We start from the raw sequence: 373,546 nt of genomic DNA on the forward strand, positions 1-373,546 counted from the left end.
GTGAGGTACAGCGGGCGGTGGCCGGTGGCCTCGTCGAGTTCGGTCCGGGTGGGGTGGCGGCCCTCGGGCCAGTGGGTGGCGTCCCAGCCGTGGCCACCCGACCCGAGGCGGAGAGGGCGCCACCGCGCGCCCACCAAGGAACGGGCGGTCCCCACGGGGCCGCCCGTTCCGCTGGTTCCGGGCACCCTGTGCGTGGGGTGCGGAGGGGGCCGGGGCGGCCACGGTGTGGGTGGTGTGGGGGGCGTCGTACCGGTCAAGTGGCGTGCTGTGGGCGGCGGTTGGCTGGTGTGGTGCCTGCCTGCCGGGCGCGGTGTCGGGGTGGCCGCGCAGGTGTTGTGGGTGCCCATGCTCCTGTGGTGGCTGGGCTTGGTGGGCAGATGTCGGCCATGTGACCGGGCGCTGGTGTGGCTGTCGTGGCCGTCGTCGGGAACCGGGGCACCGACACCGCACCCGCGTCGGGAACCTGGCCATGGGGGCGGGTCGTACCGGGGTTCCGGGAGGGCGGAATGTCAGTGATGGGGCTTCTGTCGTGTCCGCCCGTGAATGGTGGTGTTCTCGGAGCGGTGTGGGGTGACGGTGACCTTGGCAACTGCCCCTCGCACGTGAGCGCTCACTCGTTGGTGTGAGAGGGATTCCAAGCCGTGTTCGCGGTGTCCCCGGGTCGGTACACAATCGGCGCGGTCGCCCCGTCGTCCGCCGCTCGGGGTGGCCCCGTCCCGGAACCTGCGAGGGGGCCGTCACATCGTGAGGATCGGAACGTCGGAGACGTCGCCAGGAGGGTGGCTCGTCCGACCGCGCACCGTACATCACCTTCTCCTCTCCGCCGCCGCTCCCCTGTGGATCGCCGTGGTGCTGCTGCTGGAGTGCGGTCACGCCGCCGACGGGCGGACGGTGCCGCTGCTCGTGGTCACCCCCGCGCTGGCCTGTGTGCTGACCGCCCGACGGGAGCCGGTGCTGGTGAGCGGGGTGGCCGTGCTGCTGGTGCTGCCTCCGTTGGCCGCTCTCGGTCAGCCCTGGGAGCCCGCGTTGGCGTGGTGCACCGCGCTGGCCGTCTGTGTGGTGGCCCTGACCTGCTGGCGGGCGGCCGGCCACCACCTGTGGCTGGGGCGGGAGTTGGACCAGTTGCGGGAGGTCGCCTCGGCCGCCCAGCAGGCGTTGCTGCGTCCCCTGCCGTCCCGGGTGGACGGGCTGGACGTGGCGGTGCGGCACCTGTCCGCCTCCCGTTCGGCGGCGGTGGGGGGTGACCTGTACGAGGTGGTGTCCACCCGGTACGGGGTACGGGTCGTCATCGGCGACGTACGGGGGCACGGCCTGCCCGCCCTGGGCACCGTCGCGGCGGTGCTGGGCACCTTCCGGGAGGCCGCCCACGACGAGCCCTCCCTCGACGGGGTGCTGTGGCGGCTGGAGCGGGGGCTGGCCCGTCATCTGAGCGGGCGGGCGCGGGAGTTCGAGGACTATCCGCCCCTGGTCGGGGCGGCCGGCGGGGCCCTCGGGGGTGACGTCGCGCTGCGGGCCCAGGAGTCCGACAGTGAGGAGGAGTTCGTCACCGCCCTGCTGCTGGAGGTCCGCCCCGACGGCGGGGTGGAGGCGTTGAACTGCGGCCACCCCTGGCCGTACCGGCTCGGTGGGGAAGCGGCGGAGCCGAAGGCGCCCGGGGAGCACCCGGGGGCGGAGCCGTCGAGCGGGGCCGAGCCGCTGCCTCCGCTGGGGTTGTTCCCGCTGCCCGAGAAGCTGGTCAGCGAGCGGCTCCATCTGGAGCCCGGGGAGGGGCTGTTGCTGTACACCGACGGTGCCCCGGACGCCCGGGACGTACGGGGGGAGTTCTTCCCGATGGGGCGGGAGGTGGAGCGGTCGGCGCGGTGCGCCGCCGACCTGGACCCGTCGACCGTGGTGGGTGAGCTGTGCCGGGCGCTGGACCGGCACAGTGCGGGGCGGCTGTCGGACGACGTGGCGTTGCTGGCCCTGCGGCGTGCCACCCCGAGGGTGCCCCGGCAGCCCGCCCCGACGTCGGGGCGGGCGCGGTCCCGGGATCGGGAACGGTCGGTGGGGCCTCAGCCGTAGGGGTAGAAGCCGGCGCCCGACTTACGGCCCAACCGCCCGGCGTCCACCATCCGTTGCAGCAGCGGGGGAGCGGCGTACAGCGGCTCCTTGTACTCCACGTACATCGACTCGGCGATGGAGGCCACGGTGTCCAGGCCGATCAGGTCGGCCAGCTTGAGCGGCCCCATGGGGTGGGCGCAGCCCAACTCCATGCCGTGGTCGATGTCGTCCCGGTTGGCGACACCGGACTCGAACATGCGGATCGCCGAGAGGAGGTAGGGGATCAGCAGGGCGTTCACCACGAAACCGGAGCGGTCCTGGGCCCGGATGGGGTGCTTGCCCAGCACCTCGCGTACCACCGTCTCGGCCCGGGTGACGGTCTCCTCGCTGGTGGTCAGCGCCGGGATCAGCTCCACCAGTCGCTGTACCGGGGCCGGGTTGAAGAAGTGGACGCCCACCACCCGGTCCGGGCGGGAGGTGGCCACCGCCAGCTTCACCACGGGGATGGAGGAGGTGTTGGAGGCCAGGATGGCGTCCGGGCGGGTCACCACCTGGTCCAGCACCTGGAAGATCTCCGTCTTGACCTGTTCGTTCTCCACGACGGCCTCGATGGTCAGATCGCGGTCGGCGAACTCGCCCAGGTCGGTGGTGAAGGTCAGCCGGTCCAGGGTCGCGTCCCGCTCCCCGGCGTCGAGCTTGCCCCGCTGCACGGCCTTGTCCAGGGAGTTCACCAGCCGGGTACGGCCCAGCTCCAGTGCCTCACCGGTGGTCTCGGCGACCATCACCTCCAGCCCGGAGCGCGCGCACACCTCGGCGATGCCCGAGCCCATCAGGCCGCAGCCCACCACTCCGACGCGTTCGATGTCCGTCACTACGTGCCTTTCGCCGCTGCCGGGTACGGCGGTCCTGGCCGGGGCCCGTTACCGGTCGCCCCTGGTGGCCGGCCCGCCACGCGGCTCCTGTCTTCGCCGCTTCGCCGGTCGACGTTACCTGTGCCCTTCCGGCTCCCCGGCGACGGGGTGGCGGGTCGGGGCGTTCCCCGTGTGTCGACGGTACGGGCACCACCGGCCGGTCCATGCTGTGCCGCCCGGGGACTTGTCGGGAACTCACCGGCACCGTCACCATCGGGCGCGGCGGTTCCCAACGCCGGGGACCGCGTGAAACCACAGCACAGGGGGCTATATGGGGTCCGTCAGTCGTAGAGCGTTCGCGGTGGGTACCCTCACCGCGGTGTCCGGGCTCGGCCTGACGTCCAGCGCGGTGGCGGCGACCGGCCACCGGAGCGACCCGGCGGCGACCGACCAGGGCGGCCGGCGCCACCACCGCCGTGAGCGTCGGGGGATGTGGATCGCCTCGGTGGACAACCGGGACTGGCCGACGACGGCCGGGGCCGAACCGGAGCGGCAGCGGCGGGAGTTGGTGGCCCAGCTCGACACCGCCGTACGTCGACGGCTGGACACCGTCTACTTCCAGGTCCGCCCGACCGCGGACGCACTGTGGCCCTCGCCCCACGAGCCCTGGTCGGCGTGGCTGACCGGTACGCAGGGGCGTGACCCGGGCTGGGACCCGCTGCGGTTCGCGCTGGACCAGGCGCACCGTCGAGGGCTGCGACTGGAGGCCTGGTGCAACCCGTACCGGGTGGCGATCGACCCGGACCCGGCGAAGCTGCACGCCGACCACCCCGCGCGCCGGAATCCCGGATGGGTGGTCCGCTACGGCGAGGGGCTGTACTACAACCCGGGGCTGCCGGAGGTCCGCCGGTTCGTCCAGAAGGCGATGCTGGACGCGGTGACCCGCTACCCGGTGGACGGGGTGCACTGGGACGACTACTTCTACCCCTACCCCCTGGAGGGGGAGGTCTTCGACGACTCCGAGGCCTACCGCCAGCACGGTGCCGGCTTCCCCGACCTCGCCTCCTGGCGGCGCGACAACATCGACCGGCTGGTGTGCGAGTTCGCCCACGAGGTGCGCCGGGTCAAGCCCCGACTGCCGTTCGGCATCAGCCCGTTCGGGGTGTGGCGGAACCGGGAGTCCGACCCGGACGGATCGGACACCAAGGCCGGCGTGCAGACCTACGACGATCTGTACGCGGACACCCGGCGCTGGATCCGCGAGGGGTGGGTGGACTACGTGGTGCCGCAGCTGTACTGGCACATCGGCTTCGCCGACGCCGACTACGCCAAGCTGGCTCCCTGGTGGGCGCGCACCGTACGCGGCACCGGGGTGGACCTGTACCTGGGCGAGGCGCTCTACAAGGCCGGCGACCCCGAGCAGCCCGAGGCCTGGCAGGACCCGGCCGAGCTGTCCCGCCACCTGACCCTGGCCCGGTCCCTCCCCGAGGTGCGCGGGCACGTGTTCTTCTCCGCCAAGGAGGTCGGGGAGGACAGCATCGGCGCCATGGACCGGGTGGTGCGGGACCACTACCGGCGCCCCGCCCGCCGCTGATCCTCAGCCGCTGAGGGATTCCCCGGGCTCGGCCTCGCCCTGTACGACGGAGTCGGGCCCGGGGGACATCACCGTCTCGTGGCCGTCCTCGAACCGCACCCGGTAGGGCGGCTGGCCGTCCGGGCCCAGCACCTCCACGATCTCGCCCACCCTGTCGCGGTGGCCCACTGTCCTGCCGTGGGTCAGCAGTCGGTCGCCGGCGTGTGCTCGCATCGCGGTTCCTCCCGAGTGTGCGGGTGTGCGGGATGTGCCCCAGTTTAGGGCGGTTGTGGGGGTCGTGCGCCTCGGCCCCCACCCGTACCGGCGCGTTCTCCCGGACCACGCGAGGACACGGCCCCCTTCGGGTGGGGTGACCGGGTGGGCGCCGCGCGGAGCCGGTCGGGCCCGGCCACCCGAGGACGTCGACAGCCCCCCGAGGCTGTGCCAGGGTCACGGCATGGCCGAACACCTCCCCGAGGCGGACCTCGACTACGAGATCTCCACCGACCCCGACCGGCTCGACGTCGACCGGGTCCACCACTGGCTGTCCACCGACGCCTACTGGGCCCTCGGCCGGGACCGCGAACGCCAACGCGCCGCCATGGACGCCTCGCTCAACTTCGGCCTGTACGCCACCGACTCCGGCGAACAGCTCGCCTACGCCCGCGTGGTCACCGACCTGGCCACCTTCGCCTACCTCTGCGACGTCTACGTCGACCGCGCCCACCGTGGCCGGGGACTGGGCGGCGCCCTGGTACGGGCGGTCACCGAACGGCTGGAGCCCCACGGCCTCCGCCGGATGCTGCTGGCCACCGAGGACGCCCACCAGCTGTACGCCCGGTACGGCTTCGAGCCCCTGAACGCCCCCGGCACCTGGATGCTGCGCGGCGAACAGTGAGGCGCCGCGCCCCGGGTGAGCCCGGTGAGTCCTCCGCCCGGCCGGTGCCCGACGTGGACCGACCCGTGCCCGACACCCGGCCGCCCTCGAACCGGAGGCCGCCTACGCTTACGCTCCCTCCATGCAGATGCGGCTCACACTCCTCGCCACGGCGCGAAGCTCCGACGTGCACGACACACGTTTCCAGGACGACCGGTCCCTGGACACCACCGGCTGGAAGGACGTCCAGCAGGCCAGCGGACCACTGAACCCGCTGACCGCCGCCGAACTCCGCTACTGCTCGCCCTCCCCGCGCGCCCGCGAGACCGGTGAGGCCCTCGGACTCTTCCCCCTGGCCCAACCCGCCCTGCGCGCCTGCGACATGGGCCGCTGGGCGGGCAAGACCCTCCACGAGGTGGCCGAGAGCGACTCGGCCGGAGTGGACCGCTGGCTGTCGGACCCCACCGCCGCCCCCCACGGAGGCGAGTCGCTGCTGGCCTTCATCTCCCGCATCGGAGGCTGGCTGGACACCCGGCCGGCCGACGAGGGCACCTGGATCGTGGCCGTGGTCGAACCCACCGTGGTACGCGCCGCCCTCTGCTACGCCCTCAAGGCGCACCCCAACAGCTACTGGCACATCGAGCCTCAGCCCCTGTCGGTCACCCACTTCACCGGCCGGCCCGGCGCCTGGAACCTCAGCCTGCCCGCCTGAACCGAGCCGCAACGAGAAGAGGAGGGCGGGCGTGGAACGGTCGCCCTACGCGCCGTACGCACCCCGGTCCGGTGACCGCCCCGAACGGCTTCCGATCGAGGTCGCGCCCGCCACCTCGGACCAGGTCGAGCGGCTCGCCCATCTCCAGGTCGGTGTACGGGGCGGCACCGTCCCGGAGTGGAGCGCCCGCATCAGCCGGGCGCTGGCCCACCCCGAGGGGCTGGTGGTGGCCGCGCTCCAACGGGACGCCCCGGTCGGCTACGCCAACCTGGCCCTGCTGCCGGCCCACCAGGACGGGGCGCCGGCCGGCTACTACCTCACCGGGGTCACCGTCGCCGCCCCCTGGAGACGACACGGTGTCGGCCGGGCGCTCACCCGGTACCGCGTGGAGTGGATCTGGCGCCGCCGGCCGGAGGCCTGGTGCTTCGTCTCGGCCGGCAACCGGGCCTCGGTCGACCTCCACCTGGACCTGGGCTTCACCGTCCACCGCCGGGGCCCCTCCTTCCAGGGCGTGGGGTTCACCGGCGGAGAGGGCCTGCTCCTCCGTGCCGTACCGGCGAGCGGGTTCGCCGAGGACTGAGGGCGCCGTCGACCGGCGGGACACCCCGGGGAGCAACGGGGCTGGTCCCGGGGGCGGTTGGGCGCACGGGCCTCGACGGGGACCCGGGGTTCCCCGGTGGAGAGGGCGCGTACGAGGCACCGTGGTCGGCCGACCGACCGGACAGGGTCGGGGTATGGACGAACGGTCCGGGGGTGTGGGAGGGAGCTGAGGGCCGGCTGAGACGGCGTCCTGGTGGCGACCGTGTGTGTCGTAGGCCGGGCGCTCCCTGGCCGGTCGTCGGGGCCATCCGTGGCTCCGGCCCTGGGTCCCGTGCGTGGTCCCAGTCGGATCACGGCCCTGGAGTGGGTTCACCCGAGCTGGTCGGTCACTCGGGCCACGACATGTTCCATGGGTGCGGAGTGCCAGTCGCTCACCGGGGTCGACAGGTTAAGTCCGTAGCCCCGCAGGAGGTGTTCCTCCACTGTTTCCGAGAGCCAGTCCAGCTGCGCCACCAGCCCCCGGGGGCCGGCATGGAGTGTCAGAGTGCGGCCCACCCGGACCTGGGCGTCGGACATCGTCCCCAGGGCGGTACGGACCACTGCGAATGCCCGTCGTGGGCTGTGCACGGTCACTTGGGTATCGGGTGGGATCAGCAGCGTCCACACGTTGCGGTCCCACTCCTGGGCGTGTTCCATCGCGGGTTCGCCGCGGCCTAGGGCAGCTAGCTGCCAGGACCAGGGGCCGCGTAGCCACACCGTCAACCTCTCGTCCTGCCAGTCCCGTTCGGTGCGGGTGCGGTCCAGGTAGCCGCCTAGACGGGGATCCTTGAAACGCAGTTCCACATAGGAGTCGGTCAGGTCTCGATCCCCCTGACGGACCCGGAAGGTCCCTTCCCAGCGGGGGACCGCCAGCAGGGCCCGCACCGTGCTCTCCACCGAAGTGCTCATCTCACAGTCCCAGTCGTTCGACAGCGGCGTTCGCGGTGTTCCGCGCTGGAGACAGTTCGGGTGTCCCCGCTCGGGCGAGCAGCTCCGCCGCCAGCGCCGACGGGGTGGGGCGGGCGAGAGTGAAAGTGAGATGGGTGGACCCGCCCTCGCCGGTGGTGGCCCGGTGCGGCCAACCGTGCGGCAGGTAGAGCACGTCTCCCGGAGAAAGGGTGAACTCGAAGTGTTCGCCCCGGGGTTCGGGCTCCAGACCGGCGTCCGGGTTGACTCCCGGTTCGGGGCGCACCACCGTCCACTTTTTTGTCCCCTCCAACTGCCAGGCCACCACGTGGGAGGCGTCCCGGTGGAAGCTGAGGCCCGTCGACTCGGCCGGGGTGACGAAGGCGTATGCAGTGGTGACCATGGCTAACTCGTTCTGGAACGCGGCCACACGATGCCGGACGTCGTCATCGAAGTCCTCCAGCCGCTGGAACTTCAGGGTGTGGCCCTCGTCGACCAGTTTCCGTATTCGCGCCGGGTCCAGTCGCCGTTGTCGATGAGCGGGGACCTCGGTGCTGAAGTCCTTCAGGGCCGGCTGCACACTGGCGCGCACCAGAGTCAGGTACGGCCAGTGCATTCCCGGGTGTTCCAGCAGGGACCACAGTCGTTCGGCCGTGACCGGCTGGTCTGCCGCCTGGTCACGGCCCACCCAGTGGGTCCGGTTCCAGTGCGCGTCAAGCTGGGCGAGGGTGTCGGACGACAGACCGGACATCACGGCCTCCAGGAAACGGCCGGGGCACCGGTAACGACCTTCGGGGCGCGGATCCGGCGAATGAAGTAGATCAGCAACAACACGGTGAGCGCACCGGCGGTGGCGGCGCTGGCCCGTAGTCCCCAGAGGGTGGCGACCGCTCCGCCGAGCACGGCTCCCAGCGGCATCCCGGCTACTGCCACGGTGCGGAACAGGGCGTTGGTCCGTCCCAGCACCTCGGGCGGGGCGGACCGCATCATCAGGGTGGAGGAGGGGACGTTCCACATGCCCGCCCCCAGCCCCAGCACGGCCATGCCCACCAGTAGCGCGGCGAACGAGGGCGCCAGGCAGACCAGGGCGAAGCCCGGGATTTTCACCGCGATCGCGGCGGTGGCCAGTGTGTGGTCGGCCACTCCACGTTTCAGCCCCGCGCCCGCCGTGAGATTGCCAGCCACCATGCTGGCGGCGTTGGCCCCAATCAGGAAGCCGTAACTGGCCATGCTGACACCCAGTTCGCGGGTGGCCAGCAGAGGTAACACAGCGCTGTTCAGTCCGTTGCATAGGTTGCTCACCGCGACTCCGCCGAGCAGAAGGGGCAGTGGTGGTCGCGCCCGGACCCTGCGTACCCCCTCCGCTATGTCCGCCCGCAGCCTCCGCCACCCCGCCTGGCGGGGTTCAGCGTCCGAACCGTCGGTGTGGGGACGACGGCCGGTGTCGGTGGGGAGAGAACTGACCCAGGCAGCCGAAGCGCCGAAGGTGAGGGCGTTGAGGAGGAAGGGCCAACCAGCTCCGAGGGCAGCCAGGGCACTCCCGGTCGGAGGCCCGGCCACCTGAGCGGTCGACTGTGAGGCGCTCAACCGGGCGTTGGCGGGGCCTAGCTGGTCATTGTCAACCACCGTGGGCAGCATCCCGGTGAAGCAACTGTCGGCCATCGTCTGTGCGCTGGTCAGCGCGAACGCGCACACGATCAGCCAGGGGATGGTCAGCTGACCGGCGAAGGCCAGCGTGGTGAGCACTACCAGCAACAGACAGCGGGCCCCGTCCGCCCACAGGAACGCGCGGCGTTTGTCCACCCGGTCCACCAGGGCGCCGGCCGGCAGCCCGAACAGCAGCCAGGGCGCGAAGGACATCGCCGACACCCAGGACAATACTGCCGGGCTGCTGGTTAGTTGAGCCGCGAGTACCGCGATCGCCGAGGTACGGGCGGAGTCGCCGAACCGGGACCCCACGGCTGCCAGGTAAAGGCGTTGGTAACTTCTGCCGAAAGCGCGCACCGTTCACCCGTTCCCGAGGAGAAGGTCCACCCGGTCCGGGACCGGGGAGAGCGGACGTGTCGTGGGCTGGGGTGCCTGGCCCAGCGCCAGCCCGGCGAGGGACTCCTCGGCGTCCTGCCGCTTGACGTCCCAACGCCAGCGTTCCGCCGGCCGAGTCAGCCGGTCCAGCACCTGATGGTGATCGGGCAGGTACTGCTCTCCCAGGCGACGCAGCGCGGTGAAGGTACGGTCCCCGAAGTACAGGGAGCTGGCAGCCCGCTGGAAAGCGCCCGCCGGCCCTGGCTGGGCGCCCTCGTCTTCGAGCAGGGTGCACAGCGCGTCAAGGTTGACCGTGGGGACGGTCAGTGGCTGATAGTCCTCGTCATGCAGCAACGCCACGTTCTCGTCCTGCGTACGTATGCTGTCCCGGTACGCGGCGAACACCTTCCCCAGACCCGTCATGCCCCAGGGGGCTGCCTCGACAGCCCGCAAGGCGCCCATGCTGGAGCAGCCGTAGAGGTGTACTCCGGCGCGGAGTGTGTCGCGGATCTCGGTGAGGTTGACCGCCTGCCCCGCACCGAAATACCCGTCGACCACCAGCACTCTTGCTGGAGGGGTGGGGCTGTTGATCAGGGCGGTGAGGTCGCCGTCCCGGATGGGTGGGACCGTCAGTCGCGCGCAGGGTGTGGCCAGCGGGGAACCCACCAGTGAGGGGCCGACGAAGACCGTCAACTCCTCCGGGGTGAGCCGTTCCAGGGCGGCGACCACCGACGGATCAGGCTCCGGGATCATCCTTTCCTCACCTCGCGGGCGGTCCGGTAGAAGCGACTGCCGATCCGGGACGGCTCGTTCACGACGAACTCCAGGCCGGGAACGATTACCTTGACCACCCGGGGACCGGCCGGGTTCATAGTCAGGTCGGTGACCAGCAACCGGGTGAGGCCGGCCGCACGTAGCCGCTCGCCGACGATGGACAGATCACGTTCCAGGTTGCCCGACGAACCGTCGGGCACCTGGTCGAAGGTCACCGCGGGCCAGCCCTCACTCCAGCGCGTCGCGCGCTCGTGGGCTCGTTGATAGGTCTCCGTACGACGGTCGCGGAAACGGGTACTGAAGTCCTCGCGTGACCCGGAGATCACACTCAACCGGGACTGTGCCAGCTCGGTTAGAGCCCGCGCCGCACCCACCGCAGGATTCAGATGGCAGCCAGCACCCGCGTTGACCAGCATCGCGTTCTCGGCCAACCGGTCGTCACCGAGTGCGAAGAAGCTGGTGATTTCCAGCGAGGAGCGGAAGGCGAACAGGGAGACCTCGATTCCCGCCTCGGTCAGTTGACGGGCTACGCCGGCCAGGGACTTCGGTAGCGAGTGCAGGTCCACCCGCTGGCCGAGTCGCAGCACCTCGCCGAACGAGCGACTGTCCCGCTCGACCAGTTCGTACAGGGCGTGCAGGGTGGCTTCGGTGAGGCAGTTGCCTGAGGCCAGCCCGTCTGAGTGACCAGCGAACAGCCGTGAACGGCCGGCCCGGTACGGGGTGTACACCGCGTCGGCAGGTACCCACACCACCTCGTCAGCGAACAGATCGCGGCTGGGCGCCCACTCCAGCGGGGCCGACTCCTCCCAGTCGGTACGAGTGTCCAGTACCAGGTCTCTGGGGTGCAGCACCCGCTCGAAACACTCCCGGGCCTGGTCCACCGTCAACGTCGGGCCCCGCCGGCCCTGTTGCTCCCCGCAGTACCGTTCGTATGCCTCCATCAGGGCGGAGGCCAGGGCGGCCGGCCGGTGCAGTCCCTTTCCACAGGTGACCGTGAGGTTCCCGGTGTCGGCGGTGGTGCGGAAGGTGTTGAAGACTGGCAGTCCCACCCGGTCTAGACCAGTGATGTCGGCGACCCGGGACACCCCCGCCTCAGCCCGCAGGTGCCAGGCGAGGTTGATGGTCTCCTCCAGAGTGCGGTGCCGACCCCAGTCCGCGTACAACCCCTTGTCGCAGTGTGGGTCACGGTCCTCCACCACCGCCTCGGTGGGAGGTACCAGCCAGTCCAGACTCCCGCGATCGACCTGACGCTCGGTCGCCGTCACACGAACTCCCGCAGGTCCGTGGCCTGGTAGGCGGACTCCTGGGGTTCGGGCACGGTGAGTCGTCCGGTGGCTAGTCGACGCAGCGACTCCGGGTTGGAGCGGGCGATCCGGGAGAAGGCATCCAGGGCAAAGCCGATCAAGGTCTTACGCTCCTTGCAGGCGGCCGGAAGCGTTCCGAACTCTCCCGCGCCTGCCGACAGGGAACGGTGGTAGCACTCGCCACCACAGATGTTCTTGGCCCAGCAACTGCCGCACGGTTCCCGCTCGTCGACCCGCTTGAAGTGCTTCTGACGCACCTCCACCAGGGGCAGTCCGCGTGAGATGTGCCCCAGCTCGAAATCGGTCTCCTCGATGGCGTGATGGCAGGAGTAGACGCGCCCGTCGGGTCCGACGGTGATCGCGTTGCGGGCCGCCTGGCACGGGTACCAGGAACTGACGGCCTTGCCCTGCATCAGGATCTTCTGGAAGAAGGCGGAGAACGGCATGATGTCGATCACCACGCCTTCTTCCAGTTGCTCGGTCCACCAGTCCAGGAGCTGGAGCATCTCCTCCTGGCCGACGGCGGTGATCCCCTGGGTGTCGTACATCGGCTGTACGTGGACCTCGTTGAAGCCCAGTGCCACCAGATAGCGGTGGAGTGCCACCAAGGGCGTGCCGACCTGGCTCACCGAGCGGACTCGGCGCATCGTGGCGCTCTGCGTATCCATCATGCGGCGCATATTGCGCAGCACGATCTTGCTGGTCGGTCGACCAGAGAGAAATACTCGTTCACTGTTGAGTAGCGGTGGTCCGTCCAGGCTGATGATGAGGGAAATGCGGTGCTCCTCGCACCACTCCAGGGTGCGCGGAGTGAGGAGGGTGCCGTTGGTGTAGACGTTGAACTGGACGCGAATTCCCGTCTCCCGTGAGCGGGTTGCCGCGTATTCCACACCCTGTTCCAGTATCTTCCGTTCCAGGAGGGGTTCGCCGCCGATGAAGAATATCCGTACAGTCTTCTTCGGGTCCGCCTGGGAAAGCACCTCGTCGATGCTCCTCCTGGCGGTTTCCCACTCCATTCCCTGGGGTACCTCAGACCCCTTCTTCTCCTTGGTGTCCAGTTCGTTGTAGCAGTAGGTGCACCCCATGTTGCAGTGGTAGGTGTTGCCGATGACGAGTTGGTTGATCCGGGTGCTGTCGTTGTCTGCGGGGACAGGCAGGGCGCCCGTCGCCAGTAACTGGTTAAGGTCGTCCCATTCCCGCTGTTCCTGCGGGGTGAGCTCGACCTCCGAGTGGCTGGCCGCGGCGAAGCGCCGGGCACGTTCGGCCACCTGGGGCGGAAGGCTGGCGAAGGTCATGCGGTCAGGGTCGTACAGGGTTGCCCGGGCTCCGTCGCCACCGGGCAGTACGACGTTCTTGCGGGAGGACACAGCGCCCCACCTTTCGAGTCGATCCTCAGGGTCCGCGCTCGTGGAATGTGGACCCTGAGGATCCACCTACGCGCTTCAGGTGGCGATTTCGCAGGCGACACCCGGCCTTTCCACCTGCTCGTCGAACAGGTCGTCTGCCAGGCTGGCGAGGTCGGTCAGCTCGACATCCTGCTCCACGACCTCCACGGGCTCCACAGCGGTGCTCATTCACATCACCTCCCCTCCCTGACGGGGCAACCAGAATTCCCCGATGCTCTCCACCGATAAGACACTTCCGTCCAGAGTGCCGGAATTACCAGAAATTCCGGGAAGTCGGTGGCGACGCCTTGGGGAGGTTGCCACGAAGAGGGTTTGCCAATTTTGGTTACGGGTCAAGGCTGTTCTTTCAGATGGCGAAAAGGGGGTGCTGCGGCTCGCGTACGGGAGGAGGCGTGCGACACGTCGCACGGCCTCCGTATACGGCTGATCGCCCCCTGTCGTCGCCTCAAAGATCAGGATCGGAGCATTCCGCGTACGAGTGCGGAGGAGCCGCCACCACCGTTCCCACCCGTGCTCCGTGACCCCGGTTTGCCGCGTTTCGCCCCTCCAGGTCGGGCACCGTCAAGATCCTCACGCGTCGGATCACGTCTCGTGGACCCCGCCAGGGTGGCTTGTCGCTGACCAGTGCTGCCCCCGACGAGCGGAACGCCCGTGGGATGCTGGGGGCGTGAACCTGGACGACCTGGTACGGCTGCGGCGCGCACGGGACACGATCGACCGTGACTACGCGAGTCCGCTGGACGTTCCCGCGCTGGCGAACGTCGCCCTGATGTCGCCGGGGCACTTCTCCCGCAGCTTCCGCGCCGCCTTCGGGGAGACCCCCTACAGCTACCTGATGACCCGCCGCGTGGAACGGGCCAAGGCACTGCTGCGCCGGGGCGACCTGAGCGTCACCGAGGTCTGCTTCGCGGTCGGGTGCACCTCGCTGGGATCGTTCAGTTCCCGCTTCACCGAGCTGGTCGGCGAGCCGCCCAGCGCCTACCGGGCCCGCCGTCACGAGGCCGGTGCCGCCATCCCGGCCTGCGTCGCCAAGATCTACACCCGACCGGTCAGGATCTGAGAAGCGGAAAGCCCCCTCGCCTCGTAGCGTCGGGGCCATGGACATCACACTCTCCCAGTGCTTCATCGCCGTCGACGACCACGAGAAGGCCCTGGCCTTCTACCGCGACACCCTCGGCCTGGAGGTACGCAACGACGTCTCCTTCGAGGGGATGCGGTGGGTCACCGTCGGCTCACCCGCCCAGCCCGGGGTGGAGATCGTTCTCGAACCTCCGCTCGCCAACCCCAACGCCTCGCCCGACGACAAGCAGGTGATGGCGGAGCTGCTGGCCAAGGGGATGCTGCGCGGCGTGATCTTCTCCACCAAGGACTGCGACGCCACCTTCGAGCACGTCCGGGCCGCCGGCGGCGAGGTGGTGCAGGAGCCCATCGACCAGCCGTACGGGGTACGGGACTGCGCCTTCCGGGACCCCGCCGGCAACATGCTCCGCTTCACCCAGCCTCGCGGGCGGTGACCGGTCCGCCCCGGTCGGGCCGGTGAACCCGCCCGCTCCGTACGGCGGTTGGGACCCCGCCCCTTCCCGGGGCGCCGGGCCGGCGGGAGTACCCCGGGTCTGACAGCCACCGCCCGGGGACGGCGACGGGTGTCAGACCCGGGACGTACCGTGCGAGACGTCTGGCGACGTTGACGAGACCGCCCCGCGCGGCTCCACCGAATCGAGGAGACACGATGAGCAAGGCCACCCGCGCGGACCGCCGACCGCCCGCCGCGCACGTCGCCGACACCCACGACCTGATCCGGGTCCACGGAGCGCGGGAGAACAACCTCAGGGACCTCAGCGTCGAGATCCCCAAACGCCGGCTGACGGTCTTCACCGGTGTCTCGGGCTCCGGCAAGAGCTCCCTGGTGTTCAACACCATCGCCGCCGAGTCCCAGCGGATGATCAACGAGACCTACAGCGCCTTCGTCCAGGGCTTCATGCCGACCCTGGCCCGCCCCGAGGTCGACGTACTGGAGGGGCTGACCACCGCGATCATCGTCGACCAGCAGCGGATGGGCGCGGACACCCGCTCCACGGTCGGCACGGCCACCGACGCCAACGCGCTGCTGCGCATCCTCTTCAGCCGTCTCGGACGCCCGCACATCGGCTCGCCCAACGCCTTCTCCTTCAACGTGCCCACCGTCCGGGCAAGCGGCGCGATCACGGTCGAGAGGGGAGCCAGCAAGACCGTACGTCAGACCTTCACCCGGGCCGGGGGCATGTGCCCGCACTGTGAGGGCCGGGGCACCGTCTCCGACATCGACCTCAGCCAGCTGTACGACGACTCCAAGTCCCTCTCCGAGGGCGCGTTCACCATCCCCGGCTGGAAGTCGGACAGTTGGTGGACGGTACGGGTCTACGCCGAGTCGGGGTTCCTCGACCCCGACAAGCCGATCCGCGAGTTCAGCAAGCGGGAGATGGAGGACTTCCTCCACCACGAGCCGACCAAGGTCAAGGTCGAGGGCGTCAACCTCACCTACGAGGGGCTGATCCCCAAGATCCGCAAGTCGTTCCTGTCCAAGGACAAGGAGGCGATGCAGCCCCACATCCGCGCCTTCGTGGAACGCGCGGTCACCTTCACCGACTGCCCCGAGTGCGAGGGCACCCGACTGAGCGAGGCCGCCCGGTCCTCCCGGATCGCCGGGATCAACATCGCCGACGCCTGCGCCCTGCAGATCAGCGACCTGGCCGAGTGGGTGCGCGGCCTCGACGAACCCTCGGTGGCCCCCCTGTTGGGCACCCTCGGACACACCCTGGACTCCTTCGTGGAGATCGGCCTCGGCTACCTCTCCCTGGACCGCCCCTCGGGCACGCTGTCCGGTGGCGAGGCCCAGCGGGTGAAGATGATCCGTCACCTCGGCTCCTCCCTCACCGACGTGACCTACGTGTTCGACGAGCCCACCATCGGCCTGCACCCGCACGACATCCAGCGGATGAACGACCTGCTGCTGAGGCTGCGGGACAAGGGCAACACGGTGCTGGTGGTGGAGCACAAGCCGGAGGCGATCGCGATCGCCGACCATGTGGTGGACCTCGGCCCCGGTGCCGGCACCGAAGGGGGAACCGTCTGCTTCGAGGGCACCGTCGACGGGCTGCGGTCCGCCGACACCCCCACCGGCCGGCACCTGGACGACCGGGCCTCCCTGAAGGAGACGGTACGCACCTCCTCCGGCGCGCTGGAGATCCGTGGGGCGACCACGCACAACCTGCGCGAGGTGGACGTCGACATCCCGCTCGGGGTGCTGGCGGTCATCACCGGGGTCGCCGGTTCCGGCAAGAGTTCCCTGGTGCACGGTTCGATCCCCCGGGGCGCCGGGGTGGTGTTCGTCGACCAGGGCGCCATCCGTGGTTCGCGTCGCAGCAACCCGGCCACGTACACCGGGCTGCTCGACCCGGTGCGCAAGGCGTTCGCCAAGGCCAACGGGGTCAAGCCGGCCCTGTTCAGCGCCAACTCCGAGGGGGCCTGCCCCAACTGCAAGGGCGCCGGCGTGGTCTACACCGACCTGGGGATGATGGCCGGCGTCGCCACCACCTGCGAGGAGTGCGAGGGGAAGCGGTTCGAGCCCTCGGTGCTGGAGCACCACCTCGGCGGACGCGACATCAGCGAGGTGCTGGCGATGTCGGTGGCCGAGGCGCGGGACTTCTTCGGCACCGGCGAGGCACGCACCCCCGCCGCGCACACCATCCTCAACCGCCTCGACGACGTGGGCCTGGGGTACCTCCGCCTGGGCCAGCCGCTCACCACCCTGTCCGGCGGGGAACGGCAGCGGCTGAAGCTCGCCACCCACATGGGAGAGAAGGGCCAGTCGGTCTACGTGCTCGACGAGCCCACCACCGGCCTCCACCTCGCCGACGTCGAGCAACTCCTCGGTCTGCTCGACCGGTTGGTGGACTCCGGCAAGTCGGTGATCGTCATCGAGCACCACCAGGCGGTCATGGCCCACGCCGACTGGATCATCGACCTCGGCCCCGGCGCCGGCCACGACGGCGGTCGCGTGGTCTACGAGGGCACCCCGGCCGACCTGGTCGCCGCCCGCTCCACCCTCACCGGCCAGCACCTGGCGGACTACGTCGGCGCCTGAGCGGACGCCCCGGGGTGGTCAGTCGCCCCGGGGCGCGTACATCAGGACGGCCATCCCGGCCAGGCAGATCAGCGCGCCGACGATGTCGTAGCGGTCGGGGCGGTAGCCGTCGGCGATCACGCCCCAGGCGAGGGAACCGGCGACGAAGATCCCCCCGTACGCGGCGAGGATGCGGCCGAAGTTCTCGTCGGTCTGGAAGGTGGCCACCACGCCGTAGAGGCCCAGCGCCACGACTCCGGCGCCGACCCACACCCATCCCCGGTGTTCGCGCAGCCCCTGCCAGACCAGCCACGCACCCCCGATCTCGAACAGCGCGGCGACGGCGAACAGGGCCAGGGAGCGGGTCACGAGCACGGCGAGGTCTTTCCGGTGGGAGGGGTCGGGTGGGGCGGGGCGTCAGGCGGGGGTTCCGTACGGTTCGCCGAACAGTTCGGCGAGCGGGGCCGCCCCCTCGGCGGGAGCGCGTACCTCCAGGTGCAGCGCCGGGCCGTCCAGGTGGAGGTGGAAGTCGAAGAAGGGGCAGCAGGCCTGTTCGTCGGCGGCGAGCGCGGCCACCGACGCCGCGCGCTCCACCGGCAGGGTCAGCCGGAGCCCGTCGTCGACCGGGCTGCGTTCGGCGCCGTCCAGGACCTCCCGCCACCGATCGACGCGTTGGCGCAGTCCGTCACCGGACAGGGAGCAGGCCACCGGGGCGGTACGCCACCGCTCGGTGTCCGACGCGGTGCCGGTGGTGGCCGACCGGTGGGGGACCACGGCCACGTCGACCGGCCGCGAGGGGGAGGCGCGGAGGAAACCGCACTCGGGGTCACAGCGGTCCGTACGGTCCGGGAGGGCGTCCAGATGCTCCAGGGCGGCACGCAACGAGTCGGTGAAGGCGGCCAGTTCGGCGCTCCGGGCCCGGGCGTCCTCCAGTCGGGCCGCCAGCCGGGGGCGCAGGTCGGCCCTGACCTCCCGGCAACTCCCCGACTCCCACACGGTCAGCAGCGCGCCGATCTCCTCCAGGGGCAGCCCCAGGTGCTTGGCGGCGCTGATGAAGGCCAGGCGGTCCACCGCCTCCTCGCCGTACATCCGGTAACCGGCGGGGGTCCGCTCGGCGGGCAGCAGCCCGGCGCCCTCGTAGAAGCGCAGCGTGGTGGCCGGTAGGCCGCAGCGTGCGGCCAGTTGGGATATGCGCATCCTGCCCATGCCCCGACGGTAGACCTTCGACCCGGCTGGAAGGTCAAACCCTCCGTCCGGTACGCGCCGGGTGGGGCGTGCCCGGGTGCCTAGGGTGCGTCGTTTGGATCACTGCGAGGCTCGCGTGCGGTGTCACCGAGCGTGCCGCACCTCGCCGCGTTGTCGCTGTGGGTCGCTGCCGCCGATGCGCTGCATCGACTCCCCCTCCGCCTTGCCGCGTCCACGGCCCACGACACCAGAGCACGCTCCCTGATCTCCCAAGATCCAAACGACACACCCTAGCGGGAGGCGCACAGGAGGCAGCCTCCCTGGTGGGGGAGCGCGCTGAGGACGCGGTGGCGTACGCACGAGGTCGCCGCGCGCTCCTCCGGCGACGGGAAGCCGTCACCGGGCCCGTCGGCGGGCGTCGGCGTGAAGGAGGCGACCATCGACCGGAACCGCCGCAGGTGGTCCCGGACGAAGGGCGGGTCGTAGCCCAGCTCGTCCCAGCGGTGACCGGTCAGCGCGAGGTCGACGGAGCGCAGGACGAAGTCCTTCGCCCGCGTGCACTCCGCCGGGGTGGAGCCCCACGCGATGTCCCGCAGGTCGAAGCCGACGGCCCCGCGCCCCCTCACGTTCTGGTCCTGCCAGGTCAGCAGGGCGGCGAAGCGGTGGTCCCACTCGTCCTCGGCGAGGTCGGACACGGCCAGCACCAGCACCTCGACGAACACCTCGGTGCCGCCGTTGGACAGCTCCAGGCTCACCCCGTCGCCCTCGAACACGTTCCCCATCGGGTCACGGTATGCCAGCCCCGTCGCCCCGCACCGTGGCGTGACGAGGGGGGACGCCGTGCTCCGGCCCCCCGGGGGGCGTCAGCGCCGGCCGGCCCGCCGAGGTGGCCGTGACCGAGGGTGGGTGCCGGCGTGGGCACCGGAGGCGCTCCGTGCAGTGGTCCGGCTACACCGTTTCCGGTCCGTGGGTGTTCCGGTGGCGGAGGAGCGCGGGCAGCCTGGGCGTGGTGATGAACCCCTCGGCCCGGGCACTGGCGATGCCGATCCTCGGGATCTCGCCGCTCTTCTCGAACAGCAGGTAGCGGGGTTCCCAGATGGGCCGGTACTTGGCGTTCGCGTGGTAGAGCGACTCGATCTGCCACCAGCGGGAGAAGAAGGTCAGCACTCCACGCCACAGGCGCAGCACCGGCCCGGCGCCCAGCCGGGCGCCTCGTTCGAAGACGGCCCGGAACATCACGAAGTTCAGCGACAGCCGCTCCACACCGATGTCCTGGCCTCGCTGGAGCAACTCGACCACGGCGAACTCGATGAGCCCGTTCTCCGAGTCGCGGTCACGGCGCATCAGGTCCAGTGACAGGCCGTTCGCCCCCCAGGGCACAAAGCTGAGCAGGGCCCGCAGTTGGCCGTCGGCGTCGTGGCACTCGACCATCACGCAGCGGCCGTCGGCCGGGTCGGCGAGCCGACCGAGCGCCATGGAGAAGCCGCGTTCGGTGTCGCTGTCCCGCCAGTGGTCCGCCTTGTCGACGAGGACGGCCATCTCGTCGTCCGTGATGTCCTGGTGGCGGCGGACACGTACGGTGTAGCCGGCGCGACGGGCCCGGTTGCAGGCTTGCCTCACCCCCCGCATGGGCCGCCCCTCCAGGGTGAAGTGGGCGCGTTCGACGATCGCCTCGTCGCCGAGTTCCAGCGCGTTCATGCCGTGGCGGGCGTACACGGTGCCGGCCTCCTCACCGGCGCCGATCACGGCGGGTGTCCAGGCGTGCCGGCGTGCCTCGCTCAGCCACTGCTCGATGGCGCCCGGCCAGGCCTCGGGGTCGCCGATGGGGTCGCCGGAGGCCAGGGTGACGCCTCCCACCACCCGGTAGGTGATCGCCGCCTTGCCGCTCGGTGACCAGATGACGGCCTTGTCGCGGCGGAGAGCGAAGTACCCCAGCGAGTCACGGTCGCCGTGTTCCCCCAACAGTTCGCGCAGCCGCTTCTCGTTCTCCCCCCGGAGCAGTCCGTGGCCCCGGGGCGCGCGGAAGCACGCGTACAGGACGAGGAGGAACGTCAACGCGACCAGGACGTTGATCAGTACGTCCACCCAGGCCGGAGCGTCGACCCTGTCGAACCTCTCGGCGAACGGACCGGTGCTGACCCCGCGCAGGAGGGTGTAGCCGATCCGGTCGATCAGCGGGGCTCCGGCGTGGTGGTTGGTGGCGCTCACCAGCAGGGTGCCGACGGTGCCGCTCACCAACAGGCCGCCGGCCAGTACGGCCACCGCCAGGCGCGGGTTGGAGGGGTCACCGACGGCGCGGAACTCCCTGCGGGCCAGCAGCAGGGCCAGCACGAACAGGCCGGTCAGCAGGGTCGAGAACCAGTTGAACGGGTGGGTGCGGTACTCGGCTTGCGTCAGCGCCAGCACGTAGAGGACGAACAGCGTTCCGGCCAGCAGCATGTTGAAGTTCCACGCGGCCCGCTTGCGGCGCCGCATCACCACCGCGAGGAACAGCGCCAACGCGGCGGAGATCAGCCCCGCCGTGACCAGGTAGGGCGTGAAGTACCCGCCCACGTTGTGCTCGCGCACCCTCTCCCGGAAGGGCACCGAGACGACCGCCACCACGTTCAACAGCGCGATCAGGCGCAGGTACCAGATGGTGGCTTCGGCCGCCCACGTCCGCCGCCGGGAGTGACCGGACGCCGGGGTGCCGTCCTCTGGGCCGCCGCCCGGCTGGAGCGGGTGACGCCGTGTGGACTGTGCAGACTGCTGTGCGAACAAGCGAAGCTTCACCTCGTGTGTGAGGGGCCGGTGTCACCGGCAGGGCGGAGACCGGAACAACCGAGGGCCGCGCTGTGGAGCAACCGCCGGATGGGGGCGGCCAGCACACTAGCTGACGTACTCCACGATCAAGGGGCTCGCGACCAGACAGTCTCCCTCTGTGGCGGTCGCGGGCAGCAGCGCACTCACCCGGGCGTAGCCGATCATGAGTGCGGCGGTGTTGACCTCGGCGTTCTTGGCGTCGAGGACGGTCAGGAGGTCGCGGATGCCGGCCCGGGGCAGGGAGGTGGCCGATCCGTTCGGAGTGTCGCCGTCCTGTCGGTCGGAGCCGAGCGGATCCTGAGTGCGGGCCAGTTCGGCGAGAACACGGCCGGCCTCCGTGACAAAGGACGTGCCAACGCTGTCAATTCTGCCCCCTTCTCCCGTCAGCGCGGGTCCGTCAACCTGGGTCGGGGGACGGCCGCTCAGATGACGGGCTGATCCATGGAGGAGCAGGCGACGACGGGTGGCGCCAGTCTCGGGAGGGCTAGGCGCAGGGTCCACGAACAAGACGAGGTCCTGGTACCTGCCACGGAGCGTGATCCAACTCAGCGGGGCCTCGAACTGCACCCAGCGGCCGGGAGTGAGATCCGTCTCCAGGTGCGAGGGTGCGCGCCGCTCCAGGTCCTTCTCCACCTGTTTGAGGCGTCGCGACAGTTCTCGGCCGGGGTCCGTCGCCGGGGTCTCCACGTTGATCCCGGCCATCGATCCACCGGCGTGCAGTTTGATGGTGGGAAGGGACCGTCTGGGCTCCGGCAGGAACCCACTCAGCTTGCCCTCGGATAAGTAGACGACCTCACGCACTGGCGTTGCCCCCGGCTGTTCCGCTTCTCCGTCTGTCAGTCACGCAACGGCTCATCCTGCCATCCCGCATCGACGGCGGCCTCATCGTGGGGACGACGTGGGGCTCACTCGGCACCGAAGGGCCAACCCAGCCGCCCGGTCACGACCGCTGGGCGGGGTGACCCGGATCGCCATTGAATAAACGTACTGCTCTACGTATAGTCATGCTGTCGAAAGGGAGAGGAGCCCATGGTGGTGACAGCGGCGGTGGCCGGAGCCAGCGGCTACGCGGGAGGCGAGATCCTGCGCCTGCTGAACGGACATCCCCGGGTCGAGGTCGGCGCGCTGACCGGCAACTCCAGCGCCGGACAACGGCTGGGCACGGTACAGCCGCACCTGGTACCACTGGCCGACCGGGTGCTGGAGCCGACCACCACCGAGGTGTTGGCCGGACACGACGTGGTCTTCCTCGCCCTGCCGCACGGGCGGTCGGCCGCCGTGGCGGAGGCCCTGGGCGAGGGCACCGTGGTGATCGACTGCGGTGCGGACTTCCGGCTCACCGACGCCGAGGACTGGGCCCGCTTCTACGGCACCCCCCACGCCGGTACCTGGCCCTACGGGCTGCCCGAACTGCCCGGCGCCCGGGAGGCGTTGCGCGGTGCCCGACGGATCGCGGTACCCGGCTGCTACCCCACAGCGGTCTCCCTCGCCCTGTTCCCCGCGTACGCGGCCGGGCTGGTGGAACCGGACGTGGTGGTGGTCGCCGCCACCGGGACCTCGGGGGCCGGCCGGGCCGCCAAGCCCCACCTGCTGGGCAGCGAGGTGATGGGTTCGATGAGCCCGTACGGGGTGGGCGGGGTGCACCGGCACACCCCGGAGATGGTGCAGAACCTCTCCCGGATCGCGGGCGAGCCGGTCACCGTCTCCTTCACCCCGACCCTCGCCCCGATGTCCCGGGGCATCCTCGCCACCTGCACCGCCCGGGTGCGCCCCGGGGTGGACGGCGACGCGATCCGCGCGGCCTACGACAAGGCGCTGCGCGACGAGCCGTTCGTCCACTGGCTGCCCGAGGGCGCCTGGCCGGCCACCGCCTCGGTGTACGGGGCCAACTGCGCGCAGGTGCAGGCCACGCACGACCCGGCGGCCGGCCGCCTGGTCGCGGTCGCCGCCATCGACAACCTCACCAAGGGCACCGCCGGGGGCGCGGTGCAGAGCATGAACCTGGCCCTGGACCTCCCCGAGACCCTGGGCCTGCCCACCACCGGCGTCGCGCCGTGACCCGAGGCGACGACGCCCGGAGCACCCGCCCGCCGTACGGCGAGAGGATCGGAGACAGACAGTGAGCGTGACCGCCCCCCAGGGGTTCACCGCGTCCGGCGTGGCCGCCGGGCTGAAGAGCGGCAACCAACTCGACGTGGCGCTGGTCCACAACCAGGGCCCGCGCCGAGCCGCAGCCGGGGTGTTCACCTCCAACCGCGTCAAGGCCGCCCCGGTGCTGTGGAGCCAGCAGGTCGTCTCCGGCGGTCAGGTGGCCGCCGTACTGCTCAACTCCGGTGGCGCCAACGCCTGCACCGGACCGGCCGGCTTCCAGGACACCCACAGCAGCGCCGAACGGGCCGCCGAGGCGCTGGGGGAGTCCGCCGCCGAGGTGGTCGTGGCCTCCACCGGACTGATCGGCACCCGGCTGCCGATGGACCGGCTGCTGCCCGGAGTGGACCAGGCCGCCGCCGCGCTCTCCCCGTACGGCGGTGACCGGGCGGCACTGGCCATCAAGACCACCGACAGCGTGCACAAGACGGCCGTCCACCAGGGGAACGGCTACGTGGTCGGCGGCATGGCCAAGGGCGCCGGCATGTTGGCGCCCGGACTGGCCACCATGCTGGTGGTGCTGACCACCGACGCCGTGGTGGAGCCGGCCGACCTGGACACCGCGCTGCGCGGGGCCACCCGTACGACCTTCGACCGGATCGACTCCGACGGCTGCATGTCCACCAACGACATGGTGCTCCTGATGTCCTCCGGCGCCTCCCAGGTGGTGCCCGACCCGGCCGAGTTCGCCGAGGCGGTACGGGTGGTCAGCGAGGACCTGGCCCGGCAGCTGATCGCCGACGCCGAGGGCGCCACCAAGGACATCCGCGTCGAGGTGGTCGGGGCCGCCAGCGAACGGGACGCGGTCACCGTGGGGCGCGTCATCGCCCGCAACAACCTGCTCAAGTGCGCCCTGCACGGAGAGGACCCCAACTGGGGGCGGGTGCTGTCGGCCGTCGGCACCACCGACGCGGTGTTCGAGCCGGACCAGCTGAACGTGGCCATCAACGACGTGTGGGTCTGCCGTGCGGGCGCCATCGGGGAGGACCGCGACAAGGTCGACATGCGGTACCGCGAGGTACGCGTCACCGCCGACCTGTCCGCCGGCAGCCACTCCGCGGTGATCTGGACCAACGACCTGACCGCCGACTACGTCCACGAGAACAGCGCCTACTCCTCATGACACTGACCGGCCCGCAGCCCACATCCCAGACCCCCGACGGCCAGCCCGGCACCCCCCGACAGCACACCGCCCTGCCCAAGGCCCACATCCTGGTGGAGGCGCTGCCCTGGATCACCCGCTTCCACGGGGCGACCGTCGTCATCAAGTTCGGCGGCAACGCCATGGTGGACGAGGACCTCAAGGCCGCCTTCGCCCAGGACGTGGTCTTCCTGCGCCACGTCGGGCTGCGCCCCGTCGTCGTCCACGGGGGCGGACCCCAGATCAACGCCCAACTCGACCGGCTGGGGCTGGAGTCGGAGTTCCGGGGCGGACTGCGGGTGACCTCCCCGGAGGCCATGGAGGTGGTCCGCATGGTGCTGGCCGGACAGGTGCAGCGGGAGCTGGTCGGCCTCCTCAACCGGCACGGGCCCCTGGCCGTCGGGATGACCGGGGAGGACGCCCACACCCTGACCGCCACCCAGCGGTACGCCTACCAGGACGGGCAGCCGGTCGACATCGGCCGGGTCGGGGCGATCACCGGGGTCGAGGTGGGCGCGGTACAGGCCCTGTTGGACGACGGGCGCATCCCGGTGGTCTCCTCCATCGCCCGGGGCGAGAGCGAGGAACCGGGTGCCGACGGCGGCGTCTACAACGTCAACGCCGACACCGCCGCCGCCGCCCTGGCCGCCGCCCTCGGCGCCGAGGCCCTGATGGTCCTCACCGACGTGGAGGGGCTCTACGCGGACTGGCCGCACAGCGAGGACGTGATCAGCGAGCTGACCGCCACCGAACTGGAGCGCCTGCTGCCGGAGTTGTCCAGCGGCATGGTGCCGAAGATGGAGGGCTGTCTGCACGCCGTACGCGGAGGGGTGCGCACCGCCCGGATCCTGGACGGCCGGGTGCCGCACTCGATCCTGCTGGAGATCTTCACCGACGAGGGCATCGGCACCATGGTGCTGCCCGATCCCGTCCCCGTTTCCGACTCCGATGCCGTCACCGACCAGCCCGCCGACCAGCCCGAAGGAGCGTGACCATGAGCGGCGAGTCCGCGGCCCAACGCTGGAACCGGTCCCTGATGGACAACTACGGCACCCCCCAACTGACCCTGGTCCAGGGCGAGGGCGCCCGGCTGTGGGACGCCGACGGCCGGGAGTACCTGGACTTCCTCGGCGGCATCGCCGTCAACTCCCTGGGCAGCGCCCACCCGGCGGTGGTGCGCGCGGTGTCCGACCAGGTCGCCACCCTCGGGCACACCTCCAACCTCTACGCCACCGAACCCCCCGTCCGCCTGGCCGAACGGCTGCTGGAACTGGCCGGACGGCCCGGACGGGTGTTCTTCTCCAACTCCGGGGCCGAGGCCCTGGAATGCGCCTTCAAGATCAGCCGGCTGACCGGCCGCCCCCGGATCGTGGCCGCCGAGGGCGGGTTCCACGGCCGCACCATGGGCGCCCTCGCGCTGACCGGCCAGCCCGCCAAGCAGGCCCCTTTCCGGCCGTTGCCGGGCGGAGTGGACCACGTGCCGTACGGGGACGTGGACGCGCTGCGGGAAGCCGTGACCGAGGACACCGCCGCGGTGGTGCTGGAGCCCGTCCAGGGGGAGGCCGGAGTGGTGGTGCCACCCCCCGGATACCTGGCCGCCGCCCGGGAGATCACCGAGGAGACCGGCACCCTGCTGGTGCTGGACGAGGTGCAGACCGGGATCGGCCGCACCGGCCACTGGTTCGAGTGCCAGGCCCAGGGGGTGCGCCCGGACGTGCTCGCCCTGGCCAAGGGGCTGGGCGGAGGCCTGCCCCTGGGGGCGACGCTGGCCTTCGGCGAGGCGGCCGGACTGCTGCGCCCCGGCCAGCACGGCTCCACCTTCGGAGGGAACCCGGTCTCCTGCGCCGCCGGCCTGGCCGTACTGGACACCCTGGCCGAACAGCACCTGCTGTCCCGGGTCAAGCGGGTGGGCGCCCGACTGGCCGGGGGCATCGAGGAGTTGGGGCACCCGTTGGTGAGCGGAGTACGTGGCGCGGGGCTGCTGCTGGGGGTGGTGCTGACCGCTCCGGTGGCCGCCCAGGTGCAGCGGGCGGCCCAGGAAGCCGGGTTCCTGGTGAACGCCGTCGCCCCCGAAGTGATCCGACTCGCTCCACCGCTGATCCTGGGCGAAACGGAAGCGGACTCGCTAGTTCGGGCTCTGCCGGCCATTCTTGACGCTGCACAGTCCGAGGCGCGGCCGGCGTGAGCCGGACCCGACCGCCACAACGAGGAGCCGGAGTGAGGATGACCGAGGAGCGAGGAAGCCAGGCCGTACCCCAGACGCGTACGGCCCGGCACCGTCGGATCGTGGACATCCTGAACCGGCAACCGGTGCGCTCCCAGAGCCAGTTGGCCAAACTGCTGGCCGACGACGGCCTCCAGGTCACCCAGGCCACCCTCTCCCGCGACCTGGACGAGCTGGGGGCGGTGAAGATCCGCAACACCGGGGGCGAGCTGATCTACGCGGTACCCGGCGAGGGCGGGGACCGCACCCCCCGGGCACCGCTGGGGGAGTCGGCCAGCGAGGCGAGGATGGCCCGGCTGGCAGGCGAACTGCTGATCTCCGCCGAGGCCTCGGCCAACCTGGTGGTGCTGCGCACCCCGCCCGGCGCCGCCCAGTTCCTCGCCTCGGCCATCGACCAGGCCGAGGTCCACGAGATCATCGGCACCATCGCGGGGGACGACACCCTGCTGCTGATCAGCCGGCACCCCACCGGGGGGCAGGCCCTGGCCGACCATCTGCTGCGGCTGGCCCAGAAGACCAGCTGATCCGCCTCCCTCCCGCGAACCGGCCGCTCACGCCAGGGAGTTGACCTCCGCCGGAGCGACGGCGGCCGGGTCCGGGCCCTGGGGAACGGTCATGGCCCGGACCAGTTCTCCGTACAGCGTGTCGGTGGCCAGCAGCTCCCGGTGGGTGCCCTGGGCGCGTATCCGGCCGTCCTCCATCAGCACGATGGTGTCCGCGTCCACCACCGTGGACAGCCGGTGGGCGATGGTGACCACCGCGTGCTCGGCCGCGTGGGCGCGGATGCCGTCCTGGATGGCCGCCTCGGTGAGCCCGTCCAGCTGGGCGGTGGCCTCGTCCAGCAGCAGGATGTCCGCCTCGCTCAGCAGGGCCCGGGCGATCGCCACCCGCTGACGTTCACCACCGGAGAGCGAGGTGGCCGACAGCGGGGTGTCCAGCCCCTGTTCCAGGCCGGCCACCCGGTCGGTCAACCGCACCTGGCGCAGCACCCGTTCGACCTCCTCCGGGGAGGCGTCCGGGCGGGCCAGCCGCAGGTTGTCCCCGAGGGTGCCGGCCACCAGGGGGGTGTCCTGCTCGACGTAGGCCAGCCGGGACCGGATCTGGGCGTGACCCAGGGTCTCGTACGGTGCGCCGTCCAGCAGCAGTTGGCCCCGCTGGGGGTGGAGGAAGCGCAGGACCAGGGAGAACAGGCTGGTCTTGCCCGCGCCCGAGGGGCCGACGATCGCCAGGTGGCCCTTGCGGGGGACGTGCAGGGACACCTCCCGTACGGCGGGCGGCAGTTGGGGCCCGTAGGAGGCGGTCACCCCGGTGAGGGTGAGGACCGGACCCTCGTCACGCGGGCCGGGGGTGCCCAGGCCGGCCGGCGGGTCGGTCTCCACGTCCAGCCACTGCAACTCCTGTACGCGTCCGGCCGCCGCCACCCCGGACTGGAGGGCGGTGACGTTCTGGCTCAGCTGGGCGATCGGCTCCATCAGGCCGAAGGCGTACAGCAGGAAGGCGATCAGGCTGGAGACGGCCAACTGCCCCTCGGCCACCCGCCAGGCGCCCAGCCCCAGGATCACGATGATCGCCACCTGCACCCCGGCCCACGCCAGGCTCCAGGCGTACGCCTGCTTGCGCACCGCCCGTACCGCCTGCTCGGTGGAGGCGGTGGCCTCCCCGCGCAGCCGCTCGACCTGCTGGTCCTCGGCCATGCTGACCTTGATGGTGCGGATGGCCCGCAGCGAGGTCTCCAGGGCGCCGCCGAGTCGTCCGATGTGCTCCTGCGCCCGTTCCTGGGCCTTGGCGATGGCCGGCATCAGCGACATGAACAGCACGGCCACCAGCAGCACCAGTACCACGGTGGTGCCCAGCAGCAGCGGGTCCAGCACCCCCATCAGCACCAGGGTGCCGACCAGCATCACCGCTCCGTTGATGATGCCCAGGACGCTGGAGGTGGCGGCCTCGCGCAGCAGCACGGTGTCGGAGGTCACGCGGGTGACCATCTCGCCGGTGGGCTTGGTGGCCAGTCCGGGCACCGTGGTGCGGAACAGCCTGCGCAGCAGGGACTCGCGGGCCTCCAGCACCACCCGCTCCCCGAGGGTGCCCAGCAGGATCCACTGGGTGGCGAGGGCGGCGAGCCCGAGCAGCATCAGCGCGATCAGGGTGACCACGGGGGCGGTCAGGCTGCCGGAGGCGTCCAGGGAGTCGATGACCCACTTGGTGACCATCGGGGTGGCCAGCCCGGTGCCCGACCCGATCAGTCCGAGCACCAGTCCGAGGGTCAGCTTGCCGGTGTGGGGGCGGGCGTAGGCCCACAGCACCCTCAACCGGGGCGCGGACTCCGGGAGTTGACGGCTGCCGTCGGGGTCGGGCGACTCGGACGGCCCGCCGGGTCTGAGGGGCTCGGAGGAGGGGGGCGCGGACTTTTGAGGATCGGCCATGTTCGACAGTGGAACACTGATGTTCCACAACGGTCAACCGATTCTCCATAAAGAGGCTCGGCGGTATCGTTCTCCTTTATGGAACAGCCCATTCAGGCCTCGGAGGAGAGCGGCAGCAGGGCCCGCACCCGGTACGCGATCCTCGACTCGGCGGTCACCGTGCTCGCCCGCAACCCCCGGGCGTCGCTCGCCGACGTCGCCGCCGAGGCCCGGGTGGGCCGTACCACCGTGCACCGCTACTTCCCCGAACGCGCCGACCTGGTCGCCGCCCTGACCCGGCACGTACTGGAGGGCATCGCGGCGGCCACCCGCCGGGCCCGACTGGACCAGGGCCCGGCCCTGGGGGCGCTGGAGCGGTTGTGCCAGGAGTACTTCGCCCTCGGGGAGAGCCTCAGCCTGCTGTTCAAGGACCCCCAGATGTGGGAGGGCGTCGAGGGGTGGGACGCCGGCTCCGAGGGCGAGGGGGAGCTGGTCCGACTCGTGGAGCGGGGGCACCGGGACGGCAGCATCGACTCCGAGCTGGACGCCCGGTGGGTCCAGCAGATCCTGTGGAGCCTGCTGTACGCGGCCTGGCAGTACGCCGAGGAGCAGGGCGGTCCCCGCTACCAGGTGCTCCGGCAGTGCCTGCGCACCCTCACCAAGGCCGTCGGCGCCTGAACCGGCTCAGGCCGGGGGCTGGTGCAGCCCGAACGTCGACCCCTGGTCGTCGCGGCACAGCCGAAACCGGCCGTACGCCGCCGCCACGTCCGGGTCCTCCTGGGTGGACAGGTCGTACTCGTGGAGCCGGCCGCCCAGTTGACGTACCCGCTCGATCGCGGCGTCCATGTCGTCCACCCGGAAGAACAGGTAGGTCCCGCCCTCGGCGTCCCCGCCGTGGATGCCGCCCTGGGTGCGGCCGGCCCGCAGCAGCGGACCGTTCCCGGTGGGGCCGGGTTCGGTGTCCCAGCCGAACAGTTCCTGGTAGAAGGCCCGCCCCTGTTCGGCGTCCTGGACCCCGATCTCGAAGAAGGAGATCTCTCCAGCCATCGTGACCTCCGCCGGCGTCAGAGGGTGACGGGGCGGCGAGGTCCGCCCCCTCGCCACGGTACCGGCGCCCCCCGGGGCTGTCCTGGCGGCGCCGGGAGCCCGGGGCGGAGGACTCGCGCCGTCGGGGCGCGCGGTCCACGCTGGAGGCATGGTCACGAGAGTGGGAGTACGGCGGGTGTACGAGGAGCCCGGCCCCTCGGACGGTGTGCGGGTGCTGGTGGACCGGCTCTGGCCGCGCGGGATGTCCCACGAGCGCGCGGACTGGGACGGCTGGGTCAAGGGGGTGGCCCCCTCGGCCGAGCTGCGCCGCTGGTACGGGCACGACCCGGAGCGGTACCGGGAGTTCGTCCGCAGGTACGAGGCGGAACTGGACGACGAGGGGCACCGGCGGGCGCTGGAGGAGCTGAGGCGGCTCGCCGACGACGGGCCGGTGACCCTGCTGACCGCGACCCGGGACCTGGAGCACGCGCACACCAAGGTGCTGGCCCGGCTGCTGCGGGAGGGCTGGGAGAGCTGAGCCCCGGGGGTGGCGGCGGCCCGTGAGGGGTCCCGAGGGTGCCGCCCCGTCCACGCGACCGCGCGGCCCGCTTCGGGTGGGTGGCTCGCCCCGTGGCTGGCTGGGGCGGCTTCGCGCGGTCACGTCGGGGCGTTCCCCGGCGAGGGCGTCCGTGCGGGACCGCCTCCGGGGTTCCCGTCGATGCGCGGGTCCGCTCGGGGTGGCTGGCCGGTGTCCAGGGTGGGTTCGGTGGATGCCCCGTTCGGTCCGTCGGGGGTGGCTGGCTGGTGGATGCGCGGCTGTGAACAGGCACGTTGACGAATCATGCGGTGGACTGCATACTTATTCCAGTCAGTGCATGGATCGTAAGGAGCACCCCGTGACCGAGCGCGTCGTACTCGCCTATTCGGGCGGCCTGGACACCTCCGTCTGCATCGGTTGGATCGCCGAGGCGACCGGGGCCGAGGTCGTCGCCGTCGCCGTGGACGTGGGCCAGGGCGGAGAGGACCTCGACGTCATCCGCAAGCGCGCGCTGGCCTGCGGCGCGGTGGAAGCCGAGGTCGCGGACGCCAAGGACGAGTTCGCGCAGGAGTACTGCCTCCCCGCGATCCAGGCCAACGCCCTCTACATGGACCGGTACCCGCTGGTCTCCGCGCTGTCCCGGCCGGCCATCGTCAAGCACCTGGTGGCCGCCGCCCGGAAGCACGGCGCCTCCACGGTCGCCCACGGCTGCACCGGCAAGGGCAACGACCAGGTGCGGTTCGAGGCCGGCATCTCCTCGCTCGCCCCCGACCTGAAGTGCATCGCCCCGGTCCGGGACTACGCCATGACCCGGGACAAGGCCATCGCCTTCTGCGAGGAGAAGGGCCTGCCGATCGCCACCACCAAGAAGTCGCCGTACTCCATCGACGCCAACGTCTTCGGGCGGGCCGTGGAGACCGGCTTCCTGGAGGACATCTGGAACGGTCCCATCGAGGACCTCTACGAGTACACCGAGAACCCGGCCACCCCCCGGGAGGCCGACGAGGTGGTCATCACCTTCGAGGCCGGCACCCCGGTGGCCCTCGACGGCCAGCCGGTCACCCCCCTCCAGGCCATCCAGCAGCTCAACCAGCGGGCCGGCGCCCAGGGCGTCGGGCGGATCGACATGGTCGAGGACCGGCTGGTGGGCATCAAGTCCCGGGAGGTCTACGAGTCCCCCGGCGGCATCGCCCTGATCACCGCCCACCAGGAGCTGGAGAGCGTGACCGTGGAGCGGGAACTCGCCCGCTACAAGCGGCAGGTGGAGCAGCGGTGGGGCGAACTGGTCTACGACGGCCTGTGGTTCTCCCCGCTCAAGCGGGCCCTGGACGGCTTCATCCAGGAGGCCAACCAGACCGTCAGCGGCGACATCCGCATGACCCTGCACGGCGGCCGGGCCACCGTGACCGGCCGGCGGTCCGAGCAGTCGCTGTACGACTTCAACCTGGCCACCTACGACACCGGCGACACCTTCGACCAGTCGCTGTCCAAGGGCTTCATCGAGCTGTTCGGGATGTCGAGCAAGATCGCGGCCAAGCGCGACCTGGCACAGTAGTCGCCAGCCGACCCCGTCGTCCGCGTCCGCCTCCCCACCCGCGCCGGTGGGGAGGCGGACGCGACTTCTGCACACCCTCGCGCAGCCCTAAGGAGCACTCATGACCCAGCCTCCCCCCTCGTCCGGTGAGAGCGACCAGGACGTACGCCTGTGGGGTGGCCGTTTCGCCAGCGGGCCGGCCGAGGCGCTGGCCCAACTGTCCGCCTCGGTCCACTTCGACTGGCGGCTGGCCCCCTACGACATCGCCGGTTCCCGGGCGCACGCCCGGGTGCTGCACCGGGCGGGTCTGCTGAGCGAGGACGAACTGGCCCGGATGATCGAGGGGTTGGACCGGCTGGAGGCCGACGTGGCCGACGGTTCGTTCACCGGCACCGTCGCCGACGAGGACGTCCACACCGCCCTGGAGCGGGGGCTGTTGGAGCGGCTGGGCCCGGAGCTGGGCGGCAAGCTGCGCGCCGGCCGTTCCCGTAACGACCAGGTGGCCACCCTGTTCCGCATGTACCTCAGGGACCACGCCCGGATCCTGGGCGGGCTGCTGGCCGAACTCCAGGAGGCCCTGGTCGGGTTGGCCGAGGCCCACCCGGACGTGGCGATGCCCGGGCGCACCCATCTCCAGCACGCCCAGCCGGTGTTGTTCGCGCACCATGTGCTGGCCCACGTGCACGCGCTGGCCCGGGACGGGGAGCGGCTGCGGCAGTGGGACGAGCGGACCGCCGTCTCCCCGTACGGCTCGGGGGCCCTGGCCGGTTCCTCGCTGGGGTTGGACCCCGAGGCGGTGGCGCGGGAACTGGGCTTCGAGGGCGGGTCCAGCGGCAACTCCCTGGACGGTACGGCGGCCCGGGACTTCGTGGCCGAGTTCGCGTTCGTCACCGCGATGATCGGGGTGGACCTGTCCCGGATCGCGGAGGAGATCATCCTGTGGAACACCAAGGAGTTCTCCTTCGTGACCCTGGACGACGCCTTCTCCACCGGCTCGTCGATCATGCCGCAGAAGAAGAACCCGGACATCGCGGAGCTGGCGCGGGGCAAGTCCGGCCGGCTGATCGGCAACCTCACCGGCCTGCTGGCCACCCTCAAGGCGCTGCCGCTGGCGTACAACCGTGACCTCCAGGAGGACAAGGAGCCGGTCTTCGACTCCTGTGACCAACTGGAGGTGCTGCTACCGGCGTTCACCGGCATGGTGGCCACCCTCACCGTGCACCGGGAGCGGATGGAGGAGCTGGCGCCGGCCGGGTTCTCCCTGGCCACCGATGTCGCCGAGTGGCTGGTCAAGCAGGGGGTGCCGTTCCGGGTCGCCCACGAGGTGGCCGGCGAGTGCGTCAAGGTCTGCGAGGCCGAGGGCATCGAGCTGGACCAGTTGACCGACGAGCAGTTCGCCCGGATCTCCGAGCACCTGACCCCCGGCGTACGGCAGGTGCTCAACGTCCCCGGTGCACTGGCCTCCCGGGACGGCCGAGGGGGCACCGCCCCCAGCGCGGTCGCGGTCCAACTGGTCGAGGTGCGCGAGGAGTTGGAGCGGCAGCGGCGGTGGGCCACGGCACGGAGGCGGTGACGCCCGTGGCCCGAGGGGCCCGACCGGTGTGACCGTCCGCCCCCGGACGCCCATCCCCGGCGCCGTACGGGGATGGGCGCGGACGGCGTGGGTACGGTGGGTGACGGACCGCCTCGTTCCGGGGCGCCGACTCCCGAACCTGCCGCCCGACCCCCTGGAGTTGCCATGTCCCTTCCCCCTCCCGGCACGGCCCGTGGCGTCCACCGGATGGGGCTGGGCCTGGCCGCCGTCGGCCGGCCCGGCTACCTCAACCTCGGCCGGGTCGGCGACCTGCCCGTGGACCGCACCGTGGAGGCCATGCGGCGCCGTACCCACGCGCTGTTGGACCTCGCCTACGCCCGGGGGGTGCGCTACGTGGACACCGCCCGCTCCTACGGCCGGGCGGAGGAGTTCCTCGCCGAGTGGCTGGCCGAGCACCCCGAGGCCGGCGACCTGCGGGTGGGCAGCAAGTGGGGGTACACCTACACCGCCGGCTGGCGGGTGGACGCCGAGGTGCACGAGATCAAGGACCACAGCCTGGCCGCCTTCGAACACCAACACCGCGAGAGCGGTGAGCTGTTGGGCGAGCGGCTGGACCTCTACCAGATCCACTCGGTCACCCCCGAGAGCCCCGCGCTGAGCGACTCCGCCCTGCTGGAACGGCTGGGGCGGCTGTCCGAGGAGGGGGTGACCGTGGGGCTGAGCACCAGTGGTCCGCGTCAGGCCGAGGTGATCCGCCGGGCGCTGCGGATCACCCCCGGCGGCCGGTCGCTGTTCCGGGCGGTGCAGTGCACCTACAACGTGCTGGAGCCCTCGGCCGGGGAGGCGTTGGAGGAGGCGCGGGCGGCCGGGTGGACGGTGATCGTCAAGGAGGCGCTGGCCAACGGCCGGCTGGCCGGCGCCCAGGCCCCGGAAGCGCTGCGCCGTACCGCCCGGGAGTGCGGGGTGGACGCGGACGTGGTGGCCCTGGCGGCCGTACTGCGCAGGCCCTGGGTGGAGGTGGTGCTCTCCGGCGCGGCCACCACCCGTCAGCTGGAGTCCAACCTCGCGGCGGTGGACCAGGCGCTCACCGAGGAGCAGGTGGCGCGGCTGGGCGAACTGGCGGAGGAGCCGGGGGAGTACTGGCGCGAGCGCGGCCAGCTGGCCTGGAGTTGAACGCCCGGTCGCGGTCGGGGAGTTGCCCCGGTCTCCCGGAACTCGCGGAACTCCCGGCCCGGCTGGCCCTCCCGAGAAGGGCGGCTCGGTGAGGCGCCGGGTGGGGACATCCACGCGGCCGGTCACCCGGCCCCGGTGAGGCCGCCCCCGGAGTGTGAGGCGATGGCATCCCATATGAGACATATACGTTTCATCGGGGGTACGGTTGTCTCATGGCGAGGGACGAGGACCAGCTACTGACCACCATCGCGGAACACCTGGCCCGACGGCCGACGGCCTCCATGGACCAGGTCGCCCGGTCGGCCGGCATCAGCCGCGCCACCCTGCACCGCCAGTTCGCCAACCGGGACGTCCTGGTGCGCCGGCTGGAGCAGCTCGCCCTGCGACGGCTGGGCTCGGTGCTGGAGACGGCACGGATCGATGAGGGGCCCGCCGACCAGGCCGTACGACGTGTGGTGGACCAGGTCCAGCCGCACGCCAGCCTGCTGGCCTTCCTGTTCACCGAGAACCAGCTGTTCGAGCCGGAGGCGGTGCACCAGGGGTGGCAGGCCCTCGACGACCGGTTCGTGGAACTGTTCCGACGCGGCCAGCACGAGGGCGTCTTCCGGGTCGACCTCACCGCCGTCTGGCTCACCGAGGCCCTGTACGCCCTGGTCACCGGCTGCGCCTGGGCCGTACTGGAGGGCCGGGTGGCCGGCCGCGACGCCCAGTGGATGGTCACCACGCTGCTGTTGGACGGGGCACGGAGGGAACCGGCCCGGGAGGTACGGCGATGACCGCCCCCACCCTCGACGGCCCGGACCCGCTGACCGCCCGGGGACGCTGGCTCGCCCTGGCGGTACTGGCCCTGGCCGTACTGCTGGTCGGAGTGGACGCCACCGTGCTGGGGCTGGCCACCCCCTTCCTCAGCGAGGACCTGAGGCCCTCCAGCACCCAGCTGCTGTGGATCGGCGACGTCTACTCCTTCGTGATCGCCGGCCTCCTGGTGTCCATGGGCGCCCTCGGCGACCGCATCGGCCGCAAACGGCTGCTGCTGTGGGGGTCCGCCGCCTTCGGCGCGATCTCCCTGCTGACCGCCTACGCCCACAGCTCCGAGGCCATGATCCTCTGGCGGGCCCTGCTGGGGGTGGCCGGCGCCACCCTGATGCCCTCCACCCTCGCCCTGATCCGCAACATCTTCTCCGACCCCCGCGAACGCACCCTGGCCGTGGGCGTCTGGGGCGCGGCGGCCTCCGCCGGCGCGGCGGTCGGCCCGGTGGTGGGCGGCTTCCTGCTGGAGCACTTCTGGTGGGGCAGCGTCTTCCTGATCAACCTTCCGGTGATGCTGGTGCTGGTGGTGGTCGGGGCCAGGCTGCTCCCCGAGTCCCGCAACCCGCGCCCCGGCCCCTGGGACCCACCGAGCGTGCTGCTGTCCATGGTCGGCATGGTCGGTGTGGTCTACGCCCTCAAGGAGACCGCCGCCTACGGCCCCGAACCGGGGGCGCTGGCCGCCGGGGCGGCCGGGGGGGCCGTACTGGTGCTGTTCGCCCGGCGCCAACTGCGCCTGGCCTCACCGCTGTTGGACGTACGCCTCTTCCAGCACCGGGGCTTCCTGGGGGCGGTGATCTCCGACCTGATGACCATCCTCGGGTTGGCCGGGCTGGTGTTCTTCCTGTCCCAGTTCCTCCAGATGGTGCAGATGCGCGGCCCGCTGGAGGCCGGCCTGGCCGAACTGCCGGCCGCCCTGGGAGCGGTGCTCGCCGGGCTCTGCGCCGGGGCGGTCGCCCGCCGGCTGTCGGTACGCGGCGCGGTGAGCGGGGGGCTGCTGGCGGTGGGGGTGGGCTTCGCCCTGTGCACCACCCTCGGACAGAGCACCGACTACTGGGTGCTCGGCTCGGTGCTGTCCCTGGTGGGGCTGGGTGTCGGACTGTCGTTCACGGTGACCGCCGACGTGATCCTCTCCACGGTCCCGCCCCAGGAGGCCGGGGCCGCCTCGGCCGTGTCGGAGACGGCGTACGAACTGGGCTCGGCCCTGGGGATCGCCGTACTGGGCTCGGTGGTCGCCGGGTTCTACCGGGGCTTCCCCGTTCCGGCCGGCGTCTCCGAGGAGCGGGCGAGCGCGGCCCACGACTCCCTGGGCGGAGCCACCGAGGTCGCCGACCAGCTGCCCCCTTCAGTGGGGGAGGCCCTGCGGGCCGAGGCCCAGTCGGCGTTCACCGAGGGGTTGCGGTTCGCCGCCGGAGTGGCGGCGGTGCTGTTGCTGGCCGCCTCCGCCCTGGCCTGGCGGCTGCTGCGGGGGCAGCGCGCGGACGTGCCCGCCAGCGGCTGAGTCGTACCGGGGCCAGGGTGTGTCGGTTGGATCACCGCGAGCTCGCGTGGGGTGTCACCGGGCGTGCCGCGCCTCGCCGTGTTGTTCGCCGTGGCGGTCGGGGTCGCCGATGCGCCGCGTCGACTCCTCCGCCGCCTTGCTCCGTCCCGTAGCGCACGACACCAGAACGCGCTCCCTGATCTCCCCAGATCCAAACGACACACCCTGGCGGGCTCCGCGACCGGGAGCGGTGTCAACGGCCGCCCCCGGGGCGGAAGTCGGGTCAGGCGGCGCGGGCCTTGGTGGCGTAGATGTCCACGTACTCCTGACCGGACAGCTGCATGACCTCGCTCATCACCTCGTCGGTGACGGCCCGGAGCACGTAGCGGTCCCGGTCCATGCCCTCGTAGCGGCTGAAGTCCAGGGGCTCGCCGAAGCGGACCACGATTCGTCGGTCCCGCCCCACCTTGGGGATACCGGCGCCACCGGGCTGCACCCGGTCGGTGCCGATCATGGCGAAGGGCACCACCGGGGCGCCGGTCATCAGCGCCAGCCGGGCGATGCCGGTACGGCCACGGTAGAGCCGCCCGTCCGGGGAGCGGGTGCCCTCGGGGTAGATGCCGAACACCTTCCCCTGCTCCAGGATCCGGCGGCCGGTCATCAGGGCGGCGACCCCGCCCCGGCCACCGTCACGGTCGACCGGGATCATGCCGACGCCGGTGAAGAACCAGGCCATCAGCCGGCCCTTGACGCCCTTGCCGTTGACGTAGGAGTCCTTGCCGATGAAGAACACCTGCCGGTCGCAGCACAGGGGCAGGAACACCGAGTCGATGAAGGTGAGATGGTTGCCCGCCAGGATCACCGGTCCGCTGCCGGGGATCCGGTCGGCGCCCTCCACCCTGGGGCGGTACAGAACGCGCAGGATGGGGCCCAGAACGATCTTCAGTAGTCGGAAACGGGACACGGAGCCCTCCGGTCGACAGTAGAGGCGCGCAAAAGGGCGCAGGTGAGGACGATACTCGTGGGCGCGGGGCGAGCGCACACCGGACCGGTCGGCTGGTACGGCTGTTCACTCATGTGGCGCGTCCTGCTCTACGGGTTCTGAGTGGACCCGGTGGATCCACGGCGCTGTCCGGGCCCGGGGCCCGCACGTTCCTCGGGGACCGCCTCTTCCGCCGCCCAGTGTCCCCGGCCCTCGTGGCGGCGGAGTTTCCATCACGTTCCAGCGTATGTCTGCCGCGCGAAAGCTGCTCCGCCCTAGGATCGGGCGGTCCTCAACTCGGCGCCGTCAGGCGCCGATGGGGGTTTTCCGGCACACAGACGTGAGGAGAGTCCATGGAGCAGGAGCAGCGGCCCGGGAGAAGAGCACTGCTGGGGGCGGCCGTGGTGGGCGCCGGGGCGGTGGCCCTGGGGCCGGCCGCGACGGCACGCGCCGAGGGTGCCGGCCGTGGGGGAGGAGCGGGCCGACTGCCGAACCCGCTGATCGTCGCTCACCGGGGTGCCAGCGGGTACCGCCCGGAGCACACCTTCGGTTCCTACCAACTCGCCCTGGACATGGGGGCGGACGTCATCGAGCAGGACCTGGTCCCCACCAAGGACGGGCACCTGGTCTGCCGTCACGAGAACGACATCACCCAGACCACCGACGTCGCCGACCACGCCGAGTTCGCCGACCGCAAGGCGACCAAGACGGTGGACGGTGTCGAGCTGAACGGCTGGTTCACCGAGGACTTCACCCTGGCCGAACTGCGCACCCTGCGGGCCAAGGAGCGCATCCCCAAGGAGCGTCAGCGCAACACCCTCTACGACGGCCGCTGGGAGGTGCCCCTCTTCGCCGACGTCCTGCGCTGGGCCGACAAGGAAGGGCGCCGCCGGGGCCGCCCGGTGTGGCTGCACATCGAGACCAAGCACCCCACCTACTTCCGCGAGCTGGGGCTGGAACTGGAGAAGCCGCTGGCGAAGCTGCTGCGCAAGCACGGCCGGCACCGCAAGGACGCCCCCAACTTCCTCCAGTCCTTCGAGCCCAGCAGCATCCAGCGGCTGAAGAAGCTGGTGGACGCCCCGGGCGTGGTGCTGCTGGACGCCCTGGACTCCCAGCCCTGGGACTTCGTGGAGGCCGGGGACCCCCGTACGGTCAAGGACCTGGTCACCCCCAAGGGGCTGAAGTGGATCGCCGGCTTCGCCCAGGGCATCGGCCCGGTCGTCGACCTGGTGATCCCCAAGAAGGAGGACGGCAGCCTGGGCGAGCCGACCACCCTGGTCCGGGACGCGCACCGGGAGGGGCTGGTGCTCCACCCGTACACCATGCGCAACGAGAACACCTTCCTGCCGACCGAGTTCCGTCGGGGCGACGACCCCAACGCCTACGGGGACGCCTTCGGCGCCTTCCGGGCGTACTTCAAGACCGGTATCGACGGGATCTTCACCGACAACTGCGACACCGGCCTGCTGGCCGCGGAGGAGTTCCGCAGCTGAGCTGACAGCCGTGCCGAGGGTGGCCGCCGGAGGGAACCGGTGGCCACCCTCGGTGGTGTCCGGGACGGTCCGGGTCGAGGGCGCCAAACCTGCGAATACGCCGGTCAGTTGGGAATCTCACAGCGAAGTCCTTGGTGATGACGTTCCGATCGCCTGGGAAGTTCGCGGAGAATGCGGGCGACGGAGGTTGGGCGCTGTCCACCGTGGGCACAGCTGCCTCAGCGACCACCGTCACAGGGCAGCGAGTCCGGGCGTCCACACCCTCAACCGCGGAACGGCCGGACCCAAGGGACAGGGAGACAACGCCCATGGGCATGAGCGTGGCCATCTCTACGGCGACCGAGGAAGACGTCGAGCAGATCCTGAAGTTGCAGTACCTCTGCTACCAGTCCGAGGCGAAGCTCTACAGCGACTACACCCTGGAGCCCCTCACCCAGACCCTGACGGAGCTGCGCGCCGAACTGGAGGCCCACTGCGTGCTGGTGGCCCGACTGGGCGGCGAGGTCGTCGGCTCGGTGCGCGGCACCGTGGACGAACAGGGCGTGGCCCGTATCGACCGGCTCATCGTGCACCCCCGGATGCAGGGGCACGGGCTGGGCGGCCGACTGCTGGCCGGCATCGAGGCCCGGCTCGCCGCCGAGCGCGCCGCCACCCGGTACCGCCTGCTGAGCGGCCACCGCAGCGAGACCTCGCTGAGCCTGTACCGCAAGTGCGGTTACGCGGCGGTGGGCACCGAGCGGGTCACCCAGGCGATGAGCCTGATCACCCTGGAGAAGGAGGCCGTACCCGAGCGGTACGCCACCAGCGCCTGAGCGCCCGGCCCGACCGGGTCCCCGGCGCGAGGTCCGAACTCCCCACGCCCGGTGGGCGGTTCAGCCCTCGCGCCGGGAACGCGACAGCCACAGCAGCCCCACCACGGGCAGGACCACCGGCAGGAAGAGGTAGCCCATGCCGTAGTCCGACCACACCGTGGCGTCCGGGAAGGCCGAGGGTTCCACCAGGGTCCAGGTGCCGACCGTCAGCACCCCCAGCAACTCGCCCGAGCAGCACACCAGCGCCGCCTTGCGGGCCCCCTCGCCGCCACGGACCAGGGCCACGGTGATGAAGGCGTACACCAGGGCGGCCAGCGCCGACAGCAGGTAGGCGAGCGGCGCCTCGTGGAACCGGGTGCTCAGCTGCACCGCGGACCGGGAGGCGGCGCCCACGGTGAAGATGCCGTACAGGGTGACCAGCAGCCGCCCCGGGCCGCGACCGATCCCGCCCTCCGGGGGAGTGCCCCGCTCCTCAGCCACCGGTCCCGCCTCCCCAGATGTCGTACAGCCGCACCTGGAGCACCGCCAGCACCACGGCGCCCGCCGTGACGGTCAGCGATCCCCAGCGGGTGCGTTCGGTCAGTGAGACCAGCCCCACCACCGGTACGCAGCACACCACCCCGACCAGGTACGACACGAAGATCAGTGAGCCGTCGGCCGGCTGGTCCCCGGCGGCCAACCGCACCACGCCCCAGACCAGTTGGACCAGCGCGAGCAGGGAGACCACGCCCATGCCGATGAAGTGCCAGTCCTTGGTGGGCTGGTCCCGGTAGGCGGCGTGTCCGCACCAGGCGGCCAGCGCCAGCGCGGCCACCGCCAGCGCGACGGTCAGCGGGGTGAGCATGGACGGCAGTCTATGAGCCGGTCCACCGGCTGGACGCGCTGCCCCACCCCAACCCGTAGGCCCTTCCCTGTGTCCAGCAGATGAGCGGACCGTCTCGGCATTCGGAGAATCGAACCCCCGTCTGTTTTACTGGGGCCCATGAACGGCATCAGCGCACTCACCACCTCACACCCGGCGGTCCACACGCCCGGTGCGCGCTGTCGTTGCCGTATGTGTGCCTGCTGAGGGCCCCTGAACAGCCCGGAACGGGCTTCCTCCTCGCGCCCCGAAGCGAGTCGGCGCGACGCCGCCACCCCTGAGTGAGCGGCCTCCGCCTCCCCCTCAGCACCACCGAACCCCCTCCGGTTCCCGGTCCGTTGGGACCGACCCGCCCCGCGCCCCGCGCGGGGACCTCCTCGCGCGCCCCGGCGCGCTCCCCAACCGGCCCACGCCCTCGACGCGGGGGCGACGACCCGCGCCCACGGCGCACGACCATGACGGACAAAGTGTGATTACGACCACTGACCTGACCAAGGTCTACCGAACCAAGGGCCGCGAGGTCACCGCACTGGAAGCGGTGAACCTCCAGGTGCGCGAGGGCGAGGTCCACGGCGTCGTCGGACGCAGCGGCGCCGGCAAGTCCTCCCTGCTGCGCTGCGTCAACCTGCTGGAACGGCCCAGCTCCGGCACCGTCACGGTGGACGGCCAGGACCTCACCGCACTCGCCGGGCCCGGCCCCCGGGCCACCGCCGCGCTGCGGCGGGCCCGTACCCGCATCGGCATGGTGCACCAGCACTTCAACCTGCTCTCCTCCCGCACCGTCACCGGAAACGTCGAGCTGCCGCTGGAGATCCTCCACCTGACCCGACGCGAACGAGCCGCCAAGGCACGGGAGTTGCTGGACCTGGTGGGGCTGGCCGACCTCGGGGACCGGCACCCGGCGCAGCTGTCCGGGGGCCAGAAGCAGCGGGTGGGCATCGCCCGTGCCCTGGCCGGCGACCCCAGGGTGCTGCTGTCGGACGAGGCCACCTCGGCCCTGGACCCGGACACCACCCGCTCGGTGCTGCGGCTGCTGCGGCGGCTGAGCGAACGGCTGGGCCTGACCGTGCTGTTGATCACCCACGAGATGGAGGTGGTGAAGTCCGTCTGCGACTCCGCCTCCCTGATGGAAGGAGGACGGCTGGTGGAGTCCGGCCCCCTGACCGAACTGCTCGCCCGGCCCGGCTCCCGGCTGGCCCGCGAACTGTTCCCCCTGGACGCGCCCACCGGGGAGGCCGGCCGCACCGTGGTGGACGTCACCTTCCACGGCGAGGCCGGTACCGCACCGGTGCTGTCCCAACTGGCCCGCACCTACCAGCTGGACGTCTCCCTGCTGGGCGCCGCCGTGGACACCGTCGACGGACGGCAGGTGGGCCGGATGCGCGTCGAACTGCCCGGAAGCTACGAGGACAACGTCGTCCCCCTCGGCCACCTCCGCGAACGCGGGCTGACCGTGGAGCCGGTCGCCCCCGAACCGGAGACCACCTCCCACCCCGACACCGGGGGACCGGAAGTGGTCACCACGCCCACCGCCGGCACCTCGCTGGACAAGGAGGGGCGATGACCTGGTCCGAGATGGAGCCCCTGCTGACCCAGGCGTGTGTGGACACCCTCTACATGGTCGGCTGGTCCACCCTGGTCGCCGTACTCGGCGGGCTGCCGCTGGGAGTGCTGCTGGTCCTCACCGACCGGGGCGGACTGCTGGGCAACCGCCCGGTCAACAAGGTGCTCGGGGTGGTCGTCAACATCGGCCGGTCGCTCCCGTTCATCATCCTGATGGTGGCCCTGATCCCCTTCACCCGCTGGGTGGTGGGCACCTCCATCGGTCCGACCGCCGCCATCGTTCCCCTGGCCATCGGGGCCGTCCCCTTCTTCGCCCGCCTAGTGGAGACCGCGCTGCGCGAGGTGGACCCCGGCCTGGTGGAGGCCGTACAGGCGATGGGCGGAGGGGTGCCCACGCTGGTGTTCAAGGCCCTGCTGCCCCAGGCGCTGCCGTCCCTGGTGGCCGGCCTCACCACCACCGTCATCACCCTGACCGGCTACTCCGCCATGGCCGGCGCGGTGGGCGGGGGCGGCCTCGGCACGGTGGCCATCACCTACGGCTACCAGCGCTTCGAGACCCCTTTCATGCTGCTCACCGTCCTCGTGCTGATCGTGCTGGTCACCGTGGTCCAACTGCTGGGTGACGGCGCCGTACGCCTCACCCTCCGCCGACAGCACGGCAAGTGATCCCCGCCCTCCCCGTTCGCGGGGGCCGGCCCGAACTCCTCGTCGGGCCCCTTCACCCACACCGGAAGGAAGACCGGAACATGGCACTCCTCGTGCGCTCCGCCAAGAAGTTCACCCTGCTCACCGCCGCCGCTGTCCTCACCGCCGGCCTGACCGCCTGCGGCACCGACTCCGACCCCCAGAAGGCCGGTTCGGGCGACCAGGACGAACCCCTGGTGGTGGCCGCCAGCCCCACCCCGCACGCCAAAATCCTGGAGTTCGTGCGGAAGAACCTGGCCGACGACGCCGGGCTCAAGCTCAAGATCCAGGAGTTCACCGACTACGTACAGCCCAACACCGCCACCGAGGACGGCAGGGTCGGCGCCAACTTCTTCCAGCACAAGCCCTACCTGGACGACTTCAACAAGAAGAAGGGCACCCACATCGTGCCGGTGGTCAACGTCGAACTGGAGCCCCTGGGCCTGTACTCGAACAAGGTCGAGTCCACCAAGGACCTCACCTCCGGGAAGACCATCGCCCTACCCAACGACACCACCAACGAGGGCCGGGCCCTGCTGTTGCTGGAACGCGCGGGCCTGATCAGGCTCAAGCCCGGTACCGGGGCCTCCGGTTCGCTCTCCGACGTCCAGGACCGCAAGGGGCTGAAGTTCAAGGAACTGGAGGCCGCCGCCCTACCGCGTTCCCTGGACGACGTCGACGCCTCGGTGATCAACGGCAACTACGCCCTGGAGGCCAAGCTGAACCCGTCCAAGGACGCCCTGGCCGTGGAGAAGGCCGAGAAGAACCCGTACGCCAACTTCCTGGCGGTCAAGCGTGGCCAGGAGAAGGACCCCCGGGTGGTGAAGCTGGCCAGGCTGCTGAACTCCCCGGAGGTGAGGAAGTACATCAACGACACCTTCAAGGGCGGCATCGTGCCGGTCTTCGGCAAGGTGAGCTGACCGGCGTACTCGGAAGTACGGGGAAGTACCCGGAAGTACGGCGAAACAGCCCGACCCGGCCCGGGGGAAATCCACCCGGGCCGGGGCCCGGCGGTGCCCCCACCACGGCACATGCTGCATCCTGGGGTGGACCCAACTGGCATGGAGCGGCGATGACTTGCACCTTCCCGGACATCTCGATCAGTACGGACCGGCTTGTGCTGCGCCCGCTTGAGGAAGAGGACCTGGCCTCGTTCACCGAGATGATGAACGACGAGCAGGTCGCCGTGTGGACCGCCATCCCCACCCCGTACGACGAGGACCACGCCCGGGAGTGGATCACCAAGATCGCCCCCGCCGAACGGGCCGAGGGGCGCGGAGTGGTGTTCGCCGTCACCGAGTTCCTCACCGGCCGGCTGGTGGGCAGCGTCCACCTCAAGCACACCGACTGGCACCTGCGCAGCACCGAGGCCGACTACGTGGTGGCCCCCTGGGCCAGGGGCGAGGGGTACGCCTCGGAGTCGGTGCTGGCCGTCGCCCAGTGGCTGTTCCAGAGCCAGGGGTTCGAGCGGCTGGAGTTCCGTACCGCCGCCGACAACTTCGCCGCCCAGCAGGTGGCCCAGCGCATCGGCGGCATCAGCGAGGGCGTGCTGAGGAACGCCTGGATCGCCAGGATGCGTACCGAGCAAGGGCGTTGGACCGAGATGCGCACCGACCTCATCGTGTGGAGCCTGCTGCCCGAGGACCTGGAGGGGGTGCCCGAGCGCATGACCGAGGCGGGCGGCCACGCCCCCTACGCCGACTGGAACTGACCGCTCCCGGCCGACTACCGGGCCGGTGCGGGGAGTAGTCTCGAAGCGCCCCCACCGAGACAAGCCTCTGGAGTCCCCCGCGATGGCCGACCGCGTCACCGTGATCGGATGGGACGGCTCGCCACTGACCCAGGCCGCCCGCGCCGCACTGAGCGCCGCCACCCTGGTCGCCGGCGCCGCCCACCACCTCGCGTTGCCCGAGGTGCCCGAGCGGGCCGAACGCATCCGCCTGGGCAGTGTGGCCCTGGCCGCCCGGAGGATCGCCGCCCACCGGGGCACGGCCGTGGTGCTGGGCGACGGCGACCCGGGCTTCTTCGGCGTCGTACGGGCCCTGCGCGACCCGGAGTTCGGCCTGGAGGTCGAGGTGGTGCCCGCCGTGTCCTCGGTGGCCTCCGCCTTCGCCCGGGCCGGTATGCCCTGGGACGACGCCCAGGTGGTGGTGGCCCACGAGCGGGACCTGCGCCGGGCGGTGAACGTCTGCCGCGCCCACTCCAAGGTCGCGGTGCTCACCTCGCCGGGGGCCGGACCGGTCGAGTTGGCCCTGCTGCTGGACGAGGTGCACCGGACCTTCGTGATCTGCGAGGAGTTGGGCACCGAACGGGAACAGGTCTCCGTCCTCACCTCGGACAAGGTCGTCGACCACGTCTGGCGGGACCCCAACGTGGTGATCGTGGTCGGCGGCGCCACCGGCGAGGGCCCCCAGGGCGGGGGCTGGCTGGGCGGACGGGAGGCCGGCCCCTCGGACGCCACCCGGGGCTGGGCGCTGCCCCTGTCCACCTACCGGGGGTCGCTGGAGCCGCCGCGCGCCGAGCTGTCCGGGCAGTTCCGGGCCGCCCAACTGGCCCGGCTCGGGCCCCGGGTGGGCGACCTGCTGTGGGACATCGGCTGTGGCCAGGGGGCGTTCGCGGTGGAGGCCGCCCGGTTCGGGGCGGCGGTGATCGCGGTGGACCAGCGGGCGAACAACTGTGCCCGCACCGAGGAGAGCGCCCGACGGTTCGGGGTGCTGCTCCAGACGGTCACCGGCGAGGCGCCGCAGGTCCTGGAGCGCCTGTCGGAGCCGGACGTGGTGCGGGTGGGGGGCGGAGGCGTCCCGGCGGTCGCGGCGGTGGCGGCTCGCAGGCCCGAACGGATCGTCACCCACGCGGTGACCCGCGACCAGGCGGAGCGGATCGGGCAGACCCTGGTGGACGCGGGGTACGCGGTGGAGTGCGAGCTGCTCCAGTCGGTGGCTCTGGACACCTCGCGGCCGGCCGGGGCGTGGACCGAACGGGAGCGTGCGGTGGCCTTCCTGGTGAGTGGGGAACGTACGCGGACCCGTGCCGATCTTGTGTGATCTGGCGCGTGAGGAAACGCGACGAACTCTGACGTATCACCCCGCTGTGGTCGGGGTGTTCTCCGTGGCCCGGTAGGCTGCGGCATCGTTGCGCACCCCCGCGCGGGTGGGGTTTTGTCCCCCGGTGTCCTGTTGTGGTGGTGCGCAACGTGCCGCTGGGCGGCCACGCTCGTTCTTCCTTTGCGGAGAGTGCGGCGGTCGCCGCGGCGAGGAGAGACACCAGCGATGGGCGAGGGGCACACATGACTGACACCGGCCAGGTCCCGGCCGAGGGGCAGCCGGAGTACGTGGGCGCGGAGCCACTGGAGGGCCAGCGGATGCCGGCCCCGGACACGTACACCTTCATGGACTCCAGCGAGGACGAGGAACTGCTGATGCCCGGCAACCAGGGCGCCTGGCAGGAGCCCGTCGAGTCGGGCCAGGCGCCGCGACCCAACGGCCCCCGCCACGGGGCGGGCACTCCACCGAACGGAACCCCCGCGCCACCGCGCCGTCCCCTGCACATGGGCCCCCCGGTGCCCGAACAGTCCGGCACCGTACGGTCGTTGGCCGATCGGGGGCCGGCCGAACCCCAGCCGGCGGGAGTACCGACCGCCACCGTCCCCACGGCCAGCGACCTGCTGGAGGCCGAGCCCGGCCCGCTGGACCCGACCGGGGTGGGCCACCAGCGGCCCCAGCCGGTCACCGGGGGCGAGACGGTGCCCGAGTACCTGGACCAGCCGGCCGAACTGGCCGGACCCCAGCTGGGGATGCTGCCGGGCGCCGGACAGCAGTGGGGTGCCGCACCGGAGCACCCGGTGGCCTCACCCCAGCCCGGTTCCCCCTGGCCGGTGGCCGATGGTTCCGTGCCCGAGCCGCCGGCCGCGCCCGCAGAACCGGTTCCCCAACCGCCGTACGGGGCAGGGGAGTTCGCCTCCCAGCCCCCGGCCCACGCGAACGGACAGCCCTGGGCGGCCGCCCAGCCGGAGGCCCAGCCCGCTCCGATGACCGTCGACGCCGTCACCCCGGCGCAGGGCGCACCGACCCCCGACCTCACCGTGCCGGGGGCCCCCGGGCACGCCCCGGTGGACCAGGTGCCGGCCCCCGAGCCCCAGCAGGCCACCCCGGCCCAGGGCACGGCCCACACGGCGCCGGCCCAGCAGGGCCCCCAGGTCGGACCGGTCGGCCCGGAGGGGGAACACGCCTACGCCGAGGCGCTGGTCGCCCCACAGGTGGAGCAGCCCCTGCCGGCCGGACCTCCGCAGCAGGTCGCGCCGGCCCCGGCCGACCCCTCTCTCCCGCACCCTTCCCCGGACCCCCAGGCGCAGGCGCCGGTGCGGCCCGAGCCTCAGCCCCTGCCCGTACCCGGCCCGGAGCGGCGACCCGCGCAGGAGGGGCAGGAGCCCCAGGGAGTACAGGGAGTACAGCCCACCCCGGTCGAGGGGGAGACGGCGGCCGTCCCGGTACCCGGACCACGACAGGGCGAGGTCGTGGCCGAGGAGCCGACCGCGCCCCAGGCCGACGAGGGGGGCGCCACCACCGGGGACACCCCGGTCGCACCCGAGGTCGCTGAGGGCCAGACCACCGAGCCCCAGGCCGCTGAGGTCGCCGAACCCCAGACCGCTCAGGCCGTTGACCCCCAGGTCACGGAACCCCAGGTCACCGGACCGCAGCCCTCCGGGCCGAAGCACGCGGGGCCCGCCGAGCCGGCGCCCCCCGTGGAGGCGGAGGCCGTGGCGGTGGCCGAGGAGGCCCCGCAGGTCGCGCCGACTCCCGAGGAGCAGCCGACCCCAGAGGCGCCCCAGGTCCCGGCAGCCGCCGTTGAGGCAGCCCAGGTTGAGGGAGCCCCGGCCGAGGAGCCCCCGGCGAGCCCTGAGGGCGCACAGCCCCCGGTCGAGGAGACCACCGAGGGCAGCGTCGTGCTGCCCGCCGGAGAGAACACCGGGGAGAACCCCGAGCAACCTGCCGAGCGGCACCAGGTCGCCGAGGTCGCTGGGAGTCCCGAGGCCGCACCGACCGCACCTACCGAACCGGTGGCCACCGAAGCGGGCGGGAACGACCAGCCGGAGACCCCGGAGGCCGCGCGGCCCGCCCCCGAGGGGCAGGCCGAGGTGACCGAGGAGACCCCGCAGGTCGAACCGGCCCCGGTCGAGCCAGGGATGGCCCCCGCCGAGGAAACCGCCGCGCAGGCGGAGGCGCCCACCGAGGTCGAGGAGGGCGTCCGGGTCGCCGAGGGCGCTCCGGCCGCCGGGTACGCGGATGCCGAACGGGAGGCCGTACACCGGCTGATGAGGGAGCGCCGGGACATCCGCAACGGCTTCCGGCCCGACCCGATCCCGCACGAGGTACTGCTCCGGGTCCTGGAAGCGGCGCACACCGCGCCCAGCGTCGGGCACTCCCAGCCCTGGGACTTCGTGGTCATCCGTTCCGAGGAGACCCGGCGCACCATGCACGAGATGGCGCAGCGTCAACGGGACGCCTACGCCGCCTCGTTGCCCAAGGGACGGGCCAAGCAGTTCAAGGAACTCAAGATCGAGGCCATCCGGGAGACCCCGGTCAACATCGTGGTGACCGCCGACCCCACCCGGGGTGGCGCCCACACCCTCGGCCGTCACGCCCAGCCCCAGACGGCCCCCTACTCCTCCGCCCTCGCGGTGGAGAACCTCTGGCTGGCCGCCCGCGCCGAGGGCCTCGGAGTCGGCTGGGTCAGCTTCTTCGACGAGCGGGAGATGGTGCGGGCCCTGGAACTGCCCGAGCACCTGGAGGTCGTGGCCTACCTGTGCGTCGGGTACGTGGACGAGTTCCCGCCCGAACCCGAGCTGTCGCAGGCCGGCTGGTCCAAGCGTCGGCCGTTGTCCTGGGTGGTCCACGAGGAGTCGTACGGGCGCCGGGTGCTCCCCGGCAGCGAACCGCACGACCTGCTGACCGAGACCCTCCAGCGCATCCGGCCGCTCGACGCCAAGGCGCTGGGCGAGGCGTGGGAACGGCAGAAGCGGATGACCAAACCGGCCGGGGCACTGGGCATGTTGGAGATCCTCTCCGCCCAGCTGTGCGGGCTGTCCCGCAAGTGCCCGCCCCCGGTGCCCGAACCGGCCACGGTCGCGGTCTTCGCCGGCGACCACGGGGTGCACGCCCAGGGAGTGACCTCCTGGCCGCAGGAGGTCACCGCCCAGATGGTCGCCAACTTCCTCCAGGGCGGAGCGGTCTGCAACGCCTTCGCCCACCAGGTGGGTGCCGAGGTCTGTGTGGTGGACGTCGGGGTGGCCACCGAACTGCCGGCCGCCGAGGGGCTGTTGCCCCGCAAGGTGCGTGCCGGTACCGGGGACATCACCGCCGGCCCGGCGATGACCCGGGAGGAGGCGTCCCGGGCCCTGGAGGTCGGTATCGAGACCGCCCGCGACCTGGTGGCCGCCGGTAACCGGGCGCTGCTCACCGGGGAGATGGGCATCGCCAACACCACCGCCTCGGCCGCCCTGATCGCCGTCTACACCGGGGCCGACCCGGCGGAGGTCACCGGTCGCGGCACCGGGGTCAACGACGAGACCCACGCCCGCAAGGTCGAGGTGGTACGGCGCGCCCTGGAACTCCACCAGCCCGACGTGGCCGACCCCCTCGGGGTGCTGGCCGCCGTCGGGGGACTGGAGCACGCCGCCCTGGTCGGAATGATCCTGGGCGCCGCCTCCCTGCGTACCCCGGTGATCCTGGACGGGGTCACCGCCGGTGCCGCCGCCCTGGTCGCACGGGCCATCGCCCCCGAGGCGATGGCCGCCTGCGTGGCCGGACACCGCAGCGCCGAGCCCGGCCACGTGGCTGCGCTCACCAAGCTGGGCCTGCGTCCGCTGGTCGACCTGGACCTGAGGCTGGGCGAGGGCACCGGCGCCCTGCTGGCCCTGCCCGTGGTGCAGAGCGCGGCCCGCGCGATGCACCAGGTCGCCACCTTCGACTCGGCGGGCGTCACCGAGAAGAGCTGACCCGCGTCTGGTGGCCCGGGCGGATCCGCCCGGGCCACCAGTCCGTGGGGCGTCGGTCGGCGGCTCGGTAGGGTGGCGGCCGGCCCCCTGGGCCCCGCACCCCGGGTCACCGCCGGCCCCACGGTGACCTCCGTACCACGAGGAGCCCCCGCACCATGCCCGATACGCCCGCCTACCCCGTCGGACTGCGGCTGACCGGGCGCCGTGTCGTGGTGCTGGGCGGCGGCACGGTGGCCGCCCGCCGACTGCCGGCCCTGCTGACCGCCGGGGCCCGGATCACCGTAATCTCCCCCGAGGTCACCCCCTCGGTGGAGGCGATGGCCCGGGCCGGCGAGCTGGAGTGGCTGCCCCGGGGGTATCGCGAGGGGGACCTGGCCGAGGCCTGGTACGCCCTGGTGGCCACCGACGACCCGGAGGCCAACGCGGCGGCCTCGGCCGAGGCCGAACGTTCCCGGGTGTGGTGCGTACGCAGCGACGACGCCGACGCCGCCTCCGCCTGGACCCCGGCCACCGGCCACGGCGACGGGGTGACCGTCGCGGTGCTCACCGGCCGTGACCCCCGCCGTTCCGCGGCGGTACGGGACGCGGTGGTCGAGGGGCTGCGGGAGGGAAGCCTGAACGCGCCCCGGTTCCGGGGACGGGGAGAACCAGCCACCCCCCGGATGGGGCGGGTGGCCCTGGTGGGCGGAGGCCCCGGCGACCCGGACCTGATCACGGTGCGCGGACGGCGGCTGCTGTCCCGCGCCGACGTGGTGGTGGCCGATCGCCTCGGTCCCCGGGACCTGCTGGACGAGCTGCCTCCGCACGTGGAGGTCATCGACGCCGCCAAGATCCCCTACGGTCGGGCCATGCCCCAGCGGGCGATCAACGAGGTCCTGGCTTCCCACGCCCGGGCCGGCCGCACCGTGGTACGGCTCAAGGGCGGCGACCCCTACGTCTTCGGCCGGGGCATGGAGGAGGCCGAGGAACTGGCCGCCCTCGGGGTACCGGTCACCGTCGTACCGGGCATCACCAGCGCCCTGAGCGTCCCGGCCGCCGCCGGGGTACCGGTCACCCACCGTGGCGTCACCCACGAGTTCACCGTGGTCAGCGGACACGTGGCCCCGGACGACGAGAGGTCCCTGGTCGACTGGCCGGCCCTGGCCCGACTGCGCGGCACCCTGGTGCTGCTGATGGCCGTGGAGCACCTCGAAGCCATCGCCCGGACCCTGCTGCGCCACGGTCGGGCCGCCGACACCCCGGTGGCCGTGATCCAGGAGGGCACCATGGCCACCGAACGCCGGGTACGCACCACCCTGGACGCGGTCGCCCGCACCGTGGCCGAACAGGGCCTGCGCGCCCCGGCGGTGGTCGTGGTGGGCGAGGTGGCCGCCCGCCTGCGCGAACTGGACCCACCACCGACGGCGACCGGAGACCAGGACCACAGGTGACCACCCCACTCACCCTCACCGACCCCCGGGACCCGCGACTGCGGGACTACACCCAGCTGACCGACGTGGCGCTGCGACGGATACGCGAACCCGCCGAGGGGCTGTTCGTCGCGGAGGGGGAGAAGGTCATCCGGCGTGCCCTCGCGGCCGGTTACCGTATGCGCTCCCTGCTGCTGACCGAGAAGTGGCTGCCGGTCATGGCGGACACCGTCGAGGAGAGCGGCGCCCCGGTCTACCTGGTCAGCCCGGAACTGGCCGAGACCGTCACCGGCTACCACGTACACCGTGGCGCCCTGGCCGCCATGTGCCGCGAACCGCTGCCCGAGGTGTCCCAACTGGTCGAGGGCGCCCACCGGGTGGCCGTCTTCGAGGACATCGTCGACCACACCAACCTCGGCGCCGCCTTCCGCTCGGCGGCGGCCCTCGGGGTGGACGCGGTGCTGGTCACCCCCCGGTGCGCCGACCCGCTGTACCGGCGTGCGGTGAAGGTCTCCATGGGCACCGTCTTCCAGGTGCCGTGGACCCGGATCACGCCCTGGCCCGAGGGGCTGACCGCCCTGCGCCAGCAGGGCTTCCTCACCGCCGCGCTCTGCCTCCGCCCCGAGGCGATCACCCTGGACGAACTGGCCGCCCGCCGGCCTGAGCGGCTCGCCCTGCTGTTCGGTACCGAGGGGGACGGGCTCACCCACCGGGCCCTGGACGCGGCCGACACCTGGGTGCGTATCCCGATGGGCGGGGGAGTGGACTCCCTCAACATCGCGTCCGCCTCCGCCGTGGCCTTCTACGCCACCCGGCGGTGACCGGGCGGGGTCCGGCGACCTCCCCGGTGACTGGCCCGGTACCTGGCCAGGCGGTTGCTCAGCGGCTGTGGAACCCCGGGGCGCCCAGGCCCAGGTCGGGGCCCTGACAGCCCTGTACCAGCGCGATGCCCAGGGCCACCAGCAGGGTCACCGTCACGAAGACCACCAACCGCTGGCGCAGCAGCCGGCGGTTCACCCGCAGCCGGGGCCTGCTCCCCGGGCCCTGGCCGCCCGAGGTGGGGCGCGACGGCCTCGACGTCGAAGGGCGGGTACCGGGCCGGCGCCCGCCGGAGGGGCGGGAGTGCGGCACCGACGGCCGTGGCCGGGATCCCGAGCCACCGGTCCGAGGGCGTACGTGCTCCTGGGTGCGCTCCAGGGAGGCCGGCCGCTCCGAGAGGCCGGGCCGGGCCCGTACCAGTCGTGCGGCGTCCACGTCCCGGGCGCCCCGGGCCTCGCGGGTGGCGATCTCCTTGAGGCGCAGCGCCAACTGCATGGTGCTGGGCCGCTCCTCGGGGTTCTTCGCCAGACAGGCCCGCAGCAGGGGCGCCAGGGCGGCGTGCACCTGGTGCAGCTGGGGCTCCTCGTGCACCACCCGGTAGAGCATCACCTCCGAACTGCCCTGTCCGAAGGGCGAGTCGGCGGTGCAGGCGAAGGCCAGGGTGGCCCCCAGGGCGAACACGTCGGTGGCCTGGGTGACGCCCACCCCCCGTACCTGTTCCGGTGCGAGGAAACCGGGGGAGCCCACGGCCGTGCCCACGTGGGTCAGCGTGCTGGCGCCGGTGGCCCAGGCGATGCCGAAGTCGATGATGCGCGGGCCCTTGGGGGACAGCAGGATGTTGGAGGGCTTGAGGTCACGGTGCACCACCCCCGCCTCGTGCACGGCCACCAGGCCCTCGGCCAGGGCGGCACCGATGGCGGCGGTCTGCGAGGGGGGCAGCGGGCCGTCGGTGACCACCTTGTCCTGGAGCGAGGGGCCGGGGACGTACTGGGTGGCGAACCAGGGGCGTTCGGCCTCCAGGTCGGCGGCCACGAAACGGGCCGTGCAGCCGCCCCGGATGCGTCGCGCGGCCGAGACCTCGCGGGCGAAACGGGAGCGGAACTCCCGGTCCTCCGCCAGGTCGGGTCTGATCACCTTGAGCGCGACCCGCTGTCCGCGCCGGTCGGCGCCCAGGTACACCACGCCCATGCCGCCGGCACCCAGTCGTCGGTGCAGCCGAAAGTTTCCGACGACTCGCGGGTCCTCGCGCCGGAGCCGCATCATCGCCATGTCCGTCCGTCCCCTACGTCCGGTGGGTCCGCCCCCACTCCTCCCGAACGATCCCACGTCATCGCCCGGTCCGCTTACCGGGCCCAGCTTACGGACTGCCCCGGCGGCCCGACGATAGGCCGCGCACAGTCGTCAGACGGATTGTCAGTGGCGGCTGGGACCCTGGATACCGGCACACAACGGGGGAGGCCGCCGCCGGTGGACGCTCGGTGGACGCCTGTCGGTGGACCTCCCAACGGAGCGCTGAGCGAGGGGGTTTGAGCGGATGAAGGGTGACCGCGTGGAGATCGTGGTGGACGCCGGAGACACCACCCGCACCTACGAGATGAGGGCCAGTCGGGCCGGCCGCCGGGTGGAGACCCAGGTGCGGCGGGGAGTGGTCGAGGTCAGTGAGGTCACGCGCAACGGATCGGTGGTGCGCACCGCCCGGTTCATGGCCAACCGGGTGCTGGCCCTGGTCGAACACCCCCTGCCCCGGGTCGAGGAGGGGGAGGAGCGCCCGGCGGCCTGACCGTTACCGGCCCGACCTCGGGGGAACCCTGACCCGGGGTCGGGCCGTGCGTACACCCTCGGACGTAGGAGACCCGTGGTGGAGTCATCCTGCGGTATGCCCGTGGTCGGTACGCGGGCATGACGTACGGGGCGATCACCGCGCACTACGCTGCCTTCAGGCGGCGGACGAAGCACTCGTCCCCCGAGGTCAGACGTTCGCCGCCGTGGACAGAGGACGGGAGCGGACCGTGACGCAGATGGCGGCGAGGCTGGTGGCGCAGGTCGGGCGCGGCAGGACCACCGCCGCGACGACGCGGCCGTCAGACCGCCGCCACCCGCTGGTGGCGCTCGCCATGGTGCTCCCGTTGGCCGCCCTGCTCGCCGTGGTGTTCGGCGGAGTGGAGGCGGTGCTCACCCAGGCGTCGTCCGTGGCCGGAATTCTGGGACGCTGAGGCGTCCCGGCTCGGGAGAGCGGCCCGAGTTGGGGACCCGGCCAGACAGCCCCGTGGGGACGGGGGTGCTTCGGACGGCTTGAGGGCCCGGGCACCTGAGAAGGTGCCCGGGCCCCGCGTACGCCGGTAGGCTCCGCGCCGGAAGGGGGCCGAGGTGACCCAGCGGACGGTACGGGCGTTGCTCGACCTGCTGACCTCGTACTCCCCGCCAGCGGCCCCCGAACCGGACGAGGGTGCCCGGGAGCCCGGGGTGCTGGCCGACCGGCCCGACGGCACGGTGGTACGCCTGGGCGACACCGTGGCCAAGGCCCACCCCCCGGACAGTGACCCCGACCCACTGGCGTTCCGGCTCCGGTTGGCCGCCGACCAACCCCGGCTGCTGCTCGCCCCGTTGAGGCCCGGAGCCGGCCCGGGGCTGACCGTGCCCCTCGCCGACCGCCCGGCCAGCCTCTGGCCCTACGGGGTACCGGTCGACCCCGAGCATCCCGAACACGCCCCGTGGGAGCGGGCCGGCCAACTGCTGGCCCGCCTGCACCGGTTGGACCCCTCCTCGGTGACCGCCCGGCTGGGCCCGGCACCGTACAGCCGGGGTCCGGCCAAGGTGGCGCGGGCGGTACGGCGGATGAGGCGGTGGGCCGCACGGTTCCCCGAGGAGGCCCGGACGGTGGAGCGGGCCTACGACGGGCTGCCGCCCTGGTGCCGCGACGAGGCCGCGCCCCCGGGCGAGTTGGCGCTCTGCCACGGGGACTTCCACCTGGGCCAGCTGGTCAGGCCTCCCCACCGGGGCGGGGACTGGTTGTTGATCGACGTGGACGACCTGGGTCTGGCGCCCGCCTGCTGGGACCTGGCCCGGCCGGCGGCCTTCTTCGCCTGCGGCCTGCTACCGCCCGAGGTGTGGCAGCGCTTCCTGCACGCCTACCAGACCGAACGCGGGCCCGACCTCGGCCCACACCCCTGGCCCTGGGCCGAGTTGGACGCCCCGGCCCGCGCCCTGACCGTACAGAGCGGGGCCTCGGCCCTGGCGCGGGCCGGCGAGGAGGACCGGAGCGTGGACGTGGACGAGCGGGCGCTGCTGGCCGCCTGTGCGCGGATGTCCCAACTCCCCGCGCCCGCCCGGGAATAGGCTGGGGGCAGGCTCACGAGCGTGAGCGAACGAGGATGAAGGGGAACGTCCTGTGCAGTGTCCCAAGTGTCGTGGTCCGATGCAGACCTTCAACCGCAGTGGAGTGCAGATCGAACAGTGCGGATCCTGTCGGGGGATCTTCCTCGACTACGGTGAGTTGGAGGCGCTGACCAGGATGGAGGCCCAGTGGGCCCAGGCCGCGCCGCCTCCGCCCCCGCCCAACCCGCACTCCGCGCCGCCTCCGCCCCCGCCGGCCTGGGGCGCGCCCCAGCCGCCCGGGTACCACCACGGCCACCACGGTCACTACGGCAAGGGACACCGGGGCTTCGGCCGGATGCTGTTCTCCTCGTAGGGCGCCGTGTTCTGCTCCCCTCCCCGGTACCGACGGGGGAGGGGAGCAGACACACACGAGAGGGCCCCACCAATCAGTGCCGGTGGGGCCCTCTGCTGGTGCGCGATACTGGGATTGAACCAGTGACCTCTTCCGTGTCAGGGAAGCGCTCTCCCGCTGAGCTAATCGCGCGGGCGAACCCGGAGGTTCGTGGTGGACGATACTGGGATTGAACCAGTGACCTCTTCCGTGTCAGGGAAGCGCTCTCCCGCTGAGCTAATCGTCCGAGGTGGAGACGGGATTTGAACCCGTGTACACGGCTTTGCAGGCCGTTGCCTCGCCTCTCGGCCACTCCACCAGCCGGAGTTCCGAGGAACTCCGAGAGCGGACGACGAGATTCGAACTCGCGACCCTCACCTTGGCAAGGTGATGCTCTACCAACTGAGCCACGTCCGCTTGCGTCGGGCGCCTGAGCGCCTCGGCGACGTGTCGAACTCTAGCGGATTCCCAGGCCAGCTCAAATTCTGTTCGCGCTGGGTGCCCGGGAGGACGCGACAGGTAGGGGGCGGATTGTCGGTGGCCGACCGCTTGTTCCCCTCTGTCGCGTGTCCCCGAGGGAGCCGCGAGGTGACCGAGTACGTCGGTCGCGCGCCCCTCGGAGACGGCGGCCGGCTCTCCGGGGATGACCGGGTGCCGAGGGTCTCGCGTACCCGCTCGCGATGACGTGACCAGGGGCGAACAGGTAGCGTCGCCGGTGGATCGCCTCCCGGGTGCGGGGCGAGTGACTTCGACGAGGGGAGTGCGTGGTGAGGATCTGGCTGGACGGTGGTCTCCAGGACGCCCGTACCGCACGGGTGTCCGTCTTCGACCACGGACTGACCACCGGCGACGGGGTGTTCGAGACCATGAAGGCGCGGGGCACCACCGCCTTCGCGCTCAGTCGCCACCTGGACCGGCTGGCGACCTCGGCCCGTGGACTGGGCCTGCCCGACCCCGACCTGGCGGAGGCCCGGGAGGCCTGCGCGGCGGTACTGGAAGCCAACCAGGTCACCCACGGCCGGCTGCGGATCACCTACACCGCCGGCTACTCCCCGCTCAGCTCCGACCGGGGCGACCAGCGGCCCACCCTGGTGGTGGCCCTCGCCGAGAGCCCGCCCACCCCCGAGGTGACCTCGGTGATCACGGTGCCCTGGACCCGCAACGAGCGGGGCGCCCTCGCGGGGCTCAAGAGCACCTCGTACGCGGAGAACGTGCTCGCCCTCGCCCGGGCCCGCCAACAGGGCGGCAGCGAGGCGGTGTTGGCCAACACCCAGGGGCAGCTGTGCGAGGGCACCGGCTCCAACGTCTTCGTGGTCGTCGGGGGGCGTCTGCTCACCCCGCCGCTGGAGTCCGGCTGTCTGGCCGGCATCACCCGCGCCCTGGTCCTGGAGTGGACCGAGGCCGAGGAGGCGGAGCTGCCGATGTCCGTACTGGACGAGGCCGAGGAGATGTTCGTGACCTCCTCCCTGCGGGACGTGCAGGCGGTACGGCGGGTGGACGACCGCGAGCTCCCCGAGGCCCCCGGGCCGGTCACCGCCAAGGCCATGCGGATCTTCCAGGAGCGTTCGGCCGCCGACATCGACCCCTGAGGTCCCACCCGGAGGTCGCCGTACGGTCTTCAGGCCCCGCGAAAGCGGGGAGAGTGGGGTTGCCGAGGGGCGCCGCACCGCCCCGGTCAGCCCACGAGCGACGGAGAGCCGAGGATGACCACCACCCTGCGCCCCAGTGGCCCCGAACGCCGGCAGGACGGCGCCCGGACCCGCGCCTTCGACGTCCTGGACAACGGCCGCCCGGTCGGGGGCGTCACCGTGAGCACCGACCCGGACTTCCCCGACCAGGTCGGACGGATCGACGAGCTGTGGGTCGCGCCGGCCGACCGCCGTCGGGGCCGGGCGACCGTGGCGATGCTGGCCGCCGAGGAGGTGCTGCGCGGCTGGGGGTGCGCCCGGGCGCAGCTGAGGGTGCCCGGGGAGGCCGAGGGCGCTGACGCGCTGGCGGGGACGCTCGGCTACCAGGAACGCAACCGGGGCATGGCCAAGACGCTCACCGGTGAGACCGCGCCCCCACCCGGCGGGATCACCGTGCGGGCCATGACCGAGCCGGAGTTCGCCGACTGGTGGGCCCAGGACCAGGCCGAACTGTTCACCAAGCTGCGGGGCGTCGGCTTCACCGAGGAGCAGGCCCGGGCGCGGGCCGCCGCCGCGGGCCGCGACCACCTCTCCCGGGGCCTGGACACCCCCGGCGCGGTGCTCCGGGTGCTCCACGACGCCGAGGGCACCCCGCTGGGCACCTTCTGGCTGTCCCTGGGACCCGACGTCCCCTACGACCTGGACGCCTGGGTGTTCGTGGTGCGCGTGGAGCGGGCCCACCGGGGCCGGGGGTACGGGCGCGCCCTGATGCTGGCCGCCGAACGGGAGTGCCGGGACGCCGGGGCGGAGCGGCTGGGGCTCAACGTCTACAGCGCCAACACCCCGGCCGTACGCCTCTACGACTCGCTGGGGTTCCAACCGTTCCTGAGGGTGTACGTCAAGCCGCTGTGACCCCGCCCCGGCCGACGGTCAGCCGGCCAGTCCCCGTGTGACGGCCTCCTCGATCCGGGAGCGCAGTCCCTCCTGGCTCTTGCCCCCGTCCAGCCGCAGGTCGGCGACCCCGTAGGTCGGGGTGCCGGTGACCCCGAGCGCCTTGCCCTCGGCCTGGTCGGCGTCCACCACCAGCAGGTGCCGTCCGTCGATCAGGGCGGTCTCCAACTCGTCGACGTCCAGGCCCAGTTCGCCCGCGACCTCCAGCAGTACCGGTTCGCCGCGCTCACCCAGTTCGGCGGTACGTGCCAGCAGCGCCTCTACGAACGGCCACCCCTGCCCCTGCGCTTCCGCCTCCTCGGCGGCCTGGGCGGCGGCGTAGGCGTGCCGGTGCCGCTCCAGCGGGAAGTGCCGCAACCGTACGAGGAGTTGGTCGCCGAACCTCTCCCGTAGCGCCCGCACGTCGTCCAGGGCGGAGTGGCAGTCGGGGCACTGAAGGTCGAACCAGGTGTCCAGGACCTGCGGGGTGGCGTTCATGCCGGTCAGTCTTCCAGCCCGACGACGCGGTGGGGAAACCACGGTGGGCGCCGGGCGGACGGCCACGACCCCGAGATGTCCCTGAACCTGTCGCCCTCCATGGCCGCCGGGCCCTCGGGGGGTGCACGATGGAGACATGCTCACCACGACTGTCTGCGCCTCGCTCACCGCCGCCGGGCTGGCCATCGCGCTGTTGACCGCCTACCGGCGCCGCTTCGTGTCGGCGACCCGGATCGCGGCCTTCGCCCTGCTGCCGATCGGCCTGGCCATGACCGGACTGGTGACCCTGGGCGCCTCGCTGGGCCGCGCCATCGGCCGGTGGCTGGGTGACCTGCTGTTCAGCCCCACCGTCTGGTCGGGCTTCGCGGTGCTGGCGCTCTCCGTGGTGCTGTTCGTGGTCTCCCGTATCGCCGCCCGCCGTGGGGCGGGCCGGGCCGGTACGTCCGCCCCGGCCGCGACGGCCTCCGGGGCGAACCGTCCCGCCGTGGCCCCGGCCTCCCAGGCGCCCGCCCGCTCCTCCGGGGGCTCGGCCGGGGGTGGTGGCGAGGACTTCAGCGACATCGAGGCGATCCTGAAGAAGCACGGCATCTGAGGGGCCCCGGCCCGCCGGGCCGGTACGGCCTCCGCACCCGTGCGGAGGGCTTCGGCCCTGGTCGGCGCACCGTGGCGGGGTGGTGGCGTTCGGTGAACTGCCGTGTGGCCGGAGCGTGTTGGGCGTGCGTGACGAGGCGAACTCGGTCATGATCCCCGCGAGATGACGTACCGCACCATGGGCCAGCCCTTCGGCCCCGATACCGAGCACGGCACCACCACCGCACCACCCCGGGCCCCCGTCCCGCCGGGGACGGCACTGCCCGAGACCCTCCCCGAACCCCCACGGGGCTGTCTGTTCGCCCTGTCCCAACCGCCGCTGATGGGGTTCCTCGCCCTGATCGCCCTGCTGGTGGGAGGTGCGGCGGTGCACGACCTGTTCCTCCTGTGAGGCCTCACAGGAGGCGCGCCCTCAGCCGTTGGCGGACTCCCGGCGCCGGGCCCGGTAGGCGGCCACGTGCAGTCGGTTGCCGCAGGTGCGGCTGTCGCAGTAGCGGCGGGACCGGTTGCGGGACAGGTCGATGAAGGCCCGGCGACAGTTGGGCGCCTCACAGCGGCGCAGCCTCAGTCGCTCCTTGGACACCAGCAGGAACCCCAGAGCCATCCCGCCGTCCGCCGCGAGGTGCTCGGCGAGGGTGGCGCCGGGGGCGAAGTAGTGCACGTGCCAGTGGTAGCCGTCGTGGTCGCTCAGCTGCGGGGTGGTCCCGGCCTTGGCCACGATGGCGTTGACCAGTTCCGCGAGCGTACGGTCGTCCTCGGCCGCGAAGGCCTCGGTGAAGCGGTCCCGCACCTGCCGTACGGCCTCCAGGTCCTGTGCGTCCAGGGTCCCGACGCCGCTGACCTCGTTGCGGCGGACGAAGTCCCGCAGGTCCTCCAGGGAACCCAGGGTGTCCTCGCCGGGTGGGACGGTGCTGTCCGGGGCGGTGTTGAGCAGGTCAGTCACGTTGTCGAGCGCGCACTGAACGTCATGACTGATCAACACGGTGGACTCTCCCGGTGTCGGTGCCAGCGGGCCGGGCGTCACGCTCGACCCGTTGCGAGCCTAGCGGCTGACGCCTACGCACAGCGACGCCGTCACCGCGCTGGATGTGCGGTGACGGCGTCGCTGGTGCCGCCGTGGGCAGCCGGCTCCGCAGCCGTCGCCCCGAGTCGGACGACCACGGAGAACCGGCGGACTAGCTCTCCGCGAGGATGTGGGACAGTTCGGTGTCGAGGTCGAAGTGACGGTGTTCGGTGCCCGGGGGCACCGCTGCGTCCGTCCTCTTGAGGAAGGACTCAAGGGCCCGCGCGGGGGCCTCCAACAACGCTTCACCCTCGGGGGAGCTGAGGGCGATGCAGGCTACTCCCTGTCCATGGCTTCGAGACGGCCATACCCGTACATCTCCGGTGCCGGTGGGCCGGTGTAGGCCCTCCGCCAGGAGATCGCGGGCGAAGACCCATTCGACGGTCTCCTCCGCGCCGGTGTGGAAGGTGGCGTGCACGGCATAGGGGTCTGCCGTGTCGTACCGCAGGCCCGCGGGTACAGGCAGTGATGACTCGCTCGAAACAACGAGGCGCAGGTGCAGCTCGCAGCTGACCGTGGTGTTCATAAGCGCCAGGGCCTTTCGCTCAGTGTGCGCTCGGGGGTTCGCACGTCGGCGAAATCGACATGCCACCTACGAGCCGGTTGTAAACCCCTCTGACTGATTTGAGGTGTCTGTATCGCTTTGTCAGGCCTTGGCGAATTTCGCTTCGGCGGCCGATCCAGTGAGCGAACCAGGTCCGGTACTCTCGGCCCCCATGGACACGGAGAGTGGCAAGCGCCGGACGGTCTCCAGGGCGCCGCGCTTCATCAAGGCCTCCCGCCCCCTGCACCTCAGTTGGCGCGTGGGTGTGTTCGTGGTGGGGCTCGCGGTGGTGGTCACCGGAGTGATCCTGCTGCCGCTCCCGGGGCCGGGCTGGGTGGTCATCTTCGGAGGCATGGCGATCTGGGCGACCGAGTTCTCCTGGGCGCAGGCCGTGATGCGCTACACCCGGCGGAAGCTGCGCCAGGGCGCGGAGTGGGCCAAGCGGCGCCGCGCGGAGCGGTCGGGCCGCAGCGAGCGGGAGACCGGTCAACAGTCCACACCCCCCTCCGACGAAGCCGGTACGTCCCCGGAACCGGACCAGCCCCCGAAGTCCTCCCCGGCCGGTGGGCAGGGCCCCTCCGACCGGTCGTCCTCGACCTCCGCTGACATGCGGTAACGTATGCGCCCGGCGGGCGATTAGCTCAGCGGGAGAGCGCTTCGTTCACACCGAAGAGGTCACTGGTTCGATCCCAGTATCGCCCACTTCCCCGCACGAGGGCCCCGACGGTCACAGACCGTCGGGGCCCTCGTCGTTCACGGATCAGTCGAGGCCGCGCAGCCGTTCGCCCAGCCGTCGGGCCTGGGACAGCCGCCGCTCGTAGCGGGCGCCCAGGGCCAGCAGCAGCGCCCCGCCCAGTGCCGGCGCCACCCAGCGCGGCATGGCGTCCACCACCTGCGCCAGATACGGGGCCAGCTCGTGGACGCCGACCACGGCCAGGGTCGCCGCTCCCAGCAGCAGCGGGGCCTGGAGTCGCAGGCTGGCGCCGGCCAGGGTGAGGGCCAGGGCGCACAGGCCCAGCAGCAGGGGCCGCTGCCAGCCGGCGTCGTACCAGGTGAGCGCCGCGCTGGGGAGCAGGGTCGCGGTCAGTCCGGGGGCGAAGGCGACCCAGGAGGACAGCTGGGGGTTCTGCCGCCGGCGCAGCCAGCCCACCGCCAGGCCCAGCACGGTCACCGGCAGGGTGTACGCCTCGGGGGTGCTGATGTCGGAGGCGTACCAGCGCGCCCAGAGGGCCAGCACCATCAGCGCACCGGACAGTGGCCCGGCCAGCGTCCGACGCTCGGGGCGGAGGGCCTGGGCGGCGGCCAGTACGCCGCACAGCGACAGGGCCAGGGACAGGGTGGCGGCGTCGGTGAGGGTGAGCCCCACGGCCACCGTGGCCACCAGGGCCCCGACCCCCTCCACCGCCAGGGAGGTGGGCGCGTCCTCCCGGAGGCGGCCGGCCACCCCCAGGGCGAGGCCGGACAGCGCCAGCAGCGCGAAGGCGTACCGCTCCGGGGCGAACCCGGTGGCGGCGCCCAGGGTGCTCAGGGCGCCGGCCAGGACGGCGACCGAGGCGGTGGCCGCGACGGCCCGGTGAAGGCCGGGTGCGCTGAGGGCGGCGACCGCGACGGTGACCGCGCTGAGGGCGCCCAGCACCAGCAGGTTGGTCGACCGGTCGGCCAACGACCAGCCGACGGTGGTGGCGGTCACCAGTGCGGCGCACCCCAGCAGGGCGGGGCCGGTCCACGGGCCGAGCCGGGGCGAGCGGGACCAGTGGGCCGCCGTCAGCCACAGGCCGGAGGACAGGACGAGCAGCCACAGCGCCCCGGGGCGGTAGCCGAGGTCCAGGGCCGGGGGACCGAGGACCAGGGCGGACACCAGCAGGGTCAGGGCCACCGGGTACGCGGCCCGTACGGTGGGCGCGAACCGGGCGGCCAGCATCGCGCACAGGGCCAGCACCAGCAGGGTCAGCGCCGCCGGGGTGGTCGCGGGGGTGGGGCCGCCCTCGGGGGTCAGCGCCTGCCGGGCGGTGTCCGGGGCGCCCCGCCACACCTGGGCCGCCCAGCCCAGGGGGCCCAGCAGCCCCTGGGTGACGGTGGGGAACACGGCGAGCAGGGTCAGCCCCTGCACCCCGACGCCGGCCAGCAGCAGCCCGTTCGCCGAGTGCCGGTCCAGCGGTGCGGAGGTCCGACCGGTACGGCCGGCGGTACCGGCCAGGGCGGTGGTCAGAGCGAGCCAGCCGGCGGCGCTCAGCGCGTACCCCGCGGGCCACCACTGGGTCGCCGGCAGCAGGGTCCGTACGGTGCCGCCCACGGCCGCGATCCCACACAGCCCGGCGGTCACGGCCAGCGGGGTGGCCAGGTCCGGGTCGCGCCGGGCCTGGTAGAGCAGCGCCAGGGCGGTCACCCCGAGGGCGGTGACGGTCGCCGGCAGCTCGCCGGGGTGCTCCGCCACGAGGGTCAGTGCCAGCTGGGACAGCAGCTGCGCACCCCCGACCACGACCAGGCAGACCACCGCGGTGGACCTCAACCGCCGTCCGGGGCTCAGCCGTTGGACCAGTACGGCGTCTCCGAGGGCGGTGAGCAGCAGCGCCCACAGCAGCCCGTCGGTGCCGCCTCCCAGGGCCAACGCGGCGGAGGGCAGGGGGAGTTGGGCCAGCACCACGGCGGCCGGCAGGGGCCCGCGCAGCCCCCGGGGCCGCAGGGCGTGCCCGTAGGCGGCCCACAGGGCGGCGACCGTGGCGGAGGCGAACGCCAGGTAGGTCTCCGGTGTGGGCTGCGGCAACAGGGTGTGCCGTATCGCGTAGGCGTCGAGGGCGACCAGCAGCAGCCCGACCGTGGACAGCGCCTCGGCGGTGGACCGCAGCCCCCGCCGCAACAGCCAGACCGGGGGCAGCAGCAGGGCGGTGGTGGCCACGGCGAGCACCAGGGCCCGGCCGCCGATGCCCAACTCGCCCCAGTTGAGCAGGGTGAAGGCGAGGGCGGCGACCACCAGCAGCAGGGCGCCCAGGCCCAGCAGCAGGTGCTGCACGCTCAGCGGGGCGGCGTCCCGCCGGCGCCCGGTGGCCGCGCTCCCGCCGGGGCGGTGCCCGCCCGTCGGGGTCTCGGTCGGGGCGGCGAACGGCTGGGCCCAGGAGGGCTGCCGTTGGGCGAGGAGCTGGCCGAGCAGGGTGTCCCGCTGGCCCAGCAGCCGTAGCCGTACCGCGTCGATCCGGGCCAGCCGGGTGGTGACCTGCCGCAGGGCGTCGGCCGTGGGGCCGGTCAGCGGGATGCCGCACCGGCCGCAGGAGGTGGCCGGCCCGGCGTGGGGCTGGCCGCAGTAGGGGCAGTGACCGTTTCCGGTGGGTGGCTGCTGGCTCATGGGGCCAGTGTTGGACGGCGCGTCGGGACGGGCATGGGTGCGGGTACTCAGATCCTGGTGAGTACCGGGGAGTTGAGGGCGAACGCCGAGGAGCGGTTCGATGGCGCAGGGTGACGGTCGTGGTCGCGGTGACTACCGGTTCCGCCACCGGTGGCGGCTGCCGGCCCGGCCGTCGGTGGTGTTCGCCGTACTGGAGCGGGTGGAGGAGTACCCCCGCTGGTGGCCCCAGGTGCGGGGGGTGGAACCGCTCGGCCCGGACCGGGGCACCGCCCGGTTCCGTTCGCTGCTGCCGGTGGAGCTGGTGGTCACCGCCCGGGCCACCCGTCGGGACCCGGAGGCGGGCGTGCTCCAGATCGCGATGGCCGGCGACCTGTGCGGCTGGGCCCGGTGGACCCTCTCCGCCGTTCCGGGCGGCACCGAGGCGCTGTACGAGCAGCGGGTCGAGGTGCGCAAACCCTGGATGCGGCGGCTGTCGTGGGCGGGCCGACCGTTCTTCGTGGCCAACCACGCGCTGATGATGCGGGCCGGGCGCAGGGGGCTGATCCGGCGACTGCGAACGGGTTTGGATGATGACTGAGGGGCACTGTATGGTTCTCACGTGCCGCTCAGCCGGCACAGGGGGCGATTAGCTCAGCGGGAGAGCGCTTCGTTCACACCGAAGAGGTCACTGGTTCGATCCCAGTATCGCCCACCCCGAAGAAGGCCGGTCCGTGTAAGCGGACCGGCCTTCGCGGTGTTTCCGGGCGTCTCCTGGCGTTTCACGGTGTTCCGGCCGGGACTCCGCTTCCCCCGACGGGGTTTGGTGTGGTCGGGGTCGGTGACAAGTGGGAGGAGACCCCCACCCCTCCCGGAGAGTTGATGTGCCCAGACAGCCCGTCCGACAGAGTCCACTGGCGGCCACCCAGCGGTGACCGCATGGCCCCGCTGAGCCGACGGTCCGCCCGCCAACTGGTCGCCGCCGCCACGGAGATGCTGCGGGCGGGCGCGCTGGCCACCCATCGCCGGGTCGGCTACCACGGCGCGCGGCACGGGGAGCGGGCCAACCGGCTGCTGGAGCGGGCCGAGCCGCCACGAGCCGAGGGCGGTGAGGTCACCGCCGGCCTGTCCGAGGAGCCCGGCCGGGGCGTACTGGTGACCTTGCTCGCGGCACTGCGGGCGCTGCGGCGCGGTCTGGACGGGCACCGTGACGCGGGGGAGCTGACCGGTCTGGACCGCGCGGTGGAGGAGGGCGCCTGCCAGGAGCTGACGGAGTCCCTGGTACGGCTGTTGAAGGAGACCGACACCATCCGTATCCGGGTCCGCTGGTCCCCACCGGGGCCCTCGGAGGTGGAGCCGGAGCCGGAGTTGACGTTCACCAGGGACGACCTGGCCCCCCTACAGTTGGCCGGCCAGAGGTACGTACGGGACGAGCCGGCCCAGCCGGTGCGGGTCACCGGCCAGGTGGTGCGGCTGCGCCGGGCGGAGGCGGACGGGCCCGGTTCGGTGCGGCTGCGGGTGCTGGAGGGCGCCGAGGTGGAGCAGGTGCGGATGGGCCTGGACCCCGACGCGTACGGCACCGCCGTGCGCGCACACCTTCGGGGGGTGCCGATCCGGGTGAGTGGCACCCTGGAGAGCCGTAGCGGGTTCCGGCGGATCACCGGTGCCCACGCCGTGGCGCTGGTGGAGTAGCCGGGCCACGGGCCGGTCGCCGGCCGTGGACGCGCGGTATCCCAGAGGCGGGGACCGCCCGGGGATCGGTACGATTCACGCTGCGCGGGGGCGCGCCCACGAGGGCGTTCGCCGAGGCCGCGCGTCGTCACCCAGAGCCGTACGGGGACGCACACGGTGCCGCGTACGGCGCACCACGAACAGTCAGGAGAGAGCGGTGTCAGAGGTCCAGGTGGTCATCCAACGCGATTCCGAGCGGGAAGAGCGAGTGGTGACGACGGGCACGACCGCCGCCGCTCTCTTCGAGGGCGAGCGCTCGGTGGTCGCCGCGCGGGTGGGCGGTGAGCTGAGGGACCTCAGCTACCCGCTGGCCCCGGGCGACGAGGTGGAGCCGGTGGACGTCTCCAGCCCGGACGGGCTGGACATCCTGCGGCACTCCACCGCGCACGTGATGGCCCAGGCGGTCCAGGAGCTGTTCCCGGACGCCAGGTTGGGCATCGGCCCGCCCATCCGGGACGGCTTCTACTACGACTTCGACGTGGACCAGCCCTTCACCCCGGAGGACCTCAAGCGCGTCGAGAAGAAGATGCAGGAGATCCAGAAGCGCGGTCAGCGCTTCGCCCGGCGGGTCACCACCGACGAGGACGCCCGGCGCGAGCTGGCCGACGAGCCGTACAAGCTGGAGCTGATCGGGCTCAAGGGGTCGGCGGCCGAGGCGGCCGAGGGCGCCTCCGCCGAGGTCGGCGCGGGCGAACTGACCATCTACGACAACCTCGACGCCAAGACCGGCGAGCTGTGCTGGAAGGACCTGTGCCGGGGGCCGCACCTGCCCACCACCCGTAACATCCCGGCGTTCAAGCTGATGCGCTCGGCCGCCGCGTACTGGCGGGGCAGCGAGAAGAACAAGCAGCTCCAGCGGATCTACGGCACCGCCTGGCCCAGCAAGGACGAGCTGAAGGCCCACCTGGAGTTCCTCGCCGAGGCGGAGAAGCGGGACCACCGCCGGCTGGGCGCGGAGCTGGACCTGTTCTCCATTCCCGAGGAGATCGGTTCCGGGCTGGCGGTCTTCCACCCCCGGGGCGGCGTGATCCGCAGGGTGATGGAGGACTACGCGCGCCGCCGCCACGAGGAGTCGGGGTACGAGTTCGTCTACACCCCGCACGCCACCAAGGGCACCCTGTTCGAGAAGTCGGGTCACCTGGACTGGTACGCGGACGGGATGTACCCGCCCATGCGGCTGGACGAGGACCACGACTACTACCTCAAGCCCATGAACTGCCCGATGCACCACCTGATCTACGACGCCCGTGGGCGCTCGTACCGTGAACTGCCGCTGCGGCTCTTCGAGTTCGGCACGGTCTACCGGTACGAGAAGTCCGGCGTGGTGCACGGGCTCACCCGGGCCAGGGGCTTCACCCAGGACGACTCCCACATCTACTGCACCCGGGAGCAGGTGGCCGAGGAACTCGACTCGCTGCTGACCTTCGTGCTCAACCTGCTGCGGGACTACGGCCTGGAGGACTTCTACCTGGAGCTGTCCACCAAGGACCCGGAGAAGTACGTCGGTTCGGACGAGGTCTGGGAGGAGTCCACCGAACTGCTGCGGCTGGCGGCCGAGAAGCAGGGCCTGGAACTGGTGATGGACCCGGCCGGCGCGGCCTTCTACGGACCGAAGATCTCCGTACAGGCCAAGGACGCCATCGGCCGCACCTGGCAGATGTCCACCCTCCAGGTGGACCTCAACATGGCCGACCGCTTCGACCTCCAGTACACCGCCGCCGACGGCTCCCGGCAGCGGCCGGTGATCATCCACCGTGCCCTGTTCGGCTCCATCGAGCGGTTCTTCGCCGTGCTCCTGGAGCACTACGCGGGGGCCTTCCCGGCCTGGCTCGCCCCGGTACAGGCGACGGGCATCCCCATCGGGGACGCCCACGTCCCGTACCTGGAGGAGTTCGCCGAGCGGGCCAGGGCCCAGGGGCTGCGGGTGGAGGTGGACTCCTCCGCCGACCGGATGCAGAAGAAGATCCGTAACGCGCAGAAGTCCAAGGTGCCGTTCATGGTCATCGCCGGTGACGAGGACGTGGCCGCCGGCGCGGTGTCCTTCCGCTACCGCGACGGCTCCCAGAAGAACGGCGTCCCCCGGGACGAGGCCATCGAGGAGATCCTCGACGTCGTACGGCGCCGGGCGCAGAACTGATCGCCCGGGTGGGGCGGGGGCCGTTGTCCGCCCCCGCCCCACCCGCACCGCACGGAGGCGGTCACCTTCCGCCAGGGAGCGGGGGAGTTGACCCGCGCCCGGCCCGCGCCCGGGCAGGTCTTATGCTGGCCCGCATGAGCAGCGAGCCGGAGCAGCAGATCGGGGTGGGCACGCCGGACGCGTTCCAGCGTCTGTGGACACCGCACCGCATGGCGTACATCCAGGGCGAGAACAAACCGAGTGGCCCGGGTGCCGACGACGGCTGCCCCTTCTGCTCCATCCCCGCCAAGAGCGACGAGGACGGCCTGGTGCTCGCCCGGGGAGAGCACGTCTACGCGGTGCTCAACCTCTACCCGTACACCGGCGGCCACCTGATGGTGGTCCCCTTCCGGCACGTCGCCGACTACACCGAGCTGAACGGCCCGGAGACGGTGGAACTGGCCGAGTTCACCAAGCACGCCATGGTCGCGCTGCGCTCCGCCTCCGGGGCCCACGGCTTCAACATCGGCATGAACCAGGGCTCCATCGCCGGGGCCGGCATCGCCGCCCACCTGCACCAGCACGTGGTGCCCCGCTGGGGTGGTGACACCAACTTCATGCCGGTCGTCGGCCACACCAAGGTGCTGCCCCAACTGCTGGCCGACACCCGGGCGTTGCTGTCCGAGGCGTGGCCCCGGGGCTGAACCCGGCGGACACCGACACACAGGTGTGGGGGCCACCCGGAGAACGGGTGGCCCCCACACCTGTGTGTCCCTCGCCGGAGCCGGGGCTCAGGCGTCGTACAGGTCGGCCTTGCCGGGGGAGGCGTCCTGCACCTGGCCGCTGAGGGCCATCGAGCGGGCGCCGAAGTTGGTGGTGTCCACGCCGTTCTCCCGCAGCACCCCCAGGGCCGCCGAGTGCACCACCCGCAGCACCGGGGTCGCCGCGCGCAGCGCGTCGTCCGCCATGAAACGGTGCCGCCAGGGCTTGTCCGCCCAGGCGTGCCGCAGTCCGAAGGGCTCGGGCAGGGACAGCTTGCCGCCCAGGAAGTCCAGCACGCTGGGGAACCAGGTGAACGGGGCACGGGCGGCCAGCCGCACTACCTCGGGGGTCTCCACCAGGGGCAGGGACACCTCGCGGGTCTCCCAGAAGCGGACCGACTTGGAGACCTGCTTGGTCTTGGCCTTGGGCTTGCTGGTGAACAGCGGGTTCACCGGCCCCAGGGCGTGACCGGTGACCTCCACCCGCAGGGTGTGGTGCAGCACGGTCACCGTGATCAGCAGGGTGATCACCAACTGGCCGTCCCAGAGCACGAACTGCACGCCCAGGTAGTGCCGGTTGCCCGAGCCGAACTGCTGCTCGTTGCAGATGCGCTGGATCTCGAAGTCCTTGACGCGGTACGCCTCGATCTCGGAACCCTCCGGGCGGCTGACCGCCTTGGCGCCCTCTCCGATGGGCTCCACCACCCAGTGCTGGATGTGCGGGGTGGGGAAGCCGCCGGTGTGCAGCGGGCCGCGCTCCAGCAACCGCAGCTGGTCGTGGATCGCCCGCACCACGTCCCAGCTGCGGAACGGGTGGATCTCGCTGTCGGGGTCGGCCGGCCTTAGCTCCTCGGCCATCTGCCAGCTGCCCCAGCGGGTGCCCATGCCGAGTATCCCCTTGGGGCCGGCGTAGTAGACCAGGTTGCTGTGCTGCTCGGCCGCGATCTTGGCCAGCCCCAGCCGGATGCGTTCCGCACCCCGGTCACCCGGGTCGTGGGGCACCGCCTCCGGGATACGGGCGCCCAGCCCACCGCCGCTGAGCAGGGACTCCCAGCGGACCCGCAGGTCCTTGGCGTAGTGCTCGCTGATCCGCTTGGCCCAGAACCAGCCGATGATGGGCGCCAGCAGCATGGCGCGGAGGTAGAGCGCCCAGAAGCCCTGGACCGGCAGTTTGACCATCAGCAGCAGCGCCAGACCGCCCAGCACCACCAGCACGACCGAGCCCAGCGCGCCCACCCGCTTGTCCTGGGAACCGGCCATGGTGCGCCGCAGTTGGAAGGCGCCCAGCCACAGCAGCACCCCGGGCAGGAACAGCAAGCCGAACAGCACCATCACCACGGTCAGCCGCATGTCCCGGGCGCGGCGGGTGCTGTTGGCGGCCAGACAGTGCTCGACCACGGTGGTCGGTTCCGTACCGAAGGACTGGATCAGCGGCTTGCGGGCGCCTCCCAGCAGCCGGGTCTGTACCGCGCGGGAGAAGGCCTCGCCCAGGTTGGGCTCGAACAGGGAGATCTTCGGTGGCTTGACCGAGGCCTCGCCGTTGGCCTTGATCAGGTCGTCCAGCGACCCGTCCCGGTACGCGGCCGAGGCCAGGGCATGGGTGGCCGCGGTCGCCCCGGCCGGCCCCGAGAGGGGGACCTGGGCTCCGGGGCTGAAGTCGAAGGCCGTCTCGGTGTTGCTGCCGCTGAGGTCGTCGAACCCCGCCACTGTGTCCTCACTCCGCCGAAGGTGCCGCCCACAGCCCGATTCCCAACCGGCCCGCCGCGCACACCTGTTGTGAGACTGCTACGCCGTGATCAGCGTAGGGCCCAAGGCCGACTCATCGCCAGGCGGAAATCCGACGTCCCGTCACACCTGGCGCCCCGTCAACCGTGCCCCCGACAACGGTACGGGTTCGGGGTGGCCGGTGCGGCCGTCTCGACCAACCCCGCACCCGTACCGCTCAGGCCTCCCCGTCGGACAGCCGGGCGGCCACCTGCTGCGGCATCGGCTCGTACCGCAGGTGGGTACGGCTGAACCAGCCGGTGCCGTGGGACAGCGCCCGAAGGTCCAGGGCGTACCGGCTGATCTCCCGCTCCGGCACCTCCGCCCGCACCAAGGTCCCCCCGTCCGGGGCCTGTTCGGTGCCCGAGACCCGACCCCGACGGGCGGATAGGTCGCTCATCACCGCGCCCACGAACTCGTCGGTCACCCGCACCTCCACCTCCGCCACCGGCTCCAGCAGGCTCGACCGCCCGGCCGAGGCGGCCTCCCGCAGCGCCAGCGCCCCGGCCGTCTGGAAGGCCGCGTCCGAGGAGTCCACCGAGTGCGCCTTGCCGTCCAGCAGGGTCACCCGCACGTCCACCAGGGGGTTGCCGGTGAACACCCCGCGCTCGGCCTGGGCGCGGACGCCCTTCTCCACCGAGGGCACGAACTGGCGGGGCACCGCGCCCCCCACCACCCGGTCGACGAACTCGATACCCGAACCCTCCGGCAGCGGCTCCACCCGGATCTCGCAGATCGCGAACTGCCCGTGGCCACCGGACTGTTTGACGTGCCGACCGCGCCCCTGAGAGGGCGCGGCGAAGGTCTCCCGCAAGGCAACCCGGTACTCCACCGGGTCCACCCGGACCCCGTACCGGCCGCTCAGCCGCTCCAGGGCCACGTCCCGGTGCGCCTCGCCCAGGCACCACAGCACCACCTGCCGGGTCATCGGGTTCTGCTCCAGCCGCATCGTCGGGTCCTCGGCCACCAGCCGGGCCAGCCCCTGGGACAGCTTGTCCTCGTCGGCCTTGGAACGCGCGGCCACCGCCACCGGCAGCAGCGGGTCGGGCATCCGCCAGGGCGACATCAGCAGGGGCGCGCCCTTGTCGGAGAGGGTGTCCCCGGTCTCGGCACGCCCCAGCTTCGACACCTGGGCCAGGTCGCCGGCCACCGCCCTCGGCAGGGGCCTGAGCTGTCTGCCGAACGGGGAGCCCAGCCCGCCGATCCGCTCGTCCACGTCGTGGTCCTCATGCCCCCGGTCGGCCATGCCGTGACCGGAGACGTGCACGGTCTGGTCCGGCAGCAGGGTGCCGGAGAAGACCCGTACCAACGACACCCGCCCCACATAGGGGTCCGAGTCGGTCTTCACCACCTCGGCGGCCAACGGGCCGTCGGGGTCGCACTCCAGCGCCGGCCGGGGCCGTCCCTCCGGGGTGGTGACCGGGGGCACCGGCCGCTCCGCCGGGGTGGGGAAGCCCCGGGTGACCAGTTCCAGCAGCTCGACGGTGCCCAGCCCCTCGCGGCCGGAGTCCTCCGGCGGGGCGGCGGCCAGCACGGGGTGGAAGACCCCTCGGGCCACCGCCTTCTCCAGGTCCTTGATGAGGGTGTCCCACTCGCACTCCTCGCCGGCGAGGTAGCGGTCCATCAGGGTCTCGTCCTCGCTCTCGGCGATGATCCCCTCGATCAGTCGGGCCCGGGCGGTGTCGAACTCCTCGCCCAGGCCCGCCCCGTCCGGCACCTCGCGGCGGCTGCCGGTGGAGTAGTCGAACACCCGGCGGGTCAGCAGACCGCGCAGGCCCACCACCGGGGCGCGCCCGTCGGGGTCACGCTCCCCGTACAGCGGGAGGTACAGCGGCAGCACCGCGTCCGGGTCGTCACCCCCGAAGGCCTCCCGGCACTCGCGGGTCACCTCGGCGAAGTCTGCCCGGGCGGCGTCGAGATGGGTGAGCACCAGGGCCCGGGGCATCTCCACCGAGGCGCACTCCCGCCACAGCGCCCGGGTCGAGGCGTCCACCCCGTCGGCCGCCGACACCACGAAGAGGGCCGCGTCCGCGGCCCTCAGTCCCGCCCTCAACTCCCCGACGAAGTCGGCGTACCCGGGGGTGTCCAGCAGGTTGATCTTGTAGCCGCGCCACTCCAGCGGGACCACCGACAGCTGGACCGAACGGTGCTGGCGGTGCTCCATGTCGTCGAAGTCCGACAGCGCGGTGCCCTCCTCTACCCGGCCGGTCCGGCTGATGGCGCCGGTGGCCAGGGCGAGCGCCTCGACCAGGGTGGTCTTGCCGGAACCGGTGTGGCCCACCAGGGCGACGTTCCGCAGCGAGGCGGGGTTCCAGGAGGTGGCCGAACCGGCCCTCGGGTGTGTGCTCGTCTTGTCGCCCATGTGTCCGAAGCCTTTCGGTCGACACCCGCGGTACTTCGAGCTTTGCACCGGTATGGGCACCCGTCCATACGGCGCGGGCGTTCGCCCCGCCTGTCGTGTGTGCGCCCCCACGGGGCGGGGACGCACGCCGGTGGCGGCCTGACTACGATGGGCGAGCCGGCGGCCCCGCCCGTCGACGAGTCGTTCGCCCCGCCTGTCGAGAACCCCTGGGAAGCCATGCTGAACAAGTACGCGCGTGCCTTCTTCACGCGTGTCCTCACCCCCTTCGCCGCGATGCTGTTGCGGTGGGGAGTCACCCCGGACGCCGTCACCCTCATCGGTACGGCGGGGGTGGTCGCCGGGGCGCTGATCTTCTACCCGATCGGCGAGTTCTTCTGGGGCACCGTCGTCATCACCCTGTTCGTCTTCTCGGACATGATCGACGGCAACATGGCCCGGCAGCTGGGGCGCTCCAGCCGCTGGGGCGCCTTCCTCGACTCCACCCTGGACCGGGTGGCCGACGCCGCGATCTTCGGCGGCCTCGCCCTGTGGTACGCCGGCAGGGGCGACGACCTGGTGCTCTGCGCGGTGACCCTGTTCTGTCTGGCCAGCGGCCAGGTGGTGTCGTACACCAAGGCCCGGGGCGAGAGCATCGGCCTGCCGGTGAACGTCAACGGACTGGTGGAGCGGGCCGAGCGCCTGGTGATCGCGCTGGTCGCCTGCGGCCTGTCCGGCTTCGACAAGTTCGGCGTGCCCGGCATCCACGTGCTGCTGCCGGTGGCGCTGTGGGTGGTGGCGGTCGGCAGCATAGTGACCCTGGGGCAGCGGGTGGTGACGGTACGCAGGGAGTCGGCCGAACTGGAGGCCGCCGAGTCGGCCGCCCGGCCCCCGCACGGCGACGGCGACCGCGACGGCGCCGACCGTCAGCCCGGCCCCCAGGGAACCAACGGCGCCGACCGGGGAAGCGAGAGCCCGTGACCGCGTTCACCGAACGGTTCGCCGACGGCCTGTACGGGCTGGGGTGGGCCACGGTGAAGCGGCTCCCCGCGTCGACCGCCTACCGGCTCGGGGACCAGATCGCGTACCGCACCTGGCGCCGACGGGGGCAGGGCGTACGGCAGTTGGAGGCCAACCTCGCCCGGGTGGTGGACGACCCCACACCGGAGCGGCTGGCCGAACTGTCCCGGCAGGGCCTGCGCTCGTACCTGCGGTACTGGATGGAGTCCTTCCGCCTCCCGGTGTGGACCCCGGAGGAGATCGGCGAACACGTCACCATCCTCGACTCCCACCACCTCACCGACGGCATCGCCTCCGACCGGGGGGTGATCCTGGCCCTGCCGCACATGGCCAACTACGACCTGGCCGGCGCCTGGCTCACCCGGCACCTGGGCACCCCCTTCACCACCGTCGTGGAACGGCTGCGCCCGGAGTCCCTCTACGACCGCTTCGTCGCCTACCGCACCGGACTGGGCATGGAGGTGCTGCCCCACAGCGGTGGCCGTGCCCTGGCCACCCTCGCCGCCCGGCTGCGCGCGGGCGGGCTGGTCTGCCTGGTCGCCGACCGTGACCTGTCGGCCGCCGGGGGCACCGTCGACTTCTTCGGGCAGCCCGCCCGGATGCCCTCCGGCCCCGCCCAACTGGCCCTGCGCACCGGGGCGTTGCTGCTGCCGGTGACCCTCTGGTACGAGGCGGCCCCGGCCATGGTGGCGCGGGTGCACCCCCCGGTGGAGCCGCCCACCCCGTCCGCCCCGTCGTCCAAGGGGGGCCGGGCCGAACAGGCCGCCGCCATGACCCAGACCCTGGCCGACACCTTCGCCCGGGGCATCGCCCAGCACCCCACCGACTGGCACATGCTGCAACCGGTGTGGGAGGCCGACCTCGCCTCGCCGCGGGTCGAGCCCGACCACCCCGGGAGAGCCGGCGTATGAGGGTGGGAATCGTCTGCCCCTACTCCTGGGACGTCCCCGGGGGCGTGCAGTTCCACATCCGCGACCTCGCCGAACACCTGCTGGCCCGGGGCCACCAGGTCTCCGTACTCGCCCCCTCCGACGACAGCCCCGACCCCCAGGGGGGCACGCCCGCGCTGCCCTCCTACGTCACCTCCGCCGGCCGGGCGGTGCCCGTCCCGTACAACGGCTCCGTGGCCCGCCTCAACTTCGGCTTCCTGTCGGCCGCCCGAGTCCGGCGCTGGGTCCACGAGGGCAACTTCGACGTACTGCACCTGCACGAGCCGGCCACCCCCTCGCTGGCCCTGCTCGCCTGCTGGGCCGCCGAGGGCCCCCTGGTCGCCACCTTCCACACCTCCAACACCCGCTCCCGCGCCATGATCGCGGCGTACCCGATCCTGCAACCCGCGCTGGAGAAGATCAGCGCCCGGATCGCGGTCAGCGAGTACGCCCGCCGCACCCTGGTCGAGCACCTGGGCGGCGACGCGGTGGTGATCCCCAACGGCGTGGACGTCGACTTCTTCGCCCGGGCCGAACCCCGACCGCCCTGGCTGGGCGCCACCCGCGCCCCGGCCGGCAGCTTCGGCCCGCCCACCCTGGGCTTCGTCGGCCGCATCGACGAACCCCGCAAGGGGCTGCCGGTACTCACCCGGGCACTGCCGGCCATCCTGGAACGGCTGCCCCGGGCCCGGCTGCTGGTCGCCGGCCGGGGGGACCGGGAGGCGGCGGTACGCGGACTGCCCCCGCACGTACGGGGACGGGTGGAGTTCCTCGGCACGGTCAGCGACGAGGACAAGGCGCGGCTGCTGCGCAGCGTCGACCTGTACGTGGCCCCCAACACCGGCGGGGAGTCCTTCGGCATCGTGCTGGTCGAGGCGATGTCCGCCGGCGCCCCGGTACTCGCCAGCGACCTGGACGCCTTCGCCCAGGTCCTGGGCGAAGGCACCGTCGGGGAACTGTTCCCCACCGGCGACGCCGACGCCCTGGCCCGGGCGGCGGTACGGCTGCTGGACGACCCCGAGCACCTCGCCCGACTCCGGCACAGGGCCGCCCACCACGTACGGCGCTTCGACTGGGACACGGTCGGCGCCGACATCCTCGCCGTGTACGAGACGGTCACCGACGGGGCGGCGGCCGTGGCCACCGACGAACGGGCCACCCGCCGCTGGCGCCTGGGCCACCCCCGGGGAGGCGAGGGACCATGAGCACCGCCCTGTGGGTCGCCGGACTGCTGTTGCTCCTGGTCGTCTACCTCGGCTGGACCGCCGGCCGGCTGGACCGGCTGCACACCCGCATCGACACCGCCCGCGCCGCCCTGGACGCCCAACTGCTGCGCCGCGCCTCCATCACCCAGGAGCTGGCCACCGCCGGGGTGCTCGACCCGGCCGCCTCCATGCTGCTGTACGAGGCGGCCCGCTCGGCCCGGCAGGCCGAGGAGGACGCCCGGGAGGTCGCCGAGAGCGAGCTGAGCCAGGCACTGCGGGCGGTGTTCGCGGTCAGCGCCCAGGTCGAGGTGGTGCGCCGGGCCCCCGGCGGGGACGAGACGGTGACCGAACTGGCCGCCGCCCTGCGGCGGGTGGCCATGGCGCGACGGTTCCACAACGACGCGGTACGCGCCGCCCGCGCGGTACGCCGGCACCGCAAGGTCCGCTGGTTCCGGCTGGCCGGGCACGCCCCGTTCCCGCTCGCCTTCGAGATGGACGACGAGCCGCCTCCCGCGCTCACCGACCGGGGGCAGGCGCCCGAGGAGTGACCTGGTCCGGGCCGTCCGGTGCTGTCGGGTCGGGCCAACCGGCGGGCCGGCCAGTCCACCGCCGGACAATTGGCCCTTGTCGCCGTACGCCCCCACGCGGTTGGCTTGTATCCCGGCACTGCGCGGGCGTTCCCGCCCGGCCCCGGTGGCCGGCCACGGTGCCCAGGTCAGCGGGCCGGCGACGGCCCATCGCACCCTTCGTCGAGTGAGGTCACACGTGTCCACCAGCTCTTCTTCGCAGACTCCCGAGACCGGTACCGCGCGCGTCAAGCGCGGGATGGCCGAGCAGCTCAAGGGCGGCGTGATCATGGACGTGGTCACCCCCGAGGAGGCGAAGATCGCCGAGGACGCCGGAGCCGTGGCCGTCATGGCCCTGGAGCGGGTCCCGGCGGACATCCGCAAGGACGGCGGTGTCGCCCGGATGTCCGACCCGGACATGATCGACGGCATCATCAACGCGGTGTCCATCCCGGTGATGGCCAAGTCCCGCATCGGCCACCTCGTGGAGGCGCAGATCCTCCAGGCCCTCGGGGTGGACTACATCGACGAGTCCGAGGTCCTCACCCCCGCCGACGAGGTCAACCACAGCGACAAGTTCGCCTTCACCACCCCCTTCGTCTGTGGCGCCACCAACCTGGGCGAGGCCCTGCGCCGTATCGCCGAGGGCGCGGCCATGATCCGCTCCAAGGGCGAGGCCGGCACCGGCAACGTGGTGGAGGCCGTGCGCCACATGCGGCAGATCCGGGGCGAGATCGGCCGGCTGAAGGGACTCGACAACAACGAGCTGTACGCCGCCGCCAAGGAACTGCGCGCCCCCTACGAGCTGGTGCGCGAGGTCGCCGAGCTGGGCAAGCTGCCGGTGGTGCTGTTCTCCGCCGGCGGTGTCGCCACCCCGGCCGACGCCGCCCTGATGCGGCAACTGGGCGCCGAGGGCGTCTTCGTGGGCTCGGGCATCTTCAAGTCCGGCGACCCGGCCAAGCGAGCCGCGGCCATCGTCAAGGCCACCACCTTCTACGACGACCCCAAGATCATCGCCGACGTCTCCCGGGGGCTGGGCGAGGCCATGGTGGGCATCAACTGCGACACCCTCCCCGAGGCCCAGCGGTACGCCAACCGCGGCTGGTGACACCGGCACACCCCGGCGAGACCGGAAGCCGGCCCGCCCGGTGCCCACGCGGCACCCGCGCGGGCCGGCCCCCGGCAGGAAGCACAGGCAGGCAGAGAGGTTCCCTTGCGTATCCCCACCGTCGGAGTCCTCGCCCTCCAGGGCGACGTACGTGAACACCTGGCCGCGCTGACCGAGGCGGGCGCCCGGCCGGTGACGGTCCGCCGCCCGGAGGAACTCGACGCGCTGGACGGGCTGGTCATCCCCGGCGGCGAGTCCACCACCATCTCCAAACTCGCCCACGCCTTCGGCCTGTTGGAGCCGCTGCGCCAGCGGGTCCGGGAGGGGCTTCCCGCGTACGGCTCCTGCGCCGGCATGATCATGCTGGCCAACAAGATCCTCGACCCCCGCTCGGGCCAGGAGACCATCGGCGGCATCGACATGGTCGTCCGCCGCAACGCCTTCGGCCGGCAGAACGAGTCCTTCGAGGCCGAACTCGCGGTCACCGGGGTCGAGGGCGGCCCGGTGGAGGGCGTGTTCATCCGCGCGCCCTGGGTGGAGTCCACTGCGGCCGAGGTCCTCGCCGAGGTCGACGGCCACCCCGTGGCCGTACGTCAGGGGCGGTTGCTGGCCACCTCCTTCCACCCCGAACTGACCGGTGACCACCGGGTGCACGCCCTGTTCGTCGACATGGTGCGGGAGGCCGTCGAGGAGCGGTCCGAGGTCGGCGACTGAGGCCACCGGACCGTTGTCCCAGGGCACGGGGCGTCGGTCCGTACGGGCTGGCGGTAGGATCTCCCGCGTTGGTTCTGTCGGGGAGATCGAAGGAGCGAGGCTGTGTCCGGCCACTCTAAGTGGGCAACCACCAAGCACAAGAAGGCCGTGATCGATGCCAAGCGCGGCAAGCTCTTCGCCAAGCTGATCAAGAACATCGAGGTGGCGGCACGTACCGGCGGCGCTGACCCGGACGGCAACCCCACCCTGTTCGACGCCATCCAGAAGGCCAAGAAGCAGTCGGTTCCGAACAAGAACATCGACAGCGCGGTCAAGCGGGGCGCTGGTCTGGAAGCCGGTGGCGCCGACTACCAGACGATCATGTACGAGGGGTACGGCCCCAACGGCGTCGCCGTCCTGATCGAGTGCCTCACCGACAACCGCAACCGCGCCGCCTCCGACGTACGCGTGGCGATGACCCGCAACGGCGGCTCGATGGCCGACCCCGGCTCGGTGTCGTACCTGTTCAACCGCAAGGGTGTGGTGATCGTCCCCAAGGAGGGGCTGAGCGAGGACGACGTGCTCGGCGCGGTGCTCGAAGCCGGCGCCGAGGAGGTCAACGACCTGGGCGAGACCTTCGAGGTGGTCAGCGAGGCCACCGACCTGGTCGAGGTCCGCACCGCCCTGGTGGACGCCGGCATCGACTACGACTCCGCCGACAACAGCTTCCTGCCGAGTATGCAGGTCGAGTTGGACGAGGAGGGGGCGCGGAAGATCTTCAAGCTGATCGACGCCCTGGAGGACAGCGACGACGTGCAGAACGTCTACGCCAACTTCGACGTCTCCGACGAGGTCATGGCCAAGGTGGACGCCTGAGCCACGCGGGCTCGGTGGCGACTGCCCGACACGCGGGCTCGGCCACAACCACCCGACACGCGGGCTCGGCCACAACCACCCGACACGCGGGCCGGCGGGTCACCCCGCCGGCCCGTCGTGTTGTCGGTACCGGCGGATAGCCTGCGGGACGAGTGTGCGAAGGCCGTCGGGAAGGGAAGCGTGTGCGAGTACTCGGTGTGGACCCCGGCCTCACCCGCTGCGGACTGGGCGTGGTCGAGGGGAGCGCGGGACGCCCGCTCCACATGATCGCCGTCGGGGTGGTGCGCACCCCCGCGGACGCCGAGACCCCCGACCGGCTGGTCACCGTCGAACAGGGGGTGGAGGAGTGGCTGGACGCCCACCGCCCCGAAGTGGTCGCCGTGGAACGGGTGTTCAGCCAGCACAACATCCGTACCGTCATGGGCACCGCCCAGGCCAGCGCGGTGGCCATGCTCTGCGCCGCCCGCCGGGGACTGCCCGTCGTCCTGCACACCCCCAGCGAGGTCAAGGCCGCCGTGACCGGCACCGGCCGGGCCGAGAAGGCCCAGGTTGGCGCCATGGTGACCCGGCTGCTGAGGCTGGACGCCCCGCCGAAACCCGCCGACGCGGCGGACGCCCTGGCCCTCGCCATCTGTCACATCTGGCGCGCCCCGGCCCAACAACGGCTCCAGCAGGCCCGGTTGGCCGCCGGAGGAGCACGCCGAACCCACAGCTTCCAGCGGAAGGGCACCCTCGGATGATCGCCTTCGTCTCCGGCCCGGTGGCCGCCCTCGCCCCCGACAGCGCGGTGATCGAGGTCGGCGGGGTGGGGCTGGCCGTGCAGTGCACCCCCGGCACCCTGGCCTCCCTCCGCGCGGGCGAGGACGCCCGGTTGGCCACCTCGTTGGTGGTGCGGGAGGACTCCCTGACCCTGTACGGCTTCGCCGACGACGACGAACGCCAGGTCTTCGAACTGCTCCAGACCGCCAGCGGGGTGGGACCCCGGCTCGCCCAGGCCATGTTGGCGGTGCACACCCCCGACGCGTTGCGGCTGGCCTTCTCCAGCGGTGACGAGAAGGCGCTGACCGCCGTTCCCGGCATCGGTAAGAAGGGTGCGCAGAAGCTGCTGCTGGAGCTGAAGGACCGGCTGGGCGCCCCCGGTTCGGTCGGCCAGCCCCGCCCCGCCTCCCCGGCCTCCGCTCCGGCCGGCTGGCGCGAGCAGTTGCTGGCCGCCCTGGTGGGACTGGGGTACGCCCAGCGGGAGGCGGAGGAGGCCGTCACCTCGGTCGCCCCCCGCGCGGAGGAGGCGGGTGGGGAGCCCTCGGTCCCCGAGTTGCTGCGGGCCGCGCTGCGCAGCCTCAACCGTGCGCGCTAGCCGGCCCGTTGAGGGGGTGACCGGTTCGCGGTACGGCGCTTTCCGTGCGCCGCGCGCCCCGGGCCCGTCCCGTGCGCGTCACCTCGGCGCCGGCCACCTCCCGTCCCGCGTACCCACCCCGCCCCGTAGCCTGGGGCCGCACCCCGACCGGTCGGCCCACCACCGCCTTGAGGGAAGAGACCAGTGACGTCACAGACCCCCGCCAGCCCAGGAGATCCGGCCGGCTGGGCCTCGACTCCCGAGGCGCAGCGGCTCGTTGACGCCGGCTCGTACGGTGACGACCAGGCCATCGAGGCGGCCCTGCGGCCCAAGGGCCTCGCCGAGTTCGTTGGACAGCCCAAGGTGCGCGAGCAGTTGGGGCTGGTGCTCCAGGCGGCCCGGCAACGCGGTGGTACGGCCGACCACGTACTGCTGTCCGGCGCCCCCGGTCTGGGCAAGACCACCCTGTCGATGATCATCGCCACCGAGATGGGTGCCCCGATCCGCGTCACCTCCGGCCCGGCCATCCAGCACGCCGGCGACCTCGCCGCCATCCTCTCCTCCCTCCAGGAGGGCGAGGTGCTGTTCCTGGACGAGATCCACCGGATGTCCCGGCCGGCCGAGGAGATGCTCTACATGGCCATGGAGGACTTCCGGGTCGACGTGATCGTCGGCAAGGGCCCCGGGGCCACCGCCATCCCCCTGGAACTCCCGCCCTTCACCCTGGTCGGAGCCACCACCCGGGCCGGACTGCTGCCGCCCCCGCTGCGGGACCGCTTCGGGTTCACCGGACACATGGAGTTCTACGAGACCGGGGAACTGGAGCGGGTGATCCACCGCAGCGCCGGACTGCTGGACGTGGTCACCGAACCCGAGGGCGCCACGGAGATCGCCGGCCGCTCTCGGGGCACCCCCCGGATCGCCAACCGGCTGCTGCGACGGGTCCGGGACTACGCCCAGGTCAAGGCGGACGGGGTGATCACCCAGGAGATCGCCCGCCGTGCCCTGGAGGTGTACGAGGTGGACGCCAGGGGCCTGGACCGCCTGGACCGGGCGGTGCTGGAGGCGCTGCTCAAGCTGTTCGCCGGCGGACCGGTGGGGCTGTCCACCCTGGCCGTCGCGGTGGGGGAGGAGCGGGAGACGGTCGAGGAGGTCGCCGAACCCTTCCTGGTACGGGAGGGCCTGCTGGCCCGCACCCCCAGGGGTCGGGTGGCCACCCCCGCCGCCTGGGCGCACCTGGGACTGGCCGAACCCCGGCGGGGCACCGGCGGACCGGGGCAGCCGGGGCTGTTCGGAAACTGACGGCGTTGTCGGTCGCCCACCCAGGAACCCCAGTGGGATGCTTGACGTTGTTCCATCGGCGAAGCCTCGCTTAGACTCCGCCGACGCCCTCCCTCTACCCGAGGGGCAACCCACCCCGAATAGGCCGTGACACCGCGGTCGTGCGAAGGACTTTCTTCCGTCGTGAGCATCTTTAGCCTCCTCCCGTTCCTGATCATCATCGGGGCCATGTTCCTCATGGCCCGCTCGGCCAAGAACAAGCAAAAGCAGGCCATGGAGATGCGGAACCAGATGCAACCTGGCACTGGCATCCGCACCATCGGCGGCATGTACGCCACGGTGAAGGAGGTCGGGGAGGACACCGTACTGCTGGAGATCGCCCCCGGCGTCCACGCGCACTACGCGAAGAACGCGGTGGGTGCCGTGCTGGAGCGGGAGGAGTACGACCGCATCGTTCACGGCATCGAGCCCGAGGAGAAGGCCGAGGGGGCCGAGGACGCCGAGAACTCGGACGTCGTCGTCCCGGACGACGCCTCCTCGCTGACCGACTCCCAGGACGAGGACCGGATCACCCTCGACAAGTCCGCCGACGAGGGGGACGCGGCCGAGGCACGGGACGCCGAGGAGGACTCCTCCACGAGCGAGCCCGGTGCCAAGGAGGCGAAGAAGGCGGACGACAAGAGGGCTGACCTCAGCAAGGGCAAGGGGGACGAGGACTCCAGCTCCTCGTAGGCTGCGGTGTCAGTCAGACGAGTCAGACGCCTGGGTCGCCCCCACCGACCGGTTGGCCGGAGCCGGCGACACGGCGGTTCCGTAAGACCACTTCACGCGCCGTGTGAGGCCCGTCGACCTTCGGTCGGCGGGGTGCGGCGGTTGGACAGGAAGAGACGAGAAGGTGGCAACACCAAGAAGGTCCCGAAAAGCCTCGGGCTCCTCGGCGGGCAAGCCGTGGCGGGCACTCCTGCTCATCCTTGTCGCCATCGTGGCGCTGACCGGGGGGATGTTCCTCTCCGGCCAGACCACTCCGCGACTGGGCATCGACCTCGCCGGCGGTACGAGCATCACGCTTGAGGCCAAGAACCAGCCCGGCCAGGCTGACGCGATCAACCAGACCAACATGGACACCGCCGTCGGTATCATCGAGCGACGGGTGAACGGTCTGGGCGTCTCCGAGGCCGAGGTGCAGACCCAGGGCGACCGGCACATCATCGTCAACATCCCCCGGGGCACCAACCAGCAGCAGGCTCGGGAACAGGTGGGTACCACCGCCGAGCTGGGCTTCCGGCCCGTGCTGACCGCCGCCGACGGCACCAAGAAGCCGAAGCCCGGGGACTCGAAGGGCGACAAGGGCAGCGGTGACAAGGGCGACAAGGGCGACGGCGACAAAGAGGACAGCGATCAGGGAGACGGCGACAAGGGAGACGGCGACAAAGCCTCACCCTCGTCCAGCCCCTCCACCCAGGGACGTGCGGTCACCGACGGCCTGAAGGCGCTGGCCGACGACCCCACGGACAGCCCCAAGGACGAGAAGTCCAAGGACCCGCAGAAGACCCCGGACCCCTCGGATCTCCAGAACCAGCTGCCGCAGAGCCCCGGTATCCCCGCCGCCCTGCAGAAGAAGCTGGCCGAGCTGGACTGCTCCACGCCCAAGGCGAAGGCCGACGCCAACGCCAAGGCCGCCCAGACCAAGGGCAGCGAGCCGATCGTGGCCTGCGGCAAGGACGACGGCGCCAAGTACGCCCTCGGCCCGGTGGCCGTGAAGGGCAAGAACGTCGACGACGCCAAGGCGGCCCTGGACACCGAGCGCGGCTCCGGCTGGATCGTCCAGATGGAGTTCGACAGCAAGGGCACCAAGGACTTCGGCAAGATCACCAGCGAGCTGTCCAAGAAGCAGCAGCCCCAGAACCAGTTCGGCATCGTCCTGGACGGCGAGGTCGTCTCCGCCCCCACGGTGAACCAGGCGCTCACCGACGGACGCGCGGAGATCTCCGGCACCTTCAAGCAGGAGGAGGCCGAGGACCTGGGCAACATCCTCTCCTACGGCGCCCTGCCGCTGTCCTTCAAGGTCTCCGACGTCACCACCGTCACCGCCGCCCTCGGCAGTGACCAGCTGCACGCCGGCCTGGTGTCCGGTGCCATCGGCCTCGCGCTGGTGGTCATCTACCTGGTGGTGTACTACCGAGGCCTGTCCCTGATCGCGGTGGTCAGCCTCCTGGTCTCGGCGGTCCTGACCTACACCCTCATGTCGCTGCTGGGGCCGGCCATCGGGTTCGCGCTGAACCTGCCGGCGGTCTGTGGCGCCATCGTGGCGATCGGTATCACCGCCGACTCCTTCATCGTCTACTTCGAACGCATCAGAGACGAGATCCGCGAAGGCCGGACCCTGCGCCCGGCCGTGGAACGCGCCTGGCCGCGTGCCCGACGCACCGTTCTGGTCGCCGACTTCGTCTCCTTCCTGGCCGCCGCGGTGCTGTTCATCACCACCGTCGGCAAGGTGCAGGGCTTCGCGTTCACCCTCGGCCTCACCACCGTGCTGGACGTGGTGGTGGTCTGGCTGTTCACCAAGCCCCTGATGACCATCCTGGCGCGGAAGAAGTTCTTCTCCCAGGGCCACAGCTGGTCCGGGCTGGACCCCAAGCGCCTGGGGGCCAAGCCCCCGTTGCGCCGTGGCCGTCCGTCCGCCGTCCACTCCGAACCGAAGGAGGCGTGAGATGTCCCGTCTCGGCAATCTCGGCGCCCGGCTGTACCGCGGGGAGGTCGGCTACGACTTCGTCGGCAAGAGGATGCTGTGGTACGGCGTCTCGATCCTCATCACCATCACCGCGATCGTCGGTTACGGAGTCCGCGGCCTGCACATGGGCATCGAGTTCGAGGGCGGCGCGGTGCTCACCACGCCCAAGACCTCGGCCTCGGTCGAGCACACCACCGACGTGGCCGAGGAGATTTCCGGCCAGATCGCCATCGTCCAGCAGTTGGGCAACGGCGGTATGCGCGTGCAGATCGCCGGCGTCGACACCGACACCTCCACCAAGGTGCAGAACGAGCTGGCCAAGGAACTGAAGGTCGACCCCAAGAAGGTCGACTCCCAGCTGGTCGGGCCGAGTTGGGGTGAGCAGATCGCCAACAAGGCCTGGCTGGGCCTGGGGATCTTCATGATCCTGGTGGTGATCTATCTCGCCGTCGCCTTCGAATGGCGTATGGCGGTCGCCGCCCTGGTCGCGTTGATCCACGACATCACCATCACCGTGGGTGTCTACGCCCTGGTCGGCTTCGAGGTCACACCGGGTACGGTGATCGGTCTGCTGACCATTCTCGGTTACTCCCTGTACGACACGGTCGTGGTGTTCGACTCCCTCAGAGAGTCCACCCGGGGCGTCACCAAGCAGAGCCGCTACACCTACAGCGAGATCGCCAACCGCAGCATCAACGGCACCCTGGTGCGTTCCATCAACACCACCGCGGTGGCCCTGATGCCGGTGGCCGGCCTGCTGTTCATCGGTGGCGGGATGCTCGGCGGCGGAATGCTGAACGACATCGCCCTGTCCCTGTTCGTGGGTCTGGCCGCCGGTGCGTACTCCTCGATCTTCATCGCCACCCCACTGGTGGCCGACCTCAAGGAGCGCGAGCCCCAGATGAAGGCCCTGGCCCGCAGGGTGCGCACCAAGCGCCTCAAGGCCGAGGCCCAGGAGGGGCACCAGGACGAGGACGACGCCCCCGAGGCGGCCGACTCCTCCGACGGGGCCCACGACGACTCCTCCGACGACGGCCCGGAGCCCACCCTCGCCAAGAGCGGCTCCACCTCCGCTCCCGGAGTGGTGGGCCAACGGGGCGGCGGCAACCGCCCCCAGGGCAACCGTGGCCGTGGCTCCGGCCGCTCGGGAGGCCGGGGTGGCAAGGGCGGCAAGGCTTCGGGAAGGCGACGGTGACCCGATGAGCGAGATACTGACCTCCCTCACCGACGGTGCCCGGCAACGTCTGCTGGAGCGCATCACCGACGTGCCGGACTACCCCCAGCAGGGCGTGCTGTTCAAGGACATCACCCCGCTGCTGGCCGACCCGGAGGCCTTCGGCACCGTGGTCGACGCCCTGACCGGGCTGTGCGGTCGGCACGGCGCCACCAAGGTGGTGGGGCTGGAGGCCCGGGGGTTCGTGCTGGCCGCCCCGGTCGCCCTGCGTGCCGGCCTCGGCTTCGTACCGGTCCGCAAGGCGGGCAAGCTGCCCCGTCCGACGCTGGCCCAGGAGTACGCGCTGGAGTACGGCACCGCCACCATGGAGGTGCACGCCGACGACCTGGGCGCCGGTGACCGGGTCCTGGTCGTGGACGACGTACTGGCCACCGGAGGCACCGCCGAGGCCTCGGTGGAGCTGGTCCGCAGGTCCGGCGCCGAGGTCGCCGGAGTCGCCGTACTGCTGGAGCTGGGTTTCCTCGATGGCCGAAGTCGACTGGAACCGGCACTGCGCGGAGCGGCCCTGGAGGCGTTGATCGCCCTCTGATGTCCTGGTGAGAGCGCAGCTCAGGGGCGGTGTCCACTCGGTGGGCACCGCCCCTGAGTCGTGCCGTCGGTACCGCCCGGGAAGCCGACGGCGGTGGCCGATACCATGGCATCCCGACCCGTTGATGGCCGGCCCCCTTCTCCGCCCACCGTAGGAGGTGGGGGTCCCGAGGAGCGCACTTGCCAGACGAGGCCCAGCCACTCAGCACCGCCCACGAGGACGCGCCCGGGGCGGAACCCCCACCGGCGCCGTCCCGCAACGGCGACGGGTCCGGCACGGACCGCCGGGCCGCCGCGACGCCGCAGCGTGGAGAGCGCCCGGACGCCGAGACGTCCCCCTCCCAGCGGCCCGCGACCGAGCGGGAGCCCTCGGGGGAGGGCGAGCCGGGTGACCGCGCCCGCCCGACGTCTCCCAACGGCGCGACCTCCCTCGGCCGGCGCTCCGACGCGGCGGCGGACCGGGTGGCCCCGGCCCGCGCGGTGTCCGGGGTGTCGGGCCGTACCGGCTCCTCCAACCGCGTACGGGCCCGGTTGGCCCGGCTGGGAGTGCAGCGCTCCAGCCCCTTCCTGCCGGTGCTGGAACCCCTGCTGCGGATCGTGCGGGGCAACGACCCCAAGATCGAGTCCTCCACCCTGCGCCAGATCGAGCAGGCCTACCAGGTGGCCGAGCGCTGGCACCGGGGCCAGAAGCGCAAGAGCGGCGACCCGTACATCACGCACCCGCTGGCCGTCACCACCATCCTCGCCGAGCTGGGCATGGACCCGGCGACGCTGATGGCCGGGCTGCTGCACGACACCGTGGAGGACACCGAGTACGGCCTGGACACCCTGCGCCGTGACTTCGGCGACTCGGTGGCGCTGCTGGTGGACGGGGTCACCAAGCTGGACAAGGTCAAGTTCGGTGAGGCCGCCCAGGCCGAGACGGTCCGCAAGATGGTGGTCGCGATGGCCAAGGACCCCCGGGTCCTGGTGATCAAGCTGGCCGACCGGCTGCACAACATGCGCACCATGCGCTACCTCAAGCGGGAGAAGCAGGAGAAGAAGGCCCGCGAGACGCTGGAGATCTACGCCCCGCTGGCGCACCGGCTGGGCATGAACACCATCAAGTGGGAGCTGGAGGACCTGGCGTTCGCCATCCTCTACCCCAAGATGTACGACGAGATCGTACGGCTGGTGGCCGAGCGCGCCCCCAAGCGGGACGAGTACCTGGCGTTGGTCACCGACGAGGTCCAGGCCGACCTGCGGGCCGCCCGTATCAAGGCCACCGTGACCGGCCGCCCCAAGCACTACTACAGCGTCTACCAGAAGATGATCGTGCGCGGACGCGACTTCGCGGAGATCTACGACCTGGTGGGCATCCGGGTCCTGGTGGACACCGTGCGGGACTGCTACGCCGCGCTGGGCACCGTGCACGCCCGGTGGAACCCGGTGCCGGGGCGGTTCAAGGACTACATCGCGATGCCCAAGTTCAACATGTACCAGTCGCTGCACACCACGGTGATCGGCCCCGGCGGCAAGCCGGTGGAACTCCAGATCCGCACCTTCGACATGCACCGTCGCGCGGAGTACGGCATCGCCGCGCACTGGAAGTACAAGCAGCAGGCGGTCGCCGGGGCGTCCAAGGTCCGCAACGACACCCCCAAGGGTTCCGGCAAGGGCGGGACCAAGGGCGAGGACCACCTCAACGACATGTCCTGGCTGCGGCAGTTGCTGGACTGGCAGAAGGAGACCGAGGACCCGGGGGAGTTCCTGGAGTCCCTGCGCTTCGACCTCTCCCGCCACGAGGTCTTCGTCTTCACGCCGAAGGGCGACGTGATAGCGCTGCCGGCCGAGGCCACCCCGGTGGACTTCGCGTACGCGGTCCACACCGAGGTCGGCCACCGCACCATAGGGGCCCGCGTCAACGGACGCCTGGTGCCGCTGGAGTCCACCCTGGAGAACGGCGACCTGGTGGAGGTGTTCACCTCCAAGGCCGCCGGAGCCGGGCCCTCCCGGGACTGGCTGGGCTTCGTCAAGAGCCCCCGGGCCCGCAACAAGATCCGGTCCTGGTTCTCCAAGGAGCGCCGGGAGGAGGCCATCGAGCAGGGCAAGGACTCCATCGCCCGCGCGATGCGCAAGCAGAACCTGCCCATCCAGCGCATCCTGACCGGCGACTCCCTGGTCACCCTGGCCCACGAGATGCGGTACCCGGACATCTCCGCGCTGTACGCCGCGATCGGCGAGGGGCACGTCTCCGCGCAGAACGTGGTGCAGAAGCTGGTGCAGGCCCTCGGGGGAGAGGACGCCGCCAACGAGGACATCGCCGAGACCACCCCGCCGATGCCCACCCGCACCAAGCGGCGGAGCAGCGCCTCCGACCCCGGAGTGGTGGTCAAGGGCGTGGACGAGGTGTGGGTGAAGCTGGCCCGCTGCTGTACCCCGGTACCCGGCGACCCCATCATCGGCTTCGTCACCCGGGGCAGCGGGGTGTCCGTACACCGGGCGGACTGCGTGAACGTCGACGCCCTGTCGAGGGAGCCGGAGCGGATCCTGGACGTGGAGTGGGCGCCCACCCAGTCCTCGGTGTTCCTGGTCGCCATCCAGGTGGAGGCCCTGGACCGGTCGCGGCTGCTGTCGGACGTCACCAGGGTGCTGTCCGACCAGCACGTCAACATCCTCTCGGCGGCCGTACAGACCTCCCGGGACCGGGTCGCCACCTCGCGGTTCACCTTCGAGATGGGCGACCCCAAGCACCTGGGCCACGTGCTGAAGGCGGTACGGGGAGTGGAGGGCGTCTACGACGTCTACCGGGTGACCTCGGCCCGCAAGCCGTAGGCCGCGCCGGGCTCACCGGAGACGCCCCACCGGAAGACGACAGTGGGCCCGCCCCTCCTACGAGGGGCGGGCCCACTGGTCGGTCCACCGGCCCGTTGACGCCGGGCCCGGGGAGGTGTCCTAGCCTCCGAACTCCTCCAGGCCCTTGAGCGCCTGGTCCAACAGGGCCTGGCGGCCCTCCAGTTCACGCTCCAGCTTCTCGGCCTTGGCGGTGTTGCCGGCCGCCCGGGCCTGCTCGACCTGACCGCGCAGCTTGTCCACCGCGTCCTGGAGCTGTCCGGTCAGACCGGCCGCCCGGGCGCGCGCCTCGGGGTTGGTCCGCCGCCACTCGGCCTCCTCGGCCTCCTGGATGGCCCGCTCCACGGTCTGCATCCGGCCCTCGACCTTGGGCCGGGCGTCCCGGGGCACGTGACCGATGGCGTCCCAGCGCTCGTTGAGGGAACGGAAGGCCGACCGGGCCGACTTGAGGTCGGTGATCGGCAGCAGCTTCTCGGCCTCGGCCGCGATCTCCTCCTTGCGGGCCAGGTTCTCCCGCTGCTCGGCGTCCCGCTCGGCGAAGACCTCGCCGCGAGCCTGGAAGAACACGTCCTGCGCGCCCCGGAAACGGTTCCACAGGTCGTCCTCGTGCTCCCGCTGCGCCCGGCCGGCGGCCTTCCACTCCCGCATCAGCTCGCGGTACTTGGCGGCCGTGGGGCCCCAGTCCCGCGAGCCGGACAGCGCCTCGGCCTCGGCGACCAGCTTCTCCTTGCGCTGACGCACCTCCTCGCGCTGGGCGTCCAGCTTGGCGAAGTGGGCCTTGCGCCGCTTGGAGAAGGCCGAACGGGCGTGGGAGAACCGGTGCCACAGTTCGTCGTCGGACTTGCGGTCCAGCCGGGGCAGCCCCTTCCAGGTCTCCACCAGGGCCCGCAGCCGTTCGCCGGCCACCCGCCACTGGTCGCTCTGGGCCAGTTGCTCGGCCTCGGTGACCAGGTCCTCCTTGGCCTTACGGGCCTCCTCGGACTGCCGGGCCTTACGGGCCTTGCGCTCCTCACGGCGTTCGGCGACCGTCTCGGCCAGCTTGTCCAGACGTTGCCGCAGGGCATCCAGGTCACCCACCGCGTGGTGGGCGTCGACCTGCTCCCTCAGGTGCTCCAGCGCGGCGTTGGCGTCCTTCGCGGACAGGTCGGTGGTTCGTACCCGACGTTCCAGGAGGCCGATCTCGACGACCAGTCCGTCGTACTTCCGCTCGAAGTAGGCCAGCGCCTCGTCGGGCGATCCCGCCTGCCACGAGCCGACGACCTTCTCCCCGTCGGCCGTACGGACATAGACGGTCCCGCTCTCGTCGACGCGGCCCCACGGATCGCTGCTCACAGCGCCTCCTCCACATGATGCCGACGAAGGGCGGCAGCCCCCGGCATCGTCCCCAGTGATCGTCTGGCATTCGCCCCGGCCGTACGCCGGGCGCGGTCTCCGCGGCCTCGGCGCCGTTCGGCCCTCAGTGCGGGAACCCTACACAACGCCAACATAGGCGAAGGTCACCCGCGCTGTCCGCATCCCGCGCACCATGAATGCCCCGCCGGGGAGCGTCCACGGGGCCCGGGTGGGCTCAGCTCTTGGAGACGGTGGCCTTGTCGATCACCACGGTGGCGTTGGGCGGGGTGTTCTGGGTGGTCGGGTCCATGGTGGAACCGGCCTTGGCGATCTTCTTGAGCACCTTCATGCCGGCGGCGTCCATGGTGCCGAACGGGGTGTAGTCCGGGGGGAGTTGGCTGTCCTTGTAGACCAGGAAGAACTGGCTGCCCCCGCTGTCCCGCCCCTTCTTGGTCTGCGGGTTGTAGCGGTTGGCCATCGCCACCGTGCCGGCCGGGTAGACCTTCTTCTTGAGCCGGGGGTCCTTGAGGTTCTCGTCCGGGATGGTGTAGCCGGGGCCGCCCTGGCCGGTGCCCTTGGGGTCACCGCACTGCAGGACGTAGATGCCCTGCTCGACCAGGCGGTGGCAGCGGCTGTGGTCGAAGAACTTCTGACCGGCCAGGAAGGCGAAGGAGTTCACCGTGTGCGGGGCCTTGTCGGCCTCCATCCTGATGTTGATGTCACCGCAGGTGGTGGCCATCTTCATGGTGTAGTCGGCCGACTTGTCGATCTTCATCGCCGGCTCCTTCTTCCACTGCTTGCCGTTGGGCTTGCCCTTGGCCGGCTTGTCGCAGGGGTCCGGGGCCTTGCTCGGTGACGGGGGCGTGCTGGGCTTCGCCGAGTCCTTGCCCTCCTCGTCGCCGTTGAGCCCCCCGGAGGCCGCGTACGCCGCGCCCGCGGCCAGGACCAGCACCAGACCGCCCGCGATCAGCGCGTTGCGGACCCTTCCCTTGCGCCGTTGCGCCGCGCGACGTTCCAACTGCCGCTGGTACTTCTCACGGGCGAGCTGCTTACGGCGCTGCTCGTTGCTGACCACGGGTCGTCTCCTTCATGGCCGTACGTCGTGCGATCCCTGGGCTGGCCGTACCGTATACGGCCGTCGCCGCCTGCCGGATGCCAGCCCGCCCTCGTCCTTCCGGCGATGAAACCGGGCAGGGATGATACCGAGGTGATCCGTCGGGAGTGGATAAGCGTTCACCACCCGCTACGTTCCGTTCGGCACCGCTCCCTCCCGGTAACCCGCCAGGGCCTCGCGGGGGCCCCAACCCGCCCTCCCCACAGGGCAGTTGGGCCATCCGACCGGCGGGAACTCGACGGCGGTCACCGGTGCGGGTGACCTAGCATTAGGCTCCAAGCAGCCGTGACACGGGCCGACAGCGGCCCGAGCCCACACCACCAGCGAGGGAGCGACGTGCTCATTGCCGGTTTCCCCGCCGGGGCCTGGGGGACCAACTGCTACCTGGTCGCCCCCGCCGCCGGCGAGGAATGCGTGATCATCGACCCCGGCCACCGCGCGGCCGAGGGAGTCGAGGAAGCCCTGGCCAAGTACCGGCTGAAGCCCGCCGCCGTACTGCTCACGCACGGCCACATCGACCACGTCGCCTCGGTGGTGCCGGTCTGCGGGGCACACGACGTGCCGGCGATGATCCACCCCGAGGACCGGTACATGATGACCGACCCGGAGAAGGCCCTGGGCCGGACCATCGGGCAACAGATCATGGGCGACCTCACCGTCGGCGAACCGGACGACCTGCGCGAGCTGACCGACGGCACCGTGCTGCGGCTGGCCGGACTGGAGCTGACCGTCACCCACGCCCCGGGCCATACCAAGGGGCTGGTGACCTTCGGGATGCCCGAACAGGCCGACGTTCCGCCGGTGTTGTTCACGGGTGACCTGCTGTTCGCCGGCTCCATCGGACGCACCGACCTGCCCGGCGGCGACCACGACGAGATCCTCGACTCCCTGGCACGGGTGATCCTTCCCCAGGAGGACTCGACGGTCGTGCTCGCCGGACACGGCCCCCAGACCACCATCGGCCAGGAGCGCGCCACCAACCCCTTCCTGAAGGCGGTGGCCGAAGGCCGAGGAGACGGCGTCGCCGCTCCCCGACGAGGAATGTGAACTCTCCGTGCGGACTTTCCAGGCCCCCAAGGGCACGTACGACCTGCTCCCCCCCGACTCCGCCCGCTACCTGGCGGTGCGCGAGGCCCTGGCGCTGCCGGCGCGCCGGGCCGGCTACGGATACGTGGAGACCCCCGGTTTCGAGGAGGTGGAACTCTTCGCCCGAGGCGTGGGCGAGTCCACCGACGTGGTGACCAAGGAGATGTACGCCTTCACCACCAAGGGCGGCGACGAACTCGCGCTGCGCCCCGAGGGCACCGCCTCGGTGCTGCGCGCCGCCCTGGAGGCCAACCTGCACAAGGCCGGCAACCTGCCGGTCAAGCTCTGGTACTCCGGCTCCTACTACCGCTACGAGCGCCCCCAGAAGGGCCGCTACCGCCACTTCTCCCAGGTCGGCGCGGAGGCCATCGGTGCCGAGGACCCGCACCTGGACGCCGAGTTGGTCATCCTGGCCGACGACGGCTTCCGTAGCCTCGGCCTGCGCGACTACCGGCTGCTGCTCAACTCCCTGGGCGACCGGAAGTGCCGCCCGGCCTACCGCGAACTGCTCCAGGAGTTCCTGCGCGCCCTCGACCTGGACGAGGCCACCCGGGACCGGATCGAGATCAACCCCCTGCGGGTGCTCGACGACAAGCGCGAGAGCGTACAGAAGCAGCTGACCGGCGCCCCCATGATGCGCGACCACCTGTGCCAGGAGTGCCGGGACTACCACGAGCGGGTGCGCGAACTGCTCACGATCGCCGAGATCCCCTTCGAGGACGACCCCAAGCTAGTGCGCGGCCTGGACTACTACACCCGCACCACCTTCGAGTTCGTCCACGACGGGCTGGGCGCCCAGTCCGCGCTGGGCGGCGGCGGACGGTACGACGGGCTGTCGGAGATGATCGGGGGACCCGAACTCCCGTCCGTGGGCTGGGCCCTGGGAGTGGACCGCACCGTGCTGGCCCTGGACGAGGAGGACGTACGACTGGACCTGGCGCCGCCGGTCCAGGTCTACGCGGTGCCCCTGGGCGAGGAGGCCCGGCGCGCGCTGTTCTCCGTGGTGACCGAACTGCGCCGGGCGGGCGTCACCGCCGACTTCGCCTTCGGCGGCAAGGGGCTGAAGAACGCCATGAAGTCCGCCAACCGTTCCGGCGCGCGCTTCGCGCTGGTCGCCGGAGAGCGTGACCTCGCCGAGAACGTCGCCCAGTTGAAGGACCTCGAAAGCGGCGAACAGGCTCCGGTGGCCTTGGACGAGGTGGTCTCCCGGCTGCGTTCGAGGCTGACGCTGACCACGGTCCGTGAGGCACAATGACCGCCACGACTCCAGGACGGGATTGGGCATCATGACGACCATGGCACCGCAACAGGACGCGCGGGACAGCGTGGACGAGCCGACCGAGGTCGCGGTGGGCGCCTCCCGGCCCTTCGCCTGGCTGCTGATCGTCACGGGGGCCGCCGGGCTGCTCGCCTCCTTCGTGATCACCCTGGACAAGATGAAGATCCTGGAGGCCAAGGCCGAGGGGCGCACCTTCACCCCCGGGTGCAGCCTCAACCCGATCGTCTCCTGCGGCAACGTGATGGAGTCCGACCAGGCCTCGGCCTTCGGCTTCCCGAACCCCCTGCTGGGGATGGTCACCTACTCCATCGTGATCGGTATCGGAGTGGCCGCCCTGGCCGGGGCCCGCCACCCCCGCTGGTACTGGCTGGGCCTCCAGGGCGGCACCCTGTTCGGGGTGGGCTTCTGCACCTGGTTGCAGTACCAGTCGCTGTACGAGATCGGCTCGCTGTGCCTGTGGTGCTGCCTGGCCTGGGCCGCGACCATCCTGATGTTCTGGTACACCACGGTCCACAACCTCCGCCACCGGTTGCTGCCCGCGCCCGAGGGGCTGCGTCGCACCCTGCTGGAGTTCCACTGGACGATCCCGGTGCTGTGGCTGGGCGTGATCGGCATCCTGATCCTGGTCCGCTGGTGGGAGTTCTGGACCAGCTGACCGCCTCCACCGTCCTCGGCGGAGGCGCTCGCCGGTGCGTTGTCACCGGGGTGAACTAAGGTTTCCGGCGTGGAGCCCGACCTGTTCACGGCGGCGGCCGAGGACCGCCAGGACCGTAACCTCTCAGCCAGCCCCCTCGCCGTACGGATGCGCCCCCGCGACCTGGGCGAGGTGGTGGGCCAGCAGCACCTGCTGCGTCCTGGTTCCCCGCTGCGCCGACTGGTCGGTGAGGGGGGCGAGGGACCGGCCGGTCCCGCCTCGGTGCTGCTGTGGGGGCCGCCCGGCACCGGCAAGACGACGCTGGCCTACGTGGTCAGCCAGGCCACCGACAAGCGGTTCGTGGAGCTGTCGGCGATCACCGCCGGCGTCAAGGAGGTCCGCGCGGTCATCGACGGCGCCCGACGCTCCTCGGGGGCCTACGGCAAGGACACCGTCCTGTTCCTGGACGAGATCCACCGGTTCAGCAAGGCACAGCAGGACTCCCTGCTGCCGGCGGTGGAGAACCGCTGGGTGACCCTGATCGCCGCCACCACGGAGAACCCGTACTTCTCGGTGATCTCCCCCCTGTTGTCCCGTTCCCTGCTGCTGACCCTGGAGCCGCTCACCGAGGACGACCTCAGGGGGCTGCTGCACCGGGCGGTCGAGGAGGAACGCGGGCTGGCCGGTTCGGTGAGCCTGTCGACGGAGGCCGAGGAACACCTGCTGCGGATCGCCGGAGGGGACGCCCGACGGGCGCTGACCGCCCTGGAGGCGGGGGCGGGCGCGGCGCTGGCCAAGGGGGAGGCGGAGATATCGCTGGCCACCCTGGAGGAGTCGGTGGACCGGGCGGCGGTGAAGTACGACCGGGACGGCGACCAGCACTACGACGTGGCCAGCGCCCTGATCAAGTCGATCCGGGGCTCCGACGTGGACGCCGCGCTGCACTACCTGGCCCGCATGGTCGAGGCGGGGGAGGACCCGCGCTTCATCGCCCGCCGGCTGATGATCTCCGCCAGTGAGGACGTCGGCCTGGCCGACCCCACCGCGCTCCAGACGGCCGTGGCGGGCGCGCAGGCGGTGGCGATGATCGGGTTCCCGGAGGCGCGGATCACCCTGGCCCAGGTCACGGTGGCGCTCGCCCTCGCCCCCAAGTCCAACGCCGCCTACCTGGGGATCGACGCGGCCCTGGAGGACGTCCGCGCCGGCAGGGCCGGCCCCGTTCCGCCCCATCTGCGGGACACCCACTACAAGGGCTCCAACTCCCTGGGCCACGGCGAGGGTTACCAGTACCCGCACGACCTTCCGGGTGCCGTCGCGGCACAGCAGTACGCCCCGGACGGCATCCACGGCAAGCGGTACTACACCCCCACCCGGTACGGCGCCGAGGCGAGGTACGCCGACGTGTGGGAGCGGGTGCGGGCACGGCTCCGAGGCCAGGAACCCGAGCGCTGACCCCGGCACGTCCGGCCCGCCCCAGCGCGTTCCCCCGTACTCCGGCGGGCGCCCGCCGCTTCGGCGCGCGCCCGCACGTCAACCCCGAGCGCCCCACCTTCGGGTGAAGTCGAGGCGCTGGGGCCGTGAGCCGCTACGCCTCCGCCGCGTCGAACAACCTCCGCATGGCGAGCCGGAGTTCGGCCACGTCCCGCACCGGGTCCGGGAACTCGAAGCGGGCGTCGAAGACCGCCGAGCCCCCGGTGACGAAGCGCACCCGCATCCCGAACCGGTCCAGCGCCAGGGGCACCGCCGACCAGCAGGCATCGTGGGCCAGGGACTCGTCCAGCTCGACGTCGTGCAGGGCGCACAGGCTCTGCCGTTCGTCGCCCAACAGCCGGCTGAGGGTGCGCAGATGGGAGTCGTGGGAGCTGGCGAGGTGCTGGAGCAGCTCCGTCTCGTGCTGGGCCAGGGGGTCCGGTGCGGCGACGGTGAAGTCCTCCGGCTCCACCGTCTCGGTGCCCCACAGGTCGTCCACACAGGTCTCCCCGACCTCCAGTCGCAGCGCGGTCCAGGACGTGACCGAACCCATACCGTCGGGGTGGGTGAGGCCGTCCAACCCGGTCCAACCTGCGGTTTTCCTCTGCTGGGTGGCGGTGAGCCAACCGGCGACCCAGGCCCTTCCCCGGATGCGGTGGGGTACGGAGACGGGGGCGACGTCCGTGATCTCCAGGACAGCGGTAACATCGTCCCCCCGGGCACGGTTCCCCGCCCTCGCGGCAGGGGACCCGGCCGGGACGAGCAAGAGCACATCCCCATCGGCGGTGACCGTGCGGGCCTCGCGTACTTCGGAGGCCAGCGGATCCGTCTCCATGCCTGGGATGGTCAGCGCCGCTGAGGCGTTCGACTCGACCAGTGTGCGTACGCGCTCGGCAGCGGTGGGCTGCCGAGCCTGTGGTGTGGTGTGGGCTGGTTCGCCCCGATCAATGTCCGCGTAATGAGCCGAGCCGGCGCCAGGCACACCGCTGCCAGGTCGAGACATAGCGTTCTCCTCCGGTAAGGTAAGGCTCACCTAACTTACATGGAGGTCCGTTCAACGTGAACCAGTCGCGTCCCAAGGTCAAGAAGTCGCGTGCCCTCGGCATCGCGCTGACCCCGAAGGCCGTCAAGTACTTCGAGCAGCGCCCCTACCCCCCGGGGGAGCACGGCCGTGGCCGCAAGCAGAACAGCGACTACAAGGTGCGGCTGCTGGAGAAGCAGCGGCTGCGCGCGCAGTACGACATCAGCGAGCGCCAGATGGCCCGTGCCTACGAGCGCGCCCGCAAGGTCGAGGGCAAGACCGGTGAGGCCCTGATCGTGGAGCTGGAGCGTCGCCTCGACGCCCTGGTGCTCCGCTCCGGCCTGGCCCGCACCATCTACCAGGCCCGGCAGATGGTCACCCACGGCCACATCGACGTCAACGGCCGCAAGGTCGACAAGCCGTCCTTCCACGTCCGTCCCGACGACGTGGTGCGGGTGCGCGAGCGCAGCCGCAGCAAGCACCCCTTCCAGGTGGCCCGTGAGGGTGGCTACGCCACCGACGGCGAGACCCCGCGCTACCTGGAGGTCAACCTTCAGGCGCTGGCCTTCCGCCTGGACCGGGACCCGCAGCGCAAGGAGATCCCGGTGATCTGCGACGAGCAGCTGGTCGTGGAGTACTACGCCCGTTGATCCGCTCGCTCACGCCCCACGCGTGAGCGGTCACCACGTGGGACCTCCCGCGTAGCGGACCTCGGCGGTGTGGTCCCCGGCCACGTTCGTGCCCCAGCCCGTCTCCCTCCGGTTCCGGCCGGCCGGGAGGCGGGCTGCGGTGTGTGCGGGCGCCCGCCGGCGGTCGGCCGACGGGCCGTTCGGCGGCCGGCGCGTGATCGCCGTGGCGGCCCGAAAGCCGTTACGGGACAGGTGGCTTGGCGCGGTAGGGTCGTGCCCTGCCGCCGAACCGCGGCCCAGGACGTTGCGATCCGGTGGCGAGCGACTCGGGCCACCCCGACCGGGGTGGCAGGGACCCCTCGGCCGCCCGGTCACTCCGGTCGCCGGGGGAGGGGCAGACGAATCCGAGGGAACCCGAGGGGTTCCGCGAAGGCGGTGCGAGCGTGTCCGGTGGAGAGGTTGCCGGCATCCTGGTGGCGGTCTTCTGGGCGATCCTGGTGTCCTTCCTCGCCGTGGTGTTGGTGAGGCTGGCGCAGACGCTCAGGGCGGCCACCAAACTGGTCACCGACGTGACCGAGCGGGCCGTACCGCTGCTGGGCGAGGCCTCGGTGACGGTGCGCTCGGCCCAGTCCCAGCTGGAGCGGGTGGACGCCATCGCCAGCGACGTGCAGGAGGTCACCTCCAACGCCTCGGCCCTGTCCTCCACCGTCTCCACCACCTTCGGGGGCCCCCTGGTCAAGGTCGCCGCCTTCGGTTACGGGGTGCGGCGGGCCATGGGGCGCAAGCAGAAGCCACCCCCGAGCCGGGTGGTCACAGGACGTACGGTGTCGGCCGCCCGATGGGCCGGTGGCCGGCGGAAGAGGGGCTGAGACCGCATGTTCCGTCGAGCCTTCTGGTTCACCACCGGCGCCGCCGCCGGGGTGTGGGCCACCACCAAGGTGCAGCGCAAGCTGCGGGAGTTGAAGCCCGACGCGCTGGCCCACCGGGCCGCCGACCGGGCGGTGGAGACCGGGCACCGGCTCAGGGAGTTCGCCCTGGACGTACGGGCCGGAATGGCCCAGCGTGAGGGGGAGTTGAACGAGGCACTCGGGCTGAACGCCCCGGTGGACGTCGATCCTCCCCGGATCGCCGCACAGGCGCCCAGGCCCCAACTGGGCGGCGCCCAGCACCCCGTTGAACGTCCCCACGACTGGAGAGAGGACCACTGATGGAGTCGGCAGAGATTCGTCGGCGTTGGCTGCGCTTCTTCGAGGAGCGGGGGCACACCGCGGTGCCGTCGGCATCGCTGATCGCCGACGACCCGACGCTGTTGCTGGTCCCGGCGGGCATGGTGCCGTTCAAGCCGTACTTCCTCGGCGAGGTCAAGCCGCCCTACGACCGGGCCGTGAGCGTGCAGAAGTGCGTGCGCACCCCGGACATCGAGGAGGTCGGCAAGACCACCCGGCACGGCACCTTCTTCCAGATGTGCGGCAACTTCTCCTTCGGTGACTACTTCAAGGAGGGCGCCGCCAAGCTGGCCTGGGAGCTGCTGACCACCCCGCAGGACCAGGGCGGGTACGGCCTGGAGGGCGACCGGCTGTGGATCACCGTCTACCAGGACGACGACGAGGCCGAGCGGATCTGGCGTGACGTGGTGGGCGTGCCCGCCGAACGTATCCAGCGGTTGGGCAAGGAGGAGAACTACTGGGACATGGGCGTGCCCGGTCCCTGTGGTCCCTGCTCCGAGGTCAACTACGACCGGGGCCCGGCGTTCGGCCCCGAGGGCGGCCCGGCCGTCAACGACGAGCGTTACGTGGAGATCTGGAACCTGGTCTTCATGCAGTACGAGCGCGGGCCCGGCCGGGGCAAGGACTACGAGCTGCTCGGCGACCTGCCCACCCGCAACATCGACACCGGACTCGGTCTGGAACGCCTGGCGATGATCCTCCAGGACGTGCCGAACATGTACGAGACCGACACCCTGCGTGTGGTCATGGACGAGGCCACCGAGCTGACCGGTGTCCGCTACGGCACCAGCGAGCGCACCGACGTGTCCCTGCGGGTGGTCGCCGACCACCTGCGGACCTCGGTGATGCTGATCGGCGACGGGGTCACCCCCGGCAACGAGGGCCGGGGCTACGTACTGCGCCGGATCATGCGGCGGGCCATCCGCAACATGCGGCTGCTGGGCGCCGAGGGGCCGGTCGTCGGACGGCTGGTGGACGTGGTGCTGAAGACCATGGGCCAGCAGTACCCGGAGCTGTTGGAGGACCGTCGGCGCATCCAGACGGTGGCCCTGGCCGAGGAGTCGGCGTTCCTGAAGACCCTCAAGGCCGGCACCGGCATCCTGGAGGAGGCCGTCGCCCAGACCAGGTCCTCCGGTGGGCGCGTGCTGTCCGGCGACAAGGCGTTCCTGCTCCACGACACCTGGGGCTTCCCGATCGACCTCACCCTGGAGATGGCCGCCGAACAGGGCCTGTCCGTGGACGAGGACGGGTTCCGCCGGCTGATGAGGGAGCAGCGGGAGCGGGCCAAGGCCGACGCCCAGGCCAAGAAGACCGGTCACGCCGACCTGTCGGCCTACCGCGAGGTGGCCGACTCGGCCGGCAACACCGAGTTCATCGGGTACACCGACACCGAGGGCGAGGCCACCGTGGTGGGCCTGCTGGTGGACGGCCTGCCCTCCCCGGCCGCCCACGAGGGCGACGAGGTCGAGGTGGTCCTGGACCGTACCCCCTTCTACGCCGAGGCCGGCGGGCAGCTGGCCGACACCGGGCGGATCCGGGTCGAGGGCGGTGCGGTGATCCAGGTGCGGGACGTGCAGAAGCCCGTCACCGGGGTGAGCGTCCACAAGGGCGTGGTGCAGGTCGGCGAGGTGACCCTGGGCGCCTCGGCGTACAGCCAGATCGACGTCACCCGCCGTCGGGCCATCGCCCGGGCGCACAGCGCCACCCACCTCACCCACCAGGCGTTGCGTGACGCCCTGGGGCCGACGGCCGCCCAGGCCGGGTCGGAGAACTCCGCCGGTCGGTTCCGTTTCGACTTCGGTTCGCCCTCGGCCGTACCGGGCACGGTGCTCACGGACGTGGAGCAGAAGATCAACGAGGTGCTCTCCCGTGAACTGGAGGTCACCTCCGAGGTGATGAGCATCGACCAGGCCAAGAAGCAGGGCGCGCTCGCGGAGTTCGGCGAGAAGTACGGCGAGGAGGTGCGGGTGATCTCCATCGGCGACTTCTCCAAGGAACTGTGCGGAGGCACCCACGTGGGCAACACCGCCCAGCTGGGGCTGGTGAAGCTGCTGGGCGAGTCCTCCATCGGCTCCGGGGTGCGCCGGGTGGAGGCCCTGGTCGGGGTGGACGCCTACCGCTTCCTGGCCAAGGAGCACACGGTGGTCTCCCAGCTGACCGACCTGGTCAAGGGCAGCCGCCCGGAGGAACTGCCCGAGCGGGTCTCGGGAATGCTCAGCCGGCTCCGTGAGGCGGAGAAGGAGATCGAGCGGTTCCGCGCGGAGAAGGTCCTCCAGGCCGCCGCCGGACTGGCCGAGGGCGCCCAAGACGTGCACGGGGTGTCGCTGGTCGCGGCCCGGGTGGAGGAGGGCACCACCCCGGAGAACCTGCGCACCCTGGTGCTGGACGTACGGGGACGGGTACCGGCCTCGCGGCCGGCCGTGGTGGCCCTGTTCACGGTCACCAAGGACCGTCCGCTCACCGTGATCGCCACCAACGAGGCGGCGCGGGAGCGCGGCCTCAAGGCCGGCGACCTGGTCCGTACGGCGGCCAAGACCCTCGGTGGCGGGGGCGGCGGCAAGCCCGACGTGGCCCAGGGCGGCGGCCAGGACCCGGAGGCCGTGGAGCGGGCGATCCTGGCGGTCCGTCAGATGGTGTCGGAGAAGGCGTGACCGAGGAGAGTGGCTCGGCTCCGCCGCGGCGAGGCCGCCGGCTGGCGGTCGACGTCGGGGACGCCCGCGTGGGTGTGGCCAGCTGTGACCCCGACGGGGTACTGGCCACCCCGGTGGAGACGGTGCCCGGGCGGGACGTACCGGCCGCGCTGCGGCGACTGGGGCAACTGGTCGCCGAGTACGAGCCGTTGGAAGTGGTCGTCGGCCTCCCCCGTTCGCTCAGCGGGCGGGAGGGGCCGGCCGCCGACAAGGTGCGGGGCTTCGCCCGGCAGTTGGCCCGGGGCATCGCCCCGGTGCCGGTGCGGCTGGTGGACGAGCGGATGACCACGGTCACCGCCACCCAGTCCATGCGCGCCTCCGGGGTGAACACCAGGAAGGGCCGGTCCCGGGTGGACCAGGCCGCGGCGGTGGTGATCCTGCAGAGCGCCCTGGACGCCGAACGGACCTCGGGGCGGCCCCCGGGGGAGTGCGTCGAGGTGGGGGCCTGATCGCGGTACGGTAACGTTCCGCGCGACACGACAGTCTGTTCCGGGGCATCCACGCGTCGGTGTGCTCGGACCAATCCGCCCAAGGGCGCGTTGTCCGCTGTCGATTGGCGGCACAAGGGGATCGATGACTGACTACGGCCGGGACTCCGGCTCACAACCCTGGTATCCCGACGATCCCCTCTACGGGGATCAGGGATGGGGTACGAGTCCTGGGGAGCCAGCCCAAGCGGGGAGTTGGGACACCACCTACGGCGGGCAGCAGCCGTACTACTACCCGCAGGACACCACCGGTGGCTACCCGCAGTACGACCAGAACGGCTACCCGATCCCGGAGCATCCGCAGAACGGGTACGGGCAGCAGTGGGACACCGGGCAGTTCCCCACCGATTCCCAGGGATACCCCTCCGGCCACTACGGCCAGCCCCATCCGCAGTACCCGGGTCAGTCCGGCCACTACGGTCAGCCCGGTCACCCTGGCCAGCCCGGGCACCCCGGTCATCCGGGTCACCACGGCGCTGACACCGGCGGCCACCAGGTGTACCCCCCTCAGGCCGGCCACCTGGCCGCCCCCGACCGGCAGGGCAGTCACCCGTACGGCCAGCAGCAGTCCGGCCATCCCTCGTACCCGGGGCACCCTGGTCAGCCCGGTCACCCCTCGCACCCGGGTCACCCCGGGCACCCGTACCCCCACCAGGGGCAGCAGCAGGGGCCGGACACCGGGGCGCACGCGGTGCACCAGGTGGCCGAGGACCTGCCCGACAGCGGCTGGGACCCCGGGCCCGACCAGGGTGAGGAAGCGTTCTTCCTGGACCGGGACGAGGATGCCGAGGAGGAACGCCGGGCGTTCCTCGCCGACACCAAGGCACAGCAGCAGTCCGGCCGTCGGGGCCGGGACCGGGACCGGGACCGGAGCGAGGGACGCGGCCGGCGTTTCACCTGCCTGGGCCTCGCCTTCCTGCTGGCCGTACTGGGCACCGTCGGCTACTTCGGCTACCGCTTCTGGGAGAGCCGGTTCGCCAGCGCCCCCGACTACAACGGCCAGGGCACCGGGGAGGTTTCGGTCCGCATCCCCGAGGGCTCCTCCCTGTCGGACATGGGCAACATCCTCAAGCGGGCCGGAGTGGTGAAGTCCCACGACGCCTTCGTGGAGGCCACCGAGTCCGACCAGCGGGCCCAGGGCATCTCGCCCGGCACCTACTCGATGCGCAAGAACATGTCGGCCAAGGCCGCCGTCACCCGCATGTTGGACCCCAAGAGCCAGAACACCCTGATCGTCGCCGAGGGCCTGCGGGCCTCCCGGATCTACGCCCTGATCGACAAACAGCTCAAACTGCGCAAGGGCTCCACCTCCAAGGTCGCCAAGAAGACCGACCTGGGTCTGCCCAAGTGGGCCGAGAACAACCCCGAGGGGCTGCTGTTCCCCTCCCGCTACAGCGTCGCCCCCTCGGACAAGCCCCAGGACGTCCTGCGGCAGATGGTCAAGCGGGGCACCTCGGAGTTCGCGCGGGTCAACCTCGAACGGGAGGCGCGGAAGGTCGGGCGCAGCCCCCGCGAGATCGTGACCATCGCCTCCCTGATCCAGGCCGAGGCCCAGGAGGACAACGAGTTCGGCAAGGTCTCCCGGGTGATCTACAACCGCCTCAAGCCGGGCAACACCGCCACCTGGGGCCGCCTGGACTTCGACTCCACCATCAACTACGCGATGGGCCGCTCCACTCTGGACGTCTCGGTCGGCGACACCCGCTACCCCTCCCCGTACAACACCTACTTGCACAAGGGCCTGCCCCCGGGGCCCATCGACAGCCCCGGGCACCAGGCGTTGAAGGCGGCCCTCAACCCGACCAAGGGCAAGTGGCTGTACTTCGTCACCGTGAAGCCGGGGGACACCCGGTTCGCGGAGACCAAGGAGCAACACGACAAGAACGTGCGGGAGTTCAACGAGGAACGCCGCAAGAAGGGGAACGACTGATGTCCGGCGCGCACCGGGCGGCCGTACTGGGCTCGCCCATCGCCCACTCCCTGTCCCCGGTGCTGCACCGGGCCGCCTACCGCGAACTGGGGCTGGACGACTGGACGTACGAGCGCCACGAGGTGGACGAGGACGGGCTGAAGGGCTTCCTGGACGGGCTGGACCAGGACTGGGCCGGGCTGTCCCTGACCATGCCCCTCAAACGCGCCGTCATCCCGCTGCTGGACCAGGTCAGCGCCCCGGCCGCCACCGTGGAGGCGGTCAACACCGTGCTGTTCCGGGGGAGTTCGCGCATCGGCGACAACACCGACATCCCCGGGATGCGTGCCGCCCTCGCCGAGCGTGGGGTCGACCGGGTGCCGGCGGTGACCCTGCTGGGCGCCGGCGCCACCGCCGCGTCCGCCCTGGCCGCCGTGGCCGAACTGTGCACCGGAGCGGTGACCGCCCGGGTGCGCGGGCACCACCGGGCCGAGCAGATGTCCACCCTGGGGGAGCGGCTCGGGGTGGCCGTCGCCCCCCGGGACTGGGCCGGTGCGGCGGACTCCCTCGCCGCCCCGCTGGTGGTCGCCACCACTCCGGCCGGGGCGACCGACGCCCTGGTGGATGCGGTACCGGCGCGTCCGGGAACCCTGTTCGAGGTGCTCTACGACCCCTGGCCCACCCCCCTGGCCGCCGCCTGGCGGGAGCGGGGCGGCACCGTGGTCAGCGGCCTGGACCTGCTGGTCCACCAGGCGGCGCTCCAGGTGGAGCTGATGACCGGGGTGGAACGGGCCCCCCTGGAGGCGATGCGGGAGGCCGGGCGGCGGGCGCTGGCCGAACGCTGAACCGCCGGCCGCGAACCGGAACCCCGGAAGGGGCCGGGGCGGCGTCCGTACCCTGGACTCGGGGTCTGACCCGCCCGGCGCCATGAAAGGATCAGGGCGGAAACCTCAAGGCCCAGGGAGCTGAGGAGCACCGTTGAGCAGGTTGCGCTGGCTGACCGCGGGGGAGTCACACGGCCCCGCCCTCGTCGCCACTCTGGAGGGGCTGCCCGCCGGGGTGCCGATCACCACGGACATGGTGGCCGACGCGCTGGCGCGCCGTCGCCTCGGTTACGGCCGTGGAGCGCGGATGAAGTTCGAGCGGGACGAGGTGACCTTCCTCGGCGGGGTACGCCACGGGTCCACCCTCGGCTCGCCGGTGGCGATCATGGTCGGCAACACCGAGTGGCCCAAGTGGGAACAGGTGATGGCCGCCGACCCGGTGCCGGCCGAGGAACTGGCCGAACTGGCCCGCAACGCCCCCCTCACCCGACCCCGGCCCGGTCACGCCGACCTGGCGGGGATGCAGAAGTACGGCTTCGACGAGGCCCGCCCGGTGCTGGAGCGGGCCTCCGCCAGGGAGACCGCCGCCCGTGTCGCGCTGGGCACCGTGGCCCGCTCCTACCTGCGGGAGACCGCCGGGGTGGAGATCGTCTCCCACGTGGTGGAACTCGGCGCCGCCAAGGCCCCGTACGGCACCGTTCCGGTGCCGGAGGACGTGACCCGGCTGGACGCCGACCCGGTGCGCTGCCTGGACGAGGACGCCAGCGCCGCGATGGTGGCCGAGATCGACCAGGCCCACAAGGACGGCGACACCCTCGGCGGGGTCGTCGAGGTGGTCGCCCACGGGGTGCCGGTCGGACTGGGCTCCCATGTGCACTGGGACCGGCGGCTGGACTCCCGGCTGGCCGGCGCCCTGATGGGCATCCAGGCGATCAAGGGCGTCGAACTGGGCGACGGCTTCGACCTGGCCCGGGTCCCCGGTTCGCAGGCCCACGACGAGATCCACGCCACCGAGGACGGTATCCGCCGGGCGTCCGGCCGCTCCGGGGGCACCGAGGGCGGACTGTCCACCGGCGAACTGCTGCGGGTACGCGCGGCGATGAAGCCCATCGCCACCGTGCCCCGCGCCCTGGCCACCGTGGACGTCCGCACCGGTGAGGCGACCAGCGCCCACCACCAGCGCTCGGACGTGTGCGCGGTGCCGGCGGCGGGCATCGTGGCGGAGGCCATGGTCGCCCTGGTGCTGGCCGACTGCGTGGCGGAGAAGTTCGGCGGCGACAGCGTGACGGAGACCCGCCGCAACGTCCGGGGCTACCTCGACCACCTGGCGATCCGATGAGCGCCCCCCGCGTCGTCCTGGTCGGCCCGATGGGCGTCGGCAAGACCACGGTGGGCCGGCTGCTCGCCGAACGGCTGGACGTCGGCTTCCGCGACACCGACACCGACATCGAACAGCGCGCCGCCCAGCCCATCTCCGAGATCTTCGTCAACCACGGCGAGGACCACTTCCGCGCCCTGGAACGCGAGGCGGTACGCCTGGCGGTGACCGAACACACCGGCGTACTGGCCCTGGGCGGGGGAGCGGTGATCTCCGAGGAGAACCGCGAGCTGCTGTCCGGGCTGCCGGTGGTGTTCCTCGACATGGAGGTGGGCGAGGCGGTCAAACGGGTCGGTCTGGACGCCCCCCGACCGCTGCTGACCATCAACCCCCGCAAACAGTGGCGCGACCTGATGGGCCAGCGCCGGCCCCTGTACCAGCAGGTCGCCCGGGCCACCGTCACCACCGGGGGCCTGGACCCCGAGCAGGTGGCCCAGGCCGTACTCGACGCATTGGAGCCCAGCACCACATGACGGCATCCCCGACTTCCCCCGAGCCGTCCGAGCCCCTGCGGGTCACCGTGCCCGGTGAGGCCGGGGCACCGCCCTACGACGTGCTGATCGGACGCCAACTGCTGGGCGAACTGCCGGGGTTGGTCGGCGGCGCCCGGCGGGTGGCGGTGCTGCACCCCGAGGCCCTCGCCGAGACCGGACAGCTGCTCCGCGAGGACCTCCAGGGCCAGGGCTTCGAGGCGATCGCCGTGCAGCTGCCCAATGCCGAGGAGGCCAAGACCGCCGAGGTCGCCGCCTACTGCTGGAAGGCCCTGGGCCAGAGCGGCTTCACCCGCACCGACGTGCTGGTCGGGGTCGGCGGCGGGGCCACCACCGACCTGGCCGGCTTCGTGGCCGCGACCTGGCTGCGCGGGGTGCGGTGGGTGGCCGTCCCCACCACGGTGCTGGGCATGGTGGACGCGGCGATCGGCGGTAAGACCGGCATCAACACCGCCGAGGGCAAGAACCTGGTCGGCGCCTTCCACCCACCGGCCGGGGTGCTGTGCGACCTGGCCGCCCTGGAGTCGCTGTCCCCCCACGAGTACGTCAGCGGTCTGGCCGAGGTGATCAAGGCCGGTTTCATCGCCGACCCGGGCATCCTGGAGCTGATCGAGGCGGACCCGGAGGGTGCCCGTACCCCCACCGGCCCGCACACCACCGAGCTGCTGGAGCGCTCGATCCGGGTCAAGGCGGACGTGGTCTCCCGCGACCTGAAGGAGTCCGGGCCCCGGGAGATCCTCAACTACGGCCACACCCTGGCCCACGCCATCGAGAAGAACGAGCGCTACAACTGGCGGCACGGCGCGGCCGTCTCGGTCGGCATGGTGTTCGCCGCCGAACTGGGCCGGATCGCCGGGCGGTTGGACGACGACACCGCCGACCGGCACCGCCGGGTGCTGGAGTCCGTCGGACTGCCGGTGACCTACCGGGGCGACCAGTGGCCCCGGCTGCTGGAGACGATGCGGGTGGACAAGAAGTCCCGGGGGGACCTGTTGCGCTTCATCGTGCTGGACGGCCTGGCCAAGCCGGTGGTGCTGGAGGGGCCGGACCCGGCCATGCTGCTGGCCGCCCACGCCGAGATCGCGGCGGGTGACGCGTGAGCGGGAGGGCGGCCCGGAAGGTGCTGGTCCTCAACGGCCCCAACCTGGGCCGACTGGGGTCGCGGGAACCGGATGTCTACGGAACCACGTCATACGAGGGGCTGGTGGGGCGCTGCGCCGAGGTGGGCGCCGCACTGGGCCTGGAGGTGGAGGTCCGGGAGACCAACGACGAGGGCGAGATGATCCGCTGGCTGCACGAGGCGGCGGACCACACCCTGCCGGTGGTGCTCAACCCCGGTGCCTTCACCCACTACTCGTACGGGATGCGGGACGCCGCCGCGCAGCGCACCGCACCCCTGATCGAGGTGCACCTGTCCAACCCCCACCGCAGGGAGGAGTTCCGGCACAACTCGGTGGTGGCGGCCGTCGCCTCCGGTACGGTCGCCGGCTTCGGCATCGGGTCCTACACCCTCGCGCTGCGGGCCCTCGCCGAGCAGTTGACCGACTGAACCCGTCACCCTCCGTGGAAAAGCCGAAACCCCGGCCCCCACACCGGTGGTGGGCGAGGGCAGGTACGGTTCGTATTCAGTGACAGCAGCACTGCCACAAGGTGCACGGACGAGACGGAGTGGGCACCGGATGCAGCACTACGGGGCACAGCCGCCCGTCCCTCCCTCGGAGCCCGTACCCGGGTATCCGTACGGTCGCCCGCACCGACAACCGGCCCCGCCTCCGCCCCCGCAGCACGGTCACCCCCCGCCGGGCCAGGCGCCGCAGCCCCACTGGGGCGGCCACCCCACCCAGCAGCCGCCGGCACCCCAGGCCCCCGCGCCCCCGGTGCAGAAACCCCCGGTGGAGACCACCGGGCACATCCGGCTCCCTCCCGGCGCCCCCGTGGAGGTGCCGGCTCCGTCCGCCGACCCGGCGCTGGGGGACGCCGCGCACGCGGCGGTCGCGGTGCTGCTGATCGGGCCGGCCGGTGCCGGCAAGACCACCGTGGCCCGCTACTGGGCGGACCAACGGCCGGTGCCCACCGCCCACATCAGCCTGGACGACGTCCGTGAGTGGGTGCGCTCGGGGTTCGCCGACCCCCAGGCCGGCTGGAACGACCACTCCGAGGCCCAGTACCGGCTGGCCCGCCGCACCTGCGGCTTCGCCGCCCGCAACTTCCTCGCCAACAACATCTCCTGCATCATCGACGACGCGGTCTTCCCGGACCGGCCGGCCATCGGGCTGGGCGGCTGGAAGCGGCACGTGGGGCCGGGGCTGCTGCCGGTGGTGCTGCTGCCCGGGCTGGAGATCGTGCTGGAGCGGAACGCCGCGCGCAGCGGCAACCGCCGGCTCAGCGACGAGGAGGTGGCCCGTATCCACGGCCGGATGGCCGGCTGGTACGGCTCGGGGCTGCCGATCATCGACAACTCCCAGCTGGACGTGGTGGCCACCGCCCAGATGCTGAACGACGCGGTGGCCCGCGGACTGGCCAGCCCGCCCAGCTGGTAGCCCAGACGGCCGCCCGTCCGGCCCCTCCCAACCGGCCGAATCGGTCCCGAGTGCCTACAGTCGGGACATGTCCGAGGTGTACCTGAAGCGTCGTGCCCGACTCCGTGAACGAGGCGTCACCAACGGCCCGGAGGCCGCTCTGGTCTGCGGCCCGGCCAACGTCCGCTATCTGACCGGACACGGTGGGGCCGGGGCGGTGTTGCTGCTCGGCCCGGGGGAGCGGGACTCCCTGGTGGTCCCGGCCACCGCGTCCGACCAGCCGTCCACCACCCCCGAGGGGCCGCACCTGGTCCGGGTTCCGGCGGGCCCGGAGCGGCCGGCGGACACCGCGCTGGCCGCCGTCGAACTGGCCGTGCGCCAGGGAGCCGGACGGCTGGCGGTGGAGGAGCACCATCTGACCGTCAGCCGGTACCGGGAGCTGGGCCGGGTGGCCGAGGGGCTCCAACTCGCCGACCTGGGTGCGGTGGTGGAGTCCCAGCGGCTGACCAAGGGTCCCGAGGAGATCGCCGCCCTGCGGATCGCCTCGGAGATCACCGACCAGGCGCTGGGCGAACTGTTGGAGTCCATCCTGGTGGGCCGCACCGAACGGCACCTGGCCCTGGAGCTGGAGCGCCGGTTGGTAGACCACGGTGCCGACGGCCCCGCCTTCCCGACCTCGGTGGCCACCGGCGTCCACTCCGGGGTGCCCGGCCACCGCCCGACCGACCGCCGGGTGGAGGAGGGTGACTTCCTGTCGGTCCGGCTGGGCGCGGAGTACCAGGGGTACCGCTGCCAGATCGGCCGTACCTTCGTGATCGGCAGTGCGCCGGAGGACTGGCAGGTGGAGCTGTACGACCTGGTGTTCGCGGCGCAGCGGGCGGCCCGGGAGGCGTTGGCGCCGGGCGCCCCGTACCAGTCGGTGGACCGCGCGGCACGTCAACTGCTGGAGGGAGCGGGGCTGGGGGACCGCCTGGCGGAGGCCACCGGGCACGGGGTGGGGCTGGAAATCGGGGAGGACCCTCGGCTGGCACCCGGGGGCGTGGGTAAACTGGACGCTTGTGTGCCGGTCACCGTCGAACCGGGAGTCCACCTCCCGGGACGGGGCGGAGTCCGGATCGACGACACGCTCGTCGTCCGCCCCGAGGCGGACGGCGGACCCGAGCTACTCACCATCACGACCAAGGAGCTGCTCGCGCTGTAGCTCGTCCACTCATTCGTGGCAGAGCAGCGGTCCTTGGTTCCGCAGCAGTCTCAGGAGATTCCGCGACCGTGGCCACCACGAACGACCTCAAGAACGGCATGGTGCTCAAGCTCGACGCGGGCCAGCTCTGGTCCGTAGTCGAGTTCCAGCACGTCAAGCCCGGCAAGGGCCCGGCCTTCGTCCGCACCAAGCTCAAGAACGTGCTCTCCGGCAAGATCGTCGACAAGACCTTCAACGCCGGCACCAAGGTCGAGACGGCCAACGTGGACAAGCGCGGTATGCAGTTCTCGTACAAGGACGGCGAGGACTTCGTGTTCATGGACATGGAGACCTACGACCAGATCAACGTCACCCCGGCCACCGTGGGCGACGCCGCCAACTACCTGTTGGAGGGCTTCGAGGCGGTGGTGGCGATGTACGAGGGCCAGGTGCTCTACATCGAACTGCCGGCAGCCGTGGAGCTGACCATCGAGCACACCGAGCCGGGCGTGCAGGGTGACCGCTCCACCGGTGGGTCCAAGCCCGCCCGTCTGGAGACGGGTTACGAGGTCGGGGTGCCGCTGTTCATCACCACCGGCGAGAAGATCAAGGTGGACACCCGCTCCGGCGAGTACCTCGGCCGGGTGAACAGCTAACCGTGGCAGCCCGGAACAAGGCCCGAAAGCGCGCCTTCCAGATCCTCTTCGAGGCCGACCAGCGGGAGGCCCCGGTGGCGACGGTGATGGCCGAGTGGATCCAGCGCGCCCACGCGGGCGACGGCAGGGAGCCCCCCGTCAGCGAATACACCATGCAGTTGGTGGAGGGGTACGCCCAACACGCCCAGCGCATCGACGAGTTGCTGGCCACCTACTCCGTGGACTGGCCGCTGGACCGGATGCCGGACGTGGACCGCAACCTGCTGCGGCTCGGGGCCTACGAGCTGATCTGGGAGGACGACGTCCCGGACGCCGTGGTCATCGACGAGGCCGTGCAGCTGACCCAGGAGTTCTCCACCGACGACTCCCCGCCCTTCGTCAACGGGTTGTTGAGCCGGTTGAAGTCGCTCAAGCCGACCCTGCACCGCGCGTAGTCGGGCCCTTGGGCCCACACGTCGGACGAACACCACGAAGGGGCGGGACACCGCGAAGGTGTCCCGCCCCTTCGCGCGTGTCCTCACGCCGGGGTGGGGTGCGTGCCCGCCCCACGACCGAACCCCGGCCCCGTCAGGGCGGGTTGACGCCCCGACAGGTGCCGGGTTCGGGTGGGTCGGGAGGGGTCAGGCGTCCTCGTGGACCGCCCGCCGGGCGTCCGCGTCCAGCACGCCCCAGCCGATGAGCTGCTCGGTCAGCACCGAGGGGGACTGGTCGTAGATCACCGCGAGGGTGCGCAGGTCGTCCTGGCGGATGGACAGCACCCGGCCGTTGTAGTCGCCGCGCTGGCTCTGGATGGTGGCCGCGTACCGCTGGAGGGGGCCGGCCTTGTCGGCCGGCACGTGGGCCAGTCGCTCCAGGTCGAGGACCAGCTTCGGCGGGGGCTCGGCGGCACCGCCCGGCGTGGTGCCCGGCAGCAGTTCCTGCACCGGTACGCCGTAGAAGTCGGCCAGTTCCGCCAGTCGCTGCACGGTCACGGCGCGGTCACCGCGCTCGTACGAGCCCACCACGACCGCCTTCCAGCGGCCCTGGGACTTCTCCTCGACTCCGTGCAGGGAAAGGCCCTGCTGGGTGCGGATGGCCCGGAGCTTCGCTCCGAGCTGCTTGGCGTATTCGCTGGACATAAGGCTCCCCGGACGAGGTCTTGGTAACTCAGTGTGAGGTTACGCAGCGTAATGTCCGCCGTCAAGCCGAGAGCGGGCACCCCTCGCGTGACCTGGGCGAATGTTGAGGCGAACGGGGATGCTGATACCGTTGGCCGCCGATATGACAGCGGTGCGCCATCAGCTGTGGTATCGACCCCAGACGTCCTTTAAGGCCCGTCCCGTGAGGCGGGGAAGGAGGTCCTCTCCCATGGACAGCACCCACGACACCTTCGACGCGGAAGCACCCCGTCCGGTCCTTGAGGCGCCGGACATCCAACGGGTCCTCACCCGCATCGCCCACGAGATCGTCGAACGCGCCAAGGGCGCCCAGGACGTGGTCCTGCTCGGCATCCCCACCCGTGGCACCCACCTGGCCACCCGCCTCGGCGAGCGGCTCGCCCAGATCACCGGCCGGGACATCCCCACCGGCTCCCTCGACATCACCATGTACCGCGACGACCTGCGGATGCGGCCCGCCCGCACGCTGGCCCGCACGGACATCCCCCCGACCGGGGTGGACGACCGACTGGTGGTGCTCGTGGACGACGTGCTCTTCTCCGGCCGCACCATCCGCGCCGCCCTGGACGCCCTGGGCGACCTGGGCCGCCCCCGAGCCGTACAGCTCGCCGTACTCGTCGACCGGGGCCACCGACAGCTGCCCATCCGGGCGGACTACGTCGGCAAGAACCTCCCCACCTCGTTGCGGGAGACCGTCCGGGTCCAGCTCACCGAGGAGGACGGCCGCGACGGCGTGCTGCTCGGGACCCAGCCGGCCACCGCCTAGCCACCCGCCGCCCGCGAGGGCCACACGACCCTCCCGACCCGGCCCGGCCGCGCCCTCGCCCGGTATGCCCGCAACCGCCCCCTGGAGCCAGCCCGAATGAAGCGTCACCTGACCTCGGCGGCCGACCTCAGCCGCGATGACGCCGTACTGATCCTCGACACCGCCGAGGAGTTGGCGCAGGTCGCCGACCGCCCGGTGAAGAAACTGCCCACCCTGCGCGGGCGGACCATCGTCAACCTGTTCTTCGAGGACTCCACCCGCACCCGGATCTCCTTCGAGGCCGCCGCCAAGAGGCTGTCCGCCGACGTCATCAACTTCTCCGCCAAGGGCTCCTCGGTGACCAAGGGCGAGTCGTTGAAGGACACCGCGCTGACCCTGGAGGCCATGGGCGCCGACGCCGTGGTCATCCGCCACCACGACTCCGGCGCCCCCCACCGGCTGGCCACCTCCGGCTGGATCGGCGGCTCGGTGGTCAACGCCGGGGACGGCACCCACGAGCACCCCACCCAGGCCCTGTTGGACGCCTTCACCCTCCGCCGGCGACTGGTCGGAGAGGTGGGCCGGGACCTGGCCGGCCAGCGGGTCACCCTCGTCGGCGACATCCTGCACAGCCGGGTCGCCCGGTCCAACGTCCACCTGCTGAGCACCCTGGGAGCCGAGGTGACCCTGGTCGCCCCGCCCACCCTGGTGCCGATCGGCGCCGACAGCTGGCCCTGCCGGGTCAGCTACGACCTGGACGAGGTGCTGGGCACGTCGGACGCGGTGATGATGCTGCGGGTCCAGCGGGAGCGGATGAACGCCGCGTACTTCCCCACCGAGCGGGAGTACGCCCGCCGCTACGGCCTGGACGGGGTCCGCATGGCGCGGATGCCCCAGCACGCCGTGGTGATGCACCCCGGCCCGATGAACCGGGGGATGGAGATCACCGCCGAGGTCGCCGACTCCCCCCGCTGCACCGCGGTGGAACAGGTCACCAACGGCGTCAGCATCCGTATGGCCGTGCTGTACCTGCTGCTCAGCGGCAACGAGTCGGCCACCAGCACCCAGGGCACCGCCCGCACCAAGGAGACACAGTGAGCCACAGCGAGAACAGGACCCTGCTGCGCGCGGCCCGGGTGCTGGGCGGCGAACCCCAGGACGTACTGGTCGAGGACGGACGCGTCGCCGCCGTCGGCCAGCGCCTCCCCGACACCGCCACCAGGGGCGCCGAGGTCATCGAGGCCGACGGCCAGGTGCTGCTGCCCGGACTGGTCGACCTGCACACCCACCTGCGCGAACCCGGCCGGGAGGACTCCGAGACGGTACTCACCGGCACCCGTGCCGCCGCCGTCGGCGGCTTCACCGCCGTCCACGCCATGGCCAACACCTTCCCCGTCGCCGACACCGCCGGGGTGGTGGAGCAGGTGTGGCGGCTGGGCCAGGAGTCCGGCTACTGCGACGTCCAGCCGGTCGGCGCGGTCACCGTCGGCCTGGAGGGACGCCAACTCGCCGAGCTGGGCGCCATGTTCGAGTCCGCCGCCGGGGTACGGGTCTTCTCCGACGACGGCAAGTGCGTGGACGACGCGGTGATCATGCGCCGCGCCCTGGAGTACGTGAAGGCCTTCGACGGCGTCATCGCCCAGCACGCCCAGGAACCCCGGCTCACCGAGGGCGCCCAGATGAACGAGGGCGCCGTCTCCGCCGAACTCGGGCTCACCGGCTGGCCGGCCGTGGCCGAGGAGTCGATCATCGCCCGCGACGTCCTGCTGGCCGCCCACGTCGGGTCCCGGGTGCACATCTGCCACCTGTCCACCGCCGGCTCGGTGGAGATCGTCCGCTGGGCCAAGTCCAAGGGCTGGAACGTCACCGCCGAGGTCACCCCGCACCACCTGCTGCTGACCGACGACCTCGTACGCTCCTACGACCCGGTCTACAAGGTGAACCCCCCGCTGCGCACCGAGGCCGACGTGCTCGCGCTGCGCGAGGCGCTGGCCGACGGCACCATCGACTGTGTGGCCACCGACCACGCCCCGCACCCCCACGAGGACAAGGACTGCGAGTGGGGTGCCGCCGCCATGGGGATGGTCGGGCTGGAGACCGCCCTGTCCGTGGTGCAGCACACCATGGTGGACACCGGGCTGCTGGACTGGGCCCAGGTGGCCGACCGGATGTCGCTGCGCCCGGCGCGCATCGGACGGCTGACCGGTCAGGGCCGGCCGGTGGCCGAGGGGGAGCCGGCCAACCTGGTGCTGGTGGACCCCGGTCACCGGGAGGCGGTGGACCCCGCCGGGTTCGCCTCCCGCAGCCGTAACTCCCCGTATCGGGGGCGGGAGTTGCCCGGGCGGGTCACCCACACCCTCCTCCGGGGACGTGCCACCGTGCGGGAGGGGAAGCTGGTATGAGCACCCTTCTCCTCCTCGCGGAGCAGCAGCGGTCCCAGGAGGTCACCGACTGGGCCGCCCGGATCGGCTGGGTGGTCGGGCTGCTGCTGTTCGTGGCCCTGCTGTACTGGCTGATGCGCCAGGGCTGGAAGTGGCGGGCCACCCTCCAGGGCGACCTGCCCCCGCTCGCGCCGGTGCCCGAGGACCCGGGCACCCCCACCCTCCGACTGACCGGCCGGTACCACGGCTCCACCGGCGCCGGACAGTGGCTGGACCGCATCGTCGCCCACGACCTGGGCATCCGCAGCCGGGTCGAACTCGCCCTCACCGAGGAGGGCGTACGCGTGGTCCGCCCCGGTTCGCGGGACTTCCTCATCCCCCGCGACCGTCTGCGCGGCGCCCGGCTGGACACCGGGATCGCCGGCAAGGTGGTCACCGAGGGCGGACTGCTGGTCCTCACCTGGAGCCACGGCGACCGCACCCTCGACTCCGGCTTCCGCTCCGACCGTGCGGCCGAGCACGGGGCGTGGGTCACGGCAGTCGAAGAGATCGCCCGGTCACAGGGCCGGGACGTGAAGGAACCCGCCGGCGACAGCGACGTCGCCACCCCGCACAAGCAGGAAGGCGCGACATGAGCACCGTCACCGGGAGTGCCGCCGCCGGCCGGATCCCCGCCGTACTCGTCCTGGAGGACGGCCGCAGTTTCCACGGCCGGGCCTACGGGGCGGTCGGGGAGACCGTCGGCGAGGCGGTGTTCTCCACCGGGATGACCGGCTACCAGGAGACCCTCACCGACCCCTCGTACCACCGTCAGGTCGTGGTGATGACCGCCCCCCACGTGGGCAACACCGGGGTCAACGACGAGGACCCGGAGTCCGACCGCATCTGGGTCGCCGGCTACGTGGTCCGCGACCCGGCCCGGAGGTCCTCCAACTGGCGCGCGGTACGCGGCCTGGACGAGGAGCTGGCCGCCCAGGGCGTGGTGGGCATCAGCGGGGTCGACACCCGCGCCCTCACCCGCCACCTGCGCGAACGGGGCGCGATGCGGGTGGGCATCTTCTCCGGCGAGGCCCTGGCCGACGAGGCCACCCTGCGGGAGAGGGTGCGGAGCGCCCCCGCGATGAAGGGCGCCGACCTGTGCGGCGAGGTGGCCACCACCGAGCCGTACGTGGTGCCCGCGGTCGGTGAGCGGCGCTTCACGGTGGCCGCCGTGGACCTGGGCATCAAGGGCATGACCCCCCGACGGCTGGCCGAACGGGGCGTCGAGGTGCACGTCCTGCCGGCCGACACCAGCCTGGAGCGGCTGTACCAGGTGGAGCCGGACGGGGTGTTCTTCTCCAACGGGCCCGGGGACCCGGCCACCGCCGACGGTCCGGTGGCCCTGATGCGGGGGGTGCTGGAGAGGCGTACGCCCCTGTTCGGCATCTGTTTCGGCAACCAGATCCTGGGCCGCTCCCTGGGCTTCGGCACCTACAAGCTCAAGTACGGCCACCGGGGCATCAACCAGCCGGTGAAGGACCTGGCCACCGGCCGGGTCGAGGTCACCGCACACAACCACGGGTTCGCCGTGGACGCCCCCGTCGGCCAGATCAGCGACACCCCCTACGGGCGCGCCGAGGTCTCCCATGTGTGCCTCAACGACCAGGTGGTCGAGGGCCTGCGGCTGCTGGACCGGCCGGCGTTCAGCGTCCAGTACCACCCCGAGGCCGCCGCCGGACCCCACGACGCCGCCTACCTGTTCGACCGGTTCGTCGAGCTGATGCGCGACGAGTCCCCGCACCAGCTCTTGGAGGGCCAGCGTGCCTAAGCGCACCGACATCCAGTCCGTCCTGGTCATCGGTTCGGGACCGATCGTCATCGGCCAGGCCGCCGAGTTCGACTACTCCGGCACCCAGGCGTGCCGGGTACTCAAGGCCGAGGGGCTCCGGGTCATCCTGGTCAACTCCAACCCGGCCACCATCATGACCGACCCGGAGATCGCCGACGCCACCTACGTCGAGCCGATCACCCCCGAGTTCGTGGAGCGGATCATCGCCCGGGAGCGGCCGGACGCGCTGCTGCCCACCCTGGGCGGGCAGACCGCGCTGAACGCCGCCATCGCCCTGCACGAGGCCGGCACCCTGGAGCGGTACGGGGTGGAGCTGATCGGCGCCAACGTCGAGGCCATCAACAAGGGCGAGGACCGCGACCAGTTCAAGGAGGTCGTGGAGGCGGTACGGGCCCGGATCGGACACGGCGACTCCGCCCGCTCGGTGATCTGCCACTCCATGGAGGAGGTCCTCGACGGCGTACAGACCCTCGGCGGCACCTACCCGGTGGTGGTTCGCCCCTCCTTCACCATGGGCGGCGCCGGTTCCGGCTTCGCCCACGACGAGGAGGAGCTGCGCCGGATCGCCGGCCAGGGCCTGACCCTGTCGCCCACCACCGAGGTGCTGCTGGAGGAGTCCATCCTCGGGTGGAAGGAGTACGAGCTGGAGCTGATGCGCGACAAGCACGACAACGTCGTGGTCGTCTGCTCCATCGAGAACTTCGACCCCATGGGCGTCCACACCGGGGACTCCATCACCGTCGCCCCCGCGATGACCCTCACCGACCGGGAGTACCAGGTGCTGCGGGACATCGGGATCGCGGTGATCCGCGAGGTCGGGGTGGACACCGGCGGCTGCAACATCCAGTTCGCGGTGAACCCGGCCGACGGCCGGGTGATCGTCATCGAGATGAACCCCCGGGTGTCCCGCTCCTCGGCGCTGGCCTCCAAGGCCACCGGCTTCCCGATCGCCAAGATCGCGGCCAAGCTGGCCGTCGGCTACACCCTGGACGAGATCCCCAACGACATCACCGAGCAGACCCCCGCCTCCTTCGAACCCACCCTCGACTACGTGGTGGTCAAGGCCCCCCGGTTCGCCTTCGAGAAGTTCCCGGCGGCCGACGGCACCCTGACCACCACCATGAAGTCGGTGGGGGAGGCCATGGCGATCGGCCGGAACTTCCCCGAGGCGCTCAACAAGGCGCTGCGCTCCCTGGAGAAGAAGGACAGCCAGTTCGACTTCGCCGGCGACCCCGGCGAACTGGCCCCCCTGCTGGAGGCGGCCGGTCGGCCCACCGACGGCCGGATCAACACCGTGATGGCCGCCATCCGCGCCGGAGCACGCCCCGGGGAGCTGTTCGAGGCCACCCGGATCGACCCCTGGTTCCTGGACCAGCTCTACCTGATCCACGAGGTGGCCCAACAGGTCGCCGAAGCCCCCCAGTTGGGGCCGGAGGTGCTGGCCGAGGCGAAGCGGTACGGCCTGTCCGACGCGCAGATCGCCGACCTGCGCGGGCTGCGGGAGGACGTGGTCCGCGAGGTGCGGCACGCCCTGGGCGTCCGGCCGGTGTTCAAGACGGTGGACACCTGCGCCGCCGAGTTCGCCGCCCGTACCCCGTACTTCTACTCCTCCTACGACGAGGAGACCGAGGTCGCGCCCCGGCAGCGCCCGGCCGTGATCATCCTCGGCTCGGGCCCCAACCGCATCGGCCAGGGCATCGAGTTCGACTACTCCTGCGTGCACGCCTCCTTCGCCCTGCACGACGCCGGCTTCGAGACCGTGATGGTCAACTGCAACCCCGAGACCGTCTCCACCGACTACGACACCTCCGACCGGCTCTACTTCGAACCGCTCACCCTGGAGGACGTCCTGGAGGTGGTGCGCGCCGAGCGGGAGGCCGGACCGGTCGCCGGCGTGGTGGTCCAACTCGGCGGCCAGACCCCACTGGGCCTGGCCCAGGCGCTCAAGGACAACGGGGTACCGATCGTGGGCACCCCGCCCGAGGCCATCCACCTCGCCGAGGAACGCGGCGCCTTCGGACGGGTACTGGCCGAGGCCGGACTGCCCGCCCCCAAGTACGGCACCGCCCACTCCTTCGAGGAGGCCCGGGCCATCGCCGCCGAGATCAACTACCCGGTGATGGTGCGCCCCTCCTACGTCCTGGGCGGACGGGGGATGGAGATCGTCTACGACGAGGCCGCCCTCAGCGCCTACCTGGAACGGCACGCCGGGCTGATCTCCGAACACCCGGTGCTGGTCGACCGCTTCCTGGACGACGCCATAGAGATCGACGTGGACGCCCTCTACGACGGCCACGAGCTGTACCTCGGCGGCGTCATGGAGCACATCGAGGAAGCCGGCATCCACTCCGGCGACTCCGCCTGCGCCCTGCCCCCCATCACCCTGGGCGGGTACGACATCAAGCGGCTGCGCGCCTCCACCGAGGCCATCGCCCGGGGAGTCGGCGTCCGGGGGCTGATCAACATCCAGTTCGCCCTGGGCGGGGACATCCTCTACGTACTGGAGGCCAACCCCCGCGCCTCCCGTACGGTCCCCTTCACCTCCAAGGCCACCGCCGTGCCCCTGGCCAAGGCCGCCGCCCGGATCTCCCTGGGCGCGACCGTGGCCGAACTGCGGGCCGAGGGCATGTTGCCCGCCGAGGGCGACGGGGGCACCCTGCCCCTGGACGCGCCGATCTCCGTCAAGGAGGCGGTGCTGCCCTGGAGCCGGTTCCGCGACGTGCACGGCAGGGGAGTGGACACCGTGCTCGGCCCCGAGATGCGGTCCACCGGCGAGGTGATGGGCATCGACTCGGTGTTCGGCACCGCCTACGCCAAGTCCCAGACCGCCGCCTACGGGGCGCTGCCCACCAAGGGCCGGGCCTTCGTCTCGGTCGCCAACCGGGACAAGCGCTCCCTGGTCTTCCCCGCCCGCGAACTGGTCGCCCTCGGCTTCGAGTTGCTGGCCACCGCAGGTACCGCCGAGGTCCTGCGCCGCAACGGCATCAAGGCCACCGTGGTGCGCAAGCACAGCCAGGGCGAGGGCCCGGCCGGCGAGCGGACCGTGGTCCAGCTCATCCACGACGGCGAGATCGACCTGATCGTGAACACCCCGTACGGCACCGGGGGCCGGCTGGACGGCTACGACATCCGTACCGCCGCCGTCGCCCGCTCCGTGCCCTGCCTGACCACCGTCCAGGCACTGGCCGCCGCCGTGCAGGGCGTCGACGCGGTGACCCGGGGCGAGGTCGGGGTGCGCTCCCTCCAGGAGCACGCCCGTCACCTCACCGCCGCCCGCCAGTCCTGACCCTCGCAAGGGGGCGCCCGCCACGGGCGCCCCCCGAACACCGGGAGCCCGACCTGTACCCCCTGCTGTTCCGTACCGTCTTCGCCCGGATGGACGCCGAACGCGCCCACCACCTGGGCTTCGGCACCCTACGGCTGGCCGCCCGCACCCCGCTGCTGCGCACCGCGGTACGGGCCCGGCTCGCCCCCGAGCTGCCCCAACTCCGCGTACACGCCCTGGGGTTGGACCTGCCCGGCCCCTTCGGTCTGGCCGCCGGCTTCGACAAGAACGCCCGGGGTGTCGACGCCCTCAGCATGGCCGGCTTCGACTTCGTCGAGATCGGCACGGTCACCGGCCAGCCCCAGCCGGGCAACCCCCGGCCCCGGCTGTTCCGGCTCACCGAGGACCGGGCGCTGGTCAACCGGATGGGCTTCAACAACGACGGCTCCACCGCCGTCGCGGCACGACTGGCCCACCGCCGCGCCACCCGCCCCTTCCGACCGGACACCGTGGTGGGCGTCAACATCGGCAAGACCAAGACGGTGCCCGAGGAGGAGGCCGTCGAGGACTACGTCCACTCCACCCGGGCCCTGGCCGGACTGGCCGACTACCTGGTGGTCAACGTCTCCTCCCCCAACACCCCCGGACTGCGGGACCTCCAGGCAGTGGAGCGGCTGCGCCCCCTGCTGTCCGCCGTACGTGCCGCCGCCGACGAGCACACCCGCCGACGGGTGCCCCTGCTGGTGAAGATCGCCCCGGACCTGGCCGAGGAGGACGTCGACCAGGTCGCCGACCTCGCGGTCGCACTCGGGCTGGACGGCATCATCGCCACCAACACCACCACCTCCCGCGAGGGGCTGCGCAGCCACCCCGACCAGGTCACGGCCTGCGGAGCGGGCGGACTGTCCGGCGCCCCCCTGCGGCAGCGCTCCCTGGACGTGCTGCGGCGGCTGCACCGCAGGGTCGGGGACCGGGTCACCCTCGTCGGGGTCGGCGGGGTGGAGACCGCTGACGACGTGTGGGACCGCGTACGGGCCGGGGCCACCCTGGTGCAGGGGTACAGCGCCTTCGCCTACCAGGGCCCCCAGTGGGCCCGCCGTATCCACCGGGGCCTGGCCGCCCGACTGGCCGCCAGCCCCTACGAGACCCTCGCCGAGGCCGTCGGCGCGGACAACCGGAGGACCACCACCTGATGTCACCCGCACCCTTCGGCGCCCGACTGCGCCAGGCCATGGACGCCCGAGGCCCACTGTGCGTGGGCATCGACCCCCACCCCTCGCTGCTCACCTCCTGGGGGCTGACCGACGACGTCAGCGGACTGGAGCGGTTCACCCGCACCACGGTGGAGGCCCTCGCCGACCGGGTGGCGGTGCTCAAACCGCAGTCGGCGTTCTTCGAACGGTTCGGCTCCCGTGGGGTGGCCGTGCTGGAACAGGCGGTGGCCGAGGCACGCGAGGCCGGCGCCCTGGTGCTGATGGACGCCAAGCGTGGGGACATCGGCTCCACCATGGACGCCTACGCCGCCGCCTACCTCGACCCCGACTCCCCCCTGTTCAGCGACGCCCTGACCGTCAGCCCGTACCTGGGGTACGGCTCGCTGGCCCCGGCCGTGCGCCGGGCCCGGGAGTCGGGCGCCGGACTGTTCGTCCTGGCGCTCACCTCCAACCCCGAGGGGGCCGAGGTGCAGCACGCGCGGTGCCCGGACGGCACCTCGCTGGCCGCCACCGTGCTCTCCCACCTCGCCGAGGAGAACGCCGGCGAGGCTCCGTGGGGCTCCTTCGGGGCGGTGGTCGGGGCGACCCTGGGGGACGCCGTCGCCGAGGCCGGCGCCGACCTGCGTATCGGGGGCCCGCTGTTGGCGCCCGGGATCGGTGCCCAGGGGGCGACGCCGGCCGATCTTCCCGGGGTGTTCGGACCCTCCGTGGGGTCGGTGTTGCCGAGCGTCAGCAGGGTGGTGTTGGGCGCGGGCCCGGACGTCGAGGGGCTGCGTCAGGCCGCCGAGCACTTCGTTCAGGAGGTGCGAGAAGCGGTGGCATAGCTTCCGCTCGGGGCCAAATCCAGGATTTTTTGTCAGGGTTTGCCCTAGTCGAGCAAGTCTGACCTGGACTTTTACGTCGTTCTCGCTGACTCAGGCGCGCTTGGCCGCTAGTCTCCGTCGAGAGCACCGCGCAACAGGCGCGTTGTTCGTTGTTCCCGCAGGTGTGGGGCTCACGGGCCGCCGCTCCTGCTCCCAACTGACAGTTCGACATCCGAGGTGACGTAGGCGTGGCTCTTCCGCCCCTTACCCCTGAACAGCGCGCAGCCGCGCTAGAAAAGGCCGCCGCGGCTCGCCGGGAGCGCGCCGAGGTCAAGAACCGGCTGAAGCACTCCGGTGCTTCCCTCCATGACGTGATCAAGCAGGGCCAGGAGAACGATGTCATCGGCAAGATGAAGGTCTCCGCCCTCCTTGAGTCGCTGCCCGGCGTCGGCAAGGTCCGCGCGAAGCAGATCATGGAGCGGCTCGGCATCTCCGAGAGCCGCCGGGTTCGCGGCCTTGGCTCCAACCAGATCGCGGCTCTTGAGCGCGAGTTCGGTGGCGCTTCCGCCTGATCGACAGGCCGGCGCCTGAGGCCCCCCGGGGTCCGCCACCGTGGGCGGTTGGCCAGGTGCCCGCCGGAGTCTGGATAATCACCGCATGAGTGAACGTCCGCGGCTGACCGTGCTCTCCGGCCCCTCAGGGGTCGGTAAGAGCACGGTCGTCGCTCATCTGCGCAAGGTCCACCCCGAGGTCTGGCTCTCCGTCTCGGCCACCACCCGCAAGCCGCGGCCGGGCGAACAGGACGGGGTCCAGTACCACTTCGTGGGCGACGACGAGTTCGACAAGCTGATCGCCAACGGCGAGCTGCTGGAGTGGGCCGAGTTCGCCGGCAACCGCTACGGCACACCCCGTCGGGCGGTGGCCGACCGGCTGGACACCGGCGAACCGGTCCTGCTGGAGATCGACCTCCAGGGCGCCCGGCTGGTCCGGGAGTCCATGCCCGAGGCCCAGCTGGTCTTCCTCGCCCCGCCCAGCTGGGACGAGCTGGTCCGCCGGCTCACCGGCCGGGGTACGGAGTCGCCCGAGGTCATCGAGCAGCGGCTGATGGCCGCCCGTACCGAGCTGGCCGCCGAGCCGGAGTTCGACCACACCCTGGTCAACACCTCGGTCGAGGAGGTCACCGCCGAACTGCTAGCCTTGCTCTGACTCTCCCCCTTCTCCCGCCGCCCTCGGCGTTCGGGAACGCCGGGAGGGCAACCCATCTTCATCCCCTTCGGAAGGCAGAGCGTGTCCTCTTCCATCACCACGCCCGAGGGCATCATCAACCCGCCGATTGATGAGCTGCTTGAGGCCACCGACTCGAAGTACAGCCTGGTGATCTACGCCGCCAAGCGCGCCCGTCAGATCAACGCGTACTACTCGCAGCTCGGAGAGGGCCTGCTGGAGTACGTCGGCCCGCTGGTGGACACCCACGTCCACGAGAAGCCGCTGTCCATCTCGCTGCGCGAGATCAACGCCGGCCTGTTGACCTCCGAGGCCATCGAGGCGCCGCCGCAGTAAGGCACCAGCACATCCAGCGACACCGTCACGGACCCGACAGCGCGACTGCCGGGTCCGTGGTGTGTGAGGCCACTGTGACAGCGGGCGGAGAGGCGGAGCGATGGACCAGCCAAGGGTCGTCCTGGGCGTCAGCGGCGGGATCGCCGCGTACAAGGCGTGCGAACTGCTGCGCCGACTCACCGAGTCCGGCCACCGGGTACGGGTGGTGCCCACCGCCTCCGCGCTGCGCTTCGTCGGCGAACCCACCTGGTCCGCGCTGTCCGGCAACCCCGTAGAGACCGAGGTCTGGAACGACGTCCACCAGGTTCCCCACGTACGGATCGGCCAGGAGGCCGACCTGTTGGTGATCGCCCCCGCCACCGCCGACCTGATGGCCAGGGCGGCGCACGGGCTGGCCGACGACCTGCTCACCAACACCCTGCTCACCGCCCGCTGTCCGGTCGTGATGGCCCCGGCGATGCACACCGAGATGTGGGAGCACCCCGCCACCCGGGAGAACGTCGCCACCCTCCGCCGGCGGGGCACCGTCGTGGTGGAGCCGGCGGTGGGGCGCCTGACCGGAGTGGACACCGGCAAGGGCCGGCTGCCCGACCCCGAGCAGATCTTCCAGCTGTGCCGACGGGTACTGGCCCGGGGGGCCGGCGCGGCCACGGCCGACCTGTCCGGGCGGCACGTGGTGGTCAGCGCCGGCGGCACCAGGGAACCCCTGGACCCGGTGCGCTACCTGGGCAACCGCTCCTCCGGCCTCCAGGGGTACGCCCTGGCCCGGGTCGCGGCGGCCCGGGGAGCACGGGTCACCCTGGTCAGCGCGGCCGTGGGGCTGCCGGACCCGGCGGGTGTGGACGTGGTGCCGGTCGCCACCGCCGAGCAGTTGCGGCAGGCCGTGGTGGAGGCGGCGGCCGAGGCCGACGCGGTGGTGATGGCCGCGGCGGTGGCCGACTTCCGGCCGGCGGTGTACGCGCCGGGGAAGATCAAGAAGACCGACGACCGTGAGCCCGATCCGATCACCCTGGTCCGCAACCCCGACGTGCTGGCCGAGATCGCGGCCAAGCGGGCACGGGCCGGGCAGGTCGTGGTGGGCTTCGCCGCGGAGACCGACGACGTCCTGGCCAACGGCCGCCGCAAGCTGGAGCGCAAGGGCTGCGACCTGCTGGTGGTCAACGAGGTCGGCGAGCACCGTACGTTCGGCTCGACCGACAACGAGGCGGTGGTCCTCGGCGCCGACGGCACCGAACTCCCGGTGCCCCACGGCCCCAAGGAGGACCTCGCCGAGGTGGTGTGGGACCAGGTTCTGGCGCGCTGGTGACCGGTCGGCGGGCTGTCGGGGGGAGGCCGGCGGATGGTGTCAGGCACGGGCGAGCACCCGGAACGACCTGGGCGGTAGGGGTACTCCGCCAGGCCACAACGGTCCCGGCGGTTCCCTGGTAAAAGCCTCACGCTGTGAGACGCCATAGACCGAACACGGGTCGGGATGGATAAACTAAGCCCCGGACCGCCCCAGGGCGCAGCCCCGTAACGGTCCGAACCATGCTCAGACAGCAGCCGCTGCAACCCCAGGGAGCGATGTGTCCCGCCGCCTGTTCACCTCCGAGTCCGTGACCGAGGGTCACCCGGACAAGATCGCTGACCAGATCAGCGACACCATTCTCGACGCTCTCCTCAAGGAGGACCCGCGTTCCCGGGTCGCCGTGGAGACGCTGATCACCACCGGCCTGGTCCATGTGGCCGGCGAGGTCACCACCAAGGCGTACGCCCCGATCGCCTCCCTGGTGCGGAACAAGATCCTCGACATCGGGTACGACTCGTCCAAGAAGGGCTTCGACGGCGCCTCCTGCGGCGTTTCCGAGTCCATCGGCGCGCAGTCCCCGGACATCGCCCAGGGCGTGGACACCGCCTACGAGAGCAGGGTCGAGGGCGCCAGCTCCGAAGAGGACGAGCTGGAGCGGCAGGGCGCCGGCGACCAGGGCCTGATGTTCGGCTACGCCTGCGACGAGACCGCGGAGTACATGCCGCTGCCGATCACCCTGGCGCACCGCCTGGCCCAGCGCCTGTCCGAGGTGCGGAAGAACGGCACCATCCCCTACCTCCGTCCCGACGGCAAGACCCAGGTCACCATCGAGTACGACGGTGACCGCGCGGTCCGTCTGGACACCGTGGTCGTCTCCTCCCAGCATGCCTCCGACATCGACCTGGACTCCCTGCTGGCCCCGGACATCCGCGAGTTCGTGGTGGAGCCGGAGCTGAAGAAGCTGGTCGAGGAGGGCATCGAGCTGGAGATCGACGCCTACCGCCTGCTGGTCAACCCCACCGGGCGCTTCGAGATCGGCGGCCCCATGGGCGACGCCGGCCTCACCGGCCGGAAGATCATCATCGACACCTACGGCGGCATGTCCCGCCACGGTGGCGGTGCCTTCTCCGGCAAGGACCCGTCCAAGGTGGACCGCTCCGCCGCGTACGCCATGCGCTGGGTCGCCAAGAACGTGGTGGCCGCCGGCCTGGCCCGCCGCTGCGAGGTGCAGGTCGCCTACGCCATCGGCAAGGCCGAGCCGGTCGGACTGTTCGTCGAGACCTTCGGCACCGCGAGCATCGAGGTCGACCGGATCGAGAAGGCCATCAGCCAGGTCTTCGACCTCCGCCCGGCCGCCATCATCCGGGACCTGGACCTGCTGCGCCCGATCTACGCCCAGACCGCCGCGTACGGCCACTTCGGCCGGGCGCTGCCGGACTTCACCTGGGAGCGCACCGACCGGGTGGACGCCCTGCGCAAGGCCGCCGGCGTCTGATCCGACCCAAGCCACCCGCACGCCCCTGGTTCCCGGCTGACAGCCGGGAACCAGGGGCGTGGTGTGTTCCGGGGGTGGGCGATGTCGGGGATCTCAGGGGAGAAGGCCGAGGACGCCACGCACCGGTCGGCCGGCAGGGGCTTGGGGCGTGTCGTTCGGATCACTGAGAGGCTCGCGTGCGGTGGCCCCGGGTGTGCCGCACCTCGCCGCGTTGTCACGGTGGGTGGGCCGCCGTGAGCCGCCGTCGCCGAGGCGCTGCGTCGACTCTTCCGGCGCCTCGCTGTGTCGCGGGGCCCACCACACCAGAACGCGGTCACCGATCTCCCAGGATCCCAGCGGCACCCCCGAGCCTCGGGGGCCGCCCTGTGAGTGGGTGGACACGTACCGGGCGGTGACGCTGGAAGCCCACGAACGGTGCGTGGGCTCTGAGCCGTTGCCATCAGCGATGATCAGCACGAACTGGTGACTCTGTGGCGGGACGTGGAGCTCCGGCCGCTACAGGGGAGCGGGGTCACACCTCCTTGTTCTCCTCGCCCCGGTCAGTTGCGAGGGGCTTGCCGCACCGAGAGCGCGTACTGAGCCGGGAGTAGCTGTCTGCGCAGCCGATTCACCCTCCAGGAGCTGCTGGACGAGGGCTGGCGCAGGGACTGGTCGATCAGGCAGCTGGCCGGCTGGTTGCGGGAGTGGGGGACTGACGTGGTGGACATCGGTGCGGCGATCCGCGCCGCCCTGCCCCGGACACCCCGGAAGTGAGACGCCCGGGCGCCCCGTGACGCGCGGCCCGGCATGACGCCCGCCCCGGTGGGCCAGGGGTCACTGACCGTCCGGGGTGTCGTCGGGGTCTGCTATGACTGGCGGAGTGAGCAGCGAGAAGGAGCGGAGCAACCCGCCGGAGGAGCCGGAGGAGGGGGTCGGGGAGCAGCTGGCGCTGATCCGGGAGACGGTGCGGAAGCGCAAGCCCCCTCGCGCCCGCCCGCGTACCTGGCGGGGGGCGGCCCTGGCCGCCGAGCGGCCGGTGGCCCGGGTGCTGGTGGACAAGGGACTGATCCACCTGGACCGCTACTTCGACTACGCGGTGCCCGAGGCCATGGACGCCGAGGCCCAGCCGGGGGTGCGGGTACGTGTCCGGTTCGGTGCCCGGGTGGCGGACGGCCGCCGGGAGGGCGGCGGGCTGCTGAACGGCTTCGTCGTGGAGCGGGTCGCCGAGAGCGACTTCGCCGGCCCCCTGGCACCGCTGGCCCAGGTGCTGTCGCCCGAGCCGGTGCTGTCACCGCAACTGCTGAGGTTGTGCCGTGCGGTGGCCGACCGGTACGCGGGCACCGTGGCCGACGTCGTACAGCTGGCCGTTCCGCCCCGGCGGGCGCGCCCGGAGGGCGAGCCGGTGGCCGAACCGGCGCCGAGCCCGGCCGTACCGGAACCCGGTGGGTGGGCGCGCTACCCCCGGGGGCCGGAGTTCCTCGGCGCGCTGTCCCGGGGGGAGTCGCCCCGGGCGGTGTGGACGGCGTTGCCGGGACCGGGCTGGCCGGACGAGCTGGCCCGGGCGATGGTGGCCGCGCTGTCCTCGGGGCGGGGGGCGCTGACCGTGGTGCCGGACGGTCGGGCCGCGAAACGGATGGACCAGGCGCTGACCTCGCTGCTCGGACCCGGGCGCCACGTGCTGCTGACGGCGGACGCCGGCCCGGAGGAGCGGTACCGCCGCTGGCTGCGGGTACGCCGGGGCACCGTACGCGCGGTGGTGGGCACCCGGGCCGCAATGTTCGCCCCGGTCGCCGAACTGGGGCTGGTGGCCCTGTGGGACGACGGCGACACCAGCCACTCCGAACCGCACGCCCCCCAGCCCCACGCCCGCGAGGTGCTGGCCCAGCGGGCGGTGACCGAGGGGGCCGCCGTGCTGCTGGGCGGGCACTCCCGCACCGTGGAGGCGGCCCGCATGGTGGAGTCGGGGTGGGCCGGGGTACTCGGCGCGGGCCGTGAGGGGGTGCGCCGCCACGCCCCCCTGGTGCGCACCGTGGACGAGACCGAGGAGGCCCGGGACCCGGCGGCGCGGGCGGCACGGTTGCCGAGCCTCGCCTGGCGCACGGTACGGGACGCCCTGGACGTCGGACCGGTGCTGGTGCAGGTCCCCCGCCGGGGGTACGTGCCCCGGCTGGTGTGTGAGCGCTGCCGGCAGCCGGCCCGCTGCTCCACCTGCTCCGGTCCGCTGGAAGTGCTGGGTGAACAGGGGGAGTTGGGCTGCGGTTGGTGCGCGACCACCTGCCCCGGCTGGCACTGTCCGACCTGTGGGGCCGACCGGCTGCGCGGGCAGGTGTTCGGCGCCCGGCGTACCGCCGAGGAACTGGGGCGGGCCTTCCCCTCCGTACCGGTGCGCACCTCGGGGCGGGGCCAGGTGATGGACACGGTGCCCGACCGTCCGGCGCTGGTGATCGCCACACCGGGTGCCGAGCCGGTGCCCGAGGGGCCGGGGTACGCGGCGACGCTGCTGCTGGATGGCTGGTCCCTGCTGGGCCGGCCGGACCTCAGAGCGGGAGAGGAGGCGCTGCGGTGCTGGCTGGCCGCCGCCGCTCTGACCCGCCCCCAGGACGCGGGCGGCTGTGTGGTGGTGATGGCCGAGGGGTCACTGCGACCGGTGCAGGCGCTGGTGCGGTGGGACCCCGAGGGGTTCGCGGACCGCGAGCTGTCGGAGCGTACCCAACTGGGGTTCCCTCCGGTGTCCCGGATGGCGGCGGTCAGCGGCCCCCCGGAGGCGGTCGCCGATCTGCTGGGGCTGGCCGAACTGCCGCCCGAGGCCGAGGTGTTGGGCCCGGTGCCGTTGCCGATGGTGCCGGCGGGCCGGCCACGTCGGCCGGGCGAACCCCCGGTGGGGGAGAGCTGGGAACGGGCGCTGGTACGGGTTCCCCCGGGGTCCGGGGCGGCCCTGGCCGGCGCGCTCAAGCAGGCGCAGGCACTGCGGCTGGCCCGTAGGGAGGGGCCGGCGGTGATGATCCGGGTCGACCCGCTGGACATCGGCTAGGCGCCGCCCGGGCCAGGGCGGGCACCAGCCGGGCGTGGCTCGGGGCGTACCCCGGGTGGGCGGGTCGAGGCGCGGCCCGGGCGCCAACACGACCGAGTCGTACCCGCCGCCGGCGGCGACGGTACGACGCGCTGGAACTCCCCGACGGGCGCTCGCTGTTGACGATGGACGCGCTCACCGGGCACGGGGTGGTGGCACTTCGAGGCGGGCCATGCTGCTGGGCGCTCCGGGGCCCCTGGTGGGCCATCGCGACGATTTGCTGGGCTGCCCGTCGGGGCGCAGGGCGCGAGGTCAGGCCGGGGTCGGGGCCATGGTCGCGTTTTCCGGGGGTGGCCGTGGATGCTTCCGTGGGCGTGGTGGTGGGGGAGAAGTCGTGGGTGGATGCGTGGCCCCGGGTCGCCCTTGGTGGGCCATCGCGAGGAGTTGCTGGACGTGGTCTCCCTGCTGGTGGTGGGCACAGGGGCGCGAGGTCAGGCCGGGGTCGGGGTCACAGTCGCGTTTCTCGGGGGTGGCCGTGGATGCTTCCGTGGGCGTGGTGGTGGGGGAGAGGTCGTGGGTGGACGCGTGGCCCCGGGGCGCCCTCGAACCACGGGAGGTGAGGGCTCGGGGGAGCGCCCTCACCACAGGCGCCCGGCGCCCTTACCGGCGGGAGTGGAACCGGTGGGGGCGCCGGGCGGGGCGTCGCGACTGTGGAGGAGTCAGCCGTGACGGGGGCCCGGAAGGGCCCCGGGGCGAGGGTCGTTGGCCGGCCGTTCGATGCCGTGGGGTACGGCACGGGCGGCCGGTACGGTGGCGGTCGCCTCCCGGGCGGCCCGCTCTCCGGCGGGTGCGGTACGTCGGCTTCCGTACCGTCGGTGCACGGCCTGCTTGGTGACCCCCAGGGCCGAACCGACCGCGTCCCAGGAGAAACCCAGCGAGCGGTCGAACTCCACCGCGGCGGTCACCAGGCTCTCCACACTGTCCCTCAGCTCCTGGGCCAGCCGCACGGTGGGCGCGGGCGCTCTGCCGTAGACCACGAAACCGGTGGTCGTCCCGGTGCGTCGGGGCCGGTAGACGTTGCCCAGCTGCGCGGTGAGGGTACGCAAGGCGTCCACCTGCCGGCGGACCCGCTCGATGTCCCGTACCAGCACATGCAGGCTGGCCCGCGCTTGGGTGTCGTGAGTGACGTGGTCGGCCATGAGGAAGCCTCTCGAACCGGGTGTCTCGGGCCGGGCTGTGGAGCTGCCCGTCTGGTCAATCTCGTTTGACCAACGCGTGAGGGTCCGCCCGAGTCACGGCAGGGGGCGTGCGACGCTGTTTGGCTGGACCCCGTGCGCCCCCGAGGTCCGTGATCGGGAACGTAGACTCCAGGCGACCCCCTCGCGCCGTACCCCACTCCGCGCGGGGCGTCCACCGGCCGGCCGGCGGGGCCCGTCGACCGGCGTCATGTCACCTGTTGTGAGAGGTAGTTGTCCCCCATGCGGCTTGTCTTCGCCGGCACCCCCGAGGTCGCGGTTCCCGCGCTGGACGCCCTGCTGGGCTCGGACCGGCACGAGGTGGTCGCCGTGGTGACCCGCCCGGACGCCCCCGCCGGACGGGGCCGGCGCCTGGTGGCCAGCCCGGTCGCGGAGCGGGCGGAGGAGGCCGGGGTGGAGGTGCTCAAGCCGGCCCACCCCCGGGACGAGGACTTCCAGGCGAGGCTGCGTCAACTCGCCCCCGACTGCTGCCCGGTGGTCGCCTACGGCGCCCTGCTGCCCGCCTCCGCGCTGAGCGTCCCCCGGCACGGCTGGGTCAACCTGCACTTCTCCTTGCTGCCCGCCTGGCGCGGCGCCGCCCCCGTGCAGCACGCGGTACTGGCCGGCGACGAGGTGACCGGGGCGTCCACCTTCCAGATCGAGGAGGGCCTGGACTCCGGCCCGGTCTACGGGGTGGTGACCGAGGAGGTGCGCCCCCGGGACACCAGCGGTGACCTGCTCACCCGTCTCGCCTTCGCCGGCGCCGGACTGCTGGCGGCCACCATGGACGGCATCGACGACGGTTCCCTCAAGGCCGTACCCCAGCCCGACGAGGGCGTGACCCTGGCCCCCAAGCTCACCGTGGAGGACGCCCGGGTCGACTGGGCCACGCCCGCCCTGCGGGTCGACCGGGTGGTGCGGGGCTGCTCGCCCAACCCCGGTGCGTGGACGCTGTTCCGGGGGGAACGGCTGAAGCTGCGGTCGGTCACCCCGGACCCCGAGCACGGCCCCCTGGCCCCGGGGGAACTGTCGGCCGGCAAGAACTCCGTGCACTGCGGCACCGGCTCCCACCCGGTACGGCTGGAGTGGGTGCAGCCCCAGGGCAAGAAGCCGATGCGGGCCGCCGACTGGGCCCGGGGCGTACGCATCGGGAGCGGGGACGTGTTGGGCGGGTAACGGGTCCTCCCGCGCACCTGGCCCGACGGGCGAGGTGGGGGGCGGTCCGCATCGGAGCCCCCCGGGTGGTTCACGTACCCTGGGGTGCCCCCTGACCCGTACTCGCGAAAGCGTCCCCAGTTTGAGCACCCGGCCCCGCCGCAGCCCCAAGCCCTACCGCCGCCCCCAGAAGGACCCCGTACGGCTGCTGGCCTTCGAGGCCCTGCGCGCGGTGGACGAACGCGACGCCTACGCCAACCTCGTCCTCCCACCCCTGCTGGCCAAGGCCCGCCAGCGGGAGGGCTGGGACTCCCGGGACGCGGCCCTGGCCACCGAACTCGTCTACGGCACCCTGCGCTGGCAGGGCACCTACGACGAGATCATCGCCGCCTGCGTGGACCGCCCGCTGAGCGAGGTGGACCCGCCGGTGCTGGACGTACTGTCGCTGGGCGTCCACCAGTTGCTCGGCACCCGGGTCCCCCAGCACGCCGCCGTCAGCACCACCGTGGAACTGGCCCGGGTGGTGCTGGGCGACGGCCGCGCCAAGTTCGTCAACGCCGTACTGCGCAAGGTCACCGCCGACGACCTCGACGGCTGGCTGGACCGGGTCGCCCCGCCCTACGAGGAGGACGCCGAGGAACACCTCGGCATCCGCTACGCCCACCCCCGCTGGGTGGTCTCCGCGCTGTGGGATGCCCTGGGCGGAGGCAGCAAGGGCATGGAGCGGTTGCTGGCCGCCGACAACGAGCGCCCCCGCGTCACCCTGGTCGCCCGCCCCGGCCGGTCCACCGTCGAGGAGCTGCTGAAGGTCGACCAGGCGGTACCCGGCCGCTGGTCCCCGTACGCGGTACGGCTGGCCGAGGGCGGCGAACCCGGAGCGGTGGACGCGGTGCGCGAGAGCCGGGCCGGGGTGCAGGACGAGGGCAGCCAACTGGTCGCCCTGGCCCTGGCGGCGGCACCCGTGGACGGCCCGGACCACCACTGGCTGGACGCCTGCGCGGGCCCCGGAGGCAAGGCGGCGCTGCTCGCCGCGCTGGCCGCCGAACGGGGCGCGCTGCTGGTGGCCGGCGAGAAGCAGCAGCACCGCGCCGAACTGGTCGCCCGCTCCCTGGAGGGCAACCCGGGCCCGTACGCGGTCCTCACCACCGACGGGACCCGGCCCCCCTGGCGGGAGGGCACCTTCGACCGGGTCCTGGTGGACGTACCGTGCAGCGGCCTGGGGGCGCTGCGCCGCCGCCCCGAGTCCCGCTGGCGCCGCCGCCCGGAGGATGTCGCCGGCTTCGCGCCCCTGCAACGCGAACTGCTACGCCAGGCCCTGCGCGCGGTACGGGTCGGCGGGGTCGTCGGCTACGCCACCTGCTCGCCCCACCCGGCCGAGACCCGGGTGGTGGTGGACGACGTGCTGGACGGCGGTCCCGGTGCCGAACTGGTCGACGCCCGGCCCCTGATGCCCGGAGTGGACGACCTGGGGGAGGGGCCCGACGTACAGCTGTGGCCCCACCTGCACGGCACCGACGCGATGTACCTGGCCCTGCTGCGCCGTACCGGATGATCCACCGCCGGGTGGCCCCGCCATACTGGGGCCATGGCTCAGATCTTCCCCAGCATCCTGTCCGCCGACTTCTCCCGCCTCGCCGAGGAGGCCCGGGCGGTCGAGGGCGCCGAGTGGCTCCACGTGGACGTGATGGACAACCACTTCGTGCCCAACCTGACCCTGGGGGTGCCGGTGGTGGAGTCACTGGCCAGGGCCACCACCACGCCCCTGGACTGCCACCTGATGATCGAGGAGCCGGACCGCTGGGCCCCGCAGTACGTGGAGGCCGGCGCCGGCTCGGTCACCTTCCACGCGGAGGCCGTCGCCGCCCCGGTACGGCTGGCCCGTGAGATCCGGGCCAAGGGCGCCCGCGCCTCCATGGCGCTGAAGCCCGCCACCCCGGTCGAGCCGTACGAGGACCTGCTGTCGGAGCTGGACATGCTGCTGGTGATGACGGTGGAGCCGGGGTTCGGCGGGCAGGCGTTCCTGGACATCACGCTGCCCAAGATCCGCCGGGCCCGGCAGCTGATCGACAAGCACGGACTGGAGCTGTGGCTCCAGGTGGACGGCGGGGTGTCCGCCCAGACCATCGAGCGCTGCGCCGAGGCGGGGGCGGACGTGTTCGTCGCCGGTTCGGCGGTGTACGGCACCGACGACCCGGCCGCCGCGGTGAGCGCCCTGCGTCGCCAGGCCGAGGAGGTGGGCGGCGGCTGTGCGCACTGATCCGGCCACACCGGGCACCGAACGGTCTGGAAGGCGACCGTCACGGGAGCACCGGTGACGGCCGGATCTGCAAGGATGAACACGCGGCGCGAACACGTGGGTCGAAGGGCGAGGTGAGTGGCATGTCGACGGGTCGGACAGCGACGAGAATGGGGCCCGCCGAGTTGATGCAGGCGGCGGCCATGGCGCGCCGCTTCTATCTGGAGGGCAAGTCCAAGATCCAGATCGCCGAGGAATTCGGCGTCAGCCGCTTCAAGGTGGCGCGGGTGCTGGAGACCGCCCAGGAACGGGACCTGGTCCGCATCGAGATCCGGGTCCCGGCCGAGCTGGACGCCGAGCGTTCCGACCGGCTGCGGGCCCGCTTCGGACTGCGGCACGCGGTGGTCGTGGAGTCCCCCTCCGGCGTACTGGGCGACTCCGCCGCCCTGGAGGCCGTGGACGAGGCCGCCGACCCCGAGAACCTCGGTGAGGTGGCGGCCGACCTGCTGGGGGAACTCGTCACCGACGGCGACGTGCTGGGCCTCGCCTGGGGCCGCTCCACCATCCACATGGCCGCCGCCCTGCGCCAGCTGCCGCCCTGCACGGTGGTGCAGCTGACCGGGGTCTACGACGCGGGAACCGCCGACCGGGGTTCGGTCGAGGCGGTACGCCGGGCGGCCGAGGTCGCCGGGGGAGAGGCCCACCCCATCTACGCCCCGATGCTGCTGCCGGACTCGGCCACCGCCTCCGCCCTGCGCAGCCAGACCGGCATCGCCCGGGCCTTCGAGTACTTCGACAAGGTGACCGTGGCGGCGGTGTCCATCGGCTCCTGGGAGCCGGGCATCTCCACCGTGCACGACATGCTGGCCCCCGAGGAGCGGGACCACTACTCCTCGCTGGGCGTGGCCGCCGAGATGTCGGCCCACCTGTTCGACGCCGAGGGGCGCCGTATCGGCCGTGACCTGGGGGAGCGCTGCATCACCGTGGAGGCGGACCGGCTGCGGCGGGTCCCGGAGGTGGTCGCGATAGCCGGGGGTCAGCGCAAGGCGGAGGCGATCGGCGCGGTGCTGCGCTCCGGCCTGGTGACCAGTCTGGTCACCGACACCGCCGCCGCCGACCGGTTGCTGGGCGAGGTGCGGCCGGGGCCCCGCCCCGCCCTGGACCGGGCGGACCCGGACGGGGGCTGACCCACACCCCGCTTCCGTGGGGTCCCGATCCGGGAGTGGTCGAGGCCTCCAGGGGCCACGTGTACTGGTCGCCGCCGGGACGTGGGGGAACCGAAGACCAGGCCCCTGCCGCTGGTTGCGGGCGGCCGTCTCCCCGGGGGCAGCCGTACCCACCGAGGGTGAGCGTCGTCCAGGTCGTCGGACATCCCCGCACGGTCGTCGCGCCGACGACGGACGACGACTGGACGTGGCCTGCGGGCCCCGCTCATGGGCGGTGGGCCCGGCTCAGTCCACCCCGGCCAGTTCCCGCAGCAGGGCGTAGGCGGTGCCCACGAAGTCGTCCCCGAGCCGGAACCGTCGGGTGGCCAGGGCCACCAGGGCGGTGCCCGACTCCGGGTGGAAGCCCAGGAACGCCTGCTGGCCGCTGGTGGCGCCGGCGTGGAAGTACAGCGGCCCCCGGTCGGTGGGGTGCAGGAACCAGGTGAAGCTGTGCGACTCCCGACTGCCGGGACCGCGCAGTGCCCGGCGCAGCACCGGGGTGCGCGCGGTGCGCAGAGCCGGGCCCAGCGGGGTGCGGTCCGGTTCCAGGTGGGCCTGGAGGAAGCGCAGCAGGTCGCCGGGGGTGGCGTGTACCGCTCCGGCGGCCTGGAACCCCCCGATCCGCAGGGGCGGCATCGGGGTGGCACCGTCGGCCCCGGCGTGCCCGAGGGCGTCCACCCCCGGGCCCCCGGGGACGGTACGGGTCTGGCGCAGCCCCAGGGGCTCCAGCACCGAGGTGCGGAGCAGGGTGTCCCAGTCGGTGTCGGTGGCCGCCGTCAGGGCGTGACCGAGTACCGCCGCCCCGAAGTTGGAGTACCGCCAGCGGGTGCCGGGCCGGTGCCGGGGGTGTGACCGCAGGAAGGCGCGGACCACCCGGTGGGGCGGGTAACCGGAGTAGGGGTTGGTGGTCCAGCGCGGCAGGGCCTGGAGGTAGAAGTCGGGCGGCAGTGGGGGCAGCCCGGAGGTGTGGGTGATCAGGTGGAACAGGGTGATCGGATGGTCGCCCGGCGCCCGGTGGGGGGCCAGCAGTGTGGCGGCCGGATCGTCCAGGGACAGCCAGCCCTGGTGCGCGAGCTGCGCCAGCAGCAGTCCGGCGTACGGCTTGGAGGCCGAGCCGATCTCGTAGCGCAGCGCCTCGCGCCCCCGCCGGCCGGGGCCGGTACGGGGGCGTTCGGCACGTCCGGTCGTGCACACCGTCTCGTGGCCGTCCACCGCGCAGGCCAGGACCACGTCCGGGGCGTCCACCGACTCCGCCGCCACGCGTACCAGCCGGTCCAGTTCGGCGGGCGCCGGCCGGGTCACCACCCCGGTCACGGCGCGGTGGTGGTCAGTCGGGACAGGGCCCGTGAGGTGGCCTGGGCCGAGGCGAACGCGGCGACCAGGGTGGGGTGGTAGACGACGTCGAAGACCTCGTCCGGGTCGCCGGTCGGCATCTCCGGCAGCGCCGGCATGGCCCCGTCGGGGCGCTGGGCCTGGGCGAAGCCTTCCCAGGCCCGCTCGTCCAGGGTGGGTTCGGGCAGGCAGGCGTCCACCACCAGCAACTCCCCGAGCAGGTCCCAGCGTTGCAGGTCCAGCCAGTCGTCCAGCCACACCGGTACCCAGGTGTGCAGGTAGTCGGCGAGTTCGGCCGGCAGGGCGTCGGGGTCCTCGCCCCAGTCGGTGAGGTGGAAGACGGTGTGGGTGATGTCGTAGCCGATGTGGCCCTCCACGGTCCACGGCTCGGGCTGTTGGGCCAGCCAGGTGCGGCCGGCCGCCTCCTCGGGGTCGACGCTGGGGGTGAGCCCGAAGCGTCGCTCGAAGGCGCTGAGCCCCAGCCGGCGCATGGGCAGCACCTCGAAGGCGCCCCAGCTGGTCAGCCGGTGGTTGAGCCGTACGGCGCGCTCCAGGTCGGGCTGTTGGTACCCCATCTCCTTGAAGGGCAGGTACACCTCGAAGGGGATGGGGGAGATCGGTTCCACCCGCTGGCCGCGTACCAGCATCCGCCCGCCGTCCAGGACCTCCCGCCACACGTGGTCCACCAACCGGTGGGCCAGGTCGGCCTGTTGGGAGCCGGCCACCCCTTCCCGGAACAGCACCCGGCAGATGGAGGCGACCTCTCCGATCGGTTTGAAGCGCTCCAGGAAACCGACCTCGGGGTCGACGTCCGGCTCCAGCCGGAAGCCGGAACGGTGGGCGTACAGCCACTCCATGGCTCGTAGACCGACGCCGTGCAGGCGCTCGATGCTGGTCACGCGAACTCTCCTTGCCAACTGCGGTGGGGGGCGGCCGTGGTGCTGAGCCGGGCCAGGGTGAGGGTGGCGGCGAAGGCGGCCATCAGGGTCGAGTGGTAGCTGCCGGCGAAGTCCTCGCCGCTGGCCCGCCCCTGGCTGCCGGCGCCGACCTCGCTGATCCCTCCGTCGGGCCGTTGGGCGGAGGCGATCACCGAGAGCGCGCCCTCGGTGGGCAGGCGGGGCGGGGGCTGGGGCAGGCAGGCGGCGACGGCCAGCAACTCGCAGGCCAGGTCCCACTGTTCGTCCTCCAGGCACCCGTCCAGCCAGGCGGGCAGCCAGGTGCCCAGGTAGTCGCCCAGTTCGCTGGGAACCCACCGGGGGTTGTTGCCCCAGTCGCTGAGGTGGAAGACCACGTGGGTGAGCCCGTAGCCGGCGTCCCGTTCGAAGGTCCAGGGCTCGGGCAGCCCGCCCAGCCAGGTACGGGCCAGGGCGGCGTGACGGGAGGCGTGGGGGGTGAGCTGTATCCGGCGCTCGGAGTTGAGGACGCCCAGCCGCCGGTTGGGCACCTGTTCCAGGCGGCGCCAGCCCCGGGTGGCGGCCAGGGTGGCGCAGAACCGTTCGAAGCCCGCGTGGAGGTGGCCCGACTGGCGGAAGGCCGCGTAGATCTCCAGGGGGTAGGTGGCGAACGGTTCGGCCCGGGCCAGGTCCTCGAACAGCTGCCCCCGACCGGTCTGGTCCCAGGCGAACTCGACCATCCGCCGGGCCAGTTGGTGCCGGGGGTCGCTGGCCGGCAGCCGTCTGCTGACGGTGACGCACACCTGGGTCAGCTCCCCCAGGGGTTTGAGGGTGCGGTTGACGTCGGTGGCGGGGTCGAGGACGTCCTCGGGGAGCGCGAACTCCTCCCGCCGCTCGCGCACCCAGCGCAGAGCGGTACGGGAGACACGTTCGGCTTCGGGAGCGATCACCTGACCCCCTCGTCGGCCAGCATCCGGGCGGCCTGGAGCTGGAGGGCGACCCGGGAGTCCTCGCCGCCCATCAGTTCCACGAAGTCCAGCCCGGTCTCCAGGCCGAGGCTGTCGGGCACCCGGTCGAGCAGGGCGAGCCAACGTCCGGCACCGGCGGCCTGGAGCCAGTCCCGTCGGCGTACCGCGCGGACGAAGCCCCGCGCCACGTCGACGGTGCGGTCCCGGGCCACCCGGGCCACGGCGCTGTCCGCCCCGGGTACGGCCAGAGGGCTGAGGACGGCCAGTTGATGGGTCAACTGCTGCCAGGGCGCCTGCCGCAGCCACTCGGTGGACAGCTCGGTGTCGACGCCCGTGTCGGCGTCGCTGGGCTGGAGTATGGCCAGGCCGGCGTCGTCCGGGGGTGGCCCGGACGGGTGCGCGGCCAGCCGCCGCAGGGCGTCGGCCATGCCCCAGTGACTCCACAGGGTGGTGTCGGCCGCGTCCGGGGAGGGCGGGAAGGCGTCGACGGCCTGCCGCAGTGCGGCCACGTCGGACGCCGGGGGTGGTTGTCGGTGGAGGGTGCCGGGCAGCAGTACGTCGGCCCCGAGGACCCGTACGGCGGCCAGGCGGATCTGGTCGTCACGGATGCCGTCCGGCCCGCACACCGGAGGGTGGTCTCCGCTCCGTAGAGCGAAGACCACCTCCGAAGCCAGGTCGAGCACCACATCCGCGAGGCGTGTGGGAGCCCCTGACTGTTTCATGCGTGTCCGTCAGCCCTTCTTCGGCCGGGGGGTGGGGGGCGAGAGGAGCACGGCTCCCTGGCCGCCGGCCAGCGCGAGCGCGGCGCACTCACGGGTGTCCCGGTAGAAGCCTTCCACTTCGCCCGGGTTCAGCACCGACTCCAGCTCGGTGTCCAGGTCCTCCCGGATTTCGTGGGCCTTGGGCTCGATGTAGGACATGCCATCATCTCCTTGGTCTTGGTGCGATGTGACCTACCTCAAGTAGTAGAACGTACTGGACAAAACCTCGCAAAACGTAAGGGCAAGACCGCTTTTGACCTGCGGAAACGCCCTCAGCTAACCCCCCGTCACCACCCCCGGCGCCCTCCGCGGCCCCCTCGGACCCGGTCCGCCCGTCTCCCGGTACCCCCGGGGTGTACCACCGCCGCTCCCGGCCCACCCCGCCAACCGCGCCCCAGGCAGGGCCGGTTGGCCCCCGGCGACCCCGACGGATCGCCCCTCGCCGGACCACACGGTGGTCCGTGAACGGTCAACCACCCCGCTACCTTGACCCCATGAGCAACCTGGAACGCCAGGCCGTACCCACCGCCTGCGGTGGCCGGACCGACACCTCCGCCTCCCCCGTCCGCGAACTGCTCCAGCCCCGCCAGGTACGGCTCGGGGAGTCCACCCGGGTACGCAGACTGCTGCCCAACCTGCCCCGACGGATGGTGGGCGCCTGGGCCTTCGTGGACCACTACGGGCCGGACGACATCGCCGAGGAACCCGGTATGCAGGTGCCTCCGCAACCCCCACATCGGCCTCCAGACCGTCAGCTGGCTCCACCAGGGCGAGGTGCTCCACCGGGACTCCACCGGCAGCGTCCGCACCATCCGCCCCCGCGAACTGGGGCTGATGACCTCCGGCCGGGCCATCAGCCACTCCGAGCAGAGCCCGGCCCGACACCCCCGCCACCTGCACGGCGCCCAGCTGTGGGTGGCGCTGCCCGACCAACACCGCCACCAGGAACCGCACTTCGCGTACCACCCGGACCTGCCCGAGGTCACCGCCCCCGGACTGACGGCCCGGGTCATCCTCGGCACCCTGGACACCGCCACCTCACCCGGCGCCACCTACAGCCCCCTGGTCGGCGCCGACCTGACGCTGGATCAGGGCGCCACCGCCCGGCTGCCCCTGGAGCCGGACTTCGAGTACGCGGTGCTGGCGATGTCCGGTGAGGTGGACGTCGACGGGGTGACCGTCCTGCCCGGCTCCATGCTCTACCTCGGCTGCGGGCGGCGGGAGTTGCCCCTGCGGGCCGCCTCCGCCGCCGGGCTGATGCTGCTGGGCGGCGAACCCTTCGAGGAGCGGCTGCTGATGTGGTGGAACTTCGTCGGCCGCACCCAGGAGGAGATCCGGCGGGCCCGCGAACAGTGGATGTCCGGTGACCGCTTCGGCACCGTCGAGGGGTACGAGGGCCCGGCGCTGGCCGCCCCCGAACTGCCCGACCTCCCCCTGAAGCCCAGGGGCCGGCTGCGCTGACCACCCGGTGGACACCGGAGGCCGGACGGGTCCGGGTGCCACCGACCGGCCCCACCTCCGGGCGCGGGGCCGGCGTCGGAGGGGCACGACGGTTGACCGGTCTGGTGCCGGGCGCCCACCGGGCGGCTCCCGCTCGGCGTTGACGTACCGCCACACGGCTCCCCGTGCCCCGCCCCGAGGGGCTGCCCGGAGCCGGGGCCGCTGTCAGTGGGGTGCCGTATGTTGCCGGGCATGGCAGTCATCGACGGTCACCGGGAGAACCTCGCGTACTACGCGCGGGAGGCCGAGCGGCTGGCACGGCGGTACGAGGCGCTCACCTTCGAGGAGGTCCACGCCGAGGCGCTGCCCTGGCTACCCGCCGCGTCGGCTGTGTCCTCGACGGCGTCTTCCACCGTGTCCCCTGCGGCGCCCGCCACCGTGGCCGACATCGGCGCCGGCACCGGACGGGACGCCTCGGCCCTGGCCGCCAGGGGCTTCGAGGTCACGGCCGTGGAACCGGTGGCCGAACTCCGCGAGCTGGCTGCCCGGTTGCACGGTCCCACCGACGTCACCTGGGTCGACGACGCGCTGCCCGAACTGGGCCGGCTCTCCGGCCCCTTCGACCTGGTCCTGCTGTCGGCGGTGTGGATGCACCTGGAGGAGCGGCAACGCCCCCACGCCCTGCGGCGCCTGTCCCAACTCCTCCACCCCACCGGGCGGTTGGTGCTCACCCTGCGCCACGGCCCGCCCCCCGAGGGGCGTCGGATGTTCGACGTCACCGCCGAGGAGACCCTCGCGCTGGCCGACCGCTGCGGGCTCGGCCTTCTCGGGCGGTCCGGCGGCCCCGACCGGCTCGGACGGGACGAGGTGCGCTGGACCACCCTCGTCCTGGAGAGGGGGAGCGCGTGAGCCACCCCGCCGGCTTCGGCTCCTTCTTCGCCGACCCCTCACCCCGAGCCGCGTTGCAGGGCGCCGTACTGATGGGCGCCAACTCCCGGACCTACAAGTTCGCGCTGGCCCACACCCTCCTCACCCACGGCTCCCGCGAGGAGACCGTGGTGCCGATGGGGGAGTTCGCCACCACCTACGCCCAGGTCATGGTCCACCGCTCCCGGACGGCGCCCCAGGTGTCCCAGGCCGTGGAACTGGGCGACCGGGACTTCCTCAGCGTCGTGGAACGGGAGGCGGAGGAGACCCGGCGCACCGGGCAGCCCACCGAACCCCTGGTGGAGGCCGCCGCGCGGTCGATGCGGCAGATGGTGATGCGCAAGTTCCACAACCTCCGGGGCCGCTCGGAGATCCCGCACCGCCTCTACGAGATCGGTGGCCGCCCCGGGGCGCGCACCGTGCACCTGACCCCGCAGATGGTCCAGGTCGCCACTTCCGAGCACCTGCCCGCGTTGTGGGAGGAGTTGGAGGCCCGGTGGAGCATCGTCGAGGCGTCCTACACCACCGGCATCGGCCCGTCCCTGCTGGGCTCCGGGGTGCTGCTGGACCCGGAGACGATGACCGTCACCGACCGGCGCAGGCGGCGCGACGTCGCCCGCCTGAGGGGGACGCTCAGCGGCTTCCAGCACGGCCGCTGCTTCCTGTGCCAGGAGGTCCTCACCCCAGGTGACCCGACGGCCGTGGACCATGTCTTCCCCTTCTCCCTGATGCACCGGTACGCGGCGGTCACCCCGTGGGCGGGTCCCGACCTGGACTCGCTGTGGAACCTCGTCCTCACCCACGCCGCCTGCAACAGCGCCAAGAGCGACCGCCTGCCGACCCCGGACGAACTCGTCCGCCTGGTGGGGAGGAACGAGGCGATCACCGGCTCACAGCAGGTGCTCAGCAACACCCTGCGGATCACCCTGCGCCAGGCCGGTTTCGACCCCCGTGCCGGCTGGCACGGCTACGTAGGCGAGGTCTGGAACCTCGTCGCGTGACTCCCTCACCGGCACCGGAGCCGAGCGAACCCGCCGGGATCGCTGAGGGCGGTGACCTGTGGGGCCGGCGGTCTCCCGGCCTGGTCGGGGTCCGGCACCCGGTCGGGGAGGAGCGAGGCCCGGCGTGGGAGACTGAAGTACGTGCCTTTTCCGGCCAGCGCCCGGATCACCGAGAAGAGTGGATGAGCACGTGCGATTTCTGAACGACCAGCGCCCCAGCCATGACCTGACCTACGACGACGTCTTCATGGTCCCCAGCCGGTCCTCGGTGGGATCCCGGCAGGCGGTGGACCTGTCCACCCCGGACGGAACCGGCACCACGATCCCCCTGGTCGTGGCCAACATGACCGCCGTCGCCGGACGCCGGATGGCCGAGACCGTGGCCCGAAGGGGCGGGCTGGTGGTGATCCCCCAGGACATCCCGCTGGAGGTGGTCACCGAGGTGATCGCCTGGGTCAAGCGCCGGCACCTGGTGCTCGACACCCCCATCACGCTGTCCGAGGGCCAGACCGTGGCCGACGCCCTGTCCCTGTTGCCCAAGCGGGCCCACGGGGCGGGGGTGGTGGTCCGCGAGGGCCGCCCGGTCGGGGTGGTCACCGAGGCCGACCTGACCGGGGTGGACCGGTTCACCCAGCTGTCCCAGGTGATGTCCCGGGAGCCCCTGGTGGTGTCCGCCGACATCGACCCCCGGGAGGCGTTCAACCAGCTGGACGGGGCGCACCGCAAGTACGCGCCGGCCGTGGACGGTGACGGGCGTCTGGTGGGCGTCCTCACCCGTACCGGTGCCCTGCGCGCCACCCTCTACGAACCGGCCGTCGACGACCGGGGCCGGCTGCGGATCGCCGCCGCCGTGGGGGTCAACGGCGATGTGGCCGGCCGGACCAAGGGCCTGCTGGACGCCGGGGTGGACGCGGTGGTGGTGGACACCGCCCACGGCCACCAGGAGTCGATGCTCACCGCCCTGGCCTCGGTGCGGGAGCTGTCCCCCCAGGTGCCGGTGGTGGCCGGGAACGTGGTCTCGGCCGAGGGGGTGCGGGACCTCGTCGAGGCCGGCGCGGACATCGTCAAGGTCGGTGTGGGCCCCGGCGCCATGTGCACCACGCGGATGATGACCGGGGTCGGGCGGCCCCAGTTCTCCGCCGTACTGGAGTGCGCGGCCGAGGCCCGCAGGTTCGGCAAGCACGTGTGGGCCGACGGCGGGGTGCGGCACCCCCGGGACGTGGCGATGGCCCTGGCCGCCGGCGCCTCCAACGTGATGATCGGCTCCTGGTTCGCCGGCACCCACGAGTCCCCGGGCGACCTCCAGCAGAGTGCCGACGGCCGGCTGTACAAGGAGAGCTTCGGCATGGCTTCCGCCCGGGCGGTGCGCAACCGCACCTTCGACGAGTCCGCCTACGACCGGGCCCGCAAGGCGCTGTTCGAGGAGGGCATCTCCACCTCCCGGATGTTCCTGGACCCCGAACGCCCCGGCGTGGAGGACCTGATCGACTCGATCATCGCGGGGGTGCGCAGCTCCTGCACCTACGCCGGCGCCTCCTCCCTGGAGGAGTTCGCCGAGAGGGCCGTGTTCGGTGTGCAGAGCGCCGCCGGTTACGCCGAGGGCAAGCCCCTGCACGTGAGTTGGTGACGGAGGGCGTCGTCCCCGACCCCGGAGGGCCGGCGCACGGCAGCGGTCCCGTACGGCCGAAGCGCGGTCGTACGGGACCGGGACCCGAGGTCACCGGGCCGAGGGGGTGCGGGACCCGGCCGGGGGCCGGCGCGGCCTACGCTGCCGACCGGTCCCGGTACGCCCCGCACCCGACCGCTGACGTGGTCTGACGGCCCCGAGCGCCGGGCGGCAGCGCCTTCCCACGGGCCCGGTCCCCGAGGGGGAGCGCCCCCGGTTACAGTCCGGCCTTCCGCACCGCCCGGTACAACTCCCCGGCCTGCTCCACCAGTTCGTCCGCGTTCCGGGCGTGGGTCTGGGAGTCGAGGATGACCTCGTGCGCGCCGGCCTCGGCCACCTTCGCCAGGTCCTCCACCACCTGGGCGGTGTCGCCGTGGTACGGCTGCCGCTCACCGGACACCGCTCGGGCCTCCAGGCGTACCGCCGCCCGCAGGGTGATCCGTACCCGGTCCGGGTCGCGGCCCTCGGCCTCGGTCAGCTCCCGCAACCGGGCGCCCTGGCGGGCCAGCACCGGGGCCGGGGTGAAGGCCGGCAGCCAGCCGTCGGCCCGCCGCGCCACCCGGCGCAGGGTCCGGTCGCTCATCCCGCCCAGCAGGATCGGCACCCTCGGCTGGGCCGGCTTGGGCCCCACGTCGGTCTCCCGCACCCGGGTACGGGCACCGCTGACCGTCACCGGGTCCGGTCCCCACACCGCCGCGCAGACGTCCAGGGTCTCGTCCAGGGCGGCGCCCCGGGCGGCGAAGTCGGTGCCGGCCGCCGCGTACTCGTCACGGGACCAGCCGCTGCCCATCCCCACGACCAGCCGGCCCGAGCTGGCCCGGTCCAGGGAGCCCAGGGTGCGTGCCAGCTCGAACGGCTGGTGCAGCCCGGCGACCAGCACCGAGGTGCCCAAGCTGATCCGCGAGGTCACCGCCGCCGCCAGGGTGAGGGCCACCAGCGGGTCCAGGCAGTGCTGGTACCCCGGGGACCAGGGCACGCCCTCCATCCCGTACATCCCGTCCTGGGGCTGGCGGGGCACCAGGGTGCGCTCGAACACCCAGGCGCTGTCGTAGCCGAGGCGCTCCAGCGCCCGGGCCACCGCCGTCACGTCCCCGCCCGGTTCGTACTGCCGCATCTGGGGCAGCCCGAAGCCCAGCCGTATCGCCACCGTGAGTCCTTCCCTCGTACCACTCGGTCGAGGCTCTGCCTACGGCAGCCGGGCCCGGGGCGCAAGGGTGTGCCCGGTCGGCTCAGCCCTCCAACAGCCGCTCGCGCAGCATCTGTTGCTTGGTCGGGCCGAAGTCCAGGCCCCGCTCCAGGTAGTGGTCCACCGAGCCCCACCGCTCCTCGATGGTGCCGTAGGCGGCGGCCAGGTACTCCGCGCGGGCGTCGAACAGGGGCGACAGCAGGGACATCACCTCGGCGGAGAGCCCGCCCTCGGCCTCGGCTCCCCGGTGGACGCGGTAGCGGCGGTGCGGGGAGTTGGACCGCAGGTAGTCGGCCTGGATGGCGTCCCGCTCCACCCCCAGCGCCAGCAGGGTCACCACCACGCTCAGCCCCGCCCGGTCCTTCCCGGCCGCGCAGTGCATCAGCGCCGGCACGTTGTCCTCGGCCAGCGCGTGCAGGATCCGGGAGTGCTCGGTGGTACGGCCGAGGACCAGGGTCCGGTACGACTCCACCATCCGCGCGGCGGCCCGGCCCTCGCCCAGGACGGTCCGCAACTGCGCCAGGTCGCCCTCGCGCACCATCGTCCAGAAGCCGGCGCCGTCGGCCGGGTCGCTCAGCGGGATGTTGACGTTCCGCACCCCCGGCAGCTCCACGTCCGGCCCCTCCAACGCCTGGTCCGCCGCGTTGCGGAAGTCGAAGACCGTGTGCAGCCCCAGCCCGCCCAGGTAGACGCTGTCCTCCGGGGTGGCGTGGGCCAGGTGTCCGCTGCGGAACAGCACGCCGGAACGCACCCGGCGCCCGTCGGAGGTCGGCAGCCCTCCCAGGTCGCGGAAGTTGCGCACACCGGACAGGGTCGGCTCGGTGAACTGCTGGGTCACGTGGGCACTCCTCACCTGGGCGGGACCGGGTACCGGGAAGGGCGGCGGCTCGCACATCCGGTCGACGACCACCGACCCTACGACATGGGCCCCACGCCCACGCCGGCCCAAGCACACCCCCCGGGCGGCCCCCCGACGGTCCGCCGACCGCGTACGCGCGGACCCGTCGGGGGGCCGCCCGCACCCGTCCGAGGAGGCACCCTGGAGGGGTGAGCGAGGAACTGTTCCCCACCCCGCCGCGACCGGTCAGCCCCGGAGCGGTGCACCTGCCCGGCTGGCTGGACCACCAGGCGCAACGGGAACTGCTGACCGCCTGCCGTACGTGGGCCCGGCCACCGGCCGGACTACGCACCGTGGCCATGCCCCGGGGCGGCCGGATGTCGGTGCGCCAACTCAGCCTGGGCTGGCACTGGTTCCCCTACGGCTACGCCCGCCACGTGGTGGACGGCGACCAGTCACCGGTCAAACCCTTCCCCGACTGGCTGGGGGCCTGGGCCCGCGAGGCGGTCACCGAGGCGGCCACCCGGGACGACCGACTCGCGCCCCCCGAGCGGGACTTCGACATCGCCCTGGTCAACTTCTACGACGAGCGGGCCCGGATGGGGATGCACCGCGACAGCGACGAGGACTCGCCGGCCCCGGTGGTCTCCTTCTCGCTGGGCGACCCGTGCGTCTTCCGCTTCGGCAACACCCGCTCCCGCAACCGCCCCTGGCAGGACGTCGTACTGCGCAGCGGCGACGCCTTCGTCTTCGGCGGCCCGGCCCGGCTCGCCTACCACGGGGTGCCCCGCACCCTCCCCGGCACCGGCCCCGAGTGGCTGGGGCTGACCGGCCGGCTCAACGTCACCGTGCGGGTGCGCTGAGGCATCGGCCCCCGTCGGGCCGGCCCGCCCGGTGTTGCGGCTCGCAAAGCGGAAGGCTCCCACCGGCGGTCACCGGAGCCCTGGTCGACGACGTTCACCACGGCTCCTGTCGCGACCCGTTCCCGCCCCACGGGCCTGGGCGGCGACGCTCGCTCACCGGTTAGGCGCCCGTCCGGCAGGCCCCTAACCCGCAGGTGGTACGGGGCTCCACGGACCCGCCCCGACCTGTTCAAACGTGCGCACGAGCCGTTCACCCGAAGGGGGCTGGCGTGGGGTGGCGAATACCGCGAGTGGCCCTGTTCGGTCACCCTGGGAGAGCTAGCGTGAACACGGCGCCACCCCAGGCGTCTCATCCCTTTCACCGCCTCATCCCGCGAAGGACGTCCATGCCTCACGCCCCGAGTTCAGCGGTGCACACGCGACGGCGAGCCGCCGCTCCCGACAGTGCCTCGCCGTCCGGCGGGCGGGCTCGGCACAGCCGCGGCGCCCGAGCGGCCCACGGAGGCACCGGGAAGGACACCAGCCTCCGCGGCCAGTTGGTGCGGCTCGCGGTGCTTCCGGCGGCCCTGGTCACGTTGATCGCCGCCGGGGTGGTCGCCTACCTCCGTTACGGCCCCAGCGGCCAGGACGCCATGACCGACTGGGGTGTGCTGGCCGGAGCCCTGCTGCTGATGGGCGCGGTGGTCGTCGGGGGAGGGATGCTGGCCCACACCGTGGCCCGCACCACGACCGCCCGGTACGACTCCGCCCGCCGTGCCGTCGCCCGGGGACAGGCCGAACTGCGCGCCCTGCTGCTGCGCCTGGAGCAGGGAGAACCGGTTCGCCCCCTCCGCCCGGAGACGTCCAACCCACCGCAGGGGGACGCCCTGGTCCTCCTCAACCACGAGATCACCACCGCCCAACGCACCGCCGAACGTGCCGTGTTGGAGGCCGCCGAGCTGATGCGCGGCCAGGTCACCGGCAGCCGGTACCAGTTGGAGATGTTCGCCAACGTGGCCCGACGGCTGCAGTCCCTGGTCCACCGGGAGATCGAGCTGCTGGACGAGTTGGAGAACCAGGTCGAGGACCCCGAGCTACTCAAGGGGCTGTTCCAGGTCGACCACCTGGCCACCCGTATCCGGCGGCACGCGGAGAACCTCGCGGTGCTCGGCGGCGCGGTCTCCCGCCGGCAGTGGACCACCCCGGTGGACCTCACCGACGTGCTGCGCTCGGCCGTCGCCGAGGTCGAGCACTACCAGCGGATCAAGGTGGTCCCCCCGGTGGAGGGCCGGGTCCGGGGCCACGCCGTGGCGGACGTGATCCACCTGCTGGCCGAACTGGCCGAGAACGCCACGGTGTTCTCCAGCCCGCACACCCAGGTGCTGCTGCGCGCCCAGCGGGTCACCTCCGGGGTGGTGATCGAGGTCGAGGACCGGGGCCTGGGGATGAGCACCGCCGAGACCACGCGGATGAACGCCCTGCTGGCCGAGCCGGACCGGGTCGACGTGGGCAAGCTGCTCCAGGACGGCCGGATCGGCCTGTACGTGGTCTCGCTGCTGTCCAGACGGCACCGCATCCTCGTACAGCTCCAGAGCAACATCTACGGCGGCACCCAGGCCGTGCTGGTCCTGCCGCCCACCCTGCTGGGGGAGGAGAACGAGGAGCGGGAGAACGACTGGCACCACAACCCCGAGCGGCCCCGCCTGGAGGTGGTGGGTTCCGCCCCCGCCTCGGTGCCCGCGCCGCGCACCGAGGAGGCCGGGGAACCGGAGGACGACGACAGACCCCCGCTGCCCAGACGGGTGCGCCAGACCCACCTGGCGCCCGAACTGCGGGAGCAGCCCGCGCCCCTGTTCCGGCGCGAGGTGGAGCACGATCCCGGGCTGATGGCCGCGTTCCGGCGGGGCACCGTACTCGCCGAGGACCCCGAGGGGGAGCCGGAACCGACCACCCAGTCCCTCACCGAGGGCGCCTCCGACGGCGCCCGGCACAGCAGCCAGGCCCACTGAGCACACACCCCCGAGGAGCGTCACGCGATCATGGTCAGTGAAGCATCGACCGGCCAACCGACCGACCTGTCCTGGCTGTTGACCGGACTGGTACAGCGGGTGCCGCACAGCCGCAGTGCCCTGCTGCTGTCCGCGGACGGTCTGGTGAAGGCCGTGCACGGCATGGAACCGGACGAGGCCGACCACCTGGCGGCCCTCTCCAGCGGGCTGTACTCGCTGGCCCGCAGCGCCGGCGCCCGGTTCGACGAGGGTGACGAGGTACGGCAGATCGTGGTGGAACTGCACTCGGTGCTGCTGTTCGTCTCCGCCGCCGGCCAGGGTGCCCAGCTGGCGGTGCTGGCCGAACGGGAGGCGGACGCGGCGGTGTTGGGCTACGAGATGGCCATGCTGGTCAAGAGCGTCCGGCCGCACCTGGTGACCCCGGCCCGCCAGGCATCGGAGCGCTGAGGAATGCCCAGTACCGCGCTGACCTCCCCGCTGTACGACGACGCGGCCGGCCGACTGGTCCGTCCGTACACCGTCAGCGGTGGACGGACCCGACCGTCGTCCCACTTCGACCTGCTGACGATGGTGATGGCCACCCCGCACCATCCCCAACCCCTGCTGGGGCCCGACCACTCGCAGGTGCTGCGGCTGTGCGGGGGACCGGTGACCGTGGCCGAGATCTCCGCCCACGTCCGGCTGCCGGCCATCGTCACCAAGGTGCTGCTGTCCGACCTGGTGGACTGCGGTGCCGTCACCACCCGGGACCCGCGCCCCGCCCCGTTGGGCGGGGGCCGGTCCGACCGCGAGCTGCTGGAGGCGGTGTTGGATGGTCTCCGCAAACGACTCTGAGCCCGGCGCCGGGGGCTTCCCGGCCGCGCTGAAGATCCTGGTCGCCGGCGGTTTCGGGGTGGGCAAGACCACCTTCGTCGGGGCGGTGAGCGAGATCGCCCCGCTGAGCACCGAGGAGCTGCTGACCCAGGCCAGCGCCGGCACCGACAGCCTGGAGGGGGTACGCAGGAAGACCAGCACCACCGTGGCGTTGGACTTCGGCCGGATCACCCTCGGCGGTGACCGCGTGCTGTACCTCTTCGGCACCCCGGGGCAGGAGCGGTTCTGGTTCCTGTGGAACGAGTTGGCCCGGGGAGTGCTGGGGGCGGTGGTGCTGGCCGACACCCGACGGCTGGAGGACTGCTTCTCGGCGGTGGACTTCTTCGAGCAGCGCGGCATCGGCTTCCTGGTCGCGGTCAACGAGTTCGACGGCTCCCACCGTTACGACCTGGAGGAGCTGCGCGCCGCCCTCGACCTGGGGCCGGAGGTCCCCATGGTGCGCTGCGACGCCCGACAGCGCAGCTCCAGCACCCAGGTACTGGTGAGCCTGGTGAGCCACCTGATGCGCACCGTCGAGGGACGGGCGGACTCCGTGTCCCTGGACCGCCCGGCTCCCGCCCACCGCTGAGTCCGCCCGACGGAGCCGTTCCACTGGGCGCGCCCCGCCCGGGTGCCCCACACTGGCGGGAAGGGGGCCGGGCCCCCGAGTCGACGGCAGCCCGCCGGGAAGGCCCGGTGTGTGACAGGGAGGCGACGTGGTGGACCAGCACAGGGATCTGACCGAGGCCGTGGACGGCACACGGATCGCGACCTACACCTGGTTCCCCGAGGAGCGGCCTCGGGCACTGGTCCAGATCGTGCACGGGGCGGCCGAACACGCCGCGCGCTACGACCGGTTCGCCCGCTTCCTGACCGACCACGGCTACGCGGTGCTGGGGTCGGACCACCGGGGTCACGGGGCCACCGCCGAACACACCGGCGGCTACGGAGTGGTGGGGGTGAGCGGCTGGCGCGCGGTGGTGGAGGACCTGCACACCCTCTCCGACCGGATGCGGGCCCGGCTGCCGGAGGGGCTGCCCCACGTGATGCTCGGCCACAGCATGGGCTCCCAACTGGCCCGCGACTACGCCCAGGAGTACGGCGCGGAGCTGTCCGGGCTGATCCTGTCCGGTACCTTCCGTAGCCTGCCCGGCTGTGAACTGGACGGCGCCGTGGCCCTGTTGACCGAGGAGATCGAGAAGGGCGGCCGGTCGGCCGACTCGGACTTCGTACCCCGGCTGTTCGCCTCCTTCAACGACGCCTTCCCCCAGCGCACCGGCTTCGAGTGGCTCTCCCGGGACGAGGCCGAGGTCGACACCTACGTCGCCGACGAGGCCTGCGGCTTCCCGTTCAGCGCCGGACTGTCCCTGGACTGGGTCGAGGGCTCCCGCAAGATCAACGACCCGCGACAGCTGGACCGCGTCCCCCGGGACCTGCCCGTCCACATCGCGGTCGGCGACCAGGACCCCTGCAACCAGGGCATGACGCTGGTCTACGAACTGCTGGAGGACTTCCGCTACCTGGGGATGCGCGAGGTGACCTGGCGGGCCTACGCGGGCGCCCGACACGAGATCCTCAACGAGACCCACCGCGAGCAGGTCTCCGCCGACCTGCTGCGCTGGCTGGACGACCACAGCTGACCCGTGCGGTGCCGGGGGCCGGGCCGAACCGGCCCCCGGACCGGTTCACCGGTCGAGGAAACCGGCGATCCGCTTCCGCAACGAGGCCGGATCCAGACCGTGCGCGCGCTCGTGCTCCTCGGCGGTGCCGTAGCGCCGCAGCTCCTCCCGCCGGGTGCCCAGCGCCAGGGTGCGGTGCGGGCGGTCCGACAGCGCCGCCTCGACGGCGGCCACGCTGGTCCCCTCCACATAGGGCTCGACCAGCACCACGGCGGCGTCCGCCCCCACCCCCACGGCCTCGCGCAGGGTCCGGGCGTCCAGGGGCCTGGTGGTGGTCACGTACAGCACGGTCACGTCCAGGTCCTCGGTGGCCGTCAGCACGTGGTCCAGCAGGGGGCCCACCGCCAGGACCACGGCCGCCGACGGGCTCCCGCGCCGTACCGTCACCATCCGGCTGCCGTCCAGGGGCTGGGGGAGGGAGTTGGCCCGGTCCGACAGCCGCAGGTAGGTCCGGTCGGTACGGTCGGCCGCCTGCCGCAGCAGTGCCTCGGCCTCGTCCGGGTGGCCCGGCACCTGAAGGGTCCAGCCGTCGAGGGTGCCCATCAGCGCCATGTCGCCGGGAGACATGTGGGTGAAGCCGCCGGCGGGCCAGTCGTAGGAGCCGTAGGAGCTGACCAGCACCCCGCCGACGTCCTGGTGCCCGAAGTCCAACTTGACCTGCTCGAAGGCCCGTTCCACCAGGAACGCGGCGAAGGTGTGCACGATCGGTCGCATTCCGGTCAGCGCCATCCCGGCACCGGCGCCGACCAGCAGCTGTTCCCGGATTCCCACGTTGACCACCCGGTCCGGGTGGCGTCGGATGGTCGGCTCCAGTCCGGCCTTGCTGATCTCGGCCAGCACCACCGCCAGCCGGGGGTCCTCGTCCAGCAGGGCGGAGGTGGTGGCCAGGAAGCGTTCACGCATGGTGTCCATATCGGGGGAGTCCTCCGGTGGTGGGGTCAGTCCTTGGCTTCCACTCGCGCGATCACCGCGTGCGGGCGACCGGGGTGGGGGTGGCGGGTGGCCCCGAGGAGGGCCTGGTGGTCGTGTCCGTCGACCGTGGCGGTGGACCAGCCGGCCGCCTCGAAACGGGCCGCGATACCCCCGGGGCGGGCGTACGAGGCCGAGGAGTTGTCGACCACCACGGTGTGCAGCCGCTCCAGTCCGTAGGCACCGGCGAAGGCGAGCGCCTCGTGGTTGCTGCCCTCGTCCAGCTCCGCGTCCCCGACCAGCACCCACACCGCCGGATCGGTACGGCCCTGGGCCCGCAGCCCGAGGGCGGTGCCCACCGCCAGCGGCAACCCGTGCCCCAGCGAGCCGCTGCTGATCTCCACCCCGGGGACCAGGACCCGGTCCGGGTGGTGGCCCAGCGGCGAGTGGTAGGAGCCGAACCCGGGGAGCCAGTGGACCGGGAAGTACCCCTTGGCCGCGAGGACCGCGTAGTACGCCATCGGGCCGTGACCCTTGGAGAGCAGGAAGCGGTCCCGGTCCGGGTGCTCGGCGGTCTCGGGGCTGACCCGCAGGACGCGGTCGTACAGCACCCACACCGCGTCCAGGGTGGAGGTGGCGGCCGGGCCGTGCTTCTCGGCACCGGTCATCAGGCTCATCAGTCGGGGGAGGTCCTCGTAACGGGCGGGCTGACCGAGCCGCACCGTGGGTGTCGTGGAAGTCATGCGAGCAGCCTGCAACCTCAAGTTCACTTGAGGTCAAGACGGCTATGCTGGAGGTCATGACGGATCGAGACGGCCGCCTGACCATCGGTGAACTGTCGGCCCGCTCCGGGCTGGCTCCCTCCGCCCTGCGCTACTACGAGGAGCTGGGCCTGATCCACTCCGAACGCACCAGCGGCGGCCAACGACGCTACGCACGGGTCGCCCTCCGCCGGGTCGCCTTCGTACGCGCCGCCCAACGGGTTGGACTGTCCCTGGAGGAGGCCCGTACGGCCATGGCCCGACTGCCCCAGGACCGGGCGCCCAACGCCACCGAGTGGAACGCCGTCGCCCGCACCTGGCAGCGGCGCATCGACGACCAGATCGCCGAACTGGAACAGCTCAAGTCACGACTGACCGGCTGCATCGGCTGCGGCTGCCTCAGCCTGCGGAAGTGCCGCCTGTACAACCCGTACGACATCGCCGGCAGCTCCGGGGCAGGCGCCCGCTACCTGCTCGGCGACGACCAGGTCGAGCCCCCCGCCCGCGACCGCGGCTGAACCGGCGGCCCCACGCGTGCGCGGCCGGCACCCCGGCGCGCGTACCCCTCAGGCCGTGGTCGTCGGACGCGGTCCGACCAGCATCTCCTCGGCCGGCGCCGGACGGGCGTAGTACCAGCCCTGCGCGGTGTCGCAGCCCAACACCCGCAGCTGCTCCGCCTGGGCCTCGGTCTCCACACCCTCCACCGTGACCTGGAGCCCCAACGCGTGGGCCAGCGACACGATCCCCTCCACGAAGGTCACGTCCACCGGGTCCGCCGGATGGTTCTGCAACGCCTGGGTGAAGGAGCGGTCCAGCTTCAACGCGGTCGCCGGCAACCGCCGGAGGTTGGCCAGGTTGGAGTAGCCGGTGCCGAAGTCGTCCAGCGCGATCTCCACGCCCAGCTCGGCGAGTTGGCGCAACGGCTTCAACTCGTCCTCGTCCGCCCCTATCAGCGCGCTCTCGGTCACCTCCAGGCACAGCGCCCCCGGCTCCAACCCCGCCTCCCGCAGTACGTTGACGGTGTCCTGCACCAGGTCGGGGTGGTGCAACTGCCGGGGGGAGAGGTTGACGTTCACCCGCAACGACCGGTCCGGCCCCCCGTCCGAGGCCAACCCCGCCTCGTGCCAGCGCCGCGCCTGGTGCACCGCCTGCTGGAGCACCCAGCGCCCCAACGGCACGATCAGGCCGGTGTTCTCGGCCAGCGGGATGAACCGGTCCGGCCCCAGCCGCCCGTGGATCGGGTGCCGCCAGCGCACCAGGGCCTCCGCCCCGGCCACCGAACCGTCGGACATCCGCACCAGGGGCTGGTACTCCAGGAAGAACTCCGCCCGCTCCAACGCCGCCGGCAGGTGGTTGGTCAGGCTGTGCCGGTCTATCGCCCGGGCGTCGGAGTCCGGGTCGGCCAGCTCGTAACGGTTGCCGCCGGCGTCCTTGGCCCGGTACATGGTGATGTCGGCACTGCGCATCACCTCCGCCGGGTTCGGCTCCCCGGTCGGCCCCTCGACCACCCCGATGCTCGCCCGCACCGACAGGTCCCGCCCGTCCACCGAGATGGGCGTGGCCAGCGAGGCCAGCGCCTGACGGGCCAGGTCGGTGATCTCGTCACGGTGCTCGGGCGACTCGGTGAGGATCACGAACTCGTCGCCGCCGATCCGGGCCACCAGGTGCCGCTGCGCCGGGGCGCAGGACTGGAGCCGCTCCGCCACGGCCACCAGCAACTGGTCGCCCACCGCGTGGCCCAGGCTGTCGTTGACCGCCTTGAAGCCGTCGATGTCCAGGTAGCACAGCCCGAAGCGTTCCGAGGTGCCACTGCCCAGAACCCGGTCCAGCCGCTCGGCGAACAGCGTGCGGTTGGGCAGCCCGGTCAGCTCGTCATGGGTGGCCTCGTACCGCAGCCTCAGGTGCAGCAGCCGGCGTTCGGTGATGTCCTCCAGCAGCATCAGCTGGTAGCGCGGCTCACCGTCCGGCGAACGCAGCAGCGAGACCGTCAGGTTGGTCCACAGCACCGTGCCGTCCGGCCGGTGGTACGGCTTGTCCACCCGGAAGTGGTCCCGCTCGCCACGCACCAACTCCCGGTGCAGCCGCCACACTTCGGGAGCGTCGTCGGGGTGCACCCAGTCGTTGACGTTGCGCCGCCGCATCTCCTCCTCGGAGCGGCCGAACATCCTGGCCAGGGCGCCGTTGACATCGCGTATCCGACCGTCCATGTCCGCGATGCTGATCCCGATCGTGGCGTCCTTGAACACCGCGCGGAACCGGGTCTCACTGGCGTGCAGCGCCTCCTCCACCGCCGTCTGCGCGGCGAGGGCGGCCCGGGACAGCGCCTCCTGCTCCACCCGGGTGCGCTCCCGCAACGCCCGGGAGAAGCCGGCCGAGATGGCGTGCTGGAGCCGCGCGCACCGCGCCCGAGCCTCCTCGGCGGTGAGCGTCGGGCGCCCCTCCCGCTCCGCCGAGTCGCCCGGTCCGCCGCGCTGTCCGCTGTAGAGCACCAGGTAGGCGTCCACCACCCCGAGGATGTGCGGCAGGGCGTCGGGACTGGTGCAGTGCGCGGCCACCAGCGAGTTGCCGACCTCGCGGGCGGGCGCGGGGGTGAAGGGGTGGGCGTGCAGGGCCTCCGCCAGCTGACGTGCCAGGGGGTAGAGGTAGTCCTCGAACTCCTTACGGGTCAGCGAGGTGGCCGTGGAGGGGTAGACGGCCCGGGACCAGATGGTCGCGAATCTGCGCAGCCCGTCCGGCTCCTCCGGGCTCTCACTGAGTGAGCGCGTTGCCGAGCCGGCGCGCTCCTGGGGGCGTTGAGTCACCCGACACTACCCACCTTGCGTCCCACACCGGCGTACGCGAAGAAGGCCGCCGGGTCCTCCTGGTCGGGGTCGGTGGTGGGCCGCCAGTGGGGGAGTGACACCACCCCCGGCTCCACCAGCGCGAAGCCGTCGAAGAACCGTTCCACGGACGCCTTGTCCCGGGAGACCAGCGCCTGCCCGAACCGGTGGTAGACCTCCTCCACCTCGGCCTCACCGCCCCCGTTCCCGAGCGCGGCCGTCCACGAGCCGTGACTCAGGATCAGCAGGCTGCCGGGCGCGAGCGCGTCGCGTATCTCGGTGACGCTCTTCCACGGGTCCTCGCGGTCCTCGATGAAGTGCAGGATGGCCACCAACATCAGGGCGACCGGCCGGTTGAAGTCCAGCAGCCGTTCGGTGGTCTCGTGTCGCAGGATGTCGGTGGGGGCGCGGAAGTCGGCCGGCACCACCCCGGCCCTGGTGTTGCCCTCCAGGACGGCCCGGCTGTGGGCCACGGCCACCGGGTCGCAGTCCACGTACACCACCCGGGCCTCGGGGTTGGCCCGCTGGGCTATCTCGTGGACGTTGCCGAAGGTGGGGATGCCGGAGCCGATGTCGAGGAACTGGTCGACGCCCTGTTCCGCGGCGTGGCCCAGGGCCCGGCGCATGAACGCGCGGTTGGCCTGCATCAGCTTCGGGAGCGTCGGCCAGGCGTCGATGGCCTGACGGGCGGCCTCCCGGTCCACCTCGAAGTTGTGCGATCCGCCCAGGTAGTAGTCGTACATGCGGGACACGCTCGGCACCGTGAGGTCGATGCCCTGGGGTGCCCAGGCGGGTCGTTCCATCGGGTCTCCAGCTGTTGTCAACTCGCGTCGGCTTGCCTGGTCGGGTGACGAGGCTACTGATACGGAAGGGGTGAGGATAAGGGTGTGTGACGCAACGGCCTGATCCCCACCGGCCGTTGAACGCTCCCCGAACCCGCCTCTCCCCAGCCCTCCCGTCGTGTGCCCCTGTCACATGCCCGGGCGCGGAGGTGACAGGGGAAGCACCACGAAAGCCTCATGACCGGAAGTCCTGGTTCCCTCATTCCCGGCGCCCAGGAGGGACTCATGCGGAACGAGCCTGAACGCCGTCGAACTGACGGGAGCGTACCCGGTGTCGCCCTGACTTGCTCCCGGCGTGCGCGGTGCGACAGCGTTTGTCCGCATTTACCGCGCGGCGCGAACCCCGTGGCCCGGGCGTAAGCGGACTCCTGACCCTTGGTCAGAACCGCACCCCGGCCCAACTCCCGTACCAGGTACAGGTGTTGGGCCGGATGTCGTCAGAGGTGAGGCGCCGGGTACGGCGGCCGGAACCGGACCGGACCCACCCGCCGGCACCCCCGGAGGGGGAGGGCGCCACCGTGGGACCGGGGGCCGTCACACCGTCTGCCTCAGATGGACACCCCGTGTCCCCGCAGATACGCCAGGGGGTTGATGTCGGTGCCGTAACCGGGCCCGGTGCGGACCTCGAAGTGGAGGTGCGGGCCGGTGCTGTTGCCCGTCGTACCGGAGCGGCCGATCCGCTGGCCCCCGCCGACCGACTGGCCGGAACGCACCGAGATCGCCGAGAGGTGGGCGTACTGGCTGTACTTGCCGTCCGCGTGCCGCAGCACCACCTGGTACCCGTAGGAACCGCCCCAACCGGCCGAGACCACCGTGGCCGGGCCCACCGCCTTGACGGTGGTGCCGGTGGACACCGGGAAGTCGACCCCGGTGTGGTAGCCGCTGGACCAACTCGCCCCGGAGGCGCGGTAGGCGGTACTGGGGCTCACCCCCGACACCGGCGTGGTGAACCCCTGGGAGGCCGGTTTCGCCGGACGCGCCTGGGAACGCTGGGGCTTCGGCTTGGGCTTGGGTGTGTGGGTCTTCTTCGGCGTCGCCTTGGGCTTCTGCTCCGGCTTGGCGCGCTGCTGGGGAACGGACGCCTTCTGCCGGGGCTTGGGAGACTCCGACTTCTTCGGGGCCTCGACCTTCCTGGTGCTCTCGGTCTTCTTGGGCTCGGCCTTCTTCGACGGCGTGCTCTTCGGGGGCGACCCCGCCTCGTTGCCGGAGGCCCTGGTGTCCCGCTTCGGCTTCGCCGGCGCCGGCCGGCTGGGGGCCTTGCCGCTTAACCGGAGCTTCTGCCCCGGGTAGATCAGGTCCGGGTCCTCGCCCACGGTGGAGCGGTTCCGCTCGTACAGCGACTGCCAGCCGCCCCGTACGTGCTGGTCCTCGGCGATCCCCGACAGGCTGTCGCCGGACCGCACCCGGTAGTCGCCCTTGCCGGGCTTGCCGGTGCGCTGGGAGGGCTTGCCCTGGGGCGAACTGCCGGCCTTGCGCGGCGGCGCCGCGCGCTTGGTGGTGGCGGCCGGACGCTGCTGGGTGCGGGAGGCCCGCTGGGGATCGGCCTGGTCACGGGCCAGCCCGGCCTTGGGGCCGCAGTGCGGCCAGGCCTGCGGACCCTGGCTGTCCAGCACCTTCTCGGCCACCGCCACCTGCTGGTCGCGGCTGGCCAGGTCCGCGCGGGAGGCGTACACCGTGCCGCCGAACGCCTGCCAGGTGCTCTGCTTGAACTGGAGCCCGCCGAAGTAACCGTTACCGGTGTTGACCTCCCAGTTGTTGCCGCTCTCGCAGGCGGCGACCTTGTTCCACACGTCCTGGGGAGCGGAGTGGGCGGCGCTCAACCCGGCCAGGGGGATCGCCAGACCCGCCCCGCTCGCGGTGACCCTGAGTGAAGTGCGGGCGGTGGAACGGGGTTTGACGCGTCGATGGCGGCCACGGGACATGGACGGTTCCTCCGTGGTGGGGGCCTGGTGCGGGGCCGGCGGTTGGCGAGCGGGCCCACGATAGAGGGACCGGAGAGATGGTCACAAGGGGGTGTTCACCAACTACCCACCGTTTACGGGGTCTTCGCCCAGTTCCGTCGGGGTGTACGGGTCTCTTCGATCCGCTCTTTCGGGACCCGTGTCCGGGGCCTTTCGGCCACCTCCCACGTCAAGAACGTCCCAAGATCAACGAACGGCCCCTCAACTCCCGTCGCGCTCCCTATAGTTGACGACGAGGACACGTATCGGGAGCCAAGGGGCGGGGAAGGACGGCAGCGACGTGAGCAGTCTCAACAAGGGTGTGGGCAAGGTCGAGGTGGCCCTGATGTGGGACCCCAGCCCGGCAGGAGAGCCGGACACCGACCTCGACCTGATCGCCGCCACCTACGAGCGGGACGACCTCCACGGCGACCCGTCGTACCTCGTCCACTTCGACGCGCGCAGCCCCGACGGCACCATCACCCTCAACCGGGACAGCACCACCGGCCAGGGCTTCGGCCCCGACGAACTGCTGACCCTGGAGTTCGAGCGGATCCCCGAGTCACTGGGCCGGGTCGTGGTGGGAGTCGCCATCCAGCAGCGCCCCACCCCACGGACCTTCGCCGAGGTCGCCGGCGGCGCCATACGGATAAGGGAGGGCGTGCTCGACCTCTTCGAGGGGGACTTCACCGACGTCGCCCGGTACACCGCCGCCACGGTCGCGGAGTTCGTACGGGACGACTCCGGTGCCTGGCAGTACCAGCCCCTCGTCCAGGGCTTCGACGCCGACCCCGCCACCTTCGTCACCGTGATGGGCCGCCCCCGGGGCTGACCCCTCACGGCACCTCGTACGGGGCGGGCCGGTCGGCCTGACCCACGGTGTTCGGTCCGATGGCCGGGCCGTGGACGGTGTACGCGATCTCCGCCCCGCGCGCACGTGAACTCGGCCTCGGTGAGCCGGAGTTGGGGTTCGTGATGTTCGTCGGCGCCTCCCGGGCGGGGCCGGAGGGGACGTACCGGGGGACGGCACGCCATGGCCTGGGGCACCGTACGGTCCTGTCGAACTCCCCGGTGGGAGCGCCGCGTTCGGGCTTCTGGCCTGTGTGGTGGTCGCTCAGTCGGGGCTTGACGGCACCTGCTCTCCTCGTGGGGAGGGACGCCCCGACGTGGCTCCCCGCCGAGTCCACCGGGCCCCACGGGGGGCGTACCGGGTCACCCGCCCGAAGGGGGCCGCGTGACCGCTTGGTTGGGGCAACCCTCGCGGCCGTTGGTACGTCGCTCCCTGGGCGGGGCCGGCCAGCCCGTCGTGGGCGGTGGGTGCGTGTGGGGCGTGGTCCCCGCGTCCGCCCCACGGGTCAGCCGGCGGCTCCCCGTTCCCGCCCCATGACGGGTGCGGTGCCTCGTTGCCCACGCTCAGCGTTCGCCCGCCCGTCCGCCCAACGGTTCCTCGGCGAACCGGGCCATGCCCCGGGCGAACCCCACGGAGGGTCGCCAGCCCAACTCCTCGCGCAGCAGCCCCGAGTCGGCGGTGATGTGCCGTACGTCGCCCAGCCGGTAGTCCCCGGTCACCACCGGTTCCGGGCCGCCGAAGGCCCGCGCCAGCTCGTGCGCCATCTCGCCGACGGTGTGCGGCTCCCCGCTACCGGTGTTGTACGCCCGCAGGGTGCCGGCCGGTGCCGCCGCCAGGGACTCCAGTGCGGCCACGTTCGCCGTGGCCACGTCGTCCACGTGCACGAAGTCCCGGCGCTGCCGGCCGTCCTCGAACACCCGGGGCCTCTCGCCCCGCTCCAACGCCGACCGGAAGAAGGACGCCACCCCCGCGTACGGGGTGTCCCGGGGCATCCGGTCGCCGTAGACGTTGTGGTACCGCAGGCTCACCGCGCCACCACCCGTGGCCCGAGCCCAGGAAGCGGCCAGATGCTCCTGCGCCACCTTGGTGCTGGCGTACACGTTGCGGGGGTCCAACGGCGCGCCCTCACCCACGAGTTCGGGCTCCAGGGCGGCCCCGCACTCCGGGCACGGCGGTTCGAACCGTCCCGCCTCCAGCGCCGCCACGGTACGCGGACCGGGGCGCACCACGCCGTGCTCGACGCAGTGGTACCGCCCCTCCCCGTACACCACCATCGACCCCGCCAGCACCAGCCCGCCCACACCGGCCCGGGCCATCCCGGCGAGCAGCACCGCCGTACCCAGTTCGTTGACCCCCACATAGGAGGGGGTGTCCGCGAAGTCCGTGGCGAGCCCCACCATGGCCGCCTGGTGACAGACCGCGTCCACCCCCTCCAAGGCCCGCCCGACCAGTTCCGCGTCCCGTACGTCCCCCCGCCACCAGGGCACCCCGTCTCCCGGACGTCCACCGCCCTCGACGGGATCGGCCAGCAGGTCGAGGACCACCGGCCGATGTCCGGCCCTCACCAGGGCGTCGACCACATGGGACCCGATGAACCCGGCCCCTCCGGTTACCAGTACGCGCATCACCCCAAACTAGGACGGAGCCGCCCACCCACCGTGGAGCCGCTCCCGAGCCCCTTTGTCGGCTTGTCGACGGAGGGGCGGGGACGCACCAGGCTTCCGGCCGGGAGTCGCGCGGTCGCCGTGGCCGGCCGGTGATCAGCCGGCCCTGCCCCGGCCCCTCGGAGCGTGTGTACGGGTCTGTGAGGCCGCGCCGGTGAGAGGTGGCTGAGGCTGTGTCCGCCCTTTCCGAGCCCCCGACTCTCCTGGCTGGGGTCCGCCTGGGCGGTGCCCTGTGATCGGCGACGTCGCGGGCCGTCGGTCACGGCCCCGAGAGCGCGGCCGGAGGCGGCCGGGGGCCCGGCCGAGGGTGGCCCCGTCCCGCTGGTGTGTGATCTCGGTGCTCCGTAGACCGGTGCTCAATGCGTTCCGGGCCGGGATGCTTCTGGCGTGATCCCGCCGCCAGCGGTTGGTCGCCGAAGGCGCCACGTCACGCCCACGAGGGCAGCGCCCCGAGGCCGGTTCGCCGAAGCCGACCGCCGGTGCCCGTGGGGCGCCCCCGGAGGTCGTCGTTGGGGGCGGCCCTGCCCGCCAGGGAGAGCGGCCTCGCCCACCCCGGGGCTGAACGGCAACGCGGAGCGCGCCCGCCGGATGGTGCGCGATCTGTGCAGGACGGGACTGTCGGACGGCAACCCGGAGGATGCCCCTGCCCCCGCTGGTCGGCACGTGTCCGCGCGGTACCGAAAGAGGTCGCCGACCCCACCGGTGGGGGTCCCCGCCGGACCTCGCCCGGCCCGGGGAAAGGGGTGCGCGAGCACCACCCCAAGTGCGGTATGGTTCTCGTGCGCGAGCGGCCAGGGGGAAGCCCCAGGTCGCAAGGGCACCGGGACGTGGCGCAGCTTGGTAGCGCACTTGACTGGGGGTCAAGGGGTCGTGGGTTCAAATCCCGCCGTCCCGACAGAGAGTAGTGGAAGTCCGCTGCCAGGAGAACATCTTGGCAGCGGACTTCTTGCATTCCCGCAGTTCAGTTGGCCTGTGGGTGCGTCTTTCGCAGCTCCAGGCTGGACGGGTCCCCTGGGCATCCGCTTACGCTACGCGTTCACTACGGATACGGTATGGCGCCAATACGCGGGTTCCAGACCCAGTTCAGACCAGCATGGTCCTGGCTCCAGAGTGGGGGAAAGGCCCCCGACTTGGCTGGGGGCCGCACGTGCCAGGTAGGACTCACCTGCGAGAACCTTCCAGGCGGAAGTCCCCACCACCCGCGCTACAGGGCTGGGGAGTCATCTGGATGGCAGTGGACCGTTCCAGGAGCCATCGTGTGGGCAGCGTCAAGTATCCCATCAGGCGTAGGTTCGAGAGTCTCGCTGAAGGTGACCGAGCGGTAGAGCAAGGTAGCGGTGGTGCTCCTCCTGGTGTGCTGGGGCGTCGCCTGGGCCTGGGGTGAAGGGGAGTTGGACGTACGCGCAGAGTACGTCGATGCAGGCTTGGCGGAGATTGGTGTGGGGTTCGTCGTGGGCGAGGCCGCGAGGGCGTGGACGCCGCCGAGTCTGACGGCGGGCGAGTCGGGCGCCGCCTTCGTCGACGCGTTGACGGTGTGGAGCGACGGCGAGTCCATCTTCCCGGAGTGCGGAGACCATCCGGGATAGCGGTTGTGCGCATCTACTCGGACGGGAGCGCACACCTCGTTGCCTGGCTTATCTACCCCAGGAGAGGCGCCGCGCCTGTGTCGTGCCCGCTTGTGACTGGCTGCCAACAGCCGGCGGACCGCTGTTCCTGACGACCCGCGTGCTTGGTCGGCTTCAAGGCCGGGCAGGGCGAGTTCGCTGTCCCTGCGAGCTGCCTCGCTCCGTCGATAGGGTCGCCCGATGATCCGTACCTTCGCATTCGACGTCGGCGAGACTCTCGTACGGGATGACCGCTACTGGGCATCGTGGGCCGACTGGCTGAACACCCCACGGCACACCCTTTCCGCCCTTGTCGGTGCCGTTGTCGCCCGTGGCCAGGACAATGCCGAGGCGTTGAGGCTGCTGCAACCCGGTATCGACCTGCGCGCCGCCTACCAAGCCCGGGAAGAGGCCGGTCGGGACGAGTACCTCGATGAATCCGACGTATACGAGGACGTACGCCCAGCCCTGGCGGCGCTTCGTGAGGCAGGGGCGCGCGTCATCATCGCGGGCAATCAGACCGTGAAAGCTGCCGCGCTGCTCCGGGCGCTCAAGCTGCCCGCCGACCTCGTCGCCACGTCCGGCGAGTGGAACGTCGCCAAGCCATCGCACGGGTTCTTCGAGCGCCTCGTCGTTGAGGCCGGTACGCCTGCCGACGAGATCCTCTACGTAGGTGACCACCCACAGAATGACGTGTTCCCCGCGCGGGCGGTCGGTTTGCGTACGGCTCATCTACGACGTGGCCCGTGGGGGTACCTCTGGGCCGACACCCCCACGGTCGTCGACTCCGCAGACCACCGGATCGACTCGCTCATGCAGCTTGTCCCGCTCGCCGCACGGTGAACCGCTCAGCGAAAACGGCCCCACTTACGCGTAACAGCCAAGGTCGTTCTCGCCCTCCGCGATCACCGCGTGGGTACGGTTCGAAGTGGACGCCTCGAACTGGAGCCGGTATGACCGCACTTGACGCCGTCACGCTCGGCAAGCGTATTGCTGCCACCCGCAAGGCGAAGAGACTTCGGCAGGCAGATCTCGCCCGTGAATCGTTCGTTTCGCTGCCCATGGTCAAAGCCATCGAGCAGGGCAAGCGGTACCCGAGTGACACCACCCTCGAAGCGATCGCGGGAGCCCTCCGCGTGGACCCCACTCGTCTGCTCGACGTGCACACCAGCACGGAAACCCGCGTGCACGCAGCACTGCTCGGGACTTCTGCGAGCCTCGCGGCGTATGACGTGCCCCTCGGACCGCCGCGCCGCACCCTGGACGTGCTGCGCCCAATCGTCGACGAGGCCGTGCACTGGCGTCTCGCCGCCCAGTACGGACGCATCGCACAGCAGGCCCCGGTGTTACTCGACGACACTCTCGCCGCGTTCCATGCCGCGCAGGACAAGAGGGAAGCGGCCCGACTCGTCGTGGGCGCGGCCAGGTCCGTGGACGCGGTCGCCTACAAGTTCGGCGCCCGCGATCTCTCCGCTCGGCTGATCGAGTTGATGCGGTGGGCCGTACCCCACGCGGAAGACCCGCTTCTGCACGCGTCGGTGGCTTATGTCCGCACAGAAGTCTTCTTCGCCGCCCGGGCCCATACCGTCGGCATCCGCGCGTTGGAAGCCGCAGTAGACGCGGCCCCGGCGGCCCGCGACGAGAACACCGCTGCGGCGCGTGGCGCCCTCCACATGCGGGCCGCGGTCATCGCCGGACGTGATGGCGACGCCGATACCGCGAGCAGCCATATCTCCCATGCTCGTCGTCTGAGCGAACAGACGCGGGAGGGTACCTACCTGGGTACAGCGTTCGGTCCCGAGTCCGTGCGTATCCACGAACTGTCGGTCGCTGTGAGCCTGGGGCAAGACCACATCGATGACGCGTTCGCCGTGGCCCGGTCCTGGGCGCCGTCGACGTCTCTGCCCGCCGAGCGTCGCTCCGGTTTCTGGATCGAACTTGCGCGGGCGCAGACGTGGGGCGGCAGGTTCAACGACGCGTTCGAGTCGCTGAAGGTGGCCCGGAGCATCGCACCTCAGCACACCCGGGAGCACCCGTGGACGCGCGAGACGACTGGGACCCTAGTACGGCTGCGTCGCGCTGACCAGGAATCGCTGCACCACTTCGCGAGCTGGGCCGGAGCCGTCTGACCGAACCGACCACAGGGATACAGGCTGTATCCCTCACGGCCCCGGCGCCCCCACATGCTCTGTACATCACCTCACAGAGCAGGGGACCAGATGAGCAGCACTACGGCGGAGACGGCTCCCGTCTCCGTGGGCGAGGCGAGCATCGCTGGGCTGCACGGCTTTGCGTGCCGGAGAGGTCTTGGCGTCGCAGCCCCTACCTCGGGCGGAGTCGGACCCCTGCGGCCACAGCGCCGCCTCACCAGCCGCCTGACGCATGGCCGAGCTGGCTCTCGCCGACTGGCGGATGCCAGGGCGTCCGCTGGGTCAAGTACGCCCGTGCTCCCCAAGCGAGCAGTCGGCCGGCCTGCTCAACGCCTGCCTCGTGCTTGACGGGGCGGACACACCATCCCGGTAGCCGGACCTGAACAAGGCACGACTCCCGGCACGACTCGGCCGCCCAAACGCGGCTCCCCTCTCCTGATCCTGGCGCTGTTCGGCGTCGCGATCAGGTGGCACCACCCGTCAGAAGCGCATCGACCAGTAGGAGGAACCATGTTCACGAGCATCGAGAAGACCCAGGTAGCTGTCCCGGCGGCCGATGGCGTCGACCTCGACCTGGACCTGAACGTCAACATCGTCACCGCCGGCCCCGTGGCCGCTGCCCTGCTGTCATCCACCGACGACGGCTGCGACACCGTTCGCGGCGGCGACTGCTGAGTCAGTCACCCCGGCTCTGATGCCCCGGGGCGCCTGCGGCGCACGAATCTCGACGTGGGCCTCCGGGGGCCGTTCGAACCCCACACCGCAGTGCGAAAAGGCGACAGAAGATGACAGTGAGCGACTACACGCCGTACTACCGGCCGCTGACGGCTGCGATGTGGCGTGCGAGTACGGCCAACTCGGACAAGCCCTTGCCACCCTGGCCCGGTGAGGCCCTCGACGGCGCCGCATGGAGGTCCTGGATCGCGAAGGTGTGGGCAACTCGATCGCTCGCCGAAGGCGTGCCGCTGGCCAGCCCGTCGCTGGCCGACCGGATCGAACAGGCCTTGTCTGGAAGGGACTTCGCTGCCCTTGAACTGCGGCACATGGCAACGTCCCTGGCTCGATACCTGATTCGCCTCCGTGGCCGGGCTACGCCCTTCGGTACTTTCGCCGGAGTTGGACCCCTCGACTTCGGCGACCGGACCTGCCTGTACTGGGGTGGCGACCATCGGTCGCGTGTGAGGCCCGACGCCACGTGGCTCGCCGACGTCATCGCCCGGCTCGAAGCGCTCCCGTCGCTGCGCGAGCGGTTACTGGTCGTCGTCAACAACTTGACGGTCGAGCGCGGTGAGAAGCTGGTCGTGCCCTGGCAGCCCCACTTGGCCGCTGTCGTTCGCGGCGCGGACGAGAACGTGGCAGAGGTGACAGTACGACTGGTTCCCGTCGTACACACCATCTGCCAGGCCGCCCGCGTCCCCGTCTCGGGCGGCTCTCTGGCCGACAAGACCGCCGCCGAGTATCCGGGCGTATCCCGTGACGCGGTGTTGGGGGTGATCGGCCAACTGGTGGGCTCCGGTGCGCTGGTCAGCAGCCTGCGTGCCCCGGGCACCTGTACTGACCCGTTGGGATTGTTGCTGAACGCCTTGGACAAGGCGGGCGCCGACTCCCTACCTGACGTGACGACGGTGTACGCCGAACTCCGAGCCCTTCACCACCAGATGAGCGGGCCCGGTCGGGGCGGGACCTGGGATGGACAGCAGGGCTGGCGCCTGGTCACGGACCGGATGCGGGCCCTGTCGAGCGTCACCGACCAGCCCTTGGCCGTCGACCTCTCCCTGGACGCCGATGTCGTGCTGCCCCGCTCCGTGGCCGTGGAGGCTGCTGACGCGGCCGAGGCTCTGATCCGGCTCACGCCGCAGCCGTCGGCAGGCGAGTCGTGGCGCGAGTATCACCGCGACTTCCTTTCCCGGTACGGGCTGGGAACTCTCGTTCCGGTCACCGAGCTGACCGACCCCGCTGGTGGGCTCGGCTACCCTCGCCACTTCGCTGTCTCGACTTCCCGGTGCGGGGTCACGCGACGGGACGAAATCCTCCTCGCCCTTGCTTACCGAGCGGCCCTCGACGGCGTGAGCGAGATCGTCCTTGAGGCGACCGACCTGGATCGGATCAGCCCCGCTGCCGATGCTGCCGCACCGGTATCGGCGGCGGACCTTTCGGTGGACCTCCGAGCCTTCTCCCAGGCCGCCCTCGACAAAGGTGAGTTCGCCCTTGCCGTGAACGGTTTCGGCCGTGCCGGGGCCACCACCAGCCGGTTCCTCGACCTGCTGGCGGACGGAGCCCCGCACGGGACCGCCGCCCGGTATCCCCTGCTTCTGACCGGGGTGGTCGGGGCGACGGCCGCACAGCTCTCGTACCCGCCCCGGCGTCTTGGCAGCGAGAACGTTCTGCGCGTGATGCCCGTGGCCCCGTACGTCATCTCGCTGGCCGAGCACCGCGACGACCAAGGGCCCCTTCCGCTGACGGACCTGGCAATCGTCGCGGACTCCACGCGCCTGTACGTTGTTTCTCGGTCGCAGCTGCGGGTGGTGGAGCCGACGCTGCCGCACGCCGGGGCCCGGCACACCATGCCAAACCTGGCGAGGCTGCTGTTCGAGATTCCACGTTCCACCCACCCAGCAGTCACCACCTTCGACTGGGGCACCGCTGCCTGTCTGTCCCATCTGCCGCGTGTGCGCTACGGCCGGAGCATCCTCGCTGCCGCCCAGTGGCGGATCGAACCCGCCGATCTCCCCGGGCCCAAGTCCACCACCCAGCAGTGGACGGCAGCTTGGCAGGCGCTCCGTGCCTGTCGGCATCTGCCCGTCACCGTCGGGGTCAGGGACGGCGACCGCAGTCTGCGGCTGAACCTGGACGAGACTATGGACCTGGAACTGCTGCGCGCCCACCTGTACGCCGCCGAAGGGCCGGTCACCGTGACCGAGGCGCCCGACAGTTCGGAACACGGCTGGTGTGGCGGCCGGGGACACGAGATCGTCGTTCCGCTGGCCGCGACGGCTCCGCCCGCACCGGCACCGGCCTTTCTCACTCGCGTCCCACCGGCGGCGGCCGAGAGCCGAGCTGATGAGGGCGTGGTGTTCGCGAAGCTGTACAGCCCGAGCGAGACGGTCGACGACATCCTGGCCCGGCACGTGCCCGCGCTCCTGTCCTGCTGGGGAAGGCCGCCGCAGTGGTGGTTCGTCCGCTATCGGCACCCCCGTCCTCACCTGCGCCTGCGGGTGCGCGACGCCGACACTGCACGCGCCGCTGGCCATCTCGTCGCCTGGGCCGGCGAGTTGCGGCAGGCGGGGTTGGCCGGGGAGATCGCCTTCGACACCTACCGACCGGAGACCGGCCGGTACGGCACGGGGGATGCCATGGACGCCGCTGAGCGTCTGTTCGCCGCCGACTCCGCGGCTGTCCTCGCGCAGCTCGTACTCCTGGCTGCCCATCGGGAGATCCCGCCCCAGGCGCTGACCGCCGCGAGTATGGCCGATCTCGCCACCGCCGTCATGGGCGACCGGAAAGCGGGGTTCGGCTGGCTGCTCGACCACCCCCAGTACGCGACTGGGGCCGGCGCCCAGGATCGTCAGTCCCGTAGCCACACGCTCCACCTCGCCCGCAGCGCGGCTCTGGAGACGTTGCCAGGCGGCAGCGACCTCGCTACGGCATGGGCAACCCGGACCCGGGTGGCAGCTGAGTACGCCGCTTGCCTCAGCGCCTCCTGTTCGCCTCTGGCCCCGGCGACGGTGCTCGGCTCGCTGCTGCACCTGCATCATGTCCGCGCGCATCAGGTCGGGAAGGTGTCCGAGGCGGCGACCTACAAGCTGGCCCGGGCCATCGCTCTCGCCAGCGACGCACGCCCGACCCACCCACAGCACCAGGGAGGGGACCGGTGACCGTGCGGAATACCACGGCGGTGGCCTTGCGCGAACGCGCCGCGTCCATCGTCGACGAGCTCGTCGACGCCCTGACGGTGCCGCCGGACGTGGACTACGGCGACGGTGTCCCGCCCGACAGTCCACGCTGGCGCGACCAATCTCTGTCCAAAGGCGCTGCCGGCGTTGCCGTACTGCACGGCCTGCGTGCCCAACACGGACTCGGTGGCATCGACGCGATGCACGCATGGCTAGCCCGCGCCACCCGGGACGACCTGACCGCCGGACCAGGGGCCGGTCTCTGGTTCGGCGCCCCTGCAGTCGGCTACGCCCTCCATATCGCCGCCCCCGGCCGCTACCAAGGCGCCCTTGCCCAGCTGGACGCCGCCGTCGCCCGGCTCGTCCACACGCGGCTGACGAATGCCGCCGATCGGAGGGCCGCCGCCCGGCGGCCCTCGCAGTACGAGTTCGACCTCACCCGCGGACTCACCGGGCTGGGTGCCTATCTCCTCAAGCGAGACCCCGGCGGTGACCTGTTCCGCCGCGTCCTTGACTACCTGGTTCGCCTCACCCAGCCCACTCCGGCCGACGACGCCGCCGGTAGCGGGGCGCCAGGCTGGTGGACCGCCGACCTGCCTGCCGGCTCTCGCGACCCCATCTACGCGCAGGGGCACGCCAACCTCGGCATGGCCCACGGCATCCCCGCTGCCTTGGCCCTGCTCGCTCTCGCGATGCGCGAAGGCATCACCGTCGCTGGACACACCGACGCCATCGAGACCATCAGCCTCCACCTGGACGAGTGGCGACAGCCGTCGGACGCCGGTCCTTGGTGGCCCGAGCGGATCACCCTTGACGAGCTGCACGACGGCCGTCCCCACCGGGACGGCCCCGCCCGCCCCTCTTGGTGCTACGGCACCCCCGGCATCGCCCGCGCCCAGCAACTCGCCGCCCTCGCTCTGGGGGACACCGTCCGCCAGCAGGCGGCCGAGGACGCTCTCGCCCGTTGCCTGGCTGATCCCGTCCAGCTCGCCCGCGTCACCGACCCCGCTCTGTGCCACGGCTGGGCCGGAATCGTCGCCACGGTCTGGCACGCCGCAGCCGACGCCACTACTCCCCGCATCGCCCACGGCCTCGACTGGCTGCTGGGCCGCCTCCTGGACGCCGCCCGCGACACCGACCCCGCCCAAGCACCCGGACTCATCGAGGGGAGTGCGGGCATCGCCCTGATCCTGCACAGCATCGCCACCGGTACGAGCGGTGGCTGGCCCACCTGTCTGTTAATCGACTAGCCCGAGGAAGTGCCTGTGACACGCCACCACCGCGCCCCCACCTGGCGGCAGATCAATCTGTCCAGCAGCACCTGGCAGGACGCCGAACGTCTGGCTGCCCAGTACCTCCTGCCACTGTTGGCCCAAGCCGATGACGACGGGGCGATCACCTCGTGGTGGTTCGTTCGGAAGCGGGAAACCTGGCGCCTGCGCCTTCAGCCCGCCCCCGACCGCGACGAGGAAGTCACCGCTCTCCTAGGGCAGATGACTGAGACCCCCGACTTTCGCGCCCACCCCGGGGTCGTGGTGTACGAGCCGGAGATCTATCGCTTCGGCGGCCAGCCAGCCATGGAGATTGCCCACCGCCTCTTCCACACCGACAGCCGCCACGTCCTCTCGCACCTCGCTCGGGGAGGGCCGGATCACCGGATCGAGATCGGGCTGCGGCTGGCCACCCGCATGATGCAGGCGGCCGGCCAGGACTTCTACGAGCAGGGCGCCATCTGGATGTCCGTCGCTGAACACCGGGCAGCCGAAGACCGGGCGCCCTCCGGGCCGACCTTGGCCGCAGTCCAGATGCTCATCACCGCCGCCGCCGACAGCCCCGGAAGCCCCCTGACCCAGAACCCCGCCTGGTCCGCGACCTATGAGAGTGCTGGAACGGCCCTCACTGACCTCGCTGGTCAGGGTGCACTCACCCGCGGTATACGCGCCGTTCTCACCGACCACCTGCTTTTCGCCTTCAACCGCCTCGGCATCAGCGCGGAGCAGCAGGCCGCAATCGCCCGCGCCGCGAGCAGCATCGTCTTCCACCGAGAGCCCGGCGGTACGAGCCCGCGAAGCTCCGGTGCCATCACCGATCCGCCCACTACAGTCAGGCCAGTGACCATGGACACCACTCCCGTACCCAGCACGGTTCCCCGCGACCTGCGTGACGCCCTCGTTGCCAAGATCGACAGTCTGGGAACCTTCCGCACCGAGGCGGTGAGGAACGCCTTCCGCGCCATCCCGAGGCACGTCTTCCTGCCCGAGGTGGACCTCGCCACGGCCTACGCACCCAAGCAGGTGGTCACCAAGCGCGCGGCCGACGGCACCGCGCTCTCCTCCGCCTCCAGCCCGAACATCGTTGCCACGATGCTCGAACAGCTCGAGGTCGCCCCCGGACAGAAGGTCCTGGAGATCGGTGCGGCCACTGGCATCAACGCCGCGTTGCTCGCCGAACTCGTGGGCCAGAGCGGGCAGGTGGTCACGATCGAACTCGACGACGATCTCGCCGAGGGTGCCCGCGCACACCTGGCCGAAGCCGGGTACGAGCACGTCACCGTGCTGTGCCGGGACGGCGCGCTCGGTGACCCCGACTGTTCGCCGTTCCACCGGATCGTTGTCACCGCGGGGGCCTGGGACATCCCGGCTGCCTGGTGGGATCAGCTTGCCCCCGGCGGGCAGATCGTCGTCCCCATCCGGTTGCACGGCAGCGGCCTGACCCGTTCCATCGCCTTCACCCGTACCGAAGACGACCGCATGGTCAGTACCAACGCAGCGGTGTGCGGGTTTGTCCCCCTGCGTGGCGCGGCCGAGATGGGCGAGATCCACGTCCGCCTCGCCGACGACGCAGTCCTCAAGGTTGACGCCGACGACGAACCGGATCAGGCCGCGCTGACAGGGGGTCTTGCCCGCCCTGTCCACCAGCAGTGGACAGGGATCCGGGTGTGCCACGACGAGCAGGCGACCCACCTCGACCTCTGGCTCGCCACGGTCGATTCCGGCCTCAGCTTCGGCAAGCTGTCCGTGGGCACTGCGGCTTGTGATCTCGGCCTGGCCGCTCCTGCTCTCCGCTGGTCTGGTGCCGCCCTGTACACCGGCGGCACCTTCGCCTACCTGACTGCCCGCTCGGCCGACGACGGCGCTGACGAGCTGGGCCTCGCCGCCCATGGCCCGGACGCCGAGAAGCTCGTTGAACAGGTCACCGAACTCCTGCACCGCTGGAGCCAGGAACGCCCCGCTCAGCCCGTCATCACGGCCTACCCCGCTGCCACCGGTGACGCCCGAATCGGATACGGCGCGCGGATCACACGCCCCGACACCCTCCTGACGATCAGCTGGTAACCGTTCCCCTCGCTCCCGGCAGCCGCCAAGCTGAGCCGAATCCTGGAGATCTGACGCGCCGTTACGTGAATCGGGGGGCTCACCTCTTCCTGTTCCCAGCCGAGCGGAGAGCTACTTTGACCACTGTCACTGAACCCGGTGAGCCGCGTGAAGCACTCCTGACCAGCCCCGTCGACAGCGGTCACCTGCGGACACCCGAGTCATCGCCCCTTTCCGCGCTGTCGGGCGTCACCGGTTCCACCTCGACGCTGAACTTCCGTCCGCGTACAACGTGAACGTCGACCAAGACCTGGTCGACGTGGACCAGGACAACCTTGAACTGGTCGGGGCCTCGAAGGTGACCGCCGCGCTGGCTGACGGTGCGGTCGGATTTCCCCAGCACGACCCGTTCGCCCGCCTGAGCGGAACCGCGTCCCCAGGGGCCACCCCGGCGCGGGCCGCCCTCCCGGCTGGTCGGGCCCTGTCCCCCTCCTCGTGCGTGAGGCGTACCCGTGCGAACCGCTCCGTGACGTGCGGGGGTTCAACGGTCCTGAGGGGCCGGTACGGGTGTACCGGTCACGAGCCGGTGGCGAAGCTGGTCGTGGCGAACGAGGTCGTGTCGGTGGCCGAGGTTCCCTTGGTGATCCACCAGTGCGTCGGTACCTCGCCGTACAGGTGGAAGAGGCCGTCGGCGGCCCAGTGCATGATCAGTTCGTCCTTGCCGTCCTGGTCGAAGTCGGCGGCGCCGGCCGGCCGTGAGTGGCGACGCTTCCCGGGGATCTTCTCGCCGTCCACGCGGGCGGGTACGTCGCGGCGGACCACCACGCGCTGGTCGCCGTCGATGAGGGTGGCTCCCTCGTAGGTGGCGACGAGGATGCCGTCGCGTCCGTCGCCGTCGGGGTCGGCCGCCGTGAAGCCTCCCGGGCCGTACCCGGTCTCCGCTCCCTTGGGTGCCTTCGGCAGCTGGTGGTGGACGGGCTTGGTGCCGTTGCCCGGATAGATCGTGAGCGTGCCGTCGACCTGGGGGGACTCGGTCTCGTAGCCGGGTTCGTCGTTGCGGGCGCCGTCGTCGCCCACGGCGAGGTCGCGCTTCCTGTCGCCGTCGAAGTCGCCGAAGGCGTGGGCGTTGCCACGGCGGAGCTTCTCGCCCCTGGTGGCGAGTCCGTCGCCGGTGGTGGCCCGGTGGAGGGTGTTGGTGGACTGTTCGCCGTCGTTCGTCGCCTGGACGAGGAGGGAGGTGGCGCGGTGTTCGCCCGAGGGGTCGATGTCGTCGGCGATCAGCGTGCCGTCGGTCCAGGGCAGGCTGTCGCTACGGGCCGGGGCGCCGGAACGGGTGAAGGGTCCGTACATCACGACGAGCCCGGACTCGTCCTGGGAGAGGCCGGCGAGGTCGTGGTGACCGTCGCCGTCGAAGTCGCCGCGCTCGACCGACTCCAGCCCCAAGTCGCCCGCCTCGGAGGGGAGTGGGAGCGGCGTGGCGTGGTCGCCGGTACGGGGGCCTTGAGGTCCGCCCCAGGTGATGTGCGGGAGGACGCGGTTCCCGGAGACGTTCCCACCGCTCGCCTGGGCTCCGGCGACGGGGGTGACGACGTCCGAGAAGCCGTCGCCGTCCAGGTCGGCGAGGACGACGTTCTCCGTGCTGAGGCCCCTCGGGGCGGAGGTGTCGTCCGGGGGTTCGGGGAGTCCCAGGTCCTTCGCCCCGTGCACGGTACGGGTGACGGGGTTGAGCCCGTCGGCTGACCCGTACACCACGGCGATCCGTTCCTCGTGGTCCCGGGTGTCGGCGTCCCTGCTGGTGTAGGCGGGGACGAGCAGGTCGCGGTACCCGTCGCCGTTGACGTCGTCGGGGTCCTTGGAGCCCTTGCCCTGGGGTGGCTGTTCCGCCTTGCCGGGGGCGCGGGGGACCGATACCGAAGCCGCGTTGTCACGCTTGGACTTGGACGAGTCCCCGGACCCACCGTCTCCGCAACCGGCGACCAGGGCGACCAGGGCGACCAGGGCGAGCGCGGACAGGGCGCTCAGCAGGGGGCGTGACGTCATGCGCCCAGCTTGGCATCAGGGCCGGCGATCCTGCCGCCGCCCCTGTGGACGGCCGTGGTCCGGTTGTTCGTTGTCCGGCGAGGCGCCGAGGTGGGGTCTCGGGAAGTGCGAAGCCCTCTTCGCGGGAGGGGGCGTAGGTGGTGTCGGCGCCTGGAGTGTGGTGGGGGCTCGGGCCCGGGAGACGGCCGGTACGGCGGGGTGGACGACCGTACGAGTGGGGCTTCGCTTCCGGTACTTGGGCGGGCGGGACCAGGGGCGAGTGCGGTGCTCGGGGCGGGTGTGGCGGGCCAGGGCAGGGTTGACATGAGCACGCCTTGAGCGGAGGGTGGTCCGCCGAAAGTGCCGGGTCCTCACACCTGGCTGACACCGTCATGACCGGGCGATGTCTTCCGTCGGAGGTACGACGGCGGTGCGCGTCACCACGGGTCCGTTGTGCCCGTGGAACGGCGCGCCCGGTGGTCGTCACCTCTCGACCCGTACGGCTATCTGGAGGTTCGATGAGACGCCCCATCCCCTGGCGCGGCCGTGCCCTGTGGGCCGCGTTGGCGGCGCTGCTCGCCGGGATCGTGCTCATTCCCGCGGCGAACGCCGGCACGTCCATCAACGGCGGCGCGGACAGAGCCGGTTCGCCCTCGGCGCGTGACCACCGGGCCGCCGCTCCGACGGCCGACGAGATCCGCGCGAAGATGGAGGACTGCGGTACGCAGCTCTCCGACGGCGAGTACGCCGAGGACGAGGGCGGCACCCCGTCCATCCCGATCTGCGGCAAGGACGACGCGGTGTTCTGGCAGGCCGACCTCGACGTGGACTGCGACGGCCAGCGCGGTGAGGAGTGCAACGAGGACACGGACTCGGCCTACCAGCCGGAGACCGCCTGTGTGCAGTCCGACGGTGAGCCGCTGAACTCCGCGACGCTGCCGCACATCGTCGTACCCCTGCCGAGCGACATCTGGGACCACACCGAGTCCGACGTCAACTGCGGAACCGTGGGTGCCGTGGTGTACGAGGACAAGGTCGTGTACGGCGTGATCGGTGACAAGGGTCCCGACTCGATCACGGGTGAGGCCTCGTACGGCATGGCCAAGGAGTTGGGGATCGACCCCGACCCCTCCACCGGCGGGGTCTCCGGCAAGGTCGTCGGATACGTGACCTTCCCCGGCACCGAGGTGTCGGCGAACGAGGACCACGACGAGGCGACGCACCTCGGTCAGGAGGCCGCCACCAAGTTCGTGGGGAACGGCGCCAGGTAGGGCCTCCCTGAGGGCGCCGTCGGCGGCGCCCTCGGTGGAGTCCCCCGCTGACGGACCTCCCTCTCGTGTCACCGCCCGTGCCGGGCCCAGGCTGAACGCCGGGCCCGGCACGGGCGGTTGTGCGTCCGTACGGCCCCGGCACTCGACCGTACCGAGCCCGAACGGCCGGGGTACGGGTCCCGGGCGGGCGAGTGGACCTCGTACACCGGGTGGCTCCCCGAGAGGGCTCGTGGGCCACGTCCAGATGCAGGTGCAGCGTCCGATGGCGCAAGGTTCCCGATGGCGTCGACGACGCTCGGTCGCAAGGGCCAGCCGTGTCGGAAGCTGCCCACCGGGCGCAACCACAAGAGGGCGCGTGGGCACCCGCAAGAAGTTCGTGGCCGGGCTCGTGTCCTCAGGGGCTGTCCACCTCGGTGCACGGCCCGGCCACCGTTCGTTCGCCCCCGCCGCCCGCGGCCGACCTCGTACCGGTGGGGCGGGCGGCGCCCCAACTCGGGCGCCCTGGTACGGAGTTGCCGCCCGGTCGGGTGACCCGGTCACCCGGAGGTTGGCGCAGCCCCTCGCCATGTCGCGGTCGGCACTGGCGCCCGCCAGGGGACTCCCTCGCCCCTCGACGAGCGCACCGGCCCTCAGCCCAGGAGGCCACCGAGGAGGCCGCCCAGGAAGCCGCCGCCGGAGTCGTCACCGTCCGAGCCGCCGGACTCGGGGGAGTCACTGGGGTCGGGTGAAGAACCGTTTCCCCCAGCAGACGAGTCAGTGGGGGACTCGCTCGGCTTGCCCGTGGGAGAGCTCGGCTTGGACGATCCCTTTCCGTTCGTCGCGCCCTGAGAGGGCTCCTTCGACGAGGGGGAGGAGCCCTGACTGGGGGGACGTGAGCCGGGCGATGCCCCGCCGTCGCCCTCGCCGCCCGCCGGCCGGGTGGCGTCGTCCGAACCGGGGTCGCCGTTGGGCGGAGGCGAGGAGCCGTCCGAGGGGGTCGGCCGGGGGGAGTCGCGGGCCACGGACTCCGGGGCCGAGGGGTCCGAGTCGGTGGACGAGTCGGAGTTGAGGGCGCTCACCGCCAGGACCACGGCTCCCAGGGTGGCCGCCGCCCCCACGACCAGTGCGGCGCGCCTTCCCCGTCGGCGGGGCTCGGGGTGGTCCGGGTCGGCGGCGCCGGGTTCCTCGGCCGGAGTCGTGTCCACGGCCGGGGTCGCCCGGGTGGCCCGGGACGGAAGGGGCGCTACCGGTCTCGCGCCGCCCGGAGGGGGACCGGACTTCTGGCGTGGACGGTAAGCGTCGAAGATCGCTTCCGCCTCGTCCACCGCGTTCCCCGTACACGCGCACTGAGGCTGGCCGTTCGCTGGTATGCGCGCTCCGCACTCAGAGCAGTTCTCTGCCGCCACGGGCGGCCCCCCTTTGCTGGAACGGATGTGTGGTCGTCGCCGTCGGGCGGGGCCCGGGCGGTACATCCGTCGTCGTTCTCGTCGTGAACCTGTACCGATCAGCCGTGGCGCTCTCGGGCTCACGACTGTCCCCCAGAAGGTAACCGCTTATCGGCCGCACGTGCGAATACTCTCGGCCGTGTCGCGGCACCGTACGGCTTTTCCGATGTACGGCCACGACCCGCCCCGTCGGCGGACCGGAGGATTCCGACACCGAACCGGCAGGCCAGGCCCGCCACACCGGGACGCCGGCCCCCAACCGTCGCCTCCCGGAGGGTGACTCGGGGCGGACGAGCCCGAGTCCCGGGCGTACGGGGGTGGTTGACCCGGAGGGCGCCCCGTGTGTCCGAGGGGTACGCCGACGGCTAGGACCGGGTCGGGCTCCGGCGCCCCTTCTTCCCGCCGCCCCGCAGGGCGCGGAGGGCGAGTGGGGGACGCATCAACAGGGAGGGGGGTTCGAGGAGGTTGGAGACCCGGGTGAACGCCTCGGACAGGACGAGGTCGTGGGTGGCGGCGGCCTGCATCCGGGCGATGTAGCGGCTCACCAGGTTGCCGGCCAGGGTGCGCTTGCCCCGGACTCCGGGGAAGGTGAGGTCGGCGCCGGTGGCGATCTGCCAGGGGGTGTCCACCACGGGCTTGAGCGCGGTGAAGTACCGGCGCCAGTCCAGCCCTTCGGCGACCTGCCGCCGTAGCACCGTCGCCTCGATCGCGGCGACACTCATGCCCTGCCCGTACAGGGGGTTGAAGGTGCACACCGCGTCGCCGATCACGGCCAGCCCCTCGGGGAAGCGGCGCAGCCGTTCGTAGCGGCGACGGCTGCTGTGGGGGAAGCGGAAGAGTACGGGTTCGGTGAGGGGTTCGGCGTCGTCGATGGCCTCGTACACGTCGGGCCGGGGCACGGACTTGGCGAAGCCGAGGAACTCCTCGCTGTCGGTGGGGGGATGGTCGCCGAGGATGCCGAACAGGGTCACGATGACCCGGTCGCCCTCGATGGCCTGCACGAACGCTCCCCGGTGGTTGTCCTGGGTGGGGCCGACGATGATGGCGAGGTCGCCGCCGAGCTGGTCCGGCTCGCGGCGGTACTCCCGTGTCACGTACGCCAGGTCGACACCGATCCGTTCCTCCTCGGGCCGCTGGTAGCCCAGTTCGTCGAGCCAGTGGGGGGTGCGGGAGGCTCGGCCGGTGGCGTCCACCACGAGTTCGGCCCGGATCAGTTCGGCCTCGCTCCCCTCCTCGCGGGACTGGACGTGCACCCCGGTCACCCGGGTCCGGTCGGGGGTGGTCTCCAGGCCGACGATGTCGGTGGTGTCGCGCAGCCGCACCTCGGGGAGGGCGGTGACCCGGTGGCGGACGTAACTCTCCAGGTACGGACGGCTGGAGGCGACGCCGAGGAGGCCGATGTCGGTCTGGCCGAGCTGGTGGCCCTGGGTGAAGAAGCGGAGGTCGCCGAGGACGTCCCCGGTCGGTACCCCGGCCGCGACCAGGTCGTCGGTGGCGCCCGGCAGCAGTTCCTCGATGGCCTGCCGGCCGGCCGCGAGCAGGCCGTGCGCGTGGCGCCCCTGGGGCACGCCCCGGCGTGGGGTGGGTCCGACGGCTGGGTCGAGGCTGTCGCGGTCGACCACCACCACCCGCTGGTAACGGTCGGTCAGTGCCCGGGCGGCCAGCATCCCCGCGACGCTTCCGCCTAGTACGACGGCAACGCCCTCGCCGTGGTCCTGGTCGTCCGTCACGCCACCCTCCCGTCATCGCGATGGTCGCCCACGCTATGCGCCCGGACGGGCCGCGCCTACAGGCAATTCCTCAGACCTCGCGGCTCTCCGACCTGCCGGTTCAAGGGTGTTCGTCGCGTTTTGCGAGTTCTTTACGTGCCTTCGTGCACGGTGCGCGACAGGTCCCGTACACGGGGGTGAGGTGGGTCCGGGAGGAAACGTGACGGCCCCCGTACGCCCTGTCGGGGTACGGGGGCCGTCCCTTCCGCTTGTGCCACGGCGGAACGGGCCGGGGCCGGGTGCGGTCAGATCAGTCCCTGGGCCAGCATCGCGTTGGCGACGAGTTCGAAGCCGGCGATGTTGGCGCCGATGACGTAGTTGAAGGGGGCGCCGTAGCGCTCGGCGGTGTCGTGGCAGGAGTCGTGGATGTGGCGCATGATCTCCGCGAGCCGGTCCTCGGTGTGGGCGAAGGTCCACGAGTCGCGGGACGCGTTCTGCTGCATCTCCAGCGCGCTGGTGGCCACCCCGCCCGCGTTCGCCGCCTTGCCCGGTCCGAAGGCCACGTCCGCGTCCTGGAAGAGGCGGACGGCCTCCGGCGTGGTCGGCATGTTGGCGCCCTCGACCACGGCCTGTACCCCGTTGCGTACCAGGACGGCCGCCGCCCCCTCGTCCAGCTCGTTCTGGGTGGCGCAGGGCAGCGCGACCTCGCAGGGCACCTGCCAGGGGCCCGGCCCGCCGTTGCCGTCGTGGGGCACGTAGGTGGCGTCGCGGCCCCGTAGGCGCGCGTAGTCCGCGACCCGGCCCCGGCTGGTCTCCTTGACCTCCTTGAGCAGCGGGAGGTCGATGCCCTTCTCGTCCACCACGTAGCCGCCGGAGTCGGAGCAGGTGAGCACCTTGGCGCCGAGTTGCTGCGCCTTCTCGATGGCGTACAGGGCGACGTTGCCGGAGCCGGAGACGGCCACGCGGCGTCCGTCCAGGTCGGTGCCGCGCGCCCGGAGCATCTCGGCGGTGAACATCACGCAGCCGTAGCCGGTGGCCTCGGTGCGGGCCTGTGCCCCGCCCCAGCCGACGCCCTTGCCGGTGAGGACCCCGGACTCGTACCGGTTGGTGATCCGCTTGTACTGCCCGAAGAGGTAGCCGATCTCCCGGCCGCCGACCCCGATGTCACCGGCCGGTACGTCGGTGTACTCGCCCAGGTGGCGGTGGAGTTCCGTCATGAACGACTGGCAGAAGCGCATGACCTCGGCGTCCGAGCGGCCCTTCGGGTCGAAGTCGCTGCCGCCCTTGCCTCCGCCTATCGGCATCCCGGTCAACGCGTTCTTGAAGACCTGCTCGAAGCCGAGGAACTTCACGATGCCGAGGTTGACGGACGGGTGGAACCGCAGGCCCCCTTTGTACGGGCCCAGGGAGCTGTTGAACTCGACCCTGAAGCCCCTGTTGACGTGCACCCGTCCCCGGTCGTCGGACCAGGGGACCCGGAAAATCAGCTGCCGTTCCGGTTCACAGATCCGCTCCACGATCCGGGCGTCCACCAGCTCCGGCCGTTGGGTGAGAACGGGTCCCAGCGACTCCAGCACCTCCCGTACGGCCTGGAGGAACTCGGTCTCGCCGGGGTTCCGGCGGAGCACCTCGGCGTACAGCGGCTGGATGACGCGGCTGCCAGTGTCGGCCGGCGCGGGCGATGTGGGCATTGGTGAAAGACCCTCCCCAGGGACGCTGGTCGCGGCGGCCCCGGGCGGGACCCTGGAGGAGCTTACGGGGTGCCGGCCGGCGAGCCCCACGCTTTCCACAAGGTGGGACCGCTCGGTCGCGGGTGCCGCCACGCGAACGGGCGCCGTGCCACGCCTGGTCGCGTGGTCGTCCACAGCCGTCGTACGCGGTCGCTGTGGTCCCACTCCCCTTGGGGAGGGAGGGCCGGTACGGGTGAGGGGTGGGGCGCGCACGCCCCACCCCTCACCCGTACGCGCCCTGGTGGGCGGTCAGGCCTGGCCGCCGTTGGCGGAGTCCGCCGGACCCGGCCAGTACGCCGGGAATGCGGCGGCCGGCCGGCGGTCGGCCTCCAGCGACGGTTCGCTGAGGTCGGCCGTCCCCGGGGAGCCGCCGTACGGCGGGTGCGTCAGGGGCTCCACGATCTCCTCGGGCGCCGGGGCGAGGAGCGTCGGCTCGGCCCGTTCGTGGACCGGCTCGGGGAACTCGGTCGGCTCCGCGTACTCGGAGTGCTCGGGGTAGAGGTCGCGGAAGGCGACCGCCCCGCCGTACTCGTTGACCAGCCGCGCGGAGTTCTCCTTGGCGAACCGCACACCCGCGGTACGCATCGAGACGCCCTCGACGTCGGCCCGACTCATGAGGTTGCGCACCAGCGGGCGGATCTGCGCCGACAGCCGGCTGCACGCTCCGGTGGGGCTGACCACCTCGCCGAGGATGACCCACCAGGCCCCGGCCGCCGCTCCGGTGTTGGCGATGAAGTCCGGCACCACGGTCACCCCGCGCTCGCTCAGGAGCCGCTCGGCCTCGGGAGTGGTGGGGACGTTGGCCGCCTCGACCACGAGGGAGCCACGGATCCGGTCGCAGTTCTCGGCGGTGATCGTGTACGACACGGCAGCCGGCACCAGTACGTCCACGTCCTGGCTCAGCCAAGCGTCGCCGGGGAGTTCGACGTCGTCCTCGCGCAGGACGGAGCGGTCGATGACGCCGCCGGTGCTCCGGGCGGACAGCAGGAGTTCGACGTCCAGCCCCCGGTCGGGGTTGAGGATCAGGCCCTGGGCGTCGGTGATTCCCACGATCCGCACTCCGGCCCGGGCGAGGTACAGGGCGGTGGAGCCGCCCATCGCGCCGAACCCCTGGACGACCGCGCGGGCCGTGGGCGCCGGGATCTCCTTGTGCTCCAGGGCGGCGAGCGCGGCCTCCGCGACGCCGTACCCACCGACCAGTTCGGACAGCTTCAGCCCCTCGGTCCGAGCGTGGAAGGCCTGACGGATCCGCTCGCGCACCTCCGCCTCGTCCGAGGCGCGGACCACGGCGGCGTGGAACGAGGTCTCACCGAGGCCGACCCGGGCGAAGGTGCGGTCCAACTGCTCCTGCTGGGTGCCGAGGTCACCGGCGGTGACCCAGAAGCGTTCCAGCAGGGGGCGGACCGCCTGGAGGAAACGCTCGCGCACCTCGTCCGCCCGTGGATCGGTGGAGTCGAAGTCGATGCCGCCCTTGGCGCCGCCGACGTGGATACCGAACGCGCCCATCTTGAGGGTCATTTCCCGTGCGAGTTCGCCCACCTCGTGCAGGGTGCAGCCCGGACGCATCCGCAGACCGCCGGTCGCGATGCCGGTGACCAGCTGGTCGATGACCACGAAGCCCCGGGCGGAGGTGAGGGGGTCACGCCAGGTGACCTGGAGATAGGGCTCATGCTCGGGAACCTGCAATTGCGTCCCGACATCGGTTTGTGTCACGGCACTCACCCTTTCCAGTCACTGATAGGAACTTGCTCGGACGTGTGGGACGCGCATTCGCCCGGCCCGGAGTCGCGGCTGCCTCTTCCCTTCACGGAAAACGCACAGAACTCCACCACGGAAATGGCGGCAGCACGATAGTGAGCAGCCGTGACCGTGTTGACAGGTCAATGACGCCCTCAGGGCACGTTTGTAGGTCACCCTTCGTAAGGGCGTTGAGGAGAACTCGGGATATACGCAGAGCGCGCATCCGGTTTTTAGCGGTGTGCTTAGCGCTTACTGTGAGGTCGCCCTTCCCGCCTTGTCAAGCGTTCCCTGGCTCTGTGTCCTCCGACCGGTTTCCCGGCGACTCCCGTCCTTGGGGATCTTGAGGAAACGGCAGGTCAGCCAGGGCGCTTGGGGAAGGTCGATCAGGCCGTGGCGGTGGCGGTCGCCCCGGCTCCCGAAGGGGTCCGGGGTCGGTGGGGTGGGACGGTGTGGAGGCGGCTGGAGGGGGCTCGGTGGGTCGGGTTCTTCGGCCGGGTTCACCCGGGGCCGTGGCGGCGGGTTCCGGGGGACTCAATCTGTCACCCGGTGCCGCTTCCGACGGTCGGTCAGCATTGTTCGACCCGGGAACGACAACGGTGGTATTCCCGTGGAGCGCACCCCGGGCGGACGGGGGTGGGGGGCTTTGGAAAAGGGCGCGTCGCATCCTCTTCGGGATTTCCGAGAGGGTCCTTCTTTTCTCTTTTCCTTTTCCTCTCCGGCTCCGGGGCGGCTTTTCCGCCTCGGAGGGCCGGGTGGCGGGGCGCGGACGGAGGGGTGCGCCCTCCCGTGGATGCTCCCGGGAGGGTGTTTCCGGGACGTGTCCGGTGGGTGAGGAGTGTGTTCGTCCCGTGGGGGCGCGGCACCTTCGTTCGCCCGGGGTTCCTGGCCGCCTATCCCCTGGTGTCGGGGCACCGGGTGACCGGTTCCGGTGGGGGCGCTGGCCTGGGCGGGGGTGGCGAAGCGCCTTCGCGCTGGGGCTCCTGGGGAGCATGGGTCAGGCGGTGCGTTCCGGGCAGGTTGGCCCGGCCGGGTTGTCCGTCCAGATCGCGGCGTGCGTGAGCGGGTCGGGGCCCGTGTGTACGAGGTCGGGCCGCTCGCTGTTCCGGGACCGTCCCGCGACCACAGAGGGGTGCTGAGGTGGGGTGACGGCGTCAGCCACGGCGGCCGGGTGGGCTCCGCCAAGAGATCGCGGTCCGTTGGCCCGGCCGAGTGCCGCCGGGGGATCGGGCTGGCAGGGGAAGCTCCGGGCGGTGGGGCGCGTCAGCGGCCAGAGGGGGTGGGGTGGCTTCGTAGTCGCCGTGAGGGGGAGGGGGGGTACGTCGAGGTGGACGTCGAGGAGGTGTGATGGGGATGGCTGAGGGGCTCGCCTGTCCTGGCGCCGTACCCCGCCCCGTTGGCTCGTACGCCGATGCCCGTCGTCGCAGCGCGCTCGCTGGGCCCTCGGGTTCCTGAGGCACGCGGCCGGGGTGCCCCACTGAGGCGCGGGAGGTTGTCGCGGTTCCCCTCGGTCCGCGGTTCGCCCTGGGGCTCGGCGCCAGCCTGGGGCGGGGTGCCCGCCCCTGCGGGGGCGGGCGCGGGAGGCCAGGGGCCGGTACGTCAATGCGGTCGCCCTCGCCCGTGCGGGGGTCGGGGGAGTGGGGTCGGGTGCCGGTGACCGTAAGAGGGGCCTGGGCCACCTGGCCCCTGAGGGGTCACGTCCAGATGCGGGTGCGGCGTAGATGGCGCGAGGTTCCCGGTGACGTCGACGACGGCCCCGAGAGCGCTCGCTCGTAAAGGGTCGGCCGCGTCGCAAGCTGCCCACCCAGGCCAGCCACAACAGGCCGCTGGTGCACCCGCGAGAAGTTCGCGGCGGCCTGGGGTAGGCGGCTCCGGCACGGGGGACGCCCCTCGCCCCACCGCTGAAGGTGGGTGTCTCCCGGGTGACCCGCCTCCGGTGGCAGTGACCCGTGGTGCAGGTGGTGCGGCGCTCCCCCGAGGGGAGGGGCGAGGCCCCAAGGGGGGATCCCCTTCGAGGAGTACGGGCCGCCAGGTGGGGCCGCCCTGGAGGAAAGGCCCGATACGAACCGTACGGAGCAGGCGAGGCCGCCCCGTCGGAAGGGGACCGCGCCCGGACGGCGGGGCCACCCCGGTGGTGGACGACCTTCGGCGGATCCGTAGCTGGCAATTGCGGCAGTGAATACTCTCCGTTTTGTTGCCGCCGCGTAGCGGCGTGGTTTCGCCGGTGTGGCCCCGTCGGCGCGCCCGGGAGGGGGCGCGTCTCGGCGGGGCGTCGGCCCGTACGGGGTCGAACCCGGGGCCCACGTCGCCTTCTTCGAGTCTGCGGAGGCCCCTTGTCCGCCCGTTCCGGCGGGCCTAGCGTCCTGACACATCCGACAACCCGGAGAAGTCCTCCGAGTTCTCGGAGCCTCTCCTGCCCGTCAGGCCTCGAAGGTGAGGACCGGATGCCATGTCGCAGAACCCGCCCACAGCAAGTGAACAGCGACGCATAGCCGTCGCCTGCATCATCGGGAACTTTCTCGAGTACTTCGACTTCGCCCTCTACGGATTCTTTGCCGTGGCAATCGGAGCCAACTTCTTTCCCTCCGATGACGCCACCACCGAACTCCTCCAGTCCCTGGCGGTGTTCGGCGTCGCGTTCTTCCTCCGCCCCCTCGGCGGGCTGGTCTTCGGCCTGATCGGGGACCGGGTGGGCCGACGCGCCTCGCTGTCCATCAGCATCACGGTGATGGGCGTCGCCACCACCCTGATCGGGGTGCTGCCCGGCTACGACAGCATCGGCGTGCTGGCCCCCGTACTGCTGGTGCTGATCCGCTGCGTCCAGGGACTGTCCGTGGGCGGTGAGTGGGGTGCCAGCTCCGCCTTCCTGATCGAGACCGCCGCGCCGGGCCGGCGCGGGGTGCGGGGCAGCTACCCGTCCATGGCCGCCGCCATGGGGCTGATCGGCGGCAGCCTGCTGGCGCTGTCCTTCGGACTGGCCCTGAACGACGACCAGTTGAGCGCGTGGGGATGGCGGGTGCCGTTCCTGGTGGCCGCTCCACTGGGCCTCATCGGGCTGTACATCCGTCGCCGACTGGAGGACACCCCGGTCTTCCGCGAGATCGAACGCGCCTCGGACCGGCCGCGCGCCAAGGCGCGGGACGCGGTCCGCGCCGACCAGTGGCGGGCGTTGGCGGTGACCTTCTGCTTCTCGTGGATCTGCGGGGTGGGCCTGTTCTACCTCGGGTCCTACGTGGTCAACTTCCTCGCCTCGGCCGGTGGGTTGAAGTCGACCCAGGCCGCCCTGCTCACGGCCGTCGGCCTGGGGGTCTACGCGGCGCTGTGTCCGGTGGCCGGCCGGTTGTCGGACGTGTACGGGCGTCGCCGTACCGTGCTGTTCGGCTGTGTGGGCCACGCGGTGTGCGCGATACCGATCTTCTGGCTGCTGTCCACCGGCAGCGTGCCGCTGATCCTGCTGGGGCTGGTCGTCTACGCGGTGATCCAGGCCCCGATCAACGCCAACACCTCGTTGATCCTCATCGAACTCTTCCCCGCCTCCAGCCGACTGACCGGTGGATCGCTCGGCTTCAACCTCGGGGTGGGACCGCCCTCCGGCTTCGGGCCCCTGCTGGCGGCCTGGTTGGTGGCCACCACCGGGCTCAACTACTCGCCCGGGTTCTTCCTGGCGGCGGTGGCCGTGGTGTGCGGGCTGTTCCTGTACCGCCTGCTGCCGGAGACGGCCGGGCGTGACCTGCTGCTGGAGCACGACGCCACCCGTGACGGCGCGCTCTCCGGTGGTGGGAAGTCGGTTCCCGGGCCCGTGGGGTCCGCCGAGTCTGGGAGGAAGCATGGATAGGCAACGCCTGGAGCGCATCTTCGACGTGCTGACCCACCTGGCGGGCCACGGACCGTGCACGGCCACGGAGTTGAGCCGTGCGCTGCGCACCCCGCTGAGCAGTACCCACGACCTGTTGCGGGCGATGGCGGAGGCCCGGCTGGTGGACGTGATCGACCGCAGCTACGGGCTGGGGCCGCGTGCGCTGCGTACCGCGCTGGCGGTCATGGACAGCGTCGGGGTGCAGCGGGTGGCCCGCCGGCACCTGGAACGGCTGGCCGAGGACAGCGGGTTCGACGTCTACCTGGCAATGGGCACCGGGAACCGGGTGGTCTACGTGTCCCGCCACCCGGGCCGGCAGCACGTCAACCTCGACATCCCGCTGGGCCGCAGCCTGCTGCTGCACAGCACGGCGGTGGGCAAGCTGTTCGCGGCCTTCGACCGCAACGTCCACCAGACCATGATGGCCAAGCCCCGGCCGGCCGTGACCGGGGAGACCCTCACCTCGGCGCGGGAGCTGGACCGCGACCTGGCGGTGATCCGCAGGCGCCGGGTGAGCGTGAGCAGGGGCGAGAGCCTCAAGGACATCGTGGGCCTGGCCACCCCGGTGTTCGCCCCCGACCAGTCCCTGGCGGCGGCCGTACACGTCTCGGCACTGCGTACCAGCCTCCCCACCTCCCGGGTCGGCTCGGTGGTGGAGCAGATGCTCGCCACCTCGGCGGCCATCGAGGCGGAGTTGGCCGAGCCGACGGCCGTGGCCTCCGCGTGAGTGGCCGCCCCGGCCGCCGCGCCGCGCTTGTCCACCGTGAGAGCGAGGAGTACAGGTGACCCCCTCAACAGCCAAGACCGGCACCGACGTTCGGCCCCGGGTCGCGGTGCTGTCGGTGTACGCCGACACGGTCGACCGGGAGACGGACCGCAGCCTGGAGGAGATGATCTTCGAGGCGACCTCCGCCGCGCTCCGGTCGGCGGGAGTGGACCGTTCCGCCCTGGACGGGGTGGTGCTCAGCGGCAACGACCAGACCGACGGGCGGGTCATCTCCTGTATGACCTCGGCCGGTCCGGCTGGGGGCGTGGACCTGGACGTGACGATGATCGCCTCCTCCGGGGAGCACGCCCTGGTGTACGGGTACCTGCGGCTGCTGGCCGGCCAGGGCGACAACGTACTGGTCGTCGGATGGTCCAAGCCCAGCGAGTCGGTGTACCCCGAGCACGCCGAACTGGTCGGCGCCGAGCCCTACGTACTGCGGGCGGTCGGCGTCAACAACACCCTGGCCGCCGCCCTCGCCGCGTCCCGCCACACCCACGACGCCGGCCCGCCGGCCGAGGAGGTCGTCAGCTGGCCGCTCACCCGGGCCGACCTGCCGGCGACCGGGGACGCGGTGTACGCCGCCGTGCTGGGCGTGGCCGGGACCTTCCCACCCGGGAGCGAACTGTGCTGGGTGCGCGGGGCCGGATGGGCCACCGACCACTACGAGTTGGGCGCCCGCCGGGAGCGCGGCGCCCTGGAACAGGCCCTGGAACACCTGGCCTCCTCCGGGGCCCCGGACCCCGCGCGGTGGGCGTCGGCGGAGATCGCCGCGCCCAGTGTGCCCGCGGTACGGGAGGCGGTGGGTGCCCTCGGACTGGCCGAGGACACCCCGGTCAACCCCTCCGGGCCGCTGTCGGCCGTACCGGCGCCGGCCCATGTGGCCGGGCTGGGGCGGCTGTTGGCCGCCGCGCGGGGTGCCTCCGGGGCCGGCGGTCGGGGTGCCCTCACGGGCGGGGTGGGCCTGCACGGGTTCGCCGGTCAGGGAGCGACGGTGATGGTCTTCGGCGAGGAGGACAAGTGAACGGCTCGACCAACGTGGGTGTCCTGGGGGTGGGCCAGACCGAGTACGTCACCCGGCGCACCGACGTCACCTTCCCCGAACTCGTCCACGAGGGCGCGACGTTGGCCCTGGCCGACGCCGGGCTCGACATGGGGCAGGTGGACGCGGTGGTGTTCCCCCTGGCCCCGGACGCCCTGATCGGGGTGGGCAACGGTGAACGCTGGTGCGTGGAGGCCCTCGGAGCGGCCGGCAAACCCTTCATGCGGGTCAACAACGGCGGGGCCACCGGGATGAGCGCGGTCATCACCGCCTGGACCCACATCGCCTCCGGCATGTTCGACGTGGTCCTGGTGGCCGGCGCCGACCGGGTGTCGGAGTCCGGCTCCGCCCAGTCGGTGCTCAACAAGATGTGGGACGTGGGCTACGAGCGCCCCGTACCGCTGAACACCATCACCATGCTGGCCCTGTCGGCGGTGCGCTACATGCACGCCTACGGCAGCGACGAGGTGGACATGGCCCGGGTCACGGTGAAGAACCGGGCCCACGCCGCCCTCAACCCCAAGGCCCACCTGCGGTCCCCGGTGACCGTGGAGGAGGTGCTGGCCAGCCGTACCCTCGCCTGGCCCATCAAGCTGGGGGACGCCTGCCCGTCCTCGACCGGTGCCGCCGGGGTGGTCCTGGTCTCCGAGCGGTACGCCCGGGCCCACGGACTGTCGCCGGCCTGGATCAGAGGAGTGGGCCAGAACACCGAGACCTACTGGATGGGGGACCGGGTCGGCCCACGCCGGGTCGCCGACCACGGGGACGCCGACGCGCAGGGCACCGCCTTCCAACGGGCCTACGCCCAGGCCGGGTTGACCGACCCGGCACGGCAACTGGACGTGGCCGAGATCTACGCCCCGTTCTCCAGCGTCGAACTGCACGTGATCGAGGCGGCCGGGCTCTGTGCCCGGGGCGAGGCCCCCAAACGGCTGGCGCGCGGCGACTTCGCCCTCGGCTCGGACGGCTGTGTGGTGAACCCCTCCGGCGGGGTGCTGTGCTCCAACCCCATCGCGGTCACCGGAGTGGCCCGGGTGGTGGAGGCGGCCAGCCAGGTCCGGGGCCGGGCCGGGGCGCACCAGGTGCCCGGGGCCCGTACCGCCGTGGCCTCCGCCATCGGCGGGGACCACCAGTTCTACTCGGCGCTCGTACTCAGCGACCACCTGGAGGAGATCTCATGACCACCACCGGCCACCCCGAGCCCCGGTTCTACGAGCAGACCTGGGACCTCAGCTACCGCCACGCCCTGGGCGAGACCACCTCCCGCTTCCTCGCCGGCCTGGCCGAGGGCCGCGTCCAGGGCCGCCGCTGCCCGGTGTGCGCACGAGTACTGGTGCCGGCCCGCTCCTTCTGCGACCGCGACCACGTGGCCACCGAGGAGTGGGTGGACGTGGCCAACGAGGGGGTGGTGGAGATGTTCACGGTGGTCTACGAGCCCTTCCGCAACCTCCCCGAGCCGCCCTACGCGCTGGCCTACGTCACCCTCCGGGGAGCGAGTACCGCCCTGGTCGGCTACGTACGCGGGCTGGACCTGAGCGACCAGGCGGAGGCCGTACGGGCTCTGGCGGTCGGCACCCCGGTGGTGGTGCGGTTCGCCGAGGAACCCACCGGTACGGCCGCCGACTACTGGTTCGAGCCGGCCGGGACGACCGAACCGGCTGCCGGGCGGGACTGACATGACCGGCTCGCCCCTCCCCTCCTCGATGCGGGCCGTGGCGCTCACCGGCGTGGGCGGGCCCGAGGTGCTGGCCGTCGAGCGGCGACCGGTACCGCGCCCGGAGGCCGGACAGTTCCTGGTGCGGGTCGCCGCCTGCGGGGTCTGCGGCCACGACCTGCTCGCCCGCCGGGGAGCGCTCACCGCCGGCGTCGGCACCGTGCTGGGCCACGAGATCGCCGGCACCGTGGTCGCCCTGGGACCGGGTACGCCCCCGAAGTGGCGCGACCAGCCGGTGGCCCTGGTCCAACGGCTGCCCTGCGGGGACTGCCCGGACTGCGCGGCCGGCCGCACCACCCACTGCCGCCGGGGCCCCGGCTTCTACGGCGACGACCAGCCCGGGGGCTACGCCGAGTACGTGCTCGCCAGCCCCCTCAACGCCGTACCCCTGCCCGAGGAGGTGGACCCGGTCGAGGGCGCCCTGCTGTCCTGCGCGGTCGGCACCGGGCTGCGCGCCCTGCGCACCGCCGAGGTACGCCCCGGCGAGGTCGTGGTGGTCACCGGCGCCGGGGGAGGGGTGGGCCTGCACACCGTACGTACCGCCCGACACCTGGGCGCCACCGTGCTCGCGGTGACCGGCAGCCCCTCCAAGGCGGCCGACCTGCGGGCGGAGGGCGCCGACGCCGTGCTGGTCGCCCCCGACCGGGCCGCGCTGCGGGAGGAACTGCGCCGGCTGGGCCGGCCCCGGGGAGCCGAGGTGGCCGTCGAGGTCACCGGCGCCCCCACCTTCCGTACCGTGCTGCGGGCCCTCGCCCCGGGCGGCAGGCTGGTGCTGGTGGGGAACACCGAACCGGCCACCCTGCCGCTGGACCCCGGGCTGGTCATCGTGAAGGAGCTGCGGGTACTGGGCTCCGCCCACGCCGACCGCTCGGACCTGGAACGGGTGGTGGAGCTGGCCCGCTCCGGGGCGGTCACCCCGGTGGCCGCGCGGAGGTGGACCTTGGAGGAGACGGCCGGGGCCCACCGGGCCGTGGAGAACCGCGAGGTGACCGGAAGGGCGGTGGTGGTCCCGTGAACCCCGTACCGACGGCCGTCCACCTGCCCGGACTGCTGGCCGGGCAGGCCGAGGCCACCCCCGACGCCCCGGCCCTGGTGGCCGGGGAGGTCCGCTGGACCTACCGGCAACTGGACGAGCGGGTCGACCAGTCGGCCGCACGGCTGGCCGCGCTCGGGGTGCGGGCCGGGCAGACCGTCGGGCTGCTGGCCGGCAACACCGCGGACTGGCTGGCCGTCGCCCTGGGCGCGCTGCGGCTGGGCGCCCGGCTGGACGCCTTCCACACCTGGGTCAAGGCCTGGGAGTGGGAGCACCTGCTGCGCTCCTCCGCCTGCGTCACCCTGGTCACCGTCGGCTCGGTGCGTTCGGCCGACCTGCTGGCCGAACTGCGCCAGGTGCTCCCGGAGTTGTGGGAGGCGCCCCCGGGGCGGTGGGGCAGCGACCGCTTCCCCGCGCTGCGCGAGGTGGCCCTGCTCTCCGGGGACACCCCGCCGCCGGGCGCCCGCTCCTGGGAGGAGCTGCCCGGGGAGGGCGACCGGGCCGGAGCGGAGCCGGCCGGTCACGATCCGGCGTTCGTGCTCTACACCTCGGGGTCGACCGCCACGCCCAAGGCGGTACCGCTGACCCACCGGGACCTGATCCTCAACGGCTTCCACATCGGCGAACGGATGGGGCTGACCGCCGGGGACCGGGTGTGGCTGGGCTCGCCCCTGTTCTGGAGCTTCGGCAGCGCCAACGCCCTGATGGCCACCCTCACCCACGGGGCCTGCCTGGTGCTCCAGGAACGGTTCCAGCCCGAGGAGACGGCGCGGCTGTGGGAGCGGGAGGAGTGTACGGCGGCCTATCTGCTGCCGCGCATGGTCGACGACCTGGCGCCGGTGGCCCAACGGGTGCGCGCCGTGCGGTCGTTGCGTACCGGGCTGACCATCGGCCGGGCCGAGGAGGTGCTGAGGGTGGCCGAGGAACTGGGCGTGCCGGAGATCTGCAACGTCTACGGCTCCACCGAGACCTACGGCAACTGCTGCGTCACCCCGCACCACCTCCCGCTGGAGACGCGGGCCACCACCCAGGGCCCGCCGCTGCCCGGGGTGCGGCTGCGGGTGGTGACCCCCGAGGGACTGGTGCGGTACGAGGACGCCACCGGGGAGTTGCAGGTACGCGGGCGGATCACCCCCGGCTACCTGGGCGAACCCGAGGCCACGGCCGCGGTGATGACCGAGGACGGCTGGTTTCGTACCGGGGACCGGGTGACCCTGCGGCCGGACGGCGCGGTGGAGTTCCGGGGCCGACTCACCGAGATGATCAAGACCTCCGGCATCAACGTCTCGCCCGCCGAGGTGGAGAGCTACCTGTGCCGGCACCCCCGGGTGCGCACCGCCGCAGTGGTGGGCGCGCCGCACCACAGCCGGGGCGAGGTGGTGGTGGCCTTCGTGACCACCGACGGCGGGGTGGACGCCGAGGAACTGCGCGACTTCTGCCAACGGGGCATCGCCGGCTACAAGGTGCCCCGGCAGATCGTGGTGCTGCCCGAACTCCCCACCACCGTCACCGGCAAGCTCCAGCGCCGGGCGCTGGTGGAGGAGGCGACCCGACGGGTCGGGCCGGCGGAACGGACGCCGGAGCCCACGCAGAGGACGGAGCCCACCAGGAGGGAGGCGGGGTGACCGGGAACTGGGGACGCTGGGGTGAGCGGGACGAGCGGGGGACGCTCAACCTCGTCGACGAGACCGTGGTACGGGCGGCGGTGGGGACCGTACGCCAGGGCAGGGTGCTGTCCCTGGCGCAGCCGCTGGGGCCGGACACCAGCGTGCCGCCGCACCGCCGTCCCCCACAGCGCTTCATGGGACGGGACGCCGGGGACTACGCCGCCGGAGCCCGGTCCCCCGACGGGTTCCGGTTCGCCGAGGACACCGTGCTGCTGGGCACCCACACCGGCACCCACGTCGACGCGCTGGCCCACACCTGGACCGGCGACCACCTCTACAACGGCCACCCCGCCTCCTCCGTACGGTCCACCCGGGGAGCCGGCCACTGCGGGGCCGAGCGCCTCGGACCGGTGGTGACCCGGGGGCTGCTGCTGGACCTGGTCGACCACCGGGGCGCGCCCCTGGAGGCGAGCAGCCCGGTCGGGGCGGAGGAACTGGCCGAGGTCTGCGACCGCGCCGGGGCCCAACCCGGCCCGGGCGACGCGGTGTTGCTGCGCACCGGCTGGTGGGAACGGCACCAGGGCACCGAGGCGTACCACGACCACGAACCCGGGCTGTCCGACGAGGGCGCCCGCTGGCTGGCCGAACGGGACGTGGCCCTGGTCGGGGCGGACAACTACGCGGTGGAGGTACAGCCCTCGCCGGCCGGCAGCACCTTCCCGGTCCACCTGCGGCTGCTGCACCGCCACGGCACCCCCCTGGTGGAGAACCTGGACCTGGCCGAGCTGGCCGCCAGCGGAGCGGTCACCTTCCTGTTCGTCGCCGCCCCCCTGCCGTTGAGGGGCTCGACCGCCAGCCCCCTGAACCCGGTGACCGTCCTGTGACCGCCCCGGGAACCGCCCTGAAGGGGATGCGGGTACTGGACCTGAGCCAGCAACTGCCCGGCCCCTACGCCACCTTGCTGCTGGCCTCCCTCGGCGCCACGGTCACCAAGGTCGAGCCGCCCGGGGGAGACCCGGCCCGCCGACTGGACCCGGAGATGTTCGAGCGGGTCAACGCCGGCAAGGGGGCGGTGACCGTGGACCTGAAGTCGCCCGAGGGACGGGAGCGGCTGTACGGGCTGCTGGCGGAGGCCGACGTGTTCGTGGAGAGCTTCCGCCCCGGGGTCACCGCACGGCTGGGCTGCGACGCCCCGACGCTGCACCGGCTGCGCCCCGGACTGGTCTACTGCTCGCTCAGTGGGGTGGGGCAGCGCGGCCCCCTGGCCAACACCCCGGTGCACGACCTGTCCCTCCAGGCCATGGCCGGAGTGCTGGACGGGGCGCCCCGGGTGGAGCGGGTCGGGGTGCCCTGGGTGGACCTGGCGGCCGGCACCTCCGCCGCCCTGGCGATCACCGCCGCCTGGCGGGCGGGCGAGGGCTGCCACCTGGACATGAGCCTGCTGGACGCGGCACTGGGCTGGGCGGAGGTGAAGCCCTCGGCGGTGTCGGGCGGGGTGGAGCCCACCTACGGCACCTTCCGTACCGCCGACGGCGCCACCGTCGTCCTCGCCCTGCTGGAGGACGCGATGTGGCGGCGGCTGTGTACGGCGCTGGGCTGGGACGACTGGGCGGACGACCCGGGCCTCGCCGGGTACGCCGACCGCCGCCTCCGGGGGCCCGAGGTGCGCGAGCGACTCGAACGGGCGCTGGCCGCCCGGGAGTTGACCGAGCTGGTGGAGCTGGCCCGGCGGTACGACCTGCCCCTGGACACGGCGGACGGCTCGGACCCCGAGGTGGCCGCACAGGTCGCCCTGCGGCGGAGGCCGGAACACGGGGCCTGGCGGGGCTGCGTACCCCTGCCGGAACCACTGGTGGGGCGGCTGTCTCCGGCGCCGCCCCGGGCCCCGGACCGGCCGGGGCCCGGACCTGACGACTGAGGAGGAGCCGATGGATCACACGCTGCGCCCACCCGGGGCGGTCCGCTGGCGCATCGGGGTGCTGGACGGCCCCAACATGCCCAACCTGGGCAACCGCGACCAGCGGATCTACGGTCCGATCCGTTCCCTGGCGGACCTCCAGGCACTGGTACGGGACTTCGCCGGGACGCTGGGGGTGGAGGTGGAACAGACCGCCTCCAACCACGAGGGCGACCTGCTGGACTTCGTACACCGCACCGCCGGGGAGGTCCACGGCTACGTGATCAACCCGGCCGGGCTGACCACGTACGGGGAGGCCACCCGGCACGCCCTGGACGACACCGGGAAACCGGTGGTGGAGGTGCACTTCGCCAACACGGTGCGCCACTTCGCCCAGGTGGCGCCGGCCCCCTCGCTCCAGAACTCCCGCTTCACCGCCACGGCCACCGGACTGGTGATGGGGCTGCGGCAGTACAGCTACCTCGGAGCCCTGCTCGGGCTGACGCTGGCCCTGGACGACGCGGACTTCCTGGCCGGCGGCGCCCACCGCCACTGAGCCGGGGCCGGGCGCTCTCGGACGCCGGCCCCGGAGCGGGGGCCGTCGGAGGTCAGTAGGAGATACGGCTGGTGACGGCGCGGTGGTGGGAGTACTTGCCGCCGACCACCTTGTCGGTGAGGGTGGCGGACTCCGAGAAGCCGCCGTGCCCCTTGGCCAGCAGGAAGTCGATGCGGTAGTGGGTGGTGGTGTTGTGCTCGTCGGGGCAGTCCGCCCCACCGCACAGTTCACCGATCGGGTCGCGGAAGCCCAGGCCGACGCCCTTGTCCCACCAGTCGGCGTCGCTGGTCTTGGCGTTGGTGTCGACACCGATGATCCGCAGGTCGCCGCCGAGGCGGTCGACCGCCTCGGCGGTCTCCTTCATGTTCTCCGCGGCGCAGTCGGGGCCGTGCCAGGTGCCGGTGGGCCAGTGGGCGGAGGCGACCGTGACGTCCTTGTCGGCGGTGGCGTCGTGGAACCGTACGGCGAGGTTGTGCACCCGGTCCTGGCTGGACTCGGTGGGTTCGAGGTTGCGGCAGGGGCCGGTGCCCGGCTTGGGGTTGGCGGGGGCGTCGGACCGCCAGCGGGTCTCCTGCTGCGGGGTCAGCCGGTCGGAGCGGTAGACCACGGCGTTGGTCTGCTGGTTCTTCAGCACTCCACAGGGCTTGTCCTCGTACCCCATGGAGCCGGGTTCGGGGATCGCGATCCGGCCCTCGTAGGTGCCCGGCAGCTCGTCGGTCAGCCGCTGGGTGAAGGTGTCCAACTGCTCGGCGTTGGAGATCTGTTGGACGGTGAACACGTCCGGGCCCGCGGGCTGCTTCTTCAGGTGGGCGATCAGCCGCTCGTACTCGGAGCCCTCGGCGCACTCGGTCGGGAGCCAGTTCTCGATGTTGTTGTCCAGCGTCAACAGGGAGGCCGCGCGGGTGCCCACCTCCGCCCGGGCGTCGGGGGCGCCGCTGATCGCCACGGTGGTGGCGGTGGCGGTCACCAGGGCGGCGGCGCAGTACAGCAGGCCACGTCGGCGTGCGGACATGTCGACTCCTCGGGGCGGGGCACCGGGCGGGGGCCGGAGCGGAAGCGCTGGAAGGATCGCACGACCCGGGCCCGCCGCCACCCCGGAGGGCCTCTGGAAAAGCCGGGGTCCACACCAGCCGGAGCCCCCGGCGTGCCGCTCACCCCCGACCGGGGACCCCGCCACGGCCCCTCGCGGAACGCTCGGTGGAGGTCACCCGCCCGTACGCACGGGAACGGGGCGGGCTCGTTCTCCACGAGCCCGCCCCGTGAGGTTCCCGTACCCCGCGGGTGAGTGGGGGGTCAGTCGTCCTTGTTCCGCAGGGAGTCGCGCATTCCCTCCGCGCGGTCCTTGGCCTCGTCCACGGCGCCCTTGGCGCGCCCCTTCGCCTGGTCGGTCTGGCCCTCGGACTCCTGCTTGCGGTCGCCGGTCATCTTGCCGGCCACCTCCTTGGCCTTGCCCTTCAGCTTGTCCATCGCGCCGTCGTCGGCCATCAGGCTCTCCTCTCGGCTCCACTCGCGCCGCCCGGTTCGCGGCCGGGCCCTTGCCTTCGCAACATAGGGGCGCGGTGGACGGCCCGCATGTCGGGCGCGGCCCACCGGGGGACGCCGGGCTCCCGCCACCGGAGCCCGGCGTCCCCCGGTACGGGATCAGGCGTGCGGGTCGAAGGGGATGTCGTCCGGCATGGCCTTCTCCAGGTGGTCGTCGAAGGTGTCGTCCTTGATGCCCAGGGTGGCGCTGCCGAAGTCAGCCGAGGTCAGCTTGTCGCGCAGCCCCTCCGGGTACCCCTCCCAGCCGACCACCGGCGGGGCCTGCCAGGTGCCCTTGTGGTTCTCCGGGGGCTCGTCGTTGTCGGTGGCGGCCCGGAAGCAGTGGGTGGACAGTCCGTCCTTGTGGTAGACGACCTTGGCGTGGTCACCGTCGAAGTACATGTCGTCGCGGGTGTGAACGTCGAAGTTCCCGTGGGCCGAGGTGGCCACGTGCTGGACCTGGTCGTCCTTGATCCAGACCACGATGTGTTCCCAGTCGTGGCGGTGGCCGCCGATGCCGCCGCCGTTGGCCGTCTGGTCCTTCTCGAAGTACGAGGAGTACAGGATGGCGCACCAGTCGTTGTTGCACTTCTCCCGGGAGTAGATGTTGACGTTGTCCAGGTCGGACTCGTCACGGCAGTTGCCGTTCACGTCCCCGCCGAGGTCCAGTCCGGGGGAGAGGGTGCCGTCGGGGCCGATGGCGGGGGAGGCGTAGCAGCCGTCGGTGTCGTAGTCGTACACGGGCTGGAAGCGGTTCTCGCGTTCGCTGGCGTTGCCGGGGAGGGCGCCGGGAGGCTCGGCGTGCGCCAGCGTGGGGAAGGCGACGACCAGGGCCAGGGCACTGGCGCCGACGAAGGTGCCGTTGCGCAGCCGACGGCGGAGCGGGCGACGGGAGTGGGGGGTGTCGTTCACTTCTTCCTCTTCTTGTTCGCGCCTGGTACGAACCAAGCGGGCCGCAGCGTCGCGGAAAAGTTCGCAGGCTTTTCCCCGCTTGCCTAGAGGGCTGAGGGGATGTCACGAGGCCCCCGCCCGAACGGTCATGGCGCTCGCCCGGTACGGGCTCACCCTCGTGGTGGGTCCTGAGGGGGCAACGGCCGTCCTGTGCTGGGGAGTTGAGGTGTTCCTCGGTCGAACTCCGGCGCCCCCGGGCGCGTTCGGGGCGGCGCCCACGGGGGCAACCGGGCCGTACTCGGGCAGGGGCGTACGTTCCGCGACGGGGGTGGAGGGCGGTGCGGGGCGCGGTCCGTGTCCGGGCCGCCCGGGATCGTTGGAGGATGCACGAGTATTGCCGCCCGCCGGGCTGGAACTTATCGTGATGGCTGATTCACGCCAACACCACATGTGTGCAAGTGAGTTCACCCCCTGGAGGTGTGACATGACGGCCACCCTTTTCGACCTGGACGTGGAACTCGTGGAGTCGACCGACCCGCGCCCCACCGACCCCGCCGCCGCACGCGAGCACGACGAGAACGCGGCGCTGACCCCGGGCACGGTCAACACCTACGCCGTGGGCCTGGCCATGTGCCTGACCTGCTGTTGATCCGTACCTGACAGCACGCCCACCACCCCGGAACCACCCGCGCACGGGCCTCCCAGTCCGTGCGGTGGTCCGGGGTGGTGTCTGTCCGAGAGGCCCAGCAGGCGAGGAGGAGCACGGGTGCCGCACCAGTCCGACACCGGCGAGGACCCGGGGCCGCTGTTCCGGGCCGGTGGCTGGGGGGTCGTGCGGACGGCCGCCCTGCCCGCCTCCCACCCGTGCGCCGCCCGCACCCGCGCCCCCGACCCCGAGGAACCGGACGGGCCGGACGAGCCGGGGGAACCCCGGCGGGAGGCCGAGGAACGGGAGCAACTGACCGCACTGGTACGGGACCTGGTGAAGGACCCCCAGGTGCGGGAGGCCGTCGAGGTGTCCAGCCCCTCCCTGGCCCGCTCCCTCACCCGGATCGAGGACGGCACCGGGGACGGCACCCCCCTCTCCACGCGCCGCACCCGACGACTGGCGCTGTCCGTGATCCGCTACGCCCTGCGGATGACCGGCCGGCCCACCCCCTTCGGCCTGCTGGCCGGCGTGGGCGGGTGCCGCTTCACCGAGGACCTCCCACCCGAGCCGTACGGCGACGAGCCGGTACCCCACAAGCACGCCCGGGCGGACGCCGGTTGGCTGGACGCGGTGGTACGCCGACTGCACCACGACGAGGGCGTACGGGACCGGCTGCTGCTGGTCGCCAACCACCTGTGCCGGGAGAGGGCCGGCCGCCTGGTGCTGCCCTACGTACGCGGCGAACGGGCCCCCGGCGACCCCGTACCGCACGAACTCACCTTCGGCTACGGCCCGGTGGTCCGCGCGGCCGTGGAGGCTGCGGCCACACCCCTGACGTACCAGGCGCTCCGCCGCGCCCTGCTGGAACGCTTCCCCGAAGCCGCCCGGGAGGACGTCGAACGCCTGCTGAACCAGCTGATCGACCGCGAGGTCCTCCTCACCGACCTCGCCTCCGCCCAGAACCACCCCGACCTCCTGCGCTACGTCAACTCCCGCCTGGACGGGGCCGCGTCCCCCACCGCCACCCGCCTGCGCCTGGTGGAACGGGAACTGCGGGACTACTCCGCCACCGCCCCCGGCCAGGGCCGCGAGCACTGGTCCCGCCTGCTCGCCACCATGGGCGAGGCCCACACCGAGCTGACCGGCGAGCGGTGGGACGCCGCCCGTTCCCCGGTACAGGTCGACCTCGCCCTCCGCCCCGAACTGGCCCTGCCGGCCGACCTGGCCGCCGAGGTCGCCGGGGCGGCGGAGGTCCTGTGGCGGCTGGGCCCCGAGGAGGGCGGGCCCCTGGGCGAGTACCACCGGGCCTTCCTCGAACGGTACGGCCTCGAACGGCCGGTCCCGGTACGGGAGTTGCTCGACCCCCACCTGGGGCTGGGCCCACCCGCCGGATACCAGGTCCCGCACGGCGACCGACCCGCCCCGACCCCGGCCACGGTGCCCTACTCCCCGGAGCGCGACGAGGCCCTGGGGGACGCGGTACAGCGCACCCTGGCCCAGGGGCCCGGGGCCGAACTGGTGCTGGACCGGGACCTCGTCCGACGCCTCGCCCCGGAACGCCCCGCCGGCGTGGTCCCCGGCTCACTGGACCTGTGCGTACAGCCCCTGGCCCGCGGCTTCGCCGACCTGGCCGCCGGGGACTACCGGCTGCTGGTGTCCGGCGGCTCGTACGCGGCCGGATCGATGGCCGGCCGCTTCGCCCACCTGCTGGACGCCGAAGAGGAGTTGGCGGGACTCTGGGAGCACCCCGAGGACGGCGCCGACGCCCCACCCACCCCGGTGCAACTGTTCTTCACCCCGCTCGGCCCCCGGTCCCCCAACGTCTCCCGGGTACCCCAGGTGGTGCCGGCCGCCGTACGGGTCGGCTGCTGCCCCTCCGTGGACGACGACCCCGAGCACACCGTTCCCCTGGACGACCTGGTGGTCTCCTCCGACGGCGACCGGCTGCGCCTGGCCCGCGCCTCCACCGGACGGGAGGTGACCGTGGCGCGCCCCCACATGCTGAACATGGCCACCGAGGCCCCCAACCTGGCCCGCTTCCTGGCCGGGGTCGGCATGAGCGGCTCCCGCCCCTGGGCCCCCTGGCAGTGGAGCAGGCTGGAGGCACTGCCCCAACTGCCCCGGGTCCGCCACGGCCGCACCGTACTCAGCCCGGCCCGCTGGCGCCCCCCGCCCGCCCTGAGGGACGGCACCCTCAGCGCCCGGCGCTGGCGCTCCGCCCTGGAGTCCTGGCGTGAACAGGCGGCGCTGCCCCAGGTGTTGCGGGTCAAGGTCCACGACCACCACCTGGACCTCGACCTGTCCTCCGCCGCCCACCGACGGGTGCTGCGGGCCGAACTGACCGGCCCGGCCGCCCCCGTGGTGCAGGAGTCCCCGCTGGCCGAACCCGCCGACCTCGGCTGGTCCCGGGGGCGGGTGACCGAGGTCGTGGTGCCCCTGCTGCCCACCAGCCCCCGGCCGGCCGCCACCCTCCCGACCGCCGTGCGGCCGGCCGCCCCGACGCCCCACCCGCCCGGAGGGGAGTGGCTGTACGCCAAGCTGTACGTGGCCCGGGACCGAATGGACAGCCTGCTGGTACGGGAACTCGCCGCCCTCTGCGGAGGGTTGGAGGAGGACCTCGACCGCTGGTTCTTCCTCCGCTACGCCGACCCCGCCCCCCACCTGCGGCTGCGGATGCGCGGCACCCCCGACAGCCTGCGGAACCGGGTACTGCCGGCCCTCCACGACTGGGCCGCCACCGCCCGCACGGAAGGACTGATCGGCACCCTGACCCTGGGCACCTACGAACCGGAGACCGAACGCTACGGCGGCCCCGAGGCGCTGGCCGACGCGGAACGCCTCTTCCACGCCGACAGCCGACTGGTGACTGCCCACCTCACCGCCCGCGCCCGGGGAGAGCTGCCCGTACCCGCCGAGACCCTGGCCGCCGCCGACCACGCCGCCACCCTGGACGCCCTGGGCACCTGGGACTGGAGGAGCTGGGTACTGGACACCTTCCCCAGGGAACTGGAGAACCGCAGTCCCGTCGCCGCCCGACGCCAGGCCACCCGCTGGATCGACACCACCCGGGCGGTACGGCTGGACCCGGCGCTCGACCCCCCACGGCTGAACGCACCCCGGGCCGAGGCCGCACGGGCCGCCGAGGCCTACGGCCACGCCCTGGGCGTGGCGCCGGACACGCCCCCACGCTGGGGGCCCGCCGTGGCGGGAGTGCTCCACATGCACGCCAACCGCCTGCTGGGCACCGACCGGGAGACCGAACAACGCGCCTACGGACTGCTGCGCGCCGTGGTGCGCGCCCACCGGGACCGGGAGGCCCACCGATGAGCCCGGCCCCCGCCCCCACCCCGACCCGGGTCCGCGCCGCCGAGGTGGCCGAGTGGATCGCCGACCGGCTCGCCGACCCCGAGCGGGTGGTGGCGGCCACCGTGGCCGGCGGCACCCACGCACAGGTCCACGAGTCCCGATCCCCGGTCTGGGAGGACGGCTCGCTGAACCGGGGCTACCCGGCCCTGGCCCTGCTGTACGCCGAACTGGGCCACCCCGAGGGCGGAAGCGGGAACACCGAGGCGCACCGCCGTACCGCCCACCGCTACCTCACGCTCACCGCCGAGGCCACCCGTACGGTGCCCCCGCAGGGCACCTTCGTGGGCATCGGCGCCCTGGCCAGCGCGGTACGGGTGGCGGCGTCCCGGGACGGCGAGTACGCCTCGCTGCTGCGGAGCACCGACGCGCGGATGGCCGACCACGCACGACAGTTGGCCGCCCTGCACCACTCCACCCGGCAGGCCGGCCTGCCCACCTACCCGGCGGTGGTGGACGTACTCAGCGGGCTCAGCGGAGTCGGCCGCTACCTGCTGCACCGCCACACCAGGCAGCCCGAGCCGGAACGCGACGAGGCCCTGCGGGAGTGCCTGGCCGCCCTCACCGCCCTGAACGGCACCCTGCGGGTGAACGGCGTGGAGGTACCCGGCTGGTGGTTCGGCGCCACCCAACGCACCAGGGTGGGGGAGGAGTTCGACGACGGCCAGGCCAACTTCGGCCTGGCGCACGGGGTTCCGGGCCCGCTGGGGCTGCTGTCGCTGGCCTGGGAGCACGGAGTACGGGTACCGGGACAGCCGGAGGCCATCCAGGCCATGGCCACCTGGCTGCTGGACCGACGGGAGCGCGACCAGGCCGGTCCGTACTGGACCCCCTTCATTCCTCTGCGCTACCACGCTGACTGGAACGCCGACCGAAACGCCGACCGGAACGCCCACCCGCCCCCGCTGCCGGCCCGCCCCTCCTGGTGCTACGGCGCCGTGGGCACCGCCCGCGCTCTGGGCATGGCCGGCCGCGCCCTGGACCGCCCGGAGTGGACCCGGGCCGGACTGGAGGCCGTACGCGCCATGCTGGCCCGGCCGATGGAGGGGTGGGCGATCCACGACCACGCCCTGTGCCACGGCTGGTCCGGCCTGCTGCACACCCTGGGCCGACTGGAGTGGGAGCACCCCGAGGCCGAACTCGGCCCGGCGGTCGACCAGATGGCCGAACGACTGCTGGAGGGGTTCGACCCCGACGCCCCCTTCGGCTACCGCTACTACCAACCCGCCGCCGACCTCCACCTCGACCTGCCCGGACTGCTGGACGGAGCGGCGGGCATCGCCCTCGCCCTCCGCGCCTACGCCCACCGCCGCCCACCCGCCAGCGAGTGGGACACCCTGCTCCTGCTGGGCTGACCGGCCGCCCCACCCACCGAACAGCCCCCATCCCCACGGGAGTTACCGGGCCGCGTACGCCGCGAGCCCGCCCCGAGGGCGACAGGTCCCACACCCCGACGGCATCCGTGTCGGTGCGGCTCCCGGTGTTGCCCGGACCTCGCGGCTGGGTGGGTCTCTTGGGGTGGGTGGCCTGGTACGGCCGTGGGCGGCGGGGAGGAGGGAGCGCGTGTGGGGACGTGTCCCGACGGTATCCGTGTCGGTGCGGCTCCTGGTGTTGCCCGGACCTCGCGGCTGGGGCCGTGTGGGGGTGTCCCTCTGGCGGTGGTCGCCCTTCAGGGGGGAGCTGAAGTCGGGTCCCTGACGGCACCCGTGCCGGTACGGTTCCCGGCGCTGTCCCCGACCTCGCGGCCCCATCGGCGGCCGGCCGTACCGGCACCCCGGCGTGGGGGAGGGGCGGGCCGACCCCGGCACCGGTGAAGGTCGCGGGGGTGGTCACGGCCACCACCTGGGCACGCTCTCCGGGGATCCGTATGCTGACGCGTCCGCCGACCGGGAGGGGCACCGATGAGGGAAACCGCCACCGCGCTGTCGCCACGAGGCCGGGTGACCACCCCGCCCGAGCGGGTGTGGTACGCCGCCTACGGCTCCAACATGAGCCTCTCCCGCCTCGGTTACTACCTCTCGGGAGGCCGGCCCCCCGGAGCCGTCCGCACCTACCCCGGCTGCCGTGACCCCCGCCCTCCCCGGGTCACCCGGCCCCTGCGCCTGCCCGGCCAGACCTACTTCGCCCTCGAATCCCCGGTGTGGGGCGGCGGTACGGCTTTCCTCGACCCGTACACCGACGGGCACAGCGTGCTGGCCGCCCACCTGCTGACCCTGGAGCAGTTCCACGACATCGCCGCCCAGGAGATGCTGCGCGAACCCGGTACCGACCTCGACCCCACCACGGCGCTCACCACCGGCCGGGACACGGTGGGCCCCGGCCGTTACGAGACCCTGGTCTGCCCCGGGTGGCTGGAGGGCGCACCGGTACTCACCTTCACCTCCCCGTGGCGTCAGGACGAGGTCGACACCACCGCCCCCGCCCCCGCCTACCTGCGGCAACTACTCGTCGGCCTGGTGGAGTCCCAGGGCTGGACCCCCGACCGGGCGGCCCACCACCTGGCCACCCGCCCCGGAGCCGCCGGCCACTGGACCGCCCCTCGGATACGGGAACTCCTGGAGGTCGAACCCGTCGAAGGCGGCTGACCACCGGGCGCGGACGGCGAGTTCGGGGTACCAGGATTCGGGGCACCGGGAAGTGGTCCACGGCAGCCAGGAGTCCGGCGGGCACCTTGGGGCACGGTCCCGGGAGAAGCGGGGGACGAGGCCGGGGGTGCCAGCCACCCACGCGGGCGGTGGCCCGGCCTCGCGGCCTCTTTCGGGTGGGTGGCTCGGTTCGCCCGTGGGGGCCGGGGCAGGGGCGAAGGTCGGTTCAATCGGTAGCCGCTCGGCGGCTCAACGGGGAGCCGTGCGGGCCTCACGCGGGACCGCGCGAACCCCCGGGCGCCTGCCCGAAGCGTGGGAACCACCCCTCCAACCCTGAGGGCGTGACGGCCGGTCGTAGGAGCACAACGCCCGGGCCCCGCACCGCCTTTGACGTGAGCCGGGCGTGCCCCGTACCACCAGGAGCCCCGTCGGCGGGGCGCGGTTCACCCCGGCCGTAAACCGGGGGACCGCCCCATGGTCTGGGCTCCGATCACGGCCATCAGCGCGAGCCCCACGACCGTGTACGCCACCAGTACCGGGAAACCGATCCGTGGGGCGGAGGTGGACGCGGCCACCAGGTCGCCGGGGTCGCGCACGATCGCGTAGCGGTCCCCGGGACGGGTGTGGGCGTCGCATCGTTCGCTGTCCGGCAGCCACGAGGACCGCCCCTTCCGGTCGAGGACCCGGCAGGTGTGGGTGACCCCACCGGTACGCGGTTCCCTCTGGTGCCTCACTTCCGTCACCGTGGCCCGCACCTGTTCGCCGCGCCAGTCGAGGACCGCCCCACGGAAGCCGTACGGGACCATGACCAGCAGGAAGATCCCGGTCAGCAGCAGTCCCGCGAGCCGACCCGGGGTCGGCACACCGACCAGCAGGGGCAGCCCGAGCAGGACGCCCACACCGAGTACGGCGAACCCGGCCGTGGCGAACCCACGGGAGTGGTGCAGGAGATCGAACAGGACGCCACCGCCGGTGATGACCAGTCCGCCGCCCAGCCCCAGGAGCGCCCCCACCAGCCGGGGGCGGCCTGGGGTCCATGACCCCGGTTCGCTCAGGACCCGCCACAGCCGCCGCCCCCCGGCCGCTGTTCGGCCTCCCCGCCTCGCCCCGGTCATCCCCGCCCCTGTCTCCCGTTCCGCAACCCGCCCACCCCCAGCCGTAGTTCACCACGCCACGGTGGGCTGGGAGGGGGCGGAGGGGCTCCTGCTGGGCGGCCCGGTGCGCCCGTACGACGAGGCTTCCGGGACCGTGGCGCCTCGACACCCGTGGGGGCGTGTGGCTCCGACCCGACGATCAGGCGTTCGCGCCCTGGGCGAGGTCGGGACGGTGCCGCCGGACGAGTTCGATCAACCGGGCCTGTGCCTCCGGCCCGTAGTCGTCGAACCAGATCGGTACGACGACGCCGGCCCCGTCAGGAGCCGCACCGAACTGCCGGGCCGAGAGCACGGCCAACTCCCGGCCGTGCGCGTTGGTTTCCGGTCCGTCCGTCCAGGCCCCGAAACCGACCACGCCCACGGACGTGGGCGCGGAGGCCCGGGAAGCCACGTTGACCGCTCCGATGATGAGGGCGCCGCCGAGGCCCCCGGCCCCCTGGGCCGCCTTCACCGGGTGCGGCAACTCCTCGAAGCGGTTCACCTGGTCCCAGCGCAGTGTGCGGGTCGTACCGCCGTAGCGCGCGACCAGACCCCGCTCGTCGACGTCGAGCGTGCCCGCGACCGCCTGGCGCTTCAGGATGGAGGTGCGCGCGAGCACGAAGACGGTGGTGAGCCCCGCGCCCACGACGACGCCGACGAGCCACCGCACGGCAACCGGCGAGTCCGGGCTCACCATGCCGATCACGGCGGCGACGAGAAACGCGGTGAAAAGCACCAGGACCACGGACTGGGGAATCAGGGGGCGCCAACTCCTGCCCAGAGTCATGCGCTGCGTGAACTGTTCTGCCATGACGGCACCTCAGCACACCAACGATTCGGTGAACAAGGCGCGTGAGGAGACGCCGAGCACCCGGCCTCCCCGGCTGCGCGCCCGTCGAGGAACGGCCGAGGTCGGTACGGCACCGAGCCGGCCAGTCAGCCCCGTACCGGCCTCGGCCCGCACCCAGATCCTTTCGGCAGTACGCGGCAACCCGTCCCGGACCCGGATGCGGCGGCCACCACGGCCACGGTACGGACACGACGCCCACCCAACTCGTCCCGCCAGCCGGCCCCTTGGCACCGGCACCCCTGATCCCCCCGGTCACGCCTGGGCTCAGCCTCCGCCCCCCAGTCCCAGGCGTGGGGGCATCCCCCGCGTGTGGTGGGAGCGGGGCCAAGGGGGCAACGACGCCCACCTACTCCTGGGGCGCTCCCCGCGCGTGCGGGGAGCAGTCCATCGGGAACGCGGCGACGCGCTTCGGCGAGGGACCATCCCCGCGCGTGCGGGGAGCAGAAGCCAAGGGGTACGAGATGACCCGCGAGAACGGGACCATCCCCGCGCGTGCGGGGAGCAGCTCGGGATCGGGGTCGAGGTGGTGGGGCGTCAGGGACCATCCCCGCGCGTGCGGGGAGCGGTCAGCCGAGTGCGTGCGGTGCTGGACGACTTGGGGACCATCCCCGCGCGTGCGGGGAGCAGACGATCGGGTGGTGGAGGTCGCCATCAAGGTCGGGACCATCCCCGCGCGTGCGGGGAGCAGCCCTGCTCCACCATCCCCGGGCACCCCTGGGGGGGACCATCCCCGCGCGTGCGGGGAGCAGCGGCAAAGCCACTGTCCATGTAGCGGCTGAGGGGGACCATCCCCGCGCGTGCGGGGAGCAGTCCTGATCTGGGGCTTCCTCACCCTGCCCCTCGGGACCATCCCCGCGCGTGCGGGGAGCGGGCATGACGTCCATCTCCTCTCGCGGTCGCGGTGGGGACCATCCCCGCGCGTGCGGGGAGCAGTTCACCCCCGAGCAGCTCCGTTTCGTGCTGTGGGGACCATCCCCGCGCGTGCGGGGAGCAGCGTATCTTGCCTGGTCAGAGCCCGATGATCTTGGGACCATCCCCGCGCGTGCGGGGAGCAGTCCCCGGGACGCACCGTCGCCTCGCCCCAGTGGGGACCATCCCCGCGCGTGCGGGGAGCAGGCTTGCTGACCTGGGGGTTCAGGGGGCGGGGCGGCCGGAATGAACAACTATCGGGGATACGGACATTTCCACCACCCGTCGGGCGAGGTGTCAGCGCGTGACGGCATGGGGTCAGCGTACGCGGGGCGGGGGCGCCGTACGGGGGCTGGCGCCCTAACTGGGGTGGAGGCGGCGGCACTTGACCACGCTGCCCCCGGCAGGGTGCCCTGTCACGTCCTTCACGGGTGACCGCACTGCGGCGAACCGTGGGTGGCCCCGGCCGGTGGCCGCCCTGCCGGCCAGGAGGGCAGGCAGGGAGTGGTGCCGCCGTTGACCCGTACGAACCGGGACGTGGTGGACGACCGGTGGCGGTCGGGGTGGCCCGGTCGCCGTTCAGCTGGGGGGCTTGTCCTCGCGCTGGGCCGAACGCGTACCGAGCAGGCTCCGTAGCTGGGTGGTCAGCGCCGCTCCCGCGGCGGTGAGGAACACCATGCTGTACACCAGCTGGAGGATGACGATGAGACGGGTCGCCTGCCCGATCGCGACGACGTCGCCGTAGCCCACGGTCGTCAGCGTGACCATGGTGAAGTACAGCGCGTCGAGCCGCGTGTCCAGGCCCCGCATCTCCCCGGGGTGCCGGGACAGGGCGAAGTAGCCGGCCGAGAACAGGTGGATGGTCACCATCATCAGCAGCGGGATCACGAACCCCGGCTGCGCGGTGGACCGTTCCAGCAGCACCTCGCGGATCTGGAGCAGCAGCAGGACCGCCACCAGCCCGAGCGCCCCCAGGAACACCGACCAGCTGACCAGTGGTCGCTGGTGGCCGAAGTGGTGCAGCGGTAGCAGGAAGTACCCCGCCAGCAGTACCGCGCTCACCAGTGTCGCCACACTCCACGGCCTGACGTGCCACAGCCGTTGCCGCTTCGCCACCCGACTCACCCCGGTCACTTGACGTGCCTTACCCCTGCGATCATGCGCGTGCTCGGGGCCCTGGCCACTCGACCTCCCGCGTACAGCGACGTTCCAACCGTTCGGACCAACCGGTGCCGTGACCCGACGGGCGGTTCGCGCGGAAGCCGGGACGGTCCCCGGCACGGGGTGGGCGCCCTTGGTACGCGGCAGTACGTGGCAGGAGGAACGGCCGGCCGAGGGGACGTGGGCCGGTGGTCGCCGTGGGCCCTCGGGCCCGAACTCCGGTGGGCCGACCGCCTGTTACGCCCGTGTGCCGCGCTGGGACCGCGAGCTGCCGGTGGTGTCCGTGGGGTGCCCCGGCTCACGGCGATCGGCTAGATTCCGTGCCCATGACAGCCATGGGGAAGTGGGTACGGCGGGCCTCGGCGGCGCTGTGCGCGGTGGTACTGGTGACGCCCCTCCAGGGGGCCCAGGCCTCGGCCGAGGAACGGTCGGGCGAGATGCGGGCACGGGTGACCGGGGCCGGCTGGAAGCTGACCGACACCGGGGTGGACGCCAGGTTCCGGGGGCTGGACGCGGTGAGCCGCTCCACCGCCTGGGTGGCCGGCAGCGAGGGCACCGTCCTGCTGACCCGGGACGGGGGCCGGCGCTGGCGGGACGTGTCGCCGCCCGGGGCGGGGAAGTTGGAGTTCCGTGACGTGGAGGCGTTCGGCTCCCGGGGTGCGGTGGTACTGGCCATCGGGCCGGGGGAGGACTCCCGGGTGTTCCGTACCGAGGACGCCGGGGCCACCTGGACCGAGACCTTCCGCAACGACCACCCGGACGCCTTCTACAACTGCCTGACCTTCTTCGACCGCCGTCACGGACTGGCCGTCAGCGACCCGGTGGACGGGAGGTTCCGCATCCTGTCCACCCGTGACGGCGGACGTAGTTGGAAGGTGCTGCCCGACCGGGGGATGCCGCCCGCGTCGAAGGGCGAGGCCAACTTCGCGGCCAGCGGCCAGTGTCTGGTCAGCGCCGGCCGTGACCAGGTGTGGATGGCCGCCGGGGGCGCCGACACCTCCCGGGTGTACCACTCCACCGACCGTGGCCGGAACTGGACCGTCACCGACACCCCGGTACCGGCCGGTGCCCCGGAACGCGGGGTGTTCGCCCTCGCCTTCCAGGGACCCCGCCACGGTCTGGCCGTCGGCGGCGACTTCCGCCCCGAGAAGGACTCGCCCCGGGCGTCGGCGACCACCCGGGACGGGGGTCGCACCTGGGAGCCCAGTGGGCGTCCGGTGCCGGAGTACCGCTCCGGGGTGAGCTGGTTGCCGTACAGCCGGCACGCCGCGTTGGCGGTCGGGCCCACCGGCACCGACCTGACGGTGAACGGCGGCCGGAGCTGGCAGACCGTGGACCGGGGCTCCTTCGACACCGTGGACTGCACGCCGGACCTGGGCTGTTGGGCGGCCGGGGAGAAGGGACGGGTGGCCCGCCTCGGCGGGTGAGCCGGCCCGGAACCGGGTCGGTCAGGCCCCGTCCAGGTACGGGGCGACCAGTCGACGGTGCCGCTCGGCGAGGGTGGCGAGGGTCTCCTCCCCGGGGGTGGCCCACACCCGCTCGTTGAAGATCTCCACCTCCACCGGGCCGTCGTAGCCGGCCCGGGCCACCGCCCGGGTGAGCGCGGTGAAGTCCACACAGCCGTCCCCGACGTGGCCGCGTCCCAGCAACGCCCCCTCGGGCACCGGCAGGGTCCAGTCGCACACCTGGTACGAGGCGATCCGGTCTCCGGCGCGGGCCAGTTGCCGCTCCAACTCCGGGTCCCACCACAGGTGGTAGCTGTCCACCACCACACCCACCCAGTCGACGGGGAAGGGCTCGGCCAGGTCCAGCGCCTGGGACAGGGTGGAGACCACGGCCCGGTCGGCGCAGAACATCGGGTGGAGCGGCTCGATGGCCAGCCGTACGCCCGACTCGGCGGCGTACGGGGCGAGTTCGGCCAGGGCGTCGGCCACCGCCCGGCGAGCCCCTGGCAGGTCACGGCCACCTTCGGGCAGGCCCCCGCACACCAGCACCAGGGTGTCGGTGCCCAGGGTGGCCGCCTCCCGCACGGCTTGCCGGTTGTCCTCCAACGCCCGTTGTCGGGCGTCGGGTTCGGTGGCGGTGAGGAAGCCGCCCCGGCACAGGCTGCTGACCTTCAGCCCGGCCGCCCGTACCAGAGAGGCCGAGCGTTCCAGTCCCGTTTCGGCCACCTTGTCCCGCCACAGGCCGATGGCGGGCACACCCGCCTCGGCGCAGCCGCGTACCGCACGCTCCAGACTCCAGCCGCGCACGGTGATCTGGTTGAGGGACAGCCGTTCCAGACCGTTCACCGCCCCACCCCCGCCAGGGCCAGCAGCCGGCCCATCCGTCCGGCCGCCAGCTCCGGGTCGGGCAGCAGCCCGGTCCGGTCGGCCAGGGTGAACAGCCGGACCAGGTGCGGCAGCGAACGGCCGCTCTGCGCCCCGCCGACCATGGTGAAGTGGCTCTGGTGGCCGGCCAGCCAGGCCAGGAAGACCACCCCGGTCTTGTAGTGCGGGGTGGGGGCGGTGAACAGGTGGCGGGCCAGCGGCACCGTCGGAGTGAGCAGGGCGTCGAACCTCTCCGGGTCGCCCTCGTCCAGCGCGGTCAGGGCGGCGGAGGCGACGGCGGCCAGCGGGTCGAAGACCCCCAACAGGGCGTCGCTGTGACCGAGTTGATCGCCCCGGATCAGCTCGGGGTAGTGGAAGTCGTCCCCGGTGAGGAGCCGTACGCCCTCGGGCAGGGCGCGGCGCAGGGCGACCTCCCGTTCGGCGTCCAGCAGGGACAGCTTGACGCCCTCGACCCTGGCGGGGTGCTCGTGGATGACGGACAGTACGGTCCGGGTCGCGGAATCGAGGTCGGTCGAACCCCAGTAGCCGCGCAGCGCCGGGTCGAACACCTCGCCCAGCCAGTGGAGCACCACCGGCTGGCGCACCTGGTCCAGCAGCCGCCCGTACACCCGCTGGTAGTCCTCCGGCCCCCGAGCCACGGCGGCCAGTTGACGGCTGCACATCACCACCGCCCGGGCGCCGGCCTCCTCCACCACGGCGAGCTGTTCCTCGAAGGCGCGGGTGACCTGGTCCAGGTGCGTGGGCGGACCGTCGAGCTGGTCGGTGCCCACCCCGCAGAGCAGGGCGCCCCCGCAGGCGGCGGCCTCCGCCCCGGTACGGCGTACCAACTCCCGGGTGGCCGGCCAGTCCAGGCCCGTACCGCGCTGCGCGGTGTCCATGGCGTCCGCCACCCCCAGGCCGAGCGACCACAGCCGGTGCCGGAAGGCGAGGGTGGCGTCCCAGTCCAGCCGGGCGGGGGCGCCGGGCGCGTTGTCGGCCAACGGGTCGGCCACCACGTGGGCGGCGGCGTAGGCCCGACGGGCACGGGCGGGTGCCGCCCGGGTGGGCAGGTCCGCGGGCGGGCCCATCCGGTACGGCTCCAGGGTGCCGTCGGGGCGGGGGAGGGCGAGGGTGGTCATCGGTCACCGTCCAGGGCGGGCACCTCCAGGCGGCGCCCCTGCCGGGCGGAGCGCAGGCCCAGTTCGGCCAGTTGCACGCCCTTGGCGCCCTCCATCAGGTCCCAGTGGTACGGCGAACCGGTGGCCACATGGCGGAGGAACAGCTCCCACTGCGCCTTGAAGCCGTTGTCGAAGCCGGCGTCCCCCGCGTTGTCGGGCACCCGCTGCCACTGGGAGCGGAAGGAGGAGTCGCTCGGCAGGTCCGGGTTCCACACGGGTTTCGGGGTGGTGGCCCGGTGCTGCACGTGGCACTCCCGCAGTCCGGCCACCGCGCTGCCCTCGGTGCCGTCGACCTGGAACTCCACGAGTTCGTCGCGGTGTACCCGTACCGCCCAGGAGGAGTTGACCTGGGCGGTGACCCCACCCTCCAGCTCGAAGATCGCGTAGGCCGCGTCGTCGGCGGTGGCGGCGTAGGCGGTGCCGTGCTCGTCCACCCGCTCGGGGATGTGGGTGGCGGCGTGGGCGTAGACGCTGCGCACCGGGGCGATGACGTTGTCCAGTACGTAGCGCCAGTGCGGGAACATGTCGAGCACCACCCCGCCGCCGTCCTCGGCGCGGTAGTTCCAGGAGGGGCGCTGGGCCGGCTGCCAGTCGCCCTCGAAGACCCAGTAGCCGAACTCCCCGCGCACCGACAGCACCCGGCCGAAGAACCCGCCCTCCACCAGCCGGCGCAGCTTGATCAGGCCGGGGAGGAACAGCTTGTCCTGGACGACGCCGTGGCGCACTCCCGCCTCACGGGCCAGACGCGCCAACTCCAGTGCCGCGTCCAGGGTTTCGGCGACGGGCTTCTCGGTGTAGATGTGCTTCCCTGCGGTGATCGCGGTACGGAGGGCCCGCTCCCGCGCGGGGGTGACCTGCGCGTCGAAGTAGACCTCCGCCCGTGGGTCGGCGAGCGCCTGTTCCAGGGAGGTGGTCCAGTGCTCCAGACCGTGTCGCCCCGCCAGCTCGCGGAGCTTCCCCTCGTCGCGGCCGACCAGCAGCGGCTCGGGCCACAGCACGTCCCCGCCCTGGAGGGGGAGCCCGCCCTGTTCGCGGATGGCCAGCAGGGAGCGCACCAGATGCTGGCGATACCCCATCCGGCCGGTCACCCCGTTCATCACGATCCCGATCGACCTGTGTGCCATGTGGTGTCCCCTTGCCCGTGGAGGCGGCCCGAACATGCGGGAAAGCGCTTTCCCGGGCCACCCTAGGGACCGCCACCACAACGGGTCAAGGGCACCGTGCCGTACCGCGATACCCTTCCCGCCACCCCCTGAACAGGACGGACCGAACCGAAAGGCCGACATTGGCGGTCACCCTCGACGACGTGGCGCGCCACGCCGGCGTCTCCCTGGCCACTGCCTCCCGGGTGCTGAACGGCTCCACCCGAGCCGTCGGTGAACGGCTGGCCGCCCGAGTGCGCGCCAGCGCCGAGGAGTTGGGCTACCTCCCCAACGCCCCCGCCCAGGCCCTGGCCCGTTCCTCCACGGCCACCCTCGGGGTACTGCTGCACGACGTGGCCGACCCCTACTTCGGCGCCGTCGCCCGTGGCGTGTCCGACGCGGCCACCGAGGCCGGACTGTTGACAGTGCTGCTGAGCACCGACGGCGACCCCGAGGTGGAACTGCGCGGCATCCGCATGTTGCACGCCCAGCGGGTACGGGGGCTGGTACTGGCCGGCTCCGCCTACACCGACCCCGAGGTCACCGCCCGCATGGACACCGCCCTGGCCTCCTACCGCGCGGGCACCGGATCGGTCGCCGTCGTCACCGACCACGGCCCCGACTATCCGACGGTCAGCCCCGGCAACCGTACGGGGACCGCCCAACTCACCCGCGCCATGCTGGAGTTGGGCCACCGACGGTTCGCCGTGGTCAGCGGCCCGGACCGGATGCGGGTGCCCGCCGAACGGCTCGCCGGAGTACGCCAGGCCCTGGCCGAGGTGGGACTGTCCCTGCCCGAACGCGCCACGGTGGCCACCGAGTTCAGCCGCGAGGGCGGACGCGCGGCCATGGCCCGGCTCTGCGAACGGCTCAGCCCCGAGGAGTGGCCCACCGTGGTCCTCGCCCTGTCCGACGTGTGCGCGGTCGGGGTGCTGGCCGAACTGCGTGACAGGGGGATCGCGGTACCCGGCGAGCTGTCGGTGGCCGGGTTCGACGACATAGCCCTGGCCGGCGACCTCGCCCCCGCGCTCACCACGGTACGGGTCCCCCTGGAGCGGCTCGGCGCGGAGGCGGTACGGATGCTCCTCGACCCGTCCACCAGCACCCCCGGACGTCCACTGGAGCTACCGAACGAGGTCGTCCTGAGAGCCAGCACTGCACCCCCACCGAGCTGATGCGGGACCCCCGAGACGGTGTGCCCGGCAACGGGCGCGCGTATCGCGGTGGGGGCGGCTTGGCGGGGGTGCGTGGGTCGGGGGCTCCTGCTTGCGGGGGCGGGTTGAATGCACCCCCCTCGGCCCCCAGTAGAGGGGTCCCTGTACAGGCGCGGGGCGGGACGCGTTGTCGGTCGGTGGAGGTCGGGGCCAGGGGGTATACCCGCGTGTGCGGGGAGCAGCCGGCCGATTTCGGCGTCGTCATGGTGGAACTGGGACCATCCCCGCGTGCGCGGGGAGCAGGGGCTCCCCCGGGCCGGATTACGGACTCCCGGGGGACCATCCCCGCGCTTGCGGGGAGCAGCTTGCCTACGCCTGGCTTCGAGACCTCGGCCAGGGACCATCCCCGCGCTTGCGGGGAGCAGACTCGTTGAGCTGGGGTTTACTGGCGGAGGTAGCGGTTCTGAGCAGGGTTTGCTGGATCGGACATTCTGCTCACCCCTGTGGCACCTCCCGGTGGTCGGCCGTAGGGGGAAGATACGGGAACGGGTGCTTCCCCGGGGGAAGTTGAGGTGACCGTGGCTGGCGGGGGCGCTGCCCTACGACGGCGAGGACAGGTCTTGGAGGCCGACGATCCGCAGGAGTTCGAGCCGTTCGTAGGTCGGCGTACCGGGGCGTGCCGAGTGCACGACGAGCAGTTGGCTGTGGCCGTCGCTGAGCAGTACCTCGCAGTCGAGGTCGAGGGTGCCGACCACGGGGTGCAGGAACCGTTTCGGCGAGGGGCGGCGTACGACCACGTCGTGGGACTGCCACAGCCTCTCGAACTCCTCGGAGCTGGCGCGGAGTTCGGCCACCAGGGCGGCTGGGCCCGGATCGTGGGGGCGGGCGGCGGTGACCGCCCGCAGACCGGCCACGTGGGCGCGGGCGTGCTGTTCGCGTTTCTCGGGCGGGGCGAGGTCCTGCGCGCCGGGCACGGTGAACCAGCGGCGGATGAGGTTCGTACCGGTGTGGTCGCCGGTCAGGGCCACGGACATGGAGTTCTGGGCCAGCATCTCGCCCCAGTCGCTGTGGACGGCCGCCGGCAGGTCGTGCAGGCGGTCCAGGATCAGCAGGAGCCCTGGTCGTACGTGGTCGGTGGAGCCGCCCGGTCTGGGGGGTTCCTGGCCGGCCAGATGGAACAGGTGGTCACGTTCGGTGTCCGTGAGGCGCAGGGCGCGGGCGAGCGCGGTGAGCATCTGGCGTGACGGGTGGGAGCCCCGGCGCTGTTCCAGACGGGTGTAGTAGTCCGTGGACATGCCGGCGAGCTGTGCCACCTCCTCACGGCGCAGGCCGGGGGTGCGGCGTCGTGGGCCGGCGGTGAGGCCCACGTCGGAGGGGGCGAGGCGGGTACGGGCGCGGCGGAGGAAGTCGGCGAGTTCGGTGCGGTCCACGGTGCCAGGGTCTCTCGGTTCGGTACGCGTATCCAGGGACTGCCGGTCCCTGGATGACCGCGTCTCTCCCGCCGCCGGCGTCTCTCCCGCAGGCTCTAAGACGGCTCGGACAGGGCCACGACGACGAGGAGGCGGCTGTGCTGACACTGGTGACCGGAGCGACAGGGCAGGTAGGGCGGCGGTTCGTGCCGAGGCTGCTGCGGAACGGGGTGCCCGGCGACGAGGTGCGGGTACTGGTGCGGGACGCCGGGCGGGCCGAACCTTTCGCCGAACTGGGCGCCCAGGTGGTGGTGGGCGACCTGCGGGACGTGGAGGCGTTGGGCAAGGCGACGGCGGGTGTGGACGCGGTGGTGAACGTCGCCGCCGCGTTCCGTGGGGTGCCGGACGAGGAGGCGCGGGCGGTCAACCGGGACGCGGCCGTCGAGCTGGGCCGGGCGGCGGTGGCCTCCGGTGTGCGGAGGTTCGTACAGGTCAGCACCGGGCTGGTGTACGGGGCGGGCCGTGGCAGGGCACTGGTGGAGGACGACGAGACGGTGCCGGGCGAGCAGGGGTGGGGCGCCTACCCGGAGTCCAAGTGGGAGGCCGAACGCGCCCTCGGGGCCCTGGACGGGCTGGAGGACCTGCGCGTGGGCCGGCTGCCGTTCGTGTACGGGGACGGGGACCCCCACCTGGCCAACGCGATGGAGTGGGCGGTCAACTGGCCCGCCATGCAGCGCCTGCACATGGGCCACCACGTGGACGTGGCGCAGGGGCTGCGTCGGCTGCTGTACGCGGCGGAGGCGCGGGGCGTCTACAACATCGCCGACGACGCCCCGGTCACCACGGTCGACCTCTTCCAGTTCCACGGGCTGCCGGTACCACCGGAGGCGTACGACCGGGAGGTGCCGGACCCCTGGCACAGCGTGATGTCGACGGGGCGTATCCGCCACGAGTTGGGCTACCGCCCGTTCGTCCCCTCGGTGTGGGTGGCGAGGGACGCCGGCCTGCTCTGACCGGTGTGGTCACGGGGCCCAACTCCCCTCCTCCGGTACGTGGTTGAGGGGTGCGGTCTCCCGGGGTGCCGGGCGCTCGGGGTGGTGGGGCACATGGTGCGCGGCCGGGGAGTGGCTCACGTAGCCGGGGAGTGGCTCACGTAGCGGCGCCGGACCACGTACGGGTGACCCCGGTGCGGCGCCGACCGGTTCGTGGGCGGACAGGGGTGGGCCCTCGACGGTCGTGGGGGTCGGGGCCCGGGCCGTGCCGTACCGGGGCCCCGTGGGCCGTGAGCTGGTCGGGCTGGCGGGGGCCCGGTCCTGGCGTACCGTCGCGCCGGGACGCTCAGGTGGTGAGGTCCTCCACGAGTCGCTGGGCGAGGGCCTCGGAGGAGGCGGGGTTCTGGCCGGTGTAGAGGTTGCGGTCGACCACCACGAAGGGGCGCAGGGGCAGGCGGCCCTTGCGGTAGTCGGCGCCGTTCTCCCGCAACCGGTCCTCCAGCAGCCAACTGGCCTTGCGGCCGAAGCTGTTGAGCTTCTCCTCCAGGTTGGACAGGCCGGTCATCCGGTATCCGTCGAACGGCCATGAGCCGTCCTCGTCCCGGGCCGCGAGGGTGGCGGCCGGTGCGTGGCACAGCAGTGCCAGCGGTTTCCCGGAGTGGAGCGTGCGGGTGAGCAGGGCGCCGGATACCGGGTCGACGGCGAGGTCCTCCATCGGTCCGTGCCCCCCGGGGTAGAACACCAGGTCGTAGTCGTCCGGGTCGACCTCCGCCAGTGACCTGGGGGAGTCCAACTCGGCCTGGAGGGAGTCGAGGTAGCGGGCGACCTCGCGCAGCTTGCCCGGCAGGCCGGCGGTGCGGGACATGCTCAGTTGGTCGAGTGTCGGCTTCCTGCCGCCGGGGGTCGCGAGGGTGATCTCCCACCCCGCCTGACGGAAGGCCCTGTGCGGCATCGCGAGTTCCTCACCCCAGTAGCCCGAGGGGTGCACCTCGCCGTCCTTCAGCGTCCAACGGTCGGCTGCCGACACGACGAAAAGTACCCTGGTCATCCTGTTGTCTTCCTCTCGTGGTGAGGTTCGCGGTCGCTGCGGTTCCACGGGTGCCGACGGCCTTCGACACTCTGAGCGCGGCGGTCAGCGGAGCTGCCCCAGGGCCGGGCTGTCCGGCGGGTGTCCGGGGAGACGACCGTGACGGCGCCTTGGCTCCAGGTGTCGGCTCGCGCTGGGTGCCGAGTGGTGGGCGGTGACCGCCGGTGTCGGCCACCGTGAGGAACGCGTCGCGGCGGGGCTGCCGTTCTGCGCCCGTATGGGGTCCGGTGCCTCGTCCTGACGGGCGGGGCCCGGGCCGGGGAAGCGCGGCGGCACCCCCTTCTGCTCGGTCAACGCCCCGGCGGCCCGGGCGACTTGGGGGGCGCGGGCCCGGGCGGACGCCTCCTCGACCTCGGTGGGAGCGGAGACCGGCGGTGTGGTGAGCGGGGCTCCGGTGTACGGGGCGTGGACGGTCACCCGCGCGGCGTCGGCTCCCGCCGTGGCCCCTGCGACCGGTCGTCGGGTGCGGGCCGGGACCAGGGAAGCCGGGAGGTCGGGACTGTGGTGGGCGCGGGGCGTGGCCGTGCGCTGGGTCATGGGGTGCGGTTCCGTGCCGAGGGTGGGGAGGGGACCGAGGTGGGCACCGGCATGTGCAGGGCGATCTGACCTTCCGTCACCACGTCGAGCCGCACCGTCCTGATCGGGCGGAGCGCCCGCAGGTCGTCGGCCATGCGGCCCCGTCCGACCTGGAGGGTCACGCCGCGTGGGAAGCTCGCGCCGCCGGCCGCCAGCACGTTGGTCTGGCTCAGGGTGGAGTGCCAGGCGTCGTCGATCGACGAGTACGAGGTGAGCGTGGAGACGCGTCGGCCGCTCGGGTACGGGGTCTGGGCGGGGGTGGCCACGGAGAAGGACAGGTCCGTTCCGCCCTGGTCGTTGGCCACGTGTGCGGTGGTCCGGACGGTGTCGATGTCGACGTCGAGTGCGGTGACCCACTTGGGGAAGCCGTAGCCCTCGTGCCCCCGGACCTGGGCGATGTCCGTGCTCACCGGCAGGGAGAGTACGTAGGAGTCGAGGTGGTCGTTCTTCAGCGCGACGGCCAGGTCGAGGAGGCCGAGCCCTCCGTGGCGCGCCGGCTTCACGGCGACTCCGACGGCGGCCTCGGTGTAGAAGTCGATGTCGCACACGTCGTAGCGGAAGAACATCACCGAGACCAGCCCCATTCCCGGCGTGACCTCCAGTGGCGAGAGTTCTTCGGGCAGACGGCGACGGATCGCCCGGGTGCGGGCGAGCATCGTGAGCCGGGCGGTTGAGGCGCGGTAGTAGAAGTTGGGGGTGAGCGTGGTGCCGATCGGGGAGTCGACCCGGGTCTTGGGGAGCCGTCGGAAGAAGTCCACGTCGCTGACGCGGGGGTCGCGGGCGACCTCGTCGAGGTCGGTGTCCATCCGGTAGCGGTCGTACAGACCACCCTCGGGGACGGTGACCGTGTGACCGCCGAGGTCGACCCTGACTGTGCCCTGCGGGGTGGAAGACATCACCCTCATCCTTATGTAAGCGGTGCTTACATGACCCTAGCCGGCAATGTAAGCACCGTCAACACTGCGGTGGGGGGCGACGTGACCCCGTCCGCGTCCCGGCGAACCGGGGGCGGGGTGCCGCTCAGGTGTCGTGCAGGGCCGACCTCAGGGTGTCGATGGCGAGGGTGCGGGCGGCGTGCGCGGCGCGGGTGTCGCGAAGGCTGTCCAGGAGGAGGAAGTCGTGGACCATGCCGGCCACGCGGACGGAGGTGACGTCCACCCCGGCTTCCCGCAGTCGGTCGGCGTACCGCTCGCCCTCGTCGCGCAGCACGTCGGCCTCGTCGGTGACCACCAACGTGGTGGGCAGCCCCCGGAGTTGCTCCAGGGAGGCCTGGAGCGGGGAGGCGTACACCTCGGCACGCTGGGCGGGGTCGGTGGTGTAGGCGTCCCAGAACCACTTCATGCCCTCGCGGGTGAGGTAGTAGCCCTCGGCGAACCGGTGGTAGGAGGGGGTGTCGAAGTCGGCGTTGGTCACCGGGTAGAGCAGCACCTGGGCCCGGAGGTCGACGCCGCCGCGTTCCTTGTTCATCAGCGCGAACACCGTCGACATGCACCCGCCGACCGACTCCCCGGTGACGGCGACCCGGGTGGTGTCCAGGCCGTGTTCCGCGCCGTGTTCCAGGAGCCACTGGCCCACGGCGTAGTTCTGTTCCACCTGGGTCGGGTACCGCGCCTCCGGCGCCCGGTCGTAGACGGGGAAGACCCCCGCCGCGCCCGCGCCGACGGTGAGTTCGCGGAAGAGGCGGTCGTGGGTCCTGTCGTCGCCGAAGACCCAGCCGGCGCCGTGGATGTAGAAGACCACGGGCAGAGGGCCGCTCGCGCCCTTGGGTCGGATGACGCGGGTACGGACCGTGCCCCAGCGGCCCGCGTCCACCTCGACCCACTCCTCATCGACCTCCGGGCGGGGCACGCTGGTGTCGCTCTGGAGGTCGAGCAGGATCTCGCGGCCCCGCTCCGGGGGGACCTCGTAGATCCGGGGGTGGGGGTCGGTCGCCTCGGCCAGGTCCCGCGCGGCGGGTTCGAGGTGGGGCCGGTCAAGTTCCGTCGTGTCCGTCATGTTCGCTCCGAGTGCTGAGGTGTGCCCCCTGCCCGATGTGCGGCCAAAGGGGGCGAAGGGGTTGATACGTCTCCTCCTCATCGTGGTGCCCGAGCCGCAGGGCGCAACCTCTGCCGGGGGCTCCCCTGGCTGGGGCCGGACTTCGCCACGGAAGGCCGTCCGGGGGTGCGCCCCGGACGGCGCCGGCCCCGTACGTACGTGGGGCCACCTCGCGTCGGGCGCACGCCCACCGTCGTACGCGGCCCCTCGGCGGGGTGGCCCCTCGGCGCCGGCCCCCTGTGGGGGGCGGGGTGGGGTTGCCGTGGCCGCCGGTGGGTCGCCGGGGATGCGCGGAGCCACCCGGGGTCGCCCGGCGTGGGGGCGAGCCGCTGGTCACCCGGGCCGGCCGCCCCGCTGGCCGGTTCGAAGTGATCGCCTAGGATGTGTGCGCCGCTCACATCGGCCGGAGGGCGTCGGGGAAGGCGAGCGGTACACACGTGGGAGGGTGGGGCCCGTGGCGCGAACGAGTGCGTACCACCACGGTGATCTACGCGCCGCGTGCCTGCGCGCCGCGCGCGAGCTGCTGGAGGAGGACGGCAGCGCCGCGCTGTCGATGCGGGCTGTCGCCCGGCGCGCCGGTGTGTCTCCGACCGCGCCCTACCGGCACTTCCCGGACCGACGCACACTGGTCTCCGCGGTCGCCGCCGAGGGGTACCGCGAACTCGCGGGACACCTGGCCGCCGCCCATCCCTCGCCGTCGACCCCCGGCGAACTCGCGGCGGTCGCCGTGGCCTACGTCCGCTTCGCTCTGGATCACCCGGCGCTGTTCCGGGCGATGTTCGCCGAGGCCTGCGACCCGGAGAGCGAGGAGCGGGTCAGCGCGACCGAGGTCCTCGCGGACTACGTCCGCGACGTCATCCGCCGCGCCTTCCCCGGTGCCGACCCCGAGGCGCTGTGGACTCCCGTGTGGGCCCTCGTCCACGGCCTGGCCTTCCTCCACCTGGACGGCAAGCTCGACGCCTCCACCCCCGACGTCGTCGCGGCCCAGGTGCGTGCCGCCGTCCTCGCCCTGCTCGCCGAGTCCCCGGCGCTGTCGCGGGGGTCCGACGCGGGAGGCCGATAGTCCGCGCGGGCCTCGTCGGCCCGGTGTGAGGCCGTTTCCCGCGTGGTGGCGGACGGTCTGACGTGTGCGCCAACTCGGCCGCGCCGGCGGTGAGTCGGGGTCCCCGTAGGTCCTGATGGTCGGGGTCGGCGCCGGACTGGGCGATGTTGACACCGTACACATCCCTCCCTAATGTGAGCGGTGCACACATTCACCTCTCGGGCATTTCGCCGCCTCCCGTCCAGACGTCTCCTCCCCGGTGGGAGCACACGGACCTCGCCGGGCCCTCACCCGGCGCGACGGCCCCTCGCGACGCCCGAACCCCACTTCCACCCAGCGAGCGGAGCACCATGAAAGCGGTAACGATCAGGGAAGCCGGTGGACCCGAGGTCCTGGAGTGGACCGAGGTCGAGGACCCCACGCCCGGCGCCGGTGAAGTCGTCGTCGACGTGGTGGCCAGCGCACTCAACCGGGCCGACGTCATGCAACGGATGGGCCTGTATCCCGTACCGGAGGGGGCGTCCCCCTACCCGGGACTGGAGGTGTCGGGCCGCGTCAGCGCCCTCGGCGCGGGGGTCTCCGGCTGGCGGGTGGGCGACGAGGTCTGCGCGCTGCTCACCGGAGGGGGCTACGCGCAGAAGGTCGCCGTACCCGCCGGGCAACTGCTGCCGATCCCGGCCGGGATCGGCCTGGCCGAGGCGGCCGTCCTGCCCGAGGCGGTGGCGACGGTGTGGTCCAACATCGGCATGACCGCGCGACTGCGCGAGGGCGAGACCCTGCTCGTCCACGGCGGGGTCGGAGGTGTGGGCAGTATGGCCGTCCAGATCGCCAAGGCGCTCAACGCCCGGGTCGTCACCACCGTGGGGAGCCCCGAGAAGGCCGCCCGGGCACGGGAGTTGGGCGCTGACCTCACCGTCAACCACCGGACGCGGGACTTCACCGAGTACGGCCCCTACGACGTGATCCTCGACGTGGTGGGCGGCCAGTACCTCGAACGCAACATCCGCTCCCTGGCCACCGACGGCCGCCTGGTCGTCATCGGCCTACAGAACGGACTGGAGGGCAACCTCAACCTCGCCGAACTGGTCTTCAGGCGCCTGTCGGTACACGGCACCACCCTGCGCACCCGGTCCACCACGGAGAAGGCCGCGATCGTGGCCGCGTCGCGGGAACACGTCTGGCCGATGATCGAGAACGGGAGTGTGAGGCTCGTCATCGACCGGACCCTCCCCATGGCCGAGGCCGCCGAGGCGCACCGGCTCCTGGAGGCGGGCCAGCACGTCGGCAAGATCCTGCTGGTCAACGAGGAGTGAACGTCGGGAGCGCGGCAGGGGCCCGTCCGGCGTGCGGCCTGACGGGCGACGCCCCGCCGGACGGTGGGCGGCACCACGGGAGGGCCTTCGCTCGCGAGGACCGGGGCGTCGTACTGCCCTGACCCCGGGCAGGGGACCGGCGTACGCGGGGCGGGGTCGCTGACCCGGCGACTTGCCGCGAGGTGACGGCACGTTCGTTGGAACGGCGGTCGGCCGTGGAGGTCGGCGGTCGACCGCGCGGGAGTGTGGGTGCCGCCGTGGGCCCGTGGGCCGTGGCGGCACCCACACCGCCGGTCAGTACAGCAGGTACTTACGGCGCTTACGGTCGAAGTCGCGCACCTCGCCCTTCCAGGCGCCGGTCACCGCGTCCAGGTCCTTGCCGTCGTCGATCATCTTCCGCAGCCGGGGGGAGCCGGACAGCTTGTCGATCCAGAACGGGCGCTTCTCGTCGAAGTCGTCCTCCCGCCAGGCGAACTTCTCGTACTTGCGGGCCTCGATCAGCATGGCCACGGCGGTGGGTACCGGCTCGAAGCGGCGTACGTCGGTGACCTGGATCTGCACCCCGGTGCAGGTCTCGCCCTCGTACTTGCTGAAACTGGGCGCGAAGTAGCCCTCGCGGAACCGCACGCCGGGCAGGTCGTAGGCGTTCAGCCGGTCGCTGTAGCGGTAGTCGAGGTAGGGCGCCCCGATGAACTCGAAGGGGCGGGTGGTGCCGCGTCCCTCGGAGAGGTTGGTGCCCTCGAAGTAGCCGGTGCCGGCGTAGACCGAGGCGGAGTCGGCGGTGGGCATGTTGGGGGAAGGCGGCACCCAGGGGAGGTCGTTGTCCTGGGCGAAGGAGTTCGGGTCCCAGCCGCGTACCCGCACCACCTCCAGGTCGACCTTGCCGCCCTTGCCCTCCTTGGGGAGCAGCTCGCCGTTGTAGTAGCGGGCCAGCTCACCCACGGTCATCCCGTGCTGCTGGATGATCGGCTTGAGGCCCACCCCGGAGGTGAACTCCTCGGTCATCATCGGGCCGTCCACCCGTCGACCGATGGGGTTGGGGCGGTCCAGGACCACAAAGGAGGCGCCGATGGAGCGGGCGGCGACCATGGCCTCGTACAGCGTCCAGATGTACGTGTAGAAGCGGACGCCGACGTCCTGCACGTCGAAGACGATGGTGTCCGCGCCGGCCTTGGTGAACAGCTCGGCCATCTTCTTCGCGTCCGCGCCGTAGGCGTCGTACACGGTCAGGCCGGTGCGCGGGTCCTCGCTCTCCGGCTCGGACTCGCCCGCCTGGGCGCTGCCTCTGAACCCGTGCTCGGGGCCGAACACCCCGACCACGTTGAGCTTCTTGTCGGCGGCCATGGAGTCGACGGTGTGGCTGAGATCACGCAGCACACCGGTGGGCGCGCTGACCACGCCGACCTTGCGGTCGCGCAGCAGCCGCCAGCCCTGCGCCGCCGCCAGTTCGGCACCAGTGGTGACCTTCCGGCCGGGGCGGTGGGGCCGGGCGGTGGCACTGCTGGCGGTCAGCAGCGGAGCGGCCAGTGCCGCGCTGGTGCCGCCGATCAGAAGTGAGCGGCGAGAGGGTGCGCTGGTCATCGAGGGACGTCCTTCCCCTGTCGTTGGTGCTGGTGGCGCAACCTATACGACAAGGCCATGGCCTGCCCAGAGCCGACGCTGAACGCCAGTGGTGCGCGCAATGGCGGAGTGGCCCCCGCCACCTCGCGCCCGCGGGTCACCGCCGCTTGATCGCCACACCCGCCCACTGGGCCACCGCGGCGTCGTCCGCCGAGGCGTCACCGCCGCCGATGGTGCTCACCGAGGAGGTCTCGGGCCGCCAGCGGTGGGGCACCTCGATACCCGGCTCGATCAGCTCCAGGTCGTGGAAGAGGGCGCGCAGCTCCTCCTTGCTACGGGCCTGGGCCCCGGTGCCGCTGCTCTGGTACACCCGCGCGACCTGCCCCATAGCCTCGGAGTCGAAGTCGCCGGTGCCGTGGGAGAGCACCAGCGCGGAGCCGGGGACCAGGGCGTCCGTCAGCCGGCGCAGGATGCCCCCCGGGTCACGGTCGTCGGGTACGAAGTGCAGCAGCGCGAGCACGCTGAGGGCCACCGGCCGGTCGAGGTCCAGGGTGGCGCGCAGGTCGTCCGAGTCGAGGATGGCCTCGGGCTCGGTGAAGTCGGCGTGCAGGTAGGAGGTGCGCCCCTCGGGGGAACCCACCATCAGGGCGCGGGCGTGCGCCAGCACGATGGGGTCGTTGTCCACGTACATCACCCGGGCCTCGGGTACCAGGTCCTGCACCCCCTGGTGCAGGTTGGGCTCGGTGGGTATCCCGGTGCCGATGTCCAGGAACTGGGTGATCCCGTACTCCGAGGCCAGCACCCGGCAGGCCCGCAGCATGAAGGACCGGTTCACCCGGGCGGCCAGCGGGGCCCCGGGCCACGCGGCCATCACCTGGTCGCCGGCCTCACGGTCGGCCTCGTAGTGGGTCTTGCCGCCGAGGTAGTAGTCGTAGACCCGGGCGGTGTGTGGCCGGTCCACCCTCAGGTCGAGCGAGTTCAGGTCGGGGGTGCCCTCGGTTCCCATGGGTGGTTCCTCTCCAGGTCGTACGCTCACCCGGACCGTCCCGACCACCCCCGCGAGGCCGTGTCTCCCGGTCCGGTCACGGACCCTACCCATCCGCCCAACTCCCCAGTCCTCCGGGGCCGTTGTGGCGGGCATGACGGTGCATCAGCTGTGCTCCCGGTGGGACTCGCAGACGGGCGGTGGGGAGGTCCCGCGCCGTACGGGGCCTCCCCACCGTCGCCATCGCCCGGCTCACCGAGGGTGGCTCAGTTGGTGGCCGGGTCCTGTTGCTCCCGCCCCGGGGCATCCTGCTCGTGGGTGCCGTTCAACGGGCCGTCCTGGTGCTCGGGCGCACCGCCGTGGTCGTACGGGTCGTGCCAGGGGATGCGGTCGCCTCGGGACTTGGCGATGCGGAGGAGGTCACGGAGGGCGTCCCGCAGCGGTTCGACGAGGAACAGCAACTCCTCCTCGTCCGGCTCGGGTTCGGCCAGGATCTCGTTGGCGTACTCCAGGCACTCACGCCCGTTGTCGATCTGCTCGGCCTCGACGTGGTCCGCCTTGCGGGAGACGTGTCCCCGAGTACCGCCCTCCTTGAGATAGCAGGGGCGGCCGGCGGTGTCGGTCCACGGAAGCAGCCGAAGGTTGGCGCTGACAGGCGGGCTCTGCTGGGCATCCACGCCGCTCACACCCTTCCCGCGAGAGTCTGTCGTTCGGCGCTGGATTTCCTCAGGTTCGGCAACCGGGCCAGAAGGCGGTGACGCGTGGGGGCCTCACGGCCTTTGGGTCAACTCCTTGTCCGCAGTGGGTGGGAGGCGGCCCCCTGCTGGGGTTTCCTGCCAGGGACGAGCACCCAGCAGGGGGCGACGCGTTTGCGGGTGCCGGGGAACTCCGGCACCCGCCCTTCTGCGCGGAATGCGAGATGCCCACGAGGCTGTGGCAGCCCTCCGCTCTTGAGCGCCCTGCGTTCGCAATGACTACTTTGAGGCAGCAAGAGAGGTTCGGGCCACCTCAACGACACCGACGTAGGAGTCATAGTGGCGACGCATCGTAAAAGGACGTCAATGTCGTACCGCGTAAGGGGGGTTGGGGGTTCAACCAGGCCCTGAAGGAAGCTATGGAGGGCTGCGGCTTAGGGGGCAATCGTTTGGCCAGCCGTGTGGGGGTAACCCGGCGCACGGTGGAGCGCTGGCTCTACGATGGCGCGCAGCCTCGCAACGGACTGGGTGCGGAAGTGGCGAACGTGTTGGGGGTGGAGCCCGCCATGCTGTGGTCGAGAAGGACTCGGAGAGATTCCGGGTCTGAGATCGTGGCGGAATATCCTCGCCGTAATGCCGCTCCACCTTCTGTGTGGGGGGAATTGATCGACAGGGCGAGTCAGCGCATTGTCCTGGCGGGGTACACCAACTACTTCCTGTGGCAGGAGCAGCCACGACTGGTCGAGCGACTGCAGGCCAAGGCGACTTCCGGCTGTGCCATCCGTTGTCTCCTGGGAGACCCCGAAAGCCCGGTCACCCGGGAGCGCGAGAGGCTGGAAGGCGTACCGCTGACCCTGAGTACCCGTATCTCCATCACTCTTGACGCTCTGGAGAGGTTGAAAGGGCCAAACGTCGAGGCGCGGTTCAGTGACCGGCATATCGCCTTGTCAGTGTTCACGTTCGATGACCAGATGTTGGTGACACCTCACATCGCCTCGCTGCTGGGGCACGACTCTCCCATGCTGCATATCCGACGACGGGGAGATGACGGGTTGTACGACAGGTTCTCCTCCCACGTGGCCGCCCTGTGGGAGGACTCCGAGCGTCCGGTGTGGTGAGGCGAACGTGAGGGCACCTCTCACAGAGGTGACGACGTGCTCGTTCACCGCCGGCGTTGCTTCTCCGTGCGTCGCCGGTAGGTGACCGAGGGGGACACGGTTTCGTGCGACGGATCTCGTGGGGTGGGTTCTGCCTCGTGACAGCCTGGATGGTTCGGCTGGGGCGCTTTGGTGAGACGCCATCTACTCGATGGGCAGCGTCCAGGAGGGGCCGTCCGGCCTTCGGTACCAGACTCGTTGAGTGTCCGGCGTGATGGTGATGCCGAAGTCCTCCCGGACCGGTCGCCCAGCCGGGAAGAGTGATGCCAGTTCCTCCACGGTGTCCCACAGTCGTCGGGGGCCGATCTGCCGGACCTGGCCGTTGGTGTGGGCGGTGGCTGTCGAACCGTCCTCGGTCCACAGGCCCACGCCGATCAAGACGCCGTCGTCGGACCGCCATGAGCATGAGCTGAAGCCCGGCAGGGCGAGGGAGAGCGGGAACCTCCATCGGTCGAGCACGTCCGCCACGGGTAGGGCGGTGGACTCGGGGGCCTGTCCGCGTGCCCCGCCGAAGTCCGGGCCGTTGCCGGAGACTCGTCGGGGCATGAACAGCGCGGGCATGGGGAGAAAGCGGCCCTGCGCGTGGCCCGGGGCGTGAACGGTTGTCCGCGTTACCCCGAAGCCGACGGGGGCGATGATCACGGCGTTGTCCGCTGCCTGTTCCATCAGTGCGTACGGGATGTTGCGGAGGGCGGCAGTGGCGATGACGCGTGAGTAGGGAGCGCGAGGCGGGTAGCCGAGTGCTCCGTCTCCGGTGTGGACGAAAGGGGACACTCCGAACTCGTTGAGCCTCTGGGAGGCGAGGGCCACTAGCTCCGCGTCCACGTCCACACTGGTCACGTTCTTCGCGTCGAGGCGATGCGCCAGGAGCGCGGCGTGGTAGCCGGTTCCTGTTCCCAACTCGAAGACGGTGTCGCCCGGGTTGGCGTTGAGCGCGTCGAGCATCCTCAACATGAGCCCCGGCTCGCTGGACGACGACGTGGGGATGCCGTGGGCGTCCAGTTGGGTCATGAGCGCGGTGTCGGAGTAGACGCTCCGCAGGTAGTCCCGGTCCGAGCGGGTCACGCGGTACCAGCGGCCCCGCTCGTCCTGCTGGTAGAACTCCGGGACGAAGAGGTCGCGGGGTACGGCCGCGAACGCTGGGCGCCAAGGGCTCGGGGCTCTGTCACCGATGGTGGCGGCGAACTCCTGGCGTAGGGATGTCGTCGAGTCCTGCGTCATGTCGTTCCCCGAAGGTAGTCGGCGTGCGCCGCCGCGATCGGCAGTCCTGTCCGATGCTCGACCCAGGCCCACGTGCCGGCGGGATTGCACTCGAAGAAGACCCACTCGCCGGTAGGCGTCACTGCGAAGTCGAACGCGCCGAAGGCCATACCGTATGTCGCCATGAAGCGCCGCACAGCGGCAACGACGCCGTCAGGCGCGCGGGTCGTTGCGAAGCTGAGCCCGTCGGGGTCGGTCCGCCAGTCGGTCTGAGCTTTGGCCGTGGTGGAGGTGATGGTGCATGCGAACGGTTCCCCGTCGACGACGGTCAGACGTACCTCGTACGCCTTCGGGATCGCCTCTTGGAGGTAGTGGGCGGTCAGTCGTAAGGACTCGTCGATCTCGGAAGGGTCGAGGACATGGGTCGCCACCATCAGCGGACGCTGGGTTCCTGTGTCCAACCGTCCGCCGAGAACGGGCTTACAGATGAGCGGGCCGTTGATGTCGGCCGCGAACCCTAGGGCCGCCTGCGGATCGTTGGTGATGATGCTTCGGGGCACGCGCAAGCCAGCTTGTGTGGCGTGGACGAGTTGCTGCGGCTTGTGGGATGCGAGCCGGTCCTGGTGCGGGTTGTTGAGCCAGCGCACCGGCAGCGCGGCCATCACGTTCAACAGCGCGGCGTCTGCCTGGTGCCTCGCCCAGGTGGCATAGGGCTCGGGTACGTCTTGGGGGATGACGGGAGGGCCCGGACGCCTGTAGTAGACGGACCGGACCTCTTCCAGGCGAACCGACCGGCGCCCGTTGTCGATGACGCCCCGCCATCCAGCACGATTCGCCTCATGAGACGCGGTCAGGACGACTGCCTGCGGGAACTCGCCCGAGTCGAACCGCATCACGGGGACGTGTCGTTGATTCAACTCGTCCACCACCATGTCCGCTGAGGCGTCGAGTCGTTCCGCGACCACGAGCACCGGCCGATCAGCTTCCATCAGGTGGCCGGCGCGAAGTACGGGTCGTCCACATCGTCGCCCTTGCCGTCCTGGTTGGTGTCCGTGCACGAAGCCGCCTGGGGCGCCGTGTGCCAGGGTGTGCCGTCCGATCGCACGTTGATCTGTCGGTCCGCGTCCCAGGTGACGTTCTCAACCGTGGTGTGCACCAGGGGTGGGGTGTCGGCGGCACGCGCCGCCAACGGAATCCTTGTCGTGCTCATGAGTCCTCCAAGCGTGACGCGTCGGCGGGTATCCCCGCCGACGTCCTGGTCTTGTGGTCATGGTCCGGGTGAAGGCCCGACGACGGTTCGCTGACGGGCTTGCCCCATGTCGACCAGGGGTGACCACCCACGTCCGCACCGCGTGTTCCCGCCACTGAAGGCTCACCAAGGGCGAAAGCACCTCTGACGGGGGAGCCACGCACGAACGATGACGTGGGCACTTCCGGGGCCGTACGGAGGGATTACGGTCCCACGTTCCCACCGCCCTTCGCCGCACTGTCGAGGCCTACGAGAGGCGCAACATGCCGGATGTATGCCCCTTGCCGAAGTAACGGAGGGGTTAAACAGAACGTACTCCATCAAATACCGTCAGTAGGGGGGCGGTTGAGGATCGCAACGGTGGGAGGTGCGGGGCGAGACCACTGTGGTGTCGGCACCACCGATGGGACGCCTCGTCAGCCGAACGGCACGGACGCGGAGAAGGAGTGACTTCGGACCACGCTGGCCCCGAGGGAGAGGGGTCGCACGCCCGCATTTGTTGGGGCCGTGCCCGATCACCTGGCTCTCGTCGCGGTGCCGGCGGTGCCGGCGTGCCCCATGTCCTGCTCGTCGCAGTACTGACCAGTGGCGGTGGTTGGCGGGAGAGAGGGCCACCGGCCGTACCGCTCGGGTGGCGGGAGTGGCTGACTCCGCTTTTCGTAGAGGGAGGAAGCCGGAAACGTGACCCCTGCCTTGGTGAGGTGCCCAGGTGTACGACTTCCGAGCCGCGCGAGGGGACATCGTGCTGCCCTGCCTGGACGAGGCGGAGGCACTGCCCTGGGTGTTGGGGCGGGTGCCCGACGGATGGCGTGCCGTGGTGGTGGACAACGGGTCCACGGACGGGTCGGCGGAGCTGGCCCGGGGGCTGGGGGCGACGGTGGTGACCGAGGAACGGCGGGGGTTCGGCGCGGCCTGCCACGCCGGACTGCTGGCCGCGACCGCCGAGCTGGTCGCCTTCTGTGACTGTGACGCCTCCCTGGACCCCGGGGAGGTGCCCCGTATCGCCCGACCGGTGGAGGAGGGGGAGGCGGACCTGGTGCTGGCCCGCAGGCGCCCCACGGCCCGGGGGGCCTGGCCGGTGCACGCCCGGGTGGGGAACCTGGCGCTGGCCCGGATGCTGCGCCGGCGTACCGGGGTGCGGCTGAGGGACCTGGGGCCACTGCGGGTGGCCCGCCGTCAGGAGCTGCTGGAACTGGGGCTCACCGACCGCCGGAGCGGTTACCCCCTCCAGATGGTGGTGCGGGCGGCGGACGCCGGCTGGCGCGTCCGGGAGGAGGAGGTCGACTACCGGCCACGGAGCGGGGTGTCCAAGGTGACCGGTACCTGGCGGGGCACCTGGCACGCGGTGACCGACATGAGGGCGGTGTTGCGATGAACGCCCGGATGAACGCCGCGATGAACGCTGGGATGAGTGCCTCCGTACCGGAGCTGACGATGCTGGTGCTCGCCAAGGAGCCGGTACCCGGCCGGGCGAAGACCCGGCTCACCCCGCCGTACACCCCCGGGCAGGCGGCCCGGCTGGCGGAGGCGGCGCTCACCGACACCCTGCGGACCGTGGCCCGACTGCCGGTCAGCCGCAGGGTGTTGGCGCTCAGCGGTGAGCCCGGGCCCTGGCTGCCGGAGGGTTTCGAGGTGTTCCCGCAGTGCGACGGCGGGTTGGACGTACGGATCGCCCACGCCTTCACCCTCTGCCAGGGGCCCACCCTGCTGGTCGGTATGGACACCCCGCAGCTGACCGCCCGCCACCTGGAGCCCGCGCTGGGCGGGGACTGGCACGGTCGCGCCTGGATGGGGATGGCCGAGGACGGCGGCTTCTGGGTGCTGGGGCTGCCGGAGCCGGGCCGGGCACCCGAACTGGTGCCGGGGGTACCGATGTCCTCCGGGGTCACCGGACGGGAGCAGCGGCGCCGGCTGTGTCGGGCCGGCCTGCGGGTGGGGGCCCTGCCGGTACTGCGCGACATGGACACCGCACGGGACGCGGACCGGATCGCCGAGGTGGCCTCCGGGGAGTTCGCCGCCGTGCACGCGACGCTCAGACCGGTGGGGGCCTGATGGCCGCCCCGACCGAGACGCACTGGTGTTCCGGGCCCTACGCCCGGGCCCTGCGCGCCGGTCGGGGCCCGTTGTTCCTGCGGCACCCCGACGGACTGCTGATCCCGCTGGAGGTGGAGCGCTGGTGTGCGGCGGCGGACGTGGCCGACCACACGGTGCTGCGCCACTGCGTGGGCGCGGTGCTGGACATCGGTTGCGGGCCCGGCCGGATCACCACCGCGCTGACCGAGATGGGCAACCCGGTGCTGGGCATCGACACCTCCCCGGAGGCGGTGGTCCGTACCCGCAGCACCGGGGGTACGGCGCTGCGGCGCTCGGTCTTCGAACCGCTGCCCGCCGAGGGGCGCTGGGGCAGCGCCCTGCTGCTGGACGGCAACATCGGGATCGGCGGTGACCCGGCCGCCCTGCTGGAACGGGTACGCCAACTCCTGGTGGAACAGGGCCTGTTGATGGTGGAGACCTCCCGCGAGGAGGTGGAGGAGCGGCTACGGGTCCGGGTCGACGACGGCGAGGGACGGCAGGGGCCCACCTTCCCCTGGGCGCGGGTGGGCCCCTCGGCCCTGCGGCGCTGCGCCGGGACGCGGCGGTGGCGGGTGCGGGCGGAGTGGGCTGTACGAGGGCGGCGGTTCACGGCTCTGGAGGCGCGGGGGCGGGGCTGACCGCTCACCCCGGGGGTGTGTCGTTCGGATCGTGGGAGAGCGGTGAGCGCGTTCTGGTGTCGTGCGCTGGAAGACCTGGAAGACCTGGCAGCCAGAGCCGGGCGGAGGAGGACTCCGACGCGGAGGCCGGCGGCGGCGACGTCCCGTGACCACGCAGCGAGCCAGACGCCGGGCACCGGCTCACCAGCCGGTCACCAGCAGGTGGTTGACCGTCAGCGCGGTCACCGCCTGGAGCGCCAGCCACCAGCGTGCCGCCCGGTCGGGCAGCAGCGCGCAGGCCGGCAGCAGCCACAGGGAGAAGGGCAGCCAGATGCGTTCGGTCTCGGCCTTGCTCATCCCCGACAGGTCGGCCACCAGCACGGTCAGCACGGCGGCGGTCACCAGCACCACCAGGGCGGAGGTACCGCGCAGGGGCCCGCGCCCCCACTCCCGTACGGCGGCCGGGAGCCGCGCCAGACCCCGGCGGAGCCCGGCGAGGGTGGCCAGCCCGACCACGGCCAGCTGAACGGCCAGGTTGGCCCACACGAAGTAGCCGTACGAGCGGACGCCGGCCGCTCCGTCGTAGTACCGCTCCACCAGGGCCCGGTAGCCCTCACCCCACCAGAAGCCGCCCAGGGTGAAGGCCACCACCCAGCAGGCCAGGCCCAGCAGCACCCAGGGAACGGGCCAGAGGCGCCGGGTGGCCAGCAGTACCGCCAGGGCCAGCAGGGCGAACAGGGCCAGCCCGTACGACAGGTAGCACATCCAGCCCCAGACCAGCCCCGCCCCGAGGGCGGTCAGCCGGGGGTGGCGTACTCCGCCGCGCAGCGCCAGGGCCAGCAGGGCCAGGCCCCAGGCGGCGACCGCCGCGAAGTAGCCGTCCGCCGACACCCCCATCCACACCACCCAGGGCGCCAGCACCACGAACGGGGCGGCGGTGCGCGCCAGCCGCTCCCCGGCCAGCGCCCGCAGGGTCACCAGTACGGCGACCACCGCCGAGGAGCCCAGCAGCAGGCACCAGCCCGCCGCCCAGCCGCCCCCGGAAAGCCCGATCCGGTCCAGCCCGACGAAGGTCAGCAGCGCGCCCGGGGGGTGGCCGGAGACGTGGGCGGGCCAGCTGTCCGGGGCGCCCTTGGGGATCCGGTCCACGAAGCCGGAGAGGAAGCCGCCCAGGGAGTGCACCTCGTCCACCGCGTTGAGGTACTCGTAGCGGGTGGTCAGCCGGCGGGTGACCCCGCGTTCCCAGCCGTCCACCAGGGCCAGCGAGCCGCTCCACGCCAGGGAGGCGGCCCAGCCGCCGTACAGCAGCCCGCGCCAGGGCAGCGAGCGGGCCAGCCGGGGCCCGTAGACCAGGGCGAGTCCGGCGCAGGCCAGGGCCAGCGGGGTGCCGGGACCGGTGTGGGGGAGCCAGTAGCCGTACAGCGGGGGCCAGCGCAGCCGTACCTGGTCCTCGCCCTCGCGCAGGGACCGGCCCTCCACCACGGCCAGGGTGAACAGGCCCACCCCCAGGACGGCCAGGGCCAGGTCCCACAGCAGGGCGCGGCGGGCGTGCCGTTCGGCGGCGGGAGGGTCGGGGCGGGAGGCGCTCACCGGCCACACCGTAGGGCCCCGGGCCGGCCGGGTCGGGGAGCGTCGGGAGTGTCCCGGGGGCGCGTTCAGTCCTGGCCGGGACCGGTCGGCGGCAGGTGGACCCGCACCAGGGTGCGGTCCCACCAGGTGCCGCGCTCGCGCCGTTCGGCCCGGGTGGTGAAGCGGTACCGGTACAGCAGGGCCCGCACCCGCGCCGGCGGGGCGTCGGGGAAGGGGTTGACCCGCAGCAGGCGCAGGGTGTCCGGGTCACCGGCCAGCAGCCGCCGCACCAGCGCCGGGAACCAGCCGCTCCCGTACGCGGGGGAGAGCGCGGCGAACCACATCAGCCAGTCCAGCCGCAGGTGGTAGGGGGCGAACTGGCGTGGCCGGCGGGCCGGATCACCCGGCTTGCCCCGGAACTCGTACTCCCGCCAGACGGTGTCCTCGCCCGGCTCGGGGTCGTCGGTGCCCTCGATCACGATCTCCCGGCGCACCCGGGTCACGCTGCCGAAGGCCCCGTAGCTGTTGACCAGGCGCAGGGCGTCGAAGGAGCGGTTCATCCGCTGCCGGGGGCTCAGCAGGTTGCGCACCGGGCGGTAGCTGAGGACCAGCACGGTCGCGGTCAGCCCGTACACCAGCAGGGCGAACCAGTCCGGGGTGGGCGGGTGGGCCCGGTCGCCGGCCCAGGCGGAGGTGTCCAGGGCGGTGAACGCCAGGAGCAGGGTCAGCCAGTTCAGCCAGGCGAAGTTGCCCGAGGCCACCAGCCACAGCTGGGTGACGATCATGATCCCGGCGGCCACCGAGGCGACCGGCTGAGGCAGGAACAGGGCCGGCGGCACCAGGAGTTGAGCCACATGGTTGCCCAGTACCTCCGCCCGGTGCAGCGGTGCCGGCAGCCGGTGGAAGTACCAGCTCAGCGGGCCCGGCATCGGCTGCGTCTCGTGGTGGTAGTACAGGCAGGTCAGCTCCCGCCAACACCGGTCACCGCGCCACTTGATCAGCCCGGCGCCGAACTCCACCCGGAACAGCAACCACCACAGCAGCCACAGCACCAGCACCGGGGGAGCGGTGTCCGCGTTGCCCAGGAAGACGGCCAGGAACCCGGCCTCCAGCAACAGCGACTCCCACCCGAAGGCGTACCAGACCTGCCCCACGTTGACGATCGACAGGTACAGCGCCCACAGCAGCAGCCACCCCGCCATCGACACCCCCAGCGGCACCCGGTCCCCGCCCCCCAGCAGCAGGCCCAGCGACACCACCAGCCCGACCCCGCACACGGCGGCGAACGCGCGGTCCGAGTAGTGCCAGTGGAACAGGCTGGGGGCCCGGGCGAACCGCACCCCACGGACGAACTCCGGCACCGGCAGCATCCCGCGCGTCCCCAGCAGGGCCCGGAACTGCGTCCGGGCGCACCAGAACGCCACCAGGTAGAGCGCGGCCAGCCCCCGCTGGAACACCATCCGGGCCGCCTCCGCCCCGGGTGCCGAGAACCATCCGGCCGTCAACCCCTGCGCGCACCACTCCATGGGGCATCCGTACCATTCACTGGCACGGGCCGGCCGGGAACCCCGCGCCGCCGCGTACCGGAACGCCAGCCGCTCGCCCGACACCGCGCGGTCGGCACAGCTCCCCCCACGCCGGAAGGTGTCGTATGCCCCTGACCGACATGCCCCTGGAACAGCTGCGCGACTACCAGCCCAAACTGGACGAGCCCAGGGACTTCGACGCCTTCTGGCAGCGAACCCTGGACACCTCCCGCGCGCAGGCCGAGGAGCCCGCCCGCTACCGGCGACTGGACCAGTCACCGCTGCGCACCGTCGAGGTCTACGACGTGCGCTTCCCCGGCTGGGCCGGGCAACCCGTCGCCGGCTGGCTGCTGCTGCCCCGGGGAGCGAAGGGGCCCCTGCCGGCCGTGGTGCAGTACATCGGTTACGGCGGCGGACGGGGCCTGCACCTGGAACGGCTGCTGTGGAGCGCCGCCGGCTACGCCCACCTGGTCGTCGACAGCCGGGGGCAGGGCCACGACACCCCCGACCCCGACCCGGTACCCGGCACCCACAACGTCCACGGCTACCTCACCCGGGGCATCGACGACCCCGAGCACCACTACTACCGCCGTCTGATGGCCGACTGCGTACGGGCCGTGGAGGCCCTGCGGGAACACCCGGCCGTCGACCCCGGCCGGGTCTCGGTGGTCGGCAACAGCCAGGGCGGGGGACTGGCCCTGGCCGTCACCGCCCTCGCCGGGGACGCGGTCAGCGCCGCCATGGTCGACGTGCCGTTCCTGTGCCACATCCGCCGGGGCGCCGACCTGGCGACCGGAGGGCCGTACCCGGAGATCGCGGAGTACCTCGGTTCCCACACCCGCACCGACCCCGACCCGGTCTTCGAGACCCTGGACTACTTCGACGGCGTCCACTTCGCCCGTCGGGCCACCGCCCCCGCCCTGTTCAGCGTCGGACTGATGGACCCGGTCTGCCCGCCCTCGACCGTGTACGCCGCCTACAACCACTACCGGGGCCCCAAGGACATGCGGGTCTGGCGCTTCGGCGACCACGAGGGCGGCGCCCAGGCCCAGAGCGAGGAACAGCTCGCCTGGCTGCGCGGCCTCGGCCTCGCCCCCGAGGGCCTCGACCACGGCTGAGCCCTCCGCCGTACGGAGGTCGGCGCGGCCACCGCCGCGGCGTCCCTCCGGTGGGCCGAGGGGCGGACCCTGCGGGTAGATTCACCGACGGCGCACCGCCCGTGCCCGGACCACAGAAGGGGTGGCGATGAGTATCCGCGTACTGCTGGTGGACGACGACCCGCTGGTACGCGCGGGGCTCCGGCTGATGCTGGGCGGGGCGGAGGACATGGAGGTCGTCGGCGAGGCGGCCGACGGACACGAGGTGCCCGCGCTCGTCGACCGCTGTCGGCCCGGTGTGGTGCTGATGGACATCCGTATGCCCGGCGTCGACGGACTGGCCGCCACCGAGCGGCTCCGGGCTCGCGCCGACCCGCCCGAGGTGCTGATGCTCACCACCTTCCACGCCGACGAGCAGGTGCTGCGCGCCCTGCGGGCGGGCGCCGCCGGCTTCCTGCTGAAGGACACCCCGCCCGGCCAGATCGTGCAGGCGGTACGGGCGGTGGCGGCCGGGGAGCCGGCCCTGTCGCCGGTGATCGCCCAGAAGCTGATCGCCCATGTCGCCGACTCCGGTCGGGACCTGCGGCGCAAGCGGGCCCGGGAACGCCTGGAGCAGTTGGCCGAACGGGAGTTGGAGGTCGCCCTCGCGGTCGGCCGGGGCCACTCCAACGCCCAGATCTCCGCCGAGCTGTACATGGGCGTCCCCACGGTGAAGACCCATGTGTCGCGCATCCTGGCCAAGTTGGGGCTCAACAACCGGGTGCAGATCGCCCTGCTGGCCCATGACGCGGGGCTGTTGGAGGACGAGGAGCTGGGCGACTGACCCGGTCCCGGCACCCGGGTGTGCCGGCCACGCCCCTCGGCGCCGAATGGTTGTCAGGAGCCGGACCGGGCGGGCGCCCCCCCCGGGGCTCCTGTCGGGTCGGTGCCCCCGGGGGTGGGTGAGGCGCCCGGCCCTCTCGACTACCCGGGTCGCCCCGGGTAGTCGCTCGTGGGGTCCCACCGCTCCGCCCCCGCTGTGTGGAGGGGCCACCGGTGGGGCGCGGCCCGGAGGGGGCTCGCTCCCCGAGGCGCTTCGCGCGGGCCGGCCTCAGACCGCCACCGGATAGTCCGGGAGTGTCAGGGACGAGTGGGCCGCCCGTCCTTCGACGGCTCCCGCCGTCGCCGTCTCCTTCTCCATCGCCCCCGGGTCGCGCAGCAGCGCGTTGCGGGCGTCCAGTTGCGCGCGGGTCGTGGGGGTGACGACGGTGCCGCCGCTGGTGGCCAGGGCCTGGTTGCGTTCGGCGAAGGGGCGCGTACGGCGCTCGTAGGCCGCGAAGGCCTCGGTGTGGTCCGGGTGCGCGGCGAGTTCTCCGGCCAGGACGTACGCGCCGACGAGCGCGACGCTCGATCCCTGGCCGGAGAGGAAGGACGTGGCGTGTGCGGCGTCGCCCGCCAGCGCGACACGGCCCCGGGACCAGGTGGGCAGGTGGATCTGGCTCACGATGTCGAAGAACAGGTCGTCGGCCTCCCGCATCGCCGACACCAGCCGGGGTACCTGCCAGACCCGCTCGGGGAACCGCGAGGCGACCAGGTCGCGTTGGGCGCGCGGGTCGCGGAACGCGTCGAGGGGCGGGGTGTCACGGACGAAGGTGAGGAACCCGTGGACGGGCTCGGAGGGTTCGTAGGCGTACAGCACGGCCGCGCGTCCCGGCTCGTTCCAGATGAACGCCTCGTGGGAGAGCCCGAGTTCGTTCGGCAGGGTGAAGCCCGCGAAGACGTGCCCGAGGTAGCGGTGGAAGGGCTCCTCGGGGCCGAAGCGCAGTCGGCGCGTGTTCGAGTGCAGCCCGTCCGCACCGATCACGAGGTCGACGGTGCGGCGGATGCCGCTCTCCAGGACGACGTGTACGGCGTCTCCGTCGTCGTCCAGCGAGGCGATCGAGTCGTCGAAGAGGAACTCGACCCGGTCCCGTAGCGGTGCGTGGAGGGCGTCGGCCAGGTCGCCGCGTCGGACTTCGAGGTCCTGTCCGCTCTCCCCGCCGGACATCTGCTCGGGCCGCACCGCGCCGACGGTGTCCCCGGCCGCGTCGAGGAAGGTGATCCGCCGGGTGTCCACGTGTGCCTCGCGCAGCCTGGGCAGCAGACCCATGCGGTCCACGACCGCCCGTGCCGTGCCGCGGATGTCGATCGCGTAGCCGCCACCGCGTACGGCGGGGGCCTTCTCGACGACGGTCACCTCGAAGCCGTACCGGTCGAGCCAGTACGCGAGTGTGGGGCCGGCGATGCTCGCCCCGGAGATCAGTACGCGACGGTTGGTGGGCCTGGACGTCCTGTGCGTCATGGGAATGGCACCTTTCCACCGGGCGGGCCCGGCATGGAGTCGGTACGTCGCACGCCCCGGAGGACGGCAAAGATACGTACCTTAGGTATCCTTTATGAGGCCGTACGGCACCCCTGGTGCCGTGGCTACGCTCCGAACGATATAGATACCTAACTCAGGTATGCAAATGGAGGTGCCATGAGCCCCGAGTCCCCCGGGGAACCCGCGCCCGACCTCTCCTCCGAGGACCTGCTCGCGATCCTGCCCCGGCTCACGCGACTCAGCTCCGCGCTCAACAAGGGCCGCCTCGTCGACCGCGCCGCCCAGGCGGCCGACCCCTCCCTCGACCGCCCCGCCGTGGGCGTGCTCGTGACCCTGCTGGCCGCCGGCGAACCCCTCCGCATCGGGGGGATCGCCGAACGTATGCAGGTGGTGGGCCCCCACATCACCCGCCAGGTGCAGGCCCTGGAAAGGCGCCACCTCGTGCGACGCGTCGACGACCCCCACGACCGCCGGGCCCGCCCCATCGAGCTGACGGAGACCGGCGACCAGACGGCCCGCCGCTACGTGGCCTCCCTCCTGGGCTGGTTCGCCGAGGTCCTCGACGGCTGGCCCCAGGGCGACCGCGACGACCTCCTCCGTCTCCTCGCCCGCTTCGCCGACGACGCGACGGCACGGTTGGCGCGGCTGGAGCAACCCGGGAACGGCGAGGACTGAACGCCCCCTGGGGCGCGCCTTCCTGGCGCGAGCGGGGGCGAACCGCCGTGCGAGGTGACGTGCCCGTGGGTGCGGGCGCCCCCTCCACCTGACCCGCTGTCCGGGCTGCGCCCGTGAGGACGGCCCCCTGCCGTCCGTCGACCAGGTCGCAGGGAGTCCGGCAGAACGTTCTCTGTCTCGTCGGCAGGTTCCTCGGCCCGGCCCCGCTGGTCGTCGTAGCCGGGCCGGCCCGGGGGGCCGTCGGGCGGTTGGGGGAGGGGTGGTCAACTCAATGCAGTCGGTGGCCACTTCGGTCAGCCAGGCGCGGGCGGTGCGGGGCCGTGACAGTTCGCGCTTGGGCGCCTCGCCCACGAGTCCTCTGCCCGTGTGGGTGGGCGGTGACCGCCCGGGACGGTCGACGTACGCCGATCGGCAAGCTCGGGGTGGCTGCCCAGGCGGGCGACGGTGACCGTCCCCGCCCGCCCCGAAGAGGTCGGGCTCGGATGTCCGCGTCGGAAGCGGCGCTACGCCGGGTTGCCCGGACGTACGGGCGTCTGTCCACGGGGCTCGCCGTAGTGGTCGGTGGGGTCGCGGACCCGCCGGCTAGCCCCCTGAGGGCTCGGACCACCACCGGTCGCGTACTCGCTCTCGGGGCGGTTCCTGGCAGCCTTCCTGGGCGTCGCCGGTGTTCGTCGGCCGTGCTGCTGCCCGTGTTCCCGGTCCGTGTTCGTGACTGTGGTGCCGGTTTGCCCGGAGGGGTGGGCGCCTGGTCAACGGCTCGTCGTGGTGGTCGAGGTGGCCGCATGGCGCCGGGTGTCATGGGTGGCCCGACCACCGGTCGCGGACCCGCCGAGGGGTCAGCTTCTGGCCGCCTTCCCGGGGTGTCGCCGAGGTTCGTGAACGTGTTCCCGACCCGCCCTCGTGACCTGTGGCGTCGGGACGGGGGATCGGTCGGCCGGGATGTGGGCCGGCCGGCCCCGCTCGGGGCTCGCCCACGCCCCGCCCGGCCGCTTCTCGGGGCCTGCGCCCCGGCGGGGCTGGGGCTCAGCCGGGGGTCACCACGCCCTGGGCCACGCCCAGTTCCACCAGGTCCTGGGGGCGCAGCCGTAGCCGGTCGGCGGTCTCGCGCAGTCGGCCGGGGTCCAGTTTCAGGATGGCGCCGGCCGCCTCCGGGGCGATCACCGAGAAGTAGCTGTCCGGGGTGGCCCACAGCCGGCCCGGTGCGCAGAGGGCCAGGGCCCCGCCGGAGCCGCCCTCGCCGACCAGCAGGCTGGTCATCGGTACCTCGGCGGAAGCCATCGCCTCGAAGCACTCGGCCAGCGCGGCCCCGGCCCCCTCGCGTTCCGCGCGGGCGTCGTTGGCCGCCCCCGGGGTGTCCACCAGGGTGAGTACCGGTACGCCCAACCGGTCGGCCAGCCGTACCAGTCGGGCGGCGCAGCGGTAGCCGGCCGGTCTGGTCGCGGTACCGCACTGGGCGGCGAACGCCACGGTGGCGCCGTTCCGTTCACCGAAGCCGCAGCGCATACCCGCGTCCACCCCGCCCGAGCGGTCGCCGTGGATCTCCTCGCGCCGGTCGAAGTAGTCCTCCAGGTAGGCCAGGGCGCCCGGACGCCGGGGGGAACGGGCCCGGGTCACCGCCTCCCAGCCGTCCTCGGGCGGGCCGAGGTCGGCGCCGGACAGGGCGCGCGGCGGTTCGGGGGCACTCTCCGAGGGGCGGGTGAGCAGCCGCAGCCAGCGGCCGAGAGCCTCGGGCAACTCCCGGTCCGGCAGTACCGCGTCGACCTGCCCGGCCGCCCACTGCCCCTCCGCCGAGTACGCCACCGGGTCGGCGTCGGCCGGCCGTACCCGTGACCCGGCGAACCCCACCTGGGCGCCCGAGAGGGCGAGGACCACGTCCGCTCCCGCGCCCAGGGTGGCCCAGCCGCCACCGGTGGTGGGGTCCCGTAGCACGGCCAGCTGGGGCAGTCCGGCGCGGCGGGTGCGCGCCGACTCCCGTGCCACCAGCTGGAGTTGGGACAGTGCCCGGGTGCCCTCCTGCATCCGGCTGCCGCCGGTGGCCAGCAGGGACACCACCGGCAGCCGGTGCCGCCGCGCCACCTGGTGCGCCGCCTCGATCCGTGCCCCGGTGCGTTCGCCCAGCGATCCGCCGAGGTAGCCGAACTCGAAGGACAGCAGCACCACCGGTACGCCGCCCACCCGTCCACGGCCGCAGACCACCGACTCCGGTTCCCCGGTGCGTTCCTCGGCCCGGGCCCGCTGGTCGTCGTAGCCGGGCCAGCCCAGGGGGCCGTCGGGCGGCTGGGGAAGGTGAGGGGCGGTCAAGCCGGTGAAGTCGGTGGCGACTTCGGCCAGCCAGGCGCGGGCGGTGCGGCGTGGGTTCACGACAGTTCCCGCTTGAGTACCTTGCCCATGTCGTTGCGGGGCAGCCCCTCGCGCAGCCGTACCCGGCGCGGCCTCTTGTGCGGGGCCAGTTCCCTGGCCACGTGGTCGGCCAACTCCTCCTGGCCGGGCGGCTGTCCGGGATCCCGGGGCACGATCCAGGCCACGATCCGCTCGCCCAGGTCCTCGTCCGGTTCGCCGGTCACCGCCGCCTCGGCCACCTCGGGGTGGTCCAGCAGGACGTTCTCGATCTCTCCGGCGCCGATCTTGTAGCCGCCGCTCTTGATCAGGTCGGTGGACTTGCGTCCCACCAGCCGGAGTTGCCCGTCCTCGTCCCGGACCCCCATGTCGCCGGTGCGGAACCAGTCGCCGTCGAAGGAGGAGGCGGTGGTCTCCGGGCGGTTGAGGTAGCCGGTGAACAGCTGGTTGCCGCGCACCTGCACCTCGCCGACGGTCCGGCCGTCCCAGGAGTCGATGACCGAGCCGTCCTCCTCCACCAGCCGGATCTCCACCCCGTCCAGGGGGGTGCCCACCGTGCCGGGGCGGTGCGGGCCCGAGAGCCGGACGCTGGTGTTCATCAGCGTCTCGGTCATCCCGTACCGCTCGATCACCCACTGCCCGGTCGCCCGCTGGATGCGCTGGTGCACCGGTCGGGGCAGGGCGGCCGACCCGGACACCAGCAGGCGTGCCCGGCGCAGTGCCTCGGCCACCCCCGGTTCCTCGTCCGCCGCCTCGGCCAGCCGGTGGTACATGGTCGGCACCCCGAACAGCATGGTCCCGCCGGCCGACAGGGCCTCGGCGACCGCGGCGGGGGAGAAGCGGCCCAGGTGCCACACCCGGGACCCGTGCCGCAGTGGGCCGAGGATGCCCAGTACCAGCCCGTGCACATGGAACAGCGGTAGGGCGTGCACCAGTTGGTCCTGGTCGGTCCAGCCCCAGGCCACCGCCAGCGCGTCCAGACAGTTGGCCACGGCACGGCGCGGCAGCAGCACCCCCTTGGGCGGGCCGGTGGTGCCGGAGGTGTAGACGATCAGGGCCGCCGCCTCGGCCGGATGCTCCGGTACGGGGCCCGCCGGTTCGCCCCCGGGATCGGCCTCGGAATCAACGGTGACCGTGACCCGGGGCAGCGCGGCCAGCCCCTCGGGCAGTTCGTCCCCCTCGGCGGCCAGCACCAGGGAGGGCGCGCTGTCGGCGACGATGTGCTCCAACTCCCGTGCGCCCACCCGGGGGTTGACCGGAACCGCCGGTACCCCGGCCACCAGGCAGGCCACCACCGCCAGCGCCGTCTCCAGGGTGGGGGTGGCCCAGACCGCCACCCGCTCCGCCCCCCGCAGACGGGCGGCCAGCCCACCGGCGGCCGAGGCCAACTGGCCGTGGGTCAGCCGGCGTTCACCGAAGCGCAGTGCCTCGGTGGAGGCGGCGGGATGGCCGGGGGCCAGGGAGGGGATCAGCTCGGACACCGTACGCACTCCTTGCCGTCGAGGATGCGCACAGCCTCTCATCACCCGGCCGGGCTCACTCGCCGGCCTCGGCCACTTCCAGCAACCTCCGCTCCTGGTCCGGGCTCGTCCCGTGCCGCACGGCCCGGGGGCCCACCAGGGGAGCGTCCCCCCACTCGGCGAGCCACCGCCAGGTGTCGGCCACCGTCTCCGCCACCGGGCGGCAGCGCAGACCGGTGGCGTGCGCCCGTTCCACGTCCAACCGCTGGAGGCTGTCGTGCAGTTCGCCCGGGGGCAGCCAGATCGGCAGCTGGCTCCACGGCTCCACCCCGGCCCGGGCCACCTGCTCGGGGCTGACCCAGCGGAGGGTGGCCCGGTCGCCGGTCACCCCGAGCGCGGTGTCCAGCAACTCGCCCATGGTGGTGTGGCCCGGTCGGGAGACCAGGTTGTACGGGCCGGTGAGCCCCCGGGCGGCGGCGTCCCACGTCCAGGCGGCCAGGTCCCGGGCGTCCACGTACTGCAGGGGCAGGTCCCGGGGGCCGGGGGCGGGCACCACTCCGCCCCGGGCGAGCCGGCGCAGCCACCACGGCAGCCGGCCCACGTTCTCCCGGGGACCGAGGATCAGCCCGGCCCGGGCGTACACGCCCCGTTCCCCGAAGGCCTCGGCCACGGCCAGTTCGGCGCCCCGCTTGTCCGAGGCGTAGTCGACCGCCTCCGCGTCCGGGGAGCCCTCGACCACCGTCCCGCCCTCGTCCTGTCCGGGTGGGCAGGGCAGGCCGTACACCGAGCAGCTGGACACGTAGGCGTAGTGGCCCGCCCGCCCCGCCAGGGCCCGGGCGCTGTCCCGCACCACCCGGGGCGCCAGCGACCAGGTGTCGGCCACCAGGTCCCACTCGCCGTTGCCCAGGGCCGCCAGCCCCTCCGGGGTGGTGCGGTCACCCAGCAGGTCGGTCACCCCCTCGGGGGTGGGGCGGTTGCCCCGGTGCAGGGCGCTCACCCGCCAGTCGCGCCGCAGGGCCTCGTCGATCAGGGCGGCTCCCACGAAGTTGGTGCCGCCCAGTACCAGTACCGAAGTCATGACCCCAGCCTGCCCCCTCCGCTGCCCTGGGGCGTGACCGTTACGCCCTGGGCAGCACCGCCGGCGGGTTCGCTGGTACGTGGCGGAGGGCCGGCCCCCGCACGGGAACCGGCCCTCCGCCACGTCACGTCCGGCCCTCCGGGCCGGTCCCTCAGTCGTCCGGCAACGCCGCGGCGGCCGGGTCCAGCACCCGGGCCAGGAAGGACCGGGTACGGGCGTGCTGCGGGTCCTGGATCACCTGGGCCGGCGGGCCCTCCTCCACGATGACTCCGCCGTCCATGAACACCACCCGGTCGGCGACCTCGCGGGCGAAGCTCATCTCGTGGGTGACCACCAGCATGGTCATCCCCTCCTGGGCGAGGCTGCGCATGACCGCCAGCACGTCCCCCACCAGCTCGGGGTCGAGCGCGGAGGTCGGCTCGTCGAACAGCATCAGCCCCGGTTCCATCGACAGCGCCCGGGCGATGGCCACCCGCTGCTGCTGCCCGCCGGAGAGCTTCGCCGGGAAGGTGTCGGCCTTCTCCGACAGCCCCACCCGCTCCAGGTTGGCGCGGGCGACACGGGTCGCCTCCTCACGGGAGCGGCCCAGCACCCGGCGTTGGGCGATGGTGAGGTTGTCCATCACCGTCAGGTGCGGGAAGAGGTTGAAGGACTGGAACACCATCCCGATGTGCTCGCGCACCCGGTCGATGTCCACGTCCGGGTCGGTGACCTCGGTACCGGCCACCACCACCTGTCCCTTGGTGGGTTCCTCCAGCAGGTTGACGCAGCGCAGCAGCGTCGACTTGCCGGAACCGGAGGGGCCGATCACACAGACGACCTCGCCCCGGCGGACCGTCAGGTCGATGCCCTTGAGGACCTCCAGCTCGCCGAACGCCTTGTGCAGGCCCCGGAGTTGGATGGCCTCCTCGGGCAGGTCCACCCGGCCCGACCCGTCCTTGGCGGCCCGGGTCGGCCGGGGCTCGTGCCCGTCCTTGGCCAGGTCGCCGCTCTTGTTGAGTTCCGCCATCGTCGGTTCACCTGGCCTTCGCGGTACGGGCTTCCAGCCGGCGCACCAGGTGCCCCAGGGGAAGCGTGATGACCAGATACAGCAGACCCGCGATCAGGATCGGGGTGAGGCTCCGGTTCTGGTTCAGCGCGTCCCGCCCGAACTTCGCCAGCTCGTACTGGCTGGCGGTCAGCCCCAGCAGGTAGATCAGCGAGGAGTCCTTGGTCAGCAGGATCAGCTCGTTGGTCAGCGGGGGCAGCACGATACGGAACGCCTGCGGGATCACGATGGTCACCATCGCCCGGGGGTGTGACATCCCCAGCGAGCGGGCGGCCTCCATCTGTCCCTTGGGCACCGCCTGGATGCCGGCCCGGATGGTCTCGGCGATGTAGGCGGCGCCCACCAGACCCAGGGCCAGCATCACCGTGGCGTACTGGTTGATCTGCACCTGGAAGGCGGTGGGCACACCGAAGCCCAGCGCGATGAACACCAGCAGGGCCGGCACACCACGGAAGAACTCGATGAAGCCGATGGACAGCCAGCGGTACGGGGGCACCGACGACAGCCGCATCAGGGCGAGCACCAGTCCGAGGGCCAGACCGAAGCCGAAGCCCAGCGCGGTGTAGATCACCGTGTTGAGCAGGGCGGTGGTGACGATCTCGGGGAACTGCGCCCTGGCGACCTCCAGGTCGAAGAAGGCGCTGCGGATGGCTCCCCAGTCCGCGACGAGTGCGGCGACCACCACGGCCACCACGAGTACGCCGTACTGGACTCCCCGGATCACCCGTGCCCGCTGGCGTGGTGACATGCGGGACTTCACTGACCGGACTCCTCGGGGGCCTTGCCGAACCACTTCTTGTAGATCTTGTCGTACTCGCCGCTGGACTTGGCGTCCTTGATCGCCTTGTTGATCACCTTCAGCAGGGCGTCGTTGTCCTTGCGGACGCCGATGCCGTAGTGCTCGCCGGTGTCGAACTCGGCGGTGACCTCGGTGTCCTCGTTCTTCTTGATGTAGTCCAGCAGGACGCCGTTGTCGTTGATGCCGGCGGCGACCTGGCCGTTCTTCACGGCGGTCAGCAGCAGACCCAGGTCCTCGAACTGGACGACCTCCAGGCCCTTGGCGTTCTTCTTGGCGTAGGCCTCGCCGGTGGTGGCCTGCTGGACGCCCAGCTTCTTGCCCTTGAGGTCGGACAGCTTCTTGAAGTCCTTGCCCTTCTTGGTGATCAGGGCCTGGGTGGCGTCGAAGTACGGGTCGGAGAAGTCGAACTTCTTCTTCCGCTCGGGGGTGATCGTCATCCCCGCGGCGGCCAGGTCGCACTTGTTGATGTTGAAGTCCTCGCCGGACTCGATCCCCTCGAAGGGAGTGTCGACGATCTCCTGCTTGACCTTGAGTTCCTTGGCGACCAGGTCCACCAGGTCCACGTCGAACCCGACGACCTTCTGGCCCTTCTTGAACTGGAACGGCTCATAGGGGAGGTGGGTACAGGTCTTCAGCTTCCCGCTGGAGACCAGCTCGACATCCCCGTTCCCCTTGCCGCTGCTCTTGGTGCTGGAGCACCCTGCCGTGGCGGCGACCATACCGAGTGCCGCGACCGTGGCCAGGACGGCACTTGACCTGCGTATTCTTCTGTTCGAGGACACGAAGCCTCCAGTAACGGAACCGTTCGACTACCGGACAGGCGGTGCCGATGAGCTGGGGTGCATCCTTTCACCGGAGCGTTGATCTGTCGTGTCCGACAACGTTGCGACCAAATAACGCCTGCCCTGGTGGCGGCCTCTCCATGGCCTCGCCACGGTGTCCCCGGGGCGGTCCCCACGGCAGCTCGACGGCGCCCCGGCGGCGCGCCCCCGTTCCTCATAGGGTGCTGCCGCCCGGAGAGCACTCGGGGCGGGTGTCGGGGGCGCCGGGGAGGGGCCCGCTTTGTCGGCAGGGGCCTACTTGTCCTTGCCGCGACGGCGCCGCTTGCGCCGCTCACGGCGGCTCTTGCTGAAGAACCAGCCGGCCGGAGGCTCGTCCGCCCGCCACGGCTGGGGCTCGGGTGGCTGGTCGCGCCAGCGTTCCCTCAGCATCCTGGTGCGGGCGGCGGGTTCGTTCACCTCGGCCGCGCGGATGAAGTCCTCGTTCAGCTCCAGCTGGGCCAGCTCGTCGTCCGGGTCCGGGCCTTTCGGATCGCGGTTCACAGCGTCTCCGTTCCGCCGGGGCCGCCGGGGTCCGGGGATGTGCGGGCGGCCTCGTGGTGGGGGAACGTGCGGGAGCCGGTACGGGTTCCGGTCACGTTCCCGGGGTGCTTGGCGCCCGCCTCAGTCCAGGCCCCGACGGCAGGACAGCTCCGCCCAGACCGCGTGGCCCTGCCCCTGCTCGCGGGCGCGTACGCCCCACTCCTCGGCCATCAGGGACACCAGCATCAGTCCCCGACCGCCCTCGTCGCCCTCGCAGGGGGACTGCCGGGGGATCGGGATACAGGGGAGGACGGACCCCTCGTCGGCGACCTCCACGCGCAGTCGGCGCCCTATCACCCACAGTTCACAGCTGACCGACTCGCTGTCGGTGTGCCGGACCGCGTTGGTGAACAGTTCCGAGACCATCAGCTCGGCGTCCTCGCGGGAGTCGGCCGCCACCTCCCACTCGCGCAGCCGGTTGACCACCAGGTGCCGGGCGACCGCGACGGAGGTGTCGGCGGCGGGGAGGCGGAAGGTGTCCCGCAGTGCCTTGGTGAAGGTGCCGTTCGTCTCGCGTTTCCGTGCGAGGGCGTCTAGGGGGGAAGCCACCCGCACCACTATGGAGGTGTCGGTCACTCCTGGCAAGGTTCAGGCTGCAATTCGCAGAGTCGCTTGAACGGACTGTGCTTCGCTAACAGCCCATGTCAAAATGCTTACCGGCGACGGCAGTTGAGAGGAAGGACAACCGTGGCGGACGCTCGGCCCTCGGCCCAGGCACCCACCGTTCTGCGCGTGGTACTGGGCAAGCGCCTCCACCAGCTGCGCGAACAGGCGGGGCTGACCTACGAGCAGGCCGCCCGCACGCTGGACGTCACCCACGCCACGGTCCGGCGCATGGAGAAGGCCGAGGTCGGCCTGCGCATCCCCTATGTGGAGAAGCTGCTCCACACCTACGGGGTGACCGACCCCGACGAGGTCGGCGCCTTCCTCGCCCTCACCAAGGAGGCCAACAAGCCCGGCTGGTGGCACCGCTTCCGCGACGTGCTGCCCGAGTGGTTCAGCGCCTTCGTCAGCCTGGAGGGCGAGTCCCACGAGATCCGTGCCTACGAGCCCCACTACGTACCCGGACTGCTCCAGACCGAGGACTACGCCCGGGCCGTCTTCCGCGCGGGGATGCCGCACGCCTCGGACGAGGACATCCAGCGGGGCGTCGCCCTGCGCATGGAACGCCAGGCCCTGCTGACCAGGGACAAGCCTCCGCTGCTGTGGGTGGTGATGGACGAGACGGTCTTCCGCCGCCCCATCGGAGGGCCCGGAGTGATGCGTGACCAGATCGACCGGCTCATCGAGGCCAGCGCCATGACCCAGGTGCGGCTCCAGGTGATGCCCCTGGCCGCCGGCCCGCACCCGGCCATGTACGGGCCGTTCCACATCTTCCGGTTCCCCCTGGAGGAGCTGCCCGACGTGGCCTACTCGGAGTCGCTGGTGGGCGCCTCCTACTTCGACCAGCGTGACGATGTCTCGACCTTCAGGGAGGCCCTGGACCGCATGTGCGCCCAGGCCGCCCCCGTGCACCGGACCGAGGCCATACTCAGCGAGATGCGCAAGGAGATCTGAGCATGGACGGCATCTACAACGGTATGCCCGCCTGCGAGCTGGGCAACGAGGGCTGGCACAAGCCCTGGAGCGGCGGCAACGGCGGCAGCTGCGTGGAGGCGCTCAAGCTCTCGGACGGCCGGGTGGCCCTGCGTCAGTCACAGGACCCCCACGGGCCCGCGCTGATCTACAGCCCCGGCGAGATCGCCACCTTCATCCGTGGGGCGAAGGCGGGGGAAGCCGACTTCCTGCTGACCTGACCCCTCTTCCCGCCGTCCCCCCTCTTCCCGCCGTCCCACCGTCCCGAACACGCCCGGGCGCGCCCCGCGCACACCGTGAGCACCACCGAACAGTCTGGAGAACACCGTGTCCGACGCGGGCTTCACCCCCGACCAGATCGACACCAACACCCCGCACCCCGCCCGGATGTACGACTACTACCTGGGCGGCATGGACAACTACGAGGTGGACCGACGCGCCGCCGACGAACTGGTCAACCACTCGCCGGACGTGCGGATCACCGCCCGAGCCAACCGCGACTTCCACCACCGCGCCATTCGGCACCTGGTGGAGAGCGGTGTACGGCAGATCATCGACATCGGCACCGGCATCCCCACCTCGCCCAACACCCACGAGGTGGCCCGGGAGGCGGACCCCGACGTCACGGTGATCTACGTCGACAACGACCCGATCGTGGCCACCTACGCCGGGGCCAAGCTCACCAACTCCGGCAACGCCGGCTTCGTGCTCGCCGACGTACGCGACCCCCAGGCGATCCTGCGGGACTCCGCCGTAACGGAGCTGATCGACTTCAGCCAGCCGGTGGCCGTACTGCTGGTGGCGGTGCTGCACTTCGTCCAGGACGACGAGGACCCGCACGGGCTGATCTCCGCGCTGACCGAGAACCTGGTCCCCGGCAGCCCGCTGGTCCTCACCCACGGCACCCACGACGTGATCGGTGAGGAGGGGCTGCGGTACGCCACCGACGCGTACAAGAAGTCCACCGCCAACCTCCGGCTGCGTAATCACGCGGAGATCTCCTCCTTCTTCGAGGGCTTCGAACTGGTCGAGCCCGGAGTGGTCCAACTGCCCCTGTGGCGCCCGGAGGGCACCCCGGCGACCGAGGAGGACCTGAAGCGCGTCCACGGTTACGGCGGTGTCGGTATCAAGAGGTGACACCGGCGGTGCCGTCCGGGAGCGCCTCCGGGAGCGCCGTCCGGGAGTACTGTCCGGCACCGGACCCGTCGGGTGACCCGAGGGACCACGGCCCGCCCGGTGCCGTACCACGGACGTCGTCCACCGGCCCAACGGCCCAGCCGCCCCCGCCACTTCACCTGAGAGGAGTGCCAGGGCACCGCGAGGAAAAGACTGTCGCCGAGTGTCAGTAGCCCGTGACACAGTTGCCGTATGTCGATCCCACCGCCGCCCGCCGGCCCGCCCGCACAGCCGCCCTACCAGGGCGGTCCTCCATCCCCTGGCGGTTACGGCGTGCCCCAGCCCCCTCCGGGCGGCGCACCCGGGCCCGGCGGCTTCGGCCCTGGCCAGCCGCCCGGCCCCTCCGGCGGCGGCTTCGGGCCGCCCGGAAGTGGTGGCTTCGGCCCTCCCGGCAGTGGCGGAGGCGGCAACTGGCCCCCGCCGCCGCCCCCTTCCGGCGGCGGCAAGGGCAAGGTGGTGATCGCCACCGTCGTGGCGTCGGTGGTCGTCGTCGCGCTGGCCGTCGGGGGAGTGATGGCCTTCCGTGGGGACGACGGCAAGAAGGACGTCGCCAACTCCTCGTCCTCTCCCGACTCCTCCAGCTCCTCCTTCGAACCGGAGCCCACCGACACCGAGTCGGAGAGCCCCTACGAGAGCGAGGACCCGTTCGACGACGAGCCCAGCGACGAACCCTCCCGGGACTACGAGGAGATCGCCCCCACACCCACGGACGGGGCCCGCCAACACTTCCAGATGGAAGAGGGCGACTGCTTCAACCTGGTGACCTCGAAGGAGGGGCAGGGCCGCAAGGCCTCCTGTGGTTCGGGCCACGACGCCGAGGTCGTCTACCAGGGCAAGCTGCCCAAGGACGTGACGACCGACAGCGCGATCACCAAGAAGGCCAAGTCCCTGTGCAAGTCGCACCTGGACCGGGCCGCGCGGAGGCAGGCGGCGGGCAAGGTCGGCGGCACCCTGATCCAGTATCCGCAGCGTCTGGCGGTGATCCTGGGCGCCAGGACCGTCACCTGCAGTCTGACCGCCGGCAAGGGCGCGAAGATCTACGGCAGGTTGAGCTGAGCCTCTCCCCGGACCCGGTCGGGAGCGCGGGTCCGGGCCCCCGGAAGAGTGGTGGGCGGAACGCCGAACCATGGTGGACGGCGTCCGAAAACTTCCAACAATGCCCGGGAAAGCGTTAGTTGGGGGACGGGCCGTTCAGATTTTCCATGGGCGGGAAAGCTTCTCGGCAGGGCCCTGCGCTGCTACGACGGTCTTGCACGTTTTTTGCACCCCCCACCTCGGAGGCTTGATGAAGTCGTACAGATGGGCCGCGGGCGCGGCGGCCCTCTTCCTCGGACTCGCCACGCTGAGTGGTACCGCCCAGGCTGCCGACCAGTCCTCGGACCTGGCCGCCGCCAACTACGTCGCCCTCGGTGACTCCTACTCCGCCGGTAACGGCGCCGGAGACTACGACGACGACAGCGGCGACTGCCACCGCAGCAACAAGGCCTACCCGGCCCTGTGGGCGAGCGCCAACTCCCCGTCCTCCTTCTCCTTCGTGGCCTGCTCCGGCGCCGTCACCGACGATGTGCTCAACAACCAGGTCAGCTCGCTGAACAGCGACACCAGCCTGGTGAGCCTCAGCATCGGTGGTAACGACGCCGGGTTCGCCAACGCCATGACCACCTGCGTCACCCTGGGCGAGTCCGCTTGCCTGGACAAGGTGGCCGAGGCGAAGGACTACATCAACAACACCCTGCCGGGCAAGCTCGACAAGGTCTACGACGCCATCAGCTCCAAGGCGCCCAACGCCAAGGTCGTCGTGCTCGGTTACCCCCACATGTACCAGTTGAACGGTTCGTGCTCGGTGGGCATCAGCGAGAAGTCCCGTGAGGCCATCAACAGCGCCTCGGACGCCCTCGCCTCGGTGACCTCCGCGCGTGTGTCCGCGCACGGGTTCTCCTTCGGTGACACCCGCGACACCTTCGACGGACATGAGATCTGCTCCGGTGACTCCTGGCTGCACAGTGTCACCGTGCCGGTGTGGGCGGCGTACCACCCCAACGCCAACGGCCACTCCGGTGGCTACCTGCCCCTGCTGGAGCAGAACGCCTGACGCACCATGACCCGCACCCCGTACGAGGGGCGGTGGGTCGACCTCATCCGCCGTACGCGTGACGGGAGATGAGACCGGGAGCGGTCCCGTGCAGGGGCCGCTCCCGGTACCACGAGGGGGGTGCGGGCCTTTCACGGGCCCGCACCCCCCTCACCCGTGTTCAGCCGGTGGTCAGACGCGTGACCACCTGGGGCGGCGGCCCCAGGGCCAACAGCCGGGCGCGGTCACGGTCCTCGTCCCCCGGGCCCCGCTCGGCCCAGTCGCCCGCCAACGCCGCCCGCAGCAGCCGCCCGGCCCGCACCGACGCCGCCCGGGCCAGGAACTCCAGGGCGGCCACGTCCAGTCCGTCCGGTTCCGTCTCGGCGTACAGCGACACCGGGTGTGGTGCCTCCTCCACCTCCGGCGGGGGCGGCAGTGGTGCCGGGGTGAGGCGGTAGGCCTCCAGGGCGAGTTGGCCCGGCGGACCGTCCGGCCGTTCCGCGCCGTCGATCCCGTCCTCGTCCGCCAGGTGCCGCAACCGTTCCTCGGTGAGCCCCCGCAGCAGCAACAGCGCCAGGGGTTCCCCGTCCAACGCCCGGGCCAGCTGGTACCCCAGGGCGGTGGTGTGGGCGCAGTGGTCCCAGCCGCCGCAACCGCACTCCGGCTCCAACTCCCCGACCCCCGGCAGCAGTTCCACCCCGGCCGCGAGGGCGTCCTCCGCCAGCGCGTCGGGCAGCTCACCGTCCAACAGGGCGGCCAGATGCCCCGCCTCGCCGGCCACCACCGACCGCAGCCGCGCCTGGTGGTCGGCCGTCAGCACCGGCAGCAGCAGGTCGGCCCGGTGCGCGGAGCCGTCGCGGTCCCGTACCACGGCGGTGGCCCTGCCGGGGCGTACCGTCACCGCCCCGACCGAACCGGCCCGGGCACGACTCCGCCCCGACCGCAGCGCCGCCTGGTCGAGGCTGCTCTCCTCCAGGGCGGCGACCCAGCCCCTGGCCCACCAGCTGTGGGCGAAGGCCCGGCCCCGGGGCGGGGGTGGTGGGGCGAACGTCAGCTCCCGCGCGGGGGAGGGTCCTCCGGTCACGCGGGCACCTCCTGACCCAGCCGTACCAGGTCGGCCAGTTCCTCGTCCGACAGTTCGGTGAGCGCGGCGTCCCCGGCGCCCAGCACCGAGTCGGCCAACTCGGCCTTGCGGCGCAGCAGTTCGGCGATCCGGTCCTCCACGGTGCCCTCGGCGATCAGCCGGTGGACCTGGACCGGGCGCTGTTGGCCGATGCGGTGGGCGCGGTCGGTGGCCTGGTCCTCCACGGCGGGGTTCCACCAGCGGTCGTAGTGCACGACATGGCTCGCCCGGGTGAGGTTGAGCCCGGTGCCCGCCGCCCGGAGGGACAGCAGGAACACCGGGGGCGCCCCGCCCGCCTCGGGGTGCTCCTGGAACTCCCGCACCATCCGGTCCCGTTCGGCGACCGGGGTGGAGCCGTGCAGGAACCGCACCGGGATGCCGCGTCGGCCCAGGTGGAGTGCGAGCAGCCGGCCCATGGCCACGTACTGGGTGAACACCAGCACCCCGGCCTCCTCCGCGAGGAGGGTGTCCAGCAGTTCGTCCAGCAGCTCCAACTTGCCCGAACGTCCCTCCAGTACCGGCTCGGTCTCGGCCAGGTACTGCGCGGGGTGGTTGCAGACCTGCTTGAGCGCGGTCAGCAGTTTGACCACCAGCCCCCGTCGGGCCAGTCCGCCACTGTCCTGGATGCGGCCCATCAGCTCCCGTACCACCGCCTCGTACAGCCCGGTCTGTTCCACGGTGAGTGAGACCGCGCGGTCGGTGAGGGTCTTCGGCGGCAGCTCGGGGGCCACCCCGGGGTCGGACTTGCGGCGGCGGAGGACGAACGGACGGGTCAACCGGGCCAGCCGTTGGGCGGCCTCCGGGTCGCCGGCCTCGACCGGGTCGGCGTGCCGGGCCCGGAAGGCGGCCAGCGAGCCCCAGACGCCGGGGGTGGCCCAGTCGACGAGGGCCCACAGTTCGGAGAGGTTGTTCTCCACCGGGGTGCCGGTGAGCGCCACCCGGGCGTCGGTGGGCAGCGCGCGCAGCGCCCGGGCGGTGGCCGAGCGGGGGTTCTTGGCGTGCTGGGCCTCGTCGGCCACGACCATGCCCCACCGGGTCGCGGCGAGCCGCTCCCGGTCCACCCGCAGGGTGCCGTAGGTGGTCAGTACGAAGGCGCCCTCGCCCAACCCGTCCAGGTCCCGGGCCTGTTGGTGGAAGCGGCGGACCGGGGTGCCGGGCGCGAACCGGGCGATCTCCCGTTCCCAGTTGCCCAGCAGGGAGGCCGGGCAGACCACCAGGGTGGGGGCGGTGTGGCCCTCGGCCTTCCGTGTCAGGTGCAGGGCGATCAGGGTGACCGTCTTGCCCAGGCCCATGTCGTCGGCCAGGCAGGCGCCCAGGCCCCAGGAGGTCATCCGGTGCAGCCAGCCCACCCCGCGTCGCTGGTAGTCCCGCAGGGTGGCGCGCAACTCCTCGGGCACGGGCGGTGGTTCGCCGCCCTCGGGGTCGGCCAGCTGTTCCCGTAGTCCTTCCAGCCAGCCCTGGGCGGTGACCGGGACGGGTGCCTGGTCCGACGGGTCGTCGTTCTTCCCCGGTTCGGTGGCCAGGGTGCCGGTGAGCGCCACCCCGAGGGCGTCCCGCAGGGTGAGCCGCTGGTCCACCCGCTGACGGGCCCGTCGGAGGGCCTCGGGGTCGACGAGCACCCACTCGTCGCGGAGCCGGACCAGGGGCCGGCCGGCCTCGGCGAGCCGGTCCAGCTCCTCGGGGCTCAGCTCCGCCCCGCCCAGGGCGAACCGCCACCGGAACCGGAGGACCGCGTCCAGACCGAGGGCGAACGGCCGGGGGCCGTCCGGCTGCTCCTGGTCGTCCTCGGGGGCCAGGACTCCCCGGGTGGTCAGGCCCCGGGCGAACTGGCGGGGCCAGAGCACCTCGACCCCGGCGGTCCGCAGCCGGGCGGCGACCTCCTCCCCGAGCAGGGCGGCGAGTTCGGGCTCCTCCAGCTCCAGGCAGTCCGGTACGGCGCGGCGTAGCAGCGCTTCCAGCGGGGGCCAGGCCGCGGCGGCCCGACGCAGGGCCAGCAGGGTCTGGGTACGGGCGGCGGGGCCGAAGCCCTCGGGTGGGTGCCGCCACAGGTCGGCGGCGTCGGCGATCAGCCGGGGATCGTCCAGGCTGTGGACCTGCGGTACCAGGGGAACGCGTACCGCCTGCTCGGCCGGGTCCAGCTCGACCCGCAGGGACAGCCGTACCCCCGAGTCCCGGGAATGGGCCACCTGCTGTGTCCAGGCCCGGTGGCGGGACACGGTTCGGGTGGGGGCGGAGGTGAACTCGGGGTGTCCGGCGGCCCGGCCGGCGGCGGGGGTGCGGGGCAGCCCGTCGGCCACCGCGTCCACGAAGGCGGACAGCAGCCAGCCGGCGTCCGGCAGCCGTGGGGGGCCGTCACCCCGCTGCCCCTCCAGGGGGACCGCGCGGGCGTGGGTGGGCATGGAGCGGGCCAGCTCGTCCAGGCGGCCCCGGTCGTCCGCCCCGAGGGGGCCGACGCCCCAGCTGTCCTGGTCGGTCGGGGTCAGTCGGGGCAACAGCCGGCCCCGGGCGGCCAGTTGGAGGGCGAGCAGGGTGGCGGCTCCCCAGAACGCGGTGGCCGGGTGGGTGTCGGCGGCGGTACGGGCCCGGGTCAGCAGGGGCAGAGCCTCGGCGAGGGGGAGGTGGCGGGCGGCCACGGTGTGGTGCTCGACCTGTCGCGGTGCGGTGGGGTCGTCCGGGAGTACCACGGTGAGCGGGGTGTCCGAGGGGTGGTCGACGGCCGAGGGGTCGTGGGGCGGTTGCCAGAAGGTGAGGGTGGAGTGCCGTGGTGGGTCGGCCGGCAGGAAGACGGCGGGTCGGCGGAGCAGGGTTCCTCCACGGGATACGGGGGCGAAGTGGCCCCTGTTCCCGGGGCACCTCAAATTTGACTAGTGAGGGTCGCCGAGGGTACTGCACCCCCGGGCGATCCCCAAACGGTGCTTCCCAGCGCCTCCGCCCTACGCTGGAGGTGACGGGTCGGGCGTGGGCCGGGCCCAGGAACCGTGGAGGCGGCCACCGCGTTTCACCCAGTGAATGGCCGTATCGGCCGCGCCAAGGAGGCTGGACAGATGACCAACAGAGGAAAGATCGCCGTCGGAGGCGTGGCCGTGGGCCTGCTCCTGTGGTGGCTGACGTCCTTCTGGATCGCCGTACTGGTGATCGTGGGAGTGCCCGTCGTCGCCTACTTCACCCTCGACCCCAGCCAGCGCCGTCGCTTCCGTCGGGTCAGCCGCCGGGAGTTGGGGCGCTGAGCCCCGAGGCGAGTGCCCCCTGACCGACAGACCCCGCTCCACGGAACCTGCGTGGATGCCGTCCGGCCCGACCCCTTCGAGGGGGCGGGCCGGACGGGCTTCTCGACGTGCCCGTGGCGTGATCGTTTCCCTCTGCCCCCGTGGTCCCAGCCGCCTCTTCGGGCCCGTTCCACCCCGTCCGTGCGATCTCGGCGGACGGTGGCGAACCGTGAGCGCTCGCTCACGGTGAGGAGAGGAGGGGGGTATTCACGCCAGGGCACCCATGACCTTTCGGTCGTTCTTCGTTCCCGCCGGGACCCTTTCGGGAGGACGGAAGCAGATACCCCTTCGCTATCGCTGGGCGGATGGTTGCCCCCGGGTCGGTCGTGGGTAAGGCTGGCTCCGCACCCGCCAAGGACGAAGGGGGACGGGGATGGCGCTGAGTAGTCGTCTGGACTGGCTGCTGGATGACCTGACGCAACGGATCACGTACATCCGTTACGCGCTGGTGTTGTCCACCGATGGACTGGTGACCGGAGCCTGCCAGGGACTCGAACGGCAGGACGCGGAACACCTGGCCGCGGTGGCCTCCGGGCTGCACAGCCTGGCCAAGGGATCGGGGACGCACTTCCGCGTCGGCGACGTGCGCCAGACCATGATCGAGTACGACGAGGGCGTCCTGTTCGTGACCTCGGCCGGACACGGCAGCTGTCTGTGCGTGCTCACCGGACCCGACGCCGACATCGGCCAGGTCGCCTACGAGATGACGCTGATGGTCAACCGGGTCGGCGAACACCTGGGGCTGGCCGCCCGACAGGGCGCCTGAGGGGCCGCCCCCCCCACCACCGTTCCGCTCCCCGGGGCACGGCCTCCGCCGTGCCCCGGGGAGCGGGTGTGTCACAGCGTGCCCACGTCGGTGACCTTGAGCACCGCCCGGCCCTCGGCGTCCGAGGCGGTGAGGTCCACCTCGGCCGAGATGCCCCAGTCGTGGTCGCCCCGGGGGTCGGCGAAGGTCTGCCGGACCCGCCACAGCCCGTCCTCGGGCAGTTCCTCGATCCGCAGCAGCTTCGGCCCCCGGGCCTCGGGGCCGGTGCCCAGGTCGTCGTACTCCTCCCAGTAGGCGTCCATCGCCTCAGCCCAGCGGCCCCGGTCCCAGCCGGACTCCCCGTCCAGCTCCCCGAGTTCGGCCAGCCGGTCCCAGGCCGCCAGCTCCACCCGGCGGAACATCGCGTTGCGCACCAGCACCCGGAAGGCGCGGGCGTTGGCGGTGACCGGGCGCACCCGCTCGGCGGCCGGCTGGTCCTGGGCGTCCTCCTGGTCCTCCTCGGGGTGCGCCAACTGCTCCCACTCGTCCAGCAGGCTGGAGTCGACCTGGCGCACCAGTTCGCCCAGCCAGGCCACGATGTCCTCGAAGTCCTCCGACTTCCGCTCGTCCGGGACGGTGTGCTCCAGGGCCTTGTAGGCGCTGGCCAGGTAGCGCAGCACGATGCCCTCGGTGCGGGCCAGCTCGTAGTGGGAGACGAACTCCCCGAAGGTCATGGCCCGTTCGTACATGTCGCGGACCACCGACTTCGGTGACAGCGGATGGTCGCCCACCCACGGGTGCGACTTGCGGTACAGCCCGTAGGCGTGGAACAGCAGCTCCTCCAACGGCTGGGGATGGGTGATGTCCATCAGCCGCTCCATCCGCTCCTCGTACTCCACCCCGTCGGCCTTCATCTCGGCGACCGCCTCGCCCTTGGCCTTGTTGGCCTGCGCGGCCAGGATCTGGCGGGGGTCGTCCAGGGTCGACTCGACCACCGAGACCATGTCCAGGGCGTACGAGGGGGACTCGGGGTCCAGCAGGTCGAACGCGGCCAGGGCGAAGGTGGACAGCGGCTGGTTGAGCGCGAAGTCCTGTTGCAGGTCCACCGTCAGCCGTACGCTCCGGCCCTCCGCGTCCGGGGTGTCCAGCCGCTCCACCACCCCGCCGTCCAGCAGGGAGCGGTAGATGGCGATCGCCCGGCGGATGTGCCGGAGTTGGGCGCGGCGGTCCTCGTGGTTGTCCTCCAGCAGCTTGCGCATCGCGGTGAAGGCGTCCCCCGGCCGCGCGATCACCGACAGCAGCATGGCGTGGGTGACCCGGAACCGCGAGGTGAGGGGCTCCGGGTCGGAGGCGATCAGCTTCTCGAAGGTGTTCTGGCCCCAGCTGACGAACCCCTCGGGGGCCTTCTTCCGCACCACCTTGCGCCGCTTCTTGGGGTCGTCCCCGGCCTTCGCCAGCGCCTTCTCGTTCTCCACCACGTGCTCGGGCGCCTGCGCCACCACGAAGCCGGAGGTGTCGAAGCCGGCCCGGCCGGCCCGGCCGGCGATCTGGTGGAACTCCCGCGCCCGCAGGGTGCGCACCCGGGTGCCGTCGTACTTGGTGAGGGCGGTGAACAGCACGGTGCGGATGGGGACGTTGACTCCCACCCCCAGGGTGTCGGTGCCGCAGATGACCTTCAACAGCCCCGCCTGGGCCAGCCGTTCGACCAGCCGCCGGTACTTGGGCAGCATCCCGGCGTGGTGCACCCCGATGCCGTGCCGCACATAGCGGGAGAGGTTGCGGCCGAACCGGGTGGTGAACCGGAAGTCGCCGATCAGCTGGGCGATCTCGTCCTTCTCGGCCCGGGTGCACATGTTGATGCTGGTGAGCGCCTGAGCCCGCTCCACCGCCTGCGCCTGGGTGAAGTGCACGATGTAGACCGGCGCCTGGTGGGTCTCCAGCAGCTCGGTGAGCGTCTCGGTCAGCGGGGTGGTGCGGTACTCGTAGCTCAGCGGCACCGGCCGGGTGGCCGAGCGCACCACGGCGGTGTCCCGCCCGGTACGGCGTCTCAGGTCCTCCTCGAAGCGGGTGACGTCGCCCAGGGTCGCCGACATCAGGACGAACTGCGCCTGGGGCAGCTCCAGCAGCGGGATCTGCCAGGCCCAGCCACGGTCCGGTTCGGCGTAGAAGTGGAACTCGTCCATCACCACCTGGCCGACGTCCGCGTCCCGCCCGTCCCGCAGCGCGATCGAGGCCAGCACCTCGGCCGTACAACAGATCACCGGAGCGTCGGGGTTGACCGAGGCGTCGCCGGTCAGCATCCCGACGTTCTCGGTGCCGAACAGCTTGCACAGGTCGAAGAACTTCTCCGACACCAGCGCCTTGATCGGCGCGGTGTAGAAGGTGACCTCGTTCCTGGCCAGGGCGGCGAAGTGGGCCCCGGCGGCCACCAGACTCTTGCCCGAGCCGGTGGGCGTGGACAGGATGACGTTCGCCCCGGACACCACCTCGATCAGCGCCTCCTCCTGCGCCGGGTACAGCGTGATGCCCCGCTCCTGGGTCCACGAGGAGAAGACGTCGAACAGGGCGTCGGGGTCGGCGTCGGAGGGCAGCTGGTCGATCAGGGGGGTCGAAGTCACGCCCCCCATACTGCCTGTCAGGCAACGGTGAAGGGGAACCGGCGTCGGACGGAAGATCGCCAGCGGCTAACCTGTGTCGCCAACGACTCGACGGACGGCGCCAGTTGGCGGCTCGCCCGCCGTACCACGCGAGACCCAGGGGGCGGGCAGCGACGATGATGGGACCTGCACACTCACTCTCCGGTGCCATGGCCTGGCTGGGCGTCGGCGCCGCCGCCCAGGCCCTGGACCACCCCATGCCCTGGCCGGTCCTGGTGGCCGGCGCCCTGATCTGCTCGGGCGCCGCGCTGGCCCCCGACCTGGACCACCGGTCGGCCACCATCTCCCGGGCCTTCGGCCCCTTCAGCAAGGTGCTGTGCGGAGTGGTCGACGCCCTGTCCTCGGCGGTGTACCGGGCCACCAAGGCTCCCGCCGACTCCCGCCGCTCCGGCGGTCACCGCACCCTGACCCACACCTGGGTGTGGGCGGTGGCCATCGGCGCGGGTTTCTCGGCCCTGGCCGTCTTCGGCGGGCACTGGGCGGTGCTGGGCATCCTGTTCGTCCACATGGTGCTGGCCGTGGAGGGGCTGCTGTGGCGGGCGGCCCGGGTCTCCTCCGACGTACTGGTGTGGCTGCTGGGGGCCGCCGCGGCCTGGATACTCACCGGCATCCTGGACCAGCCCGGCAACGGCGCCAACTGGCTGTTCACCGACCCCGGGCAGGAGTACCTGTGGCTGGGCCTGCCCATCGTGCTGGGCGCCCTGGTACACGACCTGGGAGACGCCATCACCATCTCCGGCTGCCCGGTGCTGTGGCCGATACAGATCAACGGCAAGCGCTGGTACCCGCTGGGCACCCCGCGCTTCATGCGGTTCCGGGCCGGGAGCTGGGTGGAGCTGAAGGTGCTGATGCCGCTGTTCATGCTCCTCGGAGGGGCCGGCGCGCTGCTGGCCACCGGCATACTGTTCTGACCCGGGGCGGTTTCCGGCCGTTCGTGGGCGCCACCCGCCCAGGGGTGCGACCATGGCGAACATGCGCAAGCGCCCGATATCCCGCTGGACCGTGCCGGTCGCCGCCCTCGCCCTCGCCCTGCCGCTGTCGGGCTGCGGCTCCGGGAACTCCGATGACGCCGACTCCCCCCAGGCCAAGAAGGCCCCCCACGCGGGGCGGTCGGCGGACGCCGAGAAGGGCGGACTCCCCGGAGTGGGGGAACGCCTCCAGCGGAAGGTGCCCGAGCGCTCCCGCCAGGTGCTCGCGGTCTACGGCGCGGGCCGCGACTCGGCCAAGGCCCAGGTGAGGCTGTACGTCAAGCGCGGTGACCAGTGGAAGGAGACCCGGCACTGGTCGGGCCACAACGGCAAACGCGGCTGGACCTTCCACCACCGGGAGAACGACAAGCGCAGCCCCATCGGGGTCTACACGGTCAGCGACGCCGGGGGCCTGAAGCCCGACCCGGGCGCCAAGCTGCCCTACCGTCAGAGCGTCTCCTTCACACCGCCCTCCTACTGGGGCAAGAGCAAGCGGAACGACTTCGACCACGTGATCGCCATCGACTACAACCGGGTGCGGGGCACCAGCCCCCTGGACCCCACCCGCCCACAGGGGCAGTCCAAGGGCGGCAGCATCTGGCTGCACCTGGACCACGGCAGCGGCACCTCGGGCTGTGTGAGCATCTCCCGTTCCGGGATGCGGGAGCTGCTGCGCACCCTCGACCCCGACCAGCACCCGGTGGTGGTGATGGGGGACCGGGCGGCCCTGCGGGCCTGACCGCTCAGACCGTCGGCCGCCGCGCCAGCCGGGTCAACAGGGCCCTGGCCACGGCCAGTTGGGGCACCTGCCCCCGTATCCCGCCCTCCCGGCCACGGATCCTCAGCTCGGCCCCCGCCGGTCGCAGCCGTTGGCTGAGCCGCCAGTCGGGGGACCAGGCGAGCAGGGTGCCGTCGGCCCCGCGTACGCCCTCCTCGGTGAGCGACAGTTCGCCCAGGCGCAGTGCGCCGGCCCGCGTGAAGTCCTCGGCCAGCCGGTCGACGATCCGCCCCAGGGTGTGCTGGACGACCAGGGCGGTGAGCCGGTCCTGCCGGGGTACGCCCACCACGACCAGCGGTTCCGGGCTGCCCTCCAGCGCGAGTTCCAGGTACTCGGAGTGGGTCACGGTGAAGGTGCCCCACTCCTCGACGGCGGTGGGGCGGTGCCGTACCGCGAGGACCTCGTCCCAGTGGACCACCAGCCGGGAGTGGGCGTCCTCCCAGACCAGCCCCTCCTCGCAGACCGCGTAGCTGGACGGGCCCTCGTCCGGGGGCACCAGCCGTACGTACAGGCCGCGCCCCACCAGCACTACCGCCACCGGGAGCAGGGCCAGGGCCACGGCCACCGGCCAGGCGTCCCGGGTGGAGACCTCGACCAGGATCCAGACGCCCAGCCCACACAGCAGGGTGACGACGACCCCCATGCCGGTGGTGAAGTACGGGCGGCGTACCGGGAAGTGCCGCAGCCGGGCGCCGGGGTCGGGGCGGGGACGGCCGTACACCTCCCACAGGTCCCCGGTGGCCTCCGGCTCCGGCTCGTGGTTCACCGGGGGCTCCCGGGGTTCCGGGGGAACCGGCGGCGCCGGGGCCGTTCCCGGCGCCACCAGACCACCGTGACCAGGGCGAAGATGACGCCCAGGACCGCCGGTACGAGCGCCACCTCCGGCCCGAGGGTCAGCAGGACGCCGATCGCGGCGCTCAGACAGATGCCGGCGAGGGCGGCCAGCGCCCTCAGACCGCCGAGTGACCGTGGACTCATGGGCCCATCCTGCCGTCGGTGCGCGGGAGTCGGGAGCGGATGCGTCGCTCACGCACCGAATCCCCACAAGCCCGGTGACGGGAGGTCAGGAACCGGTGGGCTTCTCGGAGTCGATCCCCGGCCGCTTGCGGCGCCACTCACCCCGGGTGAAGTCCGGTATCTCCTGCGGGGTGCCGTGGGACCGCACCGAGTCGTGGCTCAGCGGTACCGGGGAGGACCACACCGCGCCGTCGTACACGTCCAGGTCCGGTACCAGGCCGAGCCTCATGCACTGCACCAGCCGCAGCAGCATGATGTAGTCCATGCCGTCGTGGCCACCGGGGGGCTTGGGGTTGTCCTTCCACAGCCAGTGGTCCCACTTCGCGTAGTCGTCGAAGTCGCCCCACTGGTCGTCGTCCCGGTCCGGCTCCAGGTAGACGCGCGGGGGGTAGTCCTCGAACACCCCCTTGCTGCCGCCCAGGATGTTCAGCCTGCTGTACGGGTGCGGGGTGGTCACCGAGTGCTCCAGCCGGATCACCCGGCCCTTGGCGGTGCGCACCAGGCTGATGGCCATGTCGCTCTGGACGTAGCGCTCCTTCCAACTGGGGTCGTCCCGGGGGATGTTGGCCTCCCGGTACTCCGCCAGGCTCACCGAGGGCGAGCCCACGGTGGTGATGCTGACGGCCCGGTCGCCCCGGTTGACGTCCATGTAGTTGGCCGCCGGCCCGAACCCGTGGTTGGGGTAGAGGTCGCCCAGCAGCCGGGTGTGCCACTTACGGCGCCAGGGGCCCTCGTAGTAGTCCGGGTCGAACATCAGCTCCCGCAGGTCGTGCAGGTAGGCGCCGGCCGAGTGCAACAGCTGCCCGAACAGGCCCTCGTGGGCCATCCGCAGCACCCGGGTCTCGTTCCTGCCGTAGGCGCAGTTCTCCAACTGCATACAGTGCCGCCGGGTCCGCTCCGACAGGTCCACCAGCGCCCACAGGTCCCGTACGGTCATCGCCATCGGGCACTCCACCCCGACGTGCGCCCCGCCCAGCATCGCCGCCCTGGCCATCGGGAAGTGGTACTCCCAGGGGGTGGCCACGTAGACCAGGTCCAGGTCGCCGCGCGCGCAGAGCCGGCGGTACTCCCGTTCGCCGCCGGAGTAGAGGGCCGGCCGGGGCTGGCCGGCGTCGGTCACCTTCTTCGCGGCCTTCTCGGTCTTCTCCTTCACCGTGTCGCACAGCGCCACCACCCGCACCCCTTCGAGGGTGAGGAAGATGGGCAGCATCATCTCGCCGCCCCGCTGGCCCAGGCCGATGACGCCGACGCGCAGTGTCCGCCGCTCCTCGAAGGGCACGTTCACCATGGTGCGGCCCTTACGGGGCGGGGTCTGCGCACTGTCGGGCCCGGAGGGCGTCGCGGCGTGGGCGGCGCCGGTGCCCAGCGCGCCCACCCCCAGACCGGCGCCGGTCGCGCCCGCGCCCCGCAGCACGGTACGGCGTGAGAAACCCTGGTCGTTCACTGCTCCTCCAAGAAGTCGGGCGGTGGGAAGGGGACTTCTGGCAGGAGCCTGCTGTCCGTACCGGGGGCTGACAATGCGCCCTCCATGGACTTTCGGCGCCGGGTGTTTGGACTTTCGTGGCCGGCAAGAAATTTCCGCAAGAGATGGAAAAGCTTGCGCGATCCCTTGACGGACCCACGGCCCCCCGGGCAGGCTCCCGCACGGAACCCCACCCCTCGGGTGGCCGTTCCGCCCGGCGACCCCAACGGGCCGCCCACCCACGGCGGTTGGAACGCGTGGCTGACCTGGTGGGCACATACCGGTGTCCCAACCCCCCAAGGAGCCGCAGAAGATGGGAACTCCCAAGCCGAGGCGCCGCCTGCTGGGCGCCACCCTGGCCGGCGTACTCGCCGCCACGGGACTCCTCGCCCTCGCCCCCTTCCCCTCGGGCGCCGCACCCGCCGACGGGCGCGCACCGGGCGGGGACAAGACCGTGACCGCCACCCTCTTCGAGTGGAAGTACGCCGACGTGGCCGAGGCGTGCGCCAACGACCTGGGCCCGGCCGGCTACGGCTACGTCGAGGTCTCACCGGCCACCGAGCACATCGCCGGCGACCAGTGGTGGACCTCCTACCAGCCGGTCAGCTACAAGATCGCCGGACGGCTCGGCGACCGTGACGCCTTCGCCGGCATGGTCGACAAGTGCCACCAGGCCGGGGTGAAGGTCATCGCCGACGCGGTGATCAACCACATGTCCTCCGGCTCGGGCACCGGCACCGGCGGCACCGAGTACCAGAAGTACGCCTACCCCGACACCTTCGAGGACGGCGACTTCCACGGCTGCCGGAAGGACATCAGCGACTACGGCAACCGCGACGACGTACAGAACTGCGAACTGGTCGGTCTGGCCGACCTGGACACCGGCAGCGACAAGGTGCGCGGCACCATCGCCGGCTACCTCGACGACCTCCGCTCCCTGGGCGTGGACGGCTTCCGCATCGACGCCGCCAAGCACATGGCCGCCGAGGACGTCGCCGCCATCAAGGGCAAGATGTCCGACCCGGGCTTCTGGGTCAGCGAGGTCATCCACGGCGAGGGCGAGGCCGTGGAGCCCGACGAGTACACCGGGGTCGGCGACGTCGACGAGTTCCGCTACGGCACCCACCTCAAGAGCGCCCTCCAGGGCGGCGACCTGGCGTCCCTGGCGAACATCGCCGACGGCAAGCTGGACGGCTCCAAGGCCCGTACGTTCGTGGACAACTGGGACACCGAACGCAACGGCTCCACCCTCACCTACAAGGACGGCGACACCTACACCCTGGCCAACGCCTTCCTGCTGGCCCACCCCTACGGTTCGCCCAACGTCTACTCCGGCTACGAGTGGTCGGACAAGGACGCCGGACCGCCCAGCGGCACCGACGGCTTCACCCGCTACCACGCCCAGCAGCCGGTCACCGGCATGGTCGGCTTCCGCAACCAGGTCGGGGACGCGGAACTCGGCGACTGGTGGGACAACGGAGGCGACGCCCTCGCCTTCAGCCGGGGCGACCAGGGCTTCGTCGCCCTCAACGGAGGCGACGGCGACCTCAGCGAGACCTGGACCACCTCGCTGCCCGCCGGCACCTACTGCAACGTCGCCAAGGCGGCACCGGACAACTGCGAGGGCAACACCGTCCAGGTGAACGACGACGGCACCGTCAGCGCCACCCTCGGAGCCAAGGGCGTCCTCGCCCTGCACGCCGGCGCCAAGGCCTGACCCCGCGCTCCCGCGCCCACGCCCCCGGGCGGCCCGTTACCAGGGCCCGCCCGGGGGGCGTACCGCGTGCGGGGCCGACGACCTGGCGGCCCCGTCGGCATCCGTCAGCCACCCGACGGCCCCCGCAGGGACGTCGCCCCGACTCGCGGCCTCGCGGGGCCCGTGGGTGGGCGGCTCGGGGTGGTCGTGGGTGGCCGGCGCCGTTCCCGACGCCGCTGTTGTCCGGGGAGCCGGGGTGCCGGGAGGGCCGGGAGGGGCGGGGTCCCCGGTGGCCTTGGCCGGGGGACCGGCCCCACGGCGCCTACGCTGGGGAGCGACCGCCGCCCCACCGAGGAGTTCCTTGTCGTCGCAGGCCACCGAGCAACCCGAGCCGCCCGAGCAACCTGAGCACCCCGCACGTCCCGTAGGTCCCACGCGTCCAGAACCCGCCACCGGGTCCGAGCCGTCCACCCCGGTGCCCCTGCGACGCGTCCTGAGCCTCTTCCGCCCCTACCGGGGCCGCCTCGCCCTGGTGGGGGTGCTGGTCGTGCTCGCCTCGCTGGTCGGGGTGGCCTCGCCGTTCCTGCTGCGCGAGGTGCTGGACGTCGCCATCCCCCAGGGCCGTACCGGACTGCTCAGCCTGCTGGCCCTCGGCATGATCGCCGCCGCCGTCACCACCAGCGTGCTGGGCGTACTCCAGACCCTGCTGTCCACCACCGTCGGCCAACGGGTGATGCACGACCTGCGCACCGAGGTCTACGCCAAGCTGCAACAGATGTCGCTGGCCTTCTTCACCCGCACCCGTACCGGCGAGGTCCAGTCCCGCATCGCCAACGACATCGGCGCCATGCAGGCCACCGTCACCTCCACCGCCACCTCCCTGGTCTCCAACAGCACCAGCGTGATCGCCACCGTGGTGGCCATGCTCGCCCTCGACTGGAGGCTCACCCTGGTGTCCCTGCTGTTGCTGCCGGCCTTCGTGGCCATCAGCCGCCGGGTGGGCCGGGAACGCCAACGGATCACCGCCCAGCGGCAGAAGCAGATGGCGGCCATGTCCGCGCTGGTCACCGAGTCCCTGTCGGTCAGCGGCGTACTGCTGGGCCGCACCCTGGGACGCGGCGACTCCCTCACCCGGGAGTTCAGCGAGGAGTCCACCCGGCTCGCCACCCTGGAGGTCCGCTCCAGCATGGCCGGCCGCTGGCGACTGGCCACCGTCGGCATCGTGATGGCCGCCCTGCCGGCCCTGCTGTACTGGTCGGCCGGACTGCTGCCGGCGCTGGGCGGTCCACGCCTCTCCCTGGGCACCCTGGTCGCCTTCGTCACCCTGCAACAGACCCTGCTGCGCCCCAGCACCTCCCTGCTGACCACCGGCGTCGACATCCAGGCGTCCCTCGCCCTGTTCCGACGGATCTTCGACTACCTGGACCTGCCGGTCGACATCGCCGAGCCGGCCCGTCCGGTGCCACTGCCCGCGCCCCGGGGAGAGGTCCGTATGGAGCGGGTCAGCTTCCGGTACGAGCCCGACGGCGCCTGGGCCCTGGAGGAGGTCGACCTGACCATCCCCGCCGGCGGCCACCTCGCGGTGGTCGGAGCCACCGGATCCGGTAAGACGACCCTGGGCTACCTGGTGCCCCGGCTGTACGACGTCACCTCCGGCCGGGTCACCCTGGACGACGTCGACGTACGGCGACTGGACTTCGACACCCTGGCCCGCACCGTCGGGGTGGTCGCCCAGGAGACGTACCTCTTCCACGCCTCGGTGGCCGACAACCTGCGCTTCGCCCACCCCGAGGCCAGCCAGGAGGACCTTGAGGCCGCCGCCCGCGCCGCCCACATCCACGAGCACATCGCCGCCCTGCCCGAGGGCTACCAGACCCTGGTGGGGGAGCGGGGCTACCGCTTCTCCGGGGGCGAGAAGCAACGCCTGGCCTTGGCCCGCACCATCCTGCGGGACCCGCCCGTGCTGATCCTGGACGAGGCCACCTCCGCCCTGGACACCCACACCGAGCGGGCGGTGCAGCGGGCCATCGACGCCCTGGCCCGCGAACGGACCACCCTGACCATCGCGCACCGGCTGTCCACGGTCCGGGACGCGGACGAGATCGTGGTACTGCACCAGGGCCGGATCGTCGAACGCGGCGACCACGCCAGCCTGATGGCGCGGGGCGGCCGTTACCGCGAACTGGTCCGACGGGACGGCCCCGCCCCGTCGGAACCGGACCTACGCGAGCGGGAGGAACCGGCCCTGGGGGCCGGCGGCCCCTGAGCGGGCGACCGTCCGCTCAGCTCCGGCCCTCCTCCGCCGTGGACCCCACCCCGGGGGCACCCGTGGAAGCGGCGTCGGCGGGGTGGAACTCCACCACGTCGGGATAGTGCGGACCGATCCACTCGGCGAACCGGTCCCACAGCGCGGCCTCGGTCGTCCGCACCACCTCGTTGGGGTCCTCGGCGGCCTCCATCTGGAAGTGCCGCCACAGCCACTCGCGGAACGCGACGTTCTCCGGGCAGGGGTCGTAGTCCTCGTCGTCCCGCTCGTCGTAGTAGTCCACGGACACCCAGTCACCCATGGGGGTCCAGCCCGAGGCGAGGACCCGCAGGAACTCCCTGATGTCACGGGCGACGAGGTTGACACCGCCCTCGTCGCCCAGGAGCACCACGGGCAGGGTGGCGAGGTCGGTCCGGTCGTCCAGCAGCCAGATCGCGTAGGTCGAGCCGGAGCCGGTGGCCTGGGCGAAGGCGCGGACACGGTCGGCCAGGTTCGGGTATCCACCGTCGTCGTGGGCGAAGTCGACCAACTCGAAGCCGGGGGCGTAGTAGTCGCTGACGCTCTCCTCGAACTCCTTGAGGAGGTTCAACTCCGGTAGGGGCGTGTACATGACCGCGACCCTACCGGCGACCTGTGACAACGCCCCTCCCCGTACCGGACCACCGGCGCCGGGAGGGCCGGTACGCTGCCGCCCCATGAGCCAACACCCCCACCCCCCGGTGGAGTTCGCGTTCCCCGGCCCGCTGCGCGACCGCCTGGTGGGGGCGATCCTCGACGGCCGCAAGACCACCACCACCGGGCTGTGGCGGGAGTACGAGCAGGAGGGCGCCGCACCGGACAGGCCCGGGCAACGCCAACTCGTCCTCGACTCCCGGGGGCGGGGAGTGGCGGTGATCGAACTGGTCGAGGTCCGGGTGCTGCCCCTGGCCGAGGTCGACCTCCGGCACGCCGTCGACGAGGGGGAGGGACACCGTACGGTGGCGGCCTGGCGCGCGGACCACGAACGGTTCTGGCAGGGGGACCAGATGCGCCGCGCCCTCGGCGACCCCGACTTCACCGTGGACGACAGCACCCTGGTGGTGGCCGAACGGTTCCGACTGGTGGAGCGGCTCTGACCGAGCCGGCCGACCACCACAGGTCACGGTCAACAGCACGGCTTTGAGGCCGGGTGGGAGACCGCCTCACCAGTAGCGGAGAACAGCGCATGAGCCGAACCGAGTTCTACGACGACCCACGTGCGCCGAAGCCCAACACGGTGGTGGTGGCCGCGTCCGCCGTGGCCGTGGACGGCGACGGGAGGATTCTGCTGCAGCGAAGAAGGGACAACCGGCTGTGGGCGCTCCCCGGGGGTGGCATGGAAATGTGGGAATCCCTACCGGAGGCCGCGGTTCGCGAGGTGAAGGAGGAAACCGGGTTCGATGTGGAGATCACCGGACTTGTGGGCACCTACACCGACCCCAGGCATGTCATCGCGTACGGCGACGGGGAGGTTCGGAGGCAGTTCAACGTGTGTTTCCGTGCGCGGATTGTCGGTGGCTCCCTCTCCGTTTCTGACGAGTCAACAGAGGTGCGATTCGTGGCGGCGCGTGAGATCGCCCCACTGGATATGCATCACACCCAGCGCCTGAGAATCGACCATTACCTGGCTGGTTCGCCGGAACCGTATCTGGGCTGACGGAAATACCCGTGAGGCCGGCCAGGCCGTCGGGAACCTGACCGTGACAACGGCCAGCCCCTCACAGGCCTCATCCGAGGGAGCGGCGGTCATCACCCTCCCCGCGAGAGCGTCAACGTGGGCGGGCTCTGGGCGGCGCCGACCCGCCCCGAGGGGCGGATGCCCGGCCGTACGCCGCATCATGGAGGAATGGTCAAGGTCGAACTCGTACGTGGCGACATCACCGAGGCCCCCGTGGACGCGGTGGTGAACGCGGCCAACTCCTCGCTGCTCGGCGGCGGGGGAGTGGACGGCGCCATCCACCGCGCCGGTGGCCCCGAGATCCTCGACGCCTGCCGGGACCTGCGGGCCTCGCGGTACGGCAGGGGGCTCCCCACCGGACAGGCGGTCGCCACCACGGCGGGCCGACTGCCGGCCCGGTGGGTCATCCACACCGTGGGCCCGGTCTGGTCGCGGACCGAGGACCGGTCCGACCTGCTGGTCTCCTGCTACCGCAACTCCCTCGCGGTGGCCGACGAGTTGGGGGCACGTACGGTCGCGTTCCCGGCGATCTCCGCCGGTGTCTACCGCTGGCCCATCGAGGACGCGGCACGCATCGCGGTGGAGACGGTGAAGGTCACCTCCACCGAGGTGGCGGAGGTGACCTTCGTCCTCTTCGACGACCGCGCCTACGAGGCTTTCGCCGCGACCGTCTCCTGACCCGGGGGCCGGTCGACCCGCGCTCCCGCTACCGCTCGTCGTCTGCGGACCGCCGGGCGACCTCGGCGCGTACCGTCTCGCGCAGCCCGTCGGAGGTGAAGCCCAGGTCGCGCAGGATCCGCGCGGCCGGGCTCCGTTCCACGCGGATCAGGCCCAGCAGCGCGTGTTCGGTACCGATCCGGTCGTGGCCGAGGTCGTCCGCGACGCGGCCTGCCTCCTCGATGGCCTCCTTGCTCTCCGGGGCGAAGGCGATGTGTCCGCGTGGTGCCTTCGCCCCGGCGGGCGGCAGCGTCTCCTCGACCGCTTCGCGTACGCGTTCCTCCGAACCGGCCTCGCCGACCAGCAGTTCGTGGGCCAGGCCCTGCCGTTCGCCGAGCAGGCCCAGGAGGAGGTGTTCGGTGCTGATGAGGTCGTGCCGGTGGGTGCGGGCCGCTTCCTGGGCGAGCACGATGCCGTGCCGGTTGAGGTAGGTGTACCGGCCGAACGGGCCGGCCGCGTGGCGCTGTTGGGCGGCCTGCTTGGACACGCCGATGGCGTCACCGATCTCGGTCCAGGACGCACCGGTCCGCCTGGCCTTGTTGACGTAGTGGTCGATGAGCTGGTCACCGAGGGAGGACAGGGTCTGGGCGCGTAGTCGTGCTTCCCCGACGCGGGTCAGTGCGTCGGACTCGGGGAGTTCCTCGTCGAGACGGGCGATCAGGTCGGTGAGGCTGATGTCGAGTGGGCTCATGCGTCAAGTGAAACTTGACGATGCCTGGATCGTCAAGACGTAGTTGACGGCTCTTTGGTGTGTGACGTTCACGCCCCGGTGGCGTACGGCTCCAACTCGCCCTGCTGTCCGTCTACTTGGGGTCACCCGGGGTCCCGATTCCGGGAACGCTCAGTAAGCTGTACGGGTGCCTGGGGTCGAGCCGGCACGGGTGGGAACGAGCCGCCACGAGCCGGGGCCGCTGTGGAGCCGGAGGGCGGTCGGCGACGCTGAGGGGGAACCTGTGTCGTGGCGCGTACCGGAGCGGATCGAGCTCACGATGATGCACGAGATGGGCCACAAGAGGGAGCCCGGCCTGGTGCGCTCCCGCGTGCGGAAGACCTCCTGCGTCGTCCAGCGTCCTGAACGGGGTGAGGCGCGGTTCCTCGTCGAGTGCGGCCACTGCGGTCGCCAGGGAGAGTTCGTCATCCAGGACATGGAGACGACCAAGCGGATGCGCCGCCGCCCGATGATCTACTCCCTGATCTCGTCGTTCGTGATGCTGGCACTGGTGGCGTACCTCGCGGTCGCCGGTTTCGGCGGCGGCAACATCACCCTCCAGGTGCTCACCATTCCTGCGGGACTGCTGTTCATCCCCTTCGGGCTCGCGCTGGCGATCAGCCCGAGCGGCAAACTCGGCGCCGTGCCCCCGGAGGGCGTCTCCTTCGACACCAGGACCAGGCGCGAAGGGTTCAGTTACGTCACCCAGGGTGTGCGCCGGCGCGAAGGCGTGTACTGCACCGGACTCGTGGCCCCCGCTCGCTAGCTCCCCTTTCCACGGCTCCCTCCCCGATGTCACCTCGGCCAGTGCCTTCCGGGCGGGGTGGCGTTGTCGCGGGCGCGGCTGGTGCGGCCGGCGGCGCGACCCCGGGGGCGACGCCCCTCGTGACCTCGCGTGTGCGTGGGGTGCCGTGGTGAGGGTGGTTCTTCGGCGCTCGGGCCCGGCTCGGCCGGGGGTGTGATCAGGGTCGCGGTCGGGGCGGAGCCCCCAAGTCCGGTGCCACGGTGACGGGTTGAGGGGGCGCGGGAGGCGGGGTGCGTGAGGGCCGGTCCCGTGCTGGGGGAGGGCGGGGAGGAACGCTCGTGACCGACCCTGTTCAAAAATCAGAATACTGGTTACTGTCCTGCCCGTGAACGCCATCGACGAGCGCCTGCTGACGCGCAACGGCCTGGCCGCCCGGCAACTCGCGGCGACCCTCCTCACCCACGAGGAGAACACCAGGCTGCCGAGGCTGCGGGACGTGGCCGAGCAGTTGGGCGTCGGCAACGGGACCGTGCAGGCCGCCTTCCAGCTGCTGGAGGGGGTCGGCGCGATCAGGACGGTCGCCCGAGGCCACCTCGGCACCTTCCTGGTGGAGGCCGACCGGGCCGTCCTGTGGCGGCTGTCGGGCATGGGCACCCTGCTCGCCGCGATGCCCCTGCCCTACTCGCGACGCTACGAGGGGCTCGCCACCGGACTGCGTACGGCCTTCGAGCAGGCCCGCACCCCCTTCGCGGTGACCTTCATGCGCGGCGCCCACGACCGGGTGGCCGCGCTGCTGGAGCACAAGGTCGACCTGGTGGTCCTCTCGCGCTTCGCCGCCGACCGGCTGATGGGCCAGCACCCTCTGGAACTGGTCGCCGACCTCGGCCCGAGCACCTACGTGGGCGCGCACGGCATCCTGGTGCGTCGTGGGGTCGACCCGGTGTCCCACGGCCTCCGGGTCGCCGTCGACCGTAGCTCCGAGGACCTCGAACTGCTCACCGAACGGGCCTTCGCCGGGCGGCCTGACCTGAAGTGGGTCGAGGCCTCCTACATGCAGCTGCCGGACCTGTTCGCCCGTGGCGAGGTGGACGCCACCGTGTGGAACCTGGACGAGGTGCAGGGCCGCATGGGCGAGGGGGTGGACGTGCTGCCCCTGAGTGACGAGATCCTCGGCGAACTGTCCCTGCGTAACGCCCGCGCGGCGATCGTCGGCCGTGCGGAGGACCGCCCCCTCGGCGTCGTCCGCCAGGCACTGGACCCGGACCTGATCACGGGGATCCAGCAGGCGGTCCTGCGCGGAGACCTCATCCCCTCGTACTGAAAGGGCCTCAGGTGTCCTCGGGAGCACCTCACGGCCAACAATCCAGAATCCCGGTTACTGCCAGCAAGGTGGACGAGCACGGAAGGACCCGATACCGATGGAGGAGCGCCTCGAACAGCGGCTGCGGATGTTCCACGAGGGCGGCCAGGTGCGGCCCCACGTGATCGAGTTCGTCACGCGTGAGCTCGACGCTCTGGCGGCGACCGGACGGGTGGTCACCGAGGACACCGCCGGCATGATGACCAGCCACCTGCTGATGGCCCTCACCCGGCTCCTCGACGGCGAGCCCCTCACGGAGTTCCCCGCCGACGAGCAGGTGGCCGCCGAACTGGCCGACCACCCCGAGGCCCTGGCCGAGGCGAGAGCGGTGGCCGCACGTGCCGAGGCGACCCTGCACGCCTCGCTGCCCGAGTCGGAGATCAACCTCCTGGGCCTCCACCTGGCCGCCCTGGCGCACAACTCCCGGGCCTGACCGACCCGGAGCCAGCTCCGACGCACCGTACGCGGGCCCGCCGGTGAACGAACGCGGTCCCCTCCCGCACCACCTCCCGTACCACGAGAGCAAGGAAGCAGACCATGACGAAGATCCTCACCGGCGGTGTGGGCAAGACCGAGGTCGCCCGGGCCGTCAACGCACTGGACCTCGACGACGTCGAGGCCACCGTCTCCAGCGACATGGACGCCGCCATGAAGCTGCGGGCCGGCCAGGCCGACTACTACCTCGGCACCTGTCACACCGGCGCCGGCGCCTCCCTGGGCGTACTGGTCGGCGTGATGGGCAAGGCCGCCCACACCTTCGGGCGTTCGGTACCCACCGAGGAGGAGGTGGCCGCCCTCCTGGCGGACGGCAAGAAGGTCTTCGGCTTCGCCATGGACCAGATGGACACCGTCACCCCGGTCGTCACCCGCGCGATCGCCGCGCACTCGGGCTGACCCGCCACCCCCGTCGAGCGGACGCACAAGGGAGCCTCCGTTGAACACGTATCTCGCCGCGAGCCTCAGTTTCTCGCTTCCGCAGGAACTCGTCGTCATCGCCCTGTGCGCGCTGACCGCCTACATCTCCCACGAGGCACTGGCCGTCTTCAACGACGGTACCCGGCCCTTCCTGCTCGACTTCATTCGCGGTGAGACCACGCGCAGCGCCACCACCGCGGTCTCGTTCGGGCTGTCCGCCGGGTTCATCTTCGGCCTGGGAGCACCGATGGCGCTGTCCACCGGAGTGCTCAACCCCTGGCTGCTCTTCCTGCCCACCGACGTCCTGGGCATCCTCGCCATGAGGAAGTGGCTGGCGCCGCTCCTCGGCGCCGCCTGGGGAGCCGTCGTGGTCTTCGGGCTCGGCGGGGTGAACTCGCAGGCGCACAAACTGCCGGTCGACTTCCTGACCGCCCTCCAGGAGATGTCGAACCCCATCCTGTTCCTCTTCACCCTGTTCCCGGTGCTCGCCATCACACGGCAGTTCGGCCGGCTGCGGGGCGCCATCGTCGGGGTGGTGGAGCTGGCCCTGGTCGTCATGACCATGAAGCTGTGGCCGGACGTGTTCGCCGGCTCCCTCGCGATGGCCGTGGGCGTGCTGATGCTCCTCGGTTTCGCCGCCGCCCGGGACATAGGCCAGCGCCGCGCCGAACGGGCAGCCGCCAAGGCGGCGGGCACTGGCACCGGCGGGGCGGACACCAAGGCAGCGGGGGGCGCCGACGAGGGGGCCGACGACCCGCTGGAGTCGCTGTTCAGCGCGAGCGCGGCCCGACTACGCAGGCACCTGCCGCTGTTCATGGTGCTGGGCGGCGGGGTGTGCCTGCTGGCGCAGATGCACGTCTTCGGCGGGGGCGAGGCGACCAGCTTCCTGATCGCCAAGGGCCAGTACGCCGAGGCCGCGCAGATCGACTTCTACCGGGTCTTCGGCTTCGTCCCGCTGATCCTCACCACCTCGCTGGCCTCCGGTGCCTACGGCATCGCCGGCTTCACCCTCGTCTACCCGATCGGCTACCTCCTGCCGAACCCGTACCTGGCCGTGCTCGTCGGCGCGTTGGTCTTCGCGGTCGAGGTGCTGCTGCTGTCCCGGCTGGGCAAGCTGCTCGGCTCCTTCCCGTCGGTCCGCGACAGCTCCGAGCACCTGCGCAACGGCATCACCGAGACCCTCGGCCTGGCCATCCTGTTCGGCTCCCTGATGGCCGCGAACACGATGGGCGCCGGCCTGGGCATCCTCATCGTCGGCGGGCTGTACCTGCTCAACGAGGCGATGGGCCGGCCCGTGGTCCGCATGGCCGCCGCGCCGGCAGCGGTCGTCGTCGGGGGCGTGGTCCTCAACCTCCTGTACTGGGCACACCTGTTCACCCCGATCAAGGGCTGAACAGGCGACCGGAAGGCACTGGCAGATGCACACCGTTCGGACCGTCACCGGTCCCCTCGACCCGTCCACGGTCACCGGCCCCGTCCTCCCCCACGAGCACCTGGCCCTCGACCTGCGCCGCGACCACGACCCGGAACCCACCCTCGACGCGCGCCACACGGCCTCGGTCACCGCCGAACTCGCCGCGCTACGCGAGGAGTTCGGCCTGTCCCTGGTGATCGACCAGACCTGCCGGGGCATGGGCCGCGACCCGCGAGCCCTGACCGCCGTCCACGCCGGCTCCGGGGTACCGGTGGTCGCCGCCACCGGGTGGTACTACGAGCCCTTCCACCCCCGCGAGGTAGGGACGGCCGACGTCGGGGAACTGACCGCCACCCTGGTCCGGGACGTCGAGGAGGGCCTCGACGGGACCGACGTACGGCCCGGTCTGATCGGGGAGGTCGGCAGCCACGGGCAGCGCCCCGAGGGAGCGGAGCGCCGGGTGCTCGCCGCCGCCGCCCGGGCCGCCGTACGCACAGGGCTGCCGGTGGCCACCCACGCCCACCTCGGTGTGGGCGGCCCCGGCCAACTCGACCTGCTCGTCGCCGAGGGACTGGCACCCCACCGGGTGGCCCTCGGACACCAGGACCTGTTGGACAACTCGTCCGTCCACCGGCACCTGGCGGCACAGGGCGCCTACGTCGCCTTCGACACCGTCGGCAAGAACGGCTACCAGAGCGACCACACCCGGCTCCGGCTGCTGCTGGCGCTGATTGAGGCCGGGTACGCCGACCGGGCGTTGCTGTCCTGCGACATCTCCCGGCACGCCTACCTCACCGACGAGGGCGGCACCGGCTACGGTCACCTGCTGCGCGCCTTCCTCCCCCGGCTGCGCGCGGCCGGAGCCGACGACGACCTGGTCGACCTGCTGACCCGCCGCAATCCGCTGCGGTTCCTCACCGGCGCCGACCCCGGCCCGCCCACCGGACAGACCGAGCCGACCGGACAGACCGAGCCCACCGGACAGACCCGTACCGCCGCCCCAGCCGACGGAGGAGAGCGCACCCGATGACCAACCCCCGGGTACGGCTGCCCGAGACCCACCCGTTGCCCACCGTTCCGCTGTCCGACGCCATGGCCACCCAGTTCCGGCTCCTGGAGTGCGTGGCACGGCACTTCGAGGGCGAGCAACTGTTCACCGCCGACGTCGGCGTCACGCCCGGGACGGGGCGCCCGCGCGCCACCGCCCGGGTGGAGGCGGTCCTCGCGGAGTTCCTGGGGGCCGAGGCCGCCGCCCTCGTCCAGGGCGCGGGCACCGGCGCGATCCGGGCCGCCCTGACGGCGGCACCGCTCGGCGAGGGCAACACCCGTACGGAGTTGCTGATCCACCGCGCGCCGGTCTACCGCACCACCGCGACGACCCTGCGCGCCATGGGCACCCCGACCGTCGCGGTGGACTTCAACGACGCCCGCGCCCTGGACGAGGCCCTGGCGTCCGGGCGGTTCGCCTGGGCCTACGGGCAGCACAGCCGGCAACGGCTCGCCGACCGCTACGACTTGGGCGCCGTCCTGGAGGCCTGCCGGGCCCACGGGGTACGCACCCTCGTGGACGACAACTACGCGGTGCTCCGGGTGCCCCGGAGCGGCGTGGAACTGGGGGCGGACGCCTCCTGCTTCTCCCTGTTCAAACTGCACGGCCCCGAGGGCGTCGGCGCGGTGGTCGGCTCGGCGGACCTGGTGGAGCGGGTCCACGCCGACAACTACTCGGGAGGCGGCCAAGTCCAGGGCCACCAGGCCCTGGACGCGCTGCGCGCCCTCACCCACGTACCGGTGATGTGGGCGATCCAGTCCCAGGTGGGCGCGGAGGTCGCCGCCCGGCTCGACGCCGGGGAGGTGGAGGGCGTGGCCGAGGTCCGCCTCGCCAACGCCCAGGACCGCTGCCTGCTGGTCCGCCTGGACCAGCCCGTCGCCCGTGACCTGCCCGCGGTGGCCGCCCGGTACGGGGCGGCGCCCTACCCGGTGGGGGCCAACTCCCGTTACGAGGTGGCCCCGATGTTCTACCGGATGTCCGGGTCGACCCTGGACGACGCCCCCGAACTGGCCGACTGGACGATCCGCGTCAACCCCATGCGCGCCGGCGCCGATCTCGTACTGGACATCCTGCGCCGCTCCCTGGCCGACCTGCCCCACCCCAAGGACGACTGACCGTGTTCCTCGACACCGTACTGGCCCGCAACCCGGAGCTGGTCCGAGCCGCCGTCGCGCTGCACCGCGAGGGGCGCATCCCCCCCGACACCTATGTGACGGACCTCGACACCGTGGAGGCCAACGCCACCCTGCTGGCCGCCGAGGCCGAACGCCTGGGCCTGACCCTGTGGTTCGTGGCCAAGCAGTTCGGCCGGAACCCCGCGCTCGCCGCCGCCGTCGCCCGCCACATCCCCCGGTTCGCGGCCATCGACCAGGCGGAGGCACGGGTCCTGCACGCCGCCGGCGGACGTGCGGGCAACCTCGGCCACCTGGTGCGGATACCGGCCGCCGCGCTGCCGGAGATGCTCGCCTGGCGCCCGGAGGCCGTGACCGTCTACGACCTGGCCAACGCCGAGGCCGTCAGCCGCGCGGCCAGCCAACTCGGCCACGTCCAGGACCTGTTGGTACGTCTCGAAGGGGCACCCGGCACGGTGTACCCGGGCCAGGAGGGAGGCGTACCGCTGGAGGGGCTGGACGAGTTCGCGCACCACGTCGAGGCACTGCCCGGGGTACGTCTCGCCGGCGTCACCGCCTTCCCCTGCGTCCTGTGCGACCCGGTCACCCGGCGGCCGGAGCCCACCGCCAACCTGGAACTGGCGCTCACCGCACGCGACCGGCTCGCCGCCCGGGGACACCCCGGGCCCAAGGTCAGCGCGCCCAGCGCCACCTGCCTGGCCACCCTGCCGCTGCTGGCCCGCTCCGGCGCCACCCACGCCGAGCCCGGACACGCCCTGACCGGCACCACCCCCCTGCACGCGGTCGACCCGGAACAGGGCGAACGCCCCGGCTACGTCTACGTCACCGAGGTCGCCCACACCCTCGCCGACGGCCGGCCCGCCGTACACGGCGGAGGCTTCTACCCACGCGCCGAGATCAGGTCCGCGTTCCTGCCGCGTACCGGGGCGCGACTGGCCGTGCACCCCATGCCGGCCGAGAACATCGACTACTACCGGCTGCTGGACGCGCCCGCCCGCCCCGACGACGCCCGCGTCGGCGACACCGCCCTCCTCGCCTTCCGCACCCAGGTCTTCGTGACCCGCAGCAACGTCGCGGTGGTCGACGGACTCGCCTCGGGAACGCCCCGCCTGCAGGGCCTCTACGACGCCCTCGGCCGGCCCCTGGACCGAAGGGACCACCCCCTGTGAGCAGGACCGTCATCGTCGTCCTCGACGGCTTCGGCATCGGCGCCATGCCCGACGCCGGAGCACTGCGCCCCGGCGACACGTCCGCCGACACCTGCGGCCACCTCCTGGACCACTTCCGCCGGGTCCACGACCGGGCGCTGCGCCTCCCGGCGCTCACCGCGCTCGGCCTGGGCGCGGTCCACCCGGACCCCGACCTGGCCACCCCCGACGGCAGCCCGCCGGCGGCCACCGGCACCCCACCGGTCACGGCCGGCCGGGCAGCCCTCGGCTACCCGGGTGCGGACACCTACGCCGGCCACCAGACCATGATGGGCGCCGACTTCAGTACGGTCACCGTCGCCCGGCTGGGCGACCACCTGGACACCGTGGCCGCCGCCCTGCGGGCCGCCGGACACCGGGTGGAGCCGCTGGAGGAGGAACCGGTGCTGCTGGTCGACGGCTCGGCCCTGGTGCACGACAACCTCGAAGCGGACCCCGGTATCAACTGGAACGTCTCCGCCCGGCTCGCGGACCTCCCCTTCCCACGCGTCCTCGAAGTCGCCCGGACCGTACGCCGGGTGGCCCCCGTCGCCCGCGTGATCGCCGTCGGCGGCAACGCGGACCGGCCGCTGCCCGACTTCGTCCGCGCGGGCGAGGACGGGACCGTGGGGCTGGACACCCCCGCCAGCGGCTTCTACCGCAACGGGGGGCTCCAGGTGCAGCACCTGGGCGTGACCCTGGACCACACCCGGCAGCTGCCCGACCTCGCCGCCCGCGCCGGGGTCCCGGTGACCCTCACCGGCAAGGCGGCCGACATCCTGGCCTGCGAGGGCGCCGCGCGCCACCCGGCGGTGGACACCACCGAGGTGCTACGGCACACCCTGGACGCGGTGCGGGGCGCGAAGGACGCCCTGGTGGTCGCCAACGTCCAGGAGACCGACCTGGCCGGCCACCAGCAGGACCCCCGCCGCTACGGCCTCGTCCTGGAACAGGCGGACCGGCAACTGGGCGAGCTGACCGCCTCGTTGGACGCCCCGGGGGACTGTCTGATCGTCACCGGCGACCACGGCAACGACCCCACCATCGGCCACGCCTTCCACACCCGGGAGTTCGTCCCCGTCCTCGTCCACCGGCCCGGCTCGGCCCCGCGCGCTCTGCCGGACGCCGGCAGCCTGGCCGACGTCGGGGCCACGGCGGCCCACTGCCTCGGGCTCCCGCCCGGCCGGCTGGCCAGCGGTGTGCCACTGCCGCTCACCCCGGTGGGGTGAGTCAGCCGACGGTCGTCGCCGCTGTTCCGGGTGGGGTGTGCGGGAGGGGGTTGTCCCGGGCGGCCCGCCCAGGTGGCCTGAGCTGGGGGCGGTGCCTCGGTGGGTGCTTGTGGGTGCGTCGTCCCGACGGTGGGGGTGCCCGGCTGGTGGGGCCACTGTCTTGGCTCTGAGTCGGGCCGGCTCGGGCGGCCCGCCCGGGCAGCCTCGGTCAGAGGCCGTACCTCGGGCGGGGCGTTCGTGGGCGCGCCGCCCTGGTGGCGGGTGTCTGGCTCGTGGGCCTGGCGTCTCGGTTTTGGGGCCAGGGCGGCCGGTCGGTGGTCTTCCGTCGCCGCTCGTCCCGATGGGGTGAGTGCACGCGGGGCAGCCCGCTCGGGCAGCCTCGGTCAGAAGCCGTACCTCGGGCGAGGCGCTCGTGGGCGCGCCGCCCTCGTGGAGGCCCGGTGGTGCCCCCGTCGTACCGGCCAGGGGGCCGGCTTCTGGTGCGGTTTCTCCTGGGAGCCGTCGAGGGAGCGGGGCGGGACCTCGGGGGCGCTGTCCGGGGGCCTCCCCGCGGTGGGCCCCGAGGTCCGTTCTCGTCGGTGGGCGGAAAGGCGTGGACGGCACTCCTCGGTGCGGGGGCCCTTCGGAGCCGCCCGGCGGCGGCAGCTTGGTAGCGTGCGGGGCATGTCGAGTCCCGAGTCAGACAGGTCGGGGGCTTTCGGTCACGCCGTCAGCCCCCTCCACCACTGAGTCGCAGCCCTGCCCCCGCACGCTCCGCGTGCCGGGGCGTGACGGGCTGTCGAGCTGGCCGCGGTGACGGGATGACCCTCCTGCCTCTCCTCACCTCGGAGCCTCTCGATGCCCCTTCCGCTGTACCTGCTCGCCCTGGCCGTGTTCGCCATGGGCACCTCGGAGTTCATGCTCGCCGGCCTGGTGCCGGACCTCGCCTCGGACCTCGGCCGCGCCGTCGGGACGGTGGGTCTGCTCACCCCGGCGTTCGCGATCGGCATGGTCGTCGGCGCGCCCCTGGTGGCGGCGCTCGCCCGTGACTGGCCCCGACGCGCCAGCCTCCTCGGCTTCGTCCTGGTCTTCGCGGCGGCCCACGTCGTGGGCGCCGTCACCACGAGCTTCACCGTACTGTTCGCCAGCCGGGTCCTCGCCGCCCTGGCGAACGCGGGCTTCCTCGCCGTCGCCCTGACCACCGCCACCACCCTGGTCGCGCCGGACAGGAAGGGGCGCGCGCTGGCGGTGCTGCTGTCCGGTACGACGGTGGCCATGATCGTCGGCGTCCCCGGCGGTGCCCTGCTGGGCACCCTGTTGGGGTGGCGGGCCACGTTCTGGGCGGTGGCCGCGCTCTGCCTGCCCCCGGCCCTCGGCCTTCTCACCGCGTTTCCGGCGCCCCCCACCCGGGCCGAGACGGGGGACGTACCGGCCCGACGTACCGAACTGGCCCAACTCGCCCACCCACGGCTGGCCCTGGTGATGCTGCTCGCGGCGCTGGTGAACGCGGCGACGTTCGGCAGCCTGACCTTTCTGGCGCCCGTGGTGACCGGCACCGCCGGGCTGGGTGACCTGTGGGTCCCGGTGGCCCTGGTGCTCTTCGGCGCCGGTTCCCTGGTGGGCGTGACCGTCGCCGGCCGGATGTCCGACCGGCGCCCCGGCGTGGTGGTGGCGGCCGTCGGGCCCGCGCTGCTCCTGGGCTGGCCGGCCCTGGCGCTGCTGGCTGAACGCCCCGTGCCGTTGCTGCTGTGGGTGGGCGTCCAGGGGGCGTTGTCGTTCGCGCTGGGCGGCACCCTGATCACGAGGGTGCTGTACGAGGCGGCCGGAGCCCCCACGATTGCCGGTTCGTACGCCACGGCCGCGCTCAACGTCGGCGCGGTGCTGGGGCCCGTGGTCGCCGCCTCCACCCTCACCACCGGGGCGGGCGCCGTGGGGCCGCTGTGGGCGAGCGGTCTGCTGGTCGCGATCGCACTGCTGCTCGCCGTGCCCTTCCGTGCCGTGGTCACGGCCGGCGCCGGTGGGGGCGCGGGTCGGTGACGCCCGGTGGGGCGCGCCGGGTACGGGTCGGGGCGGGAGTTGCCCGGCCCCGACGGGCACCCGGTCACCACTGGTCGGGGGCCGGTCCCCGGCTGGAGGGCGGTGCGTGTGGCGGGGGAGTGGGGAGGGGCGGTGCCCCCGGGGCCTCGCTCCCCGCCGGTGAGCGCTTCCGGTGCCGGACCGCCCGGCTGGGGCGGGGTCGGTGCGGGCTGTGCGGGAGCGAACCGCTGGGGGGCTGGGCGCCCGTCGTGAGTGGGGCAACTTGCCTTGGGCACATGCCCGCTGACAGGACATCAGCTGACGGAAGGTCATCTGTCCGGTGCGCGGGAGTCATGAGCAATGTATTGACATGCCCATTACCTGTAGTTGTACTGAGAAGCGATTTCGTCTCATGGAAGGAGCGAGCCCATGCCTGCAGTCCAGGAGAAGAAGGTCACGTCAGAGGTCGAGGCTGACGAGGTGTTCGACCTCGTCATCGGCGACCTGGAGCAGGAGATCCCGCCGTTGGCCTCGCCGACGAACTCGGGCAGCGGCACCGCGTGTGGTACCTGCGCGGGCATGTACTGCTGTTGACGGCGTACCGGGGGCGTCGCCGACCGGCGGCGCCCCCGGGTGCCCTGCCGTGAAGGACACCCGAACCTGGAGGGGCAGCCTTGTCGGACGTGCGGGCGGACAACGAGCCGCTCTGGAGGGCGAGCGCCCCGGCCGGTGGGACCGAACCACGTGCCGGCGCGGAACTCCCCCCGGTGGTACGGCGGTTGGTGGCCGCCGTACGGAACGGGATGGCGGGCGAACTGTTCCCGCCCGTGGTCACCGACGGACCCGAGGGAACGGTCACGGTCGACCGTTCGCTCAGCGGAGCGGCCGACGCGGACCTGGTCGCCCGGGCGCTCACGGACCGGCGGTTCGCGCCCCTGCTGACCCTGCTGGAGCGGCTGGACAGCTGGTGCGGCACCGCCCGGAACACGTACGCGCGGGTCCTGGCACCCGACGTCCTCGACGTCACCAACGCCGACCTGTTCGGACCGGTGGTCTCCGAGGCCTTCGTGGCCTGCGCCACCGGGCGCCCCCACCACACCCGTAAGCGGGTGCCGGAGTGGGGCGAGCGCTACGAGGCCTTCCTCACCCTCTTTCTGGAACGGCTGCGACAGGACCTGCGGACCGTCCCGGAGGCCGTCAACTCCTCCTCTAAGCGCACCTGTTGGCCCGGCGACCCGAGGTTCACCGGCCCGGTGGTCGCGCTCTGGGCGCACGGGGAGGAGACCCACAACGGGCGCCAGCGCGTCCTGCGCCTGGACTGCGCGGGCGGTGGACGCGTCGCCTACAAGCCGCGCCCCGCCTCCGGCGAGCTGCTGTTCACCGCGAGCCCCGCCCCGCCCCCGGACGGTTCCGGGACAGCGTCGGATCTCCCGGACGGTTCCGGGAGGGCGACCGACACCCCGGCCTCCCTGTTCGACCTGCTCAACCACGCGCCCCCGGCCTCCGGCGAGGTCAGGCTCCCGGTCCTCGGCTGCTGGCGCGGCTCGGACCCCGGCTACCTGTGGCAGGAGTGGATCGAGCCCCCCGCGCAGTGGGGAACGCTGCGCGCCTCGGGGCCGTGGCGGCTGACCGGCACCGTGCTGACGCCCCGGGAGGCCGAGCGCTTCTGGCACCGCGCCGGTTCCCTGACCGCCGCCACCTTCGCCTTCGGCATCACCGACATGATCGGCAGCAACCTGGTGACCGGCAGCCGGCCCGGCGAGAGCGAGCCGCTGCTGTACCCCATCGACCTGGAGATCTACTTCTGCCGGGTCCCCCGCCTCTACGACACCGGCCTGCTGCACGACCCGACGGCCGAGGTGGACCAGCACCACGTGGGCCTGGAGGCCACCGCCCGCTGGTGCAGCGCGGAGGGCCCGGCGGTCTGCTGGCGTACCGGCCCGACCGGCGAGCTGGGCCTCCACCGCAGGCACCGGTCGTACGCCCGGGACGAGACCAGGACCGTCGTCGCCGACACCGAGGGCCGCACCGGGTATGGCCCCTACCTGCCGGCCATGCTGCGCGGCATGTTCGACGCCTGGACCCTGATGTGCCGTCAACGGGCGGCGATCAGCGCCCACCTGGCCGCGACGGCCGGCGACCACTGGGTGCGGGTACTGCGCCAGCCCACCTACCGGTACTTCGACGCCCTGGTGCCCCGCTGGCTGTCCGGTGGGGGCGCCGCCCCCGTACCGGCCGAGCCCGACGTGCGCTTCGACCGGGCCGAACTCGCGCAGCTGCGCCGCATGGACGTGCCGTACTTCGCGCGCTCCCTGGACGGGGGCCCGGTGGTGGAGGTGGAGCCCCCACCGGAGCGGTTCACCGTCCGCCCGGTCGCCGCCAGGCCCGAACCGGAGGGCGGCTGGCCCCCGTTGCCCCATCTGCTCCGGGCGGAGAACCTCGACCTCGCCGGCCTCGGGGTGGCCCTGCGGGACGCGGTGGAGCACGTCTTCGACGACGTACCGCGACTGGACGTCACCGACAAGGCGGCCGGGGTACGGCTGCGGCTGCACAGCCCCGGAGAGGGCGAGGTCGCCTTCGACTGGCCCCGCGCGGGCCGGCGGATCACCTACCTGTGGAACCGGGAGAAGGTGCGGGTGCGCGTCGACCCGGTGAACGCGCCCGAGGAGCCCGCCGAACCCGCTCCGGCCGGTGAGGTACGGCGCAGACTGCTGCGACTGGACCAGCTGGACGGGGCGATCCGCACCCCCTGGGCGGAGGGCGGCATGGTCGACACCGCCGCCGAGCGGCGCCTGCGGACCCTCACCGACGCCGGCATCGCCTGGCTTGCCGAGGTCGTGGACCGGCACGGCTGGCCGGGGCGCCGGATGGTCGGGGCGGAGGCGGCCGGCGCGGCCAGCAGACTCGTCCAGCACGCGCGCGAGCACCTGGAGTTTCGGCAGCGCTGCCTGGAGCTGATGCGCGAGTGCGCCGCCGGCGGCGACCTGCCCTGGCGCGACGTCGCCTACCTCACCGACGAACTGCGTCTCGCCGAGGGGCAGCCTCAGTGGTACGGGACCAGGTTCGAGCCGGTGAACGGACGGTTGGTGCCCTGCCCGATCGCGGAACCGGAGCGGGTCGACCACCGGCGGGCCCGGATGGGCATGGAACCCCTGGCGGACCACATCGAGCGCGTCCGGCAACGGTTTCCCCTCGCGGGGAGCGAAGCGGAGGCATCATGAGCGCACCCACCACACAGGCCGGTCCGGCCACCGACCTCGACTGGACCTCGTTCGCCCGGCGGTACTGGTCCAGCGAACCGGCGCTGGTCCGGGCCACACCACCGGTCAGCGGGGAACGGATCCACGCGCTGAACGTCGAGGCCTGCGCCCCGTTCCGCGCCGGCACCCGGTTCTGGGTGATGCCCGACGTCCGCTTCCTGGCCGGCGACGGCTGGCTGCGCGCCCCGGGCACCCTGCTGCCGCACACCTCGGACCCGGACCTGGACGCCTACCTCGACCGGTTGGACACCGAACTGGCCGGCGAGGGCTACCTGTTGACCGTACGACAGCCGCTGCTGCTGGACTACGCGCTGTGGGCCGCCGTACGGGACACGGTCCGGGGACTGTGGGAACAGGTGGGCTGGCCCAACCTCCCGGTGGTCACCGAGGTGCTCACCGGAGACCGGTACACCCAGCACGTCGGGGCGGCGGAGGAGCCCACCCACGCGGCGCTCACCTGGGTGCTGCAGGGCCGGCTGGACGTACGGCTGTGGGACGAGCGGCACGGCCCCCCACCCGCCGAGATCGCCGACGTGGAGCGGGAGTCGGCGGGGGCGCGGACCCTGAGCGCGGGCCCCGGGGAACTGCTGTACTGGCCGGGCGACCACCGGCACGTGGACACCTACCGGGACCGCTGCGTGGCCCTGCGCCTGCGGATACCGGTGGACGGCCGGCTGCCGTTCACCGAACTGCGGGACCTGCTGGCCGACCTGGTCCACGGCCGGCAGGGCAACGACGAGACGGTGCCCTACTTCCCCTTCCACCCCGGCTCCGGTGTCGACGATCCGGGCGGGGTGCTGCCCCGGCTGACCGAGGTGGGCGAGGAACTCCGTACCGTCGTGGAGGGCGAGGAACTGCGCAGGACCCTGCGGGTCCGGTGGGCGGCGCTGCGGTCGGCCGCCGGCCTCGAACCGATCCCCGAACCCCGCGAGGCGGTCGCGCTGACCCCGGAGGCGCGGATACGCCGGGTGGGCGAGATCGTACGGATGCCGGACGGCCCCGGCCGCGAGGTGTGGGCGGTCAACGGCAACGTCTTCACCCTGCCCGGCGCCGCCGGTGACCGGATCTGGTCGGCCCTGGGCGACGGAGGGGAGACGGACGTGGCCTCGGTCTGCCGTGCCCTCGGTGGCGACGGCTCCGGCGACAGCCGGAACGACAGAAGTGTGCTCGCCCTGCTGGACAGGCTGTACCGGCTGCGCGGCATCGACCTCGTCGAGGGGGAGGCACTATGACACCGGTCACCGAGACGACACCGATCACCGAGACCTCCTGGGACTGGGACACCTTCGTCAGCCGGTACTGGGACCGGGAACCCGTGCTCTACCGGGGAGTCGACGGTGGCCCCTTCGCCGAGGAGGAGGTCTTCGAGGCCTCGGTGCGGGGCAGCCGGCCACCGCATCCGCTGGCCATCCCCACCAACCTCCAGTTCCTGGTGGAGCGGCGGCAGCAGACCCGTCCGCGCGACTACCTGCCGGAACTCTCCGACGGTTCGTTCGAGGGCTACGAGCGGCGCATGGACCAGCGGTTGGACGGCCAGCGCTACGCCCTGGTGGTCCACCGGTTCCACGCCTTCTCGCACCCGGTGTGGCGGCGGGCCAGGCAGTTCTACTCCGGGCTGTGGGAGCGGGTGGGGCAGCCGACCCACAGCGTCGGCTCCACCCTGTTCCACGGGTCGTACGAGCACAGCCCCGTGGGCGTCCACCAGGACCGGTTCTCCACCTTCATGTTCTGTGTGCGCGGCACCAAGCGGATGCGGTTCTGGGCCGAACGCCCCTGGTCCGAGCCGGTGCACACGGTCCTGGACTACCGGCCCTACCTGGACTCCTCCTTCGTCGTCGAGGTCGGGCCCGGGGACCTGCTGTACTGGCCCTCGCGCTACTACCACGTCGGGGAGAGCGCCGGCCGGGAACCGGCCACCAGCGTCAACGTCGGCGTCCCCCGGCGCGAGCACCGGCCGTACTACGAGATCAAGGACCTGTTCCGGGGAACCCGGCCGACCGCCTCGGCACCGCTGTTCACCCCGGACGCCGGCCCCGACGGACGACTGTCGGGCGAACTGCCCACCGCGCTGGCCGACGCCGTGGACGCCTTCAGCCGGGAACTGTCCGAGGAGCCGTTCCAGGACCGGGCCACCGCCCTGGCGCTGAGGGTGAGGACCGGCGGCGGCTTCTGGCCGACCCCTCCACCCGCCGCACCGCCCCCGCTGGACGAGGCCACCCCGGTCCGCGCCTGCGCGCCCCTGCTGGTGGCCCCCGGCGACGGCCCCCGACGGTACGGCGCCAACGGCAACGTCTCCGCCGGCCGGGCCGGCCCCGAGGCCCTCGCCGTACTGGACCGCCTGAACGCCGGCGAGAGCGTCACGGTGAGCGGCCTGCCCCAACCCCTGCGCGACGAGGTCCGCGCCCTGCTGGAGGAACTGGAGAGCTTCCGTGCCGTCACCCGACTCGACACCGGCACCCACGTCGACGGGGAACCGCCCGGCGACACCGACCCTTCGACGGGCGGTGACTGACCGACCCACCCACCGGGAGCGGGCGGCCGAGGTCGTGCGCGAGGTCGCCGACCGGCTGGCCGACCCGGAGGACGTCGCCGGAACCGCCCAAGCCCCGGACAACCTCCTGCGCTACCCGGGCAACCCCCAGCCCGTCTGGAACCCGCTGCTGCTGTCCGACGGGTACCCCGGAGTCGCCCTGCTGTTCGCGGAGTTGGCCGCCCAGGAGCCCGAGATGCGCGGCCGGGCGCACGCCTATCTGACGGCCGGGCTCGCCAGCGGCATCGCGCTGCTGCCGCAGTCCCTGTACGGCGGCATGGTGGCCCTGGCCTTCGCCGGCCACACCGCCGCCACCGGCTTCGGTGGCTACGGCACCATGCTCGCCGGCCTGGACGCGCACATCACCGGTCACGCCCGGGGCCGGGCGCGGGAGGACCGGGAACGCGCGCTCGCCGGCCGGCCGGTCGGCGCCTGGACCCGCTACGACGTGCTGGACGGCACGGCGGGTGTCGGCCGCTACCTGCTGGCGCGGTACGAGCACGGCGGCGAGGAGGCACGCGCCACGGTCGAGCCCGCCCTCCGGGACGTACTGGAGTCCCTGGTGGCCACGGCCACCGCCGACGACGTCGAGTGGGAGGGCGTCCGGCGCCCGGTGTGGTGGATCACCGAGGGACTGGAGTACGGACTCGACGAGCACGTCAACCTCGGCCTGGCGCACGGTGTCTGCGGCCCGCTCGCCCTGCTGTCCCTCGCCTGGCGGGCGGGGGTACGGGTGGACCGGCAGGACGAGGCCATCGAGCGGATGATGGGCCTGCTCACCCGCTGGCGGGTCACCGACGGGACCGGCCCCCGGTGGCCGCACCTGATGAACCGGGAGCACCTCGCCAGTGGCCAACCGCACGGACGTGGACGGGACTCCTGGTGCTACGGAGCGGCCGGCACCGCCCGCGCCGTCTACCTCGCCGGCGCCGCCCTGGACCGGGCGGACTGGCGGGAGGAGGCGCACACCGCGCTGCACGGAGCGCTCTCGGCGGCCACCGAAAAAGGCACCGTCGACTCGGCCCTCTGCCACGGCTGGGCCGGGCTGCTGCACCTGGCCCAGCGGACGGAGCAGGACAGCGGTGACCCCGCCTACCGGCCCCTGGTCGACGACCTCGCCGGGCGGGTGGTGGAAGGCTTCGACCCCGAGGCCCCCTTCGGCTACCGCTACCACCACCACCTCGCCCCCCGCGACCTGGACCGCCCCGGCTTCCTGGAGGGGGCCGCCGGCATCGCCCTGGCCCTGCACTCCTACGCCACCGGCCAGCCCCCGGCCACCTCCTGGGACGGTGCCCTGCTGATCCGGTGACCCCGGCGTCCCCGTACCCGTCAGCGGTCGCCCGGGCCGGGAGGGTGAGCGACCACGGGGTGGAGGAAGGCGTCCTCGAACTCCTGGCGTGCCCTGCGGGTGCGGGCGGCGCGCAGGGTGCGCTGACGGTCGCTCAGGCCGGGGTCGTCGAGGGCGTGGTAGCCCGTGTCGAAGGAGTTGCGGGCGACCGGGAAGGTGCCGTGCCGCAGGCCCTCGACCAGGGTGGTGCAGTAGGCGACCAGGACGGCGAACTCCTCCGGCTGGTGTCGGGCCTCGACCGAGTACGCCTCCCGCAGCGCTCCCGCCTCGTCCGACAGGTGCAGGCGCGCCGTGTCGTCCAGCTCCCAGAACATCCGCAGCGCCAGGGCGCGGTCACAGCGGGGGTGGCGCACCACGGCGAGGGGCACGGTGAAGCCCTCGTCCCAGTTGTAGGCGCTCATCAGCTCCCACAGGAGCGTCTCGTCGGACAGCGCCGCGACCCGTTCCGCCAGGACCGGGTGGTCACCGGGACCGTGGTGCAGGACCTGCTCGACTTCGGGGTGCATGGCCGTCCTCACCGGGTGCCCTGGATGGTCGCCGTCAGACTACGGCCCCCTCACCGGGGGCGGGGGGGCACGGGCCCCCTCCGACGGAGAGAGGTCAACCACCGGGCACCGTCCGGTGGTTGACCCCCTCGGGCGGGTCAGGGGTGGGCGGGGGCGACGGGGTGGTCCTCCGGGGAGAAGCCGGCGACCTCGGCCGTACGCAGGACCGCGCGGGCCCGCCGTACCACCGCCTCGTCCACCATCCGGCCCCGGTCGTCGACCAGGACGCCGCTTCCGGCTTCCTCGAAGCGGCGCACCAGCGCGCGGGCCTCGGCGACCTCCTCGGCGTCGGGGGTGAAGACCTCGTTGACGACCGGTACCTGGGCCGGGTGGACACAGGTGCGCCCCCGGAAACCCAGGCGCGCGAACCGCCGGGTGGTGGCGCGCAGTCGCTCGGGGTCGGCGAGGTCGGTGAACGCCGGGGCCAGGGGCGGGGCCAGCCCGGCCGCCGCGCAGACCAGCACCAGCCGGGACCGTATCCACAGCAGTTCCAGCCCCTCCGGCCCCGGGTCCACCCCCAACTCGGCGCAGAGGTCGGCCTCCCCGAGGTGGAGCCGGGCCACCCCGGGGGCCCGGGCGATCTCCTCGGCGGCGGCCACGGCCGAGGGGCTCTCCAGCACCGGGCACAGCACCGGTGGGGGACCGTGGGAGCCCCGGCCCAGCAGGTGGTACGCCTCGGTGACCTGTCGGGCCGACTCCGCCTTGGCCAGCAGGACGCCGTCCCACGGCAGCCCGGCCAGGGCGGCGAGGTCCGCCGTGCCCGCTGCGCCGGGGTTGACCCGTACCCACACCCGGGGCCGGGGCCGGTGGGTGAGCCCGGCCAGCCAGTCGACCACCGTGGCGCGGGCCACCTCCTTGCGGGCGGGGGCCACGGCGTCCTCCAGGTCGAGGATCAGCGCGTCGGCGCCCCGCTGTTCCGCGCGGGCCAGCATCTCCGGCCGGTCCCCCGGTACGTACAGGGCGCTGCGCACCGGGGACGGCACCACCCCGCTCATCGGGACCGCACCCCCCGGGGGACGTACGCGCCGAGCGGGTCGCCCTGGACCTTGCCGTCCCGCAGCACGTGGTGGCCGCGCAGGAAGGTGTCGGTGACCTGGGCGGTCAGCTCGAAGCCCTCGAAGGGGGTGTACTCCTGGGAGGACTCGGAGTCGGCGGCGCGCACGGTCCAGGTGCGGTCGGGGTCGACCAGGCAGAAGTCGGCGTCCTTGCCCACGCCGAGGTCGCCCTTGGTCTCCAGGCCGTACCGCCGGGCGGGGTTGGCGCTGCTGAGAGCGGCGATGCGCCCCCAGGACAGCCCCCGGGGCCGGCCCTCGGTGATGAGGCCGGGCAGCAGGTACTCGGCTCCGCCGAAGCCGGACCGGGCGAGGAACACGTCGTCCTTGGGGGTGCCGAACTTCAGCTCCTCGCGGCAGCAGGCGTGGTCGCTGACCACCCAGTCGACGGTGCCGTCCAGCACGTATTCCCAGAGCGCCTCCACGTCCTCGCGGGGCCGCAGCGGTGGGTTGACCTTGCCGCCGATCCCGCTCGCGGTGTCGATGTCCGCCAGCAGGTGCCCGACGGTGACCTCCCGGCGGAAGTCGATGTGCGGGAAGGCGCGGGACATGCGGACCGCCGCGTCCAGGGCCTTGCGGGAGCTGAGGTGCAGCAGGTTGATGGTGGGCAGTTCGGTCTCGTGGGCGAGGTAGGAGGCGATCGAGACGGCCAGGCCCTCGGAGTGCGGGGGCCGGGAGGCGCTGTAGGCGGCCAGGCCGCTCAACTCGCCGGCCTCCTCGACCAGTTGGCTGTAGGCGGTCATGATCTCGGCCGTCTCGCAGTGCAGGGACAGGGAGATCCGGTCGGCCAGTTCGGGGAACCGCTGCCGGGCCTGTTGGATGCCGCGCATCACGAACTCGAAGTGGGCGTAGTCGTAGCGCTCGCCCTCGGGGGTCATCAGGAACGAGTTCTGGTCGGAGGAGCGGCCGTGCAGGCCGTGGCTGCCGTAGAACATGAAGACCTTGAAGGAGGTCACCCCGAACCGTTCGATCAGCTCGGGTATCTCGCTGATGTGTTCCCGGCTCATCGGCGCGAGGTGGTACGCGTAGTCGACGTGGGGCCGGCCCTCGGTGGCGGCGAGGACCTCGGGGAAGAACTCCCGGTACGGTCCGCCCCGGTTGAGGTAGTACTGGCCGGTGCGCATGTAGGACAGGGCCGTGGTCACCCCGCCCTGGGCACAGGCCCGGCTCTCCACGGCGGCGTCCCGCGACAGGTCGTGGTAGATGCCCCAGTGCTGGTGGCCGTCGACCACCCCGGGGAACGCCAGCCGTCCGGTCGCGTCCACGACCCGGTCGGCGTGTTCGGCCGGCAGCCCGGGCTCGACGGCGGCCACCACCCCGTCGCGTACGGCGATGTCGGCCTCGCGGGGCTCGTCCTGGCCGGGGTCGACCACCCGGGCGTTCTTCACCAGCAGGTCGTAGTGCTGTGTGGACATGAGGGTTACCTACCTTCGTACGGTGCCGCGTGATCGCTGGCGCGGGGTGGGTTCGCAGGGGGGCGGCAGGGGTCCAACAGGGGGGCGAGGTCGGGGAGTTCGGCCAGCCGCGCGGCGGCGGCGCGTACCGCGCCGGCACGGTCGGCGTCCAGCGCGCCGGACACGTTGTCCTGGAACTTCAGGCCCAGCTCCTCGGCGCTGAGGGGGCGTTGGGGCCCGCCCCGGTTGGCGAGCACCTCCGCGTACCAGACCTCGCCGTCGGTGTCCCGCACGGTGAGCGTGGCCGGGAACTGGCGGGGGAACACCTCGGTCGCCCGGGGGTCCGCGACCACCTCGACCCGGGCCATCAGGGCACGGCGCCCGGGGTCGCGGGCCAGCTCGTCGGTGTAGTCGGCGAGGGTGACGCCCAGCCCGTTGCCCGGGCCGCAGAGGGCCGCCGCCAGTGCGTACGGCCCGCTGAACTGGGCCTGGTAGCCGGTCTCGGGCGCGCGCTTCTGCTCGATGGGTTCGCCGACGGTGCGCAGCACCGGCGCCGGGACCCCCAGTACGGCGCTGGCCACCCGTTCTGGGACCAGGCCCCGGGCGCGCAGTTCCAGGGCGGCGTCCACGGCGGCGTGGGTGAAGTGGTTGGCCGGGTAGGGCTTGTGGAAGATCTCCGGGGCCGCCCACCGGGTGCCGAGGTCCTCGGTGATCTCGGTGGGGGAGTAGTTGCCGTGCAGGAAGGCCTGGAAGAAGCCGAACCTGCCCTCCAGCACGGTCGGCGGACCGGTCAGGCCCCGGGCGGCCAACTGCGCGGCGGTGACGGCGGCGTGGGCGGCCCAGCCGCAGTGCAGCCGTTTGACGGTGCCGCCCGTCCGGTTGGACTCGATGATGCCCGAGGCGGTGGAGGCGGCCAGTCCCAGCGCGTCCCGTACGCCTTCGTGGTCCAGGCCCAGCAGTACGGCGGCGGCGACGGCGCCGCCGAGGGTGCCGCAGATGGAGGTGGCGTGCTGGCCGTGCTCGAAGAAGGTGGAGTTGCCGGCCCGCCGGTCGTAGCCGGCCATGCCCAGACGCACCGCCACCTCCAGTCCGAGAGCGGTGGCCCGGACGGTCTGGGCGCCGTCGGCGCCGGCCAGTTCGGCCGCCGCCAGGGTGGCGGGCACCACCGAGGCGCTGGGATGCAGGACCGACGGCAGGTGGGTGTCGTCGAAGTCCAGCGAGTGCGCCAGCACCCCGTTGGCCAGGGCCGCCTGCGCGGCCGGTACGCGGGGGAGGGCGAAGCCGACCACACGGGCCTGCTCCGCGCCGCCCTGCTCCGCGACCAGGTCCACCACGGCCCGGCTGGTGGGCAGGTGGCGCGCGGCCACACACAGCCCCAGCACGTCCAGGACCCGGCCGCCGATGTCGTGTACCACCTCGGCGGGAAGGTCGGTGGCCCGGGTGCCGGTGGCGAAGGCCGCCAACTCGTCGGCGAGGGTGCGTTCAGCCATGGTGGCCGCCGTCGGTGTCCGGGGCGGGGGTGTCGGCGGCGCTGGGGACGCTGTGGCCGTTGGGGGCGCTGTGCCCGGGGACCAGGGCCAGCGGGCGGACCGGCGACCCGGTGGCCCCGTAGAGCGGCAGCGGGGCCAGGACGAAGGTGAACTCGCGCACCCGGTGGGCGGCGACCTCCTCCAGGTTCATGGTCTCCACCAGGTAGATGCCGGCCTCCACCAGCAGCACCCGGTGGGCGGGCAGGTAGGCGTGGCCCCGACCCGGCGACAGGTGCTCGAAGGCGATGGTGTCCGCCCCCGCCGCGTGCACCCGTCGCTCGGCCAGCCAGCGGGCGCCGGCCTCGCCGACCCCGGGCACACCGGTGTCCGCCCCGGGGTACACCGAGCGGTCGGGGTGGTCGAAGTGCCGGCCCCAGCCGCTGCGGACCAGGACCACGTCCCCCTCGCCCACCGGGGTGCCCTGGCCGCGTTCGGCCGCGTCCAGGTCGTCGGGGGTGATCTCGTAGTCGGGCGGGCAGGGTTCGCCGAGGACGGCGGGCACGTCCAGCAGCACCCCGCGCCGCACCATCGGCGCGATGGTGTGCACGCCCAGTTGCGCGTACCGCCCGCCCGCGCCGGCCTGGGCCGCGTCCACGCCGCCGTGCAGCAGGCCGTTGTGCGACACGTGGGCGAGGGCGTCGATGTGCGTGCCGACATGGGTGCCCATGACCAGCATGTCGTTGGCGGCGGAGCCACCGTCCTCGCGTACCCGGTCGCCGTGGCGGCGCGGCAGGGTGTGCCAGTAGGCGGGGTGGTTGGGGGACTGGGGCATCCCGACGGTCAGCTGACGGCCGAGGTCGTACACCCGCAGCCCCGCGCGCACCACGTCGAGCAGCGGGTCACGGTGGGTGGGAGCGGCGGTCGGGGCGCTGGCCGGTGGGTCGACGGAGGTGGTGGTACTGCGCACGGGCGGATCCGTTCTCGTCGTTGGGGATGTCCGGTCGCCGGGGCGGAGCCGGACGGGGAGGGCGAAGCCGGTTCAGGTGACGACGTGCCGTTCGCGAAGTCGGGCCAACTCGTCCTGGTCCACGCCGAGTTCCTTGACCAGCACCTCGTCGGTGTCGGCGCCCAACGGCCGGCCGGTGAAGCGGATCGACCCCGGCGAGCGGGACATGCGCCACATGACGTTGTGCATCAGCAGCGGCCCCAGGTCCTCGTCCGGCACCTCGGTGAGCATCCTGGTCTCCCGGACGTGCGGGTCCGACACCAGGTCACGGGCGTCGTAGATCGGGGCGACGGCGGCTCCGGCCCCGGTGAAGCCGGCGACCACCTCCTCGCGGGTGCGCGCGCCGATCCAGTCGGCCACCGGGGCGTCCAACTGGTCGGCGTGGGCGGCCCGTCCGCCGCCGGTGGCGAACCACGGCCGGTCCACCAGGTCCGGGCGGCCGACCAGTCGCATCACCCGTTCCGCGATCGCCTGGGCGCTGGTGGAGACCGCCACCCAGTGGCCGTCCCGGGTGCGGTAGGTGTTGCGGGGCGCGTTGTTGGTGGAGCGGTTGCCGTGGCGCTGGCCGACCTCGCCCAGCTGCTGGTAGACGGTCGGGGACGGGCCGACGGCGGTCATCAGGGGTTCCAGCAGGCTCATGTCGATCACCTGGCCCCGGCGCTCGGGGTCCCGCTCACGGGCGTAGAGCGCCATCACCGCGGCCGAGGAGGCGGCGACCCCGCAGACGCTGTCGGCCAGGCCGAAGGCCGGGAGGGTGGGCGGCCCGTCGGCCTCGCCGGTCAGGTGGGCGAAGCCGCTCATCGCCTCGGCGAGGGTGCCGAATCCGGCGCGGGAGGCGTAGGGCCCGTGCTGGCCGAAGCCGGTGATCCGTACGGTGACCAGTCCCGGGTTGTCGCCCGCCAGCCGCTCGGGGGCCAGCCCCCACCGCTCCAGGGTGCCGGGGCGGAAGTTCTCCACCAGTACGTCGGCGGTGGCGACCAGGCGACGGAAGAGGTCGGCGCCCTCCGGGTCGGAGAGGCTCAGCCCCACGGTCCGCTTGTTCCGTGACACCTCCTTCCACCACAGCGGGTGGCCGTCCTTGCTGGGGCCGTGGCCCCGCAGACCGTCGCCGGCCACCGGGTGTTCGACCTTGATCACGTCGGCGCCGAAGTCGCCCAGGAGCTGGGCGCACAGGGGGCCGGCGAGGATGGTGGAGGCGTCCACCACCCGCAGTCCGTCCAGCGGTCCTCGGGTGGCGGGCTCGGCCTCGTGGGTGACGGGTGGCTTCACGTCGGATCCTCCTCACTGTCGGGGGCGAGGGAACCCGCGCCCAGGTCCGCGGACACCTCGCGGGCCGCGCGGGCGACCGCCCGGCCCATCAGGTGGCGTTCGTCGCTCTGGAACAGCTCCTTGGTGCCGCACACCGAGATCGATCCGACGACCTGTCCGGTGACCCCGTACACCGCCGCCGCGACGCTGGCCGCCGCGACCTGGCGTTCGCCGAGGCTGGAGGCGTAGCCCAGCTCACGGATGCGGGCGATGTCCTCCCACAGGGCGGAGGAGGAGGTGATGGTGGCCTCGGTGACGCTGTCCAACCGGTGGTGGGCGATGTAGTCGGCGATCTCCGAGTCCGGCATCGCGGCCAGGATGGCCTTGGAGGAGGAGCCGGCGTGCAGGGGGTGGGTGGTGCCCAGGGCGACCGACATCCTTATCTCGTGGTGGGAGAGCACCTGGTCGGCGTAGACCCGGGACCATCCCTGGCGGATCGACAGGGTGCTGGTCTGGCCGGTGCGTTCGGTCAGGTACGCCAGGTGCCGGTGGGCGACCGCCGGGATGTCCAGCTCCCGTACGGCGGCGAGCCCGATGCTGAGCGCGCCGGGGCCCAGGCGGTAGAGCTTGCTCTCCTCGTCGAACCCCAGGAACTGGCAGGCCACCAGTTCCCGGAGGATCCGGTGGGTGACCGCCTTGGACAGACCGGTCTCCCGCGCGACGCTGGAGACCCCGCTGGAGTGCGGGGACCGGGCCACGGCGTCGATCACGCTGACGGCACGTCCGATGGTCGAACGGGTCTGCGTGGCGGGGGCGTTGACGTCTTCGGTGATCATCTGCGACCTCGGTGTTCGGGGGCCGACGGGCGGCCGGTGGTGGGGGAGGGTGCGGAGCGGGCGCCTCAGCCCCCGCCCCGTACCCGGGTGGTCACCCGTATGTTGCCGCGCACGGCGCGGGAGTACGGACACACCCGGTGCGCCCGCTCCACCAGTTCGGCCAGTCGGTCGGTGGGGGACTCGGCGTCGACGGTCAGGGTCACCCCGAGTCCGTAGGCGGTGGCCACCGTGCCGAGGGTGACCTCGGCGGTGACGGTGGCCTCGCCCAACGGTCGGCGGTCGCGGCGGGCGACCGCCTCCAGGGCGCTGCGGAAGCAGGCGGCGTAGCCGGCGGCGAACAGCTCCTCGGGGTCGGTACCGGTCTGCCCCTCGGACCGTTCGGCGGGGCGCAGGAGGGCGAGGTCCAGCGAGCCGGTCTCCGAGCGGGCGCTGCCGCTGCGGCCACCTCGGACCGTGACCCGCGAGGTGTGCAGCGGCCGGTAGCCGTCGGGGTCCCGCGACAGGTGGGCGCCCTCGTCGGGGTCCGCCTCCGTGATCCCGTGGGCTTTCCCGGCTTCCTCGTCGGCGTGGTCCCGCACGTGCCGTGCCACCTCCTCGGCGAACGCCTCGGGCCGCTCCTCGGCCACGAAGTCGGTGCCGCCGGGGATCACCACCAGGGGCGCGTGCGGGAACGCCCGCTTCACCTCGGCGTTCATACGGTTCAGTACGTCCTCGCTGCCGTGGCACAACAGCAGTGGCAGGTCGGCGATCTCCTCGGTACGCGGACGGTGGTCGAACACCGCGCGGTAGGCCACGCCGTAGTCGGGGCCGACGCTGAGGTACTCGGCGACCTGCCGGCTCGCGGAGTCGGCGCCGATGGTCGGGTACAGCCACCGCACCCGTTCCCAGATGGTCCGCAGGTGCCCGCCCTCGTCGTCCAGGACGTAACCCGGGGCGTAGGAGGCGGCCTTGGCGGCGCGTTCCTCGTCGGAGTAGACGGGGATGCCCTGGAACACCAGGCCCCGCACCCGCTCCGGCCGCTGGCGCGCGGCCTCCAGGGCGAAGACGGCGCCGGTGTGCTGGCCGAGCAGGTGGATCCGGTCCAGGCCCAGGGCGTCGGCGATCTGCCAGACCGCCCGGGCGTACCGCTCCACGGACCACGGTTCGGGTGCCGGGTCGGACATCCCGAACCCGGGGGTGTCCACCGCGATCGCGCCCACCCCCCGGTCGGCGAGGGGCTGGAGCACCGGTTCGTAGGTCGCCGAGGACAGGGGTGACTGGTGCAGCATCAGCAGTTGCGGGTCGTCGGGGGAGCCGGCCCGGCGGTAGTGCACCTGCCCCCACGGGAGGTCGAGGTAGCCGCGCACGGAGGAGCCCTTGAGGTCGGTGGTCATGTCCGGTCCGCCTCTCCCCCGGGGGCGGCGGCCAGCGCGGCCATCACCTCGATGACGTGGCGCACCCCGGCGCGGTAGTCCTCCAGGCTGACGCGTTCGTTGGGCCCGTCGACGCCCGCGTCGGCCCGGGAGACCCCGACGCCGACGATGGGCCGGCCGCTCAGCACGCCCTGGTTGCCGATCCACTGGGTGAAGGGCTCGACCACGGGTTCGGTGCCGTACGCGCGGCGGGCGGCGTCCGCCACCAGTCCGACGAACTCCTCCCGGTGGTCGGTCAGGTGGGGCCGGCTGGTGGCCATGGTCTCCAGGGCGAGGTCGGCGAAGCCGTGGGCGTCCAGGTGGGACCGCAGCAGGGTGGTGACCTTCTCCGGGTCCTGGCCGGCGATCAGCCGTACCTCCAGCTTGGCGGTGGCGCTGGCCGGGATGCCGAGGGTCACGTCGTCCCGGTTGTCCCCGCCCTCGATCCCGGTCACGGTCAGGGTGGGGCGGGTACGGATGGCCACCGCGGCCGAGGCGTCGTCCAGCCCGCCGAGGAAGGCGTCCACCCCGGCCCGGTCGCGGACGTACTCCCCGGGGAAGGGCAGGGCGCGCAGCATCGCCTCCTCCTCGGCGGTCGGGGTGCGGGCGTCGGCGGCGAACCCCTCCACCAGCACGGTGCCGTCCGGGCGTTGCAGGCTGGCCAGGGCGGCGGCCAGCCGGATGGTGGCCGAGGGCAGCAACGCGGTGTTCTGGCTGGTGAGTTCGCGCCGCAGCGTGTGGGCCGTCAGCCGCAGGTACAGCACGCCCTTCTCGCCCAGCTTCAGCAGCGGTCGCCCCTGGTCGTCGGTCCAGGAGTTCTCCCACAGGGCGGCGTCGGCGGCCACCCGGTCGGCGTGCGCCTCCACGAAGGGGCCCAGCCCCGGACTGTGCAGCCACTGCTTGCCCTCGATCAGGTAGCGGCTGGTGACCGGGGGTTCCAGACCGGCCAGCCGCCAGGCTGCGGCGGCGTGGATACGTGACATCAGGGCGCCCTTGTCGTCGGCGACGCCCCGCGCGTACAGCCAGCCGTCGTGGATCTCGGCCGCGTACGGGGGGCTGATCCACTCCGCGTCGTCGCCGGTGGGCTCCACCTCCACGTCGTAGTGGTTGAAGTGCAGCAGTCGGCGGCTCCCGGGGGTGCCGGCGATCTCGCCCAGCACGTACGGGTGGGAGTCGGTCCAGGGGATCACCTCGCCGGTGCCGCCCCAGCGCCGCAGGGAGGCGGCGAGGAAGTCGGCGGTCTCGCGCATGTGGTCCGGTTCCTGGCGACGGCTACGGATGCGGCACAGGCTCTGGAGTTCCTCGACGAACTCGTCGAGGTGCCGGTCCAGCGCCTCCCACACGGGGGTGGTGTCAGGCTGGTTCATCGGTGTCCTTCTCCTCGGGTGACGCCTGGGCGTCAGTGGATGGTGGCCCCGCCGTCCACGAACAGCACCTGGCCGGTGGTCATGGCGGAGGCGGGGGACAGCAGGAAGACGACCGCCTCGGCCACCTCGGTCTCCGTCACCGGGCGGCCCAGCGGGATGGAGGCGAGCTTGTCGGCCATGTACGCGGGGTCGGCCCGCACGTCGCTTGTCATCGCGGTCGGCACGATGGTCGGGGCCACGGAGTTGACCCGGATGCCGTCGCCCGCCCACTCCAGGGACAGCACCCGGCTCAGGTGCATCACGGCGGCCTTGCTGACGCAGTAGCCCACCGAACCGGTCACGGCGATCCGGCCGTTGGTGGACCCCAGGGTCACCACCGACGCCTCCGGGGCGGCCACCAGCGCCGGGTGGGCGGCCCGGGTGACCTTGAAGGTGCCGGTGAGGTTGACGTCCAGTACCTCGGTGAAGTCGGCGTCCGAGGTGGTGGCGGCCGGCCCCCGGCGTACGATCCCCGCGCAGTGCACCAGGTGGTCCAGCCGCCCGTGGGCGGAGGTCACCTCCGCCACCAGCCGTTGGCAGTCGGCGGTCCGGGTCACGTCCACCCGGTGGGCGGTGTGCCCGGCGCCCGGGGGCGGTGACCAGTCGGCCGGGTCGGCCCGGTCCGCGCCGGCCACCGCGCAGCCCCGGTCGGCCAGCAGCCGGGCCACCCGGGCGCCGATGCCCTGGGCGGCCCCGGTGACCAGGGCGGTACGGCCGTCGAAACGGTGCGGGTCGGCGGTCACGAGGCCACCACCCGGTTCTCCTCGGCCCAGAAGGCGATCCGCCGTTGCAGCAGGCGGATGAGGAAGTGGGCCACCAGGCCGAGGGCGGAGAGCACGATCAGCACCGCGAACATGCCGGCGATGTCGAAGTTGTAGTTGGTCTGGAGGAGCAGGTAGCCCAGCCCCTCCTTGGCGCCGATGAACTCGCCGACCACCGCGCCCAGGATGGCGAAGACGATCCCGATGTCGAGGCCGGCGAAGATGAACGGCAGCGCGCTGGGCAGCCGCACCATGCGGAAGACCTGGAACCGTCCGGCGCCGAAGACCTTGAGCATCTGGATGCGGTCGGCGTCGGCGGACCGCAGCCCCTCGATGACGTTGACCAGCATCGGGAAGAAGGCGATGACCGCCGCCATCACGATCTTGCTGGTCATCCCGAAGCCGAACCAGACCACGAACAGCGGCGCCAGGGCCACCTTCGGAACGGTCTGGAAGGCCACGATGTACGGCATGAACGTCCGCTCCACCAGACGTATCTGGGAGATGGCGGTGCCCAGCAGGAGTGCGGTGGCGACCCCCAGCAGGTAGCCGATCAGGGACTCCTGGACGGTCACCTGGAAGTGCGTCCAGAACATCGGGTCGCCGAGCTGGGTGACCAGCGCGTCGGCGATCCGCGAGGGCCGGGGGAGCACGTACTCGTCCACGCCCAGGGGGCGCAGGGCGAACTCCCACACCAGCACGACCACCACGAACACCCCGGGTACCAGAACGAGTTCGGGCCGTTCGCGCAGGTCCAGGCGTCGTCGGGCCGGGGCGCCGGACGGGGGTCCGCCCCTGCCGGACCTGCGGGGCCCGCGCTTCCTGCCGGTGCCTTCCGCCCCGGGCACGTCACCGGAGGTCTCCGGTCGGGTGACTGTCATACGGGCCTCCTCAGTCCATGACGCCGGCGGCGTTGAAGTACCGGCGGATGCGGTCGACGTAGACCCCGGCGCGGTCGGAGGCCATCACGCCCAGGTCACGTGGGCGGTCCAGCTCGATGTCGATGATCTCGGCGATCTGACCGGGCCGGGGGGTGAGCACGATGACCCGGTCGGACAGGAACACCGCCTCGGGGATGGAGTGGGTGACGAGCGCGATGGTCTGGCCGCTCTGCCGCCAGATCCGCAACAGCTCGACGTTCATGTACTCGCGCGTCATCGCGTCCAGCGCGCCGAAGGGCTCGTCCATCAGCAGCACCGCCGGGTCGTGCACCAGGGCCCGACAGATGCCGGCGCGCTGCTGCATCCCGCCGCTCAGCTCCGAGGGGTACTTCTCCTCGAAGCCGTCCAGCCCGACCATCGTCAGCAACTCCCGGGCCCGCTCACGGTGGGTGCCCCGGTCCAGTCCCTGGACCTCCACCGGGACCATCACGTTCTGCAGGATGGTCCGCCAGGGCAGCAGCGTCGCCTCCTGGAAGACCATGCCGATCTCCGGCATCGGTCCGGCGACCTCCCGGCCGGACACCCGCACCTGGCCGGAGCTGTGCGGGATGAGCCCGGCGAGGATCTTGAGCAGTGTCGTCTTGCCGCAGCCGGACGGGCCGACGACGGAGACGAACTCCCCGCGCCGTACGCGGAAGTCGATGCCCTTCAACGCCGTGGTCGGCTCGGACCGGCGGGGGGTGTAGGTCTTCTCCAGGCCGGCGACGTCGATCCACGCGTCCTCGTCGGCGCCCTTCCGTGTCTCGGCGGCAGGCCGTCGCCCTAGCGTCCTCATGGCCATGCTGGGTCCTTTGCTGGGTGTCACGGGGTCAGTGGGGCTACTTGGCGGCCTTCCGGGCCTGGGCGACGACGTCCTTGGCGTCGAAGTCGTTGGCCTTCTTCAGCAGGCTTCCGTCCCAGGCGTCCGCACGCTTGACGTCCTTCTTGATCTGGCCGGACTCCTTGGTGTAGGCGACCGTCTTGGTCCACTCCCGGTCGCTGATGGCGCCCCAGTCGCCGAACTCGGCCGGCTTGCCGCTGGTGGGGGTGGCGGTGTCCATCCACGCCTGGAAGACCTTGGTGTCGTCCGAGAGGCGGTCGGCGGCCTTCTTGCCGGCGAGGATCTGGGGGAAGGCGCCGTAGCCGTCGCGCATGGCGGCCTCGGGGTTCACCGCGGAGAACAGCATCGACTGGTACGAGGCGCGCAGGTACCGGGTCAGCACGTCCCGCTTCTTGGCGATGGTGTCCTCGCGCACCGCGAAGGTGATGGAGCGGATGCCCTCGAACATGTCGGGGTTCTTCAGGTAGCGGAAGTCGGTGCCGGTGTTCTCGATGGAGGTGTACGCCTGGGTGTAGAGGGCCAGCGCGTCGACCTTCTTGTCCTTGAGCGCGGCGGCGGCCTGGGCGCCGACGCCCACCGGCAGCAGCTCCACGTCCCGTTCGGGGTCCAGCCCCGCGTTGCGCGCGTAGGCACGGGCGTACATCGCGGAGCCGGAGGCCAGCGAGATCACCCCGATCTTGCTGCCCTTGAGGTCCTTGGCCTTCTTGATGTCACTGCCCGGGGGCACGGCCATCCGCCAGGGCCAGTTCTGCACCAGGCCACCGACCGCCTTCACCGGTACGCCCTTCTCCCGGGCGGCCATCACCGCGCCCAGGTCGGCGGCGGTGATGTCGGCGCTGCCGGAGGCCACGGCCTGGAGGGCGGCGACCGAACCGTCGGCGTTGCTGGTGGAGACCTTCAGCCGCGCGTCGTTGAGGAAGCCCTCCTCCTTGCCGACCGCGTAGGTGGCCACCTCCTCCTTGGGGCCGAGCACCGCGGACGCGATGGAGAACTCCACCGAGTCGCTGCCGCCCTCTCCGGCACGGGAGGCGCCGTCCGAGCCGCAGGCGGTGACGCCGGTCAGTCCGAGCACCGTCAGCAGCAGGACGCTCAGTGTGCGTGTGCGTTTCATGTCCGACACCTCGTTCGGGAGGGTGAGTCACTGGCGACCGGAGCGCCCGGGAGTCCGGCGAGGGCGAGGTCGTTGTAGACGTGCTGTTCGTGGATGCGGCCGTCCCGGACGACGAAGACGTCGACGTACCGGACCCCTTCGAAGGGGTGGCCTTCGAGGTCCTCGCCGTACAGGGTGCCGAGCGAGGTGACCGCCGTACCGTCGTCGAGGGGCGCCTGGAAGTACCGGTCGCGGTGCTTGCGGACCCAGCGGTACGTTCCGGCCGCCTCCCGGGCCATCGCCGTCAGCGAGTCGTGGCGGCGCCCGCCGGGGAAGACCAGTACGGCGTCGGGCGCCAACAGCCGCTGGGCCTCGGTCAGTTCGCGCTCCTCGCACAGCCGGAGGTAGCGGTCGACCAGCACCGCGCAGTCAGCCGGTGGCGCGCCCATCAGGCGGCCTCGCCGGTGAAGCGGGCGGTCCACTGCTCCCGCAGGGGGTGCTCGGCCGGGCCGGACTCGGAGAGGATGGCCGCCAACCGGCCGGTGAGCGCCTCCCGTTGGTTGTCCAGGACCCGCCGTTCCTTGGGGTCGGGGGTGAAGTCGTCCAGTTCACCGTCGGCCAGCACGCCCTGCCGTACCAGCAGGGCCTCGGTGGCCCGCAGCCGCTGGTTCACCACGTGGACCTCGGTGCTGAGCTGGAGCACCAGGTCCAGCAGCCGGCCGATCCTCGGGTCGTCGAAGTAGTCGAACTCGTCGCTCATGATTCCTCCGGCTTCTCGGCGGAGAGGACCGCCCAGGGAAAGTGCCATTCACGTCGGTCGCCCCAGCCGTCCTCGCGCACGCCGTCCCTGCGTTCGTCGAAGGGGCGCCAGGTCGCGGCGGTGAGCCCGGCCTCGGCGCACATGGCCGTCAGGTCCGAACCGAACAGGTCGTGGAAGAAGGGCTCGTTGTTGCGTTCGGCGTGCTCGAAGATGGTGGCGTCCCGGAAGGGGTCGCCGGTCGGCTGGAACTCCAGGAACCGCAGCGCCCCGCCCGGCCGCAGCAGTCGCGCGGCCTCGTGGAGGGTCTGGCGGACCGCTTCGGCGGGCATCTCGTGCAGCACCATGGTGCCGGTGACCACGTCGCACGAGCCGCTCTCCAGGCCGGTGTCCCGGCCGTCGGCCTGGAGGTAGCGGATCGCCACCTCCTCGTCCTCGGCCTCGGCGTGTGCCAGCCGCAGCCCGGGGGCGGCCAGGTCCAGGCCGATGACCTCGGCGTCCGGGTAGCGGTACGCCAGCGGGCGGGTGCTCTTGCCGAAGCCGCAGCCGATGTCGACCACCCGGGAGGCGTCGGCCTTCTCGGGCAGCGCCGTCTCGGCGAACAGCTTGTGGAACTTGTAGCCGTCGTTGTCCCGCAGCATCACGATGCGGGCGCCGAACTCGTAGACGTAGGCCGACAGGTCGTCGGAGTGGAAGCCGCCGGGCTGGATGTGGATGTCGAAGTCGGTGTACCAGGCGGGCAGTTCGAGCGTGGAGTTGAGCTCCAGCGAACCCAGCCGCCCGTCGGACGGGGTGTCCAGCTGGGCCAGCAGCCGGTCGCGGCGCTGGAAGACCGCGTCGCCGGCGGTCTTCCACAGCATCTTCTGCTGCACCCGCTCCAGGTGGCTGAACCAGGGGTAGAGGGGGAGCCCGCGCAGCCGTACGCCGGCGCCCTCGACGGTGTCGGCGGGGTCACCGGTCTCGGCGTACTCCTCGACCAGCGCGGGGTAGACCTGGCCCGCCCACTTCTTGCGCAGGGCCAGGATGAAGTCGACGGCTGACCTCTCGTCCAGCGTCAACTGGTCCTCGATGTCGATCATGTGATGCTTCCTCAGCTCGTGGTGCGGGAGGGGTGCGGGGAGGGGGCTGTCCGGCCCGGGGGCTGGCGCACACGGCGGTACGGCGCGGAGGGGCCGTACCGACGGGTCGCCGACCCGACGGCGCGGGGCCTGGCGGGCGCGGTGGCTTGCGAGGGGGTGCGACGCCGGGCCACCGGGCGGGGTGTGCGCGGTGACGGCGTGTGGTCCGGGACCGTGGGATGACGGTGTGGACGCCGGGCGGTGCGGGCGGGCCGCCACGGCGGTGCGTGGGCGGCGGGTTCGTAGGGGTCGCGGGGTCGGTGGGGTCGAGGGCGCGTGGCGTGAACCAGGTCAGCGCGACGCGGCGGTACGGGACGGGGCGGCGGCCTGGAGCAGGGTGGCCGCGTGGGTGTTCTCGGTCAGGAAGGCGCCGGTCATCCGGCCCTCGTAGACGGCTTCCAACAGGGACCGGGGGGCGTTGGCGTCCCCGGCGACCAGCACGGTGGGTGCGCCGTCCTCGTGGTCCAGCGCGCGGTACAGCTCGTCGGCCGCGTCCGGTCGGGCGACGTCCACCACGGCGGTGATCCCGGTCAGGGACTCGTGCCGGCCGTTGAGGGTGTCGCGCAACAGGACCGTCCGCCCGGACGATCCGGCCACCTCACGCAACAGGTGGGCGCGGACGCCGAGTTCGCCGAGTCGGGCGGTGAGCCCGAGCCGGGAGTAGGTGGTGATCTGCGGGAACAGGCCCGCCAGCGGGGTCACCAGGTGGACCAGCGCCCCCTGCCTGGCCAGGTGTTCGGCCAGCGAGGCGGCCTCCCAGCCGCCCCGGTCGTCACGGACGACCACGGAGCCGTACAGCTCCGGTGGCCGCGCGGCCAGCCCCCGGGCCGCCGCCCGGACGTCGAACACCGGTGGGCCGTCCGGCAGTTCACGGCGTACGGGGCGCGACCCGGTGGCGACCACCACCGCGTCGAAGCCGTCCCAGCGTCCGCCCGCCACCAGGTCGGCGGCGGTGACGGCCCGGCCGAACCGGAACCGCACCCCGGCCCGTACGGCGGCGCGGTACTGCTCGGCCACCAGCAGGGCCAGCCGTGAGCGGCCCGGCACGGCGGCGGCGTCGTTCACCTGCCCGCCCCAGGTCTCCCCGGCCTCCAGCACGGTCACCTGGTGTCCCGCCTCCCGGGCGGCGATCGCGGCGGCCAGCCCGGCCGGGCCGGCTCCGACCACCCCCACCTGGCGGCGGGGTACGGGTCCGGCGGCCCGTACGGCGTTCCACTCCCGCTCGGCGCCCACCTCGGGGTTGACCACGCAGGAGATCGGCAGGCTGACCTCCAGCCGTCCGACACAGCCCTGGTTGCAGGCCAGGCAGGAGTGGACCTCGTCGGCCCGCCCTTCGAGGGTCTTGCGGACCAGGTGGGGGTCGGCGATGTGCGGCCGGGCCAGCCCCACCAGGTCGGCCTCGCCGGCGGCCACCAGCTCGGCGGCCTCGGTGAGGCTGTCCAGCCGGCAGACCGCGAGCACCGGCAGGTCGGGGTGTTCCCGCTTGAACAGCGCGGCGTGGTGACGGAAGGGCGCGTGCGGGAAGCTCATGTCGGCCATCTGCGTCGCCAGGGACGCGCTGCCGTGGTAGGCGGAGTGGCTGACGTGCACGTACGCCAGCGGAAAGTCCTCCCGCAGCCGCCCGACGATCTCCAGTACGTCCGGTGGCCGCAGCCCGCCGGCCAGGAACTCGTCGGCGCTGACCCGTACCCCCAGGGGCAGTTCGGGGGCCTGGTCCCGTACGCGTCGGAGGACCTCCCGGGTCAGGCGCAGCCGCTTCTCCGGCGTCCCGCCCCAGCGGTCGGTGCGGTGGTTGGTGAAGGGGGACAGGAACTGTTGGAGCAGGTGGCCGTGTCCCAGGTGCACCTCGACGCCGTCGAAGCCGGCCCGCGCCATCCGGCGAGCCGCCGCCCCGAACGCGGCGACCGTCACCTCCAGGTCGCGGTGGCTCATCGCGTGCGGGGTCTGGGCGCCGCCGGACCAGGGCTCGGTGCCCGGCGACCAGGAGGCGGTACGTGTCGCGTCACCCGAGGCCTGCCGTCCGGCGTGCATCAACTGCGCGAACATCCGGGCCCCTTCGGCCCGTACGGCGTCCACCACGCGGGCGTAGGCCGGTACGCAGTCGTCGTCGAAGCAGCCGAGGCTGATGTGCCGTCCGGCGCTGGTGGGGTGGACCCGTACGGCCTCGGTGATGATCAGTCCGGCGCCGCCGCGAGCCCGCTCGGCGTGGTAGTGGGCGTGCCGTTCGGTCGGCTCGTTGGCATGGCCGAAATTGGTGGTGTGACCCGGAACGAAGACGCGATTACGCAGCTCGACGCTTCCGAGTCTGTAGGGCGAACTTACGGCTGATATACCGGACTTATCCACGGAGCCTCCCGGCGACTGCACACCCAGAACCCGCGGGAATGTTCCAACTAGCGGAACGTCGTTCCCATGGGCGGAACGCTAAGAGGGCTTTCGTGTCGCCGTCAATAAGCCAGTGGGGAAAACTTTGCGCACTGACAAAACGGGGCATCCTGTCGGGCGGTGATCCACCGCCGGGGGCTTGCCCCCGGGTCTCTCTGCCTCTGGTCGCCGGCCGGGTCGCCCGCTCCGCTCCTCAGGGGGCGTCGCCCCGGGCCCCGGGCCCCGGGTTGCGAGCCGGTCCGGCCCGTTCTGGACTGGAGGGGGTCGGTGGGCGTCGCCCGTACGGCGTCCGCGCCGGGTGTGGAGGGAGGGGCCGCGATGAGCAACGGTTCCGGTCGCCATCCGATGAGCGACATCGGGCGGCGGGCCGCCGCGCGACGGGAGGGGCTGGGGCTGTCCCGCGAGGAGGTCGCCGGACGGACCGGTGCCGCGACCTCCTACATCGCCTACCTGGAGGAGCAGCCCGCCGTCCCCTCCGGGGGGTTCCTGGTGCGGCTGGCCCACGCGCTCGACACCAGCGTCCAGGACCTCACCGGCTACCGCGCCGACCTCCCGGTGGGAGGGGCCGGAGCCGGACGGGACGCGCGGCTGAGCCCGCTCGACGTGGAGGAGTGCTGGCGCCTCCTCGACGACCACGGGGTGGGGCGCGTCGCCGTCACCACCGCTGACGGGCCGGCCATCTGGCCGGTCAACTACCGCGTCCACCAGGGGCGGCTGGTGTTCATGACCGCCGCGGACTCGGCGCTGGCCGCCGCGTCCGGTACCGAGATCCCGTTCGAGGTGGACCGCCTGGACGAGGCCTTCAGTCAGGGCTGGAGCGTGCTCGTGGTGGGTCCGGTGAACACCGTGAACACCGTGGGGGGCGAGGAGGTCGCCGGTGAGCTGTCGGAGGCCGGCCGTTTCGGACCCTGGGCCGGCGAGGGGCGGGGCACCGTCATGACCCTGCGCCCCCGCAGGGTCACCGGTCGGCGGATCACCGTCCGGGGGGCGCCCGGTGGTGAGGCGCGGGCCTGAGGTGGGCGCGTCCCCGAGGGGCGTCAACCGTGCGCTGTCCGGGGTGGGTTGGGAGAGCGGACGGGATGGTGGCCCGTTCTGGGGGTGGCCGGGCCGGTGGGGCCGCACGGTGTCGTGGCTTCCGGCGTGTGCCGGGGTGGGCGGGGGTCGTGGTGTGTCGACCGGTTGTCCTGGCGTCGAAAATTAGTGACAATCGTTTTCATTAAAGGGTCCCCGTCGACCCCGCCCCGTACGACGGACCCCGACCTCCCGCACGGAACCGGAGCCCCTGATGACCGAGAAGACCCTGAAGCCGGGCACCGTCGAGGAGACGGTGCTGATCCCCCTCTACGCACGGGCGGTGGAGACCCGCCGGGACGACCCCGCCCTGCGTGACCCCCGCGCCCGCGAGATGGTCGAGGCCATCGCGTACGACTACGAGAAGTTCGACGGACAGCCGAGCCTGCACGGGGCCGTGATGCGCACCCTGCTGTTCGACCTGTGGACCCGTGACTTCCTCGCAGAGCACCCCACCGGCACCGTGATCGAGATCGGTACCGGGCTGAACACCCGCTACGAGCGCGTCGACAACGGCCGGGCCCGCTGGTACGAACTGGACCTGCCGGACGTCATCGCGCTGCGCCGCGACTTCCTCCCGGACACCCCGCGCCGCACCATGATCGCCGCCTCCGTCACCGACCCGACCTGGCCGGACCGGGTGGACGGCCCCGGCCCGTACCTGGTGTGCGCCGAGGCGGTGTTGGCCTTCCTGCCCGAGGAGGAGGTGCGCGAGGTCGTACGGTCGCTCGCCCGGCGCTTCCCGGGGGCGCTGCTGGCCATGGACTCCTCCGGGCCGGGGATCGTGTCCACCCAGGAGCGGCATGACGTGCTCAGCAAGGTGGGGGCGAGTATGCGCTGGGCCTGTGCCGACCCGGCCGAGGTCGCCGGCTGGTACGAGGGCCTGGAACTGCTGGACACCCACACCATGACCTCGCTGCCCGAGCGGCTCTACCAGGACCTGCCGGCCGCCTACCGTCAGATGGTCGACGCCCTGGTGCCGCAGCGGCTGCCCCAGGTGGAGGAGTACCGGATGAGCCTCTACCGCTTCCCCTGACCGCGCCCCCTGCCGGCCCGACTCCCGCCCCACGCCGGGTGGTCGGCCCGACCCGACCGGGGCGCCGGCAGGGGCCCGTACGGATCGCCGAGTGCGGGAACCGCGTCCGACGATCACCGCGTCGCTCCTCGGGAGGGCTGACACAACTCGACGACAGGTGGTCCACGTGAGCGACTCGCGACCGCGTCCGAACCGGCGGACGGCGTTGACCCTCGTGGCGGGAACGGCCGTCACCACGATGTGGCCCCTGGCCGGCCCACCCGCGCACGCGGCCTCCCGGCGCGGGAGCCTGGCCGGGCGACTGGCCGCGCTGGAGGAGGAGTACGGCGCCCGGCTGGGCCTCTACGCCCACGACACCGCCACTGGGCGGCGCCTGACCCACCGCGCCCGCGAACGCTTCGCCCTGTGCTCGACGTTCAAGACCCTCACGGCCGCCGCCGTGCTGCGCGACCTCGACCACGACAGCTCCCACCTGGCGCGCCGCGTCCACTACACCGCCGAGGAGGTCGAACCGGCCGGGTACATCCCGGTCACCGGCCGCGAGGAGAACCTCGCGAACGGACTGACCGTCGCCGAACTGTGCGCGGCGGCCGTCTCCGAGAGCGACAACGGGGCGGCCAACCTGCTGTTGCGGCAACTCGGAGGTCCCACCGCCGTCACCCGCTTCAGCCGCTCGCTGGGCGATCCGGTCACCCGGCTCGACCGGTACGAACCGGACCTGAACTCGGCGGAACCCTGGCGGACCACCGACACCACCACCCCGTACGCCCTCGGCCGCACCAACGCCCGCCTGCTGCTCGGGCGCGCCCTGGAACCCACCGACCGCCGGCTGTTGAGGCGCTGGCTGGTGGAGAACACCACCAACGGCGAACGCTTCGGCAAGGGCCTGCCGGACGACTGGGTGCTGGCCGACAAGACCGGTGGGGGTGACGCCTACGGGGTCGCCAACGACGTCGGCGTGGTCTGGCCGCCCGGGCGCTCCCCGATCGTGCTGGCCGTACTGTCCACCACCCACGACCCGGCCGGGCCCGGTCAGGACGCCCTGGTGGCCCGTACCGCCGGCCTGGTGGCCGAGGAACTCACCTGAGCCGGTGACCCGGTGGGGCGCCCCGGCGGCGGCCGACCGCCGCCGGGTGTCGTACCCCTCCGCTACCGTCGGGCCCGTCCCGGAACAACAGAGGGGGTGGTCCCGTGGTCCGGTCGGACCCGCACGCGGTACGCGCCAGCGTCGTACCGGGCGAACGCCCACCCGCCCGCGTGCTGATGGCCCTGCACCGGGCGCTGGGGCTCGGACTGTCCGAGGTACGGCGGCGCACCGACACCGGGCAGCCACTGCTGGACGTGGAACTGTTCGGCAACGACCGGGCGGAGGTCCTCGCCCGACTGCGGGCGGTGCTCGACGCCCTCGGTCCCCACGCCCACTCGGTCCACGAGTGCCTGGGCGACGAACCGCCCTCCGAGGCGAACCGGATCGCCCCCCAGGTCCTGCTGCGCGTCCTCTCCGACGGCACGGAACCGGTGCCCGCACCGCCGGTCCGCCCGGTACCCGACCCTGAGCTGAGCCGGGTGATCGCCACCGCCACCCGGGCGGCGGTCACCGCGCTGCGCCGCCAACACCCCGACCGTTTCTACCTGTTCGCCCTGCTCACCACGGGCGAGGCCCTGTCGCCCCACCTGGCCGCCTGCTCCCTGGAGGGCGACCGCCGCCTGGGCCTGGAGGCGTGGAACCCCGCCGACAGCCCGTACGCCGTCTGGGGCTACCGGGAGCACTACGGCGAGGTGGCGCGCGCCTTCGACCAGCGGGGGCAACCGCACCGGATCGAGGACGAGGCGACGGCCGAGGCCGAGTACGACCTCCGGCTGGCCTCCATGGAGGAGGCCCTGCGCCTGCTGGACGCGGACGGGCTGTTCGGCCGGGGACCCGACCGCGCCGGGGTGCTCCTCCAGGCGGGCACGATGCCGCCGGACCACACCGACGCAGGCTTCGTACGGCGTCTGAACCCGGCCGGCCCCCTGCGCGAGCGGTGGCTGACGGAGTGCGCGGAGCAGCCGGGCCCGCCGCCCGACCCCCTCGCCGCCGCCGAACTCGCCGCCCACCGGGGTGGGTTGAGCGAGGCACCCAACCCCACGGTGGCGGAACTCTGGCGCCTGACACCGGGTCTGTACGGCCCGGACGGGCTGGCGCTGTACGGGCCGCACTCCCTCGCCGAACGCGGCACCACCCACGAGGTGGCCCACTACGCGCCGGGGTGGGCCCTGGTCGGCGACGACGGGGGCGGAGGCGGCCTGCTCATGCGGGCCCCCGGACCCGACTTCGCCCCGGCCCTGGGGCGTACGTCGGCCGAGGTGTACCGGCTCGACCTGGGGGCGCTCACCGAGGACGTCCCCGGCGAGGGGGAGTTCGTCACCGACGACCTCATCGGCTGGGCGGCCCGCCGGAGGGGCGCGGTCCCGCCGTCGTGAGCCTGAGGCGGCGCGGGCGGACCCGGCCTGGGCCACCCGGCCACGGGTACGCCCCCTGAGCGCCGGCCCCCCGGGGCAGGGGCCAGCCCGGGTGGCGGTGTCCCTCTCCGGCGCCCTCGGAGAAGAGGCTCGGCGTCCCCCACCGGGGCGCCGGCCGGGGGCTGCCCCCACCCCGGACTGACCGGCCAGCGTGATGGTCCGTACCCGCCGCGTGGACGACCGTGGAACCGCTCCCGCCCCCTCGCCCACGGAAGGCAGCACCATGCGTCTGATCGCGGTCACCGCCGTCGCCCTCTCCCTCACCGCCGCCACCACCCCGGCCGCGCCCACCCCGGGGGACGGCCCCGTCGAGGGGGTCTGGCGGGTGGACGGCTACGGCACGGTGCTGTCCGTGCGCGGGGGAACCCTGCGGCAGTACCAGACCACCGACGTCAGCTGCCTCCAGGGGGACCCGGCACGTGGGACGGGCCCCGGCCGGTACGCCACCTCCGACGGCACCGTCCTGACCGTCCGCCTCCGGGGCGACCGCGACCACGCCACCCTGCGGGAGGAGGACTCGGTGGGCTGGCGCGACCTGCGGCGGCTCCCCACCCTGCCCGCCGAATGCGGACGTACGGTGCCCGAGGACCCCCGGACGACCTTCGACGTCTTCTGGCGGACCTTCGAGGAGAACTACCCCTTCTTCGCCGCCAAGGGCGTCGACTGGCACCAGGTGCGTGAGCGGTACCGACCCCGGGTGCGTGAGGACACGTCCAGGGATCGGCTGTACGCGGTCCTGAGCGCGATGGTGCGCCCCCTGCACGACGCCCATGTGGCGGTCCTGGACGGTGACCGGGTCTTCTCCCGCGTCCGGCCCGGAACGGTTCCGCCCACCCCGGAACTGGACGCCCGGGTCAGGAGGTTCGTCCGGGAACGCGACCTGGACGGGGCCCGGAACGTGCGGGACTTCGCCCGGGGCCGGATCACCTACGCCGACCTGCCCGGCGGTCAGGGGTACCTGCGGGTCTCGGGCTTCGGCGGCTACGCGGAGGACGACTCCCACCCCGCCCAACAGGCCGCCCTGGACCGGGCGTTGGACGCCGTACTGGACCCGGACGACGGCCGGCGCCCCCACGGACTGATCCTCGACCTGCGGGTCCACGGCGGAGGCTCGGACGCCCTGGGCGTGCACCTGGCCGGACGCCTCACCGACACCCCCTACCTCGCCTACGCCAAGCGGGCCCGCAACGACCCCCACGACCCCACCCGGCACACCCGCCCCCAGCCGGTGCGGGTCACCCCCCACGACGGCCCCCGGTACACCGGCCCGGTCGCCGTACTCACCGGTGGCTCCACGGTCAGCGCCGGGGAGACCTTCACCCAGGCCCTCCTGGACCGCCCCGGCCGCACCGTGCGGATCGGGCAGCCCACCCAGGGTGTCTTCTCCGACGTGATGACCCGCCGGCTCCCCAACGGGATGGCGGCCATGCTGCCCAACGAGGAGTTCCTGACCCGGACCGGGCGCACCTTCGACGGCACCGGCATACCGCCCCACCTGACCGAACCGGTCTTCACCGAGGGGGAGTTCGCCCAGAACAGGGACTCGGCCTTCGACCGGGCCCTCCGCGTCCTCCCCGGGGCCCACGTCGAGACCGACTGAGGAGGGTGGGGCCGGACGCCTCCGCCGGTGGCAGGAGCCGTCAGCCTGTGAGTAGTTTGTGGCTATGCCACCACTTGTCACAGTATTCCCGCCCGACAGCGACGGACGACGCGCGGTCCGCTGCGCCGGGGAGGACCTGGGCCGGGCCGGCAGCCTCTACGAGGTCATGGACCTGCTGAACGGCGTCGGACTCAACGCCGCCGCCACCGCCTTCGAGAACACCGACGTCTTCGAGTGGCGGGGCGGCGGACCCTACGTCTGGCCCTCCGCCCCACGGCCCCCCGGGACCACGGACCCCGACTGAGCCGGACCACCCGGGACCGTGGGCCCCGGGGTTTCGCTCCCGCCCACGGCGGCTGCTCGGCCGTCCCGCGCCGGCACCGCCGCCGGCCGGAAGGAGCGGCGGCGAGGGGCCCGGAAGGTGGCCGACCACGTCCTGACCCGACTGAGGGAGGGAGATGTCGCGTACGCCTTCGCGGACCGCTGGGACAGGTGACGGAAGCAGGTGCCCCAGCCGGGCATCCGCGAAGCGGAGCCAGTGCCGGGTGGAGGGGAACCCGAGCAGTGCCTGAGCGACAGCCGGGCACACGAGCTCAGCGTCCGTTCGGTTTCGGGGGTCGCCTCCCGACCCGGCGACCAGGCGCCACATGGTCACCGACGCACACACCCGGTGCGGCCACAAGGACGTCCGGGGGTGTCCTCCCACGCTGACCAACGGGCGCCCTTCGCCACGGTCGCGACCACCACGGACATCAGGCGCACTGGTCCAGGGTGTGTCGTGGGGATCACCGCGAGGCTCGGGTGCGGTGTCGCCGGGCGTGCCGCACCTCGCCGTGTTGTCGCCGTGGCGGTCGGGGTCGACTCCTCCTCCGCCCTGCTCGGTCCCGTAGCGCACGCCACCAGAACGCGCTCCCTGGTCTCCCCAGATCCACCGACACCCCTAGGAGCCGGTGCCCCCGTCAGCGCCGACCCGCTTCCGTACGTCGTCCACCACCGACCTGTCCAGCGCCGCTCGGACCAGCGCCGCGGCGAACACCGCCAGCTGGTCGCCGGGGACGAGGCGGGCCAGCTCGCCCGGTTCGGCCGGCAGTCCGAGACGCTCGGCGCCCTGGGCCGCCTTGGGGTCGATCCAGGGCTCCAACTCGGTCCACAGGCCCTGGACTTCGCGGAGGAAGATGTCGGCCCCGGTGGGCCCGAGTCCGGGAACCTCCTGGAGCAGTTCGCGCATCCGCCGCCCGTCGCCGTCGGCCTCCTCGCGCAGCTTGCGCAGGTCGCCGCCGTACCGCTCACGGACGAAGTCGGCGCCCTTGCCGAGGGTGGTGGAGGTGCTCTCGTCGTAACGGCGGTAGTGGCCCTCCACCAGGGCGTCGACCCGCTGCTGCCAGGTGGCGTCCCGCATCCGTCCGGGGGTGCGCAGGTCGGCCTCGAACAGGGCGTGGGCCGCGTCCACGGCCACCGAGGCGCGGATACGGGCGCTCAACAGGCAGGCCAGCACCAGCAGTTGGTACAGGGGCTGAGGGGTGTCGCGCAGCCGGACACCGGCCTCGGCCGCGTAGGTCTGTCCATGGGTGTCGAGCAGGGCGCGGGCGGTGTCCCGCGCGGTGACCGTGGTGCTCATGGCGTCCCTCCCTGCGGGCGTGCGGGGCCCTGTGCGGAGCGTGGGCCCCGGTGGTGGGGCGCGTCGGCCGGGGCCGGGCTCCGGCCGGTACGCGGTGGTCGTACATGTTCGGCGCGCACCGGGTACCCGCCCGCCATGGACGACAACCGCCGCCGGCACCGGTCACCGCGAGGCACCTCGGGAGGCGGCCGTGACCAGCGGATACGGGCCGGCCGCCGTACCGTCACGGTTCACCGGCCGGACAAGGTGCTCTTTCCCCGCGACGGGCTGACGAAGGCCGACCTGGCCGACTACCACGCGCGGTTGGCCCGCCACATGGTCCCCGAACTCCGGGGCCGGCCGCTGATGCTGGAGCGCTGCCCCGAGGGGGTCGGGGAGCGGCCCCACTTCATGCAGAAGGAGACCCCGGCCCACTACCCGGACTGGGTGCGCCGAGCCGAACTCGCCAAGGAGGGCGGCACTGTCAACCACACCGTCTGCGACAACGCCGCCACCCTGGTCTACCTCGCCGACCAGGCCTCCGTGACCCTCCACCGCTGGCTGTCCCGGGCGGACCGCCCCGACCGGCCGGACCGGCTGGTGGTCGACCTCGACCCTCCGCACGACGACTTCGAACGGGCGCGGGAGGCCGCCCGCCAGGTGCGCGACCTGCTGGACCAGCTCCGGCTGCCGGCCGCCCTGATGTCCACCGGCTCCCGGGGACTGCATGTCGTCGTCCCCCTCGACGGGCGCACCGACTTCGACGGTTGCCGGACCTTCGCCCACGAGCTGGCCGAGGTGCTGGCCGCACGGCATCCCGACACCCTCACCACCGCGTTCCGCAAGTACCGCCGGGGTGACCGGCTGTACCTGGACGTCCAGCGCAACGCCTACGCCCAGACCGCCGTCGCCCCCTGGTCGGTACGGGCCAGGGAGGGCGGTCCGATCGCCGTGCCCCTGCCCTGGGAACGCCTGGACGACCCCGACCTCGGGCCCCGCGCCTACTCGCTGCGGGACGTGAAGGCGGTACGCGAACTCGCCGAGTCCAGGCCCTGGTCCGACCTCGGCCGGGCTCGCGGCCTGCGGGCCGCCCGGGAACGTCTGCACCGGCTGGACTGAGCCGGGGGCCGGGGCCTCGGGCCGTCCACGGGATGACGGTGCCCGGCCACCTCGGCCGAGCGGGCCCACCCGGGGGAGTGGCAGGGGCCGGGGCTTTCCTGTCACTCCCCTTCCTTCGGCGTACACCCCCGCTGGTCGGGGTGCCGGCGGTGGTGTCGGTGGTGGCGGCTAGCATCCCCCGCACCTGCCCAACCCGGGCCTTCGGCCTGGCCCTTGTACGGGAGAACACCCCATGGACACACCGCCCGACGTACCCTTCGACCTCCCGCCCGGCGGCTACACCCAGCAGCTCGACGGCCAACCCGCCCTGGGACGGGACGGGATGCCCGTGCTGTGGGTGGCCCGGAGCGCCGCCCCGGCCGGCACCTGGGCGCGGGCCCGTGCCGCGCACACCGACACCGGATGGTGGCCGCTGCTGCTCTCCGCGCCCGACCACGAGGAGGACGGGCCCAGCGGCTGGGAGAGGGTGGGGCCCTACCTCCCGGGGCCGGAGGGCATACCGCCCTCCACCGGGGACGTGGAGTCGCTGCTTCTCCGCTGCTGGCGGCACAGCACCTCCGTCGATCCCGACGACGACATCACCCCGGAGGAGCGGTTGGCCGTGACGGCCCCGTACGGGAACGTCTGGCCCGGTCTGGCCCCCGCCGTGCCGTTCGACCGGGACCCCGACGCGACCGCCGACGCACGCGCCGGCGAGTTGGAGGGTTCGCCGTCCGCCCGTCTCGGCCTGGTCCGTGCCGGTTCCGGCCTGGAGGCGTTGGAGGTCCTCGGCTGGAGCGCCCCGAACAACCACGGCTACGAGACCGAGGACGCCACGGCCGTCCTCGCCGACTGGGAACGGCGTTTCGGCACAAGGGTGTTGGAGATCTCGGGCGCCACCCTGGTGCTGAGCGTCGCCAGCGTGCCCGGCGACCGCGAGCGGGCGCTGAGGGTGGCCGCCGAGCACTTCGCACTGTGCCCCGACGCCGTCTGGCAGGGCACCACCGTGTCCGACACCCTGGAGGGGTACGCCGAGTCCCTCGTCGGCAAGGACACCTGGTCCTTCTGGTGGGACTAGGCAGTCCCCGCCGGGTCCCCACCGGGATCAGGGCTGGAAGACGACCTTCACCGCGCCGTCCTTCTTCCGCTGGAACATCTCGTACGCCCGGGGCGCCTCCGACAGCGGCAGGTGGTGGGTGGCGAAGTCGTCCACCCCCAGCGGGTCCTCGTCGGTGAGCAGCGGCAGGATCTCGGGGATCCAGTGCCTGACGTTGGCCTGCCCCATGCGCAGTTGGATCTGCTTGTCGAAGAGGGTGAGCATCGGCAGCGGGTCGGCCGTACCGCCGTACACCCCGCTGAGGGAGATGGTGCCGCCACGGCGCACGATGTCGATGGCGGCCCGCAGGGCGGCGAGGCGGTCGACGCTCGCGTTCTGCGCCAGCTTCTCGGACACCCCCTGGGGGAGCATCGCGGCGGCGTTCTGGAGGAACTTCGCCGCCCCGTTGCCGTGGGCCTCCATCCCCACCGCGTCGATGACGCTGTCCGCGCCCCGACCACTGGTCAACTCCCGTACGGCGTCGCCGATCTCGCCCTCGCCCTCGTGTTCGCGCAGGTCCAGTACGGCGACCCCGCGCCCCCGGGCCCGTTGCAGCCGCTCGGGCACCAGGTCGACGCCGATCACCTGCCGCACCCCCTGGTGGAGGGCGATACGGCAGGCCATGTCACCGATCGGCCCGAGGCCCAGGACGACGAGGGTGCCGTCCCGGGGGACGTCGGCGTAGGCCACCGCCTGCCAGGCGGTCGGCAGTACGTCGGACAGGAACAGGAACCGGTCGTCGGGGACGTCCGAGGGGAGCCGCACCGGACCGTACTGGGCCTGCGGCACCCTCAGGTACTCCGCCTGCGCGCCGGGCACCGCCCCGTACAGCTTGGTGTAGCCGAAGAGGGCGGCACCGGCCCCCTGGGAGCGCACCTGGGTGGTCTCGCACTGGGTCTGGAGCCCCTGGTCGCACATGAAGCACGAGCCGCAGGCGATCTGGAAGGGGACCACCACCCGGTCCCCGGGCGCCAGGTCACCCGCCTGGGAGCCGACCTCCTCCACCACGCCCATGGGTTCGTGGCCCAGCACGTCCCCCGGCGTCATGAACGGCGCCAGCACCTCGTACAGGTGCAGGTCGGATCCGCACAGCCCGCTGGAGGTCACCCGGATCACCGCGTCCGTCGGCTCCTCGATGACCGGGTCGGGCCGGTCCTCCACCCGGACGTCGTGCCTGTCGTTCCACACCACAGCCTTCACGCCACACACCTCCGAACGTGTCAGTCGACGGGACCTGTCCGCCCGTCAGTCGGCCGACAGGGCCTGGAGCGGTTCACCGACATCGGGCGCCGGCAGGGCCCGGGCCAGGTCGGCCCGGGCGACCACGCCCACCAGCCGGTGGCCGTCGATCACCGGCAGACGCCGTACGCCGTGGTGGGGCATGGTCGCGATGACCTCCTCCACCTCGTCGTCGGCACCGACCGTCACCGCCTCCTCCTGGGCGAGTTCGCCGGCCCGTAGTTGGTGGGGGTCGTGCCCCCGGGCCAGTACCCGGGTGACCACGTCGTGGTCGGTGAGCATCCCCTTCAGCCGGTCGTCCTCGGCGCCGCGGAGCGGCAGCGCGTCCACCCGCGGGGCGGCCGTCCGCCGCGCGGCGGTCCGCACGGTCTCGTCGGTGCGGACACGGTCCGCGCCGGGCGTCATGATCTCGCGAGCGGTCGTCACGGAGTCCCACTCCCAGGCTCACGGTGCCCTCGCTGTCGGCTGACCGGGCGGGGGCACCCTGTCGTTCCACCGGTCAGGTCGACCGGGTTGCCCGTCGGGGCGCCTTCCAATCCAATCCGACCCGGGCCGGTCCACCGGTGCGCCGGGTCCGTTCGGCCTCGCCGGACCCGCCGTGTGCCCGGGCGCGACCCGACGCCGCTCACGTGTGGTGGCGGCCGGTCGCGCCCCCCGGGGTACCCGCTGCGTGGGCTGATCCCGTTGGACGCCGTCCCGGTCCCGGGTCACCTCGGCCGCTTCAGCCCGCAGGCGGTCACGGCGGGTTCAGGTGGTACCGGCCGCCTTGGATGCCGTCCCGGTCCCGGCCCCGGTCCTGGTCATCGTCGGCTGACCGGGCGGGGTGGCTGTGGCGGGCTCAGGCGCCCTCGTGGGGGGTGGCCTGGTTGTACCGCTGGGCGGCCCGCTCGTTGAGGTGGCTGCCGGCCCGACGGAACCAGTCCCGCCAGCCCGTCGTCGCGGTGTCCCCGGCCCGGCCGTCCTCCGGGGCGCCGTCCGAGGGCAGCATCCGGGCCAGCAGTCCGTTGAGCGCCGTGGTGGCGGTCGGGGCCACACCGTGGGCGAGCGCCCCGGCGCGGGCCACCGGGGTGAGGACCACCCGGGTACGCCGGTGCTCGGCCGCCCGTACCACGCGCTCGGCCGCCCGTTCGGCGTCCATCGACAGCAGCGGCGTACCGGACAGCGCCGAGAACCACGCGAACTCCGCCTCCCGCCGCCCACCGAACTCGGCCTGCCGGTGGGAGCCGGTGCGCATCAGCCCCGGGTGCGCCGCCGTCACGCTGACGTCGCTGCCCGACAGTTCGGCGCTCAGGCCCTCGGCGAGGGAGGCCACGGCCGCCTTGGCGCAGGAGTACGGCACCAGGTGGGGCACCGCGAGCAGCCCGCCGATGGAACCGGTCAGCACCAGGCGGCCCCCGACCGGGCTCTGCCGCAGCGAGGGCAGCGCCGCCAGGGCGGTGTGGACACAGCCGTGGAACATCACGTCCATCGTGGTGCGGAAGTCCGCTGGTTCCAGCGCCTGGAGCGGGGCGACCTGGATGACGCCGGCGTTGGCGAACACCGCGTCCAGCCCGCCCTGTCGGCGGGCGGTCTCCTCCACGGTGGCCGCGACCCGCTGGGCGTCGCGGACGTCGCAGACCCGTACCGAGGGGGTGCGGCCGGTGTGGTCACGTATCCACCGGGCCGCGCGGTCCAGTTCGCCCTCGTCCCGGGCCACCAGGGTGACCGTGTTGCCCCGCTGCGCCACACGGGCCGCCAGCAGCAGCCCCAGGCCCCTGGAGGCTCCGGTGACCAGGGCCGATCCGTTTCTCAACTCCCGTGTGGCGCCGGTACGTCCGATCCTCATCGTCTGCTCCTTCCCGTTACCGGACCCGGTGGGGGACGGCGGAGGCCCGGTGCTTCCCGTACCGACCGGGGTGCGCCGTCGTTCCCGGTCGCTCCCCGGGCGGATACGTCCCGGTGCTCGGCCGCCGTCGGCCCCGTGTGGAGGACGGCTGCCGAGGTACCCGGCCGCCATGAGTGACGACACCAGCCCGGACCCGGAGCCGGGCGCCATACCGCCTCCGCAGCCGCCCCGAGAAGGTGGGCCCCAGGAGACCCCTCCGGCGGAGGGCGGTACCTCCTTCACCGGGCCGGACGAGAGCCACAACCCCGGCCGGGGTTGGGCGAAGGCTCCCCTCGCCGCGCTCTTCGTGGTGGTGCTGCTGGTCGCCCTGTTCTTCGCCTTCTACGGGCTGGAACTGTCGCGGAGCTGAGTCCCCGGCCCGGCCCGGGGACTCGGGCGCCTCGGCGTCTCCGGTGGCTCCGTGGCCCTGAACCGCCGGGGCCTCGGCGGGTTCGAGCGGGTCGACCTCCTGGCGTATCCGGGCGCAGACCTGGCGGAGGATGCGGGAGACCTGCATCTGGGAGACGCCCAGTTCCTCGGCGATGGCGCTCTGGGTCTGTTCGCGGTAGAAGCGCAGGTACAGCGCCCGACGCTCGCGGTAGGGGAGACGTCGTACGGCGGGTTCCACCGCCTCGTACAGGGTGATCCGCTCGTAGCGGGAGTCCTCCTCACCGACCTGGTCGGCGAGGGGCCTGCTGTCGCCCTCGGGGTCGGTGGGGGCGGCTTCCAGGGAGAGGGTGCGGTAGCTGTGCAGCGCCTGCTGTCCCTGGCGTACCTCTTCGGGTGTGAGGTCCAGGTACTCGGCGAGTTCGTCGGTGGTGGCGTCGCGTCCGGCGTGGGTCTGCCAATCACGGGTGGCGGTGCGGACGCGGTTGCGGAGTTCCTGGACGCGGCGGGGGACGTGGACGGCCCAGGTGTGGTCCCGGAAGTGTTTGCGCAGCTCGCCGGTGATGACGGGGACGGCGTAGCTCTCGAAGGCGTGGCCGCGTTGGGGCTGGAAGCGCTGTACCGCCTTGGTGAGGCCGAGGGCGGCGACCTGTTGGAGGTCCTCGGTGTCCTCGCCGCGTTCGCGGTAGCGGCGGGCCAGCCGCCGGGCCATGGGGAGCCAGGCGTGAACGAGGTCCTCTTGCAGATGATGGCGGGTGTCCGGGTCGGTGGTGCGGGCCAGTTCGGCGAAGGCGGCCTCGGTGTCCGGGCGGTCGGGGTGGGGGCGGCGCCGGCCGGTGGCGGGCTGGGACGACAGGGGCTTCACGGAGGATCACTCACCAGACGGGGGAGGGAGTGGGTGGCGCTGTGGAGAGGAAGGTCGAGGAGGGAGGATGCCGCCCGGTGAGGGCGGAGGCCCTGCCCCGTACTCGGGACGGGTGACCGGGCACGTTCAGTGCCGTTCGGTCACCTTCGGGTGGGAGCCACGGAACGGGCGGGCGAGGGCACGGGGCCGTCGGTCCGCCGTCGTGGCGCTCTCACGTTCATGCGCTTCGACCCCCTCTGCGTCGGGGGTTGGGGGTGTCGTACCGGGAGCCGTAACCGGAACCTCGGTCACGGGGCCCATCCTCGCCGGGTTGCCCGTCGCACGGTTCGCAAACCCTCCCGGCGCCGCCGGATCGGAGGAAGAGGGGCCGGCCCTGGTGGAGTGGCCGGGTACGGGACTCGCTGGCCCACCTGGCCGGGGGAGCGCCGTGCTGATGGGCGGCCTCTCAGGGGACCGGGCCACTCCGGTTCGCCAGCCGGAGCGGTCCCGTGTCCCCGTCGCGGCTGACCCGTGCGCGGCGTGGGGTCGCCCGAGCCCGGGGCGGGCCCCGGAGTCACGCCGCCCGGGTACGTCGGCCCCGGACCAGCGGGCGCCGGGCTGACCCCCGGATGGTGGCCGGGCCCCTCGGTTCGGCTGCGGCCCGGGGGTACGGCGCCGCCCTCGGGGTCCAACCGCCCCGTGCCGTCGGGAAGTTGGCGGGGTACGGGGCGGCCGGGTCCGAGCAGGGGGCTCGGCCCCCACCGAACGCTCACCGGTACGCCCTTCCGAACCCGGCGAGGGCGGGACCAGCCCCGGTTGCCGGGGTGGGCGTCAGTCGGCGAGGTCGGGCCGGCCGAAGAGGGGCGCGTAGCTGGAGGGCAGCTGGCTGAGGACCTGGTCGACCTCACCGCCGGAGACGGCGTCGGCGACCGTGGTCAGCACGGCGCTGGCGTCCCACACGGCGGTACGGGGCCGGGCGCCGGTACGTTCGGCCACCCGCTGGTGGAACTCCTCGATACCGAAGCCCTCCGCGCGTGGCACCCCGCTGTCCGTCAGCATCGGGCCCAGGTCCCCCGGCATCTGGGAGGCGAGGTCCGCCACCTCGTCCGGGGTGATCCGCTGGGCCAGCACCTCCAGTACGGCCCGGGTGACCTCCCGGGCCTCGTCGGGGCTCCCGTACTCTCCTCGTTCTCGCACCCGGGCGAGGAACTCCTCGTACCGCATCGACGCCTTCGTGGTCGGTCGCGGGTGACTCGGGTGACCTGGCGGGTCGGTCGGTCAGTGGCCCGGGCGCGCGCCGTGGCCGGACCGCGAGGTGCGGCGGGGCGCGGCCCGGTCCACCAGGGGGATGCGCAGCCGCAGCACCCCGCCCTCGTAGGAGGCGCGCACCCGGTCCACGTCCAGGGCCCTGCCGAGGGGGACCCGTCGGCTGAACGTCCGCGCCGGCCGTCTGGCCTCGGCGCCGCCCTCGCGCGGGCCCACCTCGTCGTGGGGGCCGCGCTCCGCCCGTACGGTGACCACGTCCCCGTCGACGCTGACCCCGATCGCCTCCCGGGGGACCCCGGGCAGATCGACGTCCACCAGGAAGGTGTCCCCGTCGCACCAGGCCTCCACCGGCTCACCGGACCTCGGCGGAGGGGCGCCACGAGACCGATCGATCAGACGCTGCCACTCGTACAGGGGGTTGGTGCGCTTCAGCATCCCGGCGGCCCTCCTCCACTGGGGGTGTTCGTGGCCACAGTCCCGGTGTAACGCGCGTCCGTCCGCACGCCAAACGGGTCCGCACGCCAGACGGCCTCGGACGGGTGGCCGCCCCGCCCTCCCGTAAACCGGGTACGTCGGCTCCACCGGAACCGGCCGGTGCGGCCCGGTGGCGGCGATCGGTGGCGAACGACGCGCTGCGGAGGGTGTCAAACCGCCGTCGCCCGGTACCCGGCTCCCATGGCGAACGACCTGACCTCGCGAACCCCCCACGACCACCCGCTCAGTGACCCGGAGATCCAGGCGCTGGACGCCCACTGGCGCGCCCTGGCCTACCTGTCGGCCGGCCAGCTGTACCTGCGCGCCAACCCCCTGCTCCGGGAACCGCTGCGACCCGAGCACGTCAAACCCCGGGTGCTGGGCCACTGGGGCACCTGTCCCGGACTCGCGCTGCTGTACACCCACCTCAACCGGCTGATCACCACCCGGGGTACCCCGACCATGGCGGTCTGGGGCCCCGGCCACGGAGCGGCGGCCGTCCTGGCCGGCGCCTGGATGGAGGGCACCTACGGCGAACTGTGGCCCGACGTGTCCCGGGACGCCACCGGCATGGAGCGGCTGTTCGCCCAGTTCTCCCAGCCCGGCGGGGTACCCAGCCACACCTCCCCCGAGGTGCCCGGATCGGTGCAGGAGGGCGGGGAACTCGGATACGCCCTCTCCCACGCCTTCGGCGCCGCCTTCGACAACCCCGACCTGCTGGTGTGCGCGGTGATCGGCGACGGCGAGGCGGAGACCGGGCCGCTGGCCGCCTCCTGGCAGGCCACCACCTTCCTGGACCCGGTCCACGACGGCGCGGTGCTGCCCGTACTCCACCTCAACGGCTACAAGATCGCCAACCCCACCGTCCTGGCTCGGCTGCCCGAACGGCAACTCGTCGACCTGCTGCGCGGCTACGGATGGGAGCCGCTGTTCGTCACCGCCGACCTGGACACCCCCCGCAGCGCCGTCCACCACGCGCTGGCCGGAGCACTGGACACCGCCGCCGAACAGATCGAGACGGTACGCCGGCGGGTACGGGCCAGCCCCGACGCGCCCCGCGAACAGTCCCACTGGCCCCTGCTGGTACTGCGCACCCCCAAGGGCTGGTCCGGGCCCCGGGAGGTCGACGGCCTCCAGATCGAGGGCACCAGCCGGGCCCACCAGGTACCGCTGTCCGGTGTGCGCGAGGACGAGAAACGGCTGCGGGAACTGGAGGACTGGCTCCGCTCCTACCGGCCGGAGCAACTCTTCGACCACCGGGGCCAACCCCGGCCCCAGGCACTGGAGTTCGTGCCCGGGGGAGACCGGAGGCTGGGCTCGGTGCCCCAGGCCAACGGCGGCCGACTGCTGCGCCGGCTCCCGCTGCCCCCACTGGAACCGCACGCCGTCCCGGTCGAACGGCCAGGCGCCTCCGCACACGAGCCGACCCGGGTACTGGGGGCGTACCTGGAACAGCTGATGCGAGCCACCGAAGAGGAACGGGACTTCCGGCTGTTCGGCCCGGACGAGACCGACTCCAACCGGCTCTCCGCCGTCTGGGGCGCCACCGACCGGGGCTGGCAGGCCGAACAGCTGACCACCGACGAGCACCTGGGCCGCCACGGACGGGTGCTGGAGGTCCTCTCGGAGCACCTGTGCGAGGGGTGGCTGGAGGGCTACGTACTGACCGGCCGGCACGGACTCTTCGCCTCCTACGAGGCGTTCACCAATTTGGTCTCCAGCATGGTGTCGCAGCACGTGAAGTGGGTGCACAGCGCCCGACGGGTGCCGTGGCGGCGACCGGTCGCCGCCCTCAACCACCTGCTGACCTCGCACGCCTGGCGTCAGGACCACAACGGCTTCTCCCACCAGGACCCCGGCTTCATCGACCACGTCCTCAGCAAGAGCCCCGACGTGGTGCGCGTCTACCTCCCGCCCGACACCAACACCCTGCTGTGCGTGACCGACCACGCGCTACGCACCCGCGACACCATGAACGTGATCGTCGCCGGCAAGAACTCCTGCTTCGACTGGCTGGGGCTGGAGGACGCCCGTGACCACTGTGCCCGGGGGCTGGGCATCTGGGAGTGGGCCGGCACCGAGGGCGCGGGCGAGCCGGACGTGGTCCTCGCCTGCGCGGGCGACGTGCCCACCCAGGAGACCCTGGCCACGGCCGACCTGCTGCGGGAGTGGCTGCCCGACCTCGCGGTACGGGTGGTCAACGTGGTGGACGTGGCCCGGCTGATGAGCCCCTCCGAGCACCCCCACGGACTGTCCGACGCCGACTTCGACACCGTCTTCACCCGGGACCGCCCGGTGATCTTCGCCTACCACGGCTACCCCTGGCTGGTGCACCGGCTGACCTACTCCCGGGCGGTCCACGACCAGCTGGTCGTACGGGGCTACCGGGAGTCCGGCACCACCACGACCCCCTTCGACATGGTCGTCCGCAACGGAATGGACCGCTACCACCTGGTGCGGGACGTGGTGGACCGTACCGAGGGACTCGGGGCCCGCGCGGCGACCGTACGGCAGCGGGCCGTCGACATGCGCGAGCGGCACCGGCGCCATGTGCTCCGCCACGGCACCGACCTGCCCGAGGTCGCCGACTGGCACTGGTCCCACCGTTGACCCGGGCTCCGCGCGCCCGACCTCCTCCGGGAGGCGGGCCACCCCGAACGACCGGCAAGACCTCCGACCACAGGAGCAGCCCATGCCCCGGAAACGTCCACGTGTCGTGATCGTCGGCGCCGGCTTCGCCGGCTACCAGTGCGCCCGGACACTGCTGCGGCGAACCCGTGGAGCCGCCGAGGTGGTGATCATCAACCCCCACGACTACTTCCTCTACCTGCCCCTGCTCCCCGACGTGGCCGCCGGGGCACTGGAACCCCGCCGGGTCACCGTCTCCCTGACCGGCACCCTCAAGGGCGTCACCCTGGTCCTCGGGGAGGCCGACGGGCTCGACCCCGCGCGCCGCACCGTCAGCTACACCGACCCCGAGGGCGTACCCGGAAGGCTCGGCTACGACCGGCTGGTGCTCACCGTCGGGAGCGTCAACAAGCTGCTGCCGATCCCCGGCGTGGCCGAACACGCCCACGGCTTCCGGGGGATACCGGAGGCCCTCCACCTCCGCGACCACCTGATCCGGCAGGCCGAGATGGCCGCCGTCACCCCCTCACCCGCCGAGCGTGAGGCCCGCACCACGGCCGTCGTCGTGGGCGCCGGATACACCGGGACCGAGGTCACCGCCCAGGGGGTCCGGCTGACCGACGCCCTGCACCGGCAGAGCGCCGCGCTGGGGCAGGGGCCCCGGCCACGTTGGGTACTGGTGGACCTCGCCGACCGCATCCTGCCCGAGCTGGACCCCCGCCTCTCCCGCGCAGCCGACCGGGTGCTGCGGGAGAGGGGCGTCGACGTGCGCACCGGGGTGTCGGTACGGGAAGCCACCGGGGAGGGCGTCCAGCTGAGCGACGGCACCTTCGTGAGCAGCCGCACCCTGGTGTGGTGCGTGGGCGTACGCCCCGACCCCTTCGTCGCCTCCCTGGGCCTGCCCACCGAACGCGGACGGCTGTGCGTGGACGCCGCCCTGCGCATCCCGACCCACCCGGAGGTCTACGCCTGCGGGGACGCCGCCGCCGTCCCGGACCTGACCCGGCCGGGGAACCTCACGGCCATGACCGCCCAACACGCCCACCGGCAGGGGCGGTTGGCGGCCCACAACATCATCGCCTCCCTCAGCCACGGCCGGTTGCGGCACTACCGGCACCACGACCTCGGCTTCATGGTCGACCTCGGGGGCGCGGACGCCGCCGCGAACCCGCTGCACGTGCCCTTCTCCGGTCCGCTGGCGGCGGCCGTGACCAGGGGTTACCACCTGCTCTCCCAGCCCGGTAACCGCTCCCGGGTGGCGGCCGACTGGCTGTTGGACGCCGTACTGCCCCGGCACGCCGTCCAGTTGGGGCTGGTACCGGCCCGGGCGGTGTCGCTGGAGACCACCACCCCCACCGCGCCCCCGGCCGACCGCGCCCGGATGGTCCGACGCGAGTGAACGCCAACGCCGCCGGGGGTGCCCGGACTCCCGTACGCCCGGGCGCCGTTCCGGGCGTACGGGGGAGGGCGCCGAGTCCGGTGGACGGCTCGCGGGCACGGTGCGCCGGTGGACGGCGGTCCCGGTAGTACCGGCACTCCCGGCCGCGCGCCCACCCTCGTTGGGATGGGCTGGCCGGTCGGGCACCGGCCCTCCGGTTCAGTACAGGGTCCTCAACAGGGAACGCTCGTAGGGCACCGTCTCGTGCAGGCGGTTGGCGAGGGCCTTGGCCGCCCAGTCGGGGTTGGCGACCAGCGCCCGGCCGACGGCCACCAGGTCGAACTCCTCGCGTTCCATGCGGTCCACCAGGGCTTCCAGGTCGCTGGAGACTCCCACCTGCCCCTCCGACTCCCGCTGGCCGAGGAACGCCCCGTCCAGGCCGACCGAGCCGACGGTGATCGTCGGCCGGCCGGTGAGTCGCTTGGTCCAGCCGGCCAGGTTGAGGTCCTCGCCGGCGAACTCCGGCTGCCAGAAACGACGGGTGGAGGCGTGGAAGACGTCGACCCCCGCCTCGGCCAACGGGGCGAGCAGACGCTCCAGTTCCCCGGGGGAGTCGGCCAGCCGCCCGTCGTAGTGGCCGGCCTTCCACTGCGAGAACCGGAACACCACCGGGAAACCGGGGCCCACCCGTTCCCGGACGGCCCGTACGGTCTCGGCGGCGAACCGGGCCCGGGAGACGGGGTCACCGCCGTAGGCGTCGGTGCGCCGGTTGGTCCGGTCCCACAGGAAGCTGTCGATCAGGTAGCCGTGCGCCCCGTGGAGTTCCACCCCGTCGAAGCCCAGCCGCTGGGCGTTCGCCGCCGCCCGGGCGTAGGAGGCGACGACCTCGTCGATGTCCTCCAGCGTCATGGCCGTGCCCTTGGCGGAGCCGTCCAGGGCCAGGCCCGAGGGACTCTCCACGAGTACGTCGGGGGAGTCCTCCCCACCGGTGCCGGTGACCCCGGTGTGCCACAGCTGGGGCACGATGCGCCCGCCCGCCTGGTGCACCCGGTCCACGACCCGCGCCCACCCGGTGGAGGCCGCCTCGCCGTACAGGCGTGGCACGTCCGGGTGGTCGGCGGCCTGGGGCCGGTCGATGTAGGTGCCCTCGGTGATGATCAGCCCCACGCCCGCCTCCGCACGGCGGGCGTAGTACGCGGCCACCTCGGGTCCCGGCACGCCACCGGGGGCGTGGCGCCGGGTCATCGGCGCCATGACCACACGGTGCGGAAGGGTCAGGTCGCCGACGCTGAAGGGGCGTCCCAGGGTCCGGGTGATGCGCTGGCCGAGGTCTTCGAGAGTGCTCATGTCACCAATCCGTTGAAGGTGTCCGTTCCGGCGCGTGACTCCCGGGCGGTTCCACCACGCCCGTCGGGCCGCCGGAACGCTGAACGCGCCGGCGACCTCGGGGAGTTCGGTGTGCCCGGCGTACCGGTGCGCCAACTGGCGTGGGCGCCACGGCAGTTGGGCGCCCCCGCGCGGGTGTCGATCTCCGTCGGGCACGCCGGGTGTAACCAGCCGGGGGCGGATTCCCTTCCCGCGCCCGGACACCGAGGGGCTCCCGGCAGAGCGGGCGCCCCGGCGTCCGGGCGCCCCGCGCGGAGGGCCCCGAGGTCAGTCGTCCCGCTCGTCGGCGGCGACCTGGCGCAGAGTACGGCCGGTGCGTACCGAACGGGCGCGCAGCGGGTCGGGGGCGTCGCGGCCACCGGCGCGGGCGTCCTTCTTCTTCACCAGCAGCCACGCCTCCCGCTCGGTGGAGTCCGGCCCACCCCGGAAACGGGTGAGGGCGTAGGCGCCGCGCAGCTTGCTGCCGTCCAGGCGGAAGGTGGCGTGCCCGCGCTCCAGGGCCTCGGCGAAGGTGCGCCCGCGTTCCGTGGTGCTGCTCGCCAGGGGCGCGTAGGTGCCCTCGTCCCAGATGATGACGGTGCCCGCCCCGTACTCGCCCCGGGCGATGACCCCCTCGAACTCCCGGTAGTCCAGGGGGTGGTCCTCGGTCGGCATCGCCAGCCGCTTGTCGTGGACGTCCGCCGAGGGGCCCTTCGGTACCGACCAGGACCTCAGCACGCCGTCGACCTCCAGGCGGAAGTCGAAGTGCAGGGCGCGGGCCTGGTGGATCTGGACCACGAACACCGGCTCCCGGCCGCCCGGACCCCGCTCGCCCCGTGGCTCGGAGGTGCGGTCGAAGTGCCTCCTGGCGCGGTACGTGGCCAGGCGGTCGCCGTCGCCCTTCGGCGAGCGGTCACCGTGGGTGCCGTCCGCGTGGTGGTCGTTCACACCTGCCGCCTCCCGCACGCCGGCCGTCGGGCGCGGCGGTCCGGCGCGTTCGTCGGTCGTCCCCGGTCCACTGTCGCGCTTCGCGGCCGGGCCCGCACACCGGCCGGCTGCCCGGGCGGGCCGGTGGCCCTGGCAGGACGGGGGTCGTGTGCACCGGCCGGTCGCGAAGGTGAAGCGGGTCCGGGGGTGCCCACGGGCGCGGAACGGTGCCGGTCGTCCGGCAGGGGTGGGGGCCGAGGACACGGGGCGGGGCCGGGCGCCGCGAACGCCCGCCCTCGAAGCGGCGTTGTTCCGGCCCGGCCCTTGCGGAGGCGAAGGTACGGCGGGCGGACACGCGCCGTACCGGCCCTCGGCCCCGTGCTCCTGGCGTGGTCCCCGGCTGTTTCCCTCGCCTGGTGAACAGTCCCCACTTCGGGGGTTCCAGGGGAATCCCAGCGGTCTGGGGGAATTGCCGTACATGGAGTGACCAGGGCGTATTTCCCGTGGATGTCACTCCGAGGCGTTCGCTATCACTGTTTCTTGACGCGTTCTTGACAATGCCTGGGAACGCGGCCAATCTCATGCATCGCCATTCGGTTCTGTTCGGTGCCACCTTTCAGGGAGAGGCAACCCCACATGAGTTCACGTTCTGTCAGAGTGCTGCTGTCGGTAGTCGCGGCAGTGGGTCTGATGCTCGCCGCCCCCTCGGCGGTGTCCGCCCTCACGGGTCCGGCACCCGCCAAGACCGCTGACGCGAAGATCACCGACGGTTGCTACACCTGGAGCGGGAACCTCAGCGAGGGTGCCTCCGGCGAGGCCGTCCGTCAGCTGCAGATCCGGGTCGCCGGCTACCCGGGAACCGGTAGCCAGATCGCCATCGACGGGCAGTTCGGCCCGGCCACCAAGGCCGCGGTGCAGCGCTTCCAGTCCGCCTACGGCCTGTCCGCCGACGGTGTCGCCGGCCCCCAGACCTTCAACAAGATCTACGAACTCCAGGACGACGACTGCACCCCGGTCAACTTCACCTACGGCGAGCTGAACCGCTGCAACTCCGACTGGTCCGGTGGCAAGGTGAGCGCCGCCACCGCCAAGTCCAACGCCCTGGTCACCATGTGGAAGCTCCAGGCCATGCGGCACGCCATGGGTGACAAGCCGATCACCGTCAACGGCGGCTTCCGCAGCGTCTCCTGCAACAGCGCGGTCGGCGGCGCCCCCAACAGCCGTCACATGTACGGCCACGCCGCTGACCTCGGCGCCGGCTCGCAAGGCTTCTGCGGCCTGGCCAAGGCGGCCCGCAACCACGGCTTCACCGAGATCCTCGGCCCGGGCTACCCGGGCCACGACGACCACACCCACGTCGCCGGCGGTGACGGCCGCCTGTGGTCGGCCCCCAGCTGCGGCATCTGATCCCGCACCGGATCACCTCCCGGATCGACTCCAGGAACACGGCGCCCGCCCGGTACACCTACCGGGCGGGCGCCGTGTTCCTGCAGCCGGTTCCGCACCTCCTCGGGAGCCGTCACCGGGCTCACGTTGCCGCCGGAGCCGGCCGGTTCGGGGCGTCGCGTGGAGGTCGGTGAGCGCGTTCTGGTGGGGTGGGCCGGCCCTCAGCGGCCTACGGCGACACCGCCCGGCCTCGTGGTGATCCGAACGCCAGGCCCTGGTGCGGCGCGTCGTCCACCGCGAGGACGGTGAGCACGGCGGCGGTCAACGCGGAACGCTCCACCATCCCCGCCACCGACACGTTCTCCGACCGCGCGTGCGCCCCCGAGCCCACGGCGCCCATGCCGTCCAGTACGGGAGTGCCGTGGGCCACCACGAAGTTGCCGTCGCTGGCTCCGCCCACCGAGGTCTCCGACAGTTCGAGCCCGAACGCCTTCGCGCAGTCACGGGCCAGGTCGGCGAGGGCGGCGACCTCCTCCGTACGCTCGAAGACCGGGCGGTTCCAGTCGCCGCCGACCTCCAGCCGGGTCCGCCGGTCGACCGGGGCCAGGGCGGCCAGCGCCGCCCCGACCCGCTCCCGTTCGGCGGCGGAGGCGACCCGTACGTCGAGGTGGGCCACGGCCCGCCCGGCGGTGACGTTGCTGCGGGTACCGCCCTCCACCACCCCCACGTTGAGCGAGGTACCGGCGTCGGGGTCGCGCAGGGCGGCCAACGCCAGGATCTGGTGGGCGAGTTCCTCCACGGCACTGGCCCCGGCCGTCGGGTCCAGCCCGGCGTGCGCCTCCCGCCCGGTCACGGTGAGGGAGAACAGCCCGACCCCCTTCCGGGCGGTCTTGATCGCGCCGTCGGCCGAGGCCTCGAAGACCAGGGCGAGCCTGCTGTCCGCCGCCTCCGCCACGATCGCCCCGGAGGAGGCGAGGCTGCCGGTCTCCTCGTCGCCGTTGAGCATCAGGGTGCAGGCCGGCCGGGGCAGCCCCAGCGCGGTGAGCGCGCGCAGCGCCCACACCGCTTGGACCAGTCCGGCCTTCATGTCGAAGACCCCGGGCCCGGTCACCAGGTCGCCGTCCCGGTGGAAGGGCCAGGTGTCGAGGGTGCCGGTGGGCCACACCGTGTCGTAGTGGGCCAGCAGCAGCACCGGACGCGGGTCGCCGGTGGTGGCTCCCCGGGCGGCGTACCGGCGTACCAGGACGTCACCGCTGTCCGCGCGCGGTGACCTCTCCTCCGCCTCGGGCGCTCCGAGCCGGTCGTCCAGCCAACTCCGCAACCATTCAAGGCAGTTGTCCAGCGCGGCCGGGTCGTCGCTGGCACTGCCCTGGGAGGTGTACGCGGCCAGGTCGGCGACCATGTCCTCCCGGTGCTCCTCCAGCCAGGCCCTCAGTGCCTCGGCCCGGTCCGGGCCCAGGTCCGGGGGCGGGGAGGCGGCGAGACGGTCCAGCCGGTCGAGCCGTGCCTCCGCCATCCCCCCGGGGGCGCCCTCCAGTTCCCGTAGGTCGTCCAGCACCGCGCGCAGCAGCGGGGTGGGCAGGCCCGACCGGTCGGCGTGGGCGAAGACGTGGGCGTAGTGGGTGGTGGCCTCCACCGGGCGGTTCCGTACCGCCAGGTCACGCCAGATGCCGCTGCGGTCCTTGACCTGGGTGCGCAGCCAGGCGGTGAGCCGGTCGAAGGCGGCGTCCCGTGCCCCGGGTTCCGCGCCGGCCACGAACGCCGACGGCTCGAAGGCGTCGAAGGGTTCCAGGGTGATGCCCAGCCGGCCGGCCACCTGGTACACCTCCGCCGCGACGGCGGCCATCGCGGGCCGGTGGCGGTCGATGAGGTCGGCCATCGGGGCGTCGGCGAGGGCGGTGGCGGCCAGCATGGCGCCGAAACCGGCCTTGGCCCACAGGTACCCCTCGACGTTGGCGCTGGCCACCACGGTGCCCCAACTGCCCAGGTCCGTGGCCAGTTCACGGATCCGGGCGCTGACCGGGGCGCCGTTCGGTTCGCCCACCACCAGGGCCCCGGCGCCGCCGTCCAGGACCACGCCGGGCTCCACCACGTCGGCGAAGATGTTGACGAACGCGGCGACCGTACGGTCCGCGCCCACCCGCTGGGCGATCAGCTCCTCGTTGAAGCCGTTCTGGAGGGAGACCACCCAGCCGTCCGGGGCCAGGCGTGGGGCGATCCAGTCCAGTGCCGCCCCGGTGGCCTGCGCCTTCACCGCCAACAGCACCCGCCCCAGGGGGCCCGGGAAGTCCTCCGGTGTGGTCGCGGTGACCGTGACGCGTTCGCGGCTGGCGCCCCTGTCGATCACCAACCCGTGGGCGCGGATGGCCTCCACATGGGCCCGGTCGCTGTCCACGACGGTCACCGGGTGGCCGGCCCGGGCGAGGGCGAAGGCGAGCGTGCCGCCGATCGCCCCGGCGCCGACGACGGTGTAGCCGGCGGATCCGACTCGCCCGGTGGACCGGGCGGGCTCGGCGGGTTCGCTGGACGGGGTGTACTCGGCGGGAGTCGAGGGCTCCTCGCTCATCGGGGGCGTCCTTCCGTGGTGGCTGAGGTGGTGCGCGCGGCCGGGGTGGCCGGGCCCGCCGGGTTCGGGTCGGGGGAGGGGGCCGGGTCGCCGGGTTCCCAGATGCGGGGCAGGAACGCGGCTCCGGTACCGGAGCCGCCGTCCACCCGCAGCACCTCACCGGTCACCCAGGAGGCCTCGGGGCCGGCGATCCAGCACACGGCCCGGGCGATGTCGCGGGGGTGGCCGGGGCGGCCCAGGGGGTTGGCGCCGACCGCCCGGGCGTACTCCTCGGAGACGGGGTTGCAGTCGCTGTCCACCGGGATGAAGCCGGGGCTCACGGCGTTGACGCGGATGCCGTGCGCGCCCAGTTCCAGGGCGGCGGCCCGGGTGGCCATCTCCAGCGCCGCCTTGGAGCTGGCGTACGGGCCCCCACCGGGGCGGGCGCGCAGGGCGGCGCCCGAGGAGATGTTGACCACCGAGCCCGGGCGGCCCCGGGCGGTGGCCAGGCGGGCGAAGGCCGCCGTCGCCAGTACCGGGGCCCGCAGGTTGACCGCGAACAGCCGGTCCCAGCTGGAGGCCTCCAACTCCGCCATGTCCAGCGAGGGGTAGAGGCCGGCCGCGTTGACCAGCACGTCCACCGGCCCGTGCGCGGCCCAGGCGTCCTCGACCAGGGTGGCGGGGGCGTCGGGTGCGCCCAGGTCCGCCGGGAGGGCGACGGTGGGGACGCGGAGCCGGGTGGCGGCGTTCTGGAGGGCGTCGTGGTGGCGGTCGGTGAGGGTGAGGACGGCGCCCCGGGCGGCGAACTCCTCGGCGATGGCCCGGCCGATGCCTCCGGTGGCGCCGGTGACCAGGACGTGGGGCATCAGCTGAACTCCTTGTCCCGGGTCTCGGGCATGGTGAGGTAGACGACCAGGGAGATCAGCGAGGCGGCCGAGACGTAGATCCACAGCAGGTGGCTGACGCCGTTGTCGTGCATCCAGGTCGTCACGTAGGGCGCGGTGCCTCCGAAGAGGGCGACGGCCAGGGCGTAGGGGAGGGCGATGCCGGTGGCCCGCACCTCCGGGGGGAACTGTTCGGCCATGATCACCGCGCAGTTGGCGGAGTAGCCGAGGATCAGCAGGATGCCGACGAGCTGGACCAGGAAGACGCTGAGGAAGCTGTTCCCCAGCAGGTGCAGCAGGGGCCAGGCGAGGACCACGAAGCCGCCGGCGAAGCAGGCCATGGTCGGTTTGCGGCCCACCCGGTCCGACAGCAGGCCCACGAAGGGCAGGGCGACGACGAAGATCAGCAGACACAGGGTCTGGGACAGCAGGGCCGTACCCAGCGGGATGCCGGTGGTCAGGTTGGCGTAGGTGGGCAGGTAGTTGACCCAGATGTAGTAGGTCAGGGTGCCTGCCACGGTGATGCCGACGACCCGCAGGGTGGCCCCGGGGTGCTCCACGAACATGGCCTTGATGGGGTTGGTACGGGTGGTCCCGGTCTCCCGCATCCGGTGGAAGGACTCGGTGTCCTCCACCGAGACCCGCAGCCACAGTCCGACCAGCCCCAGCAGCCCGCCGGCGACGAAGGCGAGGCGCCAGCCCCAGGAGTGCAGGGCGTCGTCGCTCAGGGTGGAGGTGGTGAGGGTGCCCAACAGGGAGGCGATGAGGACGCCCCCGGCGACCGACACCTGCTGCCAGGACCCGGCGAAGGCCCGTCGGCCCCGGGCCGCCGACTCGACGAGGAAGGCGGAGGAGGAGCCGAACTCGCCGCCGGCGGAGAAGCCCTGGATCAGCCGGGCGAGCAGCAACACCAGCGGGGAGAGGATGCCGATGGTCTCGTACGAGGGGGTCAGGGCGATCACGAAGGCGCCGCCGGCCATCAGTCCGACGGTGAGCGTCATGCCCTTCTTGCGGCCGTGGCGGTCGGCGTAGGCGCCGAGCACGGCGGCGCCGATCGGGCGCATCACGAAGCCGACCGCGAAGACCGCGAGGGTGGACAGCAGAGCCACGGCCCCGTCGGACTTGGGGAAGAACTCGTCGGCGATGATCTTCACGAAGATCGAGTACAGCGCCCAGTCGACCCACTCGACGGTGTTGCCGATGGTGCCGGCCACGATGGCCTTCTTCTGGGCGCCGGTCATCCGGTGGGTGAGGGGGGCCGTGCCCTGGGGGCCTGGCGCCCCGGCGGGGTCCTTGGGTGTGGTGCTCATGAGCGGTGCTCCGGGGAGAGGGGGGAGGGACGGGCGGTGGTCCGTCCGCGCAGTACGTCGCGGGCGACCTCGGCGAGTTGGGCGTGGGTGGCGTACCAGACGCCGGGGTGGGCGGCGATGTGGTCCAACAGCTCCCGCAGGGCCACCAGTCGGGAACGGTGACCGATCACGTGGGGGTGCAGGGTCAGCTGGAAGACCCCGCCGTCCCGGTAGGCGGCGTCGAACTCGTCCGCCCAGATCTCCCCCACGTCCCGGGGGCGACTGTGGGGCCGGACGGAGCCGTAGCGGTCCATGGTGAAGTAGGGCGCGTCGTCCCGGATCCAGTCGACGGGGATCTCCACCAGCCCGGTGGGCCGTCCGTCCGCCACCACCTCGTAGGGCTCGTCGTCCGCCATCAGCGAGGAGTCGTAGGCGAAGCCCAGGTCCAGCAGAATGTCCAGGGTCGAGTCGGAGAAGTCCCAGGAGGGCGTACGGACCCCCACCGGCCGTTGTCCGGTCAACGTGGTCAGGGTGTCCAGGGCACGCGCGGTCAGCTCCCGCTCGTCCTCCCGCCCCAGCAGGGTGTTCCGCTCGTGGATCCAGCCGTGTACGGCCAGTTCGTGGCCGTCGCGGGTGTAGGCGCGGGCCTCCTCGGGGTGGATGAGGGCCGAGACGGCGGGCATGAAGAAGGTCGCCGGGACGCCCCGGCGATCGAGCAGTTCCAGGATCCGGGGGGCGCCGGCGCGAGCGCCGTACTCGCCCTGGGCCAGCCGGCCGGGGCTGGTCTCCCCGTCCCGCAGCGGGATCGTCTCGTGGTCGGAGTCGAAGGAGAGGCAGACCGCGACCCTGGCTCCGTCGGGCCAGTCGGCGGGCACCAGGCGTCGGCCGGCGCGCACGGCGTCGACGTGTCCGCGCCAGGTGCGCTCGGACCAGCGCCAACTCTCCGGGGGCAGGGGGGAGTCGTCAGTGGGCATGGGTGTCTCACAGGTGTCGGGTACGCGGGAGTGAGGCGTGCCTGGGGGGCGGCACGGCCCGGAGGGGGAGGGGTGGTGCGGTCGTGCGCGGCGGGGGAGGCCGCGGCTCAGATGGTGTGGTCCATCAGGTGCCAGGAGTACTTGAGGGTGGCGAGGTGCAGGGTCACGTCGTAGGCGATCAGTCCGGGTAGGGCCCCGATGACGTCGCTGGTGTAGCGGAACAGGTCGGCACGGCGGGGCAGGACCATGTGGCCCGCCAGGTTGAAGCGGCCGGTGGCCGCCCCCAGGAACTTCGTCCCCGGGTGTCGCGCGAGCTGGCGCCCGGCCGAGTCGAGCCGGTCCGGCTCGATCGACAGCCACACCATGAACTCGGCCTCGTAACCGAGCAGGCGCGGCTCCACCAGGGTGCGGAACTGGAGGACGCCACGGGAGATCAGCCGGTCCATGGCGCGTGCCACGCTGGACTCGGTGTGCCCCAGCCGTCGGGCCAGCACGCTGACCTGGAGGCGGCCGTCGTCCTTGAGCGCCGCCGCCACGTCCTGCTCCAGACCGGTCAGCGCTTGTGGCGCCCGGTCCCAGTCGTCGCGTTCACACGACGAGGTCAGCGAGGCGGGACGCAGTTCCCTGGCCGCCTCGGGCGGCAGCAGTCCGGTGTCCCACACCGCCGCCGAGGTGAACGCGCGGATGACGGCCACCGCCTCGGTACTGGTGATCAGTTCGGCACCGGGCAGGTCGGTGAACAGCATCCGCATCATCTCGTCGTTGTCGCGGGCGACGAAGTCGACGATCAGGTCGGCGCTGCCGGTGACCACGGCCAGGAAGCGCACGTCGGGGCTGGCGGCCAGCTTCGCCGCCAGGTCCAGGCCCCGCCCGGGCAGGGCCTGCACCCGCACCAGCATGGAGGAGCCCTCCCCGGTACGGTCCAGTTCCATGGTGCCGACGACCCGGAGCAGCCCCCGCTCGCACAGGGAGCGGTAGCGGCGTTGGGCCGTCGTCTCGCTGGCGCCCACCCATCGGGCCACCGCGCTCCACGGGGCACGGCCGTTGAGCTGGAGCGCCGCGATCACACGGCGGTCCAGCTCGTCGACGGTGTCCTGCGGAACTCGGTCGGTCATGGAGCGGGACGCTAATCAGCACGTCAGCCAGCGTCAACGCGGGAATCCGGCACCGGGACCGGCCCGGAGGGGCGCACTCCGGCGTACCGCGCGTGATCGCGGGGGAAACACGCGCAGTTCGACGCCTCGGGCGGTGCCACGGGTGCCGGTGAAGGATCGCGCCAGGGGCCGACCGAAAAAAATCCGCCAGGGTGCCGTCCTCGGCGGGCGAGGGTGAGCGAGGTCCGTCCGCCAGGTGTTCCCGGGGCTCCCGGTGGCTCCCGCCGGGGCCAGGAGGGCCGAGGTGGGGAGCGGCCAGTGGCCGGAACCGCGCGAGTACGGTCCGGTACCCGGCGCTGACACCCGGTGTACGGCGACGGGGGCAAGGGCCTCCGGGACGAGACCGGTGGCGGTCGTGGGTGCGGGCTTCGTGGGCGGTGCCGTTGGTGCCGTTCATGCCTTCGCGGAGCACCTCGAACGGGACGCCGACGTGTTGGGGGCGAGGTACGGGAGGGCCTGGGGACGGGGTCCTGGTCGTGGGCTTGTGGTGCGCCGGGGACTGCTCCTTCACGCTGGTGACCGGGTGTCCGATGACCACGGCCGGGTGTGGCCCCGGGGTCGGGGAGGTACAGCAGCCCGGCGACCCTGAGGCCCTGGCTGGGGAAGGTGACCCCCTCGCTCATCACTCCGCCGTGGCACAGGAGTTCGCGAAGCTCCCGTAGAGGGAGATTCCCCCCGGTACGCGCGGACGCGTACCGGGGGGCACGCGAGGGGAACCGTCCAGCTGATCGGGGCCGCCCGGAACGGCGGCCCACGCGGCGCCCGCCCCGCACCGCCCCGAGGTCAGGGGGTCAGCTCGCGGGCCTTCTGGCGCAGGGCGGCGGAGACCGTGGCGAACAGGTCGCTGATCGCGCCGGAGGTGCAGGGCAGTTCGGGGTTCCAGGGCAGCACGGTCGCCCGCGCGGTCAGCCGCTGCCAGGCCGGCACCGTCTCCAGTCCCCCGATCGGCGTCGCGTTGCCGCGTACGTCGGCGAGGACGATGTCCGGGGCGGCCTCGACCACCTCCTCCCAGGGCAGGGTGGACCAGTTGGCGCCGGGGCCCGGCATGTCCAGCAGGCGCACCCCCGCCTCGGTCAGCTCCTGGAGGTCCGGCCAGGCGCCGGGGCGGGCCACGTGTGCCCGGTCCGGTCCGGCGGGGGAGAGGGCCATCACCCGTACCCGCTCGGCCTCGGCGGCGGTCCCCCGCAACTCCTCGGTGCTCCGGGCCAGCGCGGTGTGGGTGGCGTCGGAGGCGGTGTCCCCGCTCGGCTCCGCGCCCAGGGAGCGGGCCAGTTCCACGAAGCGGTCGCGCAGCGAGAACAGACGGTGCCCGGCCCCCACGCCGAGGGCCACGGTGGGAACGAGTGCCTCCACCTCGGCGGCGACCTCCGGGCCGACCCCGTACAGCTGCTTGCCGTCGTAGGTGACCGACACCAGCAGGTCCGGTTCCGCCGCGAGGATCACCGGGGCGGTGAGGGAGGAGCCGGCGCCGAGGTAGGGGGCGCCGGAGGGTGCCAGGGTGGCCGCCTTGACCGGGTCGAGCCCGTCCTCGTCGTGCACCGAGCCGAACACCCCGGCCACCGGCAGGCCCAGGTCCTCAAGGACCGCGGCGGCCTGTGCGTAGGCGACGATGCGGCGTGGTCGTCGTGACGCCGTGACCTCCCAGTCGCGGTCGTCCCGAAAGGCCCAGCGGCTTTCTCTGGTCATGAGTCCTCAGCCCACCCTCGTGCATGTTGTCCACCGGGGATCGCCCGGGTTTCCCCAGTAACATCCCCCGCTGATGACTGCCCCATACACGTGATGCCTGAGGGGCTGGGGGAGCGCCACGGGTGAAGGGACCGAAATCGCCCCTCGACCAGGGGGGTTGGGGGAGCCGTGGGAGTTCCGGGCGGAGACCGTCCTCGCGGGCGGGTTCGACGGGCCGTGACGGAGCGTCAACCGCCTTCGTGGGGGAGGGAGTCGTCCCGCGAGGGTGCCCCACACCGGGGGCGGGTGGGTGTTACAGGTCCGCCGTGACCGCCCGGAGCAGCGTGGCGAAGGTGTCCCCGTAGGTCTCCAGTACGTCGTCGGAGCCGAAGTCGTAGAGGACGAACTCCCCACCGCCGTCGGGGGTTTCCCGCAGCACGTACTTCCAGGAGGCGCCGGTGTCCCCGACGACCGCGCACGCCCAGGGGAGGTCGTCGTAGTCCTGGGAGCAGCTGACCACCTCCGCCACGTCGAAGAACCTCTGGTAGGCCCTGCCGTCCGCGAGGGCCCCGTTGAGGTGGCCGTTGAACGATCCCACCCGGGTGAGGAACTCCCGGTAGTCGGACGGGAAGGCCACCCCCAACTCCCGCTGGGCCCGCGTCACCTGCTCGGCGCTGGCGGGCGGGTCCGGGCGGTCGGCCGGGGGGAACAGCCGGTCGAGGTCGGGGTCGGGGGCGCTCATCCGCGAAACCCTACCGGGTCCCGCCGAAGGCGCCCCGGGACAGAGCGGTACCGGGAAAGGCCGGCGCCCCCGGGCGGTCCCGCTCCGCCCGGGGGCCGTCCCGGAGGGCCGGTACGGGGGTCAGCCGGCCTCGGCGAGGTCGACCGGCGCACCCTCCCGCGTGGACCCGTCGGGGGCGGACCGGCTCAGCAACTCCAGGCACACGTCGGTGATCATGTCCTCCTGGCCGCCGACCAGCCCCCTGCGTCCGACCTCCAGCAGGATGTCGCGGGTGTCCAGGTCGTAGGTGCGGGAGGCCGCCTCCGCGTGGCGGAGGAAGCTGGAGTAGACCCCGGCGTAGCCCAGGGTGAGTGTCTCCCGGTCGACCCGGACCGGGCGGTCCTGGAGTGGGCGCACCAGGTCGTCGGCCGCGTCCTGGAGGCCGTGCAGGTCGCAGCCGTGGGCCCAGCCGTGGAGTTCGGCCACGGCGGCGAACGCCTCCAGGGGGCAGTTGCCGGCGCCGGCACCCTGTCCGGCCAGGGAGGCGTCGACCCGGGTGGCTCCCTCCTCCACGGCCACCACCGAGTTGGCGACCGCGAGGGAGAGGTTCTCGTGGGCGTGGATGCCGATCTGGGTCTCCGGGCGGAGCACCGCGCGGTAGGCGCGTACCCGTTCCCTGGTGTCGTCCATGGTCAGCCGGCCGCCGGAGTCGGTGACGTAGACGCAGTGGGCGCCGTAGTCCTCCATCAGCCGGGCCTGTTCGGCCAGGGCGTCGGCGGGGGCCATGTGGCTCATCATCAGGAAGCCGGACACGTCCATGCCCAACTCCCGTGCGGTGGCGATGTGTTGGGCGGAGACGTCGGCCTCCGTGCAGTGGGTGGCCACCCGTACCGAGCGCACGCCCAGGGAGTGCGCCCGGCGCAGGTCCTCGATGGTGCCGATGCCCGGGATGAGGAGGGTGGTGAGGGTGGCGTGCTCCATCACCTCGGCCGCCGCCTCCAGCCACTCCCAGTCGGTGTGCTCCCCGGGGCCGTAGGTCAGGCTGGAGCCGGCGAGCCCGTCGCCGTGGGCGACCTCGACCGCGTCCACGCCGGCCCGGTCCAGGGCCCGGGCGACGGACCGTACGTCGTCCAGGCGGTAGCGGTGGCGGATGGCGTGCATCCCGTCCCGCAGGGTCACGTCCTGTACGTACAGGCGCTGTTCGCCACTCACGCGGCCACCTCCCGCCGGCCCCGGAGGGCCATCTCCTCGCCGACGCGCAGCGCGGCCGAGGTCATGATGTCGAGGTTGCCCGCGTACGCGGGCAGGTAGTGGGCCGCCCCCTCGACCTCCAGCAGCACCGTGACCTGGGTGCGGGGGCGGTGCTCGGGGGCGGAGGCGCCCCGCCCGTTGCCCAGGGTGTGGGTGGGGACCTGTGGGGGCAGGTCGAGGAACTGCACCTGGTGCTTGAGCCGGTAGCCGGGTACGTAGTCGGCCACCGCGTCGACCCGTTGGCGTACCGCGCGGGCCACCCGCTCCCGGGTCGCCGGGTCCAGCCGGTCGGTGAGGCACAGCACCGTGTCCCGCATGATCAGGGGCGGTTCGGCCGGGTTGAGCACGATGATCGCCTTGCCCCGGCGGGCGCCCCCGACCCGCTCGATGGCCAGCCGGGTGGTCTCGGTGAACTCGTCGATGTTGGCCCGGGTGCCGGGGCCGGCGGACCGGGAGGCGATGGAGGCGACGATCTCGGCGTACTCCACGGGCACCACCGAGGACACCGCCGCCACGACGGGGATGGTGGCCTGGCCCCCGCAGGTCACCATGTTGACGTTGGGGGCGTCGAGGTGCTCGGTGAGGTTCACCGCCGGCACCACGTACGGCCCGATCGCGGCCGGTGTGAGGTCCACCAGCCGCTTGCCCAGGGGTGCCAGCGCCTCGTGGTGGGCGCGGTGCACCCGGGCCGAGGTGGCGTCGAAGACCACCTCGATCCGGTCGAGCGACGGGTAAGCGAGCAGCCCCTCCACTCCCTCGTGGGTGGTCTCCACCCCCAGCCGTCGGGCGCGGGCCAGCCCGTCCGAGTCGGGGTCGATCCCCACGAACAGCGCGACGTCCAGGACCTCGGACAGCCGCAGGACCTTGATCAGCAGGTCGGTACCGATGTTGCCGGAGCCGATGATGGCCGCCTTGGTGGTGGTCACCTCGCCTCACCTCCCTCGAAACGCACGTCCACCTCGCCCAGACCCGACACCCGTGCCCGGTAGGTGCCGGGGGCGGTCACCGGGACCATCGGCCCCAGGGCACCCGACAGCACGACGTCGCCCCGGCGCAGGGCCGAACCCAGCCGCTGGTGGGTGGCGGCCAGCCACCGCACGGCGGCCAGCGGGTCACCCAGGCAGTCCGACCCGCGCCCCGTGGAGACCGGTCGGGAGTCGGCGTACATCTCCATGCGCACCGCGCGGAAGTCGGTGTCCCCCACGGGGGTCCGCCGGTCGCCCAGTACGAACAGGGCGGAGGAGGCGTTGTCGGCGACGGTGTCGGTCAGGGAGATGTCCCAGTCCCGGATCCTGCTGTCGACGATCTCCAGGGCGGGCACCGCGTGGTCGAGCGCGGCCCGTACGGTGTCCGGGTCCAGGGGCCCGTCCAGGTCGGCGCCCAGCACGAAGGCCACCTCCGCCTCCACCTTCGGCGCGATCAGCGAACCCAGGTCGACCAGCCGGTCCCCGGAGCGGTCCATGTCGTCGTACAGCACCCCGAAGTCCGGTTCGTCCACGCCGAGTTGGCGCTGTACGGCGGGGGAGGTGAGGCCCACCTTGTGTCCGACCGGCCGGGCGCCGAGGGCGCGGCGGTGTTGGTTGAGGTGGCCCTGTACCGCGTAGGCGGCGGCCGGGTCGTCGCCCAGCACCTCACGCACCGGGTCGAGGGGACGTACGGCGCGGGCCGCCTCCCACAGCCGGGCGCCCAGGGCCGCGTACCGGTCCGGGTCGTCGGGGGAGCCGCCGCCCGAAAGCGGGGAGCGGATGTTGCCGGATGTTCGCATCAGTGTTCCTCGAAGGGTGAGACCGGCCGGAGCCGGGTGTCAGCGGGTGAGTCTGCGCGGGTCCACTCCGGGGTCGGTGAGGGCCCGTTCGTCGACGGGGCTTCCGGCGGCGACCAACCTGCGGGCCGCGCGCACCAGTCGGGGATCGTCCACCGCCGCGCAGCCCAGGAGCGCCGAGTCCGGGCCCAGCCGCAGTACGGACTCCGGGCCGCCCCTCGGCCCGGGGCGGCGGACGGTGCGGCCGGGCCCGTTCACGCTGCCCACGCACTCCAGGTGGACGCCGTGGCGGTCGGACCAGAACCAGGGCACCGGTTCGGTGGGAGCGGGCTGGCCCAGCAGGGCGGCGGCCACCACCCGGCCCTGGTGGAGGGCGGCGTCCCAGTGCTCGGTCGCCGGGAGCAGGGTGCCGTCCGGCCGGCGGCGCCGGGCGCAGTCGCCGGCCGCGTACACCCCCGGGGCGCTGGTGCGCTGCTCGGCGTCCACCAGTATTCCGTGGTCGGTGTCGAGACCGGCGGCCTCGGCCAGCGCGGTGTGCGGGACGGCGCCGACCGCCACCAGCACGGTGTCGGCGACCAGTTCGGCACCGTCCACGTGCAGCACCAACTGGTCGCCGCGTTCACTGACCCGGGCCACCTGTCCGGTGACCACCCGCACGCCCCGGTCCCGGTGCATCGTGTGCAGGACCTCGGCCAGGTCCGGGCCGACCACCTGGGCCAGTGGCGGGTCGGCGGGGTCGACCAGGGTGACCTCGGCCCCGGCCGCCAGCGCGGTGGAGGCCACCTCGGCGCCGATGAGGCCGGCGCCCACGATGACCAGGCGGGTGCCCGGGGCCAGTTCGGCCCGCAGCAGGTCCGCGTCCCGGCGACCGCGCAGGGTCCTCAGCGCCGGGTGGTCGCCTCCGGGTACGGGCAGTCGTCTCGCCCGTGCTCCGCAGGCCAACACCACGGCCTCGGCGGCGAGTTGGCGGCCGTCGGTGAGCTGGAACCTCCGCTCGGACGGGTCCAGCCACTCCACGTGACCGGTGACCAGTTCGATCCCCTGCTCCCCGTACCAGTCACGGGGCGCCAGCAGCAGGCTCTCGGCCGTGGCCTGACCGGCCAGGTAGCCCTTGCTCAGCGGGGGCCGGTCGTACGGGGCCCCCTCGGGGTCCACGATCACCAACTCGCCCTGGTAGCCGTCCTGTCGCAGCTGTCTGGCGACGGTCACGCCCGCCAGGCCGCCCCCCAGGACGGCGACCGACGCGGGTGCCTCGGACAGGGGCATGTCCGTCTCCCTCCTCGTGTGTGGGGTGTGTGCTTGCGGTCCCGCTGGCGGTTCCCGCGCGCGGGTGCGCCGGTGGTGGACGGGTGCTTCACAGCATCGAGCTGCCGCCGTTGACGCTGAGCGTCTGGCCGGTGATGAAGGAGGCCTCGGCCGAGGCCAGGAAGGCCACCGCGCAGGCGACCTCCTCCACCGTGCCGGGCCGGCGCATCGGGATGGTGGCGCGGATCTGCTCGTGGAACCGCTCGGTGTCCTCGCGTTCCTCGGGCGGTGCCTGTTCCAGCCGTCGCCGCGCCTCGGGGGTGACGACCCAGGCCGGTGCCACGGTGTTCACGGTGACTCCGGTCTCCGCCAGTTCGCGGGCCAGCCCGGTGGCCAGGGCGTGCACGCCGCCCTTGGCGGCGTTGTAGACCGCGTGCCGGTACAGCCCGTTGCGGACCGACTCGGCGCCGACGTTCACCACACGTCCGTAGCCGCGTCCGGTCATGTGGGGCAGGGCCGCCAGGGTGCAGTAGAGGGTGGTCCACAGGTTGCGGTCGACGGTCGCCCGCAGGGTCTCCTCGGTGTGCTCCGGGGTGGCCCGGATCACCCCGCCGCCGGCGCAGTTGACCAGGACGTCCACGGCGCCGAAGTCCTCGACGGCCACCCTCAGCAGTTCCTCGGCGTCCGCGTGGTCGCTCAGGTCGCCCGCGAGAGTGCGCACCTCGTGCGGCTCGGCTCCCCAGTCGTCGACGGCGAGGGCCAGTTGCTCCGCGCTGAGGTCGCCCAGGACCAGCCGGGCGCCCTCCTCGCGCAGCCGTCGGGCGATGCCCAGGCCGATGCCGCTGGCCGCGCCGGTCACCACCGCCGTACGGTCGACGAAGCGTCTAGTCGTCACTGCCGGCCTCCTCCGGCCCGACGTAGACCTGTCCCTCCGCGACCCGGGTGGGGTAGCGGCGCAGGCCGAGTACCGCGGGGAAGCACAGGGGGCGTCCGTCCCGGACGTCGAAGCGCGCGTTGTGCAGGGTGCAGACCACCTCGTGGCCCTCCAACTCGCCCTCCTCGCCCAGCGACCACTTCTCGTGGGTGCAGGTGTCGGAGGTGGCGAAGAACTCGCCGTCCACCCGATAGAGGGCGACGGGTTCGTCGACCCCCGGAATCGTCCCGGGGGCGACGGTCAGGGATTCCCCGTCCTCCAACTCCCCGGTATCGCACACCGATTTCCACGTTTCCAGCATCTGGTTACCGGTCATTTCCCCGCCTTCGGTTCGCGGCCCTCACAGGACGAAACTGATCTTTCCCTGGGGTGCCAGTCGGTCGTGTGTCAGTACGGCCTTCTTCCGGCGAATCAGGAAGGCGTCCCGGTGCGGTACGAGTTCGTACCGGTAGTGGCCGGCGTACTGGTCGAACTTTCCCGCCTTCATCCGGGAGACCAGAAAGGTGGAACGCGCGGTGATGGTCTCCGGCGTACGTTCCTCGACCATCACGTTGCCGATGATCCGGCTGGTGCGGGAATGCGGGAACTCGGCGTGCGCCTCCGGCTTCTTCAGCCGGATGATCCGCTGTTCCAGCATGGTGCGGCGGTCGTGGATCAGCGACCAGGTCGTCCCCGGGTCGCCGTCCGGGTGGTCGGCGGCCGGCACCTCGTAGGTGCAGTCCAGGGTGAACAGCTCCACCCACTCCTCCAGCCGCCAGTCGTCCAGCAACGCCGCCTCGCGGTAGAGGAACTCCTCCACCCGCAGGCGGAGCGCCGAGAGGCTGAGGTCCACGGTCTCGGTCGTCATCGGTCATCCCCTCGGCAGTACGGACTCGGCCTGGTGCCCGTCACGGGTTCCGGCGCGGTCGAAGGGCACGAACTCCTCGACCTCGCGCGGCAGTTCACGCCCGGTCATGGACCTGTTCCACTGCCGCCACCAGGCGCGCATCTGCAACTCGTCGTTGGCCGCCGGCCGTTTCTTGCCCATCCCCTTGGAGATGTCCGACCAGGCCATCTCACGGCGGGCGCCGAAACCGCGCTGGGCCTGCTCCAGCGCCTCCACGTCGTCCGGGGTGGCCAGCCCGGCCGGTCCCCAGAAGGTCAGCGCGTTGTCCACCCGGTAGCGCAGGGACTCCTCGTCCAGGCCCCGGGGCGCGATGTGCCAGCTGGACACCTCGGTACGGGCGGGCCCCAGCGGGTGGATGGTCCGCAGGATCATCCCGAAGTTGAGGTCGATCATCACGAAGGACGGGAAGTACACCGAGTTGCGCGCCAGGTTGAACACCGCCGTGGCGTAGGACTCCCCGAACCGCTCCACCGCCCGCTCCCGCATCGCGGCGAGCGAGGACCGTACGTGGTCGTTGGCCAGTGGCAGCCCGTTGCCGGGGTACATCAGGGTGGCGTTGCCGTTGCCGAACTCGGTGCCCAGGCCGGCCGGGGGCACGCCGTTGGTCGAGGCGTCGCCCAACATCGGCGGGGTCTGGCCGAGTTCGAGCATCATCTCGAAGTAGGTGTGGTGCACCGACTTGGCGTGGTAGCCGTCCACGCTGTTCTCCACCAGGAGCTTCCAGTTGGCCTCCAGGGTGTACTGGTGGGACCCCTCCAGTACCTGGATGCCCTCCTCGCTCTGGTCGGTGACCAGGTCGAACAGGTACGTGGAGGTGCCCAGCCACTCCGCCAGCCCGGGGCCCTCGTCGGAGAAGTTCACGAACCAGAAGCCCCGGTAGGAGTCGGTGCGGGGCGAGGGCAGTGCCTTGTAGACGTCCACCGGGGAGACCGCGTAGTCCTCGTTGGCCGGCACGTTCACCAGCTCACCGGAGTTGCGGTAGGCCCAGCCGTGGTAGAAGCAGGTGAAGATCTTGGCGTTGCCGCTGGTGTGGCGGCACAGGGCCGCACCCCGGTGCAGGCAGGTGTTGAGCTGCACTCGTACCCGGCCGGTCCGGTCCCGGTTGAAGATCACCGAACGTCCGCCCACGTCGCGGGTGCGGAAGTCGTTCCTGCGGGGCAGTTCGCTCTCGTGCCCCACGTACAGCCAGGTCCGGTCGAAGATCCGCCGACGTTCGCGTTCGTACACCTCCGGCGAGGTGAACACCTCGCGGTTCACCTGGAACAGGTGGTTCTCACGGTCGTCGATCACGTACTCGGTGGTCATGTCGCGGCTCCTCCCTTGGGGCTGACCGGCGGTTCGTAGGTGAGGGACGGCTCCGGCGGGACGGTGGCGCCGTCCGCCAGCGCCTCCCGGGGCGCGGACGGGTGGTCGTGCAGCGAACGCCCCCGGGTCTCGCCCAGCAGCAGCGCCGACAGCGCGCTCAGGGCGGCGAGCAGCGCCAGCATCGAGGCCACGACCGCACTGCCGTAGGCGGCCAGCAGGGGTGCCGCGACGATCGGGGGCACCGCCCCGGCCAGCAGGCTGCCGAGGTTGTACGAGACCCCGGTGGCCGTGGAGCGGTAGGAGGTGTGGAAGATCTCCGGCAGGAAGGCGGTGGTGGTGCCGCTCGCGGCGCCGACGCAGAACAGCACCGCCGAGATGCCCAGGGCCAGGGGGACCAGCTCCCCGGTGTCGGCCAGGGCGAACAGCACGTAGGCCAGGGGTACGGCCACCAGGGCCGTCGCGATCATCACGGTGCGCCGGCCCCACAGGTCGGACAGCCACGCCCCGGCGACGCTGCCGATGATGTTCGCCCCGATGGCCAGCGCGTTGACGGTGAGCATGGTGTTGCGGGAGAAGCCCAGGGTCTCGGTGCCGTAGTTCGTCATGTAGACCGAGCCGATGTAGAAGAACGAGATCCACATCAGCACGGTCCCCGAGGCCAGCACGGTCTCCCGCCCCTGGTGCCGCAACAGCTGGACCAGGGGCGCGCGGCGGGCGGCCTCGTCCCGGGACCGTTCGGCGGCGGCACGGAACACCGGGGTGTCCGAGACCCGCAGCCGTACCCACATGCCGACCGCGACCAGCACCACGCTGAACAGGAACGGCAGCCGCCAACCCCAGCTGAGGAACTGGTCGTTGGACAGGGTGCCGCCGGCGAGGAGGAAGGCGACCGTGGCCAGCAGGATGCCGGCCGAGGTCCCCAGGGTGGGCGACAGCGCGTACAGGCCCCGTTTCTCCCGGGGCGCGTACTCCCCGACGAACAGGGCCGCGCTGGACCACTCACCGCCCACCGCCAGGCCCTGGAGGAAGCGCAGCGCGACCAGCAGCAGGGGCGCCAGTGTCCCGATGGAGTCGCCCGAGGGCAGCAGCCCGATCAGCGCGGTGGACAGCCCCATGATCAGCAGGGTCATCACCAGGGTGGTCTTCCGCCCGCGCCGGTCGCCGATGTGGCCGAACAGCAGGCCGCCCAGGGGCCGGGCCACGAAGGCCACCCCGAAGGTGGCGAAGGAGGCGGCGACCGAGGCGGCGTCGCCCAGGGTCGGGAAGAAGACCTTGGGGAAGACCAGCGCGGCGGCCGTCCCGTAGATGAAGAAGTCGTAGTACTCGATCGTCGTGCCCAGGAATCCGGCGGTCACGACGCGTCTGAGGGTTTTCGCGTCCGGGGGATTCGGGGTGACCACGTGTTCGCTCATGCGTTCCGCCTGTCATGTGTTTCCGGGGCGTCGGCTCGTCACCCCTCGTTTCGCACCGTAGGAGGGCGGGTGAGTTCCTTCGCCGGGGAGTTCCAATGGCTGGAACAGAGAATTTCCACGCTGTTGCCGACGGATTTCCGGGGTGTTCCGGCCACCGGAACACCGGCACCGTGAAACGCCCCCGCCGTCCTACGTTCACGCTCCAAGGAGCGGACCCACCAGGTGAGGCGGAAAGACACCATGCGGATCGTGGACCACACAACGGACGTGCCCGACAAGATCCTTCACGTGAGGTCCGTGGGCTGTGACGTCAACATCATCGTCGGGACCCACGACTCCAGCGGCGTCCCCTTCACCACCGTCGAGGTGCTCCCGCACGAGCCGGACGAGGACGGGGTGAACTGGCTGCACCACGGCACCTCCAGCGTTCTGGTCATGCCCGTCGACTACTGAGCCCGACGCGGTACCGACGCGCCCGTGGGCGTGAGAGATGGAGGAGAAGTGACGACGAGCCGATTCATGGCCCTGGGCATGACCCACTACCCGATGCTGGCCGGCACCGACGAGCACATGGCCGGCCTGCTGCGCTGGACCCTCCGTGACGAGGCGATACCCGAGGAGGAGAAGGACCCGGCCAACTGGTCGGAGCGGATGCGCGCCGAGTGGGGCACGGACGAGGGCCGCTCGGCCGCCGCCGGGCACCGCCGGGCGCTGGTGGACGGGCTGCGGCGCTGCCGCGCGGAGCTGGACGCCTTCGCGCCCGACCACGTGGTGGTGTGGGGCGACGACCAGTACGAGAACTTCCGGGAGGAGGTCGTACCCCCCTTCTGCGTCCTGGCCTACGGCGACCTGGAGGTCCCCGCGTTCGAGGTGATGAACGAGCGGGGCAGCCCGAACCAGTGGGGGCTGCCCGAGGACAGCACAGTGGTGCTGCACGGGGACGCGGCCCGGGCGCAGGAGCTGGCGGACGGGCTGATCCGCCGGGGGTTCGACATGGCGTACTCCTACCGGAAGCGGGCCGGCGCCCACTTCCCCCACGCCATCCTCAACACCCAACTCTTCCTCGACTACGACAACGCCGGCGCCAAGCTGCCCTACCGGCTCCTGCCGGTGACGGTGAACTGCTACGGACAGCACGCCATCGCCCGCAAGGGCGGGCTGGCCCGCTTCGCCGACATCGAGGAGGAGAGCCTCGACCCCTCCGGCCCGACACCCCGCCGCTGCATGGAACTGGGCGCGGCCATCGCCCGGCACTTCGCCGAACGCGACCAGCGGGTCGCCTTCGTGGCCTCCTCCAGCTGGTCGCACGCCTTCCTGGCCGACCGCCTCTGGCACATCCGCCCCGACGTGGAGGCGGACCAGCGGCTGTACGCGCTGATGCTCGCCGACGACTACGAGGCGCTGGAGGAGGTCACCACCGCCGAGATCGTGGAGGCCGGACAGCACGAGATCCTCAACTGGTACTGCATGTGGGGAGCGGTCCGCGAACTTGGCCTGGCCCGACAGTGGTCGACGATGGTCACCACCGAGGTGTTCAACTCCGACAAGCCCTTCGCGGTCTACCGATGACGCGCCGCGCCTCCGGCTCAGCCGACCACCGGGAACCAGTCGTCGTGCCCCTGCGCCAGCACCGCCTGGTTGTCCCGGGCGATACGGTCGGCCACCACCCGTACCGCGTCCGCGTGCTGCCGCCCGAACTCCTCCCCGGTGGGCACCGACACCGACACCGCGCCCACCGCCCGGCCCCGCATCACCACCGGGGCGGCGATACAGCTCACCCCCAGCCGCCACTCGTCCCGGGCGTAGGCGACCCGGGTCTCACGTACCACCCGCAGCTCCCGGTCCAGGTCGGCCGGGTCGGTCAGGGTCCGCGGGGTCGACGCCCGCAGCGGACGCTCCAGCGCGCGGTGGACCTCGTTCGGGGTGACGAAGGCCAGCAGGGCCTTGCCGACCGCCGTGGCGTGGGCCGGCAGCACGTCCCCGGGCTGCCCGGTACGCAGGGTCGAGCCGCTGGGCACGAACCGCTCCACGAACGCCACCTGGTCGTCCCGCAGCGCCGCGAGGTGCACATGGGCCGTGGACCACTTGTGCAGGTGGGCCAGGTGCGGGAGCGCGGACTCCCGCAGGCTCTCCACCGGCATCGCCGCCGCCAGGGTGCGGATGCGTATCCCCAGCCGGAACCCGGAGCCGTGGGGCTCCAGGAAACCCAGCGGCACCAGCCGTCCGATCAGCCGATGGACGGTGGACTTCGGCAGCCCGCTGTGCCGGGACAGCTGGCTCAGGGTCAGCACCCTGCGCTCCGGTCCGAAGGCGGTGAGCAGCTCGAACGCCTTGGAGAGGATCGAGGCCGGGGCGGCGCCGGCCTCGCTGGGCGGGCCGTCCACGGACGGGTCGCTTGCGGTGTCCATCGCGGTGACTCCCCGGTGATCCTCGGTGATCCAGTGATGTGCCAGGACCGCTCGAAGCCGTCCAGAGCCGGGAAGCCCGCCGGTGGCACTGCGTACGGCCACGCGGGGCGTCCCGGTCGCCGGGCGATGCCGGCCTGCCTGCCCCCCTTCGCGAGGTCACCCCGGCGTGCGGACATCAGCCGAGGTCAGGAACACGAAAAGGCAAACCCATGGCCCGCTTCATGTCAATAGACGTGCATTCGCATCATTTCGACATCGGCCCCGAGGCACCGGAAGGCGATCCCCACGCCCCTCGGCTGGTCCGCGACGACGCGGCCAACGGCCGCGTCCTGTGCGGGAGTTCGCTGTTCCGCCGGGTGCGCGCCCCGCTGTGGGACGTGGAGGCGCGGCTGCGTGAGATGGACGCGGCCGGGGTGAGCCACCAGGTGATCTCACCGGTACCGGTGGTGATGGAGCACGCCGGCCGCACGGCCGACCCCGGCTTCGCCCGTACCGTCAACAGCTCCCTGGCCGCCGCCTGCCAGCGGTCCGGGGGCCGGCTGCTGGGCCTGGGCTGCCTGCCGGCGCTGCCCGGGGAGGAGGCCCTCGCCACCGTGGAGGAGTGCCGCGCCCTGGGCCTGCGGGGAGTCGAGGTCGGCACCACCGTCTCCGGCCTGGACCTGGACGACCCCCGGCTGCGCCCCCTGTGGCGGGAGTGCGAGCGCACCGACTCGGCGGTGTTCGTCCACCCCGTGGACGGCGGCCGGAAGGTGGTCCGCCGCCCCGGCGGCCCGTACGACCTGGGCCTGGGCATGACCACGGACACCGCGCTGGCCGCCACCGCGCTGGTCTTCGGCGGGGTCCTGCGCGAGCACCCCCGGCTGCGGGTGGCGCTGGCCCACGGCGGGGGCACCTTCGCCGCCGCCTATCCGCGACTGCGGACCGCCGCCGCCCTCCACGGCGGCGCACCGGAGGAACACGACGCGCTGGTACGGCGCCTGTGGGTCGACTCCCTGGTCTTCGACGAGGAACTGCTCGGCCCGCTCCAGCACCGTTTCGGCCCCGACCGGCTGCTGCTGGGCAGCGACGAACCCTTCTTCCCCGACCAGTTGCGGCGCTCCCGGCGGGACCTGGTCTCCGCGACCGGGCGCGGCCTGCTGTCCGGCGATCCGCTGGTGGCCAACGCCCTGGAGTTCCTGGGCCTGCCCGTCCCGCCGGCCGCGCCCGGGCCCGGGGTGCCCGCCCCGCGCGCACGCCCCTCCGGCGCCCTCTGACCCCTGCTGTCTCCCACTGCCCCCCACTGACCCCACCTGACTGTCCACGACCGAAAGGAACTCCGCATGGCCCTCACCGACGAGAACCTGGTGCCCGTACCGGGCATGGCCAGCCGCTGGGTACGGCTGGCCAACGGCGCCCGCGCCCACTACATGACCTCCGGCGACCACGGTCCCGCCGTGGTGCTGCTGCACGGCGGACTGCCCGGCTCCTCGGGGCTGGCCGGTTGGCGGTTCATGGCTCCCTACCTCGGCGAACGCGGCTTCCGGGTGTACTGCCCGGACATGCCGGCCTTCGGTCTGTCGGACCCGCGCGAGGAGTACTGGCCGCACGGCATGGAGGATTTCGTCGACTTCGTGCACGCCTTCGCGGAGGCGCTCTGCCTGGACTCCTTCCACCTGGCCGGCAACTCCATGGGCTGCATGAACACGGTCAACTACACCGTCGCCCACCCCGACCGGGTGCTCAGCTTCGCCCTGATCGCCGGCGACGTCGGGGACGTGGTCCCCGAGGAGGTCAAGCCGCCGGCCGGACAGTTCCAACTCACCGCCTACGACGGCACCCGGGAAGGGATGCGCCGGATGATGGAGGCGATCATCAACTCCGGGGACGCGGTGACCGACGACCTGGTGGAGATGCGCTACCTCTCGGCGGCCGAACGCCTCCAGGCCCACCAGCGGTTCTGGCCGACCCTGCTCCAGTACCGGCACCTGGTGCCCTGGACCGACCCCAACCGGGCGGCCCGGCTCTCCACCCGGGGCCGGCTGGACCGGCTGGACATCCCCGGCATCTACCTCTACGGGCAGAACGACGTGCTCACCCCCGTGGAGTGGGGCCACACCCAGGAGGACCACCTGCCGAAGGTCCAGTTCTTCTACCCCGAGGACTGCGGGCACCAGGGCCAGACCGACCGGCCCGACCTGTTCAACCCGGTGTTCGAGCAGTTCTTCCGGGACGGACGGATCGACGGAACCCTGGCCGACAAGGCGGGCGTGTCCACCCGCCGGCCCGAACTCCCCGTCATCGACCGGCATGACGGTCGGTAGGCAGGGCGTACGAGCACCGCTGGCCACCGCACCGCGTTCCGCGCCCCACGCCGGAGGAGGGGACTGGCGTGGGGTGGCGGCGGTACTCTTCGCCGTCGCCTGGGGCGGCAACTCCTTCACCCCGCTGCTGGGCCTGTACCAACAGGCCCTGGGGCTGGACGAGTTGGCCGTGAACGTCCTGCTGGCCGCCTACGTGGTCGGCATCATCCCCGCGCTGTTCCTGTCCGCCCCGCTGCACCGCCGGCTGGGCCCCAGGAGGCTGCTGCTGCCCCTGGCGCCGCTCAGTGCCCTCGGCTCCCTGCTGCTGGTCGCCGGCAACCGGGGCTATGCCCTGCTGTTCCTCGGCCGGGCCGTCATCGGCCTCGCCCTCGGGGTGGCGATGGTCGTGGGCGCAGTCTGGCTGACCGCGCTCTGCTCCGAGAGGGGCGGTGGCGACCGGGGCGGGGGAGTGGGTGCCCGACGTGCCGCGCTCAGCCTGACCGCCGGCTTCGGCTCGGGCGCGGCCGTCATGGGCGTGCTGGCCCAGTGGGCGCCGGCCCCGACTGCCCTGCCGTACACCCTGCACCTGGCCCTGTGCGCGGTCGCCGGGGTGTGGGTGCTGCGCAGCCCCGACGTCCCACCCCCGACCGAGCCTCCGGGCGGTCCCGCCCCGCCGCTGCCCGCCCGTACGCTGCTGCGCGTCCTCCCGGTGGCCCCCTGGATCTTCGGCTCCCTGGGGCTGGCCTACGCGGTACTGCCCCAGGTGGTGCGGCCCCGGCTGGGCGGACTGGTCACCGTCTACTCCGCCCTGCTGTGCCTGCTCAGCCTCGGGGGAGGCTTCCTGGTGCAGAAGTGGCTGGCCCGGCGCGGGGGTTGGCGTCGACTGTCACCGGCCCCGGTCGGCTTCGCCCTGTTCCTGGCGGTGGTCGCGGTCACGGTGCCGCTGCTCGACGTGCTCTCCCCCTGGCTGGTGCCGGTGTTGTGCCTCCTGCTCGGCGCGGCCTACGGGCTGATGGTGGCCGGCTGCCTGGTCGAGGTGGAGGCGACCGTGCCCCGGGCCCGGCTGGCGCGTGCGGTGTCCCTGGTGTGGGCCTGCGCCTACGGGGGGTTCGCCCTGCCGGTGGCGGTCTCCACCGCGCACCGCCTCCTCGGCTGGGGGAACGGGCTCACCCTGGTCGTGACGGCCACGGCGGCGCTCACCGTGGTGGCCCTCGGCCGCCTCGCCGCCCACCGGACGCCGGCCCGCACGTCGGAGACCGGGTGACCGGGCCGCCTCGGTGGCGTACGGGGAGTGGGTCGCCGCCGGGGCGGCAGGTGACTCGGGGCCGGGGATCGGCTCGATGTCCCGCGCTCGGGGACCGGGTGGATGGGGTGCCCGTATCGGTTCGGGTGGCTCGTGACGGTCTCCGGTACTGAGGGGTGAGCGTGGTGCCAACGGCGCCCCGTCCATGGGGAGTTGGTGCCGTGGCCGGTGCCGGGGCGCCGGGTGGCTCGGGGCCGGGGGTGAACGTCGTTACGGCCGTGCCGCGAGCGGGGGGTCGGCTCGATGTCCCGCGCTCGGGGACCGGGTGGCGCTGGGGCCCGCCCCCCGGCGACGGCTGGTGCTCCCGCCTCGTCACCGGGGGCCCACCTCCCGCGTCGTACTCAGGCTCTGAGGGCCGAGGGGGACCTGGGGTCGGCCTGCTCCTGGGCGGGCGCGCCGTCCGGGGAGTCGCTGTCGCGTACCCGTGCGGCGGGGATCACCAGGGCGACGGCGGCGGACACCACGGCCACGGCACAGCCGACCACCAGGCCGGTCTGGAACCCGGACTCGGAGGTGAGGGTGTGGCCGCCCATGGTGGTGGTCATCTGGGCCAGGAGCGTGCCCATCACGGCGGCGCCGATGGAGGTGCCCAGCGAACGCATCAGGGTGTTGAACCCGTTGGCTGCGGCGGTCTCGGACTGGGGGACCGAACTCATGATGAGGGCGGGTACGGAGCCGTAGGCCAGCCCGACACCACTGTTGATGACCATGATCGACACCATGATCCCCCAGGCGGAGCCCATCAGGGCCAGCGAGACCGCGTAGCCGGCGGCGATCACCAGCGCCCCGCTGACCAGGGTGAACCGGGGGCCCCGGGCGTCGGTGAGCTTGCCGCCCAGGGGGGAGACCAGCATCATGGTGAGCCCGCCGGGTGCCATCCACAGGCCCGAGGCGAGGATGGACTGCCCCAGTCCGTAGCCGGTGGCCGAGGGGAACTGGAGCAGCTGCGGCATCACCAACATGCTGGCGTACATCGAGAAGCTGACGAACACCGAGGCCACGTTGGTGAGCAGTACGCGGGGTCGGGCGGTGGCGCGCAGGTCCACCAGCGGGTCCCTGGTGCGCAGTTCCCAGACCCCCCACAGCAGCAGCACCAGGGCCGAGGAGCCGAACAGGGCGAGGGTGGTCGTCGAGCCCCACCCCCAGTCGGCCCCCTTGGAGACGGCCAGCAGCAACAGGACCAGCCCGGTGCCGAGGCTGAGCGCGCCGGGGGCGTCGAAGCGCTGACCCCGCGCGGTAGCTGGAACCTGGGGGACGGTGGCCCGGATCAGCAGGGCGAGTACGAGGGTGAGCGCCGCCGAACCCCAGAACAGGGCACGCCAGTTGGCGTACTGGACCACGGCGGCGGACAGCGGCAGCCCCAGGGCGCCACCGATGCCCATCGAGGCGCTGACCAGGGCGATGGAGGAGCTGAGCCGCTGGGGCGGGACCACGTCGCGCAGCAGGGCGATGCCCAGGGGCAGCATCCCCATGCCCATGCCCTGCATCCCCCGCCCGACGATCATCGGGACGATGGTGGAGGAGAGGGCGCAGACCACCGAGCCGGCGACCAGCGGTACCGAACAGGCCAGCAGCATCCGGCGTTTGCCCAACATGTCGCCGAGGCGCCCGGAGACCGGTACGCAGACCGCCGACACCAGCAGGGTGACCGTGACGGCCCAGGTCGCGTTGCCGGGGGTGGTGTCCAGCAGGCCCGGCAGCTTGGGCAGCAGTGGGGTCACCAGGGTCTGCATGACCGCCGCGAGGGTGCCGGCGAGCGCGAGTACGGCGACGATCCGGCTGGCGCGTGAGGGGTCGACCACCGCCGCCTCGGCGGGTGGTTCGTGGGTGTCCGGTCGCAAGGGTTCTCCTCGGCTGTTGATTGCTTCGGGCAACCGTAAGTCAAGCGCTTGACTTAGATCCAGTCGGGGTATGCACTGGTCCGGCCGGAAGCCCGGCCCGCGAACCAGAACGGCTTGAGAGGACACCTGTTGACCAAGGCCCACGACGAACGACCGCTGCCCTATCCGCTGCGCGCCCCCACCGTGTTACAACCCCCGGAGCCCTGGGCTCCGCTACGCGAACGGTGCCCGGTCGCCCGGGTCACGCTGCCCAGCGGGGACGAGGCCGCCCTGCTCACCCGGTACGACGACGTGCGCGCCGCGCTGTCCGACCCGCGCCTCACCCGGGAGGGCATGGCCCGCCCGGACGCGGCACGGGTCTCCGCCGGCGACTCCGAGGGCGTCTTCAGCAGCCCCATGGCCCGCACCCTCAACGCCCAGGGGCACGAACGCTGGCGGCGCATGGTGGGGCGGTGGTTCACCGCCCGGCGCATGGCCGCCCTCCGGCCCGACATGGAGCGGATCGCCGAGCGGCTGGTGGACGACATGACCGCCGAGGGCGCCCCCGCCGACCTGGTCAGCGGTCTGGCCTTCCCCCTGCCGGTCCACGTGATCTGCCGGATGCTCGGCGTCCCGCACGAGGACCGGGACCGCTTCAAGGTCTGGTCGGACACCTTCCTCAACACCACCCGCTACTCCCGCCACCAGACCGACACCGCCCACCGGGAGTTCGCCGCGTACATGTCCGGCCTGATCGAGGCCAAGCGCGCCCAACCCGGTGACGACCTGCTGAGCCTGCTGATGAGCGGCGCCGAGGGCACCGGCGCACCCATGGAGGACGAGGCGCTGGTAGCCACCGGACAGGCCCTCCTGCTGGCTGGCCACGAGACCACCGCCGGCTACATCGCGCTGATGGTGGCGCACCTGCTCTCCCCACGGCAGCGATGGGAACGCCTGCTGGCCGACCCCTCCCTGATCCGGCTGGCGGTGGAGGAGAGCCTGCGGTTCGACCCCAACGGCGCCCGGTTCGGGATGGTCCGCTACGTGGAGGAGGACGCCGAACTCTCCGGTGGACGCCTCCGCGCCGGGACCACCGTGGTGTGCAGCATGGCCTCGGCCAACCGCGACGAACGGGCCTGGGAGCGGGCCGACGAGATGGCCCTGGACCGCGCGCCCAACCCCCACCTCGCCTTCGGCGCCGGACCGCACTCCTGCCTGGGACAGCCCCTGGCCCGTACCGAACTCCAGGTGGCCCTGGGCGTCCTGCTGCGCAGGCTGCCCACCCTCGAACTGGCGGTACCGGTCGAGGACCTCCGCGCCCAGGAGGGCCTGCTCACCGCGCCGCTGCGCGCGCTGCCGGTCACCTGGTAGGCGGCCCCCTCCCGGTCCCGGGCACCACCCGGGGCGAAGTCCCCTGCCGTACCGGGTCGTTGGCGTGCCCGCGAACGCCGCCCCACCGTCCGTCGAGCCCCCGACGGACAGTCCCGACAGACACCCCACAGAAAGAGGGAGAACGACCGATGAGGATCAGCGTGGACGAGGAGAAGTGCTGTGGAGCCGGGCAGTGCGTGATGATCGCCCCGGAGGTGTTCGACCAGCGGGACGAGGACGGCATCGTCGTCCTGCTCGACACCGAACCGGGTGCCGAACAGGCCCCCGCCGTACGGGAGTCGGCCGAGGTGTGCCCCGCCGCCGCCATCCACCTCAGCGAGGAGGGGTGACCGCCGCGCCACCCCGGAGCGTCCTGGTCGTCGGGGCCTCCGCCGCCGGACTGGGCACGGCGGAGGCGCTGCGGCGCAGGGGCTACGAGGGCCGGCTGACCGTTCTGGACGCCGGGGCGGCACCTCCGTACGACCGTCCGCCGCTGTCCAAGCAGGTGCTCGCCGGCCAGTGGGAGCCCGACCGTGCCCAGCTGCGCCCGCCCGAGGCGTTGGCGGCCCTCGACGTGGAGTTCCGTTTCCGGGAGGCGGCGGTCTCTCTGGACGTGGGACGCCGCACGGTGCGTACCGCCTCGGGCCGGACTCTGCGCGCGGACGTGATCGTGCTGGCCTGCGGACTGGTGCCGCGCGCCCTTCCCGGGGCGGCCGGGCTCGACGGGGTACACACCCTGCGCACCCTGGAGGAGGCCCTCGCCCTGAGGGCGGCGCTGGGCCAGGAGGTGCCGGTCGTCGTGGTCGGCGACGGCGTGCTGGGGTCGGAGATCGCCGCGACCTGCGTCGGCCTCGGTCGGGACACCACCCTGGTGGGGCCCCAACCGGCCCCGATGGCCGACCAGTTCGGCACCCGGGTGGCCTCGGCGCTGGCGGCGCTGCACCGCCGGAACGGGGTACGGCTGGTGCACGGTACGACGGTGACCGCGCTGTCCCGGAAGCGGGGAGCCGTCACCGGGGTGCGGCTGCCGACCGGGGAGACCCTGCCCGCCGGGGTGGTGGTGACGGCGGTCGGCTGTCGGCCGGCCACCGACTGGCTGGCCGACAGCGGCCTGGACCTGGACGACGGTGTCCGCTGCGACGCGCGCTGTCGCGCCGCCCCGGGCATCTACGCCGTGGGTGACCTCGCCCGCTGGCACCACGAGGGGACGGGTACCACGCTCCGGCTGGAGAACCGTACGAACGCCGGTACCCAGGCCGTCGCGGTCGCCGCGAACATCCTCGGAGCGGACCGCCCCTACACCCCGCTCCCGTACTTCTGGACCGACCAGTTCGGGGTCCGCGTCCAGGGGTACGGCATCCCCGGCCACCGGGCCGAGACCCGGGTGATCGAGGGCGACCCGGACGAGGCGGGCGGAGGCTTCGTCGTCCGCCGTGACCTCGACGGCCACCCCACGGCCGTACTGGGCTGGAACATGCCCAAGCGGGCCCGTACCCACGCCACGGCGCTGCTGGGCCCTCGCTTCGCCGCACCCGCGCGCACCGGCCCCCCGTCGCCCGCCCGGCAGAGAACCCCGCGACCCTCCACTCCCGCCACTTCAGCCAGCACAGCCAGCGAAGGACACCGATGACGACCCCGACCCCTGTCGAACCGTCACCCTCCGACCTGCCCGCGTTCCCCGCACCCCGTTCCCGCGCCTGCCCGTTCGACGTCTCGCCCCCGATGCGCGACCTCGTTCCCCTGGGCCCGGTCACCCGGGTCCGCTCCTGGGGCGACAGCACCCCCTGGGTGGTCTCCGGGCACGCCGAACAGAAGGCGCTGCTCGGCGACCGGAGGCTGAGCGCCGACTTCTCCCACCCCGGCTTCCCCAGTCCCGTGGACCCTGGCAGGTCCCACAGTGGTTCGGGCGACCTGAGCTTCGTCGGCATGGACGACCCGGAGCACGCCCGGCTGCGCCGGATGGTCAGCGGGGCCTTCACCGTACGGCGGATCGAGGCCCTGCGGCCGGTGGTCCGCAGGATCACCGAGGAGTTCGTGGACACCATGCTCGACGGGCCCCGGCCCGCCGACCTGGTGCGGGACCTCGCCCTGCCCGTCCCCTCCCTGGTGATCTCCGAACTGCTCGGAGTCCCCTACGAGGACCACGAGTTCTTCCAGCGCAACAGCAAGACCATCGTCTCCTCGGTCGCCGACGCCCGGCAGCGCCGCCAGGCCCACCAGGACCTCGCCGACTACCTCGACGAACTGGTCGGCAGGAAGACGCGGGAACCCTCCGACGACCTGCTCTCCAAGCTCGGACGGCACGTGGCCGACGGCGAGTTGACCCGACGTCAGGCGTCCGCGATGGGCGTGCTGATGCTGCTGGGCGGGCACGAGACCACCGCCAACATGATCGCCCTGGGCACACTGCTGCTCCTGGAGCACCCCGACCAGCTCGCGCTGATCCGGGACACCGACGAGCCGAAGGTGGTGGCCACCGCCGTCGAGGAGTTGCTGCGCTACCTGACCATCGTCCACCTGGGGCGGCGACGTACCGCCACGGAGGACATCGAGGTGGGCGGGGTGACCATCCGGGCCGGGGAGGGGGTGATCCTGCTCAGCGAACTCGCCAACCGCGACCCCGAGGTCTTCCCCGACCCCGACACCCTGGACCTGACCCGGGACGCCCGGGCGCACCTGGCGTTCGGCGCCGGCACCCACCACTGCGTGGGCCAGCCGCTGGCCCGGATGGAACTCCAGGTGGTGTATCCGACCCTGTTCCGTCGGGTCCCCACCCTGCGCGTCGCGACCGGACTGGACGAGGTCCCCTTCAAGGACGACGCGGTGATCTACGGCGTCCACCGGCTCCCGGTGACCTGGTAGCCGGTGGAGCAGCACGACAGGGGCGGGGCCGGTCTCCCGGCCCCGCCCCCGATGTCGTGTCCTACTTGACGGCCTTGATCAGTTCGCCGTCCGTGGTGTCACCGGACAGCTCCCACAGGAAGGTGCCGCCCAGGCCCTCCTGCTCCTTGTAGTCCATCTTCCCCGCGATGGTGGAGGGGGTGTCGTAGCTCCACCAGTCGTTGCCGCAGTGCCCGTACGCGGTACCGGCGACCGTGCCGGTGGCGGGGCACTTGCCCTTCAACTCCTTGTAGTCGTCGATGCCCTGCTCGTACTTGCCGGTGGCCGGGCCGGTCGCCTTGCCGCCGGGCTTCTCGTCGGTCACGCCGGTCCAGCCGCGTCCGTAGAAGCCGATGCCGAGCAGCAGCTTCGAGGAGGGCACCCCCATGTCCTTGAGCTTGGTGATGGTGGCCTCGGTGTTGTACCCGTCCTTGGGGATGCCGTCGTACGAGGTCAGCGGGGAGTGCGGGGCGGTCGGGCCCTCCGCGTCCCAGGCGCCGAAGTAGTCGTAGGTCATCGGGTTGTACCAGTCGACGTACTCGGCCGCGCCCGCGTAGTCCGCCGCGTCCAGCTTGCCGCCCTCGGAGGCGTCGGCCGGGATGGCGGAGGTGATCAGATAGTCCTCGCCGAACTTGGAGCGCAGCGCGCTCATCAGCTTCGGGTACGCCTCGCGCCCGCTGGTGTCACAGCTGAGCCCGCAGTCGTTGGGGTACTCCCAGTCGATGTCGATGCCGTCGAAGACGTCCGCCCACTTGGAGTTCTCGACCAGGTCGTAGCAGGACTGGGCGAAGGCGGCCGGGTCCTTGGCCGCGTCGGTGAACCCACCGGACCAGGTCCACCCGCCGAAGGACCACAGCACCTTGAGGTCGGGGTGCTTCTTCTTCAGCTTGAGCAACTGGTTGAAGTTGCCGCGCAGTTCCTGGTCCCAGGTGTCGGCTTCGCCGTCCACGGACTGGTCGGCGGTGTAGGCCTTGTCGGTGGCCGCGTAGGCGTCGCCCATCGTGCACTTGCCGCCCTGGACGTTGCCGAAGGCGTAGTTGATGTGGGTGAGCTTGTCGCCGGAGCCGGAGGTGTCGATGTTCTTGACGTGGTAGTTCCGGTCGTAGACGCCCCACTCGGTGAAGTAACCGACCACCTTGGAGTCGGCGGCCTTCTCCGGGGCGTCGGAGGTCTGCTGTGCGGTGGCGCTGCCGGCGGTGGCGAGCAGCCCCGCGCCGAGTACGGCGCAACACAGGGTGGAGACCAGCGCCTTGAAGCGGGCGCGGGGCAGGTGCGGTCTGGGCATCGTGTCTCCTCGGGGGAGGGCATGGGGGGACGGTGCGGGGATCCGCTCAGCCCGCGCGGGCGGGCTGACCTCGGACGCCGCCGGGTGGGACGTGGTGCGACGATGACCGGAACTGTAAGAGGACTAGACCAGCGGGTCAATGGTCTGAACCAAGCTGGTGTACGGGGAGGTGGCGCGGGTTCGGGTCGGAGTGCGCGAGCCGTGGGCCGGTGTCTCCGTCGGCATCCCAACGTTCCGACCGTGAGGGTGAGTTGACCCCTCCTTCGGGGCGGGTCGGTCAGAAGTGCGTCTGCGCCTCGACCCGCTCGCGGACATCGGGTGTGCGCGGGGCTGTCGCCGGCCCCCGACCCGGGGGAGAATCGGCCCGTTGGTTCCCGGGGGCAACGGTTTCCGGCCGTCACCAGTGGGGCCCGGGGAGGAGGGTCTTGGCGCGGGCGACCTTGGCGGCCCCGGTGACCCCGGCCGGGCCCACGTGGACCGGTACCCCTCCCGACGCGTGGCCGCTGGGCGTTGGGGCTCCCCGGCGTCCTTCTCCATCTCGGGGCGGGGGTCGGTGTGTGGTGGGGGTACGGATCGGGCGCACGGGGGCGCGTCGTGCCGAAAACGGGTCCTCCCGGTGGATTCGCGACCGGCCGGCTCGACGGAGGGTGGGGATCCGCTTCCAGGAGGTGACAGCGGTGGGCGGGTGGCGGGGGACCTCCGGTTGACCATTGTCGAGGGGCAACCGTTGTATGAGTAGGATCTGTGTCGGCCAGGGGCGGGCCCCGTTGCGGAATGCCACCTGGAAATCCATAGGAGGGTGTTCCTAGATGGCCGTCGAAGAGGGCGAAGAGTCAGTTCTACGTCGCCGACTGACCGAGGTGCTGGCGCACCGACGGCAGGAGACCGTCGACCGCTGGACCCAACTACAGGTGGAACGGTCCGGGATCGAGGCCGGCGCCTTCGAGGAGGACCTGCACGACGAGGCCGAGGCCGTGATCGGAGCCCTCCTGGGGGGCCTGTCCACCGAGGTGCCGACCGAACACGTGGTCCGGGAGTACGACCCGCTGCGGGACGCCGTCACCGAACTGTCGCTGCGGCGCGCACGGGGCGGGGCCTCCCCGACGGACACCTCGCTCGCGGTGCTCTCCCTCAAGGAGGTGCTGCTGGAGCGGGTGCGGGCCGAATTCCCCGACGCCCGGGAGCTGTTGGCGCTCGCCCTGCTGATCAACCGGCTGCTCGACGCGGCCGGTGCGCTGTCCTTCGAGACCTACGCCGAGGGCCGGGAGAAGATCATCCGCCGGCAGAGCCAGCAGCTGCTGGAGGTCTCCACCCCGGTCGTACGGCTGTGGAACCAGGTGCTGGCCGTCCCCCTGATCGGCAACCTGGACACCGCGCGCAGCCAGGTGGTGATGGAGAACCTGCTGGAGTCGATCCAGACCCACGAGGCCACGGTGGCCATCATCGACATCACCGGCGTCTCCACGGTCGACACCTCGGTGGCCCAGCACCTGATGCAGACCGTGAAGGCGGTACGGCTGATGGGCGCCGACTGCGTCATCAGCGGAATCCGCCCCGGAATCGCCCAGACCATCGTGCAGTTGGGCATCGACCTGTCCGGCATCCTCACCCGGACCACCCTGGCCGACGCCCTCGCCGAGGCGATCCGCATCACCGGCCAGCGCCCCGAGGAGGCGAAGGGGACGCGTGCCGCATGACCACCTTCGAGGAACCCCCCGCGACCGTTCCGGTCCTCAGACTGGGTGACACCCTGGTGACGGGGCTGCTCAACGAACTGGACGACAAACGGGCCGTGGCACTGGCCGACGAGCTGACCACCCGTATCGTCGAGGACGGCGCCCGGGGCGTGTTGTTGGACATCTCACGTCTGGAGATCATCGACTCCTTCGTCGCCCGCGCGCTGATGGAGCTGAGTACGATGGCCCAACTTCTCGGCGCGAGAGTGATCGTCGCCGGGATGCGCCCGCCGGTGGCCATCACACTCGTGGAGCTGGGTATCGAACTGACAGGAGTGGAGACCGCGTTGGACGCCGAGGCCGGTATGGCCGCCCTCGGCTGGAGCCGCTCCCTCGGAAACGGCCAAGGCACGACGTGACCGTATCGGAGCCTTCCCCAGAGGCGACGGAATCCGTCGCGCCGCCCTCGGAGGTCGGCGCGGGGACACTGGTGGAGGAACACGTCTACCCGGTCCAGAGCGAGGACGACCTCCTCACCATCCGGCACGCCGTCCGGGCGGTGTCCCGCCAGGTCGACTTCCCCATCGTCGACCAGACCCGGGTGGTCACCGCCGCCAGCGAACTGGCCCGCAACGCCCTCATCCACGGGGGCGGCGGAAGCCTGCACATCCAACTGCTCCACGAGGGCGGCCGGATCGGGGTGCGCCTGATCGTCTCCGACGACGGCCCGGGTATCGACAACCTGGAAGGGGCCCTCACCGACGGGTTCAGCACCGGCAACGGGCTGGGGCACGGACTGGGCGGCGCCCGGCGGCTGATGCACGCCTTCGACGTGCACACCCGCAAGGGCGGTGGCACCACCGTGATGGCCGCCCGCTGGAGCACCCGATGAGTGACCGGATGTCACGGCCGCCGGCGACCGTGCAGATTCGGATCGACCACCACAGCGCCGTGCACATCGCCGCCACCCAGGCCAGGGGCCTGGGCGAGCGCCTCGGACTGACCGGCGCCCGCCCGGACCAGGCGGCGACCGTGGCGAGCGAACTGGCCACCAACCTCGACAAGTACGGGCGGGAGGGCATCGTCTACCTCCAACCCCTGCCCCTGGGCGAGGGATTGGAGATCCTGGCCGTCGACCGGGGGCCGGGAATGTCCGACCCCGGGCTGTGCCTCACCGACGGCTACACCACCTCCGGCACCCTGGGCACCGGCCTGGGCGCCGTCCGGCGGATCGCCAGCGACTTCCGTATGCACTCCCGCCCCCGGGCCGGCACCGTCACGGTGGCGCGGGTCGGCGCGCCCTCCGCCGTACCGCCGCGCGGGGTCGGCGCGATCTGCGTCCCCGCCGACGGGGAGGAGGCGTGCGGTGACGGCTACCTGGTGCGCGAGGACGGACCCACGCGTACCGTCGCCCTGGTCGACGGGTTGGGGCACGGGCCGGACGCGGCCCGGGCGACCCGGCAGGGCCTCCGCGCCTTCGCGGAGGGGGACCCCGAACTGGGCCTGTCGGCCGTACTGGAGTCGATGCACCGCGCGATGCGGCACACCAGGGGAGCGGCTGTGGGAGTGCTGCGACAGCGGGCCGGAGAGCTGGAGTTCTGCGCCGTCGGCAACGTCCGGTTGTGCGTGATGTCCGGGTCCGGCGCCGAACGGCGCATGGAGGCACGACCGGGGATCGTCGGATGGAACATGCCCACACCACACACCCGCGGTACGGCGTTGGGAGTCGAGCAGATGGCCGTGATCCACTCCGACGGGATCGAGGCGCGGTGGACCCGCGACACCTCCCCGCTGTTGTGGGAGAGCTGGCCCGAGACCCTGCCCGCCGTACTCAGTCACCGCCACCGCCGCTCACGGGACGACGCCAGCGCGGTGGCACTGGCGGGTCTGGCATGACCGCCGAGGTCCCCCTGCGCACGCTGACCCAGGTGCGGCAGGCGGTACGCCGCTGGGCCGACCGGCACGGCGTACCGGTGGCCACCCGGGCGCGACTCGCCCTCTCCGCCGGCACGGTGGCCCGCCCCTGGCTGGCGGACGGCCACCCCCTGCTGGTCCGGGGCCGCCGCACTCCGGCCGAGACCCCCGACGGCGGCCGGGAACTGGTCGTCACCCTGGTCACCCCCGGACCGGTACGGGCGGCCACCACGGCCCGACTCCCGCAGCCCGCGCGGCGTACCGGCGAGGGCGCCGCGTGGCACCTGCCCCTGGACGAGGCCGAGGACCCCCGACCCTCCCGGGGAGAGGCGAGGGCCACCGAGGAGGAGTCGCTCGCCCTGGTCGAGGAACTGGAGGCCGTCAACCAGCGGCACCGGCTGGTCAACGACGAACTGGCCGAGACCAACAGCGGAGTGCTCGCCCTCTACGTCCAACTGGAGGAGCGGGACGAGCAGTTGCGACGTGCTCACGGCCTGGTGCTCCGCGAGATCGAGGACGCCCTGCGCCCCGCCCCGCCCGAGGTCCCCGGCGTGGAACTGGCCGTGCACTACGCCCCCGCCGAGGCCGACGCCCCCACCGGGGGAGACCTCTACGACTGGTTCGTACTGCCCGACGGCACCCTGCACGTCACCGTGGTCGACGCCCTCGGGCACGGCATACGGAGCACCCGCAGCGCCCTGAACGTCACCCACTCGGTGCGCACCCTCGCCCTGGAGGGGCACGGCCTGGAGCACATCGTGGAGCGGGTGAGCACCGTACTCAACGACCTGGACCCGGAGTTGATGGCCACCCTGCTGCTGGCCCACCTCGACCCGGCCACCGGGGAACTGCTGCTCGCCAACGGCAGCCACCCGCCGGCCCTGCTGGTCCGCGCGGACGGCGACACCGAGTACGTGGAGGTCTCCGGCCGGGGCGTGGGCTTCCCCGCACCCGGCAGCGACGAGGTGCGCCGCGTCTTCCTGGAACGCGGTGACCTGCTGGTCCTCTACACCGACGGCCTCACCGAGAGCCGACGGAACCCGATCGAGGGGGAGGAACGGCTGGCCGCCTCGGCGCACAAGCACCTGTCCTCCCCGCTGGAGGAGGTGCCGGCGGCCATCGCCGAGGACATGCACGTCGAGGTCTGGCACCAGGACGACACCCTCGCCCTCTGCCTCCGCCGCCCCGAGGGGCCGGTCGGCGGGGCGGGGTAACACCCCGGTCTGACGGGGTGGTTGGGCGGACCCGGCGGCGAGGCGCTTTCGCGTCCGGCGATGGTCCGTGGCCCCCGCTGATCGCTTCCGCCGGGGGGGCGTCCCGGTCGGTCGGCATCAGATTCTGTACATCGAGCCTTCCGCCACGACGTAGTGGCACTTCTCCCCGACGAAGCTGAGGAAGCGCCAGTCCTCCCAGTCCGTCCGCGACTGGGGGAAGGCAGCCCGGCACAGTGACCCTGGTCCGGTCCCCGGAGTCCTCCGGGGACCGGACCAGGGCGAAGTTCCCTTCGTCACGGCGCTGTTGGTGTCCCGAAACGTTCGGGAGCCCGCTCGCCCGGGGGCACCTGGCCCTCGGCTCCGGTAGCGCAACGGACGCGTGTGCCTCGGTGGTTTCCCGTTCAGGTCTCGTGAGGGAGTGCCGGGACCCCGAGGCTCTGACGGAATTCCGGCGGGAGGCACTGGGCGTCTTCACGCGGTCCCAGCACCAACGGCAGGGCCCCGCTAGGCACTTGGCCGAACGAAGTGCCTTGCGGGGCAACCACATCGCAGACGACACCAGCGCCGGTGCTGCCTGGCCGGCATCGCCGTGCGTCAGATCGGCAGGTCCCAGCCGGGCCCGTCCTCGGCACCCAGCCACACCCGCTGGCCGGAGGCCGACACCGTGATACCGAATTCCTCCTGGTGGGGTTCGCCGGCGTCCTGCCAACAGGAGACTGCCCGCTCGACTCGTTCCCACAGCCGTACCGGCCCGCGCTGCACGACGCTCCACCCTCCGTTGGCGTGGGGCGCCGTCCGGGCGTACGAACCGGTGGACACGTCCCAGAGAATCTGTTCCGCTCCCGCCCCCAGGCGCTCGGCCGAGGGCGCGGCGAGCTGAGCGACCCAGCCTCCGGTCCAGTTGTCGAGCTTTGCAGGGTCGATCTGGCTCGGGCGCTCCTCACCGGGCAGCAAGGCCAGCGTCGGGCGGGGCGGCCTGTCGTGGGGTCGGGCGATCATGAAGCTGGTGTATCCGGGCAAGAACCGGCCTGTGGCCTGGCCAGGGCCGGTGACGTCGAGCAGAACGAGTGCGCTGGCGTAGCTCCACCCCGACAGGGTGACCAGGATTCTTCCGCCCGGCCTCACCTGGTGTAGCCACGGGAGCGGGACGTACCGGACCGAACAGGTGGCGATGAGTCGGTCATACTGCCCGCCGCCGGGGTCGCCACGCAGTCCGTCGCCGATGACCAGCCGGGGAGTGAAACCGGCGGCCCTGAGTGCCGCGGCAGCGGCCTCGCCCACCGTGGGGTCGTACTCGACGCTGGTGAGGTTGGCGTCTCCGAGATGATGCGCCCCGAGTGCGGTGGAGTAGCCCGTACCCGTGCCGATCTCCAACACCCGGTCTCCGACCTCGGCGCTGAGTTGGTGCCACATACGCAACACCAGCGACGGAAGGGTGGAGGACGACGACGGAGAGCCCGACACGGACTCCGCGGTGACGTCCTCCGGCCGGGTCCGGCCGTCGAGTTGAGTGATCAGCGTCTCGTCGCAGTAGATCCCCTCCAGCCACCCGGGGTCGCCCGCGCGGACAGGACGGTAGCTGGTGGGGACGCTGCCCGGCACCGCCTGGAAGTAGGCGTCCGTGAACAACTCGCGGGGTACTGCCCTGGCCGCTTTGCTCCACCCGGGCTCTCTGAGGACGCCCTCCTCGGTGAGCCTGTCCACGAGGGCGGCGCGGAGCCGGGGCGCTGTACTCATGTGCCAGGGCCTTTCTCCAGTTGGTCGGCGATGGCGAAGGCGATGGCCGTAGTGGTCTCGGCCGACTGCCACGCCCATTGGCCGTTCGGGTTGCACTCAAGGAAGTACCACTCGCCAGAGGCGGTTACGGCGAAATCGAACGCGCCGTAGATCAAACGGAGTTCGGTGAGGTACGCCGTGATCGGGTGCGCCACGGACGCCGGCACTTCGATCGGTTCGCACGTCATCAGGTCCTGGCGGTAACGCCAGTCGAGGTCCGGGCTGTCGATACGCGTCCCGAACAGGCGGTTGCCCACCGCCGTCACCCGTGCGTCGAAAGCCTTGTCCACCTTGGCCTGGAACAGGTGGGGGCACACGGAGACGGCTTCGGTGATCTCGGCCTCGCGCACCTTTCGAACCCACACGCTGTGTGGCTGGTCGTCCACGCGATACCTGGTGTTCCACAGTGGCTTGTAGACCACTTCGCCACGGTGCGACGTGATGAACTCCCTCGCTTCTTCCGGGTCGTTGGTGATCGTGGTGTCGGGCACCAGGAAGCGGCAACGTTGCGCGGTGGAGAGTTGTGACGGCTTGAACTCGGCAGCCCGGTTGTTCCACGGATGGTTGACGTAGCGCGCCTCGGGCAGGGACGCGAGGATTCCTCCCGCACCCCACAGCGCCTGTTCTGCTGCGAACCGACGGTCCTGGCCGTCCAACCCGGGTGGGCCTTCGTAGGGCGAGGGTCTGCGCACCCAGACCGACCGAACCCGGGTGGTGTCGAGTTCCCGGCTTGTGGTGCGCAAGGTGCCCCACTGCCTGTTCGCGCGGTACGTGGCCGTCAGTGAAGCACCCGTATGCAGGTCAGTGCCGGGGTCGAGGCGCACCACGGGAACACGACGTCGGGCGAGGAGGTGTAGCACCACGTCCGCTGTCACGTCGTAGGGGTTGGTCAGCACCAGTACCGACCCGCGCTCGTCCATCAGCCGGAGCTCTGATCCTGATCGTAGGACTCGGTACTGTCCGTGTCGGTCGCGCCGCCCGGTCCTGCCCCGTCACCGGGGGCCGTCGTAGTGGGAGTCAGCCCGCTCGTGCTGGTGCCGTGACTGCCCAGTTCGACCTGCCGACCGTGTTGATCTCTGATCACCGCGACCTGTGTCTCCGGGTCGATCACGGGCGTGTACCGCGGAATGGTGGTGGTGGCCGTATACGGGCCCATTCGGCGCGTGCCCCACGGTGCGGGCGTCTGCGTCATCTCCTCCGTGCCTCCGTTCCTGGTGGTGCTGACAGTCCGACAGCTCGGACCGGACCGCGACACTGTCCATCACGTCCCGGCGGTTCGACCTGTTCGGGGCCGGCCGCTCTCGGCTGGTGCGGTGGCCCGTCCCTCTCACTGGGTCTGGGTGATCAACGCGAAGGGAGGAGGGCGGGAGAGTGCAGAGGGCCAGCGCGGTCAAGATGGGCGACCTGGTAGCGGCTTCGGACCTTCCTCCGTCTCAGCGGTGTCCCGGCTGACGACACCACGTTAGGGACGTCATGGTCCCGACACCGAGCCTGTTCTATGTTGTTGCACGCGAATTCTCAGCCCAGAGCCTCAAGGGCCTCTGACACCAGTGACCGGGCGTCCGCGCCGTAGACGGCCAACGCGCGCAGGTCCGTCCACGCCCTGACGTACATGCCGACCTCACTTGGTGCGGTGAGCGTGATCTGGGCCGTGAGCAGTTCCACATGCACACGCTGGTCGTCGAAGACGTCGAAGGTCTCGAGAGTCCACATTCCCCGTTCCCGTACGGAGAAGGGGATGATGCCCAGGGAGACGGCGGGAAGGGACATGATCGACAACAGGTGCCCCAACTGCCCTGCCATGGCCTCGGCTTCGCCCACCTGGTACCGCAGGACGGCTTCTTCCACGATCAACGCGAAGCGGTGTGTTCCCTCGTGCAGCACGCGGGCTCGGGCCATGCGGGCATCCACGGCTTCCGTCGTGTCGTCGGGGGTGCCGTGAAACCGGCTGATGGACGACAGCAGTGCCGCGGCGTAGGCGGGCGTCTGGAAGAGGCCGGGCACGACGTGTGAGGCGTAACCACGGTGCAGTCTGGTGCGCTCGTACAGGGGGAGTCGGGCCTCCTGTAGACGGCGCAAGCCGGTGCGCTGTAGTCGTTTCCATTCCAGATACATGGAATGGGCCGTGCGGGAGGCCGCCACTATGTCGGCTACCTGGTCATCCGCATCGCAGGCGGCGCACCACGCTCGGATGTCGGCGTCGGACGGGGGTGTGCGAGCGCTCTCGATACGAGAGGTCTTGGACTTGTGCCAGCCGCAGCGCGCGGCCAGCTCATGCCCCTTCAGGCCGGCGTCCAGGCGCACTTCACGGAGCCGTGCGGCGACGGCCTTGCGCGCGCTCTCGACACTTGATGACTGGTACTGGGGCATGAGTCAGCGAGGTGAGACGGAGAACCTCTCGTGCGGGGTAGCTCGTTGCCAGATGGCCTCGAACGCCTCACCGAACTTCTCGATCACGGACGGGTCGTGGCACATCTCGTTGCGGACAAGCGCGCCGTCTCCGGCGAAGTGACCGAACCTGATCGACCGGTCATCGAATATCCACAGGTCAGCGCCCGGAACGAGCAGTGTCGCGGCATCGGAGCGTGGTAGCCATCGCACCTGCTCTCCTGCCTCCTGATTGAGACGCGCCACCTCGTACTCGAACCGGATGTACTCACTGACCGGTACGGACACCACCCGCACCCGGCGCATCGTCACACCACGGGCGACTGCCTCTCGCACCAGGTCGGTCCAGGTTCGGAAGTCCTCGACGAACGCGGGTGTGAGCCGACCCTCCCGCTTCCACTCGGCGAACCAGCCGCCGTCGTCATACCCCTCGTAGGTGTCCCGCAGTTCGAGGTGTACGGCTGAGCGGTGGCAGTCCCCGATCAGCTCACTGAACGGTGGAACGCTGCTCGGCTTCATCGCACGCCTTCCTGATCAGCGGCACCATGCGCGCCGGAATACGGATCACCGCCTCGGAGTCGGGGATGTGCCCGACCGTCAGGCATTCCGTTTCCGTGTTCTCATCGGCTTTCCACCCCTGGACCACCAGATCGGCGGACCTCTCGTCCACCCAGACTGTCGGGCAGTTGTCGCCGTTGGTGTTCGGGTCCTTGCCGAGGAACAGTAAGGCCATGAGCGTCACCCCTGCGGTCGCGGTTGCATCTGGTTGCAGAGCGTCGCCCCGCCGAGTGGGCAGCGTGAAGTCCGTGGGCGCGGGCCCAGTTACCGCACACGCCGAGTCGGGCTTGCTGTTTCCCTGACGGCTGCCCGTGACGAGGGCCGTCCGGTCCCCGGAGGACTCCGGGGACCGGGCGGCCCCGATCTGTAGATCACAACACTTAAATCAAGTAACAA

At 72.3% G+C, this 373,546-nt stretch carries 334 protein-coding genes, 7 tRNA genes, 6 pseudogenes and 1 CRISPR repeat array; of the genes and pseudogenes, 199 read left to right on the forward strand and 148 right to left on the reverse strand.

Going from position 1 to position 373,546, the window contains the following annotated elements; genetic code table 11:
• The first annotated feature begins 846 nt into the window (after nt 1–846).
• Nucleotides 847–2,061, forward strand: coding sequence for a PP2C family protein-serine/threonine phosphatase (locus ABZT14_RS17545; protein ID WP_356303158.1), 1,215 nt, complete (start codon nt 847–849; stop codon nt 2,059–2,061).
• On the opposite strand, the gene ABZT14_RS17550 is transcribed toward ABZT14_RS17545, so the two are convergent.
• A complete protein-coding gene (locus ABZT14_RS17550) occupies nt 2,052–2,912 on the reverse strand; it encodes a 3-hydroxybutyryl-CoA dehydrogenase (protein WP_356303161.1) in 861 nt (286 codons plus the stop codon). The genes ABZT14_RS17545 and ABZT14_RS17550 overlap by 10 nt on opposite strands.
• Nucleotides 2,913–3,222: 310 nt before the next feature.
• Between ABZT14_RS17550 and ABZT14_RS17555 the strand changes: the two genes are divergently transcribed.
• Nucleotides 3,223–4,485, forward strand: a complete 1,263-nt coding sequence (locus ABZT14_RS17555) for a family 10 glycosylhydrolase (protein WP_356303164.1) — start codon at nt 3,223–3,225, stop codon at nt 4,483–4,485.
• Between the two features lie 3 nt (nt 4,486–4,488).
• Here ABZT14_RS17555 and ABZT14_RS17560 read toward each other — a convergent pair whose 3' ends face one another.
• Complete coding sequence (locus ABZT14_RS17560) at nt 4,489–4,698, reverse strand: DUF1918 domain-containing protein (RefSeq protein WP_356303167.1); 210 nt, start codon at nt 4,696–4,698, stop codon at nt 4,489–4,491.
• A 223-nt stretch (nt 4,699–4,921) separates the two neighbouring features.
• Here ABZT14_RS17560 and ABZT14_RS17565 point away from each other — a divergent pair, with 223 nt between their 5' ends.
• The 3 genes from ABZT14_RS17565 to ABZT14_RS17575 all read left to right on the forward strand — a co-directional run bounded on the left by ABZT14_RS17565 (nt 4,922) and on the right by ABZT14_RS17575 (nt 6,633).
• Complete coding sequence (locus ABZT14_RS17565) at nt 4,922–5,362, forward strand: GNAT family N-acetyltransferase (protein ID WP_356303170.1); 441 nt, start codon at nt 4,922–4,924, stop codon at nt 5,360–5,362.
• Between the two features lie 121 nt (nt 5,363–5,483).
• Nucleotides 5,484–6,053, forward strand: coding sequence for a histidine phosphatase family protein (locus ABZT14_RS17570; RefSeq protein WP_356303173.1), 570 nt, complete (start codon nt 5,484–5,486; stop codon nt 6,051–6,053).
• Nucleotides 6,054–6,084: 31 nt separating this feature from the next.
• Complete coding sequence (locus tag ABZT14_RS17575) at nt 6,085–6,633, forward strand: GNAT family N-acetyltransferase (protein ID WP_356303175.1); 549 nt, start codon at nt 6,085–6,087, stop codon at nt 6,631–6,633.
• A gap of 329 nt (nt 6,634–6,962) precedes the next feature.
• On the opposite strand, the gene ABZT14_RS17580 is transcribed toward ABZT14_RS17575, so the two are convergent.
• The 7 genes from ABZT14_RS17580 to ABZT14_RS17610 all read right to left on the reverse strand — a co-directional run bounded on the left by ABZT14_RS17580 (nt 6,963) and on the right by ABZT14_RS17610 (nt 13,212).
• Nucleotides 6,963–7,541: a hypothetical protein gene (locus ABZT14_RS17580; RefSeq protein ID WP_356303178.1), complete on the reverse strand. Its 579-nt coding sequence runs from the start codon at nt 7,539–7,541 to the stop codon at nt 6,963–6,965.
• 1 nt (nt 7,542) lies between these two features.
• Nucleotides 7,543–8,289, reverse strand: a complete 747-nt coding sequence (locus ABZT14_RS17585; protein WP_356303181.1) for a cupin domain-containing protein — start codon at nt 8,287–8,289, stop codon at nt 7,543–7,545.
• On the reverse strand, nt 8,289–9,542 hold the full coding sequence (locus ABZT14_RS17590) for an MFS transporter (RefSeq protein WP_356303185.1): 1,254 nt from the start codon (nt 9,540–9,542) through the stop codon (nt 8,289–8,291). Before ABZT14_RS17590 ends, ABZT14_RS17585 begins: the two co-directional genes overlap by 1 nt.
• Nucleotides 9,543–9,545: 3 nt before the next feature.
• Complete coding sequence (locus ABZT14_RS17595; protein WP_356303188.1) at nt 9,546–10,313, reverse strand: TfuA-like protein; 768 nt, start codon at nt 10,311–10,313, stop codon at nt 9,546–9,548.
• Nucleotides 10,310–11,599 carry a YcaO-like family protein gene (locus ABZT14_RS17600; RefSeq protein ID WP_356303191.1) on the reverse strand — a complete coding sequence of 430 codons (1,290 nt, stop codon included), beginning with the start codon at nt 11,597–11,599 and terminating at the stop codon, nt 10,310–10,312. The genes ABZT14_RS17595 and ABZT14_RS17600 overlap by 4 nt, the downstream gene beginning before the upstream one ends.
• Nucleotides 11,596–13,005 (reverse strand): radical SAM protein, encoded by a 1,410-nt coding sequence (locus tag ABZT14_RS17605; RefSeq protein ID WP_356303193.1) that lies wholly within the window; start codon nt 13,003–13,005, stop codon nt 11,596–11,598. Before ABZT14_RS17605 ends, ABZT14_RS17600 begins: the two co-directional genes overlap by 4 nt.
• Nucleotides 13,006–13,080: 75 nt before the next feature.
• Nucleotides 13,081–13,212, reverse strand: a complete 132-nt coding sequence (locus ABZT14_RS17610; RefSeq protein ID WP_356303196.1) for a hypothetical protein — start codon at nt 13,210–13,212, stop codon at nt 13,081–13,083.
• Nucleotides 13,213–13,711: 499 nt separating this feature from the next.
• Between ABZT14_RS17610 and ABZT14_RS17615 the strand changes: the two genes are divergently transcribed.
• The 3 genes from ABZT14_RS17615 to ABZT14_RS17625 all read left to right on the forward strand — a co-directional run bounded on the left by ABZT14_RS17615 (nt 13,712) and on the right by ABZT14_RS17625 (nt 17,167).
• Nucleotides 13,712–14,104 carry a helix-turn-helix transcriptional regulator gene (locus tag ABZT14_RS17615; RefSeq protein WP_356303199.1) on the forward strand — a complete coding sequence of 131 codons (393 nt, stop codon included), beginning with the start codon at nt 13,712–13,714 and terminating at the stop codon, nt 14,102–14,104.
• A gap of 37 nt (nt 14,105–14,141) precedes the next feature.
• Entirely contained in the window at nt 14,142–14,558 is a 417-nt protein-coding gene (locus ABZT14_RS17620; RefSeq protein ID WP_356303201.1) for a VOC family protein, read from the forward strand.
• A 215-nt stretch (nt 14,559–14,773) separates the two neighbouring features.
• Nucleotides 14,774–17,167: an excinuclease ABC subunit UvrA gene (locus ABZT14_RS17625; protein WP_356303204.1), complete on the forward strand. Its 2,394-nt coding sequence runs from the start codon at nt 14,774–14,776 to the stop codon at nt 17,165–17,167.
• An 18-nt stretch (nt 17,168–17,185) separates the two neighbouring features.
• On the opposite strand, the gene ABZT14_RS17630 is transcribed toward ABZT14_RS17625, so the two are convergent.
• From ABZT14_RS17630 to ABZT14_RS17650, 5 genes are all read right to left on the reverse strand, one after another.
• Complete coding sequence (locus tag ABZT14_RS17630; RefSeq protein WP_356303207.1) at nt 17,186–17,521, reverse strand: YnfA family protein; 336 nt, start codon at nt 17,519–17,521, stop codon at nt 17,186–17,188.
• A gap of 42 nt (nt 17,522–17,563) precedes the next feature.
• On the reverse strand, nt 17,564–18,352 hold the full coding sequence (locus ABZT14_RS17635) for a MerR family transcriptional regulator (RefSeq protein WP_356303210.1): 789 nt from the start codon (nt 18,350–18,352) through the stop codon (nt 17,564–17,566).
• Nucleotides 18,353–18,621: 269 nt separating this feature from the next.
• Nucleotides 18,622–19,113, reverse strand: coding sequence for a hypothetical protein (locus ABZT14_RS17640; protein WP_356303212.1), 492 nt, complete (start codon nt 19,111–19,113; stop codon nt 18,622–18,624).
• A gap of 166 nt (nt 19,114–19,279) precedes the next feature.
• On the reverse strand, nt 19,280–21,091 hold the full coding sequence (locus tag ABZT14_RS17645; RefSeq protein ID WP_356303216.1) for a phosphatidylglycerol lysyltransferase domain-containing protein: 1,812 nt from the start codon (nt 21,089–21,091) through the stop codon (nt 19,280–19,282).
• A 108-nt stretch (nt 21,092–21,199) separates the two neighbouring features.
• Nucleotides 21,200–21,934: an SAVMC3_10250 family protein gene (locus tag ABZT14_RS17650; protein ID WP_356303219.1), complete on the reverse strand. Its 735-nt coding sequence runs from the start codon at nt 21,932–21,934 to the stop codon at nt 21,200–21,202.
• A gap of 228 nt (nt 21,935–22,162) precedes the next feature.
• On the opposite strand from ABZT14_RS17650, the gene argC reads away from it, so the two are divergent.
• The 5 genes from argC to ABZT14_RS17675 all read left to right on the forward strand — a co-directional run bounded on the left by argC (nt 22,163) and on the right by ABZT14_RS17675 (nt 27,170).
• Nucleotides 22,163–23,191 (forward strand): N-acetyl-gamma-glutamyl-phosphate reductase, encoded by a 1,029-nt coding sequence (gene argC / locus ABZT14_RS17655; RefSeq protein WP_356303222.1) that lies wholly within the window; start codon nt 22,163–22,165, stop codon nt 23,189–23,191.
• Between the two features lie 61 nt (nt 23,192–23,252).
• A complete protein-coding gene (gene argJ / locus ABZT14_RS17660) occupies nt 23,253–24,404 on the forward strand; it encodes a bifunctional glutamate N-acetyltransferase/amino-acid acetyltransferase ArgJ (protein ID WP_356303225.1) in 1,152 nt (383 codons plus the stop codon).
• A complete protein-coding gene (gene argB, locus ABZT14_RS17665) occupies nt 24,401–25,414 on the forward strand; it encodes an acetylglutamate kinase (protein WP_356303228.1) in 1,014 nt (337 codons plus the stop codon). Before argJ ends, argB begins: the two co-directional genes overlap by 4 nt.
• 2 nt (nt 25,415–25,416) lie before the next feature.
• Nucleotides 25,417–26,607, forward strand: coding sequence for an acetylornithine transaminase (locus ABZT14_RS17670; protein ID WP_356303231.1), 1,191 nt, complete (start codon nt 25,417–25,419; stop codon nt 26,605–26,607).
• Between the two features lie 38 nt (nt 26,608–26,645).
• Nucleotides 26,646–27,170 (forward strand): arginine repressor, encoded by a 525-nt coding sequence (locus tag ABZT14_RS17675; protein ID WP_356303234.1) that lies wholly within the window; start codon nt 26,646–26,648, stop codon nt 27,168–27,170.
• Between the two features lie 27 nt (nt 27,171–27,197).
• On the opposite strand, the gene ABZT14_RS17680 is transcribed toward ABZT14_RS17675, so the two are convergent.
• On the reverse strand, nt 27,198–29,069 hold the full coding sequence (locus ABZT14_RS17680) for an ABC transporter ATP-binding protein (protein ID WP_356303236.1): 1,872 nt from the start codon (nt 29,067–29,069) through the stop codon (nt 27,198–27,200).
• A 78-nt stretch (nt 29,070–29,147) separates the two neighbouring features.
• Here ABZT14_RS17680 and ABZT14_RS17685 point away from each other — a divergent pair, with 78 nt between their 5' ends.
• Nucleotides 29,148–29,726, forward strand: a complete 579-nt coding sequence (locus tag ABZT14_RS17685; RefSeq protein WP_356303239.1) for a helix-turn-helix domain-containing protein — start codon at nt 29,148–29,150, stop codon at nt 29,724–29,726.
• A gap of 6 nt (nt 29,727–29,732) precedes the next feature.
• Here ABZT14_RS17685 and ABZT14_RS17690 read toward each other — a convergent pair whose 3' ends face one another.
• Nucleotides 29,733–30,095 carry a VOC family protein gene (locus ABZT14_RS17690; RefSeq protein ID WP_356303241.1) on the reverse strand — a complete coding sequence of 121 codons (363 nt, stop codon included), beginning with the start codon at nt 30,093–30,095 and terminating at the stop codon, nt 29,733–29,735.
• Between the two features lie 148 nt (nt 30,096–30,243).
• Between ABZT14_RS17690 and ABZT14_RS17695 the strand changes: the two genes are divergently transcribed.
• From ABZT14_RS17695 to ABZT14_RS17720, 6 genes are all read left to right on the forward strand, one after another.
• Nucleotides 30,244–30,612: a DUF488 family protein gene (locus ABZT14_RS17695; RefSeq protein WP_356303244.1), complete on the forward strand. Its 369-nt coding sequence runs from the start codon at nt 30,244–30,246 to the stop codon at nt 30,610–30,612.
• A gap of 358 nt (nt 30,613–30,970) precedes the next feature.
• A complete protein-coding gene (locus tag ABZT14_RS17700) occupies nt 30,971–32,167 on the forward strand; it encodes an argininosuccinate synthase (RefSeq protein WP_356303247.1) in 1,197 nt (398 codons plus the stop codon).
• 100 nt (nt 32,168–32,267) lie between these two features.
• Nucleotides 32,268–33,719: an argininosuccinate lyase gene (argH, locus tag ABZT14_RS17705; RefSeq protein WP_356303250.1), complete on the forward strand. Its 1,452-nt coding sequence runs from the start codon at nt 32,268–32,270 to the stop codon at nt 33,717–33,719.
• Nucleotides 33,720–33,884: 165 nt separating this feature from the next.
• A complete protein-coding gene (locus ABZT14_RS17710; protein ID WP_356303253.1) occupies nt 33,885–34,853 on the forward strand; it encodes an aldo/keto reductase in 969 nt (322 codons plus the stop codon).
• 212 nt (nt 34,854–35,065) lie between these two features.
• Entirely contained in the window at nt 35,066–35,629 is a 564-nt protein-coding gene (locus ABZT14_RS17715) for a TetR/AcrR family transcriptional regulator (protein WP_356303256.1), read from the forward strand.
• Nucleotides 35,626–37,161 (forward strand): MFS transporter, encoded by a 1,536-nt coding sequence (locus tag ABZT14_RS17720; RefSeq protein WP_356303258.1) that lies wholly within the window; start codon nt 35,626–35,628, stop codon nt 37,159–37,161. The genes ABZT14_RS17715 and ABZT14_RS17720 overlap by 4 nt, the downstream gene beginning before the upstream one ends.
• 262 nt (nt 37,162–37,423) lie before the next feature.
• Here the strand turns inward: ABZT14_RS17720 and ABZT14_RS17725 are convergent, their stop codons facing one another.
• Nucleotides 37,424–38,104, reverse strand: coding sequence for a lysophospholipid acyltransferase family protein (locus ABZT14_RS17725; RefSeq protein ID WP_356303261.1), 681 nt, complete (start codon nt 38,102–38,104; stop codon nt 37,424–37,426).
• Nucleotides 38,105–38,475: 371 nt separating this feature from the next.
• On the opposite strand from ABZT14_RS17725, the gene ABZT14_RS17730 reads away from it, so the two are divergent.
• Both ABZT14_RS17730 and ABZT14_RS17735 read left to right on the forward strand, forming a co-directional pair.
• Complete coding sequence (locus ABZT14_RS17730; protein WP_356303264.1) at nt 38,476–39,615, forward strand: glycerophosphodiester phosphodiesterase; 1,140 nt, start codon at nt 38,476–38,478, stop codon at nt 39,613–39,615.
• A 308-nt stretch (nt 39,616–39,923) separates the two neighbouring features.
• On the forward strand, nt 39,924–40,427 hold the full coding sequence (locus ABZT14_RS17735; RefSeq protein ID WP_356303267.1) for a GNAT family N-acetyltransferase: 504 nt from the start codon (nt 39,924–39,926) through the stop codon (nt 40,425–40,427).
• A gap of 60 nt (nt 40,428–40,487) precedes the next feature.
• On the opposite strand, the gene ABZT14_RS17740 is transcribed toward ABZT14_RS17735, so the two are convergent.
• Nucleotides 40,488–40,907, reverse strand: coding sequence for a hypothetical protein (locus ABZT14_RS17740; protein ID WP_356303269.1), 420 nt, complete (start codon nt 40,905–40,907; stop codon nt 40,488–40,490).
• Complete coding sequence (locus ABZT14_RS17745) at nt 40,900–41,271, reverse strand: hypothetical protein (RefSeq protein ID WP_356303272.1); 372 nt, start codon at nt 41,269–41,271, stop codon at nt 40,900–40,902. The genes ABZT14_RS17740 and ABZT14_RS17745 overlap by 8 nt, the downstream gene beginning before the upstream one ends.
• A 487-nt stretch (nt 41,272–41,758) precedes the next feature.
• On the opposite strand from ABZT14_RS17745, the gene ABZT14_RS17750 reads away from it, so the two are divergent.
• The 8 genes from ABZT14_RS17750 (at nt 41,759) to ABZT14_RS17785 (ending at nt 52,760) form a co-directional block, all read left to right on the forward strand.
• Nucleotides 41,759–42,853 carry an ATP-binding cassette domain-containing protein gene (locus tag ABZT14_RS17750; protein ID WP_356303275.1) on the forward strand — a complete coding sequence of 365 codons (1,095 nt, stop codon included), beginning with the start codon at nt 41,759–41,761 and terminating at the stop codon, nt 42,851–42,853.
• Entirely contained in the window at nt 42,850–43,518 is a 669-nt protein-coding gene (locus ABZT14_RS17755) for a methionine ABC transporter permease (protein ID WP_356303278.1), read from the forward strand. The genes ABZT14_RS17750 and ABZT14_RS17755 overlap by 4 nt, the downstream gene beginning before the upstream one ends.
• 80 nt (nt 43,519–43,598) lie before the next feature.
• A complete protein-coding gene (locus ABZT14_RS17760) occupies nt 43,599–44,456 on the forward strand; it encodes a MetQ/NlpA family ABC transporter substrate-binding protein (protein WP_356303281.1) in 858 nt (285 codons plus the stop codon).
• A gap of 152 nt (nt 44,457–44,608) precedes the next feature.
• Entirely contained in the window at nt 44,609–45,247 is a 639-nt protein-coding gene (locus ABZT14_RS17765) for a GNAT family N-acetyltransferase (protein ID WP_356303284.1), read from the forward strand.
• Nucleotides 45,248–45,329: 82 nt separating this feature from the next.
• Entirely contained in the window at nt 45,330–46,580 is a 1,251-nt protein-coding gene (gene cbiE, locus ABZT14_RS17770; RefSeq protein WP_356303287.1) for a precorrin-6y C5,15-methyltransferase (decarboxylating) subunit CbiE, read from the forward strand.
• Nucleotides 46,581–46,822: 242 nt separating this feature from the next.
• Nucleotides 46,823–50,530: a nicotinate-nucleotide--dimethylbenzimidazole phosphoribosyltransferase gene (gene cobT / locus ABZT14_RS17775; protein ID WP_356303290.1), complete on the forward strand. Its 3,708-nt coding sequence runs from the start codon at nt 46,823–46,825 to the stop codon at nt 50,528–50,530.
• 155 nt (nt 50,531–50,685) lie between these two features.
• A complete protein-coding gene (gene cobA / locus ABZT14_RS17780) occupies nt 50,686–51,960 on the forward strand; it encodes a uroporphyrinogen-III C-methyltransferase (RefSeq protein ID WP_356303293.1) in 1,275 nt (424 codons plus the stop codon).
• On the forward strand, nt 51,957–52,760 hold the full coding sequence (locus ABZT14_RS17785) for an RNA methyltransferase (RefSeq protein ID WP_356303296.1): 804 nt from the start codon (nt 51,957–51,959) through the stop codon (nt 52,758–52,760). Before cobA ends, ABZT14_RS17785 begins: the two co-directional genes overlap by 4 nt.
• 58 nt (nt 52,761–52,818) lie before the next feature.
• On the opposite strand, the gene ABZT14_RS17790 is transcribed toward ABZT14_RS17785, so the two are convergent.
• On the reverse strand, nt 52,819–54,027 hold the full coding sequence (locus ABZT14_RS17790; protein WP_356303299.1) for a protein kinase: 1,209 nt from the start codon (nt 54,025–54,027) through the stop codon (nt 52,819–52,821).
• Nucleotides 54,028–54,292: 265 nt separating this feature from the next.
• Here ABZT14_RS17790 and ABZT14_RS17795 point away from each other — a divergent pair, with 265 nt between their 5' ends.
• From ABZT14_RS17795 to ABZT14_RS17810, 4 genes are all read left to right on the forward strand, one after another.
• The gene (locus ABZT14_RS17795) at nt 54,293–54,538 is read left to right on the forward strand and encodes a hypothetical protein (protein WP_356303302.1); all 246 of its coding nucleotides are present in this window, start codon (nt 54,293–54,295) and stop codon (nt 54,536–54,538) included.
• 238 nt (nt 54,539–54,776) lie between these two features.
• Nucleotides 54,777–54,971, forward strand: a complete 195-nt coding sequence (locus ABZT14_RS17800; protein ID WP_356304069.1) for a hypothetical protein — start codon at nt 54,777–54,779, stop codon at nt 54,969–54,971.
• 154 nt (nt 54,972–55,125) lie between these two features.
• A complete protein-coding gene (locus tag ABZT14_RS17805) occupies nt 55,126–56,094 on the forward strand; it encodes a phosphotransferase (protein WP_356303304.1) in 969 nt (322 codons plus the stop codon).
• Nucleotides 56,095–56,146: 52 nt separating this feature from the next.
• Nucleotides 56,147–56,446: a zf-TFIIB domain-containing protein gene (locus ABZT14_RS17810; RefSeq protein WP_356303307.1), complete on the forward strand. Its 300-nt coding sequence runs from the start codon at nt 56,147–56,149 to the stop codon at nt 56,444–56,446.
• Nucleotides 56,447–56,542: 96 nt separating this feature from the next.
• On the opposite strand, the gene ABZT14_RS17815 is transcribed toward ABZT14_RS17810, so the two are convergent.
• The 4 genes from ABZT14_RS17815 to ABZT14_RS17830 form a co-directional block, all read right to left on the reverse strand.
• Nucleotides 56,543–56,617, reverse strand: a tRNA-Val gene (locus tag ABZT14_RS17815).
• A gap of 19 nt (nt 56,618–56,636) precedes the next feature.
• A tRNA-Val gene (locus ABZT14_RS17820) sits at nt 56,637–56,711 on the reverse strand.
• 1 nt (nt 56,712) lies between these two features.
• A tRNA-Cys gene (locus ABZT14_RS17825) sits at nt 56,713–56,783 on the reverse strand.
• 25 nt (nt 56,784–56,808) lie between these two features.
• Nucleotides 56,809–56,881: transfer RNA gene (locus ABZT14_RS17830), tRNA-Gly, on the reverse strand.
• Between the two features lie 350 nt (nt 56,882–57,231).
• Here ABZT14_RS17830 and ABZT14_RS17835 point away from each other — a divergent pair.
• Nucleotides 57,232–58,053 carry an aminodeoxychorismate lyase gene (locus ABZT14_RS17835; protein WP_356303310.1) on the forward strand — a complete coding sequence of 274 codons (822 nt, stop codon included), beginning with the start codon at nt 57,232–57,234 and terminating at the stop codon, nt 58,051–58,053.
• A gap of 114 nt (nt 58,054–58,167) precedes the next feature.
• Nucleotides 58,168–59,004, forward strand: a complete 837-nt coding sequence (locus ABZT14_RS17840) for a GNAT family N-acetyltransferase (RefSeq protein WP_356303313.1) — start codon at nt 58,168–58,170, stop codon at nt 59,002–59,004.
• Nucleotides 59,005–59,022: 18 nt separating this feature from the next.
• Here ABZT14_RS17840 and ABZT14_RS17845 read toward each other — a convergent pair whose 3' ends face one another.
• Nucleotides 59,023–59,520 carry a DsbA family protein gene (locus ABZT14_RS17845; protein ID WP_356303315.1) on the reverse strand — a complete coding sequence of 166 codons (498 nt, stop codon included), beginning with the start codon at nt 59,518–59,520 and terminating at the stop codon, nt 59,023–59,025.
• Nucleotides 59,521–59,656: 136 nt separating this feature from the next.
• On the opposite strand from ABZT14_RS17845, the gene ABZT14_RS17850 reads away from it, so the two are divergent.
• Together ABZT14_RS17850 and ABZT14_RS17855 are read left to right on the forward strand one after the other, a co-directional pair.
• Nucleotides 59,657–60,112 (forward strand): hypothetical protein, encoded by a 456-nt coding sequence (locus ABZT14_RS17850; protein ID WP_356303318.1) that lies wholly within the window; start codon nt 59,657–59,659, stop codon nt 60,110–60,112.
• A gap of 162 nt (nt 60,113–60,274) precedes the next feature.
• Nucleotides 60,275–60,502 (forward strand): hypothetical protein, encoded by a 228-nt coding sequence (locus ABZT14_RS17855; RefSeq protein ID WP_356304109.1) that lies wholly within the window; start codon nt 60,275–60,277, stop codon nt 60,500–60,502.
• A gap of 21 nt (nt 60,503–60,523) precedes the next feature.
• Here the strand turns inward: ABZT14_RS17855 and ABZT14_RS17860 are convergent, their stop codons facing one another.
• Both ABZT14_RS17860 and ABZT14_RS17865 read right to left on the reverse strand, forming a co-directional pair.
• On the reverse strand, nt 60,524–61,093 hold the full coding sequence (locus ABZT14_RS17860) for a CGNR zinc finger domain-containing protein (RefSeq protein ID WP_356303319.1): 570 nt from the start codon (nt 61,091–61,093) through the stop codon (nt 60,524–60,526).
• Nucleotides 61,094–61,286: 193 nt separating this feature from the next.
• A complete protein-coding gene (locus tag ABZT14_RS17865) occupies nt 61,287–61,700 on the reverse strand; it encodes an SsgA family sporulation/cell division regulator (protein ID WP_016905455.1) in 414 nt (137 codons plus the stop codon).
• Nucleotides 61,701–61,890: 190 nt separating this feature from the next.
• Here ABZT14_RS17865 and ABZT14_RS17870 point away from each other — a divergent pair, with 190 nt between their 5' ends.
• Nucleotides 61,891–62,334, forward strand: a complete 444-nt coding sequence (locus ABZT14_RS17870) for a TIGR02611 family protein (protein ID WP_356303322.1) — start codon at nt 61,891–61,893, stop codon at nt 62,332–62,334.
• Between the two features lie 14 nt (nt 62,335–62,348).
• A tRNA-Val gene (locus ABZT14_RS17875) sits at nt 62,349–62,420 on the forward strand.
• Between the two features lie 58 nt (nt 62,421–62,478).
• Here ABZT14_RS17875 and ABZT14_RS17880 read toward each other — a convergent pair.
• Complete coding sequence (locus ABZT14_RS17880) at nt 62,479–65,058, reverse strand: hypothetical protein (RefSeq protein WP_356303325.1); 2,580 nt, start codon at nt 65,056–65,058, stop codon at nt 62,479–62,481.
• A 100-nt stretch (nt 65,059–65,158) separates the two neighbouring features.
• Here ABZT14_RS17880 and ABZT14_RS17885 point away from each other — a divergent pair, with 100 nt between their 5' ends.
• The 5 genes from ABZT14_RS17885 (at nt 65,159) to ABZT14_RS17905 (ending at nt 69,585) form a co-directional block, all read left to right on the forward strand.
• On the forward strand, nt 65,159–65,635 hold the full coding sequence (locus ABZT14_RS17885; protein WP_356303328.1) for an SRPBCC family protein: 477 nt from the start codon (nt 65,159–65,161) through the stop codon (nt 65,633–65,635).
• A 42-nt stretch (nt 65,636–65,677) separates the two neighbouring features.
• A tRNA-Val gene (locus tag ABZT14_RS17890) sits at nt 65,678–65,749 on the forward strand.
• A 224-nt stretch (nt 65,750–65,973) separates the two neighbouring features.
• On the forward strand, nt 65,974–66,726 hold the full coding sequence (locus ABZT14_RS17895; RefSeq protein ID WP_356303331.1) for a hypothetical protein: 753 nt from the start codon (nt 65,974–65,976) through the stop codon (nt 66,724–66,726).
• 196 nt (nt 66,727–66,922) lie between these two features.
• Nucleotides 66,923–68,902: a threonine--tRNA ligase gene (thrS, locus tag ABZT14_RS17900; RefSeq protein WP_356303334.1), complete on the forward strand. Its 1,980-nt coding sequence runs from the start codon at nt 66,923–66,925 to the stop codon at nt 68,900–68,902.
• A gap of 122 nt (nt 68,903–69,024) precedes the next feature.
• Entirely contained in the window at nt 69,025–69,585 is a 561-nt protein-coding gene (locus tag ABZT14_RS17905) for an HIT domain-containing protein (RefSeq protein WP_356303337.1), read from the forward strand.
• 87 nt (nt 69,586–69,672) lie between these two features.
• Here ABZT14_RS17905 and ABZT14_RS17910 read toward each other — a convergent pair whose 3' ends face one another.
• Together ABZT14_RS17910 and ABZT14_RS17915 are read right to left on the reverse strand one after the other, a co-directional pair.
• The gene (locus ABZT14_RS17910) at nt 69,673–71,349 is read right to left on the reverse strand and encodes a hypothetical protein (RefSeq protein ID WP_356303340.1); all 1,677 of its coding nucleotides are present in this window, start codon (nt 71,347–71,349) and stop codon (nt 69,673–69,675) included.
• Between the two features lie 235 nt (nt 71,350–71,584).
• Nucleotides 71,585–73,768, reverse strand: coding sequence for an elongation factor G-like protein EF-G2 (locus ABZT14_RS17915; protein ID WP_356303343.1), 2,184 nt, complete (start codon nt 73,766–73,768; stop codon nt 71,585–71,587).
• A gap of 216 nt (nt 73,769–73,984) precedes the next feature.
• Here ABZT14_RS17915 and pgsA point away from each other — a divergent pair, with 216 nt between their 5' ends.
• The 15 genes from pgsA to ABZT14_RS17990 all read left to right on the forward strand — a co-directional run bounded on the left by pgsA (nt 73,985) and on the right by ABZT14_RS17990 (nt 90,062).
• On the forward strand, nt 73,985–74,725 hold the full coding sequence (pgsA, locus tag ABZT14_RS17920; RefSeq protein ID WP_356304072.1) for a phosphatidylinositol phosphate synthase: 741 nt from the start codon (nt 73,985–73,987) through the stop codon (nt 74,723–74,725).
• Complete coding sequence (locus ABZT14_RS17925; protein WP_356303346.1) at nt 74,722–75,675, forward strand: phosphatidylinositol mannoside acyltransferase; 954 nt, start codon at nt 74,722–74,724, stop codon at nt 75,673–75,675. The genes pgsA and ABZT14_RS17925 overlap by 4 nt, the downstream gene beginning before the upstream one ends.
• Nucleotides 75,672–76,898: a glycosyltransferase family 4 protein gene (locus tag ABZT14_RS17930; protein ID WP_356303349.1), complete on the forward strand. Its 1,227-nt coding sequence runs from the start codon at nt 75,672–75,674 to the stop codon at nt 76,896–76,898. Before ABZT14_RS17925 ends, ABZT14_RS17930 begins: the two co-directional genes overlap by 4 nt.
• Nucleotides 76,895–77,446, forward strand: a complete 552-nt coding sequence (locus tag ABZT14_RS17935) for a hypothetical protein (protein WP_356303352.1) — start codon at nt 76,895–76,897, stop codon at nt 77,444–77,446. The genes ABZT14_RS17930 and ABZT14_RS17935 overlap by 4 nt, the downstream gene beginning before the upstream one ends.
• Nucleotides 77,447–77,663: 217 nt before the next feature.
• Nucleotides 77,664–78,572 (forward strand): pyridoxal 5'-phosphate synthase lyase subunit PdxS, encoded by a 909-nt coding sequence (gene pdxS / locus ABZT14_RS17940; protein ID WP_356303355.1) that lies wholly within the window; start codon nt 77,664–77,666, stop codon nt 78,570–78,572.
• Between the two features lie 105 nt (nt 78,573–78,677).
• Nucleotides 78,678–79,286 carry a pyridoxal 5'-phosphate synthase glutaminase subunit PdxT gene (pdxT, locus tag ABZT14_RS17945; RefSeq protein ID WP_356303358.1) on the forward strand — a complete coding sequence of 203 codons (609 nt, stop codon included), beginning with the start codon at nt 78,678–78,680 and terminating at the stop codon, nt 79,284–79,286.
• 102 nt (nt 79,287–79,388) lie between these two features.
• On the forward strand, nt 79,389–80,141 hold the full coding sequence (locus ABZT14_RS17950) for a YebC/PmpR family DNA-binding transcriptional regulator (RefSeq protein WP_356303361.1): 753 nt from the start codon (nt 79,389–79,391) through the stop codon (nt 80,139–80,141).
• Between the two features lie 182 nt (nt 80,142–80,323).
• Nucleotides 80,324–80,881, forward strand: coding sequence for a crossover junction endodeoxyribonuclease RuvC (gene ruvC / locus ABZT14_RS17955; protein WP_356303364.1), 558 nt, complete (start codon nt 80,324–80,326; stop codon nt 80,879–80,881).
• On the forward strand, nt 80,878–81,495 hold the full coding sequence (ruvA, locus tag ABZT14_RS17960; RefSeq protein WP_356303367.1) for a Holliday junction branch migration protein RuvA: 618 nt from the start codon (nt 80,878–80,880) through the stop codon (nt 81,493–81,495). Before ruvC ends, ruvA begins: the two co-directional genes overlap by 4 nt.
• A 288-nt stretch (nt 81,496–81,783) precedes the next feature.
• On the forward strand, nt 81,784–82,776 hold the full coding sequence (gene ruvB, locus ABZT14_RS17965) for a Holliday junction branch migration DNA helicase RuvB (RefSeq protein WP_356304075.1): 993 nt from the start codon (nt 81,784–81,786) through the stop codon (nt 82,774–82,776).
• A 162-nt stretch (nt 82,777–82,938) separates the two neighbouring features.
• Complete coding sequence (gene yajC, locus ABZT14_RS17970) at nt 82,939–83,487, forward strand: preprotein translocase subunit YajC (protein WP_356303370.1); 549 nt, start codon at nt 82,939–82,941, stop codon at nt 83,485–83,487.
• 163 nt (nt 83,488–83,650) lie between these two features.
• Nucleotides 83,651–85,465, forward strand: a complete 1,815-nt coding sequence (gene secD / locus ABZT14_RS17975; protein ID WP_356303373.1) for a protein translocase subunit SecD — start codon at nt 83,651–83,653, stop codon at nt 85,463–85,465.
• Nucleotide 85,466: 1 nt separating this feature from the next.
• Nucleotides 85,467–86,681, forward strand: a complete 1,215-nt coding sequence (secF, locus tag ABZT14_RS17980) for a protein translocase subunit SecF (protein WP_356303376.1) — start codon at nt 85,467–85,469, stop codon at nt 86,679–86,681.
• Between the two features lie 4 nt (nt 86,682–86,685).
• Nucleotides 86,686–87,249 carry an adenine phosphoribosyltransferase gene (locus tag ABZT14_RS17985; protein WP_356303379.1) on the forward strand — a complete coding sequence of 188 codons (564 nt, stop codon included), beginning with the start codon at nt 86,686–86,688 and terminating at the stop codon, nt 87,247–87,249.
• Between the two features lie 179 nt (nt 87,250–87,428).
• Nucleotides 87,429–90,062: a RelA/SpoT family protein gene (locus ABZT14_RS17990; protein WP_356303382.1), complete on the forward strand. Its 2,634-nt coding sequence runs from the start codon at nt 87,429–87,431 to the stop codon at nt 90,060–90,062.
• A 120-nt stretch (nt 90,063–90,182) separates the two neighbouring features.
• On the opposite strand, the gene ABZT14_RS17995 is transcribed toward ABZT14_RS17990, so the two are convergent.
• Both ABZT14_RS17995 and ABZT14_RS18000 read right to left on the reverse strand, forming a co-directional pair.
• A complete protein-coding gene (locus tag ABZT14_RS17995) occupies nt 90,183–91,412 on the reverse strand; it encodes a DUF349 domain-containing protein (RefSeq protein ID WP_356303385.1) in 1,230 nt (409 codons plus the stop codon).
• Between the two features lie 235 nt (nt 91,413–91,647).
• The gene (locus tag ABZT14_RS18000) at nt 91,648–92,487 is read right to left on the reverse strand and encodes a peptidylprolyl isomerase (RefSeq protein ID WP_356303388.1); all 840 of its coding nucleotides are present in this window, start codon (nt 92,485–92,487) and stop codon (nt 91,648–91,650) included.
• 375 nt (nt 92,488–92,862) lie between these two features.
• On the opposite strand from ABZT14_RS18000, the gene ABZT14_RS18005 reads away from it, so the two are divergent.
• The 4 genes from ABZT14_RS18005 (at nt 92,863) to ABZT14_RS18020 (ending at nt 96,977) form a co-directional block, all read left to right on the forward strand.
• Complete coding sequence (locus ABZT14_RS18005; protein WP_356303391.1) at nt 92,863–93,573, forward strand: MBL fold metallo-hydrolase; 711 nt, start codon at nt 92,863–92,865, stop codon at nt 93,571–93,573.
• A gap of 7 nt (nt 93,574–93,580) precedes the next feature.
• Entirely contained in the window at nt 93,581–94,867 is a 1,287-nt protein-coding gene (hisS, locus tag ABZT14_RS18010; RefSeq protein ID WP_356303394.1) for a histidine--tRNA ligase, read from the forward strand.
• 40 nt (nt 94,868–94,907) lie between these two features.
• Nucleotides 94,908–95,546 (forward strand): vitamin K epoxide reductase family protein, encoded by a 639-nt coding sequence (locus ABZT14_RS18015; protein ID WP_356303397.1) that lies wholly within the window; start codon nt 94,908–94,910, stop codon nt 95,544–95,546.
• Between the two features lie 69 nt (nt 95,547–95,615).
• A complete protein-coding gene (locus ABZT14_RS18020) occupies nt 95,616–96,977 on the forward strand; it encodes a replication-associated recombination protein A (protein WP_356303400.1) in 1,362 nt (453 codons plus the stop codon).
• A gap of 133 nt (nt 96,978–97,110) precedes the next feature.
• On the opposite strand, the gene ABZT14_RS18025 is transcribed toward ABZT14_RS18020, so the two are convergent.
• Entirely contained in the window at nt 97,111–97,548 is a 438-nt protein-coding gene (locus tag ABZT14_RS18025; protein WP_356303403.1) for a DUF2470 domain-containing protein, read from the reverse strand.
• 506 nt (nt 97,549–98,054) lie between these two features.
• On the opposite strand from ABZT14_RS18025, the gene rpsD reads away from it, so the two are divergent.
• From rpsD to ruvX, 5 genes are all read left to right on the forward strand, one after another.
• On the forward strand, nt 98,055–98,666 hold the full coding sequence (rpsD, locus tag ABZT14_RS18030) for a 30S ribosomal protein S4 (protein ID WP_356303406.1): 612 nt from the start codon (nt 98,055–98,057) through the stop codon (nt 98,664–98,666).
• 422 nt (nt 98,667–99,088) lie between these two features.
• A complete protein-coding gene (locus tag ABZT14_RS18035) occupies nt 99,089–99,514 on the forward strand; it encodes a DUF948 domain-containing protein (protein ID WP_356303410.1) in 426 nt (141 codons plus the stop codon).
• A 6-nt stretch (nt 99,515–99,520) separates the two neighbouring features.
• The gene (locus ABZT14_RS18040) at nt 99,521–99,853 is read left to right on the forward strand and encodes a DUF6167 family protein (protein ID WP_356303413.1); all 333 of its coding nucleotides are present in this window, start codon (nt 99,521–99,523) and stop codon (nt 99,851–99,853) included.
• On the forward strand, nt 99,853–102,522 hold the full coding sequence (alaS, locus tag ABZT14_RS18045) for an alanine--tRNA ligase (protein ID WP_356303416.1): 2,670 nt from the start codon (nt 99,853–99,855) through the stop codon (nt 102,520–102,522). Before ABZT14_RS18040 ends, alaS begins: the two co-directional genes overlap by 1 nt.
• On the forward strand, nt 102,519–103,010 hold the full coding sequence (gene ruvX / locus ABZT14_RS18050) for a Holliday junction resolvase RuvX (RefSeq protein WP_356303419.1): 492 nt from the start codon (nt 102,519–102,521) through the stop codon (nt 103,008–103,010). The genes alaS and ruvX overlap by 4 nt, the downstream gene beginning before the upstream one ends.
• A gap of 151 nt (nt 103,011–103,161) precedes the next feature.
• Here ruvX and ABZT14_RS18055 read toward each other — a convergent pair whose 3' ends face one another.
• Nucleotides 103,162–103,737 (reverse strand): hypothetical protein, encoded by a 576-nt coding sequence (locus ABZT14_RS18055; protein ID WP_356303422.1) that lies wholly within the window; start codon nt 103,735–103,737, stop codon nt 103,162–103,164.
• A 12-nt stretch (nt 103,738–103,749) separates the two neighbouring features.
• Here ABZT14_RS18055 and mltG point away from each other — a divergent pair, with 12 nt between their 5' ends.
• The 10 genes from mltG (at nt 103,750) to nusB (ending at nt 112,440) form a co-directional block, all read left to right on the forward strand.
• Nucleotides 103,750–104,979, forward strand: a complete 1,230-nt coding sequence (gene mltG, locus ABZT14_RS18060; RefSeq protein WP_356303425.1) for an endolytic transglycosylase MltG — start codon at nt 103,750–103,752, stop codon at nt 104,977–104,979.
• The gene (locus ABZT14_RS18065; RefSeq protein ID WP_356303428.1) at nt 104,979–105,803 is read left to right on the forward strand and encodes a shikimate dehydrogenase; all 825 of its coding nucleotides are present in this window, start codon (nt 104,979–104,981) and stop codon (nt 105,801–105,803) included. The genes mltG and ABZT14_RS18065 overlap by 1 nt, the downstream gene beginning before the upstream one ends.
• A gap of 133 nt (nt 105,804–105,936) precedes the next feature.
• Nucleotides 105,937–107,121, forward strand: coding sequence for a chorismate synthase (aroC, locus tag ABZT14_RS18070; RefSeq protein ID WP_356303431.1), 1,185 nt, complete (start codon nt 105,937–105,939; stop codon nt 107,119–107,121).
• Complete coding sequence (locus ABZT14_RS18075) at nt 107,118–107,633, forward strand: shikimate kinase (RefSeq protein ID WP_356303434.1); 516 nt, start codon at nt 107,118–107,120, stop codon at nt 107,631–107,633. Before aroC ends, ABZT14_RS18075 begins: the two co-directional genes overlap by 4 nt.
• Nucleotides 107,630–108,751, forward strand: a complete 1,122-nt coding sequence (gene aroB / locus ABZT14_RS18080) for a 3-dehydroquinate synthase (RefSeq protein WP_356303437.1) — start codon at nt 107,630–107,632, stop codon at nt 108,749–108,751. Before ABZT14_RS18075 ends, aroB begins: the two co-directional genes overlap by 4 nt.
• The gene (gene aroQ, locus ABZT14_RS18085; protein WP_356303440.1) at nt 108,748–109,200 is read left to right on the forward strand and encodes a type II 3-dehydroquinate dehydratase; all 453 of its coding nucleotides are present in this window, start codon (nt 108,748–108,750) and stop codon (nt 109,198–109,200) included. Before aroB ends, aroQ begins: the two co-directional genes overlap by 4 nt.
• 130 nt (nt 109,201–109,330) lie before the next feature.
• Complete coding sequence (locus tag ABZT14_RS18090; RefSeq protein ID WP_356303443.1) at nt 109,331–110,191, forward strand: AAA family ATPase; 861 nt, start codon at nt 109,331–109,333, stop codon at nt 110,189–110,191.
• 67 nt (nt 110,192–110,258) lie between these two features.
• Entirely contained in the window at nt 110,259–111,371 is a 1,113-nt protein-coding gene (locus ABZT14_RS18095; protein ID WP_356303445.1) for an aminopeptidase P family protein, read from the forward strand.
• A gap of 68 nt (nt 111,372–111,439) precedes the next feature.
• Complete coding sequence (gene efp, locus ABZT14_RS18100; RefSeq protein WP_356303447.1) at nt 111,440–112,006, forward strand: elongation factor P; 567 nt, start codon at nt 111,440–111,442, stop codon at nt 112,004–112,006.
• A gap of 2 nt (nt 112,007–112,008) precedes the next feature.
• On the forward strand, nt 112,009–112,440 hold the full coding sequence (gene nusB, locus ABZT14_RS18105; RefSeq protein ID WP_356303449.1) for a transcription antitermination factor NusB: 432 nt from the start codon (nt 112,009–112,011) through the stop codon (nt 112,438–112,440).
• A 186-nt stretch (nt 112,441–112,626) separates the two neighbouring features.
• Here nusB and bldD read toward each other — a convergent pair whose 3' ends face one another.
• The gene (bldD, locus tag ABZT14_RS18110) at nt 112,627–113,124 is read right to left on the reverse strand and encodes a transcriptional regulator BldD (RefSeq protein WP_356303451.1); all 498 of its coding nucleotides are present in this window, start codon (nt 113,122–113,124) and stop codon (nt 112,627–112,629) included.
• Between the two features lie 229 nt (nt 113,125–113,353).
• Here bldD and pyrR point away from each other — a divergent pair, with 229 nt between their 5' ends.
• From pyrR to metK, 13 genes are all read left to right on the forward strand, one after another.
• Nucleotides 113,354–113,929: a bifunctional pyr operon transcriptional regulator/uracil phosphoribosyltransferase PyrR gene (gene pyrR, locus ABZT14_RS18115; RefSeq protein ID WP_356303453.1), complete on the forward strand. Its 576-nt coding sequence runs from the start codon at nt 113,354–113,356 to the stop codon at nt 113,927–113,929.
• A gap of 96 nt (nt 113,930–114,025) precedes the next feature.
• Nucleotides 114,026–115,006 carry an aspartate carbamoyltransferase catalytic subunit gene (locus ABZT14_RS18120; protein ID WP_356303455.1) on the forward strand — a complete coding sequence of 327 codons (981 nt, stop codon included), beginning with the start codon at nt 114,026–114,028 and terminating at the stop codon, nt 115,004–115,006.
• Nucleotides 115,003–116,310 carry a dihydroorotase gene (locus ABZT14_RS18125; RefSeq protein WP_356303457.1) on the forward strand — a complete coding sequence of 436 codons (1,308 nt, stop codon included), beginning with the start codon at nt 115,003–115,005 and terminating at the stop codon, nt 116,308–116,310. The genes ABZT14_RS18120 and ABZT14_RS18125 overlap by 4 nt, the downstream gene beginning before the upstream one ends.
• The gene (locus ABZT14_RS18130; RefSeq protein ID WP_356303460.1) at nt 116,307–116,924 is read left to right on the forward strand and encodes a hypothetical protein; all 618 of its coding nucleotides are present in this window, start codon (nt 116,307–116,309) and stop codon (nt 116,922–116,924) included. Before ABZT14_RS18125 ends, ABZT14_RS18130 begins: the two co-directional genes overlap by 4 nt.
• Complete coding sequence (gene carA, locus ABZT14_RS18135) at nt 116,921–118,096, forward strand: glutamine-hydrolyzing carbamoyl-phosphate synthase small subunit (protein ID WP_356303463.1); 1,176 nt, start codon at nt 116,921–116,923, stop codon at nt 118,094–118,096. Before ABZT14_RS18130 ends, carA begins: the two co-directional genes overlap by 4 nt.
• Nucleotides 118,089–121,403, forward strand: a complete 3,315-nt coding sequence (gene carB, locus ABZT14_RS18140) for a carbamoyl-phosphate synthase large subunit (protein WP_356303466.1) — start codon at nt 118,089–118,091, stop codon at nt 121,401–121,403. The genes carA and carB overlap by 8 nt, the downstream gene beginning before the upstream one ends.
• 53 nt (nt 121,404–121,456) lie before the next feature.
• The gene (locus tag ABZT14_RS18145; protein ID WP_356304078.1) at nt 121,457–122,575 is read left to right on the forward strand and encodes a quinone-dependent dihydroorotate dehydrogenase; all 1,119 of its coding nucleotides are present in this window, start codon (nt 121,457–121,459) and stop codon (nt 122,573–122,575) included.
• Nucleotides 122,575–123,420, forward strand: a complete 846-nt coding sequence (pyrF, locus tag ABZT14_RS18150) for an orotidine-5'-phosphate decarboxylase (protein WP_356303469.1) — start codon at nt 122,575–122,577, stop codon at nt 123,418–123,420. The genes ABZT14_RS18145 and pyrF overlap by 1 nt, the downstream gene beginning before the upstream one ends.
• Nucleotides 123,421–123,647: 227 nt before the next feature.
• On the forward strand, nt 123,648–123,971 hold the full coding sequence (locus tag ABZT14_RS18155) for an integration host factor, actinobacterial type (RefSeq protein ID WP_237320366.1): 324 nt from the start codon (nt 123,648–123,650) through the stop codon (nt 123,969–123,971).
• An 85-nt stretch (nt 123,972–124,056) separates the two neighbouring features.
• Nucleotides 124,057–124,605, forward strand: coding sequence for a guanylate kinase (gene gmk / locus ABZT14_RS18160; protein WP_356303473.1), 549 nt, complete (start codon nt 124,057–124,059; stop codon nt 124,603–124,605).
• An 81-nt stretch (nt 124,606–124,686) separates the two neighbouring features.
• Nucleotides 124,687–124,959 carry a DNA-directed RNA polymerase subunit omega gene (gene rpoZ, locus ABZT14_RS18165; RefSeq protein ID WP_027751092.1) on the forward strand — a complete coding sequence of 91 codons (273 nt, stop codon included), beginning with the start codon at nt 124,687–124,689 and terminating at the stop codon, nt 124,957–124,959.
• Nucleotides 124,960–125,059: 100 nt separating this feature from the next.
• Nucleotides 125,060–126,265 (forward strand): bifunctional phosphopantothenoylcysteine decarboxylase/phosphopantothenate--cysteine ligase CoaBC, encoded by a 1,206-nt coding sequence (coaBC, locus tag ABZT14_RS18170; RefSeq protein ID WP_356303476.1) that lies wholly within the window; start codon nt 125,060–125,062, stop codon nt 126,263–126,265.
• A gap of 259 nt (nt 126,266–126,524) precedes the next feature.
• Complete coding sequence (gene metK / locus ABZT14_RS18175) at nt 126,525–127,742, forward strand: methionine adenosyltransferase (protein WP_356303479.1); 1,218 nt, start codon at nt 126,525–126,527, stop codon at nt 127,740–127,742.
• A gap of 539 nt (nt 127,743–128,281) precedes the next feature.
• On the opposite strand, the gene ABZT14_RS18180 is transcribed toward metK, so the two are convergent.
• Nucleotides 128,282–128,449 (reverse strand): hypothetical protein, encoded by a 168-nt coding sequence (locus ABZT14_RS18180; RefSeq protein WP_356303482.1) that lies wholly within the window; start codon nt 128,447–128,449, stop codon nt 128,282–128,284.
• A 152-nt stretch (nt 128,450–128,601) separates the two neighbouring features.
• Here ABZT14_RS18180 and ABZT14_RS18185 point away from each other — a divergent pair, with 152 nt between their 5' ends.
• Nucleotides 128,602–130,752 carry a primosomal protein N' gene (locus ABZT14_RS18185; RefSeq protein WP_356303485.1) on the forward strand — a complete coding sequence of 717 codons (2,151 nt, stop codon included), beginning with the start codon at nt 128,602–128,604 and terminating at the stop codon, nt 130,750–130,752.
• A gap of 698 nt (nt 130,753–131,450) precedes the next feature.
• On the opposite strand, the gene ABZT14_RS18190 is transcribed toward ABZT14_RS18185, so the two are convergent.
• Complete coding sequence (locus ABZT14_RS18190; protein ID WP_356303488.1) at nt 131,451–131,930, reverse strand: hypothetical protein; 480 nt, start codon at nt 131,928–131,930, stop codon at nt 131,451–131,453.
• 279 nt (nt 131,931–132,209) lie between these two features.
• On the opposite strand from ABZT14_RS18190, the gene fmt reads away from it, so the two are divergent.
• The 4 genes from fmt to ABZT14_RS18210 all read left to right on the forward strand — a co-directional run bounded on the left by fmt (nt 132,210) and on the right by ABZT14_RS18210 (nt 136,544).
• Nucleotides 132,210–133,142 carry a methionyl-tRNA formyltransferase gene (fmt, locus tag ABZT14_RS18195; protein ID WP_356303490.1) on the forward strand — a complete coding sequence of 311 codons (933 nt, stop codon included), beginning with the start codon at nt 132,210–132,212 and terminating at the stop codon, nt 133,140–133,142.
• A gap of 121 nt (nt 133,143–133,263) precedes the next feature.
• Complete coding sequence (locus ABZT14_RS18200) at nt 133,264–134,673, forward strand: transcription antitermination factor NusB (protein WP_356303492.1); 1,410 nt, start codon at nt 133,264–133,266, stop codon at nt 134,671–134,673.
• A gap of 33 nt (nt 134,674–134,706) precedes the next feature.
• Nucleotides 134,707–135,378 carry a ribulose-phosphate 3-epimerase gene (gene rpe, locus ABZT14_RS18205; RefSeq protein WP_356303495.1) on the forward strand — a complete coding sequence of 224 codons (672 nt, stop codon included), beginning with the start codon at nt 134,707–134,709 and terminating at the stop codon, nt 135,376–135,378.
• 122 nt (nt 135,379–135,500) lie between these two features.
• Nucleotides 135,501–136,544 carry a sugar-binding domain-containing protein gene (locus tag ABZT14_RS18210; RefSeq protein WP_356303497.1) on the forward strand — a complete coding sequence of 348 codons (1,044 nt, stop codon included), beginning with the start codon at nt 135,501–135,503 and terminating at the stop codon, nt 136,542–136,544.
• Between the two features lie 264 nt (nt 136,545–136,808).
• Here the strand turns inward: ABZT14_RS18210 and ABZT14_RS18215 are convergent, their stop codons facing one another.
• Genes ABZT14_RS18215 through ABZT14_RS18235 form a run of 5 tightly spaced genes read right to left on the reverse strand, consistent with a single transcriptional unit; the run spans nt 136,809 to nt 140,675 of the window.
• Nucleotides 136,809–137,867 carry a serine hydrolase domain-containing protein gene (locus tag ABZT14_RS18215; protein WP_356304081.1) on the reverse strand — a complete coding sequence of 353 codons (1,059 nt, stop codon included), beginning with the start codon at nt 137,865–137,867 and terminating at the stop codon, nt 136,809–136,811.
• Between the two features lie 5 nt (nt 137,868–137,872).
• Nucleotides 137,873–138,751, reverse strand: coding sequence for a hypothetical protein (locus ABZT14_RS18220; protein WP_356304084.1), 879 nt, complete (start codon nt 138,749–138,751; stop codon nt 137,873–137,875).
• 38 nt (nt 138,752–138,789) lie between these two features.
• Nucleotides 138,790–139,737 (reverse strand): hypothetical protein, encoded by a 948-nt coding sequence (locus ABZT14_RS18225; RefSeq protein WP_356303500.1) that lies wholly within the window; start codon nt 139,735–139,737, stop codon nt 138,790–138,792.
• Nucleotides 139,734–140,477 carry a hypothetical protein gene (locus ABZT14_RS18230; RefSeq protein ID WP_356303502.1) on the reverse strand — a complete coding sequence of 248 codons (744 nt, stop codon included), beginning with the start codon at nt 140,475–140,477 and terminating at the stop codon, nt 139,734–139,736. Before ABZT14_RS18230 ends, ABZT14_RS18225 begins: the two co-directional genes overlap by 4 nt.
• A gap of 9 nt (nt 140,478–140,486) precedes the next feature.
• Entirely contained in the window at nt 140,487–140,675 is a 189-nt protein-coding gene (locus ABZT14_RS18235) for a hypothetical protein (protein WP_356303505.1), read from the reverse strand.
• A 335-nt stretch (nt 140,676–141,010) separates the two neighbouring features.
• Between ABZT14_RS18235 and ABZT14_RS18240 the strand changes: the two are divergent.
• From ABZT14_RS18240 to ABZT14_RS18255, 4 genes and pseudogenes are all read left to right on the forward strand, one after another.
• Nucleotides 141,011–141,977: pseudogene (locus tag ABZT14_RS18240) on the forward strand (pirin family protein).
• Between the two features lie 231 nt (nt 141,978–142,208).
• Nucleotides 142,209–142,865, forward strand: a complete 657-nt coding sequence (locus tag ABZT14_RS18245; RefSeq protein ID WP_356303508.1) for a class I SAM-dependent methyltransferase — start codon at nt 142,209–142,211, stop codon at nt 142,863–142,865.
• Nucleotides 142,862–143,884 (forward strand): HNH endonuclease, encoded by a 1,023-nt coding sequence (locus tag ABZT14_RS18250; protein WP_356303511.1) that lies wholly within the window; start codon nt 142,862–142,864, stop codon nt 143,882–143,884. The genes ABZT14_RS18245 and ABZT14_RS18250 overlap by 4 nt, the downstream gene beginning before the upstream one ends.
• A 190-nt stretch (nt 143,885–144,074) precedes the next feature.
• Nucleotides 144,075–145,511, forward strand: a complete 1,437-nt coding sequence (locus ABZT14_RS18255; RefSeq protein WP_356303514.1) for a GuaB1 family IMP dehydrogenase-related protein — start codon at nt 144,075–144,077, stop codon at nt 145,509–145,511.
• 256 nt (nt 145,512–145,767) lie between these two features.
• Here the strand turns inward: ABZT14_RS18255 and ABZT14_RS18260 are convergent, their stop codons facing one another.
• On the reverse strand, nt 145,768–146,697 hold the full coding sequence (locus tag ABZT14_RS18260) for an LLM class F420-dependent oxidoreductase (protein WP_356303517.1): 930 nt from the start codon (nt 146,695–146,697) through the stop codon (nt 145,768–145,770).
• Nucleotides 146,698–146,779: 82 nt separating this feature from the next.
• Nucleotides 146,780–147,574: a tyrosine-protein phosphatase gene (locus ABZT14_RS18265; RefSeq protein WP_356303519.1), complete on the reverse strand. Its 795-nt coding sequence runs from the start codon at nt 147,572–147,574 to the stop codon at nt 146,780–146,782.
• A 209-nt stretch (nt 147,575–147,783) separates the two neighbouring features.
• Here ABZT14_RS18265 and ABZT14_RS18270 point away from each other — a divergent pair, with 209 nt between their 5' ends.
• From ABZT14_RS18270 to ABZT14_RS18295, 6 genes are all read left to right on the forward strand, one after another.
• Nucleotides 147,784–148,437: an alpha-ketoglutarate-dependent dioxygenase AlkB gene (locus tag ABZT14_RS18270; RefSeq protein WP_356303522.1), complete on the forward strand. Its 654-nt coding sequence runs from the start codon at nt 147,784–147,786 to the stop codon at nt 148,435–148,437.
• A 539-nt stretch (nt 148,438–148,976) separates the two neighbouring features.
• On the forward strand, nt 148,977–150,425 hold the full coding sequence (locus ABZT14_RS18275; RefSeq protein ID WP_356303524.1) for an ATP-binding protein: 1,449 nt from the start codon (nt 148,977–148,979) through the stop codon (nt 150,423–150,425).
• A gap of 30 nt (nt 150,426–150,455) precedes the next feature.
• The gene (locus tag ABZT14_RS18280; protein WP_356303527.1) at nt 150,456–150,872 is read left to right on the forward strand and encodes a roadblock/LC7 domain-containing protein; all 417 of its coding nucleotides are present in this window, start codon (nt 150,456–150,458) and stop codon (nt 150,870–150,872) included.
• Between the two features lie 3 nt (nt 150,873–150,875).
• Complete coding sequence (locus tag ABZT14_RS18285; protein WP_356303530.1) at nt 150,876–151,259, forward strand: DUF742 domain-containing protein; 384 nt, start codon at nt 150,876–150,878, stop codon at nt 151,257–151,259.
• Complete coding sequence (locus ABZT14_RS18290; RefSeq protein WP_356303533.1) at nt 151,237–151,866, forward strand: ATP/GTP-binding protein; 630 nt, start codon at nt 151,237–151,239, stop codon at nt 151,864–151,866. The genes ABZT14_RS18285 and ABZT14_RS18290 overlap by 23 nt, the downstream gene beginning before the upstream one ends.
• Nucleotides 151,867–151,993: 127 nt before the next feature.
• Nucleotides 151,994–152,917: an alpha/beta hydrolase gene (locus tag ABZT14_RS18295; RefSeq protein ID WP_356303536.1), complete on the forward strand. Its 924-nt coding sequence runs from the start codon at nt 151,994–151,996 to the stop codon at nt 152,915–152,917.
• A 45-nt stretch (nt 152,918–152,962) separates the two neighbouring features.
• Here ABZT14_RS18295 and ABZT14_RS18300 read toward each other — a convergent pair whose 3' ends face one another.
• Nucleotides 152,963–153,868, reverse strand: a complete 906-nt coding sequence (locus ABZT14_RS18300; RefSeq protein ID WP_356303539.1) for a transketolase — start codon at nt 153,866–153,868, stop codon at nt 152,963–152,965.
• A gap of 26 nt (nt 153,869–153,894) precedes the next feature.
• Nucleotides 153,895–154,608, reverse strand: a complete 714-nt coding sequence (locus ABZT14_RS18305; RefSeq protein WP_356303542.1) for a transketolase — start codon at nt 154,606–154,608, stop codon at nt 153,895–153,897.
• 56 nt (nt 154,609–154,664) lie between these two features.
• Between ABZT14_RS18305 and soxR the strand changes: the two genes are divergently transcribed.
• Complete coding sequence (gene soxR, locus ABZT14_RS18310) at nt 154,665–155,144, forward strand: redox-sensitive transcriptional activator SoxR (RefSeq protein ID WP_356303545.1); 480 nt, start codon at nt 154,665–154,667, stop codon at nt 155,142–155,144.
• Between the two features lie 48 nt (nt 155,145–155,192).
• Here the strand turns inward: soxR and ABZT14_RS18315 are convergent, their stop codons facing one another.
• From ABZT14_RS18315 to ABZT14_RS18325, 3 genes are all read right to left on the reverse strand, one after another.
• The gene (locus ABZT14_RS18315) at nt 155,193–157,427 is read right to left on the reverse strand and encodes an EAL domain-containing protein (RefSeq protein WP_356303548.1); all 2,235 of its coding nucleotides are present in this window, start codon (nt 157,425–157,427) and stop codon (nt 155,193–155,195) included.
• Nucleotides 157,424–158,248, reverse strand: a complete 825-nt coding sequence (locus ABZT14_RS18320; RefSeq protein WP_356303550.1) for an SAM-dependent methyltransferase — start codon at nt 158,246–158,248, stop codon at nt 157,424–157,426. Before ABZT14_RS18320 ends, ABZT14_RS18315 begins: the two co-directional genes overlap by 4 nt.
• 587 nt (nt 158,249–158,835) lie before the next feature.
• Nucleotides 158,836–160,209, reverse strand: a complete 1,374-nt coding sequence (locus ABZT14_RS18325) for a transglycosylase family protein (protein ID WP_356303553.1) — start codon at nt 160,207–160,209, stop codon at nt 158,836–158,838.
• 319 nt (nt 160,210–160,528) lie between these two features.
• Between ABZT14_RS18325 and ABZT14_RS18330 the strand changes: the two genes are divergently transcribed.
• A complete protein-coding gene (locus ABZT14_RS18330) occupies nt 160,529–161,059 on the forward strand; it encodes a TerD family protein (protein WP_356303556.1) in 531 nt (176 codons plus the stop codon).
• 581 nt (nt 161,060–161,640) lie between these two features.
• Here ABZT14_RS18330 and ABZT14_RS18335 read toward each other — a convergent pair.
• Nucleotides 161,641–162,702: an NAD-dependent epimerase/dehydratase family protein gene (locus tag ABZT14_RS18335; protein ID WP_356303558.1), complete on the reverse strand. Its 1,062-nt coding sequence runs from the start codon at nt 162,700–162,702 to the stop codon at nt 161,641–161,643.
• An 860-nt stretch (nt 162,703–163,562) separates the two neighbouring features.
• On the opposite strand from ABZT14_RS18335, the gene ABZT14_RS18340 reads away from it, so the two are divergent.
• A tRNA-Pro gene (locus ABZT14_RS18340) sits at nt 163,563–163,636 on the forward strand.
• A gap of 484 nt (nt 163,637–164,120) precedes the next feature.
• Here the strand turns inward: ABZT14_RS18340 and ABZT14_RS18345 are convergent.
• Nucleotides 164,121–164,245 (reverse strand): annotated as a pseudogene (locus ABZT14_RS18345) (pentapeptide repeat-containing protein); the annotation flags it as partial.
• Between the two features lie 301 nt (nt 164,246–164,546).
• Here ABZT14_RS18345 and ABZT14_RS18350 point away from each other — a divergent pair.
• From ABZT14_RS18350 to fxlM, 6 genes are all read left to right on the forward strand, one after another.
• Nucleotides 164,547–165,188, forward strand: coding sequence for an HAD family hydrolase (locus tag ABZT14_RS18350; RefSeq protein ID WP_356303561.1), 642 nt, complete (start codon nt 164,547–164,549; stop codon nt 165,186–165,188).
• Nucleotides 165,189–165,298: 110 nt separating this feature from the next.
• Nucleotides 165,299–166,474 (forward strand): helix-turn-helix domain-containing protein, encoded by a 1,176-nt coding sequence (locus ABZT14_RS18355; RefSeq protein WP_356303564.1) that lies wholly within the window; start codon nt 165,299–165,301, stop codon nt 166,472–166,474.
• Nucleotides 166,475–167,005: 531 nt separating this feature from the next.
• A complete protein-coding gene (gene fxlA / locus ABZT14_RS18360) occupies nt 167,006–167,170 on the forward strand; it encodes an FxLD family lanthipeptide (protein WP_356303567.1) in 165 nt (54 codons plus the stop codon).
• 116 nt (nt 167,171–167,286) lie between these two features.
• The gene (locus tag ABZT14_RS18365; RefSeq protein ID WP_356303569.1) at nt 167,287–170,370 is read left to right on the forward strand and encodes a lantibiotic dehydratase; all 3,084 of its coding nucleotides are present in this window, start codon (nt 167,287–167,289) and stop codon (nt 170,368–170,370) included.
• Entirely contained in the window at nt 170,367–171,638 is a 1,272-nt protein-coding gene (locus ABZT14_RS18370; RefSeq protein ID WP_356303572.1) for a lanthionine synthetase C family protein, read from the forward strand. The genes ABZT14_RS18365 and ABZT14_RS18370 overlap by 4 nt, the downstream gene beginning before the upstream one ends.
• 15 nt (nt 171,639–171,653) lie before the next feature.
• Nucleotides 171,654–173,723 (forward strand): methyltransferase, FxLD system, encoded by a 2,070-nt coding sequence (gene fxlM / locus ABZT14_RS18375; RefSeq protein WP_356303575.1) that lies wholly within the window; start codon nt 171,654–171,656, stop codon nt 173,721–173,723.
• Nucleotides 173,724–174,278: 555 nt separating this feature from the next.
• Here the strand turns inward: fxlM and ABZT14_RS18380 are convergent.
• Nucleotides 174,279–175,742 (reverse strand): hypothetical protein, encoded by a 1,464-nt coding sequence (locus tag ABZT14_RS18380; RefSeq protein WP_356303577.1) that lies wholly within the window; start codon nt 175,740–175,742, stop codon nt 174,279–174,281.
• A gap of 497 nt (nt 175,743–176,239) precedes the next feature.
• Between ABZT14_RS18380 and ABZT14_RS18385 the strand changes: the two genes are divergently transcribed.
• Nucleotides 176,240–176,992, forward strand: a complete 753-nt coding sequence (locus ABZT14_RS18385; protein ID WP_356303580.1) for a glycoside hydrolase family 75 protein — start codon at nt 176,240–176,242, stop codon at nt 176,990–176,992.
• A gap of 629 nt (nt 176,993–177,621) precedes the next feature.
• Here the strand turns inward: ABZT14_RS18385 and ABZT14_RS18390 are convergent.
• From ABZT14_RS18390 to ABZT14_RS18405, 4 genes are all read right to left on the reverse strand, one after another.
• Nucleotides 177,622–178,176 carry a hypothetical protein gene (locus ABZT14_RS18390; protein WP_356303583.1) on the reverse strand — a complete coding sequence of 185 codons (555 nt, stop codon included), beginning with the start codon at nt 178,174–178,176 and terminating at the stop codon, nt 177,622–177,624.
• A gap of 605 nt (nt 178,177–178,781) precedes the next feature.
• The gene (locus ABZT14_RS18395; protein ID WP_356303586.1) at nt 178,782–180,146 is read right to left on the reverse strand and encodes an FAD-dependent monooxygenase; all 1,365 of its coding nucleotides are present in this window, start codon (nt 180,144–180,146) and stop codon (nt 178,782–178,784) included.
• 284 nt (nt 180,147–180,430) lie between these two features.
• Nucleotides 180,431–181,816: an NADP-specific glutamate dehydrogenase gene (gene gdhA, locus ABZT14_RS18400; RefSeq protein WP_356303589.1), complete on the reverse strand. Its 1,386-nt coding sequence runs from the start codon at nt 181,814–181,816 to the stop codon at nt 180,431–180,433.
• A gap of 288 nt (nt 181,817–182,104) precedes the next feature.
• Nucleotides 182,105–183,568 carry a Glu/Leu/Phe/Val dehydrogenase dimerization domain-containing protein gene (locus tag ABZT14_RS18405; RefSeq protein WP_356303592.1) on the reverse strand — a complete coding sequence of 488 codons (1,464 nt, stop codon included), beginning with the start codon at nt 183,566–183,568 and terminating at the stop codon, nt 182,105–182,107.
• Nucleotides 183,569–186,041: 2,473 nt separating this feature from the next.
• Between ABZT14_RS18405 and ABZT14_RS18410 the strand changes: the two genes are divergently transcribed.
• From ABZT14_RS18410 to ABZT14_RS18455, 10 genes are read left to right on the forward strand one after another with little or no spacing between them, the layout of a single operon-like run.
• On the forward strand, nt 186,042–187,427 hold the full coding sequence (locus tag ABZT14_RS18410) for an MFS transporter (protein ID WP_356303595.1): 1,386 nt from the start codon (nt 186,042–186,044) through the stop codon (nt 187,425–187,427).
• Complete coding sequence (locus tag ABZT14_RS18415) at nt 187,420–188,175, forward strand: IclR family transcriptional regulator C-terminal domain-containing protein (protein ID WP_356303598.1); 756 nt, start codon at nt 187,420–187,422, stop codon at nt 188,173–188,175. The genes ABZT14_RS18410 and ABZT14_RS18415 overlap by 8 nt, the downstream gene beginning before the upstream one ends.
• Nucleotides 188,176–188,230: 55 nt before the next feature.
• Nucleotides 188,231–189,238 (forward strand): hypothetical protein, encoded by a 1,008-nt coding sequence (locus ABZT14_RS18420; RefSeq protein WP_356303601.1) that lies wholly within the window; start codon nt 188,231–188,233, stop codon nt 189,236–189,238.
• The gene (locus tag ABZT14_RS18425; RefSeq protein WP_356303604.1) at nt 189,235–190,437 is read left to right on the forward strand and encodes a thiolase family protein; all 1,203 of its coding nucleotides are present in this window, start codon (nt 189,235–189,237) and stop codon (nt 190,435–190,437) included. The genes ABZT14_RS18420 and ABZT14_RS18425 overlap by 4 nt, the downstream gene beginning before the upstream one ends.
• Nucleotides 190,434–190,931 (forward strand): OB-fold domain-containing protein, encoded by a 498-nt coding sequence (locus ABZT14_RS18430; protein WP_356303607.1) that lies wholly within the window; start codon nt 190,434–190,436, stop codon nt 190,929–190,931. The genes ABZT14_RS18425 and ABZT14_RS18430 overlap by 4 nt, the downstream gene beginning before the upstream one ends.
• A 1-nt stretch (nt 190,932) precedes the next feature.
• On the forward strand, nt 190,933–191,985 hold the full coding sequence (locus ABZT14_RS18435) for a zinc-binding dehydrogenase (protein ID WP_356303609.1): 1,053 nt from the start codon (nt 190,933–190,935) through the stop codon (nt 191,983–191,985).
• Nucleotides 191,982–193,628: an AMP-binding protein gene (locus ABZT14_RS18440; RefSeq protein ID WP_356303612.1), complete on the forward strand. Its 1,647-nt coding sequence runs from the start codon at nt 191,982–191,984 to the stop codon at nt 193,626–193,628. The genes ABZT14_RS18435 and ABZT14_RS18440 overlap by 4 nt, the downstream gene beginning before the upstream one ends.
• Complete coding sequence (locus ABZT14_RS18445; protein WP_356303616.1) at nt 193,625–194,494, forward strand: cyclase family protein; 870 nt, start codon at nt 193,625–193,627, stop codon at nt 194,492–194,494. The genes ABZT14_RS18440 and ABZT14_RS18445 overlap by 4 nt, the downstream gene beginning before the upstream one ends.
• Nucleotides 194,491–195,528 (forward strand): CoA transferase, encoded by a 1,038-nt coding sequence (locus tag ABZT14_RS18450; RefSeq protein WP_356303619.1) that lies wholly within the window; start codon nt 194,491–194,493, stop codon nt 195,526–195,528. The genes ABZT14_RS18445 and ABZT14_RS18450 overlap by 4 nt, the downstream gene beginning before the upstream one ends.
• Before the next feature lie 10 nt (nt 195,529–195,538).
• A complete protein-coding gene (locus tag ABZT14_RS18455; protein ID WP_356303621.1) occupies nt 195,539–196,063 on the forward strand; it encodes a type II 3-dehydroquinate dehydratase in 525 nt (174 codons plus the stop codon).
• Nucleotides 196,064–196,115: 52 nt separating this feature from the next.
• On the opposite strand, the gene ABZT14_RS18460 is transcribed toward ABZT14_RS18455, so the two are convergent.
• From ABZT14_RS18460 to ABZT14_RS18470, 3 genes are all read right to left on the reverse strand, one after another.
• Nucleotides 196,116–197,075: a hypothetical protein gene (locus ABZT14_RS18460; RefSeq protein ID WP_356303623.1), complete on the reverse strand. Its 960-nt coding sequence runs from the start codon at nt 197,073–197,075 to the stop codon at nt 196,116–196,118.
• Nucleotides 197,076–197,356: 281 nt separating this feature from the next.
• A complete protein-coding gene (locus ABZT14_RS18465; RefSeq protein ID WP_356303626.1) occupies nt 197,357–197,548 on the reverse strand; it encodes a CsbD family protein in 192 nt (63 codons plus the stop codon).
• A gap of 156 nt (nt 197,549–197,704) precedes the next feature.
• A complete protein-coding gene (locus ABZT14_RS18470; RefSeq protein ID WP_356304087.1) occupies nt 197,705–198,454 on the reverse strand; it encodes an NPP1 family protein in 750 nt (249 codons plus the stop codon).
• A 505-nt stretch (nt 198,455–198,959) separates the two neighbouring features.
• On the opposite strand from ABZT14_RS18470, the gene ABZT14_RS18475 reads away from it, so the two are divergent.
• From ABZT14_RS18475 to ABZT14_RS18490, 4 genes are all read left to right on the forward strand, one after another.
• Nucleotides 198,960–199,124, forward strand: a complete 165-nt coding sequence (locus tag ABZT14_RS18475; RefSeq protein ID WP_356303628.1) for a hypothetical protein — start codon at nt 198,960–198,962, stop codon at nt 199,122–199,124.
• A gap of 117 nt (nt 199,125–199,241) precedes the next feature.
• Nucleotides 199,242–202,451: a lantibiotic dehydratase gene (locus tag ABZT14_RS18480; RefSeq protein WP_356303631.1), complete on the forward strand. Its 3,210-nt coding sequence runs from the start codon at nt 199,242–199,244 to the stop codon at nt 202,449–202,451.
• Nucleotides 202,448–203,842, forward strand: a complete 1,395-nt coding sequence (locus ABZT14_RS18485; RefSeq protein WP_356303634.1) for a lanthionine synthetase C family protein — start codon at nt 202,448–202,450, stop codon at nt 203,840–203,842. The genes ABZT14_RS18480 and ABZT14_RS18485 overlap by 4 nt, the downstream gene beginning before the upstream one ends.
• 546 nt (nt 203,843–204,388) lie before the next feature.
• The gene (locus ABZT14_RS18490) at nt 204,389–205,072 is read left to right on the forward strand and encodes a histone deacetylase (protein ID WP_356303637.1); all 684 of its coding nucleotides are present in this window, start codon (nt 204,389–204,391) and stop codon (nt 205,070–205,072) included.
• Nucleotides 205,073–205,515: 443 nt separating this feature from the next.
• Here the strand turns inward: ABZT14_RS18490 and ABZT14_RS18495 are convergent, their stop codons facing one another.
• The 3 genes from ABZT14_RS18495 to ABZT14_RS18505 all read right to left on the reverse strand — a co-directional run bounded on the left by ABZT14_RS18495 (nt 205,516) and on the right by ABZT14_RS18505 (nt 209,080).
• On the reverse strand, nt 205,516–206,085 hold the full coding sequence (locus tag ABZT14_RS18495) for a hypothetical protein (protein ID WP_356303640.1): 570 nt from the start codon (nt 206,083–206,085) through the stop codon (nt 205,516–205,518).
• A 280-nt stretch (nt 206,086–206,365) separates the two neighbouring features.
• Nucleotides 206,366–207,016: a hypothetical protein gene (locus tag ABZT14_RS18500; protein WP_356303643.1), complete on the reverse strand. Its 651-nt coding sequence runs from the start codon at nt 207,014–207,016 to the stop codon at nt 206,366–206,368.
• 332 nt (nt 207,017–207,348) lie between these two features.
• Nucleotides 207,349–208,171: direct repeats of the CRISPR family, unit length 29 nt; unit sequence GGGACCATCCCCGCGCGTGCGGGGAGCAG.
• Between the two features lie 372 nt (nt 208,172–208,543).
• Nucleotides 208,544–209,080, reverse strand: a complete 537-nt coding sequence (locus ABZT14_RS18505) for a potassium channel family protein (protein WP_356303646.1) — start codon at nt 209,078–209,080, stop codon at nt 208,544–208,546.
• Between the two features lie 482 nt (nt 209,081–209,562).
• On the opposite strand from ABZT14_RS18505, the gene ABZT14_RS18510 reads away from it, so the two are divergent.
• Nucleotides 209,563–210,552 carry an oxidoreductase gene (locus tag ABZT14_RS18510; protein ID WP_356304090.1) on the forward strand — a complete coding sequence of 330 codons (990 nt, stop codon included), beginning with the start codon at nt 209,563–209,565 and terminating at the stop codon, nt 210,550–210,552.
• A gap of 21 nt (nt 210,553–210,573) precedes the next feature.
• Here the strand turns inward: ABZT14_RS18510 and ABZT14_RS18515 are convergent, their stop codons facing one another.
• From ABZT14_RS18515 to ABZT14_RS18525, 3 genes are read right to left on the reverse strand one after another with little or no spacing between them, the layout of a single operon-like run.
• Entirely contained in the window at nt 210,574–211,416 is an 843-nt protein-coding gene (locus tag ABZT14_RS18515; protein WP_356303648.1) for a sugar phosphate isomerase/epimerase family protein, read from the reverse strand.
• Nucleotides 211,413–212,573 (reverse strand): dihydrodipicolinate synthase family protein, encoded by a 1,161-nt coding sequence (locus ABZT14_RS18520; RefSeq protein WP_356303651.1) that lies wholly within the window; start codon nt 212,571–212,573, stop codon nt 211,413–211,415. Before ABZT14_RS18520 ends, ABZT14_RS18515 begins: the two co-directional genes overlap by 4 nt.
• A complete protein-coding gene (locus tag ABZT14_RS18525) occupies nt 212,570–213,736 on the reverse strand; it encodes a Gfo/Idh/MocA family oxidoreductase (RefSeq protein WP_356303654.1) in 1,167 nt (388 codons plus the stop codon). Before ABZT14_RS18525 ends, ABZT14_RS18520 begins: the two co-directional genes overlap by 4 nt.
• Nucleotides 213,737–213,918: 182 nt before the next feature.
• On the opposite strand from ABZT14_RS18525, the gene ABZT14_RS18530 reads away from it, so the two are divergent.
• Nucleotides 213,919–214,929 (forward strand): LacI family DNA-binding transcriptional regulator, encoded by a 1,011-nt coding sequence (locus ABZT14_RS18530; RefSeq protein WP_356303657.1) that lies wholly within the window; start codon nt 213,919–213,921, stop codon nt 214,927–214,929.
• 578 nt (nt 214,930–215,507) lie between these two features.
• On the opposite strand, the gene ABZT14_RS18535 is transcribed toward ABZT14_RS18530, so the two are convergent.
• Complete coding sequence (locus tag ABZT14_RS18535) at nt 215,508–216,338, reverse strand: helix-turn-helix transcriptional regulator (protein WP_356303660.1); 831 nt, start codon at nt 216,336–216,338, stop codon at nt 215,508–215,510.
• Nucleotides 216,339–216,475: 137 nt separating this feature from the next.
• On the opposite strand from ABZT14_RS18535, the gene ABZT14_RS18540 reads away from it, so the two are divergent.
• A complete protein-coding gene (locus ABZT14_RS18540) occupies nt 216,476–217,330 on the forward strand; it encodes an NAD(P)-dependent oxidoreductase (protein WP_356303663.1) in 855 nt (284 codons plus the stop codon).
• Between the two features lie 325 nt (nt 217,331–217,655).
• Here the strand turns inward: ABZT14_RS18540 and ABZT14_RS18545 are convergent, their stop codons facing one another.
• The 4 genes from ABZT14_RS18545 to ABZT14_RS18560 all read right to left on the reverse strand — a co-directional run bounded on the left by ABZT14_RS18545 (nt 217,656) and on the right by ABZT14_RS18560 (nt 220,967).
• Nucleotides 217,656–218,357, reverse strand: a complete 702-nt coding sequence (locus tag ABZT14_RS18545) for a type 1 glutamine amidotransferase domain-containing protein (protein ID WP_356303665.1) — start codon at nt 218,355–218,357, stop codon at nt 217,656–217,658.
• 84 nt (nt 218,358–218,441) lie between these two features.
• On the reverse strand, nt 218,442–218,933 hold the full coding sequence (locus ABZT14_RS18550; protein ID WP_356303667.1) for a hypothetical protein: 492 nt from the start codon (nt 218,931–218,933) through the stop codon (nt 218,442–218,444).
• Nucleotides 218,930–219,868: an acetoacetate decarboxylase family protein gene (locus ABZT14_RS18555; protein WP_356303670.1), complete on the reverse strand. Its 939-nt coding sequence runs from the start codon at nt 219,866–219,868 to the stop codon at nt 218,930–218,932. Before ABZT14_RS18555 ends, ABZT14_RS18550 begins: the two co-directional genes overlap by 4 nt.
• 124 nt (nt 219,869–219,992) lie before the next feature.
• Entirely contained in the window at nt 219,993–220,967 is a 975-nt protein-coding gene (locus ABZT14_RS18560; RefSeq protein ID WP_356303672.1) for an alpha/beta hydrolase, read from the reverse strand.
• A gap of 493 nt (nt 220,968–221,460) precedes the next feature.
• On the opposite strand from ABZT14_RS18560, the gene ABZT14_RS18565 reads away from it, so the two are divergent.
• Both ABZT14_RS18565 and ABZT14_RS18570 read left to right on the forward strand, forming a co-directional pair.
• Nucleotides 221,461–222,069, forward strand: coding sequence for a TetR/AcrR family transcriptional regulator (locus ABZT14_RS18565; RefSeq protein WP_356303675.1), 609 nt, complete (start codon nt 221,461–221,463; stop codon nt 222,067–222,069).
• 329 nt (nt 222,070–222,398) lie between these two features.
• Nucleotides 222,399–223,361, forward strand: a complete 963-nt coding sequence (locus ABZT14_RS18570) for an NAD(P)H-quinone oxidoreductase (RefSeq protein WP_356303678.1) — start codon at nt 222,399–222,401, stop codon at nt 223,359–223,361.
• 294 nt (nt 223,362–223,655) lie between these two features.
• Here ABZT14_RS18570 and ABZT14_RS18575 read toward each other — a convergent pair whose 3' ends face one another.
• From ABZT14_RS18575 to ABZT14_RS18585, 3 genes are all read right to left on the reverse strand, one after another.
• Nucleotides 223,656–224,942, reverse strand: a complete 1,287-nt coding sequence (locus ABZT14_RS18575) for a DUF1343 domain-containing protein (RefSeq protein ID WP_356303681.1) — start codon at nt 224,940–224,942, stop codon at nt 223,656–223,658.
• 136 nt (nt 224,943–225,078) lie between these two features.
• On the reverse strand, nt 225,079–225,927 hold the full coding sequence (locus tag ABZT14_RS18580; RefSeq protein WP_356303684.1) for an SAM-dependent methyltransferase: 849 nt from the start codon (nt 225,925–225,927) through the stop codon (nt 225,079–225,081).
• Between the two features lie 245 nt (nt 225,928–226,172).
• On the reverse strand, nt 226,173–226,583 hold the full coding sequence (locus tag ABZT14_RS18585; protein ID WP_356303687.1) for a hypothetical protein: 411 nt from the start codon (nt 226,581–226,583) through the stop codon (nt 226,173–226,175).
• Nucleotides 226,584–227,572: 989 nt separating this feature from the next.
• Here ABZT14_RS18585 and ABZT14_RS18590 point away from each other — a divergent pair.
• Nucleotides 227,573–227,719, forward strand: a complete 147-nt coding sequence (locus ABZT14_RS18590) for a hypothetical protein (RefSeq protein ID WP_356303690.1) — start codon at nt 227,573–227,575, stop codon at nt 227,717–227,719.
• A 183-nt stretch (nt 227,720–227,902) separates the two neighbouring features.
• Here the strand turns inward: ABZT14_RS18590 and ABZT14_RS18595 are convergent, their stop codons facing one another.
• The 3 genes from ABZT14_RS18595 to ABZT14_RS18605 are packed head-to-tail and all read right to left on the reverse strand — an operon-like array spanning nt 227,903 to nt 230,168.
• Nucleotides 227,903–228,979, reverse strand: a complete 1,077-nt coding sequence (locus ABZT14_RS18595; RefSeq protein WP_356303693.1) for a methyltransferase domain-containing protein — start codon at nt 228,977–228,979, stop codon at nt 227,903–227,905.
• On the reverse strand, nt 228,976–229,929 hold the full coding sequence (locus tag ABZT14_RS18600; protein WP_356303696.1) for an MvdC/MvdD family ATP grasp protein: 954 nt from the start codon (nt 229,927–229,929) through the stop codon (nt 228,976–228,978). Before ABZT14_RS18600 ends, ABZT14_RS18595 begins: the two co-directional genes overlap by 4 nt.
• A 17-nt stretch (nt 229,930–229,946) precedes the next feature.
• Entirely contained in the window at nt 229,947–230,168 is a 222-nt protein-coding gene (locus tag ABZT14_RS18605) for a hypothetical protein (protein ID WP_356303700.1), read from the reverse strand.
• A 748-nt stretch (nt 230,169–230,916) separates the two neighbouring features.
• Here ABZT14_RS18605 and ABZT14_RS18610 point away from each other — a divergent pair.
• Genes ABZT14_RS18610 through ABZT14_RS18620 form a run of 3 tightly spaced genes read left to right on the forward strand, consistent with a single transcriptional unit; the run spans nt 230,917 to nt 232,918 of the window.
• Complete coding sequence (locus ABZT14_RS18610) at nt 230,917–231,582, forward strand: glycosyltransferase family 2 protein (RefSeq protein WP_356303703.1); 666 nt, start codon at nt 230,917–230,919, stop codon at nt 231,580–231,582.
• Nucleotides 231,579–232,259 (forward strand): DUF2064 domain-containing protein, encoded by a 681-nt coding sequence (locus ABZT14_RS18615; protein ID WP_356303706.1) that lies wholly within the window; start codon nt 231,579–231,581, stop codon nt 232,257–232,259. The genes ABZT14_RS18610 and ABZT14_RS18615 overlap by 4 nt, the downstream gene beginning before the upstream one ends.
• Nucleotides 232,259–232,918: a class I SAM-dependent methyltransferase gene (locus ABZT14_RS18620; RefSeq protein ID WP_356303709.1), complete on the forward strand. Its 660-nt coding sequence runs from the start codon at nt 232,259–232,261 to the stop codon at nt 232,916–232,918. The genes ABZT14_RS18615 and ABZT14_RS18620 overlap by 1 nt, the downstream gene beginning before the upstream one ends.
• A 180-nt stretch (nt 232,919–233,098) precedes the next feature.
• Here ABZT14_RS18620 and ABZT14_RS18625 read toward each other — a convergent pair whose 3' ends face one another.
• Both ABZT14_RS18625 and ABZT14_RS18630 read right to left on the reverse strand, forming a co-directional pair.
• The gene (locus ABZT14_RS18625) at nt 233,099–234,487 is read right to left on the reverse strand and encodes a hypothetical protein (protein ID WP_356303712.1); all 1,389 of its coding nucleotides are present in this window, start codon (nt 234,485–234,487) and stop codon (nt 233,099–233,101) included.
• Between the two features lie 65 nt (nt 234,488–234,552).
• Complete coding sequence (locus tag ABZT14_RS18630; RefSeq protein WP_356303715.1) at nt 234,553–235,992, reverse strand: lipase maturation factor family protein; 1,440 nt, start codon at nt 235,990–235,992, stop codon at nt 234,553–234,555.
• 125 nt (nt 235,993–236,117) lie between these two features.
• On the opposite strand from ABZT14_RS18630, the gene ABZT14_RS18635 reads away from it, so the two are divergent.
• Together ABZT14_RS18635 and ABZT14_RS18640 are read left to right on the forward strand one after the other, a co-directional pair.
• Nucleotides 236,118–237,110: an alpha/beta fold hydrolase gene (locus ABZT14_RS18635; protein WP_356303718.1), complete on the forward strand. Its 993-nt coding sequence runs from the start codon at nt 236,118–236,120 to the stop codon at nt 237,108–237,110.
• A gap of 127 nt (nt 237,111–237,237) precedes the next feature.
• Nucleotides 237,238–237,912 carry a response regulator transcription factor gene (locus tag ABZT14_RS18640; RefSeq protein ID WP_356303721.1) on the forward strand — a complete coding sequence of 225 codons (675 nt, stop codon included), beginning with the start codon at nt 237,238–237,240 and terminating at the stop codon, nt 237,910–237,912.
• Between the two features lie 267 nt (nt 237,913–238,179).
• Here ABZT14_RS18640 and ABZT14_RS18645 read toward each other — a convergent pair whose 3' ends face one another.
• Nucleotides 238,180–239,409, reverse strand: a complete 1,230-nt coding sequence (locus ABZT14_RS18645) for an FAD-dependent monooxygenase (protein WP_356303724.1) — start codon at nt 239,407–239,409, stop codon at nt 238,180–238,182.
• Nucleotides 239,410–239,586: 177 nt separating this feature from the next.
• Here ABZT14_RS18645 and ABZT14_RS18650 point away from each other — a divergent pair, with 177 nt between their 5' ends.
• Nucleotides 239,587–240,105 carry a MarR family winged helix-turn-helix transcriptional regulator gene (locus tag ABZT14_RS18650; protein WP_356303727.1) on the forward strand — a complete coding sequence of 173 codons (519 nt, stop codon included), beginning with the start codon at nt 239,587–239,589 and terminating at the stop codon, nt 240,103–240,105.
• Nucleotides 240,106–241,128: 1,023 nt separating this feature from the next.
• Here the strand turns inward: ABZT14_RS18650 and ABZT14_RS18655 are convergent.
• The 8 genes from ABZT14_RS18655 to ABZT14_RS18690 all read right to left on the reverse strand — a co-directional run bounded on the left by ABZT14_RS18655 (nt 241,129) and on the right by ABZT14_RS18690 (nt 248,764).
• Nucleotides 241,129–242,466, reverse strand: coding sequence for a carboxyl transferase domain-containing protein (locus ABZT14_RS18655; RefSeq protein ID WP_356303730.1), 1,338 nt, complete (start codon nt 242,464–242,466; stop codon nt 241,129–241,131).
• On the reverse strand, nt 242,463–243,923 hold the full coding sequence (locus ABZT14_RS18660) for an acyl-CoA synthetase (protein WP_356303733.1): 1,461 nt from the start codon (nt 243,921–243,923) through the stop codon (nt 242,463–242,465). The genes ABZT14_RS18655 and ABZT14_RS18660 overlap by 4 nt, the downstream gene beginning before the upstream one ends.
• A 55-nt stretch (nt 243,924–243,978) precedes the next feature.
• Entirely contained in the window at nt 243,979–244,980 is a 1,002-nt protein-coding gene (locus ABZT14_RS18665; protein ID WP_356303737.1) for an NAD-dependent epimerase/dehydratase family protein, read from the reverse strand.
• 151 nt (nt 244,981–245,131) lie between these two features.
• Nucleotides 245,132–245,989 carry an amino acid ABC transporter ATP-binding protein gene (locus ABZT14_RS18670; RefSeq protein WP_356303740.1) on the reverse strand — a complete coding sequence of 286 codons (858 nt, stop codon included), beginning with the start codon at nt 245,987–245,989 and terminating at the stop codon, nt 245,132–245,134.
• 7 nt (nt 245,990–245,996) lie between these two features.
• Entirely contained in the window at nt 245,997–246,776 is a 780-nt protein-coding gene (locus tag ABZT14_RS18675) for an amino acid ABC transporter permease (protein WP_356303743.1), read from the reverse strand.
• 8 nt (nt 246,777–246,784) lie between these two features.
• On the reverse strand, nt 246,785–247,546 hold the full coding sequence (locus ABZT14_RS18680; RefSeq protein ID WP_356304093.1) for a basic amino acid ABC transporter substrate-binding protein: 762 nt from the start codon (nt 247,544–247,546) through the stop codon (nt 246,785–246,787).
• Between the two features lie 357 nt (nt 247,547–247,903).
• The gene (locus tag ABZT14_RS18685; RefSeq protein WP_356303746.1) at nt 247,904–248,149 is read right to left on the reverse strand and encodes a hypothetical protein; all 246 of its coding nucleotides are present in this window, start codon (nt 248,147–248,149) and stop codon (nt 247,904–247,906) included.
• A gap of 120 nt (nt 248,150–248,269) precedes the next feature.
• Nucleotides 248,270–248,764 carry an ATP-binding protein gene (locus ABZT14_RS18690; RefSeq protein ID WP_356303749.1) on the reverse strand — a complete coding sequence of 165 codons (495 nt, stop codon included), beginning with the start codon at nt 248,762–248,764 and terminating at the stop codon, nt 248,270–248,272.
• Between the two features lie 111 nt (nt 248,765–248,875).
• Here ABZT14_RS18690 and ABZT14_RS18695 point away from each other — a divergent pair, with 111 nt between their 5' ends.
• The 5 genes from ABZT14_RS18695 to ABZT14_RS18715 all read left to right on the forward strand — a co-directional run bounded on the left by ABZT14_RS18695 (nt 248,876) and on the right by ABZT14_RS18715 (nt 253,031).
• Nucleotides 248,876–249,745 (forward strand): helix-turn-helix transcriptional regulator, encoded by an 870-nt coding sequence (locus ABZT14_RS18695; protein WP_356303752.1) that lies wholly within the window; start codon nt 248,876–248,878, stop codon nt 249,743–249,745.
• 2 nt (nt 249,746–249,747) lie between these two features.
• On the forward strand, nt 249,748–249,984 hold the full coding sequence (locus ABZT14_RS18700) for a DUF397 domain-containing protein (protein ID WP_356303755.1): 237 nt from the start codon (nt 249,748–249,750) through the stop codon (nt 249,982–249,984).
• Nucleotides 249,985–250,090: 106 nt separating this feature from the next.
• Complete coding sequence (locus ABZT14_RS18705; protein ID WP_356303758.1) at nt 250,091–250,900, forward strand: SAM-dependent methyltransferase; 810 nt, start codon at nt 250,091–250,093, stop codon at nt 250,898–250,900.
• 231 nt (nt 250,901–251,131) lie between these two features.
• Nucleotides 251,132–251,995 carry a hypothetical protein gene (locus tag ABZT14_RS18710; protein ID WP_356303761.1) on the forward strand — a complete coding sequence of 288 codons (864 nt, stop codon included), beginning with the start codon at nt 251,132–251,134 and terminating at the stop codon, nt 251,993–251,995.
• Nucleotides 251,996–252,224: 229 nt separating this feature from the next.
• On the forward strand, nt 252,225–253,031 hold the full coding sequence (locus ABZT14_RS18715; RefSeq protein WP_356303764.1) for an SGNH/GDSL hydrolase family protein: 807 nt from the start codon (nt 252,225–252,227) through the stop codon (nt 253,029–253,031).
• A 160-nt stretch (nt 253,032–253,191) separates the two neighbouring features.
• On the opposite strand, the gene ABZT14_RS18720 is transcribed toward ABZT14_RS18715, so the two are convergent.
• Nucleotides 253,192–254,094, reverse strand: a complete 903-nt coding sequence (locus ABZT14_RS18720; RefSeq protein ID WP_356303767.1) for a hypothetical protein — start codon at nt 254,092–254,094, stop codon at nt 253,192–253,194.
• On the reverse strand, nt 254,091–256,991 hold the full coding sequence (locus ABZT14_RS18725; protein ID WP_356303770.1) for a DEAD/DEAH box helicase: 2,901 nt from the start codon (nt 256,989–256,991) through the stop codon (nt 254,091–254,093). Before ABZT14_RS18725 ends, ABZT14_RS18720 begins: the two co-directional genes overlap by 4 nt.
• Before the next feature lie 186 nt (nt 256,992–257,177).
• Between ABZT14_RS18725 and ABZT14_RS18730 the strand changes: the two genes are divergently transcribed.
• Together ABZT14_RS18730 and ABZT14_RS18735 are read left to right on the forward strand one after the other, a co-directional pair.
• Complete coding sequence (locus tag ABZT14_RS18730) at nt 257,178–257,360, forward strand: hypothetical protein (protein ID WP_356303773.1); 183 nt, start codon at nt 257,178–257,180, stop codon at nt 257,358–257,360.
• 412 nt (nt 257,361–257,772) lie between these two features.
• Nucleotides 257,773–258,165 (forward strand): roadblock/LC7 domain-containing protein, encoded by a 393-nt coding sequence (locus tag ABZT14_RS18735; protein WP_356303776.1) that lies wholly within the window; start codon nt 257,773–257,775, stop codon nt 258,163–258,165.
• A 71-nt stretch (nt 258,166–258,236) separates the two neighbouring features.
• On the opposite strand, the gene ABZT14_RS18740 is transcribed toward ABZT14_RS18735, so the two are convergent.
• Nucleotides 258,237–259,646, reverse strand: coding sequence for a DUF3516 domain-containing protein (locus tag ABZT14_RS18740; RefSeq protein WP_356304096.1), 1,410 nt, complete (start codon nt 259,644–259,646; stop codon nt 258,237–258,239).
• On the opposite strand from ABZT14_RS18740, the pseudogene ABZT14_RS18745 reads away from it, so the two are divergent.
• A pseudogene (locus ABZT14_RS18745) lies at nt 259,623–259,718 on the forward strand (hypothetical protein); the annotation flags it as partial. The gene ABZT14_RS18740 and the pseudogene ABZT14_RS18745 sit on opposite strands and share 24 nt — an antisense overlap.
• Here the strand turns inward: ABZT14_RS18745 and ABZT14_RS18750 are convergent.
• Nucleotides 259,677–260,771 (reverse strand): annotated as a pseudogene (locus tag ABZT14_RS18750) (DEAD/DEAH box helicase); the annotation flags it as partial. The pseudogenes ABZT14_RS18745 and ABZT14_RS18750 sit on opposite strands and share 42 nt — an antisense overlap.
• A 146-nt stretch (nt 260,772–260,917) precedes the next feature.
• Between ABZT14_RS18750 and ABZT14_RS18755 the strand changes: the two are divergent.
• Nucleotides 260,918–261,712 carry a metal-dependent hydrolase gene (locus tag ABZT14_RS18755; protein ID WP_356303779.1) on the forward strand — a complete coding sequence of 265 codons (795 nt, stop codon included), beginning with the start codon at nt 260,918–260,920 and terminating at the stop codon, nt 261,710–261,712.
• Nucleotides 261,713–261,764: 52 nt separating this feature from the next.
• Complete coding sequence (locus ABZT14_RS18760) at nt 261,765–262,508, forward strand: L,D-transpeptidase family protein (protein ID WP_356303782.1); 744 nt, start codon at nt 261,765–261,767, stop codon at nt 262,506–262,508.
• 4 nt (nt 262,509–262,512) lie between these two features.
• Here the strand turns inward: ABZT14_RS18760 and ABZT14_RS18765 are convergent, their stop codons facing one another.
• From ABZT14_RS18765 to ABZT14_RS18775, 3 genes are all read right to left on the reverse strand, one after another.
• Nucleotides 262,513–263,313 carry a hypothetical protein gene (locus ABZT14_RS18765; RefSeq protein ID WP_356303785.1) on the reverse strand — a complete coding sequence of 267 codons (801 nt, stop codon included), beginning with the start codon at nt 263,311–263,313 and terminating at the stop codon, nt 262,513–262,515.
• A complete protein-coding gene (locus ABZT14_RS18770; RefSeq protein ID WP_356303788.1) occupies nt 263,310–263,525 on the reverse strand; it encodes a hypothetical protein in 216 nt (71 codons plus the stop codon). Before ABZT14_RS18770 ends, ABZT14_RS18765 begins: the two co-directional genes overlap by 4 nt.
• Nucleotides 263,526–263,610: 85 nt before the next feature.
• The gene (locus ABZT14_RS18775) at nt 263,611–265,008 is read right to left on the reverse strand and encodes a Gfo/Idh/MocA family oxidoreductase (RefSeq protein WP_356303791.1); all 1,398 of its coding nucleotides are present in this window, start codon (nt 265,006–265,008) and stop codon (nt 263,611–263,613) included.
• A gap of 331 nt (nt 265,009–265,339) precedes the next feature.
• Here ABZT14_RS18775 and ABZT14_RS18780 point away from each other — a divergent pair, with 331 nt between their 5' ends.
• Nucleotides 265,340–266,743, forward strand: a complete 1,404-nt coding sequence (locus tag ABZT14_RS18780; RefSeq protein ID WP_356303794.1) for an alpha-amylase family protein — start codon at nt 265,340–265,342, stop codon at nt 266,741–266,743.
• A 454-nt stretch (nt 266,744–267,197) separates the two neighbouring features.
• Nucleotides 267,198–268,988, forward strand: coding sequence for an ABC transporter ATP-binding protein (locus ABZT14_RS18785; protein ID WP_356303796.1), 1,791 nt, complete (start codon nt 267,198–267,200; stop codon nt 268,986–268,988).
• Nucleotides 268,989–269,004: 16 nt separating this feature from the next.
• Here the strand turns inward: ABZT14_RS18785 and ABZT14_RS18790 are convergent, their stop codons facing one another.
• Nucleotides 269,005–269,598, reverse strand: a complete 594-nt coding sequence (locus ABZT14_RS18790; RefSeq protein ID WP_356303799.1) for a hypothetical protein — start codon at nt 269,596–269,598, stop codon at nt 269,005–269,007.
• Nucleotides 269,599–269,683: 85 nt separating this feature from the next.
• Here ABZT14_RS18790 and ABZT14_RS18795 point away from each other — a divergent pair, with 85 nt between their 5' ends.
• The 3 genes from ABZT14_RS18795 (at nt 269,684) to ABZT14_RS18805 (ending at nt 271,362) form a co-directional block, all read left to right on the forward strand.
• A complete protein-coding gene (locus tag ABZT14_RS18795) occupies nt 269,684–270,103 on the forward strand; it encodes an ASCH domain-containing protein (protein ID WP_356303802.1) in 420 nt (139 codons plus the stop codon).
• A gap of 89 nt (nt 270,104–270,192) precedes the next feature.
• Nucleotides 270,193–270,663: an NUDIX domain-containing protein gene (locus ABZT14_RS18800; protein WP_356303805.1), complete on the forward strand. Its 471-nt coding sequence runs from the start codon at nt 270,193–270,195 to the stop codon at nt 270,661–270,663.
• Nucleotides 270,664–270,852: 189 nt separating this feature from the next.
• A complete protein-coding gene (locus ABZT14_RS18805) occupies nt 270,853–271,362 on the forward strand; it encodes an O-acetyl-ADP-ribose deacetylase (protein WP_356303808.1) in 510 nt (169 codons plus the stop codon).
• 28 nt (nt 271,363–271,390) lie between these two features.
• On the opposite strand, the gene ABZT14_RS18810 is transcribed toward ABZT14_RS18805, so the two are convergent.
• Nucleotides 271,391–272,092 carry a Clp protease N-terminal domain-containing protein gene (locus ABZT14_RS18810; protein WP_356303811.1) on the reverse strand — a complete coding sequence of 234 codons (702 nt, stop codon included), beginning with the start codon at nt 272,090–272,092 and terminating at the stop codon, nt 271,391–271,393.
• 262 nt (nt 272,093–272,354) lie between these two features.
• Between ABZT14_RS18810 and ABZT14_RS18815 the strand changes: the two genes are divergently transcribed.
• The 15 genes from ABZT14_RS18815 (at nt 272,355) to ABZT14_RS18885 (ending at nt 290,235) form a co-directional block, all read left to right on the forward strand.
• A complete protein-coding gene (locus tag ABZT14_RS18815; protein ID WP_356303814.1) occupies nt 272,355–272,876 on the forward strand; it encodes a hypothetical protein in 522 nt (173 codons plus the stop codon).
• 364 nt (nt 272,877–273,240) lie between these two features.
• A complete protein-coding gene (gene yhfZ / locus ABZT14_RS18820) occupies nt 273,241–274,176 on the forward strand; it encodes a GntR family transcriptional regulator YhfZ (RefSeq protein WP_356303817.1) in 936 nt (311 codons plus the stop codon).
• Between the two features lie 97 nt (nt 274,177–274,273).
• The gene (locus tag ABZT14_RS18825; RefSeq protein ID WP_356303820.1) at nt 274,274–274,648 is read left to right on the forward strand and encodes a transcriptional antiterminator; all 375 of its coding nucleotides are present in this window, start codon (nt 274,274–274,276) and stop codon (nt 274,646–274,648) included.
• Nucleotides 274,649–274,752: 104 nt separating this feature from the next.
• Nucleotides 274,753–275,109 (forward strand): DUF2620 domain-containing protein, encoded by a 357-nt coding sequence (locus ABZT14_RS18830; RefSeq protein ID WP_356303823.1) that lies wholly within the window; start codon nt 274,753–274,755, stop codon nt 275,107–275,109.
• 40 nt (nt 275,110–275,149) lie between these two features.
• On the forward strand, nt 275,150–276,523 hold the full coding sequence (locus ABZT14_RS18835; RefSeq protein ID WP_356303826.1) for a YhfT family protein: 1,374 nt from the start codon (nt 275,150–275,152) through the stop codon (nt 276,521–276,523).
• A gap of 25 nt (nt 276,524–276,548) precedes the next feature.
• Complete coding sequence (locus tag ABZT14_RS18840) at nt 276,549–277,574, forward strand: phosphotriesterase (protein WP_356303829.1); 1,026 nt, start codon at nt 276,549–276,551, stop codon at nt 277,572–277,574.
• Entirely contained in the window at nt 277,571–278,707 is a 1,137-nt protein-coding gene (locus tag ABZT14_RS18845; RefSeq protein ID WP_356303832.1) for an aminotransferase class V-fold PLP-dependent enzyme, read from the forward strand. Before ABZT14_RS18840 ends, ABZT14_RS18845 begins: the two co-directional genes overlap by 4 nt.
• 2 nt (nt 278,708–278,709) lie before the next feature.
• A complete protein-coding gene (locus ABZT14_RS18850) occupies nt 278,710–279,894 on the forward strand; it encodes an alanine racemase (protein ID WP_356303835.1) in 1,185 nt (394 codons plus the stop codon).
• Entirely contained in the window at nt 279,891–281,141 is a 1,251-nt protein-coding gene (locus tag ABZT14_RS18855) for a phosphopentomutase (protein ID WP_356303838.1), read from the forward strand. The genes ABZT14_RS18850 and ABZT14_RS18855 overlap by 4 nt, the downstream gene beginning before the upstream one ends.
• 837 nt (nt 281,142–281,978) lie before the next feature.
• Nucleotides 281,979–283,157 carry a Cmx/CmrA family chloramphenicol efflux MFS transporter gene (locus tag ABZT14_RS18860; RefSeq protein WP_356303841.1) on the forward strand — a complete coding sequence of 393 codons (1,179 nt, stop codon included), beginning with the start codon at nt 281,979–281,981 and terminating at the stop codon, nt 283,155–283,157.
• Nucleotides 283,158–283,565: 408 nt separating this feature from the next.
• Nucleotides 283,566–283,730, forward strand: coding sequence for a hypothetical protein (locus ABZT14_RS18865; RefSeq protein ID WP_356303844.1), 165 nt, complete (start codon nt 283,566–283,568; stop codon nt 283,728–283,730).
• An 89-nt stretch (nt 283,731–283,819) separates the two neighbouring features.
• A complete protein-coding gene (locus ABZT14_RS18870; protein WP_356304099.1) occupies nt 283,820–286,357 on the forward strand; it encodes a DUF4135 domain-containing protein in 2,538 nt (845 codons plus the stop codon).
• Complete coding sequence (locus ABZT14_RS18875) at nt 286,354–287,628, forward strand: hypothetical protein (protein ID WP_356303847.1); 1,275 nt, start codon at nt 286,354–286,356, stop codon at nt 287,626–287,628. Before ABZT14_RS18870 ends, ABZT14_RS18875 begins: the two co-directional genes overlap by 4 nt.
• Nucleotides 287,625–288,908 carry a cupin domain-containing protein gene (locus tag ABZT14_RS18880; RefSeq protein ID WP_356303850.1) on the forward strand — a complete coding sequence of 428 codons (1,284 nt, stop codon included), beginning with the start codon at nt 287,625–287,627 and terminating at the stop codon, nt 288,906–288,908. Before ABZT14_RS18875 ends, ABZT14_RS18880 begins: the two co-directional genes overlap by 4 nt.
• On the forward strand, nt 288,901–290,235 hold the full coding sequence (locus ABZT14_RS18885) for a lanthionine synthetase C family protein (RefSeq protein ID WP_356303854.1): 1,335 nt from the start codon (nt 288,901–288,903) through the stop codon (nt 290,233–290,235). Before ABZT14_RS18880 ends, ABZT14_RS18885 begins: the two co-directional genes overlap by 8 nt.
• 20 nt (nt 290,236–290,255) lie before the next feature.
• Here ABZT14_RS18885 and ABZT14_RS18890 read toward each other — a convergent pair whose 3' ends face one another.
• From ABZT14_RS18890 to ABZT14_RS18970, 17 genes are all read right to left on the reverse strand, one after another.
• Nucleotides 290,256–290,780: a DUF4274 domain-containing protein gene (locus ABZT14_RS18890; protein ID WP_356303857.1), complete on the reverse strand. Its 525-nt coding sequence runs from the start codon at nt 290,778–290,780 to the stop codon at nt 290,256–290,258.
• 137 nt (nt 290,781–290,917) lie between these two features.
• A complete protein-coding gene (locus tag ABZT14_RS18895; protein ID WP_356303860.1) occupies nt 290,918–291,814 on the reverse strand; it encodes a CoA ester lyase in 897 nt (298 codons plus the stop codon).
• Complete coding sequence (locus tag ABZT14_RS18900) at nt 291,811–293,286, reverse strand: dihydroorotase family protein (RefSeq protein ID WP_356303863.1); 1,476 nt, start codon at nt 293,284–293,286, stop codon at nt 291,811–291,813. The genes ABZT14_RS18895 and ABZT14_RS18900 overlap by 4 nt, the downstream gene beginning before the upstream one ends.
• A gap of 5 nt (nt 293,287–293,291) precedes the next feature.
• On the reverse strand, nt 293,292–294,755 hold the full coding sequence (locus ABZT14_RS18905) for an MmgE/PrpD family protein (RefSeq protein WP_356303866.1): 1,464 nt from the start codon (nt 294,753–294,755) through the stop codon (nt 293,292–293,294).
• Nucleotides 294,748–295,701, reverse strand: coding sequence for a cyclase family protein (locus ABZT14_RS18910; protein ID WP_356303869.1), 954 nt, complete (start codon nt 295,699–295,701; stop codon nt 294,748–294,750). Before ABZT14_RS18910 ends, ABZT14_RS18905 begins: the two co-directional genes overlap by 8 nt.
• Before the next feature lie 72 nt (nt 295,702–295,773).
• Nucleotides 295,774–297,009 (reverse strand): CoA transferase, encoded by a 1,236-nt coding sequence (locus tag ABZT14_RS18915; RefSeq protein ID WP_356303872.1) that lies wholly within the window; start codon nt 297,007–297,009, stop codon nt 295,774–295,776.
• Nucleotides 297,006–297,824: an IclR family transcriptional regulator gene (locus tag ABZT14_RS18920; RefSeq protein WP_356303875.1), complete on the reverse strand. Its 819-nt coding sequence runs from the start codon at nt 297,822–297,824 to the stop codon at nt 297,006–297,008. The genes ABZT14_RS18915 and ABZT14_RS18920 overlap by 4 nt, the downstream gene beginning before the upstream one ends.
• A gap of 65 nt (nt 297,825–297,889) precedes the next feature.
• Nucleotides 297,890–299,197: an Ohr family peroxiredoxin gene (locus tag ABZT14_RS18925; protein WP_356303878.1), complete on the reverse strand. Its 1,308-nt coding sequence runs from the start codon at nt 299,195–299,197 to the stop codon at nt 297,890–297,892.
• Nucleotides 299,194–300,582: a M20/M25/M40 family metallo-hydrolase gene (locus ABZT14_RS18930; RefSeq protein WP_356303881.1), complete on the reverse strand. Its 1,389-nt coding sequence runs from the start codon at nt 300,580–300,582 to the stop codon at nt 299,194–299,196. The genes ABZT14_RS18925 and ABZT14_RS18930 overlap by 4 nt, the downstream gene beginning before the upstream one ends.
• A gap of 32 nt (nt 300,583–300,614) precedes the next feature.
• Nucleotides 300,615–301,364 (reverse strand): SDR family oxidoreductase, encoded by a 750-nt coding sequence (locus ABZT14_RS18935; RefSeq protein ID WP_356303884.1) that lies wholly within the window; start codon nt 301,362–301,364, stop codon nt 300,615–300,617.
• Nucleotides 301,361–302,263: an ABC transporter permease gene (locus tag ABZT14_RS18940; RefSeq protein WP_356303887.1), complete on the reverse strand. Its 903-nt coding sequence runs from the start codon at nt 302,261–302,263 to the stop codon at nt 301,361–301,363. The genes ABZT14_RS18935 and ABZT14_RS18940 overlap by 4 nt, the downstream gene beginning before the upstream one ends.
• Nucleotides 302,264–302,273: 10 nt before the next feature.
• Nucleotides 302,274–303,104: an ABC transporter ATP-binding protein gene (locus ABZT14_RS18945; RefSeq protein WP_356303889.1), complete on the reverse strand. Its 831-nt coding sequence runs from the start codon at nt 303,102–303,104 to the stop codon at nt 302,274–302,276.
• A gap of 37 nt (nt 303,105–303,141) precedes the next feature.
• A complete protein-coding gene (locus tag ABZT14_RS18950) occupies nt 303,142–304,254 on the reverse strand; it encodes an ABC transporter substrate-binding protein (RefSeq protein ID WP_356303892.1) in 1,113 nt (370 codons plus the stop codon).
• Nucleotides 304,251–304,682 carry a nuclear transport factor 2 family protein gene (locus ABZT14_RS18955; protein ID WP_356303895.1) on the reverse strand — a complete coding sequence of 144 codons (432 nt, stop codon included), beginning with the start codon at nt 304,680–304,682 and terminating at the stop codon, nt 304,251–304,253. Before ABZT14_RS18955 ends, ABZT14_RS18950 begins: the two co-directional genes overlap by 4 nt.
• A complete protein-coding gene (locus ABZT14_RS18960; protein ID WP_356303898.1) occupies nt 304,682–304,993 on the reverse strand; it encodes a hypothetical protein in 312 nt (103 codons plus the stop codon). Before ABZT14_RS18960 ends, ABZT14_RS18955 begins: the two co-directional genes overlap by 1 nt.
• Nucleotides 304,990–306,069 (reverse strand): class I SAM-dependent methyltransferase, encoded by a 1,080-nt coding sequence (locus ABZT14_RS18965; protein ID WP_356303901.1) that lies wholly within the window; start codon nt 306,067–306,069, stop codon nt 304,990–304,992. Before ABZT14_RS18965 ends, ABZT14_RS18960 begins: the two co-directional genes overlap by 4 nt.
• Before the next feature lie 330 nt (nt 306,070–306,399).
• A complete protein-coding gene (locus tag ABZT14_RS18970) occupies nt 306,400–308,454 on the reverse strand; it encodes an FAD-dependent oxidoreductase (RefSeq protein WP_356303904.1) in 2,055 nt (684 codons plus the stop codon).
• Nucleotides 308,455–308,811: 357 nt separating this feature from the next.
• On the opposite strand from ABZT14_RS18970, the gene ABZT14_RS18975 reads away from it, so the two are divergent.
• The 6 genes from ABZT14_RS18975 to ABZT14_RS19000 all read left to right on the forward strand — a co-directional run bounded on the left by ABZT14_RS18975 (nt 308,812) and on the right by ABZT14_RS19000 (nt 315,006).
• Nucleotides 308,812–309,507, forward strand: coding sequence for a pyridoxamine 5'-phosphate oxidase family protein (locus ABZT14_RS18975; RefSeq protein WP_356303907.1), 696 nt, complete (start codon nt 308,812–308,814; stop codon nt 309,505–309,507).
• Nucleotides 309,508–309,778: 271 nt separating this feature from the next.
• Nucleotides 309,779–310,600 carry a class I SAM-dependent methyltransferase gene (locus tag ABZT14_RS18980; RefSeq protein ID WP_356303910.1) on the forward strand — a complete coding sequence of 274 codons (822 nt, stop codon included), beginning with the start codon at nt 309,779–309,781 and terminating at the stop codon, nt 310,598–310,600.
• Nucleotides 310,601–310,757: 157 nt separating this feature from the next.
• Nucleotides 310,758–311,687, forward strand: a complete 930-nt coding sequence (gene bla / locus ABZT14_RS18985; protein ID WP_356303913.1) for a class A beta-lactamase — start codon at nt 310,758–310,760, stop codon at nt 311,685–311,687.
• Nucleotides 311,688–311,791: 104 nt separating this feature from the next.
• Nucleotides 311,792–313,063 carry a DUF4303 domain-containing protein gene (locus ABZT14_RS18990; protein ID WP_356303917.1) on the forward strand — a complete coding sequence of 424 codons (1,272 nt, stop codon included), beginning with the start codon at nt 311,792–311,794 and terminating at the stop codon, nt 313,061–313,063.
• Between the two features lie 262 nt (nt 313,064–313,325).
• Nucleotides 313,326–314,702, forward strand: a complete 1,377-nt coding sequence (locus ABZT14_RS18995) for a S41 family peptidase (RefSeq protein WP_356303920.1) — start codon at nt 313,326–313,328, stop codon at nt 314,700–314,702.
• A 64-nt stretch (nt 314,703–314,766) separates the two neighbouring features.
• A complete protein-coding gene (locus ABZT14_RS19000; RefSeq protein WP_356303923.1) occupies nt 314,767–315,006 on the forward strand; it encodes a hypothetical protein in 240 nt (79 codons plus the stop codon).
• A 636-nt stretch (nt 315,007–315,642) separates the two neighbouring features.
• Here ABZT14_RS19000 and ABZT14_RS19005 read toward each other — a convergent pair.
• The gene (locus tag ABZT14_RS19005) at nt 315,643–316,320 is read right to left on the reverse strand and encodes an endonuclease (protein WP_356303926.1); all 678 of its coding nucleotides are present in this window, start codon (nt 316,318–316,320) and stop codon (nt 315,643–315,645) included.
• 135 nt (nt 316,321–316,455) lie between these two features.
• Here ABZT14_RS19005 and ligD point away from each other — a divergent pair, with 135 nt between their 5' ends.
• Both ligD and ABZT14_RS19015 read left to right on the forward strand, forming a co-directional pair.
• A complete protein-coding gene (gene ligD / locus ABZT14_RS19010; protein WP_356303929.1) occupies nt 316,456–317,418 on the forward strand; it encodes a non-homologous end-joining DNA ligase in 963 nt (320 codons plus the stop codon).
• A gap of 232 nt (nt 317,419–317,650) precedes the next feature.
• On the forward strand, nt 317,651–318,475 hold the full coding sequence (locus ABZT14_RS19015) for a DUF4253 domain-containing protein (protein ID WP_356303932.1): 825 nt from the start codon (nt 317,651–317,653) through the stop codon (nt 318,473–318,475).
• A 27-nt stretch (nt 318,476–318,502) separates the two neighbouring features.
• On the opposite strand, the gene ABZT14_RS19020 is transcribed toward ABZT14_RS19015, so the two are convergent.
• The 3 genes from ABZT14_RS19020 to ABZT14_RS19030 all read right to left on the reverse strand — a co-directional run bounded on the left by ABZT14_RS19020 (nt 318,503) and on the right by ABZT14_RS19030 (nt 321,557).
• A complete protein-coding gene (locus ABZT14_RS19020; RefSeq protein WP_356303935.1) occupies nt 318,503–319,693 on the reverse strand; it encodes a zinc-dependent alcohol dehydrogenase in 1,191 nt (396 codons plus the stop codon).
• A 45-nt stretch (nt 319,694–319,738) separates the two neighbouring features.
• On the reverse strand, nt 319,739–320,158 hold the full coding sequence (locus ABZT14_RS19025; protein ID WP_356303938.1) for a CBS domain-containing protein: 420 nt from the start codon (nt 320,156–320,158) through the stop codon (nt 319,739–319,741).
• 412 nt (nt 320,159–320,570) lie between these two features.
• Nucleotides 320,571–321,557: an SDR family oxidoreductase gene (locus tag ABZT14_RS19030; protein WP_356303941.1), complete on the reverse strand. Its 987-nt coding sequence runs from the start codon at nt 321,555–321,557 to the stop codon at nt 320,571–320,573.
• A gap of 169 nt (nt 321,558–321,726) precedes the next feature.
• On the opposite strand from ABZT14_RS19030, the gene ABZT14_RS19035 reads away from it, so the two are divergent.
• Nucleotides 321,727–321,966, forward strand: coding sequence for a DUF6480 family protein (locus tag ABZT14_RS19035; RefSeq protein ID WP_356304101.1), 240 nt, complete (start codon nt 321,727–321,729; stop codon nt 321,964–321,966).
• 105 nt (nt 321,967–322,071) lie between these two features.
• Here the strand turns inward: ABZT14_RS19035 and ABZT14_RS19040 are convergent.
• From ABZT14_RS19040 to ABZT14_RS19050, 3 genes and pseudogenes are all read right to left on the reverse strand, one after another.
• Nucleotides 322,072–322,848 (reverse strand): annotated as a pseudogene (locus ABZT14_RS19040) (SigB/SigF/SigG family RNA polymerase sigma factor); the annotation flags it as partial.
• A gap of 810 nt (nt 322,849–323,658) precedes the next feature.
• Nucleotides 323,659–324,051, reverse strand: coding sequence for a DUF2267 domain-containing protein (locus ABZT14_RS19045; RefSeq protein WP_356303944.1), 393 nt, complete (start codon nt 324,049–324,051; stop codon nt 323,659–323,661).
• A gap of 54 nt (nt 324,052–324,105) precedes the next feature.
• Nucleotides 324,106–324,528: an Hsp20/alpha crystallin family protein gene (locus ABZT14_RS19050; protein WP_356303947.1), complete on the reverse strand. Its 423-nt coding sequence runs from the start codon at nt 324,526–324,528 to the stop codon at nt 324,106–324,108.
• 240 nt (nt 324,529–324,768) lie between these two features.
• Here ABZT14_RS19050 and ABZT14_RS19055 point away from each other — a divergent pair, with 240 nt between their 5' ends.
• Together ABZT14_RS19055 and ABZT14_RS19060 are read left to right on the forward strand one after the other, a co-directional pair.
• A complete protein-coding gene (locus tag ABZT14_RS19055) occupies nt 324,769–327,177 on the forward strand; it encodes a phosphoketolase family protein (RefSeq protein ID WP_356303951.1) in 2,409 nt (802 codons plus the stop codon).
• A gap of 82 nt (nt 327,178–327,259) precedes the next feature.
• Nucleotides 327,260–328,594 (forward strand): NAD(P)/FAD-dependent oxidoreductase, encoded by a 1,335-nt coding sequence (locus ABZT14_RS19060; protein ID WP_356303954.1) that lies wholly within the window; start codon nt 327,260–327,262, stop codon nt 328,592–328,594.
• A gap of 198 nt (nt 328,595–328,792) precedes the next feature.
• Here ABZT14_RS19060 and ABZT14_RS19065 read toward each other — a convergent pair whose 3' ends face one another.
• Nucleotides 328,793–329,920: an NADH:flavin oxidoreductase gene (locus ABZT14_RS19065; protein WP_356303957.1), complete on the reverse strand. Its 1,128-nt coding sequence runs from the start codon at nt 329,918–329,920 to the stop codon at nt 328,793–328,795.
• Nucleotides 329,921–330,226: 306 nt separating this feature from the next.
• Nucleotides 330,227–330,886, reverse strand: coding sequence for a DNA polymerase ligase N-terminal domain-containing protein (locus tag ABZT14_RS19070; RefSeq protein WP_356303960.1), 660 nt, complete (start codon nt 330,884–330,886; stop codon nt 330,227–330,229).
• 615 nt (nt 330,887–331,501) lie between these two features.
• Here ABZT14_RS19070 and ABZT14_RS19075 point away from each other — a divergent pair.
• Nucleotides 331,502–332,272, forward strand: coding sequence for a D-Ala-D-Ala carboxypeptidase family metallohydrolase (locus ABZT14_RS19075; RefSeq protein WP_356303963.1), 771 nt, complete (start codon nt 331,502–331,504; stop codon nt 332,270–332,272).
• Nucleotides 332,273–332,480: 208 nt separating this feature from the next.
• Here ABZT14_RS19075 and ABZT14_RS19080 read toward each other — a convergent pair whose 3' ends face one another.
• The 16 genes from ABZT14_RS19080 to ABZT14_RS19155 all read right to left on the reverse strand — a co-directional run bounded on the left by ABZT14_RS19080 (nt 332,481) and on the right by ABZT14_RS19155 (nt 350,278).
• Nucleotides 332,481–334,817: a 2-dehydropantoate 2-reductase gene (locus ABZT14_RS19080; RefSeq protein WP_356303965.1), complete on the reverse strand. Its 2,337-nt coding sequence runs from the start codon at nt 334,815–334,817 to the stop codon at nt 332,481–332,483.
• Nucleotides 334,814–335,662, reverse strand: coding sequence for an SDR family oxidoreductase (locus ABZT14_RS19085; RefSeq protein WP_356303968.1), 849 nt, complete (start codon nt 335,660–335,662; stop codon nt 334,814–334,816). Before ABZT14_RS19085 ends, ABZT14_RS19080 begins: the two co-directional genes overlap by 4 nt.
• Nucleotides 335,662–336,990 (reverse strand): MFS transporter, encoded by a 1,329-nt coding sequence (locus ABZT14_RS19090; RefSeq protein ID WP_356303972.1) that lies wholly within the window; start codon nt 336,988–336,990, stop codon nt 335,662–335,664. Before ABZT14_RS19090 ends, ABZT14_RS19085 begins: the two co-directional genes overlap by 1 nt.
• On the reverse strand, nt 336,987–337,943 hold the full coding sequence (locus ABZT14_RS19095; RefSeq protein ID WP_356303975.1) for a polysaccharide deacetylase: 957 nt from the start codon (nt 337,941–337,943) through the stop codon (nt 336,987–336,989). Before ABZT14_RS19095 ends, ABZT14_RS19090 begins: the two co-directional genes overlap by 4 nt.
• A gap of 107 nt (nt 337,944–338,050) precedes the next feature.
• Entirely contained in the window at nt 338,051–339,058 is a 1,008-nt protein-coding gene (locus ABZT14_RS19100; protein ID WP_356303978.1) for an Lrp/AsnC family transcriptional regulator, read from the reverse strand.
• An 822-nt stretch (nt 339,059–339,880) separates the two neighbouring features.
• Nucleotides 339,881–340,783: an ABC transporter substrate-binding protein gene (locus tag ABZT14_RS19105; protein ID WP_356303981.1), complete on the reverse strand. Its 903-nt coding sequence runs from the start codon at nt 340,781–340,783 to the stop codon at nt 339,881–339,883.
• Nucleotides 340,784–341,075: 292 nt separating this feature from the next.
• Nucleotides 341,076–341,504 (reverse strand): SMI1/KNR4 family protein, encoded by a 429-nt coding sequence (locus tag ABZT14_RS19110; protein WP_356303984.1) that lies wholly within the window; start codon nt 341,502–341,504, stop codon nt 341,076–341,078.
• A gap of 120 nt (nt 341,505–341,624) precedes the next feature.
• Complete coding sequence (dmpG, locus tag ABZT14_RS19115; protein WP_356303987.1) at nt 341,625–342,695, reverse strand: 4-hydroxy-2-oxovalerate aldolase; 1,071 nt, start codon at nt 342,693–342,695, stop codon at nt 341,625–341,627.
• Entirely contained in the window at nt 342,692–343,660 is a 969-nt protein-coding gene (locus ABZT14_RS19120) for an acetaldehyde dehydrogenase (acetylating) (RefSeq protein ID WP_356303989.1), read from the reverse strand. The genes dmpG and ABZT14_RS19120 overlap by 4 nt, the downstream gene beginning before the upstream one ends.
• Entirely contained in the window at nt 343,657–344,499 is an 843-nt protein-coding gene (locus ABZT14_RS19125) for a fumarylacetoacetate hydrolase family protein (RefSeq protein ID WP_356303992.1), read from the reverse strand. The genes ABZT14_RS19120 and ABZT14_RS19125 overlap by 4 nt, the downstream gene beginning before the upstream one ends.
• A 39-nt stretch (nt 344,500–344,538) precedes the next feature.
• Nucleotides 344,539–345,762: an FAD-dependent oxidoreductase gene (locus tag ABZT14_RS19130; protein ID WP_356303995.1), complete on the reverse strand. Its 1,224-nt coding sequence runs from the start codon at nt 345,760–345,762 to the stop codon at nt 344,539–344,541.
• Between the two features lie 88 nt (nt 345,763–345,850).
• Nucleotides 345,851–346,636 carry an SDR family oxidoreductase gene (locus ABZT14_RS19135; protein WP_356303998.1) on the reverse strand — a complete coding sequence of 262 codons (786 nt, stop codon included), beginning with the start codon at nt 346,634–346,636 and terminating at the stop codon, nt 345,851–345,853.
• Entirely contained in the window at nt 346,626–346,991 is a 366-nt protein-coding gene (locus ABZT14_RS19140; protein ID WP_356304001.1) for a Rieske 2Fe-2S domain-containing protein, read from the reverse strand. The genes ABZT14_RS19135 and ABZT14_RS19140 overlap by 11 nt, the downstream gene beginning before the upstream one ends.
• A gap of 24 nt (nt 346,992–347,015) precedes the next feature.
• Entirely contained in the window at nt 347,016–347,522 is a 507-nt protein-coding gene (locus ABZT14_RS19145; RefSeq protein WP_356304004.1) for an aromatic-ring-hydroxylating dioxygenase subunit beta, read from the reverse strand.
• A 3-nt stretch (nt 347,523–347,525) separates the two neighbouring features.
• Nucleotides 347,526–348,866 (reverse strand): aromatic ring-hydroxylating dioxygenase subunit alpha, encoded by a 1,341-nt coding sequence (locus tag ABZT14_RS19150; protein ID WP_356304007.1) that lies wholly within the window; start codon nt 348,864–348,866, stop codon nt 347,526–347,528.
• Nucleotides 348,863–350,278 (reverse strand): MFS transporter, encoded by a 1,416-nt coding sequence (locus ABZT14_RS19155; protein WP_356304010.1) that lies wholly within the window; start codon nt 350,276–350,278, stop codon nt 348,863–348,865. Before ABZT14_RS19155 ends, ABZT14_RS19150 begins: the two co-directional genes overlap by 4 nt.
• A 249-nt stretch (nt 350,279–350,527) precedes the next feature.
• Between ABZT14_RS19155 and ABZT14_RS19160 the strand changes: the two genes are divergently transcribed.
• Both ABZT14_RS19160 and ABZT14_RS19165 read left to right on the forward strand, forming a co-directional pair.
• The gene (locus ABZT14_RS19160) at nt 350,528–350,731 is read left to right on the forward strand and encodes a hypothetical protein (RefSeq protein WP_356304013.1); all 204 of its coding nucleotides are present in this window, start codon (nt 350,528–350,530) and stop codon (nt 350,729–350,731) included.
• Nucleotides 350,732–350,779: 48 nt separating this feature from the next.
• A complete protein-coding gene (locus ABZT14_RS19165; protein ID WP_356304016.1) occupies nt 350,780–351,847 on the forward strand; it encodes an extradiol ring-cleavage dioxygenase in 1,068 nt (355 codons plus the stop codon).
• Between the two features lie 17 nt (nt 351,848–351,864).
• On the opposite strand, the gene ABZT14_RS19170 is transcribed toward ABZT14_RS19165, so the two are convergent.
• Nucleotides 351,865–352,686 (reverse strand): IclR family transcriptional regulator, encoded by an 822-nt coding sequence (locus tag ABZT14_RS19170; protein ID WP_356304018.1) that lies wholly within the window; start codon nt 352,684–352,686, stop codon nt 351,865–351,867.
• A gap of 233 nt (nt 352,687–352,919) precedes the next feature.
• Between ABZT14_RS19170 and ABZT14_RS19175 the strand changes: the two genes are divergently transcribed.
• From ABZT14_RS19175 to ABZT14_RS19185, 3 genes are all read left to right on the forward strand, one after another.
• A complete protein-coding gene (locus ABZT14_RS19175; protein WP_356304020.1) occupies nt 352,920–353,939 on the forward strand; it encodes an amidohydrolase family protein in 1,020 nt (339 codons plus the stop codon).
• A gap of 66 nt (nt 353,940–354,005) precedes the next feature.
• Nucleotides 354,006–354,986: an alpha/beta hydrolase gene (locus tag ABZT14_RS19180; RefSeq protein WP_356304023.1), complete on the forward strand. Its 981-nt coding sequence runs from the start codon at nt 354,006–354,008 to the stop codon at nt 354,984–354,986.
• A complete protein-coding gene (locus ABZT14_RS19185) occupies nt 354,973–356,229 on the forward strand; it encodes an MFS transporter (protein ID WP_356304026.1) in 1,257 nt (418 codons plus the stop codon). The genes ABZT14_RS19180 and ABZT14_RS19185 overlap by 14 nt, the downstream gene beginning before the upstream one ends.
• 380 nt (nt 356,230–356,609) lie before the next feature.
• Here ABZT14_RS19185 and ABZT14_RS19190 read toward each other — a convergent pair whose 3' ends face one another.
• Nucleotides 356,610–358,043 carry an MFS transporter gene (locus ABZT14_RS19190; protein WP_356304104.1) on the reverse strand — a complete coding sequence of 478 codons (1,434 nt, stop codon included), beginning with the start codon at nt 358,041–358,043 and terminating at the stop codon, nt 356,610–356,612.
• A gap of 195 nt (nt 358,044–358,238) precedes the next feature.
• On the opposite strand from ABZT14_RS19190, the gene ABZT14_RS19195 reads away from it, so the two are divergent.
• From ABZT14_RS19195 to ABZT14_RS19210, 4 genes are all read left to right on the forward strand, one after another.
• Nucleotides 358,239–359,459: a cytochrome P450 gene (locus ABZT14_RS19195; protein WP_356304028.1), complete on the forward strand. Its 1,221-nt coding sequence runs from the start codon at nt 358,239–358,241 to the stop codon at nt 359,457–359,459.
• A gap of 149 nt (nt 359,460–359,608) precedes the next feature.
• Nucleotides 359,609–359,809 (forward strand): ferredoxin, encoded by a 201-nt coding sequence (locus tag ABZT14_RS19200; protein ID WP_356304031.1) that lies wholly within the window; start codon nt 359,609–359,611, stop codon nt 359,807–359,809.
• Nucleotides 359,806–361,089 carry an FAD-dependent oxidoreductase gene (locus ABZT14_RS19205; protein ID WP_356304034.1) on the forward strand — a complete coding sequence of 428 codons (1,284 nt, stop codon included), beginning with the start codon at nt 359,806–359,808 and terminating at the stop codon, nt 361,087–361,089. The genes ABZT14_RS19200 and ABZT14_RS19205 overlap by 4 nt, the downstream gene beginning before the upstream one ends.
• A complete protein-coding gene (locus ABZT14_RS19210; protein WP_356304037.1) occupies nt 361,086–362,321 on the forward strand; it encodes a cytochrome P450 in 1,236 nt (411 codons plus the stop codon). Before ABZT14_RS19205 ends, ABZT14_RS19210 begins: the two co-directional genes overlap by 4 nt.
• Nucleotides 362,322–362,382: 61 nt before the next feature.
• Here ABZT14_RS19210 and ABZT14_RS19215 read toward each other — a convergent pair whose 3' ends face one another.
• Nucleotides 362,383–363,624 (reverse strand): glycoside hydrolase family 18 protein, encoded by a 1,242-nt coding sequence (locus ABZT14_RS19215; RefSeq protein ID WP_356304040.1) that lies wholly within the window; start codon nt 363,622–363,624, stop codon nt 362,383–362,385.
• 809 nt (nt 363,625–364,433) lie between these two features.
• Here ABZT14_RS19215 and ABZT14_RS19220 point away from each other — a divergent pair.
• The 5 genes from ABZT14_RS19220 (at nt 364,434) to ABZT14_RS19240 (ending at nt 368,428) form a co-directional block, all read left to right on the forward strand.
• Nucleotides 364,434–365,321, forward strand: coding sequence for an STAS domain-containing protein (locus ABZT14_RS19220; RefSeq protein WP_356304043.1), 888 nt, complete (start codon nt 364,434–364,436; stop codon nt 365,319–365,321).
• Nucleotides 365,318–365,719: an STAS domain-containing protein gene (locus tag ABZT14_RS19225; RefSeq protein ID WP_356304046.1), complete on the forward strand. Its 402-nt coding sequence runs from the start codon at nt 365,318–365,320 to the stop codon at nt 365,717–365,719. Before ABZT14_RS19220 ends, ABZT14_RS19225 begins: the two co-directional genes overlap by 4 nt.
• Nucleotides 365,720–365,790: 71 nt before the next feature.
• The gene (locus ABZT14_RS19230; protein ID WP_356304048.1) at nt 365,791–366,192 is read left to right on the forward strand and encodes an ATP-binding protein; all 402 of its coding nucleotides are present in this window, start codon (nt 365,791–365,793) and stop codon (nt 366,190–366,192) included.
• Nucleotides 366,189–367,196, forward strand: coding sequence for a SpoIIE family protein phosphatase (locus tag ABZT14_RS19235; protein WP_356304051.1), 1,008 nt, complete (start codon nt 366,189–366,191; stop codon nt 367,194–367,196). The genes ABZT14_RS19230 and ABZT14_RS19235 overlap by 4 nt, the downstream gene beginning before the upstream one ends.
• Entirely contained in the window at nt 367,193–368,428 is a 1,236-nt protein-coding gene (locus ABZT14_RS19240) for a PP2C family protein-serine/threonine phosphatase (protein WP_356304054.1), read from the forward strand. The genes ABZT14_RS19235 and ABZT14_RS19240 overlap by 4 nt, the downstream gene beginning before the upstream one ends.
• Before the next feature lie 594 nt (nt 368,429–369,022).
• On the opposite strand, the gene tgmC is transcribed toward ABZT14_RS19240, so the two are convergent.
• From tgmC to ABZT14_RS19275, 7 genes and pseudogenes are all read right to left on the reverse strand, one after another.
• Nucleotides 369,023–370,165: an ATP-grasp peptide maturase system methyltransferase gene (gene tgmC, locus ABZT14_RS19245; protein ID WP_356304057.1), complete on the reverse strand. Its 1,143-nt coding sequence runs from the start codon at nt 370,163–370,165 to the stop codon at nt 369,023–369,025.
• On the reverse strand, nt 370,162–371,124 hold the full coding sequence (gene tgmB / locus ABZT14_RS19250) for an ATP-grasp ribosomal peptide maturase (RefSeq protein WP_356304059.1): 963 nt from the start codon (nt 371,122–371,124) through the stop codon (nt 370,162–370,164). Before tgmB ends, tgmC begins: the two co-directional genes overlap by 4 nt.
• Nucleotides 371,124–371,396, reverse strand: a complete 273-nt coding sequence (gene tgmA, locus ABZT14_RS19255; RefSeq protein ID WP_356304061.1) for a putative ATP-grasp-modified RiPP — start codon at nt 371,394–371,396, stop codon at nt 371,124–371,126. Before tgmA ends, tgmB begins: the two co-directional genes overlap by 1 nt.
• A gap of 326 nt (nt 371,397–371,722) precedes the next feature.
• Nucleotides 371,723–372,319, reverse strand: a complete 597-nt coding sequence (locus tag ABZT14_RS19260) for a DUF5753 domain-containing protein (protein ID WP_356304106.1) — start codon at nt 372,317–372,319, stop codon at nt 371,723–371,725.
• Between the two features lie 48 nt (nt 372,320–372,367).
• Nucleotides 372,368–372,574: pseudogene (locus tag ABZT14_RS19265) on the reverse strand (helix-turn-helix transcriptional regulator); the annotation flags it as partial.
• A gap of 3 nt (nt 372,575–372,577) precedes the next feature.
• Nucleotides 372,578–373,111 carry a DUF6879 family protein gene (locus ABZT14_RS19270; protein WP_356304064.1) on the reverse strand — a complete coding sequence of 178 codons (534 nt, stop codon included), beginning with the start codon at nt 373,109–373,111 and terminating at the stop codon, nt 372,578–372,580.
• Nucleotides 373,080–373,325, reverse strand: coding sequence for a hypothetical protein (locus ABZT14_RS19275; RefSeq protein WP_356304067.1), 246 nt, complete (start codon nt 373,323–373,325; stop codon nt 373,080–373,082). The genes ABZT14_RS19270 and ABZT14_RS19275 overlap by 32 nt, the downstream gene beginning before the upstream one ends.
• Nucleotides 373,326–373,546: the final 221 nt, after the last annotated feature.

Origin of the sequence: Streptomyces sp. NPDC005438 (assembly GCF_040606315.1) — a bacterium.
GTDB lineage: Bacteria > Actinomycetota > Actinomycetes > Streptomycetales > Streptomycetaceae > Streptomyces.

Bases quoted from the DNA above. Each gene is read 5' to 3' on its own strand.
- ABZT14_RS17555 (WP_356303164.1), top strand. From the start codon at position 3,223: ATGGGGTCCGTCAGTCGTAGAGCGTTCGCGGTGGGTACCCTCACCGCG.
- ABZT14_RS17560 (WP_356303167.1), bottom strand. From the start codon at position 4,698: ATGCGAGCACACGCCGGCGACCGACTGCTGACCCACGGCAGGACAGTG.
- ABZT14_RS17565 (WP_356303170.1), top strand. From the start codon at position 4,922: ATGGCCGAACACCTCCCCGAGGCGGACCTCGACTACGAGATCTCCACC.
- ABZT14_RS17570 (WP_356303173.1), top strand. From the start codon at position 5,484: ATGCAGATGCGGCTCACACTCCTCGCCACGGCGCGAAGCTCCGACGTG.
- ABZT14_RS17580 (WP_356303178.1), bottom strand. From the start codon at position 7,541: ATGAGCACTTCGGTGGAGAGCACGGTGCGGGCCCTGCTGGCGGTCCCC.
- ABZT14_RS17585 (WP_356303181.1), bottom strand. From the start codon at position 8,289: ATGTCCGGTCTGTCGTCCGACACCCTCGCCCAGCTTGACGCGCACTGG.
- ABZT14_RS17595 (WP_356303188.1), bottom strand. From the start codon at position 10,313: ATGATCCCGGAGCCTGATCCGTCGGTGGTCGCCGCCCTGGAACGGCTC.
- ABZT14_RS17610 (WP_356303196.1), bottom strand. From the start codon at position 13,212: ATGAGCACCGCTGTGGAGCCCGTGGAGGTCGTGGAGCAGGATGTCGAG.
- ABZT14_RS17620 (WP_356303201.1), top strand. From the start codon at position 14,142: ATGGACATCACACTCTCCCAGTGCTTCATCGCCGTCGACGACCACGAG.
- ABZT14_RS17625 (WP_356303204.1), top strand. From the start codon at position 14,774: ATGAGCAAGGCCACCCGCGCGGACCGCCGACCGCCCGCCGCGCACGTC.
- ABZT14_RS17635 (WP_356303210.1), bottom strand. From the start codon at position 18,352: ATGGGCAGGATGCGCATATCCCAACTGGCCGCACGCTGCGGCCTACCG.
- ABZT14_RS17640 (WP_356303212.1), bottom strand. From the start codon at position 19,113: ATGGGGAACGTGTTCGAGGGCGACGGGGTGAGCCTGGAGCTGTCCAAC.
- argC (WP_356303222.1), top strand. From the start codon at position 22,163: ATGGTGGTGACAGCGGCGGTGGCCGGAGCCAGCGGCTACGCGGGAGGC.
- argB (WP_356303228.1), top strand. From the start codon at position 24,401: ATGACACTGACCGGCCCGCAGCCCACATCCCAGACCCCCGACGGCCAG.
- ABZT14_RS17670 (WP_356303231.1), top strand. From the start codon at position 25,417: ATGAGCGGCGAGTCCGCGGCCCAACGCTGGAACCGGTCCCTGATGGAC.
- ABZT14_RS17675 (WP_356303234.1), top strand. From the start codon at position 26,646: ATGACCGAGGAGCGAGGAAGCCAGGCCGTACCCCAGACGCGTACGGCC.
- ABZT14_RS17680 (WP_356303236.1), bottom strand. From the start codon at position 29,069: ATGGCCGATCCTCAAAAGTCCGCGCCCCCCTCCTCCGAGCCCCTCAGA.
- ABZT14_RS17685 (WP_356303239.1), top strand. From the start codon at position 29,148: ATGGAACAGCCCATTCAGGCCTCGGAGGAGAGCGGCAGCAGGGCCCGC.
- ABZT14_RS17690 (WP_356303241.1), bottom strand. From the start codon at position 30,095: ATGGCTGGAGAGATCTCCTTCTTCGAGATCGGGGTCCAGGACGCCGAA.
- ABZT14_RS17695 (WP_356303244.1), top strand. From the start codon at position 30,244: ATGGTCACGAGAGTGGGAGTACGGCGGGTGTACGAGGAGCCCGGCCCC.
- argH (WP_356303250.1), top strand. From the start codon at position 32,268: ATGACCCAGCCTCCCCCCTCGTCCGGTGAGAGCGACCAGGACGTACGC.
- ABZT14_RS17710 (WP_356303253.1), top strand. From the start codon at position 33,885: ATGTCCCTTCCCCCTCCCGGCACGGCCCGTGGCGTCCACCGGATGGGG.
- ABZT14_RS17715 (WP_356303256.1), top strand. From the start codon at position 35,066: ATGGCGAGGGACGAGGACCAGCTACTGACCACCATCGCGGAACACCTG.
- ABZT14_RS17720 (WP_356303258.1), top strand. From the start codon at position 35,626: ATGACCGCCCCCACCCTCGACGGCCCGGACCCGCTGACCGCCCGGGGA.
- ABZT14_RS17730 (WP_356303264.1), top strand. From the start codon at position 38,476: ATGGAGCAGGAGCAGCGGCCCGGGAGAAGAGCACTGCTGGGGGCGGCC.
- ABZT14_RS17735 (WP_356303267.1), top strand. From the start codon at position 39,924: ATGGGCATGAGCGTGGCCATCTCTACGGCGACCGAGGAAGACGTCGAG.
- ABZT14_RS17745 (WP_356303272.1), bottom strand. From the start codon at position 41,271: ATGCTCACCCCGCTGACCGTCGCGCTGGCGGTGGCCGCGCTGGCGCTG.
- ABZT14_RS17755 (WP_356303278.1), top strand. From the start codon at position 42,850: ATGACCTGGTCCGAGATGGAGCCCCTGCTGACCCAGGCGTGTGTGGAC.
- ABZT14_RS17760 (WP_356303281.1), top strand. From the start codon at position 43,599: ATGGCACTCCTCGTGCGCTCCGCCAAGAAGTTCACCCTGCTCACCGCC.
- ABZT14_RS17765 (WP_356303284.1), top strand. From the start codon at position 44,609: ATGACTTGCACCTTCCCGGACATCTCGATCAGTACGGACCGGCTTGTG.
- cbiE (WP_356303287.1), top strand. From the start codon at position 45,330: ATGGCCGACCGCGTCACCGTGATCGGATGGGACGGCTCGCCACTGACC.
- cobT (WP_356303290.1), top strand. From the start codon at position 46,823: ATGACTGACACCGGCCAGGTCCCGGCCGAGGGGCAGCCGGAGTACGTG.
- cobA (WP_356303293.1), top strand. From the start codon at position 50,686: ATGCCCGATACGCCCGCCTACCCCGTCGGACTGCGGCTGACCGGGCGC.
- ABZT14_RS17790 (WP_356303299.1), bottom strand. From the start codon at position 54,027: ATGGCGATGATGCGGCTCCGGCGCGAGGACCCGCGAGTCGTCGGAAAC.
- ABZT14_RS17795 (WP_356303302.1), top strand. From the start codon at position 54,293: ATGAAGGGTGACCGCGTGGAGATCGTGGTGGACGCCGGAGACACCACC.
- ABZT14_RS17800 (WP_356304069.1), top strand. From the start codon at position 54,777: ATGGCGGCGAGGCTGGTGGCGCAGGTCGGGCGCGGCAGGACCACCGCC.
- ABZT14_RS17840 (WP_356303313.1), top strand. From the start codon at position 58,168: ATGACCACCACCCTGCGCCCCAGTGGCCCCGAACGCCGGCAGGACGGC.
- ABZT14_RS17845 (WP_356303315.1), bottom strand. From the start codon at position 59,520: ATGAACGCCACCCCGCAGGTCCTGGACACCTGGTTCGACCTTCAGTGC.
- ABZT14_RS17850 (WP_356303318.1), top strand. From the start codon at position 59,657: ATGCTCACCACGACTGTCTGCGCCTCGCTCACCGCCGCCGGGCTGGCC.
- ABZT14_RS17855 (WP_356304109.1), top strand. From the start codon at position 60,275: ATGACGTACCGCACCATGGGCCAGCCCTTCGGCCCCGATACCGAGCAC.
- ABZT14_RS17865 (WP_016905455.1), bottom strand. From the start codon at position 61,700: ATGAACACCACGGTCAGCTGCGAGCTGCACCTGCGCCTCGTTGTTTCG.
- ABZT14_RS17870 (WP_356303322.1), top strand. From the start codon at position 61,891: ATGGACACGGAGAGTGGCAAGCGCCGGACGGTCTCCAGGGCGCCGCGC.
- ABZT14_RS17880 (WP_356303325.1), bottom strand. From the start codon at position 65,058: ATGAGCCAGCAGCCACCCACCGGAAACGGTCACTGCCCCTACTGCGGC.
- ABZT14_RS17885 (WP_356303328.1), top strand. From the start codon at position 65,159: ATGGCGCAGGGTGACGGTCGTGGTCGCGGTGACTACCGGTTCCGCCAC.
- ABZT14_RS17895 (WP_356303331.1), top strand. From the start codon at position 65,974: ATGGCCCCGCTGAGCCGACGGTCCGCCCGCCAACTGGTCGCCGCCGCC.
- ABZT14_RS17905 (WP_356303337.1), top strand. From the start codon at position 69,025: ATGCTGGCCCGCATGAGCAGCGAGCCGGAGCAGCAGATCGGGGTGGGC.
- ABZT14_RS17915 (WP_356303343.1), bottom strand. From the start codon at position 73,768: ATGGGCGACAAGACGAGCACACACCCGAGGGCCGGTTCGGCCACCTCC.
- pgsA (WP_356304072.1), top strand. From the start codon at position 73,985: ATGCTGAACAAGTACGCGCGTGCCTTCTTCACGCGTGTCCTCACCCCC.
- ABZT14_RS17930 (WP_356303349.1), top strand. From the start codon at position 75,672: ATGAGGGTGGGAATCGTCTGCCCCTACTCCTGGGACGTCCCCGGGGGC.
- ABZT14_RS17935 (WP_356303352.1), top strand. From the start codon at position 76,895: ATGAGCACCGCCCTGTGGGTCGCCGGACTGCTGTTGCTCCTGGTCGTC.
- ruvA (WP_356303367.1), top strand. From the start codon at position 80,878: ATGATCGCCTTCGTCTCCGGCCCGGTGGCCGCCCTCGCCCCCGACAGC.
- secF (WP_356303376.1), top strand. From the start codon at position 85,467: ATGTCCCGTCTCGGCAATCTCGGCGCCCGGCTGTACCGCGGGGAGGTC.
- ABZT14_RS17985 (WP_356303379.1), top strand. From the start codon at position 86,686: ATGAGCGAGATACTGACCTCCCTCACCGACGGTGCCCGGCAACGTCTG.
- ABZT14_RS18015 (WP_356303397.1), top strand. From the start codon at position 94,908: ATGGCACCGCAACAGGACGCGCGGGACAGCGTGGACGAGCCGACCGAG.
- ABZT14_RS18025 (WP_356303403.1), bottom strand. From the start codon at position 97,548: ATGGGTTCGGTCACGTCCTGGACCGCGCTGCGACTGGAGGTCGGGGAG.
- ABZT14_RS18040 (WP_356303413.1), top strand. From the start codon at position 99,521: ATGTTCCGTCGAGCCTTCTGGTTCACCACCGGCGCCGCCGCCGGGGTG.
- alaS (WP_356303416.1), top strand. From the start codon at position 99,853: ATGGAGTCGGCAGAGATTCGTCGGCGTTGGCTGCGCTTCTTCGAGGAG.
- ABZT14_RS18065 (WP_356303428.1), top strand. From the start codon at position 104,979: ATGTCCGGCGCGCACCGGGCGGCCGTACTGGGCTCGCCCATCGCCCAC.
- ABZT14_RS18075 (WP_356303434.1), top strand. From the start codon at position 107,118: ATGAGCGCCCCCCGCGTCGTCCTGGTCGGCCCGATGGGCGTCGGCAAG.
- aroB (WP_356303437.1), top strand. From the start codon at position 107,630: ATGACGGCATCCCCGACTTCCCCCGAGCCGTCCGAGCCCCTGCGGGTC.
- ABZT14_RS18090 (WP_356303443.1), top strand. From the start codon at position 109,331: ATGCAGCACTACGGGGCACAGCCGCCCGTCCCTCCCTCGGAGCCCGTA.
- ABZT14_RS18095 (WP_356303445.1), top strand. From the start codon at position 110,259: ATGTCCGAGGTGTACCTGAAGCGTCGTGCCCGACTCCGTGAACGAGGC.
- bldD (WP_356303451.1), bottom strand. From the start codon at position 113,124: ATGTCCAGCGAATACGCCAAGCAGCTCGGAGCGAAGCTCCGGGCCATC.
- pyrR (WP_356303453.1), top strand. From the start codon at position 113,354: ATGGACAGCACCCACGACACCTTCGACGCGGAAGCACCCCGTCCGGTC.
- ABZT14_RS18120 (WP_356303455.1), top strand. From the start codon at position 114,026: ATGAAGCGTCACCTGACCTCGGCGGCCGACCTCAGCCGCGATGACGCC.
- ABZT14_RS18130 (WP_356303460.1), top strand. From the start codon at position 116,307: ATGAGCACCCTTCTCCTCCTCGCGGAGCAGCAGCGGTCCCAGGAGGTC.
- carA (WP_356303463.1), top strand. From the start codon at position 116,921: ATGAGCACCGTCACCGGGAGTGCCGCCGCCGGCCGGATCCCCGCCGTA.
- pyrF (WP_356303469.1), top strand. From the start codon at position 122,575: ATGTCACCCGCACCCTTCGGCGCCCGACTGCGCCAGGCCATGGACGCC.
- gmk (WP_356303473.1), top strand. From the start codon at position 124,057: ATGAGTGAACGTCCGCGGCTGACCGTGCTCTCCGGCCCCTCAGGGGTC.
- coaBC (WP_356303476.1), top strand. From the start codon at position 125,060: ATGGACCAGCCAAGGGTCGTCCTGGGCGTCAGCGGCGGGATCGCCGCG.
- ABZT14_RS18180 (WP_356303482.1), bottom strand. From the start codon at position 128,449: ATGTCCACCACGTCAGTCCCCCACTCCCGCAACCAGCCGGCCAGCTGC.
- ABZT14_RS18190 (WP_356303488.1), bottom strand. From the start codon at position 131,930: ATGGCCGACCACGTCACTCACGACACCCAAGCGCGGGCCAGCCTGCAT.
- fmt (WP_356303490.1), top strand. From the start codon at position 132,210: ATGCGGCTTGTCTTCGCCGGCACCCCCGAGGTCGCGGTTCCCGCGCTG.
- rpe (WP_356303495.1), top strand. From the start codon at position 134,707: ATGGCTCAGATCTTCCCCAGCATCCTGTCCGCCGACTTCTCCCGCCTC.
- ABZT14_RS18210 (WP_356303497.1), top strand. From the start codon at position 135,501: ATGTCGACGGGTCGGACAGCGACGAGAATGGGGCCCGCCGAGTTGATG.
- ABZT14_RS18220 (WP_356304084.1), bottom strand. From the start codon at position 138,751: ATGGAGTGGCTGTACGCCCACCGTTCCGGCTTCCGGCTGGAGCCGGAC.
- ABZT14_RS18230 (WP_356303502.1), bottom strand. From the start codon at position 140,477: ATGAAACAGTCAGGGGCTCCCACACGCCTCGCGGATGTGGTGCTCGAC.
- ABZT14_RS18235 (WP_356303505.1), bottom strand. From the start codon at position 140,675: ATGTCCTACATCGAGCCCAAGGCCCACGAAATCCGGGAGGACCTGGAC.
- ABZT14_RS18245 (WP_356303508.1), top strand. From the start codon at position 142,209: ATGGCAGTCATCGACGGTCACCGGGAGAACCTCGCGTACTACGCGCGG.
- ABZT14_RS18280 (WP_356303527.1), top strand. From the start codon at position 150,456: ATGGTCAGTGAAGCATCGACCGGCCAACCGACCGACCTGTCCTGGCTG.
- ABZT14_RS18285 (WP_356303530.1), top strand. From the start codon at position 150,876: ATGCCCAGTACCGCGCTGACCTCCCCGCTGTACGACGACGCGGCCGGC.
- ABZT14_RS18290 (WP_356303533.1), top strand. From the start codon at position 151,237: ATGGTCTCCGCAAACGACTCTGAGCCCGGCGCCGGGGGCTTCCCGGCC.
- ABZT14_RS18300 (WP_356303539.1), bottom strand. From the start codon at position 153,868: ATGGACACCATGCGTGAACGCTTCCTGGCCACCACCTCCGCCCTGCTG.
- ABZT14_RS18305 (WP_356303542.1), bottom strand. From the start codon at position 154,608: ATGACTTCCACGACACCCACGGTGCGGCTCGGTCAGCCCGCCCGTTAC.
- soxR (WP_356303545.1), top strand. From the start codon at position 154,665: ATGACGGATCGAGACGGCCGCCTGACCATCGGTGAACTGTCGGCCCGC.
- ABZT14_RS18320 (WP_356303550.1), bottom strand. From the start codon at position 158,248: ATGGAACGACCCGCCTGGGCACCCCAGGGCATCGACCTCACGGTGCCG.
- ABZT14_RS18325 (WP_356303553.1), bottom strand. From the start codon at position 160,209: ATGTCCCGTGGCCGCCATCGACGCGTCAAACCCCGTTCCACCGCCCGC.
- ABZT14_RS18335 (WP_356303558.1), bottom strand. From the start codon at position 162,702: ATGCGCGTACTGGTAACCGGAGGGGCCGGGTTCATCGGGTCCCATGTG.
- ABZT14_RS18350 (WP_356303561.1), top strand. From the start codon at position 164,547: ATGATCCGTACCTTCGCATTCGACGTCGGCGAGACTCTCGTACGGGAT.
- ABZT14_RS18355 (WP_356303564.1), top strand. From the start codon at position 165,299: ATGACCGCACTTGACGCCGTCACGCTCGGCAAGCGTATTGCTGCCACC.
- fxlA (WP_356303567.1), top strand. From the start codon at position 167,006: ATGTTCACGAGCATCGAGAAGACCCAGGTAGCTGTCCCGGCGGCCGAT.
- ABZT14_RS18380 (WP_356303577.1), bottom strand. From the start codon at position 175,742: ATGACGTCACGCCCCCTGCTGAGCGCCCTGTCCGCGCTCGCCCTGGTC.
- ABZT14_RS18385 (WP_356303580.1), top strand. From the start codon at position 176,240: ATGAGACGCCCCATCCCCTGGCGCGGCCGTGCCCTGTGGGCCGCGTTG.
- gdhA (WP_356303589.1), bottom strand. From the start codon at position 181,816: ATGCCCACATCGCCCGCGCCGGCCGACACTGGCAGCCGCGTCATCCAG.
- ABZT14_RS18410 (WP_356303595.1), top strand. From the start codon at position 186,042: ATGTCGCAGAACCCGCCCACAGCAAGTGAACAGCGACGCATAGCCGTC.
- ABZT14_RS18415 (WP_356303598.1), top strand. From the start codon at position 187,420: ATGGATAGGCAACGCCTGGAGCGCATCTTCGACGTGCTGACCCACCTG.
- ABZT14_RS18430 (WP_356303607.1), top strand. From the start codon at position 190,434: ATGACCACCACCGGCCACCCCGAGCCCCGGTTCTACGAGCAGACCTGG.
- ABZT14_RS18435 (WP_356303609.1), top strand. From the start codon at position 190,933: ATGACCGGCTCGCCCCTCCCCTCCTCGATGCGGGCCGTGGCGCTCACC.
- ABZT14_RS18455 (WP_356303621.1), top strand. From the start codon at position 195,539: ATGGATCACACGCTGCGCCCACCCGGGGCGGTCCGCTGGCGCATCGGG.
- ABZT14_RS18460 (WP_356303623.1), bottom strand. From the start codon at position 197,075: ATGTCCGCACGCCGACGTGGCCTGCTGTACTGCGCCGCCGCCCTGGTG.
- ABZT14_RS18465 (WP_356303626.1), bottom strand. From the start codon at position 197,548: ATGGCCGACGACGGCGCGATGGACAAGCTGAAGGGCAAGGCCAAGGAG.
- ABZT14_RS18475 (WP_356303628.1), top strand. From the start codon at position 198,960: ATGACGGCCACCCTTTTCGACCTGGACGTGGAACTCGTGGAGTCGACC.
- ABZT14_RS18485 (WP_356303634.1), top strand. From the start codon at position 202,448: ATGAGCCCGGCCCCCGCCCCCACCCCGACCCGGGTCCGCGCCGCCGAG.
- ABZT14_RS18490 (WP_356303637.1), top strand. From the start codon at position 204,389: ATGAGGGAAACCGCCACCGCGCTGTCGCCACGAGGCCGGGTGACCACC.
- ABZT14_RS18500 (WP_356303643.1), bottom strand. From the start codon at position 207,016: ATGGCAGAACAGTTCACGCAGCGCATGACTCTGGGCAGGAGTTGGCGC.
- ABZT14_RS18510 (WP_356304090.1), top strand. From the start codon at position 209,563: ATGCGGGCACGGGTGACCGGGGCCGGCTGGAAGCTGACCGACACCGGG.
- ABZT14_RS18520 (WP_356303651.1), bottom strand. From the start codon at position 212,573: ATGACCACCCTCGCCCTCCCCCGCCCCGACGGCACCCTGGAGCCGTAC.
- ABZT14_RS18525 (WP_356303654.1), bottom strand. From the start codon at position 213,736: ATGGCACACAGGTCGATCGGGATCGTGATGAACGGGGTGACCGGCCGG.
- ABZT14_RS18545 (WP_356303665.1), bottom strand. From the start codon at position 218,357: ATGACCAGGGTACTTTTCGTCGTGTCGGCAGCCGACCGTTGGACGCTG.
- ABZT14_RS18550 (WP_356303667.1), bottom strand. From the start codon at position 218,933: ATGACCCAGCGCACGGCCACGCCCCGCGCCCACCACAGTCCCGACCTC.
- ABZT14_RS18555 (WP_356303670.1), bottom strand. From the start codon at position 219,868: ATGTCTTCCACCCCGCAGGGCACAGTCAGGGTCGACCTCGGCGGTCAC.
- ABZT14_RS18560 (WP_356303672.1), bottom strand. From the start codon at position 220,967: ATGACGGACACGACGGAACTTGACCGGCCCCACCTCGAACCCGCCGCG.
- ABZT14_RS18570 (WP_356303678.1), top strand. From the start codon at position 222,399: ATGAAAGCGGTAACGATCAGGGAAGCCGGTGGACCCGAGGTCCTGGAG.
- ABZT14_RS18575 (WP_356303681.1), bottom strand. From the start codon at position 224,942: ATGACCAGCGCACCCTCTCGCCGCTCACTTCTGATCGGCGGCACCAGC.
- ABZT14_RS18580 (WP_356303684.1), bottom strand. From the start codon at position 225,927: ATGGGAACCGAGGGCACCCCCGACCTGAACTCGCTCGACCTGAGGGTG.
- ABZT14_RS18590 (WP_356303690.1), top strand. From the start codon at position 227,573: ATGTTGGTGACACCTCACATCGCCTCGCTGCTGGGGCACGACTCTCCC.
- ABZT14_RS18595 (WP_356303693.1), bottom strand. From the start codon at position 228,979: ATGACGCAGGACTCGACGACATCCCTACGCCAGGAGTTCGCCGCCACC.
- ABZT14_RS18605 (WP_356303700.1), bottom strand. From the start codon at position 230,168: ATGAGCACGACAAGGATTCCGTTGGCGGCGCGTGCCGCCGACACCCCA.
- ABZT14_RS18615 (WP_356303706.1), top strand. From the start codon at position 231,579: ATGAACGCCCGGATGAACGCCGCGATGAACGCTGGGATGAGTGCCTCC.
- ABZT14_RS18620 (WP_356303709.1), top strand. From the start codon at position 232,259: ATGGCCGCCCCGACCGAGACGCACTGGTGTTCCGGGCCCTACGCCCGG.
- ABZT14_RS18630 (WP_356303715.1), bottom strand. From the start codon at position 235,992: ATGGAGTGGTGCGCGCAGGGGTTGACGGCCGGATGGTTCTCGGCACCC.
- ABZT14_RS18635 (WP_356303718.1), top strand. From the start codon at position 236,118: ATGCCCCTGACCGACATGCCCCTGGAACAGCTGCGCGACTACCAGCCC.
- ABZT14_RS18640 (WP_356303721.1), top strand. From the start codon at position 237,238: ATGAGTATCCGCGTACTGCTGGTGGACGACGACCCGCTGGTACGCGCG.
- ABZT14_RS18645 (WP_356303724.1), bottom strand. From the start codon at position 239,409: ATGACGCACAGGACGTCCAGGCCCACCAACCGTCGCGTACTGATCTCC.
- ABZT14_RS18650 (WP_356303727.1), top strand. From the start codon at position 239,587: ATGAGCCCCGAGTCCCCCGGGGAACCCGCGCCCGACCTCTCCTCCGAG.
- ABZT14_RS18665 (WP_356303737.1), bottom strand. From the start codon at position 244,980: ATGACTTCGGTACTGGTACTGGGCGGCACCAACTTCGTGGGAGCCGCC.
- ABZT14_RS18670 (WP_356303740.1), bottom strand. From the start codon at position 245,989: ATGGCGGAACTCAACAAGAGCGGCGACCTGGCCAAGGACGGGCACGAG.
- ABZT14_RS18675 (WP_356303743.1), bottom strand. From the start codon at position 246,776: ATGTCACCACGCCAGCGGGCACGGGTGATCCGGGGAGTCCAGTACGGC.
- ABZT14_RS18680 (WP_356304093.1), bottom strand. From the start codon at position 247,546: ATGGTCGCCGCCACGGCAGGGTGCTCCAGCACCAAGAGCAGCGGCAAG.
- ABZT14_RS18700 (WP_356303755.1), top strand. From the start codon at position 249,748: ATGGACGGCATCTACAACGGTATGCCCGCCTGCGAGCTGGGCAACGAG.
- ABZT14_RS18710 (WP_356303761.1), top strand. From the start codon at position 251,132: ATGTCGATCCCACCGCCGCCCGCCGGCCCGCCCGCACAGCCGCCCTAC.
- ABZT14_RS18715 (WP_356303764.1), top strand. From the start codon at position 252,225: ATGAAGTCGTACAGATGGGCCGCGGGCGCGGCGGCCCTCTTCCTCGGA.
- ABZT14_RS18730 (WP_356303773.1), top strand. From the start codon at position 257,178: ATGACCAACAGAGGAAAGATCGCCGTCGGAGGCGTGGCCGTGGGCCTG.
- ABZT14_RS18735 (WP_356303776.1), top strand. From the start codon at position 257,773: ATGGCGCTGAGTAGTCGTCTGGACTGGCTGCTGGATGACCTGACGCAA.
- ABZT14_RS18755 (WP_356303779.1), top strand. From the start codon at position 260,918: ATGATGGGACCTGCACACTCACTCTCCGGTGCCATGGCCTGGCTGGGC.
- ABZT14_RS18760 (WP_356303782.1), top strand. From the start codon at position 261,765: ATGGCGAACATGCGCAAGCGCCCGATATCCCGCTGGACCGTGCCGGTC.
- ABZT14_RS18770 (WP_356303788.1), bottom strand. From the start codon at position 263,525: ATGAGTCCACGGTCACTCGGCGGTCTGAGGGCGCTGGCCGCCCTCGCC.
- ABZT14_RS18780 (WP_356303794.1), top strand. From the start codon at position 265,340: ATGGGAACTCCCAAGCCGAGGCGCCGCCTGCTGGGCGCCACCCTGGCC.
- ABZT14_RS18790 (WP_356303799.1), bottom strand. From the start codon at position 269,598: ATGTACACGCCCCTACCGGAGTTGAACCTCCTCAAGGAGTTCGAGGAG.
- ABZT14_RS18795 (WP_356303802.1), top strand. From the start codon at position 269,684: ATGAGCCAACACCCCCACCCCCCGGTGGAGTTCGCGTTCCCCGGCCCG.
- ABZT14_RS18800 (WP_356303805.1), top strand. From the start codon at position 270,193: ATGAGCCGAACCGAGTTCTACGACGACCCACGTGCGCCGAAGCCCAAC.
- ABZT14_RS18805 (WP_356303808.1), top strand. From the start codon at position 270,853: ATGGTCAAGGTCGAACTCGTACGTGGCGACATCACCGAGGCCCCCGTG.
- ABZT14_RS18810 (WP_356303811.1), bottom strand. From the start codon at position 272,092: ATGAGCCCACTCGACATCAGCCTCACCGACCTGATCGCCCGTCTCGAC.
- ABZT14_RS18825 (WP_356303820.1), top strand. From the start codon at position 274,274: ATGGAGGAGCGCCTCGAACAGCGGCTGCGGATGTTCCACGAGGGCGGC.
- ABZT14_RS18830 (WP_356303823.1), top strand. From the start codon at position 274,753: ATGACGAAGATCCTCACCGGCGGTGTGGGCAAGACCGAGGTCGCCCGG.
- ABZT14_RS18840 (WP_356303829.1), top strand. From the start codon at position 276,549: ATGCACACCGTTCGGACCGTCACCGGTCCCCTCGACCCGTCCACGGTC.
- ABZT14_RS18845 (WP_356303832.1), top strand. From the start codon at position 277,571: ATGACCAACCCCCGGGTACGGCTGCCCGAGACCCACCCGTTGCCCACC.
- ABZT14_RS18860 (WP_356303841.1), top strand. From the start codon at position 281,979: ATGCCCCTTCCGCTGTACCTGCTCGCCCTGGCCGTGTTCGCCATGGGC.
- ABZT14_RS18865 (WP_356303844.1), top strand. From the start codon at position 283,566: ATGCCTGCAGTCCAGGAGAAGAAGGTCACGTCAGAGGTCGAGGCTGAC.
- ABZT14_RS18875 (WP_356303847.1), top strand. From the start codon at position 286,354: ATGAGCGCACCCACCACACAGGCCGGTCCGGCCACCGACCTCGACTGG.
- ABZT14_RS18880 (WP_356303850.1), top strand. From the start codon at position 287,625: ATGACACCGGTCACCGAGACGACACCGATCACCGAGACCTCCTGGGAC.
- ABZT14_RS18890 (WP_356303857.1), bottom strand. From the start codon at position 290,780: ATGCACCCCGAAGTCGAGCAGGTCCTGCACCACGGTCCCGGTGACCAC.
- ABZT14_RS18895 (WP_356303860.1), bottom strand. From the start codon at position 291,814: ATGAGCGGGGTGGTGCCGTCCCCGGTGCGCAGCGCCCTGTACGTACCG.
- ABZT14_RS18900 (WP_356303863.1), bottom strand. From the start codon at position 293,286: ATGTCCACACAGCACTACGACCTGCTGGTGAAGAACGCCCGGGTGGTC.
- ABZT14_RS18905 (WP_356303866.1), bottom strand. From the start codon at position 294,755: ATGGCTGAACGCACCCTCGCCGACGAGTTGGCGGCCTTCGCCACCGGC.
- ABZT14_RS18920 (WP_356303875.1), bottom strand. From the start codon at position 297,824: ATGATCACCGAAGACGTCAACGCCCCCGCCACGCAGACCCGTTCGACC.
- ABZT14_RS18925 (WP_356303878.1), bottom strand. From the start codon at position 299,197: ATGACCACCGACCTCAAGGGCTCCTCCGTGCGCGGCTACCTCGACCTC.
- ABZT14_RS18930 (WP_356303881.1), bottom strand. From the start codon at position 300,582: ATGAACCAGCCTGACACCACCCCCGTGTGGGAGGCGCTGGACCGGCAC.
- ABZT14_RS18940 (WP_356303887.1), bottom strand. From the start codon at position 302,263: ATGACAGTCACCCGACCGGAGACCTCCGGTGACGTGCCCGGGGCGGAA.
- ABZT14_RS18945 (WP_356303889.1), bottom strand. From the start codon at position 303,104: ATGGCCATGAGGACGCTAGGGCGACGGCCTGCCGCCGAGACACGGAAG.
- ABZT14_RS18950 (WP_356303892.1), bottom strand. From the start codon at position 304,254: ATGAAACGCACACGCACACTGAGCGTCCTGCTGCTGACGGTGCTCGGA.
- ABZT14_RS18955 (WP_356303895.1), bottom strand. From the start codon at position 304,682: ATGGGCGCGCCACCGGCTGACTGCGCGGTGCTGGTCGACCGCTACCTC.
- ABZT14_RS18960 (WP_356303898.1), bottom strand. From the start codon at position 304,993: ATGAGCGACGAGTTCGACTACTTCGACGACCCGAGGATCGGCCGGCTG.
- ABZT14_RS18965 (WP_356303901.1), bottom strand. From the start codon at position 306,069: ATGATCGACATCGAGGACCAGTTGACGCTGGACGAGAGGTCAGCCGTC.
- ABZT14_RS18975 (WP_356303907.1), top strand. From the start codon at position 308,812: ATGAGCAACGGTTCCGGTCGCCATCCGATGAGCGACATCGGGCGGCGG.
- ABZT14_RS18980 (WP_356303910.1), top strand. From the start codon at position 309,779: ATGACCGAGAAGACCCTGAAGCCGGGCACCGTCGAGGAGACGGTGCTG.
- ABZT14_RS18995 (WP_356303920.1), top strand. From the start codon at position 313,326: ATGCGTCTGATCGCGGTCACCGCCGTCGCCCTCTCCCTCACCGCCGCC.
- ABZT14_RS19000 (WP_356303923.1), top strand. From the start codon at position 314,767: ATGCCACCACTTGTCACAGTATTCCCGCCCGACAGCGACGGACGACGC.
- ABZT14_RS19005 (WP_356303926.1), bottom strand. From the start codon at position 316,320: ATGAGCACCACGGTCACCGCGCGGGACACCGCCCGCGCCCTGCTCGAC.
- ligD (WP_356303929.1), top strand. From the start codon at position 316,456: ATGGACGACAACCGCCGCCGGCACCGGTCACCGCGAGGCACCTCGGGA.
- ABZT14_RS19015 (WP_356303932.1), top strand. From the start codon at position 317,651: ATGGACACACCGCCCGACGTACCCTTCGACCTCCCGCCCGGCGGCTAC.
- ABZT14_RS19030 (WP_356303941.1), bottom strand. From the start codon at position 321,557: ATGAGGATCGGACGTACCGGCGCCACACGGGAGTTGAGAAACGGATCG.
- ABZT14_RS19035 (WP_356304101.1), top strand. From the start codon at position 321,727: ATGAGTGACGACACCAGCCCGGACCCGGAGCCGGGCGCCATACCGCCT.
- ABZT14_RS19045 (WP_356303944.1), bottom strand. From the start codon at position 324,051: ATGCGGTACGAGGAGTTCCTCGCCCGGGTGCGAGAACGAGGAGAGTAC.
- ABZT14_RS19050 (WP_356303947.1), bottom strand. From the start codon at position 324,528: ATGCTGAAGCGCACCAACCCCCTGTACGAGTGGCAGCGTCTGATCGAT.
- ABZT14_RS19055 (WP_356303951.1), top strand. From the start codon at position 324,769: ATGGCGAACGACCTGACCTCGCGAACCCCCCACGACCACCCGCTCAGT.
- ABZT14_RS19060 (WP_356303954.1), top strand. From the start codon at position 327,260: ATGCCCCGGAAACGTCCACGTGTCGTGATCGTCGGCGCCGGCTTCGCC.
- ABZT14_RS19065 (WP_356303957.1), bottom strand. From the start codon at position 329,920: ATGAGCACTCTCGAAGACCTCGGCCAGCGCATCACCCGGACCCTGGGA.
- ABZT14_RS19075 (WP_356303963.1), top strand. From the start codon at position 331,502: ATGAGTTCACGTTCTGTCAGAGTGCTGCTGTCGGTAGTCGCGGCAGTG.
- ABZT14_RS19080 (WP_356303965.1), bottom strand. From the start codon at position 334,817: ATGAGCGAGGAGCCCTCGACTCCCGCCGAGTACACCCCGTCCAGCGAA.
- ABZT14_RS19085 (WP_356303968.1), bottom strand. From the start codon at position 335,662: ATGCCCCACGTCCTGGTCACCGGCGCCACCGGAGGCATCGGCCGGGCC.
- ABZT14_RS19090 (WP_356303972.1), bottom strand. From the start codon at position 336,990: ATGAGCACCACACCCAAGGACCCCGCCGGGGCGCCAGGCCCCCAGGGC.
- ABZT14_RS19095 (WP_356303975.1), bottom strand. From the start codon at position 337,943: ATGCCCACTGACGACTCCCCCCTGCCCCCGGAGAGTTGGCGCTGGTCC.
- ABZT14_RS19100 (WP_356303978.1), bottom strand. From the start codon at position 339,058: ATGACCGACCGAGTTCCGCAGGACACCGTCGACGAGCTGGACCGCCGT.
- ABZT14_RS19105 (WP_356303981.1), bottom strand. From the start codon at position 340,783: ATGACCAGAGAAAGCCGCTGGGCCTTTCGGGACGACCGCGACTGGGAG.
- ABZT14_RS19110 (WP_356303984.1), bottom strand. From the start codon at position 341,504: ATGAGCGCCCCCGACCCCGACCTCGACCGGCTGTTCCCCCCGGCCGAC.
- ABZT14_RS19125 (WP_356303992.1), bottom strand. From the start codon at position 344,499: ATGCGAACATCCGGCAACATCCGCTCCCCGCTTTCGGGCGGCGGCTCC.
- ABZT14_RS19130 (WP_356303995.1), bottom strand. From the start codon at position 345,762: ATGCCCCTGTCCGAGGCACCCGCGTCGGTCGCCGTCCTGGGGGGCGGC.
- ABZT14_RS19140 (WP_356304001.1), bottom strand. From the start codon at position 346,991: ATGACCGGTAACCAGATGCTGGAAACGTGGAAATCGGTGTGCGATACC.
- ABZT14_RS19145 (WP_356304004.1), bottom strand. From the start codon at position 347,522: ATGACGACCGAGACCGTGGACCTCAGCCTCTCGGCGCTCCGCCTGCGG.
- ABZT14_RS19150 (WP_356304007.1), bottom strand. From the start codon at position 348,866: ATGACCACCGAGTACGTGATCGACGACCGTGAGAACCACCTGTTCCAG.
- ABZT14_RS19155 (WP_356304010.1), bottom strand. From the start codon at position 350,278: ATGAGCGAACACGTGGTCACCCCGAATCCCCCGGACGCGAAAACCCTC.
- ABZT14_RS19170 (WP_356304018.1), bottom strand. From the start codon at position 352,686: ATGGACACCGCAAGCGACCCGTCCGTGGACGGCCCGCCCAGCGAGGCC.
- ABZT14_RS19180 (WP_356304023.1), top strand. From the start codon at position 354,006: ATGGCCCTCACCGACGAGAACCTGGTGCCCGTACCGGGCATGGCCAGC.
- ABZT14_RS19185 (WP_356304026.1), top strand. From the start codon at position 354,973: ATGACGGTCGGTAGGCAGGGCGTACGAGCACCGCTGGCCACCGCACCG.
- ABZT14_RS19200 (WP_356304031.1), top strand. From the start codon at position 359,609: ATGAGGATCAGCGTGGACGAGGAGAAGTGCTGTGGAGCCGGGCAGTGC.
- ABZT14_RS19210 (WP_356304037.1), top strand. From the start codon at position 361,086: ATGACGACCCCGACCCCTGTCGAACCGTCACCCTCCGACCTGCCCGCG.
- ABZT14_RS19215 (WP_356304040.1), bottom strand. From the start codon at position 363,624: ATGCCCAGACCGCACCTGCCCCGCGCCCGCTTCAAGGCGCTGGTCTCC.
- ABZT14_RS19220 (WP_356304043.1), top strand. From the start codon at position 364,434: ATGGCCGTCGAAGAGGGCGAAGAGTCAGTTCTACGTCGCCGACTGACC.
- ABZT14_RS19225 (WP_356304046.1), top strand. From the start codon at position 365,318: ATGACCACCTTCGAGGAACCCCCCGCGACCGTTCCGGTCCTCAGACTG.
- ABZT14_RS19235 (WP_356304051.1), top strand. From the start codon at position 366,189: ATGAGTGACCGGATGTCACGGCCGCCGGCGACCGTGCAGATTCGGATC.
- ABZT14_RS19240 (WP_356304054.1), top strand. From the start codon at position 367,193: ATGACCGCCGAGGTCCCCCTGCGCACGCTGACCCAGGTGCGGCAGGCG.
- tgmC (WP_356304057.1), bottom strand. From the start codon at position 370,165: ATGAGTACAGCGCCCCGGCTCCGCGCCGCCCTCGTGGACAGGCTCACC.
- tgmB (WP_356304059.1), bottom strand. From the start codon at position 371,124: ATGGACGAGCGCGGGTCGGTACTGGTGCTGACCAACCCCTACGACGTG.
- tgmA (WP_356304061.1), bottom strand. From the start codon at position 371,396: ATGACGCAGACGCCCGCACCGTGGGGCACGCGCCGAATGGGCCCGTAT.
- ABZT14_RS19260 (WP_356304106.1), bottom strand. From the start codon at position 372,319: ATGTATCTGGAATGGAAACGACTACAGCGCACCGGCTTGCGCCGTCTA.
- ABZT14_RS19270 (WP_356304064.1), bottom strand. From the start codon at position 373,111: ATGAAGCCGAGCAGCGTTCCACCGTTCAGTGAGCTGATCGGGGACTGC.
- ABZT14_RS19275 (WP_356304067.1), bottom strand. From the start codon at position 373,325: ATGGCCTTACTGTTCCTCGGCAAGGACCCGAACACCAACGGCGACAAC.